This is a genomic window from Facklamia hominis CCUG 36813 (assembly GCF_000301035.1).
Lineage (GTDB): Bacteria > Bacillota > Bacilli > Lactobacillales > Aerococcaceae > Facklamia > Facklamia hominis.
The window spans coordinates 1,019,695-1,481,067 of sequence record NZ_JH932292.1 but is presented as its reverse complement, the minus strand read 5'-3'; the positions used below and the strand labels follow the sequence as shown (position 1 = coordinate 1,481,067).

442 protein-coding genes, 4 tRNA genes, 3 rRNA genes, 1 other RNA gene, 5 pseudogenes, 3 riboswitches and 2 other annotated features (2 of these 460 cut by a window edge) are annotated in these 461,373 nt (G+C 38.1%); of the genes and pseudogenes, 222 read left to right on the top strand and 233 right to left on the bottom strand.

The features are described from left to right. A protein-coding gene (locus HMPREF9706_RS06915) for a helix-turn-helix transcriptional regulator (RefSeq protein ID WP_006908649.1) crosses the window boundary here: on the bottom strand, positions 1 to 195 show its 5' portion. 21 nt of this gene lie to the left of the window's left edge; 195 of the gene's 216 nt are visible here — the first part of the coding sequence; the start codon lies at positions 193 to 195; its stop codon lies beyond the left edge, outside the window. A gap of 460 nt (positions 196 to 655) precedes the next feature. Between HMPREF9706_RS06915 and HMPREF9706_RS06910 the strand changes: the two genes are divergently transcribed. The 8 genes from HMPREF9706_RS06910 (at position 656) to HMPREF9706_RS06875 (ending at position 6,438) form a co-directional block, all read left to right on the top strand. After that, on the top strand, positions 656 to 1,309 hold the full coding sequence (locus HMPREF9706_RS06910) for a LytTR family DNA-binding domain-containing protein (protein ID WP_006908648.1): 654 nt from the start codon (positions 656 to 658) through the stop codon (positions 1,307 to 1,309). Between the two features lie 150 nt (positions 1,310 to 1,459). Then, positions 1,460 to 2,260 (top strand): hypothetical protein, encoded by an 801-nt coding sequence (locus tag HMPREF9706_RS06905; protein ID WP_006908647.1) that lies wholly within the window; start codon positions 1,460 to 1,462, stop codon positions 2,258 to 2,260. Positions 2,261 to 2,276: 16 nt separating this feature from the next. After that, positions 2,277 to 2,918, top strand: a complete 642-nt coding sequence (locus tag HMPREF9706_RS06900; protein ID WP_006908646.1) for an ABC transporter ATP-binding protein — start codon at positions 2,277 to 2,279, stop codon at positions 2,916 to 2,918. Then, positions 2,915 to 3,409, top strand: coding sequence for a hypothetical protein (locus HMPREF9706_RS06895; RefSeq protein ID WP_006908645.1), 495 nt, complete (start codon positions 2,915 to 2,917; stop codon positions 3,407 to 3,409). The genes HMPREF9706_RS06900 and HMPREF9706_RS06895 overlap by 4 nt, the downstream gene beginning before the upstream one ends. After that, entirely contained in the window at positions 3,402 to 4,079 is a 678-nt protein-coding gene (locus HMPREF9706_RS06890; protein WP_006908644.1) for a hypothetical protein, read from the top strand. The genes HMPREF9706_RS06895 and HMPREF9706_RS06890 overlap by 8 nt, the downstream gene beginning before the upstream one ends. A 40-nt stretch (positions 4,080 to 4,119) precedes the next feature. Further along, the gene (locus tag HMPREF9706_RS06885) at positions 4,120 to 4,803 is read left to right on the top strand and encodes a hypothetical protein (RefSeq protein WP_155949076.1); all 684 of its coding nucleotides are present in this window, start codon (positions 4,120 to 4,122) and stop codon (positions 4,801 to 4,803) included. A 34-nt stretch (positions 4,804 to 4,837) separates the two neighbouring features. Next, positions 4,838 to 5,638, top strand: coding sequence for a hypothetical protein (locus HMPREF9706_RS06880; protein WP_006908642.1), 801 nt, complete (start codon positions 4,838 to 4,840; stop codon positions 5,636 to 5,638). Between the two features lie 317 nt (positions 5,639 to 5,955). Then, on the top strand, positions 5,956 to 6,438 hold the full coding sequence (locus HMPREF9706_RS06875) for a ComE operon protein 2 (RefSeq protein ID WP_006908641.1): 483 nt from the start codon (positions 5,956 to 5,958) through the stop codon (positions 6,436 to 6,438). A 111-nt stretch (positions 6,439 to 6,549) separates the two neighbouring features. Here the strand turns inward: HMPREF9706_RS06875 and HMPREF9706_RS06870 are convergent, their stop codons facing one another. Then, positions 6,550 to 7,056, bottom strand: a complete 507-nt coding sequence (locus HMPREF9706_RS06870) for a GNAT family N-acetyltransferase (protein ID WP_006908640.1) — start codon at positions 7,054 to 7,056, stop codon at positions 6,550 to 6,552. Positions 7,057 to 7,380: 324 nt separating this feature from the next. Here HMPREF9706_RS06870 and HMPREF9706_RS06865 point away from each other — a divergent pair, with 324 nt between their 5' ends. Next, the gene (locus HMPREF9706_RS06865) at positions 7,381 to 8,121 is read left to right on the top strand and encodes a CPBP family intramembrane glutamic endopeptidase (protein WP_006908639.1); all 741 of its coding nucleotides are present in this window, start codon (positions 7,381 to 7,383) and stop codon (positions 8,119 to 8,121) included. Between the two features lie 349 nt (positions 8,122 to 8,470). Here the strand turns inward: HMPREF9706_RS06865 and HMPREF9706_RS06860 are convergent, their stop codons facing one another. The 13 genes and pseudogenes from HMPREF9706_RS06860 to HMPREF9706_RS06800 form a co-directional block, all read right to left on the bottom strand. Next, entirely contained in the window at positions 8,471 to 9,313 is an 843-nt protein-coding gene (locus HMPREF9706_RS06860; protein WP_006908637.1) for a nucleotidyl transferase AbiEii/AbiGii toxin family protein, read from the bottom strand. Then, positions 9,310 to 9,897 (bottom strand): type IV toxin-antitoxin system AbiEi family antitoxin domain-containing protein, encoded by a 588-nt coding sequence (locus HMPREF9706_RS06855; RefSeq protein WP_006908636.1) that lies wholly within the window; start codon positions 9,895 to 9,897, stop codon positions 9,310 to 9,312. The genes HMPREF9706_RS06860 and HMPREF9706_RS06855 overlap by 4 nt, the downstream gene beginning before the upstream one ends. A gap of 322 nt (positions 9,898 to 10,219) precedes the next feature. Beyond that, positions 10,220 to 11,262: pseudogene (locus tag HMPREF9706_RS06850) on the bottom strand (Fic family protein). A 502-nt stretch (positions 11,263 to 11,764) separates the two neighbouring features. Continuing rightward, positions 11,765 to 14,266, bottom strand: a complete 2,502-nt coding sequence (locus tag HMPREF9706_RS06845; RefSeq protein ID WP_040444640.1) for an ABC transporter permease — start codon at positions 14,264 to 14,266, stop codon at positions 11,765 to 11,767. After that, positions 14,229 to 14,906, bottom strand: coding sequence for an ABC transporter ATP-binding protein (locus HMPREF9706_RS06840; protein ID WP_006908632.1), 678 nt, complete (start codon positions 14,904 to 14,906; stop codon positions 14,229 to 14,231). Before HMPREF9706_RS06840 ends, HMPREF9706_RS06845 begins: the two co-directional genes overlap by 38 nt. 88 nt (positions 14,907 to 14,994) lie before the next feature. Continuing rightward, a complete protein-coding gene (locus tag HMPREF9706_RS06835; RefSeq protein ID WP_006908631.1) occupies positions 14,995 to 15,867 on the bottom strand; it encodes a sensor histidine kinase in 873 nt (290 codons plus the stop codon). Continuing rightward, positions 15,855 to 16,508, bottom strand: coding sequence for a response regulator transcription factor (locus HMPREF9706_RS06830; RefSeq protein WP_006908630.1), 654 nt, complete (start codon positions 16,506 to 16,508; stop codon positions 15,855 to 15,857). The genes HMPREF9706_RS06835 and HMPREF9706_RS06830 overlap by 13 nt, the downstream gene beginning before the upstream one ends. A 618-nt stretch (positions 16,509 to 17,126) precedes the next feature. Continuing rightward, positions 17,127 to 19,562 (bottom strand): ABC transporter permease, encoded by a 2,436-nt coding sequence (locus HMPREF9706_RS06825; protein WP_006908629.1) that lies wholly within the window; start codon positions 19,560 to 19,562, stop codon positions 17,127 to 17,129. After that, a complete protein-coding gene (locus HMPREF9706_RS06820) occupies positions 19,555 to 20,235 on the bottom strand; it encodes an ABC transporter ATP-binding protein (RefSeq protein WP_006908628.1) in 681 nt (226 codons plus the stop codon). Before HMPREF9706_RS06820 ends, HMPREF9706_RS06825 begins: the two co-directional genes overlap by 8 nt. 51 nt (positions 20,236 to 20,286) lie before the next feature. Next, positions 20,287 to 21,147, bottom strand: coding sequence for a sensor histidine kinase (locus HMPREF9706_RS06815; protein ID WP_006908627.1), 861 nt, complete (start codon positions 21,145 to 21,147; stop codon positions 20,287 to 20,289). Next, the gene (locus tag HMPREF9706_RS06810) at positions 21,148 to 21,798 is read right to left on the bottom strand and encodes a response regulator transcription factor (RefSeq protein ID WP_006908626.1); all 651 of its coding nucleotides are present in this window, start codon (positions 21,796 to 21,798) and stop codon (positions 21,148 to 21,150) included. 382 nt (positions 21,799 to 22,180) lie between these two features. After that, a complete protein-coding gene (locus HMPREF9706_RS06805; RefSeq protein ID WP_040444638.1) occupies positions 22,181 to 22,372 on the bottom strand; it encodes a helix-turn-helix transcriptional regulator in 192 nt (63 codons plus the stop codon). Between the two features lie 6 nt (positions 22,373 to 22,378). Then, on the bottom strand, positions 22,379 to 22,705 hold the full coding sequence (locus tag HMPREF9706_RS06800; RefSeq protein ID WP_006908625.1) for a hypothetical protein: 327 nt from the start codon (positions 22,703 to 22,705) through the stop codon (positions 22,379 to 22,381). A gap of 311 nt (positions 22,706 to 23,016) precedes the next feature. Between HMPREF9706_RS06800 and HMPREF9706_RS06795 the strand changes: the two genes are divergently transcribed. Beyond that, positions 23,017 to 23,280, top strand: coding sequence for a type II toxin-antitoxin system Phd/YefM family antitoxin (locus HMPREF9706_RS06795; RefSeq protein ID WP_006908624.1), 264 nt, complete (start codon positions 23,017 to 23,019; stop codon positions 23,278 to 23,280). Then, positions 23,243 to 23,512 carry a type II toxin-antitoxin system RelE/ParE family toxin gene (locus HMPREF9706_RS08975; protein WP_231285861.1) on the top strand — a complete coding sequence of 90 codons (270 nt, stop codon included), beginning with the start codon at positions 23,243 to 23,245 and terminating at the stop codon, positions 23,510 to 23,512. The genes HMPREF9706_RS06795 and HMPREF9706_RS08975 overlap by 38 nt, the downstream gene beginning before the upstream one ends. A 221-nt stretch (positions 23,513 to 23,733) precedes the next feature. On the opposite strand, the gene HMPREF9706_RS08970 is transcribed toward HMPREF9706_RS08975, so the two are convergent. The 11 genes from HMPREF9706_RS08970 to HMPREF9706_RS06740 all read right to left on the bottom strand — a co-directional run bounded on the left by HMPREF9706_RS08970 (position 23,734) and on the right by HMPREF9706_RS06740 (position 36,150). Beyond that, a complete protein-coding gene (locus tag HMPREF9706_RS08970; RefSeq protein WP_081580748.1) occupies positions 23,734 to 23,931 on the bottom strand; it encodes a hypothetical protein in 198 nt (65 codons plus the stop codon). Positions 23,932 to 24,315: 384 nt separating this feature from the next. Continuing rightward, complete coding sequence (locus HMPREF9706_RS06785) at positions 24,316 to 26,160, bottom strand: heavy metal translocating P-type ATPase (RefSeq protein WP_006908623.1); 1,845 nt, start codon at positions 26,158 to 26,160, stop codon at positions 24,316 to 24,318. A 15-nt stretch (positions 26,161 to 26,175) separates the two neighbouring features. Continuing rightward, positions 26,176 to 26,397: a cation transporter gene (locus HMPREF9706_RS09395; RefSeq protein WP_006908622.1), complete on the bottom strand. Its 222-nt coding sequence runs from the start codon at positions 26,395 to 26,397 to the stop codon at positions 26,176 to 26,178. Between the two features lie 160 nt (positions 26,398 to 26,557). Continuing rightward, positions 26,558 to 26,926, bottom strand: a complete 369-nt coding sequence (locus HMPREF9706_RS06775) for an ArsR/SmtB family transcription factor (RefSeq protein WP_006908621.1) — start codon at positions 26,924 to 26,926, stop codon at positions 26,558 to 26,560. 1,183 nt (positions 26,927 to 28,109) lie between these two features. After that, positions 28,110 to 29,483, bottom strand: a complete 1,374-nt coding sequence (gene rlmD / locus HMPREF9706_RS06770) for a 23S rRNA (uracil(1939)-C(5))-methyltransferase RlmD (RefSeq protein ID WP_006908620.1) — start codon at positions 29,481 to 29,483, stop codon at positions 28,110 to 28,112. Between the two features lie 76 nt (positions 29,484 to 29,559). Continuing rightward, positions 29,560 to 30,948, bottom strand: a complete 1,389-nt coding sequence (locus tag HMPREF9706_RS06765) for a L,D-transpeptidase family protein (RefSeq protein WP_006908619.1) — start codon at positions 30,946 to 30,948, stop codon at positions 29,560 to 29,562. A gap of 148 nt (positions 30,949 to 31,096) precedes the next feature. Beyond that, positions 31,097 to 31,876, bottom strand: a complete 780-nt coding sequence (locus tag HMPREF9706_RS06760; RefSeq protein ID WP_006908618.1) for a hypothetical protein — start codon at positions 31,874 to 31,876, stop codon at positions 31,097 to 31,099. Between the two features lie 31 nt (positions 31,877 to 31,907). Beyond that, entirely contained in the window at positions 31,908 to 32,258 is a 351-nt protein-coding gene (locus HMPREF9706_RS06755; RefSeq protein ID WP_006908617.1) for a hypothetical protein, read from the bottom strand. A gap of 15 nt (positions 32,259 to 32,273) precedes the next feature. After that, entirely contained in the window at positions 32,274 to 33,125 is an 852-nt protein-coding gene (locus tag HMPREF9706_RS06750; protein ID WP_006908615.1) for an HAD-IIB family hydrolase, read from the bottom strand. Beyond that, a complete protein-coding gene (locus HMPREF9706_RS06745) occupies positions 33,088 to 33,303 on the bottom strand; it encodes a hypothetical protein (RefSeq protein ID WP_035392831.1) in 216 nt (71 codons plus the stop codon). Before HMPREF9706_RS06745 ends, HMPREF9706_RS06750 begins: the two co-directional genes overlap by 38 nt. A gap of 165 nt (positions 33,304 to 33,468) precedes the next feature. Beyond that, complete coding sequence (locus HMPREF9706_RS06740) at positions 33,469 to 36,150, bottom strand: SpaA isopeptide-forming pilin-related protein (protein WP_006908614.1); 2,682 nt, start codon at positions 36,148 to 36,150, stop codon at positions 33,469 to 33,471. Between the two features lie 403 nt (positions 36,151 to 36,553). Between HMPREF9706_RS06740 and HMPREF9706_RS06735 the strand changes: the two genes are divergently transcribed. Next, complete coding sequence (locus tag HMPREF9706_RS06735; RefSeq protein WP_006908613.1) at positions 36,554 to 39,256, top strand: cation-translocating P-type ATPase; 2,703 nt, start codon at positions 36,554 to 36,556, stop codon at positions 39,254 to 39,256. Positions 39,257 to 39,363: 107 nt separating this feature from the next. Here the strand turns inward: HMPREF9706_RS06735 and HMPREF9706_RS06730 are convergent, their stop codons facing one another. From HMPREF9706_RS06730 to HMPREF9706_RS06710, 5 genes are all read right to left on the bottom strand, one after another. After that, on the bottom strand, positions 39,364 to 40,698 hold the full coding sequence (locus HMPREF9706_RS06730) for a DUF308 domain-containing protein (RefSeq protein WP_006908612.1): 1,335 nt from the start codon (positions 40,696 to 40,698) through the stop codon (positions 39,364 to 39,366). Positions 40,699 to 40,862: 164 nt separating this feature from the next. Continuing rightward, positions 40,863 to 42,254, bottom strand: coding sequence for an MATE family efflux transporter (locus HMPREF9706_RS06725; protein WP_006908611.1), 1,392 nt, complete (start codon positions 42,252 to 42,254; stop codon positions 40,863 to 40,865). Between the two features lie 128 nt (positions 42,255 to 42,382). Continuing rightward, the gene (locus tag HMPREF9706_RS06720) at positions 42,383 to 43,555 is read right to left on the bottom strand and encodes an NAD(P)-dependent malic enzyme (protein WP_006908610.1); all 1,173 of its coding nucleotides are present in this window, start codon (positions 43,553 to 43,555) and stop codon (positions 42,383 to 42,385) included. Between the two features lie 25 nt (positions 43,556 to 43,580). Further along, on the bottom strand, positions 43,581 to 44,945 hold the full coding sequence (gene fumC / locus HMPREF9706_RS06715; RefSeq protein WP_006908609.1) for a class II fumarate hydratase: 1,365 nt from the start codon (positions 44,943 to 44,945) through the stop codon (positions 43,581 to 43,583). Positions 44,946 to 45,022: 77 nt separating this feature from the next. After that, the gene (locus tag HMPREF9706_RS06710; RefSeq protein WP_006908608.1) at positions 45,023 to 45,970 is read right to left on the bottom strand and encodes a LysR family transcriptional regulator; all 948 of its coding nucleotides are present in this window, start codon (positions 45,968 to 45,970) and stop codon (positions 45,023 to 45,025) included. Positions 45,971 to 46,094: 124 nt separating this feature from the next. Here HMPREF9706_RS06710 and HMPREF9706_RS06705 point away from each other — a divergent pair, with 124 nt between their 5' ends. Then, positions 46,095 to 47,510, top strand: coding sequence for an aspartate ammonia-lyase (locus HMPREF9706_RS06705; protein WP_006908607.1), 1,416 nt, complete (start codon positions 46,095 to 46,097; stop codon positions 47,508 to 47,510). Positions 47,511 to 47,562: 52 nt separating this feature from the next. Here the strand turns inward: HMPREF9706_RS06705 and brnQ are convergent, their stop codons facing one another. The 7 genes and pseudogenes from brnQ to HMPREF9706_RS06670 all read right to left on the bottom strand — a co-directional run bounded on the left by brnQ (position 47,563) and on the right by HMPREF9706_RS06670 (position 54,350). Next, positions 47,563 to 48,897 carry a branched-chain amino acid transport system II carrier protein gene (brnQ, locus tag HMPREF9706_RS06700; protein ID WP_006908606.1) on the bottom strand — a complete coding sequence of 445 codons (1,335 nt, stop codon included), beginning with the start codon at positions 48,895 to 48,897 and terminating at the stop codon, positions 47,563 to 47,565. Positions 48,898 to 49,049: 152 nt separating this feature from the next. Continuing rightward, positions 49,050 to 49,895, bottom strand: coding sequence for an aldo/keto reductase (locus HMPREF9706_RS06695; protein WP_006908605.1), 846 nt, complete (start codon positions 49,893 to 49,895; stop codon positions 49,050 to 49,052). Positions 49,896 to 50,020: 125 nt separating this feature from the next. After that, positions 50,021 to 50,284 (bottom strand): hypothetical protein, encoded by a 264-nt coding sequence (locus HMPREF9706_RS06690; protein ID WP_006908604.1) that lies wholly within the window; start codon positions 50,282 to 50,284, stop codon positions 50,021 to 50,023. 160 nt (positions 50,285 to 50,444) lie between these two features. Beyond that, positions 50,445 to 51,713, bottom strand: coding sequence for an MFS transporter (locus HMPREF9706_RS06685; protein WP_006908603.1), 1,269 nt, complete (start codon positions 51,711 to 51,713; stop codon positions 50,445 to 50,447). A 66-nt stretch (positions 51,714 to 51,779) separates the two neighbouring features. Further along, on the bottom strand, positions 51,780 to 52,418 hold the full coding sequence (gene pyrE / locus HMPREF9706_RS06680) for an orotate phosphoribosyltransferase (protein WP_006908602.1): 639 nt from the start codon (positions 52,416 to 52,418) through the stop codon (positions 51,780 to 51,782). A gap of 16 nt (positions 52,419 to 52,434) precedes the next feature. Beyond that, positions 52,435 to 53,166, bottom strand: coding sequence for an orotidine-5'-phosphate decarboxylase (pyrF, locus tag HMPREF9706_RS06675; RefSeq protein WP_006908601.1), 732 nt, complete (start codon positions 53,164 to 53,166; stop codon positions 52,435 to 52,437). 340 nt (positions 53,167 to 53,506) lie between these two features. After that, positions 53,507 to 54,350: pseudogene (locus tag HMPREF9706_RS06670) on the bottom strand (KilA-N domain-containing protein). A gap of 753 nt (positions 54,351 to 55,103) precedes the next feature. On the opposite strand from HMPREF9706_RS06670, the gene HMPREF9706_RS06665 reads away from it, so the two are divergent. The 5 genes from HMPREF9706_RS06665 to HMPREF9706_RS06645 all read left to right on the top strand — a co-directional run bounded on the left by HMPREF9706_RS06665 (position 55,104) and on the right by HMPREF9706_RS06645 (position 60,200). After that, a complete protein-coding gene (locus HMPREF9706_RS06665; RefSeq protein WP_006908599.1) occupies positions 55,104 to 55,319 on the top strand; it encodes a helix-turn-helix domain-containing protein in 216 nt (71 codons plus the stop codon). Next, positions 55,300 to 55,959 carry a response regulator transcription factor gene (locus HMPREF9706_RS06660; protein WP_006908598.1) on the top strand — a complete coding sequence of 220 codons (660 nt, stop codon included), beginning with the start codon at positions 55,300 to 55,302 and terminating at the stop codon, positions 55,957 to 55,959. Before HMPREF9706_RS06665 ends, HMPREF9706_RS06660 begins: the two co-directional genes overlap by 20 nt. Then, positions 55,952 to 56,929, top strand: coding sequence for a sensor histidine kinase (locus HMPREF9706_RS06655; RefSeq protein WP_006908597.1), 978 nt, complete (start codon positions 55,952 to 55,954; stop codon positions 56,927 to 56,929). The genes HMPREF9706_RS06660 and HMPREF9706_RS06655 overlap by 8 nt, the downstream gene beginning before the upstream one ends. A gap of 99 nt (positions 56,930 to 57,028) precedes the next feature. Further along, entirely contained in the window at positions 57,029 to 57,718 is a 690-nt protein-coding gene (locus HMPREF9706_RS06650; RefSeq protein ID WP_006908596.1) for an ABC transporter ATP-binding protein, read from the top strand. Continuing rightward, positions 57,705 to 60,200 carry an FtsX-like permease family protein gene (locus tag HMPREF9706_RS06645; protein ID WP_006908595.1) on the top strand — a complete coding sequence of 832 codons (2,496 nt, stop codon included), beginning with the start codon at positions 57,705 to 57,707 and terminating at the stop codon, positions 60,198 to 60,200. Before HMPREF9706_RS06650 ends, HMPREF9706_RS06645 begins: the two co-directional genes overlap by 14 nt. A gap of 142 nt (positions 60,201 to 60,342) precedes the next feature. Here the strand turns inward: HMPREF9706_RS06645 and HMPREF9706_RS06640 are convergent, their stop codons facing one another. The 12 genes and pseudogenes from HMPREF9706_RS06640 to HMPREF9706_RS09440 all read right to left on the bottom strand — a co-directional run bounded on the left by HMPREF9706_RS06640 (position 60,343) and on the right by HMPREF9706_RS09440 (position 72,041). Further along, on the bottom strand, positions 60,343 to 60,759 hold the full coding sequence (locus HMPREF9706_RS06640) for a hypothetical protein (protein WP_006908594.1): 417 nt from the start codon (positions 60,757 to 60,759) through the stop codon (positions 60,343 to 60,345). Positions 60,760 to 60,771: 12 nt separating this feature from the next. Next, positions 60,772 to 60,975 (bottom strand): helix-turn-helix transcriptional regulator, encoded by a 204-nt coding sequence (locus HMPREF9706_RS06635; RefSeq protein WP_006908593.1) that lies wholly within the window; start codon positions 60,973 to 60,975, stop codon positions 60,772 to 60,774. Positions 60,976 to 62,000: 1,025 nt separating this feature from the next. Continuing rightward, on the bottom strand, positions 62,001 to 63,290 hold the full coding sequence (locus tag HMPREF9706_RS06630) for a DUF2254 domain-containing protein (RefSeq protein ID WP_006908591.1): 1,290 nt from the start codon (positions 63,288 to 63,290) through the stop codon (positions 62,001 to 62,003). Positions 63,291 to 63,660: 370 nt separating this feature from the next. Continuing rightward, positions 63,661 to 63,846, bottom strand: coding sequence for a DUF4926 domain-containing protein (locus HMPREF9706_RS06625; protein WP_006908590.1), 186 nt, complete (start codon positions 63,844 to 63,846; stop codon positions 63,661 to 63,663). Next, positions 63,846 to 64,160 carry a hypothetical protein gene (locus HMPREF9706_RS06620; RefSeq protein WP_006908589.1) on the bottom strand — a complete coding sequence of 105 codons (315 nt, stop codon included), beginning with the start codon at positions 64,158 to 64,160 and terminating at the stop codon, positions 63,846 to 63,848. Before HMPREF9706_RS06620 ends, HMPREF9706_RS06625 begins: the two co-directional genes overlap by 1 nt. A 1,827-nt stretch (positions 64,161 to 65,987) precedes the next feature. Continuing rightward, the gene (locus HMPREF9706_RS09285) at positions 65,988 to 67,094 is read right to left on the bottom strand and encodes a YecA family protein (RefSeq protein WP_006908588.1); all 1,107 of its coding nucleotides are present in this window, start codon (positions 67,092 to 67,094) and stop codon (positions 65,988 to 65,990) included. A 94-nt stretch (positions 67,095 to 67,188) separates the two neighbouring features. Further along, positions 67,189 to 69,939 carry a DNA methyltransferase gene (locus HMPREF9706_RS06605; protein WP_006908587.1) on the bottom strand — a complete coding sequence of 917 codons (2,751 nt, stop codon included), beginning with the start codon at positions 69,937 to 69,939 and terminating at the stop codon, positions 67,189 to 67,191. Beyond that, positions 69,933 to 70,148 carry a helix-turn-helix domain-containing protein gene (locus tag HMPREF9706_RS06600; RefSeq protein ID WP_006908586.1) on the bottom strand — a complete coding sequence of 72 codons (216 nt, stop codon included), beginning with the start codon at positions 70,146 to 70,148 and terminating at the stop codon, positions 69,933 to 69,935. The genes HMPREF9706_RS06605 and HMPREF9706_RS06600 overlap by 7 nt, the downstream gene beginning before the upstream one ends. Before the next feature lie 171 nt (positions 70,149 to 70,319). Then, the gene (locus HMPREF9706_RS06595) at positions 70,320 to 70,589 is read right to left on the bottom strand and encodes a hypothetical protein (RefSeq protein ID WP_006908585.1); all 270 of its coding nucleotides are present in this window, start codon (positions 70,587 to 70,589) and stop codon (positions 70,320 to 70,322) included. Positions 70,590 to 70,704: 115 nt separating this feature from the next. Continuing rightward, positions 70,705 to 70,896 (bottom strand): hypothetical protein, encoded by a 192-nt coding sequence (locus tag HMPREF9706_RS09280; protein WP_231285860.1) that lies wholly within the window; start codon positions 70,894 to 70,896, stop codon positions 70,705 to 70,707. 194 nt (positions 70,897 to 71,090) lie between these two features. Next, the gene (locus tag HMPREF9706_RS09275) at positions 71,091 to 71,531 is read right to left on the bottom strand and encodes a hypothetical protein (protein WP_006908584.1); all 441 of its coding nucleotides are present in this window, start codon (positions 71,529 to 71,531) and stop codon (positions 71,091 to 71,093) included. 18 nt (positions 71,532 to 71,549) lie between these two features. Beyond that, positions 71,550 to 72,041, bottom strand: a pseudogene (locus HMPREF9706_RS09440) (relaxase/mobilization nuclease domain-containing protein). A 105-nt stretch (positions 72,042 to 72,146) separates the two neighbouring features. Here HMPREF9706_RS09440 and HMPREF9706_RS09435 point away from each other — a divergent pair. After that, the gene (locus HMPREF9706_RS09435) at positions 72,147 to 72,284 is read left to right on the top strand and encodes a helix-turn-helix domain-containing protein (RefSeq protein WP_196793087.1); all 138 of its coding nucleotides are present in this window, start codon (positions 72,147 to 72,149) and stop codon (positions 72,282 to 72,284) included. Between the two features lie 59 nt (positions 72,285 to 72,343). Next, on the top strand, positions 72,344 to 72,466 hold the full coding sequence (locus HMPREF9706_RS09365) for a hypothetical protein (protein ID WP_006908583.1): 123 nt from the start codon (positions 72,344 to 72,346) through the stop codon (positions 72,464 to 72,466). Between the two features lie 72 nt (positions 72,467 to 72,538). On the opposite strand, the gene HMPREF9706_RS09265 is transcribed toward HMPREF9706_RS09365, so the two are convergent. The 4 genes from HMPREF9706_RS09265 to coaA form a co-directional block, all read right to left on the bottom strand. Further along, a complete protein-coding gene (locus HMPREF9706_RS09265) occupies positions 72,539 to 72,745 on the bottom strand; it encodes a BRCT domain-containing protein (protein WP_006908582.1) in 207 nt (68 codons plus the stop codon). Then, positions 72,736 to 73,443: a 3'-5' exonuclease gene (locus HMPREF9706_RS06580; RefSeq protein ID WP_407918968.1), complete on the bottom strand. Its 708-nt coding sequence runs from the start codon at positions 73,441 to 73,443 to the stop codon at positions 72,736 to 72,738. Before HMPREF9706_RS06580 ends, HMPREF9706_RS09265 begins: the two co-directional genes overlap by 10 nt. Before the next feature lie 605 nt (positions 73,444 to 74,048). Further along, positions 74,049 to 75,593: a glutamine-hydrolyzing GMP synthase gene (guaA, locus tag HMPREF9706_RS06575; RefSeq protein ID WP_006908580.1), complete on the bottom strand. Its 1,545-nt coding sequence runs from the start codon at positions 75,591 to 75,593 to the stop codon at positions 74,049 to 74,051. A gap of 15 nt (positions 75,594 to 75,608) precedes the next feature. Beyond that, complete coding sequence (gene coaA / locus HMPREF9706_RS06570; RefSeq protein WP_035392914.1) at positions 75,609 to 76,544, bottom strand: type I pantothenate kinase; 936 nt, start codon at positions 76,542 to 76,544, stop codon at positions 75,609 to 75,611. A gap of 181 nt (positions 76,545 to 76,725) precedes the next feature. Between coaA and mvk the strand changes: the two genes are divergently transcribed. The 5 genes from mvk to HMPREF9706_RS08960 all read left to right on the top strand — a co-directional run bounded on the left by mvk (position 76,726) and on the right by HMPREF9706_RS08960 (position 82,405). Beyond that, complete coding sequence (mvk, locus tag HMPREF9706_RS06565; protein WP_006908578.1) at positions 76,726 to 77,706, top strand: mevalonate kinase; 981 nt, start codon at positions 76,726 to 76,728, stop codon at positions 77,704 to 77,706. Positions 77,707 to 77,723: 17 nt separating this feature from the next. Beyond that, positions 77,724 to 78,713, top strand: coding sequence for a diphosphomevalonate decarboxylase (gene mvaD, locus HMPREF9706_RS06560; protein ID WP_006908577.1), 990 nt, complete (start codon positions 77,724 to 77,726; stop codon positions 78,711 to 78,713). Further along, positions 78,714 to 79,835 carry a phosphomevalonate kinase gene (locus HMPREF9706_RS06555; RefSeq protein ID WP_006908576.1) on the top strand — a complete coding sequence of 374 codons (1,122 nt, stop codon included), beginning with the start codon at positions 78,714 to 78,716 and terminating at the stop codon, positions 79,833 to 79,835. A 13-nt stretch (positions 79,836 to 79,848) separates the two neighbouring features. Next, entirely contained in the window at positions 79,849 to 80,904 is a 1,056-nt protein-coding gene (gene fni / locus HMPREF9706_RS06550; RefSeq protein ID WP_006908575.1) for a type 2 isopentenyl-diphosphate Delta-isomerase, read from the top strand. 89 nt (positions 80,905 to 80,993) lie between these two features. Beyond that, positions 80,994 to 82,405 (top strand): IS3 family transposase gene (locus HMPREF9706_RS08960; RefSeq protein WP_407918967.1). Its coding sequence is split into 2 segments (ribosomal slippage): positions 80,994 to 81,534 and positions 81,534 to 82,405, totalling 1,413 coding nucleotides; the frame shifts between segments, so codons are not numbered across the junction. 135 nt (positions 82,406 to 82,540) lie between these two features. On the opposite strand, the gene HMPREF9706_RS06535 is transcribed toward HMPREF9706_RS08960, so the two are convergent. Genes HMPREF9706_RS06535 through HMPREF9706_RS06525 form a run of 3 tightly spaced genes read right to left on the bottom strand, consistent with a single transcriptional unit; the run spans position 82,541 to position 85,120 of the window. Then, the gene (locus HMPREF9706_RS06535; RefSeq protein WP_006908572.1) at positions 82,541 to 83,845 is read right to left on the bottom strand and encodes a pyrimidine-nucleoside phosphorylase; all 1,305 of its coding nucleotides are present in this window, start codon (positions 83,843 to 83,845) and stop codon (positions 82,541 to 82,543) included. A 21-nt stretch (positions 83,846 to 83,866) separates the two neighbouring features. Beyond that, positions 83,867 to 84,562: a ribose-5-phosphate isomerase RpiA gene (rpiA, locus tag HMPREF9706_RS06530; protein WP_006908571.1), complete on the bottom strand. Its 696-nt coding sequence runs from the start codon at positions 84,560 to 84,562 to the stop codon at positions 83,867 to 83,869. Between the two features lie 12 nt (positions 84,563 to 84,574). Continuing rightward, positions 84,575 to 85,120 carry a hypothetical protein gene (locus HMPREF9706_RS06525; RefSeq protein WP_006908570.1) on the bottom strand — a complete coding sequence of 182 codons (546 nt, stop codon included), beginning with the start codon at positions 85,118 to 85,120 and terminating at the stop codon, positions 84,575 to 84,577. Between the two features lie 142 nt (positions 85,121 to 85,262). Between HMPREF9706_RS06525 and HMPREF9706_RS06520 the strand changes: the two genes are divergently transcribed. After that, on the top strand, positions 85,263 to 85,943 hold the full coding sequence (locus HMPREF9706_RS06520) for a CpXC domain-containing protein (protein ID WP_006908569.1): 681 nt from the start codon (positions 85,263 to 85,265) through the stop codon (positions 85,941 to 85,943). Between the two features lie 85 nt (positions 85,944 to 86,028). On the opposite strand, the gene HMPREF9706_RS06515 is transcribed toward HMPREF9706_RS06520, so the two are convergent. The 7 genes from HMPREF9706_RS06515 to tsaE all read right to left on the bottom strand — a co-directional run bounded on the left by HMPREF9706_RS06515 (position 86,029) and on the right by tsaE (position 92,005). Further along, a complete protein-coding gene (locus HMPREF9706_RS06515) occupies positions 86,029 to 87,102 on the bottom strand; it encodes an ABC transporter substrate-binding protein (RefSeq protein ID WP_006908568.1) in 1,074 nt (357 codons plus the stop codon). A gap of 2 nt (positions 87,103 to 87,104) precedes the next feature. Next, positions 87,105 to 87,929 carry an ABC transporter permease gene (locus tag HMPREF9706_RS06510; RefSeq protein ID WP_006908567.1) on the bottom strand — a complete coding sequence of 275 codons (825 nt, stop codon included), beginning with the start codon at positions 87,927 to 87,929 and terminating at the stop codon, positions 87,105 to 87,107. Further along, positions 87,922 to 88,737 carry an ABC transporter permease gene (locus HMPREF9706_RS06505; RefSeq protein ID WP_006908566.1) on the bottom strand — a complete coding sequence of 272 codons (816 nt, stop codon included), beginning with the start codon at positions 88,735 to 88,737 and terminating at the stop codon, positions 87,922 to 87,924. Before HMPREF9706_RS06505 ends, HMPREF9706_RS06510 begins: the two co-directional genes overlap by 8 nt. Further along, positions 88,724 to 89,833: an ABC transporter ATP-binding protein gene (locus HMPREF9706_RS06500; RefSeq protein WP_006908565.1), complete on the bottom strand. Its 1,110-nt coding sequence runs from the start codon at positions 89,831 to 89,833 to the stop codon at positions 88,724 to 88,726. Before HMPREF9706_RS06500 ends, HMPREF9706_RS06505 begins: the two co-directional genes overlap by 14 nt. A gap of 172 nt (positions 89,834 to 90,005) precedes the next feature. Then, entirely contained in the window at positions 90,006 to 90,908 is a 903-nt protein-coding gene (murB, locus tag HMPREF9706_RS06495; protein ID WP_006908564.1) for a UDP-N-acetylmuramate dehydrogenase, read from the bottom strand. A gap of 67 nt (positions 90,909 to 90,975) precedes the next feature. Then, positions 90,976 to 91,500 (bottom strand): GNAT family N-acetyltransferase, encoded by a 525-nt coding sequence (locus HMPREF9706_RS06490; RefSeq protein WP_006908563.1) that lies wholly within the window; start codon positions 91,498 to 91,500, stop codon positions 90,976 to 90,978. Then, a complete protein-coding gene (tsaE, locus tag HMPREF9706_RS06485) occupies positions 91,490 to 92,005 on the bottom strand; it encodes a tRNA (adenosine(37)-N6)-threonylcarbamoyltransferase complex ATPase subunit type 1 TsaE (protein WP_006908562.1) in 516 nt (171 codons plus the stop codon). Before tsaE ends, HMPREF9706_RS06490 begins: the two co-directional genes overlap by 11 nt. An 89-nt stretch (positions 92,006 to 92,094) precedes the next feature. Here tsaE and HMPREF9706_RS06480 point away from each other — a divergent pair, with 89 nt between their 5' ends. After that, positions 92,095 to 92,631, top strand: a complete 537-nt coding sequence (locus HMPREF9706_RS06480) for a DUF4430 domain-containing protein (RefSeq protein ID WP_006908561.1) — start codon at positions 92,095 to 92,097, stop codon at positions 92,629 to 92,631. 69 nt (positions 92,632 to 92,700) lie between these two features. On the opposite strand, the gene pta is transcribed toward HMPREF9706_RS06480, so the two are convergent. Continuing rightward, on the bottom strand, positions 92,701 to 93,675 hold the full coding sequence (gene pta / locus HMPREF9706_RS06475) for a phosphate acetyltransferase (protein ID WP_006908560.1): 975 nt from the start codon (positions 93,673 to 93,675) through the stop codon (positions 92,701 to 92,703). A gap of 205 nt (positions 93,676 to 93,880) precedes the next feature. Here pta and HMPREF9706_RS06470 point away from each other — a divergent pair, with 205 nt between their 5' ends. The 13 genes from HMPREF9706_RS06470 (at position 93,881) to HMPREF9706_RS06410 (ending at position 108,879) form a co-directional block, all read left to right on the top strand. Next, positions 93,881 to 94,324, top strand: a complete 444-nt coding sequence (locus HMPREF9706_RS06470; protein WP_006908559.1) for a CopY/TcrY family copper transport repressor — start codon at positions 93,881 to 93,883, stop codon at positions 94,322 to 94,324. 23 nt (positions 94,325 to 94,347) lie between these two features. Beyond that, positions 94,348 to 94,569, top strand: a complete 222-nt coding sequence (locus tag HMPREF9706_RS06465; RefSeq protein ID WP_006908558.1) for a heavy-metal-associated domain-containing protein — start codon at positions 94,348 to 94,350, stop codon at positions 94,567 to 94,569. Positions 94,570 to 94,586: 17 nt separating this feature from the next. Next, positions 94,587 to 97,067 (top strand): heavy metal translocating P-type ATPase, encoded by a 2,481-nt coding sequence (locus tag HMPREF9706_RS06460; RefSeq protein ID WP_006908557.1) that lies wholly within the window; start codon positions 94,587 to 94,589, stop codon positions 97,065 to 97,067. A gap of 186 nt (positions 97,068 to 97,253) precedes the next feature. Continuing rightward, positions 97,254 to 97,742 (top strand): nucleoside 2-deoxyribosyltransferase, encoded by a 489-nt coding sequence (locus HMPREF9706_RS06455; RefSeq protein WP_006908556.1) that lies wholly within the window; start codon positions 97,254 to 97,256, stop codon positions 97,740 to 97,742. A gap of 12 nt (positions 97,743 to 97,754) precedes the next feature. Next, a complete protein-coding gene (locus tag HMPREF9706_RS06450; RefSeq protein WP_006908555.1) occupies positions 97,755 to 99,317 on the top strand; it encodes a Ppx/GppA phosphatase family protein in 1,563 nt (520 codons plus the stop codon). A 19-nt stretch (positions 99,318 to 99,336) separates the two neighbouring features. Next, entirely contained in the window at positions 99,337 to 101,562 is a 2,226-nt protein-coding gene (locus tag HMPREF9706_RS06445; protein ID WP_006908554.1) for an RNA degradosome polyphosphate kinase, read from the top strand. Positions 101,563 to 101,644: 82 nt separating this feature from the next. Then, positions 101,645 to 103,276 carry an ABC-F family ATP-binding cassette domain-containing protein gene (locus tag HMPREF9706_RS06440; RefSeq protein WP_006908553.1) on the top strand — a complete coding sequence of 544 codons (1,632 nt, stop codon included), beginning with the start codon at positions 101,645 to 101,647 and terminating at the stop codon, positions 103,274 to 103,276. 96 nt (positions 103,277 to 103,372) lie between these two features. Further along, on the top strand, positions 103,373 to 104,089 hold the full coding sequence (locus tag HMPREF9706_RS06435) for a YebC/PmpR family DNA-binding transcriptional regulator (protein WP_006908552.1): 717 nt from the start codon (positions 103,373 to 103,375) through the stop codon (positions 104,087 to 104,089). Between the two features lie 176 nt (positions 104,090 to 104,265). Further along, complete coding sequence (locus HMPREF9706_RS06430; protein WP_269208132.1) at positions 104,266 to 105,186, top strand: phosphate/phosphite/phosphonate ABC transporter substrate-binding protein; 921 nt, start codon at positions 104,266 to 104,268, stop codon at positions 105,184 to 105,186. Positions 105,187 to 105,266: 80 nt separating this feature from the next. Continuing rightward, a complete protein-coding gene (gene phnC / locus HMPREF9706_RS06425) occupies positions 105,267 to 106,082 on the top strand; it encodes a phosphonate ABC transporter ATP-binding protein (protein ID WP_006908550.1) in 816 nt (271 codons plus the stop codon). Between the two features lie 14 nt (positions 106,083 to 106,096). Beyond that, positions 106,097 to 106,876 carry a phosphonate ABC transporter, permease protein PhnE gene (gene phnE / locus HMPREF9706_RS06420; RefSeq protein WP_006908549.1) on the top strand — a complete coding sequence of 260 codons (780 nt, stop codon included), beginning with the start codon at positions 106,097 to 106,099 and terminating at the stop codon, positions 106,874 to 106,876. Continuing rightward, positions 106,876 to 107,667, top strand: a complete 792-nt coding sequence (gene phnE, locus HMPREF9706_RS06415; RefSeq protein ID WP_006908548.1) for a phosphonate ABC transporter, permease protein PhnE — start codon at positions 106,876 to 106,878, stop codon at positions 107,665 to 107,667. Before phnE (HMPREF9706_RS06420) ends, phnE (HMPREF9706_RS06415) begins: the two co-directional genes overlap by 1 nt. Positions 107,668 to 107,676: 9 nt before the next feature. Continuing rightward, positions 107,677 to 108,879 (top strand): metallophosphoesterase, encoded by a 1,203-nt coding sequence (locus tag HMPREF9706_RS06410; RefSeq protein ID WP_006908547.1) that lies wholly within the window; start codon positions 107,677 to 107,679, stop codon positions 108,877 to 108,879. Between the two features lie 125 nt (positions 108,880 to 109,004). Here HMPREF9706_RS06410 and HMPREF9706_RS06405 read toward each other — a convergent pair whose 3' ends face one another. Then, positions 109,005 to 109,709 (bottom strand): ABC transporter ATP-binding protein, encoded by a 705-nt coding sequence (locus HMPREF9706_RS06405; protein WP_006908546.1) that lies wholly within the window; start codon positions 109,707 to 109,709, stop codon positions 109,005 to 109,007. Between the two features lie 280 nt (positions 109,710 to 109,989). On the opposite strand from HMPREF9706_RS06405, the gene HMPREF9706_RS06400 reads away from it, so the two are divergent. Beyond that, positions 109,990 to 111,387, top strand: coding sequence for an alanine/glycine:cation symporter family protein (locus HMPREF9706_RS06400; protein WP_006908545.1), 1,398 nt, complete (start codon positions 109,990 to 109,992; stop codon positions 111,385 to 111,387). Positions 111,388 to 111,538: 151 nt separating this feature from the next. Then, entirely contained in the window at positions 111,539 to 113,248 is a 1,710-nt protein-coding gene (locus tag HMPREF9706_RS06395) for a Na/Pi cotransporter family protein (RefSeq protein ID WP_006908544.1), read from the top strand. Between the two features lie 69 nt (positions 113,249 to 113,317). Here the strand turns inward: HMPREF9706_RS06395 and HMPREF9706_RS06390 are convergent, their stop codons facing one another. Both HMPREF9706_RS06390 and HMPREF9706_RS06385 read right to left on the bottom strand, forming a co-directional pair. Continuing rightward, positions 113,318 to 114,922 carry an ATP-binding cassette domain-containing protein gene (locus HMPREF9706_RS06390; RefSeq protein ID WP_006908543.1) on the bottom strand — a complete coding sequence of 535 codons (1,605 nt, stop codon included), beginning with the start codon at positions 114,920 to 114,922 and terminating at the stop codon, positions 113,318 to 113,320. A gap of 61 nt (positions 114,923 to 114,983) precedes the next feature. Further along, the gene (locus tag HMPREF9706_RS06385; RefSeq protein WP_006908542.1) at positions 114,984 to 117,599 is read right to left on the bottom strand and encodes a class III lanthionine synthetase LanKC N-terminal domain-containing protein; all 2,616 of its coding nucleotides are present in this window, start codon (positions 117,597 to 117,599) and stop codon (positions 114,984 to 114,986) included. A gap of 487 nt (positions 117,600 to 118,086) precedes the next feature. Between HMPREF9706_RS06385 and HMPREF9706_RS06380 the strand changes: the two genes are divergently transcribed. Then, positions 118,087 to 119,022, top strand: coding sequence for a helix-turn-helix transcriptional regulator (locus tag HMPREF9706_RS06380; RefSeq protein WP_006908540.1), 936 nt, complete (start codon positions 118,087 to 118,089; stop codon positions 119,020 to 119,022). Positions 119,023 to 120,169: 1,147 nt separating this feature from the next. Here the strand turns inward: HMPREF9706_RS06380 and HMPREF9706_RS06375 are convergent. The 51 genes from HMPREF9706_RS06375 to rpsJ all read right to left on the bottom strand — a co-directional run bounded on the left by HMPREF9706_RS06375 (position 120,170) and on the right by rpsJ (position 154,459). Next, complete coding sequence (locus HMPREF9706_RS06375) at positions 120,170 to 120,598, bottom strand: thiol reductase thioredoxin (protein ID WP_006908538.1); 429 nt, start codon at positions 120,596 to 120,598, stop codon at positions 120,170 to 120,172. Positions 120,599 to 121,051: 453 nt separating this feature from the next. Further along, positions 121,052 to 121,666 (bottom strand): V-type ATP synthase subunit D, encoded by a 615-nt coding sequence (locus HMPREF9706_RS06370; protein ID WP_006908537.1) that lies wholly within the window; start codon positions 121,664 to 121,666, stop codon positions 121,052 to 121,054. A 6-nt stretch (positions 121,667 to 121,672) separates the two neighbouring features. Then, positions 121,673 to 123,049 carry a V-type ATP synthase subunit B gene (locus HMPREF9706_RS06365; RefSeq protein ID WP_006908536.1) on the bottom strand — a complete coding sequence of 459 codons (1,377 nt, stop codon included), beginning with the start codon at positions 123,047 to 123,049 and terminating at the stop codon, positions 121,673 to 121,675. Next, a complete protein-coding gene (locus HMPREF9706_RS06360) occupies positions 123,042 to 124,823 on the bottom strand; it encodes a V-type ATP synthase subunit A (protein WP_006908535.1) in 1,782 nt (593 codons plus the stop codon). Before HMPREF9706_RS06360 ends, HMPREF9706_RS06365 begins: the two co-directional genes overlap by 8 nt. A 15-nt stretch (positions 124,824 to 124,838) precedes the next feature. Next, a complete protein-coding gene (locus tag HMPREF9706_RS06355; protein WP_006908534.1) occupies positions 124,839 to 125,150 on the bottom strand; it encodes a V-type ATP synthase subunit F in 312 nt (103 codons plus the stop codon). Continuing rightward, the gene (locus tag HMPREF9706_RS06350; protein WP_006908533.1) at positions 125,140 to 126,150 is read right to left on the bottom strand and encodes a V-type ATPase subunit; all 1,011 of its coding nucleotides are present in this window, start codon (positions 126,148 to 126,150) and stop codon (positions 125,140 to 125,142) included. The genes HMPREF9706_RS06355 and HMPREF9706_RS06350 overlap by 11 nt, the downstream gene beginning before the upstream one ends. A gap of 12 nt (positions 126,151 to 126,162) precedes the next feature. Further along, positions 126,163 to 126,744 (bottom strand): hypothetical protein, encoded by a 582-nt coding sequence (locus tag HMPREF9706_RS06345; RefSeq protein ID WP_006908532.1) that lies wholly within the window; start codon positions 126,742 to 126,744, stop codon positions 126,163 to 126,165. A 13-nt stretch (positions 126,745 to 126,757) separates the two neighbouring features. Further along, a complete protein-coding gene (locus HMPREF9706_RS06340; protein WP_006908531.1) occupies positions 126,758 to 127,219 on the bottom strand; it encodes a V-type ATP synthase subunit K in 462 nt (153 codons plus the stop codon). 20 nt (positions 127,220 to 127,239) lie between these two features. Further along, on the bottom strand, positions 127,240 to 129,165 hold the full coding sequence (locus HMPREF9706_RS06335; RefSeq protein ID WP_006908530.1) for a V-type ATP synthase subunit I: 1,926 nt from the start codon (positions 129,163 to 129,165) through the stop codon (positions 127,240 to 127,242). After that, complete coding sequence (locus tag HMPREF9706_RS06330; RefSeq protein WP_006908529.1) at positions 129,156 to 129,476, bottom strand: hypothetical protein; 321 nt, start codon at positions 129,474 to 129,476, stop codon at positions 129,156 to 129,158. Before HMPREF9706_RS06330 ends, HMPREF9706_RS06335 begins: the two co-directional genes overlap by 10 nt. 224 nt (positions 129,477 to 129,700) lie before the next feature. Beyond that, a complete protein-coding gene (locus HMPREF9706_RS06325; RefSeq protein WP_006908528.1) occupies positions 129,701 to 130,447 on the bottom strand; it encodes an amino acid ABC transporter ATP-binding protein in 747 nt (248 codons plus the stop codon). Further along, positions 130,440 to 132,053: an ABC transporter permease subunit gene (locus HMPREF9706_RS06320; RefSeq protein ID WP_006908527.1), complete on the bottom strand. Its 1,614-nt coding sequence runs from the start codon at positions 132,051 to 132,053 to the stop codon at positions 130,440 to 130,442. The genes HMPREF9706_RS06325 and HMPREF9706_RS06320 overlap by 8 nt, the downstream gene beginning before the upstream one ends. A 33-nt stretch (positions 132,054 to 132,086) precedes the next feature. Further along, positions 132,087 to 132,728 carry a CBS domain-containing protein gene (locus tag HMPREF9706_RS06315; RefSeq protein WP_006908526.1) on the bottom strand — a complete coding sequence of 214 codons (642 nt, stop codon included), beginning with the start codon at positions 132,726 to 132,728 and terminating at the stop codon, positions 132,087 to 132,089. A 2-nt stretch (positions 132,729 to 132,730) separates the two neighbouring features. After that, complete coding sequence (locus HMPREF9706_RS06310; RefSeq protein WP_006908525.1) at positions 132,731 to 133,501, bottom strand: ABC transporter ATP-binding protein; 771 nt, start codon at positions 133,499 to 133,501, stop codon at positions 132,731 to 132,733. A 2-nt stretch (positions 133,502 to 133,503) separates the two neighbouring features. After that, positions 133,504 to 134,466 (bottom strand): branched-chain amino acid ABC transporter permease, encoded by a 963-nt coding sequence (locus HMPREF9706_RS06305; protein ID WP_006908524.1) that lies wholly within the window; start codon positions 134,464 to 134,466, stop codon positions 133,504 to 133,506. Positions 134,467 to 134,477: 11 nt separating this feature from the next. Then, on the bottom strand, positions 134,478 to 135,362 hold the full coding sequence (locus HMPREF9706_RS06300; RefSeq protein WP_006908523.1) for a branched-chain amino acid ABC transporter permease: 885 nt from the start codon (positions 135,360 to 135,362) through the stop codon (positions 134,478 to 134,480). A 63-nt stretch (positions 135,363 to 135,425) separates the two neighbouring features. Next, a complete protein-coding gene (locus HMPREF9706_RS06295; RefSeq protein WP_006908522.1) occupies positions 135,426 to 136,580 on the bottom strand; it encodes an ABC transporter substrate-binding protein in 1,155 nt (384 codons plus the stop codon). 158 nt (positions 136,581 to 136,738) lie between these two features. Further along, positions 136,739 to 137,251: a hypothetical protein gene (locus HMPREF9706_RS06290; protein WP_006908521.1), complete on the bottom strand. Its 513-nt coding sequence runs from the start codon at positions 137,249 to 137,251 to the stop codon at positions 136,739 to 136,741. Then, a complete protein-coding gene (gene truA, locus HMPREF9706_RS06285) occupies positions 137,241 to 138,032 on the bottom strand; it encodes a tRNA pseudouridine(38-40) synthase TruA (protein ID WP_006908520.1) in 792 nt (263 codons plus the stop codon). The genes HMPREF9706_RS06290 and truA overlap by 11 nt, the downstream gene beginning before the upstream one ends. Positions 138,033 to 138,075: 43 nt before the next feature. Further along, positions 138,076 to 138,870 (bottom strand): energy-coupling factor transporter transmembrane component T family protein, encoded by a 795-nt coding sequence (locus HMPREF9706_RS06280; RefSeq protein WP_006908519.1) that lies wholly within the window; start codon positions 138,868 to 138,870, stop codon positions 138,076 to 138,078. Beyond that, positions 138,867 to 139,763, bottom strand: a complete 897-nt coding sequence (locus HMPREF9706_RS06275; RefSeq protein WP_006908518.1) for an energy-coupling factor transporter ATPase — start codon at positions 139,761 to 139,763, stop codon at positions 138,867 to 138,869. Before HMPREF9706_RS06275 ends, HMPREF9706_RS06280 begins: the two co-directional genes overlap by 4 nt. Further along, positions 139,733 to 140,569 carry an energy-coupling factor ABC transporter ATP-binding protein gene (locus HMPREF9706_RS06270; protein WP_006908517.1) on the bottom strand — a complete coding sequence of 279 codons (837 nt, stop codon included), beginning with the start codon at positions 140,567 to 140,569 and terminating at the stop codon, positions 139,733 to 139,735. Before HMPREF9706_RS06270 ends, HMPREF9706_RS06275 begins: the two co-directional genes overlap by 31 nt. Before the next feature lie 194 nt (positions 140,570 to 140,763). Further along, positions 140,764 to 141,144, bottom strand: coding sequence for a 50S ribosomal protein L17 (gene rplQ, locus HMPREF9706_RS06265; RefSeq protein ID WP_006908516.1), 381 nt, complete (start codon positions 141,142 to 141,144; stop codon positions 140,764 to 140,766). Between the two features lie 24 nt (positions 141,145 to 141,168). Next, positions 141,169 to 142,113 (bottom strand): DNA-directed RNA polymerase subunit alpha, encoded by a 945-nt coding sequence (locus HMPREF9706_RS06260; RefSeq protein ID WP_006908515.1) that lies wholly within the window; start codon positions 142,111 to 142,113, stop codon positions 141,169 to 141,171. Between the two features lie 71 nt (positions 142,114 to 142,184). Continuing rightward, a complete protein-coding gene (gene rpsK, locus HMPREF9706_RS06255) occupies positions 142,185 to 142,574 on the bottom strand; it encodes a 30S ribosomal protein S11 (protein ID WP_006908514.1) in 390 nt (129 codons plus the stop codon). 27 nt (positions 142,575 to 142,601) lie between these two features. Continuing rightward, a complete protein-coding gene (rpsM, locus tag HMPREF9706_RS06250) occupies positions 142,602 to 142,955 on the bottom strand; it encodes a 30S ribosomal protein S13 (RefSeq protein ID WP_006908513.1) in 354 nt (117 codons plus the stop codon). A gap of 20 nt (positions 142,956 to 142,975) precedes the next feature. Further along, positions 142,976 to 143,089, bottom strand: coding sequence for a 50S ribosomal protein L36 (gene rpmJ, locus HMPREF9706_RS06245; RefSeq protein WP_006908512.1), 114 nt, complete (start codon positions 143,087 to 143,089; stop codon positions 142,976 to 142,978). 28 nt (positions 143,090 to 143,117) lie between these two features. Continuing rightward, entirely contained in the window at positions 143,118 to 143,336 is a 219-nt protein-coding gene (gene infA, locus HMPREF9706_RS06240) for a translation initiation factor IF-1 (protein WP_006908511.1), read from the bottom strand. A 36-nt stretch (positions 143,337 to 143,372) separates the two neighbouring features. After that, the gene (locus HMPREF9706_RS06235) at positions 143,373 to 144,023 is read right to left on the bottom strand and encodes an adenylate kinase (RefSeq protein WP_006908510.1); all 651 of its coding nucleotides are present in this window, start codon (positions 144,021 to 144,023) and stop codon (positions 143,373 to 143,375) included. 32 nt (positions 144,024 to 144,055) lie between these two features. Beyond that, positions 144,056 to 145,345 (bottom strand): preprotein translocase subunit SecY, encoded by a 1,290-nt coding sequence (gene secY / locus HMPREF9706_RS06230; RefSeq protein WP_006908509.1) that lies wholly within the window; start codon positions 145,343 to 145,345, stop codon positions 144,056 to 144,058. Beyond that, positions 145,345 to 145,785: a 50S ribosomal protein L15 gene (gene rplO, locus HMPREF9706_RS06225; protein WP_006908508.1), complete on the bottom strand. Its 441-nt coding sequence runs from the start codon at positions 145,783 to 145,785 to the stop codon at positions 145,345 to 145,347. Before rplO ends, secY begins: the two co-directional genes overlap by 1 nt. A gap of 32 nt (positions 145,786 to 145,817) precedes the next feature. Continuing rightward, the gene (gene rpmD / locus HMPREF9706_RS06220; RefSeq protein WP_006908507.1) at positions 145,818 to 145,997 is read right to left on the bottom strand and encodes a 50S ribosomal protein L30; all 180 of its coding nucleotides are present in this window, start codon (positions 145,995 to 145,997) and stop codon (positions 145,818 to 145,820) included. A 10-nt stretch (positions 145,998 to 146,007) separates the two neighbouring features. Then, the gene (gene rpsE, locus HMPREF9706_RS06215; RefSeq protein ID WP_006908506.1) at positions 146,008 to 146,511 is read right to left on the bottom strand and encodes a 30S ribosomal protein S5; all 504 of its coding nucleotides are present in this window, start codon (positions 146,509 to 146,511) and stop codon (positions 146,008 to 146,010) included. A gap of 20 nt (positions 146,512 to 146,531) precedes the next feature. Next, entirely contained in the window at positions 146,532 to 146,888 is a 357-nt protein-coding gene (rplR, locus tag HMPREF9706_RS06210) for a 50S ribosomal protein L18 (protein WP_006908505.1), read from the bottom strand. A gap of 47 nt (positions 146,889 to 146,935) precedes the next feature. Further along, positions 146,936 to 147,472: a 50S ribosomal protein L6 gene (gene rplF, locus HMPREF9706_RS06205; RefSeq protein WP_006908504.1), complete on the bottom strand. Its 537-nt coding sequence runs from the start codon at positions 147,470 to 147,472 to the stop codon at positions 146,936 to 146,938. A gap of 32 nt (positions 147,473 to 147,504) precedes the next feature. Next, a complete protein-coding gene (gene rpsH, locus HMPREF9706_RS06200) occupies positions 147,505 to 147,903 on the bottom strand; it encodes a 30S ribosomal protein S8 (protein ID WP_006908503.1) in 399 nt (132 codons plus the stop codon). A gap of 30 nt (positions 147,904 to 147,933) precedes the next feature. Next, entirely contained in the window at positions 147,934 to 148,119 is a 186-nt protein-coding gene (locus HMPREF9706_RS06195) for a type Z 30S ribosomal protein S14 (RefSeq protein ID WP_006908502.1), read from the bottom strand. Between the two features lie 17 nt (positions 148,120 to 148,136). After that, the gene (gene rplE, locus HMPREF9706_RS06190) at positions 148,137 to 148,676 is read right to left on the bottom strand and encodes a 50S ribosomal protein L5 (protein WP_006908501.1); all 540 of its coding nucleotides are present in this window, start codon (positions 148,674 to 148,676) and stop codon (positions 148,137 to 148,139) included. A gap of 16 nt (positions 148,677 to 148,692) precedes the next feature. Then, positions 148,693 to 148,998, bottom strand: a complete 306-nt coding sequence (gene rplX / locus HMPREF9706_RS06185) for a 50S ribosomal protein L24 (RefSeq protein WP_006908500.1) — start codon at positions 148,996 to 148,998, stop codon at positions 148,693 to 148,695. Between the two features lie 25 nt (positions 148,999 to 149,023). Beyond that, positions 149,024 to 149,392, bottom strand: coding sequence for a 50S ribosomal protein L14 (rplN, locus tag HMPREF9706_RS06180; protein ID WP_006908499.1), 369 nt, complete (start codon positions 149,390 to 149,392; stop codon positions 149,024 to 149,026). Positions 149,393 to 149,420: 28 nt separating this feature from the next. Further along, entirely contained in the window at positions 149,421 to 149,684 is a 264-nt protein-coding gene (gene rpsQ, locus HMPREF9706_RS06175; protein WP_006908498.1) for a 30S ribosomal protein S17, read from the bottom strand. A gap of 25 nt (positions 149,685 to 149,709) precedes the next feature. Next, positions 149,710 to 149,904 carry a 50S ribosomal protein L29 gene (gene rpmC, locus HMPREF9706_RS06170; RefSeq protein WP_006908497.1) on the bottom strand — a complete coding sequence of 65 codons (195 nt, stop codon included), beginning with the start codon at positions 149,902 to 149,904 and terminating at the stop codon, positions 149,710 to 149,712. Then, positions 149,894 to 150,328: a 50S ribosomal protein L16 gene (gene rplP / locus HMPREF9706_RS06165; RefSeq protein ID WP_006908496.1), complete on the bottom strand. Its 435-nt coding sequence runs from the start codon at positions 150,326 to 150,328 to the stop codon at positions 149,894 to 149,896. The genes rpmC and rplP overlap by 11 nt, the downstream gene beginning before the upstream one ends. A gap of 3 nt (positions 150,329 to 150,331) precedes the next feature. Beyond that, positions 150,332 to 150,997: a 30S ribosomal protein S3 gene (rpsC, locus tag HMPREF9706_RS06160; protein ID WP_006908495.1), complete on the bottom strand. Its 666-nt coding sequence runs from the start codon at positions 150,995 to 150,997 to the stop codon at positions 150,332 to 150,334. A 3-nt stretch (positions 150,998 to 151,000) separates the two neighbouring features. Beyond that, complete coding sequence (gene rplV, locus HMPREF9706_RS06155; RefSeq protein WP_006908494.1) at positions 151,001 to 151,357, bottom strand: 50S ribosomal protein L22; 357 nt, start codon at positions 151,355 to 151,357, stop codon at positions 151,001 to 151,003. Between the two features lie 19 nt (positions 151,358 to 151,376). Beyond that, positions 151,377 to 151,658, bottom strand: a complete 282-nt coding sequence (rpsS, locus tag HMPREF9706_RS06150) for a 30S ribosomal protein S19 (RefSeq protein WP_006908493.1) — start codon at positions 151,656 to 151,658, stop codon at positions 151,377 to 151,379. Positions 151,659 to 151,688: 30 nt separating this feature from the next. Beyond that, positions 151,689 to 152,519, bottom strand: a complete 831-nt coding sequence (rplB, locus tag HMPREF9706_RS06145) for a 50S ribosomal protein L2 (RefSeq protein WP_006908492.1) — start codon at positions 152,517 to 152,519, stop codon at positions 151,689 to 151,691. Between the two features lie 23 nt (positions 152,520 to 152,542). After that, complete coding sequence (rplW, locus tag HMPREF9706_RS06140; protein ID WP_006908491.1) at positions 152,543 to 152,842, bottom strand: 50S ribosomal protein L23; 300 nt, start codon at positions 152,840 to 152,842, stop codon at positions 152,543 to 152,545. Further along, entirely contained in the window at positions 152,842 to 153,465 is a 624-nt protein-coding gene (gene rplD / locus HMPREF9706_RS06135) for a 50S ribosomal protein L4 (protein ID WP_006908490.1), read from the bottom strand. The genes rplW and rplD overlap by 1 nt, the downstream gene beginning before the upstream one ends. Before the next feature lie 25 nt (positions 153,466 to 153,490). Beyond that, positions 153,491 to 154,126: a 50S ribosomal protein L3 gene (gene rplC / locus HMPREF9706_RS06130; RefSeq protein ID WP_006908489.1), complete on the bottom strand. Its 636-nt coding sequence runs from the start codon at positions 154,124 to 154,126 to the stop codon at positions 153,491 to 153,493. A 24-nt stretch (positions 154,127 to 154,150) separates the two neighbouring features. Beyond that, positions 154,151 to 154,459 (bottom strand): 30S ribosomal protein S10, encoded by a 309-nt coding sequence (gene rpsJ / locus HMPREF9706_RS06125; protein WP_006908488.1) that lies wholly within the window; start codon positions 154,457 to 154,459, stop codon positions 154,151 to 154,153. Positions 154,460 to 155,065: 606 nt separating this feature from the next. Between rpsJ and ppdK the strand changes: the two genes are divergently transcribed. The 3 genes from ppdK to HMPREF9706_RS06110 are packed head-to-tail and all read left to right on the top strand — an operon-like array spanning position 155,066 to position 159,151. Beyond that, on the top strand, positions 155,066 to 157,690 hold the full coding sequence (gene ppdK, locus HMPREF9706_RS06120; RefSeq protein ID WP_006908487.1) for a pyruvate, phosphate dikinase: 2,625 nt from the start codon (positions 155,066 to 155,068) through the stop codon (positions 157,688 to 157,690). A gap of 20 nt (positions 157,691 to 157,710) precedes the next feature. Continuing rightward, a complete protein-coding gene (locus tag HMPREF9706_RS06115; protein WP_006908486.1) occupies positions 157,711 to 158,325 on the top strand; it encodes a helix-turn-helix transcriptional regulator in 615 nt (204 codons plus the stop codon). 1 nt (position 158,326) lies between these two features. Beyond that, positions 158,327 to 159,151, top strand: coding sequence for a pyruvate, water dikinase regulatory protein (locus HMPREF9706_RS06110; RefSeq protein ID WP_006908485.1), 825 nt, complete (start codon positions 158,327 to 158,329; stop codon positions 159,149 to 159,151). Positions 159,152 to 159,198: 47 nt separating this feature from the next. Here the strand turns inward: HMPREF9706_RS06110 and HMPREF9706_RS06105 are convergent, their stop codons facing one another. The 41 genes from HMPREF9706_RS06105 to HMPREF9706_RS05905 all read right to left on the bottom strand — a co-directional run bounded on the left by HMPREF9706_RS06105 (position 159,199) and on the right by HMPREF9706_RS05905 (position 204,728). Continuing rightward, positions 159,199 to 160,425: a mechanosensitive ion channel gene (locus tag HMPREF9706_RS06105; RefSeq protein ID WP_006908484.1), complete on the bottom strand. Its 1,227-nt coding sequence runs from the start codon at positions 160,423 to 160,425 to the stop codon at positions 159,199 to 159,201. 99 nt (positions 160,426 to 160,524) lie between these two features. Next, positions 160,525 to 161,718, bottom strand: coding sequence for an elongation factor Tu (gene tuf / locus HMPREF9706_RS06100; RefSeq protein ID WP_006908483.1), 1,194 nt, complete (start codon positions 161,716 to 161,718; stop codon positions 160,525 to 160,527). Between the two features lie 139 nt (positions 161,719 to 161,857). Continuing rightward, complete coding sequence (fusA, locus tag HMPREF9706_RS06095) at positions 161,858 to 163,945, bottom strand: elongation factor G (RefSeq protein WP_006908482.1); 2,088 nt, start codon at positions 163,943 to 163,945, stop codon at positions 161,858 to 161,860. Between the two features lie 73 nt (positions 163,946 to 164,018). Continuing rightward, positions 164,019 to 164,489 (bottom strand): 30S ribosomal protein S7, encoded by a 471-nt coding sequence (gene rpsG, locus HMPREF9706_RS06090; RefSeq protein WP_006908481.1) that lies wholly within the window; start codon positions 164,487 to 164,489, stop codon positions 164,019 to 164,021. Positions 164,490 to 164,523: 34 nt separating this feature from the next. Further along, complete coding sequence (gene rpsL, locus HMPREF9706_RS06085; protein ID WP_006908480.1) at positions 164,524 to 164,937, bottom strand: 30S ribosomal protein S12; 414 nt, start codon at positions 164,935 to 164,937, stop codon at positions 164,524 to 164,526. 209 nt (positions 164,938 to 165,146) lie between these two features. Further along, the gene (gene lysS, locus HMPREF9706_RS06080; protein WP_006908479.1) at positions 165,147 to 166,652 is read right to left on the bottom strand and encodes a lysine--tRNA ligase; all 1,506 of its coding nucleotides are present in this window, start codon (positions 166,650 to 166,652) and stop codon (positions 165,147 to 165,149) included. Positions 166,653 to 166,796: 144 nt separating this feature from the next. Continuing rightward, positions 166,797 to 168,854: an ATP-dependent zinc metalloprotease FtsH gene (gene ftsH / locus HMPREF9706_RS06075; protein ID WP_006908478.1), complete on the bottom strand. Its 2,058-nt coding sequence runs from the start codon at positions 168,852 to 168,854 to the stop codon at positions 166,797 to 166,799. A 73-nt stretch (positions 168,855 to 168,927) separates the two neighbouring features. After that, on the bottom strand, positions 168,928 to 169,470 hold the full coding sequence (hpt, locus tag HMPREF9706_RS06070; protein WP_006908477.1) for a hypoxanthine phosphoribosyltransferase: 543 nt from the start codon (positions 169,468 to 169,470) through the stop codon (positions 168,928 to 168,930). Between the two features lie 56 nt (positions 169,471 to 169,526). Continuing rightward, positions 169,527 to 170,981 (bottom strand): tRNA lysidine(34) synthetase TilS, encoded by a 1,455-nt coding sequence (gene tilS, locus HMPREF9706_RS06065; protein ID WP_006908476.1) that lies wholly within the window; start codon positions 170,979 to 170,981, stop codon positions 169,527 to 169,529. 72 nt (positions 170,982 to 171,053) lie between these two features. Then, positions 171,054 to 171,557: a S1 domain-containing RNA-binding protein gene (locus HMPREF9706_RS06060; RefSeq protein WP_006908475.1), complete on the bottom strand. Its 504-nt coding sequence runs from the start codon at positions 171,555 to 171,557 to the stop codon at positions 171,054 to 171,056. 32 nt (positions 171,558 to 171,589) lie between these two features. Further along, complete coding sequence (locus HMPREF9706_RS06055; RefSeq protein ID WP_231285858.1) at positions 171,590 to 171,991, bottom strand: FtsB family cell division protein; 402 nt, start codon at positions 171,989 to 171,991, stop codon at positions 171,590 to 171,592. Positions 171,992 to 172,067: 76 nt separating this feature from the next. Continuing rightward, positions 172,068 to 172,313: an RNA-binding S4 domain-containing protein gene (locus HMPREF9706_RS06050; RefSeq protein ID WP_006908473.1), complete on the bottom strand. Its 246-nt coding sequence runs from the start codon at positions 172,311 to 172,313 to the stop codon at positions 172,068 to 172,070. A gap of 2 nt (positions 172,314 to 172,315) precedes the next feature. Next, positions 172,316 to 175,909 carry a transcription-repair coupling factor gene (gene mfd, locus HMPREF9706_RS06045; RefSeq protein ID WP_006908472.1) on the bottom strand — a complete coding sequence of 1,198 codons (3,594 nt, stop codon included), beginning with the start codon at positions 175,907 to 175,909 and terminating at the stop codon, positions 172,316 to 172,318. A gap of 41 nt (positions 175,910 to 175,950) precedes the next feature. After that, on the bottom strand, positions 175,951 to 176,517 hold the full coding sequence (gene pth, locus HMPREF9706_RS06040; RefSeq protein ID WP_006908471.1) for an aminoacyl-tRNA hydrolase: 567 nt from the start codon (positions 176,515 to 176,517) through the stop codon (positions 175,951 to 175,953). A 109-nt stretch (positions 176,518 to 176,626) separates the two neighbouring features. After that, on the bottom strand, positions 176,627 to 176,854 hold the full coding sequence (locus tag HMPREF9706_RS06035; RefSeq protein WP_006908470.1) for a Veg family protein: 228 nt from the start codon (positions 176,852 to 176,854) through the stop codon (positions 176,627 to 176,629). A gap of 187 nt (positions 176,855 to 177,041) precedes the next feature. Beyond that, positions 177,042 to 177,896: a 16S rRNA (adenine(1518)-N(6)/adenine(1519)-N(6))-dimethyltransferase RsmA gene (gene rsmA, locus HMPREF9706_RS06030; protein ID WP_231285895.1), complete on the bottom strand. Its 855-nt coding sequence runs from the start codon at positions 177,894 to 177,896 to the stop codon at positions 177,042 to 177,044. A gap of 40 nt (positions 177,897 to 177,936) precedes the next feature. Continuing rightward, positions 177,937 to 178,524 carry a ribonuclease M5 gene (rnmV, locus tag HMPREF9706_RS06025; RefSeq protein ID WP_006908468.1) on the bottom strand — a complete coding sequence of 196 codons (588 nt, stop codon included), beginning with the start codon at positions 178,522 to 178,524 and terminating at the stop codon, positions 177,937 to 177,939. Next, positions 178,517 to 179,308: a TatD family hydrolase gene (locus HMPREF9706_RS06020; RefSeq protein WP_006908467.1), complete on the bottom strand. Its 792-nt coding sequence runs from the start codon at positions 179,306 to 179,308 to the stop codon at positions 178,517 to 178,519. The genes rnmV and HMPREF9706_RS06020 overlap by 8 nt, the downstream gene beginning before the upstream one ends. 15 nt (positions 179,309 to 179,323) lie before the next feature. Further along, positions 179,324 to 181,345 (bottom strand): methionine--tRNA ligase, encoded by a 2,022-nt coding sequence (gene metG / locus HMPREF9706_RS06015; RefSeq protein ID WP_006908466.1) that lies wholly within the window; start codon positions 181,343 to 181,345, stop codon positions 179,324 to 179,326. 120 nt (positions 181,346 to 181,465) lie between these two features. Further along, complete coding sequence (locus HMPREF9706_RS06010; RefSeq protein WP_006908465.1) at positions 181,466 to 182,839, bottom strand: C40 family peptidase; 1,374 nt, start codon at positions 182,837 to 182,839, stop codon at positions 181,466 to 181,468. Positions 182,840 to 183,055: 216 nt separating this feature from the next. Further along, positions 183,056 to 184,330, bottom strand: coding sequence for a tyrosine--tRNA ligase (gene tyrS, locus HMPREF9706_RS06005; RefSeq protein WP_006908464.1), 1,275 nt, complete (start codon positions 184,328 to 184,330; stop codon positions 183,056 to 183,058). Positions 184,331 to 184,387: 57 nt separating this feature from the next. Next, entirely contained in the window at positions 184,388 to 184,567 is a 180-nt protein-coding gene (locus tag HMPREF9706_RS06000; RefSeq protein ID WP_006908463.1) for a hypothetical protein, read from the bottom strand. A gap of 6 nt (positions 184,568 to 184,573) precedes the next feature. After that, on the bottom strand, positions 184,574 to 185,260 hold the full coding sequence (locus HMPREF9706_RS05995; protein ID WP_016648661.1) for an NAD(P)H-dependent oxidoreductase: 687 nt from the start codon (positions 185,258 to 185,260) through the stop codon (positions 184,574 to 184,576). Continuing rightward, complete coding sequence (locus tag HMPREF9706_RS05990) at positions 185,250 to 186,695, bottom strand: sensor histidine kinase (protein ID WP_006908461.1); 1,446 nt, start codon at positions 186,693 to 186,695, stop codon at positions 185,250 to 185,252. Before HMPREF9706_RS05990 ends, HMPREF9706_RS05995 begins: the two co-directional genes overlap by 11 nt. Before the next feature lie 3 nt (positions 186,696 to 186,698). Continuing rightward, positions 186,699 to 187,412 carry a response regulator transcription factor gene (locus HMPREF9706_RS05985; RefSeq protein WP_006908460.1) on the bottom strand — a complete coding sequence of 238 codons (714 nt, stop codon included), beginning with the start codon at positions 187,410 to 187,412 and terminating at the stop codon, positions 186,699 to 186,701. 145 nt (positions 187,413 to 187,557) lie between these two features. Continuing rightward, the gene (locus HMPREF9706_RS05980; protein ID WP_006908459.1) at positions 187,558 to 188,010 is read right to left on the bottom strand and encodes a single-stranded DNA-binding protein; all 453 of its coding nucleotides are present in this window, start codon (positions 188,008 to 188,010) and stop codon (positions 187,558 to 187,560) included. A gap of 57 nt (positions 188,011 to 188,067) precedes the next feature. Next, positions 188,068 to 188,997: a DNA-binding protein WhiA gene (whiA, locus tag HMPREF9706_RS05975; protein ID WP_006908458.1), complete on the bottom strand. Its 930-nt coding sequence runs from the start codon at positions 188,995 to 188,997 to the stop codon at positions 188,068 to 188,070. A gap of 30 nt (positions 188,998 to 189,027) precedes the next feature. Continuing rightward, the gene (locus HMPREF9706_RS05970; protein WP_006908457.1) at positions 189,028 to 190,053 is read right to left on the bottom strand and encodes a gluconeogenesis factor YvcK family protein; all 1,026 of its coding nucleotides are present in this window, start codon (positions 190,051 to 190,053) and stop codon (positions 189,028 to 189,030) included. Further along, positions 190,040 to 190,954 (bottom strand): RNase adapter RapZ, encoded by a 915-nt coding sequence (rapZ, locus tag HMPREF9706_RS05965; RefSeq protein ID WP_006908456.1) that lies wholly within the window; start codon positions 190,952 to 190,954, stop codon positions 190,040 to 190,042. The genes HMPREF9706_RS05970 and rapZ overlap by 14 nt, the downstream gene beginning before the upstream one ends. Before the next feature lie 49 nt (positions 190,955 to 191,003). Then, positions 191,004 to 192,725 (bottom strand): phospho-sugar mutase, encoded by a 1,722-nt coding sequence (locus tag HMPREF9706_RS05960; RefSeq protein WP_006908455.1) that lies wholly within the window; start codon positions 192,723 to 192,725, stop codon positions 191,004 to 191,006. Between the two features lie 30 nt (positions 192,726 to 192,755). Then, the gene (gene trxB, locus HMPREF9706_RS05955; RefSeq protein ID WP_006908454.1) at positions 192,756 to 193,703 is read right to left on the bottom strand and encodes a thioredoxin-disulfide reductase; all 948 of its coding nucleotides are present in this window, start codon (positions 193,701 to 193,703) and stop codon (positions 192,756 to 192,758) included. 5 nt (positions 193,704 to 193,708) lie between these two features. Beyond that, positions 193,709 to 194,767, bottom strand: coding sequence for an NAD(P)H-dependent glycerol-3-phosphate dehydrogenase (locus HMPREF9706_RS05950; protein WP_006908453.1), 1,059 nt, complete (start codon positions 194,765 to 194,767; stop codon positions 193,709 to 193,711). Between the two features lie 14 nt (positions 194,768 to 194,781). Then, complete coding sequence (lgt, locus tag HMPREF9706_RS05945; RefSeq protein ID WP_006908452.1) at positions 194,782 to 195,597, bottom strand: prolipoprotein diacylglyceryl transferase; 816 nt, start codon at positions 195,595 to 195,597, stop codon at positions 194,782 to 194,784. A gap of 13 nt (positions 195,598 to 195,610) precedes the next feature. Further along, a complete protein-coding gene (hprK, locus tag HMPREF9706_RS05940) occupies positions 195,611 to 196,543 on the bottom strand; it encodes an HPr(Ser) kinase/phosphatase (protein WP_006908451.1) in 933 nt (310 codons plus the stop codon). A gap of 269 nt (positions 196,544 to 196,812) precedes the next feature. Next, on the bottom strand, positions 196,813 to 197,100 hold the full coding sequence (locus tag HMPREF9706_RS05935) for a PspC domain-containing protein (protein WP_006908450.1): 288 nt from the start codon (positions 197,098 to 197,100) through the stop codon (positions 196,813 to 196,815). Positions 197,101 to 197,115: 15 nt separating this feature from the next. Then, the gene (locus HMPREF9706_RS05930; RefSeq protein ID WP_006908449.1) at positions 197,116 to 198,798 is read right to left on the bottom strand and encodes a DUF4097 family beta strand repeat-containing protein; all 1,683 of its coding nucleotides are present in this window, start codon (positions 198,796 to 198,798) and stop codon (positions 197,116 to 197,118) included. A gap of 172 nt (positions 198,799 to 198,970) precedes the next feature. Next, on the bottom strand, positions 198,971 to 201,802 hold the full coding sequence (gene uvrA, locus HMPREF9706_RS05925) for an excinuclease ABC subunit UvrA (protein ID WP_006908448.1): 2,832 nt from the start codon (positions 201,800 to 201,802) through the stop codon (positions 198,971 to 198,973). Between the two features lie 121 nt (positions 201,803 to 201,923). Next, positions 201,924 to 202,772 carry a hypothetical protein gene (locus HMPREF9706_RS05920; protein ID WP_006908447.1) on the bottom strand — a complete coding sequence of 283 codons (849 nt, stop codon included), beginning with the start codon at positions 202,770 to 202,772 and terminating at the stop codon, positions 201,924 to 201,926. A 68-nt stretch (positions 202,773 to 202,840) separates the two neighbouring features. Next, positions 202,841 to 204,013, bottom strand: a complete 1,173-nt coding sequence (locus HMPREF9706_RS05915) for a haloacid dehalogenase-like hydrolase (RefSeq protein ID WP_006908446.1) — start codon at positions 204,011 to 204,013, stop codon at positions 202,841 to 202,843. 66 nt (positions 204,014 to 204,079) lie between these two features. Beyond that, positions 204,080 to 204,415 (bottom strand): PTS lactose/cellobiose transporter subunit IIA, encoded by a 336-nt coding sequence (locus HMPREF9706_RS05910; protein WP_006908445.1) that lies wholly within the window; start codon positions 204,413 to 204,415, stop codon positions 204,080 to 204,082. Further along, positions 204,408 to 204,728, bottom strand: a complete 321-nt coding sequence (locus HMPREF9706_RS05905) for a PTS sugar transporter subunit IIB (RefSeq protein ID WP_006908444.1) — start codon at positions 204,726 to 204,728, stop codon at positions 204,408 to 204,410. Before HMPREF9706_RS05905 ends, HMPREF9706_RS05910 begins: the two co-directional genes overlap by 8 nt. A 171-nt stretch (positions 204,729 to 204,899) precedes the next feature. On the opposite strand from HMPREF9706_RS05905, the gene HMPREF9706_RS05900 reads away from it, so the two are divergent. Continuing rightward, positions 204,900 to 205,589: a YoaK family protein gene (locus HMPREF9706_RS05900; RefSeq protein WP_006908443.1), complete on the top strand. Its 690-nt coding sequence runs from the start codon at positions 204,900 to 204,902 to the stop codon at positions 205,587 to 205,589. 369 nt (positions 205,590 to 205,958) lie between these two features. Here HMPREF9706_RS05900 and HMPREF9706_RS05895 read toward each other — a convergent pair. The 5 genes from HMPREF9706_RS05895 to HMPREF9706_RS05875 form a co-directional block, all read right to left on the bottom strand. Next, positions 205,959 to 206,031, bottom strand: a tRNA-Thr gene (locus HMPREF9706_RS05895). Positions 206,032 to 206,055: 24 nt separating this feature from the next. Next, positions 206,056 to 206,128 (bottom strand) — tRNA-Asn (locus HMPREF9706_RS05890). Between the two features lie 17 nt (positions 206,129 to 206,145). Then, a 5S ribosomal RNA gene (rrf, locus tag HMPREF9706_RS05885) occupies positions 206,146 to 206,261 on the bottom strand. 74 nt (positions 206,262 to 206,335) lie between these two features. Continuing rightward, a 23S ribosomal RNA gene (locus HMPREF9706_RS05880) occupies positions 206,336 to 209,213 on the bottom strand. A 273-nt stretch (positions 209,214 to 209,486) separates the two neighbouring features. Continuing rightward, positions 209,487 to 211,036 (bottom strand): 16S ribosomal RNA (locus tag HMPREF9706_RS05875). Together the 16S, 23S and 5S rRNA genes with 2 tRNA genes alongside form the textbook arrangement of a ribosomal RNA operon. Before the next feature lie 362 nt (positions 211,037 to 211,398). On the opposite strand from HMPREF9706_RS05875, the gene HMPREF9706_RS05870 reads away from it, so the two are divergent. Next, on the top strand, positions 211,399 to 212,058 hold the full coding sequence (locus tag HMPREF9706_RS05870) for a prepilin peptidase (protein ID WP_006908442.1): 660 nt from the start codon (positions 211,399 to 211,401) through the stop codon (positions 212,056 to 212,058). A gap of 44 nt (positions 212,059 to 212,102) precedes the next feature. On the opposite strand, the gene rpoC is transcribed toward HMPREF9706_RS05870, so the two are convergent. The 29 genes from rpoC to rpmH form a co-directional block, all read right to left on the bottom strand. Continuing rightward, positions 212,103 to 215,765: a DNA-directed RNA polymerase subunit beta' gene (rpoC, locus tag HMPREF9706_RS05865; RefSeq protein WP_006908441.1), complete on the bottom strand. Its 3,663-nt coding sequence runs from the start codon at positions 215,763 to 215,765 to the stop codon at positions 212,103 to 212,105. A gap of 81 nt (positions 215,766 to 215,846) precedes the next feature. Next, positions 215,847 to 219,443: a DNA-directed RNA polymerase subunit beta gene (rpoB, locus tag HMPREF9706_RS05860; protein WP_040444730.1), complete on the bottom strand. Its 3,597-nt coding sequence runs from the start codon at positions 219,441 to 219,443 to the stop codon at positions 215,847 to 215,849. 313 nt (positions 219,444 to 219,756) lie between these two features. Continuing rightward, positions 219,757 to 220,383 (bottom strand): class I SAM-dependent methyltransferase, encoded by a 627-nt coding sequence (locus tag HMPREF9706_RS05855; RefSeq protein WP_006908439.1) that lies wholly within the window; start codon positions 220,381 to 220,383, stop codon positions 219,757 to 219,759. Between the two features lie 121 nt (positions 220,384 to 220,504). Then, entirely contained in the window at positions 220,505 to 221,596 is a 1,092-nt protein-coding gene (locus HMPREF9706_RS05850; protein WP_006908438.1) for a hypothetical protein, read from the bottom strand. A gap of 23 nt (positions 221,597 to 221,619) precedes the next feature. Beyond that, on the bottom strand, positions 221,620 to 222,678 hold the full coding sequence (locus HMPREF9706_RS05845) for a hypothetical protein (protein ID WP_006908437.1): 1,059 nt from the start codon (positions 222,676 to 222,678) through the stop codon (positions 221,620 to 221,622). A 114-nt stretch (positions 222,679 to 222,792) separates the two neighbouring features. Continuing rightward, a complete protein-coding gene (locus tag HMPREF9706_RS05840) occupies positions 222,793 to 224,061 on the bottom strand; it encodes a sensor histidine kinase (protein WP_006908436.1) in 1,269 nt (422 codons plus the stop codon). Continuing rightward, entirely contained in the window at positions 224,054 to 224,758 is a 705-nt protein-coding gene (locus HMPREF9706_RS05835) for a response regulator transcription factor (RefSeq protein WP_006908435.1), read from the bottom strand. The genes HMPREF9706_RS05840 and HMPREF9706_RS05835 overlap by 8 nt, the downstream gene beginning before the upstream one ends. A gap of 131 nt (positions 224,759 to 224,889) precedes the next feature. Next, positions 224,890 to 225,264 (bottom strand): 50S ribosomal protein L7/L12, encoded by a 375-nt coding sequence (gene rplL, locus HMPREF9706_RS05830; protein WP_006908434.1) that lies wholly within the window; start codon positions 225,262 to 225,264, stop codon positions 224,890 to 224,892. Positions 225,265 to 225,307: 43 nt separating this feature from the next. Further along, positions 225,308 to 225,841 carry a 50S ribosomal protein L10 gene (gene rplJ, locus HMPREF9706_RS05825; protein ID WP_006908433.1) on the bottom strand — a complete coding sequence of 178 codons (534 nt, stop codon included), beginning with the start codon at positions 225,839 to 225,841 and terminating at the stop codon, positions 225,308 to 225,310. Positions 225,842 to 225,874: 33 nt separating this feature from the next. Beyond that, positions 225,875 to 225,996, bottom strand: a sequence feature (ribosomal protein L10 leader region). 36 nt (positions 225,997 to 226,032) lie between these two features. Next, entirely contained in the window at positions 226,033 to 226,722 is a 690-nt protein-coding gene (rplA, locus tag HMPREF9706_RS05820; RefSeq protein ID WP_006908432.1) for a 50S ribosomal protein L1, read from the bottom strand. An 83-nt stretch (positions 226,723 to 226,805) separates the two neighbouring features. After that, complete coding sequence (gene rplK, locus HMPREF9706_RS05815) at positions 226,806 to 227,231, bottom strand: 50S ribosomal protein L11 (protein WP_006908431.1); 426 nt, start codon at positions 227,229 to 227,231, stop codon at positions 226,806 to 226,808. 222 nt (positions 227,232 to 227,453) lie between these two features. Beyond that, positions 227,454 to 227,993, bottom strand: a complete 540-nt coding sequence (gene nusG, locus HMPREF9706_RS05810; protein ID WP_006908430.1) for a transcription termination/antitermination protein NusG — start codon at positions 227,991 to 227,993, stop codon at positions 227,454 to 227,456. A gap of 136 nt (positions 227,994 to 228,129) precedes the next feature. Next, complete coding sequence (secE, locus tag HMPREF9706_RS05805; protein WP_006908429.1) at positions 228,130 to 228,306, bottom strand: preprotein translocase subunit SecE; 177 nt, start codon at positions 228,304 to 228,306, stop codon at positions 228,130 to 228,132. An 18-nt stretch (positions 228,307 to 228,324) separates the two neighbouring features. Continuing rightward, on the bottom strand, positions 228,325 to 228,477 hold the full coding sequence (gene rpmG / locus HMPREF9706_RS05800; protein ID WP_006908428.1) for a 50S ribosomal protein L33: 153 nt from the start codon (positions 228,475 to 228,477) through the stop codon (positions 228,325 to 228,327). 114 nt (positions 228,478 to 228,591) lie between these two features. Next, positions 228,592 to 229,998, bottom strand: a complete 1,407-nt coding sequence (locus tag HMPREF9706_RS05795; RefSeq protein WP_006908427.1) for a D-alanyl-D-alanine carboxypeptidase family protein — start codon at positions 229,996 to 229,998, stop codon at positions 228,592 to 228,594. 151 nt (positions 229,999 to 230,149) lie between these two features. Next, positions 230,150 to 230,920 carry a DUF1129 domain-containing protein gene (locus HMPREF9706_RS05790; RefSeq protein WP_006908426.1) on the bottom strand — a complete coding sequence of 257 codons (771 nt, stop codon included), beginning with the start codon at positions 230,918 to 230,920 and terminating at the stop codon, positions 230,150 to 230,152. A 10-nt stretch (positions 230,921 to 230,930) separates the two neighbouring features. After that, positions 230,931 to 232,031, bottom strand: a complete 1,101-nt coding sequence (gene ychF, locus HMPREF9706_RS05785) for a redox-regulated ATPase YchF (protein WP_006908425.1) — start codon at positions 232,029 to 232,031, stop codon at positions 230,931 to 230,933. A gap of 27 nt (positions 232,032 to 232,058) precedes the next feature. Next, positions 232,059 to 232,259, bottom strand: a complete 201-nt coding sequence (locus HMPREF9706_RS05780) for a DUF951 domain-containing protein (protein ID WP_006908424.1) — start codon at positions 232,257 to 232,259, stop codon at positions 232,059 to 232,061. A 12-nt stretch (positions 232,260 to 232,271) separates the two neighbouring features. After that, the gene (locus HMPREF9706_RS05775; protein WP_006908423.1) at positions 232,272 to 233,153 is read right to left on the bottom strand and encodes a ParB/RepB/Spo0J family partition protein; all 882 of its coding nucleotides are present in this window, start codon (positions 233,151 to 233,153) and stop codon (positions 232,272 to 232,274) included. Then, a complete protein-coding gene (locus tag HMPREF9706_RS05770) occupies positions 233,143 to 233,907 on the bottom strand; it encodes a ParA family protein (protein WP_006908422.1) in 765 nt (254 codons plus the stop codon). The genes HMPREF9706_RS05775 and HMPREF9706_RS05770 overlap by 11 nt, the downstream gene beginning before the upstream one ends. 20 nt (positions 233,908 to 233,927) lie before the next feature. After that, positions 233,928 to 234,653, bottom strand: coding sequence for a 16S rRNA (guanine(527)-N(7))-methyltransferase RsmG (rsmG, locus tag HMPREF9706_RS05765; protein ID WP_006908421.1), 726 nt, complete (start codon positions 234,651 to 234,653; stop codon positions 233,928 to 233,930). A 109-nt stretch (positions 234,654 to 234,762) separates the two neighbouring features. Further along, on the bottom strand, positions 234,763 to 236,673 hold the full coding sequence (mnmG, locus tag HMPREF9706_RS05760) for a tRNA uridine-5-carboxymethylaminomethyl(34) synthesis enzyme MnmG (RefSeq protein WP_006908420.1): 1,911 nt from the start codon (positions 236,671 to 236,673) through the stop codon (positions 234,763 to 234,765). Beyond that, on the bottom strand, positions 236,673 to 237,164 hold the full coding sequence (locus HMPREF9706_RS05755; RefSeq protein ID WP_006908419.1) for an NUDIX hydrolase: 492 nt from the start codon (positions 237,162 to 237,164) through the stop codon (positions 236,673 to 236,675). The genes mnmG and HMPREF9706_RS05755 overlap by 1 nt, the downstream gene beginning before the upstream one ends. 8 nt (positions 237,165 to 237,172) lie before the next feature. Then, positions 237,173 to 238,549: a tRNA uridine-5-carboxymethylaminomethyl(34) synthesis GTPase MnmE gene (gene mnmE / locus HMPREF9706_RS05750; RefSeq protein ID WP_006908418.1), complete on the bottom strand. Its 1,377-nt coding sequence runs from the start codon at positions 238,547 to 238,549 to the stop codon at positions 237,173 to 237,175. Positions 238,550 to 238,703: 154 nt separating this feature from the next. Next, a complete protein-coding gene (locus HMPREF9706_RS05745; protein ID WP_006908417.1) occupies positions 238,704 to 239,855 on the bottom strand; it encodes a GerMN domain-containing protein in 1,152 nt (383 codons plus the stop codon). Between the two features lie 137 nt (positions 239,856 to 239,992). Then, complete coding sequence (gene jag, locus HMPREF9706_RS05740; protein WP_006908416.1) at positions 239,993 to 240,961, bottom strand: RNA-binding cell elongation regulator Jag/EloR; 969 nt, start codon at positions 240,959 to 240,961, stop codon at positions 239,993 to 239,995. Positions 240,962 to 240,973: 12 nt separating this feature from the next. Beyond that, a complete protein-coding gene (gene yidC, locus HMPREF9706_RS05735; RefSeq protein WP_006908415.1) occupies positions 240,974 to 241,810 on the bottom strand; it encodes a membrane protein insertase YidC in 837 nt (278 codons plus the stop codon). Continuing rightward, complete coding sequence (gene rnpA / locus HMPREF9706_RS05730; protein WP_006908414.1) at positions 241,794 to 242,180, bottom strand: ribonuclease P protein component; 387 nt, start codon at positions 242,178 to 242,180, stop codon at positions 241,794 to 241,796. Before rnpA ends, yidC begins: the two co-directional genes overlap by 17 nt. A gap of 127 nt (positions 242,181 to 242,307) precedes the next feature. Then, positions 242,308 to 242,445: a 50S ribosomal protein L34 gene (gene rpmH / locus HMPREF9706_RS05725; RefSeq protein ID WP_006908413.1), complete on the bottom strand. Its 138-nt coding sequence runs from the start codon at positions 242,443 to 242,445 to the stop codon at positions 242,308 to 242,310. 476 nt (positions 242,446 to 242,921) lie between these two features. On the opposite strand from rpmH, the gene dnaA reads away from it, so the two are divergent. From dnaA to HMPREF9706_RS05655, 14 genes are all read left to right on the top strand, one after another. Continuing rightward, positions 242,922 to 244,268 (top strand): chromosomal replication initiator protein DnaA, encoded by a 1,347-nt coding sequence (gene dnaA, locus HMPREF9706_RS05720; protein WP_006908412.1) that lies wholly within the window; start codon positions 242,922 to 242,924, stop codon positions 244,266 to 244,268. A gap of 157 nt (positions 244,269 to 244,425) precedes the next feature. Beyond that, positions 244,426 to 245,574: a DNA polymerase III subunit beta gene (dnaN, locus tag HMPREF9706_RS05715; protein WP_006908411.1), complete on the top strand. Its 1,149-nt coding sequence runs from the start codon at positions 244,426 to 244,428 to the stop codon at positions 245,572 to 245,574. A 226-nt stretch (positions 245,575 to 245,800) separates the two neighbouring features. Further along, positions 245,801 to 246,034, top strand: coding sequence for a S4 domain-containing protein YaaA (gene yaaA, locus HMPREF9706_RS05710; protein ID WP_006908410.1), 234 nt, complete (start codon positions 245,801 to 245,803; stop codon positions 246,032 to 246,034). Next, entirely contained in the window at positions 246,034 to 247,155 is a 1,122-nt protein-coding gene (gene recF, locus HMPREF9706_RS05705) for a DNA replication/repair protein RecF (protein ID WP_006908409.1), read from the top strand. The genes yaaA and recF overlap by 1 nt, the downstream gene beginning before the upstream one ends. A gap of 2 nt (positions 247,156 to 247,157) precedes the next feature. Beyond that, on the top strand, positions 247,158 to 249,077 hold the full coding sequence (gyrB, locus tag HMPREF9706_RS05700) for a DNA topoisomerase (ATP-hydrolyzing) subunit B (protein ID WP_006908408.1): 1,920 nt from the start codon (positions 247,158 to 247,160) through the stop codon (positions 249,075 to 249,077). A 19-nt stretch (positions 249,078 to 249,096) separates the two neighbouring features. After that, the gene (gyrA, locus tag HMPREF9706_RS05695) at positions 249,097 to 251,673 is read left to right on the top strand and encodes a DNA gyrase subunit A (RefSeq protein WP_006908407.1); all 2,577 of its coding nucleotides are present in this window, start codon (positions 249,097 to 249,099) and stop codon (positions 251,671 to 251,673) included. Positions 251,674 to 251,834: 161 nt separating this feature from the next. Continuing rightward, on the top strand, positions 251,835 to 252,134 hold the full coding sequence (rpsF, locus tag HMPREF9706_RS05690; protein ID WP_006908406.1) for a 30S ribosomal protein S6: 300 nt from the start codon (positions 251,835 to 251,837) through the stop codon (positions 252,132 to 252,134). A 38-nt stretch (positions 252,135 to 252,172) separates the two neighbouring features. Next, positions 252,173 to 252,703 carry a single-stranded DNA-binding protein gene (ssb, locus tag HMPREF9706_RS05685; RefSeq protein WP_006908405.1) on the top strand — a complete coding sequence of 177 codons (531 nt, stop codon included), beginning with the start codon at positions 252,173 to 252,175 and terminating at the stop codon, positions 252,701 to 252,703. An 18-nt stretch (positions 252,704 to 252,721) separates the two neighbouring features. Continuing rightward, a complete protein-coding gene (gene rpsR / locus HMPREF9706_RS05680) occupies positions 252,722 to 252,955 on the top strand; it encodes a 30S ribosomal protein S18 (protein WP_006908404.1) in 234 nt (77 codons plus the stop codon). Between the two features lie 138 nt (positions 252,956 to 253,093). Next, complete coding sequence (locus HMPREF9706_RS05675; RefSeq protein ID WP_006908403.1) at positions 253,094 to 255,094, top strand: GGDEF domain-containing protein; 2,001 nt, start codon at positions 253,094 to 253,096, stop codon at positions 255,092 to 255,094. Positions 255,095 to 255,096: 2 nt separating this feature from the next. After that, entirely contained in the window at positions 255,097 to 255,549 is a 453-nt protein-coding gene (gene rplI, locus HMPREF9706_RS05670) for a 50S ribosomal protein L9 (protein ID WP_006908402.1), read from the top strand. A gap of 18 nt (positions 255,550 to 255,567) precedes the next feature. Next, positions 255,568 to 256,932 carry a replicative DNA helicase gene (gene dnaB, locus HMPREF9706_RS05665; protein ID WP_006908401.1) on the top strand — a complete coding sequence of 455 codons (1,365 nt, stop codon included), beginning with the start codon at positions 255,568 to 255,570 and terminating at the stop codon, positions 256,930 to 256,932. A 180-nt stretch (positions 256,933 to 257,112) separates the two neighbouring features. Next, the gene (locus tag HMPREF9706_RS05660; protein WP_006908400.1) at positions 257,113 to 257,979 is read left to right on the top strand and encodes a hypothetical protein; all 867 of its coding nucleotides are present in this window, start codon (positions 257,113 to 257,115) and stop codon (positions 257,977 to 257,979) included. 14 nt (positions 257,980 to 257,993) lie between these two features. Continuing rightward, the gene (locus HMPREF9706_RS05655; RefSeq protein WP_006908399.1) at positions 257,994 to 259,181 is read left to right on the top strand and encodes an acetyl-CoA C-acetyltransferase; all 1,188 of its coding nucleotides are present in this window, start codon (positions 257,994 to 257,996) and stop codon (positions 259,179 to 259,181) included. Positions 259,182 to 259,245: 64 nt separating this feature from the next. Here HMPREF9706_RS05655 and HMPREF9706_RS05650 read toward each other — a convergent pair whose 3' ends face one another. Together HMPREF9706_RS05650 and HMPREF9706_RS05645 are read right to left on the bottom strand one after the other, a co-directional pair. After that, a complete protein-coding gene (locus tag HMPREF9706_RS05650) occupies positions 259,246 to 260,109 on the bottom strand; it encodes a cation diffusion facilitator family transporter (RefSeq protein WP_006908398.1) in 864 nt (287 codons plus the stop codon). 24 nt (positions 260,110 to 260,133) lie between these two features. After that, positions 260,134 to 261,048 (bottom strand): C39 family peptidase, encoded by a 915-nt coding sequence (locus HMPREF9706_RS05645; protein ID WP_006908397.1) that lies wholly within the window; start codon positions 261,046 to 261,048, stop codon positions 260,134 to 260,136. A 195-nt stretch (positions 261,049 to 261,243) separates the two neighbouring features. Here HMPREF9706_RS05645 and HMPREF9706_RS05640 point away from each other — a divergent pair, with 195 nt between their 5' ends. Continuing rightward, positions 261,244 to 261,600 carry a MerR family transcriptional regulator gene (locus tag HMPREF9706_RS05640; RefSeq protein WP_006908396.1) on the top strand — a complete coding sequence of 119 codons (357 nt, stop codon included), beginning with the start codon at positions 261,244 to 261,246 and terminating at the stop codon, positions 261,598 to 261,600. 14 nt (positions 261,601 to 261,614) lie between these two features. Next, positions 261,615 to 262,961 (top strand): type I glutamate--ammonia ligase, encoded by a 1,347-nt coding sequence (gene glnA / locus HMPREF9706_RS05635; RefSeq protein ID WP_180947348.1) that lies wholly within the window; start codon positions 261,615 to 261,617, stop codon positions 262,959 to 262,961. 53 nt (positions 262,962 to 263,014) lie between these two features. On the opposite strand, the gene HMPREF9706_RS05630 is transcribed toward glnA, so the two are convergent. Continuing rightward, positions 263,015 to 263,317, bottom strand: coding sequence for a DUF4298 domain-containing protein (locus HMPREF9706_RS05630; RefSeq protein ID WP_006908394.1), 303 nt, complete (start codon positions 263,315 to 263,317; stop codon positions 263,015 to 263,017). Between the two features lie 182 nt (positions 263,318 to 263,499). Between HMPREF9706_RS05630 and HMPREF9706_RS05625 the strand changes: the two genes are divergently transcribed. From HMPREF9706_RS05625 to HMPREF9706_RS08945, 18 genes and pseudogenes are all read left to right on the top strand, one after another. Continuing rightward, positions 263,500 to 264,045 carry a dCTP deaminase/dUTPase family protein gene (locus tag HMPREF9706_RS05625; RefSeq protein WP_006908393.1) on the top strand — a complete coding sequence of 182 codons (546 nt, stop codon included), beginning with the start codon at positions 263,500 to 263,502 and terminating at the stop codon, positions 264,043 to 264,045. Positions 264,046 to 264,065: 20 nt separating this feature from the next. Further along, positions 264,066 to 265,442 carry a DNA repair protein RadA gene (gene radA / locus HMPREF9706_RS05620; RefSeq protein ID WP_006908392.1) on the top strand — a complete coding sequence of 459 codons (1,377 nt, stop codon included), beginning with the start codon at positions 264,066 to 264,068 and terminating at the stop codon, positions 265,440 to 265,442. A gap of 23 nt (positions 265,443 to 265,465) precedes the next feature. After that, positions 265,466 to 266,590, top strand: a complete 1,125-nt coding sequence (locus HMPREF9706_RS05615) for a PIN/TRAM domain-containing protein (protein ID WP_006908391.1) — start codon at positions 265,466 to 265,468, stop codon at positions 266,588 to 266,590. 54 nt (positions 266,591 to 266,644) lie between these two features. Beyond that, a complete protein-coding gene (gene gltX, locus HMPREF9706_RS05610) occupies positions 266,645 to 268,120 on the top strand; it encodes a glutamate--tRNA ligase (protein WP_006908390.1) in 1,476 nt (491 codons plus the stop codon). Between the two features lie 436 nt (positions 268,121 to 268,556). Then, on the top strand, positions 268,557 to 268,871 hold the full coding sequence (locus tag HMPREF9706_RS05605) for a YdcP family protein (protein WP_000420682.1): 315 nt from the start codon (positions 268,557 to 268,559) through the stop codon (positions 268,869 to 268,871). Positions 268,872 to 268,886: 15 nt separating this feature from the next. Beyond that, positions 268,887 to 269,273 (top strand): YdcP family protein, encoded by a 387-nt coding sequence (locus HMPREF9706_RS05600; protein ID WP_000985015.1) that lies wholly within the window; start codon positions 268,887 to 268,889, stop codon positions 269,271 to 269,273. 28 nt (positions 269,274 to 269,301) lie between these two features. After that, positions 269,302 to 270,687, top strand: coding sequence for an FtsK/SpoIIIE domain-containing protein (locus HMPREF9706_RS05595; RefSeq protein WP_000813488.1), 1,386 nt, complete (start codon positions 269,302 to 269,304; stop codon positions 270,685 to 270,687). A gap of 177 nt (positions 270,688 to 270,864) precedes the next feature. Beyond that, positions 270,865 to 272,070, top strand: a complete 1,206-nt coding sequence (mobT, locus tag HMPREF9706_RS05590; RefSeq protein WP_000398284.1) for a MobT family relaxase — start codon at positions 270,865 to 270,867, stop codon at positions 272,068 to 272,070. A gap of 42 nt (positions 272,071 to 272,112) precedes the next feature. After that, entirely contained in the window at positions 272,113 to 272,334 is a 222-nt protein-coding gene (locus tag HMPREF9706_RS05585) for a hypothetical protein (RefSeq protein WP_001009056.1), read from the top strand. A gap of 116 nt (positions 272,335 to 272,450) precedes the next feature. After that, complete coding sequence (locus HMPREF9706_RS05580; RefSeq protein WP_000342539.1) at positions 272,451 to 272,948, top strand: antirestriction protein ArdA; 498 nt, start codon at positions 272,451 to 272,453, stop codon at positions 272,946 to 272,948. An 88-nt stretch (positions 272,949 to 273,036) separates the two neighbouring features. Beyond that, entirely contained in the window at positions 273,037 to 273,429 is a 393-nt protein-coding gene (locus HMPREF9706_RS05575) for a conjugal transfer protein (RefSeq protein ID WP_000723888.1), read from the top strand. Continuing rightward, entirely contained in the window at positions 273,413 to 275,860 is a 2,448-nt protein-coding gene (gene tcpF / locus HMPREF9706_RS05570; protein ID WP_006908389.1) for a conjugal transfer ATPase TcpF, read from the top strand. The genes HMPREF9706_RS05575 and tcpF overlap by 17 nt, the downstream gene beginning before the upstream one ends. A gap of 2 nt (positions 275,861 to 275,862) precedes the next feature. Then, positions 275,863 to 278,040, top strand: coding sequence for a CD3337/EF1877 family mobilome membrane protein (locus tag HMPREF9706_RS05565; protein ID WP_000804748.1), 2,178 nt, complete (start codon positions 275,863 to 275,865; stop codon positions 278,038 to 278,040). Next, on the top strand, positions 278,037 to 279,038 hold the full coding sequence (locus HMPREF9706_RS05560) for a bifunctional lytic transglycosylase/C40 family peptidase (RefSeq protein ID WP_000769868.1): 1,002 nt from the start codon (positions 278,037 to 278,039) through the stop codon (positions 279,036 to 279,038). The genes HMPREF9706_RS05565 and HMPREF9706_RS05560 overlap by 4 nt, the downstream gene beginning before the upstream one ends. Beyond that, the gene (locus HMPREF9706_RS05555; RefSeq protein ID WP_001224319.1) at positions 279,035 to 279,967 is read left to right on the top strand and encodes a conjugal transfer protein; all 933 of its coding nucleotides are present in this window, start codon (positions 279,035 to 279,037) and stop codon (positions 279,965 to 279,967) included. Before HMPREF9706_RS05560 ends, HMPREF9706_RS05555 begins: the two co-directional genes overlap by 4 nt. Positions 279,968 to 280,280: 313 nt before the next feature. Continuing rightward, positions 280,281 to 280,328 (top strand): annotated as a pseudogene (locus tag HMPREF9706_RS09430) (hypothetical protein); the annotation flags it as partial. 15 nt (positions 280,329 to 280,343) lie between these two features. Next, positions 280,344 to 282,263, top strand: coding sequence for a tetracycline resistance ribosomal protection protein Tet(M) (gene tet(M), locus HMPREF9706_RS05550; RefSeq protein WP_000691727.1), 1,920 nt, complete (start codon positions 280,344 to 280,346; stop codon positions 282,261 to 282,263). Positions 282,264 to 282,363: 100 nt separating this feature from the next. Continuing rightward, on the top strand, positions 282,364 to 282,549 hold the full coding sequence (locus tag HMPREF9706_RS08945; RefSeq protein WP_011058338.1) for a cysteine-rich KTR domain-containing protein: 186 nt from the start codon (positions 282,364 to 282,366) through the stop codon (positions 282,547 to 282,549). Positions 282,550 to 282,608: 59 nt separating this feature from the next. Here HMPREF9706_RS08945 and HMPREF9706_RS05540 read toward each other — a convergent pair whose 3' ends face one another. Further along, on the bottom strand, positions 282,609 to 282,962 hold the full coding sequence (locus tag HMPREF9706_RS05540; protein ID WP_006908388.1) for a helix-turn-helix transcriptional regulator: 354 nt from the start codon (positions 282,960 to 282,962) through the stop codon (positions 282,609 to 282,611). A 504-nt stretch (positions 282,963 to 283,466) separates the two neighbouring features. Here HMPREF9706_RS05540 and HMPREF9706_RS05535 point away from each other — a divergent pair. The 14 genes from HMPREF9706_RS05535 to HMPREF9706_RS05470 all read left to right on the top strand — a co-directional run bounded on the left by HMPREF9706_RS05535 (position 283,467) and on the right by HMPREF9706_RS05470 (position 295,900). Then, positions 283,467 to 283,889: a sigma-70 family RNA polymerase sigma factor gene (locus HMPREF9706_RS05535; RefSeq protein ID WP_000804885.1), complete on the top strand. Its 423-nt coding sequence runs from the start codon at positions 283,467 to 283,469 to the stop codon at positions 283,887 to 283,889. After that, positions 283,886 to 284,116: a helix-turn-helix domain-containing protein gene (locus tag HMPREF9706_RS05530; protein ID WP_000857133.1), complete on the top strand. Its 231-nt coding sequence runs from the start codon at positions 283,886 to 283,888 to the stop codon at positions 284,114 to 284,116. The genes HMPREF9706_RS05535 and HMPREF9706_RS05530 overlap by 4 nt, the downstream gene beginning before the upstream one ends. 460 nt (positions 284,117 to 284,576) lie before the next feature. Beyond that, complete coding sequence (locus tag HMPREF9706_RS05525) at positions 284,577 to 284,780, top strand: excisionase (RefSeq protein WP_000814511.1); 204 nt, start codon at positions 284,577 to 284,579, stop codon at positions 284,778 to 284,780. An 81-nt stretch (positions 284,781 to 284,861) separates the two neighbouring features. Then, the gene (locus tag HMPREF9706_RS05520; protein WP_001291561.1) at positions 284,862 to 286,079 is read left to right on the top strand and encodes a tyrosine-type recombinase/integrase; all 1,218 of its coding nucleotides are present in this window, start codon (positions 284,862 to 284,864) and stop codon (positions 286,077 to 286,079) included. A gap of 214 nt (positions 286,080 to 286,293) precedes the next feature. Continuing rightward, positions 286,294 to 287,436, top strand: a complete 1,143-nt coding sequence (locus HMPREF9706_RS05515) for an ArgE/DapE family deacylase (RefSeq protein WP_006908387.1) — start codon at positions 286,294 to 286,296, stop codon at positions 287,434 to 287,436. 55 nt (positions 287,437 to 287,491) lie between these two features. Beyond that, positions 287,492 to 288,499 (top strand): lipoate--protein ligase, encoded by a 1,008-nt coding sequence (locus HMPREF9706_RS05510; protein ID WP_006908386.1) that lies wholly within the window; start codon positions 287,492 to 287,494, stop codon positions 288,497 to 288,499. 109 nt (positions 288,500 to 288,608) lie between these two features. Beyond that, positions 288,609 to 290,033 (top strand): cysteine--tRNA ligase, encoded by a 1,425-nt coding sequence (gene cysS, locus HMPREF9706_RS05505; protein ID WP_006908385.1) that lies wholly within the window; start codon positions 288,609 to 288,611, stop codon positions 290,031 to 290,033. A 1-nt stretch (position 290,034) separates the two neighbouring features. Beyond that, a complete protein-coding gene (locus HMPREF9706_RS05500) occupies positions 290,035 to 290,478 on the top strand; it encodes a Mini-ribonuclease 3 (protein ID WP_006908384.1) in 444 nt (147 codons plus the stop codon). Then, positions 290,471 to 291,304 carry a 23S rRNA (guanosine(2251)-2'-O)-methyltransferase RlmB gene (rlmB, locus tag HMPREF9706_RS05495; RefSeq protein WP_006908383.1) on the top strand — a complete coding sequence of 278 codons (834 nt, stop codon included), beginning with the start codon at positions 290,471 to 290,473 and terminating at the stop codon, positions 291,302 to 291,304. Before HMPREF9706_RS05500 ends, rlmB begins: the two co-directional genes overlap by 8 nt. A gap of 7 nt (positions 291,305 to 291,311) precedes the next feature. Next, entirely contained in the window at positions 291,312 to 291,863 is a 552-nt protein-coding gene (locus HMPREF9706_RS05490) for an NYN domain-containing protein (RefSeq protein ID WP_006908382.1), read from the top strand. Continuing rightward, entirely contained in the window at positions 291,860 to 292,474 is a 615-nt protein-coding gene (locus tag HMPREF9706_RS05485; RefSeq protein ID WP_006908381.1) for a sigma-70 family RNA polymerase sigma factor, read from the top strand. The genes HMPREF9706_RS05490 and HMPREF9706_RS05485 overlap by 4 nt, the downstream gene beginning before the upstream one ends. Positions 292,475 to 292,763: 289 nt before the next feature. Then, positions 292,764 to 292,862, top strand: a riboswitch (TPP riboswitch). A gap of 52 nt (positions 292,863 to 292,914) precedes the next feature. Further along, positions 292,915 to 293,475 carry an energy-coupled thiamine transporter ThiT gene (thiT, locus tag HMPREF9706_RS05480; RefSeq protein ID WP_006908380.1) on the top strand — a complete coding sequence of 187 codons (561 nt, stop codon included), beginning with the start codon at positions 292,915 to 292,917 and terminating at the stop codon, positions 293,473 to 293,475. A 268-nt stretch (positions 293,476 to 293,743) separates the two neighbouring features. Continuing rightward, positions 293,744 to 295,078 carry a polysaccharide deacetylase family protein gene (locus tag HMPREF9706_RS05475; RefSeq protein WP_006908379.1) on the top strand — a complete coding sequence of 445 codons (1,335 nt, stop codon included), beginning with the start codon at positions 293,744 to 293,746 and terminating at the stop codon, positions 295,076 to 295,078. A gap of 18 nt (positions 295,079 to 295,096) precedes the next feature. Further along, positions 295,097 to 295,900, top strand: a complete 804-nt coding sequence (locus tag HMPREF9706_RS05470) for a formate/nitrite transporter family protein (protein ID WP_006908378.1) — start codon at positions 295,097 to 295,099, stop codon at positions 295,898 to 295,900. Positions 295,901 to 296,043: 143 nt separating this feature from the next. Here the strand turns inward: HMPREF9706_RS05470 and HMPREF9706_RS05465 are convergent, their stop codons facing one another. Further along, positions 296,044 to 297,048 (bottom strand): biotin--[acetyl-CoA-carboxylase] ligase, encoded by a 1,005-nt coding sequence (locus HMPREF9706_RS05465; protein WP_006908377.1) that lies wholly within the window; start codon positions 297,046 to 297,048, stop codon positions 296,044 to 296,046. Between the two features lie 2 nt (positions 297,049 to 297,050). Continuing rightward, a complete protein-coding gene (locus HMPREF9706_RS05460) occupies positions 297,051 to 298,139 on the bottom strand; it encodes a M24 family metallopeptidase (protein WP_006908376.1) in 1,089 nt (362 codons plus the stop codon). A gap of 79 nt (positions 298,140 to 298,218) precedes the next feature. On the opposite strand from HMPREF9706_RS05460, the gene yidD reads away from it, so the two are divergent. From yidD to glmM, 4 genes are read left to right on the top strand one after another with little or no spacing between them, the layout of a single operon-like run. Then, positions 298,219 to 298,467, top strand: coding sequence for a membrane protein insertion efficiency factor YidD (gene yidD / locus HMPREF9706_RS05455; protein ID WP_006908375.1), 249 nt, complete (start codon positions 298,219 to 298,221; stop codon positions 298,465 to 298,467). Positions 298,468 to 298,526: 59 nt separating this feature from the next. Next, on the top strand, positions 298,527 to 299,387 hold the full coding sequence (gene cdaA, locus HMPREF9706_RS05450) for a diadenylate cyclase CdaA (RefSeq protein WP_006908374.1): 861 nt from the start codon (positions 298,527 to 298,529) through the stop codon (positions 299,385 to 299,387). Continuing rightward, on the top strand, positions 299,380 to 300,363 hold the full coding sequence (locus tag HMPREF9706_RS05445) for a CdaR family protein (RefSeq protein WP_006908373.1): 984 nt from the start codon (positions 299,380 to 299,382) through the stop codon (positions 300,361 to 300,363). The genes cdaA and HMPREF9706_RS05445 overlap by 8 nt, the downstream gene beginning before the upstream one ends. 40 nt (positions 300,364 to 300,403) lie before the next feature. Continuing rightward, positions 300,404 to 301,762, top strand: a complete 1,359-nt coding sequence (gene glmM / locus HMPREF9706_RS05440; protein ID WP_006908372.1) for a phosphoglucosamine mutase — start codon at positions 300,404 to 300,406, stop codon at positions 301,760 to 301,762. Positions 301,763 to 301,938: 176 nt separating this feature from the next. On the opposite strand, the gene HMPREF9706_RS05435 is transcribed toward glmM, so the two are convergent. The 3 genes from HMPREF9706_RS05435 to HMPREF9706_RS05425 all read right to left on the bottom strand — a co-directional run bounded on the left by HMPREF9706_RS05435 (position 301,939) and on the right by HMPREF9706_RS05425 (position 303,982). Continuing rightward, complete coding sequence (locus tag HMPREF9706_RS05435) at positions 301,939 to 302,751, bottom strand: AraC family transcriptional regulator (RefSeq protein WP_006908371.1); 813 nt, start codon at positions 302,749 to 302,751, stop codon at positions 301,939 to 301,941. Positions 302,752 to 302,907: 156 nt separating this feature from the next. Beyond that, positions 302,908 to 303,270 carry an ArsR/SmtB family transcription factor gene (locus HMPREF9706_RS05430; protein ID WP_231285857.1) on the bottom strand — a complete coding sequence of 121 codons (363 nt, stop codon included), beginning with the start codon at positions 303,268 to 303,270 and terminating at the stop codon, positions 302,908 to 302,910. A 91-nt stretch (positions 303,271 to 303,361) separates the two neighbouring features. Beyond that, positions 303,362 to 303,982, bottom strand: coding sequence for a hypothetical protein (locus HMPREF9706_RS05425; protein WP_006908369.1), 621 nt, complete (start codon positions 303,980 to 303,982; stop codon positions 303,362 to 303,364). Between the two features lie 127 nt (positions 303,983 to 304,109). Between HMPREF9706_RS05425 and HMPREF9706_RS05420 the strand changes: the two genes are divergently transcribed. After that, the gene (locus tag HMPREF9706_RS05420; RefSeq protein ID WP_006908368.1) at positions 304,110 to 304,829 is read left to right on the top strand and encodes a glucosamine-6-phosphate deaminase; all 720 of its coding nucleotides are present in this window, start codon (positions 304,110 to 304,112) and stop codon (positions 304,827 to 304,829) included. Between the two features lie 13 nt (positions 304,830 to 304,842). On the opposite strand, the gene HMPREF9706_RS05415 is transcribed toward HMPREF9706_RS05420, so the two are convergent. Further along, positions 304,843 to 305,694, bottom strand: a complete 852-nt coding sequence (locus HMPREF9706_RS05415; protein WP_006908367.1) for a VOC family protein — start codon at positions 305,692 to 305,694, stop codon at positions 304,843 to 304,845. Positions 305,695 to 306,013: 319 nt separating this feature from the next. Here HMPREF9706_RS05415 and HMPREF9706_RS05410 point away from each other — a divergent pair, with 319 nt between their 5' ends. The 7 genes from HMPREF9706_RS05410 (at position 306,014) to HMPREF9706_RS05380 (ending at position 313,121) form a co-directional block, all read left to right on the top strand. Further along, on the top strand, positions 306,014 to 306,793 hold the full coding sequence (locus HMPREF9706_RS05410; RefSeq protein WP_006908366.1) for a hypothetical protein: 780 nt from the start codon (positions 306,014 to 306,016) through the stop codon (positions 306,791 to 306,793). A gap of 2 nt (positions 306,794 to 306,795) precedes the next feature. Beyond that, positions 306,796 to 307,887, top strand: coding sequence for a D-alanine--D-alanine ligase (locus HMPREF9706_RS05405; protein WP_006908365.1), 1,092 nt, complete (start codon positions 306,796 to 306,798; stop codon positions 307,885 to 307,887). A 10-nt stretch (positions 307,888 to 307,897) separates the two neighbouring features. Next, positions 307,898 to 309,304, top strand: a complete 1,407-nt coding sequence (locus HMPREF9706_RS05400) for a UDP-N-acetylmuramoyl-tripeptide--D-alanyl-D-alanine ligase (RefSeq protein ID WP_006908364.1) — start codon at positions 307,898 to 307,900, stop codon at positions 309,302 to 309,304. A gap of 68 nt (positions 309,305 to 309,372) precedes the next feature. Further along, positions 309,373 to 310,830: a DEAD/DEAH box helicase gene (locus HMPREF9706_RS05395; protein ID WP_006908363.1), complete on the top strand. Its 1,458-nt coding sequence runs from the start codon at positions 309,373 to 309,375 to the stop codon at positions 310,828 to 310,830. 14 nt (positions 310,831 to 310,844) lie between these two features. Then, a complete protein-coding gene (gene acpS, locus HMPREF9706_RS05390; protein WP_006908362.1) occupies positions 310,845 to 311,240 on the top strand; it encodes a holo-ACP synthase in 396 nt (131 codons plus the stop codon). A gap of 17 nt (positions 311,241 to 311,257) precedes the next feature. Further along, a complete protein-coding gene (gene alr, locus HMPREF9706_RS05385) occupies positions 311,258 to 312,472 on the top strand; it encodes an alanine racemase (RefSeq protein WP_006908361.1) in 1,215 nt (404 codons plus the stop codon). Between the two features lie 13 nt (positions 312,473 to 312,485). Next, entirely contained in the window at positions 312,486 to 313,121 is a 636-nt protein-coding gene (locus HMPREF9706_RS05380) for an MBL fold metallo-hydrolase (RefSeq protein WP_006908360.1), read from the top strand. Between the two features lie 112 nt (positions 313,122 to 313,233). Here the strand turns inward: HMPREF9706_RS05380 and cbpA are convergent, their stop codons facing one another. Continuing rightward, the gene (gene cbpA / locus HMPREF9706_RS05375) at positions 313,234 to 313,866 is read right to left on the bottom strand and encodes a cyclic di-AMP binding protein CbpA (RefSeq protein WP_006908359.1); all 633 of its coding nucleotides are present in this window, start codon (positions 313,864 to 313,866) and stop codon (positions 313,234 to 313,236) included. 233 nt (positions 313,867 to 314,099) lie between these two features. Here cbpA and HMPREF9706_RS05370 point away from each other — a divergent pair, with 233 nt between their 5' ends. The 10 genes from HMPREF9706_RS05370 (at position 314,100) to rlmH (ending at position 326,325) form a co-directional block, all read left to right on the top strand. Then, the gene (locus HMPREF9706_RS05370) at positions 314,100 to 315,488 is read left to right on the top strand and encodes a hemolysin family protein (protein WP_006908358.1); all 1,389 of its coding nucleotides are present in this window, start codon (positions 314,100 to 314,102) and stop codon (positions 315,486 to 315,488) included. A 74-nt stretch (positions 315,489 to 315,562) separates the two neighbouring features. Further along, positions 315,563 to 316,255, top strand: a complete 693-nt coding sequence (locus HMPREF9706_RS05365) for an O-methyltransferase (protein ID WP_006908357.1) — start codon at positions 315,563 to 315,565, stop codon at positions 316,253 to 316,255. A gap of 145 nt (positions 316,256 to 316,400) precedes the next feature. After that, positions 316,401 to 317,105: a response regulator YycF gene (gene yycF / locus HMPREF9706_RS05360; RefSeq protein WP_006908356.1), complete on the top strand. Its 705-nt coding sequence runs from the start codon at positions 316,401 to 316,403 to the stop codon at positions 317,103 to 317,105. Positions 317,106 to 317,115: 10 nt separating this feature from the next. Next, on the top strand, positions 317,116 to 318,972 hold the full coding sequence (gene walK / locus HMPREF9706_RS05355) for a cell wall metabolism sensor histidine kinase WalK (RefSeq protein WP_006908355.1): 1,857 nt from the start codon (positions 317,116 to 317,118) through the stop codon (positions 318,970 to 318,972). Then, a complete protein-coding gene (gene yycH / locus HMPREF9706_RS05350; protein WP_006908354.1) occupies positions 318,969 to 320,384 on the top strand; it encodes a two-component system activity regulator YycH in 1,416 nt (471 codons plus the stop codon). Before walK ends, yycH begins: the two co-directional genes overlap by 4 nt. Before the next feature lie 19 nt (positions 320,385 to 320,403). Beyond that, a complete protein-coding gene (gene yycI / locus HMPREF9706_RS05345) occupies positions 320,404 to 321,288 on the top strand; it encodes a two-component system regulatory protein YycI (protein ID WP_006908353.1) in 885 nt (294 codons plus the stop codon). A gap of 50 nt (positions 321,289 to 321,338) precedes the next feature. Then, on the top strand, positions 321,339 to 323,195 hold the full coding sequence (locus HMPREF9706_RS05340; RefSeq protein ID WP_231285856.1) for a DUF2207 family protein: 1,857 nt from the start codon (positions 321,339 to 321,341) through the stop codon (positions 323,193 to 323,195). Positions 323,196 to 323,222: 27 nt separating this feature from the next. After that, positions 323,223 to 324,101 carry an MBL fold metallo-hydrolase gene (locus HMPREF9706_RS05335; protein WP_006908351.1) on the top strand — a complete coding sequence of 293 codons (879 nt, stop codon included), beginning with the start codon at positions 323,223 to 323,225 and terminating at the stop codon, positions 324,099 to 324,101. 146 nt (positions 324,102 to 324,247) lie between these two features. After that, a complete protein-coding gene (locus HMPREF9706_RS05330; protein ID WP_006908350.1) occupies positions 324,248 to 325,522 on the top strand; it encodes a S1C family serine protease in 1,275 nt (424 codons plus the stop codon). A 320-nt stretch (positions 325,523 to 325,842) separates the two neighbouring features. Further along, positions 325,843 to 326,325 (top strand): 23S rRNA (pseudouridine(1915)-N(3))-methyltransferase RlmH, encoded by a 483-nt coding sequence (gene rlmH / locus HMPREF9706_RS05325; RefSeq protein ID WP_006908349.1) that lies wholly within the window; start codon positions 325,843 to 325,845, stop codon positions 326,323 to 326,325. Here rlmH and HMPREF9706_RS05320 read toward each other — a convergent pair. Beyond that, a complete protein-coding gene (locus tag HMPREF9706_RS05320; protein ID WP_006908348.1) occupies positions 326,316 to 326,966 on the bottom strand; it encodes an IMPACT family protein in 651 nt (216 codons plus the stop codon). The genes rlmH and HMPREF9706_RS05320 overlap by 10 nt on opposite strands. Before the next feature lie 88 nt (positions 326,967 to 327,054). Then, the gene (locus tag HMPREF9706_RS05315) at positions 327,055 to 328,533 is read right to left on the bottom strand and encodes a C69 family dipeptidase (protein ID WP_006908347.1); all 1,479 of its coding nucleotides are present in this window, start codon (positions 328,531 to 328,533) and stop codon (positions 327,055 to 327,057) included. A gap of 297 nt (positions 328,534 to 328,830) precedes the next feature. Between HMPREF9706_RS05315 and HMPREF9706_RS05310 the strand changes: the two genes are divergently transcribed. Next, positions 328,831 to 329,919, top strand: a complete 1,089-nt coding sequence (locus HMPREF9706_RS05310; protein ID WP_231285855.1) for a hypothetical protein — start codon at positions 328,831 to 328,833, stop codon at positions 329,917 to 329,919. A gap of 163 nt (positions 329,920 to 330,082) precedes the next feature. Continuing rightward, positions 330,083 to 330,577, top strand: a complete 495-nt coding sequence (locus HMPREF9706_RS05305) for an LURP-one-related/scramblase family protein (protein ID WP_006908345.1) — start codon at positions 330,083 to 330,085, stop codon at positions 330,575 to 330,577. A gap of 44 nt (positions 330,578 to 330,621) precedes the next feature. On the opposite strand, the gene HMPREF9706_RS05300 is transcribed toward HMPREF9706_RS05305, so the two are convergent. Continuing rightward, entirely contained in the window at positions 330,622 to 331,383 is a 762-nt protein-coding gene (locus HMPREF9706_RS05300) for a class A sortase (protein WP_006908344.1), read from the bottom strand. A 194-nt stretch (positions 331,384 to 331,577) separates the two neighbouring features. Here HMPREF9706_RS05300 and lepB point away from each other — a divergent pair, with 194 nt between their 5' ends. The 6 genes from lepB (at position 331,578) to tsaD (ending at position 336,805) form a co-directional block, all read left to right on the top strand. Continuing rightward, complete coding sequence (gene lepB, locus HMPREF9706_RS05295; protein WP_006908343.1) at positions 331,578 to 332,195, top strand: signal peptidase I; 618 nt, start codon at positions 331,578 to 331,580, stop codon at positions 332,193 to 332,195. Between the two features lie 262 nt (positions 332,196 to 332,457). Continuing rightward, on the top strand, positions 332,458 to 333,915 hold the full coding sequence (gene proS, locus HMPREF9706_RS05290) for a proline--tRNA ligase (protein WP_006908342.1): 1,458 nt from the start codon (positions 332,458 to 332,460) through the stop codon (positions 333,913 to 333,915). Positions 333,916 to 333,941: 26 nt separating this feature from the next. Beyond that, positions 333,942 to 334,724: a tRNA (adenosine(37)-N6)-threonylcarbamoyltransferase complex dimerization subunit type 1 TsaB gene (tsaB, locus tag HMPREF9706_RS05285; protein ID WP_006908341.1), complete on the top strand. Its 783-nt coding sequence runs from the start codon at positions 333,942 to 333,944 to the stop codon at positions 334,722 to 334,724. Beyond that, positions 334,705 to 335,304, top strand: a complete 600-nt coding sequence (locus HMPREF9706_RS05280; RefSeq protein WP_006908340.1) for a GNAT family N-acetyltransferase — start codon at positions 334,705 to 334,707, stop codon at positions 335,302 to 335,304. Before tsaB ends, HMPREF9706_RS05280 begins: the two co-directional genes overlap by 20 nt. 12 nt (positions 335,305 to 335,316) lie before the next feature. Beyond that, the gene (rimI, locus tag HMPREF9706_RS05275; protein ID WP_006908339.1) at positions 335,317 to 335,766 is read left to right on the top strand and encodes a ribosomal protein S18-alanine N-acetyltransferase; all 450 of its coding nucleotides are present in this window, start codon (positions 335,317 to 335,319) and stop codon (positions 335,764 to 335,766) included. Position 335,767: 1 nt separating this feature from the next. After that, a complete protein-coding gene (gene tsaD, locus HMPREF9706_RS05270; protein WP_006908338.1) occupies positions 335,768 to 336,805 on the top strand; it encodes a tRNA (adenosine(37)-N6)-threonylcarbamoyltransferase complex transferase subunit TsaD in 1,038 nt (345 codons plus the stop codon). Between the two features lie 63 nt (positions 336,806 to 336,868). Here tsaD and HMPREF9706_RS05265 read toward each other — a convergent pair whose 3' ends face one another. After that, positions 336,869 to 338,839 carry an ABC-F family ATP-binding cassette domain-containing protein gene (locus HMPREF9706_RS05265; protein ID WP_006908337.1) on the bottom strand — a complete coding sequence of 657 codons (1,971 nt, stop codon included), beginning with the start codon at positions 338,837 to 338,839 and terminating at the stop codon, positions 336,869 to 336,871. A gap of 175 nt (positions 338,840 to 339,014) precedes the next feature. Between HMPREF9706_RS05265 and HMPREF9706_RS05260 the strand changes: the two genes are divergently transcribed. The 5 genes from HMPREF9706_RS05260 (at position 339,015) to HMPREF9706_RS05240 (ending at position 345,718) form a co-directional block, all read left to right on the top strand. After that, positions 339,015 to 339,638: a redox-sensing transcriptional repressor Rex gene (locus tag HMPREF9706_RS05260; protein WP_006908336.1), complete on the top strand. Its 624-nt coding sequence runs from the start codon at positions 339,015 to 339,017 to the stop codon at positions 339,636 to 339,638. A gap of 193 nt (positions 339,639 to 339,831) precedes the next feature. Further along, positions 339,832 to 340,098 carry a co-chaperone GroES gene (locus tag HMPREF9706_RS05255; RefSeq protein WP_006908335.1) on the top strand — a complete coding sequence of 89 codons (267 nt, stop codon included), beginning with the start codon at positions 339,832 to 339,834 and terminating at the stop codon, positions 340,096 to 340,098. A gap of 25 nt (positions 340,099 to 340,123) precedes the next feature. After that, positions 340,124 to 341,740 carry a chaperonin GroEL gene (groL, locus tag HMPREF9706_RS05250; RefSeq protein ID WP_006908334.1) on the top strand — a complete coding sequence of 539 codons (1,617 nt, stop codon included), beginning with the start codon at positions 340,124 to 340,126 and terminating at the stop codon, positions 341,738 to 341,740. A 131-nt stretch (positions 341,741 to 341,871) separates the two neighbouring features. After that, positions 341,872 to 343,722, top strand: coding sequence for a LysM peptidoglycan-binding domain-containing protein (locus HMPREF9706_RS05245; protein ID WP_006908333.1), 1,851 nt, complete (start codon positions 341,872 to 341,874; stop codon positions 343,720 to 343,722). 151 nt (positions 343,723 to 343,873) lie between these two features. Beyond that, positions 343,874 to 345,718 (top strand): muramidase family protein, encoded by a 1,845-nt coding sequence (locus HMPREF9706_RS05240; RefSeq protein ID WP_006908332.1) that lies wholly within the window; start codon positions 343,874 to 343,876, stop codon positions 345,716 to 345,718. Between the two features lie 70 nt (positions 345,719 to 345,788). On the opposite strand, the gene HMPREF9706_RS05235 is transcribed toward HMPREF9706_RS05240, so the two are convergent. Next, the gene (locus tag HMPREF9706_RS05235) at positions 345,789 to 347,078 is read right to left on the bottom strand and encodes a BaiN/RdsA family NAD(P)/FAD-dependent oxidoreductase (RefSeq protein WP_040444601.1); all 1,290 of its coding nucleotides are present in this window, start codon (positions 347,076 to 347,078) and stop codon (positions 345,789 to 345,791) included. Positions 347,079 to 347,265: 187 nt separating this feature from the next. Here HMPREF9706_RS05235 and rplM point away from each other — a divergent pair, with 187 nt between their 5' ends. The 9 genes from rplM (at position 347,266) to HMPREF9706_RS05190 (ending at position 356,401) form a co-directional block, all read left to right on the top strand. After that, positions 347,266 to 347,709, top strand: a complete 444-nt coding sequence (rplM, locus tag HMPREF9706_RS05230; RefSeq protein WP_006908330.1) for a 50S ribosomal protein L13 — start codon at positions 347,266 to 347,268, stop codon at positions 347,707 to 347,709. Positions 347,710 to 347,720: 11 nt separating this feature from the next. After that, positions 347,721 to 348,113: a 30S ribosomal protein S9 gene (gene rpsI / locus HMPREF9706_RS05225; protein ID WP_006908329.1), complete on the top strand. Its 393-nt coding sequence runs from the start codon at positions 347,721 to 347,723 to the stop codon at positions 348,111 to 348,113. Positions 348,114 to 348,456: 343 nt separating this feature from the next. Next, positions 348,457 to 348,529: transfer RNA gene (locus HMPREF9706_RS05220), tRNA-Thr, on the top strand. Between the two features lie 284 nt (positions 348,530 to 348,813). Continuing rightward, positions 348,814 to 349,437 (top strand): TetR/AcrR family transcriptional regulator, encoded by a 624-nt coding sequence (locus HMPREF9706_RS05215; protein WP_006908328.1) that lies wholly within the window; start codon positions 348,814 to 348,816, stop codon positions 349,435 to 349,437. Further along, the gene (locus tag HMPREF9706_RS05210; protein WP_006908327.1) at positions 349,430 to 351,145 is read left to right on the top strand and encodes an ABC transporter ATP-binding protein; all 1,716 of its coding nucleotides are present in this window, start codon (positions 349,430 to 349,432) and stop codon (positions 351,143 to 351,145) included. The genes HMPREF9706_RS05215 and HMPREF9706_RS05210 overlap by 8 nt, the downstream gene beginning before the upstream one ends. A gap of 4 nt (positions 351,146 to 351,149) precedes the next feature. Then, positions 351,150 to 352,928 carry an ABC transporter ATP-binding protein gene (locus tag HMPREF9706_RS05205; protein WP_006908326.1) on the top strand — a complete coding sequence of 593 codons (1,779 nt, stop codon included), beginning with the start codon at positions 351,150 to 351,152 and terminating at the stop codon, positions 352,926 to 352,928. Positions 352,929 to 353,086: 158 nt separating this feature from the next. Further along, complete coding sequence (locus HMPREF9706_RS05200; RefSeq protein ID WP_006908325.1) at positions 353,087 to 354,427, top strand: efflux RND transporter periplasmic adaptor subunit; 1,341 nt, start codon at positions 353,087 to 353,089, stop codon at positions 354,425 to 354,427. A 17-nt stretch (positions 354,428 to 354,444) separates the two neighbouring features. Then, the gene (locus HMPREF9706_RS05195; protein ID WP_006908324.1) at positions 354,445 to 355,200 is read left to right on the top strand and encodes an ABC transporter ATP-binding protein; all 756 of its coding nucleotides are present in this window, start codon (positions 354,445 to 354,447) and stop codon (positions 355,198 to 355,200) included. Further along, the gene (locus HMPREF9706_RS05190) at positions 355,187 to 356,401 is read left to right on the top strand and encodes an ABC transporter permease (protein WP_006908323.1); all 1,215 of its coding nucleotides are present in this window, start codon (positions 355,187 to 355,189) and stop codon (positions 356,399 to 356,401) included. The genes HMPREF9706_RS05195 and HMPREF9706_RS05190 overlap by 14 nt, the downstream gene beginning before the upstream one ends. Positions 356,402 to 356,491: 90 nt before the next feature. Here the strand turns inward: HMPREF9706_RS05190 and HMPREF9706_RS05185 are convergent, their stop codons facing one another. From HMPREF9706_RS05185 to nrdI, 6 genes are all read right to left on the bottom strand, one after another. Beyond that, a complete protein-coding gene (locus HMPREF9706_RS05185) occupies positions 356,492 to 357,835 on the bottom strand; it encodes an MATE family efflux transporter (protein ID WP_006908322.1) in 1,344 nt (447 codons plus the stop codon). Positions 357,836 to 357,966: 131 nt separating this feature from the next. Further along, on the bottom strand, positions 357,967 to 358,623 hold the full coding sequence (locus tag HMPREF9706_RS05180) for a YaaA family protein (RefSeq protein ID WP_006908321.1): 657 nt from the start codon (positions 358,621 to 358,623) through the stop codon (positions 357,967 to 357,969). A gap of 115 nt (positions 358,624 to 358,738) precedes the next feature. Continuing rightward, positions 358,739 to 358,969 carry a glutaredoxin-like protein NrdH gene (gene nrdH / locus HMPREF9706_RS05175; protein ID WP_006908320.1) on the bottom strand — a complete coding sequence of 77 codons (231 nt, stop codon included), beginning with the start codon at positions 358,967 to 358,969 and terminating at the stop codon, positions 358,739 to 358,741. 10 nt (positions 358,970 to 358,979) lie between these two features. After that, positions 358,980 to 359,984 carry a class 1b ribonucleoside-diphosphate reductase subunit beta gene (gene nrdF / locus HMPREF9706_RS05170; RefSeq protein WP_006908319.1) on the bottom strand — a complete coding sequence of 335 codons (1,005 nt, stop codon included), beginning with the start codon at positions 359,982 to 359,984 and terminating at the stop codon, positions 358,980 to 358,982. A gap of 14 nt (positions 359,985 to 359,998) precedes the next feature. Next, on the bottom strand, positions 359,999 to 362,182 hold the full coding sequence (gene nrdE, locus HMPREF9706_RS05165; RefSeq protein WP_006908318.1) for a class 1b ribonucleoside-diphosphate reductase subunit alpha: 2,184 nt from the start codon (positions 362,180 to 362,182) through the stop codon (positions 359,999 to 360,001). After that, a complete protein-coding gene (gene nrdI, locus HMPREF9706_RS05160) occupies positions 362,170 to 362,541 on the bottom strand; it encodes a class Ib ribonucleoside-diphosphate reductase assembly flavoprotein NrdI (RefSeq protein ID WP_006908317.1) in 372 nt (123 codons plus the stop codon). The genes nrdE and nrdI overlap by 13 nt, the downstream gene beginning before the upstream one ends. Before the next feature lie 483 nt (positions 362,542 to 363,024). Between nrdI and HMPREF9706_RS05155 the strand changes: the two genes are divergently transcribed. The 19 genes and pseudogenes from HMPREF9706_RS05155 (at position 363,025) to HMPREF9706_RS09065 (ending at position 376,509) form a co-directional block, all read left to right on the top strand. Continuing rightward, positions 363,025 to 363,327, top strand: coding sequence for a hypothetical protein (locus tag HMPREF9706_RS05155; protein WP_006908316.1), 303 nt, complete (start codon positions 363,025 to 363,027; stop codon positions 363,325 to 363,327). Positions 363,328 to 363,342: 15 nt separating this feature from the next. After that, positions 363,343 to 363,687 carry a hypothetical protein gene (locus HMPREF9706_RS05150; RefSeq protein WP_006908315.1) on the top strand — a complete coding sequence of 115 codons (345 nt, stop codon included), beginning with the start codon at positions 363,343 to 363,345 and terminating at the stop codon, positions 363,685 to 363,687. Then, positions 363,680 to 364,186 carry a hypothetical protein gene (locus HMPREF9706_RS05145; protein WP_006908314.1) on the top strand — a complete coding sequence of 169 codons (507 nt, stop codon included), beginning with the start codon at positions 363,680 to 363,682 and terminating at the stop codon, positions 364,184 to 364,186. The genes HMPREF9706_RS05150 and HMPREF9706_RS05145 overlap by 8 nt, the downstream gene beginning before the upstream one ends. Positions 364,187 to 364,220: 34 nt before the next feature. Next, a riboswitch (Fluoride riboswitch) is annotated at positions 364,221 to 364,301 on the top strand. A 65-nt stretch (positions 364,302 to 364,366) separates the two neighbouring features. Beyond that, the gene (locus HMPREF9706_RS05140) at positions 364,367 to 365,533 is read left to right on the top strand and encodes a cation:proton antiporter domain-containing protein (RefSeq protein WP_006908313.1); all 1,167 of its coding nucleotides are present in this window, start codon (positions 364,367 to 364,369) and stop codon (positions 365,531 to 365,533) included. A 228-nt stretch (positions 365,534 to 365,761) separates the two neighbouring features. Next, entirely contained in the window at positions 365,762 to 366,241 is a 480-nt protein-coding gene (locus HMPREF9706_RS05135) for a CtsR family transcriptional regulator (protein WP_006908312.1), read from the top strand. 16 nt (positions 366,242 to 366,257) lie between these two features. After that, positions 366,258 to 368,744, top strand: coding sequence for an ATP-dependent Clp protease ATP-binding subunit (locus HMPREF9706_RS05130; RefSeq protein WP_006908311.1), 2,487 nt, complete (start codon positions 366,258 to 366,260; stop codon positions 368,742 to 368,744). A gap of 94 nt (positions 368,745 to 368,838) precedes the next feature. After that, positions 368,839 to 369,195, top strand: coding sequence for a hypothetical protein (locus HMPREF9706_RS05125; RefSeq protein WP_006908310.1), 357 nt, complete (start codon positions 368,839 to 368,841; stop codon positions 369,193 to 369,195). Between the two features lie 102 nt (positions 369,196 to 369,297). Then, positions 369,298 to 369,843 (top strand): tRNA adenosine(34) deaminase TadA, encoded by a 546-nt coding sequence (gene tadA / locus HMPREF9706_RS05120; RefSeq protein WP_006908309.1) that lies wholly within the window; start codon positions 369,298 to 369,300, stop codon positions 369,841 to 369,843. Between the two features lie 161 nt (positions 369,844 to 370,004). Further along, positions 370,005 to 370,094, top strand: an RNA gene (gene ffs / locus HMPREF9706_RS08935) — signal recognition particle sRNA small type. Positions 370,095 to 370,429: 335 nt separating this feature from the next. Next, complete coding sequence (locus HMPREF9706_RS05115) at positions 370,430 to 371,146, top strand: LytTR family transcriptional regulator DNA-binding domain-containing protein (RefSeq protein ID WP_006908308.1); 717 nt, start codon at positions 370,430 to 370,432, stop codon at positions 371,144 to 371,146. A gap of 226 nt (positions 371,147 to 371,372) precedes the next feature. Then, the gene (locus tag HMPREF9706_RS05110) at positions 371,373 to 371,783 is read left to right on the top strand and encodes a hypothetical protein (protein WP_006908307.1); all 411 of its coding nucleotides are present in this window, start codon (positions 371,373 to 371,375) and stop codon (positions 371,781 to 371,783) included. 82 nt (positions 371,784 to 371,865) lie between these two features. Continuing rightward, positions 371,866 to 372,669: a hypothetical protein gene (locus HMPREF9706_RS05105; protein ID WP_006908306.1), complete on the top strand. Its 804-nt coding sequence runs from the start codon at positions 371,866 to 371,868 to the stop codon at positions 372,667 to 372,669. Between the two features lie 55 nt (positions 372,670 to 372,724). Further along, a complete protein-coding gene (locus HMPREF9706_RS05100; RefSeq protein ID WP_006908305.1) occupies positions 372,725 to 373,405 on the top strand; it encodes a hypothetical protein in 681 nt (226 codons plus the stop codon). A 15-nt stretch (positions 373,406 to 373,420) separates the two neighbouring features. After that, on the top strand, positions 373,421 to 374,059 hold the full coding sequence (locus tag HMPREF9706_RS05095) for an ABC transporter ATP-binding protein (protein ID WP_006908304.1): 639 nt from the start codon (positions 373,421 to 373,423) through the stop codon (positions 374,057 to 374,059). After that, on the top strand, positions 374,056 to 374,565 hold the full coding sequence (locus HMPREF9706_RS05090) for a hypothetical protein (RefSeq protein WP_006908303.1): 510 nt from the start codon (positions 374,056 to 374,058) through the stop codon (positions 374,563 to 374,565). The genes HMPREF9706_RS05095 and HMPREF9706_RS05090 overlap by 4 nt, the downstream gene beginning before the upstream one ends. 20 nt (positions 374,566 to 374,585) lie before the next feature. Then, the gene (locus HMPREF9706_RS05085) at positions 374,586 to 375,272 is read left to right on the top strand and encodes a hypothetical protein (protein WP_006908302.1); all 687 of its coding nucleotides are present in this window, start codon (positions 374,586 to 374,588) and stop codon (positions 375,270 to 375,272) included. A gap of 40 nt (positions 375,273 to 375,312) precedes the next feature. Continuing rightward, on the top strand, positions 375,313 to 376,110 hold the full coding sequence (locus HMPREF9706_RS05080; protein ID WP_006908301.1) for a hypothetical protein: 798 nt from the start codon (positions 375,313 to 375,315) through the stop codon (positions 376,108 to 376,110). Positions 376,111 to 376,147: 37 nt separating this feature from the next. Further along, positions 376,148 to 376,351, top strand: a pseudogene (locus HMPREF9706_RS09360) (glycerophosphodiester phosphodiesterase family protein). After that, a complete protein-coding gene (locus HMPREF9706_RS09065; RefSeq protein WP_231285853.1) occupies positions 376,351 to 376,509 on the top strand; it encodes a hypothetical protein in 159 nt (52 codons plus the stop codon). Before HMPREF9706_RS09360 ends, HMPREF9706_RS09065 begins: the two are co-directional and overlap by 1 nt. A gap of 111 nt (positions 376,510 to 376,620) precedes the next feature. Here the strand turns inward: HMPREF9706_RS09065 and sufB are convergent, their stop codons facing one another. The 5 genes from sufB to sufC are packed head-to-tail and all read right to left on the bottom strand — an operon-like array spanning position 376,621 to position 381,682. Beyond that, positions 376,621 to 378,021 (bottom strand): Fe-S cluster assembly protein SufB, encoded by a 1,401-nt coding sequence (sufB, locus tag HMPREF9706_RS05075; RefSeq protein ID WP_006908300.1) that lies wholly within the window; start codon positions 378,019 to 378,021, stop codon positions 376,621 to 376,623. A gap of 3 nt (positions 378,022 to 378,024) precedes the next feature. Next, on the bottom strand, positions 378,025 to 378,531 hold the full coding sequence (sufU, locus tag HMPREF9706_RS05070; protein ID WP_006908299.1) for a Fe-S cluster assembly sulfur transfer protein SufU: 507 nt from the start codon (positions 378,529 to 378,531) through the stop codon (positions 378,025 to 378,027). Then, a complete protein-coding gene (locus tag HMPREF9706_RS05065) occupies positions 378,521 to 379,762 on the bottom strand; it encodes an aminotransferase class V-fold PLP-dependent enzyme (protein WP_006908298.1) in 1,242 nt (413 codons plus the stop codon). The genes sufU and HMPREF9706_RS05065 overlap by 11 nt, the downstream gene beginning before the upstream one ends. Then, complete coding sequence (locus tag HMPREF9706_RS05060) at positions 379,749 to 380,906, bottom strand: SufB/SufD family protein (protein WP_006908297.1); 1,158 nt, start codon at positions 380,904 to 380,906, stop codon at positions 379,749 to 379,751. Before HMPREF9706_RS05060 ends, HMPREF9706_RS05065 begins: the two co-directional genes overlap by 14 nt. A gap of 8 nt (positions 380,907 to 380,914) precedes the next feature. Next, positions 380,915 to 381,682, bottom strand: a complete 768-nt coding sequence (gene sufC, locus HMPREF9706_RS05055; RefSeq protein WP_006908296.1) for a Fe-S cluster assembly ATPase SufC — start codon at positions 381,680 to 381,682, stop codon at positions 380,915 to 380,917. Between the two features lie 163 nt (positions 381,683 to 381,845). Here sufC and dnaX point away from each other — a divergent pair, with 163 nt between their 5' ends. The 12 genes from dnaX (at position 381,846) to rlmN (ending at position 390,816) form a co-directional block, all read left to right on the top strand. Beyond that, positions 381,846 to 383,729: a DNA polymerase III subunit gamma/tau gene (gene dnaX, locus HMPREF9706_RS05050; protein WP_006908295.1), complete on the top strand. Its 1,884-nt coding sequence runs from the start codon at positions 381,846 to 381,848 to the stop codon at positions 383,727 to 383,729. 90 nt (positions 383,730 to 383,819) lie between these two features. Further along, positions 383,820 to 384,125: a YbaB/EbfC family nucleoid-associated protein gene (locus HMPREF9706_RS05045; RefSeq protein WP_006908294.1), complete on the top strand. Its 306-nt coding sequence runs from the start codon at positions 383,820 to 383,822 to the stop codon at positions 384,123 to 384,125. Positions 384,126 to 384,147: 22 nt separating this feature from the next. Beyond that, positions 384,148 to 384,744 carry a recombination mediator RecR gene (recR, locus tag HMPREF9706_RS05040; RefSeq protein WP_006908293.1) on the top strand — a complete coding sequence of 199 codons (597 nt, stop codon included), beginning with the start codon at positions 384,148 to 384,150 and terminating at the stop codon, positions 384,742 to 384,744. Positions 384,745 to 384,755: 11 nt separating this feature from the next. Next, complete coding sequence (gene tmk, locus HMPREF9706_RS05035) at positions 384,756 to 385,409, top strand: dTMP kinase (protein WP_006908292.1); 654 nt, start codon at positions 384,756 to 384,758, stop codon at positions 385,407 to 385,409. After that, complete coding sequence (locus HMPREF9706_RS05030; RefSeq protein WP_006908291.1) at positions 385,406 to 385,735, top strand: cyclic-di-AMP receptor; 330 nt, start codon at positions 385,406 to 385,408, stop codon at positions 385,733 to 385,735. Before tmk ends, HMPREF9706_RS05030 begins: the two co-directional genes overlap by 4 nt. 26 nt (positions 385,736 to 385,761) lie before the next feature. Further along, positions 385,762 to 386,733, top strand: coding sequence for a DNA polymerase III subunit delta' (locus HMPREF9706_RS05025; RefSeq protein ID WP_006908290.1), 972 nt, complete (start codon positions 385,762 to 385,764; stop codon positions 386,731 to 386,733). A gap of 15 nt (positions 386,734 to 386,748) precedes the next feature. Then, entirely contained in the window at positions 386,749 to 387,141 is a 393-nt protein-coding gene (locus tag HMPREF9706_RS05020; RefSeq protein WP_006908289.1) for an initiation control protein YabA, read from the top strand. Further along, the gene (locus tag HMPREF9706_RS05015) at positions 387,131 to 387,907 is read left to right on the top strand and encodes a tRNA1(Val) (adenine(37)-N6)-methyltransferase (RefSeq protein ID WP_006908288.1); all 777 of its coding nucleotides are present in this window, start codon (positions 387,131 to 387,133) and stop codon (positions 387,905 to 387,907) included. The genes HMPREF9706_RS05020 and HMPREF9706_RS05015 overlap by 11 nt, the downstream gene beginning before the upstream one ends. Beyond that, entirely contained in the window at positions 387,900 to 388,241 is a 342-nt protein-coding gene (locus HMPREF9706_RS05010; RefSeq protein ID WP_006908287.1) for a GIY-YIG nuclease family protein, read from the top strand. The genes HMPREF9706_RS05015 and HMPREF9706_RS05010 overlap by 8 nt, the downstream gene beginning before the upstream one ends. A 17-nt stretch (positions 388,242 to 388,258) precedes the next feature. After that, positions 388,259 to 389,128: a 16S rRNA (cytidine(1402)-2'-O)-methyltransferase gene (rsmI, locus tag HMPREF9706_RS05005; RefSeq protein ID WP_006908286.1), complete on the top strand. Its 870-nt coding sequence runs from the start codon at positions 388,259 to 388,261 to the stop codon at positions 389,126 to 389,128. A 21-nt stretch (positions 389,129 to 389,149) separates the two neighbouring features. Then, positions 389,150 to 389,698: a DNA-3-methyladenine glycosylase I gene (locus HMPREF9706_RS05000; RefSeq protein WP_006908285.1), complete on the top strand. Its 549-nt coding sequence runs from the start codon at positions 389,150 to 389,152 to the stop codon at positions 389,696 to 389,698. A gap of 5 nt (positions 389,699 to 389,703) precedes the next feature. Further along, complete coding sequence (gene rlmN / locus HMPREF9706_RS04995; RefSeq protein ID WP_051009494.1) at positions 389,704 to 390,816, top strand: 23S rRNA (adenine(2503)-C(2))-methyltransferase RlmN; 1,113 nt, start codon at positions 389,704 to 389,706, stop codon at positions 390,814 to 390,816. Positions 390,817 to 391,005: 189 nt separating this feature from the next. Here the strand turns inward: rlmN and HMPREF9706_RS04990 are convergent, their stop codons facing one another. The 3 genes from HMPREF9706_RS04990 to HMPREF9706_RS04980 form a co-directional block, all read right to left on the bottom strand. After that, on the bottom strand, positions 391,006 to 392,100 hold the full coding sequence (locus HMPREF9706_RS04990; RefSeq protein WP_006908283.1) for an IS30 family transposase: 1,095 nt from the start codon (positions 392,098 to 392,100) through the stop codon (positions 391,006 to 391,008). A 373-nt stretch (positions 392,101 to 392,473) separates the two neighbouring features. Next, on the bottom strand, positions 392,474 to 392,848 hold the full coding sequence (mscL, locus tag HMPREF9706_RS04985) for a large conductance mechanosensitive channel protein MscL (RefSeq protein WP_006908282.1): 375 nt from the start codon (positions 392,846 to 392,848) through the stop codon (positions 392,474 to 392,476). A 58-nt stretch (positions 392,849 to 392,906) separates the two neighbouring features. Continuing rightward, on the bottom strand, positions 392,907 to 394,046 hold the full coding sequence (locus HMPREF9706_RS04980; RefSeq protein WP_006908281.1) for an NAD(P)/FAD-dependent oxidoreductase: 1,140 nt from the start codon (positions 394,044 to 394,046) through the stop codon (positions 392,907 to 392,909). A gap of 87 nt (positions 394,047 to 394,133) precedes the next feature. Between HMPREF9706_RS04980 and HMPREF9706_RS04975 the strand changes: the two genes are divergently transcribed. The 9 genes from HMPREF9706_RS04975 (at position 394,134) to HMPREF9706_RS04935 (ending at position 402,654) form a co-directional block, all read left to right on the top strand. Beyond that, on the top strand, positions 394,134 to 394,907 hold the full coding sequence (locus HMPREF9706_RS04975; RefSeq protein ID WP_006908280.1) for an NADPH-dependent oxidoreductase: 774 nt from the start codon (positions 394,134 to 394,136) through the stop codon (positions 394,905 to 394,907). 68 nt (positions 394,908 to 394,975) lie between these two features. After that, the gene (locus HMPREF9706_RS04970) at positions 394,976 to 396,136 is read left to right on the top strand and encodes an aminotransferase class I/II-fold pyridoxal phosphate-dependent enzyme (protein WP_006908279.1); all 1,161 of its coding nucleotides are present in this window, start codon (positions 394,976 to 394,978) and stop codon (positions 396,134 to 396,136) included. Between the two features lie 76 nt (positions 396,137 to 396,212). Beyond that, positions 396,213 to 396,467 (top strand) — a binding site (T-box leader). A gap of 39 nt (positions 396,468 to 396,506) precedes the next feature. Continuing rightward, positions 396,507 to 397,556, top strand: a complete 1,050-nt coding sequence (locus HMPREF9706_RS04965) for a methionine ABC transporter ATP-binding protein (RefSeq protein ID WP_016648791.1) — start codon at positions 396,507 to 396,509, stop codon at positions 397,554 to 397,556. Beyond that, entirely contained in the window at positions 397,549 to 398,289 is a 741-nt protein-coding gene (locus tag HMPREF9706_RS04960; RefSeq protein ID WP_006908277.1) for a methionine ABC transporter permease, read from the top strand. The genes HMPREF9706_RS04965 and HMPREF9706_RS04960 overlap by 8 nt, the downstream gene beginning before the upstream one ends. Before the next feature lie 103 nt (positions 398,290 to 398,392). Further along, the gene (locus tag HMPREF9706_RS04955; RefSeq protein WP_006908276.1) at positions 398,393 to 399,265 is read left to right on the top strand and encodes a MetQ/NlpA family ABC transporter substrate-binding protein; all 873 of its coding nucleotides are present in this window, start codon (positions 398,393 to 398,395) and stop codon (positions 399,263 to 399,265) included. A gap of 179 nt (positions 399,266 to 399,444) precedes the next feature. Further along, positions 399,445 to 400,275, top strand: a complete 831-nt coding sequence (locus HMPREF9706_RS04950) for a DUF3021 family protein (RefSeq protein WP_006908275.1) — start codon at positions 399,445 to 399,447, stop codon at positions 400,273 to 400,275. 22 nt (positions 400,276 to 400,297) lie between these two features. Continuing rightward, positions 400,298 to 401,080 carry a tyrosine-protein phosphatase gene (locus HMPREF9706_RS04945; protein ID WP_006908274.1) on the top strand — a complete coding sequence of 261 codons (783 nt, stop codon included), beginning with the start codon at positions 400,298 to 400,300 and terminating at the stop codon, positions 401,078 to 401,080. 96 nt (positions 401,081 to 401,176) lie between these two features. Then, a complete protein-coding gene (locus HMPREF9706_RS04940) occupies positions 401,177 to 401,908 on the top strand; it encodes a YveK family protein (protein ID WP_006908273.1) in 732 nt (243 codons plus the stop codon). Between the two features lie 2 nt (positions 401,909 to 401,910). After that, on the top strand, positions 401,911 to 402,654 hold the full coding sequence (locus HMPREF9706_RS04935) for a CpsD/CapB family tyrosine-protein kinase (RefSeq protein ID WP_006908272.1): 744 nt from the start codon (positions 401,911 to 401,913) through the stop codon (positions 402,652 to 402,654). Between the two features lie 58 nt (positions 402,655 to 402,712). On the opposite strand, the gene HMPREF9706_RS04930 is transcribed toward HMPREF9706_RS04935, so the two are convergent. The 3 genes from HMPREF9706_RS04930 to HMPREF9706_RS04920 are packed head-to-tail and all read right to left on the bottom strand — an operon-like array spanning position 402,713 to position 405,423. Then, on the bottom strand, positions 402,713 to 403,123 hold the full coding sequence (locus HMPREF9706_RS04930; protein ID WP_006908271.1) for a bis(5'-nucleosyl)-tetraphosphatase: 411 nt from the start codon (positions 403,121 to 403,123) through the stop codon (positions 402,713 to 402,715). Positions 403,124 to 403,133: 10 nt separating this feature from the next. Next, complete coding sequence (locus HMPREF9706_RS04925; protein ID WP_006908270.1) at positions 403,134 to 404,537, bottom strand: HD domain-containing protein; 1,404 nt, start codon at positions 404,535 to 404,537, stop codon at positions 403,134 to 403,136. Positions 404,538 to 404,568: 31 nt separating this feature from the next. Beyond that, the gene (locus HMPREF9706_RS04920; RefSeq protein ID WP_006908269.1) at positions 404,569 to 405,423 is read right to left on the bottom strand and encodes a lipoate--protein ligase family protein; all 855 of its coding nucleotides are present in this window, start codon (positions 405,421 to 405,423) and stop codon (positions 404,569 to 404,571) included. Positions 405,424 to 405,513: 90 nt separating this feature from the next. On the opposite strand from HMPREF9706_RS04920, the gene HMPREF9706_RS04915 reads away from it, so the two are divergent. The 9 genes from HMPREF9706_RS04915 to HMPREF9706_RS04875 all read left to right on the top strand — a co-directional run bounded on the left by HMPREF9706_RS04915 (position 405,514) and on the right by HMPREF9706_RS04875 (position 416,072). Further along, positions 405,514 to 405,586 (top strand) — tRNA-Arg (locus HMPREF9706_RS04915). A gap of 28 nt (positions 405,587 to 405,614) precedes the next feature. Continuing rightward, positions 405,615 to 406,031, top strand: coding sequence for a DUF1934 domain-containing protein (locus HMPREF9706_RS04910; protein ID WP_006908268.1), 417 nt, complete (start codon positions 405,615 to 405,617; stop codon positions 406,029 to 406,031). A gap of 36 nt (positions 406,032 to 406,067) precedes the next feature. Continuing rightward, complete coding sequence (gene rpoE, locus HMPREF9706_RS04905) at positions 406,068 to 406,703, top strand: DNA-directed RNA polymerase subunit delta (protein ID WP_006908267.1); 636 nt, start codon at positions 406,068 to 406,070, stop codon at positions 406,701 to 406,703. Between the two features lie 140 nt (positions 406,704 to 406,843). Continuing rightward, entirely contained in the window at positions 406,844 to 407,656 is an 813-nt protein-coding gene (locus HMPREF9706_RS04900; RefSeq protein ID WP_006908266.1) for a hypothetical protein, read from the top strand. A 37-nt stretch (positions 407,657 to 407,693) separates the two neighbouring features. Next, entirely contained in the window at positions 407,694 to 408,968 is a 1,275-nt protein-coding gene (locus HMPREF9706_RS04895) for a UDP-N-acetylglucosamine 1-carboxyvinyltransferase (RefSeq protein WP_006908265.1), read from the top strand. A gap of 20 nt (positions 408,969 to 408,988) precedes the next feature. Further along, positions 408,989 to 410,254: a transcription termination factor Rho gene (rho, locus tag HMPREF9706_RS04890; RefSeq protein ID WP_035392929.1), complete on the top strand. Its 1,266-nt coding sequence runs from the start codon at positions 408,989 to 408,991 to the stop codon at positions 410,252 to 410,254. Between the two features lie 336 nt (positions 410,255 to 410,590). Then, positions 410,591 to 412,588, top strand: coding sequence for an anaerobic ribonucleoside-triphosphate reductase (gene nrdD / locus HMPREF9706_RS04885; RefSeq protein ID WP_006908263.1), 1,998 nt, complete (start codon positions 410,591 to 410,593; stop codon positions 412,586 to 412,588). Further along, on the top strand, positions 412,572 to 413,153 hold the full coding sequence (gene nrdG, locus HMPREF9706_RS04880) for an anaerobic ribonucleoside-triphosphate reductase activating protein (RefSeq protein ID WP_006908262.1): 582 nt from the start codon (positions 412,572 to 412,574) through the stop codon (positions 413,151 to 413,153). The genes nrdD and nrdG overlap by 17 nt, the downstream gene beginning before the upstream one ends. A 114-nt stretch (positions 413,154 to 413,267) precedes the next feature. Beyond that, positions 413,268 to 416,072, top strand: coding sequence for a DUF1002 domain-containing protein (locus tag HMPREF9706_RS04875; protein WP_006908261.1), 2,805 nt, complete (start codon positions 413,268 to 413,270; stop codon positions 416,070 to 416,072). Positions 416,073 to 416,145: 73 nt separating this feature from the next. Here the strand turns inward: HMPREF9706_RS04875 and HMPREF9706_RS04870 are convergent, their stop codons facing one another. Together HMPREF9706_RS04870 and HMPREF9706_RS04865 are read right to left on the bottom strand one after the other, a co-directional pair. Continuing rightward, positions 416,146 to 418,197: an acyltransferase family protein gene (locus tag HMPREF9706_RS04870; RefSeq protein ID WP_006908260.1), complete on the bottom strand. Its 2,052-nt coding sequence runs from the start codon at positions 418,195 to 418,197 to the stop codon at positions 416,146 to 416,148. A gap of 189 nt (positions 418,198 to 418,386) precedes the next feature. Further along, a complete protein-coding gene (locus HMPREF9706_RS04865; RefSeq protein ID WP_006908259.1) occupies positions 418,387 to 418,686 on the bottom strand; it encodes a hypothetical protein in 300 nt (99 codons plus the stop codon). Positions 418,687 to 418,827: 141 nt separating this feature from the next. Next, positions 418,828 to 418,919, top strand: a riboswitch (NiCo riboswitch). 69 nt (positions 418,920 to 418,988) lie between these two features. Between HMPREF9706_RS04865 and HMPREF9706_RS04860 the strand changes: the two genes are divergently transcribed. Further along, entirely contained in the window at positions 418,989 to 420,818 is a 1,830-nt protein-coding gene (locus tag HMPREF9706_RS04860) for a heavy metal translocating P-type ATPase (RefSeq protein WP_006908258.1), read from the top strand. A 67-nt stretch (positions 420,819 to 420,885) separates the two neighbouring features. Then, entirely contained in the window at positions 420,886 to 421,575 is a 690-nt protein-coding gene (gene trhA / locus HMPREF9706_RS04855; RefSeq protein WP_006908257.1) for a PAQR family membrane homeostasis protein TrhA, read from the top strand. Between the two features lie 198 nt (positions 421,576 to 421,773). Here trhA and HMPREF9706_RS04850 read toward each other — a convergent pair whose 3' ends face one another. Continuing rightward, entirely contained in the window at positions 421,774 to 422,043 is a 270-nt protein-coding gene (locus tag HMPREF9706_RS04850; protein ID WP_006908256.1) for a type B 50S ribosomal protein L31, read from the bottom strand. 394 nt (positions 422,044 to 422,437) lie between these two features. On the opposite strand from HMPREF9706_RS04850, the gene HMPREF9706_RS04845 reads away from it, so the two are divergent. The 9 genes from HMPREF9706_RS04845 to HMPREF9706_RS04805 all read left to right on the top strand — a co-directional run bounded on the left by HMPREF9706_RS04845 (position 422,438) and on the right by HMPREF9706_RS04805 (position 433,986). Continuing rightward, a complete protein-coding gene (locus HMPREF9706_RS04845; protein WP_006908255.1) occupies positions 422,438 to 424,108 on the top strand; it encodes an ABC transporter ATP-binding protein in 1,671 nt (556 codons plus the stop codon). 115 nt (positions 424,109 to 424,223) lie between these two features. Next, the gene (gene pgeF, locus HMPREF9706_RS04840) at positions 424,224 to 424,961 is read left to right on the top strand and encodes a peptidoglycan editing factor PgeF (protein ID WP_006908254.1); all 738 of its coding nucleotides are present in this window, start codon (positions 424,224 to 424,226) and stop codon (positions 424,959 to 424,961) included. Positions 424,962 to 425,003: 42 nt separating this feature from the next. After that, positions 425,004 to 427,004 carry a transketolase gene (gene tkt, locus HMPREF9706_RS04835; protein ID WP_006908253.1) on the top strand — a complete coding sequence of 667 codons (2,001 nt, stop codon included), beginning with the start codon at positions 425,004 to 425,006 and terminating at the stop codon, positions 427,002 to 427,004. A 238-nt stretch (positions 427,005 to 427,242) separates the two neighbouring features. After that, positions 427,243 to 428,271 (top strand): siderophore ABC transporter substrate-binding protein, encoded by a 1,029-nt coding sequence (locus HMPREF9706_RS04830; protein WP_006908252.1) that lies wholly within the window; start codon positions 427,243 to 427,245, stop codon positions 428,269 to 428,271. A gap of 36 nt (positions 428,272 to 428,307) precedes the next feature. Beyond that, complete coding sequence (locus HMPREF9706_RS04825) at positions 428,308 to 429,276, top strand: ABC transporter permease (protein ID WP_006908251.1); 969 nt, start codon at positions 428,308 to 428,310, stop codon at positions 429,274 to 429,276. A gap of 170 nt (positions 429,277 to 429,446) precedes the next feature. Beyond that, on the top strand, positions 429,447 to 430,304 hold the full coding sequence (locus HMPREF9706_RS04820) for an iron chelate uptake ABC transporter family permease subunit (RefSeq protein WP_006908250.1): 858 nt from the start codon (positions 429,447 to 429,449) through the stop codon (positions 430,302 to 430,304). Beyond that, entirely contained in the window at positions 430,301 to 431,053 is a 753-nt protein-coding gene (locus HMPREF9706_RS04815; RefSeq protein WP_006908249.1) for an iron ABC transporter ATP-binding protein, read from the top strand. The genes HMPREF9706_RS04820 and HMPREF9706_RS04815 overlap by 4 nt, the downstream gene beginning before the upstream one ends. 28 nt (positions 431,054 to 431,081) lie before the next feature. Beyond that, positions 431,082 to 432,641, top strand: coding sequence for a cardiolipin synthase (cls, locus tag HMPREF9706_RS04810; RefSeq protein ID WP_006908248.1), 1,560 nt, complete (start codon positions 431,082 to 431,084; stop codon positions 432,639 to 432,641). 70 nt (positions 432,642 to 432,711) lie between these two features. Further along, on the top strand, positions 432,712 to 433,986 hold the full coding sequence (locus HMPREF9706_RS04805) for an RNA polymerase factor sigma-54 (RefSeq protein WP_006908247.1): 1,275 nt from the start codon (positions 432,712 to 432,714) through the stop codon (positions 433,984 to 433,986). A gap of 151 nt (positions 433,987 to 434,137) precedes the next feature. Here HMPREF9706_RS04805 and HMPREF9706_RS04800 read toward each other — a convergent pair whose 3' ends face one another. Next, complete coding sequence (locus tag HMPREF9706_RS04800; RefSeq protein ID WP_006908246.1) at positions 434,138 to 434,761, bottom strand: hypothetical protein; 624 nt, start codon at positions 434,759 to 434,761, stop codon at positions 434,138 to 434,140. A gap of 249 nt (positions 434,762 to 435,010) precedes the next feature. On the opposite strand from HMPREF9706_RS04800, the gene HMPREF9706_RS04795 reads away from it, so the two are divergent. From HMPREF9706_RS04795 to HMPREF9706_RS04740, 12 genes are all read left to right on the top strand, one after another. After that, a complete protein-coding gene (locus HMPREF9706_RS04795; RefSeq protein ID WP_006908245.1) occupies positions 435,011 to 436,300 on the top strand; it encodes a uracil-xanthine permease family protein in 1,290 nt (429 codons plus the stop codon). A 148-nt stretch (positions 436,301 to 436,448) separates the two neighbouring features. Then, positions 436,449 to 437,147: a zinc metallopeptidase gene (locus tag HMPREF9706_RS04790; RefSeq protein ID WP_006908244.1), complete on the top strand. Its 699-nt coding sequence runs from the start codon at positions 436,449 to 436,451 to the stop codon at positions 437,145 to 437,147. Between the two features lie 14 nt (positions 437,148 to 437,161). Next, positions 437,162 to 438,364, top strand: coding sequence for a YcjF family protein (locus HMPREF9706_RS04785; RefSeq protein ID WP_006908243.1), 1,203 nt, complete (start codon positions 437,162 to 437,164; stop codon positions 438,362 to 438,364). 123 nt (positions 438,365 to 438,487) lie between these two features. Next, the gene (locus HMPREF9706_RS04780; RefSeq protein ID WP_006908242.1) at positions 438,488 to 439,192 is read left to right on the top strand and encodes a metal ABC transporter ATP-binding protein; all 705 of its coding nucleotides are present in this window, start codon (positions 438,488 to 438,490) and stop codon (positions 439,190 to 439,192) included. Further along, positions 439,141 to 439,986, top strand: coding sequence for a metal ABC transporter permease (locus HMPREF9706_RS04775; RefSeq protein ID WP_006908241.1), 846 nt, complete (start codon positions 439,141 to 439,143; stop codon positions 439,984 to 439,986). Before HMPREF9706_RS04780 ends, HMPREF9706_RS04775 begins: the two co-directional genes overlap by 52 nt. A 115-nt stretch (positions 439,987 to 440,101) precedes the next feature. Further along, complete coding sequence (gene purR / locus HMPREF9706_RS04770) at positions 440,102 to 440,965, top strand: pur operon repressor (RefSeq protein WP_006908240.1); 864 nt, start codon at positions 440,102 to 440,104, stop codon at positions 440,963 to 440,965. Positions 440,966 to 441,030: 65 nt separating this feature from the next. Then, positions 441,031 to 442,392, top strand: a complete 1,362-nt coding sequence (gene glmU / locus HMPREF9706_RS04765; protein WP_006908239.1) for a bifunctional UDP-N-acetylglucosamine diphosphorylase/glucosamine-1-phosphate N-acetyltransferase GlmU — start codon at positions 441,031 to 441,033, stop codon at positions 442,390 to 442,392. Between the two features lie 24 nt (positions 442,393 to 442,416). Continuing rightward, positions 442,417 to 443,391: a ribose-phosphate diphosphokinase gene (locus HMPREF9706_RS04760; RefSeq protein ID WP_035392864.1), complete on the top strand. Its 975-nt coding sequence runs from the start codon at positions 442,417 to 442,419 to the stop codon at positions 443,389 to 443,391. A 276-nt stretch (positions 443,392 to 443,667) separates the two neighbouring features. Further along, complete coding sequence (locus HMPREF9706_RS04755; RefSeq protein ID WP_006908237.1) at positions 443,668 to 445,062, top strand: sugar transferase; 1,395 nt, start codon at positions 443,668 to 443,670, stop codon at positions 445,060 to 445,062. A gap of 174 nt (positions 445,063 to 445,236) precedes the next feature. Continuing rightward, entirely contained in the window at positions 445,237 to 446,739 is a 1,503-nt protein-coding gene (locus HMPREF9706_RS04750) for a nicotinate phosphoribosyltransferase (protein ID WP_006908236.1), read from the top strand. A gap of 11 nt (positions 446,740 to 446,750) precedes the next feature. Next, complete coding sequence (gene nadE / locus HMPREF9706_RS04745; RefSeq protein ID WP_006908235.1) at positions 446,751 to 447,578, top strand: ammonia-dependent NAD(+) synthetase; 828 nt, start codon at positions 446,751 to 446,753, stop codon at positions 447,576 to 447,578. 20 nt (positions 447,579 to 447,598) lie between these two features. Further along, positions 447,599 to 448,615, top strand: coding sequence for an MraY family glycosyltransferase (locus HMPREF9706_RS04740; protein ID WP_231285852.1), 1,017 nt, complete (start codon positions 447,599 to 447,601; stop codon positions 448,613 to 448,615). 8 nt (positions 448,616 to 448,623) lie between these two features. Here HMPREF9706_RS04740 and HMPREF9706_RS04735 read toward each other — a convergent pair whose 3' ends face one another. After that, on the bottom strand, positions 448,624 to 449,280 hold the full coding sequence (locus HMPREF9706_RS04735; protein ID WP_006908233.1) for a YigZ family protein: 657 nt from the start codon (positions 449,278 to 449,280) through the stop codon (positions 448,624 to 448,626). A 111-nt stretch (positions 449,281 to 449,391) separates the two neighbouring features. Between HMPREF9706_RS04735 and HMPREF9706_RS04730 the strand changes: the two genes are divergently transcribed. From HMPREF9706_RS04730 to hpf, 4 genes are all read left to right on the top strand, one after another. Further along, complete coding sequence (locus tag HMPREF9706_RS04730) at positions 449,392 to 450,276, top strand: DegV family protein (protein WP_006908232.1); 885 nt, start codon at positions 449,392 to 449,394, stop codon at positions 450,274 to 450,276. Positions 450,277 to 450,614: 338 nt separating this feature from the next. After that, positions 450,615 to 451,733: a DEAD/DEAH box helicase gene (locus tag HMPREF9706_RS04725; protein WP_231285851.1), complete on the top strand. Its 1,119-nt coding sequence runs from the start codon at positions 450,615 to 450,617 to the stop codon at positions 451,731 to 451,733. Beyond that, the gene (locus HMPREF9706_RS04720) at positions 451,730 to 452,497 is read left to right on the top strand and encodes a ComF family protein (protein WP_006908230.1); all 768 of its coding nucleotides are present in this window, start codon (positions 451,730 to 451,732) and stop codon (positions 452,495 to 452,497) included. The genes HMPREF9706_RS04725 and HMPREF9706_RS04720 overlap by 4 nt, the downstream gene beginning before the upstream one ends. Before the next feature lie 115 nt (positions 452,498 to 452,612). Beyond that, positions 452,613 to 453,170 carry a ribosome hibernation-promoting factor, HPF/YfiA family gene (gene hpf, locus HMPREF9706_RS04715; RefSeq protein ID WP_006908229.1) on the top strand — a complete coding sequence of 186 codons (558 nt, stop codon included), beginning with the start codon at positions 452,613 to 452,615 and terminating at the stop codon, positions 453,168 to 453,170. Between the two features lie 209 nt (positions 453,171 to 453,379). On the opposite strand, the gene HMPREF9706_RS04710 is transcribed toward hpf, so the two are convergent. Further along, on the bottom strand, positions 453,380 to 454,162 hold the full coding sequence (locus tag HMPREF9706_RS04710) for a hypothetical protein (RefSeq protein WP_006908228.1): 783 nt from the start codon (positions 454,160 to 454,162) through the stop codon (positions 453,380 to 453,382). 207 nt (positions 454,163 to 454,369) lie between these two features. On the opposite strand from HMPREF9706_RS04710, the gene secA reads away from it, so the two are divergent. From secA to pnpS, 6 genes are all read left to right on the top strand, one after another. Further along, a complete protein-coding gene (secA, locus tag HMPREF9706_RS04705; RefSeq protein WP_006908227.1) occupies positions 454,370 to 456,820 on the top strand; it encodes a preprotein translocase subunit SecA in 2,451 nt (816 codons plus the stop codon). Between the two features lie 86 nt (positions 456,821 to 456,906). After that, a protein-coding gene (gene prfB / locus HMPREF9706_RS04700; RefSeq protein ID WP_101975015.1) for a peptide chain release factor 2 occupies positions 456,907 to 458,017 on the top strand; the annotation gives its coding sequence in 2 pieces (ribosomal slippage) (positions 456,907 to 456,978 and positions 456,980 to 458,017; 1,110 coding nt in all). A 7-nt stretch (positions 458,018 to 458,024) separates the two neighbouring features. Next, the gene (gene ftsE / locus HMPREF9706_RS04695; RefSeq protein WP_196793082.1) at positions 458,025 to 458,723 is read left to right on the top strand and encodes a cell division ATP-binding protein FtsE; all 699 of its coding nucleotides are present in this window, start codon (positions 458,025 to 458,027) and stop codon (positions 458,721 to 458,723) included. Continuing rightward, positions 458,707 to 459,591 carry a permease-like cell division protein FtsX gene (gene ftsX / locus HMPREF9706_RS04690; protein ID WP_006908224.1) on the top strand — a complete coding sequence of 295 codons (885 nt, stop codon included), beginning with the start codon at positions 458,707 to 458,709 and terminating at the stop codon, positions 459,589 to 459,591. The genes ftsE and ftsX overlap by 17 nt, the downstream gene beginning before the upstream one ends. 147 nt (positions 459,592 to 459,738) lie before the next feature. Then, a complete protein-coding gene (locus tag HMPREF9706_RS04685) occupies positions 459,739 to 460,491 on the top strand; it encodes a response regulator transcription factor (protein ID WP_006908223.1) in 753 nt (250 codons plus the stop codon). Then, on the top strand, positions 460,488 to 461,373 hold the 5' portion of the coding sequence (pnpS, locus tag HMPREF9706_RS04680) for a two-component system histidine kinase PnpS (RefSeq protein WP_006908222.1). The gene runs 860 nt beyond the window's last position; 886 of the gene's 1,746 nt are visible here — the first part of the coding sequence; the start codon lies at positions 460,488 to 460,490; the stop codon falls past the right edge of the window. Before HMPREF9706_RS04685 ends, pnpS begins: the two co-directional genes overlap by 4 nt.

The following is a 461,373-nucleotide window of genomic DNA, read 5'->3' as shown; positions in this document are numbered from 1 at the left end:
TTCCTCCTCAAATATAAAAATATCTTCAATCTGCAAGTCAAAAAGTCGCGCGATCTTAAATGCTAAGATAATGGAGGGATTATACCTTCCCTTCTCTAAGGAACCGATGGTTTGGCGGGATACCTCAAGCAAGGCAGCCAATGCTTCTTGAGTCATCCCACGTTGTTTTCTTATTGCTTCAAGCCGATTCTTCAACTTTACCTCCTCCTATAATGCTAAGCTAGCTTTACATTTAATATACAACGGATCTTTTTATATGTCAAGTTAGCTTTCCATATAAATCGAATAAAAAAATCGTCCCATAAAAAGATCCCCGCCCAATAGCATTTATATCCAATGACAGGGATTCGCTGAGATTCAACGATGAGCAATATTCGCAATGCGTTAACAAGACTTCTAACAAAGGAACTCCTAATTTCAATCTAGCTGATACTCATTAATATCGCTTTTGGTAGACTATTTCATCACACGAAACCCTTTAAATTCATAAAGACATTTAACGGAATACCAAGGTTCGAGTATTTATTATTTTCAATAAAAACCGGCAAATTATTAGCATTTTTAGACTCGCCCAATAACATTTGAAAACGTTTTATATTATTGCTATATTTAAAGAGAAGATATTGAGACGAGCCGCTTAGAAAGGATCGAAAGCATGAATATACACATATTTAGTCACCAGCTTCAACGTTGGCAAGGATTCAAGCAAACCTATGACCATTATGAGTTACCCTTTATTGATTTCAATTTTGTGGATATGACTGAGCTTACCCTGCCTCTAGCTGAATTCATCAAAGATTATCCTGAAAAGCAGCAACTTTTTATTTTTGATTGTTCAACTGATTATAGCGACAAGTGGTTAGCCTTTATTTTAGAAGCCGAGACGAATGGTAAGATTCATGATAGTATTTTTCTTCACGAATCCAAAGATATTTTTAATGCGATTGCTCGCCATCATTTTCATAGCGCTGATTGGATTGTTAGTGCTAATTGGATAAAAGCAATAGAAGAGTTACAAAAAAGTCTGGCCAAATATCTGTTAAAGCAAGACCCTATTATGAGTACGATCCTTAACCAGCCCGATCACATACGTTATTTTAAAAAAGAAAAAGGCAGTCATTATCTTGAAGTTCATTATAAAAATAAAAGTTTTGAACGCGTTCGCGCTTCTTTAAAGCATTTCATCTATTTACAACCACTTTTTGATTATTATGGTAGAAGCTATCTTGTTAACAAAAATCACATCCTGTACCAAGACCTCCTACTTCACTCTTTAATATTAAAAGACGGCCAAAAACTCAGCTACTAGTCTGAAAATTGAAAAGCTTTCATTTTCGAGGCCAAATCTAGCTGTTTAAAGGCCAAAGTAAGTAAAGCCTATTGTCACCTATAAGGCCTCTTGATAAGATGAAAGCGAGAACAAAAGATGGCCATCTTAAAAAAGGAGGTTTCGATAGTCATGACCCTATTTAAAGGCAATATGAAGCGTCTATTCCTACAAAGAAATGGACTTATTTTACTAGCTTATATTTTGGTAATCAGTGCGATTCAATTTTATACCTATAATCGACCTAATTATTACCATGAACCTTCTGCCTTTGTGAGATTACTCTGTTTTGATAGTACAGGGTATGGAACCGAAGTTTATGCGATGACCTTGCCAATTATGGTTGCTTTCTTTGGAGCAGGCCTTTACCGAGAAGATGTTAACCGAGCAATGATTCTGAATCAAGAAGTACGTTTCGGTCGAAAGGCCTACTATTATCAACAATATTTTACCGCCTTTATCGGAGGTGGCCTAGCAGGGATTAGTCCTTTTATTGTAAGTTCAACGATTTTCTTCATGGCCTATCCCATGACCCTACCCGATCCTATTGTCACTCAATTAAACACGATTTCTCCGGGAATTTTGTATTCGTTATATTCGCTTCACCCATTTGTTTTGTGGTTGCTCTTTGGTCTTGGAATTTTTTTAATTTCAGGAATTTTAACCTGTTTAAGTCTGACAGCCTCATACTTTATTGCTTATAAGTATTTTGAGTATTTCTTTTCTTTTGTTGTTATTTATTTAACACCGTTTGTTTTTGGAATAATTGGCATTATTCATCTGGGCCTGATTCCAATGATGCTCTTATCTCACTTATCGAGTTTGAATGAGATTGAATGGATACAGACTATAACCTTTTGGCTAGTTCTAGAGTTGATCAGTGGCATCTTATTTCTGTGGAAATTATCAAATCGCAACTCGGGCGTAGACTAAGTAAGGAGTGAAGAAGATGGTTTTATTAAAAGTCGATAAAATTTCTAAAGCTTTTGGTAAAAAACAAGTCCTCGACCAAATTGAACTTGTGGTAAATGAAGGCGAAGTAGTGGGCTTGGTGGGTCATAATGGATCTGGAAAAACCATGTTATTAAGAGCAATCATTGCCAGTATGCGCTTAGATAACGGTCAAGTCTATCTTAAGGACCATCCAGTCGTCTTTAACCAGCCACTGCCCCTTGATGTAGGAGTCATTATTGAAAACCCTGAATTTATTCCTCATTTTACCGGATTAGAAAATCTAAAATATCTAGCCTCTATCAATGATAATTACCAGGAAGAATGGGTCTTATCCCTATTAAAAGATTTAGATATGTATCAACATAAAGACGACAAAGTATCGAACTATTCCTTAGGAATGCGACAAAAGTTGGCCATTGTTCAAGCTCTCATGGAAAATCAAAGCTTAATCTTACTCGATGAGCCAACCAACGGTCTGGATCGAGATTCCGTCAAGGTGGTTATTGACCTAATCAATAAGATTAAAACAAGCGGTAAAGGCTTTTTGATTGCCAGCCATGATGAACAACTGATCCAATCCGTATCAGACCATGTATACGAGATTGCTGATGGACGGATTGTAGGTGGTCAACGATGAAAAAAACGAAGATAATACTACCCATCGTGCTCGTTGTCCTAGTCCTAGCTCGAATCGTTTATGTGAATTTAACCCAAGTAGGCGTCACCGCTCGTTTATATGCCGCTGACGAGATCATTACCTTGCAAGAAAAAAACTATAAACTTTACTCTATCAAGCGTTTAAATGAACAGGAAACAAAACAATTTCAAAAAGATTATTCCGCCTTTGTCAATCCAAACTATGATTTTATTTTCCAAGTAGAGTTAGAAGGCGATGTCTCTGAAACCAAGGAAAAACACATGGGCTTTAGCCTTATATTTAACCGACAATACCGGACCATGCCCGTTTATTCAGCCAATGAAGTTGATGGAGAGAAATATCGACTGTTCTTTGCCTTCCCCAAAGAAGCCTTTAAGCCTGGTAAGAACGAGTGGATTTTGGCCTTTAGTAATTTTATGATTGAAGACAATCAGCATTTTGGCTTCCAAGGGGAGTGGAATTATGAATAAGCTTATTTGTTATGATCGGATCCGTATTGCTTGGCAAAGAGGTCTGCTTTTTTATCTATCTGTGGCTTTAATGCTATTTATTAATGGCTTTTTCGATGTTAAGAGAAGCTTAATTGACCAATGGCCCTACGAAAGACTGATTAGTCAACCCATGGATAGCAATTTTCTACGGTGGATTGCTGTACCTAGCTTTCTGGTCTTAACTTATCTGTTAAGAAGCTATTTTACGAATTTAGAGCAAGTGCGCATCTCCATTGAACGGCAATGCCGTTATAAATGGATCATACTTTTAATCAGTTTAGGAATGATATTTTTGATGAGTGAAGGGATAGTCCTACTGGATTTGATCTGGACTAAAGAAAAATTTATCCTACTGGATATTCTCTATGCCGCTGTTCAACAGTCGCTCATCTTAAGCATTTTTGGCGTGATATGCCATTTATTAGAAAGCATCGTCAAGTATCGCTTCCTAGCCCTTTTGATAGGTTTGGGACTGAGTCCATTATTATTTATCGTCATATTGAAACAAGTCTTTTTATTCTTCATTGAAGAAAGCGATCCGCTGACATGGATGGGGCTAGTTTTTATCTTGTTAAAAATGACTTTTATCTTATATCCAGCTTACCAACTGGACAGATATCTGATGCATCAACGCCAATATATGATTTAATATTATCTATCAGCTTCAAATGAAATAAGGAGAGATAATGATGAGCGCCTCACTTCACTATCTAAGAATGAATCTTTATCGACTCTTCCAACTACGTTATTTCATCGGTGTCTTGTTAATCATCTACCTATTAACGATGGTATCTTTCATGATTGACAAAGGAGATGCTTGGGCTTATTTTGCGATACATGATAAAAATGTCCTATCTAATAATATGAATTGGCTTAGTTTTTATGTATTTCCTTTATTGATTCCTTTTAATTTCTTTGGACAAGTCTTAGTTCAAGACAATCCCTTTGATTTTATTCGGATTCGTCATCCTAAAATATTGTTTCTTCTAAGCGTTGCCTGTATGGGAGTCTATGTCAGCTTGTATGTCTTCCTATCAATTCTGCTTGCCTTTTTCTTTCAAGTGGATAATGTAATGCCTCTGACTGACATTATTTCCTTATTTATCCATTTATTGCTCTCTATCTGGGGAATGCTAAGCTTACAGGTCGCAATCCATTGCCTAGGCTTTAGTGTGCTAGGCTTGGTTCTTAATTTGGGCATCATTGTGCATAGCTTTTATAGCCAATTTGACTTTACTTGGATCATGACCGATCCTTTTACGCAGATGACCGTCGCTTCATTACTAGGCAGATTATTGATTTTACTTTTAATAATTGGATTGACCTATACTGTCTATAACTATCTACCCCGCCTAAAAATAAAGTCCCATTGATTCGATAAAGTTAGCCCATAAGGAGATGAACTTCATGAAAAAAAGAAAGATACGCTTTATCTTAATTCCGAGTCTACTAGTCATTATCGCTCTAATAGCTTACGGAGGGTATTCCTTTTATCTTAAGCAAGTTAACCAGCAAGAACAGCAAGAAAATATCAACACGATCAAACACATTTCTGCGAACCAGTCTGAAGAAGACCCTTACTTACAGAATCCGACTTACCTATCTTATGTCCTGAGCCTAGATGAGGAAGAGGCTAAAAAGATGGACCCCACTATTAAGCAAGTCATTTTTGACGCCTTAACGGCTTTTAATAAAGACCAGATGGCTTATAACTATGAGATGACAAATTTTGAAGGGGCAGAATCTGCTTCTATATCGGGAAAATTCGATCAGAGCAAGGGCCTATTTTATGAAATCCTACAAATGGGGAATACAACATTCAATTATTATCTGGATGGTCAATATGTACAGATATCTTCACCAGAAATGGATCCCTATCAGGAAAAGGGGAAAATGGCTGATTTAATCGAACCTCGAGGGCTATTTATGGATCTCCTAATCCGAGTACAGGAATTAGAAGAACTTGAAATTAGCGAAACTGACCAAAGCTATACCATCAAAGGACAAATGCCTAAAGAGTTATCCCCTTTTAATGATGGAACTTGGACCTTTGAAATAGACAAAGCCTCTCATCTACTTACATCCTTTCAAATTGAACAAGATGGCAATGTGATACAAAGCATCAAACAAGTGAATTACTCAGATAAGGCGGATCTAACCCCGAATGAAATTAAGGAATTAGCAAAAAACTATCCGAATATTAATTAGAACCCACTATGTTTATACTTCTTAATGCGATTCCTCGAATTGATCTTATGCATCTAACGCTCTCTAGCATTCAATTTGAACCTTGATTTTGACCCCACCCCTAGCTAGCCGCATCCCCATGCACAACTAGGGGTGTTTTATATTGCCTCGAACATTTATAGGGTTGATCGAAGAATTCCCTGCTTCCATTCTCCCTATTTATCCATCGCCTTATGATTTAATATCGGAGAAATCGAGATATAGTGCCGAAGGACTTATATCCCTCTTGTTTTCATGGTAAAATTGAGACGAAAAGAATACCAGATGAGGTGATATCAATGGATCGAATTAGTTGGACCGATTACTTTATGGCGCAAAGCTTAGTGATTTCAACGCGAAGTACCTGCGACCGATTGATGGTTGGAGCGGTCATTGTTAGAAATAATCGAATAATCGCAACGGGCTACAATGGGTCTGTCTCAGGCTTAACGCACTGCATCGACCATGGTTGTTTTGTGGTAGATGGACACTGTATTCGGACCATCCATGCCGAAGTGAATGCTGTTATTCAATGCGCTAAGATGGGAATATCGACCGATGGTGCAGAAATCTATATTACCCATTTTCCTTGTTACAACTGCTCCAAGGTCATCATTCAAGCAGGCATCAAACAAGTACATTACCTCTATGACTACCACAATGACCCCAATGCGATCGATCTCTTCAGTGAATGCGACATCCAAGTTAGCAAGCACGAACTCAGCCCTCATCTATTCGAACAAATCAAACAACTCCACCTGACAAACATCGATCAGCAATAACAAAATAAGCTACTGAAGCCTAGGACTTCAGTAGCTTTTTCAGTCAATAACTTTTATCTGGGAATCATAAGAAGACACAGTCATTCTCTAATATTTATAATGACCATGCAACTAATTAAAGTAATAGACATTCCCAGCTCCACCCACATTATCGAAGGCTTTATTATGTTTTAAGCCCAATGATTCAGCGGTTTTTCTTGAAGGAATATTTTCGTCTAAGGTTAAGGCAACGACTTTATAGTCATTATTTAATTCAGTCGTAACACGATCCATTATTTGACGAGCTGCCTCTTTGACAAATCCCTTTCTCGTTTTAGACGGATCAATTCTATAATAGAGATTTAAATACTTTTTATCGTTTATTAAGGTAAACCTTAACCCACACAAGCCAAAAACACTATTATCCGCTTTATCGACTAAGGAATAATAGCCAAATCCATACTTATTATGATGGTCAATCATGGCATTTAAAGTATCGATAAATTCTTCCTTACTTGGTTTTTTCCATCCCGGATTAAACCGATTCGTTTCAGGATTGGCATGAATGGCATATAATTCATCAAAATCCTCCAGCCTAGGAACTCTTAATATTAAACGCTCAGTCTCTAATCGTTTCATCTCTGACCCCTTCACTTAATCTATATCATTGATTTACCCCTATTAATAGAGTCTTAACTACCCTTTCACATTCAGAGTGATGTCTCAGCAGCTGATGGCAACCAATCATTCCTCATGTTTACTTCTTTCCAACTTAATTATACACTCCTTATTTAATTTCACTGCAGTGTATATTATAATTACAGCAGTTGATTTAATAAAAAAGCAAATATTAAAACAACCAATTACACGTTAAACACTCTTAACATTCAAATATAAAATGTCGCAATTCAAGACCATACACAAAGCTTATTTAGCGAAAGCATCACTGGGAGGATTCAATTGATGATTAAAAAATTATATAAAAAGAGTGAGATTTGGTTTGCATTAACATGGATTATTATATACGTTGTACTTGCATCAACAGGAGATAATATATCAGAAAATATAGGGATTTTAAAAATTGCAACCTTACCTATATTGATAATTTTATCAATCATATTATTTCTTTTTGTTAAAAATAATGGATTGGCAAAAAAGTATGGACTTTGTAAATCAGAAATTCCAGCTTCTAAAATGTTATTTTACATTCCATTAATAGTTATAATGACAACAAACCTTTGGTATGGTGTAACAATTAGTTTCTCACCATTAGAAAATGTATTATATATTTTATCGATGCTTTGTGTTGGTTTTCTTGAAGAGATGATATTCCGCGGATTTTTATTTAATGCACTGGTTAGGGATGGTGTAAAATCAGCGATTATCATTTCAAGTGTGAGCTTTGGAATCGGCCATATCGTGAATTTAGTAAATGGTTCAGGAGCGGAATTACTACCAACTATATTACAAGTAGTCTATGCAATAGCTATTGGCTTTGCATTTGTCATGATTTATTACAAGACCAAAAGTTTGCTTCCCTGCATTTTAACGCATAGTATTCTTAATAGTTTAAGCACATTTGCGAATGAACAAGTCATTACACCACAAAAGCAAATTATTTCTAGTATTTTGATTGCGCTAATTGCAGCTGGATACGCGTTATATATAGCTTTAGCCGTTAAAGAAAAAACACAAAATAATTAGGAGGGAACTTAAAATCTCCGTTTATTTCCTGAATTCCCCCACTCCTAACAAAAATGATCGGCTATAAGATATGTCTCTTTTTCACTAGCTAAGAACTGCAATATTTGATGATGCTCGTTTATGAATCTCAAAGCCGTTCTGTAGTCACCAGGTGAACAACATGATGTCCATCTTCTTGGCCTTCCTCATAAACCTCTTTACATTCTATTAATATCAGATTCCCTTCTCTATCACCTACGCTAACGCTATATGGACTTATGTCACAGCTGATTAATAAAAATTGATGCATTCCACTTCTCTAAGTCTTAATATTTTCTTGTCTATAATTTGCCAGACACTGTCTATTAAATTACATCTCATTAATCCTATTTGATAAAGTTATCACTACATCAATAACCTTATCAAAAGTCAGATCATCAATATACTTATTTTCATTAAGATATACATCCCACAAGGATCTTAAGTATGAATCTTCTTTTATATCCTCGATTATTTCTTCATAGTCTTTTATTATTTCTTGACTTCCTCTTTTATTAGAGGTTCTCTCTATTGCTTCTTTTAAAATATCATAATCTATCTGGTCTTTTTTTAGTTTGTAGAGAGTGTATAAGTCATAGAAGTCTCTCATTCGTGTTGTTGTTATATTTCTTCTGATTATGGTTTCGTATTTTTCTGCTAAAATTGTTTCTAATGGATATGCCATTATTTTTATAACTTCTGTGCTAAAAATACATGGATAGGTGTATTCTATTTCCCTTGGTGTTATTGCATCTCCTGTTGTTAAATCAAGTTTCATAGGATTTTTAGTTTTCCCAACATTTGCTATTAGTGAAATTCTAAAGTTCTCGTACTCGTCCTCTTCTCTTATATAAGAAATGTCTTTTATTTCAAATTTTATTCCATCATCTACATTGATATTAATAATTTCTTGAACTATCTCTTTTATTTTTTCTTCTTTTAGTGCGATGCCTTTAATGGTTGTATCCATGTCCATAGTTGTTCTATTTTCTATGCCGATTAAGGATGATATTAAGAATCCTCCCTTTATTACAAAATTATTTTTGTATTGTGATTTAGACAGTCTTTCTAAAAATCTTTCGAAAAAGTATATTTGTAGAACTTCTTGCGATTTCAATTTTTTCTTCTCTGCAAGACTTCTTATCTTGCCCTTTATACTTTCGATATTAATCACGATAATACCTCCATGTATTTTCTAATTTCACCTTCTATTTTAAATAGTCTACTGTATTTTATGAGGCGTCTTAGGTTTTTATTGGGTGATTTAAAGTATCTTTTCATGGCTTCTGTAAAAATCTGCTTATCTATTCTTTCTCTGTCAATTATGATATCACAAATTGTTCTTTCAATATCATAGACTGGGATAAGGGTGCCTTGCGGTGATTTTCTTTCTGTCTTTCCAAGTTCATATAAGTCCTTTTTTACATAGTGAACTTGTAGATCTTCATATCTTTTCTTGATATGGCTGGCATTGTAGCCTTGGGGTACAGATATATGAAATACATTTGGAGTCCTGTCAGATAGGTCGTGAAGGTAAAGGGCAGTTTGATGGGAAAATATAATTCGATGGCTATTAGATGATATTAAAACAAAATCGTCTATTACTTTTCCTTTTAATTGATATAGTCCTGGTCTTAATCTTTCTAATTGTCCGTTCTTTGTTAATTCTGATAGATTATGCCTACTATATCCAAGTTCTTCTGCTTCTTTGTTAGTAATTATTAAATTTTCTTGTATATATTTTTTAAGTGTATTCATAGTCTTACCTCCTCTCGTTTACGCTTTTATTATATAATTTAAAAGCGAATGTGTAAAGTTAAGCTATGTATGTCTTATTTTTTAAAGTGTATAACGAACCCTTACTCCCTTTAATAAAAAAAGAGCAGCCTTGTAAGCTACTCTTGTAGAAAGTACAAAATGAGTACATTATATTTTTTGTGTCTCCTCATACCAGTTACAAAACTACTCTTACATCCATGTAATTTTTTGAGTCTTTTTGACGAATCTTTCTTCATTTTTATCAAAGACAAAATGCTTATAGGTATAAGAAAAGGACCTACTTTTGTAGATGCTAAGGATCTTAAACTTTAATATACTTAGTCGCTCTTCCACTACCTATTTGTTTAATTAAACCTCCATCTTTTAGTTCTTTTAATGCCCTCTCGATGGTTCTCTTTGAAATATCCGGACAAAGTATAACAATATCAGATTTGGATAGCGCTTCTAGGGAGTTTTCAAATACCTTCATTACTCTATCGGCAGATGTCAAAGATTTTTCTCCTATTATCTTAAATCTCTCATCACATTCACTATATGCTTTGTAGATGACTGATAACATATATTTTATAAATGGTAACTCGTCGTTATCTCCAGTGTACCAATTTTCACTTGAAGCTTGTAATTCTTCATAATACAAATCTTTCGTATCTTCGATGATCATTTCTAAAGAAATATATTTTCCTACAAAAAAACCATTTTGGTAAAGAAGTAGCAGTGTTAATAGTCTTGACATTCTCCCATTTCCATCAAAAAAGGGATGGATACACAAAAAATCATGAACTATAACCGGAATTAGTAACAATGGTGGTATGTTTAAACTGACAGCTTCATCGTAAGCAATAATCAATTCATCAATATAATTTTCTGTTTCAAACGCTGATACAGGCTGAAATCTTATTCTTTTCTCTCCAAGTTCGTTAGTTTCAACGATACTATTATCCATCCTCTTAAATTTACCCTTATGACTTTCCCCGGAGTAGGAATAAAATCTATTATGTAAGATCAAAATATTATTTTTCGTGAGTCCAATGTCCTCATAGTTTTCATTAATGATATCGAGTACTTCTCTATAGCCATAGATTTCTTCCTCATTTCTATTTCTGGGCTGGCTTTTTTCTTCATCAATTCTTCTAATCGACTATCATTTGTAGAAATTCCTTCAATTGCGTTTGATGATTTTGTCGATTGAATCTTAGCAACTTCTACCATTTTTTCAAGTACATCCGGGAAATTAGATACATACAGTTCCTGTTTCCCCTTATACTCATATATTTTTGATATCAAATCATACATCTTTGCTGGAATATTTAAACTAAGTAATTTTGAATAATTAAATTCTCTCATGAACTCCCCTGCCTTTATCGCCAATATACCTTATTTGGCGTATATAAATCATTATCAGCTAGATAAAAATCGCCATTTTGATGAATTTGGCGATGATACATCAAAAATGGCGAGATTAAAATATTATCAATCTGAACTGCCCCCATAACTTAGGCAAAAAATCTAACTATTGGAGGCCAATTTAACAAAAAATCCGTTTAGATTATTATTATCTTGGTCTAGTCGCATTACTAATATTAAATGACCTACAAACATTGCTATAGGAAGTAATAAGATTAACAGAATGTTCAACACTATAAACAACCTATTCTTTTTCCTTACCCCAAATATTAAACCTATTAGTCCAATAATTGGTCAGACAAACATTGATTTGAGTCCAGTTGGTCTTAGATTGGTATAGCTATCAAATATATCTACTGGGAGTAGATAGGGAATCACAAATATTACAAGTCCAAGTAGAAATATCTTCTTGCTTAAATTTTCTTTCAAAAAGTCTCCTCTGTTATTCTAAACTTCTTATCCTATCTACAAGACTATTTTGGCTATGTTTTTCATAGAACCTACCTGTAAATATTATCCCAATGATTATATTTATTAAGTTTACAAGTATAAGTGGCGTGATTACAAATTTATAGGAAGTCCACTTAGTTTCTGCCATAAAATCTATCAAAATAAATTTATTTACAAGTAGCTTTACTATAAAAGAAAATACTAAGCTTGAAATTGAATATATCAAATTCTTTTTGATTAAATATTTCTTAATATTTTTCTTGGTCATTCCGATAGCTTCAAGGATTGATAGATTAACCATATTTCTTAGAATTTCTGTAGCAATAATATTTATAAAGTTTAGTACAGAAATTAAAAACAATACTATAGATAAACTATAACCCACAAATTCTATAAGATTTTTGAAATCTTTAAAAGACTTTATTTGAAAATCTCTTGAATCATAGGAAAAGCCTGGATCATTTTCAAAAGATTTTAATAACTTATTAAAATTTTCCTTTTCACTATCCGCCACATCAAATCCATAGGACATTATACTATTATCGCCTGTGAGTTCTTTGTACTCATTCGGATTCATATAAATATATTCCAAACCTAAAGTAGGACTAGATTCGTCATTTATATCTTCCTTAACTACAGGGAAATATCTAAGTCCATTGGAAAAATTATATTCAACTTTACCCATAACTTGGACTTCTTTAATTTTATTATTTACATTTATCCTTATCTTATCACCGATTTTATAGTCAGAATTATTTCTTATTTTTTCCCCTATAATAACATAATTTCCAGTTTGCCATTTATCTTTATCAAACTCTCCATCTGTAATTTTGTATTTATTTATTAGATAGTCATCTATTCCAAATAGAATTGGAGCAACTTTATTGTCTTCTATTTTTATATCCGGATATGTGTACTCATAACCGTATGAATATAAGGCACCTCCACTTTTAAATCCTTTATGGTTTTCTATTTCACCAATATACTTTTCATTAATACCATCTTCACTTCCTGAGTACATATATCTGAAATATTTTGGACTTGCTATATTATAATCTGTTACGATTATATCAGAAATCCCTTTTTCAAGATCAATATTACCAGTATAAGTTAAAACACTGTTCAAAATAACAGCAGATAAACTCATAGAAAGAATTATCGATATAAATCTAAATTTATTGGAAAATACTTGTCTTCTTGCCAGCTTCCCAAGAGAAATGTTATCGCTTTTATATTTCTTTTTTATCTGGATTTCGTTGTATCTGCTGGCATCTATTGGAGAAACTTTTGCTGCGAACCTAGCAGGTCTCATCACTGATAGAAATACTGTAAGCAAAGTAAAGGCTGTCGAAAATAAGATGATTAAGATTATTACTGCGGGCGATAATTTTACATCCGTTAACATCTCATTACTTACAAATATTTTATTTAAAATAAGTTTCCCAATAGAAATTCCTACTATATCTCCAACTACTATTGACGGAAGTGCTACTGCTAAGGACTCAAGATGAACAAGTTTTTTGATTTGTGGTTTTGTCATTCCAATTGTTTTTAAAAGTCCCAGAAGTTTAATATCTTCATTTACGGATATCTTAAAAATATTATTTATTATTAAGTATCCTGCGACTATTACCAAAATTAAAAAAGCTAAGTATGGTAGAAATGTATTAAAATCAAAACTACTGTCACCAGATAAAAGATAGGCAAAGTTTACCCCAATCCTTATTTCCTTTTCAGATAAATTTCCAGGATTATCCACCACTTTATAACCATTTCTCTCTGCAATTTTTAAAAGCTTATCCCCTATCTTAAAAGAATTATTTAACATTACTCCCAAATCGCTATTATTTTTTGGAACCGATAATTTATCTACATAAGCTTTTGATAAATAGATTTGACCTACACCGACATTGGAGTCAATAGGATTTTGAAAAGTCCCCGATATAATAAATTTATCACTTTTCTTTTCGATAATCTCTCCTGTGTAAGCTTTTTCTATTTTAAAAGGAATTTCTATTTCTTCTCCTATTTCACCCTTATAACCTAATTTTTTAGCAGTAGCTATATCTATAAATACTTGATTTTCTTTTTCTGGAAACTTTCCCTTAACTTTTTCTATTAGAGACCATTCAAATCCTTTTTTATCCATGTAAGATAGTTCTGCCATAACTTTTTCATCATCAAGAATTCCAACTTTCTCTCTTACTGAAAAATCCTTTATATCCTTATCATGGGTTAATATTTTTACATCTTCGTCAGAAATATCTTTAAAAGAACCATGGCTGATTGTACCAATAGTTTTCATCGTTTGAGTTTCCATACTTTTCCCTAAGCCTAAGGCTACGGAAAATAAACTTGTAAAAAGTATAGAAGTCAAAGCGATTGCTAATAAGAGAATATTTCTCCTGCTTTTATTAGCATTTAAAATATTTTTTGCAAGCCTCCTTATATAAGCTCTATTTTTGACTTTCATTATTTTCCACCAGCCTTCCATCTTCTATCCTTAGAGTTTTTACTGCAGCTTGAGCAACAGCATCATCGTGAGTAATCATAAGAATAGTATTTCCAAGCTCTTTATTAATCTTTTTTAGTAAGTAAACAACTTGGGAAGAAGATTTTGAATCCAAATTTCCTGTAGGTTCGTCAGCTAGAATTAAAGATGGTTTTGTAACCAAGGCTCTTGCTATGGCAACCCTTTGTTGCTGTCCACCAGATAATTCATTTGGCATTTTATACTTTTGATCGCTTATCTCAAGTATATCTATTACAGAATCGACATATTTTTTATCTACTTTGTCACCATCTAGACCAAAGGGAATAATTATATTCTCATACACATTTAGCATTGGCAAAAGGTTATATGCTTGAAAGACAAAACCAATATTTCTTCTTCTAAAAATGGTTCTCTCATCATCTTTTAAAGCATAAATGTCAGTATCATCAATGATAACTTTTCCGCTTGTAGGATAATCAAGTCCGCCTAGTAAATGTAATAGGGTGGATTTACCAGATCCTGATGCTCCAATTATAGAAATAAATTCTCCTTTTTTTACTTCGAAAGATACTCCGTCAAGAGCTCTTACTTTAACGTCGTTTGTTTTATAATATCTTTTTAAATTTTCTACTTTTAGCACAAATATCACCTCTTTACATTTAATGTAACATTCCTATCTTACAAAGTACTTACAAGACTTCTTACAGCTTTGTAAGAAAAAAGACTTCTCACAAAGGGAAGTCCACTGAAAATTTTATTCTATTTTCATCTAAAGACGCTCTTATATTTCCGCCATGTTTTTCTATAATCTCTCTGGCTATAAATAGACCTAAACCCAAACCATCCTTTGAAACTGAATTTTTTCCTCTATAAAATCTTTCAAATATCTTTGGCAAAGTTTCTTCTGATAAGTCTTGGCACTCATTTTCTATGTCTAAATTATAGTTTAGGTAAGATTTATAAACTGAAATATTAATAGTAGAACCATTGGGAGAGTATTTTATAGCATTATCTACAAGATTGTGGATGGCTTCTTTAAGCCATCTTTCGTCCAAATCAAAAATTAAATCTTCATCTTTTAAATTTATGCTTACATCTTTTTTATCTAATGTAACTTGAAATTCTCTCAAAACATCTTTTACCAGGTCTTTTAAATTTGCTTGATTTTTTTGTAGTCCTATAATATCAGATTCAAGCCTGGAGGATTTTACTAGGTTTTGAATTAAAAATTCTAGTTTATTAAGTTCATACTTTATAATTTCAATGTACTCATCTTTCGGCTCATCTTCTAAAAGACTAATGTATAAAGAAAGATTGGTAATGGGGGTCTTGGTTTGGTGTGATATATCTGCTATTAAATCTTTTGTTTTACTTTTTTCTGTATTTATTTTCGCTTCTTTTACTTGGCTGGCATACAAAAACTTAATGAGCTTTGATTTTATTTTAGATAATTCCTTTTCATCAAATTCTGTAATTTCTAAATTTCCATCCAAAGCCTTATCAATATAGTCTGAGAGTTCACGCATTTCATTTCTCAAGACAATATATTTATATAAAATAATTCCAATTATAAGAGCTAAAAGAGCTATTAAAAATTCCATTTATATCCAACTCCAAAGACTGTTTCTATTGGGTCATAGGGTTTTAATTTATTTCTGATTCTAGAAATATTGACACTCAATGTATTTTGATCAATAAATTCATCATCTATTCCCCAAACAAAATCAAATAGTAATTCCTTAGTAATAACTTGAGACTTGTTTTTTATTAGGTAGTGTAAAATTTTTGTCTCTGTCCTTGTGAGAACTATATTCTTATTATCTACAAAGAAAGCGTTTTCATTGAAATTAAAGTCTAGGCCATCTTTCTTATAAAGATTTAAATCACTAGAAACTATTTTTTCAAAAGCTCTTTTTATCTTTGCTTCTAGGATTCCTAAAGAAAAAGGCTTGGTTAAATAATCATCTGCACCTAAATTTATAGCTGAAATGATATATGCCTCTAGATCTATGGCAGACAAAACTATAATAGGAATTGAGGAAGTTTCTCTAGTATATTTTATTATTTCAAGCCCATCTCCATCAGGAAGATTCATATCAAGTAAAATTAAGTCAACAATGCCAATAAAGCTTTTAGCTTCACTAATTGTGTTTACAGAAAAAACCTCATATTCTTTATTTAAAGCTATAGAAAGCCCTTTATTTAAATTTTTATCATCTTCAATGATAAGTATCTTTTTCAACGAAATATTCTCCCTTCCTTACAGCTTAAAATGTATTTCCTCGTTTTATTCTTTCTTCTATATATCTATCAGCAGTATTTGTTATTATCCTTCTCTTGACTATTCTACTTATCTTAAAAGCTTTAAATGATAATTATTTGATTTCCTCAAGAAGAGCTATTAATTCTGAATGGCTTGAGTGGTCAGTATGGATAAAATTCAATTTTTTTCAAAAGCCTTGTATGTGGGAATATGTTAATCAATAAACATCTTATAATTCATTATATCATTTTAGAGTTAAGAAAAAACAGCCCATATAAGAGCTGTTTAAATTAATATCTTATTGTCTAGTCATATTTCTTGTATTCGATGACCTAGAAACATTGCTATAGGAAGTAATAAGATTAACAGAATATTCAGCACTATAGATAACCTATCCTTTTCCCTTACCCCAAATATTAAACCTATTAGTCCAATAATTGGGCAGACAAATATTGATGTGAGTCCAGTTGGTCTTAGATTGGTATAGCTATCAAATATATCTACTGGGAGTAGGTAGGGAATCACAAATATTAAAAGTCCAAGTAGAAATATCTTCTTGCTTAATTTCTGTTCATAAATACTCCTCTTTCTTTGAAATTATATTGTTCGAATTAAATCGATAGTTGGTCTGTCTAGAATTCTTTTTAAAGATAAATGATAAATTAGCACATTTATTCCGTAGACTACTAACGAAAATGCTATAAATAATTTATAGTCATAGTATCTTACGAGATTTAAAAAAGTCAATCTTGATGAGAATATAGAAATTATAAACATTACACCTATACTAGTTAATATAACTATAAGCAATGATTTTATCTGTTCATTTAAATATTCTTTTTCATAAACCCTTTTGAGTTCATCCAAATCCATTCCACAAGAATAAAAGCTTCCTATTTCTTTTCTTCTACTCATCAAGCTTAAATTAATGGATGAATATCCGTTTGTTATATTTAATACAAAGATTATTAATCCAATACTTACCACAATTTTCATAAAACTTTGTAAGCTTTTAAACTCTTTTTCTTCTATCTCATTACCAATAATAATGTTAAATCTATCTTCAGGTAAAATTTGTTCCCTAATTAATGCTTCCGCATAATCTTGTGCATCTTCTGCTTTAGAGTCTTTTATTTTCATATTCAAAGTATAAGGATAGTTTTTATATTTTTCATCGCCTGCTTCTTTCATTAGACTGAAAAATGTATCAAAGTCGGTGTAGATTTTCACATCGAAAGGCATGGTTTTGGAATTAAATTTTCCCAAGTCTCTTATTGACTTTGAAATCTTAATATTTTTTTGATAATCATCTCCAATACTTATATCAAGACTTGTTGGATTTTCAAAATATGAAATTTTCTTTGCTTTAGATATAGGTATGGAAGAATCTTCTTGGATCATATTATAAAGTAGAAATTCTCCCTTATTTCCTCCAAGCTCTTTTAAATCATCATCTTCTAAGGCTATCAAAAATCCATCTATTCCTTCCGCATTATATTTTTCAATGTTTTTTTCAGCCTCTTTATCTAATCCTGCATTCCTAGCTTCTTTTGAAAAATTTTTATTATTTTCAACTATTACATATTTCTGTTTAGAAATATAGGATTTTTCATTAGGAGTTTTCTCATCAATTTCTTTTAGTACCGATGGCACTTCATCCTTATCACTATAATAATCTACAGAAAAGTTATATCCATTATCATAATACGAATAGTCTCTAAGATAATTTCCAATTCCTATTACAATTGCAAATACTGAGATGATTAGAATTCCAATAGCTGAAATATACCTTTGTGATTTTATTGAAGCTAAGTTGTTAATTCTTAGTTCTTGCCATAAGTTCTGTTTCTTCTTTTTCTGATACTTGGAAAAATCTATATTTCCTCTAATACCATCTATTATATTTATTTTCGAAATCTTTTTTGCAGGAGATTTTATTGCCAAAGCAACAATTATAAAAGAAACAAATAGTATGGCTAAACTTAATAATGGATTAAATCTTACTACTTCAAAGGCACTTACTCCCTCACCTTTTTGTAAATTTCTATACAGATAATATATAAAAGAAAAACCAGCTATGTGACCTAAAACTATTGGAATGGCTGATATAATTAACCCTTCCTTTAAAAGCATCAAATAAATTTGACCATTAGTTGACCCTATAGATTTATATATAGACAGTTCTCTAATTTTTCGAAGACCCCATACCCAAAAGATATTTTTTATAAAGAATACAAAGACGGCTATACATCCAAGTATAGATAATACTATAACCGCTTTACTCATAATTTTTTGTAAAGGATCATTTTCGATACCATAATAATATATTAATCCATCAGAAAATTCTAGCTCTACATCCCTACCAAGCTTATTATTTATATCTTCCTGAATATTTTCTTTATTTTTATAAGTTTTTTCAAATGAATCAAACTTCACATATGTTTTAAAGGATGACATCTTTTCTTGTAATCCTAAAGCAAAGTTTAGTTTACTATATTTGTTATAAACGTCCCCATAAACTCCTACTACAGTAAAAGATTTAGTGGAAACTTTTTTAAATTTTTCCTTATCAGTATTTGCACTAGTAGGTCCTATTTCTTCCCCATCTATAAACCTTTTACCTATTTCAAGTTTTATTTCATCACCTAAATTAATGCTATTTTCATTTATGAAGCTTTCTGATAGAACAATTTCATTTTCATTTTCTGCAAATCTACCTTTTTGAAGTCTTGAATACTCTCTCATTTTATTTATTGCTTCATCCTGATAATTAATGACAAGTAAATCATTATTATATTTAGCATTATCAGGGTCATTGGACATTTTTCCAATTAATTTGATATCTTCAATAGACCTTAGTTTTTCTACTTCATCATTTGATAACTCATCCTTAATCTCAGCATGATAAAAATTATTTGACATGGCATAACCATAGTTGGCTTGTCTGTTTATATAACCATAATAAAATACCACAGTAAAAAATAAACTTACGATTAATAGTGAAATAAAAATAGGAAAATTCTTCTTATTCATTTTTTTCATCTCCTACAATTTTTCCATCGACTATGGTAACTATGCGATTTGTTTGTAGGGCTATTTCTTCGTCATGGGTGATTAGGATAATGGTCTGTTTTAAAGTTCTATTGAAGTATTTAAAGATTTCAATAATTTCCTTAGAATTTTTCCTGTCCAAATTACCTGTTGGTTCATCCGCTAATATTATAGATGGATTGTAGATAAGACTTCTAGCTATGGCAACTCTCTGCTGCTGACCTCCTGATAGTTCACTTGGGAAAAAGTCAAGTCTACTTTCTATACCCAGTTTTTTTACTATATCTGAAATTTCATCTTGATTGATTTTTCTTTTATCTAGTTTTAGTGGAAGTTCTATATTGTGACGAACCGTTAAATTTGGTATCAAATTATAAAATTGATAAATAAGTCCAACTTTTCTTCTTCTAAAATAGGCTAATTCTTTTGAAGAATACTTTGAGATGTCGTTACCATCTATATAAATCTTGCCATCATCTGGACTATCTACGCCTCCTATGATATGTAGGAGGGTTGATTTACCAGACCCACTTGGTCCAACAATAGCGACAAATTCTCCTCTTTCAATTTCAAGGTTAACACCGTCTAGGGCAATGACCTTAGAATGACCCTCGCCGTATTCTTTTCTCAGGTTTTCTACTTTTAATATTTCCATAACTGCCTCCTTTTATTATGTCAAGGTAAGCATATAAAAGTAAAGTGATTTTTAGGTGACATTGTAAAATTTAATTTCAAATCTTGCTCCACTATTAGTATTGGAAACTGAAATTTCTCCGTTATTCTTTTCGACAATTGTCTTCGCCATGGCAAGGCCTATTCCAAAACCATTTGAGTCTGGCGTTTTATAAAAGCGTTTAAAGATCTTTTTAATATTTTCTTTTTCTATTCCTTCACCATTGTCTTCAATGATTAAGCTTGTATAGAGAGGGTTTTTATAAGATGAAACCATGATTTTATCACAACTTGGTCTATTATCAGCATTTTTTATAATATTGATCAGCGCTTCTGCCAGCCAATAAAAATCTCCATTGATGCTATTTTCTTTTAAACTTTTCTCTATTTCTACACTGGTAGATCTCTTTAAGTCCAAACTATCTAAAGCATAATCTGCTAATTCATCCAAACGAATTTCTTCTTTTTTCATAAGATCTTTGTTTGCATCAAGGCTTGATAGTTTGAGTAAAATATCTGATAAAGCGTTTAATCTTAAGAGTTGTCTTTTTAAAACCGCTATATCCTCAATATCTGGAAAATCCATCTCCAAATTTTCTATGGAAAAAAGCATCGATGTGATGGGAGTTTTGATTTGATGAGCGATGTCTTCTAGGTATTCAATTTGCTTTTCGCTATTTTTTCTGCTTATCTCTTTGGCTTCTACTATTTCTATAAATAGTTTGTAAATTTTATCTTCCAGAATTGAAAAATCATCTTGCTTCATAGGAATTTTATAATTTTGATTTTTCATGTTTTCTATCAAATCTATAAGTTCATTTATTCTATTTTTCTTTCTTTTTTCTAAAAAACAATATAGAAGTCCCAGACTTATTATCCAAAATACATATATCATTTAATCCATCCTATAACCTATTCCCCTGACAGTTGAAATAACTCCCCTATCAAGCTTTTCTCTGATTCTCTTAATAGTTGATGTCAGAGTATTGTCATTTACAAACCTATCCCTATCTTCCCAAAACATTTCTAGCAGCTGGCCTCTGGTATAAACTCGGTGAGGATTTTTAATAAATAAGACTAGGATTTCATATTCAAGTGGAGTTAACTCTATTTGCTTAGCTTTAAAGTAAACTTTTGAATCATTTAAGTCTATTTTGATATCCTTGTAAGTAATTTTTTTGTCTTGACTTAGAGGTATTGTCCTTAAAACTGCATCAATTCTTGCCCTTAGTATTGCTAGGGAAAATGGCTTTGTTAAGTAATCATCAGCCCCCTGGTCAAGAGCCGAAATTATAAAATCTTCATCATTTTTAACGGTTGTTACAATCACTCTTATGTCCTTATCTTTTAATCTTTCTATCAAATGTTGACCGTCTTTATCTGGTAGATTTATATCAAGTAGTGCTACATCCATGTCTACATTCATCTTATAACAAGCTTCGTAAAAAGATGAAGCAATCTCTACCTCATAATTATTATTAACTAAATACTTTTCCATTTGTAAGGCAATTTCTTTACTATCTTCTATAATCAAAACACTCTTCATTCTAACTCCTCATATATCAACCTTTAAAATCGATTAAAATATTTTATAGCATCCATCTATCAATAAATTGAGTCTATAACCCAATCATTACACTTCTAGTATACCATTATTGCTTATATTAAAAATAGAACCTTTACAGATCCGCTAGTTATTGGCATCACTTTTAATGCTAGATTTAAACATCTCTTTCAGTTTCTTATCATAATAACTATCCTATTTACACGCCTTACGGGTTTTGCTATTGATCGGTTCCCATAAGGTGTTTTTTCAATAGAACAATGGCTCCTAAGATTTTAATAGAAATCTTAAGAGCCATTGCTATCGCTACGAAGCTAACGCTATATGGACTTATGTCACAGCTGATTAATAAAAGTTGACTTTTTTATTGATAGATGAACAAATTATCTACGGTTGTATCAAGTGCAGAAGCCAATTTAAAAGCAAGCTCGAGCGTCGGATCGTACTTATTGTTTTCAATTGCATTAACAGTTTGTCTACTAACTCCGCATATATCAGCCAATTCTTGTTGATATAAACGCTTCTTTGTTCTAATTTCTTTTATGTTATTTTTCATTTCTTATCATCTAAATTTTCTCATGTTAATTAGATATGAAACATTAAAGGCGATCGATACGATGCCAATATAAATGATTGGACTCGCTTCAAATCCAATTCTAGAATTTTGCTCAAAGAAAATATTCCAAATTATATTTATAAGAAGAACGATTATCCCAACTACTAAAGCACTTAAGGCTGATTTTTTTACAATATATCCTTTTCTCTCGTCTCCTTTTTTAATTAGTATCACTATCATAAGGAAAGTGCAGATCAATGATGCAACAAGAAATAACCAAAGGATTCCTAAAACCATTTTTTGATTAGACTCAATAAAGCTTATCGTATTCATAATTACCCTCCTAATGTCAAATTCTTTTGACATTATTATATTCCCTTAGAAAACATGTGTCAAATACTTTTGACATCTGAATCAAAGTTAAGTTTATATATCTAAAATCTCTCTTGTCTCATAAGCTAAATTACTAATATCATTTCCACTTTCACCCTATCAATGTAAAGCTTCACACCTGAATAATCTTAATTTTTTCTACTCCAGTATTATCATGAATGAAACACATACGTGGAGGTATTTTTTATGAACGCTTGTCTTATTGATAGTTTAACGATAGAATTATGATAACTAAAAAAGGAGGTCTTCTTATGAATATTCGTCCTGTTTCAGATCTAAGAAATAAATTTCCTGAAGTCGAAGAAGAAGTTATTGAATCTGGACGTCCTGTCTTTTTAACTAAAAATGGCTACGGCACAATGGTATTAATGAGCATCGATCAATACGAATCTATGACCCAAGACATTGAAAGCAACCTTGATGAAGCGGATCACTTAGCAGCTTCCACAGAGACAAGGTATAGCCTCGAAGAGCTGATTGAACAAGTCAAGGAGCGCATTAATCAGCATAGCTAACTATCAAATTCGTATTCTTCCAAGCTTTGAGGAAGATTTAAATCAAATTGTCGATTACATTGCTTTAACGCTGCCCAATCCATCGGCAGCAATGAAATTTGTAGAAAATGTTCATAAAGCTATTGAGGAGCGAACTAACTATCCTCTTAGCTTCCAACCTTTCTTAAGTCAAAAAAAAGAAAACATCCGTATTACGTCATCCGAGTTGGAAACTACTCTATTTTCTATGTGATTATTGATTCCGTCATGGAAATCCGCCGTATACTTTACAGCAAACGACACTTAGATTCTCATCTATAAAAGATAAAGCTCCTATCGCTATGATAAGAGCTTTTTTCATTAGTTAGGAACTTCCATTTTTTATAAGGCTCGTTTATGAATCTTGAAGCAGTTCTGCAAACTATAACCCATGTCTAAAGCAATCTGTTCCCAGACGATAAAACAGACGTAACGCTACTCTAGAATGGTCTTTTCTTCCTCGTTCCCTAGAGCTATGGTGGCCTCATTGATTTCTTTTTTCAAATCCACCACTCGATCAATATATTGATTGATTTGTTCCGATAGGCCTAGCATTTTTATCAAGGTATCTTCTGTCGTTGAAGACAGCGTTTCTTGTTTAGGAAAAGGACTTATATTGGATGTGACCTTCATCGCTAGATTTCATAAAAAATCAATATGGTGTAGTTTGTTATTAATCTGCTGATCTAGAATGAAGGCTTGTTATAAAGGGTGCAACTCATTATCTTACCCAGAAAATTCATCCCCCACATGCTGCAGAAGAGCAGGGGACCTTGAAGGTCACGGTCAACGACAATTCATTGAACCTCAAGCCGACTTTCCCAAGGAAGCTCTCCTCTCTTCAGTCAAAACTCGAAACATCTTAAACAAACAGATCCCGGCAGAAGCCTAGGCTAGAAGCACTTAGGAGCGGCGACCCTCATCTTGCGTTTAATCATCGTTATTTAATTCGAATACCCCATGATGGAGTCGCCAAATATCGATCGACTTCACTCATGGGGTATATCGGAGAAAGATTTATAGATTCTTTACGTTCAAAGCTCTAAATGCATTTAATACTGCAAGGATCGTAACACCGACATCGGCAAAGATCGCTGACCACATAGTAGTTATTCCTAAAGCACTCAAAATAAGCACCAATATTTTTATGCCAATGGCAACAACTATGTTTTGATTGGCAATTTTTAGTGTCTTTTTAGAAATATTTATTGCAGTAGCAATTTTTGATGGCTCATCCGTCATAATGACAATATCCGCAGCTTCAATGGCTGCATCAGAACCCAGCCCTCCCATTGCAATTCCAATGTCTGCACGCGCTAATACAGGGGCATCATTTATGCCGTCACCAACAAAAGCAAGTTTACCATTTTGAGATTTTTGCGTAATTAATTCTTCTAATTTTTCAACTTTATCTGCTGGTAATAGTTCTGAATAAACTTGATCAAGACCCAGCTCTTTAGCAACTTTCGTCCCAACACTTTGATTATCACCAGTCAACATGACTAATTGTTTAATATCCGCATCCTTAAGTTCCCTGATGGCCTGTTTTGCATCTGGCTTTAACTCATCGGCTATGACAATGTAACCAATATATTTGTTATCAACAGCCACATGCACGACCGTTCCAATCAATTCCCCCTCAAAATAAGGGATATCCATCATCTTCATCAGTTTAATATTTCCTGCTATCACCTTTTGGCCATCGACGGTTGCCGTCACACCATGTCCAGATAGCTCTTCGACATCAGAAATACGTTGATGGTCTATGTCCTTACCATATGCTTCTTTTAGAGAAAGTGAAATCGGATGATTCGAATAGCTCTCGGCATACGCCGTTAACTCGAGTAGCTCTTCCTTGGAAACTCCTTGTGGATGAATTTCCTGTACATTAAAGACACCTTTCGTGAGGGTCCCTGTTTTATCAAAGACAGCAATCTCAGTTTGAGATAAGGCTTCGAGGTAGTTACTGCCTTTAACTAAAATACCTTCTTTTGAAGCTCCACCGATTCCCCCGAAGAAGCTTAAGGGAATCGAAATCACTAAAGCACATGGACAAGATACCACAAGGAATGCTAGCGCTCGATAGATCCAATCACTAAAAGTCGCACCCTTTATCATAAGAGGCGGTATAACCGCTAGCAATACTGCCATTATCACCACAGCCGGCGTGTAATATCTCGCAAACTTCGTAATAAATTGTTCCGAGTTGGATTTTTTACTGCTTGCATTCTCAACTAAATCAAGAATTTTGCTTACCGTAGATTCTTCAAATTCCTTGGTAACCTCAGCTGTAATAACGCCATTAATATTGATGGAACCACTCAGGATATCACTTCCTACTTCGACTTCACGAGGGACCGATTCACCAGTAAGTGCCGATGTATCAATCATTGAACTTCCCTCAATGACCTTGCCATCAAGAGGAATTTTTTCTCCTGCTGTTATGACAATAATATCTCCAATTTGTACTTCATCAGGATCAACTTTGATGATTTCATCGCCCTTTTTGACATTGGCATAATCTGGTCGAATTTCCATCAGGCTTGCAATTGACTTTCTCGACTTGCCAACGGCATAGCTTTGAAAGAGTTCGCCCACTTGATAAAAGAGCATCACTGCCACAGCTTCAGGAAACTCACCGATGAGCATGGCCCCAATGGTTGCGACACTCATTAGAAAGTTCTCATCAAAAACTTGACCTCGATTCATATTTTTAACCGCTCTTTTTACAACATCTCCACCTACAATAATGTAACTTATTATAAAGAGAGCAATCTGTAACCATTCGTTATTTAATTCCATCAACAGTGCGATCGTAAATAAGAAAGCAGCTATGATGATTCGCCAGAGTCGCTTTTTCATCCTTAATGACCTCCCTTACGCCTTCTTCATCCTAGTATCCGGTTCAAATTTTTTAACTATTTTTTCGGCTTCTGCTATGATGGTTGGCATTTTTTCCTCTTCACCATCAATGACCATTTTTGTGGTCATAAAGTTAACGGTGGCTTTTCTCACGCCATCAAGTTCATTGATCGCTTGCTCCATCTTTGCAGCACAATTTGCACAATCTAAACCATCTAAAATAAATTTCTTTTTCATGATTATAGCCTCCTAAATATTATTTATCATTTTATTTTGAATACTCCCAGTCTTGTTCGAAATTTCCTGACGCATGAATCATTGGCTATAAGGCCTCGAATCCCTGCCCAATAATCTTCCAAGAACATCCTGTTCGAGCCCATGACTACTTCTCGAATGACTACCTCTCGGAGGTATGTATGAGCCCTTGGTCAAAGATTTCCCTTACATGGTCATCAACGAGTGAATAATAGACCACTTTGCCTGCTTTTCTGTTTTTTACTAAATTCGTTTGTTTCAAGACTCTCAGCTGATGGGAAATTGCCGATTGTGTCATGTTAAGTAATACGGCGATATCACATACACACATTTCAGCTTCATGTAAAGCCCACAAGATCCTAATTCGTGTTAAATCTCCAAATACTTTAAATAATTCTGCTAGGTCCGAAAGGCTTTTTTCTTGAGGCATCTTATCTCTCACTTGATTGATAATGTCTTCGTGAATGGCGTTACTTTCACATTTTTCAATGCAAGTAAGTTTTTCAGTCATCGAATCCCCCCCTTCTTGATGATTTCATCTGGATAATTGAACAATCGTTCATACGTTATATTGATATTATATTGGTATTTGTAAATTATGTCAAGCGATATATGATCATTTGTTCAAATATTTTTATATTCTTTTGAATTTTCTCAAAAGATCGACCCAGGCATTGGTAGTATCCTTTTTTCGGTACCATCTTGCCTAGCATTTCTTTGAATAAATTTTCAAAAATAGGAACTTGGCCTTCGTTTAAGTTCTCAGTTTCTTAATCGCTTCATCGAACAAGTTATTCCCTCCCCCCTGCGGTCAAGTCCGGATCCATCAGTTTATTCACAATATTTTTGAGGATCGCCAAGATATCACTCCTGTCAACGATGATACAAAAAACCGCCCATCAAGAGCGACTAACTCTTAATGGGCGGTTTATATTCGTATAAAGTCCTACTGTTATAGAAAAATACAGGTGGCTTATGGATTTCTCTTTAAGTCAAAAAAGAGACAAGCACAAAATTGTGTTCATCTCTTTGATCCAACTATTTGGGGTCACTCTATAAGTTACTAAGGACCCACCCTTTTTTAATATTCGTGCTGATTCTTTAAAAAAATTATGCGTCAAATCTGTCCATTTTAAGTAGTCATGAGCGTCCCAAATTGATTTTTAAAAGTGGTTCGAACGATATGAATGAAAGTTTACATCTCTTTTTTCTTACAAATTTGCCTACGTTGTAGGGGGATCAGTTAATATTAAATCAACAGCCCTCGCTTTTAGTGAGGCTAGGAAATTAATACAATCTTTATTGAATATCTGGTGATGATCCATATCATTATATCTCCAAAAATTAATATTATCTACGCATACAAGATATTATACCATAGACTCAAATCATATACTCTAATAGAACTCTATTGATGAGTAAAGACCCTTCAGACGTAGATCAGTTTTCGCAGATTACTCGGTATTTTTAAGTCTCACACCTACTTTTGTCTGTTTTCATAACAACTAAACTTAAAAAATCAGCCCTCTGAATATGACTAACACATTCAAAAAGCTGATATAACAATATATTACTCCTTTACCTTTTGCATCCATACTACTGTCTCAGCAGCCGATTGCATCCAATCATTTCCTCGCTTCGCTCGTCATTCTTGGGCAATCCGTGCACGGGCAGGACAGCTGCTTCTTCAGTCGCTAACGTGCCTTCACAAGCAGTGTCACTGCCTCGACATGCACCGTCTGTGGGAAGAGATCAACCGGTTGGATATGGCGGATCTCATAGCCTGCTTGATTTAAGAGTTGGCAATCTCTGGCTTGAGTTGATGGATTACACGACACATAAACAATCCGATCAGGATCTTGTTGAATTAAGGCTTGAACAAAACTTGGATCTAAGCCCTTGCGTGGCGGGTCAACGACGACCACATCAAAGTGGATGCCAGCCTGGTTCCATTTAGCTAGCCAGTCTTCTGCCTTTCCTACTTCAAAAACCGCTCGGTCAATCCCATTTAATTGAGCATTCATCCGAGCCATCTCAACGGCTGCTGGCACAATTTCCATGGCATAGACTTTTTTAGCTGACTGGGCTAACGCCAAAGAAATCGTCCCAATACCACAATAAGCGTCGAGTACCGTCTGGGTCCCGTCCAGTTGAGCCAAACGCACTACCTCCTCATACATCCGTTCTGCTTGAGGAGTATTTACTTGGTAGAATGACTGGGCAGCTATGCGAAAAGTCATGCCCAACATCTGGTCTTCATAATATGCTTGTCCCCAAAGTAAGACGGTTTGATCTCCCAGGATCACATTCGTTCGCTTGGGGTTAATACTCTGCATCAAGGAGACAAGACCGTCAATCTGCTTGATTAAGTCCGCTACCAAGGCCTCCTTATGATCAAAATCACGCTGGCGAGTGACCAGAACGACCATAATCTGACCCGAATAATATCCTCGCTTAACAATAACATGTCGAATCACGCCTTGATGAGTCTTCTCATCATAAGCTGGAATCTGATAATAACGTAGTCGGTCACGGACAAGGCGAATCACCTGATCGATCCTTGGATCTTGAATCTGAAAATCTTCCACCGGAATCAAATCATGACTATTCTTACGGTAAAAACCTGTTTCCAACTGACCATTAAGCTCTTGAACTGGAATCTGAGCTTTATTACGATAACCCCAAGGATCCGCCATTCCCCAGGTTGGCTGAACTTGAATATCCTTAAAATGACCGATCCGCTCAAAATTATCGCGCACTAACTTCGCTTTAAAGGCTAATTGTGCAGGATAGGCGAGGTGTTGCAGGGTTAAACTGCCATTTTTCCGTCCCAGATCATCGCGAATGTCTACTCGATCGGGACTTGCTTCAATCAACTTAAGCAACTTTCCATAGGCAAATTTTTTGCCGGTCTTAACCACTTTGAATTCAATGAATTCTCCCGGTAGACTGTCTGGAATAAAGAAAGGATAATGATCGATCTTAACAACTCCCAGTCCTTCATGGGTTAGATCAATCACTTGTCCTGTTAAAACCTGATTTTTGGAATAGGGATGGACTTTCTTCATTTGTTTTCCTCTTTTCTTTGACTAAAAGAAAGGACTGTAGCAACCAGCCACAGCCTTCCTAAAAGATATCATTGAATTACCAGAAAATAATCACCGGCGTTCCGATCTCAACAATGTCAAAAACTTGAGCCATCACATTTGTTGGTGTATTGATACAACCTAGTGACCCATTTGTTTGCCATAAATTACCACCAAAAGCAGGTTGCCATGGGGCATCATGAATCCCTTGACCCACATGGTCGAAAGGCATCCAGTAAGAAACAGGCGATGAATATTCTTTCTTTGTTACCCAGTTATAGCCCTTCAAGCTGGTGTCCCGTTGCTTACCCCAAACGGCATAAGCACCCGGAATTGTTTGAGATTGTGGCCCACCGGATACAATCGGTGTTGAAATTACCATTTTACCATCGATATAGACATACATCATTTGATAGGATAGATCCACTTCGACATAAGTGCTTCCGATCCCATCCCCAGCAGACCCATAACCTGAGCCAACAACAATCGGTTCACGTTCTACGTCTTTACCAGCTGCCAAATCAACCGCAATTTGCTCCGCTTCAGCTGCCCGGTCAATCGACCAACCTAGCGTCCCTGGCTGAACCGTCACAATCCCTTGATTGGTCGAACGGAATTGGCGAGGATTTACATAGGAAGAATACTTGTCGTTATAGCGTTTGAGATATTCAGCAATCTTCTCTTGATCATAAATAATTTTATTATCCTTATCAAAATAAATCCAGTCTTGAATAGCAGCCTTGGAGATCGTCTCCTTACTGTCTTCAATCTTCAAAGTAATCTTCGCCTTGGAGGCATCTTCAATCTTTTGCATCATGGATTGAAGTTCTTCATTCTGATCAGTCACTTCTGGCTTGGCATAATAATCTTTTAAGTCAAGCTTATTATGTCCCTCTTCAAATTGTTCAAAGAGCGCCTCCCGCAAAGCTGAAATATCTACTTGATTTCCTTGTTCTTGGCTCTCAAGACGATAGCCCTGATCTTCTTGATAGCTTATTTGAGCGTCTTTAGAAGGCGTTCTTTTACTGTTATCAACGCCCAGTTCGGCTAACTTACTCGTCACTTGATTACGATCAATCTTAACATCCGTCATCACCGACAAGTCAAAGTCTTGCCCTTTAAAGAAATGGCCTAACCAGCTATTCGGATTTTGATGCTTAAAATATTGTTGAATCGTCGCTTCACCAGAGAATTCAGGTTCTAAATCCTTGAGATGAACCGTTCCTAATTCTTTGCCATTCTCAAGCACGTCGAGGGAATGTCCCAAAATTTCTGATTTTACTTTGGCTTGTGCTTGTTCTAAGGATAAATTACTGACATCCACCTTAGCAATTTTAGTGTTGGCTAAAAACCGATCGCCATAATAACTGATTCCTGCAGCATAGGCCAGACCAACAACGAGGACTAAGGCTAGAAACAAACCCAACCCTGTTAATGCTTTTTTCATCCATTCACACTCCCTACATAAGCTAATATCCCTATCTCATTATTCGATTGAATTATCCTCATATTAAAACATTCATTTGACTAATTCAAGAATTCTACCTTATCTTCTTAATCATTTCACAAAAGCTTCATACTTCCCCAGTAACGTTCTATTGATCCAGCTGGTCTAAAGAGGCCAAGTTACGCTTTGTCGCTGATCGCAGTCTCTGTGTCTCTTGCCTAAAAGACGCCTGCATCTTCTGACGCTGAGTCTCACTCAAGATCTGTGAGTGAATCACATAGGGGAACTCTGCTCGTTTCATTCCTATACGATAACGCCATTCAAATAATTGATTTAAGAGCTGTCCTCGCCAATCTAGTAGCTGAACCATGGACAGATTACGCCAATCATCCTGAACATAGGCTTCTTGACTCATATTGGCAGTCAATTGTAACAGCTGACGATTGTCCCGTCGGTAGGCCATTCGCGCTTTTTCATACAACAATCGGTGAGCTGACTGGCTTTGTTCATGCAATAAAGGGTGAAAAGCTAAAACACACTGCCGATAGAGTTGACGGAGTTTGCGTGATTCTTCGACCGATATTGAATCTTGCTGACCCCATTCTAAGGCTAGGCGGTAACGGTCTTTTTTGAGTCGCAAAAACTCGCGATACTTGGCCAAACAAGCTGGTTGAGTAGGAGCGATCTTCATTTTTGCCTGTCGAAGGCGGGACTGACTCGATAAAAAATCATAGTGACTCTCCCAAAGCGCTAAATAATCCCGTCCTAAATAATAGTAGAAGATATTTTGCAAGTATAAGCAATCCTTGTAGACTAACTCGTCATATTCAAACAGAACTTGACCCAAATCCTCTAAGATACGCTCAATATCCTTAATAAGTAGCGGCCGACCTGGCATCAAAAAAGCACGTTGATCAAAATCCCCCATCGACTCGCCTCCTTCATCTTATGCTGTTCAATCAGTCCTCTAGGATCCCCTGTTCTTCTTCAAAACGCAGAAGATACTTGGCCAACTGATCCTTATCGCGGGCAATTTGGGCCTGAGAGATGTTTTGAGGGTTGAGATAAAAACAAAATAGCCGCTCTTCTGCCTCGTTATAGACCACCAATCCCTGACCTTCATCCGGATCTTGAATCCATTCCACCCGATGATAACGTTCTTGCCAAAAGGCTTGCGCTTCATCTGCCACTGCTTGACGCAGCGTTTGATACATGGCAGCTTGAGCTTCGGGAATCAAGTAAGCGTCAACTTGAACCATGGTCTCAGCCTTCTTTGAGCCTTGTTTTCTTTTTGCTGCTTGCTTTGCCATTTCAACCTCCCCTAGTTAAATCTTAATGGTGCGGTATTTCTGCATAAAGTCTAAACTTCCTGTTTGTTGATAGTCTTCCATTAACTGAACAACCGCTTGATCGTTATTATTACCAATTTGATAGCGGCATTGCATGACCAAATCCTTGTCCGCATTTTCCATGGCCACACTATAGTGGACTTCCTTCATCATCGACTCATCATTCAAAGAATCTCCCATGGCCAAGCAATCTTCAGCCTTTAATTGATAGCGTTCCTTCAAGAAGCGAATCGCAGATCCCTTACCACCTTGGCAATTGTAGATATCGACCCAATTTTCAGCGGAGGTAACGGCTGTCACATCCTCGTAGCGTTCATTGATAATACGAACCAGTGCCTTATTACGATCCAAATCATCCTGACTCAAAATCGCAATCTTAGTCACTAGACTATCTTCTGGCAATTCTCTAAAGGAATCCACTCGCTGAACTCGCGGATTAAACTGAGCTAAGATCTCATGACCTACGCCCTTAGATTCTCGTTCATAGGTCGCATCCCCTAAACAAAGCGCTGGATAATATCCTTTAAATTCATCAATAAAGTCAATAATTTCGATGAAGCGTTCATAGGGAATCCCGATTTTTTTAAGCGTCACTTCATTTTGAACCAGATAATTTCCATTATCACAAGCAAAATATAAAAACGGCCGTATTGACGCCTCAAAATAGTCTTTCACCTTATCATAAGAATTTCCAGTCACAATCGCCACTAAAACAGATTGCTTTCTTAATTCCTTCAGGACTTGGTTAAAACGAGCTACCTCGTAAGTCTTATCACGGCGCAACAGAGTTTCATCTAAATCGATCGCAATTAACTTTAATGGGGCCACTATTTTCTCCTTTATCTTTCAATCCAAATTCTTCAAAAATACTATCTATTATGACTTTTAATGAATGATGAATAAAACGTTCTATTTGATTAATTGGTTGACTGCTGGTCTTTGCTTCATTCATCTCAAGAGTCATCAACAAGGCCATATGATCATCGGCCTTCCTAGTCTTCCCCATTGTAACATATTCTTTCTTAATAAAATATAATCAATCCCAGGATTCCTAAGAGATTTTGTCAGTAAGCTTGCTCACTCACTAATCTAAAAGCCAAAGCCTCTTAGCTTTTGTGCTAAGGGCCTTGGCTCAGTCAAAAATGCCTAAAATTTTTGGACCTCTTATGGGCTATTTTTTCCGTTTAATAAAGTAACCCCCAGCTGCTAACAGGACTAATCCTAGAAGCAAGGTCACCCATGGGCTTCGTTCACCGGTTGAAGGAAGACCCAAATTACCAGTCTTTTGTCCTTTAGTCTTGGTGACAGTCACTTTATTATTAGCTGATTTTGATTGGAAAAGCAATGCCACATAGCCATCACCTTGGTTAGACAGGGTAACGGTATTATTCTGTATGGTCAAAGGAAGCTCTTGAAGTGCTTGCCCTTGTAACTTATAGGCTTTAACACTGCTATCAATCACCTTTAATGGGATGACCAATTCATTAGCAGGCACCTGGCTGAGGAGACTACCATCTTTTTTGTACACTTTGACTTCATAGATGTGATAATCCTTCCCCTTTAGATTCGCTGGTAATTGACTATCTGCTAATTTTACCTGACGAACTGTCAAAGAATGTGCTTGACCGGCAATCGAACCACGCAGGGTCATTTGTGCACCCGTTTGAGGGTCAGTTAGGACTTTCTTATCGGGATGAGCTGTGGTCGTCGTTGTGGTTGTCGTAGTAGAAGTCGTTGTTTTACCAGACTCAATCGACTTTTGCTTGCTTTCTTTTTCAAGACTTAATAGCTGTTCAACCGCATCTTGATCCTTTAAGGTCACTTCTTGGACTTCCTTAATGATTCGATAACCCTTTGGTGCTTGAGTCATTTGATAGAAATAATGACCCGGACTTAAAGCGGTAAAGTCCACTTGTCCTTTAGCGTTGGTTTTTAGGACTTTTTCATAATTCTTTCCTTCGTCTCTGAGGTAAATCGCTGCTCCTTCTAAGGGTTTAGAATCCGCATCCGTCACTTTTAAGGTCAATTGAGCTTGGGCCGCCTTTAAGTGAATCGTAAGTTCCTTATCTTCACCCGCTTCTAATTGGAAATTCGTTGAATCTTCCAAGCGATAAACACTCGCTAAGTCTGGTAATTGGAATTGATAATCCCCCGCAGACAAATCGCTCCAAGTCACTTGCCCTGCCTGATCGGTGATTAAGGTAGATTGACCTAATTGAACCTTTTGACCTTTTACCGGCTTACCAGATGGATCTAAAACCGTCAGCCTTAGACTCGCTTTTTGTTCGAGCCGTGTCACGCTCAAGACCTGTGGGTTGCTTTGATTAGCCTGTAGATCAATCTCATAGGTCTCATTATTGGCTTGGAAACCTTTTGGAACCGACACGATTTGGTAAGTATATTTACCTACGCCTAATCCTTGTAAATTCGCTTGTCCCTTATCATCGGTTTTCACACTTTGCCCTTGGCTTCGCATTTGACTCGGGGTGACTTGAATTTCCACACCGGCTACTGGCTCTTGATTCTGGTCGCGTACTTCCAAGCTTAGGTTGCCGGTTAAAGTGGCGGCAGCTAAAGTAAGCGAAACCGTCTTTTGATCCCCAGCTTCAATTTGAATATTTTTAGGTGAATCAGAATCTAAAGTCGCATCCACATAGCCTTCAGGTTTTTTACCAAGGCTCAAGCTATAGTCTTGAGGAACTAGATCTTCAAAAACAGCTTGCCCTTGTTCATCGGTCACTTGTGACTGCTCACCCAAGAGCAATTCAAGTCCTGCAACGGGATTTCCGCTTTGATCTTTTACTTCAAAACGAACTTGCCCCATTTGAAGGGGAGCCTGACTCGTTTCTGAGCTGATTTCTTGACTAGAGTCCTCTACAGCTTCGCTCGATTCCATAGTCGTTGATGATACTTCAGTCGTTTCAGTGGTCTCACTTGATTCACTGGATTCCGTCGACTCTTGGATCGGGTTAAAAGTTAAGACCAAGTCCTGAACTTGACCAGCCACTAAATCAACCGTCTTCGGACTTTCTTCAGCCAGTTCAATTTGATAAGTTTGACGACTTTCATCGGAGAGTCCCACTGAGTAAGTACCTGCTTCCAAATCTGCGATACTAGCCATACCCGACTCATCGGTCTCTACTTCTTGATTACCAATCATCAGCTTTAGATGGGCTAAAGCTTGGCCTGCTTGGTCTTGTGCTTGAATAATCAAATGAGCACTTGCTGTTGAATCTACTGAATCAACTTCGCTGTCAGCTTCCGTTGAGGATGGCTCTTCAGCCGCTTCTTCCGATTCGACTGCAGCTTGATCATCTGCTTCTGATGAACTTGCAGTCGCTTCATCGTTCTCTGCCTCCTCCGCCGCTGCAGCTTGGCTCTTAAGATAGATCTCATAGTGAATGGAATCGCTAGCTTCTTCAATGTCGAATTCAAATTCATAGACTTTATTATCGCTGTCGTCTAAGTTCTTAATCTCGCCTTTCTGATCCAGACTTTCTTCCTGACCCGACTGTTTGCGGATGACTTTATCCACCTCAACGGCCTGTCCTTCCCGTTGGAAGTTTTGGTCGTCAAACAAGCGGTAAATATATTTACCCACTGATAAAGTTGGAAAAGTCATATTTTGCGTCGAATCATAGACCACTTCTTTGTCAGATTCACGTAGAATTTGATAAGTGACTTGACTTTGCGCATGAGCTTCCTCGCCTACTTGCAAGTAAACTTCAAAATCAACAGCTTGATCTTGGGCATAAACACTTTGTAATAGAGAAGTTTGAGTCATCGTTGACGCGATCGGCGTTAAGATGAGCCCTGCTGATAATAATAAATAAATCGGTGCTTGCTTTTTCATGATGATCCCTCCAATGTGATCAATTATTCGAGACTACTTCCGACTTGTTATCTTTACTTTATCATAAATGCATGTTTTTTTAAGCAAATTCAAATTCTTATCATATAAATAAAAGCATTTTACGATCTTTCGTCAAACTTTCTTCATAAGCTTTCTTGGCAAAATTAAGAGCGTTTTTATTTGCATTTAATAAAGAGATTCCTTATAATCTATTTAGAAGTTCATAGGGGAGTAACTCGAGGCCTAGCCTTTTTAGTATCAACAACGTTAAGTAATCTCACCGATTACTGGTACTAAAGTAAAGAGTGAGACTTATGCCGCTTAACAACGTTCAGTTGCAAGAGGCATAAGTCTTTTTTCTTGAGGAACCCACCATGAACAAAAACTTAAAGGGGGAAAGTCCATGTCAACCAAAGAATTACTTGCCTATAGCAAAGACAAGGAAGCAATTCTGAGCCAATTGGAAAGCGATCGCCTGAAAGGCTTAAGCGCTAGCCAAGTCAAAGAACGGCAAGCCCGTTATGGGGAGAATGCCATCAAAGAGGAAGAACACCGAAGCACCCTGCAAAAGTTCATTGATCAGTTCAAAGACTTCATGATCATTGTTCTTTTAGTAGCTGCTGCTGTCTCTGCTGGTATTGGTCTAGCTAATGGCGAAGGTATTGCCGATGCCGTGATTATCTTAATTGTTGTTTTACTCAATGCCGTAATTGGAGTGATCCAAGAAGCAAAAGCCGAGGATGCAATTGATGCTTTGAAGAATATCTCCTCTCCCGAAGCCAATGTCTTACGTGATGGCAGTCACCAAAAAGTCAAATCCACTGAATTAGTTCCTGGAGACATCGTCTTACTAGAAGCCGGCGACGTCGTGCCAGCTGACTTACGTCTGATCGAAACCAACTCACTTAAAATCGAAGAAGCCGCACTTACGGGTGAATCTGTCCCTGTAGAAAAAGACGCTGATTGTCTGGTAGAAGCCGATGCTGGTATTGGTGATCGGACCAACATGGGCTTTTCTTCCACGAATGTCACCTATGGTCGCGGGCTTGGGGTTGTCACACAAACCGGAATGGATACCGAGGTCGGTCACATTGCGGCAATGTTATCCTCCACACAAAAGCAACTCACCCCACTACAACGTGACCAAGAAACTTTAGGTAAGAACCTTACCTATCTAATCATGGGTATTGCCGTCGTTACCTTTATTGTGGGCGTCTTCTTAAATGGCTTATCCCCATTAGAAATGCTATTAGTATCTATTTCGCTAGCTGTTGCTGCGATCCCAGAAGGACTCCCAGCCATCTCCACGATTATCCTTTCCTTAGGAACCCAAACTATGGCCGAACGTAAAGCCTTAGTACGGACCCTTCCAGCGGTAGAAACCTTAGGGTCCACTCAAGTTATCTGTTCCGATAAGACAGGAACCTTAACCCTTAACGAAATGACCATTGAAAAAGTCTACCATGACGGTCAACTTCACGACGCCAAGGATGACTTAGATACGGATTCTGAATTCATTCGTTCCTTTGTTTTTGCCAATGATTCCAAGATCGATGCTCAAGGCAAAGTCAATGGCGACCCTACCGAGACCGCCATGGTCAAGTATGCCTTAGACCATCAAATGCCCCTTCAAGATCAACTGGCTCAATACCCACGAAAGGAAGAAGTACCCTTTGATTCTGATCGTAAATTAATGTCGACCGTTCACAGCTTCCAGGATCGTTATTTTGTGGCCGTTAAGGGAGCTCCGGATCAACTGATTCAACGATGCCGTTATCAAAAAGTAAATGGAGAAGTCAAGGAATTAACCCAGACTGATAAAGATGAAATTTTGAAAATCAATAATGATCTAGCTCGACAAGCTTTACGGGTTCTGGCAGGTGCCTACCAATACATCGACCAACTCCCAGCGAGCTTTGATAGCGATAGTGTCGAACATAATCTGATCTTTACAGGTCTTGTAGGTATGATCGACCCTGAGCGTTCTGAAGCTAAAGAGGCTATCGAAACCGCTCGCCGTGCAGGTATTCGTACCGTCATGATTACTGGCGACCATGCTGTCACCGCCCAAGCGATTGCTGAACGCTTAACCATCCTTGATCCATCCGCTTCCAACAATGAAGAGCACGTCCTAACCGGCGCTCAACTCAATGAAATCAGTGATGAAGAACTGGCCCAAAAAGTCAAGAACTACTCTGTCTATGCCCGGGTTTCTCCTGAGCATAAGGTTCGTATCATTAAGGCTTGGCAGGCCAATGATGCGGTTGTTTCTATGACAGGGGATGGGGTCAATGACGCTCCTTCTCTAAAACAAGCCGATATCGGAGTGGGTATGGGAATTACCGGTACCGAGGTCTCCAAAGGTGCTTCGGATATGGTCTTAGCGGATGATAACTTCCAAACGATCGTCGTTGCTGTTGAAGAAGGACGTAAAGTATTTGCCAATATTCAAAAAGCTGTCCAATACCTTCTATCAGCTAACTTAGGAGAAGTCATCACTCTCTTTACAGCCACCCTCTTTGGATGGGTCATCTTAGAACCCGTTCACATTCTATGGATTAACTTAGTCACCGACGTCTTCCCAGCGATCGCCCTAGGGATGGAACGTGCCGAATCGGATGTCATGTCTCATAAACCAAGAACCTCCAAAGATTCCTTCCTATCCTTTGGAATAGCTCCATCAATTATCTATCAAGGTATCTTTGAAGCTGCTATTACACTCTTTGTTTATTGGTTTGCTGCTGAAGGGCCTATGACCACTAGCTTAGTTGGTGAAGAACGTCACGTCTTAGCAGAGACCATGGCCTTTGTCACCTTAGGAATGATTCAACTCTTCCACTCTTATAATGTGAAATCAACCTTTGGTTCCCTCTTCAAACGCAATCCATTTGATAATAAGTGGCTTAACCTAGCCTTTATCGTGTCTGGTGCCCTCTTATTAGGAGTCATCTTGATTCCAGGAATCAATCAATTCTTTGATGTTCACCCAATGAATGGCTATGAATGGGGTATTGTTATGGCAGCAGCCTTCTCCCTAGTCATCATCTGTGAAATCGTTAAATGGCTCTTCCGCGTTACCAAATGGGACATAAAATTCAAAAGATAGTTAGCCATAAAAAGCAGTTAGTTTTCAAGAACCGCTTCTAAAATAACTAATCAATTCAATAAATAAGAGGCTTGACCACCAGGTCACAGCCTCTTATTTTGATATCTTTATAATTTCTGTACTTTACTTTTTGCTAAATAATTGCGTAAGTCGCGATTATAGACCCGGCGTGCCACAATCCGAGACTGATTTTGTCGCCGCTGTCTTTCCAGATAATCATAATAGGTCCCAGGCGTTTGGATACCCACCAATGGAAAAACGTCAAAGCCACACACCCGCAGCAGCTCTTCCGAGAAAAGGACACAATTCGTCCAGAACAAAAAGTAGGTCTGGTATTTACCAGCAGCAAATTTATAAAATTTTCCCTGGGTTTGGCGAATGATATTCCCGGCAAAGCCTTTTAATTGTTGGGTGGATTGTGGATACCAAGGGACAAATTGATCCTGCATTCTAGCAAAATGAGCTTCTAAAGCTAATCGTTGAACTTCATTTAAAGCAATTTCGTATTCGATAATGGTTACCCTGTGAGAGAGGTAATAGTCAAGGTATTCCTGATGATTCAGTAAGACCACCACGCCATCCCCCAAACAATCCATCATACGTCTTGAGGCCGCATCATGATTCCCATATGAATAAACGATCCCATCATAAGCCACATTCATATGTCCCACTCGACTATAGCGATCTCTACCCACATGAATCTGTACGAGTAGGTTTTTATTTTTGGACAAAGCTAGCTCCTCTGCCGGTATTGACACGTCCGCATCCCGTCCTGGATTCAAATCAGAAGAAGCTAAACTTATCCGACCCTGAACCACTGCTTCCGTTTGAGCTAATACTTTTTGAGGAAAAAACAAAGAAAAAACAACCGGTAAAGGGACTCGCCAAGTCCAGCGAGGAGTTGAGGTCTGAGGCAATGCCCATAAGTTTCGGCCGTCTTTTAAATAGCTCAGTCCAATAAGCAAGAGATAAATCCCTAGCCACTGCAAAGCCCGGTAGCCTTGAAAGGGAGTCAGGATTGTCCCTATCCCAAAAATCAAATGGAAAATCGCATAAGCCAACCTTCCCCACCGACTAGGCACCTGGTCTTTTCGCATCAAATAGTAAGCAAAGAGATTGAGCAGAGCCAAGCCGAGCTGATAGACACCTATAAGCTTCACTACCCAAACCACCAGGAAACTTCTTTGCCAATAAATCACTAAGCCCAATAAAAGATAACCCAGTGCCAGTAGATAAGGAAAGCTTCCCTTCTCCCCTTTGAAGATACTGCTTTTTAACCGCCATTGATCCCAAAACTTGCTACAAGCCGTTAAAGCTAAATAGGCCGCTAAAAATTGCAGGAGAAAATCCATTTGTTCGAAGGGAAACAAGACCAACAAAGCACCTGTAAGCATAAAAGCTCCCGCTATTACCACATAAGCCCACAGACTCGTTCGTCGCATCCTTATCACCTTCCTTTTATCGTAAACCTATTTTAACATAAAATCCCATTGGGGGTTTGACCAAACGATCGCCTATTCAAACATGAGCGACTCCTCACCAGCCATCCCAACAAAATAATCCCACTTGCTTAGGACTAAGCAGTGGGATTATTTTCATTCATCCACTAAGCCATCTGACTCATCAGCTCCCAGTTATTTCGGCGATAAATATAGAAGCCCCATACAACGATCCCCATATTCGAAATTAACATGGAAATCCAAATTCCCGTCGATCCCAAGTCCGTCAACCGCCCCAAAAGAAATACAATTGGTACCCGGATGAGCCACAAGCGTCCCATTGTCATAAACATGGAATACTTGGTCTGACCGCATCCTTGGAAGAAGCCATTTAAGGCATTAAATAAACCCATAAAGAAAATGATAAAGGCAGAATAGTAAAGATACTCTCGCGCCTGATTCCATAAATCCCTAGGAGCATCCGCCTTAATAAACAACCGTAAGATCGGTTCCTGTCCTAACAAGATACAAGCCGATGCTAGAATCGACATCCCTAATATAAATTGGATGGCCCGTTTAAAGATCAAATGGGCTCGGTCAAATTGCTTGGCTCCCATATTCTGACCAATAATCGGTGTTAAGGCCATCCCCACCCCCATCTGTGGCTGCATGACAATATCAGAAACCCGATTGATCATGGAAAAAGCCGCCAAAGTATTGGTCCCATAAGAAGTAATTAAGGCATTCATCACGGTAAACCCTAAAGAAGACCCTCCATAACCTAAAGCAGAAGGCAATGCCATTCGCAAAATATGCCCTTGACTCCCAAGATCCCAACGGAACCATTTTCTAGAAGGTTTAATGGCAGATTGTTTGGCTACGATCCAGGCAGCTAAAGCTAATAAGACCCATTTCGAAATAAGGGTCGCCCAGGCCGCTCCCGCAATGCCCCATCCCAAGCCTGACCAATGAAACACGGGTACTTGATCATAGATAAAGAAAGGATCCAATAAGAGATTCACTCCCATCGAAATCGCGGAAATAATGGTCAATGTCTTAGTCATCCCTTGAGCATTCAGGATCGACTGGTAAGCAAAGAAGCCAAAGTCAAAGAAGAGTCCCAAAAAGGAAATCTTTAAATACAAATCCGACTTCTGCAAAAAGCTCCCTTGGCCCCCCATGGCTTTTAAGAGCCACTCACTGGAAGCTATTCCTAGGACGGTCAACATAGCCCCTAAGACCAAGGTTAAAAATAAGGTCGAATCTAAATAGACTTGAATCTTCTTCAGTTGATTGGACCCAATAAAATGAGCGATTAAGGCGGTCGCTGCGACACCAATTCCCATTCCGATCGAAATAAATAAATTATTTAAAGGCCAGGAAAAACTGGAGGCCGCAAAATCTTCTGCCGATAACTGAGCTAAATACAAACCGTCCGCCACCGTATAGAAAGTACGCACTAAATTATTAAACATGAGTGGCGCAGACAAGGTCAACAGCATTGGCATAATCGGTCCCTGAGTCATCCATTCTTTTCGCGATACAGCTTGTTTAGACATTCATTCATCTCTTTTCTAACAAAGTATCCTTAGCCTATCATATTCCCCTCAAAAAAGTAATCCTTCTGACTCCATAAAAAAATGGCTGGGACTTTAAGCCCCAGCCTCTTAAGATTCATTCCAAGGGATTAATGGCGACTAACGCCTTCTTTAATCGCTTGATCTGCGACCGCCTTGGCTACCACATCAGCTACACGGTCATCTAAGGCATTCACAATAATAGCCTCGGCCTTTAAGTCTTCCTCCGGAATTAATGAAGCAATCGCACGAGCCGCACTCTCCTTCATACCATCCGTTACTTCTCGTGCTCGAACCGCTAAGACTCCTTTAAAGATTCCTGGAAAAGCTAAGACATTATTAATTTGGTTCGGATAATCCGACCGACCCGTCCCAACAATTGCTGCCCCCGCTTCTAAGGCATCTTCTGGCATAATTTCTGGTACCGGATTGGCCATCGCAAAGACAATGGCTTGATCATTCATCGACCGAATCATTGCTTGGCTAACCACCTTTGGCGCAGAAACTCCAATAAAAACATCGGCGCCTTTAATCGCGACGGATAAATCCCCTGTCAATCCTTCTGGATTCGTCACTTGAGCAATGGCCTGTTTGGCTGAATCTAGATGTGTATCCTCACGATTTAAGATTCCTTGACGATCCACCATAATAATTTGACCAAAGCCCATCTGTAATAAGAGCTTAGCAATCGCAATCCCGGCTGCCCCCGCTCCATTAATCACCAACTTTAATTGACCCATTGTTTTGTGAGTTAACTTGACCGCATTCAATAAAGCGGCCGCAACAACAATGGCTGTCCCATGTTGATCATCATGGAAGACAGGCACATCACACCGTGCCTTAAGCTTTTCTTCAATCTCAAAACAAGCCGGTGCGGCAATATCTTCCAGGTTAATCCCACCAAAACTTTTTGAGATGCGTGCGATCGTATCTACAACCTCATCAACATCCTCACTATCCACACAGATGGGGAAAGCATCAACGTCGGCAAAGCGCTTGAAGAGGGCACACTTACCTTCCATGACTGGCATGGCCGCTAATGGGCCAATGTTCCCCAAACCTAAAACAGCCGTTCCGTTGGTGACAACCGCCACTAAATGTTGGCGCCGCGTTAAGGCATAGGATTGATCCGGATCCTGATCAATGACCCGACAAGGTTGAGCAACTCCTGGCGAATAGGCCAAGGCTAAATCCTCCATTGACTCAATGCTTGCACGTGAGACCACTTCAATTTTTCCTTGTAGGTCATAGTGACGCTTTAAAGATTCTTCAAATACATCCATTTTTTCTGCTTCCTTTCTTCGCTACTTATACCATTTTGCTGGGATCGACTAATTGATCAAAAGTCGCCGCATCCAAATACCCTAAATCCAGACAGGCTTCCTTCAGACTTAAATTAGCCTGATAAGCATGTTTAGCCACCTGGGCCGCTTTTTCATAGCCTAAACGTGGACTTAAGGCCGTCACGAGCATCAAAGACCGGTCCATATTCGCTTGCATCTGATCTTCATTCACTTTTAAGCCTTTTAAGCAATACTTGGTAAACATCAACATACCATCTTGCAATAATTCCATCGATTGAATCACATTATAGATCGTAACTGGCATAAAGACATTCAGCTGAAAATTCCCTTGTGAATGAGCCATACCCACTGCAAGATCATTGCTCATAACTTGAAGGGCAACCATGGTCAAGGCTTCACATTGAGTAGGATTAACCTTACCTGGCATAATCGACGAACCCGGTTCATTCGCTGGAATCGTAATCTCTCCCAAACCACACCGAGGTCCTGAAGCCAACCACCTTATATCATTAGCCATCTTCATAAGGTCACCCGCTAAAGCTTTTAAGCCACCATGAAAAGCTACCAACTCACTTTTAGAAGACAAGGAATGGAACTTGTTAGTAGCGGTTCTTAATGGAATGCCTACAACCCGGCCTAATAAAGCAGCCACCTTTTGATCATAACCTTGAGGTGCATTCAAGCCGGTTCCTACGGCGGTCCCTCCCAAAGCAATCTCACTCACAAAATCACTCAATTGATCGAGCATCGCTAAGTCCTGGGCCAAAGAGGCTGACCATCCTGAAACTTCTTGACTAAAACGAATCGGCGTAGCATCTTGCAGATGCGTCCGTCCCGACTTAATTTGATCTTGATAGGCTTGCTCAAGAACATGTAATTGGTCAATCATTGCCACTAAGGATGCTCTTAATCCCTGATGCCAAGTCATTAAACAGGCCACATGCATAGCCGTTGGAAAGACATCATTGGAGGATTGCGACCGATTCACATGGTCATTTGGATGCAGGAGCTGATCTCCATACACTTGATTCGAGCGATTCGCAATCACCTCATTCACATTCATATTGGTCTGTGTGCCTGATCCGGTTTGCCAAATTGGTAAAGGAAAATGATCATCCAGCTTTCCATCCAGGATCTCATCACATACTTCTTCGATTCGCTGGGCACGCTCGGCATCCAAGACCCCCAGAGACTCATTACACTGAGCAGCCGCTTTTTTAATCGCTGCTAAAGCACGAATCAAAACCCGCGGCATCTTTTCCTGACCAATCTGAAAATGTTCATAGGCCCGTTGTGTGACTGCTCCCCAATAACGATCCTTGGGCACCTTAATTTCCCCTAAGGAATCATGTTCTAACCGATATTCCACTCTTTTGCCTCCTAACTTATAGTTTAGTATTTATAAGTCATTATACGTGATTCTAAGAAAAAATGAAATCCTTTCCACTAAAAAAGTTTCTCTTGTCCAATTAATTCTAGGAAAGCCTGACTCGCTTTCGTTAAATAACGGTCCTTCTTCCAATAAATACAAATCGGTCGTTTCGAGGCCTCCCCTTGCAGCCGGTAATATATCAAACGATCACTGGCATAGCCGTAATGTAACAAGGCTTCTCCCATCACCGAAATCGCCATGCCTGATAAAGAAATATTATAAGCCGTCAACTGTTGATCAACCCCATAAACCACATTCGCTTGATAATCCTGAGCCTGGCATAAACGTCGAGCCCGCACCCCTGTATCATTATGATCATTTAAAAAGACAAAGGGAGCTTGACCAAATGCTTTTAAGTCGACAGCTGGCACCTGATTGATATCTATATCTCCTTGGCGAATCTCCCTCGGTGAAAGCTGATAATCCAACAAGAACTGGTTAACCGCAAAATCACGTGGAACAGCTAAGAGAAGCTGCTCAGAAGCTAGTTCAACCGCCTCAAACTCTTGTTCGTCAAAGCCGGTATTATCCAGTAAGAGATCAATCTCCCCCTCTCTTAAATAATGAACTAAGTCTTCACTCGTTGCCTCCTTCAAGCCTAATTCAATGGCAGGATAAAGGGCCTTATATTGGGCCATCATCCTAGGGAGAATCATGGCAGCGTAGAGACTGGACCCTCCAATCATAATGTGCCCATACTGCAAGCCCTCATAACGCTGTAAAAATTGATCAAAATCAGCCTCAATCTTTAGGATTTGCCGGCATTGCTTCAGATATTCCTCTCCAAATTCCGTCACCCGTAGAGGAATGGTTGACCGATCAAATAAATCATGACCCAAACGCTCTTCAATCCGCTTAATATTAGCCGATAAAGAAGGTTGTGAAATATGCATTTTCTCGGCCGCCTTGGAAAAAGACCGCTCCTTTTCTACCGCCAAGACATATTCTTTTCCTTGAAACATGAAACCACCCCATATATAACTTTTAGATTATAACTAATATACCATAATAAGTATTAGAAATAAAACCTTTTCATTTCTATAATAAGACTAAAGAAGTCAAACCTCATAGAAAAGGAGCAAAGTCATGACTACACATACCAATAACCCTACTCGGATGGAAGCTGATTCCATTGGCCAACACGCCGTCCCTGTCGATGCCTACTACGGGGTTCAATCCCTGCGAGCTCGTGAAAACTTCCCAATCACCGGGCAAAGTTTACACCCTCGTTTTATCCAATCCCTAGCCTATGTCAAAAAAGCCTGCGCAATCACCAACCAGGCCTGTCATCGCCTCAGCGAGGATGTTGCCCAAGCGATTGTTCAAGCCTGTGATGAGATCATCAATCACCAACTCCAAGATGCCTTTATTGTTGATCCGATCCAAGGTGGGGCAGGAACCTCTATGAATATGAACATCAATGAAGTTCTAGCCAATCGGGCCATCGAAATCCTGGGTGGCCAAAAAGGCAATTACCATCTGGTTCATCCCAATGACCATGTCAATTATGGTCAATCAACCAACGATGTCATTCCGACTGCTGGGAAGTTAACCACCTACCAATTAGCCCAAGATCTGATTCAAATGCTGATTCAACTCGAAGAAGCGCTCCTTGACAAGGCTCAAGCTTTCGACGATATTATCAAGATGGGCCGCACACAAATGCAGGACGCCATTCCCATCCGTCTCGGTCAAGAATTTCATGCCTATGCTACCGCCATCAAACGGTCTCGACAACGCTTGGAAAATGCCCTCGACGAACTCCTAACAGTTAACCTTGGCGCAACCGCGATCGGAACCGGCTTAAATGCTGATGAGCATTACTTTACCCAAGTCGTCCCAGAGTTAGCCGAAGTCTCTGGTCTTCCAGTTCACCAAGCTGAAGATATGATTGACGGCACCCAACACATCGATAGCTTTGCTTATATCTCAAGCATTCTTAAGACCTTGGCCCTTGCCTTATCAAAAATGTCTAACGACTTACGCCTCATGTCTTCTGGGCCTAAAACAGGTTTTAATGAAATTAATCTTCCTAAAAAGCAAAACGGCTCTTCCATCATGCCAGGTAAAGTTAATCCGGTTATTCCTGAAGTTGTCAATCAAGTTGCTTTTAAAGTCTGCGGCAATGATTTAACCATTGCCATGGCCGTTGAAGCCGGTCAATTGGAACTTAATGCTTTTGAACCTGTTACCTTCTTCTGCCTGTTTGAATCCTTGACCTATCTTAAACAAGCCATTCAAACCCTCATTGACAACTGCCTTAAAGACCTTACCGCTAACCGTGATCGTTGCCACGAATTAGTCGATCAAAGTGTCGGTACCATTACCGCTTTGGTCCCTTATATTGGCTATCAAGCAGCTGCTGACATCGCTAAGGAAGCACTCACCAGTGACCAATCGGTCAAAGAGTTGGTCATCGAAAAAGGCTTGCTCGACCAAGCTAGCCTTGACCATTTACTGCAAGCTGAAAAAATGACCACTCCCGGCATCTGCCAAGCCTAATTAAAAGCAAATAAACAAGGAGCTGACTCTCGTCGCTCCTTGTTTTATTTGTCTACTGATCAGCCAGCCGCTTTCTAAATATAAAACAAAATCCTAAGGATAAGAGAACCGGCAAGAACCACGCCAATCCTAGCTGATAAAAGAGAAAATTCTGTTTTGCCCAACGAATCATCGCCGCGCCCCAAATCGATTGCTTTATAAAGGCCGGTGAATGATTGATAAAATCAAAGACCGCAAAGAAGGCTGTCACCCATAGACAGATCTGATAGACTCGCTTAGAGGCCCACTGATTCGCCAACAGGGCCAAAAGAATTAAGACCATGGCTAAAGGATAAATCAACATTAAGAAAGGTGTCGTCAAGGCAATCATCCGATCCAAGCCCACATTGGCTAAAAGTCCTGGCACTAAACAGGCTAAGACCGCCCAAAGCCAACCCTTACTTCCTGGAAAAATCTGTTGAAAAGCTTGACTAAAGGCAACCACCAAACCGAGAGTCGTCTTAAAACAAGCCACAATGACGATCAGGGTCAGAAGAATCTGTCCAAACCAACCAAAATAATGACTCACAATTCTAGGCAATGCCTCTCCACCATTAGCGGCTAATTGACTGTAATTCAAGCTATCTGCACCCAAGAGAATCAAGGCAAAATATACCAAGCCCATCATCAATACACACAGTCCCCCACTCAAGAGCACTTCCTGACTAATTCGGTGAGGATTTTTTAAACCGAGAGATCGGATAGAACGAATAATCACGATCCCAAAGGCCAACCCTGCAAGACCATCCATCGTATCATAGCCTTTGATAAAAGAATTGGCTAAAGGATGATCTAAAGTCCCACTAGGAAAATCAAAACTCCCCTTTAAACAGGCTTGCACAAAGACGAGAGCCAACAAGAGAATCAACAAAGGGGTCATCCACTGACCGATTAGTTGAATTAAATTCGACGACTTGCGTGAAAAAAGATAGGCACCGCCAAAAAAGAGGAGCGAGTATGCGGCCAGACCCCAAGTCTGACTCAGCCCCATTTGATCAACCCAAGAGGCGACCCCTACTTCATAAGAGACTGTCGCCAAACGTGGAATCGCAAATAAGGGACCGATCATCAAATACAAAGCGACTGTAAATAGCACCGCAAACGGCTTGGAAACCCGTAAACTCAATTCGTAGACCGATTCACTCTCAGTCACAGCCATCGCTGCAATGGCCAACATAGGTAACCCGACTGCTGTTAAATTAAACCCTAGGCTGGCTAAAAGCACCTGGTCTCCAGCAAGCTGCCCTAAAAACACTGGGAAAATAATATTTCCTGCCCCAAAGAATAAGCCAAAGAGCATGGATGCGATCATCAATCGCTGTTTAAACCGTAAAGAATCATTAATCATAAAAGACTCCCCCCTTTGATCTTATTTTAGCATAGGTCACATGAAAACGATAAAAGTTTTTTTACATGATCTACCCTCCATTCTTGCTCCAACAAAAACGCTCGAGCCTTCATTCTAGACTCGAGCGTTTCACAATTAATAATCCTTTAAGACTATTCCTTAGCATGATCAGGGTCTGGTGCGGTCGCTAAATCCTCCAATTGATCGAGCCGTTCCATATCTGCGGCCTCAATCGTGAATTCAGGCCGCTCAATATTAGATAAGATATTAGCCGGTGTTTTAGAGCGAGGTAGCGGTAAGAAGCCATGTTGCCAAGACCATTGTAAGCATAATTGAGCCACAGTCACATCATAGCGAGCGGCCATCTCCTTTAAAGTCTCATTGTGGAATGCATCCCCGCGACCGAGCGGACTGTATGCCTCCAAAACAATTCCTTCACGCTTACAGTAGTCAACGAGTTTGGCTTGCGTCAAACCTGGTGACAACTTAATTTGATTGACCATTGGTTTAACGGTGGCAGTCTTCTTCAAGGCTTCGATATGATGTTCCAAGAAGTTAGACACCCCAATCGAACGAATCTTACCCGCTTGATAGTATCCCTCCATCGCACGCCAAACTTGAGCGTTACGTTCAATCCAAGCATCATTTGCTTGAAAGGCTTGTGGGTTTGGCCAATGAATCAAAAGCAGATCCAAGTAATCCACTTGTAGCTTAGTCATGGATTCATCAATAGACGCTTTGGTTGCCTCATAGGTTCCCTTGTCATTCCAGACCTTAGTTGTCAAGAAGATAGCCTGACGATCAATTTTGGAATCTTTAATGGCTTGGCCCACACTTTTTTCATTGCCATAGATTTGGGCGGTGTCAATGTGGCGATAACCATATTCCAAAGCCTTTAAGACGGATTGGTAAGCCACCTCGCCTTCGGACAACTCCCAAGTACCAAAGGCAATCGACGGAATCTTAACATCATTACTCAACACATAATTCGCTTGCATGTAGAACCCTCCTTGCTTGTGATAGTTTCAGTTTAGCACGTTCACCTTAGAAGCCACAAGAAAACACACTCAGATTTGAAGGGTCAATTATTCAAGATGCGATCAAACTAAATAGATAGACAGATTTATTTTTTACGATATATGCGGATCAGATGGATCAAATAAGCCCACAGGGCCACGGCTAATAGGCCATACATCATCCGCCATTTAAGAGCTACTTCAGTCGCAAGCAGACTAAAGGCACTCAGTGATCCTGCCGCCAACAAGAAAACCCCTATCACCAGAAAACGACTGAGCCACCGTCCCCAAGGATTGCTATGGGATTTCATAGAATAATTGGTGATTGCCAGAAATAGCCCAATCATTAGTCCTCTAATTAATAATTCCAAGTCTATTAACCCCCTTCATACATAATTAATGATCGATTGATAATCAGTATACACCAATCTCTACCAGGCCACTAGACAAAAAGCCCCTAAATATCCACACAGGATACAAAGAAAACACCCCAAGTTTAACCTTGGGGTGTTGTTCCTTGATCCTATTTTATTAAGCTAGTGAAGAATTTGTACCAACCGAGTTATCTTCGACACCATCCGTCAATAATAAGGCGTCATACCGCTCTTTTTGCAAGTATGGCAAGGATAACATCACCATGAAGCTGATTAGATACAAACTCGCCAAGAAGAGCATGACGACTGATACCGAAGTACTATCTAAGATCTTCCCAATAATCACCGATGAGAATCCGCCGACCGCACGACCAACATTCAAGATCACATTATTGGCAATCGAGTGAATTCGACTGGAGTACAAGCGGCTTGTCATGGCTCCATAACCAGAGAACATCCCATTAACGAAGAAGCCAACGATCATTCCGCCAATAATCATCGTGACCGCCGAATTCGCAAATTGGAACAAATAGACCGAAGCCGAAGACATTAAGAGAAAGAGGCCGTAGGCTAGGCGCGGCCCTAAGCGGTCTAAAATTTGACCAAAAACTAACATCCCGATACACATCCCAACGATGGTTGCGATCATCCAAGTTGAAGAGTTTTTAACCGACAAACCTAGCGAGGCTTGCATAATACTCGGCAACCAATTCATCATGCCAAAATACCCTGCAATTTGAACGGTAGCCATCACCATCAAGGCAATCGTTTGATGGACTAAAGCAGGTGTTGCAAACAGTTCACTAATTGCTGGCTTTTCTTTATGTAAAGAAGACCGCTTAGCAGCGTAACGATTGGTAATTGTTGACTCATCCACCGCAAAATGTGTATAAGCCACTAAAATCATCGGTAACAATCCAAATAAGAAAAGGCCTCTCCAACCAAAAATTGGCGCTACAAAACCAGCTAATACGGCCGAACAAATAGACCCCACTTGCCCTGCAATCCCATTTAAGGCTGAGATCCGTCCCATTTTATGCGGTTCGACGATCCCGGCCATGATAGCGACAGCCACCCCATATTCACCGCCAACACCAATTCCAGCAATAAAACGCATCAAGTAAAGATAATAAATATTATGGGTGAAAAAGATCATGGCTGTAGACAAGGAGAAGATCATTATCGTCCATTTAAAAACACGGTACTTATTATAGCGATCAGCTAAGACGCCAAACAACAAACCTCCAACTAACATCCCGAAGTTAGTAATCGTCGCAATCCAGCCTCCTTGAGTTTGTGAAATCCCCAGACTACTTACAATACTAGACATTGAAAAGGCTAGAAACATCACATTCAAATCATCTAATCCTGAACCCACAATTGCTGTGATTAAAGCGCGTCGATCATTTCTACTCATTTTTTCCATTTTTTCGCTCCTTAATGAATGCTCTCGTCATTCTTTATTAATTCTTTTAGCAACAAATCGCCTTGACTAACCCTGATGAGCTTGGCTCCACCCCTCAGGATCCTTATACCAATCTGCCAATGAAGCTTGATAGTCTTTTAAGTCAGCTTGCTTCATCGCAATTTCAACCAAGCGAGTGTAGTCCGTCAAGGAGACAAAATCGATTCCCGCTTCCTTGAAAGCTTTCTGCCCACTGGCCAATTGATAATTAAAGATACTTACAACGCCTAATACTTGAGCTCCTTCAGATTGAATTTGACGGGCTGCATTCAAAACACTGCGACCCGTTGAGATCAAGTCTTCGATCAATACAACCTTATCACTTGCTTTTAAGACACCTTCAATGGCACGCCCTTTACCATGATCCTTGGCAGAAGACCTCACATAGATCATGGGTAAGTTCAGCTCAGCAGCCACAAAGGCTGCATGCGGAATACCCGCTGTTGCTGTCCCTGCAATCACCGTTGCTTGTGGATAATGAGACTGTATCGTTTGAGCTAATAAGCCTTCAATCACTCGACGTTCCTCGGGATAAGACATAATCAAACGATTGTCGGTATAAATGGGGGCCTTCAGTCCGCTTGCCCAAGTAAAAGGAGCCTGGGGACTGAGGCACACAGCATTGATATCTAATAAGATCTGTGCCGCTTGTTCGGATGGGGTCATACGCTTCTCTCCTATCTTAAAAATTTTTATTTTTTTCAGCTAATCCGCTTTGCCAATCCACTAATATCGCATGATAAGCCTCAACCGGATCAGATGCTTGTGTAATCGGACGTCCGACTACTATATAATCACAACCATTCAAAGCGGCATCATAAGGGGTGGCCGTCCGTTTTTGATCATCACCGCCTTGATTCAATCGAATACCCGGTGTAACCGTGATAAATTCCGAACCAAATTGAGCCTTAAGCGCCTTAGCTTCTAGCGGTGAACATACAACACCATCTAGCTGAGCCATCTGGGTGAGCTTGGCCAAATGACTGACACTTTCTTCCATGCTAACTTCAACAAGCTGCTCTTCATGGAGCTGCTCCGAACTCGTTGAAGTCAACTGAGTCACCGCCAGTAACAAAGGACGGGCCTGACCCGCTTTGACCCCTTTATCAATTCCTTGACGAGCCGCTTCCATCATGGCTCTCCCACCCATCGCATGAACATTTAGCATGGCCACACCTTGCTTAGCTAGTGACTTCATGGCCCACTTGACCGTATTCGGAATATCATGCAATTTGAGATCCAGGAAGATCTCATGCCCTCGGTCTTTCAAAGCATGAATCATGGCTATTCCACTAGTGTAATAGAGCTCCATACCGATTTTGACATTAAGCGGTTCTTGAAATTGATTTAAAAAATCTTCTAACTGATCCATTTCTTGAAAGTCAAGCGCAATAATAGGCTTTTTCGGATCCATTATTACCATCCTTCCTCAAATTCCGATTAAAAAGAAAGAACCTACACACGTGTGCAGGTTCATAAAAGGACATAATCATCTGACCATAAACTTAGCAAAAAGTACCTATTTATCGTCAATATTTATATGGTAGCTTTCATGTTTCTCGAACACGTTTAAAGATCCCTTAATTTCTTATCTAAGGATACGAAGCTTTACCTAGAATGTCAAGAGAGGATTTGGAATACTTTCCAAAATCCTAAAAAACATTACATTCTAATATCACCAAATCCATCTAATTATAGGACGTTTTCAAATTTTTAGTCCCGTCCCAGTACCAGACAATAACTCTATAATAATTTTAATTAGGTAGTTTTTTAATATCTAATTGGTTTAATTTTTCTAAAGATAAGAGTTGTGTCTTCGCAAGATTTCTAAGTTCAATCATTCTATCTCTTTGCTCTAATCCTTTTTCAATTAGAATTGCATTGTAGGATTCCATATTAGCAAGTACTAATAGTTCGTTAAGACTTGCATAGTCTCTCATATTTCCTTTTAAGTCGGGATTTTCTTCACGCCACTGTTTTGCTCTTTTATTTATTAAAAAGTGCTACATTAAGCATATCCGCTTCACTTGCATATTTAAAGGATAATTGTTCGTTGGTCAAATCTTTTAGGAGATATTCTTTAATGGCATCTGTATGAATTTTATAATTTATCTTTGATATTTCTCTATGCAGGTTCCAAGTTAATGATAATTTTGAGTTTTCATCTTCTTTAAGTCTTTGATAATCTTTAATTATATAAAGTTCAAATTCTGCAGATATCCATGAAGCAAATTTAAAAGCTATATCTTTATGAGCATATGTGCCGCCATATCTACCTAACTTTACAAATAGTCCTACTGCATTAGTGGTTTTCTGCCATTTTTGAGGTGATAAAGTAAAAGCGTTACTACCTGCCTCTTTTAAATACCCCTCGAATTCGAGGGGGTTAAAATCTGGATTATTTAACTGCTCCCAAATGCCAAGATATTCTATTGTATTATAGTTTCGTATCCAATTTGAAACAACTACATTAGGTTCTTCCTTGTTTTTATATTTTGCTATATCAGTAAGACTTATATAGTCATTTTTAAAATCTTCTGTATAAACCTCAATATCAAAGCCTTTAGCAGAAATTTTTTCTTTTTTAATTTTTGACAATACACTCCCTCCTTATCCTGGTTTAATCTTTATTACTTATATATAACATAAAAAAATGGCCAGGGAACCGTATGCTTCCTAAGCTAATCTCATGGTTAAATAATATATTCCAAATCACTAATTATCAAGTTTCATTGTCACTTTGTACCCATCCCAATTATTTCTATTTTTTATTATACCTTATTTTATCTTTGTTTTGCTATACATTCGGATTTTATCTTAAAAGCTCTATCACTTTCTTTTCGGCCTTATTCAAATCAACACTCAAATCGACATTTTATTGTCGTATTATTATTTGTTCGCTAAATTATGTAAAATATATCTATACAAAAAGACCGCAGCTTTTAACTACGGTCTAATTTTTTGTCCAAATGTAAACCACTTGAAACTATTATTCAATTTATTCTTTTTTACTTCCAGTACCATTTGAGTACCAGTAGCCTTTTTTCATTCTCTTTATAGCTTGTAATTAAGCCATTTTAGAAAATTTTGCGACTATTCCCATTCTTCTTTTCCAAACGTGCGATATATCCAAAACCATTCAAAATATTGCATTCAATTTTTCTAATACCAATAAATCCACCTAATTATAGGACGTTTTCAGATTTTTAGTCCCGCCCCAGTACCGGTACCGGATAATATAACCTATTCTAAAAGTCGGCTTGTTTAATGGATTTAGATTAATTTACTTATAAACGTGGTATAATATTATAGAAATACTGCACAAAGTAGAAGATTAATTTGAGGTGGATTATGGGATTTTCCTATGATAAATTATGGAAAAAATTAATAGATGAAAAGATGAATAAACTAGACCTACAAAAAGCCATAAACACAACTCCTCATACCATAGCTAAAATGGGACGAGATGAGAATGTGAGTATGGAAATACTTGGTAGGATATGTAGGTATTTTAAATGTGATATATCGGAAATATTGGAGTATAGAAATGAAAATACTAATGATTGAAGATGACAGCACAATTGCCTTTGCTGTTAAAACTTACTTAAACAAGCATAATATTGAAACGATTATTTATAACAACCTTTCTCAGGCAGAAAATCTTAATTTTAATGATTTTGATTTAATTCTTCTTGATGCTAATCTCCCAGATGGGTCAGGCTTTAATTTTTTAAAGTGGCTAAGAGAATTTTCTGACCTTCCTGTAATAATGCTTACTGTAAAAAATGAAGATGAATATGTTATAAAAGGTCTTTCCCAAGGAGCAGATGATTATATTACAAAACCTTTTTCTCTCCCTGTTTTAAAGGCGAGAATAGACAATGTATTTAGCAGAAAAATAAAAAAGGTTAACGAACTGACTTTTGAAAATTTATCTTTAGATCTTATATCAAAACAAGCTTCGATAGATAGAAAAGATTTAGACCTTAACTTAAAAGAGTTTGCTATATTGGAAATGCTTTTAGAAAACCAAAATATAAATCTACTAAGAGAGCGAATTTTAGATTATGTTTGGGGTTATGATTTTTATGAGGTAAATGACAATACATTAACTGTCACCATAAAGAGACTCAGATCTAAACTTGGAGATTATGGTAATCATATAAAAACAATAAGAGGAATAGGATATAGGTGGGACAATGAGTAAAAACAAAAATATTTTACTTGTCTTAATTTTAAATTTGATAATGTCTTTGTTTGTAATTTATCTAAGTCCAAGATTTGATATTCTAACACTTATTGGCTTTCTAGCTATAAATATAATTCTGTTTATAGTTATTTCAAAAATTGAAAAGAAAAAAGAAAAAGCTCTTGAGGATAAAATTAATAATATATTTAACCTACTACATTCGCTTGATATAAACTCTGATAATTACGAAATCATAGACGATGAATTTGGCAAACTCAGAGATGAGATTATTAAAATTATTATAGAAAACAAGAGAATAGCTGAAAATGCTGAAAAAAACAAAGAGATCTTAAGAGAATATACTGAAGACATTGCCCATCAAATAAAAACCCCTCTAACCGGATCTCTATTATTACTTGACTTATTAGATGACGAAAATGACACCTTTTCCGAAGAATATATAGAAAGACTCAGAGATAATTTACTTAGACTCCACAACTTATCTGATATTTTATTAAAATTGGCAGCCCTTGATTCAGGTACAATAGAAATGACAAAAGACAGGATATCTGCTCGAGGATTAATTGAAGATATTATACAAAACCTAAAGGATTATTTTATCAATGATAATATTGAAATTCCACTTGATGGAGATGACTTTTATCTTATATGCGATAAGAAATGGACCTATGAAGCACTTTTCAATGTGATGAAAAATGGTATAGAAGCTACAGAAGGTAGACAGATAGAAATCCAACTTAAAGAAACAAATCTATATAAAAGTATTTTTGTGGAAGATTTTTCTAAAGGTTTGGATCGTAAAATGTTAGAAAAAGTTTTTAAACGTTTTTATAAGCTGGATCCAAATTCAAAAGGTTATGGGATTGGCCTTCCTATGGCAAAATCTGTTATGGAAAGGCAAAATGGAGAACTTTTATATCACAAAGGGAAGAAATCAAATTCCTTTGAACTAAGATTTTATAACTGATTTAATTATGGCTGTGTAAATAAAGCACAGTCTTTTTTTCTAGTCACTTTCCAGTCACTTAAGTCTAATATCATCTAAGAAAGATAAGGAGGACTAAATATGAATATTGTAAAAACAGTAGATTTAACAAAAACTTACAATAGTGGAGTAGAAGTACACGCTCTATCAAATGTGAATTTTGAAATGGAGAAAGGAGATCTTGTTGCCATTATTGGAGATAGCGGATCAGGAAAGTCTACCTTGCTTCACCTATTAGCAGGAGTTGATAAACCAACAAGTGGGGATATTTTTATTCAAGATAAAAATATTACTAAGTTTAACAAAGATGAGATGACAATTTTTCGAAGAAGGAATATAGGCGTTGTCTATCAATTTTTTAATTTGATTCCAAACATCAACGTTCGAAAAAATATTTTACTTCCTCTTTTGTTAGACAATAAAAAGGCAGATGACGAATATTTAAAGGAAATTTTATCGATACTAGGAATAGAAGGAAAGCTTGATAGGTATCCAAAACAGTTATCAGGTGGTGAACAACAAAGAGTTGCCATTGCCAGAAGTTTGATTACAAGACCTGCCATAATCTTAGCAGATGAGCCTACAGGAAATCTCGATAGAAAGAATTCTGAAGAAATCACAGGACTTTTCAGACTTGTAAATAAGAGATTAAATTCTACAATTATGATAATAACTCATGATGAAAAAGTAGCAAATTCTTGTGATAAGGTCTATAGAATGGTAGATGGTAGGTTAAATTTCTTAGGAGATGAAACTTATGAAAATTATTAATGACCTAGCTGATGGAGCTGTAAAAAATAATAAGAAAGACAGTTTTGCTATTAAAATATCAATACTTTTAGCAGTAATGTTATTAGGAACTGTAATTTTTATCTCCAACTCGTTAAAAACTGACAAGTATGAGTATGTAAAGAAAACTTTTGGAGATTATCATGTGAATATAAGTGGAATTGACCAAGGTTTTTATGATAAATTAAAAAACGATAAAGATATAGAAAAAGTTTCTTTCAATAAAGTAATAAAAACAGACTTAAATGCAGTTATATATGAAAATGGAGATCCTGCAAGCCTTTTACGTTTTGATATTAAGGAAGGAAAAAAGCCAGAAAAAGCAAATGAACTTTTAGTACCAGAGAGATTTTTAATAAAAAATAAAGAATATGATTTGGGTTCTGAAATAAATGTTCGTGATAAAACTTATAAAATAGTTGGTACTTATAAAGATTTTAGCTATTCATTTGAAGAGGCTATGCTTGTAGGTTTATCTAAAAGTGATGATAAAAAAGTCTTGTTTGAAAAAAATGTTGGTACCGAAGCAGAAATTTGGTATAAAAATATAAGAGATACCTATACAAAGACTAGGGAAATTTTATCAGAAATGAATATTGATGAGAACCATGCCCTAAATATTGGTAGAGTATTTTATAATAAAGATATCTTAGAATATAAAATGGTCTATCCAAAAGGAATCATTCCACCAAAAAGTGTTGTAAACTCAGCTTTAGAACAATATGGAGCAGCCTTCTTTCTTTGCCTACTTTTTGCTTTTATCATTTATGGGGCTTTTAATGTATGGAACAATAGGGATCTAAAGGAAATTGCTCTATTAAAAAGCACTGGGATGACAGATAAGCAGGTAAAGCAATTAATTCGAAAGAAAGCATTTAAACTTTCAACCTTACCAATAGCCTTGGGAACAATCTTATCTTTGGCTTCTGCAAATCTGCTCTTATATTTGATGTGGCTTAATAATACAAAATCTTATCAAAACATATCAAATATTTTAGGTCAAAGTGTAAAATCTATGGATTTCCATTTCATATTTCCAAGCCCTATATCTATTTTAATAATTGTTTTGTTATCCTTGATAATGGTGTATTTTTCAGCATTGATCCCTGCCAAGAAAAGTGCGAAGATAAATGTTATCGAAGGTTTAAATGGGATTACAGAAAAAAATATTAAATTAGGAAAATCAAAAATAAATGGACCAATAGAAAAGACTTTAGCAAAAGATTATTACAGGTCTTATCGTTCAACCTATCGAATTATTGTAATTTCCATGGCTCTGTCTGCCTTGGTACTGACTACAGTTTTAGTTGACCAGTCATATAGAGCTTTAAATGAAAAATATAATTCTTATAAAAGTCCTTACAATTTTGAATCTAGTATTTATGTAGGTGATTTTTTGGATAAAAACTTTGTTCATGATATAGAAGAAGTTGAAGGCATAGACCAATTGCATGTATACCAAAGAGTTGATACAAAATTTTACGTTGGTGAAAATGAGGACTTTATTTCTAAGGATTTAAATGAAGCTTTAAATAGCGGTAAAATACCGGAAGATAAATTATATTCCAACATATATGCCTTAACAGATGAGGATTTCGAAAAACTTTTAAAAGAAAATAATATTTCGAATGCAAAGTATTTACTACTAAATAAAATTCCAAAAGATAGTAGAAGTCCTTATTCTTTTAATGAATATATAAAAATTTCTGATAAGGATACAGGAAAAGTAACTTTAAAATATAATGCAAATGGTAAGTCCATGCCTATAAAAATAGATTCAAGTATCGATGAAATGCCTTATAATCTAGAAGCTTATAATGACAATCAAATATCTATCTTTACAAGTGAAAGTGCTATGAAAAAATTTATTGATGAATATGGAATAGATGAAGGCAACCCAGTTTATTATTACTTTGTAAAAATTAAAGCTGATAATAATAAAGAAAAAGTATTTGAAGATGCTGAAAAAGTAATTTCAAATTATGTACCAAAATCTGACCATGGCACTTCTACAGAAATTATTAGAGCAGCTATGGATAAAGAACAAATAAAGAATGAACGACTTTTCAACTTAGCTATTCAAATCATTCTAATAACAATCGCTCTTTCCAATGCCTATAATAGTTTTAAAGGCAACCTTAGGGCAAGATCCAATGACTTTAAACTTCTATCAACAGCAGGTATGACAGAAAAACAAATGGAAAAGATGGTCTTCGGAGAGGGGAAAATATTGTTTAAAAATATTTTCTTAGCCTATATCTTTATGTTCATTATTGGAATTGCATTGAGAGCCTATAGAAGTAACTATGAATTAGCATTTGCGATAAAAGGTCTGATAACAAATATGAATTATATCCCTCTATTAATAGTATTTGTATTTATGATTGCAGGAGTTTTATTTGCAATAAAAAGTGGTTTTAAAACAATAAACGAGAACTCAGATAATACTTTCAAGAGTATATAAAAAAAGGCTGTGAGTATTCAAATGTAGTGCCCCCTAAAAAGTTGGACCAAAATCTAACTTTTTGGGGGCACTACACTATCCCTTGATTCTTAGTAGTTTTTATTTATCACAACAAAGATTACTTCTTCATCATCTAAATTACTTAAATTTTATTCCAGTTCTTCGCTTCTAATTTTTTCAAATTGTCTTTGTTAATTTCAAAAATTGTTCCATTAAAAGGAATTTCATATCCTATTCTTTTCCCAATGTGAACTAATTCTATAATAGCCTTATTATTTTTAACTTTGATATCAAAGGAACTAATTTCATTCCATGGCATAAATAAGAAATTTCTTTTTAAAGAATTGCTTATTTCTTCCTCGTGAATTCCCTTATTTGAAAAATATAGAATAAAAGTCCTGTTTGAATCCAACGTATAAAAAAGATTGCTCGCTATCAATTTTGCAAGACCTGTTTTTATGTCATTATGCTTAATTGCTAACAAGTGATTATCTAAATTACCGAATTCATTGTTAATTTTTTCATTTATCTCATTATTATCATTAAATAAAAGTCCCATATTAAAACCTCCTTACTTAAAAATAAATACTTCTTTAATATCTTTATTTAACACCTTGCATATTTTATAGGCTGTTTCAAGAGTTGGACTTATTGTATTATTTTCATACGCCATTATTGACCTTCTTTTCATACCAACAGCTTTAGCAAGTTTATGTTGGGATAGTCCAAGCTCCTTACGAAATTCTGCAATTCTATTCTCAATTACTACCTCCATATAATCACTTCCATATATACTTATAATACAAATTCATAGCATAACCAATGTATAGATATCCAATTTTATACCTTTGCAAATAACAGCGCATCACAATTCTTACCTTAAGTTATTTATATATGGTTACATTTATAGTACCATGGCGTTGTTTTTTGTCAAATCATTTTACTGACTTCTTTTATAATAGCCATTAAAATATTCACCACAACAGAATTGCTGGCCTGCTTATCAAAGAGACAATACAGCCTTAAGTAATTAAAAATTGGTTAAACCATAAAGGTGTTCAAACGATTCTTAACACCTATAGCCACTTGTGGGAAGGTGCGGATGATGAAGCATCTGACTTACTTTCTAATTTAAATAGGAATTAAGTGGGTTTATAAACAAAGAGCCTCGCAGTTGCTTTTATATTAGCAATTGCGAGGCTTTTATAGTTTATTCCCATTCTTCTCATCAAGCCGCACAATGCTCCTTTTCGTCGCATTGCTTGTTCTTGATACGCAGATGGGCCGTCATCAACTCTGCTTTCGCCTTACGGCTCGGCAATCGTTGGACGGACGTACGATATATCCCAAAGCCATTCAAAATATTGCATTCAATTTTTTCTAATACCAATAAATCCACCTAATTATAGGACGTTTTCAGATTTTTAGTCCCGCCCCAGTACCGGTACCGAAGAGTTATAACTTGTAGATCTATAATAATTAAATCTATCATATATATTAGTTTGGAATCATTTTCTATTTTTTTAACATTGTCCCATTTTCCTTTAATATTGACACAAGTTCAGAATCATTATTTTTAAATAGTAATTTTTCGTGTTGTATTTTTTATATAAAGATATTTATTTTTTGCTTATATTAAATGCATTAGGCTCAAACGTAAATATTTCATCATGTAAATGTCAACCAAAAATGGATCCGGAGTTATTATCTAAAAGTGGCCCACAAATAGTAAACTAATTGACCACATTTTTAATTGAATTTTGAATGCATTTAAATTTAAATAGATTCAGATGTGTTTTCCTATAAGCCTACGTGCTCTTCCATATTCTTTCTTATTCTTTTAAAAATTTTCAAATGCATTTCGTAAGTAAAATTTTCTATTAAAATTTCATAGCTATCATCAAAAAATTTTTTTATGCTTTTTTTAGCACCTATGTCTGCCATTGTGTATATGATATAAAGCCCTTGTAAAATCGCTTCGGTAACCAAAGGATCACCTGCTGAGTAGGAAATTATCTGGCTGAAACCAAGATATAGTTCATCCTCTACAGAATAACTTTGATAGATTATTTTTACATCTTCGTCCTCTTTCAGAATTATAAAATGATTGTCTGTAGATAAAAGTCTCCCAAACAATGATGACATTTTATTTATACACATTATTGCAGTATTTGGATCATTTGTGCCGGGGCTTAGGGCCATATTTGCGATTTCGGTTAAGTTTACAATTCCACGGTGATAATCTTCTTCTCTATTATTGTAAATATTTATTAAAAACAATGAACTTAATTTTTCTTTTAATTCTTTTTTATCATTATCATCTAACTCGCATTGGAATATATTTAATTCTCCTAAGGTTTCTCCTTTGATTGTGTATTCACCAATTCTCTTGTTTATAGACAGTTCTGCTCTTATGCCATTAAGCTCTTTAAAAATCTCATCTGCTTTTATTTCAAATAAATAACCTGAACTCTCAGCTACAATTGATAACTTTGTAGATTCGTCGCTTTTTTCGTAATGCTTAGCTTTTTCTCTTAGTTCTACCTCTTTATCAATAAGTTTTTCGCAATCATTAAAAATATATTCTATAATATTTGATACTTTTATATTATCAAGAACCTGTCTTGAGAAAGCTATAAAACTAAGCATTGCAACTATGGCATAGGCAATGCCTAAACTTCCAGCTACAACATGTTGGTCTGGACCAAGATCTTGTAATAAAAGGATACTGATTACTGAATAGAAAAAACCACTTACAAATATACCATATAAACCAAGAACTCCTGTCCTATCTATGAAACTCTGAAGCAATCTAGGCGATACGCTACTACTATATTTATTAAGTACAGTGACAATCGTTGTAAAACAAAAAGTACTTATAGTCAAAAATATTCCAGATATATTAGAAAGAAAATCTACCGAAACTTCAACGGACAGCAATAGTTGTTTGGGAATATAAGATTTAATTGCAATATATCGATGATCAAAAATCCAGGTAACTAAAAGAAGCAACACTGTTAAAATTATAAATCTTGACATCCTTAAAAAATTCTTATTATTAAAAAACCACAATTTAATTTTGGACAACATACATCAACCCCCTATTTTAATATTGTAATTATAAAACTATATTATAGTATACTTGATTTTTATCCAATATAAATGAGTATATTCATCTCCATGTCATTGAAAAATCCTTAGGGATTTTCTTGCTTATTTTCCCCAATTGATCTTCGATTAATCTCTAAAAGAACCAACTTAATTACACCCATTTATATAATATTCAAAAATAACCTGTGAGGAAAGATGGGTAAAATAGACGAAGTACAGCTATCTCCGATATGAAGCGTGCTATGGTAGTAAATAATAATGGAAGCTTTACTATTTATTCAAAAGAATATAAGAATAGAGCTTGTATGATTCATTTTTACAAGCTCTATTTACAAAAATTTAAATTCTATTAGAATGACTCTATTATTTCTAGTTTTTTTAAAGGAGTCATGACTACATCTATGGTATCTCCATCTTTATCAAAAAACTCAACTTCACACTTTTTATTATCATAAAGCAAAACAATCGTTCCTCTTGTTCCTTTACTTATTTCTTTGTAATCCTCTTTCAATTTTACAACATCTAATTCATCCATTATAAATTTTTAACTCTTTCAGTTTCTCTATCATCAATCTCAAAAGACCCATCATTTATTTCATATAGTCTTTTTTTTAGTTTCTCTAATAATACAAGCATTTTATACTTGTCTTTTTTCTCTTGTTCTTCATCGAAAAAGCAAGCCTGATCATTATAGTCAAAGTGGTAGTAAGATGTAAACAATTCTTGAATTGTTTCATTTATATCCCATATATTTTTATCATTATCTACTTTTTCAATTCCTGTTAATAATCTTCCTTTCTCTTCATCAAAATACTCAGTCCATATTGGACCTTCTCCAAAATCTAGCATGAGTTTTATTTTTTTTATATAGCCTCCTATCTTGGATAAACTGAAACAATAAATCCATTTGTTCCAAGTGCACATAGTACATAATGTTTACCACCAAAATCATATATTCTGGTAATTTTTATACTTTTTTTAACATTAAAAATTATTTTTCCTTGTTCTATAACATTCTTTATAAATGAAGGTATGGAGTTTTTATTCACTCCAAATGCAGATTTTAAATTTTCAGAATGACCTTCTAAAAACAAGTTTCTGCTTTCAATAATAATTGAATCACTAACTACTAGAATGACAAGTAATGTTGAATCGTTATTTTACAAATCTTATAAACACATCTTTTTAACATATTTAATTGCAAAAAAAGAACGCAGCTTTAAACTACGGTCTTATTTTTTGTCCAAATGTAAACCACTTAGAAGAATTATTCAATTTATTCTTTTTAGCTTCCAGTACCAGCAGCCATTTTTCATTCTCTCGATAGCTTGTAATCAAGCTATTTTAGAAAATTTTGCGACTATTCCCATTCGATTTTGAGTAACATATACTTTCTTATAAATTGCGTAAAATAAAGCCTTTCTATCTTCTTTATGTTTAGATTATCCTATTTATTTGTGGTTATTTGATTTTTTGCAAGCATTTTGCAAGCACAAAAAACTAAACTATAGAACTTAGATTTCAGCTTTACTTTTAGTTTCAAACAATTGTTTGCCTCTTAATTATGAATTGCCTCCAGTTCACATAGAATAAACTTGTCCCAAACTCCAACACTACTCTTTACATCTCAGTTACTTGGTAGTGTCAAATATTTTGTCTGCATCAATTTTCATTCCTATGAACATAAATCTTTTTGTATCACATCATCACTATTTGGACTTATAAACTCTTTTTTATGAACTTTTATAAAAATAGGTATATTATAATTCTCACTTCAATATTTTTGATACATGACTAACTGCTTCTCTCAGGTCCTCTTGAGCTAAAATTGCTACACTGTTGTACCTTTCTTTTATATCTTCTTCTACGTCAATTATATTTCGATCATAGTTTTCTATTAATAAATATCCTAGCCAACGAAAAACAATTAATAAACTACAAGTTTTTTCCTTAGAATTCTGTATGATGTTTATATAATTTATTTTCTCTATAGCTTCAACAATTGACCAAATCAATATTCTCTATAATGTGATAAGCATTATAGCATTCGACATATTCTTTAGATTTTTTACCCAGCACTGTTTTTAATTCAATCCTTCCAAGTAAATCACTTAAAAAAGCCACCACATGTTATGTTTATCTGTGAAGCTAACTATTTCTTCTTTAAATCCCTCTATTTTAGGTTTCAAAGCATTTTCGTGTTTTTCGTATACAACATATAATCTTGCCAATCACCAGAGCTTCTTGGAATATTATATTTATTGAATATAACATTCTCCAAATAATAAAAAATCTCTTGCATACAAGAAAAATTCATTAACAGATTCACTGTAAGGCACTATCCCTTTTCAAAAAATGATTTTACATTATCTTGAATCTCTGACTTTAAATTTGGATATTCAAATGGGATTGACGCAACCAATGAAATCATAGTGCCTAACAAAGCTCCATTCAAAAGCTCATTTATAATTATGATTCTATGATTTTCCTTTCCATTGCTACCGTGTAAGCTCCAACTCTTAAATGAGATCGCAATAATACCTATTTATAGGCTTTAGTAGATTTAATTTTGTATAAGAAAGCTGTTTTTCCTAATATCATTCCCATTTCTAAAGAAATTTTATCATTTTACTTTCATAAACTCTTCATCAATTCAGCTTGTTTTTAAACCAAATGCTAATTTGTGAAATATTCGTTTAATCTCGGATATTTAGTTTTATTAGCCCTAACCCTATCAAAAATAAAACCTCTAAATTTCATTGCTGCATTAATAGATAAATCGGTCTCTTCAAAAGTAGGATAGTATCCTGCATGCACAATCTTGTTTCTCATACTATAAGTGTCAGCATACCATTCATGTATGGCGGTACCTGACCTAGTTAAATCCCATGTTCCACCAAGATATTGGGATAATTTTTTTTTAATAATACTCATGAAACTTTCCTCTTCAAGTTTATTTTGTATATCAATTTCAGTATATTTTAAACACACTAAAATTTCTTTATATATAATCCTAATTATAATTTCAATATTAGTTTGAATACTTATAACAGCCTCATCATAAAAGCCTTCTCTAAATTTTCTATTCGCTTTTAAAACATATGATTCAGCATGTAACAGAGGGTTTGTCTGTTCATTATAAATGTTATAGTGTCTAATGAAATCGTTAATCTTATCATGATGAATATGATCTTTTTGACAATTAAAATTCATGTGAAGAATAAATAAACTCTTATTACTTATTTTTTCCTCTAAATTTACTAAATTAATAGCTGCAATCGGGAAAAGTGCTTCTTTATTTATTCGGAAGCAACTATCATCTTTAGTACAAACTGTATAGGCTATAATCTGCTTGTTAAGTTCTTTTAGTGAGTAGTCAAATAAAATATTTATAATCTCTTCCGAGCTTATATTACCCTGATAATTGCCAGAATTATAACTTATTCCTATAATCACAGAAGTATAATATTTTTCTACGGATAAATCTTTATGTTCTACTACAGTTTCATTTCTTTTTTGTAGTTTATACAAATAATGCAAAATACAATCTTTTTTTTTGAAACTAAACAAACTCTTATCCTCTAATGCAATTTGAAATGGCAATGATATCTCAAATTCTAAATAAGTATTTATTTCAAAATCAAGACTTTTATATAATGGTTCTATTTCACAATAGAATTTATCATCTCCAATAAAGAAATTAGATTCTTCTTTATTCAAACAACATTTCTTATATTTTTTTCCACTACCACATGGGCAAGGATCATTTCGTCCAATTTTCATCCGTAATTTTAATACCTCCCTCTATATCCATACTTTACAAATACTTTAAAGATTGTAGTGTTTTTATAAGTAACTTTTCGTCATTTAAAACTTTTTATTCAGCTAAATCTTTATACCTTTTCATTAATTCTGCTACACACTCTGACTCAGTCATTGTTCTCCAATCAAACCCATAGGCTTCCATTACAGCTTTATCATTTTCTTGATGCGCTTTTCTTAGTTCTACCGGCATGGTTAACTCATCATATAAATCAGCTAAAGAAGAATTAATGTATAAATTTCTTGCATCTAGAATATTTTGAGCTGTCTTTTCAATTTTATTTTTCTGACTGTCAGAAACTTTTGGCCATGAAAAATTATTGTAAACTACATCTTTCGAATATCTATAATCACTTTTTAGCCTTCCTGCTACTACTCTCATCCAAGCCATATGAACATTTGAAGTCAGAATACCAAAATCATATAAATTAGCATCTGGAACTACCTGTACGGCATCAGTAACAATTGTTTCCTTTGTTAAAAATCCCATAGGTATATATTTTCTTTTCTCTGAAGAAACCCTTGGAATTAAAATATAATCAGTATCCTTCGGTTGAGTAATTTGAGCAAATAAAGTTGGAGTCGTTGCAAACTTTCTGATCCCAGCTGCTTTACTACTTTCTCGTGCTTCTTTACATTTTCGTATTCTATCTAATACTAATGGACACTCTCTTAATTCTTCTGGTTTTGCATCAACCAGCCACAGACAATACCTAGACTTATTATTGATGAATTCTCTTGCACCTAATAAAGGACGAATAAATTTTTTTGCTTTTGGCTCTTTTAATAGAAACTCTTCCAATTCATCATCTTCAATAATTAAATGACCTCCATCTGCTGGTTTATTACCATATACCATTTTAGGGACATCACATATAGGCTTATTTCTACTTCTAACTAAAATATTAGGTCCATCAACTAAATATGGATTGATACTTTTCACCTTTTGAACTATTTCATCTTTATATAAAAGTTTTTCTGTTTTTTCTTCTTTAGAAAATCCTATAATAACGCAGTAAACACTTGCTTTTTGTGATGCTTCACTCTCCCACTTGAATGATTGGTACGCAAAATTAATATATACTTGTAAATTCTCCCAAAGTCTTGCAACTGTTTCTCCTTCAGCTATCGAACTAGTTGCTACAAAACCACAATGAATAGAAGTATTTTCAATATATATCTCAGCCTTTTTAAACCAACAAGCTACATAGTCTAAGTTTTTTATCCCTGGGAAAAGTAAATTCATATCTTCTTTTTGTTCATCTTTCATGTAGGTAAAACCAGAGAATGGTGGATTACCTATAATATAATCTAAATCATTCTTTGATATAACATCTTCCCAATCCATCCTTAGAGCATTCTCTTCAACAATATTCGGATAGCTCTTTAACGGTAAGAAATCAAGATTCATATTAACTATGTCTTCTGTCTCTTTCATCATTTGTGACTCTGCTATCCACAGGGCAGTTCTTGCTACAGATACAGCAAAGTCATTGATTTCAATTCCGTAGAACTGACTAATAAAAACTTTGATTGGGTTATGAATATGCCCCATTACAATCTGATTTCCATAAAGCTCTTTAAGAATTTCATTTTCTAATCTACGAAGTGAAATGTATGTTTCCGTTAGGAAGTTACCACTACCCGCTGCAGGATCTAAAAACTTTAAGGAAGCCATCTTATCTTGTAGCTCCTCAAGTCTTCTTTTCTTAACATTTAGTGTTTTTAAAGCTACTATTTCTTTGAATTCTTCCCTTAATTCTTCCATAAACAGAGGGTCTATTACCTTATGTATATTTTCCACAGAAGTATAGTGCATTCCACCTGAACGTCTTGTATCTGGGTTTAAGGTTGACTCAAAAACACCACCAAAAATAGATGGACTAATATTAGACCAATCAATGTTTGCAGACGCTTTATTCAAAATAATGTCGATAATTTCCTCATTTACTCTTGGAATAACAATATCTTCTTTTGCAAATAGACCGCCATTAACGTAAGGGAAAGCCAACAATTCTTCAGATTGATATGGATCTCTTTCATGTTCTTCTTGGTCTAATACCTTAAATAACTTAATCAATGCATCTCTAAAGCTTGATGGATCTTCACTATATTTTTTCAAGTAGTCATGGAACATATTATGACGACCAAATAAGCCTGCATCCTCAGCATAAAAGCAAAATACCAGACGTACACATAGAACATTTAGGTCTTTCAATATCTTCTCATCATCTGGATTGTTATATTGTTTTAGAAGTGCATCGTAAAGCACTCCTACCAACTCACCAGCTTGTATAGAAACTTCTATTGTTTTCCTAATATAATGGTCTTCTTCATTCACTAAAAAGTTAAGACGGTAATAGTCCTCTTCTAGATCCTTAAGATAAACAACTTCAGGCTCAGATTGTGGCTTATTCATATCAAAAATGTGAAATTCCTTAAAATTAGATAGTACTATCCATCTAGGTCTATCGTCATATGGTAATTCAATAGAATATCTTTTAGCTTGTTGGAATGGAGAAAGTAGTGAACCATCTGACTGCCTGATTCCTTTCCTCAAGTTTTTATCTATCGATTTTTGTTCAATTAAAACATGGGTAGATGGTATGTAGCCGTCAATAAAACTGGTGTTATCAAGCATAACCTGATCTTCAAAACGTATAGACTCAGCTGGATGCTCTACACCATAAACTTCATTTAAAAGTGAAAGCCAAAATCTAGCTGAATCACCTTTTTCATAACCAATTCCTTCCCATTTTTTAGCAAACTCTTTAGCTGCTTTTCTTTGTTCTCTCTGTGTTAACATTCTTCTCCCTCTTGCACGTAACTAACAATATCCCCAAAATCACAATTTAACTCATGACAAATCTTAGCTAATACACTCATACTAACAATTTTATTTTTTCCTAATTTAGCTAAGGTCGCTGATGAAATACCAGTTGCTATCCTTAACTCTTCTCGTAAAATGTTTCTTTCTTTTAATATTTTCCAAAGATTACTATAATCAAATCCCATAGGCCATCTCTCTATATTCTTCTTCAAAACTAATTTATACGTGATAATCAACTTGATTAGGTATTGCACTATCATCTTGATAAACCCTAAATAATTTAAATAACAAATTCAAAGCCATAAAATCAATACCATTGATATTTGTTTCCCATGTATTACTGCAGTTTTCAATTTCTATTTCTTTTTTTCTATCATTAAAGGATAATCAACAAATACTATCACACTTTTTTCTACTAGTTTTTTCTTTCTATTTGGCATTCGTTTGATTTTTCTATGGATATCAGGCTCTTGAAAACATGTCTTTTTAACTAAAATAGAACCGTCCAAAATATAATTTTCATTTCTAAATTTTGCATCATTTAGGTTATATGAACCATAAACATAAATCACATGGGATTCATCTTCTAAAATCTTTTTCATATATGCTCCATGCCCTATGCTCACGTATATCCTCCCCAATACCAATCTTTTTCCTTTTAGATGTTAAAGGTATTATATCAAAAGCAACTATCCTTTTAAAGAAAAACTGGTGTCATATCCAACACCAGTCAATTTAGGTTTAGCCTATTTCTATTTCTTTTTTCTTTATTTTTCTTCGTTTCGTATTTTGTTCTTGTGCTTCAACTACTTTGAGGCTATCTCGAATACTTTTCTTAGGCTCTACACCCCTCTTCATATACTTATCCATATTTATTTTCAATTGATTCAGCTCTTCATATTCTGAGCTTATCCTATTATGTTCTTGTGCCAATTCTTTCTGCTCTGACTGTAAAGCTTTTGGATGAGAGTTCAAATTTTGAAGTAATTCTTTAGCCTTTCTTCGCTTTAATCCTTGTGCTGTTTCTTTTTTTAGATGAGGAAATTGTTTGATAAAAAATTCAACTTCTTCATAGGCCTCTTTATAACCTCAATATCTTTCTTATTCATCATCCAATAAATCTTGTCCTAGGGATTTTTCTTATAGCCATCATAGTGGAATTTTTTATTGATACAGGTTTGAAGACTTTTAGCAATCTCCTTAATTAGTTTTTGCTCAAAATTTTTCTTATCGAATTCTTTTCTTAACTTGTTCATTTTATAAGATAAACTCGACATTGCTCTTTTCATTTCAGCTATTGATTCAAATCCCTTATCGTGAATCTGAAGCATTCTATTAGCTGCTGTATTCAAATTGTGTTTATCAGCCCAATGTTCATAGGCCTTACTGTCTTTTGCTTTAGAATTAACAATTACACCTATTTCCTTAGCTTTATTCTGGATTCTATTTTTAATAGAACTCTCTGAATAATTTTCACCTATGGTCTTTGCTCTAGTAAACCTTTGCTGATTCTCACTTCTAAACGTAATGTGCTTACCATGCTTAATTTCATGGCCTTTCTCTTTCATTTTAGAAAGAAAATCTTGTCAATTTATTGAAGATTTTATAAGCTTATCAATGTCAAATTGAAGTCTTGATTTATAACTGTTGCCTTTTGTATCTTCATTCCAGTAATACCAATTCATAAATATTCTTCGCTTAATTTCATTGATTTCTCTTTTTATTTCTTGATCAATAACTGATAAATGATGTTCCCTACAAAGCCTGTCACTTTGATTTCTGATATTCATATAAGAACCATAGTAGGAATGATAAACTTTGCCCTCATCAACATCGACTGAATTAAATATGATGTGATTATGGATATGATTTCTTTCTATTTATGTAGCCAAAACAAATTCATATTTTCCACCTAAAGCACTCTCACAAAGTTCATTACCTACTTGATGTGCTTCTTCAAAACTAACTTCTTATGGAACAAAAGATTGGACAAGATGATGTGCTAAGGTCTTTATTCGTGAACCAAATTTCTTCTTGGTAAGTTCAAATTCGTTATGAGCATTTTCTCTACTAAACAAGTGAGTAGTTACATAAATTTCATCGTCTGTTTTGTCTCTGTTACATATATAATCTATCGCCTTTTTAAGAGTAATTTTAAGAGGATGTAATGGAATAGAAAAAGCATAGCAGAGAGACTTAAATATCTGCGTTCCCTACACAATAAAACTCAAAAAGAATTTGCAGAGATGTTGGGCATTCCTCAATCATCAATTTCTACATATGAAAATGAAAAAATAACCCTACTATCGATGTGCTTATAGAAATTGCTGATAAATGTAATGTATCCCTAGACTGGTTAGCAGGACGGAGCTCATTCGCTATGAACCTATCAAGCATGAAAGAGTTTGTGATTTTCCTTTATGAGCTTTCTATGAAAAATGAAATAGGATTTAAGATAGAAGTTGAAGATAAGTTTGATGATGATATTGATGACACAAAATAATGGAATGCTAAATTGATTTACTATGGCCATATTGCTACTGCCTCGAGTTAGTTTATTCAAATAAAATAACTATTAACTTTCAATCAAATCATAAAATGTAAATTCGTCAATAATTTCTATATCTTGTCCTTCTAATTTCAATTTTTCAGCCTTTTTATGCTTTGATGATTTTTTTCCTTTTAGAATCGCATTATAATCATTATTACCGAGTATTAAATAATTTGTTGATTTTGTAACATTATTGTCTAATAACCCACCTAGGTTAACTACTATTTGCATTGCATCCTGCCTAACCATTTTTCTAATTTACCAGTAAAAACAACATGTCTATTGAAGAAAAAATTATCTTCATCAATTTCTACTTCTGTTGCATGTATTAATTTGATATCAATACCTTTTCCACCGTGAATAGAATTAACCCATAAGTCTTGAATTTCTAAACCTCTTTTATTCATAATATCTTTTATTGAGTCATATAATTCCTTTGTTGCAATACAATCTGATATAGATCGATGTTCATTATTTGAAAGACCTAAATATGATGTCAAGTCTGAAAGTCTATGATGGTTTAATTCTGGGAAAAGCTTCCTTGCAAATTGCATAGTATCTATATACTTATTATCTAACTCTATTTTAAATCCAGCATTTAAAAATCTTATGTCAAAAGATGTATTATGACCGATTATTACATCCATTCCAATGAAAGATAATACATCATTCATTACAAAGTCTATAGCGGGCATATCTTTTACCATCTCGTTTGTTATACCTGTTAAAGATGTAATAAATGAATCAATTTCATATTGTGGCTTTATTAATTGAGAATACCTATCCACAATTTTATTATCTCTTACTTTTAAAATTCCAATTTCTATAATTTCATCATAGTATGAGGATAGACCTGTTGTTTCTGTGTCCAAAACACAGTAATCATTAATTATTTGCTTTGTATAATTCTTATTAGCCAAAAGTCCCACATCCTTTCCAAATTATTATTAAATATATTATACCCTCCAATACCCTGCTAATAAACTAAAACAATCACCTCATCATTTTTAGTGAATTTTTCATTTTCTTTTCTTATAAAGATTTAAATATTCTTTTAGTAGTCCGCTTTGTTACACCTATTTTTTGGAAGTTAAATTTATGTAAAGATTGGCTCTTTTATCAGGAGTTCAATCACTTCCTTATCAGTTTTTTTCAAATCGACACTCAAACCGACATTTTATTGTCGGATTAATTATTTATTTGCTAAATTATGTAAAATATATGTACGCAAAAGACCGCAGCCTAAAACTACGGTCTTATTTTTTGCCCAAATGCAAACCACCTGGAACTATTATTCAATTTATTCTTTTTAGCTTCCAGTACCAATAGCCATTTTTCATTCTCTCGATAGCTTGTAATTAAGCCATTTTAGAAAATTTTGCGACTATTCCCATTCTTCTCATCAAGCCGCGCAATGCTCCTTTTCGTCGCATTGCTTGTTCTTGATACGCAGATGGGCCGTCATCAACTCTGCTTTCGCCTTACGGCTCGGCAATCGTTGGACGGACGTAGAAATAATCACTTGTGATTATTTCTACTCCCATTCCACCGTTGCTGGTGGTTTACCCGTGATATCATACACCACGCGGTTGACATGAGGTACTTCGTTCACAATCCGATTCGAAATTTTCTGCAAGACTTCCCAATCGATCCGTGCAAACTCAGCCGTCATCCCATCAATCGAGGTAATAGCTCGAATAGCAATGGTATGATCGTAAGTTCGACCATCCCCCATCACTCCAACCGAACGAATATTAGGTAATACTGTAAAGTATTGCCAGATATCCCGATCTAACCCATTCAAAGCAATCTCTTCACGTAAGATCGCATCCGCTTCACGAACGATATGCACCTTTTCATCGGTAATTTCACCTAAAACGCGAATACCTAGACCAGGACCTGGGAAAGGTTGGCGCCAAACAATGGAATCTGGCATACCTAATGCGGTTCCTAAAGCTCGAACCTCATCCTTGAATAAGGTATTCAAAGGCTCAATCAATTCAAAGGCCATATCTTCCGGTAGTCCTCCCACATTATGGTGAGACTTAATCGTTTGAGCTGTCTCTGTTCCGGACTCAATGATATCTGTATACAAGGTGCCTTGAGCTAAGAAGTCAACACCTTCTAATTTAGCAGCTTCATCATCAAAAACATAAACAAATTCATTGCCAATAATTTTACGTTTTTGTTCAGGGTCAACCACTCCGGCTAACTTTTTAAAGAAGCGATCTTTAGCATTCACACGAATGATATTTAAGCCAAAGTCTCCCCCTAGGGAAGCCATTACCTTGTCTCCTTCATCTTTTCGTAATAAACCATGATCCACAAAAATACAGGTTAACTGATCACCAATCGCTTTTTGGAGCAATACGCCGACAACCGAGGAATCTACCCCACCGGATAGTCCTAATAAGACTTTCTTGTCTTGAACACGGTCACGAATTTCTTGAATCTGAAGATCGATAAAGTTCTCCATATTCCAATCACCTGACGCATGACAGACTCCAAATACGAAATTCTTCAGCATTTGGTTTCCATTCAGTGAGTGGCGAACTTCCGGATGGAATTGCACCCCATAAATCTTGCGTTCTTGATCTTCAATGGCTGCAATTGGACAGTGCGGGTTAGAAGCAGTCACCGCAAATCCTTCGGGCGCTTTAGTCACCAAGTCGTTATGACTCATTAGGACTTGTTCACTTTCAGCCAAGCCAGCAAAAATTCCGCTCTGGTTTTGCTTAACATCGATGGCTCCTCGGCCATATTCCGCCTGCTGTCCCGCTTCGACTTTCCCTTTAAATAAGTGAGTAATTAACTGCATCCCATAGCAAATGCCAAGTACAGGTACCCCTAATTCAAAAATGCTTGGATCCACACTAAAAGCATCCTCACCATAAACAGAATGCGGTCCTCCTGAGAGAATGATTCCAACGACATTACCCTCTGCTTTAATCTGCTCAGCAGTAGTGGTATTAGGGAGCAATTCACTAAACACCCCAAATTCACGAATCCGTCTTGAAATCAATTGGTTGTACTGACTTCCAAAGTCAAGAACAATTACCTTTTCAACGCTGGCTTCCATGCTGTCACTCCTTTATTAATATTTTCTAACATAAACAGAATCAATATAATGGTTATCGCTCTTATGCAGCACTAAATCTGCCCGTGAGCGAGTCGGTTTAATGTGTTGAATCAAGTTAGGCAAATTGATGGTGGTCCAGACTTCCTTGGCATAGTCAATAGCAGCTTGCTTAGACCACTGACTCATTTGATAGTAATAACTACTAGGATCGTCCTTAGCCATCTGTAAATGAACCAAGAACCGGTCCACAAACCACTGATAAATCAACTCGGTCGGCGCATCAATATAAATCGAGAAATCAAAAAAATCCGATACATAAATTTGTTGATTGGAGGGTAATTGGAAGACATTGATCCCTTCAACGATCAGAATATCTGGGTTTTCGATCACTTGGTATTCACCCTTAACGATATTATAGCGATCATGAGAATAGAGAGGAATCGGGAAGGGGCTCGCCTTGGTCTTTACATGGGCCATAAACTCTAACAAGAGCGGCATATCATAGGACTCTGGGAAGCCCTTGCGCTTAAGTAAGCCCTTTTGTTCTAAGACTTCATTGGGAAATAAAAAACCATCCGTTGTGATTAAATCAACTTTTCGCTGAGGAAAAGTCTGACTTAATAGCTTATGCAATAATCGTGCGGTAGTTGACTTACCGACTGCGACCGAGCCAGAGATTCCAATCAAAAAAGGCACTTTCACGACTTGCTTTTGCAAGGGATCTTGTTGGTTAAAGAAATCTTGCTTGGCTTGATTATAAGCGCTCAAATAGCGATAATCCGCCTCAATATAATGCAACAAAGGGCCATAAACTTCCTGCACATCCAAAGGCGACAGCTGGTCCTCTAAAGACACCAACTGACTCAACTGTTGCGGAGAGATCAGTGCTAAATCTTGCGCTTGAAATTGCGCCCACTGCTCACGTGGATAATAACTATAATATTGATTCAACATGCATTTAGGTCTCCTTAGTCAAAAGATCCACATTAAGGGCATGCAGTCTTTACTCAAGCTCAAGCAAAATAGCTAGCCTCTTACGGACATCTTTTGTTATAATAGCTAAGAATAATCCATTTCATTTTAGCATAGAATTCATGATTTATATAGTATTTTTAAAAGAAGGAGGTCGCAAATGGATTTAAAAAAGTCTAACGCCCAGCTCACAGAGACATCCAGTCAAATCGGTACCGGCTATGCTCACAGTAAAATCATCCTCATGGGAGAGCATTCTGTAGTCTATGATTATCCAGCCATCGCCCTCCCCTTTACCAGTGTTGGAATCACCGTTCACGTCCAACATAGTTCCAGCTCTGACCACCAAATTGACTGCCAATACTTTAAGGGACCACTTAACCAGGCTCCCAAGCATTTAGATAATCTCAAAAAAGCCTTATCCTTAACCCTATCTAGTCTACATATTCCCCAAACCCCCTTAGCGATCACCATTCATTCAACCATCCCTCAAGAACGAGGCATGGGATCTTCAGCGGCAGTTATTGTGGCCTTAATTCGAGCTTTAAGTCATTTTTATCAACGAAATGTCACCGATTATCAATTGCAACTGATCACCAATCAAGCCGAAGTGATCGCCCACGAATCAACCTCAGGGATTGATAGTTTGATTACGGCATCCAATCATGCCATTATCTATCAAAAGAGTCAGACCCCTCGTTTCTTTCAAATGAACCTTAATGCTTATCTAGTGGTCGCTGATTCTGGTATGGCTGGTAAGACCTCTCAAGCGGTGAGCCAAGTTGCCCAACTGAAAAAAACCAAGCCTGAATTCTGCCAAACCACCATGAAAACTATTGGACATTACGTCCGCCAAGCCTACCATGCCATCCACGACCAGGATATTGTTCAATTAGGCCGTCTCATGTCTTATAACCACTATTATCTCAACCAATTAGGCGTCTCTAATCGCAAAATCGACCAAATTGTCAATGCTGCTTGGCTAGCCGGTTCTCTTGGAGCCAAGCTGACCGGTGGTGGTTTGGGGGGCTGTGTCATCGCCCTTGCTCAAGATTATACTCAAGCTACCGCCATTGAAGAAGCTATGCAAGCAGCAGGAGCCAGTCAGACTTGGGCACTAGATCTTGCTTTAGCTCACTAAGGAGGAATGCTTTTACCATGCTACTTTCGAGTAAATTTCAAGCTCACACTAATATTGCCCTAATTAAGTATTGGGGCAAACGTCATCAATCTTTGATTCTTCCTGTCACATCCAGCTTATCTATGACGCTGGATGCTTTTTATACTCAAACCCAAGTTGACTTTGATTCCAGCTTAACACAGGACCAATTCACCCTTAACGGCCAATTACAAAACGATCTAGCTACCGCTAAAATTTCTCGCTTTATCGATCTTTTCCGTAATCTTGCCCAATGTGACCTCAAGGTCAAAGTTAGCAGCAAAAATTTCGTTCCGACAGCTGCAGGTCTCGCTTCTTCTGCCTCGGCATATGCGGCCTTAGCCTGCACTTGCAACCAAGCCTTAGGACTAGAACTCGATTCAAAGTCCCTATCGATTTTAGCCCGCCAAGGTTCTGGATCAGCCTGTCGATCTTTGTTTGGGGGCTTGGTAGAGTGGGAAAAAGGCTCTGGATCTGATAGCCAATCTTCTTTTGCCCATCAACTTGACTCAGGTGATTGGGGTTTGGCCATGATCGCTATTGTGATTAATTCAGGACCCAAGCCTTTCTCCAGTCGACAAGGTATGCAGCATACGCTAGAAAGCTCTCCTTTTTATCAGCTTTGGCCCCAGACTGTTGCTGAAGACCTGCAAGCAATGAAAAAAGCAATTCAAGACCGTAACATTGACCAGATGGGGCAAATTGCTGAACACAACGCCTTAAAGATGCACGCAACCATGCTCAGTGCTAATCCTGGTTTTACTTATTTTGAAGCGGGTAGTCTTAAAGCCATCAACGCCGTACGCGATCTTCGTGAAAAACAAGGCCTCACCGCCTATTTCACCATGGACGCAGGTCCCAATGTCAAAGTACTCTGTCCGCTTGATCAAGTCTCAACCATCTACAAGCAATTAGCTAAAAGCTTTGCTACCGACCAACTACTTTGTTCTACCGTCGGTCCCGCACCTTTTGCCTTGGAGGTGGATTAATTGTCCCTTTTTAGCCGACAAACTATTCCTGCGATTAGCCATTGCAAAGTCCCCGGAAAACTCTATCTAGCCGGTGAATATGCCATCCTAGAGCCTGGACAAAAAGCCCTCCTGCTAACTATCAATCACTATCTTGAAGCTTCTAGTCAAAGAAGTGACCAAGGAAAGTGGCAGCTTATCCAAGCGGATCCTAGCATTCCAAGCCTTTGCTTTTCCAAGTTGGAAGACTTAAATTCTGCAGATTGCTATTGGCAATATGTCAAAACGGCCCTCTTTCTTTGCCAATCCCTCTGCCAAGAGCTTGGGATTCCCTTTCATCCTTTACAGATTCATTTTAATTCCGACCTTCGAACAAAAGAGGGCGTCAAACTGGGACTAGGTTCCTCCGGTGCTGTCACTATTGCCTGCCTCATGAGCTGTCTCAACCAACAGGGACTTCGAATCCATCACTCAATGACCCTTTATAAATTAGCGGTCATCGTCATGATCCTTCTTAAGTCCAAGGGAAGTTTTGGTGATCTTGCTGCTAACTGCCAGGGAGGACTGCTTAGCTACCAAGCACCGGATACGACCTTTCTCCAAGCCAAGGTCAAACAATGGCAAACCGGTCAAATCCGACTTGTAGATTTATTAAGCCAGGACTGGCCCCTCTTAGAAATCCAAAGCCTTCCCTGGCCAAATGACTTGACTCTCTTAATTGGTTGGACCCAAAGTCCGGCTTCTACCGAGAATCTAGTGGGACAATTGAAAGCGCGAAGCCAGCTAAATCCTGACCCTTGGATGGCCTTCTTAAAGCAAGCACAGGTTACGGTCAACCACTTAATCACTGCTTTTAAAAATCAAGCGAATGAACAAATCCTGACTCATATTAATGACTACCGTCAAGCTTTAATCTCACTAAGCCAGGCTTATCATATCCCTATCGAGACACCTGCCCTAGAATCCTTGATTACAATCAGCCATCAATATGGCTATGCTGCTAAATCTTCCGGTGCAGGTGGTGGCGATTGCGGCATTGCCTTAGGCACAGACTCCCAAGCTAGCCAACAGATTCTCGCTCAGTGGCAAGCATCAGGAATCCACCCACTCAACTTTCAACTCGCCCCCAAACTAGACATCTAAAGGAGGTCTATTCATGAATCCAATCAGTCAGCGAAAAGACGACCATCTAGATTTAACACTTCAACAAAATCCTTTGCAGGACCCTTTTGAAGAGATCCGCTTTATTCATCATTCTCTCCCTCAACTTAGCGCCGCAGATATATCCTTGAAGACCCATTGGGCAGGCAGCGACCACGCTTATCCCTTGTACATCAACGCCATGACTGGCGGTTCCCAAAGGAGTCGTTACTACAATCAAGAACTTGCACGCATTGCTGCTTTATGCCAAATACCAATGGCGGTTGGCTCTGTTTCCGCGGCAATTAAAGACCCTAGTCTATCAGACAGCTATCAAGTGATTCGTAAGGTCAACCCCGATGGATTTATCCTAGCAAATATTGGAGCGAATCATGATGCCAAGGCCGCTCAAACCGCCATTGATCTCTTAGAAGCCGATGCCCTGCAAATCCATCTCAATGCCCCTCAAGAAGTCGTGATGCCAGAAGGTGACCGTGATTTTTCCCAGTGGATGGATCATATTCAAGCCATTGTTGAATCTGTATCCGTTCCTGTTATCGTTAAGGAAGTTGGCTTCGGAATGAGTCGAAAAACCATCCAGAGCCTCATTCAACTAGGTGTTCAAACGATTGACCTATCTGGTCGAGGCGGCACCAATTTTATTCAAGTTGAAAACAGTCGACGAACAGACTTGGATTTTCAGACCTTGAGTCATTGGGGGCAAACCACACCAGAGTCTCTCTTGGAAAGCTTAGCCTTTCAAGACCAAGTTGAAATTCTAGCTTCAGGAGGGATTCGTCATTTCTATGATCACTTAAAAGCCTTAGCTTTAGGAGCAAAGGCTTGTGGCATTGCAGGTCAAATCATCAAAAGGCTTGATCAAACTGGACCACAAAAGACCCTCGAGTGGTTACAAGTCTGGCTCGAAAGTCTCAGGGCTAGTTTTTTAATCTTAGGTGTAAAAGACCTGTCTCACTTGCAAAAAACCGACCTCCTATTGTCCGGTTCACTCCTTGAATGGGCACAAGTTCGTCAAGTTGATTACCAAGCTCTCTCAAGACGGTCTGAATAATATTGGAACACTGAAAAAAGCGGCGGATAAGCTAATGTAGTGCCCCCAAAAAGTTGGACCAAAAATCTAACTTTTTGGGGGTATTTATATTGGCAAAATATAGCTATGAATTTAAACGAAAGATTGTCGAAGAATATTTAGAAGGAACAGGTAGTTACAAATATTTAGCGAAAAAATACAAAGTTAAAAACGTTAGTACCATCCAAAAATGGATTAATGCCTATCAAACCTTGGGCGAGGAGGGATTATTACGTTGTCGACAAAAGAAAGTTTACCCTGTTGAATTCAAGTTAGAAGTAGTACAATCTTACTTGACCAGTGAGAAAAGCTATCAATCTCTAGCGAATCAATATGGGATCAATAATCCCACTTTATTAGCGCGTTGGGTAGTCGACTATCGCAAATATGGGATTGATGGACTCTTACCAAAACAACGAGGGAGGCCATCAAAAATGTCGAAAAAAGAAAAGAAAACAAAGCCATCACTATCTTCATCCGCTGATTCAGCGCAACGTTTAAAAGAACTCGAAGAAGAAAATTACCGATTAAGAATGGAAAATGATATTTTAAAAGAATTTCGGAGGCTCAGATTAGAAAAGAAGAAGCAACAAACGAAGAACGCTCGAGATTAGTCTATAGCCTCCGTCATCAATATAAGTTGAAAGATTTATTACACTATGTCGGCCTAGTCAAACAAACCTATTATAATTGGGTCAAGAAATTTGACCGTCCTAACCCAGATCAAGCTTTTGAAACACAATTATTAGAACTTAGAAAACACCATCCTAACTATGGCTATCGGAGACTTTGGGCTGAGTTAGGTAAGTTAGGCTACGTTATCTCAGAAAATAAAACCCAAAAACTGTGTCAAAAACTGGGTATTCAGGTCACTTGTTTTGGCCATCGGAATCGGAAATATAAATCTTATAGGGGAGAAGTCGGAGAAGTAGCACCGAACCGTATTCACCGTCGATTTAAGACAACGATTCCCCATCAAAAAATCACTACAGATACCACGGAATTTAAGTATTATGAATATGATTCAATGGGAGTTCCACGAATTAAAAAATTATATTTAAATCCATTTTTAGATATGTATAATTCAGAGATTATTAGTTATTCCATCAGTAAACAACCGACATTTAGACCGATTATGGAGGCTTTAGAACAAGCCATCGAACAGACAAAAGATTGTCCGTTTCGAAGAACTTTTCATTCCGATCAAGGTTGGGCTTATCAAATGAAGCCTTACGTCAACACCTTGAAAGACCAAAAAATATTTCAGAGTATGTCTCGTAAAGGAAATTGTTTAGATAATGCCATCATGGAAAACTTCTTTGGCATCTTAAAACAAGAAATTTATTATGGTCACACGTTTAACTCTTATGAAGAATTGAAACAAACGATCGAAGACTATATTGAATACTACAACCATGAACGTATCAAGAAAAAACTGGACTTTATGAGCCCAGTAGAATATCGCATGAAATATACAGCATAAAAGAATAAAAAAATATCCAGAACACGTTAAAATGTGTCCTGGATAAAAGTCCAACTTTTGAGGGTCACTTCATAAAGCTCATCTGCCGCTTTTTTAGTCAATGAGTTACTGACAGTCTGTCGACCCTTATCACTCTTAATCTTCAATTAATTCATAAATCAGTGGACGTTCTTCAACAAAGCCCCCAATTTCTAGGGCTTGGTCTAATCGGTTAACTGCCTCGGAGACATCCTCATGGTTTGAGTAGATCGTTACAATTTCATCGCCTTCTTGCACCCAATCCCCCACTTTTGCTTTGAGAATCAAGCCAACTTGAGGATCAATTTGATCTTCTTTGGTTGCTCGTCCAGCACCCAAAACCATGGCTGCTTCGCCCACCAAATCTGCTTCCCAATGGCTCAACTGACCAGATTTCTTGGCTCGATAAGGAATTTGATAACTTGCTTGACCCAATAAACTATAATCTTCAATAAAATGGGCATCGCCACCTTGAGCTTCAATAAAGTCCTTAAATTGCTTAAGCGCCTGACCATTCTCCAGCTGTTCCAAAGCCTTAGTCATCCCTTGATCCACACTATCAACGGCTCCTGCTAAAAATAACATTTGCCCAGCCAAGGTCACTGATAGCTCCGTTAAATCCTTAGGTCCTTGATTCTTCAAAGTCTCAACCGCTTCGATCACTTCTAAGGCGTTCCCAACTGCAAAGCCCAAGGGTTGATCCATGTTAGAAATAACGGCTAAGGTTTTTCGCTTGGCCAAGTGCCCAATCTGAACCATGGTATGAGCTAGTTGTTCTGCTTGATCAAGCGTCTTCATAAAGGCACCTCGTCCAACCTTCACATCTAAGACAATGGCATCAGATCCTGCCGCAATTTTTTTAGACATAATGGATGAGGCAATTAAAGGAATGGATTGAACGGTTGCAGTTACATCCCTTAAAGCATAGAGCTTTTTATCGGCTGGCGTTAGATTACCTGTTTGCCCCGCTACTGCTAAATGATGCTGATTGACCAAATCAATAAATTGATCCTGACTCATTTCAATCGAAAAGCCGGGAATCGACTCTAGCTTATCCAAGGTTCCGCCGGTATGGCCGAGTCCCCGACCAGACATCTTAGCAACCGGTACCCCACAAGAGGCCACCAAGGGTGCCACGACCAAAGTTGTTGTGTCGCCAACTCCTCCGGTCGAATGCTTGTCAACTTTAATCCCTTCGATCGCTGATAGATCAATTTGATCGCCAGATTGTGCCATAGCTAGGGTCAATTGTGTGACTTCTTCCTCATTCATCCCATTAAAATAAACCGCCATATTAAAGGCTGCCATTTGATAGTCAGGAATGGTCCCTTGCGTATAGCCTTTAATCATAGCCTCAATCTCAGAGGCAGTTAAAGCCTGCTTGGTCTGCTTTTTATGAATTAAATCAACCATTCTCACCATCTTATCTACCTGCTTTCTTTACTATGCCTGAACGATTGACCGTTCAATCTTCATAATCGTCCCATCCTGCTTACCTACTAAAATCGTGGTAGCATAATCTAAAAAGAGTCCATGCTCCACCACGCCAACCATTTGCTTAATTTCTTGAGCCAATTTTTCAGGGTAGGGAATTTGTTCCAGGTGAAGGTCAATAATATAGTTGCCAGAATCCGTAATGAATAAACTATCCTTATGATCTTTACGGAAGCTTGGATTCATCCCGCGTTCTTGGAATCGATCAAACAATTTCCATGATCCAAATTGAACCACTTCAACCGGTAGAGGGAACTTACCTAACTGATCAACAAGCTTCGATTCATCAATAATCCAAACAATCTTATGAGCATACTCGGCCGTAATTTTTTCGTGAAGCAAGGCACCCCCGCCCCCTTTAATTCCAGCGAATTGGCGAGTCGTTTCATCCGCTCCATCCACTAAAAGATCAATGGCGTTCACGTCTTCTAGATTCTTTAAAGGAAGCCCCAATTCACGCGCTTGTTGACTGGATGCCTCTGAGGTTGAGACACAGAGAATGTTTTTTAATTCACCGGCTTGATAACGCCGGCCCACTTCATCAATAAACCAATGGGCCGTTGAACCAGTCCCTAAGCCCACAACCATACCATCTTCAACATAAGACGCCGCATAACGACCGACACTCTTCTTAACTTCTAACATATTATCCTCCTCTTAATCGACAAAGGCCTCCAAAGCCTCCACATACTTAACCAAGGGTCCAATCTCTTTTAGGTCATTCGGTTCTACCATACTGCCATATTTCTCCAACAAATGCAGGCCCTCTGGTCCTAGATAGACTTCATCTAAGGTTGTCCCCGGTTGCATGGTCATCTGCTTAGAAGCTAGATACATCAGGGTGAATCGTTTACTGGCAATACGCAGGCGATAGTGATAAGCAACCATTCGTTTAAGCGCTTTGGCTGAAAAAGATCGTTGCATAATGGCCTCAAAGTTGGTTAATGATGGCGTCGAGATTCCTACCGTATAAAAAACCCAAAAAGGCTGTGGAAAAGCTTCGATCAAGGAATTAATCTTTTTCGATTGCCGAATCTCTCCTTGCAAGATCCAAGTCCCAACGATCACCACATCATATTGGTCCAAAGTCTGTGTATCTAATTCTTCTAAAGGCAAAATTGGAAAATGAAGAAGGTGATGCAACGCATAGGCATAACTTTGATTTAAATCAAAATCACTATAATAAACAATTAAACCCTTCATTCTTTCCCCTCCTTATCGAACACTTGCATTATATCATGACTAATGTCGCTTGTGAATCGCTTACAGAATAAAAGAGTGTTTTTATCCCCTTGACTGGTTTTGTTATAATAGATGTTAGAATCATACCCAAAGGAGGTGTCCCATGCAAGACCGCGTTTCTTTTGTATGCCCTATTTGTCAACAAGCAACTGAGCGACCAAATTACGCCATACTTAATGCCCAAAAACAAAGAGACCTAAAACTCGACCTCTTAGCTGGCGATCTTTTCCGATTCGAATGCCCGCACTGTGGTGGTCTTAGGTTAATTGAAACACCCTTTTTATATTATGATCCTAAACTTAAATTTGCTATTTATCTAGATCCACATTTTGACCGTCACCCACAGGAAAGTATAGAGCAAGCTCAATTATCTCTCATCGCTGCCGACGAAGACTCAAGTCGATATCACTTGCGCCTAGTCAATCGGTTGGCTAGCCTGGTCGAAAAAGTTCATATCTTTGACCAAGGATTCAATGATCAATTGGTGGAAGTGGTTAAGCTCTTAACCGATGGCTTATTTGCCCAGCAAGAAGGTGACCGTCAAGTCTCTCAGCGTTACTTTCAATGGGATAAGGGGAAGAGTCAGCTCTTATATTTAACCGATCAAGGTCCGTTTAAGGTCGACTACCTCCCTAAGCTCGTCCAATTTATCCAAAAAAAATATGCCAAGGAATTAAAACAGACTTATCTCGGCGAATGGTTAATGGTTGACCACCACTGGGCCTTAAGAATCGCCCAACACGAAAGCGGCCTAGAGAATGATGAGACCCTCAAATTTGATTAATTTCCCTTCTTTACATAACATCACTAATAAAAAGACGGCCCCTTCAATGAGGGGTCGTCTTTTGTCAGTTAAAACGCCATCTTTTTTAGCGAGGTTCTAACTTCACTTGTAAATATAAATCATTATATTCGATAAGCTTTTCTTTTCCCAAATTCCGATAAACTTCCAAATGATCTAAAGTGTCATTATCTGGATAAAAGGCTTGATCAGAAGTGATCTCTGGATCCAATAGCGCTTTAGCGGCCTTATTCGGAGTTGAATAGCCGATATATTCTGCATTCTGCGCTGCCACTTCAGGACGCATCAAGAAATTCATCAAAGCTAAGGCGCCCTTTTTATTTTTAGCACCTTTGGGAATGGCCAAGTTATCGAACCAAATATTAGACCCTTCTTGTGGCACTAAGTAACACAGATTCTCATTCTCTTCCATCGCCATGGCAGCCTCACCTGAATAGGTAACCGCAATGGGCGATTCTTCCATCGCTAAATACATTTTAATTTCATCGGCTAACAAGGCCTGAATATTCGGCATCAAGGTCTTCATTTTATCGGCTGATTTTTGTAGACGCTGTGAATCAGTTTCATTTAAGGACCAGCCTTGCGATTGCAGACCAATACCAAGCACTTCCCGAGCTCCATCAATCATCATCACTTTTCCTCTTAATTCCGGTTTCCAAAGGTCATCCCAACTTTGAATATCGCCTTCATCAATAAACTTAGAATTATAGACGATTCCCAGCGTCCCCCAAAAATAAGGAATTGAATAGTGATTACCTGGATCAAAAGATTGATCCAAAAAATGCTCATCTATATATTGAAGATTATCTAACTGTGCTGCATCAATGGTTTCTAATAAGCCTAATTCAATCATCGTCTCAACCATGTACTCACTGGGACCGATTAAATCATAATTGGTCCCCCCCTGTTGCACCTTCGTTAACATGGCCTCATTGGAATCAAAGGTCTCATAAACGACAACGTAACCGGTCTCCTCCTCAAATTGCTTTAATAAATCGGGATCAATATAGTCCCCCCAATTATAGAAGTTAACCACATTATCCCCATTAAGCTTTTGATTATCTTGCAGATAATGGCGACCCAAGACCAAAAGTCCCACCACTAACAAGATGATCGCCATAAATTGACCTAATTGTTTCATGATTAGACCCCCTTCTTAGCGCGTTGCTTTTTGGCTTTACGACGGTACTCATTCGTTCGAATAAAGTAATAGACCGCCACAATGATCAAGGCCACAATCATCATCAGGGTCGACAAGGCATTGATCTCTAGGCTAACTCCACGCCGTGCCCTAGAATAAACTTCAACCGATAATGTCGAAAACCCATTACCTGTTACAAAGAAGGTGACCGCAAAATCATCCAAAGAATAGGTAAACGCCATAAAATAGCCTGCTAGGATTCCTGAACGAATGCTAGGAAGAACAATTCGGCTAAGAATCTGCTGGCTATTGGCTCCCAAATCCAAAGCTGCGGTAATCATCGATGGATTCATTTCATACAAGCGGGGAAGAACCATCAATACAACAATCGGCACATTAAAAGCCACATGGGAAAGCAGAACCGTCCCAAAACCAAACCGAACCGGAATCAAGAGGGAGAACATCAGCAGGAAACTGGCCCCCATCATCACATCTGGAGTCACCATCAACACCGAGTTCAAATTCAAAACCGTTTGACGCAGGCGGTTGGATCGAAAATAATAAATCGCCAAAGCCCCTAGACTTCCAATCACCGTCGCAATAAATGCCGACAATATCGCTACGATAAAGGTGTTCATGACAAAGATCATCAACCTTCGATCTTCAAAGAGCTGCCGATAGTGGTCCAAGGTAAACCCTGTAAATTCAACCATGCTTCCGCCCTCGTTGAAGGAGTAAAACATCAGATAAAAAATAGGTAAATACATCAAAATAAAACAAGCAACAATATAGAGTGTTGACCATGAAAAAGAACGTGTTTTACTCATGACGTTGACCTCCTTTTGACCGCTCACGCGTTAGATACAACATGGCAAACATCGCAATCATCAAAACCACTCCGATAGTCGATCCCATCCCCCAATCCTGAGTGACTAAGAAATGCTGTTCAACCGCAGTTCCTAACGTGATTACACGGTTCCCCCCAACTAGACGAGCTAACATAAAGAGCGAGAGGGAAGGAATAAATACCGCTTGAACGCCAGAGCGAACCCCCTTTAAAGAAAGCGGGAAAATCACTCGACGAATCGTCGTAAGACGAGAGGCTCCCAGGTCATCTGCTGCCTCAATCAAGTTATGTGGAATCTCAACAATTGAATTAAAGATAGGCAAGAACATAAAGGGTAACTCAATATAAGCAGCTACCAAGAGGAAAGAACTATCACGGAACAATAGTTGCTGCCGGCCAATTCCTATACTCTGTAGGAACTCATTAATAGGGCCTGCATTCCCTAAAATACCAATAAAGGCATAGGTTTTAAGCAGTAAGTTGATCCAAGTGGGTAACAACACCAACATCAACCACAAATCGCGCTTCTTAGACCAGGAGAGTAAATAAGCTAGTGGATAGGCTAAAATAAAGGTAAAAAAAGTGACTAACAAGGCATACCAAAAAGAAGACAGCGTCATCTGCAAGTAACTCTTAGAGCTAAAAAAATGTTGATAATTCGCTAAGGTAAAGCTCCCATCGGTTCCCACAAAAGATTGCTGTAACAGTAACAACAAAGGAGTAATAACAAAAATAATCAACCAAAGATAATAAGGAAGGGCTAACCATTGAATTCTACTCTTCTTCATCTTCCACCTCTTCATACTGCTCCAATCGCGCATCAAATTCCTCTTCAGTTTCATTGAAGCGCATTACGTGAATCGCATCCGGCTCAATACGAAGACCAATTTTTTCGCCCTCTTTAACAGTAGCTGTTGAATGAATCATCCATTCATTGCCCTCATCATCATATACAATAATTTCATTAAACATCCCCCTAAATAGCATGGTATCCACGGTCACGTTTACCTGACCCTCATCATACTTAGTGAGGAGAATATCTTCTGGACGAATTACCACTTCAACCGATTCCCCTGCCGGAATTCCTGCATCCTCACAGTCAAAGACATGTCCCAAGAACTTCACGCGGTAGTCCTCCACCATTTGTGCGTCAATAATATTCGACTCGCCAATAAAATCAGCAACATATCGGTTGATTGGCTCATCATAAATATCCACTGGTGTTCCAGACTGTACAATCCGCCCCTTATCCATGACATAGATCCAATCAGACATAGCCAGTGCTTCTTCTTGATCATGTGTTACAAAAACAAAGGTAATCCCTAACCGCTGCTGTAACTCTCTCAATTCATACTGCATGTCTGTTCGCAATTTTAAATCCAAGGCCGATAGAGGTTCATCCAATAACAGAACGTCCGGCTCATTCACAATCGCACGAGCAATCGCCACCCGCTGTCTCTGCCCACCAGACATCTCGTCAATCCGTCGGTCACCATAACCATCTAATCGAACTTGCTTTAAGGCTTGGTTCACTTTTTCTTCAATCGTTGCTTTATCGACTTTTTTTACACTTAATCCGAAGGCTATATTATCAAACACAGTCATATGCGGAAAGAGCGCATAATCTTGAAAAACTGTATTCACTTTACGCCGATTAGCCGGGATCTTAGTTACATCTTTGCCTTCAATTAGTACCTGGCCACTACTGGAAGAAGTGAAACCAGCAATAATTCGAAGAATTGTGGTCTTTCCACATCCTGAAGGTCCTAACAAGGTATAGAACTTGCCCTTTTCTAATTCCATTTCAATATCTTCCAACACAACGAGCTCATCATACCGCTTAGAAACGTTCTTCAATTCCACACTATAGAAAGTTTGATCCATCTAATCCACCCTCTTCATAATAAAGTCATACTCCTACAAAGTATAGCATAGCCCCCTCAATAAAAAAATCATTCTTCTTAAAAATCACATCCCTTTTTATCATTATTCAAAATAAAACACAAAAAAGCAGTAGCTTCCATTAAATGGGCTACCGCTGGCTTCAATCGTTATATTATTCCTGATCTTCTCCAATAATTCGAACTTCAGGCTCCAACCGCACTTGAAACTGATCCCAGATAACCGCTTGAATATAATGGATCAAATCCACATAGTCAGTGGCTGTTGCTTGATCCACATTCACAATAAATCCGGCATGTTTACGGGATACTTCTGCACCGCCAATCCGATATCCCTGAAGACCCGCTTCCTGGATGAGCTTACCGGTAAAATGTCCTGGAGGGCGTTTAAAGACCGACCCACACGAAGGGTACTCTAAAGGCTGTTTTGACTCTCTCAACTGGGTTAATTCTGTCATAACCGCTTGGATCGCGTCACACTCCCCTTCATGAAGTTGATACCTGACCGCTAAAATAATATCTCCTTGATCTTGGAAGAACGAATGACGGTAAGAGAACTGACAAGCGTCTAGATCATAGGTCACAAATTCGCCTTGTCGCGTAATGGCATCCACTTGGTAGACAACGTCCGCCATCTCCCCCCCATAAGCGCCCGCATTCATAAAAATAGCGCCTCCGATGGATCCCGGAATACCACAAGCAAACTCCAGTCCTGATAAAGTAACATCCCGCGCAAAGGCTGCTACATCCGCTAATAAAGCGCCACTTTGAGCCTGGATTTGTTGTTGGTCCAATTGTATTATTTGATTCATTTCACTCAAAATCATCACTAGACCACGAATTCCCCCATCCTTGACAATCAAGTTACTTGCATTACCAATGACTGTCAAAGGAATCGATTGATCATTAACCCAATCTAAGATCACTTTTACCTCGGTCGGATTCTTAGGAAAAATTAAATAATCTGCTTTACCGCCTGTTTTGGTATAAGTATAGTTGGATAAGGGTTCATCTTTTAAAATCGTGATCGGTGGATAAAATTCAAATAAATCTTTCATGACACACCTCTACTCTTTCAAACTGCTTCTCTATTCTATTGAAGAATGATCAACTTGTAAAGCATCCTTAGGATAGAACTCGTTCCATCGTGTAAACATCTAAATAATTGGAATCTACCCGCAATCGTTGCGATAAACGTCCCCTAATCTCAAAGCCAAATGCTTGATATAGACGAATCGCTCGCTCATTATCAACGAGCACCTCCAAAGTGATTACCTTCAAGCCGGATGCTTGAGCAAATTCTAATAAGCTTTTCATAAATAGCTTTCCAATTCCCAGCCCCCAGTAGTCCTTCAATATACAAACACCTAATTCTGCCACATGGTTCTGCCGGTCTTGGTCCAAAACACTCAATTCGCCTAAGCCAATTAAATCATCTGCCACTTGGGCAACCAACATAATCGAATGCGGGTCTTGCTGATAAGTCGCAATTAAGTCCGCCTCCTGCTCCCAACTTCTTTCACCAGCACTTGCGTCCACCAAATAGGGCGTCTCGTAGCTGACTTGCTCTAACAATACTCTTAAAGCTCTTGCATCCGCTTCTTGTGCTACCCGCAAGCATAATTCTTCATTTGATGGCTTAGGACTCATATCGGTCACCCACTTGATCTACCCATTCCTTAAAAACCGCTCGATGTTTAGCATCTGCCTCATCAGATACAGAAAGTGTGATTCCTCGCTCCCCGTCCTCTTTTAATTCAAAAACCAATCGCAAATAAGACGAGGGTAGGTAATCTTTCATAAATTGTGGCCATTCAATCAAGCAAATATTTTGAGGTTCAAAATAAAAGTCAAAGTCGACCGAATCACTGCCCCCTTCCTCTAAGCGATAAGCGTCAATATGAACCAGACGCCCCTGATCTAAAGGATAGGTTTTAACCAGTGTATAGGTAGGACTTTTAATAGGACGATTAATAGCTAAAGCCCGTCCCAAAGCCTGGGTAAAAGCCGTCTTACCCGCTCCTAAAGGCCCTTCTAATAACAAATTGATTCCGGGCTGAAGCACTTTCGCAAAAGCTTGTGCCAGAAATTGTGTATCTTCTAACTTTTTACTGGACCATGTTGTCATAAACGTTCCCTCATTTCTAGAATTCATTATATCGAATCCCCCTTTGAACATCGAATCATTTGACTTTTAAGCGTTTTATTGTTAATTTATAACTAAATCGATAAGGAGGTTATCCTATGAATAAACGCATTAAAATGATTTTTCTGGCTTTAACAGCCTTTCTATTAGTCGCATGTAAAAACACCCATCAAAAACCAACAGTAGAGAATGCTCCTGCAGAAAGCGGCAAAACGACAGAAGCCGTGAGTCAAACCAGTGCTGAAGAAAGCACTAGCGGAGAAGAAGCTAAACAAGCTCAAGACGAGAGTGGAGCAGATGCTCAAGGCGAAGCAGGCACAGCAACCATTATCATCTATAAAAATGGAGAAGTCGAACACGAATATACGGTCAATCAAATCGGTGGTGTAAGTGTCTTAGATGCCATGAAGGCCATCAAAGAATTAGACTTCAACTTTAGTGAACAAGATGGGGTTATCGACCAAATTGGCGATGCCAAAAATGATTACAACCCAAATACTTGGATGTATCTCTATAACGGCGCTTTTGCTGAATTGGGTGTAGTGTCACAAAAACTTAAAGACGGTGATAAAATTGAATGGTACTACGGTACCATCAACGACATTCCTGTCAATATTATCCCTGCTCAAGAATAATCAGGGACGAATCCTTAGCATATAACAAAAGAGCTGCAGCTTTAGATCAAGCTGCAGCTCTTTTATTGATTAGTTCAATGCTTGATTAGCGGTAATAATCGCTACCTTATAAACATCTTCTTCTACACAACCACGTGATAAATCAGATACCGGCTTATTAAGTCCTTGTAAGATAGGTCCAACCGCTTGAAAATTTCCCAAACGCTGAGCAATTTTATAGCCAATATTTCCCGATTGAATTTCTGGAAAAACAAAGACGGTTGCCTGGCCAGCCACCTTTGAATCAGGTACTTTTTGCCGAGCCACTTCTGGTACATAAGCCGCATCAAACTGTAACTCACCATCAACCGCTAAGTCGGGGTCCATTTCCCGAACAAGCGCTGTCGCTTCCGCAACCTTATCGACTTCTGGAGCAAAAGCAGACCCATGCGAAGAAAAGCTCAACATAGCTACCTTCGGCTCGATTCCAAAAATTCGAGCTGTCTTAGCCGATTCTACTGCAATTTCAGCCAAGGAAGCCGCATCAGGATTTATATTAATGGCACAGTCTGCAAAAACCAATTTTTGCCCATTGTTATGCGGTGGAACCATGATAAATGCACCTGAAATTAACTTAACGCCCGGACGTGTCTTAATAATCTGTAAGGCTGGACGTACAGTATCCGAAGTCGCGTAGACAGCACCGCACACCATCCCATCTGCTAATCCTTGATAGACAAGCATAGTTCCAAAATAGACAGGGTCTTGTAAGAGTTTCACAGCTTGTTCTCGGGTATTCTTACCTTTACGACGTTCTACAAAGGCGTCAATCATGTCTGGCATTTGTTCAAAGTGATCGGGGTGAATAATTTCAATATCTTGAACCACCCAATTCTTTTGCTTAGCTATCGCCAAAATCTCCGCTTCATCTCCAATTAAGATTGGCTTAACTAATCCATCTGCGTGTAATCGAACTGCCGCTCCTAACACACGAGCGTCTTGCCCTTCTGGGAAAACAAGTCGAATTCCACGACCCTTAATACGATTTGCTAATTCATCAAACATTTCCTTACTCCTTCTTTAAGCCCACAGTGTCATACCTTTAGAAAGAAAATCTAATCCCATTCCTTTCCGTTCAATATGCACTTTAGCAGTCTTTTCTATTAACTGCAAGCGATTTATTAGAATAGCTATTCTAATTTGACATATACGGTTTACAAGTGTAAACTGTATATAGATTACAAAAGTAAACGAAAGGAGGCGGTCTTTGATGACACCCTCTAACACGGACATTTCAAATGCCGAATGGCAGCTAATGCGGATCATCTGGACCCACCCCGGCTTAACCAGTCGTCAACTGATCGACGATGCCCAAAGCATCTTACCTTGGAAAGAAGGGACCATCAAAAGTCTATTGCACCGTCTTTTACAGAAGAATTTACTAAGACAAGATAAAACCGTTCGCCCCTATGCTTATTATCCAACTCTATCGCAAAAAGAAGCCTTGGATCATAGTTTCCAAGACCTCATGCAACGGGTCTGCAACAAACAAAGGCAAATGATTATCAGCCAATTGATTGCCGACAATGATCTCACTCAAGCCGATTGCCAAGACCTCATGCAACAACTTCGTGACAAGTTAAAGACCGCACCTCAAGTTATTGATTGCCAATGTCCCCCTCATCAATGTACTTGTCAAAGCCATTGTCCCTAATAAAATGTGAAAGGAAGATAACTATGATTCAACAAGAATTTTTTGTCAATAATATGAAATGCGCTGGCTGTGCCCAGCAAGTCAAAAGCAAACTTCAAGCAGTTCCTAATCTAGAAATTCTGCAGCTTGACCTCGCTAATAAAACAATTCTACTTCAATTTGACCCTCAAACACTCAGTCTAAAAGACTTTAATCAAGCCTTAGCTGATACACATTTCTCACTGGTTAAGTCATCTACTCACTAAAAGAAAGGAGCCTCCTAATGATTCAAAAAGATTATCCAGTCAAGGGTCTTTCTTGTGCCTCCTGTGCCTCAACAGTTGAACAAGCCCTTAATAAACTTCCAAAAACCCAAGCCCATGTCAATCTATTAACCGAACAAGCCCATATTAGCTATGACCCAGCCTATGTTGATGAAGCCACTCTCGCTCAACAGGTCAAATCAGTCGGCTACGAACTCATCCTCCCGCAAACTTCCTCATCAACACCGAACTCAAAGAGTAGCCTTTTTTCTATCCAAGGCATGTCCTGTGCTTCCTGTGCGCAAACAATTGAAGACGGCGTCAAGCAAGTAGCTGGCGTTTTGGATGCCCATGTCAATTTAGCCAACGAACAGATGCAAGTCATTTGGGAGGATCAAGCACAAACTCAAGCCGTCCTTCAACAAGTTACGGACCTAGGGTACCGAGCCAAAGTTACTCAGCCCAATCAAACAGCCTATCAAGACGATGAAAAAGAACATGAGCTAGCCTTAGCCAAACGAAAACTAATCCTAATGGCTAGCTTTACTATCCCACTATTCATTCTGACCATGGGTCCCATGTTTCACATGACCATACCGCAAGCTATTAGCCTACACGTCCATCCCTTACGAAACGCCTTCATCCAGCTTGCTTTAACCTTACCGGTTATCTATCTAGGACGGTCTATCTTTAAACGCGGCTTCAGGGCACTCATTAAGGGACACCCTAATATGGACTCACTGGTCTCATTGGGAACGACAGCAGCACTTCTTCAAGGAATCGCCACAACCGCTCTCCTAGTCTACCGACCCGAATATGTTCAAGGTCATCCCGACCTCTATTTTGAATCTTCTGCGGTGATCTTGACGCTAATGACCCTTGGAAAATACTTAGAAAACCTCGCTAAGGGTAAAACAACAACCGCCATTCGAGCCTTGATGGATCTTACACCGCCCACTGCACGCCTTATAAAGGAAGATGGCTCCGTCGAAGAAGTGGCTGTATCCTCGATTCAAGTCGACGACTTGATCCAAATCAGACCCGGAGACCGCTTACCCGTCGATGGAAAAATCACCCAAGGACAATCCAGTTTAGATGAATCCATGCTAACGGGGGAAAGCCTACCTGTCTTCAAAAAAGAAGGTGACTTCGTCACAGGTGCTTCAATCAACAAGACGGGTAGCTTTATTTACCAGGTCACCCAAGTCGGACAAGATACCCGTTTAGCTCAAATTATTCAATTGGTAGCCCAAGCTCAAAACTCCAAGGCCCCCATTGCTCGCCTAGCCGATCAAATCGCCCGTTATTTTGTACCAACAGTTCTGGCTCTTTCCCTCTTAGCAGGTGTTTTCTGGTATTTTATTATGGGAGAGCCACTTAGTTTTACCTTACAAATCATGATCGCCGTCTTAATTATTGCCTGCCCTTGTGCTCTAGGACTAGCCACCCCGACAGCAATCATGGTAGGCACTGGCAAAGGGGCAGAACAGGGAATTCTCATCAAGTCAGGTGCAGCTCTTGAAGAAACCCAACAAGCTTCGGTTGTTCTCTTTGACAAGACTGGTACCCTAACCCAAGGTAAACCCCAAGTGACAGACTTTATCTGCCGCGATCCGAAGCAAAAAAAGAAACTCTTACAACTACTAGCTTCGGCCGAAGCTAGTTCAGAACACCCCCTAGCTCAGGCAATCCAGCAAGCCGCCGAAGAGGCAAAAATTGACCTATTAGAAATCAAAGAATTCAAAGCTGTCCCTGGTCATGGCATCAAAGCGCAAGTGGACCAGCAAAATTTACTAATTGGTAATCGGCAGCTTTTAGACCAAGAAGAGCTCCCCCCACTCAGTCAGGACTTCCTTGATCAAGCAGAACGCCTCAGCCAAGCAGGTAAAACCCTAGTCTACCTGGCAGTCAATCAACAGGTAGAAGCACTTATCGCAATCAGCGACCCCCTTAAAGAGGACAGTCAATCAGCTATCCAAGCTTTAAAGAAAGATGGACTACAAGCCTACATGGTAACAGGCGATCAAGCTTCAACTGCTCAACACATTGCAAAAAACCTAAACCTGGACCGCGTTATTGCTCAAGTGCTCCCTCAAGATAAGGCACAGGTCGTTAAAGATCTACAAGAAAAGGGCCTAAAAGTCATTATGGTCGGCGACGGAATTAATGACGCTCCCGCTTTAGCTCAAGCAGATGTAGGTATGGCTATCGGAACCGGAACAGATGTTGCCGTAGAATCTGCAGATATCGTTTTGATGAGTCCTCAACTTCAAGCTGTTCATCAAGCCATTCGCTTAAGTCAAGCGACCCTGACCACCATCAAACAGAACCTTTTTTGGGCTTTTATCTATAACGTCATCGGCATCCCCTTTGCCATGGGCGTATTCCACCTCATGGGTGGCCCCCTCCTAAACCCAATGATCGCTGCTCTAGCCATGAGCTTCAGTTCTGTATCTGTCTTATTAAATGCCCTTCGATTAAAAAAAGTAAACATCGATTAAAGAAAACCGCTCAAGTAAAACTAACCAACTACCAGTAAATTATAAAAGAGGCTGTGATCAATGAATCACAGCCTCTTTAAGGTTAAACTTTTAAGAACTTTATTCGTTTTTAACTCTCGAACAAACATTTTTTCGTTGCGTCCGTTATAATAATAGATGTAAACCATAATAAAGGAGCTCTAACTCATGACTAAACTTTATTTTGCTAGTCCCCTCTTCACTGAAATGGAAGTTGCTTTTAATCAACAGCTTGCTGATCACTTGCGTCAAGAAATTCCTGAACTTGATATCTATCTTCCGCAAGAACAAGCTGATATTAATGATAAAACTTGCTACGCCGACTCAAAAATGATTGCTCAAGCTGATACCAAGGCCCTCTTAGAATCAGATATTTTATTAGCAATCTTAGACGGTCAAGTCATCGATCCAGGGGTGGCTTCAGAAGTAGGAGTGGCTTATCAAGCAGGGATTCCCATGATTGGGCTTTATACTGATACGCGTCAACAAGGAGCTAATAACCCAGAAAAATTAGCCGCCCTTTCTCAAATAGGAGAGTCACAATTCCCTTACGTCAACCTCTATACCGTTGGACTTATAAAACTTAAGGGACAAATGGTTTCCAAGAGTCAAGATGTTGTCCCCGCTCTTATTGCTATAATCAAAGATCTCGCTTAAAAGGAGTTACCTATGCACGACCAAAAAATTGCCCTTATCGATATCGGGTCGAACACCATTCGTTTAGTCATCTATGGCATTAATGCTTACTGTGATATGAACGAATTATTGAACTTAAAAACCCCTGCCAGGCTTTCTCAGTATCTCGATCAAACCAAATCAGGCGAAATCACTCTCAGTCCTCAAGGGATCAAAGTCCTAGTCGATACACTGACTGCCTTTCATCGAACCTGCCAAGCCCATAAAGTAAATGAAGAAATCATTCTTGCAACGGCTGCAATCCGTCAATCTCAAAACCAGGACGAAATTCGCCAAGCGATTAAAACAACAACTGGATCAACACTACGCATTTTATCCGAAAAGGAGGAAGCCAGTTACGGCCAGTATGCGGTTAACCACTCCTTATCCTTGGAAGACATGGTCACCATTGATATTGGAGGTGGTTCGTGTGAACTGACTCTCAGCCATAACAACTCACTCATCCACTACCACTCTTTCCCTTTTGGAGTGGTAACACTCAAGGAACGTTTCTTCAAAGACGTCCCCCATAATGACCCCCAAGCCATTGAGAACACCCGCAAATTCATTAAAGAGCAATTTAAAAGCTTAGACTGGCTTAAAAAATGTCAAGTGCCCCTTGTAGGTATTGGCGGATCCGCTCGGAACATCGCCCAAGTTTATCAACGGCTCACCGATTATCCGATTGCCGGTATTCATGGTTATCACCTCAGCCATAAAATGCTAGAGAAAACCTTAGACCTCTTTCAAAGCAAGTCACTCAAAGAACTTGATGATCTAGATGGACTGAGTTCTGACCGTCGGGATATTATTATTCCCGCCAATCTGGCCTTTCTAGAATTGTTTGCCTTGACCAAAGCCCCCACCTTCCTCATCTCAAAACAAGGATTACGTGAAGGGGTAATCATGCACTATCTCAACCAGCATTACAATCGCCCCTTTGATCCCGACTTAGTCAAGTCTCGCTCTGTCAGTCGAGCTTGTCGTGAATTCAAGGTAAATACAGTCAATGCTAGTACTCGAGCCAAATTGGCGATGGATCTCTACCGTCAACTCTGTGAACTCGGTCTCTTTAATTATCAATACAATCAGCAATTGGAAATCGAACTCGCCGCTTATTTATTCCAATGTGGGCAATTTATTGATCAAGAAGCCGATTCACAACATACCTTTTACTTACTATCCAACATGAATCTAGCTGGATTCAACCACAAAGAACGGGTTCGTTTAGCGATTCTGGCCTCTTTTCGTAATAAGTCTCTACTTAAGCAATATATCCAAGCTTTCACAGGTTGGTTTGACGATATGGAATTAGCCCAACTCATCAAACTCGGAGGCCTGCTTAAATTTTCCCAAGCACTTGACGATTCGCAGACCCACTCAATTCAAACCCTTAAACTCACAAAATCAAAATCATCCTATCAACTCAACCTCTATTGCAATGGCCCTGTTGTCGCCGAACAATACCGTGCCCAAAAACACGCCAAGCATCTAAAACGTGCCTTAGATGGTGCAAACTTATGTCTAGACTTTGTTCCTTTAGAATCACTTTCCTAGAATAAGGAGGAATTCACTCATGTCCTTGAAACCATTAATTCCGTCTAACAATTCAATCCCTTCGATACCTAATCCTGACTTTAATGATCCCTCGCTATATTTTAATCGTGAATTAAGCTGGCTCGATTTTAATCAACGCTGTATCCTCAATGCCTACGATCATCTCAACCCTTTTCTAGAACAACTTAATTTTATTGCGATTGCTTCTTCCAACTTGGATGAATTCTATATGGTTCGTGTTGCGGGGGTCTATGACCAACTTCTAGCCGGCGTCGCTATTGCCGAAAATAAAACCTATCAAACCCCCGATGAATTATTAGACCATATCATTGCACAGAACCAGAAGAATTTGCAACTTCAATACCAACGTTATCAAGAGCTCATTCAAGAGCTTCCGCAAACCGGCTATCAAATCAAACAAATGAAAGACCTCACTCATCAAGAAGTCGATCAAGTCCAAGCATACTTTGACCAACTCATTCTACCAACCCTATCCCCTTTAGCCATCGATGCCTATCGTCCTTTCCCTCATCTGGTCAATAAGGCCATCAACATCTATATTGACTTGAAAGAAGGTAAGCAAAGAAAACAAGCCATCCTCCCTATCCCTCAACTGTTGGATCGCTATTATTTACTAGAGGGGGACACCAATACCCTTATCTTAATTGAGGATATTATTATTTATTTCTTAGATTCGCTCTTCAAAGGCTATCAGATAAATCAAGCCTTTCCTTTCAGAATTACTCGCAATGCCGACTTTGACCTAGCTGAAGAGGAGGCTGACGATCTATTAGCCGTCATCGAAGACTATGTTCAAAAACGAAAAAATGGCATGGCCGTCCGTATCGAAATCGATCAGCGCTATTTTAACGGCTCTCCAAGCTTACCAGATAGTTTCTTCACCACGCATTTTGAGCTTGATTCGCGTCTAATTGACCAAATTGAAGGCCCCCTAGACTTGACCTATTTATTTAGCCTACGTCAACTGATTGGTCAAACAAATCCTCAGTTTTTATTTAAACCCTATCAGCCCTATCTTAACCCTAAGCTTCTAGGAGAAAAGCTTTTTGATGCTGCCCGTCAATCAGACCTTTATTTTCACCATCCCTACGATGACTTTAAACCGATTATTGAGCTAGTTAGCCATGCTGCGACTGACCCACAAACGATCAGCATCAAACAAACGCTTTACCGTGTTTCCAAGCACTCTCCTATCATTCAAGCCTTAAAATTGGCTGCACAAAATGGAAAAGAAGTTACCGTTCTTGTTGAATTGAAGGCCCGCTTCGACGAGGAAAACAACGTCTACTGGGCTAAAGAACTCGAAGAGGCCGGGTGTCATGTCTTATATGGGGTGTCCGAACTAAAAACCCACTCAAAAATCTGTCTCGTCATCCGAAAAGAAGGCGATCATATTCAACCCTATCTTCATTTAGGAACAGGCAACTATAACGATAAAACAGCAAAACTCTACACCGATATGGGGCTTATTACGACCCATCCTGGACTTTGTCAAGATGCGATTGAATTTTTTAACTATTTATCCGGTTATTGTCAAAGACCCGAATATCGCTATCTACATGTCTCACCTTTTGAAATTCGTGATTCCCTAATGGATGCGATTGACGAAGAAATAAGCTATCAAGAAGAATTTGGTAATGGTCACATCATTGCTAAGATGAATTCACTCACTGATAAATCCTTGATTCAGAAGTTATATCAAGCCAGTCAAGCTGGTGTCAAAATTGATCTCATCGTGCGCGGCATCTGCTGCCTTCGCCCCGGTATCAAGGGCATCTCTGAAACCATTCACGTCCGATCAATTGTTGGTCGCTTACTCGAGCATTCACGAATTTATTACTTCCACCGCAACGGTCAACAGCGTCTCTTCTTATCTTCCGCGGATATGATGACCAGAAACATGGTTAAACGGGTTGAAATCGAATTTCCCATACTGGATAAGAAGATCGAAGACAAAATCCTCAACTTCCTTAACTTACAACTATCGGATAACCAACATGCTTTCATTCTCGACTCTGCAGGAAAGTATCATTTGACTCGCCCCAACAATGAGCCGGCCGTTAATTCACAAGAAATCCTAATTCAAGATGCCGTCGACCGCCAGAAAAAGCTTCGTTCTCAACAAGACCAAAGCAAGACTCGTTTAGTAAGCCGCACTAAAAGAAGCCCTCGCTTACTTAGCAATCTTTGGCAGGCCTTAAAAGCCTGGTATCCGTTCAAATAAGCCATTTTCAAGGTGCTTTTTTTGCTAGCCCGTGATAGAATGTATCTGTATGCCCTAAATGGGACATTTAAGGAGGATTCTCATGATTAATGTATCAAATGTCAGTTTACAATTTTCTGATAGAAAATTATTCGATGATGTAAATATCACATTTTCACCCGGCAACTGCTATGGAGTCATTGGGGCTAATGGCGCCGGAAAGTCCACATTTCTAAAGATTCTATCGGGGGAAATCACCCCGACCACTGGCAACGTCTCTATGGACCCCCAAGAAAGACTCGCCGTCTTAAATCAAAACCACTATGGTTTTGAAGAACATCAAGTAATTGAAACCGTCATGATGGGTTATAAAGAACTGTATGACATCAAAAAAGAAAAGGATGCGATCTACCTCAAAGAAGATTTTTCTGAAGAAGATGGTGTTCGCGCTGGTGAACTTGAAGCTCACTTTGCAGAAATGGGTGGATGGGAAGCAGAAGCGCAAGCAGCAAACATGTTGCAAGGACTAGGTATCCCTACTGAAATGCACTATAGCCTTATGAGTGATTTAATTGAAGCGGATAAGATTAAGGTCCTACTAGCCCAAGCTCTTTTCGGTAAGCCAGATAATTTACTCTTAGACGAACCAACAAACGGTCTAGATGCCAAGGCAATTGACTGGCTTATTGATTTTATTATGGATTTCCCAAATACCGTGATCGTTGTTTCACACGACCGTCACTTCTTAAACACAGTCTGCACCCATATGGCCGATGTCGACTTTGGTAAAATCAAGCTCTATGTCGGAAACTACGACTTCTGGCTCAAATCCAGTCAACTAGCAGCTAAACTTCAAGCAGATCAAAATGCTAAAAAAGAAGAACAAATCAAAGAACTACAGACCTTTATCGCCCGCTTCTCAGCTAATGCCTCTAAATCAAAACAAGCCACATCTCGTAAAAAACTCTTAGAGAAGATCACCCTAGATGATATCCAACCTTCTAGCCGTCGTTACCCTTTTGTGGGCTTCTCTCCAGAGCGTGAAATTGGTAATGACTTATTACGAGTAGAGGGCTTAAGTAAAAAAGGTGATGATGAAATTCTCTTTGAAAATGTCTCATTCACTCTAAATCGTGATGATAAAGTAGCCTTTGTTTCAAAAAATGATAACGCCATCTCAGCTTTATTCGATATTCTCATGGGTAAAAGCCAAGCGGATTCAGGTAGTTTCGAATGGGGAGTTACCACTAGCCAGACCTATCTTCCCCGTAATTCATCGGACGAATTTGACGGAAATGATCTTACAATCGTTGACTGGCTAAGACAATATGCTAGCAAAGAAGAAAGCGACAACACCTTCTTACGGTCCTTCTTGGGACGGATGCTCTTCTCTGGTGAAGATGTCTTAAAATCCGTGAAAGTCCTCTCTGGAGGTGAAAAAGTTCGTTGTCTACTATCAAAAATGATGTTATCAAAGGCGAATGTTCTGGTTCTGGACCAACCGACTAACCATTTGGACTTAGAGTCCATTACCGCCTTAAATGACGGCCTCATTAAATTCAAGGGCGCCATCTTAATCGCCTCACACGACTACGAAGTTCTAAACACCACTGTTAATCGCGTCATTGAAATCACCCCAACCGGTGCCTATGACCGTATTAATACCACCTATGAAGAATTTGTCAATAATGATGACGTACAAGAACGTATCAAACAAATGTACCCTCAAGATTAATCCAAAACTCTAAAAGAGGAAGAAAAATTTATTTTCTCCATCTAAACTTATTTGTTATAATAAACTCAGATTGAAAAATGAAAGTGAAGTGAAATAATGGGTCGTAAATGGATGAATATTCGCGAAAAGAAAGCCAAAACTGACCAACAGACCTCGCGTATCTACGCAAAATTTGGAATTGAGATCTATGCTGCTGCAAAATCAGGAGATCCCAACCCAGAAACCAACCAAAAATTAAAATTTGTCGTAGACCGAGCTAAAACTTATAATGTTCCTAACCATGTCATTAACAAGGCCATTGAAAAAGCCAAAGGTTCCGATGATGAAACCTTCCAAGAACTTCGTTACGAAGGCTTTGGTCCTAATGGATCTATGATTATTGTGGATGCATTAACCAACAATGTTAACCGAACTGCCGCCAATGTACGGACCGCCTTTTCAAAAAACGGCGGAAACATGGGGGTTGCGGGTTCTGTATCATATATGTTTGACTCAACAGCCGTCTTTGCCTTCTCTGGTCAAGATGAGGAAGCAATTACACTGGCCCTCCTAGAAGCGGATATCGATGTAAAGGATGTGGTGAGCGAAGAAGATAGTTTGATTGTCTACGGCCAACCAGAAGATTATGCCTTGATTCGGTCTACCCTTGAATCCTTAGGAATCAAAGATTTTGATCTTGCAGAAATTCAAATGCTTGCTCAAAATGAAGTCGAGCTTAACGAGAGTGATTTAATCAAGTTTGAAAAGCTAATCGACGCCCTAGAAGATGATGAAGATGTTCAAAACGTTTATCACAACGTTGAGAACGCCTAATGAGTCCTACCCAACTCAATAAAACCTGCAGCCGATGAGTTGCAGGTTTTTAGTTTGTCTTTTTAAAATCAACGATAAAAAAATATAATAAATTCTTACCTAAATTAACAAAAACTTAACCTAAAGCATGAACAAATATGGTAGTATAAAGTTAATAAAAACCGTAGATAAGGAGCATAGTTATGAAAAAACTCTTAAAAAACACTATCACTAGCCTCATGGTCGTTACCAGCCTTTTAGGCTTCATTCTGCCTCAAACCTTTATTCAAGCAGAAGAAAAACCACTACAAGTTCAATTTGTCCCAACCAATAACGATGGATCAATGGAAGCTCGGGCCGAACCTTTCAGCAAATATCTCTCAGAAAAACTAGGTCGCCCAGTTAAAGTAACCTTAGCCACTGACTACTCAACCATTGTTCAAGCGATGGCTTCTGGCCAAGTAGATCTAGGAATTATGCCGCCTGCTGCCTATGTTCAAGCACGCGGTCTCAATGCGGCTCAAGCTATCTTAACCTCCAAACTAGGCGCCTATGACCCTGAAACAGGTCTTCCTATTGAAGGTGAAACAAGTGGATCTTTTAAAGCCGAAGTATTAGTCAAAGCTGATAGCCCGATTCAAAACTTAGAGGACCTTAAAGGTAAGAAAATTGCCACTCTGAGCCCAACCTCTGCTTCTGGTTATATTTATCCTATCGCAGAAATGAAAGAAAAAGGCATGAGTGTCAAAGATCTAACTTTAACCACTGTTAATGATATTCCAAGTATGATCACGTCCATTCTCAATGGTCAACAAGACGCAATGTTTTCATTCCAAGGAACCCGCGTAGTCTTTGGTCAAGCTTTCCCAGATAATGACTTAATGAAAGATTTAAGGGTGATCTACCTTAGTGAAGGTGATATCCCCAATGATGCCATTGCGGTTCAACCAAGTATGGATGAGAACCTAAGAAAACAAATCATCGAAGCCTTCAAATCAATGGCTGATAGTGACGAAGGAAAAGAAATTATGTCCCTATGGGGGCACGTCGGCTATACTGAAGCAGACGAGTCCGTTTATGATACGGTCGAAAAATACACACAAATCGCTGCTCAATAACCCATTATTTAATCAGTATCCTAGAGGCGACATCTTAATGCATGTCGCCTCTTATCTAAATATAAAGGAGATTAATCACTGTGATTGAAATAAAGAATGTCACTAAAATCTTTGATAATGGCGTGGTTGGTCTTAAGAACATTGACTTAACCATCCAACAGGGTGAATTTGTTTGTATCATTGGCTTAAGTGGCGCTGGCAAAAGTACTCTACTTCGAAGCCTCAACCGGCTCAATGATATTAGCCAAGGCGAAATATTAATCAATGGTCAATCATTAACCAAGGCCAACAGTAGACAACTACGACAAATGCGACGGCATATTGGCATGATCTTCCAACAGTTTAATTTGGTTAAGCGCAATACCGTTCAAAAGAATGTTTTGTCAGGTCGACTAGGCTACTATAATAACTTTCAAAGTCTATTTGGCTTATTCAGTCAAGAAGACTATCAGCGAGTTCAAACTGCCCTCGAAAAAGTGGGCTTAGCTGATAAATTAAAAGTTCGATCGGATGCCCTAAGTGGTGGTCAACAACAACGTGTATCCATTGCTAGAACGATTGTCCAAGAAGCAGAAATTATCCTAGCCGATGAGCCTGTTTCAGCCTTAGACCCTGTTACAGCTGAAACAGTCATGAACGACTTCAGTCGCTTAAATCGAGAACTTAACCGAACCATTATTATCAATATCCACTCCATACCTCTAGCTCGTAAATATGCCAGTCGAATCATCGGTATGCGTGATGGAGAGATCGTCTTTGATGGCCCCGCTAGTCAAGCAACGGATGCCAAACTCAGTGAAATCTACGGTACTGAAATCCTCCAAGAAGAAGCTCGTCAAATCCAAGATTCCTCTCAGGAAATCCCTGATGAGGACTTAGACACGCTTATCTTATAGAAACGGGTGATCCTATGCCATTAAAAGCAACCATTCACGATCAACTCATAAAAAAATTACTTATTGGATTAGTGATCCTTGCTCTATTTTGGGGGTCCGGTCAATTGATTGATGTTCAATGGGATGATCTAGTCAACAATCGTTCCCAAGCCCTACTCTTTTTAAGTGGATTTTTTAATCCAGAATGGTCCTATCTCCCTGAACTCATCCAACCAATGATTCAAACGATCCTGATGTCTATCGCTGGCACTTGCGTCGGTGTCCTATTTGCCATACCTGCTGCCTTTTTAGGAACTCATATTGTCACTCGCAATTCCTTTATTACCGGGCTATTTCGTGGTTTTTTCAGTTTAGTCCGAACCATCCCAAATCTTCTCTTAGCTGCAATTTTTGTGGCGATTGTCGGAATTGGTGAATTAACTGGTGTATTGACAATTGCTGTATTTACCTTTGGTATGGTCTCACAGTTAATCTTTGCTGCCATTGAAACAGTCGATGAAGGGCCCATTGAAGCGGATGAATCCATCGGTGCTACTCGGTTTCAAATTGCTCAAAATGCGATTTGGCCTCAAGTTAAAGAAGCTATCTTCGCCTATGCTCTCTATGCATTCGAAGTTAATATCCGAGCATCTGCCGTCTTAGGTTATGTTGGTGCAGGTGGAATCGGTGTACTGCTAAATTCTGCGCTAAGCTTCTTCCAATTCGGACGAGTTAGCTTAATTATTCTGATGATCTTGTTGATGGTCTTTATCACCAACGCTATTAGCCAATATATCCGAAAGGAAGTGATCTAATGGCTTCCCTAAAAACCTTCCCTGCTAAGCGCATCAATCAGATTCTTAGCTGGCTCTTGGTACTGGTCATCCTCTATTCCTTTATCAGTCTTGATTACAGCAATTTAGCCGCTCTTCGATCAAGTGATATTAGGCATATGTTTGCCGGTCTCCTAAAACCAGACTGGTCCTATGTCTATGATCAATCGAGCGAAGATCTCGTTCACCTAATGCTCGAAACTTTAGCGATCGCCTTCTACGGAACCCTGTTAGGAAGCGTCCTATCCCTGCCCTTTGTCTTATTAGCATCGAATGTGGTATGGGGAAGTTGGCGTTTTATCCCAGCCTTTGGACGTGGCTTATTAAATTTAATGCGATCAATCCCTGCCTTAATCTATGCCATCCTATTTGTTCGAATCGTTGGACCTGGTGCCTTCGCAGGAGCTTTAGCTCTAGGCGTACAACTCATTGGGATGCTAGGAAAACTAGTCAGTGAGGAGCTCGACCGATCAGATCCTATCCCCGTTGAAGCGATGCAAGCGTCAGGGGCTTCCTCTCTACAAAGCTTCCAGTACGCACGGATTCCACAAGTTATTTCCCTAGCAGTGAGTCATGTGATTAATCACTTTGAAATCAATGTTCGTAGTGCAACAACCTTGGGCTTAGTTGGGGCTGGAGGCATCGGTGCTCCCGTAATATTCGCCCTCCAGCAACGCAACTGGAATCGAGTTAGCATCATTCTGTTAGCGATCATTATTGTGGTTATCATCATTGACTTTATTTCCACTCGGCTGCGAAAAGCCTTAAGATAGGAGACCTTTATGTCCATACGTATCCTTTCAACCACTGACATGCACGCTAGCAAATTAGGAATGACCCTTGATTTTACATCACTCAAGCCTGATCTTCTAATCGATAATGGTGACTTTCTCATTGGAAACCTCTTTTCCTTATATTGTTATCTAAAAAAAGAGATAAGCCCTTTGACTCGTTTAGCCAATGACTTGGGTTATGACGTAATGATTCCAGGTAATCACGATTTAGACTATGGACTTGATTGGCTACGATCACAAGTCAAAGCACTCAAGGCCCCCTATATCTGTGCAAACCTTTATGATGCTTGTAATCAGCGCATATTCCCAGCCTACCATATTCATTCTTTAGCTAATGGCCAAAAAATTCTCGTAATCGGGCTTTTGACGGGCGCTTTTAGCCAACTTACAAAGGAGTCCTTTGTTTGTCAAAGCTTGGTTAAAGACCCCATTCAAACGCTTGATCAAGTTCTTCACGACATCGAGAGCCAAGGAATTTCAACGGACCTTTTATGTGTCGCTTATCATGGGGGAATTCTTCAAGATCCTGTCAATGGTAAATGGCTATACTATCCAAGCGTTGAAGATCAAGCCTATGACCTAATGAATCGCTTCCCACAAATCGATAGTTTAATTTGTGGTCACCAACATTTTGTCAATGCCGCCTGCCATCCTAATGGTGTTGCTATGGTGCAACCCGGTAGTCACGGTCGCTATATTGGTCTTCAAGAATTCGATCATGGACAAGTCCAAAAGAATCAGGTGCTCTCAAGTAATGAAGCTATACCCAATTACTGTCAGCGTGAATATCTAGAAGACATCCTCACCGATTATCAGGACTGGCTAAAAACAACCATTAATCTTGAGGCTTTCGCTCAATATTTAAGAGAAACTTACGACGCCGATCGATGCTGCCTCGATCTAGGCAAAGACCTCAGCTTAGCGAGTATCCAGCAAAAGTTAATACCACCCTTTCCTGTAAGTAGTTACTTGATTGAAGGTGAGCGTCTGATTGAATGCTACTACGCCTATCAAAAAAAACACCCTCATATATACTTGTCCCCTAGTCTTGATGACTTAAGAAAAGATCAAACATACAAAGTCATTGCCAGCCCAGGAATATTACCACCGGAACGTCTTCGAGAAGACCACCTAGCACCAGTCCTTGAAGATTATCTATTCACTCAAATAAAACCTGATTGGCTTTCATAACCACTTCAAATCTCATCTTTTCTGAATCCCTTGAACCCTATCTGACACTAAAACACAAAACCGACCTCGGAGAATCAATGTTCCGTTGACTCTCCGGGGTCGGCTTTTCATTATTTACTTGTATATTACCCTCCAAGATAGGCCTTTTGAACCGCATCGGATGCCAAAAGCTCCTGACCACTGCCACTCAAGACAATCTGACCTGATTCGAGAACATAAGCCTGATCCGCAATTTCTAGCGCCTTATTCGCATTTTGCTCAACTAAGAGAATCGTTGTGCCCTGATCATTAATATCTTGAATAATATTAAAAATTTCATTAATAAAAATAGGTGCCAACCCCATCGACGGCTCATCTAATAGCAATAACTTTGGCTTGGTCATTAAAGCTCGCCCCATCGCTAACATCTGTTGCTCGCCCCCTGATAGAGTGGCTGCATCTTGTTTATTCCGCTCTTTTAAAATTGGAAAGCGTTGATAGACCGCCTCTAAATCAGCCTGAATCGCTGATTTATCCTTGCGTAAGAAGGCTCCCATCTCTAAATTCTCTGCAACAGATAAGCCAGGGAAAATCCGCCGGCCTTCGGGAACTTGGACCAATCCCGCTTTAACAATCTCCTGAGCCGATTTTTTCATCAAATCTTGCCCCAGATACGTTATCTGCCCTGCTTGGGCCTTAATTAAACCCGATAAGCTTCTTAAAATCGTTGACTTACCCGCTCCATTCGCCCCAATCAAGGTTACAATACTTCCTTCTTTTACTTCAAAAGATACCTCTTTAATCGCCTTGATCATACCATAAGATACCTGTAAATCTGTCACTTGTAACATCTATAACCCCTCCAATGACTGTCTTTATATTAAGAAGACCCGACGGGGTTTCTCATAAATCGTTAAGCTAATTCTAATATAATCATTCGGTTTAGGCAAGGTTCTTTTTCTGAAAGTTTCAAAAATTGTATAAATGGATTATATATCTTCCTCAAAAACCAATTTAAATCAAGTTAATCTTGATAATCAGTATGTAAATTTTCTCTTTTACAAAGTTATAAATTGTGTTAGAATAACACCAACCCAAAATTGGGTAACTTTTATTAGATTGAGGTGGCAAATGGAACTTTTATTACAAATCAATAGTTATTTATACTATCCGATTTTAATTATTATTCTAATCGGTGCAGGCCTTTATTTCACAGTGAGAACCGGCTTTTTACAAATTTCTCTTTTTCGAGAATCTCTAAGGGTTCTCAAAGAAAAACCCCATGATGGTGAAGTATCTTCCTTCCAAGCCTTAATGATCTCAACTGCATCCCGTGTAGGAACCGGAAATATTGTGGGTGTCGCTCAAGCCATCTGCCTAGGAGGCTACGGAGCCGTCTTTTGGATGTGGCTCATTGCTTTAATTGGAGGTTCTTCAGCCTTTATCGAATCAACCTTGGCACAAATCTACAAGCGTAAGGGAGAAGATGGTAGTAGCTACGGAGGCCCTAGTTATTATATTGAAATTGCCTTAGGTTCACGCTTTTTTGGAGTTCTTTTTGCCATATTTTTAATTTTGACCTATGCCGTAGGTTTTAATATGCTCGCATCCTTTAATATGACTGACTCATTCCGAGTCTATGACTTCTTTGTTGAAGGGCAAACCTCTTGGATTATCGGAGCCTGCCTAGCTCTCGTGGCGGGTTACTGCATCTTAGGAGGCGGGAAACGAATTATCAAGGCTACCTCTACAGTAGTACCTTTGATGGGAATTCTATTCGTGGCGATGGCTCTATTCATGATTATTCGCCATATTCATTTCATGCCTGTCGTTTTTAAGAATATTTTTGCTGATGCCTTTAACTTTCAAGCCATATTTGGCGGATTAGCTGGCTCCGCCTTGGTCCACGGGATTAAGCGAGGTCTATATTCCAACGAAGCAGGTATGGGATCTGCCCCCAACGCCGCCGCCGCAGCAGATGTTTCTCATCCAGTTAAGCAAGGTCTCGTTCAAATGTTCTCTGTCTTCTTAGATACTTTAGTAATTTGTTCAGCAACAGCCTTTATGGCCATGGCATCCGGTGTGGAAGCAACCCCTGAATTAGCAGGAGCTGCCTATGTCCAAGAATCCTTATCTACTGTCTTTGGGCACTTCGGTTATATCTTTATTACCCTTTCCTTGACCCTCTTTGCCTTTACTACCTTATTAGGAAACCTCTATTATGTCGATAGTTGCTTAACCTATCTCAATAAAAAGACTCCTTCCAAAACTTTCATGTTAGTATACCGCCTAATTGCTATCGGTTTAATCTTCTTGGGTAGCAGCTTAAAAATGGATTTTGCATGGAATATCGCTGACTTTTTAATGGCTTTAATGGTCTTAGTAAATATTCCTGCCATTCTACTCTTAGGAAATCAAGCCATTGCGGCGCTTAACGACTATAAGAAACAATCCCAAGCCGGCTTAGACCCTCATTTTGTAGGAAGTCATATTGGTATCGATGAGAGTAAACTCGATTATTGGAAATAAACCGTCTCAAAGCAAGCATTTTGCTTGCTTTTTTAATGCAGTCAAGGATTATTTAACAAAAGTCTTATAACATAGCCCTTACCTTTAGCTGACTTTTTGATATAATAAGGAAGATGTGTCGATTATAAAAATTTATTGGAGGAAGTATAAAATGAGCGAGTTAAGTTCGTGGTCTCAAATTGACTGGCATTTAATTGCGGGAGGCTTAGGTTTATTTCTTTTTGGTGTTAAATTAATGGGGGATAGCCTTACTAAATTTGCAGGGACAAAAATTCGGGATTATATTGAAAAATATACATCCAATCCCTTGATGGCTGTATTAGTAGGAATTATTATGGCCGGTCTCATCCAGTCCTCTTCAGCTGCCACCGTTATCGCCATCTCTCTGGTTCGTTCCGGATTAATGGGGCTCAACCAAGCCATTGCCATTATTTTAGGAGCTAATATCGGGACAACCGTCACTGCCATTTTGATTGGCTTCCAATTAGACTATTTGGCTTACTTCATTCTTTTAATCGGTGTATTCATCGCTCTTATGGCCTCCAAGAAAAAAACAATCTATTTAGGAGAAGTTATTATTGGATTTGGGCTTCTATTTATTGGCCTTAACATTATGGGTGATGCCTTAAAAGAACTCCAATATATTCCTGGATTTTCAGATATTGTTATTCGCTTGAGTAAACAACCCATTCTCGCAGCTTTAATTGGGGCAGCAGTAACCGGCGTCATTCAATCTTCCTCTGCGATTGTCGGAATTATCCAAACCCTCTATGCCACTCAATCCATCAGCTTAGTTGCGGCCTTAGGCTTGGTATTTGGAGCCAATATCGGAACAACCGTTACCGCTGCTCTTGCTGCTGTTGGTGGAAGTTTAGCGGCACGACGCACTTCCTTGTTCCACTTTATATTTAATGTTTCGGTATCTATTTTATTTCTAGCAATTATCGGTCCTTACGAACATTTTATTCTCTATCTCACAGAAGCATTTCATCTAAACAGCATGATGACCGTCGCCGTAGCTCATTTCTTATTTAACTTTATCGGCATGGTTATCTTCTTACCAATTATTCCTAAATGTGTTCAATTGCTTAAAAAAATCATGCCTGGTAAGGATCGTCTTGATCTTGAATTTGGTAAAATTCAACTTGACGAAGCAATGGTTAAGACCTTCCCTTCCGTTGCTCTAGTTCAAGCTAAAACAGCCATTCTTCAAGTCGCAGATATTTCTCTTAAATCACTAGAAAGCTCAAAACAATATCTAATTACCAAGGATAAAAAGTACTTTAATGAAGTCAATCAACTGGAGGATATGATTAACTCACTCGATACCAAAATTGAAAGTTATCTCCTAAAAATTGCCAAACAGTCACTCTCTGAAGAATTAGCTGACGAATATTCAGCCAATCTACAAGTCCAGAAGAATTTCGAACGGATCGGAGACCTCTCACAAAATCTCGTGGAATACTTTGAAATGATATATGATGCTGGCGAGTCCCTCCAGGAAGAAGCCATGACCGAACTCACCTCTATCTACGAGCTCTTAATCCATATGTATGCTGAAGGAGTGGCTGTCTTCAAGGATGGCGACCATCATATCTTTGAAGTCATGAAAGAAGACGAAAACAACTTAAACCATATTGAATATAAACTGCGCGCTTCTCACTTTAGACGATTAACCTCACAGCACGAAGAAGCAACTGTTGCCACTTCACTATTTGTGGATATCTTAGGAGCGCTTGAACGGATCGGAGACCATACCTTTAATATCGCTCGTTTGACATTCGATCCAATTAAAACCCACGGAGAAAAGACCCTACTCACTGATGAACCTCTAGAGGTCCCTTCAGAAGCTTTAAACTAAAAATATAAATACACCGCTCGAAAATCAGCTTCAGTGCTAACTTTCGAGCGGTTTTTTACTAGCCACTAGTTATTTATTCTTAACTAATTGTTTTCCTTCCAATGTCAAATAAATCGGTGACTGCTCCATTGAAACATCCTTTTTATAATGATGGGCCACTTCAATAACCGTAGAATCTAATTGCGCTAAAATCTGACGAACAATCGCTGCGTTCTTTGCATCCAAGGCTGACGTCGCTTCATCGACTAAGAGGATTGGCTTATGATGGACAATGGCTCTAGCTATTTCCAACCGTTGTTTTTGTCCCCCAGAAAGATTCATCGTCTTAGGATCGTAGCGCAAATCTAAGATATCCTTGCCTAATTCCTTAGCCAAACCCACCTGTTCTAGCACCTCCGTTAAGACTTGATCGTTGATCGGCTTTCCAAGGCAGAGATTGTTACGAATGGTCGTTTGAAATAGAACAGGATCTTGGTTAATTCGAGATATTAAATGAGTCAATCCTTGACAGACTTGCCCGGATCCTTGGCTTAAGTATATTTTCCCCTGGTTAGGTTCAAGCACACCCTGCATTAAATCCAAAAGAGTCGTTTTACCAGTACCAGAAGCACCAGAAATAAGATATTTCTTCCCATAATCAAATTGATAGGATAAATTCTTAAAGATCTCACGTTCACCATAGGCAAAATCGACAGCTTCTAAGACCAAATCTGGCTCAAACATTTCTTCATGATCTCCAGATGCTTGAACTTCTTTAATTACTTCATATATCTTTTGCCGAGCATCTTTAGTAGTGGATATTTGATTAAGCATCATGCCAACACGACGCAAAGGGTAAATGACTCGATCACTTGCCAAAAACATTGCAATAACAACTCCGGCTTCAATTCGACCTTGTATAACCAGGTATAAGGCAACCGTAATAGGCACAATGTAGGACAACCAGGATAATACCCCTGCTATAAAATTTACAAGACTTTGCAAATTTGCAAAATGACGATTGGTATTTTCAGCATTTTCTAACTTATCATGGACTTGACCAGTGGCAAAATCATACGCATCATAGGTTCGAACTGTTTTACGACCTGCAAATATACTCTTTAAAGAGGCAGTAAACGATTCATTGGCTTGAGACCAATCAACTGATTTTTGTTCGATGCGAGTCCCGAATAATTTAGCAGGTAGCATGGGTAAAAACGAGAAAATAATAAAAAGAAGGGCGACCATTGGACTCAAATAAAGCAAATACCCCATCGACACCACGCCCATCACGGTCATGGAAATAACATCCAACACAATATCCAAATAGTTAGATTCCACCAGCTTAAAGTCATTTAACATAAAAGAAACAATTTCATCCGTGTCTGAATGAGAATTAGCCTTTTTTAACTTATTAGCAATATAACAATCTTTGACATGCATATTCAAATGATAAGTCAATTGACTCCTTAAGACTGCATTCAACAAGTTAGCAAGCATAATCACGCTATATATCAGAATCGCACCCAGACTAAATCGAATCAGACTTCCTATGCTTGAATCCACTGTAAACCTTGTTACTGCAGAGATAACCATTGATAGGACGACACCATCGAAAGCAGATATAACCATGGTTATGAAAATTAAAAGCCACAAATATTTAGGCGAGTGCTTAAATAAATATTTAATATCCAACTTAGATCCTTCTTTCTTAAAAATTATTATATTAAAATAAAATAACACATTAAGGTCTTGGTTATTTATTCATATAATCTTTTAAAACTTCATCACAGAACATCAACGGATTCTGAAATTGATGATGATCCATACGAAAATAAAACGCATATATTCCCGCATTTCCAGCTCCTAATCCAACATCTAATTTATCAATCGGTTGAGAAGGAAAAAGATATTTTCCATCCTTATAAGCCTCCATAGCATTTAATCCTTCAAAATTATTTAAGGCCTGATTCAAGTATTGATTTTCACCCAAATAATAGTAAAGATCCAAATTCACTTGACCAAGGCCCGCTATGCCTTCAAAATATCCAGGAGATACTGAAAATTTCACATCCAATGCTGGTGCTAAGCAATTAATCCAATCTAGATAATCTTTTCTTTTAGTTATAATGAAATAACGCAGCAAGACTGCCAAAACGCCAGCTGTTCCCTCACAAAAATAAGGATAAATAACATCATCCGCAAGATTGCTTGGATAACCATATTGATAGGTGTCTATGGATCTAACTGATAGGAGATCTTTTTCCAAAAGTTGTTGACCTAATTCTAAATATCTTTTATTTTCCGTCACTACATATAAATAGAGTAAATATAAAGCAACCCCTGATTTACCTTTTGATAATCCAATCTGTGGAAGATCTAGAAGAATATCCTTATTATTATAGAATATATCTCCTAATTCTTTTGATCTTTCTAAGTAGCAATTTTTTTTAAGCGTTAGATAATAACGCAAATTAACGAGTGCAACTCCTGCCAACCCCTCAGAAAAACTCCAATCTGAAATTGAATTATCTGTAGGTTTTGGAATTGATTGAAGTATCTTCTCACCCATTCGAAATTTATGCTTTAACAGTGTGATTGCAATACCTGAACGACCTTCAAATAGTCCTTCTCTAGCTGGTGGTTTATCTAGATAAAGTGAAATCAGCCAATTTTCATATTTTTCCAAAAAATCATTCGAACAGCTTTCTATACTCTGCAATATATAGAGTAATCCAGATAAGCCATTAGCAAACGACAACTTATATTCTGACCTCGGGAAAATGTTTAAATGATAATTAATAAAATTTGGTATAAGCTCAAATAAGTCTCTTTTTCTTTTAACTAGTAAACTCTCACTATTAGAAAAATCAAATTTCCACGCTTCTTGTAGCTTAGAATTATCAGTTACAGGATTTTCTACAATCATACGCATCCATATTTTCACTTGATCAAAATTAGACTTGTCATTTGCCCACTGTAGCATTGCCCATGTTTTAAAAATTAAAGGATTTAAATTCATATCACTTATCAATTCCATTAAATAACGCCTTAAATACCCAGTTTGAAAATCTTTTAAGTACGATCTTGGAATTAATAAATCATACAAAATCCACGCCAAAGACTCATAATCTATATTAGAAATATCTCTTCCTAACCGATCTAAACTTGACAATGTAGTTAAAAAATCTTTTACCGGCTTGTTAATAGGAAAAACAGATTCTAAATCTATCATTTTAATACATCTATTTTCCAATAATAAAAGGTTATCTAAAGATAAATCAGCTAATATATACCCCGTATGATGTACTTCTATAATAAAATCTAATATTTGTTTTATTAAATCCATAACATCTTTTATATATGTTTCAATCAAACTCTTATCGGTTTGATGTTTTTGATTCATAAACGGATTTCGATTACTTGAAAATTGTCTAAGAGTCTGACCTTTAATCCATTCTTCAGCAATGAAATAATGTTCCCATTCAAAAAAAGCATCTAACAATCGTGGAAGCTGTCTTAAGTCTTGATTCCCTTGCAAAAAACTCACTTCATTCTTACGTCGATCGATAGAATCTAAATGATCCTCAAAAGATAAACAAGTATAAGGCCTAGATTCTTTTAAAATTACACGCTTATCATGATATAGCGCTTGATAAACCCCACCACTATTAGTAAAACGGATAGGAGTAATCTCTTTATAATTATCAAATAAATAAGATCGTTCCTCATCAAATTCAATAAAATTAAAAGGATCATTAATAAAATCTGGTAGAACAAATTCAGGCTGTCTTTGGTCAGCAATCAAATCACCCTGAGGAGTAATCAAAGCTGCTTGTTTATGGTAATCATCAGCCCACATCAATTGATACCCGCCATAACGGTAATATAACACCTTACAATCTTTATATCGGTGATCAGTAAGAATATAAGGTCCACTATAACCGCTTATTTTTTCATATAAATTCTCAATCACCTTCTCAAACTCTGCTTGATCTTCAGTATAAACAGTAATAAACTTACCTGCCTGAACTCTTGAATAACCCTTTAAACTTGTCAATGTTAATAGATACTTGTTTGCTACAAATTTAAAAGATATTTCATTACAATTTGCTACCTCAGAAAGAGCTAATAATAAGTCCTGTGAATTATAAATATTTGTTGAAATGTGTATTTTCCATCCCTGAACAGGTAGAGCTTGCTTCAAATTAAAAAAACAAGTATATATTCCAGATCTCTCAACTTTATATTTACATCGATCATTCAAACTATTATCCAATAGGTTAAGATACTCTTCCTTAGGTGATATGTCCTCTATATTTTGATAATACAAGCTAGATTGACAATGATTTAATAGTACTTCAATTGACATATTAACTACTCCTATCATTAAGAATCCCTAGCAAATATTACATTTTCACTAGGGATTCAAAAACAAGTCTTAACCAAGGTGACAAACAATACTAAAAGTTGACCATCCTTCAGAATGCCCTGCTCCATTAGGACTAACCACTGGTTTAGTTTGTAAGCGTAATACTGACATGGTGCACCTCCCTAAAATATTTAAAGAAATAATTCAATACGAAAAGATAGGTCCCAAAATAGCATAATAATTAACGAACACATTACCCTGCTACTGTTATATATCTCTTCTTATTAATTAAATCTTTATAATTTCATTATAAAGATTTAGGTAAAAACGACCATGACAAGAATGTCAGGAGACAATCTTGTCATGAATATTTTCTCATTTTATTACTCACTTAAAAAGTCAAAAATCACTTCATCACATTGAAAAGGCTTTATTTATTTGCTAAAATATTATTAATACAAAAAGGAGCGTAAAAGGAGCGTAAAGTATGCATTCAAAAAAAGAATTGGGAAAAAAGATTCGATTACTTAGAGAAACAAACCAATTAAGTCGTGAGACTTTCTGTGAAGATGAATCTCAATTAACCGTAAGACAACTTGCTCGCATTGAGAGTGGACAATCCCTTCCAAGTCTTTACAAGCTTGAATTTATATGCAATCAATTACACATACCGCTTTCTTTTTTGTTAGAAGAAAAGTACTTGACTCCTCCATTTGAATACTATCAAATAAAAGATCGCTTAATGAACTTTGCAAGTTATGGACTCAAAGATAAAATTCAAGAAAAAGATGACCTTTATGAAATAGTTTTTCAAAAATACTATGACTATTTACCAGAAGAAGAACAGATCGCCATTGATATTATGCATGCAACTTCAGATGTCGTAAACGAACACATAGATCTCTATGGACAAGCCATTATAGATGACTATTTTGATCAAGTTAAACTGAAATCCTCCTACACCTTAAATGATTTATTAATTATTCGTTTATATTTATCGCAAGTAGATTTTACCAATGAACAATATTTTGATGATAATTTAATTGATACTATGTTAAGTAAGGTCTTAAACCAAGTAGATTTTATTCATTATAATATGGTTAACTTTGGTATTAGCTTTTATATTGATTCAATCACAACATTATTTCATTATAAAAATTTTAATAGAATAGAAGAAATTTTGACTTGCTTAGATACTTTAATTCATATTGACAAAAAAGCAGAAGATCTCATCATCTGCACAATGCTAAAAGCTAAATGGTATCTTTATGCCAAAAATAGCATACCCATGACAAAATACTTTTATCAACAAGCAATTGATTATGCAAATCTTTTCAATGAAGTATTCCTAGCAGATAAATTAACAGATGAACTCGAACTTGACCTAAAAAGATATGCTACTGGAAAATTCGATTTAGAATAATTTTTATTCTTAATTGATAATTTAATAATAGAAAGGAGATCCAATTCATGAGTCAATTATTAATAATTCACCCATCTCTAGACACAGACTCCGCTAAAATTGAATGGTGGGGTAAATCGATCGAATTAAATACAATATTTATACCGCATTAATCAATTAATTAACACGGTACCATTATATAAAGGACTAGCATTATAATAGTGCCCCCAAAATGTTAGACTTTAGTCTAATTTTTGGGGTTCTTCTCACATAGTACTTGCCCTCTTTATTACTATAAAATAGAAAGTATATATCAATTAATGTATAAATACACAGCCCACCTGATTATTAAGCCTTATTAACTCATAAATTCCACAATCGGATCTTATATCAGTACCCCATCTTTACGACCAATCCAGTCTCAATGAATAGATGTCTATTTATTCATTAAGACTTCATTCTTTTTAAACAAGATTTCTCAACAACTCATTTTACTAATCCCCTACATCTTCCTATCAAAAAAGCCCTAAAATAAATAGGGGTGATGGAAGTAATTTTATCTTCCATCAATTCTCTGATGATAGCCTGTCCATAAAGACTATTGTGCTCTTTTACAGCATCAGAGGGATCACGCATAATATAATAGCTATCTGTTCTTCTTTTAGTAAATAACCATAATATTTATCAAAAAATCTGATCTTAAAGCGCTTTTTTCACCCTGTCTTTCTGCTAATCTATAAGACACAAAGTTCATCAAAGATTCCTAATTTGATAATACTCATTAGAGTCAGCAATTTTTGATCTTCGATTAAATAGGCTATTGTAACTCCTAACCGCTGAGTAATATAGACTAGTTTGGTGAAGATTGCCTGATTTCAATTCTTGCTAATTGACGAGCGCTTATTTAAGATTCAGCCTCACAAAACACTTCTCGACTTAACTCCTATTCTTCTTTTAAAATACGTATCCTTCGACCAATTTCTTCTATGCCTTTCAAGCCCATCATCCTATTCTATTCTTTTTCAGTATTTTTTCAAAAAAGAAGGTATTACTAACTGTATTATGGCCATATTATTTAATCAATATTAAATATTTGATTTGATCTTTTATCTGCGGTGTATAAAAAGTACTACTAATAGCAAAACAAGCCATTAGCAGTACTCACACTTTAATTCACTTTATTTGATTCATCGGCTAAATGATCTTGAATCCAATTCGTTAGACTCATCTGATCAACTAAAAACTTATCCACTTTTTTGTCAGGTGTTATATATAGAAAAGATGGAACCGTCTTTAAATGAAACTTCTCGCCAACCTTTTGAATATCTGCATCGGACTGTGAATTTTCAGTATTCAAGTAGAATATTTTCAGACCATCTTCTTCAAGATAATTGATCGAAGATTCTAATAATTCAACAAAATCACGACAAAAAGGACAAGATTCTCTTCCCAGATAGAGAAAAACAGGATAATCTAACTGTTCTTCTAAAATTTGATCAGCCTTAACTTCTTCAAAGCGATCAATGATCTGAGAATAGTTTTCAATTTCTTTAGCATCCGTCGGAGTTTTTGCCGTAACTCTGCTTGGAAAAACCAAAACTAACTATCAAACTAAGGCCCAACAGAAGTATTTGGCGTTTCAATTTACTCACTCTTTTTCATAAAGATTGTATCCCATAATAAAATCAGTTGAAATAGGAAATAAAGCAAGCTGTACCATAGCGGTTTTTTATAGTCTTCGAAAAGAAAGTAAATTACTACTAAAGCTAGGCAACACCAAAACCGAATTGACTTATAAAAGTCTTTATTAAATTTCATAGAGCACCCCTTATATACAAATCGAACAAATTTTATTCTATCCAATCTCTAAAAGATACAACCTAAAACTCCACTACCAAACCCAGCAACGGAGATATTTAATCTCTCTACCCTCCTTACTCAATATTCTATAAGAAAATGACTTATTTTAACATGACATAAATGTCCTATTCAGCAAAAGAGGTTAGCTAGAAGCAATTTGCTCCTGGCTAACCTCTTCATATTGAATATACTATTTCAACTTCATCATCCGTGAGATGGTAGCCCGTTCGTTTTCTTCTAATTTCATAGAAATATAAGAAATAGTCTCTTGCGTATCTGGAATCATCCGATACTCCAAGGCATTGACCCGACGACGGGTCTTTTCAATCTCATCGGCTAAAAGTTGACATGCTTTTTCAATTTCTACCAACTCTAATAATTTAGGTAAGAGTTTGGTCAAGACCTCAAGTGCTTCATCCAGCTCCGCATTGGAATTCAAATAACCATAGCGGGCCTGACTATCTTCTTCGCCAATATGAAAATCCATCTTAGGAACATAGACAGACATGATATTTTCCATACGAATATCTAGTTCGACGCGGTTTTGAGTGATCGCCGCGATCTCTTCCATAAAATTCTCATTCATTAAGGCTTTAGAGAGAATAAAGGATTTGAGGGATTGGGTTAATTCTTCCTCTACTTGATCACGCAATTCGTTATTGCGACGAATCATGTCGATGAAGTTACGCATCAATTCATCTTGCTTATCCTTGAGTAGCTTATGCCCCCGGGTCGCAAGCGCTTCGGTTGACTTTAGGGAGGCTAACTCCATCCGGGTTGGCTTTACACCTAATACGTTGGCCATAGCGCATTACTCTCCTTCCGGCATATATTTTTCAATCATTGGGTCCTTGATCCGCTTCAATTCAGACTTAGGCAAGATTCTTAATAGATCCCAAGCCAAGTCTAATGATTCAAAGATATCTCGGTTCGTATCGAAACCTTGGTTAACGTAACGTTTTTCAAATTCATCGGTAAACTTCACATAAAGTTTATCCGTATCCGATAAGGCAGATTCCCCTAATACAATCGCTAATTCCTTGGCTTCTTTACCTTTAGCGTAAGCAGCAAAGAGTTGGTTCATGGTTGGAGCGTGGTCTTCACGCGTCTTACCTTCACCCGTTCCCTTATCCTTCAACCGAGATAGAGATGGTAAAACATTGATCGGTGGCTCAATACCTTGATTATATAAGGCATTATCCAAGATAATTTGACCCTCAGTAATATAACCCGTTAAGTCAGGGATTGGGTGAGTGATATCATCTTCCGGCATGGTTAAGATTGGAATTTGAGTTACGGAACCTTTACAGCCAACTAACCGACCTGCACGCTCATAAAGGGTTGATAGGTTAGTATATAAGTAACCTGGATATCCACGACGACCTGGCACTTCCCGCCGAGCAGCTGATACTTCCCGTAAGGCTTCACAGTAGTTCGTCATGTCTGTCATGATAACTAATACGTGCATATCTTTTTCGAAGGCTAAGTACTCAGCAACCGTTAAGGCAATCTTAGGCGTAGCCAAACGTTCAATCGCTGGGTCATTCGCCAAGTTCACTAACATAACCGAACGATCAATGGCTCCTGTTTCACGGAAGGAATCCATGAAGTATTCAGCCTCGTCATAAGTAATCCCCATCGCTGCAAAGACAACCGCGAATGGTTCATCGGAATTCAATACAGTCGCTTGACGAGCAATTTGAGCCGCTAATTCCTTGTGAGGAAGACCTGCACCCGAGAAAACTGGTAATTTTTGACCCCGAACAAGCGTGTTCAAATGATCAATTGTCGAAATCCCGGTTTGAATAAATTCGTCCGGATAGTCCCGTGCCATCGGATTAATCGCTTGTCCATTAATGTCTGCAAATTTTTCAGGAATAATTTCAGGACCGCCATCCATGATATTCCCCATCCCATCAAAGATCCGTCCAACGATATCTTCTGATAGGGCAAACTCTAACGGTTTTCCTTTAAAGCGAGCCTTAATATTTGAGATCTTCATATTTGAAGTTCCCCCGTAGATTTGAACAACGGCCTTGCCATCTTGTGCTTCAAGTACTTGTCCTAAACGGGTTTCACCATTATGAAGTTCAATCTCAACCAATTCATCATAAGCAACGCCTTCAACACCATCAACAATCATCAAAGGTCCTGAAAGTTCACCAATATTTGTGTATTCTTTAAGCATTCGCTTCACCACCTCGTTCTAGTGTTTGCTTAAGACTTGATTTAATGGCTTCTTTCAAGTCATCTAATCGAGAAATTTCTGATTCTGGAATGAATTTTGCCCGTGCGATTTGTTCACGAACATCTTTCGTTCCTTCCATAATTTCTTGGTAATAAGCTCCTAATTCCATTGCATGACGTGCTTCTTGTTCAAAGGTAGAAATTAAGTGCAATAATTTCAATTGTTTCACTTCGGAAGTGGTTGTATCCACGTCATCAAAGGCATTTTGTTGTAAGAAGTCTTCACGAATCATCGCTGCAATCACCAAGGTCAACTTATCTTTTTCAGAAAGGGAATCCAAACCAACTAAGCGAACGATTTCTTGAAGGCTGGCTTCTTCTTGAAGTAAGGCCATAAAATGACGAACCAATTTTCCCCATCCTTCTTCAAGATGGGCATCGTTATACGCTTGAACATCCGTTGAATATTGTGAATAAGAATCTAACCAGTTAATCGCTGGGAAGTGACGTTGTTGTGATAGTTTAGAATCCAATGACCAGAAGACCTTAACGATTCGCAAGGTGTTTTGTGTAACAGGTTCGGATGTATCCCCACCTGGAGGTGATACCGCACCAATAGCAGATACCGATCCTTCACGTCCATCGGAACCTAAAGTCTTCACTAAACCAGCTCGTTCATAATATTCAGCAATACGTGATCCTAAGTAAGCAGGATATCCTTCATCCCCAGGCATTTCTTCCATACGTCCTGACATTTCACGCAAGGCTTCTGCCCAACGAGAGGTTGAATCCGCCATGATTGCGACAGAGTAGCCCATATCACGGAAATATTCAGCAATGGTAATTCCAGTATAGATTGAAGCTTCCCGTGCAGCCACCGGCATATTCGATGTGTTAGCAATTAAGATGGTCCGCTCCATGATCGATTCGCCCGTCTTTGGATCGACCAACTCAGGGAATTCGTTAATAACGTCCGTCATTTCGTTCCCACGCTCACCACAACCAACATAAACAACGACATCTACGTCAGCATACTTAGCAATTTGGTGTTGAACAACAGTTTTTCCTGCCCCGAAAGGTCCAGGAACTGCTGCCACGCCCCCTTTTGTTAATGGGAAGAAAGCATCAATCACTCGTTGACCTGTCTTTAAAGGGGTTTTTGGTGTTGTTTTTGAAGCATAGGGCCGTCCTTCACGTACTGGCCATTTTTGGATCATATTGAGTTCTTTTTCACCTTGATCCGTATCTAAAACACAGATCGTCTCTTCTACTGTAAAATCGCCAGACTGAATGGACTTGATTGTCCCTTCAACACCCACTGGTACCATGATCCGGTGTTCAATAATTTTTGTTTCATCAACCGTACCAATGATATCTCCAGCTATAACATGATCACCAACAGCCTTAGTAGGTTTAAACGTCCATTTCTTTTGTTTGTCAAGAATATCAACGCTTGCTCCCCTAACCAAGAAATTACTCTTAGTTTCATCCATAAATTCTTGTAGAGGACGTTGAATTCCGTCGAACATCTTTGTTAATAGACCAGGACCTAATTCAACGGATAAGGGATTTCCACTTGAAATCACTTCTTCTCCTGGTTGTAATCCAGACGTTTCTTCGTAGACTTGAATTGACGCCACATCTTTGTGCATTTCTAGAATTTCACCGGTTAGGTGCATCTTACCAACATAAACAATCTCACGAATCGATGCATCCGCCATTCCCTTAGCTTTTACTAAAGGTCCGGATATTTCAGTAATTATTCCAGTGCTCATATAATTCCTCCTTTGTTATAGAATATTCTGCCCAATGGCTTTTTCGACATTTTCATTCACTTTAGCTTTACCAATTCCCAAGGATCCCTTATGGGTTGGGATTAAGATAACAGCGGGAGTGGCTTGCGTATCGAAATACCGAATTGTATCAGGAATTTCCTGAGCAATATTTTCTGTCACCAAAATCACGCCAAATTTTTCTTGGGCTAAATCATGTATTGTTTTACGCGCTTCCTCACCATTATTGGCTGGGAAGACTTCGAATCCTAATAATTTGAAAGCCAGAACCACGTCACGGTTACCGACCACTGCGATCTTATATGCCATGAATTGGTCTCATCCTTTCTTTTATTAGCTGTGCATCTAGATTATTTTCTTTACCGATTAATAATAAACGAATATTATCTGTTTCATTTTCTAAGAAATAAAGATACGTTAAGACAGGCATCGGTCCAAAAGCCTCAAAGGAATAAGGTCGTAAGTTCTTTGCGAACTGTTCTTGGATAACACGATTAATAAAAGCCGAGTCTACTTCGCTATTATTCAATTGATCCCATACTTGATCAAGATCAATCAAATAATCAGCTCGATGGTAAGTCTCTACCAAGCCACTCAAATCTTTTTCTCGCCAATTTTCAAGAATATCATCCCGACTGACGCCTCCTTGACCTGACAAGGCGGTATAAATAAAGGTGTTTGATTGACCTTGATTATATCCTCTAACAAACGTTGTTAGATTTTGGAAATCAATTTTCATTTTAGTAAATTCAACGACCGCTGGATCATTTAGTTCTCTTGCATTTGAAGCAATATGATCGAGATATGCCGTATCCAAAATCACATCAATTGAATAAGTATCTCCGGTATCTTCTACCGATGTGATCGCATCATAAATCGCCGCTTGCATAATCGGATCTACATCTTCGTCTTGGCCTTTCGTTTCAACCAACTGCTTTAACTGATCATAAGAATAACTCCCAATGGGAATCAAAAGATCAGATAAGTCTCGATCAACATAATTCTGTTTAATTAAAACCTTAAGATTATGGTAAGTATAACGAAGAGAGAAGATCTCAATAACCCGTGGATCCGGTGATGCTTGAACTAACTCATGATAAACGTACTCAAGGCGCTGTTGAATCGTTGGTTCAAACTGACGCTGAGTGCGAGCTTGTTCATTGACTACGTAAGCCGTTTTGGCGAGATAATCTAGTACACTGTCAATTTGATCCATCTGCAACAATGTATCGTAATCAGATTGGCTTAAGAGTTGGGCTTCATAGAGACGTAGCGTCGTATTTAAACCAGCATACTCTAATTGTGACATTCCTAGCCCCCCTTACGCTTGCAATAGTTTTTCAAGTTCAATTAACAGTTGAGGTGTTAGTTCTTGAATCACATCTTCAAAGAAATAATTTAAGTTAATGCCTGCTTGCGAAAGCATAAAACCAGATTTTCCGGCTTCATTCGCTTCTGTAATCTCCATATTTGGATAATCCTTAAGTAAGGCAGCACGACTTTCTTGACTTAGTTTATCACTCGATTTTTGACCAAGGGTTAACTTAAAGCTTTGTGATTCATTAATATCTTTTAGGACATGGCGAATCAATTTGACAAATTCTTCCTCATCCTGTTGGTTGACCAATGGGGCAACTCCTTGAATCATTTCTTTAAGTAAAGCTTGTTTATGTGTCAATTGGTCATTTCTTAATTCATTTGTTAACGATTGTTGACGAATTTCAAATTGACGGGCTTGACTACGATTAAAGCTGTCTTTTTGTTGGTTGACTTGATCACTTAAACGTGTTTTGAATTGAGCCAATTTATCAGCTAATTCACTTTGAAGAGCTTGAACTTTTGCTTCACCTGTGGCTTGAACCTTGTCTAAAATAGATTGTTGTAAAGTTTCAATTTTTCCCACAAGCTTATCCTCCTTAACCTTGAACTAGTAAGAATGAGAATACGAAGCCTAAGATGGCATAAGTTTCTACCATGACGGCATAGATAATCGCATTAATAACTTTTTCAGGGCGTTTAGCTAAAATTTGCATCCCAGCAGCAGCAACACGTCCTTGGTAAATCCCGGACATCCATCCAACAAATCCTACTGGAAGAGCTCCAATTAAAAGTGCAAATCCTTTTTCTAAAGTCATTCCTGGATCAAGCTGTAAGAAAATCAAGAATCCAATCGCAAATCCATACAAACCTTGTGTACCTGGTAATAGTTGTAAAATCAATGATTGAACGAATTTTTCAGGTTGATCTTTTGTTAAAGCAGCTGCAGCAGAACCCGCTGTACCTACCCCATTTGAAGATCCGAAACCTGAAAATACAACTGCTACTGCAATTCCTAAAACTGCAAAAATATATCCACCATGTTCTTGTAAGAATTCCATAAATGATTCCTCCTAAATAGTTATTTAATATTTACGTGTTTGTCTAAAAATTTCAATGGTGCAAATTCGCGACCACCTGCTTCGTAGAATTTACCAAAGAATTCAACGAATATTAGCCGGTCTGAGTGAACATACGCACTCAGCAAGGATAATCCAAAGTTAAACAATTGGAGGGCGATAATTAATACAACCCCAACAGTAAAACGAGCAACTGGTGGTAAATAAGCAACCAAGATATTAAAGGCAAGGGCAATTGACCCACCAGAGATTCCTAAAGCCATTAACCGACTATAAGATACAATATCACCAAGGTAACCAGACACGCCATAGAGATCATACAATCCCGCAGCAAATCCAGCCGCCTTATTCTTACTCTTTATAATCGCAATACCTAATATCACCAAGGCTGCGACTCCTGCCATGTATAGACCAATCTTTTGTAAAATAGCTTGGTGTAATACCATTGGCCCTAAGGCCGCAATAATAAATCCGCACAGCATAACGATCCAGGCTAAACCGTCCTTGATCGCAGAGGCTTTATCGCTCTTCCAATTAAGCCCTGTATGCAAGGCTAATCCATGAAGAATTTGAATAAATCCAAGTCCAAAAGATAAACCTAAAACAGCAATCACGTCTTCAGTCGGTGATAATAACTTAAAGGGTAGCGCGGCTCCAAAGAAAGAACCATACATCAATCCCCATACAATCACTGAGTAACTTAAAATATGGAAGAATTTAATATTTTTCTTCATTCCTTGATCCATTGTGAAGAACTTCAACGGAATCAATGTGCCTAGCCATAATAGCAAGCCATAGCCAAGGTCCGCCATCATCATTCCGAAGAAAATCCAGTAATACGGCGCTAAAGAGCCCGTTGGATCGAAACCATTATATTTAGGCGTTCCATACATTTTAGTGATGTTTTCAAAAGGTGCAATCAATGATGGATTTTCTAATTTAGTTGGTACCTCATCCATTTCATCTTCGACCACATCACTTTGACTAATATAAATTTGGCCTGGTAAAGCTTCTTCAACATTCTTAATAATCGCAGGCGCTTCATCCTTGGCCACCCAGCCTTCAATCGCAAACAAACGATCACTGGTCATTGAGCTTTCAGTGGCTTCCTGCCTTTGATAAAGCGCATAAAGAATTTCTTCAGCCATCTCAAGCACACGATATTCCTCTTGGAAATCTGCTAATGATAAGCGCTCTGCTTGAGCTTCTTTTCTTAAATCCTCCGCTTGTTGATGGCGCTCTTTTAATAAATTCGCAGGTAAGTCTGCAAATTGATAATCCAAGGCTTGGAAACGATTCTGTGTTAAGAACTGATTTACTTCATAGCTTTTATCAAGACTCGTTGCAATTACCAAACCAATTTCATCTCTTGATTGGTAAACCTCTTCAACGATTATATCTTTGTTCTCACGCACAGCATTGATATACTCATTGTCATTCGTCTGAGGCAGTGTCCCAATATATAACTTGGTATATTTTGGAGCTCGATGATAAGCTGGAATAGCGTGAAGATTTTGCCATTTACTAAAGAAATCAGCTTCATTATTAATGACTTGTAAGTCACTTTCAATCTTTTCAAGCTTCTCTTTTTTGGCCCAAACTTTTTGAGTCACTGATTTAATCTCATCAAAAGATACTTGCTGTTCCAACTCTTCTAAAGTCATTGTTGGTAAAGGCTTCATATATTTTTCTTTAAAACCCTTAGCTTTCAAATAACTATCTAAAAAACGCATGGCTGAGCGAACATCTTGCAATTGATCATCCAGCTCATTTAAGCGTTGACTGGTGCTTGGCCGAGTACCATCCACTTGGTTTGGATTAATCGGACGAACTTCTATCTTCTGAATCGATTGCAATTCTTTCATCAATCGATTACGATTATTTTCCTCCACAATAGCTGATATTTTGACCATCTTGGCTATTGCCATATTTCTTCCACCACCTTCTTAGCAATTTTTTGCTCAAGCTCTTGCCGGCGTTGAAGTATATCTGCTTCCATCTGCTTAATCTTCTGCTGGCTGTCTGATTGAAATTGGTCCTTGACTGTTTTGAACTTATCTTCCTGTTCCTGACGAACACGTTCTTTAAACGCTTTCAATTCCTTTTCAAAATCTTCCTCTAGAGCTTTTTTCTTGTCTTCAAACTCGAGATTCAATTGTTTCAGCTTGTTTTGATATTCCGCCTCTTTGGCAGCACAAGCTGATTCAATTGAATTCACTTGATCCACTAGATTAGCCACTGCTTCACCCCCTATAGCTATTAATTATACTACATTAATAAAACGTCTTCAAGGCGATTTCCTGTTAGCAAACCGCGATGGAAAGCCATATTTCGCTTATAGATTCTCCCTATAAATAAGTAGAAACATTTTTACTAACACCTAAAACAATCAAAAAGAATAAAAACGATTAAACAAAAATTAGATCGATTTAATCGTTTTTATTCTTTGTATCCTTAATTATTTTATTGTTGCTCGTTTAAATAACGGGCCAAAAATTCTTGGGTCCGTTGATGCTGTGGATGATTGATGACTTGATCCGGTTCGCCACTTTCGACAATATAACCCTTATCCATGAACACCACACGACTCGATACGTCTCTGGCAAAGGTCATCTCATGGGTAACCACAATCATGGTTAAACCTTCTTTGGCTAGTTGGGTCATAATGTCCAAGACCTCCCCTACCATCTCAGGGTCAAGAGCAGATGTCGGTTCATCAAATAAAAGCACTTCAGGATCCATGGATAAGGCTCGTGCAATGGCAACCCGCTGTTGCTGGCCACCTGACAAATGTTTTGGAAGAGCATCCCGATAAGGAGCCATACCCACCCTATCTAAATTCTCTAAGGCAATCTCTTTAGCTTCCTTTTCTGAACGTTTAAGGATTTTTTGCTGGCCGAGACAGCAATTCTCTAAAACATTCATATTCTTAAATAAATTAAACGATTGGAAGACCATCCCTACCTTGGCGCGTAATGCCGTCGGCGAAGCATGACGCTTTAAAATGGACTGCCCGTGAAAAAGAATGTCTCCGCCACTAGGTTCTTCTAACAGATTTAAGCAACGCAACAGCGTCGATTTACCCGATCCCGATGAACCAATAATCGAAATAACTTCCCCGGAATTAACTTCAAAATTAATATCTTTAAGCACTTGATGATCGCCAAATGCTTTCTGTAAATGCTGAACTTGAAGAATTGAACTAGGCATGTGACGATTCCTCCTTTACTGTTGGATAGGATGACGAGGTGTAAACCTTATAATGGTCTGCTCCTTCTAGATACGTTTCAAAAAGATTTAATAATCGAGTCGCAACAAAAGTCATGACAAAATAGATGCACGCCGTAATAAAGAATGTCTGGAAGGTTAAATAGGTGGATCCAGCCGCTGAACGAGTAATAAAGAAGAGTTCTGTCACCGCGATCACGTTTAAAACAGAAGTATCCTTAATATTAATCACAAATTCATTCCCTAGAGTGGGCAAGATCGAACGAATCGCTTGTGGTAAAATGACCGATACCATTGTTTGCGTATGGTTCAAACCAATCGCTTTTGCTGCTTCCGTTTGTCCTTTATCAACAGAAGTGATGCCACCACGAATGACTTCCGCTAGATAAGCTCCTGTATTAATCGACACAATGAACAAGGCTGCCACAATCGAGGATAGATCTAAGTTGAAAAATAGCTTGGACCCATAAAAAATCAACATTGCTTGAACCATCATTGGTGTTCCACGGAAAATTTCAATATAGGCTACAACGATAAAATCTCCTAATTTATGAAGATAGTACAACAAAGGTTGACGGTGCTTAGCAACAGGAATCGATCGAAATATTGCCACTAACAAGCCTAGCAAAAATCCGAATAAAGTTGATACCGATGCGATAAACAGGGTCGTTAAAGCTCCTTTTATAAACTGACCACCATAAGAAGACCATACGCTAGCAACATCCGACCAAAAACCCTTCGAAGGACCTCTTTGATTTAAATCTACCATTGCTTGCATCAAGTCTTGACGTTCATCTTCAGGAATCGCGGTTAAAGCCTCATTAATTGCAGCTTTTAGGGGCGAATTTTTTCGTAATCCCACCGCGATCGATGTATCAACCTCTTTAGTATCAAAACCTTGCCCTTCTTCGAAAGCCACATAGGTTAAATCTGAATTCGCAGCAACTGCGGCCATGGCTCCTGGCCGTTCCGAGACATAGCCGTCCGATTTGTTAGATACGACTGAAGAAATCATAGTTGGAAATGAATCCATGGCTGTTTGCTGGTCGACTTGTGGAATTTGGGGAATCAAATCATAATGGAAGGTATTTAACTGTCCCGTAATCTTTGCCCCTGCAAAATCCTTTAAAGACTTGGCCTCAGCATAAGGTCCATCCTTTTTAACAACAACAACAATATCCGATGTATAATAAGAATCAGTAAAATCAATTTGTTGGCGTCGCTCTGGGGTTGGTGACATTCCTGCAATAATCGCATCAATTTTTCCTGATTCGAGTGCCGGTGGTAAGCCATCCCATTCTAATTTAACGATTTCCAATCCTAACCCTAAGGAATCAGCTAGTTTTTTGGCAATTTGGACATCATACCCATTAGCAAACTCTCCATTTGAATTAGAAATCGCCACCGCTTGATCGGCAGCCGATGATTGAGACCAGTTAAAGGGTGCATAATTAGCTTCCATTCCTACTCTTAATACGCCATTTGTTTCCAAGCCACTCTCATTTGCCAAAACAGTGGTTGGCACGATTTGCCAAACTAAGAGTATGATGGCCCATAGCCTATAAATAAACCTTTTGTTAATTTGCATGACAATTCCTTTCTTTGATTGAACAGTTTCCATCTAGTCTTTTAAATAAATAGCCATCACATGATACCCTCTATTTTCTAAAGCGCGTTTTAATGAGTCCGTCTCTTGATCATCAATATGTAAAGCCACTCGAATTCCTTGATCCACATGATAAACCGTCATATGCGTTAAATTTTTATTAGTTTCTACTAAGGCGTCCCCAACTTCTTCAATAACGCCTTGTTTATCTTTAGCAAGTTCAATCACCAAGTGGGCACCCTTAACGGTATAACCTGATATTTCAGCAAAGGCCTTAAAGATATCCTTATCTGTAATAAGTCCTAGAAGCTTGGTATCCTCCATCACGAGTAAAACACCTACATGATGTTGTAACATCAACTGGGCCGCTTTTTCCACTTGCTCTTTCGGTCCAATCGTAAGATACTGAATCTCCATAATTTCTTCAACTCGCGTTTTTTCCAATAAATAATTTACCTCATGTGCAGACAAAGACGTCGCTTGAGAAGGTCGGTTAGCGATAATCGTTTCTTTTGTAACTAAGCCAATGACTTTATCATTTTTGATCACAGGCAGACGATTAATATCTTTTTCATCCATCAAATCCGCTGCTTGCATCATGCTTGTAGAAGGACTGACAGTAATTAAGTCCTTACTCATATAATCACAAATATACATAATTAACCTCCTAAGTATGCTTTAATAACGCGAGGATTTTCCCGAATTTGCTCCGGACTTCCCTGGGCTATGAGTCGCCCATATTCTAACACATAAATCTTCTCACAGATACCCATGACCAAAGACATATCATGTTCAATTAAAACAATTGTCATCTTAAAATCTTTTTGAATCGCTAAAATTAATTGACTCAGTTGATCCGTTTCCTGAGGGTTCATCCCAGCAGCAGGCTCATCAAGGAAAAGTATTTTAGCATTAGTCGCTAATGCTCTAGCTATTTCCAAACGTCTTTGTTGGCCATATGCTAAATTCGTTGCTTTTTCATTAGCCATATCTGCTAAATCTAGCCGCTCCAAAAGATTCAATGCTTCTTGACGCAATTGTGCCTCATCTTGATAGAATACACTCGTCCTTAATAAATGATCCCATAACCGACTTTTTTTATGGGCATCCATAGCTACTAAAACATTTTCGATCACTGTTTGTTGTGGAAAAAGACGAATATTCTGAAAAGTTCGCGCTAAACCTTGATGCGTTACTTGATCAGACCGCATTCCATTTAGCTTGATCGTTTGATCCTCTTTTTCTAGAAGAACTTCGCCTGAGCTAGGTACATACACCCCAGTTAATAAATTAAACAAAGTGGTCTTTCCAGCCCCATTTGGACCAATTAAGCCAATTAAGGCATTATCATCAAACGTTAGCGACACATCTGAGACTGCCGCTAGACCGCCAAAATTTTTACTTAAGTTTTTAACAATTAATCTTGTCATTGCTAAGCCTCCTTGCGCTGCTGAATTTTACGCTGTAATTGACTCGCTAATCGCCACTCTTTGTGTCCCATCAATCCAGCTGGCCTAAAAATCATAATCAAGATGAGTGCCAATGCATAAAACACCATTCGCAATTGTCCATAGTCTTGCAACACGAGATTAATTAAACCTAAAATAATCGCTGCCAGGAAGCTTCCTGTATAGGAACCAATTCCTCCAAAAACAACAATAATAAGAATATCAATCGATCGATTAAATGTATAATCACTCGGAGTCACTACCCCAATAAAGTTAGCTTGCAAGGCTCCTCCCATGGCAGCTGTCATCGCTCCCAGGATAAATGCTCCTAACTTATACTTGGTTAAAGGAACCCCCATGGCTTCTGCAGCAATCTCGTCCTGACTCATAGCCAGGGTTGCACGACCGACCGAAGAATAAGTATAGTTCAAGATGAGGATTGTTGTTAGTACCAATATTACAAAGGTCAACTGCCAAGAAGTCGTCAGCGGGATGTTATTAATTCCTGCAGCGCCATTGGTTAATCCACGCCAGTTTATCAATAAGACTCGAACCATTTCAGCTGCACCTAGTGTCGCAATCGCCAAATAATCTCCTTTTAAACGGAGTGTTGGTAGACCCACTAGAAAAGCTAAACCAGCAGCCAATGCTATCCCCACTATAAAAGAGAGTATGATCGCTAACCACGGATTAGCGATACTTTTAGAGATTAATGCGGCAGAATATGCTCCCACCGCAATAAAAGCCGCATGACCCAATGAAAACTGTCCAGCCACCCCTAAAATTAGGTTTAACCCTACCGCATAGATTATATTGATCATTATTGTTACTAAGGTCACTTCATAATAGGCATTAATCCAATCCAAATGAATCATCAGACCAATGACTAAAAAGCACAAACTTATGAACGTAAGCCATATTAAATTTTTGCCATGAAATCGTGTCATCGCCTGACCTCCTATACTTTTTCCTTCTTATTTTTCCCCAAGATACCCTGTGGAAGGACTAAAAGAATCATAATTAATAGCGCATAAACCGCTGCATCCTTATACATCGAATAGCCTAAGGCAGTCACTAGAGTCTCTAAAACTCCAATCAACACGCCTCCAATCATAGCACCTGGAATAGAGCCAATACCTCCCACAACCGCTGCAACGAAGGCCTTCAGGCCCGGCATCGTTCCCATGGTTGGTTCAATCGCCCCATAGTAGATACCAAAAAGTACACCTGTGATACCAGCAATTCCTGAACCAATGGCAAAACAAAATGAAATAACCCGATTGACATTGATGCCCATTAATTCCGCTGCCTGAGCATCAACGGCAACGGCCCGCATAGCTTTACCCATTTTAGTATGATTAATTAAAAACTGGAGGATCAACATCAAGGCAATACTGATCACAAAAACAAAAATTTGTTTTAATTGAATATATATCCCAAAAACTTGAATTGGCGCCCCTACTATCGGTGATGGAAAAGAACGCACTTCAGGCCCAATAAAATAAACCATCAAATTTTGGATTAAATAAGATACGCCGATCGCTGTGATCAGGGCTGCCACACGAGTTGATTTTCTCAAAGGTCGATAAGCAATCTTCTCAATAATGACACCTAACAAGGCACAAAATATCATCGCAATCAACATTGAAATATAAAAATTAACCTTCAAATATGCTAGAACAAAAAAGCTAACAAATGCTCCCATCATAAATACTTCCCCATGGGCAAAGTTAATTAATTTTATAATTCCATAAACCATGGTATAGCCCAAAGCAATTAGCGCATAAATAGAGCCTAAAGATAAGCCATTAATAATTTGCTGCAAAAACAACTGAACCTGCATGAGACACCTCTTCCATTATTCATTAAATCTAACAGTAGCTATCGAATCCTACCGTTAAAATCGCTACTTAACCTGTACCTCTACGGCTGAATCCACTTTCCCTTGGTCTAATTTGACAACAACCGCACTCTTTATTGGGTTATGATTCGCATCTATCGAAAAACTACCCGTCACTCCCTCAAAATCTTTCGTCGAAGCCAAGGCTTGATTCACTTTATCCGTATCCGTTGACTGAGCACGTTCAATCGCATCAAACAATAAATTTGCTGCGTCATAGCCAAGAGCTGAAAATGTTGAGGCCTCTCGGTGATATTTCGCCTGAAAATCACTCAAAAAAGATTGTACCTTAGGGTTATCACTTAATGGTGAGAAATGGTCTGTATAATAAACATCGTGTGTATTTTGATCCCCTGCTAGATCCAAAAGAACATCTGAAGCAAAGCCATCCGATCCTAAGATAGGTGTGTCAATCCCCATTTCTCGTGCTTGTTTAATAAACAAACCCGCTTCAGTATAGTAGCAAGGTAAATAGATTAAATCCGGCTTAAGCGTGTAAATACTCGTTAATAGCGCTGTAAAATCACGGTCACCACTAGCAAAGAAGGCCTGACTTAAGATGTCACCGCCTAATCCTTTATATTCTTTCATAAAATTATCTGATATCCCTTGGGAGTAATCTGAAATCGCATCAGTCACTACCATGACCTTCTTAGCCTTTAAATGTTGATAAGCAAAACGAGCGCCTGCTCGTCCTTGAAAGGGGTCTTCAAAGCAAACTCGATAAAGATACTCCCAAACTTCACCATTTTCCTTCAAAGTTAACCCTGCTCCTGTTGCCGCTGGCAATACTAATGGTACTTTTCCATTGGATAAGATCGGCACGGTCGCTAAGGAAGTCCCAGTCATCGCTGGTCCCAAAACACCCACTACTTTCTCCTTAATCATTCTTTGGGCTAATGAAGCTGATTCTGTTGTATCTGACCGATTATCAAAAGTAACCAAGTCCACAGACCGATGGTCTAATAAGCCACCTTTTTGATTTAAATGATCAATCGCTAGGTTAATTCCATCAACCATATCTTGCCCATAATTCCCCCCTGGACCGGACAATTCAAAATTTGCTCCTACCTTGATCGTTTCATTAGCAGAGACACTCATAGGCAAACATAAGCATAAGCATATTCCTAATAAAGTGAATATATTTTTCATACATTTCATAAGCAATTCCTCATTCTAAAAAAGATGAACTCATTATATCAAACTATTAGAGTTTAACAAGATGAAAATGAGAAAAACACGTTTTCATCTTGTTGTTTTTTCATTTTTCAATCCATAAAAAAAAGACTCTTTCGAGTCTAGCTAATCTAGCTACTAGCTTAATGACTAGTTCCTTGATCAAGATAAATTTGAAAGGCTTCTCGCGGATCACCATTTAATAAGTAGATTCGCCCACAATGAGTAAAACCTAGATCCTCTAATAACTGAAGCATGGAACGATTTGCTTTATGAGTATCAATTCTAATGTTACCACATTGACTAATAGCCCATTTTAATAAATCTCGCCCAGAATGCCTCCTTAATCCAGCACTAACGAAGCGATGAACAGTATGATATGATGTTTCATCCAACCAACCTCTACCTTCAATATACTGATAAGTAGGATCAATACCAGCTATTAAAGCCATAGCGGCTAAGATATGATCTCTCTCATCAGCTAACACAAACAACTGATTTTTAAGAATATCTCTTTTAATTTGCGCGAGTCCCGGATATCCCGGAGCCCACTGATGCAAATTTCCTTGCTTGATTTGAAACTTTTGCCCCTGATCGTATATCTTTTGTAAAGTTTCCATCTCAGAAAGTCTAGCTAATCGGACACTAGTCTTCACTAAAGGCCCCCCCTTCAAAAGGATCCTGACGATAATCTACGTGCATCAGATATAACCCTTGCGGAGGAGCAGTAGGTCCTGCTTGATTTCGATCCTTAACTTGTAAAAGGCGTTGCATTTCAGAAGGATCTTTTAAACCATCACCAATTTGCATCGCTGTCCCCACAATAATTCGAATCATATTATACAAAAAACCATTCCCATAGAAATCAAAAATCAATTCTTGCCCTTCATTGTCTTCTCGGACCTCCGCTTTATAGAGCGTTCTTCGCTTATCTTCTTTATCTGTTTTTGTTGAACAAAAAGATGTAAAATCATGCCAACCCAATAAGGGCTCCAAGGCCTTTTGAATCGAGGTTAAAGAGTAGGAATAAGGATGATGGGTCGTATAGAAACGCTTGAAGGGGTTAAGTACTTTACCAGTATCTATACGATAACGATACCCCTTACCTAAGACCTGGTAACGTGCATGGAATTGATCTGACACCTTATTTGCTGCTACCACTCGAATATCTTTATCTAATAATGCATTTAAGGCGTTAAGAATTGCTACTGGAGGTAAATCTAATTCCAAATCAAAATGAACAACCTGACCCAAAGCATGAACACCCGAATCCGTTCGGCCCGAACAAGAAGTGGCTATTTTTTGATCTGACTTTTGCTTGGTAATCTTTAACAAAGCAGCCTCCAGGGCACCCTGAATCGATGGCCCATTAGGTTGAACCTGATAGCCCACGTAACGAGTCCCATCGTATTGAAGTTTTATGACATAACGCGGCATACTATTCTCCTATCCAAACAACTTAGCTTTATATGAATCTAGATTAAATCCTAAAAAAGAAAACCAGACCCGTCCATAATATAAGTGACAAAGCCACCAGAAAATCTGCCCGCTGAAGAGATAATTGGCGATACTTACTACGACCTTCTGATCCGTGATACCCCCTAGATTCCATGGCCGTCGCCAATTCCTCCGCACGATTAAAAGCTGATACAAATAAAGGAACTAAGATTGGAACGACCGCCTTCATTCTCTGCATTATGGACCCCTCATCAAATTCTACCCCTCGTGACCGTTGGGCATTCATAATGGTAGTGGCCTCATCCATGAGTGTTGGTACATATCTTAAGGCAATCGATAACATCAGCGCGACTTCGTGAGCAGGAAAACCAACTTTTGCTAGTGGTCGCATTAGATGTTCAATACCATCCGTTAACTCTAACGGTGCAGTCGTTAAAGTCATTAAGGTTGACATCATGATAATCAAAAATAGACGCATAAAGATATAAAAAGCATTTTGTAAACCCAAAGAAGTAATTGATATAAAGGCAAATGAAAAATAAGTTTTTCCACCCTGGGTAAACAGTAATTGAAAAATTACCGTAAACAAAATAATCCAAAACATCGGCTTTAAACCTTTAAAAAAGAATTTAATAGGAATTCGGCTCAGCTTAACACCCAATAAGATAAAGATTAGTAAGACCGCATAAGAAGCTAGACTATTAGCAAAAAACACAATAAGAATAAAATAAAAAGTCGTTAATAATTTAGTCCGAGGATCAAGTTGGTGAACCAAGGAATCCATCTGGATATATCGCCCAATAATTAATTGATTCATATCTGTCCTCCATCTATTCCCCGATCATGCCATTGAATAAGAGTTTGAGCGAGTTCCTCATGAGTCAATGGAACTAATTCATCAATGTGATCATTTGTTTGATCAAGACGCTTTTTTAACTGATTGAGAAACAATAAACTATGTGGCAAATCTAATTGCTTGTCCTCCAACCAATCTGGCTGGGAAAAAATTTCTGTAGGGGTAGCAACTTTAATGACCTGCCCTTTTTCTAAGACTACTACCTGATCAGCATAACGCGCCACATCATCCATTTGATGGGTCACTAAAATCAAGGATAGCCCTTCTTGCTTTTGTAAATCCATAAACATCTGTAAGATTTCCCATTGACCAAGTGGGTCTAAACCTGCCGTTGGCTCATCTAAAACCAGAACCTCCGGTTCCAAGGCTAGGACTCCAGCAATCGCTACACGCCTCATTTGCCCTCCGGATAATTCAAAAGGAGATCGATCGAATAAGGCTTCTGAAATTCCTACACGTTTCAAACATTTAATAGCGATCTCCTCGGCCCGTTCTTGACTCACCTTAAAATTCAAGGGCCCAAACATAACATCTTTAAGTACCGTTTCTTCAAATAATTGAGCTTCTGAAAATTGAAAGACGACACCAATCTTCTTTCTTAAAGCTTTCAAATTCTTTTGAGAGGCTTCAGCAGTAATTTCTCGTTGATCAATAATTACTTTCCCTCTAGTTGGCTTTAAAAGAACATTCAAATGTTGAATTAAAGTCGATTTCCCAGAACCGGTATGTCCGATAATTGCCGTTATATTTTTTTGACCGAGACTTAAATTAATATCCTTTAAAACGGGTACCTCAAAAGGTGTATTCGGGTAATAAGTAAAACCTACTTGGTCAAATACGATTGGGATAGCCATTCTACTAATTCCTCCTCGGTTAAATACTTGTCAGGAACAGGAACATCTTGCTCCTTTAAACAAAGACGTAATTTTTCAGCAAAGGGTAAATCCAATCCCATTGCTATTAAATCTTCTCCCAAAGAAAATACTGCTTCTGGTAAAGCGAGTTTCATCACTTTCCCTTCCTTAAGAATTAAAATACGATCTGCTTGACTAGCTTCATCAATATCATGAGTAATCGAAATAACCGTGAGCTGGTATTTTTCTTTAAGCTCACGGACCGTCTTGATAATTGTTTTTCTTCCTAGCGGATCCAGCATCGACGTCGACTCATCTAAAATAATTACATCAGGTCTTAAAGCAAGTATGCCTGCAATAGCGACGCGTTGCTTTTGCCCGCCAGATAACTTAGCGGGTTCTTTCTTTAAGAAAGCCTCCATTCTTACCTGTTTTAAGACTTCATGGATTCGTTGAACCATCTCTTGGCGATCAATCCCCAAATTTTCTAAGCCAAATGCAACATCATCTTCGACGGTCGCCCCTACAAATTGATTATCTGGATTTTGAAAGACAATCCCTACTTCTTTTCGGATCTGCCACAAGGAATCCTCATTCAATAACCGGCCGTTTACCTCCACCGACCCTTGATAAGGAGCCAGGAGACCATTGATCATCTTAGCCAAGGTCGACTTGCCAGAACCATTGGGTCCGATAACTGCCAACCACTCTCCCTTATTAACAGAAAAAGAAATCGAGCTTAAAGCATCCCGGTTGGCGTTGGGGTAACGAAAAGAAAGATCTTGAACGTTTATGATAGCTTCCACTTTACGAACTCCTAACTATTCACGGCTGAATTTATTTTTGTTTAAAAAAAAAGCACTTTAAGATGATAGCAAGGATTAAAGCCGGATAACCAGCTTTAATCCGCCAAACTCATGGCTTACTTGCTATAGAGCTAGACTTCATCCTTGAAATCATAACACTCTTCATCATAAAAGTGAAATAAATTGATTAATCATTAAACCAATTCAATAATAACCATCGGTGCTCCGTCTCCGCGACGTGGACCTTTTTTAAGGATTCGAGTATATCCTCCGTTACGCTCTGCATAACGTTCTGCATAAGTATCAAATAAACGATCTAATACAGACTCAATAACCACTTGATCGTCTTCGATACGAGCATCAGCTATTTCATTACGTAAGAATGATGCTGCACGACGGCGTGATGCTAAATCGCCTTTTTTACCTAAAGTAATCATTTTTTCAACGGATTTACGGACCTCTTTTGCACGAGCTTCGGTCGTTTCGATGCGTTCATTAATAATCACATCTGTGGTCAAATCACGTAACATTGCTTTACGTTGAGCACTTTTACGTCCTAATTTACGATATGACATAATTCTTTCCTCCTTTGCAACTCATTAATCTTCTTCGCGTAAGCTTAAATCTAAACCTGTTAATTTATTCTTTACTTCATCCAGTGATTTCCGTCCAAGATTTCGAACTTTCATCATCTCTGATTCCGTTTTATTAGTTAACTCTTGTATTGTATTAATACCCGCACGTTTTAAGCAATTATAAGAACGAACAGACAAGTCTAATTCTTCAATGGTCATAACCAACAATTTTTCTTTTTCTGCTTCTTCTTTTTCAACCATAATTTCTACTTGACGTGCTTCATCATTTAAATCGACAAAAGTATTCAAGTGTTCTGTTAGGATTTTTGCTGCTAAACTTAGGGCCTTTTCAGGACTGATTGAGCCATCGGTCCAAATATCGAGAGTTAAGCGATCATAAGAGTTTCTTTGACCTATTCGTGTATTTTCTACTTGATAATTCACCTTAGTAATTGGTGTATAAATTGAGTCAATCGCAATTTCACCAATAGTCATATCCTCTGTCTTATTATGTTCACTTCTTACGAATCCTCTGCCACTAGCGACATTCATCTTAATATTCAAGCTGCCACCTTCTGCAATGGTACAGAGGTATAAGTTTGGATTTAAGATTTCTACTTCATTATCATGAATAATATCTGCAGCTGTCACTGTTTTGGGACCTGTCACATTTAATTCAATGACCTTATCTTCTTGGGCATGTTTCAATAAAGCTAACTGTTTTAATTGAAGAATAATTGTGGGCACATCTTCGACAACCCCTTTAATGGTCGAGAATTCATGAGGTACTCCCTCGATCCGAATACTCGTTACTGCCACTCCAGGCAATGAAGATAATAGCACTCGACGTAATGAGTTACCAAGGGTTGTTCCATAACCACGTTCTAGCGGCTCTACGACTATTTTTCCATATTTCGCATCGTCACTAATTTCAATTGTTCTAATTTCTGGTTTTTCAATTTCAATCATTGATTATTCTGCCCCTTTCAAAACGTTTGTCGCGCCAATCGTTCAAACACAACCGACTTAATGAGCATTAATTATACACGGCGACGTTTTGGTGGACGGCATCCGTTATGAGGAATTGGTGTTACGTCACGAATTGCAGTGACATCCAAACCAGTTGCTTGTAGTGAACGAATAGCTGATTCACGTCCTGAACCTGGGCCTTTAACGGTTACTTCAACACTTCTCATACCATGGTCCATTGCACCTTTAGCGGCAACTTCTGAAGCCATTTGAGCTGCAAACGGTGTTGATTTTTTAGAACCACGGAATCCTAATGAACCCGCTGAAGACCAAGAAATCGCATTACCATTAACGTCAGTAATCATAACGATCGTATTATTAAATGTTGAACGAATATGTGCTACACCTTTTTCGACATTTTTCTTGACACGACGACGTCCTCTACGTGTTTGTTTTGCCATGACTATTCCCTCCTTCTATCTTAATAATTATCTAATTGGTTTTTTTGGGCCTTTACGAGTACGGGCATTATTCTTTGTGTTTTGACCACGTACTGGTAAATTACGACGGTGGCGAATTCCACGGTAAGAACCAATATCTTGAAGTCGTTTAATATTCATGCTGACTTCACGACGAAGATCGCCTTCTACTTTAATCTGATTAACAATTTCACGAATACGATCAACTTCATCATTCGTTAAGTCTTTAACACGCGTATCTTCCGACACATTAGCCTGAGCTAAGATTTGTTTTGCAGTCGAGTTACCGATACCATAAATATAGGTTAACGATACCACAACTCGTTTATCACGTGGAATATCCACTCCAGCAATACGAGCCATACGATTCCCTCCTTTTTAAATTATCCTTGACGTTGTTTGTGTTTAGGGTTTTGGCAAATCACCATGACTTTACCTTTACGGCGAATTACCTTACATTTTTCACAAATTGGTTTTACAGATGCTCTAACTTTCATCATTTACCTCCTTATTTGACTTAGGGGATTACTTAAAGCGATAAGTAATCCGGCCACGAGTTAAGTCATAAGGTGACAATTCGATTGTCACTTTATCGCCGGGTAAAATGCGAATATAATTCATTCGAATTTTACCAGAAACATGAGCCAAAATTTCATGGCCATTTTCTAATTCTACTTTAAACATTGCATTAGGCAAGGTTTCTACGACAGTGCCTTCTACTTCGATTACATCATCTTTTGACATTCGAATAGTATGCTCCCTTCTCTAGAATCAATCCAATTATTTTTCTAAAATGCTTTTAACATTCGCATAAACATTCTCAATTGAATCCTGTCCATTAACGCGATGTAAGAGACCTAATTGATCATAATAATCTAAAATTGGACGAATTGATTCCATTTGAAGATCAATACGGTGAGAAACTTTTTCAGGGGCATCATCTTCACGTTGATAGAAGTCACTTGCGCCACATTTATCACAGATACCTTCCACTTTCGGTGGATTAAAAAGCTTATGATAACTTGCTCCGCATTTCGCACAAGAGAAACGACCACTTAATCGTTCCTTTAACACTTGTGGATCAACATCTATATATATGACAGCATCAATTGGAGTCGATAGTTCTTTTAAGTTTTGACTAAGTGCTTGAGCTTGGTCGATGGTACGTGGATAGCCATCTAACATAAAGCCATTCTTTTTCACATCATCTTGATTAAGCCGTTCACTAACAAGGGCATTTGTTACTTCATCCGGAACTAAATTCCCATGATCAGTATAAGACTTAGCTTTTAAACCTAAAGGTGTTTCATCTTTAATGGCTTTTCTAAATATATCTCCTGTTGCAATATGAACCATTGGATAGTCTTGAGTAATTTGGTCACTCTGAGTCCCTTTACCTGCACCAGGTAGACCCATTAATATGATATTCATCGTTTTTCTCATCCTTTTTATGTCTTAACGCATTATATATGCAAGAAACCTTGATAACGACGTTTAACAATCCGGCCTTCGATTTGTTTAGCCGTTTCAATTGCAACGCCGACAACAATCAACAAGCTAGTACCCGAAAGGGCAATATTACTTGGAATTTTCCAAATAAATCCAACAACAATCGGTAATAGAGCAACGATACTTAAATAAATTGATCCAACTCCACTTAATCGGTTGATCAAGCTCGTTAAATAATTTTCGGTATCTTTCCCTGGTCTAACACTCGGAATATAAGCACTTTGCTTTTGCAAATTTTCAGCAACTTTTTCTGGGTTGACCTGAATCAACGAATAGAAGAAAGTAAATCCGATCAGCAAAATAGTATAGAAGATTGCTCCATATGGATGTTGAATGTTAAATAATTTAACTAGGAACTGCATTACGCTACCTGTTGGATTTGGGTTAACTAACCCGATAATCGTTTGAGGTGTTGTAATAAATGAGCTAGCAAAGATTACTGGAATAACTCCAGCTGAGTTAATCTTTAATGGTAAATGAGCCATATGACGACCGCCTGATTTACGAGCATGATGAACAGGAATACGACGTTGTCCCCTCTCCATCACAACCACAAACACAGTCATTAAAAATAGCGCTAAAATAACGGCTCCCATAATCAACAGATTACGAGTTAGTTTATCTCCAGCATTAATAATCATTGTCTTAATGAACGTTTTAACTTCAACCGGCACTTGCGAAATAATCCCCGCCATAATCAAAATGGAAACACCATTACCGATCCCTTTTCTTGTAATCTGCTCACCTAGCCAGACAAGTAGTAAACTACCCGCTGTTAAGACAAGCGCAATGATCAAGTAAGTGGCTGTACTTGGATTTTTTATTAAATTCAAGTGGGACATTCGATTCATACCAAAGGATAACCCTAATGATTGAATATAACCAATGACAATCGCTAAGTAGATAGTCCATTGATTAAGCTTCCGCCGACCGACTTCACCTTGCTTTGCCCATTCAGTAAATCTTGGAACAATATCCATTTGAAGTAATTGGACAATGATCGATGCTGTAATATAAGGTGAAACACCCATAGCAAATAAAGAGTAACGTTTTAGTGCGCCCCCTCCAAAAGCATTTAACATCCCCAACAAACCATGGGAAGCTAGGGTATCTAAAACATTGGCATTCACTCCAGGAACCGGAATATGCGACCCAAGTCTGAAAATAGCTAAAATAAAGAGCGTAAAGAAAATACGATTTCTTACATCTTTTGAAGAAAAAGCGTTCTTAATAAAAGTGACCATTAAATCACCTCAATCGATCCACCAGCGGCAGTAATTGCTTCCTCTGCTGCTTTAGAGAATTTATGTGCTTTTACACTTAATTTTTTCTCTAATTTACCTTCACCTAAAATTTTAATTCCTGAAAGTTCTTTTTTAACAAGTCCTGCTTCAAATAGAGCGTCAACATCCACTGTTGAGCCTTCTTCAAAACGGTTTAGACTTTCTACGTTAACAATCGCATATTCTTTACGGTTAATGTTCTTGAATCCGCGTTTTGGTAAGCGACGGTATAGAGGAGTTTGTCCCCCTTCAAAACCTAACTTAGTGCTTCCGCCAGAGCGTTGCTTAGCACCACCTTGTCCACGTCCAGCTAATTTACCATTACCTGAACCTTGTCCACGGCCTACACGATTACGCGCTTTACGAGAACCTTCTGCAGGGGTTAAAGTGTGTAATTTCATCATTGGCACCTCCTTGTACTAGTATACTAAAATTAAGCTTCTTTGACTTCTACTAAATGAGAAATAACGGAAATCATTCCTCGGATAGAATCATTATCTGGTTTAACAACTGTCTTATAAGTCTTAGTCAAGCCGAGTGCTTTCGCTGTTTCAACTTGGTTTTTCTTGCGACCGATCAGACTGCGTTTTAAGGTAATTTCTAAATTAGCCATAAAATACCTCCTAACCTAACAATTCTTCAACTGATTTTCCGCGTAAATCAGCTACATCTTCAGCAACTTTAAGTTGTTGGATTGCTTGCATTGTCGCACGAATCATATTGATTGGTGTATTTGATCCTAATGACTTAGAAGTTACATCGGCAATTCCAGCCAAGTCCATGATCGCTCTGACTGGTCCACCAGCAGCAACTCCAGAACCAGCTTGAGCAGGTTTTAACATTACCCGTCCGCCACAGAACTCACCAATTGTTTCATGAGGAATCGTAGTTCCAGCTGTTGGTACTTTGACTAAACTCTTCTTAGCATTATCAACTGCCTTACGAATTGCTTCTGGTACTTCTTGAGCTTTACCTGTACCAAAACCAACATGGCCTTCTTTATCACCAACCACGACTAATGCGGAGAAACGAAGACGACGTCCACCCTTAACAACCTTAGTAACTCGGTTGATGGCAACTACGCGCTCTTCTAATTCGCCTAAATTATCTGGGTTAATATATACCATTCTTAGCTTTCCTCCTTCTTTTAAAATTCAAGTCCATTTTCACGAGCTGCATCGGCTAGAGCTTTGATACGTCCATGATATAAGTATCCACCACGGTCAAAGACAACACGCTTCAAACCTTTTTCAACACCGCGTTCAGCAATCAATTTACCAACTGCTTTTGCTTGGTCAATCTTGTTTGATTTTTCAACGGACTGATCTTGACTAGAGGCACTTGCTAGCGTCACACCCGCTACGTCATCAATTAATTGAGCGTAGATGTTAGTATTCGAACGGAATACACTTAAGCGTGGGCACTCAGCAGTACCAGAAATTTTATTGCGAATTCGGTGATGTCTTTTTTGACGTGTTTTATTTTTATCTGGTTTATTAATCACAATAGTCACCTCTTTTTATAATTTTTAGGGTGTAAGTTAATACTAGATTACTTACCTGTCTTACCTTCTTTACGGATAACGTATTCGTCAACATAACGGATACCTTTTCCTTTATAAGGTTCTGGTGGTCTTACAGCGCGAATATTTGCCGCAAGTTCGCCAACTTTTTCTTTATTGAAGCCTTCTACAATAATTGAAGTGTTAGAAGGTACATCAAATCCAACACCTTCTTCGGCTTCAAATTCAACAGAGTGAGAAAGACCCACATTTAATACGAGCTTATTACCTTGCTTTTGAGCACGATATCCAACCCCGATTAATTGCAACTCTTTTTTAAATCCTTCAGAAACTCCAACAACCATATTATTCACAATTGAACGTGTTGTTCCATGAAGTGAACGGTTTTCTTTGGAATCGTCAGGTCTTGTAAATTCAATTTCGTTATCTTTAATTTCTAATGAAATCTTCGGACTCAATTGACGTGTCAATTCACCTTTTGGTCCTTTTACGGTCACTGTATGACCGTCTAAACTTACGGTTACGCCTGCTGGAATTGTTACGGGTGATTTACCAATACGACTCACAGGGCTGCACCTCCTTTAATTTAATATATATTCTACCAAACGTAGGCTAAAATTTCGCCACCAACATTTTGTTGACGTGCTTGTTTATCTGTAATAACACCGTTTGATGTTGAAATGATTGCAATTCCTAAGCCGTTTAATACTTTAGGAACATCTTCTGATTTTGCATAGATTCTTAAACCTGGTTTTGAAATACGTTTAATCCCTGTAATGACCTTCTCATTGTTACGGCCATACTTAAGCGTAATTTTAATTTGGTTTTGCTTGTTATCTTCAATAACTTCGTAATTCTTAATGAATCCTTCGTCTTTTAAAATTTCAGCAATCGCTAATTTTGTATTAGAAGAAGGTGCAGTGACACTTTTGTGTCCTACGCTGTTGGCGTTACGAATACGAGTTAGAAAATCTGCAATTGGATCTGTCATTGCCATATGTTTTTACCTCCTTAGTTATTCGAATTCTTACCAGCTTGCTTTTTTAACACCTGGGATTTGACCTTTGTAAGCTAGTTCACGGAAGCAAATACGGCAAAGTTTAAATTTGCGATATACAGAGTGCGGACGACCACAACGTTCGCAACGGGTATATTCTTGAACTTTATACTTAGGTTTGCGTTGGTTTTTAACTCTCATTGATGTTTTAGCCAAGATAATGCCTCCTTATATTATTTTTTAAATGGCATGCCTAATTCTTTCAATAAGGCATGAGATTCTTCGTCAGTGTTGGCTGTTGTTACAAAAACAATATCCATACCACGCACTTTATCAACATTATCATAGCTAATTTCAGGGAAGATCAATTGTTCTTTGATACCAAGTGTATAATTACCACGGCCATCAAATGAACGATTACTTGTTCCTTGGAAATCGCGAACACGTGGAAGTGATACTGAGATTAATTTGTCTAAGAAATCATACATTCTATCGCCACGAAGAGTTACTTTTGCTCCGATAGGCATACCTTCACGCAAACGGAATCCAGCGATTGATTTCTTTGCTTTTGTAATCACTGGCTTTTGACCAGATACAAGGGTTAATTCTTCAACAGCTTTGTCTAAATTTTTAGCATTTCCTGTTGCATCACCAACACCCATATTGATTACAATTTTATCAATTTTTGGAACTTGCATGATTGACGTGTAATTGAATTGTTCCACTAACTTAGGTGTTACTTCGTTAATATATTTTTCTTTTAAACGGTTCATCTTTTAGCCTCCCCTCTTAGTTAATTGTCTTATCTGATACTTTAGCGTAGCGTACTTTTTTACCGTCTTCAAACCGATAACCTACGCGAGTGGGTTTACCTGATTCTGGATCAATTAATTTTACATTTGAAACATGGATTGGCGCTGGAAACTCTTCGATTCCACCTGTTTGGCCTTGACTTGCTTTACGGTGTTTCTTTGCAATGTTGATTCCTTCAACAACTACTTTATTTAATTTTGGCAAACTTTTAAGTACAGTTCCTTCTTTGCCTTTATCTTTACCTGTAATGACTAAAACTTTATCGCCTGCTTTAATACGCATGAATTGTCTCCTCCTTTATTATTGTTTATAAAACTTCTGGAGCTAGTGAAACAATCTTCATAAAGTTATGGTCACGTAATTCACGCGCAACAGGGCCAAAGATACGTGTTCCACGTGGGCTCTTATCGTCACGAATGATAACACACGCATTTTCGTCAAACTTGATGTAAGATCCGTCCTTACGACGTGAACCAGACTTAGTACGTACAATAACTGCTTTGACAACATCGCCCTTCTTAACAACGCCGCCGGGCGTTGCGTTTTTTACCGTTGCGACAATGATGTCTCCAATGTTAGCTGTCTTACGTCCAGATCCGCCCAAGACTTTGATTGTTAAAACTTCACGAGCTCCTGAATTATCAGCAACTTTTAATCGACTTTCTTGTTGAATCATTTTTTATCCTCCTTCCGATTGGTAGTTACTAAATGATTACTGCTTCTTCTACAATTTCTATTAACCGGAAGCGCTTCGTAGCAGACAATGGACGTGTTTCCATAATACGCACGATATCGCCTTCTTTAGCTTGATTTAATTCATCATGAGCTTTGTATTTTTTAGAGTATTTTACTCGCTTACCATATTTTGGATGAGTTTTACGCGTATCCACTTGAACAGTGATTGTTTTATCCATTTTATCGGATACAACTCTTCCTTGGTAAACTTTACGTTGATTACGTTCAGTCATTGATTAATTGCCTCCTTTGTCGTTTTTACTTAGACAATTCTTGCTCACGCAAGACTGTTTTGATGCGAGCAATCGATTTACGTACATGACGTAAACGGGCAGTGTTGGTTAATTGTCCAGTTGCCAATTGGAATCGAAGGTTGAATAATTCTTGCTTGAATTCTTTTTCTTTTTCCAACATTTCAGCAGTGGATAATTCTCTAATTTCATTAATTTTCATTCGATTCACCACCATATTCTTCACGTTTTACGAATTTAGTTTTAATTGGTAACTTATGTGAGGCTAAGCGAAATGCTTCTCTAGCTATTTCTTCACTTACACCATCAATTTCAAATAAAATTTTACCACGTTTTGTTGGTGCAACCCATCCTTCAGGTGCCCCTTTACCTTTACCCATACGAACACCGATAGCTTTCGATGTATAGGATTTATGAGGGAAAATCTTAATCCAAACTTTCCCACCACGCTTCATATAACGCGTCATTGCGATACGAGCTGCTTCAATTTGTCTGTTGGAGATCCAACCTGATTCAGTTGCTCGTAAACCATAAGAACCAAAGTCAACATTTTTTCCGCCTTTAGCTTCTCCACGCATCTTACCGCGGAATTCACGACGGTGTTTTACACGTTTAGGTACTAACATTGATTAGTTCCCTCCTCTCTGAGATTCTTCATTTGAATTTTTAGTAGGTAAAATTTCACCTCTACAAATCCAAACTTTAACGCCGATTTTACCATATTGTGTGTCGGCTTCTTCCCATGCATAGTCAATATCTGAACGTAATGTATGCAATGGAACTGTTCCTTCTGTATAATGTTCAACCCGAGCCATATCCGCCCCGTTCAAACGGCCTGAAACCTGTGTTTTAACGCCTTTAGCGCCAGCTTTCATCACACGTTGAATTGCTTGTTTTTGTGCACGACGGAAAGCAATCCGGTTTTCTAATTGTTGAGCGATATCTTCTGCAACAAGTTTTGCGTCCAATGAAGGATCTTTAATCTCAACAATATTAATGTGTACTTGCTTTCCAGTTAATTTGTTCAATCCGTTACGCAGCACTTCAACTTCTGAACCACCTTTACCAATAACCATCCCTGGTTTAGCGGTATGAATTGAAACCACAACACGATTAGCCGCTCTTTCAATTTGGATGGTTGAAATTGAGGCGTCTGCTAACTTCTTGTATAAGTACTCACGGATTTTTAAATCTTCGTGTAAGTAATCAGCAAATTGTTTGTCTGCGTACCATTTAGCATCCCAGTCGCGGATGATTCCTACACGCATTCCAATTGGATGTACTTTTTGACCCATGAATTAAACCTCCTCTTTTTCTGCCACCACAATTGTGATATGGCTAGTGCGTTTTAGAATTTGTGAAGCAGATCCTTTAGCACGAGGACGGAAACGTTTCATAGTAGGTCCTTCGTTAACATAGGCTTCACTAACATATAAAGACTCTAAATCTAAGTCAAAGTTATGTTCAGCATTTGCGATTGCTGATTTTAATACTTTTTCAATAATGGGAGATCCCGCTTTTGGAGTGAACTTTAAAATCGCCATTGCTTCTCCAACTTGCTTGCCTCTAATAAGATCAACGACTAATCGAGCTTTACGAGGTGCAATACGAACGGTTCTTGCCATTGCTTTAGCAGATGTTACTTGTTCTGACATCTATATACCCTCCTCTTAATTAGCGTTTTCTGGTTGACTTATCTTCGTCTACGTGTCCTTTATAAGTACGCGTTGGGACGAATTCACCTAATTTATGTCCAACCATATCTTCTTGAATATAAACTGGGACATGCTTACGTCCGTCATAAACCGCAATCGTTAACCCAATAAAGTTAGGGAAGATTGTTGAACGACGAGACCAAGTCTTAATCACTTGTTTTTTACTTGCTTCTTGTTGAGCTTCAACCTTTTTCATTAAATGTTCATCAATAAAAGGTCCTTTTTTTAAACTACGAGCCACACTGTAGCCTCCCTTCCAAATTATGGATTATTACTTCTTACGACCGCGAATAATTAACTTGCTAGATTTCTTTTTAGCGTTACGTGTTTTAACACCCATTGCTTTCTTGCCCCATGGTGTCATTGGCGATGGACGTCCGATTGGAGCGCGACCTTCACCACCACCGTGTGGGTGATCATTAGGGTTCATTACTGATCCACGGACAGTTGGACGAATTGATTTCCAACGGTTACGTCCAGCCTTACCAACATTTATCAATTCATGTTGTTCATTCCCTACTGTTCCGATGGTTGCACGGCAACTTGCCAAAATCATACGAACCTCACCTGAATTCAAGCGAACCAGTGTGTACTTTCCTTCTTGTCCTAAAACCTGAGCAGAAGTTCCCGCTGAACGGACTAATTGGCCGCCCTTACCAGGTTTTAATTCAATATTATGGATTACAGTACCCACAGGGATGTTTGATAGAATCAATGTGTTTCCAACTTTAACGTCAGCATTTTCACCTGACTCAACTTTTTGCCCAACTTTTAAACCTTTAGGTGCTAAGATGTATGTTTTAACACCATCTTCATAATGAATCAAAGCAATGTTAGCAGAACGGTTTGGATCATATTCAATCGTAGCTACTGTTCCGACTACACCGTCTTTATTTCGTTTAAAGTCGATTACGCGGTAAGCTCTCTTATTACCTCCACCTTGGTGGCGTACTGTCATTTTCCCTTGACCATTACGTCCGGCTTTTTGCTTTTGAGATCTTAACAATGTCTTTTCAGGTGTTTTAGTGGTGATTTCAGAAAAATCGTAACCTGTCATATTACGGCGACCGTTTGTTGTCGCTTTATAGTGTTTTATTGCCACTCTATTACCCTCCTATCGTATTCTTACTCAGCGTCATCTTCGCCAAACAATTCGATCCGTTTAGAATCGGCTGTTAAAGTGACAACTGCTTTCTTGTATTTACGAGTAAAGCCTTGGTAACGTCCCATACGTTTAGCTTTACCATCAACGTTTATTGTGTTTATTTTTGCGACTTTAGCTCCTTCAAACATAGCTTCAACCGCTTGTTTGATATGTGTCTTATTAGCGCGACGATCTACTTCAAAAGTATATTTGTTGTCATCAATTGCTAACATGGATTGTTCAGTCACAACAGGTCTTAAAATAACTTCTGATAAGTGCATTATGCTAATGCCTCCTCTACTGTAGAAAGTGCTGCTTTAGTAATGAGAACTTGATCGGCGTTAATCACATCTAACACATTAACATTTTCATCATCGATCACTTTAACGTTTGGAATGTTACGTGCTGATAAGTATGCCGCTTCATTATCGCCTTCTAATACTAGTAAGGTTTTGCTGTTAATATTTAAGTTAGCCAACACTTGTTTGAACTCTTTAGTTCTTGGCGCTTCAAATACTAACTCATCTACAACAACAAATTTTTGGTCAAGTACCTTTTGAGATAACACAGAGTTAAGTGCTAATCGACGTACTTTTTTAGGTAACTTATAACTATATGAACGAGGGGTTGGCCCAAATACCACACCACCGCCTACCCATTGTGGCGAGCGAATAGAACCTTGACGGGCACGTCCGGTACCCTTTTGTCTCCATGGTTTACGTCCACCACCGCTAACTGCTGAGCGATTCTTGACAGCATGAGTCCCTTGTCTCAAGGAAGCTCTTTGCATAACAACCGCTTCAAAGATGACCGCTTCATTAGGTTCAACACCGAAGATCGCTTCGTTTAAAGCCACTTCTCCAGCTTGTGTTCCATCTTGTTTAAATAATGTAACTTTTGGCATTTACTCGTTCCTCCTTCCTTATTAATTATTTAACTGTTTTAATAGCTTGTTTAATTTCAACGAGTGATTTTTTAGCTCCAGGAACATTTCCTTTAATTAGGATTACATTGTTCTCTGGGTCAACTGATACAATTTCAAGATTTTGAATTGTCACGCGTTCGCCACCAGTTTGTCCAGGTAGGTTTTTACCTTTAAATACTTTAGACGCATCAGACGCCATACCCATCGAACCTGGGCGACGGTGATAACGAGAACCGTGAGCCATAGGGCCTCTTGATTGTCCATGGCGTTTAATAGCACCTTGGAATCCTTTCCCCTTGGATGTACCCGTTACATCAACGATGTCACCTACTGCGAATGTTTCGACTGTGATTTCTTGCCCTACTTCATATTCTCCTAGCTCAACATCACGAAATTCGCGAACGAAGCGCTTAGGAGTAGCATTTGCTTTTGCTACATGACCCTTATGCGGTTTGTTTGACAACACTTCACGAAGGTCTTGATATCCAACTTGAACAGCTTCATAGCCATCATTTTCCATTGTTTTCACTTGTAAAACAACGTTAGCTGGAGCTTGGACTACTGTTACGGGAATTAACTCGCCGTTTTCCGTAAAGAATTGTGTCATACCGACTTTTGTTCCTAAGATTCCTTTGGTCATGAGTACACCTCCATTTTCTTTTTATTATAATTTAATTTCTACATCAACACCGGATGGTAAATCCAACTTCATTAAAGCATCAACTGTTTTAGCAGTTGGTTCAATAATGTCGATCAAACGTTTATGTGTACGCATTTCGAATTGCTCACGCGAATCTTTATATTTATGCGTTGCACGAATGACAGTATAAACAGACCGATCTGTTGGAAGCGGGATTGGACCTGAAGTCTTAGCCCCTGTTCTGTGTGCTGATTCAACGATCTTCGCTGCTGAAACATCGAGCGCGCGATGCTCATATGCTTTTAAGCGAATACGAATTTTTTGTTTTGCCATATTTTTTCCTCCTTCGTCTCATTTGAATGTAGACTAGCTCAACAAGAATTTCTGAACACCAGGTATAGGCAACTCGCCCTGGCGTATCACAACCTCTCGTTTCATCGCTAACGCCTTTCTTATCGGCTTTGTAACCTTTTTCGCTAGTAGTCTAGCGATTGGCACAAGGAATATTATACCCAACAAATCCATATAAAGCAAGGGTTTCTTTCACTTTTTATTTAAAAAATCGACTTTCGAATCCGCAAGAAATTCAAAGTCAAAATAATTTTCGAATATCTATATTATTTTAAATTTTAAGTTTTTTCCTCAAGACGGATACATACCCTATAATCGACTGCATTGTTGGTCTCCTAATAATTTTTATGTTTAATAATAAATTACCAAGTGATACGAACCTCACTTCAGATGGTTTTTTTCCGTCTGAAAAATGAAAATTATTTACAAATCTTTCAAACCATAGAATAACTGTTGATCTTACCGCTTAAAATTGTAAGTAAAATTTAAAAGATTTACATTATTATTGCGCACTATATTTTTCGTTGACTTTATATATTGCGCATTTTATACTGTTTTTAAACGCAGTTTATTATAGGAGGAAGATTAATGAGACGCATCTACGCTTTTAATGAAGGCCATGCAGATATGAAGGATCTACTAGGAGGAAAAGGAGCAAACCTTGCCGAGATGACCCACCTAGGATTGCCAGTCCCACAAGGATTCACAATTACTACCCAAGCCTGCTTAGAGTTTTTAGAATCAAATAACACCCTGCTCGATGAACTAAAAGAAGAGATTTCTTTAGCAGTTGCCCAATTAGAAGATAAAACCGGAAAGAAATTTAATGATGCCAAAAATCTTTTACTTGTATCGGTTCGTTCAGGTGCCAAATTTTCGATGCCTGGCATGATGGATACAATCCTTAACTTGGGTCTTAATGACCAAAACGTCGAAAAGCTCGCCAAACTTACCAACAATCAACGTTTTGCCTATGACTGCTATCGACGTCTATTACAAATGTTCGCTAATGTTGTCTATGAAATTGACATGAAACATTTTGACCGAATTTTAGAGCAAAAGAAAAAAGAAAAGCATATCCAATACGATTATGATTTATCTGCAGACGATCTTCAATCAATCATTATTGATTATAAGAAAGTCTACCAACAAGAATTAGGATTTGAATTCCCTCAAAATGTCTTTGATCAAATTCATGAAGCTGTTAAGGCCGTCTTCAAATCGTGGAACAACCACCGAGCGATTGTTTACCGAAAACTTAATCATATCCCTGACGACTTAGGAACAGCCGTTAATATTCAAGAAATGGTCTTTGGAAATATGAGTGAAAACTCAGGTACAGGAGTACTCTTCACGCGAAACCCCGCTAATGGTGAAGCTAATCTTTATGGAGAATATCTAACCAACGCTCAAGGAGAAGATGTCGTTGCTGGGATTCGTACACCCGCTTCTATCAATCGATTAAAAGACCAATTCCCAAGTATCTACCAAGAGATACTACAATATACTCAGAAACTAGAAAAACACTACCACGATATGCAAGATATGGAATTTACTATCGAAAATGGTAGACTGTTTATTCTACAAACACGTAACGGCAAACGAACAGCCCAAGCTGCAGTCAAAATTGCTGTTGACCTAGTTCAAGAAGGCATTTTAACGCCGCAACAAGCCCTATTAACCATCGATTGCCAATCACTAAACACCCTTTTACACCCCGCTTTTGATCCAAGCTCCTTAGAGCAAGCATCACTTATCTCATCAATGGGACTTCCTGCCTCTCCAGGTGCAGCGACCGGTGAAATCGTCTTTACAGCAGATCGCGCTAAAGAATTAGCAGACCAAGGCCATTCCGTCATTTTAGTCCGCCATGAAACCTCACCTGAGGATATAGTGGGAATGCATTCATCAAAAGCTATTGTAACAAGTCAAGGGGGAATGACCTCCCACGCTGCTGTGGTAGCGCGAGGCATGGGTAAATGTTGCGTTGCTGGCTGTAATGAGTTAGAGATTAACGAAGATAAAAAGACCCTCACCTACCCTGGTGGCCAATTAAATGAAGGGGATATTATTTCGGCTGATGGTAGCACCGGTAAACTTTACTTAGGAGAAATTAAAACAATCGCCACCGGAAAAAATGACTATTTTGACCAAGTTATGGAATGGGCCCGTCAATATGCAGACATGGAAGTTCGTATGAATGCCGAAACCGTTAACGACATCAAAACCGGACTACAATTTAAAGCAAACGGAATCGGACTCGTTCGGACAGAGCACATGTTCTTCGAAGCTCAACGTCTCATTGCAATTCGTCAATTCCTTTTGGCTAAAGATGAGCCAGCCCGTCAAACAGCGCTTGAAACGATTCGCCATTTCCAAACTGAGGATTTCTCCAATATTTTCGATTTAATGCAGGATAAAGCGGTGGTAATTCGCTTACTCGATGCACCGCTCCATGAATTCTTACCTCATAGCCATCATGAAATTCAACAAGTAGCTCAAGACCTACACTTGGATGCTGACGAGTTATTCGATCGCGTTCAAGCCATGAAAGAAGTCAATCCAATGATGGGTCATCGCGGCTGTCGAATGGGCATGACTCACCCAGGACTTTATATTGCACAAAGTGAAGCAATCATTCGAGCTGCAATTAAAACTGCCCAAGCTGGCCATGAGGTTAAAGCAGAAATTATGATCCCATTGGTCTCAACACAAGGAGAACTTAAATCACTAAAAGAAAAAATTAAAGAACATCTTGATCAAATTCTGAATCAAGAAAAGATCTCCGTTGACTATATGATTGGCGTGATGATCGAAACTCCTCGTGCTTGCTTTATCGCCGATAAACTCGCAGAGGATGCTTGTTTCTTCTCTTTTGGAACTAACGATTTAACTCAGCTAAGCTTCGGCTATTCGCGAGACGATGCTGGCAAATTCCTTAACCAATATATGGACCAAGGCATCCTAGAACACGATCCTTTCCAAACCATTGACACTAGCGCAGTAAAAGAATTAATCGCTCTTGCCACTCAAAAAGGACGGTCTATTAAGGATCAATTAAAAGTTGGTGTATGTGGAGAATTAGGTGGAGATCCTAAATCCATCGAAAGTTTCCATGAAATTGGCCTATCCTATGTTTCCTGTTCCCCTTACCGTGTCCCTATTGCACAATTAGCGGTTGCTCAAAGCAGTATCCGCCACCAAGAGAAATAACTAATCAAAAGGAGGACACCATGAAGTTTTCTCCACGTCAAAAAGAAATTGTTGAAATCGTCAAACACAACGAACCTATTTCTGGTGATGAAATTGCCAAGAAATTAGGACTCACAAAATCAACACTGCGAAGTGATTTTGCAGTACTGACCATGACTGGTGTTCTGGAAGCCCGTCAAAAAATAGGCTATATCTATTCTGGACGTAGCGAGGACTCCTTACTAACGGACGCTTTTGCAGAGTATCAAGTTAAAGATATTATGATTGAAGCCTTAACGACATACGCTAAGACAAGTGTTAATGAAGCCATAACTCAACTTTTCATGTATGATGCTGGTTCCTTATATATCATCGATCCTAATGACCAGACCCTCCAAGGTCTGGTCTCTAGAAAAGACTTGCTTCGTTCTTCAATCGGCCAACCAGCGGACACACCGCTTGGTGTTATCATGACTCGAATGCCCAATATCATTGTGATCCAACCAGACCAGTCCGTCTTAGAAGCTGCCCGTTTAATCGCTCAACATCAGGTTGATTCATTACCTGTGGTAACTGCGAACTATGAAATTCTAGGTAAAATATCCAAAACACACATCGTTAACCTACTGGTTGATCTGTGCTATGCGGAGGAATAACATGACAGAACAAAACAATCCTATTTTTTATATCATTTCAGACTCAGTCGGAGAAACCGCTCTACGAGCGACAAATGCTGCCTTAGCACAATACCCTCAATTAACAAACGCGAGACTCAAGCGTTACCCATTTATTAATTCTTTAACCGAATTAAGTCCGATTCTTGAAGAAGCAAAAAAAGTCCAAGCAATAATCATCACTACACTCGTTAACGACGAACTTAACCAATTCGCTGAAGAATTTACTCAAAATCATAAGATTCCCTACCATAATGTCGTTCGCCCGATCATGAATATTATCCATCAAGAGACACAGCTGACAGCCAGTGAACAGGCAGGCAGTTTACATCGACTTGATGATCACTATTTTGACCGAATTCAGGCAATCGAATTTGCTGTTAAATACGACGACGGAAAGAATCGCAAAGGATTTAAACTTGCTGATATCGTGCTTTTAGGAGTTTCTCGATCATCAAAAACCCCTTTATCCATGTACTTAGCGAACAAATCTTATAAAGTAGCGAATCTTCCTATTTTTCCGGAAGTCCATATTCCAGAAGAAATCTACCAGGTCGATCCTAGACGTATTTTTGGACTGACCGCTTCGCCGCTATACATTCAACAAATTCGAAAAAAACGAGTAAAAATGATGGGAATGAGTGAAGATTCATCTTATACTTCAATGGAACGTGTTAAACATGAGCTCATGTTTGCCGATGATTTATTCTATCGCTTAAAAGCTAATGTTATCTATATCGAAAATCAATCCATTGAAGAACTCTCCGAACAGATCATCACTCAATATAATTACAATATGTATTCTTAATAAAAAGAAGAGAAGAACCACACGGTATCTTCCCTTCTTTATTTTGGTTAATCCTTATTATTAGAATCCGAATTTTTACTCGATTCATTAAAACTTGCCTCGAGCTTTTCTAATTGTTTTGCAGCGAATTCCTTACCCCCTAGACCCACCGCTAACGTGAAGGCAAAGGCAATGGCTCCAAGAATTATAACAAAAGCCGCATTAACAATGGTTGGTGCAAATTGTAATTGATCTAAAGTCATAAATGAGGCTAATACTATGATAGCATAACGAATAATCTCTCCAAAAATAAAGGATCCTGAGACTTCTTTCAAGAAAGCTGCCAAAATATTAGATCCAATAATTCCCGCAGCTAAAATCAAAGCAGCAGAGATGACATCTGGAATATAAGCGATAATCGATTGTCCAATTGTATTCAACACCTCTAAATTTAAAACAGAAATAGCTTCTACAATAAAGAAAATCAATAGCATTCCACGTGTTATTTGAGCAGAAACTGTTGAAATTTCTATTTGACTTTCTCCCTTAAAATTTAGATATTTCGAATATTGATCAATACCAGATGTTTTTAGTAAACTTTTGAGTAGTTCACTCAACAACTTAGCAATAAAACTACCGACTAGCACAAGGACAACGGCGACAAAAATATTTGGAACTGCCGACATAACACTATTCAGCACCTCTACAATTGGCTGTGATATGGTCGGAATTCTTAATGTCTCTAAAGCCACCGTTAATATTGGAATAAATATTAATACATAGACCCCTCCTGCGAGAACTTCGGCCACTTGACGGCCATTTTCAGATGAATTTTTTTGGTGGGTTAACTTGTTATACCAACGATCAACATTAAATCCTACTAAAACATTTTCTACAATTTGTCTGACAAATGAACAGAAAAAATTACCGACAAATATAATCAATGCTGCAGCAATGACATTAGGAATATAATTAAATATCTTCAAGATCATGTTATAGATTGGATCAACTACCCCAACTAAACCTAAACGGTTCAAAATGAAGGGGACAAATAACAGAAATATCACAAAATAAGCAAGTGTCCCCAAAGTATCTAAAAAAGCTTTAGATTCTTCATCATTGCGAGCCAGACCCCACGCTTTCAGCTTATCATCGAAGTTTGTTTTTACTAAAAACTCAATCAAATATTTACGACCATAGTGAGCCAACATTGAAGCTACGATCAATAATACAACCGCAATTAAAATCCCTGGAACAACACTTAAATAATCATTCATCATCATTTGAAAATTCATTTTAGCGCTCCTTTCCTCATAAAACCATTATAGCATGTTAAAACGAGCTGATAAACATCAAAAAAACCCCACCGAAGTGGGGTTTCAAAATCATTAAGATTAGTTAAGAATCGATGTAACTGTACCAGCACCAACGGTACGTCCACCTTCACGAATTGAGAAGCGAGTTCCTTCTTCAATCGCGATTGGGTGAATTAATTCTACAGTCATTTCTACGTTATCACCAGGCATAACCATTTCAGTTCCTTCTGGTAATTCAACAACACCTGTTACGTCTGTTGTACGGAAGTAGAATTGAGGACGGTAGTTAGCAAAGAATGGAGTGTGACGTCCACCTTCTTCTTTAGACAATACGTATACAGAAGCTTCGAACTTCGTATGTGGTGTAATTGTTCCAGGAGCTGCTAAAACTTGTCCACGTTGGATATCTTCACGAGTGATACCACGTAATAAGGCACCGATGTTATCTCCTGCTTCAGCATAATCTAACATCTTACGGAACATTTCAACACCAGTAACAGTTGTCTTCTTAGTTTCTTCGTGGATACCAACGATTTCAACTTCGTCACCAACTTTGATTTGTCCACGTTCAACACGTCCAGTTGCAACTGTACCACGACCAGTAATTGAGAACACGTCTTCAACTGGCATCATGAATGGTTTGTCAGTTTCACGTTCTGGTTCTGGAATATAAGCGTCAACTTCTTCCATTAACTTAAGAACATTCTTTTCTTGTTCTTCGTCACCTTGTAAGGCTAACAATGCAGAACCTGCAACTACAGGAACTTCATCACCTGGGTAACCATATTCAGTTAATAAGTCACGAACTTCCATTTCAACTAATTCTAATAACTCAGGGTCATCAACTTGGTCAACTTTGTTTAAGAAGACTACGAAGTAAGGTACACCTACTTGGTGAGCTAAAAGAATATGTTCACGAGTTTGAGGCATTGGACCATCAGCAGCAGATACGACTAAGATCGCACCGTCCATTTGAGCGGCACCAGTGATCATGTTCTTAACGTAGTCCGCGTGTCCTGGGGCGTCAATATGAGCATAGTGACGAGTAGCTGTTTCATACTCAATGTGAGACGTGTTAATTGTGATTCCACGTTCTCTTTCTTCTGGAGCGTTATCGATTGAAGCATAATCTTTAGCTGCTTCTTTATTGTCTCCATGTTTTGAAAGTACTGTTGAGATTGCCGCAGTTAAAGTAGTTTTACCGTGGTCAACGTGTCCTAAAGTACCTATATTAACATGGGGTTTAGTACGTTCGTATTTTTCTTTTGCCATTTAATGAATCCTCCTAATAATTTAAAAGTGTATAGATAATGTACCTATCATGGTCATTATACCGACTTTACTACAAAAATTCAATCAATTGCCGTAAATTCAGTATCTTATATTTGTTGCATCATCATATTTCTAATGCTTATGCTTCAGATCCACCATATTTCTTAATAATATCTGCAGCAATTGATTTTGGAACATCTTCATAGTGATCAAATTGCATTGTAAATGTTCCACGTCCTTGAGTCGAAGAACGTAAGGTTGTTGCATAACCAAACATTTCTGACAATGGAATAAAGCACTTAATAATTTGAGCATTGGCTCTCGAAGTTGTTCCCTCAATACGTCCACGACGAGAATTTACATGTCCCATAACATCTCCTAGATATTCTTCAGGAACTGTAATTTCAACTGCCATCATTGGCTCTAAAATAGTAGGATCTGCCTTCTTAGCTGCAGCTTTCAATGCCATAGAAGCAGCCACTTTAAAGGCTGTTTCACTCGAGTCAACATCGTGATATGAACCATCATATAACTTAGCTTTGATATCTACTAATGGGAATCCGGCTAATACACCATTTTCCATAGCGTCTTTCAATCCAGCTTCAACTGCAGGAATGTACTCACGAGGAACAACCCCACCGACAATAGCGTTTTCGAATTCAAAGCCTGCTCCTTCTTCATTTGGAGAGAATTCAATCCATACGTGTCCGTATTGTCCTTTACCACCTGATTGACGGACGAACTTACCTTCTGCTTGACAGCTAGAACGGAAAGTTTCGCGATAGGATACTTGAGGTGCACCAACAGTAGCGTTTACCTTAAATTCACGTTTCAAGCGATCCACGATAATGTCCAAGTGCAACTCACCCATACCAGCAATGATTGTTTGTCCTGTTTCATGGTTTGTTGAAGCTCGGAAAGTTGGATCTTCTTCAGCCAATTTAGCCAAAGCTAAACTCATCTTATCTTGGTCGGCTTTTGAATCTGGTTCAATCGCTACTTCAATAACTGGATCTGGGAATTCCATTGATTCAAGAATAACCGGTTGGTCAGGATCACATAAGGTATCTCCTGTTCCAGTATCTTTCAATCCAACAGCTGCAGCAATGTCTCCTGAGAAGACTTCTTCAATTTCTTGACGGTGGTTGGCATGCATTTGTAAGATACGTCCAACCCGCTCACGCTTGTCTTTCGTTGCATTTAGAACATAAGAACCTGATTCCAAAGTTCCAGAATAAACACGGAAGAAAGTCAAACGACCAACGAATGGGTCTGTCATTACTTTAAAGGCTAAAGCTGCGAATTTTTCATTGTCATCTGCATGGTGTTCGATTTCAGTGTCAGTTCCAGGCTCTACCCCAATAATTGGTGGTACTTCTAATGGACTTGGTAAGTAATCAATAACACCATCTAATAGAAGTTGAACCCCTTTATTCTTAAAGGCTGTACCACAGAAAACTGGGAACATTTTAACTTCAACTGTTGCTTTACGAATCGCTGCTTTTAACTTATCTTCTGGAATTTCTTCACCTTCAAGGTAAGCTTCCATGATGCTTTCATCAACATCCGCTAAGCTTTCAACCAATGTTTCATAATATTGGTCGGCTTTATCTTGATACTCTTCAGGAATATCGATTTCTTCAATTTCAGTTCCTAAGTCATTTTGATATAGATAAGCTTTTTTATGAACAATGTCAACGATTCCGCGGAAGTTTTCTTCAGAACCAATTGGAACTTGCATTGCTACCGCATTAGCTTGAAGACGTTCGTGAAGGGTCGATAATGAATATTCAAAATCTGCTCCTAATTTATCCATCTTATTGATAAATACAATCCGAGGAACTCCATAAGTTGAAGCTTGGCGCCAAACAGTTTCTGTTTGAGGCTCAACCCCTGATTGTGCATCGAGTAGGGCAACCGCTCCATCTAACACCCGTAATGACCGTTCAACCTCAACCGTGAAGTCCACGTGCCCTGGGGTATCAATGATGTTTACTCGGTAACCTTTCCATTGTGCTGTTGTTGCAGCTGACGTAATGGTGATTCCACGTTCTTGTTCTTGTTCCATCCAGTCCATTTGAGCCCCACCATCATGGGTTTCACCAATCTTATGGATCTTACCTGTGTAGTACAAGATACGCTCTGTGGTCGTCGTTTTCCCGGCGTCAATGTGAGCCATGATACCGATATTACGCGTTTTTTCAAGAGTAAATTCTCTTTTCGCCATTCTTTATACCTCCTCTTTTATTTTCTTTCATTGTACACTAAGCTCTTGCTTAGCCAATAAATAACAAACAATCTTACCAACGATAATGAGCAAATGCCTTGTTAGCTTCTGCCATCTTATGAACGTCTTCACGTTTCTTAACTGATGCTCCGGTGTTGTTTGCAGCATCCATAATTTCGCGTGCTAGACGCGTTTCCATGGTTTTTTCACCTCTTAAACGAGAATATGAAACTAACCAACGAATCGCTAAAGTATAACGACGTTCTGGACGCACCTCAACTGGTACTTGATAGTTAGATCCCCCAACCCGGCGCGCTTTAACTTCTAATAATGGCATAATATTTTCGATTGCTTGTTCAAATACTTCCATTGGATCTTGTCCACTTTGTTCACGAACAATATCAAAAGCACTATATAAAATTGCTGAAGCCTTACCACGTTTACCATCTAACATTAAACGATTGATTGTACGTGTTACTAACTTAGAATTATAAATTGGATCTGGCAACACTTCACGTTTAGGAATATTTCCTTTACGAGTCATTCAACTTCCTCCTTTACGATTAATTTGCTAATAATTATTTTTTAGGTTTCTTTGTACCATATTTAGAGCGACTTTGTTTACGTTCGTTGACACCAGCAGTGTCTAATGCGCCCCGAACAATATGATAACGAACCCCTGGTAAGTCCTTAACCCGTCCACCACGAATAAGGACCACACTGTGTTCTTGCAAGTTATGGCCTTCACCTGGGATATAGGCGGTCACTTCCATCAAGTTGGTTAAGCGAACACGTGCATATTTCCGTAAAGCAGAGTTCGGTTTCTTAGGTGTCATCGTTCCTACACGAGTACATACTCCACGTTTTTGAGGAGACATCGTTGTAGTACTTGAACGTTTATAAGAGTTATAACCGACGTTCAATGCAGGTGATTTAGATTTAGTTACTTTTGACTTACGTGGTTTATTAACTAATTGGTTAATTGTAGGCATCAAAAGTCCTCCTTCCGTATATTCTTTGTCAACACATCCAAGTGTGTCATAATTAGGTCTATTTTTTTGCAGCCTCTGGTTAAATACCTAGCGCTGCATTTCGAGTGGTTTTACAGCAGTCAGCACGACTGAAAATCAGGAATCTGTCAATAAAAACACCTCCATTATACTAACATGAACTAATGGAGGCGTCAATCGTTTTTTTATTATTAGTGATTTCTTAATGTTGGGAAAAGCAAAACATCTCTAATTGAGCTAGCATCTGTTAATAGCATGACTAGACGATCGATCCCAATTCCCAATCCACCTGTTGGTGGCATACCATACTCTAATGATTCTAAAAAGTCTTCATCCACCGGCTGAGCCTCATCATTACCCGCATTTTTTTCTGCCATCTGTGCTTCAAACCGTTCCCTTTGATCGATAGGGTCTGTTAACTCCGTGAAGGCGTTCGCATACTCATGACCCGCAATAAACAACTCAAAACGATCTGTAAAGCGAGGGTCTTTCTCATTTTTACGGGCAAGCGGTGAAATCTCCGTCGGATGACCATAAACAAAAGTAGGTTGAACAATCGTTTCTTCTACTTTTTCTTCAAAGAAATTATTGATAATGTGACCAACCGTTAGATCATGATCTAAAACGGGCACCCCGTGTTCCTTTGCCAAGTCTTTAGCTTGATCAAAAGTCATCTCTTGCCAGAAATCAACACCAGTGGCTTCTTTGATCATATCTACCATATGACGTCTTGCCCAAGGAGACTCCAAATCAATAATCTGGTCCTCATAGGATACTTTAGCATCTCCTAAAACCCGTTGAGCTACACTGCGAATTAATCCCTCAGTTAAATCCATAACATCCGTATAAACCGAATAAGCCGTATAGACTTCGATCATGGTAAATTCAGGGTTATGTGTCGTATCGATCCCTTCATTTCTAAAAACACGCCCGATCTCATAAACGCGTTCCATTCCACCGATGACCAATCGTTTTAAATGGAGCTCAAGGGCAATTCTTAAATATAACTCCATATCTAAAGCATTGTGGTGAGTAATAAAAGGTCTAGCATTCGCTCCACCCGCCAAATTATGTAAAACCGGTGTTTCAACTTCCAAATAACCGCGTTCATCTAAATAATGACGGACTTCTCGAATTATTTCTGACCGCTTAATAAATCGTTGATAGCTGTCTTCGTTAGAAATTAAATCCAAGTAACGTTGACGATATCTTTGCTCTATATTGGTTAAGCCATGGAATTTATCAGGCAGAGGACGAAGCGCCTTGGTTAAGGGAATAAATTCATGGGCCTTAATGGATAGTTCACCTGTGTTTGTCTTAAATACTTCCCCTTTAACACCGACAATATCTCCTAAGTCCGCAGCTTTCCACCATGCAAAAGCATCTTCACCAACTTTATCTTGACGAACATAAATCTGAATCTTTCCTTTAAGATCCTGAATATGGGCAAAACCAGCTTTCCCTTTTCCACGCTTAGAAACGATTCGTCCTGCTACTGAAGCTATAATCTGTGCTTCTTCTTCAAAAGATTCTTTTGATTTATCTTGATACTTTTCAATTAAATCTTGCGAATAGTCTTCTTTTTCAAAACCAGCTGCAAAAGGATTAACACCAGCTTGAGCCATTGCTTTCATTTTGTCTCTTCTGACCAAAATTTGATCATTTAATTCCAGGGTATGTTTTTCCTGTTCTGACATTTTTATCCCTCCAAATCCTCATATACCCTTCCATTCTACATGATTAATAACACTTTGTCATGAAAACTCGTTAAGAAATACATGATCTCTCAACAAAAAAGAGCTACAACCAACTGGTTATAACTCTTTTAAATCAATAAGTTTTTAATCTTCGTCTGATGAATCCTCTCCAGAACTATCAGCAGCATGATCCGAAACATTCGAAGTCGATTCTTCCTTCTTAGTCGAACTATCTACTGGATCATCCAAAGTCAATGAGTTTGATTCTTTCTGTTCATCCTTTTCAATAGCTTGAGGCATTTCACCTGTTTCAAATAACGACTTGATTTGACGAGCATCTAGCGTTTCTAATTCCAATAATTTTTCAGCAATCGTATTAAGCTGCTCACGATGCTCGTTGATAATTTTTAAAGCTTCCTCATGCGCTTCACCCATTATTCGATGAATTTCCTTATCCATTTCATACGCAACTTCTTGAGAATAATCGGGATGATTTCCTGAACCATACTGACGACCTGCAAAAGGTTTACTATCACTCTCATACTGAACCGCTCCAATTTTTTCAGACATACCATATTTCATGACCATGCTTCTCACAATAGCAGTCGCTTGTCGGAAGTCGTCGCTAGCTCCTGTCGATTGATGATTAAAGACGATTTCTTCTGCCGATCTACCGCCTAAAAGACCTACTACTTGTTCAAAAAGTTCCTCATAGGTCACAATGTATTGATCTTCTTTAGGTAGCATAATAGCATAGCCCCCAGCACGACCTCTTGGTACAATGGTTACTTTATGGACGGTTCGTGCTTTACTTAATACCATTCCTATAACCGTATGTCCCGCCTCGTGGAAGGCCACAATACGTCGTTGTTCCTCAGATATTACTTTATCCTTTTTGGCAGGGCCCGCAATCACTCGGTCATGAGCTTCATCGATATCCTGAGCATAAATCATGGTTCGATTAAATCGTGCAGCCAAAAGAGCTGCTTCGTTTAATAGGTTCTCTAAGTCCGCTCCCGAAAATCCAGGTGTTTGTTGAGCAATCACTTTTAAATCGACGTCTTTCGCCAATTTCTTATTTCGTGCGTGAACTTTAAGAATGGCTTCACGCCCCTTAACATCAGGGTTTCCTACTAAAATCTGACGGTCAAAACGTCCTGGTCTTAATAAAGCAGGGTCCAAGACATCTGAACGGTTGGTTGCAGCAATGACAATAACACCTTCATTCCCCTCAAACCCATCCATTTCAACTAACAATTGATTCAAGGTTTGTTCTCGCTCGTCATGACCGCCTCCTAGGCCAGCACCTCTTTGACGTCCAACAGCATCAATTTCATCAATAAAAATAATCGATGGCGCATTTTTCTTAGCATTTTCAAATAAGTCACGAACTCGCGATGCTCCTACACCGACAAACATTTCAACAAATTCGGAACCAGAGATTGAAAAGAAAGGAACGCCTGCTTCACCGGCTACCGCCTTAGCTAGCAAGGTTTTCCCGGTCCCTGGGGGGCCTTCTAGTAAAACGCCCGCGGGGATCCGTGCTCCTAATTTTGTAAAGCGCTTAGGATCTTTTAAAAACTCAACAATTTCAACTAATTCTTGCTTTTCTTCTTCTGCCCCCGCCACATCGGTAAATTTCACTTTTACTTTTTGTTTTGAGATATCTTTTGATTTGCTTTTGCCAAAGTTCATCATCCCTCGGCCATTGCCACTCGATTGCATCATGGTATACATTAAAAAGAAGACCGGAACAACCATTAGTAAAACCGGTAAAAAATTCAGCCATAATCCCACTGAAGATTCAGGAAGAGCTTTAAATTTAGTTCCCTGCTCCTTTGCAACTTGAGAAACGTGATCAAGTGTAGCATCATTACCTAGAATATCTGTCGAAAACGTTCGTTCATTCGGTGAACCTTGAAAAATTTGAACATATTGTTCATTTTCTTCCTTTTTCTGCCCAGAGTCTTTGACATATTTTCCTTTTATATGATACACACCCGAGCCAATCTGAACTTCAAATTCCTCGATTTTACCGGCTTCAAGTTGAGTCATAAATTCACTCGATGTAATTTCTTTCATGTTCCCTAGTAAGGAACCTCCGCCTGTCATAGCACTAAAAAGACCTAATAGGGCTAATCCTAATATTAGATAGGTCAAAGTGTTACGAAACGGATTACGATTTCGATTTGGTTTTTGCATTGACAACATTGCTCCTTAATTTTTATAATAACACTATGTTAGCAGACTATCGATAAAACTACCACTAATTGCTTTAAGAATATATCGATTCTTTTAAGACACCAATATAAGGAAGATTACGATACTTCTGTTCATAATCCAAGCCATAACCCACAACAAATTCATTAGGCACTTTGACACCAACATAATCCACGATAACATCGGTCATAATTCGGCGCGAAGGCTTGTCAAGCAAGCTACAAATCTTAATCGAGGCAGCTTTGCGGACTTTTAAAAGATTTATCAAATACTGCAAAGTTCGACCTGTATCAATAATATCTTCCACAATTAAAACGTGCTTACCTTCCACACTCGTATCTAAATCCTTAATAATTTTCACTTCTCCAGAGGATTCTGTAGCTGTTCCGTATGATGAAACATCCATAAAATCAATCTCTAGATAACAGTCAATTTGACGAATCACATCTGCCATAAAAAGCGAAGCACCTCTTAGAATACCAACGACCAATACCTCTTTGCCCTGGTAATCTCGAGTAATCGCTTCTCCTAAACGTTTGACGGCCTCTGCCAATTCCTCTTCAGTCACTAAAACACGTTCGATATCTTTTTCTAACATTTCTTCTCCCCCTATCAATCTATAATTACACTTAAGTGTTTTTATATTCAGACTAGCTAATACATCTTCTGCAACAGTAAATAATGGGTCACATTTTGTGGATTTTTTGGTTGATAGGTCGCTGAAATTTGTTGGCCAATTAACCAAATAACCGCTTCTTGATCATTAACAACCAACCACATTTGTTCTCTTAAAGCAGGCGGTACTTTTTCATCAATCATAATCCGTGACACTTTTTTATGATATAGACCTTCTTTTGAAGCTAACTCCATCACGTCACCCGCTTGACGATGACGAACGGAAAAGTGAATAGGGTGGTCCAACGAACTAAGATCCAAGGTCACATATTGGTCAACTGACTGGCGCATCTGGTTATTCACATAGTTAGCATTAAAAAGTCCAATCCATAAACCATTATCAAGACTATACCACTTATCAAGCTGATTAAGTTCTACTTTTTTATCTTTGACTATCGGACGCATTAACTGAGACTCAATATAAATAAAATCATACTCTCTACGTGCGATCCAACCTTTGGATAAATTTAAAGTGTGATTAGGATTAACTGCATTGAGCATCTGATCTTCTATACCCTGAATAATATCCTTATCATATTGCCCGACTTCAGGCAAGAAACGCTCTTCAAAAAAAATCGTCAAAAAAGTTCGTCGAATTTCTGCTTCAAGATCACACCAAGCTTTCACATCTAACACCCAAACGCCCTCTTTAATAACCCCCACTAACAAGGGCTCTTTACGTATATACATTGAGTATAAAGCCTGGTAAGCCAGCTGAAGCTGCTTCTGCATTGAAACTAGATTTTGAAAAAATTGAGGATTCTCACTCTCAAAAAGGGGTAGATAGTCATTTCTAATACGATTTCTTAGATGATTTGGTTGGTGATTGCTGTCATCTTCATTGTAAGCTAAATTATTTTTATGCGCATAGTCATATAATTGTTCCTTACGAAAGCCAATTAAAGGTCGTAAAATCGACACACTAACATGTTTTCCCTTGGAAGTTTCTAATAGACGTTGATAATGACTGGGCATCCCCATCAATCCTCTAATGGAAGCTCCTCGAATTAAACGCATAAAGACCGTTTCGACTGCATCATCTAAATGATGGGCCGTCATTAGGCAATCCGCCTGCGTTGCATCAACGACATCCGCCAAGAACCGATACCTGGCATATCTAGCATTTGCTTCAATATTACTTTCACTGGGATTTTCCCATTTAGAAACAAAATAGGTCAAATTCATTTCTTTTGCTGATTTAATGACCATATCTCGCTCAAAATCATGAATTTCTTTTGATCGTAAGCAATGGTTAAAGTGAGCTATCACTAAGTGGCGGTCCTTGTATTCCTGTAAGTGACACAATTCCAACATTAACCGCATTAAGACCATCGAATCAACCCCACCAGAGACTGCCAGTACAATTTTTTGGGCCGTTTGCCATTCCGGCCAAGTTTCTAATTGTGTTTTGAATTGTCTTAAAATCGGCTCCATTCTATCCCTCCTAAAATAAATAAGAACTGCAGAATAATATCGCGTTCTTGCAGTTCTTTTAGGAATAAATTATTAACTACGTCGTCCGCCCCGTCCGCCTCGTTTGCCTTCTGTATTACGCCTTAGCGAAGCTAAACGATCTTCTGAATCTTTCAAAAAATTACTCATTAATCGGTCAAAATCATCATTACTTTTTTGAGCATACTTTCCAGTAACGTTTTGATTTGGAAAGTTTTCTTTTTTATTCTGGTCATCTTTAACAAAGTTTGATTTTGACAGCCGTGTTGGCTTTGCTTCTTGAACATCGAACTTCTTCATTTTCGATTTATCAACTGCAGGTTTATCCTTAGCTTGTCGGATGGACAATCCGATTTTACCATCTTCTGCGACCGAAATAACCTTCACCGTCACTTCATCACCGAGACTTAATAGATCGTTGATATCTTGTACATAATCCTCCGAAACTTCGCTAATATGCACAAGACCGGATTGCTTATTTTCTAAAGCAACAAATGCACCAAAATTTTTGATTCCCGTTACTTTCCCTTTTAATTTTTGTCCTACTTCAACCGACATAATTATGAAATTCCTCCTGCTATTATTAAATATTATTTAGTATTTGAAAATATTTGATAATCATCCATCTTATCTGACTCAATATCAAAGATAATCTCGCCCTCTTTAGAATAAAAATAATCCCTCCGAGCTAATTTGGCAAGATATTCAGGATCTTGAGAACGCTGATACTCAAGCTGAACAGCTTGATACTTGTTTTGAGTCTGTTTAAAAGCGGTTTGCGCTTCCGTTAACTGGGCTTGACTTTGAGAAAGTGCCTTATGTGCACGCACACAAGAAATTAAAGCAAAAGCCAAACAAATAATAGCTGCAAAATGTACAAAGAAACTCATATAGCTTCGCTTTGCTTTCTTCATATGCATTTCAGTAGAAACTTGACTTGCTTTTGGTTTTTCAAAATTTATAATTTTTTGATTTTTAACGATTTCTGACATAAGTATCACCGCTTTCTCATCTAGAGTATATCAGTCTTTGTCTTAGAATGCACGATCAAATATTAAAATTGAGTAATTAATCATTGACTTCTTCGTAGAGCTCCTGAGCCTCATCTTTCTTACTCGTCTCTTTAATCGCTTTTACTCGAATTTTTAACAGGCGATTTCCAAATTCGATTTGAATTAAATCCCCTACTTTAACCGTACTACTTGATTTAGCCACTTGACCATTAATCTGAACACGACCTTGATCCGCGACTTCTTTGGCAACGGTTCGCCGTTTAATAATTCGAGATACCTTCAAAAATTTATCTAATCGCATTTTTATCTCCTTTGGTTTTCTATCTTAAATGTCTCCTGCATCTTTTGCTCTTGTTCTTTGTGGTTTTGTAATAAGTCGCTCGCTTGGCTCATAAATTTAATCAACAAACTCAAAATTTGATCCGCTTCCTTGCCCTGAACTAATAATTTTACCTGGAGTTGGTCCTTATTCAGAATGACTTTTTCTCGAGCTTTAACATTTTCTAAGGCTTCATAAACTTTAGGACCATAGAAATACTGACTCGCAATCGAGTTGAACATTACCACTATCGATTGATGGTTACGCGTTAATTTTAACACACCTGATCGGCTTGCATAATAACGTAATAGAGCAATATCTAGTAAATTAGCCACTTCATCTGGAAATTCACCATAACGATCGATCCATTGATCTTGAATTTCACGATATTCCTCCATACCATCCATTTTTTGTAGCATCTTGTAGGCGGCGATTTTCTGCCTTTCATCCGAGATATAGCTATCTGGAATATAGGCATCAATACTTAGATCAATTTCAACAACAGACTGATTCAAGTTTTCAAGCATATTTTGCTTACCTTGACGTCGATCAATCGCTTCTCGTAACATTTGTGAGTAAAGATCAAAGCCGACTGAATCGATAAATCCTGACTGTTGAGATCCTAATAGATTTCCAGCTCCTCGAATACTTAGATCCCGCATAGCAATTTTAAAACCTGATCCTAATTCCGTAAATTCACGAATCGCATTGAGTCGCTTTTCAGAAATTTCACTCAACTGCTTCATAGGATCATACATCAAATAAGCATATGCTAGACGGTTAGTTCGTCCTACCCTTCCTCTTAATTGGTAGAGCGTTGATAGTCCCATCCGATCCGCTTTTTCGATAAAGAGAGTATTAACATTTGGAATATCTACTCCGGTTTCAATGATAGTAGTTGTCACCAAGACATCATAATTTCCTTGAATAAACTCATACAAGACATTCTCTAATTCTACTTCAGACATCTGCCCATGAGCAACTGCCACTCTCGCTTCAGGTACTAATTGGCTCAATTGATCTGCTCGATGATAGATGGAAGCCACTCGATTATAAAGATAAAAGCATTGACCGCCACGATCAATTTCTCGTTCAATAGCAAATTTAATAGCGGCTTCATTTTGTTCCATAACATAGGTTTGGACCGGATAACGATTAGAGGGTGGGGTTTCAATAACCGATAAATCTCTTACCCCTACCATAGCCATATGAAGCGTTCGTGGTATCGGCGTTGCCGTTAAAGTCAACACATCTACTTGCGATTTTAACTGCTTAAGTCGTTCTTTATGTTTAACACCAAAACGCTGCTCTTCATCGACTACCATCAAACCTAAATCAAGAAAGGTCACATCTTTGGATAATAAACGATGTGTCCCTACCACAACCTGGCAGGCACCCGTTTTTAGTCCTTTAATCGTCTCCTTTTGCTCCTTTTGACTCGCAAAACGACTTAACATTCTGATCTCAAAAGGATAATCTGCAAAACGTTCCAAAAGAGACTGATAGTGTTGTTGCGCTAAGATCGTGGTCGGAACCAAAAAAGCGACCTGTTTGCCATCCATAACTGCCTTAAAAATCGCTCGCATCGCAACCTCTGTTTTACCGTAACCGACATCCCCTACTAACAAACGATCCATCGGGCGATCCTTTTCCATGTCCTTTTTAATTTCAGAAGATGTTTGCAATTGGTCTGGTGTTTCAATATAAGGAAAAGCTTTTTCAAATTCTAGCTGTTCTGGTGTATCCATACTAAAGGCATAGCCTTTTTCTTGTTCACGCTTGGCATATAACTCAATGAGTTCATCTGCAATATCCTCAATTTTACTGGAAACTTTTTGCTTCGTCTTAACCCACTCACTACCACCCAACTTATGTAATTTGGGTGTCTTCGCTTCGCCAGATGACACATATTTTTGAATCAAGTGGATCTGATCGACTGGAATCATAACTTTCGCATTTTGTTGATATTCAATGGCTATTAAGTCACGATGAACTCCTGAGATTTCCATCGTTTCCATGCCAATATAGCGACCAATCCCGTGGTTTACATGAACCACATAATCGCCTACTTCTAACTCATTATACGACTTGATCCGTTCCGCATTAGATAGTTTTTGACGCTTAGCTTGATGTTTTTTTATTCGATTAAAAAGTTCCTTTTCGGTGATAACTACCCATTTATCAAGAGGCAATTCAAAGCCGTTAGTCAAGTGTCCTTCTAAAACATTAATGGCCCCTTGATAAATTTTTTCATCCTGTTGATGATAAATCGGCTGAATTTGATACTCATTAAAAATTTGTTCAAGCTTTTTAGCTCTTTCTTTATTATCAACCACCACTTGAATAACCTGGCCTTCTTTCAACCAGTGATCTATTTCAGGTTTAACTAAAGCCATCTGATTGAAGAAAGGGGTCATTGAGCGATACTGAAATGAATGAAGACTTGAAAACTTCATTTTGCCAAGTCCTTTTTGAATAAGGGATAAGTAAACCGTCCTCTTTTGACAGCCTTTAATTTGATCAAAAGCAGACAAATGGAGCTTCTGACCCGGCAATAAGTTTCCTTGATTAATTTGATCTTCGATCCAAAACTGATCGCTTTCGATCAAATGCAACTCTTCTTGATGGACTCTATCAAATTCACTCACAAGCAAACATGCCCCTTCTTCCATATAATCCAATAGAGATGTCCCTACCGTATCATAAAAAGAAAGAAAGGCTTCAGGGAGTACTAAACTTCCTCCTTTTGCTAAATCTTCTAATTGATCATTCATTCGCTGACTAAGCGTTTTGACAAGATCAGCGTCTTTCAAATGACTCACTTGTTTAGAAACCGCCTCTTTAATAGACTCACTCACGGCTAATTGTTTTTCTTGATTAAATAGGATGTCTTTAACTGGCTCAAGCATAACTTCGTTAATATTTTCTAAGGAAGTTTGAGTCTGTGCATCAAAGTAACGAATCGAATCTAATTCCGTATCAAAAAAATCCAAGCGAATCGGGTGTTCACTATTTAAGGGATAATAATCAATAATACTTCCTCGAATCGAATATTCCCCAGGAGATTGCACCATATCTACTCGTTGATAAGCCAAATTAAACAATTTACGCTCCAGGTCGTCACGTGTTATTTCACAACCCAGACTTAAGATGAGTTGATTATCTTTCCAATCCGCAATCGGCATTAGACGCTTTCTAAGCGCATTAACTCCGGCAACAACAATGACCTTTTCGCCTGAAATTAAGGTCTGAAGGGTCTCTACTCGTTGAGCGATCCCATCAAAGGAAGCCGTTGAATATTCTAAAGCGACATTCTCTTCACAAGGAAAACTTAATACTTGGTTTTGAGGTAGTAAGGCATTTAAATCATCATAAAGTGCTTGACGACGATTTCGATTAGGCTCGATTATGAGTAACTGTCTTGGATTTTTTTTATACAATTCCGCAATAAAAATAGATTTTGCGGATCCATCAAGGCCCGTGATTAAATGATGGTATGTGCCTTGTTTATCAGCAGGCGCTTGAAGCATACTGTCAATAGTCTGATCAAATGCCCTTGTCTGTAATTTTTCGAGCATATCCTCTTCCTTACCTTTCTACTCTTTGAAAATAATAGTAACTACTTTTGATTATATTCCTTCATAACCTCCTCAAAAGAAGCACCCTTTACCCAATCATCAATTGCTTGTGCCGCTTTATCTACAGACTGATCAACTAATAATTGCTCACTCGGTGTAAAAGCTGATAAAACATGGTCTACTACCTTATAAGGACCTTCAGGGTGCCCAATTCCAATGCGAATTCGCTTAAATTCAGAAGTTCCCAAAAGATTGATCATGCTTTTCATCCCATTATGTCCACCTGCAGACCCTTTGGTCCTCAATCTTAGACGCCCCAACGCTAAATCCATATCATCATAAACAACACATAGGTCATCAGCTGATACATTAAAATAAGACATTAACGGCAAGACTGCTTCACCTGAATTATTCATATAGGTATAAGGCTTAACTAAAAAGACTTTATCCTCAGCTAATCTCCAAATCGTATAATCTGCATTAAACTTTTGTTTATCCATCATTAATTGGTTATCTGATAATAATTGATCAATCACTGAAAAACCAATATTATGTCGTGTTTTGGAATACTGCTCGCCTGGATTACCTAAACCAACAATTAATTTCATACTTCAACTCCTCACTCATCTTAAAACATTATAGCATATACCAAGCATTACCCTAAGCAAATAAAAACCCGTAGATTAATAACTTAATCTACAGGTCAAATTGCACCTTCTAAAACTCTATTTCAACCGCATTTGTTAAGACATCTCTATAAGAAAAAGAAACCCGATCCACATTATCGCTCTCTTTCAAGTCAACAATAAAAATAGATCGATAGGTTTCTGTAAGAATTCCCCGTCGTTCCCTTTTTTTCTTCCGTCCCATTTGAACAGTGACTACAATGTCTTCGCCCAACTTACCATCAAGCATTGATTTTATTTCTAACAGATCCTTTGGCATCTCATCACCTCTCGAACCATTATATCATAAATTGATAAATAAATCAATATAGCATAAGTTGATTGTTCTTGCAATTGTTTTTGGATAATTTAGAAATTTTATTTTGTACACCAATAGCTAGCCCTGATAAATATCCAGCTCATTCCCAATATAACTAGTAATAAAACTGCAACCTTTATCATTCATATTAAACTTCCAAAGTCTCTAACCATCCTAACGGTATTGCACGAAAAAGAGCCGCAAACTCTTCAACTGTCAGTGTTTCCGCCCTTCTTTGAGGATCAATTCCCGTCGTTTTAAAAGCTTGCTCCAAAGAATCAGCCCCATCTAAGCCAACCACTTGAGACAGACCGCTCTTTAAGTTATTCCATAAAGTCTTTCGCCGTTGCTTAAAACATTGTTGGACAAATCGTTCAAAAAGTCGATCATCAGCTACTACCACTCTCTTTTGCGGTAAACGGGTTAACTTCAAAACCGCTGAATCTACTTTTGGCTGTGGAATAAACACTGTTCTAGGTACTACAAAGGCATATTGACTAGCCATTTGCATTTGAATAGCAACCGATAACGAGTTATAAGCTTTCGTTCCAACGCTAGCTGTCATCCTTTGGGCTACTTCCTTCTGCATCAACATCACCAAGGATTGAAAAGGTAACTCACTTTGTAGTAAATGCATAATAATCGGGGTAGTAATATAATAAGGCAAATTAGCTACTACCATTAAAGGTTCTTCCAATAAGCCTTTATAAGCTTCTTTTGAAAAATCAACCTTTAGAATATCCTCTGCAATCACAGTTACATTATCAAAATCAACCAAGGTTTCCGACAAAATTTCTACAAACCGCTGATCGATTTCGAAGGCAATCACCCTTTTAGCACGCATGGCTAAAAATTGAGTCAAAGCACCGATTCCTGGTCCAATCTCAATAACAGTACAATTTTTATCAATATCAGCAAGATCGACCATTTTATTCAATATTTGAGGTTCAATCAGAAAGTTTTGACCAAGACTTTTTTTCATTTTTAGTCCATATTTTTTCATAATCGCAGCCGTCTGGCTTGGTTTAGCAATAAAATTATAGCTAGCTTCCTTCTTCAAGTAAGTCAACCTCTTTCATATAGCGCACTAATTGTTCTTCTGTGATCCCATAACGCATCAACTGCTTCCGTAACTGCTTTCCGTTTACATGTCCTAGATTAAATACCTGCGCAAGTTTCTTTCGATGCATAGACGCTTTAGGATGACCAATTAACTTTAATTTGATTAACGTCGCTTGGCTAATTTCTTCCGACTCAGTATCAGTCATACGTTGGCTAATCCGATCAATGGCTTGGCGAATTACTGCTGGGCTCGCATGTTCAATACCCAAAGAATGATTCCGCCGATGAGGATTTGCTTCTTCTTGTGTCAAAAAAGCTTCTTTGGCTTGTGGAACCGCTCGGATAATCGTTCGCCGTATTTTTTGCCCGGCAAAATCGGGATCTGTAAATACAATCACACCAAATTGTTCTTGTGCCCTCTTGATACGTTGCAAAATCGAGGTATCAATCGCCGATCCATTCGTTTCAATCGTTTTAACTTGATTTCCATAAGTCTCGATCAAACGTTTTGTATCATCGCGTCCTTCAACAATAATCACTTCTTCGGGGATGTGGGATAACTCATGCATCTAATGATTCCTCCGGCGCCCAAGAAAATAATTTGCAAGCATTCTGATAAGTTTGTGTAGCAAAGTCTTCAAGTGACATTTCTCTTAATGAAGCCAAGAGCTCTGCGACATAACGAACATATGCCGGCTCATTCATTTTACCTCTTTTTGGAACAGGTGCTAAATAAGGAGCGTCCGTTTCTATTAGCAAATGGTCAAGTGGTACAATCTTTGCGGCTTCACGAACTTCAACCGTCTTCTTAAAAGTGACTACTCCTGAAAAAGACAGATGCATGCCTAAATCCAAAAAGCGTTTAGCGATTTCAGGTCCTTCACCAAAGGAATGCATAATCCCGCCTGCATCCGGAACTCCTTCTTCTTTTAAAATTCGATAAACATCTTCAGTCGCTTCGCGATTATGAATAGTGATAGGAATTTGATGCTCTTTAGCAATCGCTATTTGTCTTCTGAACACCTTCATTTGAACATCGCGCGGTGCTGTATCCCAATGATAGTCTAAACCGATTTCTCCTAACATAAATACGCGTGGTAATTCTAACCAATGATGAAGATCCTTTTCAAAGTTTTGATCGTATGTTAGAGACTCCGTGGGGTGGCAGCCCACTACCGATATCACCTGTGCATAACTCTGGCTTAATTCCAAGGTCTTTTGAATCGTCGGGCGATCAAATCCTACGACCGCCATCGCTTTAACGCCAGCTTGAGCAGCGTTTTCTATATATATATCCTCTTTACCAGCAAATTCATCCGCATTTAAATGTGTATGCGTATCAAATAACTTCATAGATCCTCCTGTCAATTATCCAATTAAGGCACCATTTTGGCTTTCATCTGGAGCAAAGACTAGGTGGAGATCTTTTCCAGACTCTGCAGATAAAATCATTCCCTGGCTCCAATAGCCCATCATTTTTCGTGGTTTAAGATTTGATACAATAATCAGCTTACGTCCTATTAATGCTTCGTGATCTGGATAATACTTGGCAATCCCTGACAAGATCTGACGATCTACTGATTCGCCGGCATCTAATCTAAATCGTAATAATTTATTCGATCCTTTTACCGGAGCAACATCCATCACCTGTGCAACCTTCAATTCAGTCTTAATAAAATCATCAAATTCAATGGTAGCATCAAGATTTAAAGATTCTAAATCCCAATCAGGGTCATCCAATTTTCGTGATGAGTTTGACTGATCCTGGTTAGATTTCCCAGTCATTTCCTTAAGAATATAGGCCTGTTCTTCTTCAACATCGAGTCGTGGGAAAATAGGCACACCATTGGATACTACTTGGCTTTCCTTTGGAAAATGACCGAAAGCTAAACCACTTAAATCAGTGGACACTTCATCCTCAATACCTAATTGACGGAAAATTTCTTTTGGGGTATTAATCATAAAAGGCCTTAATAAGTGACCAATAAATCTTAAACTTTCTGCTAAATAGAATAAAACGACAGGCAATTTCTTATTATCTGCTTCTTTAGCTAATATCCACGGCTGTGTTTCATCAATATATTTGTTGGCTCGACTGACCATCGCCATCAAGTGATCCAAAGCTTGATCAAAAGCCATCTTCTCCATAGACTCTAAATAGGCCGAGTATTCCTTATCAAAGAAGGCTTTTAAATTCTGTTCAAACTGGTCCTCTTCAACACAATCAAAATAATTTTTAACACTACCATTTTGATACTTGTTAATCATAGCAACTGTTCGATTTAATAAATTACCTAAATCATTAGCCAATTCTGAATTAATACACGTAATAAAATCCTCCGGAGTAAAGACTGTATCATTTCCTTGGGACATTTCACGCAATAAATAATACCGTACTGCATCGAGTCCATAACGTTCAATCAATGTCTCAGGATAAATAACATTCCCCTTGGATTTAGACATCTTTCCATCCTTCATAACAATCCAACCATGTGCATAAATATGTTTAGGTAATGGCAAATCTAAAGCCATTAAAATTGCTGGCCAATAAATCATATGAAAACGCGAAATATCCTTTCCAATCATATGAACATCCGCTGGCCAATACTTCTTAAACGCCTCATTTTCTTGGTCAGGGTAACCTAAAGCGGTAATATAATTGGATAAAGCATCAATCCAAACATAGATGACATGCTTTGGATCCGACTTAACAGGAACTCCCCATGAAAATGATGTTCTAGATACAGCTAAGTCAGATAAGCCAGGCTTAATAAAGTTATTAATCATCTCATTCTTACGAAATCCTGGTATAATAACATCTTCACTAGAATGATAATAATCAATCAGACGCTCAGCATATTTACCTAATTTGAAGAAATAGGATTCTTCCTTCACTAACTCAACCTCATGCCCACTAGGTGCAATTCCACCAATCACTTTACCGGACTCATCACGAAACACTTCCGACAGCTGTGTTTCAGTAAAGTATTCCTCATCGGAGACAGAGTACCAACCCTCATACTCTCCAAGATAAATGTCGCCTTGATCTAATAGCCTTTGAAAAATCCCCTGAACCGCTTTTTCATGAGCTTCATCGGTCGTACGGATGAATTGATCATTTGAAATTCCCAAAAGTTGCCATAAATCACGAATAGCATCCGCCATTTTATCCACATAGGCCTGCGGTTCCATCCCAAGTTCAGCTGCTTTTTTCTCAATCTTTTGACCATGCTCATCGGTTCCAGTTAGAAAATGAACATCATATCCTTTTAATCGCTTATAACGAGCCATGGCATCACAAGCCAAAGTAGTATAGGAATTTCCTATATGCAAACGTCCAGATGGATAATAGATGGGAGTTGTAATATAAAATGTTGGTTTTTCGGTCACGAAACGCTACCTCCTATTTAAAACTAAGAATTACCTCTTATTATAACATACTAGTCTTAATATGAAGCGATTCCTATCCATAAAAAAAGACTAGGAACACCCTAGTCTTTTAAAATTCTATTAACGTAATCTTACGGCAAATTGTGGTGCATATCCAGAAACGCTACCATAACTTACAGATTGACCTGGTTGAGGAGCATGAATATAAGAACCACCACCTGTTGCTAAGGCTACATGATAAGTGCCTCCAGATCCATCTGCCCAGAAATAAAGATCTCCAGGTTGTGCTTCTGCAACTGAAATTCGTGTTCCTGCATTCTGTTGAGCACCAGTCCATCCACCAATTTCCATACCATAAGTCTCACGATAAACATATTGAACGAAACCTGAACAATCAAAACCTGAAGGCGATTTTCCACCCCACACATAAGGAACACCCAAATATTTCTGTGCATTAGAGATTACATCTCCAAGGTTTGCAGTAGAAGGTGCCGGTGCTGTCGTTGTTTCCACCACTTCTTGAACAGGAGCTGCAGTCGTTTCAACGGTTTCTTCCACGACTGTTTGTGGCGCTTGTGTTGTTTCTACAACTTCTTGAGTACTTACAGGAGCTTGCGTTGTTTCTACAACTTCTTGGGTCGTCTCTTGCCATTGTGAAGTTGTTGTTGCTTCTTGAACAGACTCTTGACTAGTTTCTACTATTTCACTTGTTTCAAGCACTTCTTGAGAGCTAACTGCTGGAGCAACTGAAGTGGTTTCAGCGCTCGTTACTTGAGGATCAAGCACTTGGCTTGTTTCTTGACTCGCTTCTGGATTGGAAACAACTAGGTCTGCTTCATAGTTTTGTTTTTCAGCTTCTAATGCTTGTAATTCAGCTTGATCTAATTGTCCTTCTGTAACTAATTGATTATAGTTCGATTCTACCAAAGCACTTTGAGCTTCTAAATCGCCTTTTAAGGCCTCTAAACTAACCATCGAATCCACTTTCGCTTGCTTTGCTACTTTGGTCTCGGAAATTTTTGATTCTAATGTTTCTTTATCTTCTTTTTGCTGAGCTAGTAGATCCTTATTAGAAGATACTAACTTACGAATTACATCCATCCGACCAACAAAATCCGAAATAGAAGTTGATGAAGCTAGCACACTAAGATAATTTGATGTGCCCCCATTCTTTTGAATGGCCACAGCTTGATCAGCAATTAGTTGTTGGCGTTTTTCAATTAGAGCTTCTAATTCAGAAATTTCTTGACCTAAAACAGCGATTTTTTCATCATCTGCTTGAATAGCTTCCTGCAATTCAGCAGCTTGAGCCTTAATGCTGTCAACAGAATGATATGCGTTGGCTAATTGTGCATATAACCTTGTCTGTTCTGGACTTAAATTCTTTGAATCAGCCAAATCTTGTGCTTTTATAAACATTGGATTAATAGCTGTCACAAGCAAAGTAGAACACAACAATGTTTTCATCATCTTTTTAGAAATTGCCTTCTTCATTGTTAAAGTCTCCTTGTTCGTTAATGTATTTATGGTTGGACTATCCAATCAGTCCATTTTTATCATCACAATCCATACTTTAACACAATCTTGTTCTGATGTGGTTATTTTCTTCAATTCGTATAGGATTTGAAATCTTCAAGAAATATTCTTTAGAAATTCTTTAATAATTTTAAAAACCGTTTAAAGACTATTTCTTAAACGGTTTTTCAACTCTTAATTTTCCTGTAATTCAACCAAGGTATAATTCTTCTTTCCGCGACGGACTAAAATATACCGTCCTTCAATCGCATCTTCTTTAGACACCTCATAATCCACATCGGTTACTTTTTGACCGTTCAGTAATATAGCGCCGTTTTCAATAAACTCCCTCGCTTGTCGACGAGAAGAAACAATTCCCGCATCCACTAACCAAACAGCAATATTAGTTGGCTGATCTGAAATACTTGCCTGAGGCATATTTTGAAATCCAGCTTGAATTTGTTTAGCGGTTAAATCTTGAACCTGACCAGTAAATAAAGCTTCAGTAATTTTTTGTGCTTCCGCTAAAGCTTCACTACCATGAACAAACTGAGTGATTTCTTCAGCTAAGCGTTTTTGAGCATGTCTTAAATGAGGCTGACTTTCAACTTCTGCAGCTAATTGGTCAATCTCTTCTTTCGTTAAGAAAGTAAAATATTTCAAATATTTTACAACATCTTCATCTGCTTGATTAAGCCAGAACTGATAAAACTCATAAGGGGTTGTCTTTTCTGCATCTAACCATACTGTCTGACCTCCAGCTGATTTACCAAACTTCGTACCATCAGCTTTAAGCATTAAGGGAATTGTTAATCCATAGACCTCGGCTTCCGGCCCCTCAACACGACGAATGAAATCAATTGAAGCTGTAATATTTCCCCATTGATCGCTTCCACCGATTTGCAATTGAACTTCATTATTTTTATAAAGATGTAAACAGTCGATCGATTGAAGAATTTGATAGGCAAACTCAGTAAAGGAGATCCCATTATCCAACCGCGAAGCGACAACGTCCTTCGCTAACATCGTATTCACATTAAAGTGTTTACCATAATCCCTTAAAAAATCTAAAGCCGATAATTGACTTAACCAATCATTATTATTCACAATTTGGAAGGAATTCTCACTCGTGTCGCCTTTAAGAAACAATTTTTCCATTTGTTGTGTTAATTTTTCAGCGTTTTTACGAACAACATCCATTGTTTGAAGCGTCCGTTCACTCGTTCGACCAGAAGGGTCACCAATCGAACCAGTGGCTCCACCAATAACTACAACCGGATGATACCCTTGAAGCTGAAATCTTTTCAAAACCATAAATGGAATCAAATGTCCAATATGCATTGAATCTCCCGTAGGATCTACGCCACAATATAAATGAATCGCTTTTTTCGCTAATAAATCCGCTAATCCCTTTGCATCAGTTTGTTGATTGACCGCTCCGCGCCATTCTAGCTCTTCAATAATCGACATTATGTTCTCCTTCTATACTTGATTTTTCTTTAGTTAAAACATTATAGCAAATCTTAATTATTTTTTCCAATCACTCACGCGCCACATTTGCCCATCTAATCGCTGTTGATAATCTTCCAATCTTTTTTTCTGTTCTTTATATAACAATCCAGCATTTTTAAGAATGGCTCGCGTTGGGTATTCCTTGGCCTTTTGAATCCATTGTGTCATGGCTTCTTCATACTCCCACTTTTCCATTTCTCGTTACCACTCCATTTCTTCAAAAAAATGCAAGTCTTCTTTTTGTTCATTTAGCTTCTCCAAAAATTGGTCAAACAGCCATTGATCAACATCGGAAAGATCTAACTTTAAATTATTTACTAGCTTAATAATATATTCTTGCCGAGCTTTAAAATCATGAACTTTTCCTTCATTAAGATACAAAGAATAATCAATCATTAGCTCCAACCTTTCTGACTCCGTTAAATAATGATATTGAAAGATTGAAAAAGGCGAAAATGTTTTTAAATCAAAATAATTAGCCCAGGCGTAATAAGGTGCCAACATCGAAGAAAGGGTAATTTTTTGCCGTCCATAAAATTGATAATCATCCGACTGACTCCCAGCAACCGTAATGATCCCCAAAGGATGTCCTTGTAATCGTTGATGTAAGCGTCGATTCAACTTATCTTGGCTAAAAACTTGATCCAACCATACCTTTAAGATGAAGGGAGCTTGGTACCAATAAATAGGAAATTGCAAAAAGAGTTGGTCGTAGGATAAGATACGGGCTATTTCTTGATCAGAATCAAAATCCCCTTTATTTTTCCATTGATCATACAGATCCACATACTCAACTTCTGCCAAAGAATGACCGCTCTCGATTAAAAATTGTTGACTACCTGATTCTGCTAATTGATCATGAGCAATTAAGACTAAACTAGTCATCATTATTTGACTCCTTTTCCTCACTGGTGCCATTTTGATGTGGCAAGCGAATAGTGAAGGTCGTACCCTGACCTTCTTCACTCTCCACTTCAATTTTTCCTTCATGAGCTTCGACTAATGACTGAACTACCGCTAAACCAATCCCTGATTCGCCAAACTTGGTACTTTTACGTGAAACATCTACTTTATAAAATCTTTCCCAAATCAACTTAATCTTTTCAGCTTCAATCCCGATGCCATGGTCTTTAACTTGAATCATGGATCCTTCGTCCTCCATGGATCCTAAAATTTGGATATCACTATCACTAGAAAATTGAATAGCATTATTTACTAAATTAATGAGTATTTGCAAAAGACGATCATAATCTGCCCATATAATCAGATCATCGCTAGCTTGGATAACAATGCGATCATTTTTATCATCTGCCTTCGTTTGCATTTGTGTTTTCAAATGCTCAAACAAAGTCTTACCCTTAATGGCTGTTTTTTTAAGAACGATCTGCCGACTTCGTATCTTTTCATAATCCAAATTTTCATTCACAAGCCGGGTCAAACGTTTTGTTTCCGACTGAATCAATTCCAAGGAACGTGCTTTTTGACTCTCAGGAATCATATCGTACTGTAAGCCTTCCAAGAGACCAGACATGGTGGTCAACGGAGTTCGCATTTCATGAGCAGCATCCATCATAAATTGCCGTCTTAGACTTTCCTGCCGCTTAATTTCTGCTTGATACTCCACCAACGAATCGGCCATTAATTGAAAATCGCGTGCTAAATCCGCAAACTCATCTTTTCCTTCCGTATTTACCTCCACTTGATAGTGCCCAGCAGCAATCTCTTGTGTCGCTTTTTGTAAATGCTTCAGTTTTTTTGTTTGGTAAAGAGAATACACAATACTTATTAATACTCCCACAAAACTCGCCACTAAATAAGATATAAAAATCTGTCGCTGCATGGTTGAAACCTGGACTTCCAAATCTTCTAAAGGGGCTCCTAAAGAAATAAAACCCGAAGGAAATCCTGCAACTTGATTCTCCTCTAACGGAATATACACTGTAGCCATTTGTTCCTGAGTTGATGGGTTCACTAGTCGTTGTGAGAACCTAAGTCCGATACTTCGACCATTCGCAATTTGATCCAGGTCACTCTGACTCAGTTTTGAGGAAAAACGTTGATCATAAGTAGGATAGATTATCCGCCCATCCGATAGATACACTTGGATCATTATCTTCTCACTTGCTAGCAATTGCGAAGCGATAACCAGATCATTGCGTGAAAAAGCATTATTAACAATATTTTCACCATATAGCAGTAATTGATTCTCCCGTTCATTATAGATATGTTTTTCCATATAATGTGAGATCCCATAAGCAGAGATCGATAAGGCTGTTAACAAAACCACGAAAAAGACAATGATCTGTTGCCACAAGAACTTCATAGTTTATTCCCCATCATGCTCGTCAAATTTATATCCCACACCCCAAACGGTTTGAATTAACTGAGGACCATAATTTTCAAGTTTTTGTCTTAATTTTTTAATATGAGCGTCAACTGTCCGTTCATCACCATAAAAAGGGTCTTCCCAAATGCTTTTTAAAAGCTGCTCCCGGGTAAAGACACGCTTTGGATGCTTAGCAAACATAACTAATAACTCAAATTCCTTGGGCGTTAAATTTTCAACAAGTTGCTCATTATAATAAGCCTCACGTGTTGTGGTATTAATTTTGACGGTATCGGTCTGAATATTAAATTGGTCCTCTTCTTGAGTTGGATGATCCTTCATTGAAATATGAGCACGGCGGTGAAGTGCCTTCATACGAGCTAGTAAAGTTAGCGGACTAAATGGCTTAGTCACATAATCATCTGCTCCCATCTCTAAACCAATAACCTGATCCGACTCAGAGTCTTGTGCTGTCAACATAATAATCGGTGTTTCTTTTGAAATTTCACGCATTTTTCGACAAATTGTCATCCCATCCATAGAAGGCAAGTTTAAATCCAAAATTACTAGATCCCATATTTCAGGATCCGCTTGATAGGCATCAAAGCCTTCTTTTCCATCTCCATAAAAGCTAGCTTCAAATGCTTCTTTTTCAAAAAACATTCCCATCATTTCACACACTGAACTATTATCTTCGATCATCAATATCTTCATTATTCTCATTCCTTTCTTTGGCTAGCCTTAAACCTTCCAACCTCATTATACCTTAAAACCCCCTAAATCACATCGCAATCATAAAAAAAGAACCTATGACACTCTCGCCATAAGTTCTTCAAATTAGTATATTAAACTTTTCCGTTTATACCGTGGACTCTTCTTTCAATTGATCAATCACTTGATCGACCATTTCTCTTGCAATCTGCATACTTTCCTTGGTCTCGTCATCTGACTCTGAGCCACCATTCTTAAAACTTTGATCTTCTTTACTCTTAGCCGACGGCCGATCCAATAACTCAATTTCTTGGGCATGACATTCAATCACATAAACCGACTTATTATCTTTATCCTGATACTTTCGACTTTGCATCATGCCAGAAATGGCGATACGTTGCCCCTTACAAGCAAACTTATGCAACATCGTCGCTAAGCCATTCCAAGCCACAAATGGAATAAAATCGGTAATAGTCTCCCCATTACGATCACGATAGGTCCTCGGAATAGCTAACGCATTATTGACCACTTTAGAATTTTCACCAGCGGATTTTATTTCAATATCTCGGCAAATTCGACCGACAAAAACTATCTGGTTCATCGATATCCTCCTTAAATCATTACTAATAACTAGATAGTCTATCAGCCATCATTTGCGCTATTCATTTTGAATTTGCTCTGCAATTTGAATGATCTTCCTTAAGCGGTGATTAACACCTGATTTAGATATCGGTCCTCCTGGCACTTGATGACCTAATTCTTTTAAGCTTAAATCAGGATTTTCAAGCCGGAATTCTGCTATTTGTCTTAGTTTTTCGGGCAATACCTGAAGCCCTTTGGTCGATTGAATCAACTTAATCGCTTCAACTTGCTTTTGTGAAGCATCAATTACTTTATTAAGATTAGCATTCTCACAGTTAACCAGTCGATTCACTGAGTTACGCATATCTCTAACAATTCGAATATCTTCAAACGCTAACATTCCCCTTGTAGCACCAATCACAGCAAGAAAATCAGCAATCTTTTCCGCTTCTTTAATATAGACAATATAGCCTCGTCGGCGTTTTGTTATTTTGGCATTCAAAGAAAAATCATTCATCATCTTACACAAAGAATCGCTATGATCTTCATAATTGGAGTAAATCTCAAGATGATAAGAATTAGCAGTGGGCGTATTAACCGACCCCCCTGCTAAAAATGCTCCTCTTAAATAAGACCGTTTCTTTTGTTCATCCAACAATAACTTTGATGAAACATCCGTCTGGATTTCTCCTTGATCCCAAATTTCTAATTCATTCAGAAGGTCTAAAACCCCCTGACGAAAACGTACGATATAAACATTATTCTTCTTTAGCTTCATCTTCCGTCTAACAATTAATTCGCCTTCATTGGAAAATTGATCTTTAATCAAAGTATAAATCCGTCGAGCAATCGCTGCGTTTTCGCTTTGAACATCTAAGATCAACCGTTGCCTTTGTATATTGAGCAAGCCGTTCATCCGAATCAAAGCCGCTAATTCTGCTTTAGCATGCTCATGGTGCACTTCAAGCAGGGTACATTCTTTTTTTATATCTGAAGCAAACGTCATTTGATCGCTCCTTATTCTCACTCTGGCTCATTAATAAGAAGCCCGAGTTAAATGATTTTTGGCATTTAATTTACTAGTTTCTAATAGATAACTTAGTTCCTGAACAACTTTATTTGTATCATGGTAGGCGCCTCCCTGGGTCATATTCAAAAACTCACTTGAAATGACCCGACAACCTTGTTGCCGCAACGCCTCAAAATCATGCTTAACTTGTAATAAATACTCTTCATTGGGTTGATTTTTGATATATTCCTCAGGTACTGGGGTCGTATTAACCAACACTGTATCAATAAAGTTAGCCTTTAAATGCTTATGCAAGACCGCAACATGATCTGCATCGGTAAAGTTTTCTGTTTCTCCTAATTGAGTCATAATATTGCATATATAGACAACCTGAGCGGGACTTTCTTTAATCGCTTCCCCTATCTCTTCAATCATCAAGTTAGGCAAGATCGACGTATATAAACTACCCGGACCTAACACTACCAAGTCCGCCGTCATGATTGCTTCTACAACATGATCCGAGGCTTTGATCGCCCGATGACCACTTAAGGTCGTGACATTAACTTCTTCTATTTTTTTTCGATGCTGAGCAATTTTAGATTCACCAACTGCAATGGATCCATCCTCAAACAAAGCATTCAAAATCAAAGGCTCCTCAGCCGCAGGATAGATATGCCCTTGGATTTTCATGTATTTTGACAAGACATCAATGGATTCACTCAAGGATCCCGACATCTCTTTCAATGCCGCAATCACTAGATTACCTATAGCGTGTCCCGCTAAAAAGTCATCATCTGTATTAAAGCGATACTGAAAAAGCTCCAATAAGATCGGATCCATTTGCGACAACGCCACCATACAATTACGAATATCTCCCGGTGGAACCACATTCACATAATCTCGAATAATCCCTGAGGATCCACCATCATCAGCGACCGTCACAATAGCCGTAATATGGGCATCTAACTTTTTTAGTCCTTTTAGAATAACTGGTAGCCCGGTGCCGCCCCCAATAACAGCTACTTTAAATCGCCCTTTATTAATTTGATCCATTAGCCTCTACCTTCTTAATTACTTGTTGTTGATTGCGATCCTTATCTCGATGAGAAACTTTAACCATATATTTTTGACGAATTAAATCTTCGCCTAGACGCTCCGCCATCGCTGCAGATCGATGTTGACCCCCCGTACATCCCACCGCAATCGTTAACTGACTTTTACCTTCTCGCTTATAATATGGCAAGCAATAATTTATCAAATCTATCCATTTTTGATAAAAAGTTTCTGTCTCCGGTTGATTCATCACATAATCATAGACCGGACGATCCAAGCCGGTTAATATTTTTAAGTCATCAACATAGTAAGGATTTGGTAAGAAGCGAACGTCCATCACCAAATCCGCATCAATCGGCAGTCCATATTTAAAGCCAAAAGAAATCACATTCACGACAAATTGTGACCGGTCTTCCGCTGAAAAATGAGACATAATCTTTGCCCTTAATTCTCGTGGCTTCATCTTAGAAGTATCGATAATCCACTGAGAACGCCCACGAATTGACGCTAATAAAGCCCGCTCTTTCTGGATCGCTGCCAAAGTAGCCTCGTGCGTCCCTTGAGATAAGGGGTGACTTCTTCTACTCTCTTTATATCGGGCAACTAAAGTTTTATCATCTGCTTCCAAAAATAAAATCTGACTAGTCACAGCCTGATCTCCATCCATTTGAGCCATCACCGAAGTCAATTCATCAAAGAATTCCCGCGTTCTTAAGTCAATAACCAAGGCAATTTTCGTAATTTTCCCAGTTTCCTGCATCAAACGCCAAAAAGTAGGCAGCAATTTTGGTGGCATATTATCAATACAATAGTAACCCAAATCTTCCAAAGACTGCACGGCTACAGTTTTCCCCGCTCCACTCATCCCAGTGATAATTACTAGCTCTAAACCTTCTGACATAACCGATCCTCATTTCTATCATTTAGCTTTCAACAACGCTTTTTTGGATTTAGACTTGCAAAAGAGTACGTGCTGCTTCTTTTAACTGCTCCGCCTTCATCATTGCCTCTTCTTTATTTTTATCTACTACACCTAAATAAAGCTTTATTTTAGGCTCTGTCCCACTAGGCCTTAAAGCAAACCAAGCATTAGGTGTCAAACGGTACTTAAGAACATCTGACTTAGGATAAACTAATGGTATTTGATGCCCATCTTCACAAGAACGGATACCCGATAGGCAATCAATCGTTTCAATCACTTTAAAATCAGCTAATTCTTTAAGTGCCATTTCTCTCAATTGTGTCATCATTTTCTTCATTTGATCACGTCCACCTAAACCAGGATAATCAAACGAAAGGGTCTCTTCATAGTAATAACCATAACGTTGGTAGATTTGTTCTAATACCTCTGACAAACTGTTACCTTGTTGCTTATGATACGCCGTTAATTCTGAAATAAATACCAAAGCTTGGATAGCATCTTTATCTCTAGCGAAAGTTTTTAATAAATAACCATAACTTTCTTCAAATCCCATCAAAAAGGAATGTGACTGATTCTGTTCATACTGCTTAATTTTTTCACCGATATACTTAAAGCCGGTTAAAACCTCGACTAATTCTACTTGGTACTGCCTAGTTAAACATTCTACTAAGTCCGTGGAGACAATTGATTTTATAACTACACCATCACTTGGTAAATCTCCAGATTGAGACTTAATCGTGAGCAAATAATCCAGCATCAAAACAGCAATCTGATTCCCTGTCAATAACTGAAATGTGCCCGTCTCATTACGAATCATCGCGCCTAAACGGTCTGCATCTGGATCAGTCGCCAATATAACATCCGCATCAATAACCTGCGCTAACTGTTCAGCCATATCAAAGGCCGCTGGAGATTCTGGGTTAGGATACTTCACAGTTGGAAAATCTCCATCAGCTTGTGCCTGGTCTTCCACAACATGAACCTGTGAAAATCCCGCTTGATGTAAAGCCTTCAGTCCCAAATACAAACCTGCTCCATGTAATGGTGTATAGACAATTTTTACTTGATCTCCCGCTTGATTAATCAAATCTTTTTGCAAAGTAACAGTCCTCATTTGATCCAAATAAGCCTGATCTAATCGATCAGAAATGATCTCAATTTGACCCGAACCCAATAATGTTGTCTTATCTCCAAAGGGAATGGTTAAAATATCTTGAATTGCAGCTACCGATTGGCTTAATCGGTCCGCTAGTGCAGGTGGCATTTGCCCACCATCTTCACCATAAACCTTATATCCATTATATTCTGATGGATTATGACTAGCTGTAATCATAATGCCTGCATAAGCTTTTAAATGACGTACTGAAAAAGATAAGACCGGAGTGGGACGCAAGGACTCAAACAAATAGACTTTAATTCCATGATACCCTAATACCAAGGCTGCTTGCATTGCAAATTCACTGGATTGGTGGCGCGAATCATAGGCGATAACCACACCGCGTTCCATAGCTTCCTTACCTTGATCTTCAATTAACCGCGCCAAACCTTCTGTTGCCTGACGAACAGTATATACGTTCATCCGATTCAATCCAGCCCCCATTATACCGCGCATTCCTGCAGTACCAAATGATAAATAGCTTGAAAAAGCATCCTCGGCCTGCGTAGGGGTAAGCTCCTCTAAGTTCGCTCTAAGCTGGTCATCTAATTGTCCATATTCTTTCCATCGTTGATATTCTATACGCCAGTCCATTACAATCCCACCTTTCTATTATCTATTAACTTATTTGTTAGCATCCATTTCTTGAAGATATAAATAAGCTTGATGACCTGCTCGACTTCCATCGCCTACAGCTGTAGCAATTTGACGCAAAGTATTTTGACGCACATCACCCACCGCGAAAACGCCGGGAATCGAGGTCTCCATCCGCTCATTCGTTATAATCCAACCCTCTTCATCACAAATCCCTAATGATGTAACGAGTGATGTGTTCGGAACTAGCCCTATATAAATAAATACGCCCTGACAAGGCACAAGACTATCTTTTTGATCCTTTAAAGACTTTATGCGAACCGCTTCAACCGCTTGATCTCCCACCACTTCTTCCACGACACTATCCCAAATAAAATGAATCTTTGGATGATTAAATGCCCGGTCTTGCAATAGCTTTTGTGCACGCAATTGATCTCGCCGATGAATAATAGTTACTTTAGAAGCAAACTGGGTTAAATAAGTCGCTTCTTCAACTGCCGAATCGCCACCACCTACAACAACTAGGTCTTTATCACGGAAGAAGAAGCCATCGCAAACTGCACAATAAGATACACCTTTCCCATTGAGTCGCATTTCGCTATCTAATCCTAATTTTCGATGTTGGCAACCAGTAGCCAGAATAAGCACCTTACTAATAAAACACTTATCGGAGGTATACACCAGCTTAGCCTCTCCCTCAATATCAATTTTGGTTACCTGCCCCATCACATGGTCTACACCAAATACCATAGCACTTTGATACATTTTTTCAGCTAATTCCGGACCAGAAATTAATGGATAACCCAAATAATTTTCGACATCTGCGGTATTATTCACCTCTCCCCCCGGTAAACCCTGTTCAATCATGACTGTTTTTAAATTAGCCCTCGAAGCATATAGGGCAGCTGTTAACCCAGCGGGTCCTGCTCCAACGATCACAACATCCACATGTTCTTTTACTAGTGATTCCTTTGCCATTACGATCATTCTCCCTTCACTTGATTTTTCGCCCATTCTTCTTGGTGTGAAGCCAAAGAAGCTTCTTGTTTACCAGGTCGACCCATCAATTCTTGGATGACTGTTTTCAGTGAGGCACCTTCATACAAAATTTGATATAAACCCGCTGTAATCGGCATATCCACTTGGTATTCTTGACTCAACTCATATGCTGCCTTTGTTGTAAAGATCCCTTCAACAACCATATGAACTCGCTTCTCTACTTCCTCTACATTATAACCCTGAGCTAACAGGTTCCCTGCTTGCCAATTTCTAGAATGAACGCTGGTACAAGTTACAATTAAATCACCAACCCCGCTCAAGCCCGAAAATGTTAAAACATCTGCACCCATCTTTATCCCTAAGCGGGTTATTTCTGCTAAACCCCGTGTAATTAATGCTGCTTTTGCATTATCTCCATAATCTAACCCATGTAAAATTCCGGAGGCAAGAGCAATAATATTTTTTAAAGCTGCTCCCATCTCAACACCAATCACATCCGTATTCGTGTAGACTCTAAAATAATCATTCATAAATAGCGTTTGAATTTTTTGCGCAGCCTCTAAGGAAGTGGACGCTGCTGTAATTGTGGTAATATCTTCTTTCGCCACTTCCTCAGCATGACTAGGACCTGAAAGAACCACAATCGCTTGAAATAATTCCCGAGGAATCGTTGCTTCAATAACCTGAGAGATTCTTAAATGGCTTCCCTGCTCCAGCCCCTTACTAACATGCATAATAATAGGACGTGTTTTAGATCTACTTAAAATAGGGACAATTGATTCAGCAACTTTTCGAATAGCCTTCGTTGGCACTGCAAACACAAGCAATTCGCAAGCTGTTACAGCTTTCTCTAAATCATTCGTTGCCTTTATGACGGGGGCAAGTTCAAGTCCTGGTAAATAGGAAGAATTTTGATGTTGGTCATTTATTTCTTTAATAACATCCTGCTCAATCCCCCACATTTGAACATTAACCTGATTGTCGGCTAGTACTTTTGCTAAGGCTGTTCCCCATGAGCCTGTTCCTAAAATTGTTACTTTCATATTCTCATTCCTTTTTACATTATATTACTGTCTGAATAATAAGGGATATTCGGATTTTTTCTACGCAGAATACCGAGCATTATACCTCCAACCACCATTAAAATGGAGACAACTTGAGAAATTCTAAAGCCAGCAAAATACAAACTATCACTTCTCAATCCTTCTATAAATGATCGCCCGATTCCATACCAGATCAAGTAAAAACAAGTCATTTCTCCAAGTTTCAAATGCTGATTCATCCGACGCAAACAAAGTAAGATTAATCCGCCAAATAGGTTCCATAAAGACTCATATAAAAAAGTTGGCTCTCGATAAGCTCCTTCAATCCATAAGTGCTCAATCATAAACTGCGGCAAGTGAAGAGATTTTAAACTAGTCAGATCAACAATTCGTCCATAAGCTTCTTGATTAATAAAGTTGCCCCAACGGCCAATACTTTGAGCAAACATTAATGAAGGGACCGCCATGTCTAACCATAGAAATAAAGGTTGCTGGTAACGTCTAGCAAAATAATATAAAACAATACCTCCGGCGATCACACCCCCATAAATCGCTAAGCCTCCTTGCCAAATAAAAAGAATGCTTAACGGATCTAACTGATAGGCTTCCCAAGAAAAAAGAACGTAATACAAACGTGCACCTATAAAACCAATAACAATCGCCCAAAACATCAAATCAAAAGCTTGGTCTTCATCCATTCCCTTACGACGAACTTCCCTCATAAATAAACTGTATGCAATAACCATTCCCAGTCCAATGAGTAACCCGTACCAACGAACAGGCCAAGCTCCAATTCTAAAGGCAACTGGATCAATTTTTGCAAAAAACATAATCGCCCCTCTTCTATCCCTCACGATTTGCTCGTATCAACGCATCTAATTTTTGATTAAAACTTTCTGTTGCATCATAACCCATCTGAGTGGCTCTGAAATTCATCGCCGCTGCTTCAATGATCGCTGCTAAATTTCGCCCGCTTTTTACAGGGATACGAATTCTTGGTATTTGAACATCAAAAATACGTTCATATTCTTGTTTAGATCCTAAACGGTCATATTCAATCTGCCCATCATCTAACACCATTTCAATAATCAATTCCAAACTCTTAGAACGTACGATCGCTGAAACGCCATAGAGACTCATCACATCGACAATACCTAGTCCACGAATCTCTAATAAATTCTGCAAAATTTCTGGAGCTTCTCCGATCAAGGTTAGTTCATCAATCATATAAAATTCAACCCGATCATCTGCAATCAAGCGATGTCCCCTTTGTATCAATTCTAAAGCGGTTTCTGACTTACCAACACCCGAAGTTCCGGTAATTAATACACCCATCCCAAAAACTTCTAAAAAGACACCATGCTTCGAAAAACGTTCCGCCAATTTTCCTTCTAGATAATTAGTTAGATTAGCCAACACACGTGATGTCTTAGAACGGGCAGATAGGACAGGAACCTTCATTTCATTTGAAACTAAAGCTAATTCAGCAGGGACAACGATCCCTCTTGCAATCACGATCGCAGGCGTATCATGACGACAAATTAATCGAAATTTTTCAATCCGCTCTTGGCTTGATTGCGCTTGAAGATAAGCAATTTCTGTTCGTCCGATTAATTGAATACGCTCGCTCGGATAGTAATCCTTAAATCCAGCCAAAATTAACCCTGGCCTTGATACTTCAGAGGAAATAATCTGTCGATTCATAAACTCGGCACCAGCTACCAACTTAACATCCAAGGTATCAACGAGCTCCTCCACTGTTACATATTTATTCACAAGGATCCCTCCAATTAATTTCCTGGCTAAATGGTATCATAATCCGAATCTAATAACTAGTTATAAACAAAGGAAGGCTGAGATATTAATACCTCAGCCTCCCTAAACTACATCATTTTGATGATAAAATGGGTCTTCTCTAAACCCTTAAAACGACAAGAGTCCCCGCAAATTAAGAGCAATACGCTCAATGATACTTGCTATTTTTTTATGAATCGACAATATGCCTCAACCTTAATTATTCTTAAATAGATAATGTAAACTAAGGCTTAAAAATCACTCCACATATCTTCCTCATCCTCCGGTGTAACATCTTCTCTATTAGATTCATCAAAACGATGACGGGTTTGATATCGTCCAACTTTTTGATAATCTGTAGGTATAATGAAGGCCAATATCAAATACAACAGTAATCCACTCCCACCGGTAAAGAATGCGAAAATAAATAGGATGCGGAAAATTATCGGATCAATATTGAAGTATTCACCTAAGCCCCCACAAACACCTAAAAAACGTTTGTTTGTTGATGATAATGTTAAAGTCTTTTTATGTGCCACAAAAATTCCTCCTTATTATTCCCTATCTTTTAAATATATGTCGCCCATGGTTAAAGTCACTTCGATATCTAATACTTCCTCATCATCCTGTCTCCGACTTACTTGCATACGCTTGCGGTCCGAAGAAATAACTTGGAACTGATTCAAACGATGATGAATATCACCGGTCGTAGTTGATAAATTTGCCTGAAAAGCTTGTTGTTCAGGCAAGCTAATTTTAACATCTCCGCGAACACCCGTAATGTTAATCGGGTCATTCGATCTATTTCTCTTAGTTAAGTAGACATCTCCATTAACAGAATTAGCGTTTAACTGATGAACATCCCCATCTAATCTAATATCACCATTCACATTTTCAACTTTTACATCCTGGATCAATGAATCTTTAATCAAAATATCACCATTAAGTAGATCCACGTCTAACTTATCAACTTTGACACCTTTAATATCCACATCCCCTAGCTTACTTTCTATCGTCAGATCCGATGTATTTAATTCGTAAGCAGAAATATCTCCTCGCATCGCCACAAGATGGACATTCTGGGATTCGACCGCTTTAAAATTCAAATCACCATTCAAGGATACCACATGGATATCTTCATACATTTTATTTGGAAGCCATAGCTGCATATCCATTGTTAATTGAGGATTCTTAATCGCAACCTTTAATGTTTGATCTTGTAATTCAATCGTAGCCAATTCTAATATTTGATTAAGATCAATATCTTGAACATCTCCTTGATAAAGAAAATGGCTATCCAATCTAACTTGATCACCCTCATAACTTAACAGATCAACGTCTCCCATTAATACATCAATGTCGATCGACTTAATTGTATCTAACTCGTACACAAATTCATGATCGATCTTTTGAGCTGATGACCAAGAAAAATTCGCGAATGACTCTTTATTAACTTTCAAGTCCTTTAACTTAGCTTTCACAAAATCAGACACCTGTTTGCCAATTCGTCCACCCTCACGACCAGCTTCTTCACTGAATAAAATCGCTTTTTCCGTAATAGAATCAGCGGACTGCTTCACTTTTTCAGCAAAAGCGCGTCCATCAGTATTGCTTTCGCCTGATTTATCCGCATTAAAATTAGCTTGATCTTCTAGGGCCAAATCGATTTTTGCTTTCACCGCTTCTATTTGTCGGTTCAAGTTATCTTCTTTTTCATTAAGCTCAGACCGATTTTGTAATTGATCCTCCGTTAAATTCTCAATCTCCTGAAGTACTTCATACTCTCGTAGGCGTTGCTGAACAACGATCAAATCATTATTTAAACCTTGTAAAATCTCTTGATAATGAGACACATGATCGACTGATTCCTCAAAATCTACTGGATTTTCCTGTGCCGTTGCTGGTTCTTCTCCCCTTATTTCTTCTGAGCGGGATGAGACACTCCTTTCTTTAACTTTACCCAATGACTGGTTCAAATCCTTAAAAGCTTTTCTTCCAACATCTCCCACTTCTTCAGCGAGTGAAGTGCTTGTACGGACCACTCTGTCAAGTAAAGTTCCGATCTTGCCACTTAATTCATTAATGTCCCTTTTACTTGTTTGATTAAAGCTTGTCTTCTTACTTTCTGTGTTAATACTTTCTTTTTCGTAACCACCCGCTTCTAAAAGACGTAATGCTTCATCCATACTAATGATATTATTACGAACCAATTCAATGATACGTTCTTTTTCATTCATTTTACTACCTCCTCAACCGATACTTGTTCCTTATGGTTCTAATTATGACACGATCCTTCTTCCATATCCTAGGTCTTCAGGCTGATTTTAATAAAAACCATCCACCACTTATAAAATAAGCAATGGATGGTTTCAATGATTTTTATCGTATAGCTATATTTCAATTGATAACTTAATAACTATCACTTAAAATTTTGGCTAAATATTGCCCCGTATAACTATTTTTATTTTTAGCCACTTCCTCTGGTGTTCCATAAGCGATCAGCTCGCCTCCCTTATCACCACCTTCGGGTCCCAAGTCAATCAAATAGTCAGCCGTTTTGATGACATCAAGATTGTGTTCAATAACAACAACGGTATTTCCAGCTTCCACTAGACGGTCCAAAACTGACAATAATTTACGAATGTCATGAGCATGAAGGCCAGTTGTTGGCTCATCAAGAATATAAAGTGTCTTACCTGAAGAAACTCGATGCAATTCAGAAGCTAACTTCATCCGTTGAGCTTCTCCACCAGACAAAGTCGTTGCCGATTGTCCTAAACGAACATAACCTAAACCAACATCCTGAAGTGTTTGAAGTTTTCTGGCAATTTTAGGGTGAACACTAAAGAATTTAAGGGCTTCATCTACCGTCATATCTAATACTTCTGCGATATTTTTACCCTTGTATTTTATCTCTAAGGTTTCAGAATTATATCTAGCGCCTTGACAAACTTCACATGGAACATATACATCTGGCAAAAAGTGCATCTCGATCTTAGTGATACCACCACCTTGACAAGCTTCACACCGCCCTCCCTTCACATTAAAAGAAAAACGTCCTTTATCGTAACCACGCATCTTAGCATCATTAGTTTGTGCATAAAGTTCACGTATATCATCAAAAACAGAAGTATAAGTTGCGGGATTTGATCGAGGTGTCCGTCCAATCGGACTTTGATCGATATCAATCACTTTTTCCAAATCTTCATAGCCTGATATTTCTTTGAAGCTACCCGGTCTTTCTTGAGTCGACGTTAGACGTTTCGCTAAAGCAATTTTCAATATACGATTAACCAAGCTGGACTTACCGGATCCCGAAACACCCGTCACACAAGTCAACCGCCCTATCGGAAAATCTACAGTGAGGTTTTTTAAATTGTTTTCATTCGCCCCGGTAATTCGAATCCACCCCAAATCCTCATTCCGCCGTGATTCAGGTACTTCTATTTTTTCCTCTCCTCGTAAATACTTACCCGTTAATGATTTTTTATTGGCCATCACTTGCTTAGGAGTTCCTGCTGCTGTGACATAACCGCCATTTTCACCTGCTCCTGGACCAATATCAATCAGATAGTCCGACTGTCGCATTGTATCTTCATCATGCTCTACTACAATCAAAGTATTTCCTAAATCTCGCATTTGTACCAAAGAATGAATCAATCGATCATTATCTCTTTGATGTAAACCGATTGAAGGTTCATCCAAAATATAAAGAACCCCACTTAACTGAGAGCCAATTTGTGTGGCCAAGCGAATCCGCTGAGCTTCCCCGCCGGACAAGGATCCTGCTATTCGATCAAGTGTCAAATATTCTAAACCAACATCATTCAAAAAACTTAAACGATCAGAAATTTCTTTAACAATGGGTTTTGCGATAAGCTGATCATGTTCAGAAAAGTCTAAACTTTGAATAAAGGCAATCGCCTTTTCAATCGAAAGTTCATCAACTTGTGCTATATTATGCTGCTGAATTTGAACTGATAGTGCTTTTTGATTCAAGCGCTGGCCTTTACAGGTCGGACACACTAATTCATGCATATAATTTCTTAAAACATCGCGCATACTCTCCGAAGCCGTTTCTTGATACCTGCGTTCAATATTATTAAAGACTCCCTCAAAAATATGATCTGCTGTTTTTTTACGATTTCCCCTATAACTCGTAAAGGAAAATTTAAATACATGAGCAGGATCACCATATTTTAACACTTCTTGATGTTGAGCTGGCAAATCTTGATAAGGTATCTCCATGTCGATCCCATAACTTTCTGCAAATTGCTCTAACATAGAGGCATAATAGCCCGATCCCTTTTTCCCCCAGGGAGCAAACGCTCCTTGACTTAGAGTTAAACTTGGATCAGGGATAATCAATTCCTCATCCGGAGTTAATCGAGACCCTATCCCATCACAAGCTGGGCAAGCCCCAAAAGGTGCGTTAAAAGAAAAAAGCCGTGGCTCCAATTCATCAATTGAAAAATCACAAAATGGACAAGCATAATGTTCATTAAAATAGAGCGGTTCATCACCTATTACATCAACAATCACATACCCATCCGAATAACGAACCGCTGTTTCAACAGAATCAAATAATCGAGATCGAATCCCCTCTTTAATAACTATCCGATCTACCACAACGTCAACAGTGTGTTTTTTGTTCTTATCCAACTCAGGAACTTCTGTTAAATCATAGATTACCCCATCAATACGAACTCGAACATATCCTTCCTTGGCAATATTTTCGAGCTCTTTTTTATGTTGCCCTTTTTTATCTCTAATTCTTGGAGATAAAATCTGAACTTTACTGCGCTCTGGCAACTCAAGGATCCGATCTACCATTTGTTCAACCGATTGTTTTTCAATAGGAACATGGTGATGTGGACAATAAGGTGTCCCTACTCGGGCAAAAAGCAACCGCAAAAAATCATTAATTTCTGTAGCAGTTCCTACAGTCGATCGTGGATTTTGAGAAGTTGTTTTTTGATCAATTGAAATAGCTGGGCTCAACCCTTCAATCGAATCAACATCCGGCTTATCCATTTGACCTAAAAATTGGCGGGCATAGGCGGATAGACTTTCCACATAGCGTCTTTGCCCTTCAGCATATAATGTATCGAAAGCCAATGATGATTTACCTGAGCCAGAAAGTCCGGTAATGACAACCAGCTTATCTCGCGGAATTTCTAAATTAATATTTTTTAAATTATGGGTGCGTGCCCCCTTGATCACAATTTTATTTTTTGACACGGCAACGCTCCTCCTTTATTAGAATAGTAAGATCATTATATCACATTTCAATATTCAAGAACAATTGTTCGCTTTATTTGTCAATAAAAAACCCCCTGAACACGGGGATTTTCAAAAATTCTTAATACTCAACGGCAAAAATTTCATTCATAACTAAAGATATATAAATCATAATCCAGGGATAAATCACAAAATAACCTAACAAAAATACTATTAGTACTGCCAACCCAATAATCAGTATTGGATTAACAATGATTCTGTAATAGACGGCAATCAATACAAAAGGAAGACCCCCAAAAATAAATGATAATAATGCAGTTAACAGAATCATTCCTAAAAAACGTCCAAAATATTTACGCCCAATCCGTATACTCTTTGTAAAAGTAGCCCAAAGACCATACTTTCTTTCTACATCATAAGCAACTAGATAATTGATGGAAATGAATAAAGTGTTCACTATAAGAGTAATAATCAAGGCAAACACTATAGCGAAACCTAGCTTCATAGGTGTCATTTGGTTTCCACTCATCAAAACAACAGGACCTATAAACAGCATGAAGGCACCGGCTTGAATTAAGCCTGAAAACAATGTCAATAAAAACAACTTGATTGGCAACCTTAGCCAATCAGCTAACCCTGTATTAAAATAAGCCGCTTCACCTAGTCGCATTTCCGGAAAATTTAACTTTTGAAAAATACTTCTTTGAGTGAGCATAGACAACATCAATGTAAATAATGACGTTATCAATCCGATAACTACTGGAACCCATGATGAATTTGTACTTAATTGATAAATAATAGCACTATAATCAGTGCTTGAACCGCCTGTTGTATTTAATAACATATTTTCCATTGGAGAAAACCAACCAGATACCATCGTGATAAATAAAATTAAAATAACTTGAATGGTAATCAATGAAATATAAAATCCAAAATGCGCTTTTAATTCTTTAAAAGCTTTACCTAGCATAAATTCTCACTCCTTTTCTTAAAGCTCATTATAACATAAGTCAGTATAAAACTATCCATTTATTTCCATTATATCGTCTTTTGACTAATCTGTTTTCCAAATAAAATCGAAGATGTTGAAGGTCTCCAAACCCCCATGTTCTCGTCCCTTCCCTGAATAAAATAACGATTTGCAATATTAGGATCTTTCGATTCAGATAGAGTGATAATATCTTTTGTACGATTATCGAGAACACGATTGATCAGGACACTTACTTGTGTATCTGGAAAAGCCATTAACATCGGATAATCGCCCATGCTGTCACCAAAAACAGCAATCGGTCCCCTTCCTCCATGTTTAGCTAACAATACCTCATTAATTAGTGATACTTTACCAACCGAGATAGGAATCGGCCAATCTTTAGAAATCGCTGCCGTCAACTTTCCTTCGTTAGTTAAAACATGTGGAACTCCAAAAATCTGTTGTAATGGCAATTCTAAAGGATCTTGTAAAACCGAATCCCGAATTAATGCGTAAGGACTAGCGGACACAACATAAGATAAAATCCCATGCTGATTGGCAACCCGCATTAACTGAATCACTTCTTCATTATATCGAAGACCCACCTGTAAGTAAGATTCAAGCTGAACTTTCGAACCATCTACAATAATTATCGCTTGATAATAGCGCCGCCGAGGTCTTAAGCCCTCATATGTATTCCAAATTTCCTTTACTAAATAAGAAAAGGACTCTTCATCGTAGCCTTGAAACCAATATGTAGGACAAAAATTTGTTTCTTGAATTTTAAAGATACTATGAATTGTCTGATAATAATAAATCAACTTAGCTCTAAAAGAAAGAAATATTGGGTCTTTTTGGAATGATAATCGTTTTATTTTTTTCTTATCCTTTATATATAGATCATAAAGGTAAGAAAAATCAGTCCTTAAAGATTCAGTTAGTATCCCCAAAGGTATCTTTGCAGGCCCTAATTTTTGATATACATCCAAGAAATCTGGTTGAATCACTTTAAAAAATTCTTTTGGAGTCATTCTAAACGCTAAATGGTCCACTAGATATAAGGTTAAATGATCTTCGATATCTCCGATAATACAAGTCTCATCAAAATCAAATACCATATACGCCTGATTAGATGGTTCTTTACTGCCCGATAACTGCATATCATCAATTAATTGATTTAAACGATCATATAGCTTGGGTTCCCAATTTGCCTTTTTTAAATATGTTTGAAATTCACTCATCTAGCGGTCCTCCGAATATAAACTGTAAAAAAAGAAGCTTACACTAAGCAGCTTCTTCTCATAAGATTAATTAATTTTTTCATATAAGTCAATAAAACACTGAGCTACATCAACCATAGTCATTGCATTCATTAAATGATCCTGAGCATGAATGAGTAATAGCGATAATTCAATACTATAGCCTGAACTCTCTTGAACCAGCAAAGATGTTTGTGCCTTATGAGCTTGTAATAGTGACTCATGAGCCGAAGTCAACAACTGGCTTGCCTGATCGACCTCTCCATCCTTAGCCATTTCAATCGCCTCAAGCGCTTTAGAACGCGCGTCTCCACCATTAGCAATTAGAGTCATTGCAATTTCTTGCGCGTGTTTTCCTTCGATATCCCGATCAATATTACTCACTAAGTAATGCCTGAGCCTGTTCTAATATTTTACGTCCATTAGCTAAGCCATAATCATCTCGATTAATAGCTGCTACGATCGTATTTTTATCAGCCAGTTTTTCTTGGATCTTTTTAGCTAAATACGCCACTTGAGGGCCCAATAAAAGAACATCAACAGTCTTCTCTTCTAGCAATTGTCTTGCTTCAGCAACTGAACACGCAATCACTTCTAAATCCAAATGTTCATTTTCAACAATTTTATGAATTTTTGAATAAAGCATACTGGTCGACATTCCTGTCCCACATGCTAACATAATTGTTTTTTTTGCCATATAAGCATTCCTCCATTCGATAAGATCCTAATAATATAATAACCAAAATATAAAACGGTTTCAAGTGTTTGAAAGAAAATATTGATATTTTGTCAGTCTGCAACATTAATATAAGTATGTCAATACACGGATGATTTGTTATAATAGTAAGGCTATTAAGGAGGCTTATCATTGAATTCAACAAAAAATCAAATAACTGAACGTTTACTCTATGCTTGTTTACTAACTATAACCGGCGGATCTCTAACGAGTTTTTCTTACATGAATTTATCCGGTGTATTTGCCGGATTTCAAACTGGAAATATTATTAAGTTAGGTATTCACATTGGTTCCGGACAATGGAACGATCTTGCCCCTTTCATTGTTTCCATCATCACCTTTATGCTTGGTATCGCCTTAACACGAACTCTTAGATATCTTAAATTCTTTCAATCAAATAAAGTATTTCGTGACATCTTTGTATTAGCAATTGCCCTTTTACTTATTATCGTTTCAGGTATAATGACAGCTCAAGGCTTTATCTTACTACCAATTGCACTATTAACTCTATGCGTCTCCAGTCAATATGAAGAATTTCGAACAATTCATGGAACTCCATTTACACCGATGATGATGAGTGGTAATTTAAGAAAAATGACAGAAGATGCCTTTGATTATTTTATTCATCCGCAAATTGAGAGTAAACAGAAAGCCAAACAAGATTTTATCTATATATCTTCGGTAATTATTTCCTATTTTATCGGTGTTCTTATTATGGCCATATTTCAACCCTTTTTAACACACCGTACCATTATCATTTGTATAATTTTTAATTTAATTAGTCTAGGATGGTTAATTATTAATAGTAAAAATATCGAATAGATAGGGTTAATGGAAGCAAGAGATGCTTCCATTAACCCTATCTTTACTTCTCATTCTAATATACTCAAAGCTATATTTTTTGGAGTTTTGATCAATTAATTAATTCTATCTTAAATTATTAATAACCCTAGTCCACATTATAAGGATCTCTTCGAACTTATTTGAATCATCCTGGAAACCACACAAATATATGGTTTATTGACCGCATAAAGTCAATATACTAACATTAAAAAGTTACCGGTAAAAACTCAAAAGTTGCAGAAAAGTCGCCGATTCTATATCCCTTTTTACAAATTAAAAAGCAAGGTCATTGAAAAGTCTAAACTCTTCAAAACCTTGCTATAATCACGTTTTTAATCAAAAAAAATAAGCCACCTGTCGGATTTGAACCGACGACCTCTTCCTTACCATGGAAGCGCTCTACCTACTGAGCTAAGGCGGCATAATTTATTATAAAAAAAAAGCACTCCGCCAGTAGGGCTCGAACCTACGACATCATGATTAACAGTCATGCGCTCTGCCAGCTGAGCTATGGCGGAATTAGATGAACGAGCACGCGTGGCAACGACCTACTCTCACAGGAACAAAGTCCCCACTACCATCGGCGCTAAGAAGCTTAACTTCTGTGTTCGGCATGGTTACAGGTGTATCCTTCTTGCCCTCATCACCACACTGTGCCCTCTTTCACCTTGAGCGATTCTTCATCACTCAAAACTAAATAACACCCTACTTCCCTTGAAATTGTCTTGGTTAAGTCCTCGACCGATTAGTACTAGTCCGCTCCATTCATCACTGAACTTCCACTCCTAGCCTATCTACCTGATCGTCTCTCAGGGGTCTTAAATCTTGCGATTGGGAAATCTCATCTCGAAGCTGGCTTCCCGCTTAGATGCTTTCAGCGGTTATCCATCCCACACATAGCTACCCAGCGATGCTCCTGGCGGAACAACTGGTACACCAGCGGTGTGTCCATCCCGGTCCTCTCGTACTAAGGACAGCTCTTCTCAAATTTCCTACGCCCGCGACGGATAGGGACCGAACTGTCTCACGACGTTCTGAACCCAGCTCGCGTACCGCTTTAATGGGCGAACAGCCCAACCCTTGGGACCGACTTCAGCCCCAGGATGCGATGAGCCGACATCGAGGTGCCAAACCTCCCCGTCGATGTGAACTCTTGGGGGAGATAAGCCTGTTATCCCCAGGGTAGCTTTTATCCGTTGAGCGATGGCCCTTCCATGCGGTACCACCGGATCACTAAGCCCGACTTTCGTCCCTGCTCGACTTGTTGGTCTCGCAGTCAAGCTCCCTTCTGCCTTTGCACTCTTTGAATGATTTCCAACCATTCTGAGGGAACCTTTGGGCGCCTCCGTTACTCTTTAGGAGGCGACCGCCCCAGTCAAACTGCCCACCTGACACTGTCTTCCGTGTTCTTCACGCGAGTTAGAGGGTTCATATCACAAGGGTAGTATCCCACCAACGCCTCCTTGCATACTGGCGTACACAATTCTTAAGCTCCTACCTATCCTGTACATGTCACACAAACACTCAATATCAAGCTACAGTCAAGCTCCATGGGGTCTTTCCGTCCTGTCGCGGGTAACCGGCATCTTCACCGGTACTATAATTTCACCGAGTCTCTCGTTGAGACAGTGCCCAGATCGTTACGCCTTTCGTGCGGGTCGGAACTTACCCGACAAGGAATTTCGCTACCTTAGGACCGTTATAGTTACGGCCGCCGTTTACTGGGGCTTCAATTCGTACCTTCGCCGAAGCTAAGCACTCCTCTTAACCTTCCAGCACCGGGCAGGCGTCAGCTCCTATACATCATCTTTCGATTTAGCAGAAACCTGTGTTTTTGATAAACAGTCGCCTGGGCCTATTCACTGCGGCACACTTGCGTGTGCACCCCTTCTCCCGAAGTTACGGGGTCATTTTGCCGAGTTCCTTAACGAGAGTTCTCTCGCTCACCTCAGTATTCTCTACTTGACTACCTGTGTCGGTTTGCGGTACGGGTTGGTTCGACTCGCTAGAAGCTTTTCTCGACAGTTTGATGATCCACCTTCGCTACTTTTACTTCGCTCCAGGTCACAGCTCATGCTTTCTGCGACTAAGCATTTGACTCACTCGCACACTCACTGCTTCTACAGGCTCTTCCATCCGCCTGCGTGGACTTACCTCCTGTGTCCCTCCATTGCTCAAACGTCTTCCCAAGTACAGGAATCTCTACCTGTTATCCATCGCATACGCCGTTCGGCTTTTGCTTAGGTCCCGACTAACCCAGGGCGGACGAGCCTTCCCCTGGAAACCTTAGTCTATCGGTGGATGGGATTCTCACCCATCTTTCGCTACTCATACCGGCATTCTCACTTCTATGCGCTCCAAGGCTCCTTACGGTACCCCTTCGCCGCACATAGAACGCTCTCCTACCACTTACTCTAAAGTAAATCCACAGCTTCGGTGTCTTGTTTAGCCCCGGTACATTTTCGGCGCAGGGTCACTCGACTAGTGAGCTATTACGCACTCTTTCAATGATGGCTGCTTCTAAGCCAACATCCTAGCTGTCTATGCAACCCCACATCCTTTTCCACTTAACAAGTACTTTGGGACCTTAGCTGGTGGGCTGGGCTGTTTCCCTTTCGACGACGGATCTTATCACTCGCCGTCTGACTCCCAGAGTTAACAAGTTGGCATTCGGAGTTTATCTAGATTCAGTAACCCGTGTGGGCCCCTAGTCCAAACAGTGCTCTACCTCCATCTCTCATCCTCTGAGGCTATACCTAAATATATTTCGGAGAGAACCAGCTATCTCCAAGTTCGATTGGAATTTCTCCGCTACCCACACGTCATCTAAACATTTTTCAACATGTCCTAGTTCGGTCCTCCAGTGTGTCTTACCACACCTTCAACCTGCACATGGGTAGGTCACCTGGTTTCGGGTCGACGACCTTTGACTCTCGCCCTATTCAGACTCGCTTTCGCTTCGGCTCCGTTTCTTCAACTTAACCTCGCCACAAATCGTCACTCGCCGGTTCATTCTACAAAAGGCACGCCATCACCCCTTAACGGGCTCTGACTACTTGTAAGCACACGGTTTCAGGTACTCTTTCACTCCCCTCCCGGGGTGCTTTTCACCTTTCCCTCACGGTACTGGTTCACTATCGGTCACTAGGGAGTATTTAGCCTTACCAGATGGTCCTGGTGGATTCCGACGGGATTTCTCGTGTCCCGCCGTACTCAGGATACTCCTAAGCTGTCTCACTTTTCGTCTAAGGGGGTCTCACCCGCTTCGCCGCCCCTTCCCATGGGCTTCGACTAAGTGTTTCAGTCTTTCCTGGAGTCCTTCAACCCCAACGTGCATGCACGTTGGTTTGGGCTCTTCCCCGTTCGCTCGCCGCTACTTAGGGAATCATTCTTATTTTCTTTTCCTGCAGGTACTTAGATGTTTCAGTTCTCTGCGTCTACCTCTCTTTCGAGTGATACGGGTCTATCCGTATCGGGTTCCCCCATTCGGAAATCTCCGGTTCTTAGCGTACTTACCGCTCCCCGAAGCATATCGCTGTTCGTCGCGTCCTTCATCGGCTCCTAGTGCCAAGGCATTCACCGTGCGCCCTTCATTGCTTAACCACAATATTTTCGCTTATTTTTTACTCTATAACTTTCGTTATAGACTCGGTCAATTTCTCGGTTCATTATATCTTTTTAGAAATAATGGATTGTCATTGCTCGCATCCGAGTCAATGATCAATCTTGTTTGGTGTTATTCAGTTTTCAATGATCAAGTTGAGTTCGCTTTAAAGCTCACTCAAAACTAAATAAAGACAAATCCGTGTAAGTTCTTTTGGGATTTTTCCCGATAAGGGCAGAGTTACCTCTTCCTTATCTTCCATTACTCCTTAGAAAGGAGGTGATCCAGCCGCACCTTCCGATACGGCTACCTTGTTACGACTTCACCCCAATCATCTGTCCCACCTTCGACGGCTCCCTCATAAAGTTAGGCCACCGGCTTCGGGTGTTACAAACTCTCGTGGTGTGACGGGCGGTGTGTACAAGACCCGGGAACGTATTCACCGCGGCGTGCTGATCCGCGATTACTAGCGATTCCGGCTTCATGTTCTCGAGTTGCAGAGAACAATCCGAACTGAGAATGGCTTTAAGAGATTCGCTTGCCCTTGCGAGTTCGCTGCTCGTTGTACCATCCATTGTAGCACGTGTGTAGCCCAGGTCATAAGGGGCATGATGATTTGACGTCATCCCCACCTTCCTCCGGTTTGTCACCGGCAGTCTCACTAGAGTCCCCATCTGAATGCTGGCAACTAGTGATAAGGGTTGCGCTCGTTGCGGGACTTAACCCAACATCTCACGACACGAGCTGACGACAACCATGCACCACCTGTCTTCTTGCCCCGAAGGGCTTCACCTATCTCTAGGCTATGCAAGAGATGTCAAGACCTGGTAAGGTTCTTCGCGTTGCTTCGAATTAAACCACATGCTCCACCGCTTGTGCGGGTCCCCGTCAATTCCTTTGAGTTTCAGCCTTGCGGCCGTACTCCCCAGGCGGAGTGCTTATTGCGTTAACTCCAGCACTGAAGGGTGGAAACCCTCCAACACTTAGCACTCATCGTTTACGGCGTGGACTACCAGGGTATCTAATCCTGTTTGCTCCCCACGCTTTCGAGCCTCAGCGTCAGTTACAGACCAGAAAGTCGCCTTCGCCACTGGTGTTCCTCCATATATCTACGCATTTCACCGCTACACATGGAATTCCACTTTCCTCTTCTGCACTCAAGTGACCCAGTTTCCAATGACCCTCCACGGTTGAGCCGTGGGCTTTCACATCAGACTTAAGTCACCGCCTGCGCTCCCTTTACGCCCAATAAATCCGGACAACGCTTGCCACCTACGTATTACCGCGGCTGCTGGCACGTAGTTAGCCGTGGCTTTCTGGTTAGATACCGTCACTCCGCTAACAGTTACTCTAGCGGTCGTTCTTCTCTAACAACAGTGCTTTACGATCCGAAGACCTTCTTCACACACGCGGCGTTGCTCCGTCAGGCTTGCGCCCATTGCGGAAGATTCCCTACTGCTGCCTCCCGTAGGAGTTTGGGCCGTGTCTCAGTCCCAATGTGGCCGATCACCCTCTCAGGTCGGCTATGCATCATTGCCATGGTAGGCCGTTACCCCACCATCTAGCTAATGCACCGCGGAGCCATCCTTTTGCGACAGCCGAAGCCGTCTTTCCTTCGTTGATCATGCGATCTGCGATTCTATGCGGTATTAGTCATCGTTTCCAATGGTTATCCCCCGCAAAAGGGTAGGTTCTCCACGTGTTACTCACCCGTGCGCCACTAACTTTGCCGGGAACAAGTTCCTAGCTCCGTTCGTTCGACTTGCATGTATTAGGCACGCCGCCAGCGTTCGTCCTGAGCCAGGATCAAACTCTCATGAAAGTTCATGAGTCTCTTGACTCTTGATTTTTTGCTGACTGTTTTTTATCCTGCTTGTCTGCAGTGTCTCGAATTTATTTCGATTGAATTGATCTGATTTCTCAATCAGAACCCTTACACATTTTGGTGTTTGTCTTTATTCAGTTTTCAATGAGCTTTCGTTGCCCTCTCAAGTGACAACTTCTATATATTACCACGCGATCGTTTCTTTGTCAAACATTTTTTATGACTTTTTTAATGTTTTTTTCTTTCGATCGGATGTCCTTTATCGGACAAGTGTTAATATAGCATGGATCCACTCTGCTTGTCAACACTTTTAACGCATTTTTAGCTTATTTTTATATCTTGTTTATGAGGTGATTTAAGTGCATCTACTAATTGCATATTTTGGAGCAATCTTAGGCTCTTTTCTTTTCTGTATGTTTTCTCACAGAAATTCTTTTGATTGGTTGTTAAAGAGTCGATCAACTTGCGATCATTGTCATCATACATTGGGTATCTATGATTTATGGCCTGTTATTTCTTATATTACAAATCAAGGAAAATGTCGTTACTGCCGTTTCCCAATATCTATTCATTATTTCTATACCGAATTATTCGCTGGTATCTTATTTCTTATTCTTTTTGATTTAAACCATCCTCTATTTTCTGTCAGCCTTTTTTCAATTTTCTTCTTTATGGTTTGCTATGATTTTGCACAAAGGTGGGTGCCTGATTCCTTGTTTCTTATTTTTTTTATTTTAGGTCTGTTCTATAACCAACAGTACCACGTTATTTCATATTCGGATCTTATTATTCTTCTCTTGATCCTTATCGGTCTTTTTTCTTTTTTTCACCAATTTATTGGAGGAGCAGATATTAAATTTATTTTTATCAGCTGCCTATTTCTACCGATCACTTCTTTTCCTCTATTCATTTTTTTAGCTGCCTCTTCAGGCCTTCTCTACGCCTTTTTAAATAAAATGCGAATTATTCCATTCATCCCATTTTTAATTCTTTCTTTTATAATTTTATGGCAACTATAGAATAAAGCCCACAGAACTTTCAATTCTGTGGGCTTTTTAAACGCTTATTTCATTTGTTGGGGTTCTTCTCGATTGCTTTCTTCATCTGGATCTTCTTGGTTTCCTTCTTCTGAAACAGGTTGTGGTTTAGTATCCATTTCCGTTTTAATCCCTAAATCACGATAATAAGACATACCTGTACCTGCTGGAATTAATTTACCAATAATCACATTTTCTTTCAATCCAATTAGATAATCTCTATCTCCACGGATTGCAGCATCTGTTAAGACCCTTGTTGTTTCTTGGAAGGATGCAGCAGAGATAAATGATTTTGTTTCCAAAGCTGCTTTCGTAATTCCAAGTAATACCGGACGTGCAGTAGCTGGCGTTTCGCCAATTGTTACTGTTTCCTTATTGGCTTTGGCAAAGTCTGCAATGTCCATTAATGCTCCTGGTAAAATCTGTGTGGATCCAGGATCCATTACTCTAACTTTTCGAAGCATTTGTCGTACCATTACTTCAACGTGCTTATCACCAATTTCTACCCCTTGTCCACGATAAACTGATTGTACTTCACGCATCAAATATTTTTCAACAGTTAGTACATCAGTGACAGCTAATAATTCTTTCGGATCAATCGAACCTTCGGTTAAAGCCTGACCTCTTTCAACATAATCCCCTTCGGCTACTTTTAGACGAGCTTTATATGGAACTTTATAACTACGTTCATCTGTTTTACCTGAGACAGTAATTTCTTTTAGACGTTCACTGGATTTTTCTTCAATGGAGGTCACCGTTCCTGCAACTTCTGTAATCGTTGCTTGACCCTTAGGAATTCTAGCTTCAAAAATTTCCTGAATCCGCGGTAAACCTTGAGTGATATCTCCACCACCAGCAACACCGCCCGTATGGAACGTTCTCATGGTTAATTGAGTACCCGGCTCACCGATTGACTGAGCTGCAATTGTTCCGACAGCTTCGCCAACTTCTACTTCATCACCCGTTGCCAAGTTTCTTCCATAACAATGTTTACATACACCATGATCCGTATTACAAGTAAATACTGAACGAATCGTCACAGATTTAACTCCTGCATTCACAATCATAGCTGCTTTTTCATCGCTAATAAATTCATTCGCATTTACGAGCACTTCACCTGTTTCAGGATGGAAAACTGTCTTATGCGCATATCGTCCTTGTAACCTTTCTTCTAGTGATTCAATGATCGAATTACCATCAGATATTTCACAGATTTCTACACCACGATCTGTTCCACAGTCTTCTTCACGAATAATGACATCTTGAGCCACATCGACCAACCGACGAGTTAAGTATCCTGAGTCGGCCGTCTTCAAAGCCGTATCCGTCATTCCTTTTCTAGCTCCGTGAGTTGAAATAAACATCTCCATAACATTGAGACCCTCACGGAAGTTAGAAGTAATCGGCAATTCAATGATCTTTCCAGAAGGTGCAGCCATGTTACCACGCATACCAGCTAACTGAGTAAAGTTAGAAATGTTACCACGAGCTCCTGAGTCTGACATCATAAAGATTGGATTCAATCTTGGTAGGCTGTCTTGTAGATCCTTTTGAATATGATCTTTAGCTTCTTCCCAAGTGCGAATAACTTGTTGATAGCGTTCGTCTTCCGTTAGAAGCCCTCTACGACGCATCTTGGTAATATCATCTACACGACTGTGGGCTTTTTCAAGAATTTCAGGTTTTGATTCAAGTCTCAATACATCGGCAACACCCACCGTAATACCAGAGCGAGTCGAGTATTTATAACCAAGATTTTTTAATTTATCAAGCATATTAGATGTTTCAGTAACTTTAAATCGTTTAAAGACTTCGGCAATAATCTTTCCAAGGTCTTTTTTCTTAAATGGCGCTACCGTATCCATCGCTGCAATCGCCTCTGGTACGTTAGTTCCCGGTTCTAAGAAGTACTTATCTGGAGTCTTATTAGTTAAGTTCTCATTGGAAGGCTCATTTAAGTAAGGGAAACTATCAGGCATAATTTGATTAAAGAATAATTTACCAATAGTTGTAACCATCATTCTTTCTTTTTGCCAATCTGTAAACGGTTTGTCTTTTAAATTCTTAGCTGGAATTGCAACCCGAGTATGAAGATGAACATAACCATTTTCATAAGCTGTTTCTGCTTCAGAAACCGAACTTAAAATCATCCCTTCTCCAACACGACCAGCCTCTTCAATGGTTAAATAATAATTCCCCAAGACCATATCTTGTGAAGGGGTTACTACTGGTTTTCCATCTTTTGGATTTAAGATGTGGTGCGCGCCCAGCATCAATAAGCGTGCTTCTGCTTGGGCTTCTTCAGATAAAGGTACATGAATTGCCATTTGGTCCCCATCGAAGTCGGCATTATACGCTTCACAAGCCAAAGGATGTAAACGTATAGCCTTCCCCTCTACTAGCACAGGTTCAAAGGCTTGAATTCCCAAACGGTGCAGGGTAGGTGCGCGGTTAAGTAAAACCGGATGCTCCTGAATCACTTCTTCAATAACAGGCCAAATTGCATCATTTTGCGTCTCAATCATTCGCTTAGCATTTTTTACATTGCTAGCAATTTCGCGCTCAACTAATTCTTTCATCACAAATGGCTTAAACAATTCAATAGCCATTTCCTTTGGAACTCCACATTGATACATTTTCAAGGAAGGTCCTACTACGATAACTGAACGACCTGAATAATCTACCCGCTTACCTAGTAAGTTTTGACGGAAACGTCCTTGCTTACCTTTTAACATATGCGATAGCGATTTAAGTGGACGATTGCCTGGTCCTGTTACCGCTCTTCCGCGGCGACCATTATCAATCAACGCGTCAACCGCTTCTTGTAACATCCGTTTTTCGTTTTGAACAATAATGCTTGGTGCCCCTAAATCTAATAACCGTTTAAGTCGATTATTACGATTAATTACACGACGGTATAAATCATTTAAGTCAGAAGTCGCAAAACGACCCCCTTCTAATTGAACCATCGGCCGTAAATCAGGTGGAATAACAGGTAAAACATCGAGTACCATCCATTCTGGCTTATTACCGGACTCTAAAAAAGCATTAAGGATATCTAAACGACGGATAGCTCGAGTTCTTTTTTGACCTTTTGCCGTCTTCAACTCTTCTCTTAGAACGGCTACTTCTTCTGCCACATCTACCGATTGAAGCAACTCTTTAATCGCCTCTGCGCCCATTTTTGCATAGAAACGATTACCATACTCTCTTTTCTTCTCACGATACTGACTTTCTGTCAACAATGATTTAACTTCTAAGTCGGTATCGCCAGCATCTATCACAATATATGAAGCAAAGTAAATGACTTCTTCTAAAAGTCTCGGACTCATATCTAAGATTAATCCGATACGACTCGGGATTCCTTTAAAATACCATACATGAGTGACGGGGGCAGCCAACTCAATATGCCCCATTCTCTCACGTCTAACTTTAGCACGGGTTACTTCGACGCCACATCGATCACACACACGCCCTTTATATCTTACTCGTTTTAACTTACCACAAGCACATTCCCAATCCTTAGTAGGACCAAAAATTCGTTCGCAGAATAACCCGTCTTTTTCAGGCTTCAAAGTTCGATAATTAATTGTTTCTGGCTTTTTGACTTCTCCATATGACCATGACCGGATCTTTTCTGGGGATGCGAGTCCAATTTCCATGGAGTCAAATTTATTTACATCTATCAAAGGGCCGACCTCCTTCTTGATTGGCTTGAATCACTCTATCTATTTCTATCTGTCTTATCCTTCTTATACAACACCGATGTTCTATAACTCTTCACCAGCCGAATCGCTGCTTTCAATCACAGGCTCTTCATTATCTCTACTATCTTCCTGAGCCTGATTCATGCTGTCAGCCGCCTTTTGGTCTTCTTTATAACGATCCAAAGCATTGTAATTAATCACATCTTGTTCATCTTCGTCATCAAGTAATTCGATTTCTTCTCCAGCTTGATCAAGAACTCTAAGGTCTAGAGCTAAGGCTTGTAATTCCTTAACTAAAACCCTGAAGGATTCTGGTACACCAGGTTGAGGAATAGCCTCTCCCTTAACAATTGATTCATAGGTCTTCACACGACCCACCACGTCATCCGACTTATAAGTTAGGATTTCTTGAAGGGTGTATGAAGCACCATACGCTTCTAATGCCCAGACTTCCATCTCTCCAAATCTTTGTCCACCAAATTGAGCTTTTCCTCCTAGTGGTTGTTGGGTTACTAGAGAGTAAGGTCCAGTTGAACGAGCATGCAATTTATCATCAACCATGTGTGCTAATTTCATCATATACATAACACCTACGGAAACCTTACGATCAAAAGGTTGACCTGTGCGTCCGTCATAAAGAATCGTCTTGGCATCATGATCTAAGCCTGCTTCTTTCACTGTATCCCAAACGTCCTCTTCTCTAGCTCCATCAAAGACTGGTGTTGCCATCTTTAATCCAAGCTGACGACCAGCCATTCCTAGATGCAATTCAAAAACTTGTCCAATATTCATCCGTGAAGGAACCCCTAAAGGATTTAACATAATATCGACAGGAGTCCCATCTGGTAAGAATGGCATATCTTCTTCTGGCAAGATTAAAGAGACAACCCCTTTATTTCCATGCCGTCCAGCCATCTTATCTCCCACCTGGATCTTACGTTTTTGAACAATATAAACACGCACTAGCTTATTAACACCTGGTGAAAGTTCGTCGCCATTTTCCCGTGTAAAGATCTTAACATCATGAACAATTCCGCCACCACCGTGAGGTACTCGTAAGGAAGTATCTCGAACCTCTCTCGCTTTTTCACCAAAAATAGCATGTAGCAGGCGTTCTTCAGCCGACAATTCGGTCATTCCTTTTGGTGTCACTTTACCAACTAGAATATCTCCATCACGAACTTCAGCCCCCACGGTGATAATTCCATCTTTATCTAAATATTTAAGGGCATCTTCACCTACGTTTGGAATCTCACGGGTAATTTCCTCAGGACCTAACTTAGTATCTCGTGATTCTGACTCATATTCTTCAATATGAATCGAGGTATAAACATCATCTTTAACCAAGCGTTCGGACATAATTACCGCGTCCTCATAGTTATAACCGTCCCAAGTCATAAAGGCGACTAAAGGATTTTGTCCTAGAGCCATTTCTCCGTTCTGCATCGAAGGACCGTCAGCTAAGATTTCCTTATCAGCCACCTCTTCACCTAACTTAACAATAGGTCGTTGATTGTAACAAGTTCCCGCGTTGGATCTTGCGAACTTAGTTAAACGATATTGATCAATAGAACCATCTTCTAACTGAATATCTACGCGATTAGCATCCACATAGACAACCCGTCCGCCACGCTTACAGGTTAAAGCTGCTCCAGAGTCATGGGCTGCTTTATACTCAATACCTGTACCAACAATCGGCGATTGAGGATTAATTAACGGAACAGCCTGACGCTGCATGTTCGCTCCCATCAGTGCCCGGTTAGAGTCATCATTTTCTAAGAATGGGATATGTGCTGTCGCAACAGCAACCACTTGCTTTGGCGATACATCCATATAATCAACGGTTGATACTTTTACCTCTAAGTTCTGATCTTTAAAACGAGCCATAACAGTTTCGCTAGCAAAAGAACCATCATCATTCAATGGCGAGTTTGCTTGTGCAATAGTATAAAGATCTTCTTCATCCGCTGATAAATATTCGATTTTTTCCGTAACAACTTGCGCTTCTTTATCCACCTTTCGATAAGGTGTTTCAATGAATCCATACTTATTAATTTTTGCAAAAGTTGATAAGGAGTTGATTAATCCAATGTTAGGCCCTTCAGGAGTCTCAATTGGACACATACGGCCGTAGTGAGAATAATGAACATCCCGCACTTCATACCCCGCACGATCTCTCGTTAAACCACCTGGACCTAAAGCGGATAGACGTCGCTTATTAGTTAACTCACTCAATGGATTGGTTTGATCCATAAATTGTGACAATTGAGAAGATCCAAAGAATTCCTTGATCGCTGCTACAACTGGACGAATATTTATTAATTGCTGAGGGGTCATTGTCGAAACATCCTGTAAAGACATTCTCTCTTTAACTACTCGTTCCATACGCGACAAACCAATTCTAAACTGTGTCTGTAATAATTCTCCTACCGAACGAATACGACGATTACCTAGGTGATCAATATCATCCGTGGTTCCAATTTTTTCATCTAATAATAAATAATAGTTCATGGAAGCAACGATATCTGCTGGTGTTAAATGATAAACCTTTTCAAGATTAGCATTACCTACAATATTAATGACTCTTTCTGGATCAATTGGCGAATAAACTTTAATTACTTGAAGATCAACAGGTTCACCAACCACTCCTTCAGGTGATGGAGTATAAGTAAAGACATTTAAGCCATTCTCAAGATGAGGCCTTAAGATTGCAAGACTATCAGCCGTTAATTCAGTACCTTCTTGTAAAATAACCTCACCTGTATCTGGATCTGCCAGAGTTTCCGCTAAAGTCAATCCAGCTAACCGCTTAGTGAGATCTAGCTTTTTATTAATCTTGTAACGCCCTACTTCTGCTAAGTCATAACGACGCGGATCAAAGAAACGTGCGTTCAATAAATTCCGAGAGGATTCTGCTGTTTTAGGTTCTCCTGGACGTAGTCGCTCATAAATATCTTTCAAGGCTTCTTCGACTCGCGAATCAGCAATATTTTTATGAACATCCTTAATTAAAGTATCATTCAATAATTGAGTTTCAGACAGAATATCCACTATTTCATCGTCTTCCCCAAAACCTAAAGCTCGCATCATAGCTGTAATCGGCAACTTGCGTGTCCGATCAATCCGTACATAAGCAATACCTTTCGCATCCGTTTCAAATTCTAGCCAAGCTCCACGATTAGGAATTACTGTTGACGTATAGGTGTGTCTTGCCTTTTTATCCACTTTATCGTGGAAATAAACACCCGGTGAACGAACTAACTGTGAAACAATAACCCGTTCAGCCCCATTAATAATAAATGTTCCCATGTCCGTCATGATCGGTAAATCACCGAAGAAAACTTCCTGTTCCTTCACTTCACCCGTTTCTTGATTAACCAATCTTAAATTAACATAAATCGGTCTTGAATAATTGGCATCATGTGCTCGTGCTTCTTCTACTGTATATTTAGGTTCTTGAAAAGAATAATCATGAAAATATAATTGTAGTTTTTCGCTGTGGTCGATAATTGGTGAAATATCTTCCAACATATTCTTCAAACCTTCATCTAAGAACCATTGATAAGAATTTGTTTGAATCTCAATCAAATCTGGAATTTCTAACACTTCGTCAATTCGTGCATAAGAACGTCTTTGAGCCTTTGTGCCATATTGAACCATGTGATGATGATGATACACGCTGTTCACCCCTCTTATTTATTCCGCAAACGTCTGCCTTTTACCCTGATAAGCACAATGTTAATTTTCTATGACAAACTATTAAGATTATGTTACATGTCATTTTTTTAGGCTTTTTTAGGCAAAAAAAAGACAAAAGATATTCAATGGTCTGTTTCAACCTCATCTTTTGCTTTATTTTTCATTAAAATCTTTGATCGGACAATATTTCGACCCAGATTTCTTATTTTACTGCCACGTATTGCGACATATATTATACTTGTTTATAGAAAAAAGTCAAGACTCCTTCTACGAACTAATTACTTTTTTCAGCCTTTATTACCCAATAACCTTTTTCTAGGTTAACTCGCTCAACCTGACTAAACTGCTCTTTCATGTAACTAACCAAAGAAGGAGCCCCTTGCTTCTTTTGGATAACCAACCACAGCTGGCCTCCATTTTTTAATCCATTGATCGCTTTATCAACAAAAGTATGAACTACTTGCTTTCCAGCTCGAATGGGTGGATTTGTAAAGATCAGGTCATAATTATCGGTTAAATTCGACTGACAGACATCCATCGATTCAAAAGACACATTAGTCACATGATTTAAGAGAGCATTTTGAATCGATAATGCCACTGCCCTTTGATTAAGCTCTAATCCGCTTAATTTCGCTGATGGAAGAGCTTTCGCCAAAGAAAGAAGAATTGGCCCATAGCCAGATCCTAATTCAAGAACCTTAATTGATTCTCCTTTGAAAAATTTATAATCTGTGGAATCTAAAAAGCTTTCAACTAACACACGCGAACCAAAGTCCACTCGATGCTTTGAGAAAACACCCGCATCTGTTAGAAATTCCATCTCAAAAGACCCAATACGAGTTGTAATCAACTGAGTATTCTCTTTAGAATGTGGAGAAGCAGAAAAATAATGTTCAGACATAAGCTACCTACTTTCTTCTTGACTCGATCCTTTGACCTTTTCAACTTTTTAATAGTAACATCTAGCATCATTAAAACATTAGAGGCTGGAGCCCAACTTGTCCAACCTCTAAATTTGATTGCTATTCTTGCTGCGTTGTTTCCTCTGGTTGATCTTTTATAATCGGTGTCATTGTTACTTCGATTCTCCCACTATCTAACTCAACTTGACTAAATTCAAAAGTATCCGGAAATGCTTCTATCACTGCCTTTTGGATCTCATCATTGAATTCCCCAGTTACTGGATCAGCATCAACAGTATAGGTATAAGCTAAACGATCAGCCTTATATTCAATTTCCAAACTTTCTTCATCATAAGTTAACGCTTGAGTATCTGCTTTTGGACGTATACCAAAAATAACATCATATCCTTGTTCTAATTCCAAAACCTGACCTGCATTAAAAATATCCGGATAAATTCTTAGGTTATGATCTAAATATTGTTGAGCTTCCTCTTGTGTTTCGAATTCACTGGCCACATAGAAGATAATATAACGACCCGCTTCTTCAACTTCTTCTGCATAAGTCACTTTAACAATGACAAAATCTTCACTGACAACTTCCTTTTCTGCCACAAAACGATCTTTTGTCGCAGGATCTTGATCAATTAATTCCATAAAATGATCGGCTTCGGCTTCCGAAGTAAAGATATTGGCATGGAAAGTCACAAAATCGCCTTCTAATAGATTAATCGAAGACTCTACTTCCCCTTCTTCTTGAGTCGTTTCTTCTGAATTATGAGTCACTTCTTGACTGTCTGTTGGAACAGTCGGTGTTACTGGATGGTAATTCGAAGGATTGGTCGGTCTTGGTACTGAAGGGGTTACTGCTGGCGTATTCGAACCTGAATTATTATTGTTTTGATCAGTCTTATCGCCCGTTGATTCCTCGTTTTCAGAGACAGCGTTATTTGACTCTTTTTCCTCTTTGCTCTCTCCTTCGGGGTTCCCCTTATCCTTTTGCTGACTGGATTCTTGACTGGATTCTTGATTTTCCTTACTTGACCCCCCCGTTGTTTGGTCTCCGGTATTCTGATCTCCAGTTGGTGTTGTGGAGCCAGTAGTTGGAGGCTCTGTTCCTTCTGGATTGTTTTGACGATCATCTGTTGCTAATACCGTTGTAAGATGGCTCAAAAGTAAAGCAGATGCTAATAAAATACTCAGTGTTTTTTTCATCAAATTTTCTCCTCTTCTATAATTTATCGTTTTGCAATCACAATAAGTAATAAACCAATTAAAACAAGGCCTACCAGTAATCCTGCGACTATATAGGGTGCCGAACTTTCACTCAATCCTAAAGTAGTCAATAGGCTAGACTGACTCACACTATTTACCAATTGGTTGAATGACTTTAAGATCATTTCCCAAATATTTTGAACAAACGAAATCACCTTTTGAAGAATGCTCTTAGTTCTCTCATTTTCAGACGATTCAGCATTTTGAGGACTAGTCATACTTAATTGACTCATTTCCACTTTTACCTGACCTGACTCAGTCTTTGTTTTAAAGTCAAATTGTCCAGGGAACGCTGTTTCTATCGCAGATTGATAGGGATCTTCCTGTCCTTCAGGGTATTGATAATAATAAGTTGTACGCAATTGATTATAAAATAACTTCTTATCAGCCACATCATTTGAAAAAGCTTGAGTATTGACGCCGCTTCGAATGCCAAAGGCAACATCGAAAGATCCGTTGTTTTCAACGACTTCCCCAGCGAAGAAGAGATCTGGATAAATCTTTAACTGTTCATCAATCATGCTTTGTGCCTCAGCCTTACTGTCATAAGAAAATGGCAGATATAAAATAATTGCTTGAGTCTCTTTATCTGCTTGATCCGTATAGCTAGCAGCCAATAAAAAACGACCTTCTTTAGATACATCTTCTAAATTAATCTGACCCTTTACGGCTGCTTGTTTATCAAGATAAGATTTAAAATCCTTTAAATCCTTTTCACTTGAAAATTCATTTAAAGTATAAATCGTTACATCATTCTCAAAAAGTGGTTCTTTAGTCTTATTTTGAGTATCTTCAACCGTTTGAGTCTGTTGAGAAGTGACTGAAGATGTATTACTAGATTCTTCTTCGGTTGATGTTCCCTCTTGAAGAGAACCTTGTTCCTGACTAGCCTGCTTTAAATCAGAGGGCTTAGCAGGTCTAGGTACATATGCTGTATCAGACTGTGCTTTTATTACAGGTGTATAAGCCCCAAGCAACATCAATAAACAACATACTTTTAATAAATTTTGAATAGTTTTCATTAGTTTTCCCCTTAAGCAATTCATTGCTTTTATTATAACAAGAAATCTCTTAAATTCTCAACTTATTAATCATAAACTCAAAGAGACTCTATGATTAAAACAATTAAGTGTAACTTATTCAGTAAGCTTATTTTCAATACTAGATCGGGATCGATACTGCGGAATTAAAATCCGAAATACAAGCTCCTTATCATGAACAAAAGCATGGACATCACCTTTATGTAACCTAATTATATTTCTTACAATTGCCAAACCTAGCCCTGAACCAGGTTCTTTGGAATTTCTGGATTTATCCGAACGATACGAACGTTCAAATATTTTTTCAAGTTCTTTTTCATCTAACAACTGACCATCATTAGCCACTTCCATCTCTAACCAAAAACTGGGTTGTCCCTTATCTAAAGGGTGCAAGGACTCGTTTTTAACCAATGACTCATAATGTTGATTTGATATTTTTTTTGCTTGTATTCGAATATAACGAGCCCCTTTACCATATTTAAATGCATTTATAATCAAATTATTAAGGACTCGAACAATCTTTTCAGGATCAATCAAAACTTCTAAATCACTTGGATTAACATCTATTTGAAGATCAACCCCTAATTTTTGAGCTTGATAATCAAAATCTGCTTGGATTTGCTCCAAGAAAAGATTTAAAGGGATAAATTGAAAATCCATTCGCGCCGTACTATCCTGCGAAGAAGTATACACAAACAAATCATCAAGCAAACCTTTTAAATTTTGGCATTTAGCATAAACTAGGTCAATATATTCCTTGAGTTGTTCGTCAGTCAAGTCTTTCTTATCTTGAATCAGATTTAAATAACCCATAATTGATGTTAAAGGAGTTCTTATATCGTGACTAATATTATTAATCAATTCATCCTTACTTTTTTCACTCTCATTCCGTTGTAAAAATGCTTGATTAATTGAATCCATCAAAGTATTAACATCTTGTGATAAATTCTGATAATCCTCCATCTCTTGATCAGGGATCCTCAATTGATAATCACCCTGAGCCATTCGAGATATATACTTGCGTATACTAGCCAACCGGCGAGTCGTTCTATTTTTTCGAACAATCCAAAATAAAACAATGATTAAAACGCACAAATATATTAAAATTAAAATTTGATTACTATGATTATAGATCGTATATAAAACAGGATAGTCATACAAAACTGACTTAATTGATATATTCATGGTATCAATCCAAAATACTAAAAATAATTGATACAAAAAATAAATAATTAAAAAAATAAACGAAATTGTCCCTGCATAGATAAGAACTTCTAGACCAAATTCTAATTTTTCTGAAAAGGTGAGCTCAGATTTAGATTCCTTTTTTAATTGCAGCAATTTTTCTGATAAATATCTATTCATTGATCTTATATCCTACACCCCAAACAGTTTGAATTATTTTTTCTCCTCGAGTCGCCTCCTCTAACTTATTTCTTAAGTTAGAAACATGTACCATTACCGTTTTTGTAGAGGAAACAGAGCTATCTTGCCAAACTTCCTGCATTATATCATCAGCAGAAAAGACGTGACCTCTATGACTTGCCATCAGAAAAAGAATATCAAACTCAATCACGGTTAATTTTATTTCTTCTTGATCACTATTAACCACTGAATGGTTGCGTCGATCGATAATAATAGACCCTAGATCTATCCTATCCTTATTTACATCCACCTTATTACTTGATTGATAAATCGACTGACGTCTTAGCATTCCTTTAACACGCGCTACAACTTCTAAAGGTTGAAATGGTTTGGTCACATAATCATCTGCTCCGGCTAATAGACCAGATATTTTATCGGTCTGCCCTTGATTAGCAGAAATTAAAATTACTGGATATTCAAGACTTTTTTTACGTAAGTAATCTAGTACTTCCATCCCAGATTTTTCAGGCATCATAATATCTAATAAGCATAAATTGATATCTGAATGGTTTTCAATTAAATGGATTGCTTCTAAACCATTATTAGCTAATAAACATTCATATCCTTCATTTTTCATATAAATCGATAAAAGATCTAAAATTTCTTTATCATCATCAGCTATTAAAATTTTTACCATTACTTACTCCCCCTCCTTTGTCAAATCTATTATACCTCAAAAATCAAGTAAATAAATTATTAATGACTATCCAACAAAACAAAAAAGACCCAGTTAAAAATTTAACTGGATCTTTCATAGCTATATGAAGATTACTTAACTTCGACTTGTCCGCCAACTTCTTCAATTTTAGCTTTAAGTTCTTCTGCTTCTTCTTTAGAAACGCCTTCTTTAATAGCCTTAGGAGCATTATCAACTAATTCTTTAGCTTCTTTCAAGCCTAAACCAGTTGCTTCACGAACCACTTTAATCACTTTAATCTTTGCATCACCTGCAGAAGCTAAAACTACATCAAATTCAGTTTTTTCAGCTTCTTCTGCTCCACCAGCAGCAGGTCCAGCAGCAACAGCTACAGGAGCTGCTGCAGAAACGCCAAATTCATCTTCAATTGCTTTAACTAAGTCGTTTAATTCAACAACTGTAGCAGCTTTGATATCTTCAATAATTTGTTCAATATTTAATGCCATAATAAATTTCCTCCAAATAATTTAATAATATTTTATGCTACCTTTAGGCAGACTTTTGTTCGCTGATTCCTTTTAAAGCATACACCATCTTTTGAGCCGGGTTTGCTTGAGAAAGGACTGAAGCCACATTGCGCATTGGTGCTTGAAGAACAGACAGTAACATTGATAGTAACTCTTCGCGTCCAGGCATCTTAGCTACTTGTTCAATGACTTCTTTAGAAGCATAACTTCCTTCTACAATACCACCACGGATTTCAAGGGTTTCATTATCCTTTGCAAAATTTGCAGTTACCTTAGCAGGTGCTACTACATCGTCTGAGAAGACAATTGCTGATGGTCCTTTAAAAAGATTCGCATCAACTTCAATACCTGCCTCTTGAGCAGCTCTACGAAGCATTGTGTTCTTAACAACTTTCATGCTTGCGCCTGCTTCTCTTAACTGCTTACGATACTCAGTTACTTCTTCAACAGTTAATCCTAAATAATCTACAACAACAACTGTTGATGATTTTTTCAGATCTTCTGCCACTTCAGCAACCTCTGCTTGTTTGGCGTTCATTACAGATTCTTTTACCATATTGTGTTTTCACCTCCACTTGCCTTGATATAGAGATTTAATAAAAAATCTCTATGCCACCCAGACATAGAGATAAATTCCTAATAATTGGAACTTCCTCGGTAAGAAATTAAGGCTTAGCCACTTACTGTCTTAGGTCGTTTAACACTACATTATGATAGTCATAAAATTTGAGTTTGTCAACTTAAATTTTATAAAGAATCTACATTAATTTTGATACCAGGACCAAAAGTTGTTGTAAGTACTAGATTAGTAATATACGTACCCTTAGCTGTCGCTGGTTTTACACGAACGATTGTTTCGTGTAAAGCTTTAAAGTTTTCAAGCAATTTTTGGTCATCAAATGAAACCTTACCAATTGGAACATTCACAATACCTGCTTTATCAGCTCGATAAGTTACTTGTCCAGCTTTAATATCCTTTACAGCTTTAGTAACATCCATTGTTACGGTTCCTGTTTTAGGGTTAGGCATTAATCCTTTAGGACCTAAGATACGTCCTAAACGACCTACTTGCCCCATCATATCCGGAGTGGCTACCATTACATCAAAGTCTAACCAACCGTCATTGATCTTATTGATTAATTCTTCTTCTCCAACAAAGTCAGCACCCGCTTCTTGCGCTTCTTGTGCTTTAGCTCCTTTAGCAATTACCACAACGGTCTGTGTTTTACCAGTACCATTTGGTAATACCATAGCGCCACGAATTTGTTGGTCTGCCTTTTTAACGTCAATATTTAGATTATAAGACACTTCTACTGAAGCATCGAACTTTGCAAAATCAATTTCTTTTGCTAGAGAAATTGCTTCTTCTGCAGTATATTTTTTTGTGCGGTCAACTTTTTCTTTTGCCGCTAAATAATTTTTACTTTTTTTAGCCATTACTTATTTCCTCCTATATCTGTGGTTATTCGGGAATTCCCTCCCACACCCGATAGAAACGGGGCGAGAAGCTGCCGCAACGATTAGTCTTCAACTGTAATACCCATTGAACGGGCTGTTCCTTCAACCATACGCATTGCCGCTTCTACATCGGCTGCATTTAAATCTTGCATTTTAGTTTCAGCAATTTCACGGACTTGATCTTTAGTCACAGAACCTACTTTTTTCTTATTAGGTTCACCGGATGCCTTTGTTAAACCAGCTGCTTTTTTAAGTAACACTGGAGCTGGTGGAGTTTTTGTAATAAATGTAAATGAACGATCTTCATAAACATCAATTACTACCGGAATAATCATTCCTTGTTGGTCTTGGGTACGCGCATTAAATTCCTTTGTAAAGGACATAATGTTTACACCAGCTTGACCCAAAGCTGGACCTACCGGTGGAGCTGGGCTCGCTTGACCTGCAGGGATTTGTAATTTAACTTGAGTGACAACTTTTTTAGCCACGAAAATTCCTCCTTATGTCATATATTCGTGATGTGGTAATTGGAGCTTACACCCTCTATGTTTTACCTGAACTCAAACAGGACGATGTTTCTCCTCCCACTCAGTGCCAAATTCAGGCACCCCACCATTATACAATAACCATTTATATTTTGCAATCACAAGAACACTAATTTTAATCTGTTATTTTTTATGATTAAACACAGTGAATTTTAATTGACTTATTTAATAGTCTAATTTATTAACTTGAGCAAAATCTAATTCTGCTACTGTTTCACGACCAAACATTTCTAAGACTACTTTTAATTTTTGAATTTCTTCATTAACTTCCTCAATCTCTCCCGTCATACCGGAAAATGCTCCATCGACAATTTCAACATGATCTCCTACTGAGATATCTAAATGTACCTTTTTAGCAGGAGCTTGTCCCATAATTGTAGCTATTTCTTCAGGTAATAAGGGGGCTGGTTTCGATCCTGCTCCATGTGAACCAACAAAACCAGTTACACCAGGTGTGTTTCGAACAATAAACCATGATTCATCAGACATAATCATTTCAACTAATACATAGCCTGGAAAAGTTTTTTGAACCTTACTCTTCTTTTCTCCATCATTAATTTCTGTTACTTCTTCTTCAGGAACAACGACGTTAAATATATAATTTTCCATATCCATACTTGCAATCCGCATAAGAATATTTTCTTTGACCTTATTTTCATAACCAGAGTAAGTATGAAGAACATACCATTCTTTTGAAGCTTCCATCTCTATCTCTCCCTCATTTATTTCTAAAATAAAAAACCTACATTACTCGCTCGTAGGTTCCACTTAGCTTATTATACCACGATGATAAGACCTTGACTAATTAAAAAACTAGCTTGATTAACAAGCTAGTTCATTTTTATTTTAAATTTACTAACCAACTAATTAAGCGATCAAAAGCAAAGTCAGTTAAAGCAAAATATAATGAGAGAATAATAACCATGACAATAACTGTCCACGTATAGCGATTCGTTTCTCTTAAAGTAGGCCATGTAACTTTTTTCATTTCATTAGCAACGCCCTTAATATAATTCATAAGCTCTCCTCTTTTCAGTTACTTAGTTTCTTTATGTAAAGTGTGTCGATTACAATGTTTACAAAACTTCATTAATTCTAGGCGTTTTGACTGACCCATCTGCGTCGGTGTCATATGATAATTACGATTTCCACATACACTACATGCCAAAGCTGTTTTCTTTTGAGCCATCAAATTGCCTCCTTTTTTGTTAGTCTCTTTTAAATCTTAAAGACAATCTAATTACTTGTCAAGCAAAAGCCGATATTTAATCTGCATTTAAATTTAAGCAGATCTTACAATTTATTAATTGAAGACATTAGTAAAAAACTTTCGAAGTTTTTGCCAATTAGTATTAAATGCTTGTTTTAAATAGTCCCAAGTTCGCTTGAATAGATTTACTTTTTTTACTTCTTCCGCTAAAACAACTTTTGTTTGATTGCCTTCAGCACTTTCAAGAATTGGTAATGGATAGCCTGCTACTTTAATGGTCATTTTTCCCACTTCTGTTCCTTTTTCTAAAGGAGCGACTAGTCGATCACCTTTAAAGATCTGTTGATTAGCTTGGAACTGATACTGATAATGAGGAGCTGTATCAATCAAGGGAACTAATAAGTATAGATCATCTTGATAAATAAGTGGAGCCCACTCTTTGTCAGCATTCGTGAGTGGAATTCCATCAATTTGTTTTACTTCTTGACCTGCTTTAATAGCTAATTCTAAGCGATAGGCGTGAGCGGCATAGTCAAGCAACTTACGACTTTGTGCATATAAATCATTTTCTTCCTTTACGCCTAGAACAATTGCAATCATTCTCATTTTATTATTATCTAGAGTTGAAACCATCGAAAAATTATCTTCAGGGGAGCTAGTCACCATCAACCCATCTAAATTTGAATAGGATAGATTATAGTCAGCTGTTTTTAGCATTTTATTGGGATTATTCATCTCAAAGGCATCTGGTGTATCTTCTTGAAAAAGTTTTTTAGATGTCTTGGAATAATCCAACACCTCTGGATACTCCTTCAATAAATGATAGCTAATTGCTGCCACCGCTCTAGCCGTCATCGTATTAGTCTTTCCATTTTTGTTTGATCCAACGTCTTGTGGCTGATAATCCACCGAAAGTCCTGTCGCATTATATAATTGAAAGGAGCCTACATTCCAAGCTTGAAGTTGTCTTTCCATCATTTGCACACATATATCCTGACTACCAGCGAGAGCCTCAGCTAATGCTAAGCAAGCCCCATTAGCTGATCCAAGAACTGTTGCCTCAATTAGATCTTCTATGCGATACCGCAGATCCTGCCTAAGCGGTACATTCGCAATATTATAGTCCTGACTTAAAGCATACGCTTGATCTGAAATTGCTATCTCCTGCTCCAATGTCAACTTACCTTCGTCTATCGATTTATAAACTAAGTATACAACCAATAATTTACTGAGTGAGGCGATTTCAACAGGCTCATCTTCTTGAAAATTATAAATAACTTGTCCATTTAATGCATCAATGATAAACGCAGACTTAACACCTGCTAATTGAGGCTGACTCTCCTTAATTTCTGGAGCATATGTATATTTTCTACTTCCTTCTGACTTGATATTGGTCGATGATTTTAGTTCTTGAGCACTAACTAACATCTCGCTTGTATAAGAAAACAACACACACATCGCCATGCAACTCAAAATTAAAGTTCGCCATTTTCTATCCATTAAGCTCGCCCTTTCTAAATCGTGTATCTTGTATTATACTAAATATCTCCTTTAGAAAATAGACTTTCTATTAAATAAAAAAACAACTTTATTTTTAGCTACTTAAAATAAAGTTGTTCTATTATATTAGGTTACTTGCTATAAATCAATTTTAGAAAAGACCACCCACAATTGTATATTTTCGTTTCAAATAATACCGTAATAAGAAGGTTAAAATAGCGATGATAATATAAGCCACTGGTGGAAGAATTGGGTTAATAACAGCTGGAAGGATGGCTTGACTTCCCATTACAAAAACAACCCAAATCAACATCGCAACCGTTGAAATCAAAAAATATCTTAAATATCCCTTTTTCCCTTTTGGTGCCTCTAAATTTGGTAATGCTTTAGACGTATAAAGCATGGCAATCCCAGCAAGAAAATAGTTAATCACAATCGTTAGAAGCCCCATCATAAATCCCACTTGATTTTGGGATCGCCCTAACAATCCTACCCCGGTAATTAACGTAAAAATAGATCCCAACATAAGTCCACCATCTAAAGCAATCTGCCAATCAGGTGATTTTGTTGTTAAATTAGAAGAGTCTTCTTCCTTCTCCAATATCAATGCTGTTGTTTGACTAGGTGTTCCATAAATATGTCGGTAAGTTTGTCCATGGTTTTGTCCCTCAATTAAGGTTGGCACCATCTCTTGATAAATAAGTTGTTTCTTCTCATCAGACAATTTGCTTGATGCTAATTGACGATCTATATCAAACATAAATTGTTGATTTCGCTTTGTCAATTGATCTAGCTGATTTTGACTGATACCGGTCAACATGCTCATAAGTGAATCTTTTTTTACGATTTGATTGTTAGTCTCTTGACCTTCATTCACTTCATTTTGTAACTCTACACGATCTTTATTATCAGTTTTTGACATGACTTACCTCCTACACATTAAATCTAAACAGCATAATATCTCCGTCTTGAACCAAATACTCTTTTCCTTCGGAGCGATAGTGTCCAGCTTCTTTAACTGCTTGTTCACTACCATAAGTCATCAAATCTTCATAAGACATTGTTTCTGCCCGAATAAAACCTCGTTCAAAATCAGAGTGAATTACTCCTGCAGCTTGTGGAGCTTTCATCCCTTGATGAAAAGTCCAAGCTCTCACCTCTTTTTCACCCGCTGTAAAATAAGTTGCTAAACCTAGCAAGTGATACACTGAACGGATTAATCGATCTAAGCCTGACTCTTTAATTCCATAGTCAGAAAGTAAAGATTCTTTTTCCTCATCATCAAATTCCGCAATTTCTTCTTCAATTCGTGCAGATATAGGAACAACTTGAGCTCCTTGAGAATGAGCCAATTCTTCAACCTCTTTTAAATAGGGGTTAGATTCGGGATTACCTGCCTCTTCTTCACTAATGTTCGCAATATAAAGCATCTTTTTACGTGTCAATAAGAAAAGATTTCGCACATAAGGTTCTTGCTCTGGATAAAACTCCAAGGAATTAGCTAACTGATTCCGTTCCAAAGCATCCTTGACTTTTATCAAAACTTCATACTCTAATACGGCCTCTTTATCTTTTGTCTTTGCAATCTTCTGAACTTTAGCAAGTCGTTTTTCAACCGTTTCTAAATCGGCTAAAATCAATTCTAAATTAATTGTTTCAATATCATCAATTGGGTCAATTTTTCCCGTTACATGAGTAATATTAGGATCTTCAAAACAACGTACCACTTGACAAATAGCATCCACTTGTCGAATATTAGCCAAAAATTTATTTCCTAATCCTTCACCTTTAGAAGCCCCTTTTACAATTCCAGCAATATCCGTAAACTCAACAGTCGTCGGCAATATTCGCTGTGGATGATAAATTTTGGCAATATTTTCCAATCGTTCATCTGGAACTTCAACAACTCCAACATTGGGATCAATAGTTGCAAAGGGATAATTGGCTGCCTCAACCCCCGCCTTAGTAATCGCATTAAATAATGTGGACTTTCCAACATTGGGTAATCCTACAATTCCTGCTGTCAGTGACATTTAAACACACTCTTTCTTATTAGTTTATTAAATCGTATCCGCCTTTTTTAAAACCTTTTTAAGTTTTCTTTCAAATTCCCGTCGTGTCATTGTAACAATATGTTCACACTTCTGACACTTTATGCGAATATCCATGCCCATTCTAATTATTTGCCAAGCATTACTTTGACAAGCATGTGGCTTTTTCATCTGTACAATATCAAATTTGTCATACTCTTTATTTACCATTTGATTCACCTTTTACAAATGTATGTCTAAAATATCTAAAATTCTTGTCAAATCTGATTGACTAACATACTCAATCTCAATTTTACCACGATTCCCTTTAACGACAATATTACTTTTACTTCCAAACTTTTCTTCCATTTGATTTTCTAAAGCACGTATGTAGGGAGATTTAGTCACTTTCTTTGTCTTAACCGATTTATCTTTCGCTGATTGTTGATTAATCGATTGAACTTTCTCTTCCAGCTGGCGAACAGTCCAATGTTCTTTAATCACCTGTTTAGCTAACTTTACCATTTGGGCCGAATCATTAACACCTAATAAGGTTCTTGCATGGCCCATTGTTAATTTCTCTTGACTAACTAGATCCTTTACTGATTCAGGTAACTGTAGCAAGCGAATATAATTAGCGATATACGGTCGACTTTTTCCAATTCTTTCAGCTACTTGTGCTTGAGTTAATCTTAAGTTTTCCATCAACATGGCATAAGCTTCTGCCTCTTCAAGGGGGCTTAGATCTTCTCGCTGTAAATTTTCAATCACCGCAATCTCGATCATTGCTTCCTCATTCAGATCTCGAATAATCGCTGGAATTGTTGTTTTACCGGCTAATTTAGAGGCCCTAACACGTCTTTCACCAGCAATTAATTCATAGCCTTTAATTGTTGATCGTCGTATAATAATGGGTTGAAACACACCTGTTTTACGAATCGATTCGGCTAGTTCATTAAGCGCTTCTGGATCAAAATGCTTTCTCGGCTGATAAGGATTAGGTCTAATTTGACTTAATTCAACTTCCGTTACTAGTTCATTTTCTCCTGGACTTTCTTCGTAGGCTGTTGAAAACAAGGCCTCCATCCCTCTTCCCAAACCACCTCGTTTATTTTTACTCACCATAACTAATCACTTCCTTTGCAAGTTGGTGATACATTAATGCCCCCCTTGATCTAGGATCATAATCAATCACTGAAAGTCCATATGACGGAGCTTCTGACAAACGAATGTTTCGAGAAATAACTGTTTGATATACCTTTTCTTGGAAATATTTACGTACTTCATCTACTACTTCATAACCCAAATTCGTTCGAGCATCCAACATGGTGATCAAAACACCTTCTATTCTAAAATGTGGATTATAGGTTTTTTGTACCAAACGAATAGTATTTAATAATTGACTCAATCCTTCTAATGCATAATACTCTGCCTGAACAGGAATTAGAATAGTATCGGACGCTGTAAATGCGTTTATACACAGTTGTCCTAGAGAAGGCGGACAGTCTACCAAAATATAATCATAGTTATCCCTAATCGGCTGTATCGCATTTTTTAATTGGAATTCGCGGTCCTTGATATCAATTAATTCAATTTCTGCTGCTGCCAACGAAATCGTAGACGGTACAATCGACAAATTTTCACGAGTAGTAGGTAGGATCGTTTCTTCAATAGCCACATTATTTATTAAAACTTCGTATAAACTAGCTTTAACATCACCGCGCTCCACTCCTAAACCAGAGCTAGCATTACCTTGAGAATCCGAATCAATGATTAGAACTTTTTTACCTAATTTTGCTAAAGCGGCACCTAAATTAACCGTGGTAGTTGTTTTTCCAACGCCACCTTTTTGATTACCAATAGCAATCATTTTTCCCATAGATGATCCTCCCTTTCTTGCTATATAATCGGTTGTTTACTAGGTTTACCGGCTTGACGCGGATATTTTTTTGGTGTTTTCTCTACCTTATTAATCAATAAAAATGAGCGTTCTCCTTGATTTTCAGGCAATTGACAATAATTAGATTGAACAACTCTTCCACCCAATATATTCAAAGCTCTCTTTGCTTCATTCAATTCTTCTTGACAAAGGTTCCAATCACCTTTTAAGGCCAAAAAGTTTCCTCCAAGGCTAACTAATGGAAGGCAATATTCACTTAAAGTATTTAATCTAGCAACTGCACGAGCTGTTACAAGGTCAAAAGATTCTCTCTGTTTTTCAAGATGCCCAAAATCCTCCGCACGCGCATGTATTATTTCAACGTTATCAAGTTTTAATTCACTCACTAATAATTCTAAAAAGTGAGTTCTCTTTTTTAATGAGTCAACGATAGTCACCTTTAATTCAGGCCTAACAATCTTTAAAGGTAGGCTAGGAAAGCCAGCACCTGCGCCAACATCACATAGCTTAATTTGATAACTTTCCAATGGCATCTGCCATAAACAAATTAAGCTATCGTAAAAATGTTTTAAATAGACTTCTTCTCTTTGAGTGATTGCTGTCAAATTAATTTTTTGATTCCACTCTACTAATAATTGATAGTAACGGTCGAATTGATTAAGCTGATCCTTTGACAGTTTTATATCTTGGTTTGACAAAGTTGTTAAGAATGTCATTTCATCCATTTTAATCACTCCTTTACAATATGTGAAACAATTGTTCCACATAAATCCACTTTACTAAAGAATTCAATAAATAGCAATCTTATTTTTCAGTTTTAAAGTGCTTCTTATCTTATCTTTCACTATCTTCTAAACGTTTAATATTACCATGTTGAATATAAATACTTAAAATTGCAATGTCTGCAGGATTAACACCCGATATTCGACTAGCTTGTCCAATATTATAAGGACGTATCTTTTTCAATCGATCCCGTGCTTCAGTTGCCAAAGAATCAATGGCATCATAATCAATATTTTCTGGAATCAATTTGTCTTCCATGGTTTTGACTTTTTCCACTTTTGAAATTGCTTTTTTAATGTAACCTGCATATTTTATTTGTATTTCTACTTGATCTTTGACAGCCTTTGACAATTCATTTTCTCTTTTTGGTAAATACTCTTGCAAATCTATATATTTGATTTCAGGACGCTTTAATAGATCACTCGCTAAAATACCATCTTTTAATGGAGTAGAATGGATCTTTTCAAAATAGTTCATTAATCCTGGAGTATTGGGTGTCAAACGTATTGTCTTTAATCTTTCCAATTCAGATTCGACTGCTGCTAGTTTACTTTTAAAAGCTTGGTAGCGTTCAATGTCTATTAACCCGAGTTGGTATCCTATTTCAGTTAATCGTTGATCTGCATTATCATGTCTTAATAATAAACGATACTCAGCTCGAGACGTTAATAAACGATAAGGTTCAGTGGTACCCTTTGTCACCAAATCATCAATCATTACTCCAATATAGGCTTGAGACCTTTGAATAATGAATGCTTCCTTGTTTTGTACTTTTAATGCTGCATTAATACCAGCAATTAAGCCTTGTCCCGCTGCTTCTTCATAGCCCGAGGTTCCATTCATTTGCCCAGCTGTATATAAATTAGGAATTTTCTTTAATTCAAGGGTTAAATTTAGCTGATGTGGAACAACGACATCATATTCAATGGCATACCCTGACCGCATCAATCGTGCATTTTCCAATCCTTCTACAGAATGAACAATCTTTAATTGAACATCTTCAGGCATAGAAGTTGAAATTCCTTGTAGATACATCTCTTTTGTACAACGACCTTCTGGTTCTATAAATACTTGATGTCTTGGTTTATCACTAAATCTTACAATTTTATCTTCAATCGAGGGACAATACCTAGCTCCAACTCCTTCTACAATTCCTGTAAACATAGGTGCACGATCTAGATTTTGTCTGATTATTTCATGCGTTTTTTCATTGGTATGAGTTAACCAACATGATACATCATCTTGAATACTAGCTTCCTCTGATGTTTCAAAGGAAAAGAATCCGGCATCAGGATCTCCTGGTTGTTCTTGGGTTTTATCATAATCGACTGAATCCCCATGAACACGTGGAGGCGTTCCTGTTTTAAATCGAACCAATTCTACACCTAAAGACTGCAAATTTTCTGATAATTTTATGGAAGGTAGTGTATTATTAGGTCCTGATGAATAGGATAATTCTCCTATAATTATTTTCCCCCGAGATGAAGTGCCTGCTGTTAGAACAACTGCTTTTGACCGATAAACAGCTCCTGTCGAAGTAATCACACCACAACATTTTTCATCTTCTATTAACAGCTCTTCAACCATACCTTGTTGCAAAATAAGATTATCAGTCGATTCCAATGTTTCTTTCATTTTCTGTGAATATGCTTGTTTGTCGGCCTGAGCTCTTAATGCTTGAACAGCTGGACCTTTGGAACTATTCAACATTCTCATTTGAATAGCTGTCTCATCAATATTTCTGCCCATTTGACCCCCTAAAGCATCAATTTCACGAACAACGACTCCTTTTGCGGGGCCACCAATTGATGGATTACAAGGCATGAAAGCTACCATTTCTAATGATATAGTGAGTAATAATGTTTGACATCCCATTCTTGCAGCTGCTAAAGCTGCTTCACAGCCAGCATGCCCTGCTCCAACTACTATGACATCGTAACTTTTAACTTCAAAATGATTCATTAAGATTGATCTCCTTCATATAAAAAGTCCACCTCATAGTCTACTAATTCGCCTAATTCATTATATTTGAATTTAGCAATAAAAAAGCCTTTCGCTTCAAGTACCCACTTTAGAATTAAAGCATCTCCAGTCCAGGTAGGCTTAGTTAACACTTGGTCATAATCAACCCACTCTAGTTGACCCTCATCACAATCATCAATTAATTCTCCTGAATACTCTTTGACACGATAAACAAAAGAATACCAATCACGACCATCATGAGTAAAATTAGGAAAAGTGATAAAACCTAGAAGATCTAATTTTTTAGCCTCTAAACCCGTTTCCTCTTTAATTTCACGAATAGCACAGGATTTAGGATCTTCTTCTGCTTCAAATTTACCGCCTACAGAAATCCATTTTCCATGATGAATATCATTCTTTTTCTTATTTCGATATAACAATAATAGTTGTGAGCCATTATCAATATAACAAATTGTTGAAAGTTGTTGCATAATACCTCCTATTTTCCTAAACAAAATTGACTAAATAATTTATCTAATAACTCATCTTGAACACTTTCCCCGGTAATTTCGCCAAGATAATCCCAAGCTTGGGTAAAATCAATTTGAATTAAATCTACAGGCACACCCATTTGACTTGCTTCAATCACCGCATCCAAAGATCTAATCGCTTGTTTGAGTAGATTCGTATGTCTAGTATTTAGTAAATAGTTAACATCTTGACTTTCAATAGCCCCTTTATTAAAAAGTGACTCTATTTGATTTTCCATTTCATAAATTCCTTCATCTGTCATTAATGATGTTTCGATCAAAGACGTTCCTACTATCGCCTCTTTCAGTTTGTCAATATCTAAACTAGACTTTAAATCTTGTTTATTTAATAAAACAATTCGTTTCTTATCTTTTGTCAAATCAATTAATTCTAAATCCATTGAACTTAAAGCTTGACTTTGATCAAACATTAAGATAATTAAATCTGCTTCATTAACCATTTGACGACTCTTATTTACACCGATTTGTTCCACAATTTCATTAGTATCACGAATTCCTGCTGTATCAATAAGAAGCAATGGGATTCCTCGTATTGAAATTAATTCTTCAATCGTATCCCTAGTTGTCCCTGCAATATTGGTCACAATGGCCTTTTCACGACCTGTCAAACGGTTTAACAAACTAGACTTTCCCACATTGGGACGACCAATAATCACCGTTTTGACACCTTCTCTTAATAATTGCCCATTTGAAGCTTCATTTAAAAGTTTGTCAATTTCATCTTTCACCACGAGTGCTGTTTGACAAAGAGCCTTATTTGATAATTCTTCGACATCATCATACTCAGGATAATCAATCGTTACTTCAACTTGTGCAAGGGTCTGGAGCATTTCGTTTCGAAGGTGTTTTATTTTACTTGATAATGAACCGCTCAATTGACTCATCGAAGCAGACATTGATTTAGCTGTTTTAGCTTGAATCAAGTCCATTAAGGCTTCAGCTTGGGATAAGTCCAATCGGCCATTTAAAAAGGCCCTTTTTGTAAACTCACCGGGCTGGGCCAAACGTGCCCCTTGATACAAACAAGCTTCCAATACTTCTTGTACTGCTACCAGTCCCCCATGACAATTAATCTCAATAATATCTTCTCGCGTATATGTTTTAGGAGCCTTTAAAACAGTTATCATTACTTCATCAATGATACTTTGATCTTCTCGATAAATATGACCATAGTGAATCGTATGACTTGCTACTTGATTTAAATCCTTTTCTCTAAACAATCGGTTCGCATATTCAATCGCTTCTGGTCCACTCATTCTTACAATTCCAATTGCTCCTTCCCCTAGAGCAGTAGAAATAGCAGCAATCGTATCTAATTGGTACACCGACATCGCCTCCTATATATTTAATCATCTAAGAAATCCAAACAAAAAAAGTGCTTTGTCCAAACTCTTTTCCTTTGAAAGAGTCGGATAGCACTTTGACTGCTAAAACTATTGATATTATGCTAACAAATTTTCAACTATATTTCAAGGAAGATTATTCTCCATTTTCTATTATCCAACTTGAATCAAGAGTGTAAATAGCTTGATCTACCGGTAAACTAAACAAAGGTTGATAGATCATTGACTGAACTTGTAATTGAACATGCTCGACGCCATAGAAATGCCCTAAGGTGGTAACTAACGCATGAACAACTGCAAGTTCACCTGCTGGGTTCTGACTAAAACTTTTTGTTACTGACTGAGATAGGTTAACAAGTAATCCTTGATCTGTCATTTCTAAAGCTAGTAATTGATCATTAGGTCCAATCCATTTTTGTTCTTTGAAAAAAGTTTCAAATACTTTTTCTACTTGGGCATTGGTTTGCCATGATATACTAGCCTGTTCTTTTGTTATCTTTCCCAAACTAAGATCATTTTGCACAACAGGCTGGTAAACCGTTATAGGTGTTATAATCATCACATTATCTTCTACTTTAGTTAAATAAATAAATTTAGTAGGCTCTCCTTCAATCCATTCAGCAACCAGTCCTTGATTAGCTGAATATAAAGAATGTGAAACGCTCTGGTCTTTTTTATTAACGACTTCAACTACTTCTTGATAAGTTTGATCTTGAATTGTTACTTGTTGATATAAAGCTTGTATTCTTGATTCTGACTGATCTTCATTAATCCAAGTTGTTCCCTGTTGAATAGGGGCTTTTAATAATATTTTTGGTGCTAATGATAATACTTCAGTATCTTTTTGATTTAAATAGTTTGACATTTTTACAGGTGGGTCAAATTCATTTAACTGTATTAATGTATCCTTATCTTTTTTGTAAATTTCATTAATCCATTGATCATCTTGTATTCTTCGGATTTGACCCATTACTTGATCCGTATCAATATATTCCAGATAACGAATATTTCCATCCGAATAATAACTAATTCGATTAGGATTAAAAAAAGAAAAATTGACTAGGTCAAATTGTGTATTTGGTTCGGCTAATTCTCCATGAATATTTTCAGGGAGTGTTTGATCAACAATTGATCTATGATCATCTTCTGGTACTTCTGAAGATTTTTTGAGTGAATTATTATTTATTTTAGCTAAATTTTCTTCACTTAGTTTTATCATTGGCTCTTTAGCACAGGCTGTTAAAGCAAAGCAAGCTAATAGTAGCAGATAACGAAGACGCCGAAGCATCAGACCAGCTCCCTTCTAAGCTAAAAATATTATAGCATATTTTATGATTCGGTAGTTCTTCTAATAAAAAATCCTAACCATTTCATTAAAAAAAGCTGGCAGTCACAAGCCACCAGCTCTTCAAACTTTCTTTATAGTTAAGATAATTTAGAATCTGATACATAATCTACCACTAAATAGCGATTAGGATCTTTTCCCTCAGAATGTGTAGCAATATGATCTACTTTACTTAAATAGGCATGAATTTGTTTACGCTCATAAGCAGGAAGTGGATCTAAAATTATAGTTTGCTTAGTTTTTAATACTTTATCAGCAGTTCTTTCAGCGATTTGTTCTAAAACATTTAATCGACGATCTCGATAATCCCCAACATTTAGTAAGACTGATAAGCGACGACGATCCTTATTATGAATAAAGATTTGAACAAGCGTTTGAAGAGAATTAATAATTTTTCCATGTCGACCAATAACTAAGCCTGATTTATCAGTATCAATATCAAAGGTTACTTGGTTTCCCTTGATATGGAATTGTACCTTAGCCTCAGCACCATATTCTTTAATAATTTGCTCTAAATAACGACACGCCTCTTCAAAATTTTGAGTTTGTTTAGCTTTAATTTCTGTCTTATCAAGTGATTCATCTTGCTTAATTTCTTTGACTTCTTTAGTTGTTTCAGATGTTACTTCAGATAAGGAGTCAATCGGCATTTCTTTGTGGAGCGATTCTTGGATTTCATTTTTAATTGTTTGATCCGCTGATTTATCTGAGTCTTTTTTTACTTCATTTTGAACCTGCTTTTCGGATTGATTATTCTTCCGTATATAATCAGCAGTCGAAGACGAACTAAGATCTTGACTCACTCTTTCCTTTTTGAAAGACATACCTACCTGTTTTTCTAATTCTTGAGTAATTTCTTTAAAAGATTGATTATTTTTTGCCTGTAAATGGACTATAGCGTCTTGTCTACCTAACCCTAAAAATCCTTTTTTTCCTTCACTAATAATACGGATGTCTACTTGATCTTTTGACAAATTTAATTTTTTTAATCCTAATTCAATAGCTTCTTCAACATTTTTTGCTTTCATTGTTAGACTATTTTCAATCATATTAACTCTCCTCTATGAGCGATTTTTTTGTGCTTTTTTCAATGCTTTACGCAATTCTTTTTCTTTAGCTTTTTTTGCAGCAGCTTCAGCTTTTCTTTCTTCAATAATTTTATATGGATTATTAAATAATAAAATACTAATCAACCTAACCAAATTAGAAACTACAAGATATAGGGCAACTGCTGATGGTAAACTCATTGAAATAATAAAGATCATAATTGGCATAAAATAAGTCATTGAACGAGCCATTGGATTATTTTGCGGATTGGCTTTTGTTGTTAAATAAGTCGTCCAAAATGCTAAACCAGCTGCCAATAATGGAAGAACAAAATAAGGATCCCTTTGTCCTAGGTTCATCCATAAAAAGTGGCCTTGTCGTAAAACTTCTGTTCTAAGAATGGCCTGATATAAAGCGGTAAGAATTGGTAATTGGATTAAAAGTGGCAAGCAACCTGCAAACTGATTAACGCCCTTTTCATCCAAAAGAGCTTGTTGTTCGGTCTGTAATAATTCCATAGATTGACGATCACGATTAGGATACTTTGCCTTGATAGCATCCAATTCTGGTTGGATCTCCATCATTTTTTGTTGAGATTTCATCTGCATTTGATTTAAAGGTAATAACAAAATATGCAGAATAACTGTAAAAATAATAATTCCAATAGCGTAATTACCTGCGAATAAATTTGAAATTGCAATGATTAATCGCGATAGATTATATAATATGATTCCATCCCAGAATCCACTTGAATTCGCATTAATTGGTTGATTAATCGTCGCACAAGCACTTAAAGTAGTCGACATCAAAATTAATAACAATACCTTTAGATGTTTATTGTTTTTTATCATAGGTCCCTCCTAATTGATTGTTTAATAATGAACGATCGATAATACCAGCAAGATTCATGACATGAATCACTGAACTTTTCACTTCTTGATAAGGGCGACCAACAATGTCTTTTCGGGCAATTAAAAGAAAATCAAGATCGGGTTGAATCACTTCACGAAGTTCAAATACTGCCTGACGTAAATAGCGTTTAATTTGATTTCGAACAACAGCATTCCCTATTTTTTTACCAACCGATAAACCTACTCTAAAATGCTCCTGATTAGGCTTAGAATATTGATAAATTACTAATTGACGATTAGCGATTGATTGGCCTTGATGAAAAACTTTTTGGTAATCCTTATCACTTTTTACACGATATTTTTTTTTCAATGGATTCCCTTTCTAATATTACTATCAACCTGTGCCTTATATTATATCAAAAAAATGAACAATTGAAACATAATCAATAGTTATCCATTATAAAATAAAAAGGCTTCCCCTAGGAAGCCCCGAATGACTATGCGCTTAATTTTTTACGACCTTTTTTACGTCTTCTAGCTAAAACGTGGCGACCGTTTTTCGTTGCCATACGTTTTCTGAAACCATGTTCTTTACTACGTTGACGTTTTTTTGGTTGATATGTTCTTTTTGACATATAAACACCTCCTCACCATTCTTATAACACAATACTAGAATAGTTTATAAGAATCTTTTTATGAAAGCAAGTACTTTTTACTAAATATACGAATTTTATATATTTTTCAACAAGTTATCAACAAGATTCAATATAACTGTTGATAAAGTTCTCCTTTATTTTTATTAAATCACAATTATTTTTCAGACTTATCCACAATGAACAGGTTGTTTACAAAATTTACACTTTTCAACAGTTTTAATTTTTTAAGGATTACAATCCTATTATTAAGCCATTCTTTCATGTTAGTTATGCACAGTTTATAATAATGAACCAACATTTTTTAGAATTTATCCACCAATAATATTCACTTGTTGATAAGTCTGATGACAATATGTGTATTAAAGGTTTGTTCACTTTTACTTTGTGGAAAACTCTCTTTATGTTACAATAGATTTACTCTTAGAGACTGTATTCTAAATAATGGAGGTGATTAAATGGACGAAAAAGATCTTTTCTGGCAAGGAGCTCAGGAATACCTTAAAGACATACTTTCAGTATCTTCATACCGATCATGGGTAGAGCCAGTTATTCCCACTCGAATTGGACAGCGTACCATTACATTAGTTGTTCCCAATCCTATGACACAAAAATATTGGGAAAATCATTTAACCAACTATATCTTACAATATAGCTATGAACACTATGGTCAGGAATATTTCCCTGAATTTGTAGTTCGTAAACAGCCACAAAAAGATAACGTATCTCAATCAAAAATTAATGATCAATCTCAAGAAACAATTCCTCTTCCTATTTTTTCAGAGTCAAAATTAAATCCTTCTTATATTTTTGATAGTTTTGTTATTGGAGAAGGAAATAAAATGGCAGCGGGTGCTGCATTAGCCGTATGCGATGGACCAGGTAAAACTTACAACCCTTTTCTTATTTATGGAGGCGTAGGTCTTGGCAAGACTCACTTAATGCAAGCTATTGGAAATGAAATCTTAAAAAGAAACCCTCAACTAAAAATTAAATATGCAACGTCAGAGTCTTTTGTAAATGATTTTATTACTTCTATTCAAAACGGATCCCAGAAAACATTTCGTGAAATGTACCGTGAAATTGATGTTCTTTTAATTGATGATATCCAATTCTTATCCAAAAAAGATGCTACCCAAGAGGAATTTTTCCATACATTTAATGAACTATATAATAATAATAAACAAATTGTTCTAACTTCTGATCGATTACCTAATAATATTGCTAACTTAGAAGAACGTTTAATTTCACGTTTTAAATGGGGACTATCCACCGATATTACACCACCAGATCTAGAAACACGTATCGCTATTCTTCGCAAAAAAGCAAGTAGTGATCAATTAGATGTTGATTCCGAAAGCTTAACTTACATTGCTTCCAATGTAGATACTAATATTCGTGAATTAGAAGGAGCTCTAATGCGAGTTATTGCTTATGCAGCAATCGAAGGAAAAGAAATTAACAGCCAACTAGCTGCAGAAGCTCTTTCTTCAATCATTGATCAAAAACAAGAGTCCATTGTCTCTGCTGAAAGTATCATTCAAATAAGCAGCAAATATTTTGGAATCCCCATCGAATTAATTCTTGGTAAAAAACGTAAGAAAGAAATTGTTTATGCACGCCAAATAGCAATGTATTTAACTCGTCAAGAGACTGAATTATCTTTTCCAAAGATTGGTGAAGCCTTTGGTAATAAAAATCATACAACAGTCATTCACGCCTATGAAAAAATTGCTCAAGATCGAAAACAAGATTCTCAAGTAGAAAATGACCTTTTAAATCTTGAAAAACAACTCAAAAGATAGAACTGTGTATAACTAGTTGAAAAACATAATATTTATCAACTAGTCTATTCACACTTAAAAGCTTATCATTTGATTGATTAAATGACTTATCCACTAAATGAACAGGCCCTACTATTATTACTTACTTATAAAATACTTTATATAAAGGAGTCTCACTATGAAATTTACTATCAATCGATCTAAATTAATTCAAGAATTATCTAATGTTCAACGAGCAATTCCTGGTAAAACAAGTATGGAAATTCTACTGGGTATCAAATTAAATTTAACTTCTAATGGACTTTATTTATTGGGTAGTGATTCTGAAATTTCTATTGAAAGTTTCATCAATGTAAATAAAGAGGATGCACATTTAAAAATTGAAGAAACAGGATCAGTTGTACTTCCTGCTCGTTTATTAAATGACATTGTTAAAAAATTAGCTAGTGATGAAGTTAAGATTGAAGTTGAAACAGATTATGTTACAAAAATTTCAGCAGCTAATGCTGAGTTTAAAATTATTGGAATTAATGCAGAAGATTTTCCTCATTTACCTACAATTGAAGAACAAAGTCAAATTATTCTTCCTGCTGCTCAATTAAAAAAAGTTATCGATCAAACTATCTTTTCTGCTTCAAATCAAGAACTTAAACCAAGTTTAACGGGCCTTTATTTAGCTATCGACAAGGATCAATTAACCGCTGTAGCAACAGATAGCCATCGATTAAGCCAACGTAAGTTACTTTTAGAAAATCAACATTTATCAGGTATTACACCAATGATTTTACCTAAAAAAACAGTTAAAGAATTAGCTCGTGTGGTTCCAGATTATGCAGACATTAAAATGACAATTGCTAGTCATCAAGTAGTTTTTCAATTTGAAAATATTACTGTGTATTCTCGATTAATTGATGGAACTTATCCAGACGCAAGTCGTTTGATTCCAACTGAATTTAATACAGAAGTTGTTCTTAACGCACAGTATTTCTCAGGGGCCATGGATCGAGCTTCTTTAATGTCACATGAAGGAAAAAATAATATTGTCCAATTATCAATCGAAGATCAACATGTTGAATTAAAAGTTCTAGGAGCAGAAATTGGTAATGTTACAGAAGAAATTGAATACCAAGAGCTTGTAGGCGAAAACATAAAAATATCTTTTAATCCTGATTATATGAATGAAGCTCTAAAATCTTTTGGTGATCAAACGATTTGTTTACAATTAATATCGCCAGTTAGAACAATGCTTTTAAAAGCTTATCCAGAAAAAGATTCAAAAAACGCTCTATTACAATTATTAACTCCTATTCGTACCCATACATACTAATTTTAACTTTTCTAACTTGATAACTGAGTAATTAATTTATTTGCTCAGTTATCAAGTTTTTAATTAATAAAGGCTAAAAACTATTTCTTAGAGCTTTTTCTATAATGAGATAAAAAATATCAGATTAAGTTTACCGTGGTTAAATCGAAATATTTGTGAGATTGTTTGTTTTTTACTGATTTTAAGCCTATAATAAGATAGAATCATCATAAAGGAGATGAAGCTGATGAAAGAAGAAAAATTAATAATAACTAATGATCTGATTACTTTAGGTCAATTACTTAAAGAGCTCAGTCTCATCTCAAGTGGTGGGATGGCAAAACACTATCTTAATGAGCATCTTGTTCTTGTTAATGATGAGGTAGAAAATCGTAGAGGACGTAAGCTCTATCCACAAGATCGAGTGAATTTCATTGATGAATCATTGATAATTTTAATTCAAAGAGAAGACTCAAACTAATGTATTTATCCAAACTCAGTCTTAAAAATTTTAGAAATTATTCACAGCTTGATATTCAACTAAATCCAGGTCTAACAATCTTAACTGGTGAGAATGCCCAAGGAAAGACCAATCTCCTTGAGGCGATTTTTTTACTATCTTTGGCTAAAAGTCATCGTACTAATCATGATATAGATATGATTCAATGGGGTAGTGACTATGCAATTATCCAAGGAAAAGTAAAAAAAAATAGTTATGAAATTCCACTTGAAATTCAGTTATCTAAAAAAGGTAAAATAGCTAAATTTAATTACCAAGATCAGGCAAAACTGAGTCAATTTATAGGTAAATTGAATGTTGTTTTATTTGCACCTGAGGACATGCAGTTAATAAAAGGCAGTCCTTCTTTAAGGAGGCAGTTTATTGATGCTGAATTGGGTCAAGCTCAACCTTTATATCTTCAAAGTTTATTACAATATCATCGATTGTTAAAACAACGAAATACTTATCTAAAACAATTACGAGAAAAACAAGTTAAAGATCTTATTTATTTAGATATTATTAGTGATCAATTAATTGATCTTGCTGAAATTATTATTAATTATCGACTTGATTTTATTGAACATATAGGAAAGATTGCCAATAAAATTCACCATAATTTGTCATTAAATCGGGATGAATTGACTTTATTTTATCGCGCATCTTCCAATAAGTTGGATTATCAAAGTAAAGAGACGATTAAAAAGCAATTTTCGGACTTATTTTTTGCAAATCGTCAAAGAGATATTGACCTTGGTATCACGCATTACGGGCCACATCGTGATGACTTATTATTTTTTATTAATGATACGGTCGCACAGAATTTTGCATCTCAAGGGCAACAAAGAACAATTATATTATCGCTTAAATTAGCAGAATTAGAATGGATGTATCGACTCAATCAAGACTATCCTGTTTTATTATTGGATGATGTCTTATCGGAGTTAGATGATCAACGACAATTAGTATTAATGCAAACTATTGAAAATAAGGTTCAGACTATTTTAACGACAGCTTCTATTGATCAAATTCATTTAGAGAATTTATCAAATAGTCAATTATTTAAAATAGAAAATGGACAAATTATTAACGAAGGAGATTAAGCATGGCAAATCATCACAATGAAAGTCAATATAATGCCGATCAAATTCAAGTATTAGAAGGACTTGAGGCGGTTCGTAAAAGACCTGGTATGTATATCGGGTCAACTTCTGAAGAAGGGCTGCATCATTTAGTATGGGAAATTGTTGATAACGCAATTGATGAAGCCTTAGCCGGTTATTGTAATCATATCGAGGTAACGATTGAAAAAAACAATTCGATTACGGTAACAGATAATGGTCGGGGAATCCCAGTTGATATTCAACATAAAACTGGACGGCCTGCTGTGGAAACGGTTTATACCGTGCTTCATGCTGGTGGGAAATTTGGAGGCGGATCTTATAAAGTTTCCGGTGGACTTCATGGAGTTGGTGCTTCAGTTGTTAATGCATTATCTTCTCAATTAAGTGTCGAAGTTTCTCGTAGTGGTAAAGTATATCGTATTGAGTTTGAGAGAGGAAATATCACTTCGGAATTAAAGGTTATTGGAGACCACGAAGAAACTGGTACGCGGGTTAATTTTGTTCCAGACCCAACTATTTTTACCGAAACTACGGAATATCGATTTAATATTCTAAATGAACGTATTCGAGAACTCGCTTTTTTAAATAAAAATTTACGAATTACTTTAGTTGATAAGAGAGAGGATCGGGAAAAGGAAGTTTCTTATTTTTATGAGGGCGGCATTAAATCTTATGTCAGTTATTTAAATGAAGATAAGGAAGTTTTGTTTTCTGAACCAATTTATTTAGAAGGAGAGTTAGAGGGAATTACAGTCGAAATTGCTTTACAATATACGACTGCCTATGAAACGATTATTAATTCTTTTGCCAATAATATTCATACACATGAAGGTGGAACGCATGAATCAGGATTCAAAACCTCTTTAACGCGTGTGATTAATGATTATGCTCGGCGTGCTAATCTTATAAAAGAATCTGAGTCCAATTTAACTGGTGAAGATACACGAGAAGGATTAGTTGCTATTGTTTCTATCAAACATCCAGACCCCCAGTTCGAAGGACAGACCAAAACTAAATTAGGAAATTCAGAAGTTCGTACAGTAACTGATCGTCTTTTCTCAAGTCATTTTGAAACTTTCCTTTTAGAAAATCCAAAAATTGCTCGAACGATTGTTGATAAAGGAATTCTAGCTTCGAAAGCACGTCATGCAGCTAAGCGTGCTAGAGAAATAACACGTAAAAAATCAGGTTTAGAAATCGCTAATTTGCCTGGTAAATTAGCTGATTGTTCATCGAAAGATGCTGAAAAATGTGAATTATTTATTGTCGAAGGAGATTCAGCAGGTGGGTCTGCTAAACAGGGTCGTTCAAGATTGTATCAAGCGATCTTACCAATTCGTGGAAAAATTTTAAATGTGGAAAAAGCCTCGATGGATAGAATCTTAAATAATATGGAAATTCGTTCTCTTTTTACGGCTATGGGGACAGGTTTTGGTGCTGATTTTGATGTGGAAAAAGCGCGCTATCATAAATTAATTATCATGACTGATGCAGATGTAGATGGTGCTCATATTCGGACCCTTTTATTGACCTTGGTTTTTCGTTATATGCGTCCTCTATTAGAAGCTGGTTATGTCTATATAGCTTTGCCACCTTTATACAAATTAAAAGTAGGTAAAAAAGAATTTTACCTTGATACGGATGAACAGTTAGATCAATGGCAAAAAGAAAACCCCGATGTTCGTTTTTCATTACAACGTTATAAGGGTTTGGGAGAGATGAATGCAGAACAGCTTTGGGAAACGACTATGAATCCTGCAAATCGAAGAATGCAAAAGGTAAAAATGAAAGATGCTGACGAAGCTAATCGAGTTATGAATATGTTAATGGGCGAAGAGGTTCAACCTAGAAGAGAGTTTATCGAACAAAATGCAGTCTATGTCCGCAATTTGGACGTCTAATGATTGAAAGGAGTTATCAATGACAGAGGAATCTTTTGATATAAAAAATCAAAGCTTTGAAGAGGTCAGTTTACCTGAAGAGATGAAATCTTCCTTTCTTGATTATGCTATGTCGGTGATTGTAGCAAGAGCTTTACCGGATGTTCGAGATGGACTAAAGCCAGTGCATCGTCGAATTCTTTATGGGATGAATGAATTAGGTGTTACTCCGGACAAACCCTATAAGAAGTCAGCACGGATTGTTGGAGATGTAATGGGTAAATACCATCCGCATGGAGATTCGGCTATTTATGATGCCATGGTGCGTATGGCTCAAAGCTTTTCTTATCGTCAAGTATTGGTAGATGGTCACGGAAATTTTGGTTCAATTGATGGTGATGGAGCCGCAGCAATGCGTTATACCGAAGCAAGAATGTCTAAAATAACTTTAGAGATGTTGCGTGATATTAATAAAGACACTATTGATTTTCAAGATAATTATTCGCAAGAAGAAAAAGAACCAGTTGTTTTACCAAGCCGTTTTCCTAATATATTGGTAAATGGAGCATCTGGAATTGCAGTGGGGATGACAACGAACATTCCTTCACACAATTTAGCTGAGGTTATTTCAGCTATTCAAATTCTTATGAAAAATCCCCAAGCTAGTGTCGAAGATTTGATGCAAGCGATTCAAGGACCTGACTTTCCAACCGGTGGAATCATTATGGGACGAGCAGGTATTCGAAAAGCGTATAAAACGGGTCGTGGAAAAATTATTATTCGTGGTCAAGTAGAAATTGAAAAGTTTGGTCGATATAAAGATCAGGATCGGATTGTGATTACCGAAATCCCATATGGTGTTAATAAAGCAAAATTAGTTGAACGAATTGCTGAATTAGCACGCGAGAAAAAAATAGATGGAATTACTTATATCGCAGACGAATCAAACCGTGAAGGTATGAGAATTGTTGTAGAAGTAAGAAGAGATACCTCGGTCGATGTTGTTTTAAATAACTTATATAAACAAACAGCTCTTCAGACAAATTTTGGCATTAATATGTTAGCAATTGACCATGGTGTTCCAAAGGTACTTAATTTAAAAGAAATTTTGGAAAAATATTTGGCTCACCAAGAAGAAGTAATTACAAGGCGGACGCGTTTTGAAAAGAAAAAGGCGGAAGACCGTGCTCATATTGTTGAAGGATTACAAAAAGCCTTAGATGTAATTGATGAAATTATTGATATTATTCGCTCTTCACATGAACCAAGTGCTGCTAAGGAAGAATTAATTCATCGTTTTAAATTTTCAGATATTCAAGCTCAAGCTATATTAGATATGAGATTGGTTCGCTTAACTGGATTAGAAAGAGAAAAAATCGATCAAGAATTAAATGATTTAAGACAACTGATTCAGCGATTAAGCGATATTCTATCTTCCCAAGAACGTATTTATGAATTAATTTATGATGAATTATTAGATATTCAAAAAAGATTCAATGATCCAAGGCGTACACAGATTCAAGCTCGTGAAATACAGAATTTAGAAGATGAAGATTTAATTGATGAAGAAGATATATTGTTGATGCTTACTCGTACTGGATATATTAAACGTGTCTTAGAAGATGAATTTAGGGTACAAAATCGTGGAGGACGAGGTATTAAAGGAATGGGTGTTTCTGAAGAAGATACTATTCAATGTCTAGTGTCTACTTCAACTCATGACACACTTCTATTCTTTACAAATTATGGTAAGGTATATCAAGCTAAGGGGTATGATATTCCTCAATATGGTCGAGCTTCCAAGGGATTACCGTTAGTTAATCTTTTAAAATTAGATGATGGCGAACAAGTACTTGAAATTATTAACGTTCGTGTTCAAGATGAATCAAAAGATAAACAAAGGTATCTTTTCTTTGTTACAAAGAACGGTCGTGTAAAGCGAACTAGTGTTGAAGAATTTTATAATATTAGAGTTAATGGTTTGATTGCTATGGGTCTCAATGAAGGTGATGAATTAAGGCATGTTTTATTAACAGATGAAACATCAAATATTATTTTAGCTTCTCATGAAGGTTACGCCGTTAGTTTTGACCAAGAAGACGTTCGTGTTATGGGACGTCCGGCAGCAGGTGTTAAAGGAATGTCTTTAAGAAAAGGCGATTATATTATTGGAGCAGATATTCTTAAAGAGGATCATCAAATACTGGTTGTTAGCGAAAATGGTTATGGTAAGAAGACTCCTGTTGAAGAATATGCTTTAAGATACCGTGGCGGAAAAGGTGTTAAGACTGCTAAAATATCTGCTAAGAGTGGTAAATTAGCAGCAATGCTTTGCATTGAAGGTCATGAAGATTTAATGATAATGACGAATACTGGGATTGTCATTCGTATTTGTGTGAAAGATATTTCAGTCTCATCGAGAGACACTCTAGGTGTTAAAGTAATCCGTTTAGATGAAGAAGCGATCGTTGAAAAAATGGTTGCAATTGGTGAAGCTTCTGAATCAAATCAGAAGTTTGATGAGGATGCTCAAGTTGAAGTGAATGATCACGATCAGTCATTAGTTGACCAGTTATTGGATCGAGCCGAAAACGATGATGATTTAGATCGTATATAATAGCATAATGAGGCGGGATTTTTTCCTAGCCTCATATTTTTATAGGGAAAATTATTGAATTAGTTTAATCAGTATGATAAAATAAATAAATGTGAGTTATTAGCTATTTAGCTAGCAACTCCTTGCTCTATGGAGCCATAAGACCAAAAGGAGGTGCAGTCATGAGTCAAGCAACAAAATATGAAATTCTTTATATTATTCGTCCTGATATGAACGATGAAGCAAAACAAGAATTAATTTCTCGTTTTGACCAAGTTCTTACTGATCATGGATCGGAAGTTGTAGAATCAAAAGACTGGGCTAAGAGACGTTTAGCATACGAAATTAACGATTATCGTGAAGGAATCTATCACTTAATCAATGTTAATGCAGAAAATGCTGAAGGAGTAAACGAATTTGATCGTCTAGCACGTATCAATCGTGATATCTTACGCCATATGATTATTAAGTTAGAAGATTAGTTATGTTTCACGTGAAACACTTGTAGGAGGTATGGAAGATGAACACAGTACAGCTTGTAGGTCGTTTAACTAGAGAAGTTGAATTACGTTTTACAGCTCAAGGAACTGCTGTTGGTTCTTTTACAATTGCTGTTAATCGCTCTTTCACCAATCAGCAAGGTGAACGTGAAGCGGATTTTATTAATTGTGTGATTTGGCGAAAATCAGCAGAGAACTTAGCGAATTTTACGCGTAAAGGTTCGTTGATTGGTGTAGAAGGTCGTATTCAGACGAGAAATTATGAAAATAAACAGGGTCAGAGAGTATATGTAACTGAAGTAGTCGTGAATAATTTTCACTTATTAGAGCCTAAATCAGTTACTGATCAAAGACCGGTTGATCATAATCAAGGGTATGCTACGAACTCTAATTATCAATCAAATCAAACTGCTGGTCCCTCAACACCTAGCAATCAATCTAACCAAAATCAGTCAGGCTTTGATTTTAGTCCAAATTTCAATTTTAATGATCAGGATTCATTCTCAGCAAGTCCAAGAAATGATATTTCGGAGGATGATTTACCTTTCTAGGAGATAAGGAGGAATATTATGGCACAACGTCGCGGAGGAAGACGTAGAAGAAAAGTATGTTATTTCTGTGCAAATCATATCGATCATATTGATTATAAAGATACAGATCTACTTAAACGCTACATTTCAGAAAAAGGTAAAATTTTACCTCGTCGTGTTACAGGTACTTGTGCGAAACATCAACGTACTTTAACAACGGCCATTAAACGTGCACGTGTAATGGCATTGTTACCATTCACCGTTAAAGATTAATCAATATAAATGTCATCTCTTTCGTATAGAGATGACATTTTTTAATATATACGTTTCATGTGAAACATTCACCTGCATAGATAGTGATTTAATTCGATCTATGTTAAAATAATTACTGAACAGAAAAAGAGGTGAACTGTGATTATTAAAGAAAAATTGAAGATTTTTTTTGAATATTTCCATTCTCTAGAAATCTCTTGGCAAATTTATACCTTATTGGCAATTTATTTATCAATATGCGTTGTTTCTCTATGGATAGATATTCGAATTACATGGATGTTAGTGATCTTTTTGATGATTACAATTTTGTTTTTTTCTTTTAAGTATAAGAGTTTCCTAAGGGATATTACTTTGATGGCTAATCAGTTATCAAAAGATGTTTCTTTATCACAGGAATATGCTATTTACCATGCTCCAATTGGCGTTTTAATTTATGATGAAGCCAATCGAATTTCTTGGGTAAATCCAAAAATGCAAGAAATTATGGAAGTTGAAGATATTATTGGTCAATCCTTAGAGTCGATAGACCCTAAATTAGTTCCAGTTCTTAATCAGACGTCAATGGATGAGTGGCAAGAAATTTCATTATCACATGGTTATTATAGAATTCTTCACCATGCGAAATACCATGCGATTTATCTTTACGACATTACCTATGATCGAGAAATGCAAGAAGCGACCGATAGTACAATTGTAGTTATGGGAAGCTTACTGTTGGATGATTACGATGATCTTCTATATGCTATGGATGATGAGAAAAGTGCAAAGTTCGAATCAGAATTAATCAGTGATTTACATCATTGGGCAGACCAATACAATATCTTTTTAAAACCAACAGATGAAGATCGATTTATGTTGCTTTTAACAAAAGCTGATCTTAATATTTTAGAGAAAGAAAAATTTCAATCATTTGAAATGATTCGAAAAAGTTATGAAGAAAAAAATATTCCGTTATCGATGGCTTTAGGTTTAGCGTATACTCAGGAAATTAAGCAAGATATGATTTTAGTATCAAATCAGGCTAGAAGTAATCTAGATTTAGCATTAGGACGTGGAGGTGACCAAGTAGTTGTAAGAGCTATTGAAGGTAAGGCTAATTTTTACGGTGGCAATACAAGTCATACTGAAAAGAGATCAGATATTCGAGTTAAGTTATTCTTTCAGGCTCTTAAATCAAGTGTTGCCTCAGCAGATAATGTAGTGATTGCTGGGCATCGCTTTCCAGATACGGATTCAATTGGATCAGCATTAGGCATTTATCAAATATGTCAATCATGGAAAAAAGAAGCTCGCATTATTATTAATCAAAGTGAATTAAATCATGATATTACAGAATTACTAAGTGATAATTATTTTAAGGAAAACTATGATCAATTCTTTATTACTCATGATAGTTTAAATGAATTTCTAAAAACTAAGACTTTATTTATATTGGTAGATCATCATCGTCCAACACTTTCAGAAGCAGAACCATATATTAATGATCATGACACGGTTATTATTGATCACCATCGTCGTTCTGAGGACTGTTTATCAAATTCTGTATTGACTTATTTGGAACCATCGGCATCTTCTGCGTCTGAATTAGTAACCGAATATTTTGAATTTGTAGAAGAAGGAAATAGTAAAGTTGATGATATGATTGCGACAGCATTATTATCAGGAATTGTGGTAGATACTAATCAATTTTCATTAAGAACAGGGTCTCGGACTTTTCAAGCAGCTGCTTATTTGAAAGCTAAAGGAGCAGACTCTGTTAAAATTCAATATTTACTTAAAGAGAGTTTAGAAACTATAACTGCTAGAAACCGATTAATAGAAAAAATGGAGTTGCTCGATTCAGGTCATGCCATTACTCTTAGTGATGAGGAAGCGATATTAGATAATGTAACAGCTGCACAAACTGCTGATGAGATGCTTGGGATTGATCATGTTGATGCTTCATTTGTCATTTATCGAAGGAAGGCAGACGAAGTAGGAATTTCAGCACGTAGTTTAGGAAGTGTTAATGTTCAAACGATTATGGAGGCTTTAGGTGGTGGCGGTCATTTATCCAATGCAGCGACTCAAATTACTGGAAAAACATTAGCAGAAGTAAAAGATCAATTGATTCAAGTGATTAAGGAAAGAGAGGAATAATAGTGAAAGTAATTTTATTACAAGATGTTCGAAAAAAAGGTAAAAAAGGACAAGTTATTGATGTTCCAGATGGATATGCGAATAACTATCTGATAAAAAATGGATTAGCAAAAGTAGCTGATGCTGGAAATATGTCAGAATTGAAAGCACATAATAAAGCTAAAGAAAAATTAGCAAAAGAACAGTTACAGGAAGCAAAGGAACTAAAGGAAAAAATAGAATCTGATTCAACAGTAGTAGTGATTACAGCCAAAACAGGTGAAGATGGCCGACTATTTGGAACAATTCCATCTAAGCAAATATCTCAAGAACTTGAAAAACAATATAAGCTTAAAGTGGATCGGCGAAAAATCGAATTGTCTGAAAATCTTTCATCTCTAGGATTTCATCAAGTACCAGTTAAGTTGCATCCAGATGTGATGGCAACTATCCGAGTAAAGGTTGAAGAACAATAGGTTATTAGGGGGGATTTCATGGAAAATTTTGAACAAATCGCTCAGACACCCCCTCAAAATCTTGACGCAGAAAGGTCCGTCCTAGGTGGTCTTCTTTTAGATCCTATAAAATATGCCAGTGTTGCACCAATCTTAAATGAGTCTGATTTTTATAAAGTGAGCCATCAATTAATTTATTCAGCGATTGAACGTATCTATGATCGTGAGGGTAGTGTAGATACTTTGATGTTGATTGATCAGTTAGATGCTTTAGATCAATTAGAGACAGTAGGTGGGCAAGAAGCCATTATTAATTTAGCAGCCTATGTACCAACAACAGCGAACATAGAACAGTATGCTAAGATCGTACAAACAAAATCACTATTACGTCAATTAATCAATACTTCTAAACGTATTTCTAAGATAGCATATGAGGAATCAGAGGATATTGAATCGATTATTGATCAAAGTGAAAGATGGATTTTATCAATTGGTGAAGGATCACAAGATGATCGACCAAGAGATATGCATAAAATGGTTGTTGAAGCGTTTGAAAAGATTGTTAAATTATCAGAAGAAAAAAAAGATATTGTTGGTTTACCGAGTGGATATATTGAACTAGATAAGTTAACGGCTGGTTTTCAACCTGATCAGTTAATTATCTTGGCTGCAAGACCTTCAGTAGGTAAAACTGCATTTGCTTTGAATATTGCACAAAATGTTGCTACTCGTTTTTCAATTCCTGTTGTTATCTTTTCTTTAGAAATGAATGCGCTAGATATGGTCTACCGAATGATTTGTGCAGAGGGAAATATCAATGCTTCTAACTTAAGAACAGGTCAACTTACTGATGATGAATGGTCAAGCTTAACGGTAGCTACTGATACACTAAAGGATGCTCCTATTTTTATTGATGATTCAGCAGGAATTAAAGTATCTGAGATTCGAGCTAAATGCCGACGTCTAAAGCAAGAAAATCCTAATTTAGGATTAATTGTTATTGACTATTTACAATTAATCGATGGAAATGGGCGAGAAAATCGGCAACAGGAGGTGTCTGAAATTTCAAGACAACTCAAAAAGCTTGCTAAAGAACTAGGAGTCCCTGTACTAGCATTGTCCCAACTGTCTCGGGGGTTGGAGCAAAGACAGAACAAACGCCCTATACTATCAGATATTCGAGAATCTGGTTCTATTGAGCAAGATGCAGATATTGTTGCTTTTCTTTATCGAGATGATTATCATCAGAAAGATGAAGAAGAACCCGACAAACAAGACGATCTTCCGGATAATGTAGTAGAAGTGATTATTGCCAAAAATCGAGCTGGCGCGAGAGACACCGTCAAATTACTATTTAAAAAGGAATATAATAAGTTTTCATCACTATCATTTAAAACTGAGTAGTTAGATTAAGTAAAGTATGAATTGTAAAAAGTACTTTTTTATTAATAATAATTTAAAGAGGATTTGGCATTATTGTCAAATCCTCTTTTTACATAGTAAGTGACAAATTGAACTTGAAAAAATAAGATGATTTTGGTTAAAATAGATGAGAGTCTTTTACAGTGGAAAAGGTGGCGGAAAATGACAAAAAAATTAACAGCTCAAGAATTTGCGGATGAATTAGGTGTAACTCGGCAGCTAATTTATTACCATGCAAAGAAAATAAATTCGAAAGATAAAATTTATGAGGATAATAAGCTTGTTTTTTCTCCTGAACAACAAGATTTTTTAAAAAGCTTTATGACCGATACGGTGTTACCTACTAAAAATCAATCAGATAAAGTAGATAAAAGTGTTCAGGAAAACAATCCAATTTTCGAGGATCATTCTCTAGAAAGTGAGATTCAAGTAGTTAACCAAGAAGGAAATGAATCTCCTGACTTTACTTATGATCCAGAATTAGCTAGAGAAATTGCTCTTGTTTTAGATCATGAAGAAAGTGTTAAAGATAGTTCAAAAGAAATAGCGAAAAACCTTCCTCATTTACCTAAGGATAATAAGCAAGTTGACAGTGAGTTTTCGAAACAAGATAAGATCACAAATGAAATTTTGAAAGATGAGAAAAGAGAAGGACGAGTAGAATCTAATAAATTGAACTTAGAAAATCAGACGATGATTTTTAGCTATATCCAAGAAGTAGTTAAAGATCAATTATCTGTATGGGTAGATCAAGAACATGCAGAAATGGAAAGACTAATGTCTGAGTTACAAACAAAGAATGAACAAATCAAGGGATTACATCAATTACTCGATCAGCAACAACAACTTATGTTGATCACTGAACAAAAGCATGCAAAATTAATAGAAATCTTAAATCAAGATCTTATTGAAGTAGAAAGTGATCAAAATTTAAAAATGACATACAAAGAAATAAAAGCAGAATTAAAATCTGTTCAATTAAATCAAACAGTACGGAGTAAAAATTATTTAGAAACAATTTTTAAATAAATAGAGGAGATAATATGGAATATAAAGACGTAGTTATCGTAGCCGCAAAACGGACAGCCGTTGGTCGTTTTGGAGGTAGTTTGAAGGATTTAAGTGCTGTGGAAATAGGAAGCCAATTAGTTCAGGGGATATTAGATTTATTAGCAATTCCTAAAGAAGAATATGATGAGGTGATCTTTGGGAATGTTATAAGTGCAGGACTTGGTCAAAATATGGCTCGACAGATTAGCATCAAAGCAGGACTTCCAGTTACGGTTCCTGCTTATACTGTTAGTCAGGTCTGTGGTTCAGGAATGAAAGCAGTGATGTTAGGTGCTCAGTCAATTGAGGTTGGAGAAAATGAATTAGTCGTGGTTGGAGGCTGTGAAAACATGTCTCAAGCTCCATATTATTTAACGAATCAACGTTGGGGTAGTAAATTAGGTCACCAACAAGTATATGACTCTATTTTAGTTGATGGATTAACAGATGCTTTTAGCTTAAATCATATGGGATTAACTGCCGAGTACTTAGCCGAACATTATCAAATATCTAGAAAGGACCAGGATCTTTTTGCTTTAAGTAGTCATCAAAAAGCTGAAAAAGCTCAAAAGGAATTAAAGTTTGTTGATGAAATCATTCCTATAAAAGTGACAAATAAAAAGAAGGAGCAAACTATATTTTCAGAAGATGAAGGGATCCGGCATGGCCAGACTTTAGAAGCTCTACAGAAATTAAAGCCAGTTTTTAAAAAAGAGGGTAGTGTGACCGCTGGCAATGCGTCACCTATAAATGATGGCGCGGCCTGCCTTGTTTTGGCAAGTAGACAAAAGGCTAGGGAGTTGGGATTGCCGATCTTAGCTAGTATCAGGTCTTCTGGAAAATCTGGACTGGATCCACAAGCGATGGGGATGGGCCCGGTTAAAGCAAGTTTAGAGGCTTTGACAGCCGCCCAATTACAGTCTAAAGATATTGATTTATTTGAATTAAATGAGGCTTTTGCTGCTCAGTGCTTGAGTTGTTTAAAGGAATTAAATTGGCCTAGAGATTGTGTTAATGTCAATGGTGGAGCAATTTCTTTAGGACATGCAATTGGTTGTAGTGGGAGTCGAATCCTTGTGACCTTACTTTATGAAATGAAACGCCAACAAGTAAAATATGGTTTAGCCTCATTATGTATTGGTGGTGGTCAAGGGAATGCTCTTATTTTAGAAAGAGAGTAAAGCTTAATTATATATTAAAAGGGATGTATCGCTTAGCATTTTAGCTAAGTGGGACATCCCTTTTTTATGGAATATAGGGTTCAACATGAATATCAATATCATCGATTTGGTATTTAAGTGTTAAAATTTCTTCAATTTCTTCAGTGATTTGGTGAGATTTTAATACTGATAAGTCTGGGTCTAACAAAATGACGATATCAAGATAAATAGAATGACTTGATTGGCGACCACGAATAGATTTGACTTGTATAACTTGAGGATGGTTACAGACTGCTTGTTTATATTCTTTGAGGAGTTCTGGATCGAATCCATCAGATAATGAAAAACTTGATTCCATAAAAAGATCATAAGCAGATTTTAAAATGCTTAACCCGACTAATAGAGAAACTAAAACATCGAATAGAGGCAGCTTTAAATTAACCATTAAGGCTCCAAATAAAGTAGCTAGAGAAACATAAAAGTCATTTTTCATATCCTGACTGGTTGCTTTTAGAGCAATTGATTTTGATGATTTAGCCATACGACCAATGATGAATTGGGTTAAATAGAGTACAGAGATTGAAGCAAAGGTTGTAAGATAGACGATGATAGAATTGCGACTTTCTAAGGGATGAAAGATACGACTCAATGCTTCCCAACATACTTGAACGCCAATTGAAAACATCATCAATGAAACAACAAAGGAGGCTAGAAGTTCATATTTTTCGTGTCCAAATCGATGTTCACGATCTGCAGGTCGACTGGCAAAATAGATACCAAGTAGTACAAAGGCCGAAGAAAAAATATCGGTTAAATTATTTAACCCATCGGCCTTAAGTGACCCTGCTTGGAAAATGTTTGCGACTACAAGTTTGCTAATCGCTAAAAAAAGATACACGAAAATACTTATCATTGCACCTTGAGTGGCTATTTTAAAAGAAGTTTTCATGATTTTCCCTCGTTTATATTTGGATTAGTTGGAGAAAGACCAATAATTAATACCTTCTTCAATCAAGGTAGATTCAGGGATAGCCTGCAGGCTATGCATTTTTTCAATATCATCATTGGGATCATTGACATAGACAAAGCCATTTTGATAACCACGGATGACAATGATATGACCCACTTCCGTAAAAAATCCTGGAGAGACTGAAGCAATAACAACCTGCCCTTCATTCAGTGCTTGCATGGCTTGAGCAAAGTTATTTCCGTAATTGTAAAAGGTAAGATCATGGGCCATCGCATAATCAGAGAAAATACGCCAAGAAGTTCCCGCGCGTTCTTCATAATAATCATTTTTAGCCCATTTAAGAACATCTTTGGGTAATACTTCTTTTTTTGATAAATAGGAGTCAACCATTGCTAGTGAAACGATGGCACAACCGTTTTCGGCAATAGATTGACTGCCATCTGTTCCGTAGGAAAGGTTTGCAAATTGAGGGTCATTTTGTAGGTATAACGGGATATTTATTTGATTGTTACCATGATGAGTCCAAGAAGCTGGAAAATCAGGTAACACATAATTACTGATATTTTTCAATTCGTAAGGACTTGATTCAAAAAGTGTAACTAGATCACTTTGTGCACTTAAAAATTCTCCATGGTAGTTAGTATTAATAATATTTTTGATGAGTTTTTTGATTGTTGCTTTGTTTCCATTATCAAAGCGATAATCGTGAATAATCTTTGCTAAGTCGTTCTCTTCAGTATGGGATGGTTGATTATTATCTGAAACTTGATCAGTTTGTGGAGATATTGATTTTTCTACATCTGTTTCCATATGATTGCTAAAGTAACAAAGATAGACGACAGACAGACATGCTATAACTATGATTATTGTAGATAGCAGATTTGAAATCTGTCGTTTTTTTTGGAAATGATTCAACATTGACTTCCTCCTTATTATGTAACAGAAGTTCCATATTATCATAGCATAAGTTAATTTGAATTAAAAAACATTTTGCATGACTTTTTTGCGAAATAAATTTATAATGTAAGATAATATGACACATAATGTTATATTATCTTTGACGCATCATAAATCTAAGTTTTATACTGTGACTAAATTTAGGGAGGAAAAGGCTTGAAAGATAAGGTTAAACGTAAATTACGTCCGATTTTTCCAATTGGGACAGTTATGGAAATTACTGAAATGTCGGCCAGACAAGTTCGTTATCTTGAAAAATATCAATTGATTCAACCACAACGGTCAAAGACAAACCGACGACTGTACTCCTTAAATGACTTGGATCGAATTCTGGATATCAAAGAGTTGATGGAGGAAGGGATGAGCCTAGAAGGAATCAAACGTCGTTTTGAACAGGAAAAAATAAATTTAAAAAATCATCATCAAAGACCTTTGACTGATGACGATGTTCGGCGGATATTGTACAGTGAAATGCAGGCACAAAATCGTTTTTTAAGTGATTATGAAATTTAATTTAAAAGGATGATATAATGAAAAAGAAATGGACTCGTGAGGCAATTTTATCAGATGCAAAAGCGCAAAATGTTCGATTTATTCGTTTAATTTTTACTGATATTAATGGAATTTTAAAAAATGTTGAGATTCCATTATCCCAGCTAAATAAGGCGATGGATAATGATATGATGTTTGATGGCTCTTCTATTGACGGTTTTGTAAGAATTGAAGAGAGTGATATGTATCTTGTACCTGACTTAGATACCTGGCTTGTTTTTGATTGGAAAGAGACAGAAAAAGATGCTAAAATTGCTCGGTTGATTTGTGACATTGAATTGCCAATGCGTCAATCCTTTCCCGGCGACCCGCGGTCTAATTTGAAGCGAGTTTTAAAAAGAATGAAAGATATGGGATTTACTCAATTTAATTTAGGACCCGAACCCGAATTTTTCCTGTTTAAACTAGATGATAAAGGTGAAGCTAGTAAAAATCTCTATGATAATGGCGGTTATTTTGATTTAGCTCCTGTTGATTTGGCTGAAAATTGTCGACGAGATATCGTTTTAGAATTAGAAGATCATGGCTTTGAGATTGAAGCTAGTCATCATGAAAATGCACCTGGTCAACATGAAATTGATTGGAAATATTTAGATGCTGTAGCAGCGTGTGATAGCATTCAAACCTTTAAATTGATTGTTAAATCAGTTGCACGTCGCCATCATCTTCATGCGACCTTTATGCCTAAACCAATTTATGGTGTTGCTGGTTCAGGAATGCACTGTAATGTATCTTTATTTAATGAAGCTGGAAATGCTTTTTATGATCCAGAAGCTGAAGATGGCTTATCTCAAACGGCCTTATACTTTATTGGAGGATTAATTAAGTATGCTCGCTCATTTACTGCGGTGTGTAATCCAACGGTCAATTCATATAAAAGACTCGTACCAGGTTATGAAGCACCGGTTTATAATGCTTGGTCTAAACAAAATCGGTCTCCTTTGATTCGGATTCCTTCTGCTCGAGGAAATTCAACTCGGATTGAAGTGAGATCTGTAGATCCTTCTGCGAATCCTTATCTAGCATTAGCGGTGATGTTACAAGCTGGTTTAGAAGGAATTGAACATAAAATTGATCCCCCTAAAGCAATTGACCGAAATATTTATGCGATGAGTCATGAAGAACGACTTGCCAACGGTATTGTAGATTTGCCGGGGTCTTTGAGAGAAGCAATTAAAGAATTGCGTCAAGAACCGGTTATGTTAGATGCTTTAGGTTCGCATATTGCTCAAAACTTTATTACAGCTAAATCTATGGAATTTGAGTCTTATCAAAAACATGTCTCTCAGTGGGAGTTGGATAAATACTTTACTAGTTATTAAAAAATAAGCGCATGAAAGAGAGAGCTTAACAGTTCTCTTTTATGCGCTATTTTTTATTGCTTTAACATTTCGCTGGCAAGGTCTAAGATCTGGATTGCCACTTGGTGATGTTGGAAAAAAAGATTATATAATTGATCCTCACTATAAATTCCTTGGGGAATATTGGGGTCAATTTTTCCACTGTTGGAGGCATCAAGATCATCAAAATACACTTGTGAGCTATAATAATCGCTTAATTCTTTAAAAATTGGAAGAAATTCTTCATGTTGATCAACAATCATTTGTAATTGGTTAATTTGGTCTTGGTATTTTTGATAGAGCGCTTCATAATGGACAGCACGTTCTTGAGGGGTCATGTTAATCACTCCTTTAAATTGATTATTCTTTTATTCTATTGTAATGAATGAGATTTAGAAAGTAAAATCAAGTGAATTTTTACAAATCACTTACAAATAGTTAAAAGAGGTGAAAAAATTTAGAAAAAAGGTTACAATTAAAGCGATTGCAAAAAACTTATTGTCAGAAAGGAAGGGGTATTTTGAGTGAAAAAGTGCGTGGTTTTGAGATTGTTTCTGAATATCAGGATAAAGGGATTGAACTTCCTCAAAGACAGACTAAATATTCAGCAGGATATGATTTAGCTGCAGCAGAGGAAGTGGAATTACCTAGCTTTTGGTCCCAAGCTTTTAGAGTATTATTGCATCAGTTTAAGTTAAAGATGATGGAAAACTCTGACCAAGTGGATCAAGTAAGAGAAACACTCTTTAAACCAACTCTAGTGCCAACAGGATTAAAAATTTATATGCAGGAAGATGAGTACGTTAAAATTGTTAATCGTTCTTCAGGTTCATATAAACATTTTTCTGCCCTCCCAAATGGAATTGGGATTATTGATGCAGATTATTATAATAATGAGAAAAATGAAGGGCATGTTTATGTTCAGTTAATAAATTTTGGTATGAAGACGCGAAAAATAAAAAAAGGTGAGCGAATAGCACAAGCTATATTTTGTTCATACTTAAAAGTGGATCAGGATCAACCTATTGATACAACGCGACAGGGTGGCTTTGGTTCTTCAGATTAACGAGGGAGAGGGGGAAAAATTTGGTAAAAACAAAAGTAATGTATGAATGTTTGGCATGTGGCTACGAATCTCCCAAGTGGCTAGGGAAATGTCCTAATTGTGGGGCGTGGAATCAAATGGAGGAGCAACTTCGCCAAATAACAGAAGATAAGGTTCAATTATCGAATCGGCGTCACCCAGCTTTAGCAAAGGCGTATCAGTTAGATCAAATACCTACTAAAGTTGAAGAACGACTTCCTAGTCATTTTGAGGAATTAGATCGTGTTTTAGGAGGAGGAATTGTTCCTGGATCTCTGGTTCTTATAGGAGGAGATCCTGGTATTGGCAAATCAACTCTTTTACTTCAAGTGTCAATGCGCTTAGCTCAAGAAAAAAATAAAATCCTATACGTTTCTGGAGAAGAGAGCTTAGGACAAATAAAAATGCGTGCCCAGCGGTTAAATCTGATGGCACAGGATTTTTATCTAATGTCTGAAACAGACTTAAATTTAATTGTTAAAGAGATTGATCATGTTCAACCAGAAATCGTGGTGATCGATTCAATCCAAACGATGTCTGCGAGTGAAAATCAAGGGATTGTAGGATCTGTTTCACAATTAAAAGAAGTGACTAATCATTTGATGCGCATTGCAAAAGATCAACGCATTGCTATTTTTATTGTAGGACATGTGACTAAAGAAGGAAATATTGCTGGCCCTCGTATTTTGGAGCATATGGTTGATTCTGTTCTTTATTTTGAAGGGGAAAAGCATAATCGTTTTCGAATTTTGAGAGCTGTTAAAAATCGTTTTGGATCAACAAATGAGATTGGTGTTTTTGAGATGGATGATTGTGGACTTAGAGAGGTGAACAATCCATCAGAGCTCTTTTTAGAAGAAAGATTAGCTGGTGCGACGGGATCTACGGTGGTGGCCGCGTTAGAAGGAACCCGCACAATTCTAGCAGAAATACAGTCGTTGATGACTCCGACAGTATTTGGAAATGCTAAGCGAACGAGTTCTGGGATTGATTACCAAAGAATTTCTTTATTGCTTGCTGTAATGGAAAAGCATTGTGGTCTTTTAGTACAAAATCAAGATGCTTTTTTTAAAACAGCAGGGGGTGTTAAATTAAATGAGCCGGCGATTGATCTAGCAATCGCTGTGTCAATTGCTTCCTCTTATTGGAATAAAGAGGTTCAGGTGGGAGATGTTTTTGTAGGTGAGATTGGTTTAACGGGTGAGATACGAAGAGTGAGTCAGATCGAGGATCGGATTAAAGAAGCAGACAAATTGGGATTTAAGCGAATTTATATTCCCTTTAATAATTATAAAGGATTGCAATTGGCACCAATGGATATTGAAGTAATTCCAGTGAAAACGATTCGCTCGGCTATCCAAAAGATATTTCCACGTTAAATAAAAAAGAAAGGAGGGATATTATGTTTCGAAAAATTATTGTGGGTATATTTGCGATTATTGGAATTAGTTTAGGTTTTTCAGTAGGCCCTTTAATCTGGAAAAATTTCAATATTTTTCCCCCTTTAGCTCAGTTTCCGGTGATAGACAGTTTATTATTTGGTCTTATTTTTATTATTTTGGGTTGGGTTCTATCTCCCTATATTGAAAACTTTATTAAGCGATTTATTCGTTATATTGAGGATCAGTCGACCGCACATATTTTGTTTGGCCTATTGGGTTTAGTTTTGGGGTTACTTTTAGGATATTTATTATCGTTACCTTTTAGTAATATTCCCATCTTATCTTCAATCGCTCCTCTTGTCTTTTGCTTTCTAGGGAGTGTGATTGGCTATAATATCATGATGAATCGGCGAGAGGAACTGTTAGGTATTTTTTCTAATCGAATGAATAAGATGGCGGTTTCGACTCTGCGTCATAATGTTGAGAAGGTGGACGATCCGATAATACATGTCGATTCGACAGAAAATTTAGCGAAAGATAAATTATTGGATACATCGGCAATTATTGATGGACGGATGGCGGAAATTGTCAAAACAGGTTTTATTGAGGGTAGATTGGTAGTACCACATTTTGTTTTAATTGAATTACAGCACATTGCCGATTCTTCGGATGCACTAAAACGGAGTAAAGGACGACGCGGATTAGATATTTTGAATCGACTTCAAAAGGAAGGGCATATTGAAGTGCGTTTTTTTGAAGGAGATGTAGAAAATGTTTCTGAGGTTGATGCGAAATTAGTTGTTTTAGCTAAGAAAATTGGAGGAGTCCTTGTTACTACTGATTATAATCTGAATAAAGTGGCTGAATTTCAGCAAGTGGCGGTATTGAATATTAATGATTTAGCAAATGCCTTGAAACCAGCTTACGTACCAGGTGAAGAGATGCATGTTCAAATTATTAAGGCAGGAACAGAACGGCGTCAAGGGGTTGCTTATTTAGATGATGGCACTATGGTAGTGGTTGAAGAAGGTTTAAATCATATTAATGAATGGTTGGATGTTGTTGTGACGTCCTTTTTACAGACTTCTGCTGGACGTATGATTTTTGGAAAAATAAAAGAGTCTGAAACGAATTTGAAAGCTTAAGCGATAAGGATTACAATAGTGGAGAGAATTTGAATAAAGGAGATTAAAAAAAGCATGACTGATAAAATTCGCGTTCGTTACGCACCAAGTCCTACTGGGAAATTACATATTGGGAATGCCCGTACGGCATTATTTAATTATTTATTTGCTCGATCGATGGGTGGAGAATTTATTATTCGAATTGAAGATACAGATACCAAGCGTAATATTGAGGATGGAGAGAAAAGTCAATTAGAAAATTTGGCTTGGTTAGGAATGGATTGGGATGAGTCACCTGAAAATCCTGGAGAATACGGTCCTTACAGACAGTCGGAACGTTTATCTATTTATCAACCTTTAATTGATGATTTATTAGCACGTGATTTAGCTTATAAATGTTATATGACAGAAGAAGAATTAGAAGAAGAACGTGAAGCGCAAAAGGCTAGAGGGGAAATGCCACATTATGGTGGAAAACATGCTCATTTAAGTGAGGAAGAGATTGCCGCATTTGAAGCGGAAGGTCGTCAACCGGTTGTTCGGATCCGAGTACCTGAAGGAGTTACTTATCAATTTGATGATATTGTTAAAGGCCCTGTAACTTTTGAATCTAAGAATATTTCTGGTGACTGGGTTATTCAAAAAAGAGATGGTATGCCTACATATAATTTCGCGGTTGTGGTTGATGATCATATGATGAAGATTACCCATGTTTTAAGAGGGGATGATCATATTGCAAATACACCTAAGCAGATGATGGTGTATGATGCCTTTGGTTGGGAAATTCCAAGGTTTGGGCATATGACATTGATTATTAATAGTGAAACAAATCGTAAGTTATCTAAACGGGATGGTTCGATTTTACAATTTATTGATCAATATAAGCAATTAGGTTATTTACCTCAAGCTATGTTTAATTTTATTGCTTTATTAGGATGGTCTCCTAAGGGAGAGGAAGAAATCTTTTCACAAGAAGAATTGATCCAACAATTTGATCCTGATCGTCTTTCGACCTCACCAGCTTCTTTCGACAAGAAAAAGTTAGAATGGATCAATAATACTTATATGAAAGCAGCTGATTTAGATACAGTAGTTAGCTTAGCGCTTCCTCATTTACAAACAGCTGGAAAAGTATCTCAAAATCCTGATGCGCAAGAGATGGCTTGGATTCATAAACTAGTTGCTTTATACCATGACCAAATTTCTTATGGGGCTGAGATTGTAGAAGCTTCAGGCCTATTCTTTAATGATGAAGTTCATTTGGATGCGAGTGCCAAAGAGATCATGCAAGGAGAAACTGTTCCTACGGTTGTTGAATTGATGAGAGAAAAACTAAGTCAGCTAAGTGAGGAGGCTTTCACTTCAGAAAATATTAATCCTCTAGTCAAAGCTGTTCAAAAAGAAACGGGTGTTAAAGGTAAGAATCTCTTTATGCCAATTCGTATCGCGGTTTCTGGACAAATGCATGGCCCTCAGTTAGCGGATATGATTGAAGTTTTAGGTAAGAAAAAGGCGTTAAGTCATATCGACCAAATAATGAATCAGCGCTAATCAATGATTAAAAAGAAAAGCTTCTTTCATGGCTATTCCAAGGTTAACCATGAAAGAAGCTTTTTTAGTTGGGGATGGTTTGATTTCTTTTTTTTTACACAAAAATAGCATAAAAATCTAGTTATCCGCATAAAAACTGGACTTATCACACTTTATCAAGGTCAAAACCACTCAATTTACTACTAATTTACTACTTATGAATGAGCTTTGATACGACGATTTATCCTTGAAAAGTGAAGATATAAAGATACTTCCAATAAAATTTGAATATTTAATAGGTAGACACTTCAAAAAATGAGGTGTCTATTTTTTTACCCGATTTTGAAAGGAAGTGAACTTATGAAAACAAAAAATCAAGAATCAAAAGGTCGTTCCCCACTCTTTAAGACCATCAAACATTCATTCAGCCAATAAAAAAGAAAGGATAGGTAAAAATATGGAACTTAAATTTGTGATTCCCAACATGGAAAAAACATTCGGCAATTTAGAATTTGCTGGCGAGGATAAAGTCGTTCAGCGAAGAATCAACGGACGGCTAACTGTCTTATCAAGAAGCTATAATCTCTATTCTGATGTTCAAAGAGCAGATGATATTGTGGTGGTGCTTCCTGCTGAAGCTGGCGAAAAACATTTCGGCTTTGAGGAACGTGTGAAGTTAGTCAATCCACGTATTACCGCAGAGGGCTACAAAATCGGCACTCGTGGTTTTACAAATTACCTTTTACATGCTGACGACATGATAAAAGAATAAAGAAAGAGAGGAAAAATGATGAGATTAGCAAATGGCATTGTATTAGATAAAGACACGACTTTTGGAGAATTGAAATTCTCTGCTCTACGTCGTGAAGTGAGAATCCAAAATGAAGACGGGTCGGTTTCAGATGAAATCAAGGAACGTACCTATGACTTAAAATCCAAAGGACAAGGACGCATGATTCAAGTAAGTATTCCTGCCAGCGTGCCTTTGAAAGAGTTTGATTATAACGCACGGGTGGAACTTATCAATCCCATTGCGGACACCGTTGCTACTGCCACCTATCAAGGAGCAGATGTTGACTGGTATATCAAGGCAGACGATATTGTGCTGACAAAGGATTCTAGTTCATTCAAAGCTCAACCACAAGCAAAGAAAGAACCGACACAAGACAAATAGTCGCTAGGTAGAAAGGAGACTTTTTCGCATGAAACAGCGTGGTAAAAGGATTCGCCCATCTGGTAAAGATTTAGTCTTTCATTTTACGATAGCGTCACTCCTGCCTGTTTTCCTGCTGGTTGTCGGACTGTTTCATGTGAAGACAATCCAGCAGATCAACTGGCAGGATTTTAACCTATCACAAGCAGATAAGATTGACATTCCCTATTTAATTATCAGTTTCAGTGTCGCAATTCTTATCTGCTTGCTGGTAGCGTTTGTATTCAAACGGGTTCGCTATGATACGGTTAAACAACTTTACCACCGTCAAAAACTGGCAAAGATGATACTTGAAAACAAGTGGTATGAATCTGAACAGGTCAAAACAGAGGGTTTCTTTAAAGATAGTGCTGGTCGTACAAAGGAAAAGATAACCTACTTCCCTAAAATGTATTATCGACTTAAAAATGGCTTGATACAGATACGGGTGGAAATCACGCTGGGAAAATATCAAGACCAACTCTTACACTTGGAAAAGAAATTAGAGAGTGGCTTGTACTGTGAGCTGACGGATAAAGAGTTAAAGGATTCCTATGTGGAATATACTTTGCTCTATGACACCATAGCCAGTCGTATTTCTATTGATGAAGTAGAAGCTAAAGATGGTAAACTTCGCTTAATGAAAAACGTATGGTGGGAATATGATAAGCTCCCTCATATGTTGATTGCTGGTGGTACAGGTGGCGGTAAAACTTACTTTATACTGACACTGATTGAAGCCTTGCTTCATACAGATTCAAAACTGTATATTCTTGACCCGAAAAATGCTGATCTTGCGGACTTAGGTTCTGTGATGGCAAATGTCTACTATAGAAAAGAAGACTTGCTTTCTTGCATTGAAACATTCTATGAAGAAATGATGAAACGTAGTGAGGAAATGAAGCAGATGAAGAACTATAAGACTGGCAAAAATTATGCTTACTTAGGTCTCCCGGCACACTTCTTAATCTTTGATGAATACGTCGCTTTCATGGAAATGCTGGGAACAAAAGAAAACACCGCAGTTATGAATAAGCTGAAACAGATTGTCATGTTAGGTCGTCAAGCTGGCTTCTTTCTAATACTGGCTTGTCAACGTCCAGACGCAAAATATTTAGGCGACGGAATCCGTGATCAGTTTAATTTCAGAGTGGCTTTAGGTCGTATGTCTGAAATGGGCTATGGCATGATGTTTGGCAGTGACGTACAAAAGGATTTCTTCTTAAAGCGAATCAAAGGTCGTGGCTATGTTGATGTAGGAACAAGTGTCATATCAGAGTTTTATACTCCCCTTGTACCAAAAGGATATGATTTCTTGGAGGAAATTAAAAAGTTATCCAACAGCAGACAGTCCACGCAGGCGACGTGCGAAGCGGAAGTCGCAGGTGTGGACTGATCTTGCTGGCTGGTGTGGCAATAGCCACGCCAGCACTTAACCCCCCGTATCTAACAGGGGGGTACAAATCGACAGGAAACAGTCAAAAAAACATTAGAAAATCCTTTGGTTACAAGGGATTTACAAAATTTCAGCGTATGTCAAATGGGCTTTAAAAGTTGACATACGCCTTTTTGATTGGAGGGATTTTTACTGAATGAACAAACTTGGTTACAGCATTTAAAAGAAAAACGCTTGGCTTATGGACTATCTCAAAACCGTTTAGCTGTTGCGACTGGTATTACAAGGCAGTATCTAAGCGATATTGAAACAGGAAAAGTCAAGCCATCAGAGGATTTACAGCAGTCCCTTTGGGAAGCTCTGGAACGCTTCAATCCCGACGCTCCCCTTGAAATGCTGTTTGATTATGTAAGAATTCGCTTTCCGACAACAGACGTACAGCAGGTGGTCGAAAACATCTTACAACTGAAACTGTCCTATTTTCTTCATGAGGACTATGGTTTCTATTCTTATTCAGAGCATTATGCTTTAGGCGACATATTCGTCCTTTGCTCCCATGAACTGGACAAAGGAGTTCTGGTGGAATTGAAAGGTCGTGGGTGCAGACAATTTGAAAGCTATCTTCTGGCACAACAAAGAAGCTGGTATGAGTTCTTTATGGACGTTTTGGTGGCTGGCGGTGTGATGAAACGCCTTGACCTTGCCATTAACGATAAGACAGGGATTTTAAATATCCCTGTACTCACTGAAAAGTGCCAACAGGAAGAATGTATCTCCGTCTTCCGCAGTTTTAAAAGCTATCGCAGTGGCGAACTGGTACGCAAAGAGGAAAAGGAATGTATGGGAAACACCCTCTATATCGGTTCATTACAAAGTGAAGTTTATTTCTGTATCTATGAAAAGGACTACGAGCAGTACAAGAAAAATGATATTCCCATTGAAGACGCAGAAGTAAAAAACCGTTTTGAGATTCGATTGAAAAATGAGCGTGCCTATTATGCAGTCCGTGATTTACTCGTCTATGACAATCCAGAGCATACCGCCTTTAAAATTATCAATCGGTATATCCGTTTTGTAGATAAAGACGATTCCAAACCTCGTTCTGATTGGAAACTGAATGAAGAATGGGCTTGGTTTATTGGGAACAATCGTGAACGATTAAAACTAACCACAAAACCAGAGCCTTACTCCTTCCAAAGGACGCTGAACTGGCTATCTCATCAAGTTGCCCCGACCTTAAAGGTTGCGATTAAACTTGATGAAATCAACCAGACGCAGGTTGTAAAAGACATTCTCGACCATGCGAAACTGACAGACCGACACAAGCAGATTTTGAAGCAACAGTCAGTAAAAGAACAGGACGTGATAACAACAAAAAAATAACTCAAATACAAATTCATTGAATATAGAGAGGAGAACATTTTTATGAATTTTGGACAAAACCTTTATAACTGGTTTCTATCAAACGCTCAATCACTGGTGCTTTTAGCAATCGTTGTGATTGGCTTGTATCTTGGCTTCAAGCGTGAGTTTAGCAAACTGATTGGCTTTTTAATTATTGCGATTATTGCGGTTGGCTTAGTCTTCAACGCTGCTGGAGTAAAAGACATTTTACTAGAGCTATTCAATCGCATTATTGGTGCTTAAATAAAACCGTTCTTTTGTGGAATATAAGTGGTTTTCTTATGTTCCGCAAAGGAATGGTACACCAAACGAAGTGCGGTAGGGATTTTTGAATCTCTACAAAGAAAGGACGTGAATATATGGACGATATGCAAGTCTATATTGCGAATTTAGGCAAATACAATGAGGGCGAATTGGTCGGTGCGTGGTTTACCTTTCCCATTGACTTTGAGGAAGTCAAAGAGAAAATCGGCTTGAATGATGAATATGAGGAATACGCCATTCATGACTACGAGTTACCCTTTACGGTTGACGAATACACTTCCATTGGCGAACTCAATCGACTATGGGAAATGGTATCGGAATTACCCGAAGAATTACAATCGGAGCTATCTGCTCTGCTCACTCATTTTTCAAGCATTGAAGAACTAAGCGAACATCAAGAGGATATTATCATTCATTCCGATTGTGATGATATGTATGACGTGGCACGCTACTACATTGAAGAAACGGGTGCTTTAGGCGAAGTACCAGCTAGTCTTCAAAACTATATTGATTATCAAGCCTATGGTCGGGATTTAGACCTTTCAGGAACGTTTATCTCAACCAATCATGGGATTTTTGAAATCGTCTATTAAATCTGTCGGTACATTACTACTGGCAGATTTTCTATTTTACGGGGTGGCTCAATCAGCTACCCCTATTTTTTATGAAAGGATTGATTACATGAAGAAAATACGAAGCTATACCAGTATCTGGTCTGTGGAAAAGGTACTGTATTCTATCAATGATTTTAGACTTCCGTTTCCCATAACCTTTACGCAAATGACATGGTTTGTCGTGTCACTCTTTGCAGTGATGATACTTGGCAACTTGCCCCCTCTTTCCATGATAGAGGGAGCATTTCTCAAATACTTTGGGATTCCTGTGGCTTTCACATGGTTTATGTCTACAAAAACTTTTGATGGTAAAAAGCCTTATGGATTTTTGAAGTCTGTCATTGCTTATGCACTGCGACCAAAGCTGACCTATGCAGGAAAAAAAGTAACGCTTGGCAGAAACCAGCCACAAGAAGCCATTACAGCAGTTAGGAGTGAATTTTATGGCATATCCAATTAAATACATTGAAAACAATCTCGTCTGGAATAAAGACGGGGAATGTTATGCTTACTATGAGCTTGTTCCTTACAATTACTCATTTCTAAGTCCAGAACAGAAAATACAAGTGCATGATTCTTTCAGACAGCTTATCGCACAAAATCGTGATGGCAAAATTCATGCTTTACAAATCAGTACAGAATCCAGCATACGTTCTGCACAAGAGCGTTCCAAAAATGAAGTCACTGGCAAGCTCAAAGCGGTTGCCTATGACAAAATCGACAAACAGACAGACGCTTTAATATCCATGATTGGCGAAAATCAAGTGAACTACCGTTTCTTTATCGGCTTTAAGTTGCTTCTCAACGATCAGGAGTTTTCTATGAAAAGTCTTACCGTTGAAGCAAAAAATGCTTTGTCTGATTTTGTCTATGATGTGAACCATAAGCTGATGGGCGATTTTGTTAGTATGAGTAATGATGAAATCCTGCGTTTTCAGAAGATGGAAAAGCTCTTAGAAAATAAAATCTCTCGTCGTTTCAAAATCCGCAGGTTAGATAAGGACGACTTCGGCTATCTGATTGAACACCTTTACGGACAGACAGGCACTGCCTATGAAGAGTATGAGTACCATCTATCAAAGAAAAAGCTGGATAATGAAACGCTGATTAAATACTATGACTTGATTAAGCCTACTCGCTGTTTGGTGGAAGAAAAACAGCGATATTTGAAAATCCAGCAGGAAGATGAAACCGTCTATGTAGCTTACTTTACCATTAACAGCATTGTCGGAGAACTGGACTTCCCGTCCTCTGAAATCTTCTACTACCAGCAACAGCAATTTACATTCCCGATTGATACGTCAATGAATGTGGAAATTGTAGCGAATCGTAAAGCCCTATCTACTGTCCGCAATAAAAAGAAAGAACTGAAAGACTTGGATAACCACGCTTGGCAAAGTGATAATGAAACCAGCTCCAATGTGGCGGAAGCTCTGGAAAGTGTGAATGAGCTGGAAACCAATTTAGACCAAAGCAAGGAATCTATGTACAAGCTGTCTTATGTGGTAAGGGTATCAGCAAATGATCTTGACGAACTCAAACGTCGTTGTAATGAAGTGAAAGATTTTTATGACGATTTAAGCGTAAAACTGGTACGACCATTTGGGGATATGCTCGGCTTACATGAAGAATTTTTACCTGCCAGCAAGCGTTATATGAATGATTATATTCAATACGTGACCTCTGATTTCCTCGCTGGTTTAGGTTTTGGTGCTACTCAAATGCTGGGGGAAAATGAGGGGATTTATGTTGGCTACAGCTTAGATACTGGACGCAATGTCTATCTGAAACCTGCTCTTGCCAGTCAAGGGGTTAAGGGTTCAGTAACCAATGCGTTAGCGTCGGCTTTTGTTGGTTCGCTGGGTGGTGGTAAATCCTTTGCGAATAACCTTATCGTCTATTATGCGGTGCTTTATGGGGCACAAGCAGTGATTGTAGACCCAAAAGCAGAACGTGGCAGATGGAAAGAAACCTTGCCAGAGATTTCCCATGAAATCAATATCGTCACTCTGACTTCTGATGAGAAAAACAAAGGCTTACTTGACCCTTATGTGATTATGAAAAATCCCAAAGATTCTGAATCACTGGCTATTGATATTCTGACATTCCTTACGGGGATTTCCTCTCGTGATGGGGAACGCTTCCCAATCCTTAGAAAAGCCATTCGTGCAGTAACCAATAGTGAAGTACGAGGGTTGATGAAAGTGATTGAGGAATTACGGGTTGAGAATACGCCACTAAGTACCAGTATAGCCGACCATATCGAAAGTTTTACAGACTATGACTTTGCACATTTATTATTCAGTAATGGTTATGTGGAGCAGTCTATCAGCTTAGAAAAACAACTGAACATTATACAGGTTGCGGACTTGGTACTTCCCGACAAGGAAACTTCCTTTGAGGAATATACCACTATGGAGCTTTTATCCGTTGCTATGCTGATTGTCATTAGTACCTTTGCTTTAGACTTTATCCATACAGACCGAAGCATTTTCAAGATTGTAGATTTAGACGAAGCATGGAGCTTTTTACAGGTAGCACAAGGAAAAACACTATCTATGAAGCTGGTTCGGGCTGGTCGTGCTATGAACGCTGGGGTATATTTCGTGACCCAAAATACAGACGACCTCTTAGATGAAAAACTGAAAAATAACCTCGGCTTAAAATTTGCATTTCGTTCCACTGACCTTAACGAGATTAAAAAGACCTTAGCCTTTTTTGGTGTAGACCCAGAGGACGAAAACAATCAGAAGCGATTGCGTGATTTGGAAAACGGGCAATGCCTTATCAGTGATTTATATGGTCGTGTCGGTGTGATACAGTTCCACCCTGTATTTGAAGAACTGCTCCATGCCTTTGATACCAGACCACCTGTGCGAAAAGAGGTGTAAATGTGAAACCATCAATAGTAAACAGAATAAAATCAAACTGGACGCTGAAACGTCTAGGTAAAGTGGCAATGACAGTGGCTTTCACACTTGTGATTGCCATTTTTCTTTTAGCCATGCTGGGAACGGTGGTTCAAGCTGCGGGCTTGGTAGATGATACGGTCAATGTGGCAAATGAATACAGCCGATACCCACTTGAAAACTATCAACTGGATTTTTATGTGGATAATAGCTGGGGCTGGCTTCCGTGGAACTGGTCGGACGGGATTGGAAAACAGGTCATGTATGGACTATATGCCATTACCAATTTTATTTGGACAATCAGTTTGTATGTTTCCAATGCGACAGGTTACTTAGTACAGGAAGCCTATTCCTTAGACTTCATTTCCGCTACAGCAGATTCCATTGGTAAGAATATGCAGACCTTAGCTGGTGTGAGTGCAAACGGATTTTCAACAGAGGGTTTCTATGTTGGATTCCTCTTACTCTTGATTTTGGTTCTTGGGGTTTATGTTGCCTATACGGGACTGATAAAGAGAGAAACCACAAAGGCAATTCATGCCATTATGAATTTTGTGCTGGTGTTTATCCTATCGGCTTCCTTTATTGCCTACGCTCCCGACTACATTAAAAAAATCAATGACTTTTCATCAGACATCAGTAATGCCAGTTTATCACTTGGCACGAAGATTGTCATGCCCCATTCCGATAGTCAAGGCAAGGACAGCGTGGACTTAATCAGAGATAGCCTGTTTTCCATACAGGTTCAGCAACCGTGGCTACTGCTTCAATACAACAGTTCAGACATTGAAAGTATCGGTATTGACCGTGTGGAAAGCCTGCTCTCCACCAGCCCAGATTCCAACAATGGCGAAGACAGAGAAAAAATTGTTGCGGAAGAAATTGAAGACAGAAGCAATACCAATCTAACCATTACAAAGACCATTAACCGTTTAGGTACAGTCTTCTTCCTATTTGTCTTCAATATTGGGATTTCCATATTTGTATTCCTATTAACAGGAATCATGATTTTCTCGCAGGTACTTTTTATCATCTATGCTATGTTTCTGCCTGTGAGCTTTATTTTAAGCATGATTCCATCATTTGATGGTATGTCAAAACGAGCCATAACAAAGCTCTTTAATACCATTTTGACACGAGCTGGAATCACATTGATTATTACGACAGCATTTAGTATTTCAACCATGCTCTATACCTTATCGGCTGGTTATCCGTTCTTTTTGATTGCTTTTCTACAGATTGTGACCTTTGCAGGAATCTACTTCAAGCTGGGCGATTTAATGAGTATGTTTTCTCTACAGAGTAACGATTCTCAAAGTGTGGGAAGTCGTGTGATGAGAAAACCTCGTATGCTTATGCACGCTCACATGCACCGTCTACAGCGGAAACTTGGACGTTCCATGACTACTCTAGGGGCTGGGTCTGCCATTGTTACAGGTAAAAAAGGACAGTCGGGTTCGGGGAGTTCTGCAAGGACACAAGCAGATCACTCCCGACCAGACGGAAAGGAAAAATCAACACTTGGAAAACGTATCGGTCAAACCATCGGTACAGTAGCTGATACCAAAGACAGAATGGTAGACACTGCTAGTGGTTTGAAAGAACAGGTTAAAGATTTGCCGACCAATGCAAGATATGCAGTATATCAAGGAAAATCCAAAGTAAAAGAGAATGTCCGTGATTTAACCAGTAGTATTTCTCAAACCAAAGCGGACAGAGCCAGTGGACGCAAGGAACAGCAGGAACAAAGGCGAAAAACCATTGCGAAGCGTCGCTCTGAAATGGAACAGGTCAAACAGAAAAAACAGCCTGCTTCTTCTGTTCATGAAAGACCGACTACAAGACAAGAACAATATCATGATGAACAGACCTCAAAACAGTCTAATATTCAGACTTCATATAAGGAATCTCAACAAGCCAAACAAGAGCGTCCAGCAGTTAAGTCCGATTTTTCAAGTCCAAAAGTGGAACGCCAAGGCAATACCGTTCAAGAAAAAACCGTTCAAAAGCCAGCAACTTCAACCACTACAGCAGATAGAACTTCACAACGTCCAATCACAAAAGAACGTCCGTCTACTGTTCAAAGAGTACCACTACAAAATACAAGAAGTAGACCACCAATCAAAACCGCCACCATTAAGAAAGTCGGTAAGAAACCATGAAGTTGAAAACTTTAGTGATTGGTGGTTCTGGATTATTCTTGATGGTCTTCTCACTGCTTCTGTTTGTTGCCATTTTATTTTCAGATGAACAGGACAGCGGAATTTCCAATATTCATTATGGAGGTGTGAATGTTTCCGCAGAAGTGCTGGCTCATAAGCCTATGGTAGAAAAATATGCCAAAGAATATGGCGTTGAAGAATATGTCAACATACTTCTTGCGATTATACAGGTGGAATCGGGCGGTACTGCGGAAGATGTTATGCAGTCCTCGGAATCCCTCGGTCTTCCACCTAATTCATTGAGTACAGAAGAATCCATTAAGCAAGGTGTGAAGTATTTCAGTGAATTATTAGCCAGTAGCGAAAGGCTCAGTGTAGATTTAGAATCGGTTATCCAGTCCTACAATTATGGTGGTGGTTTCTTAGGGTATGTGGCTAATCGTGGAAATAAATATACCTTTGAACTGGCTCAAAGTTTCTCAAAAGAGTATTCAGGTGGCGAAAAAGTGTCTTACCCCAATCCCATAGCCATACCTATCAATGGGGGCTGGCGATACAACTATGGCAATATGTTTTATGTGCAACTGGTAACGCAGTATCTTGTCACAACAGAGTTTGATGATGATACGGTACAAGCCATCATGGACGAAGCACTGAAATATGAGGGCTGGCGATACGTTTACGGTGGAGCTTCCCCGACTACTTCTTTTGATTGTAGCGGACTGACACAATGGACGTATGGAAAAGCTGGAATTAACTTACCACGAACCGCACAACAGCAATATGATGTGACCCAGCATATCCCACTATCGGAAGCACAAGCTGGCGATTTGGTTTTCTTTCATTCTACCTATAACGCTGGCTCTTATATTACTCATGTTGGGATATACCTTGGCAATAACCGTATGTTTCATGCAGGCGACCCAATCGGTTATGCCGACTTAACAAGCCCCTACTGGCAACAGCATTTAGTGGGAGCAGGACGAATCAAACAATGAGAAAGGAAGATTTAATGATGAAATTTAGAAAAAATCAGAATAAAGAAAAACAGATACCAAAGGAAAAGAAACCTCGTGTCTATAAGGTCAATCCTCATAAAAAGGTTGTGATTGCCTTGTGGGTACTTTTAGGGCTTAGTTTCAGCTTTGCGATATTCAAGCACTTTACAGCTATAGATACTCATACTATTCACGAAACAACTATCATAGAAAAGGAATACGTTGATACTCATCATGTAGAAAATTTTGTAGAGAACTTTGCGAAAGTCTACTATTCATGGGAGCAATCCGATAAGTCCATTGATAATCGAATGGAAAGTCTAAAAGGCTATCTGACAGATGAACTTCAAGCTCTCAATGTTGATACAGTACGCAAAGATATTCCTGTATCGTCTTCTGTAAGAGGATTTCAGATATGGACGGTAGAGCCAACTGGCGACAATGAGTTTAATGTAACCTACAGTGTAGACCAGCTCATTACAGAGGGAGAAAATACAAAGACCGTCCACTCTGCTTATATAGTGAGTGTCTATGTAGATGGTTCTGGAAATATGGTACTGGTTAAGAATCCGACCATTACCAACATACCTAAGAAATCAAGTTATAAACCAAAAGCCATTGAAAGTGAGGGGACGGTTGATTCCATTACAACCAATGAAATCAATGAGTTTTTAACGACGTTCTTCAAGCTCTATCCTACAGCGACAGCCAGTGAACTTTCCTACTATGTGAATGACGGGATATTAAAACCAATCGGAAAAGAGTACATCTTTCAAGAACTGGTAAATCCTATTCACAATCGTAAGGATAATCAAGTCACGGTATCGCTGACAGTGGAGTATATCGACCAGCAGACCAAAGCAACGCAGGTATCTCAATTTGATTTGGTACTTGAAAAGAACGGGAGTAATTGGAAGATTGTAAAATAACAAATATTGGTACATGATTACAGATACTTTGTAATCATGTACTCTTTTTGATAAAAAATTGGAGATTCCTTTACAAATATGCTCTTACGTGCTATTATTTAAGTGACTATTTAAAAGGAGTTAATAAATATGCGGCAAGGTATTCTTAAATAAACTGTCAATTTGATAGCGGGAACAAATAATTAGATGTCCTTTTTTAGGAGGGCTTAGTTTTTTGTACCCAGTTTAAGAATACCTTTATCATGTGATTCTAAAGTATCCAGAGAATATCTGTATGCTTTGTATACCTATGGTTATGCATAAAAATCCCAGTGATAAAAGTATTTATCACTGGGATTTTTATGCCCTTTTGGGTTTTTGAATGGAGGAAAATCACATGAAAATTATTAATATTGGAGTTTTAGCTCATGTTGATGCAGGAAAAACTACCTTAACAGAAAGCTTATTATATAACAGTGGAGCGATTACAGAATTAGGAAGCGTGGACAAAGGTACAACGAGGACGGATAATACGCTTTTAGAACGTCAGAGAGGAATTACAATTCAGACAGGAATAACCTCTTTTCAGTGGGAAAATACGAAGGTGAACATCATAGACACGCCAGGACATATGGATTTCTTAGCAGAAGTATATCGTTCATTATCAGTTTTAGATGGGGCAATTCTACTGATTTCTGCAAAAGATGGCGTACAAGCACAAACTCGTATATTATTTCATGCACTTAGGAAAATGGGGATTCCCACAATCTTTTTTATCAATAAGATTGACCAAAATGGAATTGATTTATCAACGGTTTATCAGGATATTAAAGAGAAACTTTCTGCCGAAATTGTAATCAAACAGAAGGTAGAACTGTATCCTAATATGTGTGTGACGAACTTTACCGAATCTGAACAATGGGATACGGTAATAGAGGGAAACGATGACCTTTTAGAGAAATATATGTCCGGTAAATCATTAGAAGCATTGGAACTCGAACAAGAGGAAAGCATAAGATTTCATAATTGTTCCCTGTTCCCTGTTTATCACGGAAGTGCAAAAAACAATATAGGGATTGATAACCTTATAGAAGTGATTACGAATAAATTTTATTCATCAACACATCGAGGTCCGTCTGAACTTTGCGGAAATGTTTTCAAAATTGAATATACAAAAAAAAGACAACGTCTTGCATATATACGCCTTTATAGTGGAGTACTACATTTACGAGATTCGGTTAGAGTATCAGAAAAAGAAAAAATAAAAGTTACAGAAATGTATACTTCAATAAATGGTGAATTATGTAAGATTGATAGAGCTTATTCTGGAGAAATTGTTATTTTGCAAAATGAGTTTTTGAAGTTAAATAGTGTTCTTGGAGATACAAAACTATTGCCACAGAGAAAAAAGATTGAAAATCCGCACCCTCTACTACAAACAACTGTTGAACCGAGTAAACCTGAACAGAGAGAAATGTTGCTTGATGCCCTTTTGGAAATCTCAGATAGTGATCCGCTTCTACGATATTACGTGGATTCTACGACACATGAAATTATACTTTCTTTCTTAGGGAAAGTACAAATGGAAGTGATTAGTGCACTGTTGCAAGAAAAGTATCATGTGGAGATAGAACTAAAAGAGCCTACAGTCATTTATATGGAGAGACCGTTAAAAAATGCAGAATATACCATTCACATCGAAGTGCCGCCAAATCCTTTCTGGGCTTCCATTGGTTTATCTGTATCACCGCTTCCGTTGGGAAGTGGAATGCAGTATGAGAGCTCGGTTTCTCTTGGATACTTAAATCAATCATTTCAAAATGCAGTTATGGAAGGGATACGCTATGGTTGCGAACAAGGATTATATGGTTGGAATGTGACGGATTGTAAAATCTGTTTTAAGTATGGCTTATACTATAGCCCTGTTAGTACCCCAGCAGATTTTCGGATGCTTGCTCCTATTGTATTGGAACAAGTCTTAAAAAAAGCTGGAACAGAATTGTTAGAGCCATATCTTAGTTTTAAAATTTATGCGCCACAGGAATATCTTTCACGAGCATACAACGATGCTCCTAAATATTGTGCGAACATCGTAGACACTCAATTGAAAAATAATGAGGTCATTCTTAGTGGAGAAATCCCTGCTCGGTGTATTCAAGAATATCGTAGTGATTTAACTTTCTTTACAAATGGACGTAGTGTTTGTTTAACAGAGTTAAAAGGGTACCATGTTACTACCGGTGAACCTGTTTGCCAGCCCCGTCGTCCAAATAGTCGGATAGATAAAGTACGATATATGTTCAATAAAATAACTTAGTGTATTTTATGTTGTTATATAAATATGGTTTCTTGTTAAATAAGATGAAATATTTTTTAATAAAGATTTGAATTAAAGTGTAAAGGAGGAGATAGTTATTATAAACTACAAGTGGATATTGTGTCCTGTATGTGGAAATAAAACACGATTAAAGATAAGGGAAGATACTGAATTAAAAAAATTCCCCCTCTATTGTCCGAAATGCAGACAAGAAAATTTAATTGAAATAAAGCAGTTCAAAGTAACTGTGATTACAGAGCCAGACGCAAAGACGCAGAGCCGATAAAATGAGATTAATACAATCTCATTTTATCGGCTCTTTCCGTTATGTATGGATTCTTTTAATTAGTCTTCGATGTTTCTTGCTTCGTTGATACCGCTGGCTAAAGTTTCCATTAAGGATAGTTCTTTGTCTGTAAAGCTATCCATGTATTTCTCTATCTGTAATCGTCGGGTGCTTTTTACCAAGTTATTAGCAGGTAAGAAAAATTCATCAACGGAAACATGAAGTAACGATACAAGGTCATAAAGAACTTGTATGCTGGGGTGTTGCCCTTTATTTTCAATATTAGTTAAGTACCGTGGGTCAATTTCAATCAATGCTCCCACTTGTTCACGAGTTAAACCTCGTTTCAATCGAGCTTCTTTAATGGCTAAACCAAAGGCTCTAAAATCATATTTATCTTCTTTTTTACGCATAGTAGACCACCTCTATACATTTTATTGTTCCTACTGAATTAAAAACAGGTATAGAAAAACGTGTTATATGGTTTATAGGTTTATATTTAATAAAAAGCACTACTAAACGCCAATAAAAAAAACCGTTATATGGTAGTGCTATTTACGCTGTTAAAATATTGTATATTACTTCCAAATGGCGGTTTGTTGGAGGTCAACGTCGCCATGAAGTACATCATATACAATAAATTTCCTTACATTGGGTTCTTGTCAAAAAAAGTCGTCTATCTGCAATAGATAAGTACGTCCACCAATGTGGTTTTATAAATCATATAGATAGAATAACAGAAGCATGTAAACAGAGAAATAAATCTGTTTATATGCTTTTTTGGCTATTCAGAACTTTTTTACAAAGTTTATTTATCAGTAATGCAACAAATCCCCCTTTCACATTGGGACTAAGAGTGAAAGGAGATAAACGAGCAAGGCTCACTTCCTTTCCTAGACAGAAAGGGGGTGAGAAACATGAAACCATCTTCTTTTCAGACCACAATAGAAAATCAGTTTGACTATATCTGTAAACGTGCTATGGAAGACGAGCGAAAGAATTATATGCTTTATCTTTCAAGGATTGCAAAGCGTGAGGTGTCCTTTTCGGATGTTGGCGATTATCTTGTTAGCCAGTTTGCGACAACAGATAACTATTCAACTGACTTTCAGATTTTTACACTCAATGGGTTATCAGTAGGCGTTGAAAATGATTTGTTGAGTGAAGCATTACGTGAGTTGCCAGACAAGAAACGTGAAATTCTACTGCTGTTTTACTTTATGGACATGAGCGATTCAGAAATTGCAGACCTGTTGAAATTGAACCGTTCTACTGTCTATCGGCATAGAACCAGTGGACTAGCCTTAATTAAAAAGTTTATGGAGGAATTTGAAGAATGAAAACACAATATCCTATGATTCCCTTTCCTCTCATTGTAAAGGCAACAGATGGCGATACCGAAGCGATTAACCAGATTCTACATCATTACAGAGGGTACATAACGAAGCGTTCCCTACGACTTATGAAAGATGAATATGGCAATCAAAGTATGGTCGTTGATGAAGTCTTACGTGGAAGAATGGAAACCAGACTGATTACAAAGATTTTGTCATTTGAAATTAAGTAATATCCTCTCTCCTTTCGTGGAAGCGTGCTAAACCATTCCACGCTTCCCGAACAGGGAGGTTTGTTATTCCACCAAAGCATATTGAGCTTTCAATGTGTTTTGATAGGCTAACGAGCCATTGTTCTTTGAAAACTGAATAAAAGTAATCGAATACGTTTCGATAAGAAAAGAGCCAACGGAACTAACCGCCATGACCTATCTTATAAAGATAGCGAGCGATTCATGTTAGTGATCCGAGAAGCAATCTTTAGCAGGATTGCCTGCAACGACATTCTTATCGTGATAATGATACTCCCATACAGTCAATAGTCCGAGCGTGATAAAACCGTCGCAGGCAATGAGTATGGCTACATGAGAACCATGCAGGGGTGGAACTCCCGTGAGCTTTGCTAAAGCTGTTCGATTGCTGGTAAAACAACTTTTATGAAATCCAAATAAGTGATTTGGAAAGGAGGATTTTATGAAGCAGACTGACATTCCTATTTGGGAACGTTATACCCTAACCATTGAAGAAGCGTCAAAATATTTTCGTATTGGCGAAAACAAGCTACGACGCTTGGCAGAGGAAAATAAAAATGCAAATTGGCTGATTATGAATGGCAATCGTATTCAGATTAAACGAAAACAATTTGAAAAAATTATAGATACATTGGACGCAATCTAGCGTCGCCAAAGGGTCTTGTATATGATAAAATAGTATTAAGTCGTATCAAGGCTCTTTCCATAAAGGAAAGGAGCAAATGCCATGTCAGAAAAAAGACGTGACAATAAAGGTCGAATCTTAAAGACTGGAGAGAGCCAACGAAAAGACGGAAGATACTTATACAAATATATAGATTCATTTGGAGAACCGCAATTTGTTTACTCGTGGAAACTTGTGGCTACAGACCGAGTACCAGCAGGAAAGCGTGATTGTATCTCACTTAGAGAGAAAATCGCAGAGTTACAGAAAGACATTCATGATGGTATTGATGTTGTAGGAAAGAAAATGACACTCTGCCAGCTTTACGCAAAACAGAACGCTCAAAGACCAAAGGTTAGAAAAAACACTGAAACTGGACGCAAATATCTTATGGATATTTTGAAGAAAGACAAGTTAGGTGTAAGAAGTATTGACAGTATTAAGCCATCAGACGCTAAAGAATGGGCTATTAGAATGAGTGAAAATGGTTATGCTTATCAAACCATCAATAACTACAAACGTTCTTTAAAGGCTTCATTCTATATTGCTATACAAGATGATTGTGTTCGGAAGAATCCATTTGACTTTCAACTGAAAGCAGTTCTTGATGATGATACTGTCCCTAAGACCGTACTAACAGAAGAACAGGAAGAAAAACTGTTAGCCTTTGCAAAAGCTGATAAAACCTACAGCAAAAATTATGATGAAATTCTGATACTCTTAAAAACAGGTCTTCGTATTTCAGAGTTTGGTGGTTTGACACTTCCAGATTTAGATTTTGAGAATCGTCTTGTCAATATAGACCATCAGCTATTGAGAGATACTGAAATTGGGTACTACATTGAAACACCAAAGACCAAAAGTGGCGAACGTCAAGTTCCTATGGTTGAAGAAGCCTATCAAGCATTTAAGCGAGTGTTAGCGAATCGAAAGAATGATAAGCGTGTTGAGATTGATGGATATAGTGATTTCCTCTTTCTTAATAGAAAGAACTATCCAAAAGTGGCAAGTGATTACAACGGCATGATGAAAGGTCTTGTTAAGAAATACAATAAGTATAACGAGGATAAATTGCCACACATCACTCCACATAGTTTGCGACATACATTCTGTACCAACTATGCAAATGCAGGAATGAATCCAAAGGCATTACAGTACATTATGGGACATGCTAATATAGCCATGACGCTGAACTATTACGCACATGCAACATTCGATTCTGCAATGGCAGAAATGAAACGCTTGAATAAAGAGAAGCAACAGGAGCGTCTTGTTGCTTAGTAGTACAAATGAATTTACTACTTATTTACCACTTCTGACAGCTAAGACATGAGGAAATATGCAAAGAAACGTGAAGTATCTTCCTACAGTAAAAATACTCGAAAGCACATAGAATAAGGCTTTACGAGCATTTAAGAAAATATAAAAAGATAATTAGAAATTTATACTTTGTTTATAAAAAAAAGAGTATATAATAAACAAAAGGAGGAATAAAATGAAAAAAGAAGAAAAAATCAAAGCACTACAAGATATTGTACGCATTAAATCTGTGAATGATAAAGAAGAAGAAGTTGCTAAATATATTCAAAAGTTATTTAAGGATCATGGTATTGAGTCTGAACTCGTTGAGTATGCTCCGGGGCGTTCCAACTTAGTAGCAATTTTGGAAGGTCGCCAAGCAGGAAAGACTCTAGCTATCTCCGGTCATATGGATGTGGTTTCTGCGGGAGATGAATCGGAATGGACCTATCCACCTTTCTCTGGTGAAATTGTCGACGGTAAGCTTTATGGTCGCGGTTCAACAGATATGAAGGGCGGCACTATTGGATTAGCTATTGCGATGATTGAATTAAAGGAGTCAGGTCAAGACTTCAAGGGCAAAATTAAATACATGGCAACGGTTGGTGAGGAAATTGGTACGGTTGGTGCCAAATTCTTAACTCAAAAGGGTTATGCCGATGATTTGGATGGCTTATTAATTGGTGAGCCAAGTGGTCCTTCTATGATTGTATCAACTCATAAAGGCTCGATGTCCTATAAAGTAACTTCAGTTGGCAAGTCTTCACACTCATCGATGCCAGAAGAGGGAATCAATGCGATCAATCAGTTGAATCAATTTATCACTAAGGCTAACGCAAGAATGCAAGAAATTACTGATCAATATGAAAATGAAAAAACAGGTCGAACAACCCATGCTATTACCCTTATTCAAGGTGGCACTCAAATTAATAGTATTCCTGAAAAGGCTGTTCTTGAAGGAAATATTCGCTCAATTGCTGAATATCCAAATGATAAAATCGAAGCTGATCTTTATCAAATTATTGATGAAATCAACCAAGAAATTGAGGGTCATTTAAGTATTGAGTTGACTCAGAATAATTTCCCAGTAGATAAAGATGACCAATCAGATTTAGTAAAAGCTATTCAATCGGTGGTTGGATCAGACGTTCCTGTGTCAGGTATTGGCCCAACCACTGACGGTGCGCAATTTATTTTTGGAAAATCAGATTTTGATTTTGCAATTTATGGACCGGGTGAACCCACTCTACCCCATCAGGTAAATGAATTTATTAAGGTAGAGGAATACCTTGACTTCATTGATATCTATCAAAAAGTCTATCTAGCTTATTTGAATTAAGCTTAGTAGGGGTAGTGGTTGTTAATCGTTAAAGTTTAATATAAAGGAGAATTTCATGTACTTTGTAGACAATCAAAATAATTATGATGCCAGCGTCAACATTGCTTTGGAAACCTATCTCGTCGAAAATCGTCTAGTCGATGAACCCATCTTGTTATTTTATATCAATGCCCCTTCGATTATTATTGGTCGAAACCAAAATACCTTTGAAGAAATTAATCAGTCCTATGTCGATGAACATGATATTCGTATTGTTCGCCGCATGTCCGGGGGTGGCGCAGTATATCACGATTTAGGAAACTTTTCTTTTTGTTTTATTAAAGATGATGATGGATCATTTAGAGATTTTGCCGCTTTCACTAAACCGGTGATTGAAGCCTTACACAAGATGGGAGCTTCGACAGCTGAATTAAAAGGGCGGAATGATCTGTTGGTCGATGGCAAAAAGTTTTCTGGAAATGCGATGTATGCTAAAAAAGGGCGTATGACAGCTCATGGAACCATACTCTTTGATTCAAAATTAGATGAAGTTAATAATGCTTTAAAGCCAAATAAAGCTAAATATGAATCTAAAGGGGTTAAGTCTGTTCGTGCAAGAGTCACTAATCTTAAACCATATGTTGATCCGCAATATCAGAAATTAACGACTGAGGAATTTAGAGATAAGTTATTATTAGAGATTTTCAATGTGGATAAACGAGAAGATGTGAAAGAATATCATTTGACTCAAGAAGATTGGGATGCTGTCTATAAAATCAGAGAAGAACGCTTTGGTAATTGGGATTGGAACTATGGCCATTCTCCTCAATTTGATATTAAAGCAGTTAATAAATTTCCAATTGGCTTTATTGACATGCGATTTAATATTAAGGATGCTAAAATTTCTAATGCTAAGATTTACGGGGATTTCTTTGGTTTAGGGGACATTCAAGATGTTGAGGAAGCATTGAACGGAGTTAAGTTTGAAAGACATGCGGTTCAAGCTGTTTTAGAGTCTTTGGATCTAAAAAAATATTTTGGCGATGTTTCGGCTAATGAATTAACTGATATGATTTTCTCTTAATAGTCGGTCATTTAAGCATCTTGGGGCATTGTTGCCTCAAGATGCTTTTTTAACTGTGATCGTACCTGGATGATGTTATAATAAGATAAAATAGGAAAGAAGGTAGCTTATGGTAATAAGAGTCTATAATACATTATCACGAAAAAAAGAGATCTTTGAGCCCATTCATAAGGATTGTGTGAATTTTTATGTTTGTGGTCCGACTGTATATAATTATATTCATATTGGTAATGCTCGTTCTGCAGTTTGTTTTGATACGATACGTCGTTACCTCGAATATAAGGGATATCAAGTTAATTATGTGAGTAATTTTACGGATGTTGATGACAAAATCATTAAAGCTGCCAAAGAAGAGGGATTGACGCCAAAGGCACTGGCTGATAAATATATTCAAGCCTACCGTGAAGATGTTTCGGCAATTAATGTACAAGAAGCCACGGTCCACCCACGAGTTATGGATAATATTCCTGAGATTATTGACTATATCCAGGTGTTAATCGATAAAGGATACGCCTATGAAAGTCAAGGTGATGTTTATTATCGAACCGAGAAATTTAAAGCTTATGGTCAATTATCTGATCAATCAATTGCTGATTTAAAAATGGGGGCCAGCGAACGTTTGGCAGCAGAGGATGCCCAGTTGAAAGAGAGTCCTTTAGATTTTGCTTTATGGAAACGTAATAAAGATCAATCTGAGATTTCATGGGAATCGCCTTGGGGCTTAGGAAGGCCTGGATGGCATATTGAATGCTCAGTGATGTCAACTAAGTATCTAGGGCAAGAATTGGATATTCATGGTGGAGGACAAGATTTACAATTTCCACACCATGAAAATGAGATCGCTCAGTCAGAATCTTATACGGATCATCATCCTTTTGCAAAGTATTGGTTGCACAATGGTTTTGTCACCATCGGGCAAGATGACGAAAAAATGTCTAAGTCTCTAGGTAATTTTGTATTATTACGAGAATTATTAGAAAAAGAAGATCCGATGGTTATTCGTTATTTATTGTCTAGTGTTCATTATCGTCGGCCTTTACGCTATGATCAAAATGCCCTTGATAATGCCAAGGCTGAGTTAAAGCGAATTCGAGAAGTTATGCAAAAAATAACTTATCGAAAGAATCACTTAGGTCAAGGAGAGGTGGCATCTGCTCAAACTATTTTGGCTACTTTTGATCAAAAGCTGAGAGACTTTGAATTAGCGATGGACGATGACTTTAACACCGCCAATGCTTTATCAGCTCTTTTTGAAATGATTAAAAGTGTGAACCAGTATCTAGATTTAGACAAGGTTGATGAAGATACCTTAAGTTATTTTGAAACCAAGTTAAGTCAATTATTAGCTATATTTGGTTTAGCTTTTTTACAAGAAGAAGGACTGGATGAAACGATTGAAGCACTTATTAAAGAGCGGCAGCAAGCACGTTTGGATCGTGATTTTGTTCGAGCTGATGCTATTAGAGCTGAACTAAAAGAGATGGGCATTATTCTTGATGATACACAACAGGGTACACGATGGAAGAGGGTTTAGTTTGAAAAATCATAATGACAATGCTAAAGGAAATTCAACAGTCCCATTTACCTTATTAAATGGGGCTGCTTTGGCTTATATAGGAGATGCTGTTTATGAGCTTGCAGTTCGGGAATATGTAGTCAAGCAAGGAAAAACAAAAGTTCATCGACTGCATCAGGCTGCAGTTAAATATGTTGCAGCGACTGCTCAAGCCCAAGTAATTAATAGCTGGTTAAATCAGGAAGATTTTCTAACACAAGCAGAAATTGAGATTTTCAAAAGGGGTCGTAACCATAAAATAAATACTAAGGCTAAAAATGCTTCGATGGCAGATTATAGTCGATCAACAGGATTTGAGGCATTAATTGGTTGGTTGCATTTAACAAATCAGGATGAACGATGCCAAAAACTGATCGATTCATCTATAAAATTTATTAATAAGTCGGAGGGAAAATATGACTAAACCATCAAAAAATCAAAAAAATTCCCAACAAACAAGAATTAAAAAAAATATCGAACGAAAGAAAAGCCTTAACAATAAGGAAAGAGATAAGGATTGTGAATTTATCTATGGGAAACATGCAGTATTAGAACATCTAAAAAGTCACCATAATACCAATAAAATATTTTTACAAAAAGGCTTCACAGAAAGACACTTAACAGATATAATAAGTTTGGCAAACGAATTTGGAATCGTTTACCAAGTGGTTCCAAAATCTAAGTTAGATGTGTTGGTAGAAGGAGCTGTACATCAAGGAGTAGTTGCAAGTATCCCTCCTTATCAATATTCTGAGTTAGAGGATGCCTTTAATTTAGCTAAGTTAAGAGAGGAGGAGCCGTTTTTTATTATTTTAGATGGAATTGAAGATCCCCATAATCTGGGTTCAATTCTTAGAACAGCCGATGCTGTAGGTGTACATGGAATTATTATTCCAAAAAGACGATCTGCCTCATTAACGGCTACCGTTGCCAAGACTTCAACAGGGGCCATTGAACATGTTCCCGTGATTCGAGTGACTAATCTGGTTCAAGTCATTAATCAGTTGAAACAACAAGGAGTTTGGGTCTTTGCAAGTGATATGGAAGGTGAAGATATGCGGTCTTGGCGAACTCAGGGATCGATTGCAATTATCATTGGCAATGAAGGATCCGGCGTGTCCGATCTCGTTAAAAAGAATGCGGATGGAGTGGTGACGATTCCGATGGTAGGTCATGTCCAAAGTCTTAATGCTTCCGTTGCAGCGGCGCTGTTGATGTATGAAGTGGCGCGATTTAGAATGAAAGGCTAGGCAAATTATGTTTTATCAACGCCGCGAAATATTGTGGGTAGATGGTTATAACATGATTGGCTCTTGGCCAGAACTAGCAAGATTACAACGAAAGAATGAGATAGCTCAAGCGAGAGATCGTCTATTATTTATATTATCGGATTATCAAAAATATCGAGATATTAAAATAATCGTTGTTTTTGATGCACAATTTGTTTCGGGTTTATCTAAGCAAGTAAACATTGGTCAAATTGAGGTTGTTTATACGCAAGAGAATCAAACCGCTGATTCTTATATTGAAAAAGAAGTAGGGCGTTGGATTTCTCCATTAAATCGAGTCGTGGTGGCTACCAGTGACCAAGCAGAGCAGTGGCTTATTTTTCAAAAAGGTGCTTTGCGAATGTCTGCTCAAGAATTGCTATTAGAAGTTAAGCAGTCGCAAGCTCAAGTTAATCAAGATATTCAGGCCTATTATTCTGCACGGATGAGGAGACGGAGTCCTTGGCGTATTGATCAATTAAAGCATTTGGATGAGCTGAGACTATCTTTAAAAAAAATAAAAAATAGGAGGTCAAAATGACCCAATATCATGATTTAACCAATGAAGTTTTAGTGCAATTGTTACAAAATAATTTGCAGGATGAGTTGGCATTTATGACTCTGTTGGATCGTTTTAAGCCTTTGTTTACTAAAATGGCCTATCAAATGAAAATTGAAGGATATGAACCGGAGGATATTTTTCAAGAAGGTTTTATTCAACTTTATTTAGGGATTCAGTATTTTGATGTAAATTACGGTTCTTACTTTGCATCTTATTTAAAAGCGGTGATTATGAATCGAGTGTTTCAATTAGCTAAGAAGGATCAAAAAAGAAAAGAAGTCATTCAAGAGGTTAATGCTTCTTTGGAGGATCTACCTTATTTTGAGTCAGACTTTAAATTACAGTGTTCTTCATTGGGGGAAAACGATTTTATGCGTAATTCTCCGGAGGAGATTCTTATGGCTCAAGATACGATTCGACGCTTTATCGATCAGTTGAGTGATTTTGAGCACGATGTCATGCGTTATTATTTGTTTAGGGGTATGTCGGTGCGTGAGATAGCGGAAGAGACGGGTCAAGATTATAATAAGGTAAGACATGCGGTTCGGCGGGCAAAAGACAAGTTGAATAAATTGATTCATCATGAATAATAGATAAGGATTAATCGATTAATTAGATAATATTATAGAAAATTTAAAAATATTAGGTCTTCTACTTATCTAATCAAGATACGAATTTTTAAAGAGGCTGTGGTTAAGAACCATTGCCTCTTTTAAATAATCGACGGCTCTATGTTCAAGCGGAAGATTTAGAATAATCCAATTTCGTTAGTCATATTCTATCTGGCGATCAGTATATTCAAATTATGAATCGTTTAGGCAAGGTACTCTATTTACTTTCTGCACTAAAAATGCTAAGATAACAGCAATTAAATAAAAGAAATTAGTAAAGGGGAGCCCATGGCTGAGAGTAGATTTGATCTAGACCCTAGAACCTGAATACGTTAATGCGTGCGTAGGGATTACTGTAGGATTATAGACTTATTTAGGCTTATTTATGCTCTTTACTATTTTCAGTAAGGAGCTTTTTTATGTCAAATAAAAACCAGTCGGTGTTAGCTTTTGTTCAAGCGGCTATTTTTGCGGGCTTAGCTATTGTTCTTTCTCTTCTACCTACTAATATTGGTTCTTCATTGACTATTTCTTTGGGTATGATTCCTTTGGTATTGATTTCATTGAAACTGGGTTTGAAGATGGGTTTGGTTAGTGGCCTTATATGGGGATTATTACACTTTGTTTTAGGGAAGGTATATTATTTAGGTCCCATTCAAGTGGTTATTGAATATGTTATTGCTTATCTTTTTGCAGGCTTTGGTGGATTATGCGCCAAGCAATTTCATTTATCACTAAAAAAAGAAAAGGTGATTATTTGGGCTTCTTTTTTAGCAACCTTTGCACGATTCTTTTGGCATTTTGTGGCTGGTTTTATTTATTGGGGAGAATATGCTCCAGAAGGTTGGTCTCCTGTTTTCTTTTCGTTGGTTATGAATGGATCGAGTGCTTTGTTAACAGCGCTTGTGACAGCATTCATTTTGGTTATCATTTACAAACGGTATCCTAAACTATTTCAAAAGGATTATTATTTAAACTAAATCAATGTATCTGATATTTTATCGATTAAGACTGAGACTTTTAATAGGTTTCAGTCTTTTTTGCTTTTTTGGAGTTAATGATACATGGAATCGGTATTCTGAAAAAAGGAGATAGATTAGCATGAGTTAATATGTTTAACTAATTTAAAACTATTAATAAGAACCCGTAAGCTGTTAAATTCTTGCGTCAAAGTAATATGGTCAAAGGAGCATGTCATTTCTAGGCAATATCGTATATAATAGAAAGAGTAGAAGAAAGAGGGATGAGATGAGAAAAATAAAAAAAATAAATTTTCAACCGAAAATCTTCAGTCCCAAAGTCGGAGCGGTATTGCTGGGGCTGGTTGTGTGTTTATTAATTGTTTATTGGCAGAAACCGTCTAAAGCCTTAGTTAACCAGTATCAAGTAGCTTTAGATCAGCTGCAATCAGAGACCAAAGGCCTGGATAAAAATGCTAAACAGGAAGATTTAGATCATCTTGCCGCTATTGTTAATCAGATGCCGCTTGTTGGGGGGTTACCTTTCAAAAAAAAATATGTGACTTTTCAACGCGCCTTTGATGAGTTACAGAATGCTCGAAGTATTTTTCAAACTAATCAGGGTGATAATAAATTACTTCGCGCAGATCTGGATCGAAAGGAACTAGAGGGGAAATTAAAGGCTTGTCAAGGAAAAGAAGCAAACAGCCCTGCTTGCCAAATTTATCAAGAGGGTATGGATATTTTGCAATCAATCGACGAGGCTCAAGCGGTTGTTCAAAATAGAGATCTTAATATTAAGGTGCGGGGAGATATTGAACCAGGATTAAAAGAATACCTGAAATTTGAAGCGCGTTATAGAGATTTAGCAAATCAACCACAAGCCGAATCGTTGCGACAGACCTTGCAGTCCAAAGCTGATCGTCTAGCGGAGATCATTTTAAAAGGAGCCCAGTATGGTGACTATTCGGCGGAGTTTAAGGAGAACTTAAAAGAAAGTCCTTTTTTAAAAATAGCTTTACGAGCTAGTGAATTTGATCAAGAGCCATTGGCTTCTTTAACCTTTGATGATGGGCCAAATCCTGAGTATACCCCTTGGCTTCTGGATGTTTTGAAAAAGCATGGTGTCAAGGCCACCTTCTTTCTCGTGGGAGGGAATGTGGATAAGTATCCAGAATTAACCAAGCGAATTTATGATGAAGGCCATATTATCGGGAACCATACCTATAATCATCCGGATTTAAGAAAATGTAGTGATGAAGAGGTTTTAAAGCAATTTGAGTGGACTCAAATGGCTATAAAAGCTGCATGTGGTTTTGAACCGAATCTATATCGGTTACCTTTTGGAGCGGGTGGGAAACGAGTGGTCGATTTGATGGCTAAGCAGGGAATGACATCGATACTTTGGAATATTGACACCATGGATTGGTCAAGCCATAATACGCAAGCTATTTTAAATGAGGTAGATCGTTCCTTGCAACATCATTCATTAATTTTAATGCATGATAATCACCCAGCGACGCCCGAGGCAGTTGATCAGTTAATTCCTAAGTTAAAGGAACTAGGTTACGCTTTTGTAGGACCTGATGAATTGTCATTTAAGTTACGTTATTTTTCAGAATAAAATGATAGGAGATTAGAGATGGAAAATTTGAATACACAGAGCGCATTTATTTCGACGATAGCCGGCGCGGTTGCCAAGAAAGAAGCTTTATTCGAACAAAGTAAAGCACGTTATTTTGTTCGGTCTATGTATGCTGGTGCTATGTTGGTTTTAGCTACAGCAGCAGGAGTTTATGCAGCGGATTATATTAATATTATGAATCCACAAGTTGGAAAATTTATCTATTCTTTCTTATTTGCATTTGGCCTTTCTTTCATTCTCTTTTTACATCATGAATTAGTGACTTCTAATATGATGTATTTAACTGTGGGAATGTATCATCAATTAATTAAGCCAAAAAAGGCCTGTCAAATCCTTGCATTTTGTACTTTAGGTAATTTATTAGGAGCAATTGTAGCTGCTTTACTAGTATCTAATACAGGAGCTTTTAGTCATTTAACAGCGGAAAGTTTTATTGTGACGACAGTTGCAGGTAAACTATCTAAAGGATTAATGCAAGTATTCATTGAGGCGATTGCAGCGAATATTTTCGTAAATATTGCGATTTTAGGTTACCTCTTGGCAAAAACGGAGTTTGCAAAGTTATTACTTGTTTTTGGAGCCATTTTTATGTTTGTATTTTTAGGTTATGAGCACGTGGTGGCTAATTTTGGTTCGTTTGCGATGGTGGCTTTTTCCTCCTATGAATCGGATTTTATTCAAGTTATACCTGTTTTATTAGCTTGGGTAGTTGCTTGGGTAGGTAATTATATTGGTGGTGGTTTGGTGATGGGGCTTGTATACGCTTGGTTAAATGATGAGGGTCTATCTTTAAGAGACTAAATATCATTTTTGAAATAATAGAGTTACTATTAATAATTAGATAAAATCCGCGTTGTTTGTTCTTCAACAACGCGGATTCTATTTGTCTAGTTAGTCGGATTTATTTTTGGACTAACTAATGCTATTAAATATTTAAGACGGAATTAATTGTCAAGCTGATAAAATTGTTGACTTCCTAGATGGACTTGGCCACTAGAAAGAGTGATTATTTGGTTATTTATGAGGCGAACTTTTAAATGCCCCTTTTCATCAATTCCTAGAAGGGTTCCTTGGTAGTGAGTACTGCCATGTTGAAAATTTATAATACAGCCTTTGCCCATTAGTAAAGCTTCATAATCCTTTAAAATTAGCTTAGTTTCTCTTGTTAATTCATAACAGAATTGATGGAGAAATTGACTTAAGAACTGATTTTTTGAAAAATCTTTAGGCAAACTTTTCTTAAAGAGGGTTCCTGCAAATGAGAGTGCGCCTTCATTTTGTGGGGGGAAAGATCCGGATAGATTGAGACCTATTCCAACAATTACGCTGGTTAATTCTTGACTTTCCAGATTAAAATTGGCTTCCGTAAGGATTCCAGCAATTTTTTTCCCTTGGTAGAAAAGATCATTCACCCACTTGATTTTTAAGCTAGTATCAAGATAAGGGTTTAGGGTCTTAGTTAGGGTTAGGGCTGCGATCATTGTAAGATAGTCTAATTTTTGATGGATGATGGGATCAGCTTTTAATAACAATGAAAAGTAAAGACCGTTTTCTAATTGCGAATAAAAGGAGTTCCCATATCTTCCACGTCCCTCCGTTTGTTGGTCAGCAATAAATAGGGCATTTTGAAAATTTGCTTTAAAGCTGTATTCTTTTGCCCAATCATTGGTTGACGAGACTATTTCTTTATGAAAAATGACAGGTTTTAAGAAAGAATCTTTAGTATGGATCGAGATTTGTAAGGGGTCGATTTCCCTTTTGAGAGATTCAAGTAGATAGCCACTACCTTTCTTAGCTTGGATTTGATAGCCGGATTGGTTAAGATTCTGGATGGTTTTCCAAATAGCATTCCTTGAAACCTGAAATTCTTGGGCTAATTGCGTTCCTGAGAGAGGCTTTGTTTGATGAATGAATTTTTCTAGAATTTTTTCTTTGAGACTTTGTGTCATAATTAACGATCTTTTTTAATGATTTTAAGCTCTTTAGGATAATCATTTAAGACTTTACAACCGTCTTTTGTGACTACGACAAGGTCTTCGATACGAACTCCAATGCGACCAGGAATATAGATACCTGGTTCGATTGAGAAGGTATTACCTACTTGGACAAGGTCTTGGTTAAAGGGACCTACATCCCCATACTCATGAACATCCCTACCGATCGAGTGTCCTGTTCGGTGGGTGAAGTATTGACCATAGCCAGCTTCTTCAATGACTGACCGTGCTGCTTTATCAATGGATGCAAAAGAGACACCAGGTTTAACTTGTTCAATAGCCGCTAAGTTGGCTTTTAAGACCGTTTCGTAAACATGACGGTCCTCATCAGAAACCTCTTCAAAGAAGACGGTGCGGGTCATATCTGAACAGTACCCATGACGAGAGGAACCAATATCTAATACGACGCATTGTCCAGGTTGAGGTTTTGATTGATCGGTAACATGGTGAGGATCGGCTGCATTAGCACCGTAGGCGACAATCGGTTCGAAAGAGAATCCATCACAATCCAATTCTTGGTAGATCGTAGCTAATTTTTCGGTCATTTCTGTCTCACTGAGGGCTTGCGGAAGGAGATCGATTAATCGGCCGACCGCTTGGTCATTGCGATGAGAAGCATCAAGCATTTTTTCAATTTCTGCTGGAGTCTTGATACTACGGATTTGATCAATAATTAGACTGCCATTACAATAATCAATATCCTGGCGCTTGGTCATTAAGTCTAAGAGAAAATGACTAGGCCAGACTTTATCGATTCCGGTTAGACCGGGATGGAGCAGTTTGCTGATAGTGCTAATAATATCTTCGCCATCGCTGTAATGAATCTGATGAATTGTTTCAGAAGGGTCGATATATTCGGGGAAAAGTTTGTTAAGAATAAGTGTAGGCTGTCCTTCGAGTGGGATAAGTAGCGCAAGGAGTCGTTCACCGGGATCTGTATGATAGTTGATTAAATAATCAATTGAGCTAGGGTCGGTTACTAAGAGATTGTTCACTTGGCAGTCAGCCATTTTATCTAATACGTTATTCAGACGTTCTTTTTCCATAAAAATCCTCCTCATGGTATATCTGCTTTAAAACTATTATAATGAATAATAAGATCAATTCAATCAAAGGAGTAAGATTATGATAAAAAATGCGGCTATCGGCTTAATTCGGATCTATCAAAAATATCTATCTCCTCTAACACCTCCTTCTTGTCGCTATCGTCCAACCTGTTCTAATTATGCCATTGAAGCAATCGGTCGATTTGGTCTATTAAAAGGAGGATTAATGGCCTTAGCCAGAATTTTACGTTGTCATCCATTTGCAAGAGGAGGGCTTGATCTAGTACCAGATAATTTTTCGTTAAAACGAAATGAAGAAAAACACTAAATAATTCTAGTCTATATTTGTCAATATGATAGAATGAAGGAAGAAAAGTAGGTGAGTATATGTTTAGTTGGTTAAATCATTTTTTGGGCAACCAACCGATTGTCAGTGTTTTAGATATCGTTATTGTTTGGGCAGTTATTTACACCTTAATCAAGTATGCTCGAAAAACAAGGACAATGAATTTGCTGCAAGGAATTGCTTTAATTTTGGTGGCCAAGTTTCTCAGTCAAACAATAGGGTTGCAAACCGTTGATTGGTTATTAGGCCAAGTTATTTCTTGGGGTGTAGTAGCCTTGATTATTCTTTTCCAACCTGAGCTTCGAAAAGCATTGGAAAATTTAGGTCGGAGTCTTTTTCGGAATCGTCAATCACAACGCAATGCCAGCGAGCAATTGATTGATGATTTGGAAAAATCTTTACTTTATATGTCTAAGCGTAAGATTGGAGCATTGATCTCAATTGAGAATGAAGATCCTTTGTTAGAATACATTTCAACCGGTATCGATTTGGATTCGGATGTTTCCAGTCAATTATTAATTAATATTTTTATTCCAAATACCCCTCTACATGATGGAGCGGTAATTATTAGTGATTACCGAATTGCTGCGGCATCTTGCTACTTGCCTTTATCAGAGAGTCGAACTATTCCAAAAGAGCTTGGAACAAGGCATCGGGCAGCGATTGGTTTAGGAGAAGTAACAGATGCATTAACACTCATTGTTTCTGAAGAAACCGGAGCTATTTCTATTGTAAAGAACGATTTTTTACATCGGGATTTGGATTTGGAAGAGTTGCACCAGTTACTATTGCAATACTTGTACACAGATACAGATGAAGAGGATCAATCTAGCTTTATTAAGATCATAAAAGATTTCTGGAATGAAAAAACTCCGAAACAAGGAGGGAATTCAAATGAATAAACTTTTTGAGAATAAGTGGGCTGTACGGTTAATATCCTTGGTTTTTGCTTTATTTATTTATACTTTTGTGAGTAACGAAAATTATTCCAGAAGAGCAGCCTTTAATACACAAATGGCTAGTTCAGTGAATACTTCTGAAACGATGTATAATATTCCTTTACTTTTGGGGAAACATCCTGATGATATTTATGTTTCAGATCTTAATGAAACGGTGACCGTCAAGTTAGAAGGCCCACGCAATATTATTAATCAAGTGACCCGCGAGAGTTTTATTGTACAGACAGAAGAAATTTCTTCAGGAGATATTGGTCAAACTAAACTTCGTTTAAAAATTGAGGGATTACCTCAAGAGATTAGTTATCGGATTAGTCCCTCAAGTGTATTGGTTGATGTTGAAAAGCGTAAGGCTATTACCTTACCGGTGGAATATGATGTTTCCAACTTACAATTAAGTTCCTCAGTAAAAGTGGGCTCTGTTGAGACTGATCCTAAACAAGTTAAATTGATTGGAAAGCAAGAAGTGATTGATGCGATTGATTTTGTAGGCATAAAAATCAGTTCAGAAGACGAAATATCTGAGAGCTTTTCAAATACATATCGCTTACAGATTTTAGATAAAAATGGTGACTTATTGGATGTGAACGCTGATGTCGTCGATATAAAAACAAAAGTTAATTTAGAAGCTAATTCTAAATCAGTTCCTTTGAAAGTCACTCCGATTGGTGAAGATAATACAAAAAAATCCTATCAATATGATCCAGTGGATCGACATTCGGTGGTTCTTTATGGAAGACAAGAAGACCTCAATCAAATTGAAAGTGTCGAACTAGTTGTCGATGTATCTCAAGTTGAAAAGTCTCAAACGGTCACAGGTATCTTAAATCTTCCAACTGGAATTACAGGAGCAGACACGAACCAGGTTAATGTTAAAGTAACAGTGGAGGATCTGGGAGCCAAGGAATCTAAAAAAGAATAGATATAACTACGAATGAATTGATAATGAATGGAGAATGAAAATGGGAAAATATTTTGGAACTGATGGTGTTAGAGGTATAGCGAATCTCGAATTAAGTCCAGAGCTTGCTTTTAGATTAGGTCGATGTGGTGGCTATGTCCTTTTGCAACATGCAGAAGATGCTGAGGTGCCTAGAGTATTAGTGGGTCGTGATACAAGAATATCTGGTTCTATGTTGGAGTCTGCTTTAATCGCGGGGCTCTTGTCTGTGGGGATTGAAGTGATGCATCTGGGTGTTGTTCCTACACCAGCAGTTGCTTATTTAACACGGACCCAAAAAGCCGTCGCTGGAGTGATGATCTCAGCTTCACATAATCCAGTTGGAGATAATGGAATTAAGTTCTTTGCAGCAGACGGTTTTAAGTTGTCTGACGATCAAGAAGCTGAGATTGAAGAGCTGTTGGATCAAGAGGAAGATCATTTGCCTCGTCCATGTGCAGAAGGCTTAGGAATTATCGATGAATTTCATGAAGGGGTTATTAAATACCTTAATTTCTTATATTCTACAACAACGGTTGATTTGTCAGGACTTCGTGTAGCTGTTGACTCAGCTAATGGAGCTACGGCACCGTTAATTAATCAGCTGTTTGCTGATTTGGATACCGACTTTTATACCATGGGTGACCGACCTGATGGCTTGAATATTAATCAAGCGTGTGGTTCTACCCATCCCGAACAACTTCAAAATTTTGTTCTAGAGAAGGAAGCCGATCTAGGATTGGCTTTTGACGGAGATGGTGATCGCTTAATTGCGGTAGATGAAAAGGGCCAGATTGTAGATGGCGATAAGATTATGTTCATTTGTGGCAAACTATTACAACAAAAAGGTCGGTTAAGTCAAGATACCATTGTATCGACTGTAATGAGTAATATAGGATTCTATAAGGCTTTGGAAGCAAATGAAATGAAGTCTGTTCAAACGGCTGTTGGTGACCGTTTTGTAGTGGAAGCTATGCGTGCTCAAGATTACAATTTAGGTGGCGAACAGTCAGGGCATATTGTTTTCCTTAATTGGAATACTACAGGAGATGGTTTGCTGACGGCGATCCAGTTAATGTCAGTGATGAAAGAGTCGGGTAAATCTTTATCAGAATTGGCAGCTGAAGTGACGCTTTATCCACAGAAATTAGTTAATGTAAAGGTTCGAGATAAAAAAACAGTGATGGATGAACCCGCGGTTCAACAAGTTATTCAAAAAGTTGAAGAAATGATGCAGGGACAGGGACGGATTTTGGTTCGTCCTAGTGGTACAGAACCTCTTCTTCGTGTTATGGTCGAGGCTGAGACTGATTTATTGGCGACGGAATACAGTCGAATGATTGCGGATGTCATTCAGGAAGTTAGAGGATTAGAAGACTAAAAAGATCATGTTAATCAAGAGTGATCTCTTCAAGTGCCCTAAAATGGTTGAGCAGAGGTTACTTTTTGTTTCAAATTTTTTAAATGCCCATAAATCACAGAGGCGTGTTATATATGTGAAATTTATGTTATTAAAAAGGCTATGACATTTTTGTCATAGCCTTAATAAGTTTGTTATTAAAAACCAATTCTTGAAAATTTCCGACGATAGGCAGAAGGTGTTAAGCCATTCGCTTCCTTAAAGGTTTTAGAGAAGTGAGAGGCTGAATGAAAGCCAACATAATTGGATATTTCCGCAATATCTGTATCAGTAGAGGTTAATAGACGTTCTGCTTCTGCTAAACGCAGATGTATCAGATAGTCAATCGGTGAAAGACCGGTTTGTTGTTTGAAAAGACGGATGAGGTAATATTTATTAATATCGACTAATTCAGATAGTTCGTCTAAACTGACTTTTCGATTAAAGTTTTGACGAATATGTTCTTTAATTTCTTCAATTTCTTCATGTTTGACTTGGATGGATGAATCTTTAATAGAAAGATTGTGATGACGCAAAATATGCGCAAGAACACACTCTGTTAATTTCCTTAAAATGATGTCTGATCCACGGAAACCATTCTTACTCTCTAATAGAGCAAGGTCGAGATAGTATTTAATCATTTGACCTTCGTCAGCGACAACAAATACGCCATGATCACCTTCAATTTTGGATGACGAGATGAAAACGACACCCGTGATATCTAATTGAATGTATTCGATTTTTCGAATAGGATCAATCGTTACTTGTTGGTTAGGATTAAGAATAATGAGGTCTTTTTTCTTAATATTATCCCGTGTATCATGATGAGAACAAGTAGCGGCTCCTTTAGCCAAATAGAGAATCGTTAAATGATCATGTGAATGAATCGTCTTAGGAGAACCTTCCGAAATCCGATCTAGCTCAATATTTTCCAAACGGATTGATGCTGTATTGATGTTCGAAATATACATGATGTCACTTCCTTGATTATATTTTATGTTGTGTAATACTATATTGATATCATACACTAAATTTAAAAAAATTTGTCAAAAATTAGAATAATAATTGCTTGTTTATTTAAAAAAAATAAAACAGCGCATTACTATGAGAGTGCGCTGTTTTTGTTTTTAGTTTTTATAAGTACCTAGTTGAGCTGCTAATCGAAGGACTTGAATAACCTTAGGATCTTCTAGAAAATACAACACGTGTTTACCTTCTTTTTTAGAGCCAATAAGGTGGTTATTTTTTAAGGCGATGAGATGGTGAGAAGTAGTGGCCACTGAGGCGTTAATTAAACGTGAGATTTCATAGACACAAAGTTTATCGTAATTAGCCAAGAGTTCAATAATTTTGATGCGATTTAAGTCACCTAATAGTTTAAAAATATTCACTTTCTTACAAAGCTGTTTACTTTGTAAGAATTGGTCGACTTTTTCTTGCTCATTTTTTATTTCTTGATCATCGTAGCAAGTATAATTCGTCAAAATCATTCTCCTTTCTATGATTGAGAGTCCTCACCTGTATTAATTCTATGAATATCCTAAGAATTGTCAAATAGCTTAGCAAATATAAATTAAATTGCTAAGAAGGCAGTCTGTCTAAATAAATACCTAAGATAGTTGCTTGTGTGTAACAGGCGATAGGAATTGAAGGGACCAGATCTGGCATGGGATTGAATAAAGAATAGGGGAACACGGTTAAAATATTATGAACGAGTTTAGGGTGATTCATAAGTTTGTTTATAGAGGCCATTATGATTAAACTAGTAGACTTCGGCTTTTGAGCTTTTAAAACTTGAAAGGATCCTGCTTGCGTATTTCCTTTAGAAGTGTTGGGGAATGGTCTCGTTGAGACAGTTTGATCGGATGGTTTTTGTTGTTCGGGTGTTTCATCGACCGTTGCTTCATAAATCGATGAAAAGCGGCTATCCGGCGATAATACCGAGCTTGATTCGTCTTGTGTTTCCTTCGGATCTAGCGTGATTGGGGCGGTGGGTTCTTCGGTAACAACTGAGGAACTTTCGTTGGATTCTTCTATTGAATCCGAATCATCAGCAGGCATTTCAAAATAATTATTAGTATTAGGCTTCTCATTACTTGTTGTGGTTGCGATAATTTTTGTAGGGAAGGCTCCTGTTAAAGAGACAATAACGAGGCCAAGGATAAAAAGAGGAATGAATGATTTTTGGGTTAGATTTGACATATACATCCTCCTCGTGTAAGTTTCTATTTTTGATTTTAACATGTTTTAGGTATAATAAAGTCATTGTTACTAGAATGTTGTTAAATTGTGAAGACTGTCATAAAACGTTTATATAAGGAGAGACGTTATGCATGTAAAAGTATTTAAAACGAAATCAGAAGCTTCAGATTATGCTTTTCAATTGTTAATCAAGCAGAAGGACTTAGGTCCAAGTACTTATGGGCTAGCCACTGGATCCACACCTTTGGGATTGTATCAACTTATGGTGAATTCAGAGTATGATTTTTCGCAAGATCAAGCCATTAATTTGGATGAGTATATTGGTCTTTCTAAAGATCACCCTCAAAGTTATGCATACTTTATGAATCAGTATCTTTTCAGTAAAAAGCCATTTAAGGCGACATATATTCCAAATGGAGTGGCTGAAGAGATTCATCAAGAGTGCTTGAATTATGATCAGATACTTGAACAATGGCCAATTGATCTACAAATATTGGGGTTGGGATCTAACGGACATATAGGGTTCAATGAGCCTGGATCGTCCTTTGATACGAAAACGCATTGTGTTCAATTGACGGAATCGACGATTAAAGACAATCAGCGATTTTTTGAAAACAATGAAAAAGTGCCTAGTCGAGCGATAACTATGGGCATAGACAGCATTCTAAAAGCCAAGCAAATTATTTTGATGGCTTTTGGAGAGAATAAAGCGCATGCGATTCGACAAGCAATTGAACTACCAGCTAGTCCTTTATGTCCAGCATCCTGTTTGCAACAGCATGCTAATACTTTTATTTTGTTGGATGAGGAGGCCGCATCACAATTAAGTGGCGAGTATAATGCTTGAAACGATTCACGAATTAATCCATCCTATTTATTTTAAGTCTAATACCAGCTGGATCAATTAATTCAATGCCTATTTTTTTATTTGTATAAGGGTAGTGAAGCTCATTTAGACGTTGGATAATGGCTGTTATTTCAGTGGGATGGCATTGCCAAACGCAAGATCTAATTCCTTGCGTATTTGTGTGTGGGTGATCTAATTCGAGACCTAGCCAGGTATTTAAAGCTAGATGGTGGTGATAAAGACCGCTAGCTAAGAATTGTGCATGGTGGTTAATTTTTTGTTTAGTGGCTAAGTGAAGAATTGTCTGATAGAAGTGCGCTACTTTGTCGAGTTGTCCTACTTGTAGATGAAAATGGCCAACTTTGGTTTGCCTAGGAAGCTGATAATCGGGGGCTGTTGATGAAACAAGTTGACTAAGTTCGGATAGATCAAGTCGGTTTGTGACTCCTTTAATTTGCCCCTCTTTATTTATATCCCATTGGGATATGGGTAAATCATAATAGAATTCAAGACCATTTCCTTCAGGATCTTGTAAATAGAGTGCTTTGGAATAACCATGATGACTAGCCCCTTGAAGAGGGGTATGATGAGTTTTTAGATACTTGTAGAAGTGGGCTAAGTCGGATTCTTTGGGAAATAGAAAAGCTGTGTGATAAAGGCCGCTTGTTTTATTAACTTTTTTCTGAGCATGAGGGAAAATTTCCAGTAGTATATCCGCGTCACGGTTTCCTAAAGAAAAAATCTTATCTTTTTCTTTTATGAGGGTAAATCCAAGTTGTTCTTGATAATATTGTGCTAAGTGAGTGCTATTTAAAGCATTTAATTGTACTTTTTTAGGTACAATGGGGTAGGTTGTTGTTAACATACTTCCTCCTTTATTCAAATAACTATTATAATGATACTCTTGAAAGAAATGAATGTAAATAAAATTGCTCTCCTAGATAGCTAAAATCTAGTTCACAAGGTCATTTATTTAACTTATAATGAGAATAGTTGGAGGAAAAGGCTCTTGAAGCTTAATTTTTTTTAGTTAAAGAGCCATACTCTACGAGATGTGATAGAAATTTAGTACAAATTTATGGAATAGAGACAAATATTTTTAATTTGTCATAGTTTTGTTCTGTTTAATCTTGAAAGAAAAGCCTATAATAAGACTATTCTGTAAATTGAAGGGGGGTAGAAAATTGAGTCGCTTGAATGTATATGTTCATTATGACTCGGTCACAAATCATTTTATGACACGAGGGGTTCGTCTAAATACAATCGATTTTTTAAAGCCTTATATGCCTCAAAACATTATTTTAGCGGACGAGCAGGAAGAATTTGGCCGGTTTGATATACATACGAACTTCAAGATTTTAAAAGGACAAACGATGGTGGCGGATTATTTTGATATATGTTTTAAAGAAAAACGTCGGATGTCCAATTGGATTGATTTTGACAGTGTTGAAATGATGCACCAGTTAACACCCATCGAGATTTCAGAAATTCTTTATCTGTTTCATGCGACAAAAGCACTGCGCTCTCCCTTTTTTTATAAGTTACAAAATAATTTCGTGTATCTGAATATGCCTAATGGATTAACAAAAACATATTATCGACACATGACTCAATTTTACCCACGTTTTCAACGGTCGATAACAGGGCATATGCAGGAAATATTGAATGAACGCGTAAGTTGGTTTAACCGAAGAAAAATTCAAGTGGAGCGACTGCCTCAAAAGCAAGTGGAACGATTAAGTCCATTATTTTTAAATGGGATAAAGTTTGATTTTAATCAAGCATACGAAAGTCAAGATAGCTGGCATATTCCTTTGTTTGTTATTGAAGATGAATTAACCCAGCTAACGAGAGATCTGCCAATTTCGAAAGCGGTGGCGGATTTAGCTTATTGTCAATCTAAACAAAGTTGGACATTAGAATTGTATTTGTCTAATGAAAGTGAGAGTTTGGAGGAAATTTAATAATGAAAATTATATTACTTTATGGAGGTCAAAGTGCAGAACACGAAATTTCCTTAATTTCTGCACACAATGTGGCCCAAGTCCTAATGTATTCAATTTATGAAGTATATCCTGTCTTTATTACTAAATCGGGTCAATGGATTAAAGGACCACGTATGGAGACACCTTCTCTAGGCGATCAACAGCTTATTCTTGAAGCGAGTGATACATTAAGCTGGTCCTTAGAAAACACGCCGTCAAAAGGAATTGCGATTAAACCTGGGGATATTCAATCTGAAGAAGCAGTTGTTTTTCCGATTTTACATGGTCCCAATGGAGAAGATGGAACTATTCAGGGCTTTTTGGAAATTTTAGATATGCCTTATGTCGGTGCAGGTATTACAGCTTCAGCTAATGGGATGGATAAGATCATTTCTAAGGCTCTATTTACTCAAGCAGGTATTCCTCAGGTACCTTATGTTGCTTTTACTGCCCACGAATGGGAAGAACAAAAGGAGAGTTTGATGCAAAAGATTGAAGGTTCGCTTTTGTATCCTCTCTTTGTAAAACCAGCGAATATGGGATCTAGTGTTGGGATCTCATGTGTTCATGACTCGCCAGAATTGATTGCGGCCGTCGCCACGGCTTTAAGATTTGATCGTCGGATTATTGTTGAACAAGGGATTCAAGCACAAGAGTGTGAGGTGGCAGTGCTTGGGAATGACGATGTTCATGTCTCAGTAGTTGGGCACTTAGTTAAAGACAAGTCTTTCTATGATTATTCCGAAAAATATCTTAATAATTCGGTACAAATGGAAATTCCGGCTAATTTAAGCGAAGCGGTTGTTGAGAAGATTCAGGACTATGCTAAAAAGGCTTACTTAGCTATCGATGGGTCAGGCCTATCTCGGGTTGATTTTTTTGTGACGACGAATGAAGACGTATATATTAATGAGGTAAATACCATGCCCGGCTTTACCCAATTCTCTATGTATCCGAGTCTTTGGGCCGCTACAGGATTGGAATACCGTGATTTAGTAGAAGAGCTGATCCAATTAGCCTTATCTCGCCATGAAAATAAAAAGCAGTTGGAAATAACGCAAGTGGAACATTAGGAGTTCAATTATGAATAAATTGACAATAGATGACTTATTAAAAGCTGTAGATTATCAATCATATAGCTTGGTTGAAGGATTAGATCAAGAAATTGAGTCCGTTGAATTTGATTCACGGAAAATAATAGCTAAGAGTCTCTTTGTGCCACTGGTGGGTGGCAGTCGTGATGGACATGAGTATGTTCAGATGGCCATAGAAAATGGCGCTAATGTTTGTTTTTGGTCAAATTCTGAAGAAACAGCACCTAAGGGTAGAATTCATGTGATTTATGTCAAAGATACCTTGAAGGCCATGCAAGAATTGGCGAGTTATTATCGTCAATTAGTAGATCCAATTGTGATTGCGATTACCGGCTCAAATGGGAAAACTACTTCTAAAGATATGACGGCAATGAGTTTAACGTCTAAGTATCAGGTATATAAGACTCAAGGAAACTATAATAATGAAATCGGAATGCCATATACGATTCTACAGATGCCATCTTCAACCCAGGTCTTAGTATTAGAAATGGGGATGAATCATTTTGGTGAGATTCATCGTTTGTCATGTATTGCTCAAATTGATGTGGCGATAATTACCTTAATAGGGGAAAGCCATATTGAATATCTAGGGAGCCGTCAAGGTATTGCACAAGCTAAGATGGAGATTTTAGATGGTTTGAAAGATGGAGGCATTTTTCTATATCCACAAAATGAGCCTCTCATCGCAAATTTGTTGGAAAAACAAACTAGAAAACTAAAATCATATACTTTTGGTATGGATTCTCAAGCGGATTTCTATGCTTTTGATATCGAAGAAGATTATGATCGAACATATTTTAAGACGAATATTGATGGCAATGTCTTATGTACAATCCCAGTGATGGGGTCCTATAATGTCACTAATGCTTTAATCGCTTTAGCGGTGTCAAAACTGTTGGATGTTCCTACGGAACAAGCTATTTTCCAATTGTCTCAATTTAAATTGACAGCCAATCGTTTACAATGGCTTAAAGGCAAAACAGGGGCAAAAATACTGAATGATGCTTATAATGCGAGTCCAACGTCGATGAGAGCAGTACTTGCCTCTCTGTCTAATATAAACCGAGAAGAATCAGGACGTAAAATTGTTGTTTTAGGAGATATCTTAGAGCTAGGAGATAAGAGCCGCGACTATCACCGACAATTAGCTACTGGTTTAGATCCTGAGAGTATTGATAAAGTTTATCTTTTTGGCCATGAAATGGCTGCTCTTTATGAGGTTTTGACTTCAAAATTTGATGAAGAGAATATCTATTACGAAGCAAACTCTCATCAGAAATTGATTACGGCTTTAGAGCAAGAAGTTAGACCAAATGATATTGTTCTATTGAAGTCAAGCTTTAGTGTAGATTTACTGCAAGTTGTTACCGCCTTGACAGGAATTGAAACACATTAAATAAAGATGAATACATGCTCATTGAAGGGTGTGTTTGAAAATTAAAAAAACGAAACTAGGAGAATTTATTGAAATTTACTGATTTAAACTTAAAAAATGAATTATTAACAAGCTTAGACGAATTAGGTTTTGAAGAACCCACGCCCATTCAACAACAGGGGATTCCAATTGCATTAAGTGGGAAGGACTTGATCGGACAGGCGCAAACAGGAACGGGAAAGACAGCTGCCTTTGGTCTGCCCTTATTGAATAAAATTGATCCAAAGAATACAAATGTCCAAGCTTTGATTGTTGCCCCCACGCGAGAATTAGCGATTCAAGTGCAAGAAGAATTATATCGCTTATCAAAAGTTTTAAAAACAAATGTCTATGTGGTATACGGTGGAGCACCAATTGACAAGCAGATTAAACGATTGCGATCACAAAAAGTGCAAGTTCTCGTAGGAACGCCGGGACGGTTGTTGGATTTACTTAAGCGTAATGTGCTTAAGTTAAATGCAGTCCAAACACTTGTGTTGGATGAAGCTGATGAGATGCTAAATATGGGATTCATTGAGGATATCAAGGCTATTATTCAGCAAGCACCTGAAACTAGACAGACTTTACTTTTCTCAGCAACGATGCCAAAAGCAATTAAAGAGTTGGCTGGCCAGTTTCTAATCAATGCTGAGCATATAAAAATTAAAGCACAATATTTGACGACGGATCTAATTGAACAGTATTATACACGCTGCCGTGATGATGAAAAATTTGATATTTTAACGCGTTTTATAGATGTGCAGAACCCTAAGCAGGCAATTGTCTTCTGTCGTACGAAAAAGCGAGTTGATGAAGTGGGTCGAGGATTAAATTTACGCGGTTATAATGCGGAATTAATTCATGGAGATATTACTCAACAAAAGCGTACTTCTGTGATTGATGCTTTTCGAAAAGGGGAAGTAGAACTACTTGTAGCTACCGATGTTGCGGCTAGAGGGTTGGATATTTCTGGTGTGACTCATGTGTATAATTATGATATTACTCAAGATCCTGAGTCCTATGTTCATCGCGTGGGGCGGACAGGGCGTGCAGGCAATGAAGGAATGTCACTGACCTTTGTTCAAGGAAATGAGCTAGGTTACTTAGCGACTATTGAGAAATTAATCGGCAAACAAATGCTTCCTCTAAAACCACCTACACAAAGCGAGGTTAGACGGGGTCAAGTTCAGCAAGTGATAGATGACGTTAATGATATTTTGGAAAAAGGTAATGTAGATGAGTTCCGTCAAGTTGCTAAGTTACTGTTAAACCATTATCAAAGTAATGATTTGGTTTCGGCTTTGTTAAGCCAACTCTTAGTAGAAAATAGTCATATTGAAGTTGAAATTTCACCGCAAAGGCCCTTACCAAATGTTCGTCGGTTTTCGAATCATAAGAACGCTAGTAAAAATGCGACTTCTAAACGTTCACACCGTTCTAACAATAAAAATCGCGGTCATTCTAAAAAGAGAAACCATAAAAATTTTGTCATGAAGAAAAGTAAGTAATAAGGAGAGCTAGAATGGAGATTGGCATTGATTTAGTAGAGTTACACCGTATTGAGGCGATTTTAAAGCGCAAACCACGCTTTGCTCAACGTGTTCTAACTCCTAAAGAGTTGGCTTATTTCCAGGAGTTGTCTTTAGAACGAAAAATTGAATTTTTAGCAGGCCGCTTTGCTGTGAAAGAAGCATATAGTAAAGCGATTGGTTATGGTCTTGGCCGATTGACTTTTCAAATGATTGAATGCTTACCTTCTCAGTTCGGGAAACCCTTGATTACTCAAGGACCAATTATCCAAGAAACGAGTGTTTCTATTAGCCACACTAAAACCATGGTTCAAGCGAGTGTTTTAATTGCGTTAAGCCAGGACCAGATTGATCAAAAATTAGCGATTTTTTTTGACCAGTTAATTTAGAAAGAAGGATCTTATTTATGAAAACTGCTAGTGAACATCGTCCCACTCAAGCGATCGTTAATTTGAAGGCGATTCGTTCGAACCTAAAGCATTATAAAGCTAAAATGGCTCCTAACCAAGGATTGTATGCTGTGGTAAAGGCGGATGCTTACGGACATGGGGCTGTAGCGGTCGCTCAAACAGTACGGCAAGAAGGCGTTGACGGACTTTGTGTAGCAACTGTTGACGAAGCCATCCAGCTTAGAAAGGCTGGGATTGATGATCTACCTATTTTGGTGTTGGGACTTACTTCACCTTATGGTATTGCTGAGATTATTCTTTATGATATTACGGTTACTGTTTCCAATATAGCTTTCTTTGAAATTGCGCAAGACCAACTTAATGAAACACCAAATGGAGCAGAGCTGATGGCTAAGGGATTAACCTTTCATTTAGCTTTAGATACCGGAATGTCTCGAATCGGATTAAAGACGGGACAAGAAATAGCTGATTTTAACCAAGCGATTAAGGCTTATTCCTGGGCTCATTGGCAGGGAGCTTTTACGCATTTTTCTACTGCTGCTGAAGGTGATAATCCTTACCTTGAAAAACAATGGGCAAAATGGCAATATTTAACTGACTATTTGCCAGAAAGTGTTACCCAACGTCATTTTGCAAATTCGGCTATGGGGCTTCATCCTAAATACGGTCCACTTTCGGATATTGTACGATTAGGGATTTGTTTATATGGTCTTTATCCAGATGATTTTGTACCATTAAATTGGCAAAATAGCCACCAACTTAAGCAGGTAGGTATGGATTCCGTATTAAATCAAATGGTCAAAAGTCCACTAGAGCTTGAATTAATGCCTGCCTTGAGCTTAGTTACTGAGATTGTTTATACTAAACAGATTGAAGCAGGTGAATGTATCTCCTACGGTGCCACCTATAAAGCTGAAGGAGCAGAGTGGATCGCAACGTTACCGATTGGTTATGCAGATGGTTGGTTAAGAGCTTATCATGATATTCAAGTTTTATGCCAAGGTCACATATGCCCGGTTTTGGGTGTGATTAATATGGATCAGATGATGGTTCGCTTACCAGAGTATTTTCCGATTGGAACTCAGGTGACCTTAATTGGTCAGGATCAAGGATTATTTAATCATCCATCTTTAGTCGCTCAAGAGTCAGGTACGATCGGTTATGAAATAACCTGTAATTTGAGTCAGCGTGTTCCTCGAGTTTACTTATAAAGGAGCTTATAAAATGTTACAAGTAGCTAGTCAAACAGTCGGAATCTTGGAGGAGAATACCTATATCGTCTATCGACCGGATAAACAAGCGATCTTGTTTGATCCAGGAGCGAATCCAGATCGTTTATTAAAATGGATTAAAGACAATGAATGGCAGGTTCAAGCAATATTTTTAACTCATTGTCATTATGATCATATTGGTGCTTTAGATGCAGTTCGAAAAGATCTGAATGTTGCCGTTTATGCAAGTGCGATAGAAAAAGAATACTTTCAAGATCCTGTTTTGAACCTTTCTTCGACTGGCCCCTATGAAGTGATTTGTCAACCAGCAGACTATTACTGGGAACATTTAGGAAAACAAAATATAGCCGATTTTGATTTTGAAATTCGCCCTGTTCCTGGGCATAGTCCGGGTTCTTTAATGTATTATTTTGATGCGGATCAATTGGCTATTTCTGGGGATGTTTTATTTAAGAATTCAGTGGGACGCACTGATTTGCTTGGTTCGAATCCGTTTGATTTGCAAAAGTCATTAAAAGACCAAGTGATGACTTTACCTAATGAAGTCATGGTTTGCCCAGGACATGGACCTGTGACTACATTGGGTTTGGAGAAGGAGACAAACCCTTTCTTGACAACATTCATTTAATTGTTAGGTGATATTAAAAAGGAGGCTGTGATCATGAATCACAGCCTCCTTTTTTAGTTAAATGACTAAAGAAGCTTAAATGAGTGAACTATTATTTAAAATAGTCCTTCTTTTAGACTTGCCAGTAATTAAAAGGGAATTTTCTACGGGTTAAAGCTCGTAAGAGAGATTGGAAATTAAGAATATTAATATCTTTTGGTAGTTGATAAAGTATAGCAGAGTGACTGATATACTCATTTCGATTGAGGGTCATCACGGATAAAAAGCCGCAATGACGGTTAATAATTCTGGAAATTTTAGCCAAATCCCCTTTTTTACCCAAGCTTTCGACGCAGAGGATGATTCCTGCTTCTTCAAGAATCCAAGCTTGGTGAAAATAATTAATCAGATGGTTATGTGGCACAACTCCTAGAAAGGAATTGTCTGGGCTGAGTACAGCAATGAAGGGTAGGTCTTTAATATTAAAGAATAATTCAAGTAAAGATTGGTTGACCTTCACGATCTTACTGGTATTCTTTAGGAAATGGGTTACTTGCATTTTTTCAAGATCTGCATGAGGGTGGTGGTACATGTATTGATAGATATGGTATCGGTAGATATTACCACGATAGAGCGTTTGACTTTGATCGAGTACAGGAGCGCATCTTAGGGATTCTTTTTCAAGCAGGTTAAGTGCTTGTTGACAGTTGCAGGACTCAGAAAATGTTATCAGTTGATTCTTGGGGACCATTAAAGATTCGATCATTTAATACCTCCTATTCTAACAATGATTTTATTTGTAGCCGCTTTTATCTCTCATTATTTTAGCATATCTTAAAAATTCTGCAATCACTTTGTATCTATGTTTTATTAGAGGTTAACTATAGTAGTAATAAATGGGATTTTATAAAAACTATTGCTTTTTATTTTACATTTTCATATGATAGTATTAATAATTAGTGTACTATTTTATTAGATAAAGGAGAAATGAAAAATTTTATGGACTCCCCTGGGAATTCGATAACTGCTCAACTTGTTATTATCATTATTTTAACAACGATTAATGCTTTTTTTGCTGCGGCAGAAATTGCCTTTGTTTCGATTAATCAGTCAAAAATGCGGACATTAGCTGAAGAAGATAATAATCCTCGTGCTCAACGGGTTTTACGACTTATCGACAAGGCGGATGATTTTTTAGCGACCATCCAGGTTGCTATTACTTTCGCTGGTTTTCTATCTTCTGCATCCGCGGCTACAAGTTTTGCAACTTATATCGAGCATTGGTTACCAACTTTTCCGGGATCTAATACCTTGGCAATTGTCTGTGTGACATTGATCTTATCTTACCTTTCATTGGTGTTTGGTGAGTTATATCCTAAACAGATTGCTTTGCAAATGCCAGAGCAAACGGCAATGGCGACATCTTGGTTGGTCGAAAAAGTACAGTTACTTTTTAAGCCATTTGTTAGTTTTCTGTCCTTATCAACAGGTTTATTAAAAAAAATTACACCCATTAATTTTTCTGAACAAACGAAAAAATTTACTCGTGAAGAAATGGTAGCAATTTTAACTCAAAGCCAGGCTCAAGGTGCAATTGACCTAGCAGAATACGCAATGTTGGAGGGGGTATTATCACTTGATTCTAAGTTGGCCCGTGAAGTGATGGTACCACGCACTGATACCGAAATGTTGGATATCGAAGACGATTATGAGGATATTTTGGAGGAAATCTTACAAAGCCCTTATTCTCGCTTGCCTATTTATCGTGAGGATAAAGATAATGTCATTGGAGTCATCCATGTTAAGCAATTGCTAAAAGCTGCTAGGCAGGACGGTTTTGATCATATTGATTTTTTAGAGATTGCTAATGAACCCTTGTTTGTACCGTCTACCGTATATATTGATGATTTATTGTTAGAATTTCGACAAGAGGAGACACATCTTGCAATTTTACGCGACGAGTATGGCGGGGTCGAAGGGATTGTAACACTTGAGGATTTGATCGAGGAAATTGTTGGCGATATCAATGATGAGACGGACGTTACAGCAGTTCAGGTTCGTAAGATTGATGATAACAACTATTATATTAATGGTACTTTGAGTCTGGAAAAATTTAATCATCTATTTGATGAAGATCTTGATTCTGAAGATGTTGAGACGATCGCTGGTCTGTTGATACAGGTGATGGGGTATGTACCGGATGATGACGAGCGAGTATCGGTTCGAATTAATGATTATGTTTTAACGACATCGAATGTGGAGAATGGCCGAGTAAGAGGAATTCATGTCAGCCATGATCCTAACTATCAATTAGAGACTAATTATAGCTTGCGTGAGTTTGAAAAAGAGAATGATCGACGTGAGAATGATTATGATTTAGATAACTAATTATTTAGGTTAAGCTAGTGTTTTCTTAAGGCTGAATTATTTGTGTCAGCCTTATTTTTTATGAGGAGGAAGCCATGTTAAATGAAATGATGCATCGACCTGTGGTGATGGAAAAAGTATTGAATTATTTAAGAGAGAATCAAAGAGCTTTTACGGGAGGAGTCAAAGAAATCGAAGATTTTGCTCGACAAGCCGGGATACCCATTATTCCTCATGAGACAGCGAAATTTATCGATTTTCTTTGTGCAGCGCGGCAACCTCAAACAATTTTAGAGATTGGAACAGCTATCGGATTTTCGGCAAGTTTGATGGCTCAACATTTACAAGATGGTGGTCATCTAACTACGATTGATCGTTATCCATTAATGTATGAACGGGCTAAGAAGAATTTTGAGAAAAATGGACTCAAACAAAAAATTACCTTGTTAGAAGGGGACGCAGCTGACATTCTTCCTAATTTAGAGGGACCCTTTGATTTAATTTTTATGGATTCAGCTAAAGCTAAATATGTCGAATTTTTACCTTATTGTATGAATTTACTGGATATGGGCGGAATCCTATTAATTGATGATATTTTTCAAGGGGGAATGGTGTTTGATGCGGAAGAGACGGTTCCACGCAAGGTTCGAAAGATTCATCGGGGCTTAAATAATTTATTGGACTTGGTTTTGAATGCTAAAAACCATCGATCGTGTTTATTGCCCTTGGGAGATGGGCTTCTAATGATTCGAAAAGAGTCGGCAACTAATCAGTTTATTCCAAATTAGATTTTGCAGAATTTTGACTATTAGCTTAGTATCGGTATAATAGTGTTATTAGAGAATCGTTGTTTAATAAGGATTTATACTGAATATAGGGAGTTTTGCTTTTTAATCGATCCCCGTGTATAGGGGTAACAAAGGAGAGAGCAATATGAAGCGAATTTTGGTTGTAGATGATGAAAAACCAATTTCTGATATTATTTCTTTTAATCTAAAAAATGAAGGTTTTGATGTTGAAACAGCTTTTGATGGCGAAGAAGCCTTGGAAAAATTTACTAAAGTAGGACCAGATTTAATTATATTAGATTTAATGCTACCAAAAATTGAAGGGTTAGAAGTATGTCGTGAAATTCGAAAAACATCCTCTGTACCTATTATTATGCTGACGGCCAAAGATTCTGAAATCGATAAGGTGTTGGGCTTAGAGTTGGGAGCAGATGACTATGTCACTAAACCCTTCTCTAATCGTGAATTAATCGCACGCGTCAAAGCCAATCTTCGAAGAAATACAGTACAGGAAGAAGAAAATAGCTTGGATCAAAACCGCGATATTGAAGTCGGTGATATTGTTATTCATCAGGATGCTTATACGGTGTCTAAACGAGGCGAAGAGATTGATTTGACACATCGTGAGTTTGAATTGCTGAGCTATCTAGCTAAACATGTTGGCCAAGTGATGACTCGCGAACATTTATTAGAGACTGTATGGGGATATGATTATTTTGGCGATGTTCGAACGGTGGATGTAACTATTCGTCGCTTAAGAGAAAAAGTGGAAGATACACCTGGTCACCCTGGTTATATAATTACCCGTCGTGGAGTGGGATATTTTCTAAAGAATCCAGATCAAGAATAGGGGATCTTCTATGAAGCGATCTTTTTCAGCTTTACAATCGATTTATGTTAAGATTCCATTCTTATTTGTGGTTATTTTATTCATTGTTTTTCAATTTATTTCCATCTATTTTATTGAACAATTGGAAACTCAAACGGTTGCTACAATGAAAGAACAAATAAATACTCAGGTAGATTTCCTTTCTTCGAATGTTGTACCTATCCTACAAACCGAAGATCTCTCTACAGGTCAAAAAAACCAGCGCTTGAATCAGGCGCTGGATTCTTTCAATTCAACTTACCCTACAAAAATTCAGATCATCAATTCGCAAGATTATCTTTTAGCTAGTAATGACTTAGCAGAAAGAGTCGCTGTTGGAACACGAACGAATGATGAAATGGTTAGAAATGTCCTGATTAACCGTCGGTCAATTGAGGATGATCAATTTATTAGTTTACATCGACCTTATACCTTGGTAAAACCACTGTTGTCGAAGGACGACGGAGAGGGGCGTTTACTAGGGGTAATTTATGTGCAAGCAGAGATGGATCGTCTTAATGAGCAACGACAAGATATTACAGAGCTCTTTTTAAGGGCTATTTTAATTGCGATTGTAGCTGGCTTTGTCTTGTCCTTTGTACTTTCCCAGGGGATTACAACTCCCATTGAAAATATGCGTCAGCAAGCGGTGAGAATTTCTGAAGGAGTATATGACTTTCCAGCTCAAGTTTATGGACAGGATGAACTTGGTGAATTAGCTATGACCATTAATGAGTTAGCCGTCCGTGTACGCGATGGTCAAGAGTCTATTGAATCTGAAAAACAACGCTTAGATGGGGTTCTACGTCATATGACGGATGGTGTGATTGGAACGGATCGACGAGGAAATATATTGTTGGTTAATGAACGGGCTTTGCGTTTGTTGAATTTGTATCAAAATGAAGCGATCGGTCAACCGATTTTAAAGATTCTCGGTATCGATCAGGACTATAAATTGACACAATTCTTAAAAAAAGATCATGAAGTACTCGTATATAAGACTATCGAAGAACAGACTTCAATTTTAAAATGCGAATTTTCCATTATTCGTCGTGAAACGGGCTTTGTGACAGGGTTAGTTTGTGTAGTTCAAGATGTTACGGAACAAGAGAAGAATGAGCAAGAGCGCCGTGACTTCGTTTCGAACGTTTCCCATGAATTGCGGACTCCATTGACATCGATCAAGTCTTATTCAGAAGCATTAGTGGATGGGGCTTGGAAAGATGCTACTATTGCACCGGAGTTTTTAGAAGTGATTCAGTCTGAGAGTAATCGTATGATTCGAATGATTGGAAACTTATTGGATCTGTCGAAGATGGATGGCGGACAGATCAAGTTGAATTATGAATTTGTCGATTTGAAGCCCTTGCTCAACTATATTCTTGACCGAGTAGAGTTTACACTTGACAGTGCTCCCCAAAAGAATAAGTATCAGATTGTTCGGCAATTTACGCCTAAACAGATCTATGTAGAAATCGATCAAGATCGAATCACCCAAGTGGTTGATAATCTTATGAACAATGCCATGAAATATTCGCCAGAAGGGGGAAAAATTACTGTTACACTCGCAGATGATCGGGATTTTGTCATCTTAAGTGTCACTGATCAGGGAATGGGGATTGCACAGAAGGACCTACCGTATGTGTTTGATCGCTTCTATCGAGTAGATAAAGCTCGATCGCGCCAACAAGGCGGAACAGGTCTTGGGTTAGCAATTTCCAAGGAGGTTATCGAACTGCATGGTGGCCGCATCTGGGTTGAGAGTGAAGAGAATAAAGGATCAACTTTCTCATTTGCACTTCCCTATAATGATATAACGATCGATGATGATTGGGAGGATATGGTATGAAAAACAAATCCTGGATTAGTTTCTTTCTAGTTATATGCTTTATTCTCAATTTATTATTAACCTATTTACTTATTGATGCGAGGGCTCTTTACAATTTGTATCAACAATTTACCAACATTGATCAACAAACCAAGCTTATTGATGAAAATCATCCGTCGGAAACAAACTATTATCGCACAGTGGAGCCGACCATGGATCAGGTATTGGCCCCTTGTCAGATTATAGTCAACCAAGAAGGTCAACTATACTGGTTGCCACAACATATATTAGAAGAGCTATTAAAAGATGTTTTCAATCAGCCCTTTGTGGAAATTACTCAAAAGCAAGCTCGAATTGATGCAATTGAGTTGAACGAACATTTGAGTAAAAATCATGTTCAATTTATCTTTCCAAACAAAATGCCGTTAGCCTTTTTTGCAAATTGGGTTAAAATCCCTATAGACACCAACCACCAATTTGCTATCAATCGGATTGTTTTGAGTCGTGGTAAAGACCATAAGGTATATTTAGTCGATTCAATTAATAAGGCTTATCTGGAAGGCAAATATGATCCTCAAAAAATGAGCGATGAATTTTTAAGGCGCATCGACAAGACTTTAGATCAAGCGGTTATGGTTGACGAATACGCAATTAATCGTGATAGTGTTTATTTACCTAAACAGCATTTAACCTCTCCTAGTCAGGTTTATACATTGGAAAAAATTCCAGAAAATTTATTCATTAACCCAGTGTTTAAGGGAGAGAACTTTGACATTACCGAATCTCAAGAAGAGCATACGCGTTTATACCATAATTACAATAAAAACTTGATGATTGATGACAATACCAATATTCTGATTATGTCTCAAAATGAGAATTATAATAATCAAATGACTCAAAAAGATTTGTATGATATTAATTTGGAAACAAAAATAAAAGAGAGTTTAAAGGTTTTGAAGAATTTTGAGTATTGGCGGCAAGGGTTACGTGTTTTTAGTGAAAATCAACATCAAATCGTATATCGACGTTATTTAGGAGGGTTGCCTATTTTCCCTCAAGGAGATCACGTGGATTACGGAGCAGTAAAAATCTCGTTAACAAATCATGTGAAGCGAATTAATTTAAATCAACTTCAATTGCCTATATTAACTTTAGGAGTAAATGTGGATGACCAATCTCGACCGGTCGATATAGAAACTGGTGCGGAAATCCAGGCGCTTTTAGATAAAGCGGGATTAAAGTTTTCACAGTTTAATCAAATAGTATTGGGCTTTGAATGGCAAGCGAATATGGAAAATTTCAAAAAGGTTGAGTTGGTTCCGAAATGGTTTTTTATCGTTGGAAATAGGGTCTATTCGATTGATCAAATTAAAAATGGCTTTGTTCGTGAGGATTTAGCTAAAAAACCGAGTGAGACAGATTCGGTAAACTGAATTGAAAGGAAGGAAACAGATGGACTTTAAACGGATTCAAATTTTATTATTGGTATTTTTTGTGATGTTTGATATTTATCTGTTTTATCTGCTTTCAGAAAAAAGTCCCTTTAATCAAACTTCGCATAATGCGACAGCTCAGGTGAATACTTTGCAAGAAATTCGTTCAAGAGGGATCGTTTTGAGCGAAAGAGTTCATATTAATGACGAACATCCTGAGTTGCCAATTATTAAGGTAGATAGTAACGATGAATTAAAAGAAGCTAGTGAACAGTTAGAAAACCAAAGCTTTTCATTGACTCCTGAAGGTGTTTTAACAAGTCAGTTTACGCATCCCTTAGATTTGGATATTTCTCTAGGAGAAGATAATAAAATTCTAAGTCAAAAAGATTTTACTTGGATTTGGGAACATATTTTGTCAAATCCTAAGTATTTTATCCAAGGAGCTAAGTATTTGAATCATTGGTATTCACCGCAGGATAATATGATTAGTGTTCGAATGGTGGTCGATTTATCGACTGAAAATTCCGATAATCAAGTGATCCCAATTTCGGATGGAACAGCAGAGTTGCGACTTTTGTTAGATGATGACTATCGGCTGCAATCCTATATTCAAAGTTTTCAAGCAAACCCACGCGTTTTGGAGGCACCAAAACGTTTGATCTCTTCTCACGAAGCTTTGGAGGTTATTCAAAATAGGATTGATACGACTTTACCCAATGATTCAACGATCATATCCATGTCATTGTCGTATTATCAATCAGTTAATACGCAAAACTTTAAGATATATACCCCTGCCTGGGAGATCATCTATTTTAGACGAGAAAGTAGTCAAACGCAGTCGATTCTGGTAGATGCGTTAAGGGGGAAAGTGGTTGAGGTCAAATCGCTAACAAGTAATTAATAATGATGTATCTTCTAAAAATGAAAATTGAACATAAAAGGATGAAAATGATGGACTATGTGGGTGTAGCCAAAAATAAAAAAAATTACTGGTTCAAATTAGTGGCTTTATTTAGTGTATTCATCGGGATAGGGATGAGCTTTATCATGACTATTCCTGTTTATGCTGAGGAAGCACAAAAGGGTATTTCAACGAATGAAACAATTTATGCACGGTTGGAAGATACAGGACGTATTTTTGTTCATATAGAGGCGGATTATAAAGGAGCCTCTTTGCAAAAAATAAAGCTTCCAATACGAACACAGGGGGCGAAGTTTGCTTCTTATTCCGTCGGGGTTGTCTATCAGGCGGATCATCGACTCCTTCCACTAACAGAGACGGCAAGCGGAACTATTAATTCTTTTTTCGTTAAATCAGAGGATGATCATGTGGGGTTACAAGTCACATTGGACCCTAATCAAGCGATTGAAACAATAGTAGTGGATTATCAATTAGATCAGCAAGTGGCTAATTATCTAGATCTTTCTTTTTATGAAGGAAGTTGGCCTCTTTTATCAACAGAGCCAGATAGTCATGCAGAATTAACTTTAGAATTACCCAAAAGCCAAAACTCATCACCCAAGATTAAGGTTTGGACGTATGGCCAAGCTAATCAGCTTCGAAAAACTGAGAATCAGGATTCCTATAGTATTCATGTTAATGTTATTAAGGATCGAAGTGCAAAGTCGGATTTAAAGATACACGTAGCCATGCCTTTAGATTTGTTTCCGTCGAATCCAAATCAAGTGGACCAAATGATGATGGATACCATTGACCAACAGGAGAGTGCTTGGACTCGGCAAGAACAAGCACGATTACGTTCGCAAAACCGTCAAAAGTTCTTTTATGTGTTAGCTTTGCTTGCTTTACCACTTCTTCCTAGCTTGGGTTTAGCTTATTATGTGTATCAATTTAGCCATCTATCAACCCACTCGAATGGGGAAAAAACAAACTTTATTCCATTTCCCCCAGAAGAGATTGTGCCTAGTTTGGTAAAGAAAAGTGTTTTTTATCAGGAAATCGATAGTAATGACTTAGCAGCCTGTTTGCTGAGTCTAGGGAGTAAAGGCTATTTAAAAATTTTGCCAGTTCGATTGAGTAAGCGGACATTTTCAAAAAATCGAACGGGTTATACCCTTGCATTCACTAAATCGCCTTATAACCTATCTTTACAGGCTCTAACATCTTTTGAAAAAACGGCCTATGATTTAGTTACTTTGAAGGATAAAGAAACAGTGACTTTAGAACAGCTGTTATATCTTTTTCAGCAGGATGCAAGCCTAAAAGAGAGCAAGAAACAATCTTGGAAGAAATTTAAAAATAATCTTCAATTAAAATCTTACCAACCTAAACCTCGAAATCGTCGAATTAAGCAGCGATTATTTTTGATGATAGGAATCGTGTTTGTTATTAGTCTCTTTTGTGCTGTAAAGGCGATCGGATTTATGCTAGCAAATGCCTTAGACGGTCTAATTGCAGCAGCCATTGTGCTTCTTATCTTACATTGGATGGCACTATGTTTTCTAGTATACTTGGTTTATCGGCGATCCTTTGCGACAGACCTTGAAGAACGTCGAGCATCAGTTTGGCGTTCATATGGACAATTTTTGAACCAAGCTAGTCATTACCAATTGTCTGCTTATGGAGATCTAGCAGTGTGGGAGAGAAATATCGCCTATGCAATTAGTTTAAATAAGATGGCTCAAATACAAAAAGCATTTACTCGTCAGTTTAACTTGAGTCAATTAGAAGAGGAAGGCGATAGTTTGAATGGCGACCTTTATCGTGTTCCAGATAGTCTTTCGGGAATTTTTATACCTGCTTTAAAAGAATATATAGATCAGTTTGAATATTTTAAAGCTTTTTAAATGGGATAGTTATAATGAGGTGTAGTTTTGACAATGGTATTTAATAAAACTTCTTTATTGCAACAATTATATGCTCCACCAGAAGATATTTTGACAGATATGACTCAGTCAGACAGTCTAGCCTTTTCAATATTAGCATCTGGATCGAGTGGTAATTGTGCCTATATAGAAAGTAAGCAGTGTCGTTTACTGGTGGATGCTGGACTATCTGGTAAAAAGATTGAAATGCTGTTTAAAAGTATTCATAGAGATATTCGACAATTGGATGGGATTTTAGTAACACATGAACACAAAGATCATATTCATGGCGTGGGAGTCTTATCTCGACGATATAATCTACCTATTTATGCAAATGCGGAAACGTGGTTAGCAATGGAAGGGATGATCGGTCAGATCGATCCAGCTAATAAAAAAATTATTCCTCCTAATCAAATGATTTCTTTTAAGGATATCGATATATTAACCTATGAAGTAAGCCATGACGCAGCGCGCCCTCAGTTTTATGCCTTTCAAAAGGGCAAGAAACAGTTTGCTATGCTAACAGATACAGGCTATGTATCTGAAGCTTTAAGAAGTCAGCTATCTAATGCGGATGCTTATTTAATTGAATCCAATCATGAGATTGAACTGTTACGTTACGGAGCGTATCCTTGGCATTTAAAGCAGCGCATTTTAAGCGATCGAGGGCATCTATCGAATGAAGACGGTGCGTTGGCTATTAAAAATATGATGGGTTCAAGTACAAAGTCTGTTTATTTAGGCCATCTGAGCAAAGAAAATAATCGAAAAGAATTAGCGTTGGCCAGTATGGAAAGGATTCTTCACCAATATGATATCGATACACAAAAGGATCTGACATTATTTATGACGGACCCTGAATCTGCCACTAAAATTCAAATATTATAATCAAACTAAAGCGAAAATTCATTATTTCAATGAAATTTCGCTTTCTTTAGTTATTTTGTAGCAATTTTGGCGTGGATATTTCATACTTTCTTAATAAGCAGATGCTATACTCTCTATTGTAAAGTTAAGGAAAGGAAGTCAATAAGATGGAATTAAAAAAAGATGAAGAAATGAAGACTCTGTTATGGCGTAAAATCTTTACGGGAGTTAGTGGGACGGCCTTGGCTTTCTTATTAGCTACGGGTGTCATTCATCAGCAAGCGATTTTTTCACAAGAAAATGGCACGAATACTGTGCAAGTAAATGATCCTGCCAAGTTGACCGATGAAGAAAGTAAAATTGTTGAAACAGTTAAGACTGCTTCTGAGGCGGTTGTATCAATTGGAAATATGCAAAAGGTGAGTCAGTATTCTGGTATGAGTCCTTTTTCTGGTTTTCAGTCTCATCAGTACTTTATGCCTGACCAAAAAGAAAAAGACCTTCAGCTAGTTGCGGAGGGTTCAGGCGTGATTTATAAGATTGAAGACGGTAAGGCCTATATCGTGACAAATCATCATGTAGTGGATGGAGCAGATGGATTAAATGTTCAATTAAAGAATGGTCAAACTGTGGAGGGAACTTTAGTTGGTAGCGATAATTTATCAGATTTAGCAGTATTAACGATTGATGCTTCGGTAGCGACAAAGGCCTTAGAGTTTGCCGATTCTAACAAAATACAGGTGGGCCAAACAGCAATTGCGATTGGATCTCCTATGGGTAAGGAATTTGCGTCATCGGTGACCAAGGGAATTATTTCAGGGGTTAATCGTTCTGTGCCGGTTGATACCAACGGTGATCATCAAGCGGATTGGGACATGAATTTATTACAGACGGATGCTGCCATTAATTCAGGAAATTCTGGAGGAGCTTTGATTAATTCTGCAGGCCAATTAATTGGAATTAATTCTAGTAAATTAGCTAAAGTTGGGGTTGAGGGAATGGGCTTTGCGATTCCTTCGTCCGATGTTGTTGATATCATTTCTCAGTTGGAATCAAAGGGACAGGTAGTTAGACCGGCTTTAGGAATTAGTTATACGAGTCTAGATGTGGTTCATCCGGACTATCGTGCTCAAGTTATGGGATTGGATGAAGAGGATGTTAATGGAGCTTTCATTACCGAGGTGGCTAGTGGTGGTGCCGCTGATAAAGCAGGGCTTAAAGCTTATGATTTGATTACAGCTGTGGACGGTCAAGCAGTTGAAAAGACGAATGATTTGCGTAAACTTCTTTATCAACATCAAGTTGGAGATACTATTAAATTAAAGATCCGTAGAGGTAAAGAAGAAATGGAAGTGGATGTTAAATTAGATTCTGCGATTTCGAATGAGGAAGCGAATCCCTTAATGTCTCCAGAGGAAGAAGAAGAAACAAGCCCATTTTAGCTGATTATTATAAAGTTAAAATAGATTGATGGATCATTCAAATATGACAGATTATAATTTGAGGGAAGGACTATCGATGTGTAGTCCCTCCCTTTATCTTTTTTTATATTTGGGCAGATATATTTCTAAAGAAAATTGAACGTTTTGATATTTTAATACCCTGCTTTTAAATGTTATTCTATATATGTTATCTACATTGAAAGTTTTTATCAAATTGCGAATATGGAAAAAGTCGGTTTTTGTTGTTTGAATTGCATTTAATTTAGTCATGGTCCTTGTGGTAAGATGACTTTAAGTGCAAGAAAAGGGGTGTATTATATATGATGCAAATTGATATTGTGGCTGTAGGGAAGATTAAGGAAAAATACCTCAATAAGGGAATTCAAGAGTACCTTAAGCGTTTACAGGCTTATGCGAAGGTTCGAATCCACGAGGTTGCTGATGAAGCAACTGCAGAGTCGATGAGTCAAAAAGAGATAGACCAACTATTAGAAGTAGAAGCCAGTCGAATTAATCACTATATTTCTAATCAGCATACAGTGATTGTTTTGGCAATTGAAGGAGATTTAATTAGTTCAGAAGAGTTAGCCAGCAAGATTGAAAATTACGCAACTTATGGTCAGTCTAAGTTATGTTTTTTGATTGGAGGGTCACTGGGGCTTGCGGAAAGTTTGAAGAGGAAAGCGGACTGGCGGGTTTCATTTGGGCGAATAACTTTACCTCATCAATTGATGCGATTAGTTTTGTTAGAGCAAATTTACCGAGCTTACCGAATTGTCAATCATCAGCCTTATCACAAATAGTCTAAGGAGCTCACTGGATAGGCAATGTAACGTTCTTTAGTTTCTAAGAAAGTAACCTGCCCTAACGTTAAATCTTTAAAGTATTGAACAAACTTGTCCTTATTTTTTTGATCGACGAAGCAGAGTATTTGAACATTGGCTTGGTAGGTAATTTCTTCAGTATGAATCCAATTCTGATTTTTTAGTTCATATTCTACTTGATTAATAAAATGGTAGGGCAAGTTTACTTGGATACCTGTTTGCAGTCGTTGTTGGACAAGACCGAGTTCTTCGACGGCCTTTTTGACAGCTCCACCATAAGCTCGTTTTAATCCCGGAATTCCTAATAGTTGCCCTCCAAAAACCCGAGAGACAACGGCTGTTGTGTTGGTAATTGGATAGAGTTTTAGTGCTTCTAAAATTGGCAGACCTGCAGAGTTAGAGGGTTCGCCATTATCCCTAGCACGTTGGTTTTCACCACTATCTCCAACGATATAGGCAGAGGCATTCGTGCACTGTGGGTAGGTCTTTTTTATTTCGCGAATAAAGTGGTTCGCTTCGTCAACGGAGAGTGTTGTTTTAATATGACAAATAAAACAAGACTTTTTGATGATACTTTGACTGGATTGTCCTTCTCGAATTGTCAAAAACTCTTTAAGCATAAACATACTCCTTAGCTTGTTAGTTATCATAGTGTAGCATAAAAGGACTGCCTGTCGAAAGACAATAGGCAGTCCTTTATGGATGAAATTAATTATCTGACAACGAAAAACCATTTTTCATGCCATTGCTTGCTAAATATAAAATTCTTGCAAGCAGTTGATCCGTATCGGCTTGAGCCATATCAGCCATAGATTGGTTGGCTTCTTCAAGAAGTTTGATAAGCGCATTTCCAACGAGAGGTTTTTCTTGATAGGCTTGATCCGTTTTTGTAATTAAAGCGTGTCCTTTGGCTTGAAGTTTTTCTTGGTAGCGTCCAATTTCAGGTATACAAGCATCGAAATGAGCGTCTGCAAGAGCTGCAATTATCCGATTTACCCAGTAGAAATTATCAGCGGTAACACGTTGGCTGATATTGGCTAGATAATCAGGGGTCTTTTCAATGTTTGTATAAAATGGAATAAGCGCATTGAAGACGTTAGACCCTAAAGCAAGCCATTCGATTGATTGGATTGCCTCATCTTTATAAGGACGAATTTGTGTCACTCCTAAGAAGTTATTCCGATTAATCCCGATTGGACGATAAGGGGAGGAAGTATTTCCTTTAGCGTATGGATCATAAGGTGTCCCTTGATAATGATGAGATAGTGTGTATTTAATATCTTCAATCGTTATTTTACGTTCGGGCTGACGGGACCAGGGGATATTGTCGGAAATGGGACTATAATCTGCACGGCAACCTGTCCAAGTTGAGCTAGTCGGATTAAAGAATTTTTGAATGATCCATGCACGAGGAGTGTTATAAATATGATCGGAATCCGAATGAGAGCCAAACGCGTCGCGAGGATTTAACTGACCATTGAGGCTGAGATCAAGATGATTGTCTATAATAAATTCTCTTAAATCATTTGAACAAAGATGATTTTCCTGAGCACCAAAGGCGTCATCTAAATCAAAAGCATCGATTCCTAATTGGTTTGGCATGACCACGTAGGCATCATCTGGTACACGCTTAGCGATCCAGTGATGGCCACCGATCGTTTCAAGCCACCAAATTTCATGAACATCTTGGAAGGCAATTCCATTCATTTCATAAGTCCCATATTCGGTTAATAATTGACCTAATCGTTCAACACCTTCGCGGGCAGAGTGAATATAAGGTAAGACGAGAGTCACCATATCTTCCTCTCCGATACCACCAATAATCTCTGCGTGATCCTTGCTGGCTTTTTGGTACTTCACAAGCGGATCTGCTCCAAGAACCCGTTCATTACTTGTTAAGGTCTCGGTAGCGGTCATGGCGATATTTTCTTCATTAATACCACATGCTGCCCAGATACCTTTATCACTTAATCCGTCTGGCATTGCAGTATAACGTAAAGGATTTTCTGGGAGGGGAATTTTAACTTTTGAAATGACTGATTGATAAGTCTTAGGTTGATCTTCAGGGTGAACGACGATGAACTTTTTAGGGGTATATTCACCTGAAGGAGAATCCTCATTACGTGCAACCAGTGTTGAGCCATCATATGAAACGTTTTTTCCAACTAAAATTGTTGTACAAGCCATATTTGTAGTCCTCTTTTCTAATGGATTGATTCTATTATAGCTCAAAAATAAGCTCTCGCAAGTAAAAAATAAAGCGATTTCTTAAAAATAATATAAGAAAAAGGTTCTTGATTTTTGATTATGACAATAGTGTAACAGGCATACTACAATCTGTTTAAGCCTTGATAAATCTATTGTGATTAAGTTGGGAAAGCTATATGATGAATCTAAGAAAATTTCAGTTAAAAAAATAAAGAAAGAGTGACATATATAATGAATTTTAGAAAGAAAGCTTACTTGGTGTCAGGAGTACTACTCTTGTCAGTACCTACAGCGTTGGTTGCTGCGCATGATTGGGTGATTGACTCTTCTAATGCGATTTTATCTAGTTTCAACGAAGTACCTCAAGCGCAAGAGATGACATCAGCTTTAGAATCCTCTTCGAGCACGACTGAGATCTCTCATGAGAGTAAAGAAATGTTCACGGAAGAAGCGGCAAAGGAATCTGCAGTATCTTCCAAGGGGTCAGTCAATATTACCCCAATTAAAAAGGTAACGGTGGAACTTGTAGAGGAAAGTACCTCTGAAAAAACATCGGATTTTGATAGAGTTCCTGAGAAAGAAAAAGCGGATGAAAGTAGTCGTGTTTTAGAGCCTAAAACAAACGCTTCTTCTAATGTACTGTTGAATGCCGTTAAGGCAGAGGAGTTTCAATCTTCGGATACAAAAACTTCAAGTACAACTACTGTTGAGCCGGTAAAGACTACCGAACTTGCAACGACGCGTCAAGAAGTGATCACGACTTCACAAGAAGTAACTACGACTTCTCAAGTGGTTGAACCAACTACAACAAGTGTTGTGGTTAACGAGTTAACTACGACGCAAGAACCGGTTCAAGTTCAAGCACAGGAGCCAAAAACCACGACAGCGGCGATGACTACAACTAGTCAAGAGTCAACGACAACAACCCAAGCCCCAGTAGAGTCGACTACAACGACTCAGTTATTGGTTGAAGCAACAACGACGACCCAAGCGGTTGAACCAACGACAACAACTCAAGCACCTGTCATGAATTCAGCTAATGGAATGGATCAACCGTCTACAGCAGCATATCGTGACTATATTATCAATACTTACGGTTTGACAGTCGGTTCTTATCGTCCTGGCGATCCAGGAGATCATGGTAAAGGATTAGCGATTGATGTGATGGTACCAGTATCATCAGAATTAGGTGATCAAATCGCTCAAGAAGCGATTAATAATATGGGAAGTGCTAATATTAGTTATGTGATCTGGAAGCAACGTATTTACGGACCATGGACTAATGGACAATGGCAACCGATGGAAGATCGTGGATCAATTACACAAAACCACTTTGATCACGTTCATATTTCGTTTAATAATTAGAAGATTGAGAGAGGGTCTTTGACCCTCTTTTATTTTGGCTTTAGAGTAAGATTTTGGTATACTGGGAACACTTATTCTATTAGAACAGAAAATAAATTGATTTGAGGAACTAGAGCTTGGCTACTTGACCTATTGGCTCCAGATTTAAACAGGAGGAAACAGAGTGAAACTATATGTAAAGCAAAAAGTCTTATCTTTAAAAGAAGATTTTGATGTTTATGATCGTCAGAAGAAGCCTGTCTATCACGTTAAGAGTAAGTGGTTTTCCATCGGTCGGTCGATGAAAATTATAGATGTTAAAAGTGGTAAGCCTTTGGTGAGCGTGAAGCAGCAACTTCTGAGTATTTTTCCAACATTGAAGGTCTATTACGAAGGGCGTTATCTTTGCTCCGTCAAGAAAACATGGTCGCTATTTCGTCCAAAATATCAAATTAGTCGATTGAATTGGCGTCTGCAAGGGGATCTCTGGCAGCATGATTATCGTTTGAAGGATCGTAAGGGGAATGATTTAGCTAAGATTCATAAACAGTTTTTAGCTTGGTCGGATACCTTTGAAATGACAATTTTAAATCAGGAACTAGATCCTGTTATTGTGGTAGCGGTTATCCTAGCTATCGATATGGTGATGGATAATGACAGTTTGAAAACTTCGAAGTAAGTATAAAAAAGAGCCTCGAAAGGCTCTTTTTGTTTTACTAACGATTAATCTTTAAAGATTGTTTGATCCATATCAAAAGCTTTAACCATTGCATCATCAGCGTCTTTAATATCGACGGTTTTGATGAGCTTGCCTTGAACGATTACTCGGTTAGCAGTGAGGTCGGGACTATCACAAGTAATCAAAGTGACAATCGGTTCACTCGTTGGGTTAAGAACTTCGGTGGTTGTTTTATGAACCGTCATGACGTTGTATGTTTGGTAGACATAGATTTTATCTAAGTCAGTCAAATAGATTAATTGACCTTCCTTGGCGTGCATTAACGGGGCGAATAGAAGGTTTGGTTTAACGGAGTGGTGACTTGATAAAATATAGTTGGACTGTCCCATTACTTGATCGGGTCTTAGGGTTCCGGCTCCATAATACATACCAGCATTGGTTGTTCCTTTATTAATGGGCAAATTAATCTTTAAATCAGGAATCGCAATACCGCCAATGACCGGGAGTTTTTTAGGGTTTACTCCGGATGTGATGACTTCAATGGGATCGATAGCTCTGACTTCATTGATGTCGAAAGTAACATCTTTTTGTTGATTAGCTAAAATTTGTTCCCGCGTTAAACTGGAAGCCGTGATCGCTTGTGAGTTCTTGGCAATGAGGTAGTTTTTAATCGGGTTGAGTGATAGTAGGGCTAGGGCAAAAAGAATTAAAAGCACTCCGATAAAGGTCGTGAATGAGAATCTTTTTTTCTTTTTATGACGATAGCGGCGTGATTGTCGGTTAGCTAGAGGAGCTTGTTTTTTCATTAGATACCTCCGTTATTCTTTTTTGTTTTCTTAGGACTATTATAACATCTTTTTTAAAATAAAAGCGGCATCTATGTAAATTTCCGATATTTAGAATAAAGTCTTCACATATTTTTCACTGGATTCTCAAACTATAAAGCGGTATGATTAGACTAAATGATTTTATTATAGGTGGTTAGAGTCAGGAGGACGGTATGAGTAAGGCAAGTGGATTTTTTAGAGAACTTTTATCCTGGATAGTTTATCTCGTTCTTTGGATGGGAGTAATCTTTGCAATTTATCATTGGGTAGCACAGCCTTTTCAAGTAGATGGATCTTCGATGGAACATACACTCGAAGATGGACAGAAGCTATGGATGGTTAAATTGGCCTCGATTGATCGGTTTGATGTGGTTATTTTCCCAGAACCGATGCCTGCCCAAGGTGAGAAGCCTCGTCTCTATGTCAAGCGGGTGATTGGGATGCCCGGAGATACGATCGAAGTCCGAAATGACCAATTAGTGATTAATGGCCAAGCTATGGAGGAGCCCTATCTTAAACAAAAGGCTACAGAATATTTCCAAGAAAAGGGCGACGTTTTTACACAGGATTTTTCTTTAGAAGCATTGACTGGTCAAGCCACTGTGCCTGAAGGTAAATTATTTGTGATGGGAGATAATCGACGTAATTCTCTTGATGGGAGAGCTTTTGGCTTCATTAATGCAGAGGATGTCCTAGGAGAAGCGGACTTCATTTATTGGCCTTTATCAGACATAGGTCTATTGAAGAATTATGAACTTAATGAAGCAGGTACGGCTATTATTAATCCTTAGACAATCAGACTTGCTCATTTGCTTAAACTTGTTATAATAAGAACGAGGATAGATTAGTAGATGTCAAATGGAGTCAGCAAGAGGCAGTTGATGTGAGTGTCTCCCCTCTTTGCCATCGAACCTGCTATACGTGTTATTTATATAGGTGGCCCCTTTATCGCTAAGAGCTGGCATATTATGCAACTAAGGTGGTACCGCGGAGTAAGACTGTGCTTCGTCCTTAATCGGATGAAGACAGTCTTTTTATTTTGGAGGGAAAAGAATGGTAACAAGAAAAGAAGATTTTTCAAAGTGGTATTTGCAGACAATTCAAAAAGCAGATTTAATGGATTATTCACCAGTTAGGGGTTGTATGATCTTTAAGCCTAATGGCTTTGAGATTTGGGAACATATCCAAGAATGTTTCAATCAGAAATTAAAGGCTGAAGGGATTCGGAATGCTTATTTCCCAATGCTCATTCCTGAGTCTTTCTTTACACGGGAAAAAGATCATATCGAAGGTTTTGCCCCAGAATTACCTTGGGTAACCGAGGCAGCTGGTGAAGCGTTGGAAGAAAGACTGGCCCTACGTCCAACTTCTGAAACGATGATTGGGGATGCCTTTTCAAATTGGATTAATTCTTATCGGGATCTTCCTTATGAAATTAATCAATGGGCTAATGTGTTCCGTTGGGAAAAACGAACGCTTCCGTTTTTAAGAACTTCTGAATTTTTATGGCAAGAAGGGCACACTGCTCATGAGAATGAGGAAGATGCTAGACAGCGTACCATGAAGATGTTAGCTGCTTATCGTGATTTATCTGAAGAATTATTAGCTATGCCTGTTTTTGAGGGAGAGAAAACGCCTTCTGAACGTTTTGCTGGAGCTGTTCAAACTTTTTCAATTGAATCGATGATGCAAGATGGTAAGGCGGTTCAAGCGGGTACTTCGCATTATATGGGGACGAAATTTGCGGAGGCCTTTAATATTCGCTACTTAAATCGTGATAATGAACATGTATATTGTCATACCACTTCTTGGGGGATTTCAACACGGTTGATTGGGGCAATGATTATGACCCATTCAGATGACCAGGGCTTGGTATTGCCTCCAGCAGTAGCTGCCCATCAAGTGATTATTATTCCGGTAGGACCTAAGAAAAAGTTGGCCGAAGTAACTGAAAAAGCGCAAGAACTCTTACAGGAATTAAAATCTGCGGGTATTCGTGCTAGCTTAGATGATTCGGATAATTCGGCTGGGTTTAAATTTAATGAGTGGGAACTCAAAGGAGCTTGCTTAAGAATTGAAGTCGGTCCAAGGGATTTGGAACAAGGCCAATTTGTCTTGAAAGCCCGTGATGAAGCTGACAAACAAAGCTATGATCTAGCAAACTTGGTAGACCAGGTACAATCTTCATTGACAGCAATGCAAGAACGGTTATTGACTAAGGCCCGTCAACGTAATCAAGAAAATATCTACACGGATATTGAGACGTTAGACCAACTTCAAGCTCATATTGAAAAGCAGCGTGAAAACAATGAGCCGGCAGGATGGGTGTTGGCCGGTTGGGATGGAACTGAAGAAAGCGAAGCTAAGATAAAGGAATTGACCGGTTTTACGACTCGAAACATTCCTTTTGATCACTACTTCCAAGGAGAACACGCTTTACCAAGAAAAGAAAAATGTATTGTGACAGGTAAGCCGGCTAAAGCAACTGTTTGGTTAGCGCGCGCCTATTAATCGGTATATTTGGAAAGGAAGTCAGCATGAAAAGTTTAGCGGTAGATACCTCAACCAATGCTTTATCGCTCGCTTTATTTCAAGATGATCAACTGGTACTTGATCAAACTTATCAATTATCAAAGCAACATGGGCAAACCCTGATTCCTTTGGTGAACCAGCTCATAAAGAATGCTGGCTGGTCGCATGAATCGATTAAGGCTCTATATATTGGAAGAGGTCCGGGCTCTTACACCGGTATGCGGATTGGAGCAACTTTTGCTAAAACATGGGCGGTCGCCAAGTCGGTTCAACTATATTCTTTTTCTAGTTTAGCCGCTATGGCTAGTCAAATTTTAGATCATGATGCTCAGGCTTTAGTATTACCTATTATGAATGCTAGAAGGCAAAGTGTTTATGCTGGGGCTTATACATGGCGCGATGGCTACTTACATTCCATGCTCGAAGAAGGGCATTTTGATTTTGAATGTTGGTTAAAAGATCAATTGCTTCCGTTAGTGAACGGTAAAGGCTACCGTAGGATTTATTGGGTCATTGATCAAGCGGGGGACCTTACTCCGCTTATTCATGAGCATCTCTTAGAATGGGACGGAACTTATCAAATCATTGAGGGACCTTCAGCACTAGTTACTCTTCAAAGATTACCATTTTTACCGACTAGCTTAGTCAGTGATCCAAATCTGTTCGTGCCTTTTTATGCGCATGAGAGCTTGGCTGAGCAAGAATGGGCTCAGAAACGGTCAGTTGAATTAGGTGCCAGTGAACAAGAAAGTTATGTGGAACAAACGGATGAAACCGACTTGTCTTAATAATTTTTTTAAATTTAACCAAGGGGTTCACCACCCTCATATGAAAGCCTTGGAAGCTTCTATTAAAGCTATGGCAGAAGGAGAAATGGTATATAAGCTTGCTAAACCGAATCAGCAAGATAGTATGATTAGATTGCGTTTAGCGACTTATGAAGATCTTCCTCAAATGGTTGAGATGGAAGGGAAGGCATATCAGGGTTATCTGGCTTGGGACTTGAAGGACTTTGAGCGTGATTGGAAGTATAATCGAAATTTGGTGTATTTGGTATTAGAAAAAAGTAATCATTCTGATTATCCTCTGGTCGGGATGATCACCGGTCGATTCGTGAAAGATTATAGTCACATCAGTCATTTATTGCTGTTACCGGAATATCAGGGTGTAGGCTTGGGTCACTCTATGCTAGAGTATTGGTTAAAGGCTAGTCGATACTTGGGGAAAAAATACACAACTTTAGAGGTTCGAGAATCGAATAGTCAGGCACAAAAATTTTATTACCAACATGATTTTATGCAAATTGGTAAAAAAAACTTTTATTACGATGATGGTGAAACAGCCCTCTTGTTAAAAAGATTCTTGTAAGGAAGATACAGTATGTTTCAAATATTTTATCAAGAACCTCCTCAGTGGATTCAGACCTACATTGAAGAAAACAACCAGATCTTTTCTTGGACACCATCAATGACTAAAGAAGACCTAGCCTTAGACTATAGTCATTTAATTGTGGCGATAGAGGATCGAAAAATAATGGGATATTGTGGTTGGCACCAAGTGCTTGATCAAGCAGAAATAACATATATTTTTGTAGACCCTAGTTGTCGCAAACAAGGGGTTGCCAAAGGATTGCTGCAAGCCATGGTGGATGAATTAACGAATCAGTCGGTTCAATCGATTTACCTTGAAGTACGTCGTCAAAATCTAGCAGCACGATCCTTGTATCACCAGGCTTGTTTTAATGTGCTGGCTTGCCGAAAGGATTATTATACAAGCCCATTGGATGATGCCTTGGTGATGCAGTTGGATTTAGTGAGGAAGGGGTCTTGAAATGAAAGAAGATCAATTAATTCTAGCAATTGAGTCGTCCTGCGATGAGACAAGTGTGGCGATCGTTAAAAACGGGGAGGAATTATTAGCTAATATTGTAGCTTCTCAGGTGAAGAGTCATATGCGCTTTGGGGGCGTCGTTCCAGAGGTTGCAAGTCGCCACCATGTAGAACAGATCACGCAAATCCTAACCATGGCTTTAGAAAAAGCCGGATTAGATAGTGTGGAGAAAGTGGATGCGATTGCTGTGACTCAAGGGCCTGGCTTAGTGGGCCCGTTACTTGTTGGTATAACCGCAGCTAAGACCCTCGCCTTTCTATATGATAAGCCTTTAATTGGGGTCAATCATCTAGCTGGGCATATTTTTGCAAGCCGCTTGGTGTATCCTTTGGAATATCCTCTTTTATCCCTGATTGTAAGTGGGGGACATACCGAGTTAGTTTGGATGGAACATGATAACGACTTTCGAGTTTTAGGAGAAACATTGGATGATGCGGTGGGTGAAGCCTATGATAAAGTAGGCCGGTTGATAGATTTACCCTATCCTGCTGGTAAGCATTTAGACCAATTGGCACATGAGGGAGATGCTAAGTTTTATGATATTCCAAGAGCCCTATTGGAAGAAGATTCTCTAGATTTTTCTTTTTCTGGGATGAAATCAGCAGTCATGAATACGGTGCATAATCTTCACCAAAGAGGTCAAAGCGTTAATTCTGTAGACCTAGCGGCCTCATTTCAAGCAGCGGTAATAGAGGTGTTATTGACCAAGGTTGATCGAGCTATGTCAATGAATCCCGCGGCAAAACAATTTGTTTTGGCAGGAGGCGTAGCTGCTAATTCAGGTTTGCGCTCAGCGCTTGAATGCTTATTCCGAGAAAAATACCCTCAAACAAAACTGTTGATTCCACCTTTGTCTTTATGCGGGGATAATGCAGCGATGATTGCAGCAGCAGCTTATCCATTATATTTAGCAGGAGATTTTTCAAGATTAGATCTAAATGCACGACCAGATATGGATTTCCGCGATGAGATAGATTAAAAGAAATTTAAGTGAGTTACAATAAAAAACGTTAACCCCCTAAGTTAGGAGGGTTAACGTTTTTTAGATAGTCAATCCGGGGTTTTCCGCTTCGAAATCTTCCAACGCAAGAGTCGCAGTCTCCCACTTTTCCAACGCTTGATCAATATTATCTTGACAAAGTTTTAAAGCTTGGTCGAGTTTTAAAAGTTGGTCTTGATCATTAGCGTGGGAGGCTTCGATCATCTTTTCGTGAAGTTTTTGTTTTTCATCTTCAAGTTGATCATTGTCTTCGAGAGCTTCTTCCACGGCAGTTAATAATTTCCGGTATTCTCGTTTAAGTTGTTTATTCTCTTCATAGCTATTTATCTTAGAGGGTTTTGCGATAGGTGAGGCTTCTTTACTTTGGCTATTCTCCTGAAAGGCGGCTTGTTCTTTTTTCTTTGCCATATAGTAATCAAAATCACCTAAGTAGAGAGTTCCTCCGTCGGGATGAAGTTCAAAAACTTTTGAAGCAATGCGATTGATAAAGTAGCGATCATGTGAAACGAAGAGTAAAGTGCCATCGTATTCAATAAGGGCTTGTTCTAAGACCTCTTTTGAATCAATATCTAAGTGGTTGGTGGGTTCGTCAAGAATCAAAGTATTATCATGATCGCAAGCGAGTAAGGCTAGGGCTAAGCGAGCCTTTTCTCCTCCGCTTAATAAGCTGACTTTTTTATCCACACTATCTGAATCAAAGAGAAAAGAGGCTAGAATTGATCGGATTTTCCATTCATCGGTTGTATCGTGTGCCTGCCATAGGGTTTCAAGAACGGTTAAATCACCATCGAGTGCATTGACGTTTTGAGCATAATAGCCGTAGTCAACATTACTACCGAAATTAACCTGCCCGGCTTTTGGGGGGAGTAGACCGATTAGGGTTTTTAATAAGGTCGATTTTCCAATTCCGTTTGGGCCGACAATGGCGATAGCATCTTGCTTGCGTAAGTCTAAGTCGATCCCATGACTGAGAGGAGGGACATTCGGATAGCCAATGGCGAGCTCTTGGCATTCAATAACCCGTTCGCCAGACTCACTCATTGTGGAAAATTGAATACGTGGTGCTTGCTTGTCCTGGAGAGGTTTATCGATTCGCTGCATTTTATCTAACTGTTTCCGACGACTTTGGGCACGTTTGGTCGTAGAAGCACGGACAATATTCTTTTGGATAAAGTCTTCTAATTTAGCAATTTGGCTTTGTTGTTTAAGGTATTCTTTCCATTCTTTAGCTTGCCGTGTTGCTTTTTCCTCTACATAGTAACTATAATTTCCCTTATAATGATGGAACTCTTGGTGACGTAATTCATAGACCTGATTGACCACGTTGTCTAGGAAGTAGCGATCATGAGAGACAATTAGAAGGGCTCCTTGATAGGTTTGTAGGAAGGACTCTAACCAAGCCAATGTTTCCATATCAAGATGATTGGTGGGTTCATCAAGGATCAGTAAATCGTAATCCTTGAGAAGTATCGCCGCTAAAGCAAGCCTTGTTTTTTGACCGCCGGAGAGGCTTTGAATGGGACGGTCATAATCTTCTTCTGTAAAGCCAAAACCATGGAGGACTGTCCGGATGTCGGATTCAATTTGAAAGGCATTTTTCTCTTCAAGAGCGAGATTGAGTTGGTCATATTTTTTTAGGGCTTCATGGTATTGGGGACCGTCGATAAGCCCTTCTTTAGCTAATAGACTCACTTCGTCTGCGGCTTGTATAGCTTGCTCTCGTAGTTGTAACTTATCTTTAAAGACACTTTCCATTTCTTCCCAAATGGACTTGGGGGAATGGAGAGCGACATGCTGTTCTAAATAGCCAATTTTTAATCCCTTGGCTTTAGCGATGTGACCGTTATTAATGGGTTCTTGCCCCATAATTTGTTTGAGTAAGGTCGATTTACCGGTTCCGTTTCGTCCGACTAATGCGATACGGTCTCTTTCTTGAATTGAAAAATTAACCTTTTCATAAAGAGTTTCATCGCCAAAGCGTCGACTGACATCATGAGCTTGAAGTAAAATCATCGCCGTCATCCTTTCTAGTAAGATTTATTATAGCATGTTTCCCGAAAATCATATAGATTAACTAGATAGAAGCATGAATTGAAATTGGCAGAAGTATCAAATGATGATATACTAATAAATAGAGAATGTTAATAAATAATGATGATTTATCAAAAATTTAGAATGGAGGCGAACAATGACTCAAAAAATACCAAAGGCAACTGCTAAACGTTTGCCAATTTACCACCGTTATTTAAGATTTTTGTATAATGCGGGCAAAGATAGAATTTCGTCTTCTGAATTAAGTGAAGCAGTAAAAGTAGATAGTGCAACGATTCGAAGGGATTTTTCGTATTTTGGTGCATTGGGCAAAAGAGGCTATGGCTACGATGTAGAATATTTATTGCAATTTTTCTCTAAGGCTCTAAACCAGGATCAATTGATCACGACGGCTTTAATTGGTGTTGGATCTTTGGGAAATGCTTTGCTAAACTATAATTTTCGCAAGTCAAATAACGTCCGTATTGGATTGGCTTTTGACATTAACCCAGATCTTATTGGTAGTAAACATGGTCAAGTTCCGATCTACTCGATGGATGAGATGGAGGAGCAATTAAAGAAGAATCAAGTGAAAGTGGCGATTTTAACGGTTCCTCAAGAGGTAGCTGAACAAGTGATGGAACGCCTGGTTGAAGTAGGGATAAGGGGAGTATTGAATTTTACGCCACTTCGTTTTCAAGTTCCTGACCATGTTCGGGTTCAGAATGTTGATTTAACAAATGAGTTGCAGACCTTGATATATTTTATTAATCAGGAATAGTAGCGAAGTAGGGAGAAATCGTAAAAAATTGAGAGACCGCGATCATAGGATCGGGGTCTTTTTTCTTTGGAGAGAAGGGCAAACATTTCCCTTGCTTTTTAGAAAGTCATCTACTATAATAAAGATAGAGGTTAGCACTTGACGATTAAGAGTGCTAACCCTGGAATGAAGGATGAAAAATGGAGGGAACACAATGTTAAAACCATTAGCAAAACGTATTGTATTAAAAGCCAAAGAAGCAGAATCAACAACAGCCAGTGGCTTTGTATTACCAACTGCTGCTCAAGAAAAACAACAAATCGGGCAAGTAGTTGCCTTAGGAAATGAAATTGAAGAAAAAGACGGTATTAAAGTTGGCGATCAAGTGATCTATAAGTCTTTTGCAGCAACAGAAGTTAATGATAATAATGAAGACTTTGTTATTATTGAACTTAAAGAAGTTCTAGCAGTTGTTGAATAGTCAAATAGAGTAGAGGAGAGAGATTATGGCTAAAGAATTAAAATTTTCAGAAGATGCACGTGCAGCCTTACTTCGAGGCGTGGATATTTTAGCAAATACAGTTAAAACAACCATTGGTCCTAAAGGACGAAATGTGGTTTTAGATAAAACTTATGGATCTCCATTAATTACCAATGATGGAGTGACGATCGCTAAAGAAATCGAATTAGAAGATCGTTACGAAAATATGGGAGCTCAATTGGTTCAAGAAGTCGCTTCAAAAACAAACGATATCGCAGGTGACGGAACAACAACAGCGACCGTATTAACTCAAGCGATTGCCCGCGAAGGAATGAAGAACGTTACTGCAGGGGCAAATCCAATTGGTATCCGCCGAGGAATTGATAAAGCGACTCAAACAGCAGTTAAGGCGCTCAAAGAATTATCGCAACCTGTTTCTTCGAAAGAATCTATTGCTCAAGTAGCAGCTGTTTCATCGGGTGAAGTGCGTATTGGTGAATTGATTGCGGATGCGATGGAAAAAGTAGGTAATGATGGAGTCATCACTATTGAAGATTCACAAACGATTGACACTGAATTATCTGTTGTAGAAGGGATGCAATTTGACCGTGGTTATCTATCACAATATATGGTAACGGATAACGAAAAAATGGTTGCGGAATTAGAAAGTCCATATGTCTTTATTACAGATCGTAAAATCTCTAATATTCAAGATATCTTGCCATTGCTTGAATCAATTATGCAATCAGGTCGTCCACTCTTAATGATTGCAGAAGATGTTGAAGGAGAAGCTTTACCTACATTGGTGTTGAACAAATTACGTGGTACATTAAATGTAGTTGCTGTAAAAGCACCTGGATTCGGAGATCGCCGTAAAGCAATGTTAGAAGATATTGCTGTTTTAACGGGAGCAACTGTTATCTCTGAAGAATTAGGCTTCGAATTAAAAGATGCTACGGTTGATCATCTTGGAAAGACCGCGAAAGTGACTGTTACAAAAGATAACACAACCATTGTCCAAGGTGGTGGAGATTCAGATAAAATTCAAGAACGCGTTAAATTGTTACGTAAACAACTTGAAGAAACCACTTCAAGCTATGATAAGGAAAAACTTCAAGAACGCATCGCTAAATTAGCCGGTGGTGTTGCGGTGATCAAAGTAGGTGCTGCAACTGAAACCGCTCAAAAAGAAATTAAATTAAGAATTGAAGATGCTTTGAATGCAACTCGTGCAGCAGTTGAAGAAGGAATTGTTCCTGGTGGGGGTACAGCTTACTTAACCATCAAACAAGAAGTTGAAGCAACTGAAACTGAAACTGATGATGAAGCAACTGGTGTGAAAATTGTTGCTCGTGCTTTAGAAGAGCCAATTCGTCAAATCGCTCAAAATGCTGGTAAAGAAGGATCAGTAGTTGTCAACGAAGTTCTCAACGCAAAGAAAGGTACAGGATATAACGCTGCTACAGATAAGTATGAAGATATGATTCAAGCAGGAATTGTTGATCCTACTAAAGTTACTCGTTCTGCCTTACAAAATGCTACTTCAGTTGCTGCTCTTCTATTAACGACTGAAGCGATTGTTGCAGAAATCCCTAAAGATACTCCTGAAGCAGCAGGACCACAAATGGGTGGCATGATGTAATCAGGCTTTCATAGTAAATGAATTTAAGAACTCAAGGACGTAAATCGTCCTTGAGTTTTTTAGATTTAATCCCTTTATGATACAATCTATGGTATGATGGAATTATAAAATAGATCAAGGAGTTACCGCTAATGAATCCACATTCTAATCGTCTTAAATTTTCAGCTTTAGCAGTTGCGGGATCAGCTGCTTTGGCTCTTTCTGCACAAACCGCTCATGCTCAAGAAGTTAAAATACATAGCGTGGTACATGGAGAATATTTACAATTAATTGCTGATCGTTACGGTGTGACCGTGGATAATATAAAGCAATGGAATAATCTGTCTTCCAATTATCTTTTTACAGGGAATCAATTAATCGTTAGCCAGCCGCAAGCGTCAACGACTGAACAGGCATCGGTTCAACCTAGCAATCAATCGACCAGTACAGTTACTCAGTCCCAACCTCAACCGACTGGGACTGGAATGACAGCGGCCCCTCAATCGAGTGGGGATTATACGGTAAAGGCAGGAGATAGTTTATGGGCTATTGCTAACAAGTACGGAACAAGCATTCAGCAACTTAAACAATGGAATAATCTTTCTTCGAATTTTATCTATCCAGGTAAGCAACTGGCTGTTCAAGTAAGTACTCCAACAAAGAATAATCAAGTGGCTACTGACACTAAAGTGAATAAGCCATCTGTTCAGCCAACGCAGCCAACTTCTGCCGCAAAAAGCTATGTCGTTCGTCCTGGTGATAGTCTATGGGCCATTGCTACTCGTCACGGTGTAACCATTCAGCAGCTAAAGCAGTGGAATAACTTACGCTCGAATTATATTTATGCGGGTAATCAATTGCGTGTTAGTCCAGTAATATCAACACCTAGCCCCAATAATCAGGCTAACCCAACACCTTCAAAACCGGTGGTAACTAAACCATCACCATCGGTTACTGCGAATGTTTATACAGTGAAGCCTGGTGATAGCCTATGGGCAATTGCGACCAAGTATGGTACCACTATTCAAAATATTAAAACATGGAATAATTTAAAATCAAACTATATCTATGCAGGCAACCAGCTTTATGTGAAGCAGCCTAACACTAATGCTAGTCCAACCCCTGACAAGAAACCGACCGTTTCACAAAACTCAGGTAATCATCAAGCACCAACTCAAGCAACAACTCAAGGGCCAGCTACTTATACCGTTAAAGCGGGAGATAGCTTGTGGGCGATCGCTACCAAGCATGGTATTACCATTCCAGAATTGAAGCGCCTTAATAATCTAAGGTCCAATTATATCTATCCAGGAAATCAATTGGTCGTTAAGTCTGGAAAAACAACGCCTAATGTGAGTCAACCTAGTCAACCTGCTAGCCAAACTCCACAAAAACCGGCGGCTCAAATAAGTCGATCAGTCTTTATTGATGCAGGTCACGGAGGTGCAGAAACCGGTACGGATAATTTTGGCGTCAAGGAAAAAGATTTAAACTTAAAGATTGCACGCCAAGTCTCAGATCGGTTAAGAGCCCAAGGTTATTCGGTTTTTGAGACACGTAAAAATGACCGCTTTGTCAGTCTAGAAGCACGGAATGCTTTGGCAAACGACCTAAAGACGGATATTTTTGTATCGATTCACCATAATGCGATGCCAGCTAATTTGGCAGGTTCTGCAAAAGGAATCGTCACTTTGTATCATGATCGCTCAGTTGATTGGCCAGGCTTTATGACGCCAGAAAATCAAACAAATGAAAAATTAAATGAGAATAAACGATTGGCCCAAAGTTTACAAAATGCCTTAATCAATGAAACCGGTGCTAAAAATATGGGAGCAAGGCCGCAAAATCTTCATGTCACTCGTACAACTGACATGCCTTCTGCTCTAGTCGAGCTTGGATTTATGGATAATTATTCCGAATTTAAACAAGTTACGAATTCGGTTTATCAAGCTAAATTGGTAGACGGATTAGTAAAAGGGATTAATCACTTCTTTGGACGCTAGAATATATGTAAGAGCTGCTATTAAGAGGCGGCTCTTTTTTGTAATTGACTTATGACGTTTCAGTGACAATATGTAGAATAAGTTTTTTTTGATGTTAGAAAATGTTATAATGAGACTGAGAGACACTTATAAAGAGAAAGAGGGGATTATAATGACAATATTAAGAAAACAATGGATAAAATCAGCAGCAGTTTTATCGGCTGTTGCCGCCTTGACGATTGACCCCTTATTAAAGGTCCAAGGTCAAACTTATTATACTGTACAACCGAACGATACAATTTATGGAATTGCTCAGCGTTATGGGTTAAGCCCAGATACACTTATGCGGATGAATAATTTATCTTCATCTTTGATTGATGTTGGAGATTTATTGATGATTGAAGGTGCTGGTTCTACTCAACCTTCTAGCTCAACGCCTTCATCCAGTCCGTCACAATCTGGTGCGACCTATGTGGTTCAGCCGGGAGATACCTTGTATAATATTGCTCGAGCATATGGTCTGTCTTTAGACCAGTTAAAAGCTATGAATGGCCTCTCGTCAAATTATATTTTTGCTGGAGATCAGCTAGCGGTTGCCAGTGGTGGAACCACTTCCGTTGGACAATCTTCGACTGGACAAGTTGGTCAAGGCTCATCAACTAGTCAAGGAAATTACACGATTTCTCCAGGAGATACCCTGTCGGGTATCGCACAGTACTATGGTGTGAGCGTAGAACAATTAAAAGCTTGGAATGGTTTAGTATCGGATCTTATCTATCCAGGATATCGTTTGTCAATTTACGGTAATTCGACTAGCCAAAGTCAAAGTGTGACTCCTTCTTATTCTTCCAATTCAGCTTCTCCTTCATATGGTCAAGCAAGTGGGAATGCCTATACGATTAAAGCAGGGGATAACCTCTATGATCTTGGATTAGCTTATGGTTTGTCTATGGAAACACTGATGGCTTATAATGGATTATCTTCAACCATGATCTACCCTGGACAGGTGATCTATATACCATCTGGAAGTACGAGTCAGTCAGGGTCCAACCAATCTTCAAATACTCAAGCGCCAAGTGCATCTAGTGGAGACTCTTCCTCATCACAAGACGCTTCTTCAAGTCGAGGGCAAACACCGAATGCAGCAGGATCACATAAAGATCAGGATAAGGAAGTCACCATTCGTCGACCAAAAACAAAAGAAAGTGATGAATTAACGGATCCAAATACACTGGCTCTTGATCCCGCTCAGATTAGCTTAAGCAAACATGTTGTTGTTGAAGGTGATGATCTTAAGAAGATTGCCGACCAGTACCAAATTTCTGAAAAAGAATTACGTCAATGGAATAATTTGTTAAATGACGAACTTCAAACGGGTCAAGAATTATATGTTTCTGATCCTTCTCAAGCGGTTACCTCTTTTGGTCAAGAACGGCCTTTAAAATCAGTTTATCCTCTAAAATATACGCTGAAAGTTACTGATAAATTATCGGATGTGGAAACATTATTCGGCGTATCTGAATCTCAAATCAGACAGTGGTCTCAACTTGAGGATAATAGTGAAGTGAAGGCGGGAGACGAGTTGACAGTGACTCAACCGGATCAAAAACCAGAAATTCACCAGGTTAAAAAAGAAGATAGCTTAGCCTCTATTTCGCAAGAATATGGCGTGAGTGTAGAAGCATTGAGATTTTGGAATGGACTACTCGACAATGTAGTATATGTTGATGAAGAGATTGCTGTAAGTAATCCGTGGGTTGATTATCATGAAGTTCAACCGGGAGAGACGCTAGAATCGATTGCAGCTTCCTATAATGTTTCGGTTGAAGATCTTCGTAAGTGGAATAAGCTTCCAGAAACAGCAGCTGTTGTATCTGGTATCTTAAAGGTTTCGGATCCTAAATATTTCGATGAAAGTCAGGAGAATCCGTTGAATCAAACAGAAACAACGGAGGTGTCTGAAGAAACAGCTTCAGATAGCACTGAAGAATCATCGACGAGTGAAGCATCCAACTAAAGTAAAAATTTATTAAAAATGTCCTTTAGCCATTAGACATCGTCTAAAAGTTAAAGGACATTTTGCTATTTTATGGTTGCTTTAATTCCAAGGCTGCATGACGACCTGCGACAGCTCCTGTGACAAAAGCAGTAGTCATATTGAAACCGCCGGTATAGCCATTAATATCTAGTAATTCGCCACAGAAGTATAATCCGTTGACTAATTTTGAGGCCATCGTTTGTGGTACGACCTCTTTCAAGTTGACGCCTCCTCCAGTTACAAAAGCCTTGTCAAGCTTTTGGCTTTGGTAGGCGGTCAAAGGGAATTCTTTTATTAGGGTCCATAGGTCCTGCGCTTGTTGAGGGCTGAGATTCTTATACGCTAGATGACCATCTAGATTCAAGTTTTTGAGAATTAAACGGGCTAATTTTTCAGGTATCCAATGTTTTAAAAGTGTGACGAGTTCTTTCTGACGGTGGGTTTGACCGAATTGATCTAAAGTGCTAATTGTCCAGTCTGGTGTTAAATCTAGTCTCAGTTGAGCGACTGTTTGAGGGTGTTTCATAAGCCAAAGATTGACATGACCTGAACAGCGCAAAACCGCTGGGCCAGAATAACCAAAGTGAGTGAAGACCATCCCCATTCGATGTTGCGTGATGATCTTATTTCTTTCATTTATCAAAGATAGATTAATATCCGTTAGGGAAATCCCTTGTAGTTCCTTTGATTGGATAAAGGGATCATTGGACAGAAGAGGAACCTCTGTGGGATAAAGAGGAGTGATTGAGTGGCCTAATTTTTGAGCAAAGCCATAACCATCTCCTTGTGAACCGGTACGAGAATAGGATTTCCCCCCAGTTGCTAAAATTAATGACTGAGTGGTAAGTTCTAACCCATTTTGAGTTCTAATAGATTGGATGTGTTGACTTTGAGGACTTTGTTGAATTGATTTTAGACTCTGATTTAAGAATAAGTCAATTTTTAACGCCTTAATTTTATTTAATAGAGCATCTCGAATGCTGCGGGCAGAGTTACTAACTGGAAAGATTCGACCATGGTCTTCCTCTTTAAGTTCAATACCGGCTTTTGTGAAGAAATCGATAATATCGGAGGCGTCAAATTGGTCAAGAGAGGAATATAGGAACTTTCCATTACCAGGAATGTGGTTAATGAGTTCTTGATGATCAGCTGAATTGGTGACGTTACAGCGTCCTCCTCCGGTTAATAGTAGCTTGCGACCTACTTGATTATTTCTTTCAAGAATGGCAACGCGGGCACCGCATAATCGAGCTTGAATGGCGGCCATCATGCCTGAAGGACCCGCACCGATGACGATGACATCATAATTAGTCACTTTACTCACTCCTTTTTTAATCATAGAATTATTATAGCATAGGGAGGAATGAGTCGGGGTAAAGGCCTTAACTAGTCTGAATTTTATTAAATTTAAATTGACATTTATATGAAATGGCGGTATGATAAGTAACGGTATTGTTTACCCCACTAATGAGCCCCGGAAACTCATAGTAATTGTAAACAAGAAGAAAGTAATGGAGGAAAATAACGTGCGTCAAACATATATGGCTAAGAAAAACGAAGTTGAACGCAACTGGGTCTTAATTGATGCGACAGATGTTCCCTTAGGACGTCTTTCTACAGTCGTTGCTTCAATCTTACGTGGTAAAAATAAACCAACTTACACTCCACATGTTGATACAGGAGATTTTGTGATTGTTATTAATGCAGAAAAAGTTGCCTTAACAGGTAAAAAAGCAACTGATAAAAAATATTATAACTACTCTGGTCACCCAGGGGGTATGCGTGTTACAACCGCTGGTCAAATGCGTGATAACAAGCCTGAGCGTTTAATTGAACGTTCTGTCAAAGGTATGTTGCCAGATAACCGTTTGGGTCGTAAACAATTCACTAAATTATTTGTTTATGAAGGTGCAGACCACAAACATGCAGCACAACAACCAAAAGAATTAGACATTACATCATTAATTTAAGGAGGGATTAAATGGCTACAGTACAATACTTAGGAACTGGTCGTCGTAAAAACTCATCAGCACGTGTTCGTTTAGTGCCAGGAACTGGTGAATTTACTGTTAATGGTAAATCATTAGAAGAATATATCCCCTTTGCGCACTTACAAGAAGTTATTAAACAACCATTCAATGTAACCGAAACATTAGGTTCTTATGATGTGATTGTTAATGTTCAAGGCGGTGGATTCTCTGGTCAATCAGGAGCTATCCGTCATGGAATTGCTCGTGCATTATTAAATGTAGATCCTGATTTCCGTTCTGCCTTAAAAACGGCAGGATTGTTAACGCGTGACCCACGGATGGTTGAGCGTAAGAAACCGGGTCTTAAGAAAGCTCGTAAGGCTTCTCAATTCTCAAAACGTTAATATTATTGTTATATCAATGTTTACAGCACCTTTTCTACTTCGGTGGAAAGGGTGTTTTTTTCGTTTAATACGTTCTTAATACGTTTTAAATACTTTTTATCTTTATCGCTCATAAAATTGGCAAATTGATTGATTAATTTGGGGATATCCAAAAGATATTTATCAGAAAAAGACTGCTGAGTTATTGTCTTTTCCTACATTTCCACTGCTGTTAATAATTTAGTTAGCTTGATTTCATTTTTAATTTTTTTAGTTTCTAATATGAGTTCGCCATCATTACATGAATCTAAAAAACTTGCAAAAATACCTATTAGGCGTATAATAATGATTGTTGTTGAAAAATGCCGGATTAGCTCAGTCGGTAGAGCAGCACATTCGTAATGTGAAGGTCGTAGGTTCGATTCCTATATCCGGCATAAATTACATAAATAAGTGATTCAATTAAAGGTGATTTTTAAAATACTAACTTTATAGATATATAAAGAAGAAATATCGAATTTTTTTATAAAAGCCATGAACATTGTGATAACAATGTTTGTGGTTTTTATTGTTTTAGAAGGACTTTGAAGCGATTAAATAAGGTAATAAAATTTATATATTAGGAAAAAGTTTTGCTTGAATGAATGGCTACTTGAAAAGCGACACTCTGTCATATATACTGGGTATAAAGCGACACGGTGTCATTTTAAGGGGGAAGCTTATGCCAAGTCAAACTTTTTTAAATTTAAGTCCAGAAAAGCAAGACCGTTTAGTGAAGGCGGGAATTATGGAGTTTTCTCAACGACCGAAGAGTCAAGCTTCTGTATCTAATATTATTCGAAGTGCAGAGATCCCAAGAGGGTCTTTTTATCAATATTTTGAAGATTTGGATGAATTTTTTTCTTATTTATTTCAGCAAGTTCTTCTTGAACTGGATCAATTTACATCAGATGTAACCTTGGACTTAGATTTAAAATCAGCGCTTGTTAATCATGGTTCTCAATATATTGAGTTCATGTTGACTTCTCACTATAGTCAATTTTTAAGGCAAGTGTTACTTCATGCTGATTTTCAATTAGTAAAACGTATCTATCAAGCGAGTCGATGGGTTCATCAGTCAAAAAATTTGGATCAAGAAAAATTGCTGACTTATTTCGAGAAATATCTTGTCATTGAGCAGAAAGATATTGGGAATTTTATTGAATTTTATCATTTTGTGTTAACACACTGTATTACTAAAGCCTTGGTGAACCATTGGACATTGGATGATTGTCAAGAATTATTTGAACAGCGGTTACAATGGTTGCTGGAAGGGACTTTAAGAAGGGAGATATTGAATGATTAGAATCTGGGGAATGTTGGATAAAAAGAAATTAGCCATCATTTTTTCAATAATGGTTTTTGAGGCAGTTAGCTTATTATTTTTGCCGACAATAGCTGCTAAGATATTAAATGTGGCGGCAAGAACAGGTAGTCAGTCGGGGATTTGGCAATATGGTTCTTGGATGCTAGTGGCATCATTGATGACGATTGTGTTGGCTTTTATATCGGTTAGAATGTGTGCTAAAGAGTCACAAGGGCTAGGGAATCATTTACGTAAACAAATTTTTTCACAAGTAATGGCTTTTTCGCAAGATGATTTATCGCGTTTCGAGACATCAACATTAATTACTCGAACAACCAATGATGTGATGCAGATTCAAATAATCACCATGATGACTTTGCGAATGATTGTTATGACACCAATAATTGTAGCAGTATCAGCCTATTTCGCCTATCAAACTCAAAGTGAATTAGCCTGGATTTATTGGATTACATTACCTTTGATCTGTGTCTTGGTTTTTGTGATTATGCGTATTGTGACACCTATTTATCGTCGAGTACAATCAATTATGGACCGGTTAAACAAGGTTTTTCGTGAAGGTTTGACAGGGGTTCGGGTTATTCGGGCATTTAATACGTCGACTTACGAAGAAGCGCGATTTGATGAGGTGAATCAGGATTACCGGGATACCAATGTGAAGGGTTTTTCAATTATGTCTTTATTACTCCCTTCATTATTGCTTGTGGTGGGCGTATCGAATGTCTTGATATTTACCCAAGGGGTTAAGCTGATTGAGGTCGGAATCATGGAAGTGGGAAATATTATTGCTTACATCCAGTATTCTAATCAGATTTTGATGTCCATTTTAATGGTAGGTATGCTGTTTATTTTTATTCCCCGAGCACAAGTTTCGGCTGACCGTATATTGGAAGTATTAGATACTAAAGCATCGATTCAAAGCGTGAAGGATCCTCGACCCATCCCTCAAGATGGTCCTTGGCAATTAAGTTTTCAAGGGGTTGATTTTGGTTTTCCACAAGCCCAAAGACCAGCGGTTTCTAAGCTTAATTTTACAGTGAATCAAGGTGAGACTTTAGCAATTATTGGAGGTACTGGTTCGGGTAAAACCACCATCGCAAACCTTATACCCAGATTGTATGAAGCTTCTGCGGGTGCGGTTCGTTTGAATGGGGTTGACGTTCGCCTATTGGACCAGGAAGCGTTAAGGACTTGTATCGGCTATGCTACCCAAAAAGCGATGCTCTTTGCGGGGACTATTCGCTCGAATTTGTTATATGGTAAAAGCAATGCGACAGATGAACAATTATGGCGGGCCCTTGATATTGCTCAAGCAGACTTTGTAAGAGATTTGCCAGAGGGCTTAGATGCCCGTGTTGAACAAGCAGGGAATAATTTTTCGGGAGGACAAAAGCAACGCTTATCCATTGCTCGAGCGATTGTTAGCCAACCAGCGATTTACTTGTTTGATGATTCTTTTTCAGCATTAGACTTTAAGACTGATGCCAAGCTTCGCCAAGCTCTCAAGGAAAATATCCAAGATGCGATCATAATTATTATTGCACAACGTGTAAGTACCGTGATGGATGCCGATCAAATTCTGGTCTTAGATAATGGTCAAATTGTAGGGCGTGGGAGTCATCAAAGTTTGTTAAATAGTAATCCGGTATATCAAGAGATTGTTCGATCTCAAATAAAAGAGGAGGGATAGTCATATGGAAGAAAAGAAACAGAACCGCTCCTTTATGGATACGGCAAAACGCTTGTATCAATTTATGGCAGGCCGACGTTTATGGCTCTTAGTTGTTTTAATTTTAGCTGCTTTTTCTGCCTTTTTACAAGCCCAACTTCCACGAATTCTAGGTTGGATTACGACCTTGATATATGAAGGGGTTAAGGCTGGATGTCATGATGGTCATTACCAAATCGATTATCATGGGATGGGACGTATTTTAGTTATTTTAGCGGGAGCTTATCTTTTATCCAGTTTTTTCCGGTACTTTCAACAGTTTATCACTTTAAGAATCGCTCAAAATACGGTGTATGATCTACGTAAGCAAATTAAGCAAAAGATGAGTCATCTACCGATTTCTTATTTTGATAGTCATGCTAACGGGGAAATTCTTTCGCGGGCCATCAATGATGTGGATCAGATTGCTTCATCCTTGGGACCATCACTAACACAAGTAGTGACGTCCTTTGTTCAAATACTCGCCATATTTTTCACGATGTTATCGATGAGTGGTATTTTAACCTTGGTGGTTGTTCTATTGGTTCCTTTGAATTACTTGATTATTCGAATCATTTCTGGCCGCTCTCAAAATTTGTTTCGTCAAAGACAAGTTCTACTAGGACATGTCAATGATTTTATTGAAGAGCGTTATTCAGGGCAAACAGCCATCAAGGTCTATAATCAGATTGATCATGAAAAAGCCTTGTTTGAGCAAAAGAGTGATCAGTTAAATGAAGCCTCTTGGAAAGCTGAATTTTATGCAGGTATTTTAAATCCCTTAGTCGATTTATCGAAGAATATTATCTATATTTTAGTAGCGATTATTGGTGGTCTTGGGGTATTAGAGGGTAAGATTCCAATAGGAACAGTTCAATCTTTCTTTCAATATACCAATCAGTTTTCTGGTCCTTTTAGGCAGCTGGCCAATCTTGCTGCTTCCATTCAAATGACTTTAGCATCTACCGAACGTGTATTTGAATTGTTAGACGAGGAAGAAATGATTCACCCTCAAGGAGATCCGCAAAAGAGAGATACCCAGTATAAGATTGAGTTTAACCATGTTCAATTTGGTTATGAGCCGGGTCAATTATTGATGACAGACTTTAACTTAAGGGTAAAGCCGGGTCAGATGATCGCTGTTGTTGGACCAACCGGAGCTGGTAAGACAACGCTTATTAATCTCTTAGAGCGGTTTTATGATGTATCAGGAGGGGCTATCTATTATGATGGCATTGATATTCGGAATTATACCCGAGAAGATTTGCGGAGCCATTATTCCATGGTATTGCAGGAAACCTGGCTATTTGCAGGGAGTATTTGGGATAATTTGAAATATGGTAATGAGGGAGTGAGTGATCAGGCTATCTTGCAGGCTGCCAAAGCAGCGCATGTAGATGACTTTGTTTCCACACTACCTGATGGCTATCAAACGCTTTTAACTGAGGATGGAAATAATTTATCACAAGGTCAAAGACAATTAATTACTATTGCTCGCGCTTTTCTATCTGATCCAGAAGTGATTATTCTTGATGAGGCGACTTCATCAGTGGATACAAGGACGGAAGTTTTAATTCAAGAAGCGATGGCTAAGCTTTTAGAGAATCGCACTTCCTTTGTTGTTGCCCATCGCTTGTCAACAATTCGAAATGCAGATAATATCATTGTTATGAATCAAGGGGATGTCATAGAACAAGGAAATCATCAGACTTTATTAGAAAAAAATGGTTTCTATGCTAGTTTATACAATGCACAGTTTGCCTAATTCAATAGCTAAGAACGATTGATTTTAAACGCTGATTTTCTGTTATCAGAAAATTGGCGTTCCTTTTTTAGATATCTAGTCAGGAAAACGTTTCTATGTTAAAATTAGTTATCAAATCAGTTTTAATTAGATGACAAACTGCAAAAGGTGGTACAGAAATGAAGTTGAAAAAGGGAGCGTTTATTGGGATAGGGATTGGTTTAGTGACTCTATCTCTATTAGCATTTTTTATCAATCAATTTGTAAAAGGCACTCAAGCTGGAAATGAAGCAGAGATGCCCAATATAGATTCGACGGGTTATCAAGTGATGGATCTTTATCCCCAGGATCCGGTGACCATCGATGGAACGGTCCAACTAGTAGCAGATAATTCCTATTTTTATGATGCTGAAAAGGGACAGATTGATCAAATTTTGGTGCAGGACGGTCAACAGGTCAAAAAAGGCGACCTCTTGTATAAGTATATTCAAACTGGAGACTTGCAGCACGATATTGAGGATGCCTTGCGGGAGCAAACTCGACTATATAATGATCGTAATCGATTGATTGATAATTTATCTAAGCAAACAGGTCTTTTGTATAACTATCAAGGCGATACATTACAAGGCTATTGGGCGAAGGATGGTCAATATTATTATTATGTTTCGGAATTGATCGGGAAATCGGGGCAACCCTTAGTGAGTGAGACACCCTTAGATGAGGAAGCCTATCAATCTCAAGTGAATAGCATTCAAACAGCAGGTCAGGAAGACCCGGCTGCAGCTGCCAAGGATCAGATACGTCAGGTGAATCAACAAATCGAAGATGTTGAAATTAAATTGCAACGGCTCTATGAAAAACAGCGGGGAGAAGTTCGGGCGGAATATGATGGTAAGGTCATCCTTAATCCTGACGGAAAAACGAGCAATTCGGTTCCACTAGTGCGGATTATTTCTCAAGGAGTTCAAATTAAAGGATCAGTAACTGAGTATGAATTTTATTTACTAGCTAAGGATATTCCTGTTCAGATTTATATTAATGCGGAGGACCGTTATGTTAGTGGAACCCTAGTACGTTATGATGAGATACCACCGGCAAGTTCCGCTCCAAGTCAACAGGACTCTGGCAATAATGCTACTGCTTCTGAAAGCAATTTAGCAGGTGGTTCATCGTCTACACAGTTTGGATTTACAGTTTCTCCGGATGAATTTATTCAACCAGGCTTTACCGTTAAAGTTCAAATAACACCGACTGGTTTAGTTTTACCACAAGAGGCGATACTGGAAGAGGATGGTCACAGTTATGTCTTTATTTATCAAGAAGGCATTGTTCATAAAAAAGAAGTTGATTTGGAAAATCAAGGCTTGCAACGGGTTGTTCAGTCTGGTTTAGAAGAAGGTCAGCAAGTGGTTCTAAATCCATTCGACCTTAAGGATGGACAAAAAATTGAGGTGATGCAGCTAGGTGGGATGGATGAAGATAATCAGTCTGGAGCGATGAGTCCACCGAGTGGATTTTAGAGAGTGAGGAAATATTTATGACCAATCAACCACTCATTCATGTACAACATCTCAATAAATATTTTAAAAATGGTGATCAATCCCTTCATGTTTTAAAGGATATTAATTTATCCATTTATGAAGGCGAATTTGTGTCTGTTATGGGGGCTTCTGGTTCGGGAAAGTCGACATTTATTAATGTCTTAGGTTTTTTGGATAATCAATTTGAAGGAGAGTATCTTTTTCAAGGAGAGCCTGTCTCTGATCGAAATGATTTTCAAATTTCTCAATTGCGTAATCAAAAGGTAGGCTTTGTTTTTCAAAGTTTTAACCTGATAGATAATATGACTGTCTCCAAAAATGTGCAGTTGCCATTGCTCTATGCTGGTTATTCTCATCATCAATCGATGCAAAAGGTTGAGCAAGTCCTAAAAAAAGTGGAGCTTGAACAGAAAATGACCGCAAAGCCTCATGAGTTATCCGGTGGCCAACGGCAACGTGTGGCGATTGCGCGCGCATTGGTGAATAAACCAGATTTTGTGATTGCAGATGAACCAACTGGGGCTTTAGATACGAAAACATCAAAAGCAATTATGGCAATTCTTTCAAAGTTACACCAGGAAGAGGGAGTTACGATTGTTATGGTCACTCATGACCCAAGTCTTCAGACCTATGCCAGTCGTCACTTATTAATGTTAGATGGACAGGTACAAGACGTATCAGCTGAGGAAGCAAGCGGATTGGCGCTTAAGTTCCGTCAAGAAGAGGAGGAAGCCATAGATGCGCGTAAGTGAAATTCTTAAATCTTCTCTTGCTACCCTTAAGATGAATGGACGTCGAACTTTTTTAACATTGATCGGAATTGTGATTGGTATTGCAGCAGTCATCACTATTTTAAGCTTGGGAAAGGGATTTGAGAAACAGACATTGGATTCCTTAGCTAAGGATGAAAAGGGTCGAAGAAGTCAAAGTTTTTATTATAATATGACGGGTTCAGATACTGATCCCGGAACATTGCAGCCTTTTTCCGAAGACAATCTAGAGCATATACGCTCTTTTCCAGGGGTCGATGAAGTACAACTGGATGGTCAGGATGTAACCGAGCAGTATATGCAAATTTCTTTTCGCAAGACTCAAGAATATATGAATGTTAGCCTCAAGGAAGAGACAAATTTTAACCTAGTGGTGGGGCGGAATCTAAATTCATCTGATTCGAAGGCTAAGAAACCATATGTAATTATTGAAGAAATGGCAGCGAGTATGTTCTTTGCTTCGCCACAAGAAGCCTACCACAAAGCGATCAATCTTGATGGACAGGATTATACGATCGTAGGTGTATATCAGATGCCGATGGACCAAGAGCAAGATAATTTAATGGGATGGATGGCTGACCCAATTCAACTAGCGATACCTAAAGCGACTTATGAGCGTTTTTCACAACAATCCACCTTTAATTTTTCGATCAAGGTATTTTATCGGGATGATGCGGATATGAAAGGAACCAATAAACGGATTGCCGAATACCTTAAAGAAAGCGGTAAGGCAAAAGATAGTGGAAGTTATGAGTACTATGATCGAACGGAAGAAATGGCCGAGATTAGTAAGCAATTAACGATGATTACTTTATTTATTACCTCAATTGCAGGGATCTCCTTATTTATTGCTGGTGTTGGAGTGATGAATATGATGTATATCTCGGTGTCTGAGCGAACAAAAGAAATTGGTATTCGTCGTTCAGTGGGTGCGACTCGGTTATCGATTCAATGGCAATTTCTATTAGAAGGGATTGTCATTACTACCTTTGGAGGGATAATTGGTTATGTTTTAGGATTTATCATCGCTAAGATTGCGGGCAACTTTCTACCTTTCAAGCCAGCCTATGATCTTCTAACGGCTTTTGTGACGGTTGTAATTTCAGTGTTTATCGGGATAGCAGCGGGGTATTTACCAGCTAGGCAGGCTGCACATAAGAATTTAATTGAAATTTTACGCTAGAAAATAGTATTCAAAATCGAACTGTAGAAATGTTAAAGAGGCTATGACTTTGTTAGTCACAGCCTCTCTTTTTTTGTGATAATGCGATATTTAATTGATTTCATGCACCCATTTTTTGGATCTTACTCGTAGAAGACCAAAGGAAGCTTTGGTGATTTCTTCCATTGAGGCCATGAGGAAAACCCATTGGATCGGTAATTTTAAGACTACCGCTCCAATAAAAGCGAGTGGAACTCCAACGAGCCATACCGAGCCCATTTCTAGGTACATTGAATACTGAGTGTCGCCACCGCCGCGAAGAACACCTACGACGAGGATGGAATTGAAGGCACGAACAGTAAATAGGAATCCAACAAAGATCAGCAAAGTACGTGATAAGTCATATACCACAGGGCTTAAGTGACCAAAGAAGGACAAGAGTAGGTCTGGATTTAAGCCAATAAACAAAGCGATAATCAAAGCTAAGAGGGTTCCTAATTTGAAGAATCGCATGGCATAGGGGTAGACAGCATCCATTAGACCTTGCCCAATCGTCTTTCCTAGAATGATGGTGCATGAATTAGATAAGCCACGAACTAGAACATAGGCCATATTTTGGATAGCGATAACGATCTGAATGGCAGCAGTAGCATCTGTTCCAACCTTTGCATAGGCGACGGAATACATAATTTGACCGAGACCCCAGAAAGTCTCGTTGATAATAACGGGTAGTGTAATTTTGATAAAGCGTTGAATAAATTCTTGACTAAAGTCAAAAAGTTCTTCCAATCGTCCCCGAAGTGGGCAGTGATAGCGTGTGCTCACATAAAGTAAGATGCTCGCTTCGGCTGTTCGTGCGATTATTGTCCCTACAGCTGCACCAAGAATACCTAATTCTGGGAAGCCCAATTTTCCAAAAATAAAGACATAATTAAAAAAAGCATTACAAACGAAGCCTACGATTGCAGCGACCAAGGGGGCTTTCGGATTTCCGGTACTTCTTAATGAAATCCCAGTTGAAAAAGAGAATCCAGTTAAAATGTAGGATAGAGCTACTAATCGAAGGTATTTTGCTCCGGCTTCAATAACCAAAGGGTCCTTGATCATTAGACCAATTAGTTGTTGAGGAATTAGGATCGCGAGAAGTGTAAAAATAATCCCTGTGCCAAAGGCGATCAAATTAGATAAGGCATTCACCTTTTTAAGATTATCAAAATCCCGCCGCCCATAATATTGAGAAATCATGACGGAGGAACCGGTCCCTGTTCCAAAACAGATCATTGAATAAAAGAAAAAGACTTGATTGGCCAGCCCTACACCGGCTATCGCCGCAGATCCTAATGTGGAGATCATGACGGTATCTAAGGTATTAAGACTAGAAACAATTAAGTTTTGCAGAGCAATAGGGATTGCGATGGCTAGCATTTCTTTATAAAAATCTTTGACATTAAGCACTCGAACCACTCCTTTTGACGCGATAGTTCTATTATAGACGAAAGTAGCTAAAAGACCATCAGCTTTTCAATCTTTTGAGCCGTTTATTTAACGATGGTAGATTAAATGATTTTTTTGACTTTTTGTAGTGTTTAACTGGTACTGGTCGAGTGTAAAACAAGAAAAAGTATCCCAGGAAAAAGATTGAGTTTGTAATAGGTGATTGGCAAGTGCTCCGCGTAGCTTTTTGCAAGTAGCTGACGGGGCTTTTTTGTTAGGGAAGCATCCTGATAAAAGTCAACTTGAACAATTTGTTGCGGGGGTAAGTTGACCAGGTCAAAGAATTCTTTGGAAGCTAAATTATAAATTCGCTGTTTTTCGAGAGATTGAGAAATGCGTTTTTGCCAATAATTTTTTAAGGAAGTGTGTTGAATCTTTAAGGGGATTTTGAGATCAAGTCGATAAGAATTAATGGGATCTAAGGGTCTCACAAGGCCATATAGAGCAGAAAGGATGGCTAGATGTTTTTGGGCATAGTCTAATTGAATGTTTGACCAATCGATTTGACGAAAGGCTAAGCCTTGATAGGCTAGGTAAGCCGGTAGAGCCTGTTTATCAAAGAGATGTTGGTGATGGTGAAATGTTTGAAGAGCTAGCTTATCTGACAGATGAAATTGTTTTTGAATATCATCTAAGGAAAGGCTTTGTAAAGCTGTAGCAACTTGATAACTGTTTGTTGACCAATTAACAGATAGGGTTCCTTGCTGGTCATTCATTTCTTTGCTTGGGGATAGGAGAATAAGGTTCATGAGGCGCAATCCTTTCTAAGCGTATATAAGAATAAACTTCCTAACAATAAAAGAGCCTGCAACATGAATGTCACAGCCTCTTTACTAATCACTGTTAGTTCTTTGGTCATCAATTTTATGGAACTAATTGTTTTAATTTCATTAAATTGAAGCCGTTAAAACTCTCAAAGTCGGGACCTTCTACCACAGGCAGTGATAGGAAGCCGAGTTCTTTAATGTGTTGTAAGGCATCGTCATTTTGCATGACATCAATTTCCTGGTAAGCGATTTTCTGATCATCTAAAAATCGTTTTGTAAAATTACATTGGGAGCAGTTAGGTTTTGAATAAATGGTTATTTTAGACATGGTATTCCTCCTAGAAATTATAATCGTCATCTTCCATGGCTTCTACATGGCCCATCAAATAGCCGGAGCCAACTTGTGAGAAGAAATCATGGTTCGTTGTGTTGGTAGATAAGCCGTTCATAACAATCGGGTTGACATGTTCAGCAGTACCGTCATCATAGAAAGGTGCAAAGCCGAGGTTTTGTAAGGCTTTATTAGCGTTATAACGCATGAAGACTTTAACTTCTTCTGTCCAACCAATTTGGTCATAAACACTTTCAGCAAATTTGACTTCATTTTCCATGAGGTCCTCGAGTAATTCGTGGACCCACATCATCAATCGATATTGCTCTTCTTCGACAAGTTCGCGGTAGCCTAATTGGAATTTATATCCTAGATAGGTACCATGGACAGATTCATCGCGGATAATGAGTTTGATAATTTCGGCGACATTTTCTAATTTTGCATTTCCTAAATACCACAAAGGTGCAAAGAATCCAGAATAGAATAAGAAAGATTCGAGAAGCACAGAGGCAGCTTTTTTCTCAAGTGGGCCTGCATTTTGATAAACTTCATTGATTTTTTTAGCTTTATATTGTAGATAGGGATTACTGTTACCCCAATCAAAGATTTCATCAATTTTTTGGCTAGGGTTTAGAGAAATAAAAATTGTGGAATAGGATTTAGCGTGGACGGACTCCATAAAGAGGATATTATTTAAAACGGCCTCTTCGTGTTGTGTACGGATATCGGAACGCATGACATTGGCCCCTTCTTCTGATTGAAGCGTATCAAGAAGAGTCAGTCCTACAAAAGCTTTATTGACAACATCTTGTTCAATATCTGATAGAGATCGCCAATCAGCAAGGTCGTTGGATACGGGAATTCGAGTATCTAACCAGAATTGGCTAGTGAGTTTTTCCCAGGTTTGTTTATCGAGGGTGTCTTCTACTTGGTTCCAGTCGATCGCTTTGTAATAATCGACTTTATGATTTTGAACATCTCCATGAATAATTTGATTAAAATAATCTTTCATAATGCTTTCCTTTCTTAGATCACACAAGACTCACAGGTATTGGCTCCACCTAATTCTTCGTCGCCTGTAAACGTACGGATGTAGTAGATAGATTTAATACCTTGACGATAGGCATAATTTCTTAGGATATTTAAATCTCGCGTAGTCATCTTATTGGTACGATTGACCTTCCATTCGTAGAAGTTATCGGGTAACTCGGATTGCATGAAGAGGGTCATAGCCATTCCTTGGTCAATGTGCTTTTGAGCAGCTGCATAGGTATCAATAATTTTACGTTGATCCATGTCATAGGCAGAGACAAAATAAGGTAGGGTATCATTGGATAGATAAGGGGTTGGGTAGAACACAGCTCCTACTTGTCCTTCTTGTCGGTGCTCAACTCGTTGAACGATTGGATGCAGGGAAGAAGAAGTCTCATTAATATAGGAGATTGATCCAGTTGGAGCAACCGCTAATAGATAAGAATGATAGAGACCATCTTTTTGAATTGCTTCACTTAAGTCTTGCCAATCTTCTTTTTGAGGGATTTGAATCTTTTTAAAGATTTCCTTGATCTTATCGGAGTGAATGGTCACTTCTTCAGTATCAAGATAGTGAGTTTGGATGTATGAACCATCCGCATAGTCCGACTTATCAAAATTAGCAAACGTTTCTTGCCGTTCTTTGGCAATTTTATTTGAGGCTTTTAATGCATAAAAACGTAAGCAACGGAAGTAAAGGTCGGTGAGTTCTAATCCTTCAGGGGATCCATATTCAATATGATGGTAAGCTAAAGCGGTATGTAATCCCATAGCTCCTAAGCCGACTGAATGATGGAGTTCATTTCCTCGTTCTACGGTTGGAACAGCATGCATATGCGTCATATTAGATACTTGGGTCAGAGCACGAATGGCTGTTTCAACCGATTTTTCAAAATCATCCCCTTCGAGCATCTGTAGAATATTAGTCGAGGCCAAATTACAGGAAACATCGCTTCCTACTTCTTTGTAGCTTAAATCTTCGTTGAGGATGGAAGGCTCTTGGACTTGGAATATTTCTGAACAAAGATTGGACATGATGACGCGTCCATCAATCGGATTAGCGCGATTCACGGTATCGATATTAATAATATAAGGATAACCGGATTCTTGCTGTAATTTTGAGATTTCTTGTTCTAGTTCACGAGCGCGAGTTTGGTATTTATGAATGCGTGGATTAGCAACCATATTATGATATTCAGCGGTGATATCCACATACGAGAATGGGACACCATATTCTCGTTCAACATCGTAAGGACTGAATAGATACATAGGTTCATTGCTTTTAAGAAGGTGATAGTATTGATCAGGTACTACGATACCAAGTGACAGGGTCTTTACTCGAACTTTTTCATCGGCATTTTCCTTTTTGGTGGATAGAAAAGCGTAGATATCAGGGTGAAAGACGGATAGATAGGTTACACCTGCGCCTTGACGTGCACCCAGTTGGTTAGCATAAGAGAAAGAATCTTCAAAGAGCTTCATGACTGGAACGACTCCAGAAGCGGCATTTTCGATGCCTTTAATAGGGGCTCCCGCTTCTCGTAAGTTAGAAAGATTAACCCCCACACCGCCACCGCGTTTAGATAATTGGAGAGCAGAGTTGACGCTACGTCCAATCGATTCCATATTATCTTGAACATCTAACAAGAAGCAAGATACCATTTCACCACGGGCTTTCTTTCCCGCATTTAGGAAGGTTGGGGTGGCCATTTGTAGTCGGTGATGAATATGTTCGTCGGCTAAATGCCAAGCTAAGTCTTCATCTCCTTGAGCCAAATAGAGTGCCATAAAAGCGATACGATCTTCATAGCGTTCTAAATAGCGTTTGCCGTCACGAGTCTTCATCGCATAAGATGTATAAAATTTGAAGGCTCCTAAGAAAGATTTAAAACGGAATTTTTGTTGATAGAGATGGTCGAATAAAGACTTGATAAATTCTTTAGAGTATAAGGCGATAAAATCCCCTTCAATATAGCCTTTATCAATTAAATAGCCAATTTTTTCTTCTAGATTATGGAAAAAGACAGTATTTGGGTTTACGTGTTCCAAAAAATAAGCCCGAACGGCTTCTTTGTCTTTTTCTAGGGGAATCTGACCGTTAATCGGGATATTGATTTGGTTATTTAACTGGAAATAAGTAATTTCTTCAGGTTTGTTGATGGATTTTAGTTCTGACATTTATCTTGATGCTCCTTTATTAGTTGATCGACATCATATTGACTTCCCTGGAATTCAAAAAGATGTAAGAGGGGAACGTCAAAGTACTTGCTGATATTTTTGGCGGTATAACAGAAAAGATCCATAAAATTACGGTTTCCTCCTCCAAAAACACCTTGGCAGTGTTTGTAATTATCCTGGTATTTCATAAATTCATCGAGGATATAAGTTGTTTCATGGTCATATGTTGGGGCAACGAGGATGAAGTTCTGGTCGACTTTGATTTCGTCATAATTTTCAGGTGTAATCTCAAGGGATTCTAAGCCTGATTTTTGAACGAAGGCCCGTGTATTTCCGATGACCGATTGAAAAATAATCATAGACAGACCCCTTTCTAGGAAAGATTTTATTTAACATCTTTCCAACTTGCTAGTCCTATTCTAGCAGATAGCGACCAGACCTTCAAGATAAAAACACAATATATTGGATATCAGATATAATCTAATACAATATATTGTGTTGTTATCGTGATAACTATTCAGTTGTGAAGCTTTACAGAGATTATGTTCAACGATATTCATTATAGCACAAGAAATCATTTGGTAAATGAAAAGCAATCAGTTTTGAGTTCAAATTAGTCACTTCTTAGATTTTTAAGCGGTTAGACCAACAGATCGTATTAATTGCTTGAAATGTCTGTGGTGGTTTTAATGGAATATAATAATAAATTAATCTTATTAATTGTTTTTTATGTAAATATTTAAATTTTTAAGCTTTGAACTTGACGATTGGTATAAAATTTGTTAGTATTATTTTATAGTAAGCGCATACTATATTATTGTGTTATAAGGAGATGATTAGAGATGAGAAGATTTCTACTTGTATTGGTTCTATTTTTAATGCTTCCCGTTACTGATGTAGACGCTCATAATTTTGTGGAAAATGTTTCCCCATCTGTTGCTTATAAGCCAATAAAAAGAAATGTTGTTAGAAAATACAGGAGAGGCGAGTACAATCTAGATAATTATATAGTAGGGAATAAAGAAATTCCTAAGAAATTATATTGGACAGAGGGTCGCTATTCAGGTTACCTTTATTTTAGTTCGTGGTATATTAGTGAGTTAGATTATGTAGTGACTTATTCGGGTGTACTTACCTATCAATAGATAAGGGGTAGAACAATGAAAAAATATCATGTATTTTTATTATGTTTAATGTTCTGTTTCTTTTTAGGAGATTCTAGTCATGTGTCTGCGCAAGAGATTGAAGTTAACTCCGTTTCTTTGGATAGTATAGAAGAATATACTTCCCTCCCTCCGAAATCTGTTTGGCATTCAATTAGTGTTGTTGTTGATTATGGTGAATATCACTTTTTTAGTATAGCGAGGAAAGATGGTATTTATAATGGTTATTTAGCAAGAAATTGGAGAAAATCGGGTGGAGGGATTTATACATATGAAGGATATTTGTATCCAGAAAAAAGTCCTCGCCCGATTCCAGCTAGGAGGGTGGAAAAGAATGATTAAAAAACTACTATTTTGTTTTTTCATACTTTTTTGCTTGCCTTTTTCTAAGGGGATCAGTGCTCAAGATTTATCTGACATTGATGGCTTCTATCAAAATGAAAATTCCGATTCGATGCTTTTGGGTTTTAATATTCGAGAGGATCAGTTATCCTTAGTGATTAATTCCAAGGCCAAATTGGAAAAAACGTCAAACGATCCTTATTTGCAAGATTTACTTGATTGGCGTAATCGTATGGTCAATCAATCAGGAATGGGCCTGTTGGATCCTTCAGAAGAGGATTCCACAGAAGTTCTAGAAAAAAGCATCCTTCCTCGGCTTGAGTTTTCAGATTATGGTTTAGCCCCCAGAGTTCAAATTACTTTCTCGCCAGTAAATTACCAACTTGAAGATGAAGAATTGATTATTTATTTTGAGGATAAGGCCATTTATCGGTTGAAGGTTCATGATGGTGACAAGCTAGTTGGTCTTAACGAGACAATTTTTGAAAAAGTTGAATAAAGATTGCATCGTTGAGTGAATTGATTTATGATAGCTTTATTGAGGAAATGAAGTGCTTCCTGGCTTACAAAGTGTGAGTCGAACCGTTCTAAGAACTAATGACTTCTACAAGCTTATTTGGGCTTGTAGAAGTTTTTTTGTGGAAAATTTCAATAAGCCCTTTTAGAAGGAGGAAAATAAATGTTACTCAGTTTGGGTATGGTGTTTTTGGCAGGATTTTTAGGAGGAAAGGTGGCGGACGCTTTAAAGATGCCCCGACTTTTAGCTTATCTATTAGCTGGGATGGCTTTGGGGCCATTCGGTTTTGATTTATTGGAGTCGGCTTTAGTCGATCAAGCAGCGGTGATTCGTCAAGCAGCCTTGATGATTATTTTGATAAAGGCTGGCTTGACCTTAAATTTTAAGGACCTAGTTAAAGTCGGACGTCCTGCTGTCATGATGTGTTTTGTTCCTGCACTTTGTGAAATTTTAGGGATTAGCCTATTCGCACCTGCTTTACTCGATATATCCTATGTGGATGGCTTGTTATTAGCGAGTGTATTAGCGGCTGTGTCGCCAGCTGTTTTAGTGCCTCGAATGTCTAATCTGATGGATAGGGGGCTAGGAACTCAAAAAGCTATTCCGCAATTGATTTTAGCAGGGGGAACGATGGACGATATATTAATTTTTGTTTTATTTGCAGGCTTTATGCAGCTAAGTCAAGGAGGCACTTTTAGCTGGGGTGCCTTAGTGAATGTTCCGTTAACTCTGTTATCAGGGGGCTTAGTGGGTTTAGGTGCTTACCTGGTTTATCGCTCTATCAAAATGGAGGGTTTATTGGGATCTTTGACCCTTTCATTACTCCTTATGGGAATGGAAGCTATTATCACTCACTGGATACCCTATTCAGGTGTTTTAGCAGTGTTAACCTTGCATATTATGATTCATAAAAACGACCCTCAAGCGGCTAGTTACTTAGCTCGTTCGTTTAATCAGATCTGGCCTATAGCTGAAGTACTGCTTTTTACTTTCTTAGGAGTTCAAGTCAACGGACAATTAGCTCTGCAAGCGGGCTGGCCTATAGTGTGTGTGATTGTAGTTGGTCTTATTTTTAGAATGATTGGGGTGTTTCTATCAATTATTCATGCTGGATTCAATGGCAAAGAAAAAGCCTTTATCATGGGAGCTTATTTGCCAAAAGCAACCGTTCAGGCTTCGCTAGGAGGAATCCCGCTTATGGCTGGGATTCAATCAGGTCAACTTATTCTGATTGCCGCGTCGGTAGCCATTCTCCTGACAGCACCTTTGGGAGCCGTGTTTATTGATTACTTTGCCCCTCGTTTCTTAGAACCAAATAAAGCTCAGTAAAGACAAGTGGTTGGCAGTCATTCTATCTTGGCTGCTAACACTGAGGAGAGGTTTAGGTTGACCATATTTGACCAATTGGGTATACTGGATATATAGAACATTAGCAACCCTTGTAAGAGGGGAGATGGTTCGATCTTCTTGAGCAAGATACTTGAAAGAAGAAAGGCCATCAGGTATTATAGTCAAAGAAAGTCAATGTTAATAAATAAAACGATAGGAGGCAAAAAAATGACACGCCGTAATATGTCGGATATTATTGAAGAATATCTCAAGCAATTTTTGCAAGAAAGTCAACGATTAGAGATAAAACGATCGGATATTGCGGATCGATTTGATTGTGTGCCATCTCAGATTAACTATGTCATTAATACCCGTTTTACTCAAGAACACGGATATTTAGTAGAAAGTAAGCGGGGCGGTGGAGGCTATATCCGAATTTTAAAAATTCAGCTAACTTCCAATGCAGATGAAGTGGATCAAATGATGGCTTTAGTAGGAGATAAAATTTCTTATCGGAATGCTGCGAATATCGTTGAAACCCTCATCCGAGATGACATTATTTCTCAGCGTGAGGGGCGGCTGATGCTATCGGTTATCGATAAAGACCTTCTTCAGTCGATTTCCGCGCAAGATCAAGCGGCCAGAGCCTTGATACTTAATCGTTTTTTGCAACAATTAAAATATGAATTAACTCAAAATAATTATTGAAAATAGAGGTGATTGTATGTTTGAAGAATTATTTACACAAAGTGCTAGAGAAGCCATGCTAATTGCAGCTGAACACGCTTATTATCTAAATAACCAAGCGGTAGGGACCGAGCATATTCTCTTGGGCTTAGCCCGCGAAGAAAATGGGATTGCTGGGAAATTATTGAGGGAATTTGGTGCAGATTATGGCGCTTTGTTGAAAGCCCTTGAAGCGGTCCATGGGAAATTAGGGAAGTTTAAGAGCCATGGAGAAGTGGTTATCCCTTATTCTCCTAGAAGCAAAAAAGTGATTATGTCTGCCTCTAATGATGCCAAGCGTTTAGGAGCTTCTAAGGTAGGGACTGAGCACTTATTATTAGGTATTTTAAAGGAAGAAATATTAGCTACTGTTTTACTAAAAAATTTAGATATCGATCTTTCTCAGTTACGCAAAGCCATTTTTGATGAAATAGGCTTGAATCAACAGCAGCGCTCGGATAATCAAAGTAAACGTAGCAGTCGTCCCCGTCAAAAAGGTCAAGGAGATAGTGAGACGCCAACCTTGGATGCTGTATCTAGGGATTTAACTCAGTTGGCTCGTGATGGAAAGTTAGACCCTGTTATTGGTCGTGAAGAAGAAATTAGGCGAATGGTTCAAATACTATCTCGACGAAGTAAAAACAATCCGGTCCTAGTAGGAGAACCAGGTGTGGGTAAAACTGCCATTGCAGAAGGATTGGCGCAAGACATGGTTACCGGGAAGGTACCGGCTGATTTGGCCAAAAAGCGTTTGATGATGCTTGATACTGCCGCTTTAGTGGCAGGAACGAAGTATCGAGGGGAATTTGAAGAACGGATGAAGAAGATCATTGAAGAGATTCATCAAGAAGGTAAGGTGATTCTCTTTATTGATGAATTACATACTTTAATCGGTGCTGGTGGAGCAGAAGGAGCGATTGATGCCGCAAACATCTTAAAACCAGCCCTTGCCCGGGGAGAAATCCAAACTATCGGCGCAACAACTTTTGATGAATACCAAAAACATATTGAAAAAGATACTGCTTTGGAGCGGCGATTTTCTAAAGTAGTGGTAGATGAGCCTTCTGCGGCTGAAACTATTCAAATTGTTAATGGCTTGCGTAGTAAGTATGAGGACCATCATCAGGTTACGATTACAGATGAGGCAATCGATGCTGCTGTCAAGTTATCTTCGCGGTATATGACAGAGCGAAAATTGCCTGATAAGGCAGTGGATTTGATCGATGAAGCGGCAGCGCTTGTTCGCATTAATCAAGGCCAACAAGCATCAAAAATGGCAGAGTTAGATCTTCAATTGAAGTCAGTTGCCAAGCGTAAGGAAGAGGCTATTTTACAACGTGATTTTGATTTAGCTAGTCAATTGCGTACCGAAGAGGAAAAAATCGAAAAAGCCATTCAAAAAGCTAGTCAAAAATCAAAAGTGAAAGAACAAGAATCAAAGACTCGCCCTCAAGTGACCCGAAAGGAAGTAGCGGAAGTGACAGCTATGGCAACGGGGGTACCTTTACAACAAATGAATACAGCGGAATCCAAACGTTTAGTGCATTTGGAGGAGGAACTTCATGAGAGTGTTATCGGACAAGAAGAAGCCGTCTCGGCAGTTGCTCGAGCCATTCGAAGAGCTAGGTCAGGGCTTAAGAGTCCTCAAAGACCCATTGGCTCCTTCTTATTCCTAGGACCAACGGGTGTTGGGAAGACTGAGTTAGCGAAGACATTGGCACAGTCAATGTTTGGCTCTAAAGATCATATGATTCGTGTCGATATGTCTGAATACATGGAAAAACACGCTGTGGCTCGTTTAATTGGCTCTCCCCCAGGTTATGTTGGTTATGATGAGGCTGGTCAATTAACAGAAAAAGTTAGACAAAAACCTTATTCTGTGATTTTACTGGATGAAGTTGAAAAGGCTCATCCCGATGTCTTTAATATCTTATTACAAGTCTTCGATGATGGTCAGTTAACCGATGGAAAAGGGAGGACGGTAGACTTTAGACATACGATTATTATTATGACCTCTAACATTGGGGCAACTGCCTTAAGGGATGATAAAGCGGTTGGCTTTGGTGCCGTGGATTATAGTGATGATTATGATGCAATGAAAAAACGAGTACTGGAAGAGTTAAAACGAGCATTTAGACCAGAATTCCTTAACCGGATTGATGAAACGCTTGTCTTCCATTCTTTAGACAAAAAAGCGATTCGTCAGATTGTTAAGTTGCAAGCACATGAGATTGTTGATCGCTTAGCTCAAATGGAAATTAAGGCTAGAATGACAGATACCGCAGTTGATATTATCGCTAAAGCAGGATTTGATCCAGAATATGGTGCAAGACCAATTCGTCGGGCTATTCAAAAACAAATTGAAGATCAATTGAGTGAAATGTTACTAGCGGGAGATATCCAATTAGGCGATCAAATCACGATTGGTGGTCGATCCGGTGAGATTAATATTAATAATCGAAGTCAAACAAAGCGACAAGACTAAGTGAGTTTGTTACGGATGCAAATAATTACTCATTCAACAGGATTTTTGCTATAATTAGAGTGTAGTTAATATTTTTTGAAAGGGGAATGTTAAGATGCGTAAAAATAAAGAATTTAGTTTAGGTGGTTTCCTATTGGGGTCAGCTGCCTTGGTAACAGTGGCAGGGTTGGCACTTTATGCTTACTTTGATGAAGATACTCATAATCATGTGGCTGGCATAATTAACCGTGAAAAAGTAAAGGCGTATGTTCGTTATAAATTAAATGGTTCAGACAAATTAGTGGCTGCAGTCGACCAGTTATCAGATGCAGAAGTCAATAAATTAATGGCCTTAGCAGATAAGACTAGCGATATGAGTACAAAAGCGAGCCAAGGTTTCAATGATATTGTAGATCGGGTTAAAGAGGTTGCTCAAGATGCTGGCGATAAGGTACAAGACTTTTTAAACTAATCAAAAATTTAAGCCGAGTAAGTAACTATACGCTTACTTGGCTTTTTTGTTTGTTTGCTTATCGCTATAATTAACTTAAATGAATATAGAGGGAGCGATTGGATGCCGGAATTGATCCACGTGATGAATTTATCCAATGAAGAAAGGGAAGACCATGAGTATTGGATGAAAGAAGCGATGAAAGAAGCGCTAAAAGCCCAAGAAAAAGATGAAGTACCAATAGGCGCTGTGATTGTCTATCAGGGGCGGATAATTGGTCGTGGGCATAACATTAGAGAGACTCAGAACTTAGCGACGGGGCATGCGGAAATTCAAGCGATTGAAGCCGCTAACCATTATTTAGGAGCCTGGCGTTTAGAAGGAGCTAGACTCTATGTTACTTTAGAACCTTGTCCCATGTGTGCCGGGGCCGCAGTTCTGGCAAGAATAGAAACGATTATTTATGCTTGTCGTGATCCTAAGGGCGGCTGTACAGGTTCTTTGATGAATTTAGCTCAGGAAGATCGCTTTAATCATCAGACTCAAGTCATCGAAGGGGTCCTTGATGCAGCTTGTAGTCAAATGATGAAAGATTTTTTCAAAAAATTGCGAAAAAGAAAGAAACTTGAGAAGTTATCCACAAAAACTGTGGATAATGCGGACTTATAAACAGCTTTATACACAGGTCCCTTTTTAATTAGAAAATTGATAGTTTAAATAATGAGGGTTCAGCATCACAAAATTATATATTAAAGGTTTTCTTTTTGATTGGGCGAGTGTCATTGAGTAGGTGATTTTTATAACTTTACAAAGGATCCATCGTATGATACTATAAAAATGGCAATGGTGGCGTCACGAACCGAGTCAGGACCGGAAGGTAGCAGCTATAAGTGACAAAGCCATGTGCCTTTTTTTATTTTGGCTCCATGTCAAATAAGGTTGATGACCTAATTTCCGAAGGAATCAAGCAGCTAAACCCTGCTTGGTTCCTTCTTTATTTCTTCCAGAAACATAAAGTCTGTCTATTAGAAGAATATGGTGAAAGAGAGGGTTGATGGAAGATAAAATTTCTTCCATCAACCCTATTTATTTTAAAGTCTTTTGGTTAATACCAGGAACATAAGCTATTTAATAGGAACAATAGGTTTAGTAGAGATTCATTTAACTGTATTGTAAGGGTTATTATTTGAGCTTTAAATATTATTGAGTTAGAATTTAATTTAGAAAACGATTAAATCAGAAGCGGAGGAAAACCATGAGGCTAGTAATTATCACTCAACAAAGGCAGCATTGGCGAGAGATAAAGGATCAGTTAGCCTTTATCCAACAAAATTGGGTTGATTTGGAATTTTTTGAGTTAATTGAAAACTTAAACAGAGATCTAGAATTTCTTGTTTATCAGGAGAGGCCAAGAGATTGTTACTTATTTTTGGATTGTCGAGGGCTTTTAGGAGAATCATTGATGAGTTGCTTCCTGAAATTAATTGATTTAGATTTGTTAGAAAGAACAGTAATCCTTCACCATTCGCCAAGGATCCTTCAACTGCTTTATGCTCACAGCTTAATTTGTCAAGATTGTATTATAACGGGATTAGGCAATGATACTTTGAAACACTTAAAGAATATTTTCTATGACTTGCTTCTAAAGCATGATCCGAAGATGTCTAAACTGGCAGATCTTGATTTGAATCAAATTAATTACTTTAAGCATTTGCGTGGTTCTCACTATGTGGAGATTCATTGTATCAATGGGGAAAAAGAGTACGTTCGATCCACTTTAACACATTTTGATTATTTACGCCCTCGAGTCGAATATGTTCAGCGTGATACTTTAGTTAATTGTTCGAATATAGAAAAAATTGATCAAAGTAAAAAGATTCTATCCTTAAAAAATCAAGAAAATGTGAAGCTGAGTCCATCCAGAATGAAAGCAGTTCTAAATAGTGAGTGGTTAGATTGTTTTATAATGTGATGAAGTGATGTCGAGACTTATTCGAGGCCAAAAAAGATTGATAAATGGGGCATTCGAGGCCAACTTTTTATAAGATCTATGCAACAGTATATATGCTTTATATAATAGAATCGTCGTAATAGTAAGGGTTTACAGAATAAGTGGAGGTGATAATAGGAAGCTTGTCTAATATAGAAAAGCGCATTTACTTGTTATGGATCGTATTAAAAAAGAAAGGAAAAAGATTATGAAAAAAGGAATTATAAAAAATGCTTTTTTAGCTGTTAGCCTTTTCGGCTTGTTAGGAACGAGTATGGTATCAGCCAATAATCACCAGGATACTGGTTTTTCTTTTGACTTAAAATTTAGAAATACTAAATATACTGAACCGCGTGCAAAAACGGATGCAAGTTCTTCATATGCTAGTATAACTAGCCTTTCAAATGCTAGGTCTATCAATTGCTTTATTGTTGGGCCTGGAGGAGAAAATGTGAATTCTTCGACGGTTGTATTAGCGCCTGGTCAGGCAGATTTTATTCATCAATATACTTATGAATGGAATTATCGCTCTTGTAAATTGGGCGTAAGAAAAAATGGCGGCTGGGATAATGTACATGTAACAGGAGTCTGGAGTCCTGATTGTATCTATTGTAATTAGTTTGACTTGAATGAACAGATGATAAGGAAGTGCATAGTTAAAAGAACGCTATGCACCTCCTTATTATGAAAGGGGCTTGACAATGGACTATAGGTATTTAAGAAAAGATCTAAAACGTCTATTTATACAAAAAAACGGCTTGATCTTATTGTTGTATTCAATCGGAATTACTTTACTCCACTTCTTGACCTTTAATCGGACTAACTATATGTATGAACCTTCAGTTTTCGCGCGGTTGATGGGAATTGACCATACTAGCTATGGAACAGAGATCTATTTTTTGACCTTGCCACTGATTGTTAGTTTCTATGGAGCGGGGCTTTACCGAGAAGATCTTAAGTGGAATTTGATATTGAAGCAAGAGGTCCGGTGGGGGAGAAAGAATTATTACAAGCAACAATGGATAACTGCTTTTATATCGGGAGGTTTAGCAGGAACATTTATCTACTTCTTTCATGCTGTTTTTTTATTTTTAATTTATCCCATGTGTTTACCAGATGTTCTTCAAGATCAGATTAGTATGAACTCTGGCTTGATTTATTATTTATATACAAATCATCCCTTACTTATTTTAATTTTGTTGATGTCAATTATATTTGTTTTATCTGGCATTTTTTCGTGCATGGGCTTGGCTGCTTCTTATTGGATTTCAGCGCGTTACTTTGAGTTCCTTTTTCCTTTTTTATCAAGCTACTTGCTTGTAAACGTGTTCGCTGTTCTAGGTGTTTGGTGGATTGATTACAAATATTTATTATATATTTTTGATTTGACGCTTTCAAGTTCAGCAGAATTAACACAATTGTTGCTGTTTTGGCTAGCTATCTTTTTATTGAGCTTTTTTTCTTTCTATCTCAAATATAAGGGCAGCCTAAGAGATGTTAATTAACTCTACTAAGGCGAAGGACAAGGTGTGTTTAATTAAGTAGGGGGAGTCGTCTTTTATGAAGAATATCATTCGAATTGAGAAGATAAGAGTTCATTTTCGGAGAACCCTTTGCTTTCTGGCGCTGATGATAGGCATTAATATTCTAGGTTTGATCATGCAGAATATAGCTAATAAGGACGAGCTATTAGACCAGCTTCAATTTAATTATGGTCAACTTTTTGACGCCAATCAATTAAGGTGGGTCATTATTCCCGTTTTTTTAATCCTGCTCTACTTATTAAGAGTTTATTTAACACGATTTGAGAGTGTTAGATATAGTGTTGAATGCCGATGTATCTATAAATGGAAGGCATTATTAATTGTTTTAGGGCTGATGCTAATTTTTAATTTTTCCAACTTGTTATTTTGCTTATTTAGATTTGGGCAACTGCAAGAGATAGAGTTATTTATATTTAGTCTGATGCAACAGCTTGTATTATTAGTTATATTAGGGTCTTTAGATTACTTGTTGGAGACAGTTCTTAACAAGCGATTAATCGCACTTTTAATTGTGCTTTCTTTAGGCATGTTCTTGCCGCACTTGCTTTTGAATAAGTTTTTTGTTGCTTTCTTTTATAGTGAAGGCCCCTTTAATTGGTTCAGTGTCTGCTTGCTCTTGATGAAAGCGATCTTTATTATGTATATTTTTTATCGATTTGATGAGTGGCTAATGTACCGTCGGGAAGTTATCATTTAGCGAGGGAGAATGAATATGTTATTAAGGGTAGAAGAAGTATCTAAATCATTTGGCAAAAAGCAAGTTTTAGAACGAGTGAGTCTCTTTGTTGATAAGGGAGAAGTGGTGGGCTTGGTGGGTCATAATGGATCGGGGAAGACTATGCTATTACGTGCAATTATTGGTAGTATGAGATTACAAGAAGGCCAAGTTTTTCTAGAAGAACAGCCGGTAGTTTTTAATCATCCTTTACCGATCGATGTGGGAGTTATTATTGAAAATCCAGACTTCATCCCGCATTTTACAGGACTTGATAATTTGGTTTATTTAGCTTCTATCAAGGATCAATATCAAGAAGACTTAACGATGAAGCTCTTAAAGGCCATTGATCTCTATCAGCATAAGGATACCCAGGTTAAGAATTATTCCTTGGGGATGCGCCAGAAGCTAGCCATCGTTCAGGCTATGATGGAAGATCAAATACTGGTGCTCCTAGATGAACCGACCAATGGTTTGGATAAGGATTCGGTAGAAGCTTTTATGGGCTTGGTGACAGAGATGAAGGCTCAGGGGAAGGGATTTTTAATTGCTAGCCATGATCAACACTTGATTGATCAAGTAGCAGATCACGTCTACGAGATATCAGACGGACGGATAGTAGGTGGGCAACGATGAAGAAAAAAAGGCTGAAAATTGCCTTATTGGCTTCGTTAATATGCTTATTGGCTAGAATTATCTATGTTAATGTGACGAAAGAAGGCATCAAGCCGGAGCTCTATTCAATGGAGGAGACCCTGGTTGCCCAAGGACACCCCTTAAAAATTCGCTCAATATCCTTATTAGAAGGTAAGGAAAAAGAAGACTTTAGAGAGAAGTTCCCAGTTATCTTAAATCCAGACCAAGATTATATCTTAAAGGTGGAGATCGAAGGGGATTTAAGGGATACCAAGGAAAAAGCTATGGGCTTGACTATGATTATTAATCGACAAGCGAGGACCTGGCCAGTCTTTGGGTCACCACAGTTTGAGGAATGGGGTTTTCGACTCTTTTTTGCTTTTAGGGATGAGAATTTCAAGCACGGAGAGAATGAGTTGATTATAGCGGTCAATGATACTTTGATTGAAGATAACGTCCATAAAGCCTTTCAAAGAACTTGGGATTATCAGGGACCTGCTGATTAGTAATTGAAGGGGGGATCATTGTGAAGGGGACTTTGATATTTTTGCGTCAAGAATTGTATCAGTTGTTTCGTTTGCGTCATATAATAGTGATCATGATTCTCTTGTTTGTTATGAACTGGCTGGCTTTTTGCTTAGAAAACGACTCCAGCTGGGGCTTTTTCTCGATCGTTGATCCGGAGCGCTTAATGAATAACAACCACTGGCTCTTTCTGTATATTTTTCCCTTGATTTTGTCTTTTAATTGGTTCGGGCATGTGATTGCTCAACAGAGTGTGTGGGTATATATCCGAATTAGACAGCCACGCTTGCTTTGGATTTTGGTCATATTGGCTATGGTAGTTTACATTATGCTTTATGTGGGAATTTTGATCGTGCTAAGTCTTTTTTGGCAGCAAGCTTATGAGTTGCCGCTAGGGGAATTGGTGTATTTAGGGGTTAACCTCTTTTTAACTATGATGGGAATGTTATTAATGGAGACCCTTTGTTATTGCTTAGGGCTTGGCTACCTAGGTTTGGGATTAGATCTAGCAGTTTTGGTCTTTTCGTTTTATACCCGTCCTGAGTGGAAGTGGGCTATGCCTCAGCCATATACGGAAGAGGGTTGGAGGATGGTGCTTTTCAGGGGAGGGATTCTCTTAATTCTTTTGATCTTATCTTATCTCGTTTTTACTCGGCTTAGTCGAGTAAGACGAGCCAATGAAACTTAGCTTTTGTGAAGAGAAGTATCAGATTAAGGAGATGAAGGTAATGAATAAAAAGATACTTAGCCGGGTCTTTTTAGTAATTTTAGGGTTAGGAATTGTGGGAGGGCTGTATGTAGCCTATCAATCTTTGATGAATCATATGCAAAAAGAAGATGAATTTAGCACAGTGGTGGATAACCCATCCAATACAAGTAAGCAGGAGCCTTATATACAAGAGCCGACCTATCTAGGATCGCTATCGGCACTGAGTTCTACAGAAGATCCTACATCGGATATAGATCCGGCAATTCAAAAGCTTGTTTTTGATTCTATGATGCAATTTAATTTTAACGAACAGATGACCTATCATTACGAGATGACCGAGTATGAAGGCAGTGAAAAGGCAGAATTAAAAGGAGTATTTAATAAGAAACAGGGTCTGTTCTATGAGCAATTGATTTTTCCTGAGTCCAGTCAGATCGTCTATTATGACCAAGGAACGCTTTATACCAAATATTCCGATGGTGAGAAGGCTATTTACCAACAGAAAGGTCAGCTGCAGGATTTGCTTTCTCCCAAAGTGCTCTTTTATGATTTCATTTTAGTAAGTGTCGGACAGCTACAGAACCTTAAGATGACAGAAGAGGGATCAAGTTATCGCATTGAAGGGCAGATGAATAAAGACCAGTCAATGTTTCGACATGGACGCTGGACGATTGAGATTGATGATGCTTCCAAGCAGATTGTCAACTTTGAGATCGAACAAGATGGTAAAGTGATTCAATCGATCAAGCGGGTGAAGTATTCCAATGAAGCTGAGTTGAACCAAGATGAGATTAAAAGCTTGGCAGATCAGATCTAATTTTAAGATTAATTTTTAAGGAGTAGAGACCACAAAAATTAACAACCACCTAGGTTATTCTGCATGTTATCCGGAAAATACTCTCCTAGCCTTTCAAAAAGCCATTGAATACTTGATTGATGGGGTGGAGTAGGATGTTCATTTGACAAAAGATCATCAGCTAGTAGTGATTCATGATGCAACCATTAACCTCATTTCCAATGGCAGGGGATGTGTTAAAGGTCTGACATTTGTTCAATGATGCACTTACCATTATGGTCAGGACTGGCTCCAGACTTAGTGATCACTCCACGCTTAGAAGCGGTCTTGGCTTTAGTTCAAGGATATGATTTAGTGGACTGTCTATTGATTGCGTCATTTAATCATGTTTCGGTTTTATGCTTTAAAGGACTTGTTTGATGACTCAATTGAATAGGACCGTATTTTGTTAACTTTTTAATATAGTTTAAGCATGACAATAAGCCCTGCTTGATCACTTGATCAAGCAGGGTGATTGTTTTGTTGAGTGGATTACCCCACTGATCCTTCCATTTCATAAGCGATAAGTCGGTTGAGTTCGACGGCATATTCTAAAGGCAATTCCTTAGCAAAAGGTTCTACAAAGCCCATGATAATCATCTCGGTAGCCTTAGCTTCAGAGATACCTCGGCTCATGAGATAGAAGAGCTGTTCTTCAGAAATTCTAGAGACTTTGGCCTCATGTTCTAGGCTGACATTGGGGTTGTGAACTTCATTAAAAGGAACGGTATCTGATTTGGACTTTTCATCCATGATAATCGTGTCACATTCAACGTGTGACTTGGCGCCATCTGCATTTTTACCGAAGTAGAGCTGCCCCATGTAATCGACGCGACCCCCATCTTTAGAGATGGACTTAGAAACGATCGTTGAAGAAGTTTGTGGGGCGTTATGGAATATTTTAGCGCCAGAGTGTTGGTGTTGATTTTCACCAGCAAAGGCAATTGTTAAGACTGTTCCTCGAGCGCCACGGCCATTAAGAATACAGGCTGGATATTTCATGGTTTTATAAGATCCTAAGTTACCATCCACCCACTCCAAGGTGCCGCCTTCTTCCACGGTACCACGTTGGGTAACCAAGTTATAGACATTATGAGACCAGTTCTGAATGGTGGTATAGCGGCAAGTGGCATTCTTTTTAACGATAATTTCGATGACGCCGGTGTGCATGGATGTTTCAGAATAAGTGGGAGCCGTACAGCCTTCCACATAGTGGACAGAAGCACCTTCGTCTACAATGATTAGGGTTCGTTCGAATTGGCCAACATTTGGATTGTTTAAGCGGAAGTAGGCCTGAAGTGGCATATCGACCTTAACATTTTTAGGAATGTAGATGAAGGAACCACCAGACCAACAGGCTGAATTTAAAGCTGTCTGGAAGTTCTCGCCCGATTTAACCACCGTAGCAAAGTATTCTTTGAAGAGTTCGGGGTGTTCTTTTAGGGCTGTATCTGTATCCGTAAAGATAATACCTAGTTCATCTACTTGATCTTTCATGCGAGAGTAGACGGTTTCTGATTCATATTGAACTGTCGTTCCCGCTAGAAAGGCACGTTCTGCTTCGGGGACCCCTAAGCGTTCAAAAGTTTCTTTGATTTTTTCAGGGACATCATCCCAAGATCTTGCGGGTTTATCATTGGCTCTTAGATAATAAATATAATCGTCAAAGTTAATTTCTGATAAATCAACACCCCATGTTGGGAGCTTTTGGGATTTTTCCTTAAAAAGTTGATAGGCTTCTAGACGGAAATCCAACATCCATTGGGGTTCTTTTTTTTCTTTGGAGATAGCACGAATGACATCTTCATTTAGACCACGACCAGTGGAGAAGAGAATCTTAGCATCATCTTTAAAGCCATATTCATAATCATTTAATACTGGAACATCGGACATAGACTAGTCCTCCTTTCTCACGATACCATCGCGACTGAGTTTTTCTTGATCGAGATTATCTTTTAAACCGTATTCTAAAGCGCGCCAGGATAGAATGGCACATTTGTAGCGGGCAGGAAACTGTTTGACTCCTGAAAGAAAGCTAGCTTCTTGTAAGTTGTGATTAAGCGTTTCATTGTCCTTAATGGCTTCATCAGGCTCGACTTGACCGCCGACTAATTGATTAAAGTCATGGACTAGTGAGATAGCATCCTGAATGGATTTACCAATTAAGAGATCACACATCATGGAGGCGGAGGCAATCGAGATTGAGCACCCATAACCTTCAAAGGCTAGGTCTTGAATAATTCCTTCTACTACTTTAGCTTGAACTTGGATCATGTCCCCGCAAGAGGGATTAAGTAATTCCATGGTATGAGTGGGGTGGTCTAGTTGTCCCTTATGGTGGGGATGGCTAGAATGATCTAAAACCACGGCCCGATATAATTGTTCTAAGCGACTAAGCGCCATAATTAAAAAACTCCTTTACTTTGTGACTCACTTCTATCATACGGTCAACTTCTTCTTTTGTATTATAGGCCATTAGACTTGCTCTTAGGCTGGCAGGAATTTTTAACACACGCATTAAAGGTTGGGCACAGTGATGGCCTGCTCGAAGTGCAATACCCGCCTGGTCATAAGCTGTAGCAGCATCATGAGGATGGATAGCTTGGATATTAAAAGCGATAATACCATTTTTGGCAAAGGATTGAGGCGTATAGATTTCTAGACCTTCAACTTGAGTAAGGCCTTGATATAGTCTTTGGCCAAGCTCTGCTTCCTGTTGATGTAGGTTCTTGATTCCGATAGCTTGGATCCAATCGATTGCCTCAGCTAACCCGATAATTTGGGCAATTGCCTGGGTGCCTGCTTCGAATTTCCAAGGTGCTTCCTTAAAGCTAGAAATATCATCTTTGACTTGATAGATCATTTCGCCCCCAAAGCAAACAGGCTGGGCCTGTTCGAGGAGGTCATGGCGGATATAGGTGACTCCTAGACCCATGGGTCCGTACATTTTATGACTAGAAAAAGTGTAGGCTGCAACTTGCCATTTAGCAAGGTCTAACTTTTGATGAGCTACTGCTTGAGCGCCATCGACCAAGAAGAGGCAATTGCTTTGTCTTAAAGCCCAGTGACTCAGATAAGGAATGTCCTGTTCAACGCCTAGCACATTGGAAATATGTTGAGTTACTAGTGCTTTGACCTTAGGATTTTGGTCATAGGGTGCCAGGGACTCCTTAGTGACTTGAAAATTTTCATCCAAATCTAGAAATACGAGCTTGGCACCACTTCGATGACAAACTTCTTGTAAGGGAACCAAGCTTGAATGGTGCTCCAAACGGGTCGTTAGGATAAGGTCACCGGCTTGGAGTCGCGGTTCAATAAGTCCACGAATAACTCGGTTTAAGCTTTCGGTGTCCCCGGAAGTAAAGGATATCTCATCAGCTGACCCAGCCCCAATGAAATCGGCAATTTTTTGCCGACTCGTTTCAAAGGCTTCGGTTGTACGAGCCCCGAGACTATGAACGGCTCGGTGGGCGTTGGCCCGTTCGTGTTGATAATAATAGACGATCCGGTCTAAGACAGACTGAGGGGTCTGAGAAGTAGCGGCATTATCAAAGTAAATGAGCTTTTCACCTTGTACTTTTTGATGGAGAATTGGAAATTCTTGGCGAAGGGCTTGAACATTAAGCTGGGCCATGATGATCCCCCTCTTTGGTTAGGGATTGGAGTTTAATATCCAATTGATCTAAAAGTAACTGGCGGATGGTGGGATCTTTAATTTGACTGACTGACTGCATTAAGAAACCACGAATTACTAGAAACTTGGCTTGAATTAAAGGGATTCCTCGGCTCATTAGGTACCATAGTTGTTCTTGGTCCACTTGAGCAATGGAAGCGGCGTGTCCCGCAGTCACCTCAAATTCATCAATTAATAAGATAGGGTTAGCGTCCCCTCTTGCACCATCCGACAGCATTAGAAGCCGATTTTCTTGTTGAGCATCGGCTAACTTGGCATTCTTATGGATTTTCCCAATTCCGTTCATAGAGAGCCGACCGGATTCAATGGCGGCACCGTATTGTTTAATATGACCGATTGAATGAGCTCCCCAATTATTGATTTTTGAATCGATGACTTGGTGGTTGGAAAGATTAGAAATAGCAGTGATATTGAGATAACTTTCGGCAGCAAGGCCACTTAATTTACAATCAAAATCCTCCAAGGAATTTCCTTCATTAAAAGCCCCAATAGTCCAATTTACAATGGCTCTATCCTTAATGAGACTACGACGAGTGAGGATGTTAGAGGCGTGGGACTTCATTTGGTCAATAGCTTGGTAGTCCAGCTTGGCTCCCTCTTCAAGGATGACCTCTAAACTGTAAGATTGGCTAAAGTCGCTTGGTGTATTATTTATTAGCTTTTCTAAATATGAAAGCTGGCTTCTTTTGCCAAGTACGAGGAGAAGGTATTGATGGGACTGCTTTGAAAAATCCAGGGTCCATTCAAGCTTTTCATGATGGTGATAGCCTTCAGGGACATAGATGAAAAGTCCCTGAGATAAATGGGCGAGATGATAGGCTGATAAGGAGCTATCATCTAAGGGGAGAGCTTGGCCTAAGTAATTAATAAAGAGGTCAGGGTACTTTTCAATAGCTGTTTGAAAATCACAAATGAGAATATCTCCTTGTTTTTGATCGATAGAGGGTATTTCTGGTGTGTTTTCTGGGTTATCAAAAAGTTGCCACTGGTTAAGATTTAGCCGTTCGATTTTGGGTAAAGATAGCTGGGGGTACGTTGAGTAAGCGGCTTGTTTGAGTTCATTAATATGATGAATAGCTTGCATAAAATCACCTATTCTTCGTTTAAGCGAATGTTGTTTTCCACGGCTAATTCTTTATAGCCCTTTTGTTCGAGATCAAGTGCTAGATCTGGGCCACCTGACTTAACAATGCGTCCATCCATCATGATATGGACAAAGTCAGGTGTGACATAGTTAAGTAGACGTTGATAGTGAGTGATAATTAAAGCTCCAAATTGCTCGCCTCTTAATGAGTTGATGCCCTTGGATACGACTTGCAAGGCATCAATATCTAGCCCAGAGTCGATCTCATCGAGGATGGCAAAGCGTGGTTCAATCATAAGCATTTGTAAAATTTCGTTACGTTTCTTCTCCCCCCCGGAGAACCCCTCATTGACATAACGTTCAGCCATTTCTGGATTCATATCTAATAGGGCCATTTTTTCATCCAATTTTTTTAAAAAATTAAAAATTGAAATCTGATCATCTTCTGAGCGGTGGGCATTCATGGCGGTTCGCATTAGGCTCGCGTTAGAGACTCCGGAGATCTCACTAGGATATTGGACTGCCATAAATAATCCTTGACGGGCTCGTTCGTCAACATCGAGGTCTAGAAGATTGACGCCATCCAGAAAGATTTTTCCTTGAGTTACCTGATAATCAGGATGACCCATAATTGCTTGAGAAAGGGTAGACTTTCCGGTTCCATTGGGTCCCATGATGGCATGCACTTCATTACTTTGAATGGTAAGGTTGACTCCTTTAAGGATGGCTTTATTTTCAATTTCAACATGTAAATCAATAATTTCTAACTTTGACATGAAGTTCTTCCTTTCGTATGCTTTCAGGCTATATTTTAACATAAATTTGCTTGGATTGAAGCGATACGCACCGATTAACTGGCTTTTGGGACTTGCTAAATGGGTTCGCTAAAAACAGGATAATTCGCTATAATAGATTGAAAGAGACTAAAGGAGGATCCTCATGACTTATCAGGCTTTATATCGGGTATGGCGCCCACAAACTTTTGATGAATTAGTGGGACAGACAATGATCGCCCAAACGCTTAAGAATGCTATTTCTCATGATCAGATGAGTCATGCCTATTTGTTTGCGGGACCTCGTGGTACGGGGAAGACTTCTGCAGCTAAGATCTTAGCGAAAGCCGTTAATTGTCCGAATGCGGTTGATGGGAATCCTTGTAATGAGTGTGAGGTATGTCAGGCGATTACGAGAGGGCAAGTGAGTGATGTGATCGAGATTGATGCGGCTTCTAATAACGGGGTTGATGAGATCCGAGATTTGCGAGATAAGGTTCGCTATGCACCAACGGTTGTTAAAAATAAGGTCTATATTATCGATGAGGTACATATGCTAACAACCGGAGCTTTTAATGCCTTATTGAAGACTTTGGAGGAGCCGCCGAGTCACGTGTTATTTGTTCTGGCAACCACTGAGCCACACAAGATTCCAGCAACGATCTTATCACGAACACAGCGCTTTGATTTTCAACGGATTAAGGATACAGATCTGATTGCCCATATGTCAGAGATTTTAAAGTTTGAGGATCGTTCATATGATGATGAAGCGCTAGCTCTGATTGCTCGATGTGCTAAAGGAGGAATGCGTGATGCCCTTAGCTTATTAGATCAAGCCTTGTCTTTTTCCCAAGAACGACTGGATTTAGAAACAGCCCTCTCAGTGACGGGATCTTTCTCACAGCAACTTTATTGTCAATATATAGAGGCGGTTTTTGCTAAAGAAAGTGGGCAAGCTCTTGCTATATTAGATAAAGCTCTCTCGCAAGGAAAGCAAGCTAATCGATTTATTGAAGATTTGATTCTATTTGTTCGAGATCTTTTATTAAGTCAATTCACTCAGGTTAATTATAGCTTACTGAATGACCACGAATTAGCGACTATGAATCAAAAAATTCCAGCAGACTTCTATCATTATCTGATTGCTGGCCTCAATCAGGCCCTGGATCAAATGCGCTTCTCCTCCCAAGCAGAAGTTTATGTTGAAGTGATGACCTTACGACTCAGTCGGTCGGATTGGCGGCAGGATTTGATGGCAAAATCTATGAGCCATCCCGTTCAAGCGGCTTCTTCAGAACTAGCGCAAATGGAAGAGACGTTGGCTGGTCTCCAAGCACAAGTGCAATCGCAACAAAAACTGATTGATCAGCTTCTACAGCAAGAAAGGGTGCCAAGAAAGAGTGAGCCATCACCTACTCAACAAGAAGAAAAATCGGTGAGGCTTCATCCTCGTCAACGTCCGGGTTTTGCCCAGGAAGCGTATCAGCTTGATTTAAATGCGATCTATCAAGTATTAAATCAGGCAACTTTAGTGGATATTCAAGCTGTTAAGAAAATTTGGCCGAACTTATTAGAGGCTCTTCCTCCTTTAGAACGGGTGAAGTTGGTAAACAGTCAACCCTTAGCGGCGGGACCAGATCAATTATTGGTTGCTCTGGGTCAAGCGGGGCAAGTTCACCTGGTTCAAGCCGATGAGCATCTTCTATCTTTGCTACAATATGAGCTGACACAATTACTAAATAAAACCATTCAGCTTGTCTGGATTGCAAAAGATGATTGGCAAGGCGTGCGAGCTGACTATAAATTATTATTTGATCGAAATGGTGGTCAACCCGTTCAGCTCAATGTAACAGAAGGTCAATCGGCTAGAGTATTAGAAGAAGACGAAGAGGAGCCCGTGGCATCTGTCCATAATTCCTTATTTTCAATTGAATCAGATACCGATAGTGATTCAGCAAATTTAGAAGAGGTTTCTCAAGAAGATCCCCTAGTTGATAAGGCTTTAGAGTTATTCGGTCAAGACCATGTTTGCATCTATCCCGACCGCTAATCTGGGGATAAATCATAGTTTTTAGAGGAAATCTATTATATAATGAGAGTAAGCACAGTGACATTAATCAGAATCTAAAGGAGTTTTCATATGGTAAACATGAATAATATGATGAAACAAGTGCAAAAAATGCAAAAAGACATGCAAAAGGCTCAAGCTGATTTGGAAGCGAGTGAATTCACTGCCAGTGATCATAATCATTTGGTTGAGGTTACTGTGAATGGGAAGAAACAAGTCTTACGTTTAGAAATTCAACCTGAATTGGTAGATCCGGAGGATCCGGCCATGTTGGAAGATATTTTGATTGCGACACTTAATGAAGCCTTTGTGAAGGTTGATCAGGCGACGGAAGAAAAGATGGGACGGTTTACCCAAGGATTAAACTTACCTTTCTAAGCGATGAGGAGGGAGCTTGACCATGGATTACCCACAACCGATTGCAAAGTTAATCAATAGCTTTACTAAATTGCCGGGGATTGGTGCTAAAACTGCAGCGCGGCTAGCCTTTTATATTTTAGAAATGCCTGAAGCAGATGTATCGTTTTTTGCCCAATCTTTGATTAATGTGAAGCGAGATCTATCTTATTGTGATATCTGTGGCGTCATTACCGATCAAAATCCTTGCGGAATCTGTCAAGACGAAACGCGAGATCATTCGACCATATTAGTTGTTGAAGATACGCGTGACGTGATGTCGATGGAACGAATGCAAGAATATCATGGGTTATACCATGTCCTGCAAGGGGTGCTTTCACCTATGGAAGGGCTGGGCCCAGAGGAGTTGAACATTGCTTCCTTAATTAAACGCCTACAGGATGAACGTGTTAAAGAAGTAATTGTTGCTACTAATGCGACTGCTGAAGGGGAAGCAACCGCCATGTATTTATCCCGCTTGATTAAGCCTTCGGGAATTAAAGTGACCCGTCTTGCACATGGATTAGCCGTAGGTTCAGATATTGAATATGCCGACGAGATGACCTTATATCGAGCGATTGAAGGTCGACGAGAATTATAGGAGTGGATTTGGTGACTAAGGGTTTTTTTGTAGCGTTTGAAGGGCCGGATGGTTCGGGAAAGACATCGATTATAAATCAGTTAAAAGAAAAACTCGCTGAAAGTTCGATCCCAGTGGCCTATACGCGAGAACCAGGAGGATCTCCAATTGCTGAGCAGATTCGCCAAGTCCTTTTGGCGGTAGAGAACACAGCCATGGATTATCGGGCGGAGGCTTTATTATTAGCGGCTAGTCGTCGTCAACATTTAGTTGAGACGATTTTACCTAATTTGGAGCAAGGGAAGCTAGTTGTGAGTGATCGCTTTGTAATGTCATCTCTAGCCTATCAAGGGATGGCGCGTGGAATAGGAATTGATAAAGTTTGGCAGATAAATCAGTTCGCGATTGAGGATCATCTGCCTGACTTGACCATTTTGATTGATGTACCTGCAGAAGTGGGTTTGGAGCGAATCTATCAAGCAAGAGGAAAGCGGCAATTTGACCGCTTAGACCGTGAGGCCTTGGAATTTCATCAACGAGTTCGTCAAACATACCTAGACTTAGCCAAGAATTGGCCAAGAATCGTGGTTCTTGATGGTCAAGAGAGCGTTGAGGCGATTAGTCAAAAATGTTATCGTATTTTGTGTCAGCAGGGAGTTATCAGTAATAAGGAGGAACAAATATGAAATTATTAGTAGCCATTGTGCAAGATCAAGACCAACAGATTTTAGGAAAAGCTTTTCTAGAGAACAATATTCGCGCCACTAAATTATCATCTACGGGTGGTTTTTTGAGATCAGGTAATACAACTTTCTTGATTGGGATTGAGGATGAACGTATCGATGAGGTTTTGGAGATTATTAAGCAATCTTGTCAATCTCGTGAGCAATTTGTTTCGTCGCCAATTCATCTAGATATGAACTTAGAAGTAACTAATACCTATCCACTCAAGGTAGATGTTGGTGGAGCAATTGTTTTTGTGCTTCCAATTGATTCTTTCCATCATTTTTAATCAAGCCTTAAAAGGTTGGATTCTATATGAAATTAGCATTAGCTAAGCAGTATTTTCGAGGGTTAATTAACCAGAATCATTTATCTCATGCTTATCTTTTGACAGGTGAAGGGCATCAGACGAAGGCTAAATTAACTCAGGCAATTATTCAAGATCTGGCTTGTCCCAATAAAGATGAATCCGGACAAGCCTGTTTGTCGTGTTCAATCTGCCAAAAGGTTAAACGTGGGCAATTTGTGGATCATTATGTGGTTAAACCAGATGGAAGGTCCATTAAAGTAGAACAAATAAGACAGCTTAAGCATTGGTTGACAACGAGTCCAATGGAGGCCAATTTTAAAATCGCTAGTATTGAACAAGCGGATTTGCTTTCCACCTCGGCTGCGAATGCACTTTTACTTTTTTTAGAAGAGCCAGGAGAGAACGTGTACCTCTTTTTGTTGGCAAATCAGTCCGATGAATTATTGCCAACCATTCGATCCAGAACTCAAGAGCTTAGAGTGGATCCTATCTCAATGGAAGAGATTGTTCAACAAATGGTATCTCAAGGGCTTTCTAAGGAACACGCTGTATTAATGACTTGCTTTTCGGCGGCTAATCGTCATCTATTGCTAGCAGATTACCAGGAGGAGACATTTAGTCGATATATTCAAGCTTTAGATCAATTTTTGGCTTATTTATTAGCAGGTAAGCCTCGAGCCTTTGTTTGGGTTCAGCAAGGGTTGAAGGAGTTTTTGAATTTTAAGTTTGCAGTTTGTGGTGTGGATTACTTGATGGCGGTAGCTGGCGCTTTGTTATTGGATGCCTATCTTGATAAGACAGACTATTTGAAAGGCCATTTTCAAAGTCGATGGGAAGAATTTAAGCAAATTGATGAAAAAAAAGTTTTTGACTTTGAACAATCTCTGTTAAAATGTAAAGAGTTTTTAATGGCCAATGTGACGCCGCAGTTAGCCTATGAGCAATTAGCACTAGATAATCAGATAAAGAAGTCATAAAAAGGAGGGTTGCCAATGTCAAATCAATCTCTGGAAATGCTGGTTCAAAAAATGGAAGATCAAATGAAAGCAGTAAACCAAACGGTATTTGAATTGAAGCAAGAGGTTAATCGGTTGACATTAGAGAATAACCGGCTTCGGATGCAACAATATGACGCTGTCGAGCAGATGACCTTATCTCAAGTTTTGACGGGAGAAGATACTTATGAATCGCAAGATCAGATTCAAGAAAGCGATCCGCTGAGCCCATCAAGAGCTCCCTCGGGTCGTCAACGTCTTCAGACATTTTATGATGAAGGGGTTCATATTTGTCATCATTATTTTGGTAAGAAACGTGATTTGCGTGAGGAGTGTATTTTTTGCCAAGATATTCTAGATTCTTTAGGAGATCAGCAAAATGACAAGTAGTACTTTGATGCCTGCTTTATCCCCAGAACAAGCTGCATTGGTTCGTGGGAATGAGCGGGTTGATTATATTTTAAGGGAACAGCGCTATATCATTCAAAACCCTGATTATTTTCCTTTTTCAATGGATGCTGTGCTTTTAGCTGATTTTGCTCCTTTGAATAAGAGGATTCATCGAATTATGGACTTTTGTAGTGGGGGCGGCATTATTCCCTTACTGCTTTCGGCTAAGACTCAAGCGGAGATTAAGGCCATTGAGATTCAAGTGCCTATCGCAGAAATGGCAAGACGATCAGTTCAATTAAATGGATTGGATGAACAAATTCAAATCATAACGGGAGATATTCGTCAATTAATGAAACCGATCAAGGAATTTGACCTGATCACCTGTAACCCGCCCTACTTTAAGTTGGATTCTTCTCACCGCCTTCATAAAAATAACTGTCATGCGATTGCCCGACATGAGATTCAGTTGACCTTAGAGGAATGGGTAGAAAAGGCAGCACTTCTTCTGAAAGATAAAGGGAAACTAGTAATCGTTTATCGTCCAAATCGATTGGATGATTTACTAGAAGCTTTGTTAGTGCATCATTTTGCTGTGAACCGTTTAAAATTTATATATCCGAAGCCAGACCAACGAGCGAATGGGGTACTTGTTGAGGCGATTTATCGCGGTGGGCGCCAAGGGATAAAGGTAGAGCCACCGATCATAGTCCACCAACTAGATAACAGCTATAGCCCACAGATGGAGCGGATCTATTATGGATAGATTGAGTGAAGATGGTTTTTATTTTTATGTGCTTTACTGCAGTGATCAAACCCTTTATGGAGGCTACACGGTAAATTTAGCCCAACGCATTGCCTGCCATAATCAGGGTAAGGGTGCTAAGTATACTCGCCCTTCTACAAGGCGCCCTGTGCGCTTAATCTATTGTGAAAAATGGCCTAGCAAGTCTTTGGCTATGTCAGCAGAGTATCATTTTAAGCAATTGACGAGGCCGCAGAAAGAACGCTATTTAAAAGAACAAGGTCTGGCTAATTTGGGGGATCCGTCCTATGTGATGCGAGATTTCTCTCTAGAAAAAGCTGATGACCAAGCGTAAATGAAAGGAGGAGTTGTATGCAGGTTCAAAAGAGTTTTCAGAATCAACATTCATGCCTTTATTTAGTGCCGACACCGATTGGGAATCTCAAGGATATGACCTACCGAGCGGTGGAAGTTCTTAAAGAGGTCGATTTGATTCTAGCTGAGGATACAAGGCACAGTCACTATTTGTTGTCCTACTATCAGATAGAAACGCCTGTCCAATCCTTTCATGAACATTCTAGTCAAGAAAAAGTCGCTGCCTATGTCGAACAAATTAAATCGGGTCAAACCTTGGCCTTGATTTCTGATGCTGGCATGCCTTTGATTAATGACCCCGGCCATCCCTTGGTACAAGCTTTATTAGAACAAGGGCTTCAGGTGATTGCGCTGCCAGGGGCTAATGCGGCCTTAACCGCTTTAGTGGCATCCGGTTTACCTGCTAATCAGTTCACTTATTATGGTTTTTTCCCACGCAAAAAGTCGGATCAACTTCAATTGTTGCAGGATCTTAGGGGAAAGAAGCAGAGTTTGATTTTTTATGAATCTCCCTATCGGCTTAAGACGACACTAAAAATAATGGCCAGTCAGTGGTCATCAGATACGGCGATTGTCATTGGACGGGAACTCACTAAGCAGTTTGAGGAATATTTAAGAGGGAGTCTTAGTGAAGTTCAAGCCTATGTTGCTGATCAGACCATTAAAGGTGAAATAGTCTTGATGGTCCACTTAGAAGAGGAGCGAATTTGCCAAGCGGAAGAACTTGGCTCAGAAGATTATAAAATGAAGGTTCAAGCATTAATGGTAGAAAAAGATTTATCTGCTAAAGCAGCTATTAAAGAAGTTGCAAACCAATATCAAGTGGATAAGCGAAGGGTTTATGCGGCCTATCATGAATTAGATTGAGGATGTAAAGGTGGAATGATTGTGAGTCAACGATGCGAATGGGTTCAAGGTAAACCGGCGTATTACATATCTTATCATGATCAAGTTTGGGGTAAGCCAGAGCATCGAGATCGCTATTTGTTCAAATATTTGCTAATGGAGACTTTTCATACAGGCTTATCTTGGCAGTTGGTTTTATCGAAAGAAGCTGAGTTTGAAAAGGCATTTGATGGTTTTGATTATCGGGTGATTGCCCACTATCAATCAGATAAAGTAGCGTCTTTATTAATGAATCGAGGGATTATTCGTCATCGAGGTAAGATTGAAGCTAGTATAAAAAATGCTCAGGCCTTCCTGCAAGTGCAAGCGGATTATGGTTCTTTTGATCACTTTATTTGGTCCTTTACACAAGGCCAAGTGGTCGAGCGTCAATCTGGAGAGGCGCTGGCAAAATGGTCTGACTTGAGTGATCAGGTAACCAGGGTTTTGAAGACGTATGGTTTTAAATATATCGGATCAGTCACTATTTATTCCTATCTTCAAGCAATTGGAGTGATCAATGACCATGACTTGAATTGTTCGTTTAGATAGCAAGAATGGGTATTTTAGAGGAGAAAATAGAAGGAGATAAAAAGGTGGAAAAGGAATCAATCTATGGGTTAACTCGTGAACAATTGGGAGCACAATTTTTAGAGTGGGGAGAAAAGAAATTTCGGGCCGATCAGGTCTGGCAATGGCTTTATCGCAAACGAGTTTCTTCCTTCCAAGAGATGACAAATTTATCAGATGCGCTTAGACAGCGGATGGAGGAACATTTTACTTTTAGCCCACTCAAAGAGGTAGTGGTGCAACGAGCTGAAGATAAAACAACGAAGTTTTTATTCCAGTTAGAAGATGATTCGATGATCGAAACCGTTTTGATGTACCATAATTATGGCCTATCTGTTTGTGTAACGACTCAATTAGGCTGTAATATCGGTTGTAAGTTTTGTGCGTCGGGTCTTTTACCCAAGCAAAGAGACTTAACAACGGGTGAGATTACCGCCCAGATTATGTATATCCAACGTTACTTAGATCAACGAGGAGAAGGCGAGAAGGTTAGTCATATTGTCGTTATGGGAATTGGAGAGCCTTTTGACAATTACGAGAATGTGATGCGGTTTATACGAATCGTAAATGATGATAAAGGTTTAGCGATTGGGGCACGTCATATGACGGTATCGACCTCCGGTTTGGCACCTAAAATTCGTGAATTTGCGCGAGAGGGTATACAGGTGAACCTAGCTGTATCACTCCATGCATCGAATAATGATGTGCGGTCTTCCATGATGCGGATTAATCGTAAGTATCCTATGGAAGAACTTTTTGACGCCATTTATGAATATACGCGTTTGACTAATCGACGGGTCACTTTTGAACATATTATGATTGATGGAGTGAATGACAGTCCTGACAATGCTCAAGAATTGGCTGATCTTTTGCAACCGATGCGAAAGCTAGCCTATGTTAACTTGATCCCTTATAATCCTGTTCCTGAAAATCCCTACCGTCGATCTAAACCGGAAGCAATCACCCAATTTTTTGATATCTTGATGCAAAACAATATTAACTGTGTGGTTCGTAAAGAATTTGGGACAGAGATCGAAGCTGCTTGTGGTCAACTTCGAAGCCAATATGAGCGCAAACGTCGTCAGCGGGTTAGTGGATAATATTGACTAGATATAGAAAATTTTAATTACGTAAATTTCAAGTATAAGTTAGCCACCTGGTTAACGTTCTATCTAAAGCTATTCCACTCTTTTAGTGACGGCTTGACAATGAGCTGAGGCATGGTAGTTTGGCTCACAGGTTTTGAGTCAACCCCCTAACACGAAAACCATGCAGAGGGAGGCTCGTTGTCAAGCCGGAACGAGTGCTAGAGATCGTCTTTCTTTATGTAAACAGCGTACAAAGACTTCATAAGGGGTCTCATAGTCTAAAATTTTGCGCGGATAGTTGTTCATCCATTGTTGGATTCGGAGACAATCCTCTTCTGTTATATCTTTCATTGATGTTTCTTTGGGTAAGAAGCGTCGAATGAATCCATGTTGATTTTCACTGGTCCCTCTTTCCCAAGAAGCATAAGGATGGGCAAAGTAGACCGCTATTTGTTCAGCCACCGCTTGACTTAACGTCGCAAACTCTAAGCCATTATCAGCTGTCATACTCTTGAAGAGTAACGATAAATGATCGCCTGCGAGTCCTTGTAACTTTCTTAGGGCGACCTCCACCGCTTGTGCAGTCTTATTCTTTATCTTTAGAATGACTTCAAATCGACTGAATCGTTCAGCTAAGGTTAACAAGACGGGTTCATCTTTACCTTTCTTGCCAATGACCGTATCAATTTCCCAGTGGCCAAAAGTATTCCGCTTATTGATTTCCTCAGGGCGCTCGTCGATGGAAGTTCCCAAGACTTTCTTATGGGGGCGGGTCTTCGGTACTCTCGCTTTGGTATTACGACGAAGTTTTTCAAATAAATCAATATTTCGCGTCTTCATAATCTGACAATCAATCCAATAATAGAGGGTGGTGGTACAAGGAATGAGTCGAGGGTCGATATCAAGGACTTCTTTGGCTCGGTGGACGACGACATCAGGCGACCATTTATCTTCTAACATCCGCTGATCGGCCCAATCGATAAAGTCACTTGAGTAGGACCAGAGAGGTTTGCGCCCACAATTTTGACGCTGATGCTCATAATTTTCTTGGCCGACTTCAGCGACATACTTAGAATAGTACCATTTATAAACCTTGCCGTTTTGCTTTTGTTGTCGGATTTGTTTAATGGTACCGCGTTTAATTTCGTTATGGATTGTCTGTGGCGACCGTCCGAGTATGCGAGCAATGGCTCGATTAGAATGGTCTTGTTCTTTCAAAAGCTCAATTTGGCTCCGTTCTTTGAACGATAAGTGTTTTGATTTCCGATCAGATGTGGTAGAGTGTGTTTGCGTCATGTAAATTCATTCTCCTTATATTTTTTGTGTGGTAGCTAAAATATAACATGAATTTACATGGCTTTTTTATTTTTTATGGTGGCTAAGTTGATTATAAAATCCGCCAAAATTTTAATTAATTAAAAACATCGGTTTTTGTATAGTGGAAACTCCTATGACAGAAACCGATGTTTGTTTTATGAACCTTATTAGATGGCTGGCTATCATTGATGAGGTGCTATCTGGTTTAGATCAAACATGTATTCAATTGTCGTCGATGTTCAGTATTTTTTTGGTGCAGAACATTCGGCCTATTAAAATACAGAGTACTTCATCTATAAATAACAAACGGGTAAGTAGAGTTGTTTCAACACCTACTTACCCGTTTATTTTGTTATCTTTTTTTCAATTCGCCTAAGATTTCTTGTAGCAATTCTGTTTCGCTAGGGCCTTCAGGTTCAGGATCCGGTGAAACAATCTTCTTATGTTGAACTCTTTCCAGAGCTTTAAGCGTTAAATAAAGGAAAAGAGCAATTAAGATGAAGTCAATAATGGCTTGTAAAAACTGACCATATTGTAATGTCGTATTTCCAATATTAAAAGCAAGTCCTGTCACATCTGCTTGTCCTGTGATGGCTACGATCAAAGGCATGAAAATATTATCGACTAAGGAGCTCACGATTTTGGTAAAAGCTGATCCCATAATGATCCCAGTTGCCATAGTAATAATATTATCATTAGCGATAAACGCTTTAAATTCCTTCCACATACAAATACCTCCTATTTTAGATAGCTTAAATATAGGCTATTTTGTCTAAAGCTTCAAGTTATTTGCTCATTGATTGAGGATAGATATATTGCTCAATTGGGTATAGCGACGCATCAATTTCCCAGCTCCCTTGGTCAAGCAATTGAACCCATTGGTAAGCTAAGTAGGGTCCGGAAGTTAGTCCGGAGGAACCTAAGCCGGAGATGGCCCAAACGTTATTTAATTGAGGAACTGCACCAACTAATATATCATATGTCGAAGTATAGGCCCGGGTACCAACTCTTGTTGAATGAATCGATCGATTCTTGAGTGTTGGGACATAGTTATAAGCATGTTGAAGCAGCTCGTTAAGAACTTTTGCATCCGGTTTTAAATCAAATCCCTGATTGTCCTCGTGAGAAGCACCGATGACGATTTCTCCATTATTAAAAGGGATAATGTCTACTTCACCTGGCGGCATAATGACAGGCCAATGTTTATTCGTCCAGTCGCTATCATAAAAGCTTAAAAGCTGCCCCTTTTGTGGACGAATGTCACAGGCTAGACCAAAGGGTTTTAAGAGTTCTGGTAACCATGGTCCGACAGCTAGGAGTATTTGATCATAGGACTCTGTAAAGTCATGGCTTTTAATTAAGTATTTTCCTTGAGGAGATCTTTGAAAGCTGGCTTTATCGTGAATCACTTGTTTGCCACGATCTTTGACTGCTTGCTGGAGGGTTTGAATGAGGGCTAGACCATCAATGCGAGCGCCCCCTTGAATCCAGCTAGCGGGTAGATTAGATTCATAGAGAGGAAATGCTTTTTTGATTTTTTGGCTAGTTAGTGATTTAACAAATCCGATAGATGGAGATTCTGGACGTTTCTTAGCGGCTTGATCTAGGTCGAATTGAAGGTCTTTATCTTTTTTTCGTGGAAGAAGGGCAGTATCTTCTTGGAAAATACCATCGGTTTTATAACCGTCTTGGGAAAGATCTTCCATAAACTGGCGGTAAAATTCGGCTCCTTTTGATACAAGAAAGTACCAAGCTTTATTGCGTCTTTTTGAAAACCAGGGGCAAATAATGCCGGCCGAAGCACGAGTCGCTTGACCGACTCCATGATCGTACAGGGTTACGTCATAGTTTTTACGGCTAAGGTAGTAGGCAGCGGTGGAACCGACGATGCCACCACCAATAATGGCTATTTTTTGATCTTTCATAAATAGACCTCTTTCTAATTGGATTTTAGGACCTGTTTAATGCTATTCTAGACTAATGAGGACTAAAAGCAAAGAGGGGGAATAAGGATGAACTCAACGATTCACACCTTATTAAATCATCGTAGTATTCGTTTTTTTAAGGATCAAGCTATTCCAATGGAAGATTTAACGACTATGCTTGAAGCCATGAACCGTACAGCTACTTCAACGGGCATGCAAATGGCGTCATGGATTAGGGTAACAGATCCTAAGTTAAAGGCAGAGTTGGCTCAAGTAGCCTGTCAGCCTTATCTGGCAAAGACACCAGAATTATTTATTTTTATTGTAGACCTTTATAGAAATAGTCAAATTGCCAAAGCCAAGGGTTATCAGGGATCCAAATTTCGATCAATGGATAACTTTTTTCAAGGCCTAGCAGATGCCTACTTACAAGCACAAAGCCTAACTTTGGCAGCGGAGGCCTCCGGTTTAGGAGCGGTCTTTTTTGGCTCTATTTTGAATGATCCGACTAGGGTTATTCAATTGCTGAAGTTACCTGAGTTAACTTTTCCGATTCTAGGCTTGGGTATGGGGTATCCGGATGATCAACCTGAGAAAAAACCGCGTATTCCGGTTAATATGAAGTTGGGTGAAAATAGTTATCCTTATTTGGCCAATTATGACCAGACTTTTCAAGCCTACGATGAGGCTATGAGCCATTACTATGATACCCGAAACAAGAATCAACGATCGGACACCTTTACTAATCAAGTCATTAGCAAATTGGCACAGGGAAAAAAGAAACGTGCCCAATTGATGCGAGTTGTTCAAAGTCAAGGGTTTGATGTATGGCTAGAAGATGAAACAGAGTATGGGGATTAATCCTTGTTGATTAAACACCGATGAATAATGTGCTAAAATAGAACCGTTAAGAAAGGTGGTTTCTTCGAATGGGAGAATTTCAATTGAATAAAAATTTAGCCAAGGCAAGCCAAAGTCCAATACGCGCTTTTGATGATCAAATTTCAAATATTCCTGATTTGATCCGGTTGACGATTGGGGAGCCTGATTTTGATACACCAGATTTTATAAAAGAAGCAGCCATCCAGGCGATTCAAGCAACAGATAATGGTTATAGCCATTCAAGAGGTCTTATTGCTTTAAGAAAGGCTATTCAAGCCTTTTTAAAACGCCATTTTGGCTTGGATTATTCAATTGATCAAGAAATTATCGTTACAAATGGGGCGACCGAGGGGATATTTGCTTGCTTAATGGCGTGTTTAAATCCAGGAGATCAGGTGTTGGTTCCTTCTCCATATTATGGGGCCTATAAAACTCAAATTAGTGTTGTTGGGGGAGAGTTAATTCCGATTGATTTATCGAAACAGTCTATGAAATTAACGCCAGATCTTCTGGAATCAGCGGTTAAAGCGCATCCTAAAGCACGGTTGTTAATTTTTAATCACCCTGTTAACCCGACGGGTCAAGCATACAGTGCTCAGGAAGTGCAAGCCTTGGCACAAGTTATTAAGACGCATCAACTATTTGTCATTGCGGATGAGATTTATTCCTTTTTGAATTTTGACCAAGACCCTGTCTCTTTGGCTCAGTTCATTCCAAATCAGACTCTACTAGTAAATGGGGCTTCTAAATCTCACGCTATGACCGGGTGGCGCATGGGCTTCGTGTGTGGCCCTCAAGACTTAATACAGGAAGTCTTTAAAGTGCATCAAGCGTGTGTAACAGCAGCTTCGACACAATCTCAGTACGCGGCTTTGGCAGCTTATACTCAAGGAGATCAAGTGATTGCCTCGATGCGCCAATCTTATCAAACGCGTCGGGATTATTTAGTTGCTGCTTTGACTGAGGCGGGATATGAAGTGTCTTCTCCTAGAGGAGCCTTCTACCTCTTTATTAAAGTGCCAGCAAGCTATCAAGGCGATGATTATCAGTTTTGTTTAGACCTTGCTCACCAAGCTGGTGTGGGCTTGATTCCAGGTAGTTGCTTTGGTCAAGCTGGTAAAGGTTATTGTCGCTTATCTTATGCTGCTAGCATGGACTTGTTGCAACAAGCTGTTCAGCGGATGACAGCATTTAAGAAGACCGAGTAAAGTGAGAATATTTCTTAATTCATTAAAAAAGCATTGACATTTGATAAATAGTTGGTAGAATAAGGTCAATAGTTTAAGAAACACGTTGAAGTGGAAAGTAAATTGTTCGTGGATTGATAGAGAGCTTACGGTTGGTGGAAGTAAGTAGTCTAACCCAATTGAAAATGGCCACTGAGTGGCTAGTCTGAATGCATAGCAATAAGACTAGACGGCGGCACCCGTTAGATAGGCAGCAGTATAACAAGACGGTAAGTCTTGCGTACTGGCTGAGGTAGCTTCAGTGATGGATCTACAAAATAAGGTGGTAACACGAATTCTTCTCGTCCTTTGTTGAGGACGAGATTTTTTTATGGAGAAGGGAGTTATGAGAATGATCGAATTAAAGGATTTAACGGTTCATTTTCAAGTGGATGATCGGGAAATAACCGCAGTGAGTGATGTGAATTTGAAAGTTGAGGCAGGAGAAATTTATGGTATCGTGGGTTACTCGGGAGCTGGTAAGTCTACTCTGGTTCGAACGATTAACCTATTGCAAAGACCTAGTCAGGGACAGGTGTTGGTCAAAGGACAAGATATGCTAGCTTTATCTGCTGGTAAGTTACGTCAGGCACGTAAGAAAATAGGTATGATTTTTCAACATTTTAATTTAATGGAATCAAGAACGATTGCAGATAATGTTGCTTTTCCTTTGAAAGGATCTAAATTGACTCAAAGTCAAAAGCAAGAAAAGGTACAGGACTTATTAACCTTAGTAGGCTTAGCGGATAAAGCGGCCGCTTATCCTAACCAATTGTCAGGCGGACAAAAACAACGGGTAGCGATCGCAAGAGCTTTGGCTAATGATCCAGATATTTTATTATGTGATGAAGCAACGTCTGCCTTGGATCCTAAAACGACTCAATCGATTTTAGACTTATTACGGCAGTTAAATCAAAAATTAAATTTGACAATTGTGATTATTACGCACGAGATGGCAGTTGTAAAAGATTTATGCCACCGAGTGGCGGTGATGGAAAATGGAAAAATTTTAGAGCAGGGATCGATCGTTGATATCTTTACCAATCCACGCAAAGCATTGACCAAGGAATTTATAGATACGGCTACCCATTTTGACCGTGAGGTAAAGGTTGTTTTAGATAAAATTCAAGCAAGTTCACAGAATTTACCAACGATTGCACGCTTATCTTATGTTGGATCGGGAACGAATCAACCGATTATTACCCATTTAGCCAAAGAATATGGCTTAGATGTCAATATTTTATATGGGAACGTTGAAGTACTTCAAGGAGTCTCCGTTGGGAATCTATTGGTGACCTTTGATGCCTCAGACCAACAACTCGAAAAAGCCTTAGCCTATCTCAAGGAAAGACAGGTTCAAGTTGAGTTAATTCAATCGAATAAGGAGGAATATCATGGATAATTTAAGAATCGAACTGTTTGATTCCGTTCAAGAGCAATTTCCAAATTTTTCTAATTGGATGGCAGAGCACTTACCTTATGCTTGGCCTTTACTAGATGAGTTTGTGAAGGGCTTTATTGAGACGGTCTATATGCTTGGCTTAACGATTATTTTTGCAGGGTTACTAGGTTTAATTATTGGGGTTATAATTACTGTTACGGGGCCTAAGGGGATTTTACCTAATCGTACGATTTATAAGATCTTGGACTCGTTTATCAATATTTTCCGGTCGATTCCCTTTATCATTCTATTGGCTTTACTGGTAGGAGTTACTCGTTGGATTGTTGGTACATCAATCGGTCCGTCTGCCGCAGCTGTTCCAATTATCGCAGGTACGATTCCTTTTTTTGCTAGACAAGTTGAAATTGCCTTGCTGGAAGTAGATCCCGGTGTGATTGAAGCTGCTTTAGCGATGGGATCAACCCCTTGGGATATTATTACTCGAGTATATTTGAGAGAAGGGCTTCCAAGTCTGTTGAGGGTCTCAGCATCTACGATTATTAGTGTGATAGGACTGACAGCGATGGCTGGGGCTGTTGGTGGCGGGGGATTAGGCACTGTCGCGATTGCTAGAGGTTACCAGCGTTCAAGGATGGATGTTATTTTAGTGGCAACTGTCTTAATCTTAGTGATCGTGTTTATTAGTCAAGTGATCTTCAATGGATTGATCCGTTTATGCGATCATCGCGACTAAACAAGGGATAAGCTTTAGTGAACTGTCCAAAAGATTTCGATAACAGATATTCTGTTGTATAGAAACTACAAAGATAGATTAAATTATAAAGGAGAAATTGATTATGAAAAAATTGTTTAAAACCATTGCATCTGTATCTTTAATTGCTTCATTATTGACGGGGACAATTCACGCTCAAGATAAGTCTTTTGAGGGTGAAAGTGTGAAGGTGGGAGTTGCTTCGGAATATGAAGAGGATGTTTGGAAGGTTGTCCAAGATAAAGCAAAATCAGAGGGGATTGATCTGGAGATTGTTCTCTTTAATGATTATGTTCAACCTAATATTTCCTTAGCAGATGGATCAATTGATCTCAATGCTTTTCAACATGTGGCTTATCTAAATGACTGGAACGAATCAAATAAAGAAGATTTACAGGCGATCGGCTTCTCTTATGTGGCACCTTTAAAGTTGTATTCTGAAAAAATAAAGTCCTTAGATGAGCTTAAAGAAGGGGATACAGTCGCTATTCCTAGCGACGTGACTAATGGTGGTCGCGCTTTGCTAGCTTTGCAACAAGCGGGAGTAATTGAAGTTGATGAATCCAAGGGTGTTTTACCGACGGTTGCGGATATCATAAAAAACGATAAAAATATCAAGTTTCAAGAATTAGATGCTTCCCAATTAGCTAATGCCTTGCCAGATGTGGCAGCAGCAGCCATTAATAATAATTTTGCGACGGATGCAGGATTGTCTGACGATCAAGCAATTTATAATGATGCCGAAGATATCTCAAGTTTACCGATTGATTATAAGAATGTAATCGTTGCTCGTGCAGACCAAAAAGAAAATCCACTTTATTCACATATTGTGGAGCTATATCATAGTCAAGAGGTGACGGATAAATTGAGCGAAGTGTCTAAAGGCTCAGACGTCCCCGCTTGGTCAGAAAAAGATGACTTACCTTTAAATATTGCTCCTGAATCTGAAAAAGAATAAAATTAGAGTTAATCGCTCGAACGCTCGTTTTGATATAAGAATGTATAAAATCAGCTGGGTTAAGTATCCAGCTGATTTTTAGCTAATCCTTTAAGGATAATCGATCGGGATGAGTATATCCAACTTTTTATCTATGTTATAATTGGATCAATCAATGTATTTTAATGGGAGGAATGGTCATGATGAAGCGAGTCGCTAATCTTATCCAGTGTGGGTTACTGTCTGTATTACTAGTTTATGGATTGATTGTGAATTGGGGCATCCCTAAAATTTATACTTTTTTATCCGTCGTTGTTCTTGGGGTTGTATTAGGCTTATTATTCCTAATTTATGGTATCGAAGAGTGGGAATATCGTCGTCGCTTTGGGGTTCATATAGGACTTTCTGCTTTAGCCATTTTATTGGTCGCTTTGTTTAATCAATGGATCGTGATTGATTGGACACGAGTTTTCATGGTGATTTTGATTTTAGCTGGCTTGGCACTATTAGGATATCTGGCTTATTATTACTATAAAAATCAAGACCAATCGCCAAAGACATCAAATATCAGTGAGGTTGAAGCTGGGGGTTATCAATCGCCAGTTCCTGGTCAAGTAACTTATACTGATGATTTAGAAGAAGACTTGAACAGTGGTACGACGAATGAAGAAGTAGCTACAGATTTCGATGATTCTTCATTAAAAAATGTAGAGCATGCTGGAGAATCGAAAGCCTTTGATTGGAATGTTTTGAAATTCTGGAACAGAAAAGAAGACAAAAAGGCAGAGGAAGAATCTCAGAGCCAAGACATTCAAGCTCATGATGACGAGCTTGACGAAGTTATGGATGATTCCCAGGAGCCTGATCGTCAAGATGATCAAGTAGAAGATCATCGCCTTGAAGGTAATATCTCAGATCTAGACCAGGATAAAGACTATATCTATCAAACTGAAGAAAAAAGTTCAGCCCATGTATTGGCTTATGATGATAAAGAAGCTAATGAGGAAGAAGCGTCGTCTTCGAAAGATTAGCTTGTAGGAAAGGAGCATTTTCTTGATAGTTGATATTCATAGTCATTTACTGCCAGGAGTTGACGATGGGGCACAGACATTGGAAGATTCAATTGGACTTGCTAAAGAGGCGGTTAAACAAGGGGTGAGTCATCAGATTTTAACCCCCCACCATCGAAACGGCCGTTATAATAATTATGCCAAGAATGTCAAAGCAGCGACACAAGCTTTGCAATCCATCTATGATCAAGAAGGAATTCCTCTGACCTTGCATGCCAGTCAAGAGATTCGGATTACCTCACACTTGCTTGATGACCTCTATGCGGAGCATTTATTATCTTTAGATGATCAGGGGAATTACTATTTGTGTGAATTTCCAACGCAGCAAGCGAGTCAAGAAGAGATTGCCATTCTTGAAAACCTTTTGGATATGGGTCTGACTCCGGTGATTGCACATCCTGAGCGTAATCTTGCTTTTCAAGCTGATTTTTCTTTATTAGCTGATTTAATCAATCAAGGGTGTTTGAGCCAAGTGACGACTTCTTGTATTGCAGGAGTATACGGTAAGGAATTGTATCAATATGCCTATGATATGATCGATCAAGGGCTGGTGCATGTCTTAGCATCTGACGCTCATCATTTAGACTGGCGTTCTTTTCATTATCAAAAGGCCTTCGCTCAGTTAGAGAAAGACTTTGGTCGAGAGAAAGTCGTACAATTCCAGCAAAATGCTAAGGCTATTTTAAATGGAGATGTGGTTCAAAGGGATTCCGTTCATATAAAGAAAGGTAAAAATTTTTTAAAACGATTTACAAAATGGTTTTAAGGAAATTAATTTTAAGCATTGCACTTTAGCCCGAGTTCGTGGATAATAGGGCTAGAGTGCTTTTTATTATTTTTAATTATTATTTATGGAGGAATTATGGAAGAGGAAATTTCGTTATTAGACTTATGGAAATTGTTTTTAAAACATTTTAAGACCATCTTTTTTATGACTTTATTGGGGATTATCGTCTCTGTAGTAGTGACAAAAGTATTTATAACCCCTCAATATAAGTCAAAGGCAGAATTGATTGTCAATCAGGAGTCTAATTCTAGTCAGACCATTCAATATAATGATTTACAGACTTCAATTAATTTGATTAATACTTACAAGGATATCATTCAATCGGAATCTCTGTTAACAGAGGTTAGTCAAAAAATGGGTGGACAAGTGACGGCTGAACAATTATCTGATTCTATTGATGTTGAGCAATCACAAAATTCTCAAGCTTTTGAGGTGTCTGCTACTTTGCCCGATCCAAAGCTAGCTCAAGAAGTGGTTGATAATGTGGTGACTTCTTTTCAAGAGACCTTGAAAGGAATATACGGAGATAAAATTTCAAATATATATTTACTATCGTCTGCTAACTATAATCCGGTGGCCGTTTCTCCTCGCACGATTTTATCTGCTTTAATTGGAATGGTGCTTGGTGGTGCCCTTTCCCTTTTAGTGGTTATTGTCCAAGAATTATCGGATACGACTGTTAAAAATGAGGATTTCCTCAATGGGTTAGGCATGATCAAGTTAGGAGAAGTTTATAGTATTAGTAAGGAAGACCGTAAAAAAGCCCGAAAACATGGCCAAAAGAAAGCAAATAGAAGGAGGGGCTAATTATGTTTGGTAATTTATTAAAGAAACGAACAGCAAAGGCGGAAAAATTTTTAAAAGAACAACCTTTAGGGGCCCCTTTAGTAGTACAAGCAGATCCGATGTCGCTTTATGCTGAACAATTTAGAACCTTGCGGACAAATATAGATTTTTCGCAAGTTGATCAGAACCTTAAGTCTCTTATGGTCACTTCGGCTATTCCAGCTGAAGGTAAAACGTTGATATCTTCAAATTTAGCGGTAATTCAAGCGTCAACGGAAAAGTCTGTTCTCTTAGTGGATGCGGATTTTCGTAAGCCAACGCTCCATCGGACATTTAGGATCTCGAATGAAAAGGGTCTAACTTCCCTTTTGGTCGCTCAAGATCCTGAAGCTGGCTTGGAAATTCGGTGTGATCAGGAGACTGGTGTTTATCTCTTACCTTCAGGACCGATTCCACCAAATCCAGCTGAACTTCTATCATCAGCTCGAATGAATATGGTGATGAAGATGCTATCCAAACAATTTGATTTGGTGATATATGATGTTCCACCTGTTAATTCGGTCACGGATGCTCAGATAATGGCCGGTAAAGTCGATGGTGCTATCTTAGTGGTCCGTTCAGGTTATGTTCGAAAGGAAGAAGTCAAAGCGGCAACTGAGGCGTTGAAAAATGTCGATGCTAATGTATTGGGCTATGTCCTTAATGATGTTGACCGTAAGGAAAAAGGTGGCTATTATTCTTATTCCTACTATCGCCACGAAGAATAGAGATATAAAGAACCCCCTCTCATAAGTTTTGTGGAGGGGGTTCTTTTTGTAGTCAGTTTTATGCCTTTAAAAGAAAGTGATTTGCCGCACTTAGAATTGTTTGGTCGTTAGCGTAAGTTAAGCGGTTGAAGGCAGATTCATAATTGAGCCAGTCATAAGCTAATACCTCACTTTGTTGTGTTTGTACGTTTGGGTCATGTGCTTGAGCGATAAAATATACCACTTCTTTGCTTACTCCCTCTTTAGGAGAGTATTGACAGGTTTTTCGAAATTGCGTGTTGAGTTCAACTTCTAGTTGGGTTTCTTCAAAGATTTCTCTCAAGGCAGTTTCTTCCTCGGTCTCATTGTTTTCTACATGGCCTTTTGGGAAAGCCCAGTGCCCACCGTTTTTATGCTGGATCAATAAAAAATAGATTTGCTGATTTTTAAGTTGATAACAAATGGCACCGCATGATTTTTCTTTTTTCATAATTTATCTCCTAGAATAAGCGTTCTTGAATGTGATAGGTAACATCTTCGTGTTCGTTCAGATAGGCTAGCAGAATCATCTGTTGATTGGCATTGCGTTCTTCAGGAGCAATTTTTTGAATTTGGCTGAGTAATTCCTTGGGGAAAAAGATCCGATGGTCACCACGAACCTGACTTGCTAACGAACGAACTAAGCTGGAAACTTCTGATAGTTCGATGACTTGCTTGGTTTTTGTGATTAATTCAATCTGATTTTTTCGGCTTTCGTGACCAGGTCGATAGTAGTCATAGGGGAGATCAAAGCAAGAGTCTTCGAAGAGGTAATAGTCTGGATCAAAGTCAAAATGCATGAGCTCTGTATAAACTGCTGTTTTTAATTGTTCACGTTCGGCTTGACTGGTAATAATTGATTTAAAGGGCTGCCGGTTTAAAAATCTTTGGGCTAGGTCAGATAAAATGGGGTCTTTTTCTCGGGCCCACAGGTGAAAATAGGCACTTACAACATGGTCGTCCAATTGAAGATAGTCTCTAACTTGCCAATTGCCGGTTAGAAAGGGCTCGAGTAGTTCAATGGCGGATTCGAGTTTGTTTGTGCCGGGAAGATTGAAGTAGATATCCTTGGCTCTTGCAAAGAGAGCCTTTAAGACTTGCTCCATACCCCGTGAGACAGGATGAAAATAGACTTGCATGTACATCTGGTAACGGCTGATAAAGAAGTCTTCAACGGCATGCATTCCTGAGAAATCAAAAGCGATTTGATCTTGGTAAGGCCGGATGACGCGTGAAATTCGGGTTAGGTCAAAAGCTCCGTACGAAACTCCCGTATAAAAAGCATCCCTTAGTAAATAATCCATTCGATCTGCATCGAGTTGACTGGAAATCAGTTGGACGACCTGTTGGTTGGGGTAAGTCTTATTAATAACAGAGGCAACCTTATGAGGAAAGTCGGTACCGAGTTGACTAAGGATTTGATTAATTTGAGTTTCGGGCGAGGTGATGATAGCCTGGGTGAGTTCTTCATGGTTGGTTCCAAAAATTCCTTCAAAAGTATGAGAGAAGGGACCGTGTCCGATATCGTGTAACAAGGCTGCACAAATAGCGACCATTCTTTCTTGACTTTGCCATAAGCCATCATTATTTGCTTTTGATTGATAGTTTCGGTCAAATTGACTGATTATTCGACGGGTGACCTCATAGACTCCCAAGGAATGGTTGAAGCGAGAATGTTCAGCTCCATGAAAAGTATAAGAAGAGGTACCTAGTTGTTTGATACGACGTAAGCGTTGGAATTCTTGGGTATCAATGAGTTGAAGGATAATTTTGTCACGAATATGGACATAGTCATGAACTGGATCACGAAAAACTTTCTCACGCGGTAATTTTTGTGTTTGAATTGCTTGATCAAATGGGGACATCCGCTCACTCCTTAAAGGTAAACAAAATTGGTTAAGCTTGAATTTGTTGGCTACGTTGGAAGGCTTTATCGAATAAAGGTAAGTAAAGCTTGTGAAGTTGTTCGTCTCCATAGTTGCCGAACTGAACCTTATTATAGGCGTTAAATACTTGTAAGAGTCGATTTTGATAATCGGCGACCGTCATTTCTTGGCCGATCAAGTCACTTAGGGTGGTCATTGATTGGGGATTAACTTGTGGAAAGCGATCATCAGCATGACTAATTTTATAGAAATCTCTCATTAGCTCACCGCGTTGAATTTGGTCGCCTTGCACGCCAATATAAGCCGCAGTCGTGACGCCATCTTTAAAACGTCGTTGGGCAATGCCACCTACTTTTTTATTCTGGATTACAATATCATAACTTCCCGGGCAATAGGAGTCGACGATTTCATAGGCTTCAACTTTTAATGAATTATCTAAGCTAGCTTGTACTAAGTCGATAATTAATTGATAAGCTTCTTCGATGGCGAGCTTAACAGAACGATTATCTGTCGCCAGTGCGAAGTTTAAAATTCCGGTATCTTCGACAACTCCCAGACCACCATGAGATCGGAGGGAGACGACATATCCTTTTTCTTTAAGAAACTCTACTCCTTTGCTGAATTGGGCGAGGGTTTTGTCTTTAGCACCTAGGTATACGGTAACCACATTAAGAGGGTAAAAATGCAAAATGCTATAGGGCTTTTGACCTTCTTTTCTTTGATCATTGATCACTTGCAGGTACCTTAAAAAAGTATCTTGATAGGCTAAGGCCACATCCCGCTGATCCTTATCCGGGTTGTTTTTCTCATCGAAAACAAGAATTTGATGTTGATTAATAAAGTCTTGATAGTCAATTTGAGGCATAGTTCGACTCCTTTTGTTCTTTTTTAGCACTTTGATTATACCAAAAAATGCGTTATAATGGGATGAAGTCAAGTAAAATTGTCTCATGATGCACCAGTAGCTCAACGGGATAGAGCTCTCGCCTCCTAAGCGAAAAATGATGGTTCGAGTCCGTCCTGGTGTATTTTCTTTGAAATAAGTGAGGAGGGTCTATGGAGGTCAGTCAAAAAACGATTCACGTCCAACAATCAATAAAAGATCAAGAGGGTCAAATCCAAGACACTTTGAATCAGATCGCTCAGGCGGAAATTATCCATTTAAAGTCATTTAGTCGATTGTGTTATCAAGATGTATCCGATGAACAAGTCATTCTTAAATGGTTAAAAAATGATTCAAATGACTGGCTATTAGAGATCCGGAAAAATCAAGGGATTTTTACTTTTTGCGAGACCTATCCCACACAGGTTAACTATCAAACGCAGATGGGGCCGATTACTTTTAAAATTCAAACAAAACAACTGATGATTGTTCAGGAGCAAGATCGGTTTCAGATAGAATTGGAATATGATTTAAGTCAAGCGGAAGAAGCTTTTGGCTCTTATCATTTTCAATTGAAATTCAACGATTAAAAAGTTAAGATAATGAAGTATATAAGGGGGATAATGATGGAATTAAAAGAATTTGAAGGTCAAGTTAAATCTGAGCTGTCCTTAATTGAAGTTGCACATGCCATCTTAGAAGAAAGTGGAGAAATCATTAATTTTACAGAGCTTCTTTTGCAGATTCAAGATTATTTAGATTTGTCGGATGAGCTCATAGAGGCAAAAATGACACGTTTTTATACAGACTTAAATATCGACGGACGCTTTATCTCATTAGGAGATAACCGCTGGGGTCTGAGAGCTTGGTATGCGGTCGATGAGATTGATGAAGAAATTATTACCTCTTCTGAAGAAGAAGAGAACTCACAACGGAAACGTCGTAAAAAACGGAAACATAACGCGTTTGCGGATAATGAAGATAATGCGATTGACTATAATGATGATGATCCAGAAGACGGCGATAATGCTTATGACTATGATGACGAAGAAGATAAGGACCTCGAAGAGGAAGATGATGAAGATGATGCAATGGAAGTCTTAGTCGCCGATGTCGAGGAAGATGATGAAGATGAAGAATTAAACGAATATGCGAGCGATTTATCTGAGTTAGGTGAAGATGAGATTGACTTGGATGAAAAGGAAAGTTTTGAGGATGAAGACGAAGACGACTTCGAAGATGAAGATGACGAGGAAGAATAGAATATTCTTTCAAGGATTATGTATAGAGGCTGTAGCATAAGCTCACAGCCTCCTCTTTTTTTGTAGATTCAAGGGTCGAATGTCGATCGGTATTATGATAAAATACGCCTATAAGTAGCTTTTGAGTAGGGGGTCAGATTATGGATCAATCAGTACAAGCAATAGGTAGCTTTTTACTCAATCATCGGTACTTCCCAGCTTTTGAAGAATGGATCATTAAGGAAAAAATAGAGGTTACTGATCGTTTGTTGGATCTTCTACATTTACGGGAATCCTATTTGAAAGGGGATTTGGACCGTGTCAAAAAGAGGGCTGCGGACTTAGGTTTTTCATTCTTAGTGGCACCCAGCCTTTTAGAACAACGCGTTTATCGGTGTGTGCAAGCCATGGAATTGAAATTAAGATCTGAGGCTTATGATGATTATTTAAGGCAATTGACCCCTTTATTGGTGGATATATTTCGCTTATTAGTCCAAGAACATATTCTAGCTGATTTGGATCGATACCTAATTGAAGTTTTTAAAGAGACTGTGGAAGGGCGTTCGATCTATCGTGGAATTCGGTGGAATCAAGATCAGATTGAGTCGCATCCCAATTTAATTCAAGCTACCTTTAATAAATACTATGGTGAATATTTTAATTATGACCATTACCTATCTTCTAGTCATTTAATGAAGATTATTGAAGCTAATAGTCAAGATCGGCATATTGTTGATTTAGCCAAAGCAATGCGACAAATCGAAAAATATACACGGAATATTGTGGCCCATGAGCTTATCCATGTCGATGATGCATGGTTGCTTCACCGTATTGGTAAAAACAGTTCTGAGATTCATCATGATGTAATTAGCCTAGCTAATAAAGCTGGTTTAAAGGATATGAAGCAATGGCAAGGTCTTAAATTGATTGAAAAAGCAATTCGACAAGAATATCAGCTTGGGTTTAATAAATAAGCAGAATATCTGCGATAATTTTTTAGGAGTGAATAGTTTGAAAAAATTAGTAATACGTGGTGGCCGTCCTTTAACTGGTGAAATCAATGTGAATGGTGCCAAAAATTCAATTGTGGCTTTAATGCCAGCAGCAATACTAGCGGACTCAGAAGTTGTTCTCGAAGGGGTGCCGGATATTCAAGATGTGCATTCACTGATCGATATACTAAATGATTTTAAGGTTAAGACTTCCTTTGAAAATAATGTGTTAAAAATTGATCCAACACAAATGCAGTCAATTCCTATGCCGACTGGAAAAATTCAAAGTTTACGGGCGTCCTATTATTTTATGGGAGCGACTCTTTCAAAATTTGGAGAAGGGGTAATTGGACTTCCTGGAGGATGTTTTTTAGGGCCAAGACCAATTGATCAGCATATCAAGGCTTTTCGCTCGTTAGGTGCTCAGGTAGAAGATGAATATGGTGTGATTACCTTGACAACGGGTTCAGAAGGTTTACAAGGAACGCGAATCTATATGGATGTGGTTTCGGTGGGGGCTACGATTAACACTATTTTAGCGGCTGTGAAGGCCAAGGGAAAAACGGTGATTGAAAATGCAGCCAAAGAACCTGAAATTATCGATCTAGTGACTTTGTTAAATAAGATGGGGGCCAAGATTCGAGGAGCTGGGACCTCGGTTATTCGAATTGAAGGTGTGGATCATCTGACAGGCACTTCACATACGATTATCCCAGATCGGATTGAAGCTGGTACCTACCTTGCAATGGCAGTTGCGATTGGTCAAGAAATTCGAATTAACAATGTTATCTTTGAACATATTGAAAGTTTTATTGCTAAGTTGGACGAGATGGGTGCTCGCATGGAGATCAGTGAAGATTCGATTTTGGTGCATCATTCTGATGATTTAAAGATGGTTTCTCTGAAAACTCAACCTTATCCTGGTTTCGCGACAGACTTACAACAACCTTTAACCCCTGTATTAACGAAGGCAATTGGGAAGGGAACAATTACAGACACGATTTATCCACAACGTATCAAACATATTCCGGAACTGAATCGAATGGGAGCCAATATCAAGGTCGATGGTGATATTATTCGTATTGAAGGCCCTACTCAATTAACAGGGGCTCAGGTAAAGGCCAGTGATTTACGTGCGGGAGCCTGTTTATTTATAGCGGGATTGATGGCTCAGGGTGAGACAGTTATTACTGGCGTTGATAATATTTTACGCGGCTATTCTAATATTATTGAAAAACTTCAAGCAATCGGAGCGGATATCCAAATGATTGATGATGATCAAGTGGAAGATTAGCAAGGGATAAATGAATGCGTATGAATGATTTTTCGTTAGAAACCTTATTAAAGCAAGAAGTAAAACAGCTTTATGCGTATGCTCGGGAACTCGGTGTTCCCGATTTTTCAAATTTATCCAAAAAGGAATTAGCTTTAGCAGTAATGCGGCATCAAGAAGAAAAGCAAGGATTTTTTAAAGTTGAAGGAATCCTAGATTTATCTAGAGATCAAAATTCCTTATCGTTTATTCGGCCCATTAATTTTTCGCCTTCTAGTGAGGATATTTACATTTCGGATTCACAAATACGTCGCTTTTCCTTACGAAATGGCGATCGAATTTCGGGTCCAGCTAGGCCGCCAAAAGAAAATGAACGTTATAGTGGGTTGATGCAAATATCTGCTGTTAACGGTCAAAATCCGGAAAAAATGGTTCACCGTGATCATTTTGCCTCGTTGACCCCTATATATCCTGATCGACCGTTACATTTATCTTATGCCCAGGAGGTCTTATCTAACCGTTTAATCGACCTTATCTCTCCCGTTGGTTTTGGTCAAAGGGGGATGATAGTGGCTCCGCCAAAAGCAGGGAAAACGACTCTGTTAAAGGAAATTGCTCGAGGGATTCGTCATAATTATCCTAAAACCCATTTATTCGTTCTACTTATTGATGAAAGACCTGAAGAAGTAACTGATTTTGAGCGGTTTGTTGAAGGCGAAGTGGTTGCCTCTACTTTTGATCAAACACCAAGCAATCATATCCGGGTAGCCTCGCTATTGTTGGCACATGCCCAAAGGCTTGTTGAGAGTGGTGAGGATGTCGTCATTTTATTAGATTCGATTACTCGATTAGCAAGAGCATATAATTTGGTAGTTAAGCCTTCTGGACGAACACTCACAGGTGGTTTTGATCCGGCTGCCTTTTACTTTCCTAAGCGTTTTTTTGGTTCAGCTCGTAATATTGAGAATGGAGGATCTTTAACGATTCTCGCTACGGCATTGGTGGACACTGGCTCACGAATGGATGAGATTATCTATGAAGAATTTAAAGGAACAGGGAATATGGAATTGCACTTGTCTCGTGAGTTAGCTAATCGGCGTATTTTCCCTGCTTTAGATATTAAAAACTCGTCTACAAGGCGAGAAGAGTACTTGATGGATGACCATACGTTAGATTTAATTTGGCGGTTACGAAAGGGACTAGGTAGAGAAACTTTAGAGATAACCGACCAGCTGATTCAGCTTTTAAGTCGATCAGAAGATCAAATTTCCTTTTTACAAGCCCTAGAGAAGTTGCTTCCAAAATAGATGAATAATGATGTATATAGCTTAATCTGACCCTCCTTCTTGAAGTGAGTGTCAGAAGAAAAAGTTTTTAAAGGCTGTGGTCGAGTGCCATGGCTTTTTTGATTGGGCTTGTGAAAAAAATAAATTTTACGAAGAAAAGGGGGATGTCATTGGCTTTGTGACTCCTCAAATTTGAACAAGGCAAAATATCCCTTGAAAATCCATTTGCATCTGATATGATACTATATGTAGTGATGAATTGATTGGTATCTACTAAATATTGTGTTTTTATATTTATTTTAGTGATGAGGAATGGTCTAAATCGTATGCTGTTCCTTTTTGAAAGGAATGAAAGTCATGGAAACGACAAGATATCGATGGCAATTTACTGGGATGAGTCAGGAAATGCACCAAGCTTATATTAATGCAACAAGCTTAGAAAAAGCGATGGAACAATTAATTAATAAAGATCAGCGCGTCATTAATGAAAATGCTAATAAAGATGCCAATGTATTTAATACACAAAGGGATTTAACGGCTGGAAGTGTTGCTAAAGCGGTTGGGTTAAAAATGATGCCTAAGTCTGTTGCTTTTGCACATCTTAAGGGAGATATTCATTTTCATGACTTAGACTATTCACCCTATATGCCAATGACAAATTGTTGTTTAGTAGATATAGAAGGTATGCTTAAAAATGGCTTTGAAATTGGGAACGCCAAAGTGGAGAGCCCTAAATCCATTCAAACCGCAGCCGCTTTAGTGAGTCAGGTTATTGCCAATGTTGCGTCCAGTCAGTTTGGAGGAACATCCATTGATCGAATCGATGAAGTATTGGCTCCTTATGCTGAAATATCTTATCAAAAGCACTTTAAAAAGGCTCAAAAATGGATTGAAGACCCTGCCAAACAAGAAGCATATGCTAAAGAACTCACCGCTAAGGAAATTCACGACGCTTGTCAAAGTATGGAATATGAAGTGAATACCCTGTATACTTCCAACGGGCAAACCCCTTTTGTTACTTTTGGTTTTGGACTAGGTACTTCATGGTATGCTCGAGAAATTCAAAAAGCCATGCTTGAAATTCGCATTGCGGGCTTGGGAAAAGATAAGCGTACAGCGATCTTTCCTAAATTAGTCTTTATTTTACAGGATGGCATTAACCTCAAATCTGAAGATCCAAACTATGATATCAAACAATTAGCGGTTGAATGTTCCACTAAGCGGATGTATCCCGATGTGATTTCAGCAAAAGTATTAACAGAGATTACTGGAGATGTTAAGACGAGTATGGGATGCCGTTCTTTTCCTCAAAAATGGGTAGATCCAGAGACTGGAAAAGCGGTGAATGCAGGTCGAATGAATTTAGGGGTGGTGACTTTAAACTTACCGCGGATTGCCTTGGAGTCAAAAGGGAATAAGGATCTTTTTTGGGAGATTCTTGAGGAACGTTTAAGCATCGCTAAAACGGCCCTTTTGTATCGAATTAAACGGGTCAAGGAAGCAAAACCTGAAAATGCGCCAATTCTTTATGAGTTTGGAGCTTTTGGGAAACGTCTTAAAGATGGGGAAGATGTAGATCAGTTATTTAATCATCGTCGAGCCACAATTTCATTAGGCTATATCGGTTTATATGAGGTGGGCAGTGTGTTTTTTGGTCCTGATTGGGAATCAGATGAAACAGCACGTCAGTTTACCTTAGATGTGATGAAGAACCTCAAAGCACATACAGATGCGTGGGGGGATGAATATGGCTATCATTTTTCGGTTTATGGGACGCCTAGTGAATCCTTAACGGATCGATTTTGTCGGTTGGATAAGGCAAAATTTGGAACGATTGAGGGGATTACTGATAAGGGATACTACAATAACTCCTTCCATTTAGATGTACGAAAAGACTGGACCCCTTTTGAAAAATTAACGTTCGAAGCGCCTTATTCTCATTATTCAACAGGTGGATTTATTCAATATGCGGAGTACCCTAATATTAAGCAAAACCCTAAAGCTTTAGAGGCGGTATGGGATTTTGCTTATGATTATGTAGGCTACTTAGGAACTAATGCCGTCATTGATCATTGCTATGAGTGTGGCTTTGACGGTGAATTTAAGGCGACGGCTAAAGGGTTTGAGTGTCCAGAGTGTGGAAATCGAAATCCAGATACTTGTGATGTAGTGAAGCGTACTTGCGGTTATTTAGGTAATCCGATGAAACGTCCTTATATTGAAGGTCGTCAAAAGGAAATCAATGCTCGTGTAAAAAACATGCATGGATCATCTTTAGTAGATGCTGATCAGCATCGATTAGCTCGTTTAAAAATTGAAAATCAAGAAGGTGAGACCTTTGACCACAAGGGATAATTCACAATTACCAAAAAATCCTCGCCCAAAGGAATGGTTGGCCAAGGATTGGTCAAAGGGTAAAATTGCAGATTATAAACCCTATAACTTTGTAGATGGAGAGGGCGTTCGCTGTTCTATCTACGTTTCGGGATGCTTGTTTGCCTGCCCAGGATGTTATAATGCGGCGGCGCAAAATTTTAATTATGGGATTGATTATACGCCTGAATTAGAGGAACAGATATTGAATGATTTGTCAGCACCTTATTGTCAGGGATTAACGCTGTTAGGTGGCGAACCGTTTTTGAATACCAACGTACTTGTGCCCTTATGTCAAAAAGTGCGTCAACGTTTTGGACAGAGTAAGGATATTTGGTCCTGGACAGGTTACACTTTCGAAGAGTTGCAAGAAGAGTCTAGGGATAAGTTAGATCTTTTAGAGATGGTCGATGTCTTAGTTGATGGTCGGTTTTTATTAGCTGAAATGGATTTAACCAAGGCTTTTCGAGGAAGCCGTAATCAACGCATTATTGATGTTAAAGAAACCTATCGTCAAGGTAAGGTGGTTCTTTATATTGATGATTAATAATCGTTTTAAAGAGGTCGGATAATGAACCGGCCTTTTTATTTTAATGAACATTGATACCGCTTTATAATTAGGTATAATAGAAATAACTAATTAAAGAGGAAGGGGATTACCATGAAAAAACAATTAAAAGTCTTGTTAGTAGGTGTGAGCTTGATGCTGTTTTTCCCCAGTGTGACACCATTACTAACGAGTTTTAGTGCAGATATGCCACGGGTCTTGGCTAAAGAATCGAAAGAACTTCTATCTTTAGGGGCTACCTTGTCGTCAGACCAAGAAACGATGACGCGTCAATACTTGGGGGCAGTGAATACCCCAACCAATCAAACATTACGAATTGATGGAAATACGATTAATCGTTATCTTCGGGATGGATCGAATTCAGCAACGGGTGTCTATTCTTCAGCTTTCATTATTCCACAAGCACCTGGCTATGGCGTACAAATTCAAGTAGTCACCCCTCAAAATATTACGATGGTGACACCAACGACTTATCAAAATGCTGCCATCACTTCGGGGGCTAAAGATGTTCTAATAAGAATTGCCACACCGATACAAGTAACTGGTGAAGGAGCCCTAGTGGGTGTGTATGCCTTGCTTGAAAAAACAGGACAAAAGATTGACAATCACGATGTAGATGTGGCAGGTAAAGAAATAAAAGTTGTTCAAAATATCCAAAATATTACCCAGATCAATAATTATCAGATTAACCAGATTATTTCTCAAATTAAGATTGATATTGTTAATCAGATTACTAACAATACTACGATTAATGCAGATCAAATATCTCTGATTGTAATGAATCAACTTCAAGCAGCTAAAGTGGATCATCGTTTGAACAATGATTTATTACAAGAATTATTAAAATTTGCACAGGACTTTGCCGAAACGGATGCTGCAAGACGTAAAGAGACGATTGATCAATTACAAGTATCTGTGATTGGGTCGGGTTGGGAAGAAATTTTAACCAATCAAGAGGGAAGTTTAACGGTTGAGCAAGCCTTGCAGCTTAAGTTGCCGGATTATCAGGATGCTGATCGTTATCATCCGATTATTCCAGCTTTGTTAGATCATCTAATGGTCCAATTAAAGGCAGGGGATACTCAAGCTTGTCAATCAGTGTACTCGCATACATTTATTGTAGAGAAGCTCCAAGCTCCGTTGAGTCAAGAAGAGTACGAGGCACTTAATTATATTCGAGCGCTCTGCTATCAAGTCCTAGCAGGACTTCCAGAGAATAAGGATAGTCAGGATTCGTTAAAAGTAAAATGGTTAAGGACTTTGGATCAAGCTCGTCAAATCCATGATAATCCTGCAATGAGTCAATTGGTTCAAGCAATCGCTTTTGCGACAGGGTATGCGCCAGAGGCTTATAATTATCAATTAAAGCGTCAATCAGATAACAAGATAGATTTAGCGATATTATCCGTTAATCCGGATCAGGAGGGTTCTATTGGAGAGTATCAGGTTGAATTTAAGAGCGAAGAGGATTTATCTGTGAAAGATCTTTCAACGAATGAGACACTTATTCCCGTCTATGACTTTAAAGGAGAGTATGGTGTTGAAGTAGAGGATCACTCAGTTAAAGCACCGATTCCAGTTGATTATCAATTGCAGACAATGGAAGAGTCAAGAGAGGCAGAAGATCAGGAAACGACTCTGATTCTCGGTCAAGAGTCAAGCCAAGAAATGATACAAGAGGAAGCCTCTAGCCAAGAAAATACTAGCTCAACAGATGAGGAAGAAGCCTCTTCTGAAGAAGCGGTTGAAACAAGCGATGAGTCAAGCGAGGATACGACGAGTGAGAATACGGAAGAAGTAGACCCGGTATTACCGAGTGATCCTTTGGGCCAGAGTCGATTTGCTGGGCAAGCTCGCCAGGAATTTGATGAGTATTTCTATAATGAATGGTCAAAGGCCATGGGTCAATCCTATTTAGAATATGGTGATACTAGGCAAGGGGATTTCAATGGGTTAGTTCTGGCACAAGGTTTAGATGGGATCTCGCTACCTATAAATGGATCCAATCTAACGGTTGCAATTGATCGAGTTGATCAGACCCCTCAAGCGGATGTCTTTTACGTTGTGTCGGTGCGATCTGATATGGATAGTAATCCAGAAGATCCTCATGTTTATCTTTTGGGATATCTCAATGGTGAAGCTCATGTCTTGGTTAATCAGGGTAATGCGCTTGCCTTTGCAGACAGTCAAAATGCTGATCTGTCAGAAATGTTTTCTCGAGCCATGGTTGATGTGCTCAATGAGTTAGCCGTTCAAGAGGGAACAGAGGAGTCTACGCCATCCCAGGAAACTGGTCAGGAACAAGTTGAGGACTCGTCGGATGACTTATCGGAAGCTAATTCAGGAGACAGTGATGCTCAAACAGATTCCATTGAGTCTAGTCAGGATGTACCAGAAGAAGTTACTGAAAACCAGGAAGAAGATTCAATGGGTGAGCAACAAATGACGCCAAGTATGGAATTGTTGACTCAATCACTGGCAGAGCAAGCTAGTGGTGAATTAACTTTCTTCCTACAAGGAATGAATGTTCCTCAAGGAATTTTCCTGACTCAAAATGAGATCTTTTTACATAGATTAGAAGATATTTCGGTGAATCCATCTGATTATGATGACCTTCGTCAGATGCCTTTTAATCAAGGTGAAAACTACAGTTACCAACTTCAATCAATCCCATCCAAAGAAATTCGAATTTTTTCTGCAGATCAATCAGGAATACGGACCGTTCAGGTTGATACACGAATTAATCTCTTAGGACTCCGAGAGGATGCAGGCTATTCGAATGATTTCTATCTATTTATTAATCGCCAGGGTAAATTGACTTTAGCGACGCCGAATTTTGCGGGAAATGTTTCACCTGATGAGTCAGATGTGATGTTGGAGTATCCATTATTTAACTAAATTAGACCATATTAACTCAAAAAGGCCGAGTCATAAATTTTTTATGACTCGGCTTTTTTTGAGTGAAGCAAGATTAGGGGGTGATATTATTAATAAAGTTATCTTGGTAAAGATCCTTAGCGACTAAACTAACGAAGTATTCCATTCCTTCAATCGATAGATGGATATCGTCAATATCATAGTATTCAGGATGACCTTGAGCGATAGCATGCCAATCAATCACATGAACATTTGGATAGGTTTGACTGGCCCATGAAATGATATCATTAACTTGTTTAAGGTGCTCGACGGCAGAGTTCGTTGTAACTAGGTAGATCTGACGATCGCCTGCAACTTTAATTAAGTCACTAATCCCCTCCTCGTCTAATCCGGCATTGGTACCAATATTAATGACTAGCGTATCATTAACAACACCTTCTTGGACTAATTGAGCCAACTTTTCATCGGCATCCCATACTTGCATTGATACATAACCAAAGAAATTTGAGGACCGGAAGAGATTCACAAAAGCTGGACCATTCAACTTGGCTAATGAGTCCCCGAAGAGGGTCACTTTTGCTTCCAGAGCATAGACTTGTTGAAGTGGTGTTAAGGACTCTGCAATAATCGGATTAAAAACAGCTAACTCATCGATAATTGCTTGATTTTCTTCTGAAATATCTAAGCTAGCAAGGTCTATTCGTTGACGTGGATCCTCTTTTAAGGCTAGCTCAACGGGACTTTCCCTTGTTTGCACAGGAAGAATGAAATGGGTTCCTAATGTTTTATCAACTTGGCTAAGATAGTCTTTTAAGTTTTTGGCAGCATGGTCGTATGGATAATAAAAATTCAAGGGGCTTGGATCGGCTTGGTAGTTGCCATATTCTAATTGGAATAAGGCTAAAGGTTTATCATTTTTAGAGATCGCAATGCCATATCCCAACGCCATACACAGCCCCCAAAAAATAAAACTACGAGCTAAGGTTAGTAGCCCAGGTGTTCCGGTATAGAAGGAGCCAAAAGTCTTAAGATCTTGTATCCAGGATAGATCATTACCAAATAAATAGGTAAAACGCTTGGATTCGATGAAGTAATAAAAAAGGCTACCTATCATAAAAATGCTGATAAAGCAGATGATTTTTAATAAAATAACTTGCCCTTGAAAGAGTCTTAATAAACTAAAAGCTAGAACGGTTATCGGATAGTAACAAAGGTAGAAAGAGTATGAGGCTTTGCCAATATATGTCAGACCAGGATTTCCGATGGTTGATTCAAAAAACTTGTTAGAACGTTGATTAGCAAATAAAAAGACCAAGGTTAAAAGATCAAAATAAGCTAGGCCCATTTGATAAGTCCAAGGATGATTATCATTTAGGCTGAAAGTCATCAAGAGCATGTCGAAGAGGGCGATCGTCCCGATTAGGGTGATGAAAATAGTGCTTTTTCGTGAGGATAGATGACGGAATAATTTATTGAGTTCTGGAAATAGAAAATACGCGAAAATCCCAGTGGCGAATGAACCGTAACGTGTAAAAAGACCATAATAAACATTTGATGGATCAGTGTTGGGTCGGTAGAGTTGCCAATAAGCCCCATGACAGATAAAAACAATAGCTAGCCAAAAGAAAACTTGATACTTGCTCCAAGGCTCCCAAATCCGTTCACTAAACCATCGATTAATCAGCAATAAAATTAATGAAACGATGAAGGATTGGACATAAATGGCCACATACCATAAATGAGTAAAGGGTGAAGCTAGGGCCATGTCAGTAAAATAGGACTTATCACTAGCTAGTTGATAGAAGTTGTTAAAGAAAAATAAAGATGCTAAGATATCGTTTCGCATACTTTTTAGTGCAGTTGGATTAACGATTAAATATAAAGATACGATAATAGCCATGAGCCACAGAAGTGGTATCCAAAGACGGGCTAATTGTTTTTGAATTAAGCGGAGGGTATTTGTTTTCCATTGATTAAAAGATAGGTCTTGAATCTTACGCGCTAAAAAATAGCCTCCAAAAACAAGGAAGGCATTGACGTAAAAGAAGCCTCCTGGAACGAAATTTGGCCATAGATGGTATAAAATAACGGCAAGAATGGATAGTCCCTTCAAGCCGTCTAAGCTTTTGATGCGGTTGCTTTGCATAGTATTCAACTCTCTTTATGTTATTCATGGTCATTATAAGCTTAATAAGAATAAATTAAAAGTTTATTTAAAGAATTTTTTAAAGGGGATAACGAATAATACTTATATAAATGTATTTAGTGTAGTATTCTGTTTTAGTCGATAAGTGCTTATACTCATGGTCCAGAGCGAGTCCCTTTTTTTGTTAGATTATTTTAAAACATAGTAGGCTAGGATTATTAAAATAATAAAGAGTAACCAACGAGAATTGGACGGTTCTGATTTTTTACGCTTTTTGCGAGATCTACCTAGGTAAGAAAGCGGATTGGTTGAGAAGGTGGTACGACGGTAGATGGTATTATAGAGGGCTTTTTTAGGATTTCTTAGCCATCCCATTCCTTTTTTTCCATAAAAGGGATTGAAGCTTCGCTTGATACGCCGTTTGATTGGACCGGTGGTACGAGCCTTAATGCTTTTTTCAAGATTCATTTTACGTGGACCTATTTTCATTAGGAGTCTTCCTTTCTTCGCTAGATATTAATTCCATTCTATAATGAACGCATCGATAAAGCACTATTTATTTTTTATAAATTTTTAACGCAGGGACTTGACAGCTTACTTTTTAATGATTATAATTAAGCTACAATCAAATAAGATAAATCTGAACAAGCGGTAAATTTATTTACGCAGCTGGGTTACATGAAAAATGTAACAGCAGAGCCAGAGCGCACTGTGAGACAGTTATTAACTGTCTTTGGTGCGCTCTTTTTTTATACTTATTTTGATTAGTGACTAAAAAGGAGACGAGAAAGATGTTGACGTATTTGTTAAAAGAAAGAAGCGGCCGGTTTGTATTATTAGGAACAGGATGTCTATTAGCTGGTTACTTGTGCCAATTTCTATCTTTGCCCCTGGTTTCAACGCTGTGTTTTTACATTGCGATATTCTTTTTAGGTTATCAAGCTACCAAAAATGCTATCGTAGATACCTGGCAGAATCGCCAACTCAATGTTGATCTGTTGATGATTTTAGCGGCTTTGGGAGCGTGTACTATTGGATTTGAATCAGAAGGTGCTTTGCTCTTGTTTATATTTGCAGTCGCAGAAGTCCTAGAACAATATGCCAATGATCGCTCGTCGTCGGCAATTACGGCTTTGATGAGCCAAGTACCAGAAACAGCTCAACGACTTTTGCCTTCTGGTGAAACAGAAGAAGTATTAACCGGGGAATTAAAAGTTGGTGATCAAATTTTGATTGCTAAAGGGGCACAAATTTCCATTGACGGAACGGTTGAGTCGGCGGTTGAAGTTAATGAGGCTGCTTTGACAGGGGAGTCCGTACCGGTTCATAAAAATATAGGCGAGGAAGTCTATGCTGGAACAGTAAATGCTGGCCAGTCCTTTGTGCTCAAGGTATCGAAAACAGCAGATCAAACGGTCTTTTCGAATATTATCCGTATGGTGGAAGAGGCCGAAAACCGTCCAAGTAAGGCTTCGCGATTTATTGATAAAATTGAAAATAAATATGTATGGTCTGTATTAATTGCGGTCCCACTCTTTATTGCGCTTTTGCATTTTGGTCAAGGGTTAAGTTTCCAAGAAGCTTTTTATCGGGGAATGGTTTTCTTAACGGTGGCGAGTCCATGTGCCTTAGTGGCCTCAGCCACTCCTGCTACTTTAGCGGCTATTTCTAAAGGGGCTAGAAACGGTATTCTAGTGAAAGGGGGAGCTGCTCTGGAAGCTTTGAATCAAATGGAGCACTTATTGAGTGATAAGACGGGAACTTTGACCTTCGGAGCCTTTGATGTGGTCGACTATGAGCTAGCGGATGAATTGTTGGCAGAGGTGGTATTTATGGAACAGCATTCGACCCATCCTATCGCCCAAGCGATCGTGACAAAGTTTAAAACAGTCGATCTATCGCAGTTGGATCGTCAGGAAGAAGTTGAAGAATTGACCGGTTCAGGCCTTCGAAAAGGTTCGATCCAAATCGGAAAGCCGTCTGATTTTAGTGGTTTTGCAGATCCAAAGGGGATTCAAGGTAAACTATCTCAGTCGGATTATACCTATGTCCTAGTGTCGAAAGATCAACAAATTCAAGGTTATTTAGCACTATCTGATCAAATTCGCCCTCAAGCTAAGGAAGCGGTCAAGAATTTTCAGGCGGCGGGTGTTACGGTTCATATGCTAACGGGTGATAATGAAAAAGTGGCACAGCATGTGGCTAGTGAATTAGGGATTGATCAATATCAAGCGGCTATGATGCCAGAAGACAAGATTCACTATGTAAAAACTGGCCAAGATAAAGGTTATATTATGGGAATGATTGGTGATGGAATTAATGATGCGCCAGCCCTAGCCTTGGCAGATATTTCAGTGGCGATGGGATCAGGTTCAGCCGTTGCGATGGAATCTGCGGATATTGTTATTGTAAAAAATGACTTGGCGAAACTCTATCAAGAATTTGAATCCAGTCGAAAATTAAAACGAATTATTCGAGAAAATATAATTTTTGCTGTAGGTGTGATTATTGGCTTGGTTATTGCTAATTTCTTTGGTTGGATTACTTTGCCATATGCCGTATTATTCCATGAAGGATCAACGATTCTTGTTATTTTAAATGGCTTAAGAATGTTGAAATAGATCAAAGCTTTCATATTGACTTAGCTTGCGCTACAATGAATGAAAGATTGATGAAGGGAGTTAGCGCATGACACAGTATAAAGCTTTCAAAGTGAAGGATGTTTTTTCAAGCCCAGAAATTCTTAATTCCGATGTTTATCAAATATCACTTGAGGTATTTAACGCGGTTAGTCATGGGGTTGGATTTGTCTTATCAATTCTAGCGACTTGTTTTTTGTTCGTGAAAGGGGTCAAAAGTCAGTCGCTAATGAGTATCGTTGCCTATCTAATTTTTGCTTTGTCTATGTGCTTGATGTATTTTAACTCGATGATGTATCATGCAATGTCGCGGACAATCTTAAAGCCTATCTTTAAATTTTTTGATCACACTGCGATTTATCTATTGATAGCGGGTTCTTATACACCTTTCGCTTTATTGTTAGTTGGCGGTTGGTTAGGACTGGTTTTAGTGATTGTGGAGTGGGGCGTAGCTTTAATTGGGATCATGGGAAAAGCGGTCGGTAATGAGTGGGTTATTAAACATTCGACACTTTTATATTTGTTAATGGGGTGGATGGCTATCTTTGCTATTAAGTCGATTCTAACCAAGTTACCCTTACCAGGAATTATGTGGCTCTTTGCTGGCGGATTAGCCTATAGTCTAGGAACGATTTTCTATAAATTTGACGAAAAATATGCCTACTTTCATGTCTTCTGGCACTTCTTTGTGATGTTGGGTTCAGCTTGTCTTTTTGTGACGGTCTATTGTTATGTGTAGTAGATAGAAAGAATGATAAAACTGCTTGTTCCAGATCAGGGGACAAGCAGTTTTTTATTAATTATTTTTCTAGTGAAAGCGAAGATTAAAAGGACAGGTGTGGCTAAGTATTATTTAAGATAAATTCTAAAAATTGAAAGCTACTAGTAAAAATACAAAAAGAGGCTTGTCATTTGACCTGACAAGCCTCTATAAAAATTAGTCTTCAGTTCTAGCGTTTTTATCAACAAAGCCGTATTTCTTGTTGAACTTATCAACAACACCATCGGCTTGAGTAAATTTCTGACGTCCCGTGTAGAATGGATGCGAATCAGAGGTAACTTCCATCCGGATCAATGGATAAGTATTTCCGTCTTCCCATTCAACTGTTTCTTGAGAAGTTTTAGTTGATCCTGATAAAAATTTAAACCCGGTTGAAGTATCCATAAACACGACTGGATGGTAGTCTGGATGAATTCCTTGTTTCATGCTTATACTTCCTTTCTGCCGTAAGCTATTCGCTAGCCTACAGTTATTCTTACACAAAGTGCAACAAAGGTATTCTAGCAAAAAATAAGAGAGGATGCAAGTTGTTTTTAGGGGAAACTTTTTAGGGGAAAATTGGACTAGATGAGTCTAACTACTAAGTTTATCTGTGACTCTAATCACTAGAAAATCGCGACCAATAAAACGCTTGCAAATAAAATGGGGGGGGAGTATAATGACAGCAGAAAACGTTTTATTTACCAAGCGATGAAGAAATACCTTTATCAGATCCGAAAAGTTACCGTCCAGTTATGGGAGCTCGGTAAAGAGTTGTCTTGAAATGATTGATATCGTTTGCTTTTAAATAGGAAAATAGAATAGAAAAGAAGGTTAGATAATGAAAGCGATTCGTTGGGATTTGAGCCTGATAGCGGGGATTGTTTTAACTATTTTAGCGGCATTAATGAGTGTGACGATTCCTTTGTTTCTAAAAACGATGATTGATGGTGGTGGGCATTTTAGCTTAAAGAACATTTTCATATTACTGCTTTTGTTTGTCCTTCAAGCAGCATTGGCGGGACTGGGAGGATTTTTGGCGGCCCTAAATGGAGAAAAGACCGTTGAATCACTTAGAAGCCGTCTTAACGCTCACTTAATCTATTTGCCTCAATCATTTTTTGACCAACAAGAGTCAGGGGAGTTTGTGTCACGGATTATGACGGATAGTCAAGAGATCCGCGAATTTGTGACGCAGTCTTTACCGAATTTTATTTTGGGTATTTTTACCATTATTTTTTCCGTGATTGCCCTGATTCGTTTAGATTGGAAGCTATCTTTAGCGATGGTTATTACTTTTCCGGTAATGCTGTCTCTATTGATCCCGATCTCTAAGTTGTCGTTTGCCAATGCAGAGAAATTTCAGACTTCGAATTCAAGGCTTACTTCTAAATTGATTACGATTTATAAAAATATGGCTTTTATTAAGTTATTAACAGCAGAAGATCAGGTATCTAATGATTTTGATCAAGCAAATCAGGAGAATTTTAGCCTTGCTGTTCAAAAGAAAAAAATAGAGGCTTTTACTCAGCCGGTTGGTTTGGCCTTTCTATTTGCGGCTATTACGATTGTTTTTGCTTATGGGGGTTATCGGGTTTCCTCGGGAGCAATTACGGTAGGGACCTTAATGTCGTTTTTAGTATTTACCCTGCAATTATTGAATCCAATGGGTGGGTTGTCGGATCAAATTTCGAGTTATTTTAGAATGAAGGGCGCCTCAGCCAAACTATTTAGTTTTTTTGAGATGGCTAAAGAGGATGTGGGTGGAGATCAAGCTTTTCAAGCAGGCGACATCCTAATTAAGGATGTTTCATTTGCCTATCAAGATAAAGAAATCATTACGGGATTAGACTTAGTTATTCCGAGAGGTTGTCGTTTAGCCATTGTTGGTCCTTCAGGTTCGGGTAAGTCCACTCTAACTCGACTCTTGATGCGTCTTTACCAGCCTCAAAAAGGTCAGATAAGCATAAATGGTCAAGAAATTAATAGGATTGACCTATATCAATGGCGCAATGCGATTTCATATATTGCTCAGGGCAGCTTTTTTATATCAGGGAGTTTACGAGATAATCTTTTATTTGGTCTCAAATCTAGACCAACCGATCAAAAGATTCATCAAGTCCTACAACAAGTTGGTTTAAGTGAGGACCTTGCTCGCATGGAACAAGGATTGGACACGCCAGTGGGCGAAGATGGCAATCTCTTATCAGGGGGTCAAAAGCAACGGCTATCCATTGCTCGAGCCCTCTTAAGGGAACACTCAATCATTATTTTTGATGAAGCAACATCAAATCTCGATGCGGACAAAGAATCGGTGATTATTCAGCTCATCAAGGATCTCCCTGAATCGATCACCGTGATTATTGTTGCCCACCGTTTATCAACAGTGGTGGATGCGGACGAAATTATCTTTTTTGATCAAGGAAGAATTACAGGCTTGGGTAGCCACAGAGTGCTTTATGCTAATCATGAAGATTATCGTCGTTATGTTAATGAACAAATGATTCAATAATTGAGAATTAGAAGAGGATCGATTACTAAAGGGGCTGCGGCTCCTTTTTTAATTCGATTTTACGGATAAAAAATGCTATGATTTAGGCGATTAAAAATTCTAGCGAGGTGAGCATTTGAAGTTAGAACATTTTGAGGAAAAAGGTTTAAAGGTATTTTTAGCAGGTGCTTCATTTAACTTTCGTCAGGCTAAGCTGCAAGAAGAAGCTTTCTATCAGCAGATTAACTTGGCCTTAAAATCAGGAGGCTTCCCAGAAGGGACGCTCTATTCTGGTAAGCAAGTCCATGGGGATCGCATTGAATATTGTGGGGGACAAAATGGGCAAGAAGAAGCGTTTGGCCGAAGCATTATGGATACGGATGGCTTGATCACTGATAAATCAGAAGTCATCTTGATGACTAAGTTTGCGGATTGTACACCTATTTTATTGTATGATCCGGTAAAAAAAGCCCAATGTTTAGTGCACTCGGGTTGGCGAGGAAGCGCTAAGGAAATTGGACGTAAAGCGGTTCAATCGATGCAGTCACACTTTAATAGTCAGCTGAAAGATTTGATGGCTATGGTTGGACCATCTATTGGTCAAGTCGATTATCAAGTGGATGAGGTCGTCTATCAAGCGTTTGAAAAAAGATCGGACCGCATGAATTATTTTAAACCGGATCCTCATGAAGCCGGCAAGTATTATTTAGACATGACCCAGGCCAATGTGTGTCTATTGTTGGATTCGGGGCTAAAAGAATCGCAAATTTTTGCAGATACTCGCTCTACCTTCTCGAGTTCACAGCTTCATTCTGCAAGGCGAGAAGGAACAAATTACCAACTAAATGCGATTTTTTCAATGATTCAGGCTTAGAAGATGTTATAATAGAATTACTAAATCATAAAGGAGCTTATTATGTTTAACGAGAAAGACCAAATTGCTGTCAATACGATTCGCGCCTTATCGGTTGATCAAATTGAAAAGGCCAACTCGGGGCACCCTGGGCTACCAATGGGAGCTGCACCAATGGCCTATGCTTTGTGGGCAGGACACTTACATGTGAATCCGCAAGAAGCAGAGTGGATTAATCGCGATCGTTTTGTGTTATCGGCAGGTCATGGGTCAGCCATGTTATATTCGTTATTGCATTTGTCAGGTTTTGATTTGTCAATCGAAGATTTAAAGAATTTCCGTCAAGCAGGGTCTAAAACACCGGGACATCCTGAATATCGTCATACTCAAGGGGTTGAAGCAACTACGGGTCCCTTAGGACAAGGGATTGCTCAGGCGGTTGGAATGGCGACAGCCCAAGAACATCTAGCTGCTCTTTATAATACCGATGAATTTCCTATTTTAGATCATTATGTCTATGCCTTGGTAGGAGACGGTGATTTAATGGAGGGTATCTCCTATGAAGCGTGCTCTTTTGCGGGTCGGCAAAAGCTAGGAAAACTCATTGTTCTTTATGATTCTAATAACATCTCGCTAGATGGAGATTTAGATCAAGCCTTTACTGAGGATATCAAGGGGCGCTTTGAAGCGCAAGGTTGGCATTATCAAAAGGTGACGAATGGTAATGATTTGAATCAGATTTCACAAGCGATTGATAAGGCTAAGCATGTTCAAGATCAGCCGTCTTTAATTGAGATCAAGACAGTGATCGGTTACGGCTCACCTAATCAAGGAACTTCAAAAGTTCATGGTGCACCAATCGGTCAAGAGGCATGGACTAAAACTAAGGAAATCTATAAATATACGCAAGAAGCCTTTGTAGTGGCGGAAGAGGCCAGAGCTTTATTCCAAGAAAAAGTGATTGACCGTGGTCAAAAAGCTTATCGAGCTTGGCAAGACTTGTTTGCTAAATATGAAGGAGCTCATCCTGAATTAGCATCATCCCTTAAGGCAGCCTTTGCTGGCGAATTACCAAGCAATTATGATGAAGCGATGACTTTTGCCAATGTTGCTGACAAGGCCGAAGCTAGCCGGGCAACGTCAGGTCGAGCGATTAATGCGATTGCTCAGAGCGTACCTTACTTCTGGGGTGGATCTGCCGACTTATCGGGGTCCAATAAAACGATGATTAAGGATACAGAAGACTTTATGCCCGAATCACGTCGGGGTCGAAATATTTGGTTTGGTGTTAGAGAATTTGCAATGGCAGCCATGATGAATGGGATTCAACTATATGGCGGAAGCAAGATCTATGGTGGGACTTTCTTCGTCTTTTCTGATTATTTGAAAGCGGCAGTTCGCCTATCTGCGCTTTCCAAATTACCGGTCACCTATGTTTTAACGCATGATTCGATTGCAGTGGGTGAAGATGGACCGACCCATGAGCCGATTGAACATTTAGCGGCCTTTAGGGCAATGCCTAATTTGAATGTTTTACGACCAGCGGATGTTAATGAGACTATGGTTGCTTGGAAAGTTGCTTTAGAATCTAAAGAGACGCCAAGTCTATTGGTTCTAAGCCGCCAAAATCTTCCGGTTTTAGCAAACACTCAAGAGAAAGCTGAGGATGGCTTGCGCAAAGGGGCATATATTATCTCTCCTGAAGCAGATGGGGACTTGCAAGGAATTCTTATTGCGACAGGATCAGAAGTTGCTTTGGCAATTGAGGCGCAAGCGCTGCTTAAGAAAGCAGGCTATAATGTGAGAGTGGTCTCTATGCCGTGCCAGAATCTATTTGACCAAATGGATCCAGCATACCGTGAAGAAGTACTACCTTCAGCGGTTCGTCAACGGATGTCGATTGAAATGGGTGCTGGCTTTGGTTGGGAACGGTATGTTGGCCTTGATGGGGTAGTTTATAGTATTGACCGTTTTGGAGCCTCAGCACCAGGGGACCAAGTAGTCGAGGACTATGGTTTTACCGCTGAAAAAGTGAGTCAAGCTTTCCAAGATAGCTTTAAATAACTTTATTAAAAAGCGTGTTGTAGAGGCGTTAGCTTTGTAGTGACCCTCAAAAGTCAGACTTTTATCCAGGACACATTTTAACGTGTTCTGGATATTTTTTATTATTTTATGATGCACTTTTTACTTTTAATTAGAATAATTAAAAACTTATTGACCAATAATTTTTAGATTAAAAATATGGCCTACTCAATGCTTGTTTGGTAAAATAGGGATAAAATAAATAAAAGGGGTATATTTTATGAAGCAAAATAGAAAATTTTTTAGGTTATTGTTGATTCTAATGTCTGTAGCGACTGCTTTTTCTTTTTATGGAAAAAATACCCGTCCTTTGTTGGTAGATGCTAGAGAAAACCAAGAACAGACAAGTGTTGAAATTGAGGACATTCATGGAAAAGTAACTGTTCCAGTGAACCCTCAAAAAGTCGTGGCTTTGGACAATCGAACCTTTGATAGCTTAATCGAATGGGGGGTTAAGCCAGTCGCTGTACCCAAAGATGTGATGCCTGCTGACAATGCTTATGTTAAAGATTCTTCCATTGAAAATATTGGCAATCATCGTGAACCAAATCTAGAAATGATTGCTGCCTTGCAGCCAGATCTCGTCATCGTGGGTCAACGGTTTGCTAGTTATTATGATGAAATAAAAGAGCTTGTTCCTGATGCGGTTGTGGTGGATTTTAGTTTTGATGTGAGTGAAGAGGCCAGTGAACCGGGAAAAGCTTTGGTTGAGGGTATGAAGCAGTCGACTCAGGCTCTAGGAAAGATTTTTCAAAAGGAAACAGAGGCTCAAAGTCTTTGTGAAGCTTTTGATTTAGCCATTTCTCAGGCGCAAGCGGCATATAATGGAGAGGACAAGGTGATGTCTCTGGTAGTATCAGGTGGAGATATTGGTTTTGCGGCTCCAGGTTTTGGTCGTGTGTGGGGTCCGATATATCAAGTGCTAAATTGGCAACCTGCTTTAGAGGTCGCTAATGAAAGTTCAGACCATAAAGGAGATGATATATCAGTTGAAGCCATTGCTCAAAGTAAACCTGACTGGCTGATGGTATTAGACCGGGATGCAGCTGTTCAATCGAACGATGAAGGAGCAAAGCCTGCCAAAGATGTTATCGAACAATCACCGGCTTTAAAGGATTTACAGGTCGTTCAAGAAGGACATATTTATTATGCACCCAAGAGCACTTATACCGATGAATCGATTCAGACTTTTACACAGATCTTTGAAGAAATTGCTCAATTGATGGGTGCATCGTTAGAGAGAAATTAAACAATGTTTAGTAGCTTCTACTAAAGGAGGGAAGAAATGATTCGACGAGTAAAAGTTTCTAGAAAGATAGGGCTTATTTTATTATCGATGCTTTTTCTGGGATTATTTCTTTTATCTCTTTTTGTTGGAGTTTATGACTTAACGCAGTCGCAAACAGCTTGGAAAATGCTTCTAATTACCCGACTTCCTAGGACGTTAGCCTTGGTCTTGACGGGTGCTTCGATGGCTTTGTCGGGGTATATTATGCAATTGTTGACTCAAAATCGCTTCGTAGAACCTACAACCATGGGGACGATGGAATGGGCGGGGCTCGGCTTGATTTTGGCTTATATTATCAATCCGGCAGCCCCTTTAGTGTTTAAGATGAGTTTATGTATTGGATTTTCAATTTTGGGAAGTCTAGTATTTTTAAGATTAGTGCGTCATTTACGCTTTAAGCAATCTGTTCTTCTTCCACTAGTTGGCATTTTATCCGGGGCCGTTATTTCTGCGTTTTCAAATTTTTTAGCCTTACAATTTAACTTGAATCAAATGCTAGAGGTATGGTTCACTGCTTCTTTTGCTTCAGTTCAACAGGGACGGTACGAGTATCTATGGCTAATTATTGGAATAGTCATTATTTTTTATAAATTAGCAGATGAACTAACCATTGCCGGCCTAGGGGAAGAGATCGCTTCAAATTTAGGGGTAGACTATACTAAAATAACTTTTATTGGCGTGTTTTTGGTATCGGTGTCTGTTGGTATTGTAGCTGCAGTAGTGGGGTATTTGCCTTTTATCGGATTGATTATTCCAAATATCGTAGCTATTTTTTGGGGTGACCATTTAAAGAATAATCTTCCTTTTATATTGATTTTGGGTATGATTTGTTTATTAGTTTGTGATTTATTGGCGCGCTGGTTGATTATGCCGTTTGAAGTGCCAGTATCAACTGTTTTGGCCATGGTGGGGTCGATGACTTTTATTGGTTTATTATATATTCAACGAAAGAAGGGTTTGCGCTGAAAGAATTATATTCGCCATTAAGGTCTAGTTATCGGTTTACCTCAAAAGATGTTAAGCGACAATATTATCGCTATTTTATTGGTTTAACTATCCTTGTTAGTATCTTGCTCCTTACCTTACTTTTATATAATAATCCAGTGTCAGCGGGCTCTCCCTCTTTTTGGCCCGTTATGCAGAGGCGTTTAAAGGGAATCATTGCCATTTTACTAGTGGGTATTTGCCAGCCAGTTGCGACGATTATTTTTCAAACAGTGGCCAATAATCGGTTAGTTACTCCCTCTTTGCTTGGCTTTGAGGCAATCTATCATTTGATTCACACGAGTCTGATCTTCTTTATGGGGATGTCTCATTTTATTGAATTTAAGGGTTTGCCAGCTTTTTGTTTGCAACTTGTATTGATGGTTAGTGTCTGTCTATGCTTATATACTTGGTTACTGGAGGATCAAGCGCAAGATATTCATCGGATGCTATTAGTTGGGGTGATGCTAGGTAGTGGTTTGGCTGCTTTAGCAACGTTTATGCGGCGTTTGTTGACACCCTCAGAATTTGATGTTTTGCAGGCCCGTTTATTTGGGTCAGTGAATCATGTTCAAGCGGAGAATTTTATTGTAGCGATACCCTTGGCTTTACTTTTATTTGGACTTGCCCTTTATGTAAGCAAGTATTTGAATGTTTTGATGTTGGGAAATCAAACAGCCAAAAGTCTAGGGCTAGATACTCGTCGCTGGTTAATTTTTAGTTTAATATTAGTGGCGGCCTTAATGGCAATTTCTACGTCTTTAGTAGGGCCTTTGTCCTTTTTTGGTTTTTTAGCGGCACATTTTACCTATTATCTAACGCCGACTTATGATCATCGGCATTTATTTCTAATGGGGCCAGTTGTAGGTGTTTTTATTCTTTCACTGGCTTATTTTACGATGAATCATCTTTTTAACGCTCAAGGAGTCGTGGGTATCCTGATCGAGTTTATCGGAGGGATTACTTTTTTAATTTTAATTTTTAAAGATAGTAAAGGGGGGCAAGTATGATAGAATTAGTGGGAGTGACTAAGTCTTATGGGGATCAGCTTTGCCTGGGGCCCTTAACTTTGACAGTTCCATCGGAAAAATTTTCAGCGATTCTAGGGCCGAATGGGGCGGGAAAGTCGACCTTACTTTTGATGATGGGAAGACTATTAGAAAGTGATCAAGGACAGGTTATCTTAGACGGGCGTTCGATCGACTCCCTTTCAAAAAATGATTTGGCTCGGCAAGTGTCAATTCTTCGTCAGGAAAATCATTTAACGGCGCGGGTTACAGTGAAACAACTGGTATCGTTTGGCCGATTTCCTTATACTCGAGGACGTATTAATCAAGAGGATGATCGGATCATCCAGCGGTATTTAAACTTTTTAGATTTAGAAGATCTGAGTCAGCGTTATTTGGATCAACTATCGGGCGGACAACGTCAAAAGGCCTATGTGGCTATGGTATTAGCTCAGGAAACCCCTTATATTTTTTTAGATGAGCCTTTAAATAACTTAGATATGGCTGCCTCAATTCAAATGATGCATTATTTGAATCAGATTGTCACAGAGTTAGGGCGGACAGTTGTGGCTGTACTGCATGACGTGAATCTTGCCAGCCGATACTGTGATTGGTTATTTACTCTAAAACAAGGACAGTTGATACAAGAAGGATCTCCTTATCAGGTGGTCACATCTTCGAACTTAGAAGAAATTTATGGAACACAGATCGAAGTTATCCAAGGGGATAGAGGGCCGGTTGCTATTTACTAAAGAGATTGCCACAAAAAAGAGGTGCTTTATGAATAAAACAAATGAAACACGGTTCTTAATCGTCCGTTTAATTGTATTTGGACTGTTAATAGCCATTCAAATGGCTTGGATTTTGGTAATAATTGAGGGTCTGTTGAGTTATTCTGCTTTGCTGAATATGGTCTTAAGTTTGCTCTCTTTTCTAATTATTTTATATTTAATGAATAAAGATGATAGTCCTGCTTATCGGATGTCGTGGATTATATTGATTGCGCTCTTTCCATTACTTGGTTCGTTATTTTATCTTTTTGCAGGTAATAAACGCCCTTTAAAAGAAATGACCCGACGTATTCAAAATCAAGTAGAAAATCATCGAGTGGATCGACAAACTGTCCCGGATGCATTACCAATTCTTAAGTATAGATCTAATCGGTTATCCTCGATTGCTAAATATGTTTCAGATTTTGCTGGGATGCCTGTATTGGTCAATCAAGAAGTCGATTATTACCCAAATGGAGAGTCTGTCATGGATGATTTAGTGGCAGACTTAAAAGCAGCTAAGTCTCACATTTTTCTTGAGTTTTTTATTATTGAAGAAGGACAGATGTATGATCGGATTTTTGATGTTCTAAAGCAAAAAGCTAAGGAAGGAGTAGACGTTCGCTTAATCTATGATGATTTTGGATGCTTGTTACGTTTGAATGATTCTTTTGTGGAAGATATGGCACGGTATGGAATCAAAGCCCTAAAGTTTAACCCTGTTCGCCCTATCGTATCCTTAGTCTATAACACGAGAGATCACCGAAAATATATCATTATTGATAACGAAGTGGCTTATACGGGTGGGGTTAATATTGCGGATGAATATATTAATAGGAAGAATCGCTTTGGTTATTGGAAGGATACGATGATTCGTGTTAAAGGGGGCGCTGTTTGGAATTACGCTCACATGTTTCTTTTGTTATGGAATGCTTATAAGAATGAAGATTTTGATTTTACAAAATTTGATCATCTTGCTAGTTTAGATCAAAGTCGTCAAGCTTTAGTAGAAAATCCAAATAAACTTTCATTTGTTCAACCTTTTTCAGACTCACCATTGGATAGCGAGCCTTTAGGAGAAAATGTCTATCGAGAAATCCTCAATGCGGCAGAGGATTATGTATATATTTATACCCCTTATCTAGTGATTTCCTATGAATTACAGACGGCCATGATTTTAGCAGCCAAAAGAGGGGTGGATGTAAGGTTGATGACACCAGGAATTCCAGATAAAAAAATGGTATATCGGATCACGAGGTCTTATTATCGTCCTCTGATTGAAGGCGGTGTTCAGATTTATGAATATCTTCCCGGGTTTTTACATGCTAAATCCTTTGTATCTGATGATCGAGTTGCTATTGTAGGGACGATTAATTTAGACTATCGTTCTTTATATTTACATTTTGAAACAGGAACACTCCTTTATTTTCATCCTCAAATTAAAGCCATTAAAGCAGATTTCTTGGAGGCTCAAGAAGAAGGCAAACGAATTCGTGAGAAACATTTACGAAGAACGGTTTTTGGTAAGATTACCGATGCCTTGTTAAGACTTTTGGCACCATTTGTTTAGAAGGGGTGAAAAAGCGCTTTATCTGCGGTATAATGAATTTATAGAACAATTTTAGAAAGTAGGTGAAGTGATGAGTGTTGTAGATTTGCCTTTGCAGGCAATTAAACAATCAGATATCTTCCAGAACGATCTCCTATTAGAAATACTCGATCTCAACGGAGAACAACTAACGTATTACTTTGAAGATAAGCTTATTGAAAATCCTTTTATCGAGTTTGAGTATCCCATTGAACATCGTGTGAATCAAGTGCCGGTAGATCGGCATGGACATGAAGCTGATCCTGCGATGGATCAACAAAGTCCTTGGTTAGCGCAAACTTTGGAAACTTTTTTATATGAACAAACAATGTTGCATCGGCACACGGTTATTCGAGATGTCATGGTTGCATTGATTGACTATATTGATGATCAAGGCTATTTACCTTATACCTACGAAGAATTAGCCGCTAAGCTGCATCAAGATCCTATTGTTGTCTTAGATGCGATTACTCTTTTGCAGCAATTAGAACCAGCAGGAGTGGCTGCGTATAATGTCAAGGAATGTTTATTGTTGCAGACTTTACAAGATAAGCAGGCACCGACGAGAGCTGCTTATCTATTAGAGAACTTTTTTGATAATTTAAATCATCAGGATTATGCAGCGATTCAGGCTACAACGGGTTTGAGCGAAGCGGTAATTCAGGAATGTGTTTATTATTATCATTCACTTCGTCCGGTCCCTGCGTCTTTATTTGAATCTCGCCCAGTGACGGGATCGATTCCTGATGTCAAAGCGTTTATTGATCAAGATCAAGTGAAGTTGGAGTTTAATCACCAGTATTATCCAAGGCTAAAGTTTAATCAAACATATTATCAAGAGATGACCGAGCAAGAAGATTCAGACTTGCAAGCCTACATTCAAAAGCATTATCATCAATATCAAAGCATGGAACAAGCCTTAAAATTGCGAGAACAATTAGTGCTTGCTGCAAGTCAATTGATTATTGATCATCAAAAAGATTTTTTCTTAAAAGTTACGCCAACTCCGAAACCTTATTTAATGAAGGATTTAGCCGAACAAATGGGCTTATCAGAAGCTTTGGTACGATTAATCGTGATGAATAAAAACTTGATGTTTAATGAAGTGGTCTATTCTTTATCAGATTTTATCAATGTTTCTGCTAAAGTAGGTCGGTCAGGATTGTCAGCCTTGAATATTCAAGCCTTGATAAAAAATATTATTCACGAGCAGGGGTCAGCTATTACCGATCAAGCAGTGGTTGAATTATTAGCCAAAGATCGCATTATGATTAGTCATCATTTAGTAAAACGTTATCGTGATAGCATGAATAATGATCAGCCATAAATTAAAAGAGGGAATCATGTCGATTGCGACATGATTCCTCTCTTTGCTATTTTTAATGCTTTTTATCTTTAATGAGTTTAAAATTCAAAAAAGTAAGGTTGACGGAAGAAGGGATCTTCCATCAACCTTATTTATATTTTAGAAAATCATTTTATTCAATCGATACGTCATCTTGGGTTAAAGCTTCATTATAATAGATTGAATGGGTGTTGCAAACTAAATGTAAGGGAACTAATTCTTCGCTTGCGGGATCGTAATATGCAATGACAATCAGTCGATTTCCCAGTACGCTTAATGCATGATTAATTAATCGGGCATCGTGGTTATTAGCAAGATTTTCACAATAGCGATAGGATTGGGGGAGAATCAAGCGTGGAACTTGGACTTCATCTCCTGCTACAGTCATTGTGACTTGGTCAATAGCCAGATTTAGTTGGCTAAGATCACTCTCTTTATTAACAAGGGTTAATATTTTTTCTAAATTTTCTGGGACAAGTTCTTCCTGGCTGGCTGATTTTTCTTGGTCAGAAAGTTCTTCTTCATAGTACTTATTCATCGCTTGATTTAAGTCCTGAATGACAGTTTTATCTTGATCAAGTGTTAGATAAGGATAGCTAGCTTGTTCTTCAAGTTGTTCGTTTAGCAAGCGTAAATCCTTTGGCAGTTGGAAAGGATCTATGGATTCTGATTCGTTGGCAAAGACAGTGGGTGCTAGACTAACACAAGTGATGAGGCAAACTAGCAAAAATTTGATATTTTTTAGCAATTTTTTCATAAAGCATTCTCCTTTTCATAGTCAACCTAATTCTAACAAATAATACTTACGCTTAGGTAACAAGTATTTAACAAATTATATTAAAAACGATCCAGATGCATTGCAATCTAAGTTGAATATGCTACACTAGTAGAAGAAATTTAAGGTCTTTTAAGGCATTCCTGTGAGGATGCTAAAGTCTCAAGTTAACTAAAGGCCCTATTTTCGAATACAAGGGCTATTTTTTATGCCCTAAAAAGGGAGAATACTATGGAAAAAGTGACAACATTAATTTTACAACCCTCTGAAAAGCCAAGTTTTGCCAAGGGGTTACTACTTAGTTTTCAGCACGTCTTTGCGATGTTTGGGGCAACGGTTTTAGTCCCTTTAATTTTAGGCTTATCTGTGTCTACGGCTTTACTAGCCAGTGGTGTGGGAACCTTAATATATATTACAGCGACGAAATCCAAGGTTCCGGTCTATCTTGGTTCTTCTTTTGCTTATATTACAGCCATGTCCTTAGCTATGGAGCAGATGGGTGGGGATATTTCTGCAGCTCAAACGGGGATCATGATGGTTGGACTAGTCTATGTCTTGGTATCTTTGATTATTTCTAAGACAGGGACTAAGTGGTTGAATAAGATTCTACCCCCTATTGTGATTGGACCCATGATTATGGTAATTGGCTTGGGATTAGCATCATCTGCCGTAACGAATGCTGGGCTCGTATCTGGTGGAGATTGGCGAAATGTCCTTGTAGCAGTTGCTTCCTTATTAATTTCTGTATTTATTCAAGTATACACTAAAGGTTTCATACGAGTTATTCCATTTTTAATTGCGATTGTGGGAGGTTATATTATAGCCTGCCTATTAGGAATGGTTGATTTTGGACCGGTAATTGAAGCAGCATGGATTCAGTTGCCTGATCTCAGCTTACCATTTGCGACACCGATAGAAAATTGGAAGCAATATCACTTTTATTTTGGACCGGAAGCGTGGGCAATCATACCGATAGCTTTAGTGACTGTTTCAGAACATACTGGGGACCATATTGTTCTAGGGGAAGTTTGTCAGCAGAATTTCTTAGAAGATCCAGGCTTAAATCGTACTCTATTAGGGGACGGTGTAGCTACTTTTGTGTCTGCTTTTATTGGTGGACCTGCTAATACGACTTATGGTGAAAATACAGGTGTCATCGCTTTAACCAGAGTGGCTTCTGTGAATGTTATTCGTAATGCAGCCCTGATTGCAATAGCCCTTAGTTTTCTAGGTAAATTTAATGCCTTAATTGGAACTATTCCGCCAGCTGTTCTAGGAGGTATGTCTATTCTACTCTATGGTGTTATTGCCAGTAATGGATTGAAGGTTTTAATTCAAGATCGGACTGATTTTACGCAATCACGTAACTTGATTATCGCTTCAGCCATGTTGGTAATAGGCTTGGGTGGAGCGGTTCTTGATTTTGGAGGATCCTTTGTTCTTTCGGGGACGGCTCTATCTGCCTTGGTTGGAATTGTTTTAAACTTAATGTTAACAGAAGAAAAAACTTACCATGATTAATGGCGATTAATTTAACGGGTAACATGGAGACTGCAGGAAGTAGCCTGCGGTCTTTTTTTGTTGAAGAACCCTAAGCTCAAGAATAGTTTTTTTTAGAGGCTTTTGATAAGATACATATAAAGAACTAATCTTTAGAGGAGGAGAATCAATGTTTCCTTATGGCTTTTATTTTGATAGCACCTATATTTATGTGTTAATTGGTATGGGCTTAGTGATGCTAGCTCAATATCTTGTCAAATCAACCTTTTCAAAGTATAACCAATATGCAACCCAAAAAAATATTTCCGGCCAACAAGCTGCCGATCATATTTTAAGGGCAAATAATATCCATGATGTTCGTATTGAACGGGTGAGGGGTGCTTTGACGGACCATTATGATCCCCAAAACAAAGTGCTAAGATTATCGGATGCTACCTACGATCAAACATCGATTGCAGCGGTAGCGGTAGCGGCCCATGAATGTGGTCATGCTGTTCAAGATGCCGTGGGTTATCCTTTGTTAAGGTGGCGAGCTGCTTTAGTGCCAGTGACACAATTCGGTTCTTCGATAGGAATGCCCTTGATTATTATTGGTTTCTTGTTTCAACTGACAGGCTTGATTTGGGTTGGTATTATTGCCTTGTCAGCAGCATTGTTATTCCAATTGGTGACTCTACCTGTTGAATTAGATGCCTCTCGTCGTGCTCTAAAGAGCTTAGAAGCAGAAAATGTATTTCGGAGTGAAGAATTACCAGCAGCAAGGAAGGTTCTCCGGGCAGCGGCATTTACCTATTTAGCAGCAACTATTTCAACCGCTCTACAAATATTCCGTTTAATTCTTTTATCCAACCGATCTAGAAGAGATTAGTGAGGAGGGAATCCATGGCTAAAATCTGGCAAAAGCTAAATCGATTCAAATGGAATCCTCAAATGGCGAAGGAGTTACTTCAAGAGAGTCAGCAACAAGTTGATCGAATGCAACCAGTTAATATTTTATTGGTCGGTAAGACAGGTGCTGGCAAATCAACGCTGATAAATGCTTTGTTTCGTGAGGAGGTTGCAAGAACTGGCATGGGGCTACCGGTAACGGATCACTTGATAAAGTTAACCAAAGAAGGGATGCCTATTACTTTATATGATAGTCGGGGGTTGGAATTGGGTCAGTCTGAACAGTCTCAAACGATTCAAGGAATATTTGAGTTGATCGATTTGCAGAAAGCGAAAGGGCCCACAGAAGCGATTCACTTTGTTTACTATTGTATTCACGGGGGAATGGGTCGAATTGAAGAGCAAGAACTTCTTTTAATCGAGCATCTGAGCCAAAAATTACCTGTTATTATTGTGATTACGCAAGCCTATAGTCAAGCTAGTTTTGAATTTAAGCAGTATTTAGAAGTCCATCTCAGTCAAGTTAAGGCCGTTATTCCTGTCTTAGCTAAGCCAGTAAAATTAGCCAATGGTCAAGAAATGGCTGCTTTTGGATTAAAGGAATTGATAATGACGACAATGGCAATTCTACCAGAGGAACTTCACCAGGCTTTTATCAATGCCCAACAAGCCGATATTGATTTGAAAGTTACTAAGGCGAAACGTTGGGCTAAAACATATATTTCATCTGCTTTCGGTATTGGTTTTATCCCGATTCCTGTTGCAGACGCTTCTTTATTAGTGCCTATGCAAATTAGCATGTTGGCTCAGATTACGGCTTTGTTTGGTTTATCTTTAGATATGGCTCAAATAATGAGCATTTTAGCCGGTATTGGAGGAACGAGCGGGGCCACAGCATTAGGCAAATATATCGCAACCTCTATGATTAAATGGGTACCAGGCTTATCTTTTTTAGGGGGCGGTTTGTTAAATGGAACGACCGCTGCAACATTAACGATGGCTTTGGCTTATGCTTACATTGAAGCATTAAGAATAATTGCTGTTTCTGAATCTCAGGGTAAGAGGATACCATTGAGACAAATACAAACTTTGATGAAGCAACAATTCAAGCGTGAATTACAGCATAGTCAAAAATTGTTTTCAAGCAAACAAGGTCAAGCTATCTTGAAACAATGGTTAGAATCAAATAAAAATTAATTTCAAAATAAAAAATGCTGGTGACACGTATTTAGCTTCTAGACTTGACAACGGTGACGGATCATTTTATGATAAACCCTAGCTATTTAGTAATTATTACTTTTTGTGGTTCGGAGGGGTCACATGGAAATATTAAAAGTAGAAGATTTATCTTTTTATTACGATCAGGAAAAAGTATTAAATCAAATTAACTTCACCATTCATGAAGGAGAATTTGTCATTTTAACGGGAGAAAATGGGGCGGCTAAATCAACGTTAATAAAAAACATTATTGGTTTATTTAAACCAGCTACAGGGAAAGTGTATTTAGCGCCTAAAAATTCTCGCGGAGGGAAATTAGCAATTGGTTATGTTGCTCAAAATATCAATGCTTTCAATGCGGGATTCCCTTCAACTGTTCAACGATTTGTTGAGTCAGGTCGCTATTCTCAAGGGCGTTGGTTTAAGCCTCTCGACGATAAAGACTATGAGCACGTTGATCGGGCTCTTGATGCAGTAGGTATGGCTCATTTGCGGCATCGTCTGATCGGGCAGTTATCAGGTGGACAAAAACAGAAAGTGATACTCGCACGTATTTTTGCCTTAGACCCTGATTTTTATGTGCTTGACGAGCCCACAGCGGGTATGGACAGTCAGTCAAGGAAAAGTTTTTATCGTTTATTACAGCATTTGACCAAAGAACATGGAAAGACAATTATGATGGTCACGCATGCGGATGATGAAATAGAGGGCTTCTATGATCGTGAAATTCGTTTAATCAGAGAGGAGGGGTCGCCGTGGAGATGTTTCAGTATGAATTCATCCAACGAGCACTCATTGCTGGGTTAGCAATGTCTTTTATCACGCCAATTATCGGTTTGTTTTTAATTTTACGTCAACAATCCTTATTGGCGGATACCCTTTCTCATATTTCTCTAGCCGGGGTAGCTTTAGGTTTGTTATTACACATTTCACCGACATATGCAACCTTGTTGGTGGTTGTTTTGGCTTCTCTAGGTATTGAATATCTTCGAACAATTTATCGTGATTTTTCAGAAATATCAGTCGCTTTAATGATGTCTACTGGGATGGCCTTAGCCCTAGTTTTGCTCAGTTTAAATACGAGCCAGAGTAATTTCCAAGTGGATCAGTTCTTGTTTGGTTCAATTATTCTGATTCAAGCGAATGAATTAAAATTATTAGTCACGGTAGCTATTTTGGTCATGGTCCTGTATTTAATCTTTCGAAAACCTCTCTATGTGGTGTCTTTTGATGAAGCAACCGCTCGGACCTCGGGTTTGCCGGTTAAATTTATCTCTACTTGTTTTTCAGTATTAACAGGTGTAGCGATTTCAATTATGATGCCGATTGTGGGTGCTTTATTAGTTTCAGCTTTAATTGTTATCCCATCAGCAACTGCCATTCGGATCGCACGTTCTTTTAATCAAAGCATTGTGATTGGTATTATCATTAATATGCTTGGGATTCTTGTAGGCCTGATGTGTTCTTTTAACTATGACACTCCGCCTGGGGCAAGCATTACCTTATCTTTTATGGGGATTTTCCTTATTGTAACCCTAGGACAAAAAATTTATTTGACTTTTCAAAAGAAAAGACAAGCTAATTTAGAAATTCGTTCTTAACATATAAGTATCTTTTTAAATAAAGCTGTGATCCTTGGATCATGGCTTTTTGCTATATTTGAAACTGTTAAGTAATCGTGATAAAGTAAAAAAAACAGTTAAAGGAGTAAGAAGAATGGCGAATGATCATGGGACTTTCAAATATAAACGAAACCAGCGATTAATTGCGATGACGCAAATATTAATGCAAGCGCCCAATCAGTTAATTAATTTTGCTCGTTTTACCCAGGAATTTGGATGTGCAAAGGCCTCTGTTTCTGAAGATATCGAGATGATCAAGGAGGTTATGCTTGCTCGTCAAACAGGAGTCGTTGAAACCTTTACCGGAAAATCCGGCGGGGTTATTTTTAGGCCGGCATTATCGGAAAAAGCTGTTCAGGATTTACAGACTTTAATTCAGGACAAGATGTTGGAAGGCAAACGGATTTTGCCTGGTAATTATATTTATGTGAATGATCTACTACAAGATCCATATATTTTAAAATCAATCGCTCAATTAATCGCCTTTAAGTACGATTCAAAAAAAATTGATGCTGTGGTGACGATTGAAGCCAAGGGAATCGGCTTAGCGGCGATGGTGGCTTCATTTTTAAATGTTCCCTATGTGGTCGCAAGAAGAGAATCTTCCAAAATTGAGGGATCGACCATTTCGATTAATTATATATCCGGATCGCATCAAGTGGTTCAAAAAATGGAGTTATCTAAGCAATCGCTACAAGCTCATTCAAAAGTACTATTGGTAGATGATTTTCTACGTAATGGGGGAACGATGGCCGGTTTATTAAGTTTGATGGAAGAGTTTAATTCTAAGGCGGTTGGCATTTGTGTTTTCGCAGAAAATAAAGCACAAGGGCGGGTAGCCTTACCAAATTATCAAGCTTTATTTGAAACAAGTTTAGCCTATAATAATGAGGTGGGGCATTATCAACTAGAAACCCAAATAGGGAATTTTTTTCAATCGGCAAAGGCGGATGGATAAATAACATAGGAAGCGTTATAATGTAGGTAAACGTGTTGAAAAGGGGTGTTGATTGAGTGGAAAGAATGGCAGTCATATTAGCTGCAGGATTGGGTACTCGGATGAAGTCGTCTTTGCCAAAGGTGTTACATCCGATTTCAGGCTTGCCCATGGTGGGACATGTACTGCGTGCGGTTAATGCGTGCCGTGTAAGTGAAAAGGTAACGATTGTTGGAAAAGGTGCTGATTTAGTTAAGCATGAATTGGCAGATCAATGTCAGTTTGTTATACAGGATCAGCAGTTGGGAACAGGACATGCAGTCTTACAGGCAAAGGAACTCCTTCAAGATAAGCCAGGTAATACCTTGGTGGTTTGTGGAGATACGCCACTTCTAAAAGGATCAACTTTAAATGATTTGTTCACATACCATGAGACAAGTCAGTCAAAAGCTACGATATTGACTGCAGAAATTGACGATCCTAAAGGCTATGGCCGAGTTATCCGTGATCAAAACGGTGGAGTTATACGGATTGTTGAAGAAAAAGATGCAAAAGATTCTGAACGGCTTGTTCGAGAAATTAATACCGGCACTTATATCTTTGACAATCAGGCTTTATTCCAAGCGTTAGAACAAGTGGGAAATGATAATGCTCAAGGTGAATATTATCTTCCGGATGTTATTTCTATTTTGACGAATCAATCTGAAAAGGTATCTGCTTATGTTATGGAAGATGTGAGTGAGTCTTTAGGTGTCAATGATCGTTTGGCGCTTTCTAAGGCTCAATTGCTAATAAATCGTCGACTTGTTGAAGATCATATGCGTCAGGGTGTGACTTTTACGCATCCGGATTCGGTGTACTTAGAAGTGGATGTTACGATTGGTTCAGATACAGTTGTAGAAGCTGGTGTTCAACTTAAAGGGAAAACCAGTATCGGAAAAGGATGTTTAATTGGAGCGCATTCAGAGATTGATTGCTGCGTGATCGGAGAGGGAGTGCAAATTCGTCAATCCTTCTTGGAACATTCACAGATTGCTAAGCAGGTAACGATTGGACCATTTGCTCATCTAAGACCCCATAGTAATTTAGGTGAGGGCGTTCATATTGGTAATTTTGTGGAGGTAAAAAATGCGACCCTACACGCAGAAACAAAGGCTGGGCATCTCGCTTATATTGGCGATGCAGAATTAGGTGAATCGGTTAATGTTGGGTGTGGTGTTATTTTTTGCAATTATGATGGTAAAAAGAAACATCATTCAAAGATTGGCGACCAAGTATTTCTTGGATCCAATTCAAACATTGTCTCGCCAGTTGTGGTGGGGGATCGATCGGTGATCGCTGCGGGATCGACAATCACGGATGATATCGATTCAGAAAGTTTGGGGATTGCACGAAGTAGACAGGTAAATAAAGCAGATTATTGGCACAAATTTAATACAAACAAATAGAAAGAGGGATTTCCTTTGACGAATATGAATCATTACGCCGACCCAAAGTTGAAGATCTTTGCATTGAGTTCCAACCAACCTTTAGCGGAAAAAGTCGCTCAAGCGGTTGGCCTCGAGCTTGGTAAGGTGTCTTTAACCCACTTTGCTGATGGGGAGATTCGTGTTAACATTGAAGAATCGATTCGCGGTTCGCATGTTTATATTGTTCAATCAACATCTAATCCTGTGAACGATCATTTGATGGAATTGTTAATTATGGTAGATGCTTTGCGTCGCGCTTCTGCAAAAACGATCAATGTGGTCGTTCCTTATTATGGGTATGCCCGTCAAGATCGTAAGTCCCAGTCTCGTGAACCCATTACGGCTAAGTTAGTAGCCAATATGCTTGAAAATGCAGGTGTTAATCGCTTAGTAGCTTTAGACCTTCATGCGGCACAAATTCAGGGCTTCTTTGATATTCCAGTCGATCACTTGTTAGGGGCACCCTTACTCGCTAATTATTTTATTGATAATAATCTGGTGGGGGATGATGTCGTGGTTGTATCTCCAGATCATGGGGGCGTGACACGCGCTCGTAAATTAGCGGAATTTTTAAAGTCGCCGATTGCCATTGTGGATAAGCGCCGTCCTCGTCCTAATGTCGCTGAAGTGATGAATATTGTGGGATCGGTTGAGGGTAAACGAGCAGTTATCATTGATGACATGATTGATACGGCTGGAACGATTTCGATTGCGGCACAAGCCTTAGTGGATCGCGGTGCTACAGAGGTCTATGCTTGCTGTACCCATCCGGTTTTATCAGGCCCTGCCATTGAACGATTGACAAATTCCGTCATTAAAAAAGTGATTGTAACAGATTCGATTCTGTTGCCAGAAGAAAAACGGATTGATAAAATTGAAATTGTATCGGTCGCACGACTAATTGGTGAAGCGATCAAACGGATTCATGAAAACCGCTCTGTTTCACCCCTATTTAATGAAAAATTTTCTAATAAATAATGCTGGTTCGTTCGATAAGGGGTAAGCGATCGATTATGCATAGAGGCTGTGACATTTTAGTTACAGCCTCTTTAAATTAGTTTTTAAATGGTGAACGGATAATAATTATACGCTTATGTAAGTTATTTTATTTAACTTTGAGTATCCACTCGTTCAAACAGTTCGATTAGACTCTGCTTCTTTTAAATGGAATTCATGGAATAAATTAAAAATGTCAACAAAAGATGGAATACGATGGTATAATAGCGATATTAGCTTTATGAAAAGAGGTTTATAATGACCCATAAAAAAGAATTGAATAATTTATTGCGGATTGTTGTAGTATGCATCGCTTCCTTGGTCAACTTATTGAGTATTTATGTATCGTTTTATTTAAAATTTTGGACACAAATCCCAATGCGTAACTTTCAAGCTTTTCAAGCATCTTATCTTTGGATTTTGTTGGGTTTTATTGTGATCCATATTCTATTTGGGACATATATTTTTTACAATAAAACTTATTTGGATTTGTTTTATTTTACCTTTTTAGGCCAGGTCTTTATGATGGTTTTTATGATGGCTTTGAGCTATGCGGGAGCTTGGCTGACTTTCCCCAGATCGGTTATTTTACTGAATTTATTAGTAGGGACTGGGCTTTTATATGTCTTTAATGCCTTTTCCTACTGGCTATATCATCGTTTGTCGGGACGAAAACGGATTATGATTTTAGGTCAAAAGGATCAGGTTTTTGAAGCGGTTGTCAATTTCTCCCGAATGACTAACCAACGACATCAAGTAGTATTTGTTGGATTTGAGGATTACTATCAAAAAGTACAGGATTATAGTGATCAGATTGATATTGTTTATTTAACGGGTTATGTTGAAGAAGCAGAACGTTTAAGAATCTATGAGTATCTTATGCGTCAAGATAAGAAATTATTTTTAGGCACTCAATTTGCTAATTTAATGATGGTCAATCCTAATATTATGTCATTTGAGGATGAAAGTATTATTGAACTATCCGGATTTTCTATTCCTTTTGAACAAGCTATTCTTAAGCGGTCGTTAGATATCTTGGTGGCTTTAACTTCTCTAGTCCTGTTATCGCCGGTCATGTTGGTAACGGCGCTAGCGATTCATTTTGATAGTTCGGGACCCGTTTTTTATAAGCAAGAACGCGTAACTAAGGGACAAAAAGTTTTTAAAATTTTAAAGTTTCGCTCAATGAGCCAAGAGGCAGAGCAAGTTTCTGGCCCTGTTTTGGCAAGCTCCAATGACCAACGGATCACCAAGGTGGGTAAGTTTATTCGATCTACCCGAATCGACGAGTTGCCGCAAATGATTAACGTTTTAAAAGGAGAAATGTCCTTGGTGGGTCCAAGGCCTGAACGACCTTTTTTTGTTAACCAATTTAAGCAGCAGAATCCATATTATGACCTTAGGCATCAAGTTCGGGCTGGAATTACGGGCTATGCGCAAGTCTATGGAAAATATGCGACAGACTTCAATAGTAAGCTAAATTTTGATCTCTTGTATATTAAGAAGTATTCTTTAGCCTTTGATTTTAAATTGCTATTTCAGACTTTAAAAATTCTCTTCGATAAAGTTTCTGCGAGGGGGATTGAAGAACAGACGCTTAATCAGCTTTCTTGGGAAGATTTCAAGGATCAACTTCAGATTTTGGAAGACTAACTGAATAGGAGTTCCTAGTAAAATAGGAAAAAGGATTTACCGGCTTAGTGATATAAGTCGGTAAATTTTTGTTTGCTCGATAATATGTCATTGTTTGAAAGTATCTAACTTGTTTTTGCAGTGAGAGAATATGATACAATAGAAAGTGAATATTACAAGGTGGAGGATGAGGGAATGACTTATCGATATCCAGATGATAGTTTGATGTTACATACAGATCTATATGAAATAAATATGTTAAAAACATACTGGGAAAAAGGAATCGATCAAAAACAAGCGGTCTTTGAAGTGTATTTTCGCAAGAACCCCTTTCAAAATGGTTATGCTATTTTTGCTGGATTGGAAAGGGTTATTCATTATTTAGATCAGTTTCGCTTTTCAAAATCAGATATTGAATACTTAGCTGGGTTAGGATTGTATTCACCAGAATTTTTAGATTATTTATCAAAAATGGAATTACAACTCACTGTTCGATCGATGGTTGAAGGAGAGTTATGTTATGCAGATGAACCACTTATGCAGGTTTCCGGTCCCTTGGGTCAGTGTCAACTAGTGGAGACGGCGATCCTAAATATTGTGAATTATCAGACCTTGATTGCGACAAAAGCAGCTCGAATTCGATCTGTAGCAGGTGAAGGAGACAGTATTGCTGAATTCGGTGCTAGACGAGCTCAGGAAATGGATGCTGCGGTATGGGGTGCACGTGCAACCTATATTGGAGGATTTAATTCTACTTCTAATGTTCGAGCTGGGAAGTTATTTGGTATGCCTATTTCTGGGACACATGCCCACGCTTTGGTGCAAGCCTACCGTGATGAGTATGAAGCATTTAAAGCATATGCTCAAACCCATCGAGATGTTGTCTTCTTAATTGATACTTATGACACTTTGAAATCAGGTCTTCCTACCGCTATTAAGGTAGCTAGGGAGATGGGAGATCGGATTAATTTTATTGGGGTACGGATTGATTCGGGGGATATGGCCTATCTATCGAAACGGATTCGGGAACAACTCGATGAAGCGGGTTTCTCAGAGGCACTAATTGTTGCTTCCAACGATTTAGATGAAAAAACCATTTTGAACTTGAGAATGCAGGGTGCTAAGATTAACTCTTGGGGTATTGGAACAAAAATCATAACAGCCTATGACCAACCAGCTTTAGGTGCAGTGTATAAATTGGTAAGTATTGAAGATCAAACAGGACACTTGGTTCCAACGATGAAGATTTCTTCTAATGCTAGTAAGATTACTACTCCAGGCGAAAAGCAAGTTTGGCGCATTACTCGGCAAAAAGATGGAAAATCCGAAGGGGATTATGTGGCTTTAATAGATGAAGAACTTAAAGGCTTAGATTCGCTCTATATGTTCCATCCGGTGTATCCATATATCAATAAAACAGTTAAAGAATTTAATGCCAGACCCTTACTCCAAGTAATCTATGATCAAGGACAACGTATCTATGATTTGCCGACCTTAGAAGAAATACGTCAATATGCAAAAAGCAATCTGGATTGCTTATGGGAAGAACATAAACGAATTTTAAACCCACAAATCTATCCAGTCGATCTGTCTACCAAGCTCTATCAGTTGAAGATGGATTCCATTGATGTCATTCGCCAAAGAGTCGCTGAAAATGCCAGAGTATTGGCGGATGAATTAGATTTGAGTGATGACTAGGGGGAGATTAGATGCGTTCTTTGCAAGCTGAAATTATGGAATTCTTAAAGGTTCAACCAATCATTGATCCTCAAGAAGAAATTGAACGTAGCATCCAATTAATGATGGATTACCTTAGCTATCATTCAGGGCTGACTAGTTTAGTTTTGGGTATTTCAGGGGGGCAGGATTCAACTTTGGTTGGAAAGTTAGCTCAAATGGCCATTGATCGATTAAGACAGGCCCATCCAGCCATCAATTATCGATTTATCGCAGTCCGTCTGCCTTATGGTGATCAATTGGACCAAGCAGATGCTCAAGCAGCCCTGGACTATATTAAAGCGGATCAGGTGATAACGGTTAATATTAAGTCTTCAACGGATAAGACGGTTCAAAGTCTACAAGAAGCAGGCCAAGAGATCTCTGATTTTAATAAGGGAAATATTAAGGCGCGGATGCGGATGATCATTCAATATGCTATTGCTGGCCAAAATCAAGGGGTGGTATTAGGCACGGATCATGCTGCAGAGAGTGTGACAGGCTTTTTTACCAAATACGGAGACGGGGCGGCAGATTTGATGCCGATTTGGCGGTTAACGAAATCACAAGGTCGTCAATTATTGGCTTATTTAGATTGCCCTCCTGCTCTTTATAAAAAAGTACCGACCGCTGATTTGGAAGATCAGCGGCCGATGCAATCGGATGAGGAGGCTCTAGGTGTGTCTTATGATGAAATTGATCAATATTTAATGGGGCAGGCTGTTTCAGAATCGACAGCTCGTGTAATTGAGAATTGGTATCTAAAAACGAAACATAAGCGTCATTTGCCCATTACTGTTTTTGATGATTTTTGGAAGTAGCAGATGAGAGAAGGGATACCTTGTTGCTAGTAAATTTGATGATTCGGGCTATACTTACTTGTTTGATTTCCAGTGTGCTGACCTATTCACTCATCTGGATTAGTCAAAAAGGCTTTTTGCCCAAAGATAAGAAAAGTCAAAAGCCTTTTTTTGGGGGTCTAGCGATCTATATTAGTTTTTGGCTTAACTATTACATGGCTTGGCCATATTTTGATACACGGCAATGGGGACTATTAATAGCTTCTACAGTGGTCCTTTTAACGGGTCTTTTGGATGATTGTCTGACTCTTAGCCCGGTGTTAAAATCAATCGGGATAATTATTGCTTGTCATTTGATTTATCGGGTGGATCATATTGTGTTTACTTCGGCGATTTTGGACACCTTTCCTAGCTGGATGAGCGGTCCCTTGGCCTATGTATTTACGCTTATATGGATCTATTTCTTGACGAATGCCTTTAATTTAATTGATGGGATTGATGGACTATCTTCCAGTGTTTCAATAACGAGTTTAGTCTCCATGATCATGGTGACGCTTAGTTTTTCGCTCACCATTCAGGTAGACTTTGTTTTGATGTTATTGTTACTTTTATCAGCAATTTTGGGTTTTTGGATTTTTAACTGGCCGCCTGCAAAAATCATTCTAGGAGATACGGGTTCTTTATTTATCGGGTTTATGTATGCAGCGATGACAGTAAGAAATTTGAAGCACGCTAGTTTGTATACTTTAGTTTTGCCAGTCTTAATTTATGCGGTGCCCTTGTTTGATACGATTTATGCGATTATTCGTCGATTTTTAAATGGACAGCCGATTACATTAGGCGATCGTGATCATATCCACCATCGATTGTTACGCCGGGGATGGACTCAGGGACAGATAAATTTTTTAATGATCATCATGACGATGATGTTCTCAGTTCTCGCTTTTGCCTTACAGGCTTATCCTCAATATAAGGTAAGCATTTTTTCTGTGATCATTATGATTCTACTATCTATGGCACTATGGACTTATTTTTTAGGAAAAGATAATCGATCGTGATTTTAGATTTAGGGCTTCTTTGAGGAGTTTTTAATGGGAAGATTAACTGGTCTAATGTGGTCAAATTGCCAATCAATTTGCTGATTAAAGCGATCGGCTAATTGTTGTTCTAATAAGGCTGCTTCTTCTTGAGAGATAGCTATTTGATGAATGACCGTATCTAGGTATTGGCTATTGAGTATTTGAGGAGGATTAGCTAGTTGTGAAATGAGATATTGAAAAGAATCATTGAGCTTGTATGCCATGTTCAGATTGATGATGGCCTGGTTGGTATTTTCAACGAGAGTACTTATTTGAAGGGCTTGGGAGGTGGCGGAGGAGTATGCCCGAATTAGCCCACCAGCCCCTAGTTTTATTCCTCCAAAATATCTCACGACGACAGCCATTAGGTAGGTTAAGTTTTCTTGTTTAAGAACTTCAAGGATAGGAATTCCTGCTGTACCGCTAGGTTCGCCATCATCGCTCATGCGTTGAATTTGGCCAGTATCTTCGAGAATGTAAGCATAACAATGATGCGTTGCTTTAGGGTGTTCTTTTTTGATTTGATCAAGGTTGATTTGAAATTCTTCCTCATTCTGAATAGGAATTAAGTAGCTAATAAAACGGGATTTTTTTATTTCGAGCTCGTGAACGATGGTATCTTGAATGCTTCGGTAATTTATCATGGAGTCCACCTTTCTTTTGTGCTAGGATATACTTAACTTGCTTTAATAGATTAAATTGTAGCATATTTTTATTATCAAACGAATTAAATAACTTTTTTCTAGGAAGGATAAATGATGAAAACTGCTCTGATTGTTGATTCGACAGCATATTTAAATGAAGATATTGCCAACCACCCAGATGTTTATACGATTCCATTAAGTTTAGTTTTTGAAAATGGGACTTTCTATCAAGATACGAGTGAGCGATCAATTCAATTAAAATTTTATGAAGATCTAGAGCAATCAAGGACTTTACCAAAATCGTCGCAGCCTCAACCTGGTAAGTATTATGAACTGATGGATACCCTTGTTTCAAAGGGCTACCAGGCAGTTATTGCGATTCATTTATCATCAGGAATTTCAGGGACGTATTCATTGGGTCAATCGATTATGCAGGAATATCAAGATCGATTAGAATGCTATTGTGTTGATTCTAAGTCTTCTTGTATTGTTATGGAAGTTTTGACACGTTTAGCGATTGAATCATTAGAAAGTGGACTCTCTCCTCAAACGGTTGCCAAACAGTTAATCTGGCAAAGTCAGCGGGGCCAGACTTATTTAATGGTAGAATTGCTAGATAATTTAGTTAAAGGTGGGCGATTGAATGCGGCTGGGGCTCTTGTTGGTCAATTGTTGAAAATTCGACCGGTATTATATTTTGATGAAGCAGGAAAAATCTTGCTTTTTGAGAAAGTGCGAACCAATAAAAAGGTCTTTTTAAGGTGGATAGAGCTCGCTCAAGCTGCATTGAAAAAATATCCTGAGGGAGTTATTTTTATGTTAACTCATGCAGAGAATGAAGAGGCGTGTGATAAGATGAAAGACATGTTGTTACAAGCTTTTCCAGATTCAGAAGTTCATATTAATCGCTTAGGACCAGTTATCACTACTCATACTGGGAAAGGCAGCTTAGGTTTTGGAATATTACCTAAGATCCAGAATGAACATTATAAATAGCGCAAATTCCCCTTTTTGGAACTACTTGTATTTAGTTCCAAAGAGGGGGTTTTTTTATCGATTGGCAAGCATATTTTATAGGGCGGTTATTGAGTCGGTCTGAGATTCAGCAAACTTGCTTAAAGTTACAATTAAATGGTAAAGTCCCTGATACTGATTTTTTAAGTCAATTTCAGCAGATTCCTGCCATCATAAAGCATGGTAATAGTTTTCGCTGTCAAAGATGTCATAATCAAAATCCAAGGTGTTTTCCAATTTTAAATAGTGACCAGCAAATGGTTTTTTGTAGTGAATGTATCATGATGGGAAGGTTAACGAATAAGGATGTTTTATATTTTTTGCCAGAAAAACCTAATCGATCGCTTGCAGTAAATCAAGCATCGAAACTTACCTGGCAAGGCACATTATCACAACAACAAGCACAAGCGAGTCAAGAAGCCCTGAAGGCTTTAGCCGATCCCACCTGTCCGCACTTAATTCATGCCGTCACAGGAGCAGGTAAAACGGAGATGTTATTTCCAGTAATTGATCAAGTGCTTCAAAAAAATGGCAAAGTAGCAATTGCTTCACCAAGAGTGGATGTCTGCTTAGAATTAGCGCCTCGAATTAAAGCGGCCTTTCAAAAATGTCAGATATGTCTATTATATGGGAGTCCAGAATCGTCTTATATTCCGAATGATATTATGATATCAACGACCCATCAATTGTTACGATTTAAAGAAGCTTTTGATTTATTGGTGGTTGATGAGGTGGACGCTTTCCCCTATTTAAATAATCATTCTCTCCATTACGCCGTGGCTAGAGCCGTTAAATCTACAGGAAAGCTCTTATTTTTAACAGCGACTCCAGATAAGGTGTTAGAACAAGCGATTAAACAAAAGAAGATCACAGCCAATGTACTACCGGCGCGTTTTCATGGTTATCCCTTGGTGGAACCGAATTTTATTTGGTTGGGGGAGTGGCAACTAGCTTTAAAAAAGCGAAAGAAGCGTTCGCGGCTAATGAGTTTATTAAAATATTATATGACTCTACAAGGTCCTAAATTAATTTTTATGGCGAATATCCATTATGCAAAGATGCTAGCAGAATGGTTAAAAGAGATTGCTCCTCTTCTTAAAGTGGAGGCTGTTTACGCCAATGATCCACTTCGTAAAGACAAGGTATTAAAATTACGCAAGGAGGAGCTCGATGTCTTGGTGACTACGACCATCCTAGAAAGAGGTGTAACTTTTACTAATTGTCAGGTCTTAATACTCGGAGCCGAAGATCCTTTGTTTGATAAGTCTTCCTTAGTTCAAATGTCGGGGAGAGTTGGTCGAAAGGCGATGTACCCTAATGGAATTTTGCTCTACGGACATTGTGGCATTACTCGTGAAATGCGAAAGGCACGTAATGAAATTCGTCAGATGAATCGGATGGCACGTCAAAGAGGCTTGTTGAAGGAGTCCGAAATATGAGCCAAATCAACTGTCTATTATGTCAAGAATCGATCGAGGTGGAATTAACTTGGCAGGAGCTTTTCTCCTTCCAGCCGATTCAAAAAACGCCTATCTGTCAAAATTGTTTAAAAAGATGGCACCCCTATCAAGTAGGGGAGGATGCATGCTCAGCTTGTGGCCGTCTATTGGGGGAGGGTCAAGAGGATATATATCATCAATCATATTCGGTTAATGATCGAGTGTATTGTTTGGATTGTTATCGTTGGTTGGAAAAATATCCAGTAGAGTTATTATATCATCGGGGAATGTATCATTATGAAGGGGGTCTAAAAGATGTTATATATCGTTATAAATATCAAGGAGATATCCGAATGGCTCAACTATTCGCTAAAGATTTAAAGAAAATTTATCGTTCTTATCGAAAGTTTGATTGGTTAGTTCTGCCCTCTTCACCAGCCTCGTTAAATCAAAGGGGCTTTCATGCGACTGGCCAATTGTTAAAGGTCGCTGGCATTCCCTTTCGTTGTCCTTTTGTTTATAAGGGAGATGGCATTAAGCAGGCTAGTAAAAATCGCCAAGCACGTTTGAAATTAACGAACCCCTTTGAATGGGATTCCAAGCAACCTTTGTGTTTAAAGCCTAAACAAGCTCATCTCCTCTTCGATGATGTCTATACGACGGGAGCTACTATGCTGTGTGCAAAGGACTGTCTAAGTCGGCGTTATTTACAAGTCTATCCAAATTTAGAAAAGATTCGATCGATTAGTTTAGCAAGAGATTAATGAGTTATAGCGTTTTCAAACTGAGGGTTTTATGTTATAATGAGATAAAGCTAGTAGATAGCTTTTAACCTAAGAAGTATTGACTTAGGTAATTGAAATGAAATGAGGGATTTATATGTTTAACTATAATGTCCGTGGAGAGAATATCGAAGTCACTCAAGCGATTCGTGAGTACGCAGAAAAGAAAGTGTCTAAGCTAGAACGTTTCTTTACTGATGTACCTAATGCAACAGCCTATGTTAATTTAAAAGTTTATCCAGATAAAACGGCTAAAGCTGAAGTAACGATTCCCCTTTCTTTCCTAGTACTCAGGGCAGAAGAAACGAATCCAGACTTATACGCTTCGATTGACTTTGTAGTAGATAAATTAGAACGTCAAGTTCGTAAATATAAAACGAAAATTAACCGTAAATCACGCGAAAAAGGTTTAGATTTTGCATTGCCACACTTAGATACACCGGTTAAAGAGGAGTCTTCTGACTCTGATTTAGAGATCGTTCGTTCTAAGAAAATTGAATTGAAACCAATGGATTCTGAGGAAGCGGTTCTCCAAATGAATATGCTAGGCCATGATTTCTTTGTTTATCATGACCGTGATACCGATGAAATTAACATTGTTTATCGCCGTAAAGACGGACGCTATGGTCTGATTGAAACAGCTTCAATTGGTTAAAACTTATCATAGAATATTATTAGGAATTAAGTGAGAGGATTCTTGCTTAATTCCTTTTTTGTATGCTAACTATTTTAAGGTAACTTCTGGTTGGTTAGAAAGACTCAGAGAGTGTTTTGGCGAGGTTAAGAAAGTGGAAATAACTAGAAATATAACTTACATTAAAAGAGCTGGGACTATTTTGTCCCAGCTTTTGTTTGTTAAGCTTGTTACCAAATACGATAACCGATACTGGTTTCTAGGAGACCGCGCTCGATATCCCAGCGGCAGTATTGTAGGTATATCATTTCATCCGTATTACCATAGTAGGCTAGAAAAGGCATAGAGAGTCCATCGTAGAAATAATTATATTGATCATCACGTTGAAAATTAACCGTTTGTGTGAACTCATATCCCTTGGAGTAGCCTTCTGCATCCGTAATAATAGCTTGGGTGCCCACTTGTAAAATTCCCTGGTCAACCAAGGGATTAAAAGGACCGGTGTAATTAACATAATCGTAATGGGCGAAGAAAGAATGGATACCGTTCATACCGACAGCCGCTGTGCCGTTTTCTAAGAGCACTTGTTCGATCTTACTAAAGTCATTGTTGATAGAGGATCCGGTATTGCCGTAAAGGGGTTTAAAAGGAAATTCGTAATTATCTATTTTTAATGTATTAGGCGTATATCCCAGTTGTTGTCCTTTATCAGACATCTGGGGAGCCTTGCCGTTTTGATAGGATGTTGGATATTTGGCTTTATAATTGAAGTAGTCTGGGTTTTTGTTATCATAACGATCAATCGGGATGCCTAATTTGACGAGTTGATCTACGATAACTTGGTTGCGGTCTTGTCCTTCTTTAATATCAAAATGAAAATCCTTTTCACTTAGAGATATTTCTTTGGGATTAGATTCTTCGGCTGAGATATGAGGGGGGGTCAAGTTAAAGCCGCTTAAGTAAAGTGCTATGCAGATAAGGCCGATGAATGTTTTATAGTGTGATTGTTTCATAGAGTTACCGCCTTCTTCATTTTCTATATTATACCCTAAAATAGCTGATTACCTTGTGAATAATCTATGAATTAATTAGAATGAAATAGCAAGAATTGAAAATATGCTTTTATTTAGTGACATTTTAATGGTACAATGGTAGAGTGAATTAATTTGTCTTATATAGGCGATATAAATGTCTGAAAAGTGATATAAAGGAGTGTCAGAATGGCCAACTTTCTTAAGAATTTAATTGAGAATGATAATGCCGCATTACGTCATACAGGGAAACTTGCAGACCAAGTTATGGCATTAGAAGATAAATATAAAGCAATGACGGATGAAGAGCTTAGAACACAAACGACTTTATTTAAAGAGCGTTTAGCAAAGGGCGAGAGTCTGGAAGATATTCAGATTGAAGCCTTTGCGGTGGTTAGAGAAGGTGCTAGGAGAGTTTTGGGACTTTTCCCATTTAAAGTACAAATTCAGGGCGGTTTTGTTATTCATAATGGTGACATTGCAGAAATGAAGACTGGTGAAGGGAAAACCCTCACGGAAACTATGCCTGTTTATTTGAATGCTCTAACCGGTAAAGGTGTTCACGTAGTGACTGTTAATGATTATTTAGCAACGCGGGACTCAAAAGAGATGGGAGAACTCTATCGTTTCTTAGGGTTAACAGTAGGGCTGAATCTTAACTCCATGAACTCAGCTGAAAAACGTCAAGCTTATGCATGTGATATTACCTATTCAACCAATAATGAATTGGGGTTTGACTATTTGAGAGATAATATGGTTGTTTATAAGGATCAAATGGTTCAACGTCCTCTATACTTTGCGGTAGTTGATGAGGTGGATTCCATCTTAGTTGATGAGGCACGGACACCGTTAATTATTTCTGGCCAAGGTGAAAAATCAAATATCTTATATAATCGAGCAGACTATTTTGTGAAAGGCTTGACGGAAGAAGAGGATTATACGATTGATCTTACTTCAAAATCGATTATGTTGACGGACCAAGGGGTCGATAAAGCTGAAAAAATATTCCGTTTAGAAAACTTATACGATGTAGATAATACAGCACTTGTTCACCACATTGATCAAGCTTTAAGAGCCAATTATATTATGCTCTATGATATTGACTATGTGGTTGATGAAGGTGAAGTTAAAATTGTGGACCCATTTACTGGACGGATCATGGAAGGCCGTCGCTATTCAGATGGTTTGCATCAAGCGATTGAAGCTAAGGAAAATGTTGAAATTCAGGATGAATCTAAGACGATGGCAACGATTACTTTCCAAAATTATTTCCGGATGTATGAGAAGTTGTCTGGAATGACAGGGACAGCCAAGACTGAAGAGGAAGAGTTCAGAGAGATCTATAACATGAATGTTATTACGATCCCAACTAATCGTCCGGTTATTCGAGATGATCGACCAGATCTTTTGTACCCTAATTTACGATCGAAGTTCAAGGCTGTAGTAAAAGAGATTAAACGGCGTCATGAATTAGGGCAGCCACTGTTGGTGGGTACAGTAGCCGTTGAAACGTCAGAATATCTCTCCAATCTGTTGAAACAAGAAGGAATTCCTCACGAAGTTCTTAATGCTAAGAATCACTTTAAAGAGGCTGAAATTGTTATGCAAGCTGGCCAAAAAGGGGCAGTGACAATTGCAACAAATATGGCTGGTCGGGGAACCGATATTAAGTTAGGTTCAGGGGTTAAAGAAGTTGGAGGTCTGTGCGTTATTGGTACAGAACGTCATGAGTCGCGGCGGATTGATAATCAATTGCGCGGTCGGGCAGGACGTCAGGGAGACCCTGGAGCTTCACAATTTTACTTGTCATTAGAAGACGATTTGATGCGCCGTTTCGGAACGGATCGTGTTCAAGCGATTTGGGAACGATTAAATATGGATGACGGTGAAGAAGATGATATGGCCATTGAAAGTAAGATGCTTTCACGTCAAGTAGAGTCCGCTCAAAAACGGGTAGAGGGAAATAACTACGATACTCGTAAGAGCGTATTGGAGTATGATGAGGTCATGCGTGAGCAGCGTGAAGTCATCTACGGTCAGCGTTTACAAGTGATTAATGAACAGGAAAGTTTGACTGACTATGTCAAAGCGATGATTAAACGGACGATCGACCGTGAAGTTGCCTATGCAACAGAGGGCGACAAAAAAGACTGGAAGCTTGAAAGCTTATTAGATTTTGCGCATACTTGTTTGACGAGTCCAGACAAACTATCTCTTAGTGACTTAGAAGGTAAGTCGCCGACTGAATTGCGTGATTTCTTATATGGTCGTTCGGTAGCAGCATTGGATGAGAAGATTGCTTTATTAAATGGGCCTGAACAGGTCTTGGAATTTGAAAAAGTGATCATCTTACGAGTGGTCGATTCTAAATGGACTGACCATATTGATTCAATGGATCACTTGCGTCAAGGAGTGGGGCTAAGAGCTTATGCTCAGACGAATCCGTTGACGGAGTATCAAACGGAGGGTTATGATCGTTTCCAAGAAATGATTGCAGCGATTGAGTATGATGTCACACGTTTTATTATGAAAGCTCAAATTCGTCAAAACATTGAACGTGAACAAGTCAATGATCCAAGTCCAAGAATTGATCCAAGTTCAATGCCTTTACACCAAAGCCGTAAAACATTAAAAGGCTAAAATAATTAAATGAGCCCTTTGGACGTTGGTCCCGAGGGCTCATTATTCTAACAAATTACATCCATGAAGTAAGATGGAGGGAAGATATGGAACTTTATGAAGTGAAGGCTAAAATAGAAGAAGCCAATTTAACTATCCAGACGATCAGGGGGTCTCTTTGACTTGGATCAAATGGAAAGTGATATTGCACAGTGCCAAGATAGGATGGCTCAACCTGGTTTTTGGGACGATCAATCGCAGGCACAATCAATTATCCAGGAGATGAATGATAAGGAGTCTACACGCAATGCGTTCTTAAAGCTAGTGTCTGATTGGGAAGATTTACAAGTGGAAGTAGAGCTATATGAGGAGACCTTAGATAGACCTTTATGGGAAGAAATAGAAAAGAATTGTTATAAGTTTGAACAAAACTTAAAGGCTTATCAACTTTCCTTGCTTTTATCCGAAGAACATGACCATTGTAATGCTATTTTGGAAATCCATCCAGGGGCTGGTGGCAAAGAATCACAGGATTGGGGGCAGATGCTGCTTCGAATGTATGAGCGCTGGGCTAGTCAGCATGATTATCATATTTCGGTTATTGATTATCAAAATGGTGAGGAAGCAGGCATTAAAAGCGTGACTTTAGAAGTGTCAGGGGATAAAGCCTATGGCTTCTTGAAGTCGGAAAAAGGAGTGCATCGATTGATTCGCATTTCCCCCTTTGATTCTAATGGGAAAAGGCATACTTCATTTTGTTCGATTGATGTTACCCCAATGATTGATGACTCCATAGAGATCCATATTAATCAAGATGACTTAAGAATTGATACTTATCGAGCAAGTGGAGCAGGTGGTCAACATATTAATAAGACTTCATCTGCTGTTCGAATTACTCATATTCCGACTGGAATCGTGACACAAAGTCAAGCTCAGCGGTCTCAAATACAAAATAGAGAGCAGGCTATGGGATTACTTCGTGCTAAACTTTATCAGCTTGAATTAGCTGATAAAGAAGCGGAGCTTCAGAAAATAAAGGGAGAGCAAAAAGAGATTGCTTGGGGTTCTCAGATTCGTTCGTATGTGTTTCACCCTTATCGCATGGTAAAGGACCATCGAACGAACTTTGAAAGCGCCAATGTTGATGCAGTAATGGATGGGGAGATCGATCCCTTTATCGACGCATATTTAAACTGGCATCTAGACCAAGAAAACTAAAGGAGAAATCAGGATGATCGAGTTAGTGAATGTCAGCAAACAATACGATAATAAAGTTTGGGCGCTAAAAAATATTTCACTCAGGATTGAAAAAGGAGAGTTTGTTTACTTAGTGGGACCGAGTGGATCCGGTAAGTCAACGTTGATGAAATTGTTGAATCGTCAAGAACAAGCGACCGCTGGAAAGGTGCAAGTGGATCAATTTAAGGTTGATCAATTAAAGAGAAATCAACTTCATTTATTAAGAAGGCAAGTAGGGATTGTTTTTCAAGACTTTTGCTTGCTGCCCCAGGCGACGGTTGCGGAAAATGTGGCTTATGCTTTAGAAGTAACAGGTAAATCCAATAAGTCGATAAAAAAACGAGTAAATGAAGTTTTAGATTTAGTAAATTTACGGGCGAAAATGAATCAACTTCCAAGTGAGCTATCTGGTGGAGAACAACAACGTGTTGCGGTGGCTCGGGCTCTTGCTAATCATCCCAAAATATTAGTGGCTGATGAACCAACTGGAAATTTAGATCCCGTAAATGCTGTTGAGATCATGCACGTCTTGGAACGAATTAACCGTCAAGGGACGACAGTTTTGATGGGGACACACAATGATACGATTGTTAATACACATCCTCACCGAATTCTTCAGTTGCATAAAGGACGATTGGTCCGAGATATTGCAGTAAGGGGGGGACAGTATGAAAGCCGTGCGTAGTTTTTTTAGACATCTACGAGATGCTGGACGAAATTTTACACGAAATGGTTGGATGACAACCGCTTCTGTTGTGATGATGAGTGTTACCCTATTTTTCTTAGGCTTGTTCTTTTTAGTGGCAGCGAATGTAGAACAACTCACTCATACCGTTGAAAATGAAATTCAAATTCGCGTGACCATAGATCCTATAGCCAATGTTGAAGAACAAAAAGAACTTGGAGAGCAGATCACTCAGATTCCAGCGGTGAGTCGTGTGGTTTATCGGTCAGCCCAAGAAGAGTTGGAAGAGTATAAAGATGTGATTACTGAGGATTTTGATGTATTAAATGATGAAAATCCCTTGAATGATATGTACCTTGTGACCGTTGCTTCTGCAGATAAGATTGACGAAGTTTCTAATAAAATTTCTGATCTGGATTATGTACTCAATGCCAGTGTAGGAAGCTTAGATATATCGGGATTGGTTACAGGAGTTAAGATTGTTCGTTATGTTATTGCATTATTAGCAGCGATATTTATCATTTTAGCAGTGATATTAATCTCAAATACGATTCGCTTAGCCATTCAAACACGATCAAGAGAAATTGAAATCATGCAATTAGTCGGGGCTAAACGTTCCTATATCCGGGCACCGTTTACGATCGAAGGAGCAGTGATTGGAATATTGGGAGCTTTATTTGCTTCTGCAACCTTATATGCTTCCTATCAAGGATTAATTACTCTTGCGCAGGAGTTTTTAGCCTTTAACCCTAAATTGGCCTTGCCTATTATGCCGTACTTTATTTATTTAGCAGTGGCCTTGATGCTATTTGGAAGTCTTTTGGGGGTTGTGGGCGCTATGCGTTCAGTTCGTCGCCTAGTGGATTAATAAAATTTTGATATAGAATAGAAATGGGCTTTAACTTAGGTGAAAATCTGAGTTAAAGCTCTTTTTATCTATGGAGAGTGTCTCTTTTAAGCTGTAACTTAATTTGTTAGAATAAATACAAATGAATAATTAGGAGGCGAAGGACAGTTGAAACATATTTTAGTAGTAGATGATGAGCCTTCGATTGTAATTCTATTAGAATATACTTTAAAACAAGCGGGATATAAGGTTTCAATAGCTCGTGATGGTAAGGCTGCCTATGATATGATCAGTTCACAAAATTTTGATTTAGTGCTTCTGGATATCATGCTACCAAAAATGGATGGTATGGAAGTCTGTCGTAGAATTCGTCAAGAACGAATTCAAGTTCCTATTATTATGTTAACAGCAAAATCTGAAGAATATGATAAAATTATCGGTTTGGAATTGGGAGCAGATGATTATATCACGAAACCCTTTAGCCCTAGAGAGGTGATTGCGCGAATCAAAGCGGTTAGCCGGAGAACCAATTCGCCATCAAACCGTCCGATTATAGAAAAAAATGATGCGTTAGAAAATCAACCACTATCATCTGAAGATCAAAGTTTGAAGGGCATTGTAAACTATGGTGACATCCAAATTGATTTAGATCATTTTGAAGTTTTAGTAAGGGGAGAAAAGGTGGAATTAACTCCCAAAGAGTATGAATTATTGGTCTATTTTACTCAACGACAAGGGCGGATCATCAGTCGGGATCAACTCTTGAATCAAATTTGGAATTTTGATTATGCGGGAGAGACTCGCATTGTCGATGTTCATATTTCACATTTACGAGAGAAGATTGAGGAAGATACCAAGAGTCCTAAATATATTAAAACCGTTCGAGGCTTTGGGTATAAGTTTGAGGTGCCTCGTGTATGATAAAAAAATTAGCTAGTAAAAAGCACTTATTAACTGGCCTTTTTATAGTTTGTTTTAGTTCAATAATTTTAATATTAGCTATATTTACTAGACAGATGATTTTTGAGGCAGTTAATCGACAATTAGATTTATATAGTCAAGTCCTTGAACCGGTGCTTAAACAAGAGGATGAGCTGATGATGGAATCGATCCAAAGGTCGTTAGATACCGGTCAATCACAACTAGTGGTATTAAAGCAACCGTCGCTAGATCATACGGAACTAAAATGGCTCTGGTCTAATTCGGTGGGATCCAATCATCCAAAGAACGCATCTATCTTGACTGATAAACTGTCTAATCAGTCTTCCGAAGGATTGGTTAACTGGTATGATGATCATTATTTTTTTGCGGCTAAAAATTTTAAAGTAGATGATCAGTTATATTGGTTTATTATGAGTCAACCTTTTTCTTATTATCAAGGTTATCGTCGCTATTTTTTATTCTCCTTTATTTTATTGTGTGTCTTATTAATCATGAGTTTTTTATTATTTAGTGGACGTCAAAGTGAAAAATGGTTGAATGTTATTGAGCCAATCAACCAAGCTTTGGATCACTTAGAGAGAACGCCTTTGTATTATTTTAAAGAAGTCCCTGATAAAATGCCCGAAGTGACCCAGCTGGTCAATCGGATTAATCGCTTAATTGATGACCGCGCAAAAGTGCAAAGAAAATATGCTAATCGAAAGAGTCAGTATTATCTCCTACTCGAAAATATTAATCTTGGTGTAATGGTTATTGATAATCAAGGGTTTATTCAGTTGGTTAATCCTATGATGGATCAACTATTAGGTATCAATAAATCAGCGAAAGGTCGCTCGTACCAAAGTGTGATTAAATCTTCAC

Bases quoted from the DNA above. Each gene is read 5' to 3' on its own strand.
- HMPREF9706_RS06910 (WP_006908648.1), top strand. From the start codon at position 656: ATGAATATACACATATTTAGTCACCAGCTTCAACGTTGGCAAGGATTC.
- HMPREF9706_RS06905 (WP_006908647.1), top strand. From the start codon at position 1,460: ATGACCCTATTTAAAGGCAATATGAAGCGTCTATTCCTACAAAGAAAT.
- HMPREF9706_RS06900 (WP_006908646.1), top strand. From the start codon at position 2,277: ATGGTTTTATTAAAAGTCGATAAAATTTCTAAAGCTTTTGGTAAAAAA.
- HMPREF9706_RS06895 (WP_006908645.1), top strand. From the start codon at position 2,915: ATGAAAAAAACGAAGATAATACTACCCATCGTGCTCGTTGTCCTAGTC.
- HMPREF9706_RS06890 (WP_006908644.1), top strand. From the start codon at position 3,402: ATGAATAAGCTTATTTGTTATGATCGGATCCGTATTGCTTGGCAAAGA.
- HMPREF9706_RS06885 (WP_155949076.1), top strand. From the start codon at position 4,120: ATGAGCGCCTCACTTCACTATCTAAGAATGAATCTTTATCGACTCTTC.
- HMPREF9706_RS06880 (WP_006908642.1), top strand. From the start codon at position 4,838: ATGAAAAAAAGAAAGATACGCTTTATCTTAATTCCGAGTCTACTAGTC.
- HMPREF9706_RS06875 (WP_006908641.1), top strand. From the start codon at position 5,956: ATGGATCGAATTAGTTGGACCGATTACTTTATGGCGCAAAGCTTAGTG.
- HMPREF9706_RS06870 (WP_006908640.1), bottom strand. From the start codon at position 7,056: ATGAAACGATTAGAGACTGAGCGTTTAATATTAAGAGTTCCTAGGCTG.
- HMPREF9706_RS06865 (WP_006908639.1), top strand. From the start codon at position 7,381: ATGATTAAAAAATTATATAAAAAGAGTGAGATTTGGTTTGCATTAACA.
- HMPREF9706_RS06855 (WP_006908636.1), bottom strand. From the start codon at position 9,897: ATGAATACACTTAAAAAATATATACAAGAAAATTTAATAATTACTAAC.
- HMPREF9706_RS06845 (WP_040444640.1), bottom strand. From the start codon at position 14,266: ATGGAAGGCTGGTGGAAAATAATGAAAGTCAAAAATAGAGCTTATATA.
- HMPREF9706_RS06835 (WP_006908631.1), bottom strand. From the start codon at position 15,867: ATGGAATTTTTAATAGCTCTTTTAGCTCTTATAATTGGAATTATTTTA.
- HMPREF9706_RS06825 (WP_006908629.1), bottom strand. From the start codon at position 19,562: ATGAATAAGAAGAATTTTCCTATTTTTATTTCACTATTAATCGTAAGT.
- HMPREF9706_RS06820 (WP_006908628.1), bottom strand. From the start codon at position 20,235: ATGGAAATATTAAAAGTAGAAAACCTGAGAAAAGAATACGGCGAGGGT.
- HMPREF9706_RS06815 (WP_006908627.1), bottom strand. From the start codon at position 21,147: ATGATATATGTATTTTGGATAATAAGTCTGGGACTTCTATATTGTTTT.
- HMPREF9706_RS06810 (WP_006908626.1), bottom strand. From the start codon at position 21,798: ATGAAGAGTGTTTTGATTATAGAAGATAGTAAAGAAATTGCCTTACAA.
- HMPREF9706_RS06805 (WP_040444638.1), bottom strand. From the start codon at position 22,372: ATGAAAAATAACATAAAAGAAATTAGAACAAAGAAGCGTTTATATCAA.
- HMPREF9706_RS06800 (WP_006908625.1), bottom strand. From the start codon at position 22,705: ATGAATACGATAAGCTTTATTGAGTCTAATCAAAAAATGGTTTTAGGA.
- HMPREF9706_RS06795 (WP_006908624.1), top strand. From the start codon at position 23,017: ATGAATATTCGTCCTGTTTCAGATCTAAGAAATAAATTTCCTGAAGTC.
- HMPREF9706_RS08970 (WP_081580748.1), bottom strand. From the start codon at position 23,931: ATGAAGGTCACATCCAATATAAGTCCTTTTCCTAAACAAGAAACGCTG.
- HMPREF9706_RS06785 (WP_006908623.1), bottom strand. From the start codon at position 26,160: ATGAAAAAGCGACTCTGGCGAATCATCATAGCTGCTTTCTTATTTACG.
- HMPREF9706_RS09395 (WP_006908622.1), bottom strand. From the start codon at position 26,397: ATGAAAAAGAAATTTATTTTAGATGGTTTAGATTGTGCAAATTGTGCT.
- HMPREF9706_RS06775 (WP_006908621.1), bottom strand. From the start codon at position 26,926: ATGACTGAAAAACTTACTTGCATTGAAAAATGTGAAAGTAACGCCATT.
- rlmD (WP_006908620.1), bottom strand. From the start codon at position 29,483: ATGAAGAAAGTCCATCCCTATTCCAAAAATCAGGTTTTAACAGGACAA.
- HMPREF9706_RS06765 (WP_006908619.1), bottom strand. From the start codon at position 30,948: ATGAAAAAAGCATTAACAGGGTTGGGTTTGTTTCTAGCCTTAGTCCTC.
- HMPREF9706_RS06760 (WP_006908618.1), bottom strand. From the start codon at position 31,876: ATGGGGGATTTTGATCAACGTGCTTTTTTGATGCCAGGTCGGCCGCTA.
- HMPREF9706_RS06755 (WP_006908617.1), bottom strand. From the start codon at position 32,258: ATGGCAAAGCAAGCAGCAAAAAGAAAACAAGGCTCAAAGAAGGCTGAG.
- HMPREF9706_RS06745 (WP_035392831.1), bottom strand. From the start codon at position 33,303: ATGGGGAAGACTAGGAAGGCCGATGATCATATGGCCTTGTTGATGACT.
- HMPREF9706_RS06740 (WP_006908614.1), bottom strand. From the start codon at position 36,150: ATGAAAAAGCAAGCACCGATTTATTTATTATTATCAGCAGGGCTCATC.
- HMPREF9706_RS06735 (WP_006908613.1), top strand. From the start codon at position 36,554: ATGTCAACCAAAGAATTACTTGCCTATAGCAAAGACAAGGAAGCAATT.
- HMPREF9706_RS06730 (WP_006908612.1), bottom strand. From the start codon at position 40,698: ATGCGACGAACGAGTCTGTGGGCTTATGTGGTAATAGCGGGAGCTTTT.
- HMPREF9706_RS06725 (WP_006908611.1), bottom strand. From the start codon at position 42,254: ATGTCTAAACAAGCTGTATCGCGAAAAGAATGGATGACTCAGGGACCG.
- HMPREF9706_RS06720 (WP_006908610.1), bottom strand. From the start codon at position 43,555: ATGGATGTATTTGAAGAATCTTTAAAGCGTCACTATGACCTACAAGGA.
- HMPREF9706_RS06710 (WP_006908608.1), bottom strand. From the start codon at position 45,970: ATGTTTCAAGGAAAAGAATATGTCTTGGCGGTAGAAAAGGAGCGGTCT.
- HMPREF9706_RS06705 (WP_006908607.1), top strand. From the start codon at position 46,095: ATGACTACACATACCAATAACCCTACTCGGATGGAAGCTGATTCCATT.
- brnQ (WP_006908606.1), bottom strand. From the start codon at position 48,897: ATGATTAATGATTCTTTACGGTTTAAACAGCGATTGATGATCGCATCC.
- HMPREF9706_RS06695 (WP_006908605.1), bottom strand. From the start codon at position 49,895: ATGCAAGCGAATTATGTGTTGAGTAATGATGTTAAGATTCCGTCGATT.
- HMPREF9706_RS06685 (WP_006908603.1), bottom strand. From the start codon at position 51,713: ATGGAAAAAATGAGTAGAAATGATCGACGCGCTTTAATCACAGCAATT.
- pyrE (WP_006908602.1), bottom strand. From the start codon at position 52,418: ATGACCCCATCCGAACAAGCGGCACAGATCTTATTAGATATCAATGCT.
- pyrF (WP_006908601.1), bottom strand. From the start codon at position 53,166: ATGGATCCGAAAAAGCCTATTATTGCGCTTGACTTTCAAGAAATGGAT.
- HMPREF9706_RS06665 (WP_006908599.1), top strand. From the start codon at position 55,104: ATGGGATTTTCCTATGATAAATTATGGAAAAAATTAATAGATGAAAAG.
- HMPREF9706_RS06660 (WP_006908598.1), top strand. From the start codon at position 55,300: ATGAAAATACTAATGATTGAAGATGACAGCACAATTGCCTTTGCTGTT.
- HMPREF9706_RS06655 (WP_006908597.1), top strand. From the start codon at position 55,952: ATGAGTAAAAACAAAAATATTTTACTTGTCTTAATTTTAAATTTGATA.
- HMPREF9706_RS06650 (WP_006908596.1), top strand. From the start codon at position 57,029: ATGAATATTGTAAAAACAGTAGATTTAACAAAAACTTACAATAGTGGA.
- HMPREF9706_RS06645 (WP_006908595.1), top strand. From the start codon at position 57,705: ATGAAAATTATTAATGACCTAGCTGATGGAGCTGTAAAAAATAATAAG.
- HMPREF9706_RS06640 (WP_006908594.1), bottom strand. From the start codon at position 60,759: ATGGGACTTTTATTTAATGATAATAATGAGATAAATGAAAAAATTAAC.
- HMPREF9706_RS06635 (WP_006908593.1), bottom strand. From the start codon at position 60,975: ATGGAGGTAGTAATTGAGAATAGAATTGCAGAATTTCGTAAGGAGCTT.
- HMPREF9706_RS06630 (WP_006908591.1), bottom strand. From the start codon at position 63,290: ATGTTGTCCAAAATTAAATTGTGGTTTTTTAATAATAAGAATTTTTTA.
- HMPREF9706_RS06625 (WP_006908590.1), bottom strand. From the start codon at position 63,846: ATGGATGAATTAGATGTTGTAAAATTGAAAGAGGATTACAAAGAAATA.
- HMPREF9706_RS06620 (WP_006908589.1), bottom strand. From the start codon at position 64,160: ATGCTAGATTTTGGAGAAGGTCCAATATGGACTGAGTATTTTGATGAA.
- HMPREF9706_RS09285 (WP_006908588.1), bottom strand. From the start codon at position 67,094: ATGAAAATTGGACGAAATGATCCTTGCCCATGTGGTAGTGGAAAAAAA.
- HMPREF9706_RS06605 (WP_006908587.1), bottom strand. From the start codon at position 69,939: ATGTTAACACAGAGAGAACAAAGAAAAGCAGCTAAAGAGTTTGCTAAA.
- HMPREF9706_RS06600 (WP_006908586.1), bottom strand. From the start codon at position 70,148: ATGGGATTTGATTATAGTAATCTTTGGAAAATATTAAAAGAAAGAAAC.
- HMPREF9706_RS09275 (WP_006908584.1), bottom strand. From the start codon at position 71,531: ATGAAAGAGAAAGGCCATGAAATTAAGCATGGTAAGCACATTACGTTT.
- HMPREF9706_RS09365 (WP_006908583.1), top strand. From the start codon at position 72,344: ATGAACCTATCAAGCATGAAAGAGTTTGTGATTTTCCTTTATGAGCTT.
- HMPREF9706_RS09265 (WP_006908582.1), bottom strand. From the start codon at position 72,745: ATGCAAATAGTAGTTAACCTAGGTGGGTTATTAGACAATAATGTTACA.
- guaA (WP_006908580.1), bottom strand. From the start codon at position 75,593: ATGGAAGCCAGCGTTGAAAAGGTAATTGTTCTTGACTTTGGAAGTCAG.
- mvk (WP_006908578.1), top strand. From the start codon at position 76,726: ATGGATTTAAAAAAGTCTAACGCCCAGCTCACAGAGACATCCAGTCAA.
- mvaD (WP_006908577.1), top strand. From the start codon at position 77,724: ATGCTACTTTCGAGTAAATTTCAAGCTCACACTAATATTGCCCTAATT.
- fni (WP_006908575.1), top strand. From the start codon at position 79,849: ATGAATCCAATCAGTCAGCGAAAAGACGACCATCTAGATTTAACACTT.
- HMPREF9706_RS06535 (WP_006908572.1), bottom strand. From the start codon at position 83,845: ATGGTGAGAATGGTTGATTTAATTCATAAAAAGCAGACCAAGCAGGCT.
- rpiA (WP_006908571.1), bottom strand. From the start codon at position 84,562: ATGTTAGAAGTTAAGAAGAGTGTCGGTCGTTATGCGGCGTCTTATGTT.
- HMPREF9706_RS06525 (WP_006908570.1), bottom strand. From the start codon at position 85,120: ATGAAGGGTTTAATTGTTTATTATAGTGATTTTGATTTAAATCAAAGT.
- HMPREF9706_RS06520 (WP_006908569.1), top strand. From the start codon at position 85,263: ATGCAAGACCGCGTTTCTTTTGTATGCCCTATTTGTCAACAAGCAACT.
- HMPREF9706_RS06515 (WP_006908568.1), bottom strand. From the start codon at position 87,102: ATGAAACAATTAGGTCAATTTATGGCGATCATCTTGTTAGTGGTGGGA.
- HMPREF9706_RS06510 (WP_006908567.1), bottom strand. From the start codon at position 87,929: ATGAGTAAAACACGTTCTTTTTCATGGTCAACACTCTATATTGTTGCT.
- HMPREF9706_RS06505 (WP_006908566.1), bottom strand. From the start codon at position 88,737: ATGAAGAAGAGTAGAATTCAATGGTTAGCCCTTCCTTATTATCTTTGG.
- HMPREF9706_RS06500 (WP_006908565.1), bottom strand. From the start codon at position 89,833: ATGGATCAAACTTTCTATAGTGTGGAATTGAAGAACGTTTCTAAGCGG.
- murB (WP_006908564.1), bottom strand. From the start codon at position 90,908: ATGAAAGATTTATTTGAATTTTATCCACCGATCACGATTTTAAAAGAT.
- HMPREF9706_RS06490 (WP_006908563.1), bottom strand. From the start codon at position 91,500: ATGAGTCCTAAGCCATCAAATGAAGAATTATGCTTGCGGGTAGCACAA.
- tsaE (WP_006908562.1), bottom strand. From the start codon at position 92,005: ATGAATTCTAGAAATGAGGGAACGTTTATGACAACATGGTCCAGTAAA.
- HMPREF9706_RS06480 (WP_006908561.1), top strand. From the start codon at position 92,095: ATGAATAAACGCATTAAAATGATTTTTCTGGCTTTAACAGCCTTTCTA.
- pta (WP_006908560.1), bottom strand. From the start codon at position 93,675: ATGTTTGATGAATTAGCAAATCGTATTAAGGGTCGTGGAATTCGACTT.
- HMPREF9706_RS06470 (WP_006908559.1), top strand. From the start codon at position 93,881: ATGACACCCTCTAACACGGACATTTCAAATGCCGAATGGCAGCTAATG.
- HMPREF9706_RS06465 (WP_006908558.1), top strand. From the start codon at position 94,348: ATGATTCAACAAGAATTTTTTGTCAATAATATGAAATGCGCTGGCTGT.
- HMPREF9706_RS06460 (WP_006908557.1), top strand. From the start codon at position 94,587: ATGATTCAAAAAGATTATCCAGTCAAGGGTCTTTCTTGTGCCTCCTGT.
- HMPREF9706_RS06455 (WP_006908556.1), top strand. From the start codon at position 97,254: ATGACTAAACTTTATTTTGCTAGTCCCCTCTTCACTGAAATGGAAGTT.
- HMPREF9706_RS06450 (WP_006908555.1), top strand. From the start codon at position 97,755: ATGCACGACCAAAAAATTGCCCTTATCGATATCGGGTCGAACACCATT.
- HMPREF9706_RS06445 (WP_006908554.1), top strand. From the start codon at position 99,337: ATGTCCTTGAAACCATTAATTCCGTCTAACAATTCAATCCCTTCGATA.
- HMPREF9706_RS06440 (WP_006908553.1), top strand. From the start codon at position 101,645: ATGATTAATGTATCAAATGTCAGTTTACAATTTTCTGATAGAAAATTA.
- HMPREF9706_RS06435 (WP_006908552.1), top strand. From the start codon at position 103,373: ATGGGTCGTAAATGGATGAATATTCGCGAAAAGAAAGCCAAAACTGAC.
- phnE (WP_006908549.1), top strand. From the start codon at position 106,097: ATGCCATTAAAAGCAACCATTCACGATCAACTCATAAAAAAATTACTT.
- phnE (WP_006908548.1), top strand. From the start codon at position 106,876: ATGGCTTCCCTAAAAACCTTCCCTGCTAAGCGCATCAATCAGATTCTT.
- HMPREF9706_RS06410 (WP_006908547.1), top strand. From the start codon at position 107,677: ATGTCCATACGTATCCTTTCAACCACTGACATGCACGCTAGCAAATTA.
- HMPREF9706_RS06405 (WP_006908546.1), bottom strand. From the start codon at position 109,709: ATGTTACAAGTGACAGATTTACAGGTATCTTATGGTATGATCAAGGCG.
- HMPREF9706_RS06400 (WP_006908545.1), top strand. From the start codon at position 109,990: ATGGAACTTTTATTACAAATCAATAGTTATTTATACTATCCGATTTTA.
- HMPREF9706_RS06395 (WP_006908544.1), top strand. From the start codon at position 111,539: ATGAGCGAGTTAAGTTCGTGGTCTCAAATTGACTGGCATTTAATTGCG.
- HMPREF9706_RS06385 (WP_006908542.1), bottom strand. From the start codon at position 117,599: ATGTCAATTGAAGTACTATTAAATCATTGTCAATCTAGCTTGTATTAT.
- HMPREF9706_RS06380 (WP_006908540.1), top strand. From the start codon at position 118,087: ATGCATTCAAAAAAAGAATTGGGAAAAAAGATTCGATTACTTAGAGAA.
- HMPREF9706_RS06370 (WP_006908537.1), bottom strand. From the start codon at position 121,666: ATGGCCAACGTATTAGGTGTAAAGCCAACCCGGATGGAGTTAGCCTCC.
- HMPREF9706_RS06365 (WP_006908536.1), bottom strand. From the start codon at position 123,049: ATGCTTAAAGAATACACAAATATTGGTGAACTTTCAGGACCTTTGATG.
- HMPREF9706_RS06360 (WP_006908535.1), bottom strand. From the start codon at position 124,823: ATGAGCACTGGAATAATTACTGAAATATCCGGACCTTTAGTAAAAGCT.
- HMPREF9706_RS06355 (WP_006908534.1), bottom strand. From the start codon at position 125,150: ATGGCATATAAGATCGCAGTGGTCGGTAACCGTGACGTGGTTCTGGCT.
- HMPREF9706_RS06350 (WP_006908533.1), bottom strand. From the start codon at position 126,150: ATGTCACAATTAGAGTATGCTGGTTTAAATACGACGCTACGTCTCTAT.
- HMPREF9706_RS06340 (WP_006908531.1), bottom strand. From the start codon at position 127,219: ATGGAATTCTTACAAGAACATGGTGGATATATTTTTGCAGTTTTAGGA.
- HMPREF9706_RS06335 (WP_006908530.1), bottom strand. From the start codon at position 129,165: ATGGCAATAGCCAAGATGGTCAAAATATCAGCTATTGTGGAGGAAAAT.
- HMPREF9706_RS06325 (WP_006908528.1), bottom strand. From the start codon at position 130,447: ATGCCTAGTTCAATTCTTCAAGTTCAGCATTTACAGAAAGCATTTGGC.
- HMPREF9706_RS06320 (WP_006908527.1), bottom strand. From the start codon at position 132,053: ATGCAAATTAACAAAAGGTTTATTTATAGGCTATGGGCCATCATACTC.
- HMPREF9706_RS06315 (WP_006908526.1), bottom strand. From the start codon at position 132,728: ATGTATATTTGTGATTATATGAGTAAGGACTTAATTACTGTCAGTCCT.
- HMPREF9706_RS06310 (WP_006908525.1), bottom strand. From the start codon at position 133,501: ATGACAAGATTAATTGTTAAAAACTTAAGTAAAAATTTTGGCGGTCTA.
- HMPREF9706_RS06305 (WP_006908524.1), bottom strand. From the start codon at position 134,466: ATGACACGATTTCATGGCAAAAATTTAATATGGCTTACGTTCATAAGT.
- HMPREF9706_RS06300 (WP_006908523.1), bottom strand. From the start codon at position 135,362: ATGCAGGTTCAGTTGTTTTTGCAGCAAATTATTAATGGCTTATCTTTA.
- HMPREF9706_RS06295 (WP_006908522.1), bottom strand. From the start codon at position 136,580: ATGAAATGTATGAAAAATATATTCACTTTATTAGGAATATGCTTATGC.
- truA (WP_006908520.1), bottom strand. From the start codon at position 138,032: ATGCCGCGTTATGTCATAAAACTTCAATACGATGGGACTCGTTACGTG.
- HMPREF9706_RS06280 (WP_006908519.1), bottom strand. From the start codon at position 138,870: ATGAATCAATTAATTATTGGGCGATATATCCAGATGGATTCCTTGGTT.
- HMPREF9706_RS06275 (WP_006908518.1), bottom strand. From the start codon at position 139,763: ATGGCTATCCCAATCGTATTTGACCAAGTAGGTTTTACTTATTACCCG.
- rplQ (WP_006908516.1), bottom strand. From the start codon at position 141,144: ATGTCATATCGTAAATTAGGACGTAAAAGTGCTCAACGTAAAGCAATG.
- HMPREF9706_RS06260 (WP_006908515.1), bottom strand. From the start codon at position 142,113: ATGATTGAAATTGAAAAACCAGAAATTAGAACAATTGAAATTAGTGAC.
- rpsK (WP_006908514.1), bottom strand. From the start codon at position 142,574: ATGGCAAAACAAACACGTAGAGGACGTCGTCGTGTCAAGAAAAATGTC.
- rpsM (WP_006908513.1), bottom strand. From the start codon at position 142,955: ATGGCTCGTATTGCTGGAGTGGATATTCCACGTGATAAACGAGTTGTG.
- rpmJ (WP_006908512.1), bottom strand. From the start codon at position 143,089: ATGAAAGTTAGAGCATCTGTAAAACCAATTTGTGAAAAATGTAAGGTA.
- infA (WP_006908511.1), bottom strand. From the start codon at position 143,336: ATGTCAAAAGATGATGTAATCGAAGTAGAAGGCACTGTCGTAGAAACC.
- HMPREF9706_RS06235 (WP_006908510.1), bottom strand. From the start codon at position 144,023: ATGAATATCATATTAATGGGTCTACCTGGTGCAGGTAAAGGGACTCAG.
- secY (WP_006908509.1), bottom strand. From the start codon at position 145,345: ATGGTCACTTTTATTAAGAACGCTTTTTCTTCAAAAGATGTAAGAAAT.
- rplO (WP_006908508.1), bottom strand. From the start codon at position 145,785: ATGAAATTACACACTTTAACCCCTGCAGAAGGTTCTCGTAAAGCGCGT.
- rpmD (WP_006908507.1), bottom strand. From the start codon at position 145,997: ATGGCTAATTTAGAAATTACCTTAAAACGCAGTCTGATCGGTCGCAAG.
- rpsE (WP_006908506.1), bottom strand. From the start codon at position 146,511: ATGGTATATATTAACCCAGATAATTTAGGCGAATTAGAAGAGCGCGTA.
- rpsH (WP_006908503.1), bottom strand. From the start codon at position 147,903: ATGGCAATGACAGATCCAATTGCAGATTTTCTAACTCGTATTCGTAAC.
- rplE (WP_006908501.1), bottom strand. From the start codon at position 148,676: ATGAACCGTTTAAAAGAAAAATATATTAACGAAGTAACACCTAAGTTA.
- rplX (WP_006908500.1), bottom strand. From the start codon at position 148,998: ATGCGTATTAAAGCAGGCGATAAAGTTTTAGTCATTACAGGTAAAGAT.
- rplN (WP_006908499.1), bottom strand. From the start codon at position 149,392: ATGATTCAACAAGAAAGTCGATTAAAAGTTGCTGATAATTCAGGAGCT.
- rpsQ (WP_006908498.1), bottom strand. From the start codon at position 149,684: ATGACTGAACGTAATCAACGTAAAGTTTACCAAGGAAGAGTTGTATCC.
- rpmC (WP_006908497.1), bottom strand. From the start codon at position 149,904: ATGAAAATTAATGAAATTAGAGAATTATCCACTGCTGAAATGTTGGAA.
- rplP (WP_006908496.1), bottom strand. From the start codon at position 150,328: ATGTTAGTACCTAAACGTGTAAAACACCGTCGTGAATTCCGCGGTAAG.
- rpsC (WP_006908495.1), bottom strand. From the start codon at position 150,997: ATGGGTCAAAAAGTACATCCAATTGGAATGCGTGTAGGAATCATCCGC.
- rplV (WP_006908494.1), bottom strand. From the start codon at position 151,357: ATGTCAGAACAAGTAACATCTGCTAAAGCAATGGCAAGAACCGTTCGT.
- rplW (WP_006908491.1), bottom strand. From the start codon at position 152,842: ATGCACTTATCAGAAGTTATTTTAAGACCTGTTGTGACTGAACAATCC.
- rplD (WP_006908490.1), bottom strand. From the start codon at position 153,465: ATGCCAAAAGTTACATTATTTAAACAAGATGGAACACAAGCTGGAGAA.
- rplC (WP_006908489.1), bottom strand. From the start codon at position 154,126: ATGACCAAAGGAATCTTAGGAACAAAAGTCGGTATGACACAATTCTTT.
- rpsJ (WP_006908488.1), bottom strand. From the start codon at position 154,459: ATGGCAAAACAAAAAATTCGTATTCGCTTAAAAGCATATGAGCATCGC.
- ppdK (WP_006908487.1), top strand. From the start codon at position 155,066: ATGAGACGCATCTACGCTTTTAATGAAGGCCATGCAGATATGAAGGAT.
- HMPREF9706_RS06115 (WP_006908486.1), top strand. From the start codon at position 157,711: ATGAAGTTTTCTCCACGTCAAAAAGAAATTGTTGAAATCGTCAAACAC.
- HMPREF9706_RS06110 (WP_006908485.1), top strand. From the start codon at position 158,327: ATGACAGAACAAAACAATCCTATTTTTTATATCATTTCAGACTCAGTC.
- HMPREF9706_RS06105 (WP_006908484.1), bottom strand. From the start codon at position 160,425: ATGAATTTTCAAATGATGATGAATGATTATTTAAGTGTTGTTCCAGGG.
- tuf (WP_006908483.1), bottom strand. From the start codon at position 161,718: ATGGCAAAAGAAAAATACGAACGTACTAAACCCCATGTTAATATAGGT.
- fusA (WP_006908482.1), bottom strand. From the start codon at position 163,945: ATGGCGAAAAGAGAATTTACTCTTGAAAAAACGCGTAATATCGGTATC.
- rpsG (WP_006908481.1), bottom strand. From the start codon at position 164,489: ATGACTCGTAAAGGAAATATTCCTAAACGTGAAGTGTTGCCAGATCCA.
- rpsL (WP_006908480.1), bottom strand. From the start codon at position 164,937: ATGCCTACAATTAACCAATTAGTTAATAAACCACGTAAGTCAAAAGTA.
- lysS (WP_006908479.1), bottom strand. From the start codon at position 166,652: ATGTCAGAACAGGAAAAACATACCCTGGAATTAAATGATCAAATTTTG.
- ftsH (WP_006908478.1), bottom strand. From the start codon at position 168,854: ATGCAAAAACCAAATCGAAATCGTAATCCGTTTCGTAACACTTTGACC.
- hpt (WP_006908477.1), bottom strand. From the start codon at position 169,470: ATGTTAGAAAAAGATATCGAACGTGTTTTAGTGACTGAAGAGGAATTG.
- tilS (WP_006908476.1), bottom strand. From the start codon at position 170,981: ATGGAGCCGATTTTAAGACAATTCAAAACACAATTAGAAACTTGGCCG.
- HMPREF9706_RS06060 (WP_006908475.1), bottom strand. From the start codon at position 171,557: ATGTCGGTTGAAGTAGGACAAAAATTAAAAGGGAAAGTAACGGGAATC.
- HMPREF9706_RS06055 (WP_231285858.1), bottom strand. From the start codon at position 171,991: ATGTCAGAAATCGTTAAAAATCAAAAAATTATAAATTTTGAAAAACCA.
- HMPREF9706_RS06050 (WP_006908473.1), bottom strand. From the start codon at position 172,313: ATGCGATTAGATAAATTTTTGAAGGTATCTCGAATTATTAAACGGCGA.
- mfd (WP_006908472.1), bottom strand. From the start codon at position 175,909: ATGCTCGAAAAATTACAGACAAGGGCATTTGATCAGACTATTGACAGT.
- pth (WP_006908471.1), bottom strand. From the start codon at position 176,517: ATGAAATTAATTGTTGGTTTAGGTAATCCAGGCGAGCAGTATTCCAAA.
- HMPREF9706_RS06035 (WP_006908470.1), bottom strand. From the start codon at position 176,854: ATGCCAAAGGATCTGTTAGAAATAAAATCAATGCTTGATGGTAAGTTG.
- rsmA (WP_231285895.1), bottom strand. From the start codon at position 177,896: ATGAAAAAATATGGACTAAAAATGAAAAAAAGTCTTGGTCAAAACTTT.
- rnmV (WP_006908468.1), bottom strand. From the start codon at position 178,524: ATGCATGAGTTATCCCACATCCCCGAAGAAGTGATTATTGTTGAAGGA.
- HMPREF9706_RS06020 (WP_006908467.1), bottom strand. From the start codon at position 179,308: ATGAAGTTATTTGATACGCATACACATTTAAATGCGGATGAATTTGCT.
- HMPREF9706_RS06010 (WP_006908465.1), bottom strand. From the start codon at position 182,839: ATGAAGAAGGCAATTTCTAAAAAGATGATGAAAACATTGTTGTGTTCT.
- tyrS (WP_006908464.1), bottom strand. From the start codon at position 184,330: ATGTCGATTATTGAAGAGCTAGAATGGCGCGGAGCGGTCAATCAACAA.
- HMPREF9706_RS06000 (WP_006908463.1), bottom strand. From the start codon at position 184,567: ATGGAAAAGTGGGAGTATGAAGAAGCCATGACACAATGGATTCAAAAG.
- HMPREF9706_RS05995 (WP_016648661.1), bottom strand. From the start codon at position 185,260: ATGATGACTAGTTTAGTCTTAATTGCTCATGATCAATTAGCAGAATCA.
- HMPREF9706_RS05990 (WP_006908461.1), bottom strand. From the start codon at position 186,695: ATGAAGTTCTTGTGGCAACAGATCATTGTCTTTTTCGTGGTTTTGTTA.
- HMPREF9706_RS05985 (WP_006908460.1), bottom strand. From the start codon at position 187,412: ATGAAGATATTGATGATCGAAGATAATAGTTCAGTGTGTGAAATGATG.
- HMPREF9706_RS05980 (WP_006908459.1), bottom strand. From the start codon at position 188,010: ATGAACCAGATAGTTTTTGTCGGTCGAATTTGCCGAGATATTGAAATA.
- whiA (WP_006908458.1), bottom strand. From the start codon at position 188,997: ATGACGTTTGCTTCAGATATAAAAAAAGAATGTACCCTGCTTGAAGTG.
- HMPREF9706_RS05970 (WP_006908457.1), bottom strand. From the start codon at position 190,053: ATGGATCAAATTAATAAAGGGCGATTTAAAGTAGCTGTTATTGGGGGC.
- rapZ (WP_006908456.1), bottom strand. From the start codon at position 190,954: ATGTCAGAAGGTTTAGAGCTAGTAATTATCACTGGGATGAGTGGAGCG.
- HMPREF9706_RS05960 (WP_006908455.1), bottom strand. From the start codon at position 192,725: ATGGACTGGCGTATAGAATATCAACGATGGAAAGAATATGGACAATTA.
- trxB (WP_006908454.1), bottom strand. From the start codon at position 193,703: ATGGCAAAGGAATCACTAGTAAAAGAACATGTGGATGTTGTGATCGTT.
- HMPREF9706_RS05950 (WP_006908453.1), bottom strand. From the start codon at position 194,767: ATGAAAGTAACAATTTTAGGAACAGGCTCATGGGGAACAGCCTTAGCA.
- lgt (WP_006908452.1), bottom strand. From the start codon at position 195,597: ATGTTTTTTGCAAAAATTGATCCAGTTGCCTTTAGAATTGGAGCTTGG.
- HMPREF9706_RS05930 (WP_006908449.1), bottom strand. From the start codon at position 198,798: ATGAATGAAAAAGAACGTATCATTGAATTGGTTCGTAATAATATCATT.
- HMPREF9706_RS05920 (WP_006908447.1), bottom strand. From the start codon at position 202,772: ATGCTAGGTAAAGCTTTTAAAGAATTAAAAGCGCATTTTGGATTTTAT.
- HMPREF9706_RS05915 (WP_006908446.1), bottom strand. From the start codon at position 204,013: ATGAGTGAATTTCAAACATATTTAAAAAAGGCAAATTGGGAACCCAAG.
- HMPREF9706_RS05905 (WP_006908444.1), bottom strand. From the start codon at position 204,728: ATGGCAAAAAAAACAATTATGTTAGCATGTGGGACAGGAATGTCGACC.
- rpoB (WP_040444730.1), bottom strand. From the start codon at position 219,443: ATGGTTCAATATGGCACAAAGGCTCAAAGACGTTCTTATGCACGAATT.
- HMPREF9706_RS05855 (WP_006908439.1), bottom strand. From the start codon at position 220,383: ATGTCTGAACATTATTTTTCTGCTTCTCCACATTCTAAAGAGAATACT.
- HMPREF9706_RS05850 (WP_006908438.1), bottom strand. From the start codon at position 221,596: ATGAAAAAAACACTGAGTATTTTATTAGCATCTGCTTTACTTTTGAGC.
- HMPREF9706_RS05845 (WP_006908437.1), bottom strand. From the start codon at position 222,678: ATGAAAACTATTCAAAATTTATTAAAAGTATGTTGTTTATTGATGTTG.
- HMPREF9706_RS05840 (WP_006908436.1), bottom strand. From the start codon at position 224,061: ATGAATAGATATTTATCAGAAAAATTGCTGCAATTAAAAAAGGAATCT.
- HMPREF9706_RS05835 (WP_006908435.1), bottom strand. From the start codon at position 224,758: ATGGTAAAAATTTTAATAGCTGATGATGATAAAGAAATTTTAGATCTT.
- rplL (WP_006908434.1), bottom strand. From the start codon at position 225,264: ATGGCATTAAATATTGAACAAATTATTGAAGATATCAAAGCTGCTACA.
- rplJ (WP_006908433.1), bottom strand. From the start codon at position 225,841: ATGGTAAAAGAATCTGTAATGAACGCCAAACAAGCAGAGGTTGCTGAA.
- rplA (WP_006908432.1), bottom strand. From the start codon at position 226,722: ATGGCTAAAAAAAGTAAAAATTATTTAGCGGCAAAAGAAAAAGTTGAC.
- nusG (WP_006908430.1), bottom strand. From the start codon at position 227,993: ATGGAAGCTTCAAAAGAATGGTATGTTCTTCATACTTACTCTGGTTAT.
- secE (WP_006908429.1), bottom strand. From the start codon at position 228,306: ATGAATTATATTAAGGGCGTTGCTAATGAAATGAAAAAAGTTACATGG.
- rpmG (WP_006908428.1), bottom strand. From the start codon at position 228,477: ATGGCTCAAAAGAAAACAGCTTTGGCATGTAGTGTATGTGGAAATCGT.
- HMPREF9706_RS05795 (WP_006908427.1), bottom strand. From the start codon at position 229,998: ATGGATAGAAAATGGCGAACTTTAATTTTGAGTTGCATGGCGATGTGT.
- HMPREF9706_RS05790 (WP_006908426.1), bottom strand. From the start codon at position 230,920: ATGTCAAAAACTGATAATAAAGATCGTGTAGAGTTACAAAATGAAGTG.
- ychF (WP_006908425.1), bottom strand. From the start codon at position 232,031: ATGTCACTGACAGCAGGAATTGTAGGATTACCCAATGTTGGAAAGTCC.
- HMPREF9706_RS05780 (WP_006908424.1), bottom strand. From the start codon at position 232,259: ATGGTAAATAAAGAGTATGACAAATTTGATATTGTACAGATGAAAAAG.
- HMPREF9706_RS05775 (WP_006908423.1), bottom strand. From the start codon at position 233,153: ATGGTGAGTAAAAATAAACGAGGTGGTTTGGGAAGAGGGATGGAGGCC.
- HMPREF9706_RS05770 (WP_006908422.1), bottom strand. From the start codon at position 233,907: ATGGGAAAAATGATTGCTATTGGTAATCAAAAAGGTGGCGTTGGAAAA.
- rsmG (WP_006908421.1), bottom strand. From the start codon at position 234,653: ATGGATGAAATGACATTCTTAACAACTTTGTCAAACCAAGATATAAAA.
- mnmG (WP_006908420.1), bottom strand. From the start codon at position 236,673: ATGAATCATTTTGAAGTTAAAAGTTACGATGTCATAGTAGTTGGAGCA.
- HMPREF9706_RS05755 (WP_006908419.1), bottom strand. From the start codon at position 237,164: ATGCAACAACTTTCAACAATTTGTTATATTGATAATGGCTCACAACTA.
- HMPREF9706_RS05745 (WP_006908417.1), bottom strand. From the start codon at position 239,855: ATGCTTCGGCGTCTTCGTTATCTGCTACTATTAGCTTGCTTTGCTTTA.
- jag (WP_006908416.1), bottom strand. From the start codon at position 240,961: ATGATTGAAAATAGTCTAACAATGAAAGCAAAAAATGTTGAAGAAGCT.
- yidC (WP_006908415.1), bottom strand. From the start codon at position 241,810: ATGATAAAAAACAATAAACATCTAAAGGTATTGTTATTAATTTTGATG.
- rpmH (WP_006908413.1), bottom strand. From the start codon at position 242,445: ATGTCAAAAAGAACATATCAACCAAAAAAACGTCAACGTAGTAAAGAA.
- dnaA (WP_006908412.1), top strand. From the start codon at position 242,922: ATGGACGAAAAAGATCTTTTCTGGCAAGGAGCTCAGGAATACCTTAAA.
- dnaN (WP_006908411.1), top strand. From the start codon at position 244,426: ATGAAATTTACTATCAATCGATCTAAATTAATTCAAGAATTATCTAAT.
- yaaA (WP_006908410.1), top strand. From the start codon at position 245,801: ATGAAAGAAGAAAAATTAATAATAACTAATGATCTGATTACTTTAGGT.
- recF (WP_006908409.1), top strand. From the start codon at position 246,034: ATGTATTTATCCAAACTCAGTCTTAAAAATTTTAGAAATTATTCACAG.
- gyrB (WP_006908408.1), top strand. From the start codon at position 247,158: ATGGCAAATCATCACAATGAAAGTCAATATAATGCCGATCAAATTCAA.
- gyrA (WP_006908407.1), top strand. From the start codon at position 249,097: ATGACAGAGGAATCTTTTGATATAAAAAATCAAAGCTTTGAAGAGGTC.
- rpsF (WP_006908406.1), top strand. From the start codon at position 251,835: ATGAGTCAAGCAACAAAATATGAAATTCTTTATATTATTCGTCCTGAT.
- ssb (WP_006908405.1), top strand. From the start codon at position 252,173: ATGAACACAGTACAGCTTGTAGGTCGTTTAACTAGAGAAGTTGAATTA.
- rpsR (WP_006908404.1), top strand. From the start codon at position 252,722: ATGGCACAACGTCGCGGAGGAAGACGTAGAAGAAAAGTATGTTATTTC.
- dnaB (WP_006908401.1), top strand. From the start codon at position 255,568: ATGGAAAATTTTGAACAAATCGCTCAGACACCCCCTCAAAATCTTGAC.
- HMPREF9706_RS05660 (WP_006908400.1), top strand. From the start codon at position 257,113: ATGACAAAAAAATTAACAGCTCAAGAATTTGCGGATGAATTAGGTGTA.
- HMPREF9706_RS05655 (WP_006908399.1), top strand. From the start codon at position 257,994: ATGGAATATAAAGACGTAGTTATCGTAGCCGCAAAACGGACAGCCGTT.
- HMPREF9706_RS05650 (WP_006908398.1), bottom strand. From the start codon at position 260,109: ATGAAAACTTCTTTTAAAATAGCCACTCAAGGTGCAATGATAAGTATT.
- HMPREF9706_RS05645 (WP_006908397.1), bottom strand. From the start codon at position 261,048: ATGTTGAATCATTTCCAAAAAAAACGACAGATTTCAAATCTGCTATCT.
- HMPREF9706_RS05630 (WP_006908394.1), bottom strand. From the start codon at position 263,317: ATGACCCCTCAAGAACGTGCTGTCCATTATGAAGCGCTCTATCAAAAA.
- HMPREF9706_RS05615 (WP_006908391.1), top strand. From the start codon at position 265,466: ATGTTTCGAAAAATTATTGTGGGTATATTTGCGATTATTGGAATTAGT.
- gltX (WP_006908390.1), top strand. From the start codon at position 266,645: ATGACTGATAAAATTCGCGTTCGTTACGCACCAAGTCCTACTGGGAAA.
- HMPREF9706_RS05605 (WP_000420682.1), top strand. From the start codon at position 268,557: ATGGAACTTAAATTTGTGATTCCCAACATGGAAAAAACATTCGGCAAT.
- HMPREF9706_RS05600 (WP_000985015.1), top strand. From the start codon at position 268,887: ATGATGAGATTAGCAAATGGCATTGTATTAGATAAAGACACGACTTTT.
- HMPREF9706_RS05595 (WP_000813488.1), top strand. From the start codon at position 269,302: ATGAAACAGCGTGGTAAAAGGATTCGCCCATCTGGTAAAGATTTAGTC.
- HMPREF9706_RS05585 (WP_001009056.1), top strand. From the start codon at position 272,113: ATGAATTTTGGACAAAACCTTTATAACTGGTTTCTATCAAACGCTCAA.
- HMPREF9706_RS05580 (WP_000342539.1), top strand. From the start codon at position 272,451: ATGGACGATATGCAAGTCTATATTGCGAATTTAGGCAAATACAATGAG.
- HMPREF9706_RS05575 (WP_000723888.1), top strand. From the start codon at position 273,037: ATGAAGAAAATACGAAGCTATACCAGTATCTGGTCTGTGGAAAAGGTA.
- tcpF (WP_006908389.1), top strand. From the start codon at position 273,413: ATGGCATATCCAATTAAATACATTGAAAACAATCTCGTCTGGAATAAA.
- HMPREF9706_RS05560 (WP_000769868.1), top strand. From the start codon at position 278,037: ATGAAGTTGAAAACTTTAGTGATTGGTGGTTCTGGATTATTCTTGATG.
- HMPREF9706_RS05555 (WP_001224319.1), top strand. From the start codon at position 279,035: ATGAGAAAGGAAGATTTAATGATGAAATTTAGAAAAAATCAGAATAAA.
- HMPREF9706_RS05540 (WP_006908388.1), bottom strand. From the start codon at position 282,962: ATGCGTAAAAAAGAAGATAAATATGATTTTAGAGCCTTTGGTTTAGCC.
- HMPREF9706_RS05535 (WP_000804885.1), top strand. From the start codon at position 283,467: ATGAAACCATCTTCTTTTCAGACCACAATAGAAAATCAGTTTGACTAT.
- HMPREF9706_RS05530 (WP_000857133.1), top strand. From the start codon at position 283,886: ATGAAAACACAATATCCTATGATTCCCTTTCCTCTCATTGTAAAGGCA.
- HMPREF9706_RS05525 (WP_000814511.1), top strand. From the start codon at position 284,577: ATGAAGCAGACTGACATTCCTATTTGGGAACGTTATACCCTAACCATT.
- HMPREF9706_RS05520 (WP_001291561.1), top strand. From the start codon at position 284,862: ATGTCAGAAAAAAGACGTGACAATAAAGGTCGAATCTTAAAGACTGGA.
- HMPREF9706_RS05515 (WP_006908387.1), top strand. From the start codon at position 286,294: ATGAAAAAAGAAGAAAAAATCAAAGCACTACAAGATATTGTACGCATT.
- HMPREF9706_RS05510 (WP_006908386.1), top strand. From the start codon at position 287,492: ATGTACTTTGTAGACAATCAAAATAATTATGATGCCAGCGTCAACATT.
- cysS (WP_006908385.1), top strand. From the start codon at position 288,609: ATGGTAATAAGAGTCTATAATACATTATCACGAAAAAAAGAGATCTTT.
- rlmB (WP_006908383.1), top strand. From the start codon at position 290,471: ATGACTAAACCATCAAAAAATCAAAAAAATTCCCAACAAACAAGAATT.
- HMPREF9706_RS05490 (WP_006908382.1), top strand. From the start codon at position 291,312: ATGTTTTATCAACGCCGCGAAATATTGTGGGTAGATGGTTATAACATG.
- HMPREF9706_RS05485 (WP_006908381.1), top strand. From the start codon at position 291,860: ATGACCCAATATCATGATTTAACCAATGAAGTTTTAGTGCAATTGTTA.
- thiT (WP_006908380.1), top strand. From the start codon at position 292,915: ATGTCAAATAAAAACCAGTCGGTGTTAGCTTTTGTTCAAGCGGCTATT.
- HMPREF9706_RS05475 (WP_006908379.1), top strand. From the start codon at position 293,744: ATGAGAAAAATAAAAAAAATAAATTTTCAACCGAAAATCTTCAGTCCC.
- HMPREF9706_RS05470 (WP_006908378.1), top strand. From the start codon at position 295,097: ATGGAAAATTTGAATACACAGAGCGCATTTATTTCGACGATAGCCGGC.
- HMPREF9706_RS05465 (WP_006908377.1), bottom strand. From the start codon at position 297,048: ATGACACAAAGTCTCAAAGAAAAAATTCTAGAAAAATTCATTCATCAA.
- HMPREF9706_RS05460 (WP_006908376.1), bottom strand. From the start codon at position 298,139: ATGGAAAAAGAACGTCTGAATAACGTATTAGATAAAATGGCTGACTGC.
- yidD (WP_006908375.1), top strand. From the start codon at position 298,219: ATGATAAAAAATGCGGCTATCGGCTTAATTCGGATCTATCAAAAATAT.
- cdaA (WP_006908374.1), top strand. From the start codon at position 298,527: ATGTTTAGTTGGTTAAATCATTTTTTGGGCAACCAACCGATTGTCAGT.
- HMPREF9706_RS05445 (WP_006908373.1), top strand. From the start codon at position 299,380: ATGAATAAACTTTTTGAGAATAAGTGGGCTGTACGGTTAATATCCTTG.
- glmM (WP_006908372.1), top strand. From the start codon at position 300,404: ATGGGAAAATATTTTGGAACTGATGGTGTTAGAGGTATAGCGAATCTC.
- HMPREF9706_RS05435 (WP_006908371.1), bottom strand. From the start codon at position 302,751: ATGTATATTTCGAACATCAATACAGCATCAATCCGTTTGGAAAATATT.
- HMPREF9706_RS05430 (WP_231285857.1), bottom strand. From the start codon at position 303,270: ATGATTTTGACGAATTATACTTGCTACGATGATCAAGAAATAAAAAAT.
- HMPREF9706_RS05425 (WP_006908369.1), bottom strand. From the start codon at position 303,982: ATGTCAAATCTAACCCAAAAATCATTCATTCCTCTTTTTATCCTTGGC.
- HMPREF9706_RS05420 (WP_006908368.1), top strand. From the start codon at position 304,110: ATGCATGTAAAAGTATTTAAAACGAAATCAGAAGCTTCAGATTATGCT.
- HMPREF9706_RS05415 (WP_006908367.1), bottom strand. From the start codon at position 305,694: ATGTTAACAACAACCTACCCCATTGTACCTAAAAAAGTACAATTAAAT.
- HMPREF9706_RS05405 (WP_006908365.1), top strand. From the start codon at position 306,796: ATGAAAATTATATTACTTTATGGAGGTCAAAGTGCAGAACACGAAATT.
- HMPREF9706_RS05400 (WP_006908364.1), top strand. From the start codon at position 307,898: ATGAATAAATTGACAATAGATGACTTATTAAAAGCTGTAGATTATCAA.
- acpS (WP_006908362.1), top strand. From the start codon at position 310,845: ATGGAGATTGGCATTGATTTAGTAGAGTTACACCGTATTGAGGCGATT.
- alr (WP_006908361.1), top strand. From the start codon at position 311,258: ATGAAAACTGCTAGTGAACATCGTCCCACTCAAGCGATCGTTAATTTG.
- HMPREF9706_RS05380 (WP_006908360.1), top strand. From the start codon at position 312,486: ATGTTACAAGTAGCTAGTCAAACAGTCGGAATCTTGGAGGAGAATACC.
- cbpA (WP_006908359.1), bottom strand. From the start codon at position 313,866: ATGATCGAATCTTTAATGGTCCCCAAGAATCAACTGATAACATTTTCT.
- HMPREF9706_RS05370 (WP_006908358.1), top strand. From the start codon at position 314,100: ATGGACTCCCCTGGGAATTCGATAACTGCTCAACTTGTTATTATCATT.
- HMPREF9706_RS05365 (WP_006908357.1), top strand. From the start codon at position 315,563: ATGTTAAATGAAATGATGCATCGACCTGTGGTGATGGAAAAAGTATTG.
- yycF (WP_006908356.1), top strand. From the start codon at position 316,401: ATGAAGCGAATTTTGGTTGTAGATGATGAAAAACCAATTTCTGATATT.
- walK (WP_006908355.1), top strand. From the start codon at position 317,116: ATGAAGCGATCTTTTTCAGCTTTACAATCGATTTATGTTAAGATTCCA.
- yycH (WP_006908354.1), top strand. From the start codon at position 318,969: ATGAAAAACAAATCCTGGATTAGTTTCTTTCTAGTTATATGCTTTATT.
- yycI (WP_006908353.1), top strand. From the start codon at position 320,404: ATGGACTTTAAACGGATTCAAATTTTATTATTGGTATTTTTTGTGATG.
- HMPREF9706_RS05340 (WP_231285856.1), top strand. From the start codon at position 321,339: ATGGACTATGTGGGTGTAGCCAAAAATAAAAAAAATTACTGGTTCAAA.
- HMPREF9706_RS05330 (WP_006908350.1), top strand. From the start codon at position 324,248: ATGGAATTAAAAAAAGATGAAGAAATGAAGACTCTGTTATGGCGTAAA.
- rlmH (WP_006908349.1), top strand. From the start codon at position 325,843: ATGATGCAAATTGATATTGTGGCTGTAGGGAAGATTAAGGAAAAATAC.
- HMPREF9706_RS05320 (WP_006908348.1), bottom strand. From the start codon at position 326,966: ATGCTTAAAGAGTTTTTGACAATTCGAGAAGGACAATCCAGTCAAAGT.
- HMPREF9706_RS05315 (WP_006908347.1), bottom strand. From the start codon at position 328,533: ATGGCTTGTACAACAATTTTAGTTGGAAAAAACGTTTCATATGATGGC.
- HMPREF9706_RS05300 (WP_006908344.1), bottom strand. From the start codon at position 331,383: ATGAAAAAACAAGCTCCTCTAGCTAACCGACAATCACGCCGCTATCGT.
- lepB (WP_006908343.1), top strand. From the start codon at position 331,578: ATGAGTAAGGCAAGTGGATTTTTTAGAGAACTTTTATCCTGGATAGTT.
- proS (WP_006908342.1), top strand. From the start codon at position 332,458: ATGGTAACAAGAAAAGAAGATTTTTCAAAGTGGTATTTGCAGACAATT.
- tsaB (WP_006908341.1), top strand. From the start codon at position 333,942: ATGAAAAGTTTAGCGGTAGATACCTCAACCAATGCTTTATCGCTCGCT.
- HMPREF9706_RS05280 (WP_006908340.1), top strand. From the start codon at position 334,705: ATGAAACCGACTTGTCTTAATAATTTTTTTAAATTTAACCAAGGGGTT.
- rimI (WP_006908339.1), top strand. From the start codon at position 335,317: ATGTTTCAAATATTTTATCAAGAACCTCCTCAGTGGATTCAGACCTAC.
- tsaD (WP_006908338.1), top strand. From the start codon at position 335,768: ATGAAAGAAGATCAATTAATTCTAGCAATTGAGTCGTCCTGCGATGAG.
- HMPREF9706_RS05265 (WP_006908337.1), bottom strand. From the start codon at position 338,839: ATGATTTTACTTCAAGCTCATGATGTCAGTCGACGCTTTGGCGATGAA.
- HMPREF9706_RS05260 (WP_006908336.1), top strand. From the start codon at position 339,015: ATGACTCAAAAAATACCAAAGGCAACTGCTAAACGTTTGCCAATTTAC.
- HMPREF9706_RS05255 (WP_006908335.1), top strand. From the start codon at position 339,832: ATGTTAAAACCATTAGCAAAACGTATTGTATTAAAAGCCAAAGAAGCA.
- groL (WP_006908334.1), top strand. From the start codon at position 340,124: ATGGCTAAAGAATTAAAATTTTCAGAAGATGCACGTGCAGCCTTACTT.
- HMPREF9706_RS05245 (WP_006908333.1), top strand. From the start codon at position 341,872: ATGAATCCACATTCTAATCGTCTTAAATTTTCAGCTTTAGCAGTTGCG.
- HMPREF9706_RS05240 (WP_006908332.1), top strand. From the start codon at position 343,874: ATGACAATATTAAGAAAACAATGGATAAAATCAGCAGCAGTTTTATCG.
- HMPREF9706_RS05235 (WP_040444601.1), bottom strand. From the start codon at position 347,078: ATGATTAAAAAAGGAGTGAGTAAAGTGACTAATTATGATGTCATCGTC.
- rpsI (WP_006908329.1), top strand. From the start codon at position 347,721: ATGGCTACAGTACAATACTTAGGAACTGGTCGTCGTAAAAACTCATCA.
- HMPREF9706_RS05215 (WP_006908328.1), top strand. From the start codon at position 348,814: ATGCCAAGTCAAACTTTTTTAAATTTAAGTCCAGAAAAGCAAGACCGT.
- HMPREF9706_RS05210 (WP_006908327.1), top strand. From the start codon at position 349,430: ATGATTAGAATCTGGGGAATGTTGGATAAAAAGAAATTAGCCATCATT.
- HMPREF9706_RS05205 (WP_006908326.1), top strand. From the start codon at position 351,150: ATGGAAGAAAAGAAACAGAACCGCTCCTTTATGGATACGGCAAAACGC.
- HMPREF9706_RS05200 (WP_006908325.1), top strand. From the start codon at position 353,087: ATGAAGTTGAAAAAGGGAGCGTTTATTGGGATAGGGATTGGTTTAGTG.
- HMPREF9706_RS05195 (WP_006908324.1), top strand. From the start codon at position 354,445: ATGACCAATCAACCACTCATTCATGTACAACATCTCAATAAATATTTT.
- HMPREF9706_RS05190 (WP_006908323.1), top strand. From the start codon at position 355,187: ATGCGCGTAAGTGAAATTCTTAAATCTTCTCTTGCTACCCTTAAGATG.
- HMPREF9706_RS05180 (WP_006908321.1), bottom strand. From the start codon at position 358,623: ATGAACCTTATTCTCCTATCCCCAAGCAAAGAAATGAATGACCAGCAA.
- nrdH (WP_006908320.1), bottom strand. From the start codon at position 358,969: ATGTCTAAAATAACCATTTATTCAAAACCTAACTGCTCCCAATGTAAT.
- nrdF (WP_006908319.1), bottom strand. From the start codon at position 359,984: ATGAAAGATTATTTTAATCAAATTATTCATGGAGATGTTCAAAATCAT.
- nrdE (WP_006908318.1), bottom strand. From the start codon at position 362,182: ATGTCAGAACTAAAATCCATCAACAAACCTGAAGAAATTACTTATTTC.
- nrdI (WP_006908317.1), bottom strand. From the start codon at position 362,541: ATGATTATTTTTCAATCGGTCATCGGAAATACACGGGCCTTCGTTCAA.
- HMPREF9706_RS05155 (WP_006908316.1), top strand. From the start codon at position 363,025: ATGAGAAGATTTCTACTTGTATTGGTTCTATTTTTAATGCTTCCCGTT.
- HMPREF9706_RS05150 (WP_006908315.1), top strand. From the start codon at position 363,343: ATGAAAAAATATCATGTATTTTTATTATGTTTAATGTTCTGTTTCTTT.
- HMPREF9706_RS05145 (WP_006908314.1), top strand. From the start codon at position 363,680: ATGATTAAAAAACTACTATTTTGTTTTTTCATACTTTTTTGCTTGCCT.
- HMPREF9706_RS05140 (WP_006908313.1), top strand. From the start codon at position 364,367: ATGTTACTCAGTTTGGGTATGGTGTTTTTGGCAGGATTTTTAGGAGGA.
- HMPREF9706_RS05135 (WP_006908312.1), top strand. From the start codon at position 365,762: ATGACACGCCGTAATATGTCGGATATTATTGAAGAATATCTCAAGCAA.
- HMPREF9706_RS05130 (WP_006908311.1), top strand. From the start codon at position 366,258: ATGTTTGAAGAATTATTTACACAAAGTGCTAGAGAAGCCATGCTAATT.
- HMPREF9706_RS05125 (WP_006908310.1), top strand. From the start codon at position 368,839: ATGCGTAAAAATAAAGAATTTAGTTTAGGTGGTTTCCTATTGGGGTCA.
- tadA (WP_006908309.1), top strand. From the start codon at position 369,298: ATGCCGGAATTGATCCACGTGATGAATTTATCCAATGAAGAAAGGGAA.
- HMPREF9706_RS05115 (WP_006908308.1), top strand. From the start codon at position 370,430: ATGAGGCTAGTAATTATCACTCAACAAAGGCAGCATTGGCGAGAGATA.
- HMPREF9706_RS05110 (WP_006908307.1), top strand. From the start codon at position 371,373: ATGAAAAAAGGAATTATAAAAAATGCTTTTTTAGCTGTTAGCCTTTTC.
- HMPREF9706_RS05105 (WP_006908306.1), top strand. From the start codon at position 371,866: ATGGACTATAGGTATTTAAGAAAAGATCTAAAACGTCTATTTATACAA.
- HMPREF9706_RS05100 (WP_006908305.1), top strand. From the start codon at position 372,725: ATGAAGAATATCATTCGAATTGAGAAGATAAGAGTTCATTTTCGGAGA.
- HMPREF9706_RS05095 (WP_006908304.1), top strand. From the start codon at position 373,421: ATGTTATTAAGGGTAGAAGAAGTATCTAAATCATTTGGCAAAAAGCAA.
- HMPREF9706_RS05090 (WP_006908303.1), top strand. From the start codon at position 374,056: ATGAAGAAAAAAAGGCTGAAAATTGCCTTATTGGCTTCGTTAATATGC.
- HMPREF9706_RS05080 (WP_006908301.1), top strand. From the start codon at position 375,313: ATGAATAAAAAGATACTTAGCCGGGTCTTTTTAGTAATTTTAGGGTTA.
- HMPREF9706_RS09065 (WP_231285853.1), top strand. From the start codon at position 376,351: ATGCACTTACCATTATGGTCAGGACTGGCTCCAGACTTAGTGATCACT.
- sufB (WP_006908300.1), bottom strand. From the start codon at position 378,021: ATGTCCGATGTTCCAGTATTAAATGATTATGAATATGGCTTTAAAGAT.
- sufU (WP_006908299.1), bottom strand. From the start codon at position 378,531: ATGGCGCTTAGTCGCTTAGAACAATTATATCGGGCCGTGGTTTTAGAT.
- HMPREF9706_RS05065 (WP_006908298.1), bottom strand. From the start codon at position 379,762: ATGGCCCAGCTTAATGTTCAAGCCCTTCGCCAAGAATTTCCAATTCTC.
- HMPREF9706_RS05060 (WP_006908297.1), bottom strand. From the start codon at position 380,906: ATGCAAGCTATTCATCATATTAATGAACTCAAACAAGCCGCTTACTCA.
- sufC (WP_006908296.1), bottom strand. From the start codon at position 381,682: ATGTCAAAGTTAGAAATTATTGATTTACATGTTGAAATTGAAAATAAA.
- dnaX (WP_006908295.1), top strand. From the start codon at position 381,846: ATGACTTATCAGGCTTTATATCGGGTATGGCGCCCACAAACTTTTGAT.
- HMPREF9706_RS05045 (WP_006908294.1), top strand. From the start codon at position 383,820: ATGGTAAACATGAATAATATGATGAAACAAGTGCAAAAAATGCAAAAA.
- recR (WP_006908293.1), top strand. From the start codon at position 384,148: ATGGATTACCCACAACCGATTGCAAAGTTAATCAATAGCTTTACTAAA.
- HMPREF9706_RS05030 (WP_006908291.1), top strand. From the start codon at position 385,406: ATGAAATTATTAGTAGCCATTGTGCAAGATCAAGACCAACAGATTTTA.
- HMPREF9706_RS05025 (WP_006908290.1), top strand. From the start codon at position 385,762: ATGAAATTAGCATTAGCTAAGCAGTATTTTCGAGGGTTAATTAACCAG.
- HMPREF9706_RS05020 (WP_006908289.1), top strand. From the start codon at position 386,749: ATGTCAAATCAATCTCTGGAAATGCTGGTTCAAAAAATGGAAGATCAA.
- HMPREF9706_RS05015 (WP_006908288.1), top strand. From the start codon at position 387,131: ATGACAAGTAGTACTTTGATGCCTGCTTTATCCCCAGAACAAGCTGCA.
- HMPREF9706_RS05010 (WP_006908287.1), top strand. From the start codon at position 387,900: ATGGATAGATTGAGTGAAGATGGTTTTTATTTTTATGTGCTTTACTGC.
- rsmI (WP_006908286.1), top strand. From the start codon at position 388,259: ATGCAGGTTCAAAAGAGTTTTCAGAATCAACATTCATGCCTTTATTTA.
- rlmN (WP_051009494.1), top strand. From the start codon at position 389,704: ATGGGTATTTTAGAGGAGAAAATAGAAGGAGATAAAAAGGTGGAAAAG.
- HMPREF9706_RS04990 (WP_006908283.1), bottom strand. From the start codon at position 392,100: ATGACGCAAACACACTCTACCACATCTGATCGGAAATCAAAACACTTA.
- mscL (WP_006908282.1), bottom strand. From the start codon at position 392,848: ATGTGGAAGGAATTTAAAGCGTTTATCGCTAATGATAATATTATTACT.
- HMPREF9706_RS04980 (WP_006908281.1), bottom strand. From the start codon at position 394,046: ATGAAAGATCAAAAAATAGCCATTATTGGTGGTGGCATCGTCGGTTCC.
- HMPREF9706_RS04975 (WP_006908280.1), top strand. From the start codon at position 394,134: ATGAACTCAACGATTCACACCTTATTAAATCATCGTAGTATTCGTTTT.
- HMPREF9706_RS04970 (WP_006908279.1), top strand. From the start codon at position 394,976: ATGGGAGAATTTCAATTGAATAAAAATTTAGCCAAGGCAAGCCAAAGT.
- HMPREF9706_RS04965 (WP_016648791.1), top strand. From the start codon at position 396,507: ATGATCGAATTAAAGGATTTAACGGTTCATTTTCAAGTGGATGATCGG.
- HMPREF9706_RS04960 (WP_006908277.1), top strand. From the start codon at position 397,549: ATGGATAATTTAAGAATCGAACTGTTTGATTCCGTTCAAGAGCAATTT.
- HMPREF9706_RS04955 (WP_006908276.1), top strand. From the start codon at position 398,393: ATGAAAAAATTGTTTAAAACCATTGCATCTGTATCTTTAATTGCTTCA.
- HMPREF9706_RS04950 (WP_006908275.1), top strand. From the start codon at position 399,445: ATGATGAAGCGAGTCGCTAATCTTATCCAGTGTGGGTTACTGTCTGTA.
- HMPREF9706_RS04940 (WP_006908273.1), top strand. From the start codon at position 401,177: ATGGAAGAGGAAATTTCGTTATTAGACTTATGGAAATTGTTTTTAAAA.
- HMPREF9706_RS04935 (WP_006908272.1), top strand. From the start codon at position 401,911: ATGTTTGGTAATTTATTAAAGAAACGAACAGCAAAGGCGGAAAAATTT.
- HMPREF9706_RS04930 (WP_006908271.1), bottom strand. From the start codon at position 403,123: ATGAAAAAAGAAAAATCATGCGGTGCCATTTGTTATCAACTTAAAAAT.
- HMPREF9706_RS04925 (WP_006908270.1), bottom strand. From the start codon at position 404,537: ATGTCCCCATTTGATCAAGCAATTCAAACACAAAAATTACCGCGTGAG.
- HMPREF9706_RS04920 (WP_006908269.1), bottom strand. From the start codon at position 405,423: ATGCCTCAAATTGACTATCAAGACTTTATTAATCAACATCAAATTCTT.
- HMPREF9706_RS04910 (WP_006908268.1), top strand. From the start codon at position 405,615: ATGGAGGTCAGTCAAAAAACGATTCACGTCCAACAATCAATAAAAGAT.
- rpoE (WP_006908267.1), top strand. From the start codon at position 406,068: ATGGAATTAAAAGAATTTGAAGGTCAAGTTAAATCTGAGCTGTCCTTA.
- HMPREF9706_RS04900 (WP_006908266.1), top strand. From the start codon at position 406,844: ATGGATCAATCAGTACAAGCAATAGGTAGCTTTTTACTCAATCATCGG.
- rho (WP_035392929.1), top strand. From the start codon at position 408,989: ATGAATGATTTTTCGTTAGAAACCTTATTAAAGCAAGAAGTAAAACAG.
- nrdD (WP_006908263.1), top strand. From the start codon at position 410,591: ATGGAAACGACAAGATATCGATGGCAATTTACTGGGATGAGTCAGGAA.
- HMPREF9706_RS04875 (WP_006908261.1), top strand. From the start codon at position 413,268: ATGAAAAAACAATTAAAAGTCTTGTTAGTAGGTGTGAGCTTGATGCTG.
- HMPREF9706_RS04870 (WP_006908260.1), bottom strand. From the start codon at position 418,197: ATGCAAAGCAACCGCATCAAAAGCTTAGACGGCTTGAAGGGACTATCC.
- HMPREF9706_RS04865 (WP_006908259.1), bottom strand. From the start codon at position 418,686: ATGAAAATAGGTCCACGTAAAATGAATCTTGAAAAAAGCATTAAGGCT.
- HMPREF9706_RS04860 (WP_006908258.1), top strand. From the start codon at position 418,989: ATGTTGACGTATTTGTTAAAAGAAAGAAGCGGCCGGTTTGTATTATTA.
- trhA (WP_006908257.1), top strand. From the start codon at position 420,886: ATGACACAGTATAAAGCTTTCAAAGTGAAGGATGTTTTTTCAAGCCCA.
- HMPREF9706_RS04850 (WP_006908256.1), bottom strand. From the start codon at position 422,043: ATGAAACAAGGAATTCATCCAGACTACCATCCAGTCGTGTTTATGGAT.
- HMPREF9706_RS04845 (WP_006908255.1), top strand. From the start codon at position 422,438: ATGAAAGCGATTCGTTGGGATTTGAGCCTGATAGCGGGGATTGTTTTA.
- tkt (WP_006908253.1), top strand. From the start codon at position 425,004: ATGTTTAACGAGAAAGACCAAATTGCTGTCAATACGATTCGCGCCTTA.
- HMPREF9706_RS04830 (WP_006908252.1), top strand. From the start codon at position 427,243: ATGAAGCAAAATAGAAAATTTTTTAGGTTATTGTTGATTCTAATGTCT.
- HMPREF9706_RS04825 (WP_006908251.1), top strand. From the start codon at position 428,308: ATGATTCGACGAGTAAAAGTTTCTAGAAAGATAGGGCTTATTTTATTA.
- HMPREF9706_RS04820 (WP_006908250.1), top strand. From the start codon at position 429,447: ATGCAGAGGCGTTTAAAGGGAATCATTGCCATTTTACTAGTGGGTATT.
- HMPREF9706_RS04815 (WP_006908249.1), top strand. From the start codon at position 430,301: ATGATAGAATTAGTGGGAGTGACTAAGTCTTATGGGGATCAGCTTTGC.
- cls (WP_006908248.1), top strand. From the start codon at position 431,082: ATGAATAAAACAAATGAAACACGGTTCTTAATCGTCCGTTTAATTGTA.
- HMPREF9706_RS04805 (WP_006908247.1), top strand. From the start codon at position 432,712: ATGAGTGTTGTAGATTTGCCTTTGCAGGCAATTAAACAATCAGATATC.
- HMPREF9706_RS04800 (WP_006908246.1), bottom strand. From the start codon at position 434,761: ATGAAAAAATTGCTAAAAAATATCAAATTTTTGCTAGTTTGCCTCATC.
- HMPREF9706_RS04795 (WP_006908245.1), top strand. From the start codon at position 435,011: ATGGAAAAAGTGACAACATTAATTTTACAACCCTCTGAAAAGCCAAGT.
- HMPREF9706_RS04790 (WP_006908244.1), top strand. From the start codon at position 436,449: ATGTTTCCTTATGGCTTTTATTTTGATAGCACCTATATTTATGTGTTA.
- HMPREF9706_RS04785 (WP_006908243.1), top strand. From the start codon at position 437,162: ATGGCTAAAATCTGGCAAAAGCTAAATCGATTCAAATGGAATCCTCAA.
- HMPREF9706_RS04780 (WP_006908242.1), top strand. From the start codon at position 438,488: ATGGAAATATTAAAAGTAGAAGATTTATCTTTTTATTACGATCAGGAA.
- purR (WP_006908240.1), top strand. From the start codon at position 440,102: ATGGCGAATGATCATGGGACTTTCAAATATAAACGAAACCAGCGATTA.
- glmU (WP_006908239.1), top strand. From the start codon at position 441,031: ATGGCAGTCATATTAGCTGCAGGATTGGGTACTCGGATGAAGTCGTCT.
- HMPREF9706_RS04760 (WP_035392864.1), top strand. From the start codon at position 442,417: ATGAATCATTACGCCGACCCAAAGTTGAAGATCTTTGCATTGAGTTCC.
- HMPREF9706_RS04755 (WP_006908237.1), top strand. From the start codon at position 443,668: ATGACCCATAAAAAAGAATTGAATAATTTATTGCGGATTGTTGTAGTA.
- HMPREF9706_RS04750 (WP_006908236.1), top strand. From the start codon at position 445,237: ATGACTTATCGATATCCAGATGATAGTTTGATGTTACATACAGATCTA.
- nadE (WP_006908235.1), top strand. From the start codon at position 446,751: ATGCGTTCTTTGCAAGCTGAAATTATGGAATTCTTAAAGGTTCAACCA.
- HMPREF9706_RS04735 (WP_006908233.1), bottom strand. From the start codon at position 449,280: ATGATAAATTACCGAAGCATTCAAGATACCATCGTTCACGAGCTCGAA.
- HMPREF9706_RS04730 (WP_006908232.1), top strand. From the start codon at position 449,392: ATGATGAAAACTGCTCTGATTGTTGATTCGACAGCATATTTAAATGAA.
- HMPREF9706_RS04720 (WP_006908230.1), top strand. From the start codon at position 451,730: ATGAGCCAAATCAACTGTCTATTATGTCAAGAATCGATCGAGGTGGAA.
- hpf (WP_006908229.1), top strand. From the start codon at position 452,613: ATGTTTAACTATAATGTCCGTGGAGAGAATATCGAAGTCACTCAAGCG.
- HMPREF9706_RS04710 (WP_006908228.1), bottom strand. From the start codon at position 454,162: ATGAAACAATCACACTATAAAACATTCATCGGCCTTATCTGCATAGCA.
- secA (WP_006908227.1), top strand. From the start codon at position 454,370: ATGGCCAACTTTCTTAAGAATTTAATTGAGAATGATAATGCCGCATTA.
- ftsX (WP_006908224.1), top strand. From the start codon at position 458,707: ATGAAAGCCGTGCGTAGTTTTTTTAGACATCTACGAGATGCTGGACGA.